Source organism: Enterococcus sp. XAF26B05_ASV22 (assembly GCF_056727285.1).
Genome location: NZ_CM161538.1, coordinates 980,413 through 1,441,785, shown reverse-complemented (window position 1 = coordinate 1,441,785; position 461,373 = coordinate 980,413). Strand labels below are relative to the sequence as shown.

The following is a 461,373-nucleotide window of genomic DNA, read 5'->3' as shown; positions in this document are numbered from 1 at the left end:
ATTCAGTCGATTGGATATGATATTCAATGCTTCTTTTCCGATTAAATATTCATGATTATAAAAACGCTTGATTTCCCAAAGTAGTGCGTTTCTAACGGGGAGTCCGCTATTATGTCGCTCAATTGCATAATCGATATGGTCAGTTAATGTAAGATAGATATTTTCATTCAACTTTTTGCCTAAGGAAACTTTAGCAAATCCTATAATTTCATTAGCAACCTGTAAATGTTCTAAACGAACATTGGAAAGTAGTTGAGTGAGCTTATTTGTATTTAAATCGGGATTACTTGTATATACTTTTTCAACAAGAACATCCTCAATAACATCACCGATATTTTTTTTAAAGCCAATACCTTTCCCCATCACTAGTACTTCATTATTGTCAGCATCAAGAGACTTTACAATATTATTGTTGATTACTTTTTTTACTTTCATAATATCTCCTCAATGAGATTAGACCAGCTAGCTAATTAATGTTAACAAAAAGAAATAAAGTATAGCCTGAACATTCAGTAACAATCTTGATTTCTCTTGTTATTAAAACATGAAAATAAAGCGTTGTCAACAAGGTGAAAAACATCTTTTAGCTAAAAAAAAGGTGACTTCTATTCAATACTATCATTACTTACAATAAATAGACATTAGCAAGACAGATTTAGTTATTCTACCTAGCTAATAATAGTTGTATATCAATACAAGTATTTACTTTTTAGTATTTCTAATAGTCCATTATCTAGTTCTAATTCTTCTTTTAAATAATCAGTTATCGTGCCATAGTGCTTTTCTACGGTGTTGTAAGCCCCATCCAGATAATCTTTTCTCGTTTGCTGCAAAGAACTTAGAAACGCTAACACGTCTTCATTTTCTGTATATTTTTTGTAGATAGCCATTCTTTTTGCATTTCTTGGCGCATTCATTTTATCTGTTAGTAAATAATCCTGATAGATTTGATCTTTGTCAACTCCTAAAGCACCTAAATATAAAGCCGCTGCCCAGCCTGTTCGATCTTTTCCACCTTGACAATGAAAGATCAGTGGAGTTACATCGTCTTCTAAAAGCTTTTTAAAAAATTGCTTATACGCTTTGATTGCATTTGTTCCTAAAACTAGCTGCTCCATTTGTTTGATCATTACATTTCGATTTTTGATCAGTTGTTCCTTACCTTCTTGAGTTTGAACCATTATTTCTAATTGAGCTATCTTCTCTTCATCTTTCCTTGAAACAGATTGCGTACTAGCTTGCTGTGCAATGTCTGCATGAGGATTGAAATTGAATACCTCACTTGTCCAAATCAATTTATTTGGATCTTTGGATATTTCTTCTGGTGAACGAAAATCAATAATTGTCTTCACACCCATTCCCACAATATAGGCTTGACCCGTCTCCTCTATTTGATGTAAAGCATCTGAACGATAAACATTTCCCCAGCGTGTTAAACGGTCTTCCTTTGTATAATAGCCTCCCATGTCACGACAATTATATAAATTATTTAAAGGCAAGCGCCGTTCTGCTCCGATAAATAACTCTGAATCTATTTCTAATTTAAAATAAAGGCGTGTTTTAGGATTAGGATCTTTAAAACTTTGCCATCCTTTTCTTGCAAATTCGATATAGCAAGTATTATTTATTACTGAACTGTCAGTTCCATAATAAATTTTAGCAGGAAGTTCTGCTACCTCTGGTATATAGATTGATAATTGATCGGCATCTCTTTTCACTTGAAGTGTTTGCATTTTTCACGCTCCTAAAGTTTCTCAAGGTTTGCTGTTTCTTCTGCAATCCCTTGACTATCTAATTTTTTCATAAATGGCAAATACAGTAATAATACCACAACAAATTGAATCAGTTGAACGACTAATCCTTGCCAACCTGCTGCCATAAAACCAGATAAGAATGTCGGTAAATTTTTAGGAACATTAACACTAATAACTGGTAGAAAACCAATAATCGTTGCCAAGTAAGCAATTCCTACGCAAACAGCTGCTGAAAGAGTCAAGGGAATAAAAATGACTGCATTCATAATCATAGGAATACCAAATTTCATTGGTTCAGTGATTCCAAATATACTAGGAACTAAGGAAATTTTCCCAATCGATTTAAACTTTTCACTTCTACTCATCCAAACTAAAATAACTGCTAATGCTAACGCTCTTGGGCCTTTAAATGCATCTAAGAAAAATGAGTTAATAATGTTTGTAGCTGCTTCTCCTGCTGCTACTGCTTCCATATTTGCATATGCTTGTGTTGTAAATAAAACTGCAATCACAGAACTTACTACCATACTTCCATGAATACCGAAGAACCACAATAATTCTGATAGAAACATAATAAATAACGCTGACCAAACAGATCCACCTAAAGCTTCTAGTGGTGTTTGTAGATTAGTATAAATAAAGTCATGAATATTCCCAAATTTAGTTTCAGCAAATGCGGTACTGATCACGATAGCAACGATAAAAATAATTGCAGCAGGAACAATTGCTTCAAAAGTCTTAGCGATTGCGGTTGGTACACTATCAGGCATTCTAAATGTAATACGTTTTTCTACCATCTTAGCAAAAATCCAAGTGACAACCAACGCTACGATCATTCCAACAAAGATTCCTTTTGATCCTAGATAAGTTAATTCAAAAGCCAATACTGGTTTTTCTTTTCCAATATCAAAAGCAGTTATTGGTGTTAAAACGAAGAACGTTGCTAAAGACAAAATAATTGAAGCAATCGTATCCCCTTTTTTCTCTCTTGCCATTGCACAAGAAATACCAATAATCACGTAGATTGTAATTAAATTACTCGAAATAGACGTTCCCAAAGAACAAGCTTTCAAAACAATCTCAGGTAACCCCGGAATCATGCCAATTATCGTTGTAAGACTTCCTACTATTGTAATTGGCAAGGTCATCATCATGCCGTTCGCTATACTTTTAACAAACGTATTATTTGAAAACTTATTGACAAAAACATTCAATCCGTTAATAAATGAACTTTTTTTTGTTTCAGACATTCGTCTTCCTCCTTTAACTACCCCTAATTAGGTGCAATAACCTCTTGAGCCTTTTTAAAAACTTTTTCTCCATTCATCATGCCATAATCCATCATTTCAATGACAAGTACTGGAATATCTGGATATTCTTTTTTTACATCCTCCAGTTGATAACCAACTTGAGGACCTAATAGAATAATATCTGATCCCAATACCTTTTCTTCTAATTCACTAAGTCCACAAGCAGAAATATCTGCATCAATTCCTTGTGAGTCCGCATAATCCTCCATTTTTTTAACTAACATTCCTGTTGACATTCCGCCTGCACATGCTAATGTAATTTTCATCCTAATCATCCTTTTTCATTTAATTTTTTGCATCTTCTTTAAATAATATACGCAATTGTTGCAGTTCTTCATGTAAATCAATAAATTCTTTTGTAAAATCTGTGGCTGTTATCGCCGCCATCATGTGATCTTGTGCATGAGTCAAAAACATATTAGCTGCTTCTTCTGGATGACTCGCAAATTTTTGTAAAATATCTGTATGATGCTGATGAGCAACTTTTAAATTTTGTTTACTCTCCTCAAATATTTTTTTCGCACTTGCTATCTCTCCACCTTTTGCCTCTTTAATTGCATTCATTGCCAATGACTTGGCATTACCTGCGTAAACAATAATCTGCATTACATCTGTCTCTGAAATCATTTGTCTTTCTCCCTTCAAACACTAAATAAGTTTTCATAGTTATATACGCAATAATCATGCCAAACAATTGAAATGCTGATCGACTAATAATCGTTCTATAAGTGTTTCGCAATCTATAAAAATAAAACACATTTCTATTCATCTACAAAACACATTGTCATAAATAAAAAACACAACTTTGACTATTTTATCTCGTAACATTATACTTAGTGAATAGAACACAAAACACACTATCCATCAAAGGTCGTGGAAAAATGAAAAGAATTGAAAAAATAGCAGAGTTACTAACTCGATACTCAGAAAAAGAACCCGTTACTGCAAGTGAAATGGCCGCACAGTTAAATATTTCGCGAGCAAATGTCAGCAGTGATCTGAACCAATTAGTCAAATTAGGACACGCAAAGAAAATTGGTACTAAACCAGTTTACTTTTTTTCAACTACACCAAAAATAAAAAATGAAGAAAATATCTTAGATGATTTCATCCATAAAAGTCCTAGCCTTTTTCATTGTGCTGAACAAGCCAAAGCAGCTATTTTATATCCGCCAAATGGAATGCATATCTTATTAACTGGGGAAACAGGAGTCGGCAAAAGTATGTTTGCTGAATTAATTTATAGTTATGCGTTAACAAAAAATAAATTGAAAGCGGATTCCAATTTTGTCACCTTTAATTGTGCGGACTACGCGAATAATCCGCAATTATTAGTAGGATCTATTTTTGGAGTGCTTAGAGGCGCTTACACAGGCGCAGATGAGAATCGTGTTGGTTTATTAGAAAAAGCAAATGGTGGTATCCTATTTCTAGATGAAATCCATCGTCTGCCTCCAGAAGGTCAAGAAATGCTATTTACGTTTATTGATCGAGGCATTTATCGTAGGCTCGGTGAAACAACTAGTGAACGCCACGCTCAAGTTTTACTTGTTTGTGCAACCACAGAAGATACATCTTCCTCTTTATTGCAAACGTTTATTCGGAGAATTCCGATGCGAATTGAAATTCCTAATTTGATTGACCGTGGTTTAGAAGAACGATTAAGTTTGATTTCAACTTTTTTCCAAACCGAGACTAAGAAATTAAAGACACCGATAGAAGTTTCGACTAATACAATTAGAGCATTATTAGGATACCATTGTCCTAATAATGTCGGTCAGTTAAAAGCAGATATTCAACTATTGTGTGCAAAAGCCTATTCCCATTTTATTGCTCACCAGGAAGAAACAATTAAAATCAGTAGTTATGAGCTCCCTCATTATATCCGTGAAGGACTCTATAACACTGAAGATCGAAAAAAAATTTGGCTCCTACTACCAAATATGAATACTCGCTTCTTTCTTTTCAATGAGGAAGAAACCACACTCTTTTTACCTAAAGAAACGAAAAGACATGATATTTATCAAATCATCGAACAAAAAATGAGCGACATGGAACGAATTGGTCTTACTATTTCTCAAACCACTGAAATCATTGATACGACAATTACCAATTATTATCGTTCATATAATAATAATACTGCCGTTGATTTAGATAATTTGGAACAGATTGTCGGTTCGGAAATCATTGCAACTGCTAATAAAGTATGTGAAAAAGCATCCCGACTGTTGAATATCTTTCTATCGGATAATGTCCGTTATGGGCTTGCCCTTCATTTATACAATACAATTCAACGTATAAAGAGAGGACAAACAATCACCAACCCGCGAATTTTTGAGATAAAACAAGAACATCCTCGTCACTTTGAGGCAGCTCAACATTGTCTTTCTATTATAGAAACTGATTTTAATGTTAGACTTCCAGAAGATGAAGCTGGTTTTCTTGCACTCTTTTTTACATCTAATGGCAACAAAACAAAAAAAAAGGCGAAAGTTGAAGTTATTGTTGTTGCCCACGGTGAATCAACTGCTACAAGTATGGCAAACGTTGTAAATAAACTTCTTGGTGAACAAATAGCCGTAGGATTTGATATGAACCTTGATGAAAAACCAATCGCTACCTTGACTAATATTCAAAACTATCTTTCTACGAAAAAAAACTTAAAAGATGTTCTATTACTAGTAGATATGGGCTCTTTGATCAATTTTAGTGATGAATTAGAAAAGAATTTAAATATTCAAATTCGCTGTATTGAGCTAGTCAGCACACTTCACGTTTTAGAAGCCAGTAGAAAAGCTGCTCTTGGCCATGGTTTAAATGAAGTATTTGAATCTACCAAGAATATTAGAGGCTTATCAACATATAAGAAAAATATGGAAGAACAAAAATCAATAAAATTATATATTCTTACTTTATGCACAACAGGTGAAGGCTCTGCCCAATTGATCAAGAAAATGCTCAGCAACCGTTTAAATTTAAGAGGTAATGTTTGTGAAATTGTATCGTTGCAAATAACTGATGAAAAATTATTAGAACAAACACTCACAAACCTAAGCTATTCTGGAAAAATCATATGCACTATTGGTACTTTTCAGTCATTTTACACTTCACCCCATTTCACAATTACAGATGCGTTAGATGAAACAAAGACAAATCAAATTCAAGCTCTTATTGATTACGAAATTGCTTTTGAAGGGATGCGAACGAATATTACTGATATGTTAGAGTATAACGACGATAAGCAACTAATAACCTCAATTCGAGAATGGGTGGAAACAATCGCGACAGAAATCAATCCAACTATTTCCTATGAAATAAAAGTTGGTTTAGCTTGCCATGTCGTTTGCATGATAGACCGTTTAAAACGAGGAAAAAGAGTCAGTAGCTTCCCAAAAACTACAGCGTTTCAAGATAAATTTGCAGCTGAAATAGCCAGTGTTAAAAAAAATAGTAAACTTTTGGAAACCTACTATGCTATCACAATACCTATAGATGAAGTCTTTTATATTACTGCTTTTTTTATGTGCGAATCTTTAATTTGATTTTTTTTCAAAATGCACTAGTAAAATAAAAATTTTCTTTTTCGTATGTGTCAAAATATGGATCAAAACAATCTATATTATGTATGATTGCTTTGATCCTTTAACTTATTGTTCTATACAGTTCTTTTATAAAAAGTTGAGACTTTGTACTTTCTGATATTGTTGAAAAATCACCGGTATCTTTTTCTTTGGATTTTCTTCACCAACATTAGTCGAGAAAGAGCCGGAATTCCCCTCTAGGCTTCATTAGTGATTTAATTCTTTGGATTTCTTCACCAACATTAGTTGACAAAGAGCCAAAAAAATCTGAGCCAGAATGAGATTCATTCTGACCCAGATTTGATTTTGCACAACTCATCAGTCACTATTGACAAAGAGCCAAAAGAAGAGCACCAACGTTAATGAAAACGTTGGTGCTACTAGTATACCGGCGGCCGGGGTCGAACCGGCACGCCCTCGCGGGCACTGGATTTTGAGTTTTTTACCTACAAAATCATCTAACCTCTTTTCTCATCATTTGAACTCGTCTAATACGGTCTCAAACACTGTCAAATCAACCTTTAGAAAGATTAAAATACTACAATTAGCTCTATTACTGAATTCTTGAAAAAAGTGCCTAAAGCACGTTTTCTGGAAAAAAAGAAGAAATTTGACGGACATTTAAACTATCAAAATAAAAAAAAGAACAATTCATTTTAGTCCTTGATATAAAATTAATTCTTTTAACCAAAATTAAAGTAGTTTAACTCTACTATAAATTTTGGTTATTTTTGGTCAATTAATTCTGCTATATAATAGGAAGTCTTTTTTCATTTTATTGAAAAAATAATCAAAAAGGAGAAATAAACTATCAACTTAAAAAGTAGAAGTCCCCCTTTTTTCATTAGGTGTATTTCAGTGTAGTTGATATATAAAATTGGAGGTTTTATAATGAAAGAAAAAAGAAAGTATTCAAAGAAACTAGTCAACATTATTGCATTACTTACAATGATGACCAGTTTTTTTATTTCACCATTTTTTGCATTAGCAGCTCATGTAACAAATGACACAGTCGGCAATTGGGTTTCTACCTGGCATTTAACTAGAACAAATGGCATACATTGGACTGATCAAAGTGTAAACATGAAAAAAGCTGACGGTGTCGTTTCTTTTTGTATTGAACATGGTGTGAGTTTGAATGTTGGTACAGGATTTGAACCAACTGAATATAATTCAGAAAAATTATCCCTAATCGCCTACTATGGTTATTATAAAAATCCTAATGCTGAAAATTACGGCATCACTCAAAATATAATTTGGGAAGAACTAGGAGACACTCTCCTAACAACAAACCTACCAAACTATAATGCAAGGAAAGGCCAAATTCTAGATCAAGTTAATCAACATCACACCAAACCCTCTTTCAGCGACACATCAATTGAACTAAATGCGGGTGATTCTATTACTTTAACTGATACAAATAATGTTCTTGAAAAGTATAGTCATTTACAGAGTAATAGTGCAAATTTACAAATTGATAAAAATGGCAAACAGTTAAAACTAACTGCAACTACTAGTTCAAAAGAATCAGGAAACCTACAATATAGTATTGCCGATTCAAAAGATGTTGGTACTAGCTTTGTTTATCATAAAGCTGGTGAACAACGAGTAGTTAGCTTTAAACTGCCAAATGCCGGTCTTTTTAAAGTTAATGTGAAAGTAAATTTAAACGGTAATGCCCGAATTCGAAAAATTGACAAAACAACTGGATTGCCACTGGCAAATGTAAAAATGCTACTTGAATATAATGATACAAAGAAAGAAGCTCTGACGGATGACCAAGGCTATATCGAATTAAACGACATCAAAGCTGGAACAGAACTAACTGTCACAGAACTACAAGCCTTGGACGGATATTTCAATTATCAAGATACAAAAAAAATTACGATTCAGCCAAATCAAACTGTCGATTTGATCTTTGAAAATATGCCCCAACAAGGAATTGCATCTCTCAAAAAAACAGGAAAAACGCCAATTTCTTTTGATGAAAAAGAAACTGAATTTGGATTACTCTATGAATTCAAATTTGAGTATGAGCCGTTACAAGACGTGTCTTATGATATTCAAGCAACAGAAGATATTAAGACTGCTGATGGTACACTGCGTGCTAAGAATGGAGATACTGTAGCTTCTTTGACAACTGATGAGGAAGGATTATTTATAACCGATCCACTTTTCCTTGGTAAATATCAAGCTGTAGAACAATCAGCATCGAACGGATTCGTCGTAGATTCTACCCCTATTCCGTTTGAGTTAAATTATGAAGGCCAATTTATTGAATTGGTCTCTACTTCCCTTCCAGAACAAAAAAATGAGTTTCAAACACTAACACTTAATCTGCTTAAAGATGAAGAAATAATCCAAAACTGGAAAGACAATCTTCCTATCATCGAAAAGGTTAAAGCAAATGGAAAAATCTTTGGTTTATTCACAAATGAAGAATTGTCATTTACTGATAAAATTTTAGAAAAAGATTCATTAATCAACTACGGTACTGTTGTCGATGGCACTTTAACCTTTGAAAATTTACAATATCCCGAAGGTGCTTATTATTTTAAAGAGCTAGATGCAGGCGACAATCATATCTTAGATACTGAACACTATGAGTTCGAATTTAAGCCTTCTGACAATGAAAGTGTAAAAGAAATCACTATTACAGATGAAAAAAATAAAATATCGGAAATCACTGACAACACCGATACACATAATCCTTTGCTAAATCAATTACACTTTAATCAATTTAGCTTTAAGAAAGTAAACGAAGAAGCAACCCTAATTAGCAAAAATGGGTATACTTTCGATTTTACAGGTAATGCCCAAGGTGCTGTTTTTAGTTTAGAAGATGAAAACAACGATGTCATCCAAACACTTGAAATTGACCAAGACTCTATTGCACATTTTGAAAATATTCCTGTTGGAACGTTCTATTTAAAAGAGCAAAAAACATCCGCCGAAAACTATGTTTTATCTAAAGAAGTCATTCGAATTGAATCTTCAAAAAATGGAATTTCTGCCTACGATGAACAGGATAAACTATTAGGCGAACAGACAATTGATTCTGTGACAGAAGATGACATTGAAGCTACTGAAAAAGATGATTCAGTCATTTCAGAATCTGAAGTTACCACCCCACTCCTTTTATTTGAAATCAAAAACCATCTAATCAAGGGAACAAGTGAATTAACAAAAAAAGATGTATCCACTGGGGAACTGCTTCCAAACACAGGTGTCCAAATTCTCGATAAAAATAAAAAGATTGTAACTGAAGGACGAACAGATGATAATGGTGTTTTCACTTTTGAAAATCTTCCGAAAGGTAGTTATTACTTCAAAGAATTTGATGCACTTCCTAATTATGAATTAGATGAAACTCCTATTGAATTTCAAATAACCAAAGATGGCGAAGTCGTCAAATGTGAAATGACAAATAGAAAGAAGCCTACTGAGAAGCTCCCAGATACAGGCGAGACACTTAATCGAACGCCTTTACTATTTGGTTGTCTCTTAACCATTTCAGTAGTATGTTACTTTATTTACAAAAAAAAGAATAAAAAACAGAACGAACATTAAGAAAGGACTTTAACATGCTAGAGCAGAATAAAACAAAAAATAACTTTAAAGTGCTATTTTGGTTGTTCTCTACACTAACAATCATTAGTGCTTTTTTTATGACATCACAGACTTTTGCATCAGCCTCTACAGTTAGATACACTAAAGCAACAGACCATAAATCAGTCTATTCTCTTCCAGCACAGACTGAAAATGGCATTTTTATCATCTACGCTGATGATCAACCTGCCTTTTGCATTCAACACAGTAAAATGCTTATTCAAGAAGAAGCTGGTTTCACTAAATCAGAACTGACAATTCCTGAAAAGGACAGACTCTCATTGATTGCTTACTATGGTTATCATCAAAACCCAAGTCCAGTCAATTATGGAATTACACAGTCACTTATTTGGGAAACGCTAGGTAGTCAATTAGTTTCTACAGAAATTCCAGATTTCCAAAATCAAAGACAAATAATCTTAGATAAAGTAAACAAGCACTCTATCAAACCAAGTTTCATCAATCAGACTATCGAGCTAAATATTGGGGATTCCATTGAATTAACTGATACAAATAACGCTTTAGAAAGATACGCACATTTAACTGAAAATAGTGCAAATTTAAAAATCGAAAAAAAAGGAAATAAATTGAAGCTAACTGCTACAAAAGATTCCAAAGAAAGTGGAAATCTACAATATAGTATTGCCAATCAAAAATATGTTGGTACAAGCTTTGTTTATGAGAAAGAGCCTAGACAAAGTACCTCTGTTCTCAAATTAAAAAATGCGGGACTATTCAATCTGCCAATTAAAGTAAATCCGAATGGAAATGCCCGTATCCGAAAAATTGACCAAACAACTGGATTACCTCTTCAAAATGTCAAAATTGAATTAGCTTATCATGGTAAAAAAATAGAAGCTCTTACCAATAAACAAGGATTTATCGAATTAAACGACATCAAAGCTGGTACAGAAATAACCGTTACAGAATTAGAAGCTCTTGATGGCTATTTTAACCATCAAATATCTAAAAAAATTGTTATTAAATCCAAACAAACGATTGATCTAGTATTAGAAAACATGCCTCAACAAGGGATTGCTACCTTAAAAAAAGTTGGAAAAGTCCCGATTGATTTTGAAGAAAAAGAAACTGAACATGGTTTGTTGCATGAATTTAACTTTGACTATAAATCACTTCAAAATGTCTCTTACGAGATCTAAGCTATCGAAGATATAGCAACTGCTGACGGCACACTACGTGCTAAAAAAGGCGATATTGTCACTTCTTTAACAACCAATGAAGAAGGTTCATTTACAACTAATCCACTTTTTTTGGGTAAATATCAAGCAGTGGAAAAGACAGCTCCAAATGGTTTTATTGTAGACACCACTCCAATTCCGTTTGAACTGAAATATGAGGGGCAGTTTATTGAGTTAGTTTCTACTTCTCTTCCGGAAGCAAAAAATGAATTTCAAATGCTTAAATTGACTCTGCATAAGGACGAAGAAAAAATCCAAAACTGGGAAAATAATATCCCTATTATTGAAAATATCAAGTCAAATGACAAAGTCTTTGGTTTATTCACGAATGAAGAAATGACATTTGCAGACAAAATTTTAGAAAAAGACTCTTTAGTTAATTTTGGCACTGCGGTTGAAGGAAACCTAACCTTTGAAAACTTACAATATCCAGAAGGTGCTTATTACTTTAAAGAACTAGATGCAGGCGACAATCATATCTTAGACACTGAGCATTATGAATTTGAGTTTTTGGCTTCTGATAATGAAGTAGTCAAAGACATCCAAATTTATAATAAAAAGACCGATGATAGTAAAGAGGATGATAATCAAGAAGAAACACCGCTTCTTAACAAACTATACTTTAATCAATTTAATTTTAAAAAAATAAATGAGGTACCTATTTTAAAAGAAAAAGATGGGTATCTTTTTGAATTTACAGCAAACGCTCAAGGTGCTGTCTTTACTTTAGAAGATGAAGAAAATAAAATCATCCAAACAGTTGAACTCGGTAAAGACTCAATTGCTCATTTTGAAAATATCCCTGTCGGAACATTCCATTTAAAAGAGAAAAAAGCATCAGCTGAAAACTATGTTTTACCCAAAGAAGTCATTCGGATCGAGTCTTCAAAAGACAGGATTGCTGCCTACGATGAACAGGATAAATTACTAGGCGAACAAACTATTGATTCTGTGATAGAAAAAGAAAATGAAGCTACCGAAAAAGATGAATCAGTTGTTACAGAACCAGAAGCTACTGCTCCATTCCTTTTATTTGAAGTGAAAAACTACCTAAAAAAAGGAACAAGTGAGTTAACTAAAAAAGATGTATCTAGTGGGGAATTACTTCCAAATACAGGTATCCAAATTTTAGATAAAGATAAAAAAATCGTGGCTGAAGGAACTACTAATGAAGATGGTGTTTTTACTTTTAAAAACTTACCTTATGGTACCTACTACTTCAAAGAATTTAGCGCCCCTGCAAATTATCTATTAGATGAGACACCTATTAAATTTGAAATAAAGGAGGACGGAAAAATAGTGAAATGTATGATGACAAATCAAAAGAAAGATAGTCCAACTGCTAAGCCATCTCCAAAACAATTACCCGAAACTGGCGATAAGCCCAGAATTATTTATACACTTATCGGACTTGGGCTAATTGGTTCCACATTTGTTTTATCCAAAATATATCGAACAAAAAAACAAAATAAAAAATGAACCTCGTAACAGACACTTTAAAAATAAAAGTGTCTGTTTTTATTTGAAAACTAGTTAGGAGTTGAGAACATGACATTCAATGAAGAGGAATTAAAAATCATCTTCCAGTTTGCCAGAACAGACAAAGTAGAAACTTTAAAAGCATTAACTACCCTACTCCCCGCGCTGAAACACGCTGAAACAAAAGATTTAGTACTGAACACAATTGAAAAACTAGAAAAAATGGAAGCAAAAGAATGTGCAAGTTTTATCAAAAAAAATCGAAAAACATTTCTTGAAAAAAGAGATGCTTCAATCAGTCAACGACTCAAAGCGGTAGAAAAAGACAAAGCAGAAAAACCGTACCAAAGAAGTAAAAATCAATATAAGACAAGATAATATTAGGGGTGTTTTCATGGCTGTTTTTAGAGTAGAACGTACAAAAGACTTCACTGTAATATCAAACCATCATCTACGAAATACTGAACTTTCATTAAAAGCAAAAGGATTACATTCTCTTATGTTAAGTCTTCCTGATAATTGGGATTATACAATGACTGGATTGGCTTGTATCTGTAAGGATGGATTGAGTAGTATTCGAGCAACCATACAAGAATTAGAAAAACATGGCTATTTATTTAGGAAACGAATCAGAAACAGTAAAGGGCAACTGACAGAAACAGAGTACACGATTTTAGAATGTCCAGTTCAGCAACACTCACACTCATCCCCTACATTTGAAAATCAAACATTGGATAATCCAACGTTGGCCAATCCTACACAGGATAAACCTATGGAGGATAAACACACACAATCAATTACTAATGAATTAAAGACTAATAAATCAACTACTGATTTATTAATTACGAATATCAATCAATCTATCCTTGAATCTAAGATGGATGGGATGGATGTTTATAGACAACTCATAAAAGAAAATATCGCTTATGACATTCTAAAAACTCAAATTGACACAACACGATTAGATGGCGTTGTTGATCTAATCTTAGAAACATTATGTTCATCTAAAAAAAGCATCCGAGTAAACGGCGAAAACATCCCCTCTGCGCTAGTTAAGAACCGCTTGCTTAAAATAAATAACATGCATATTGAGTATGTTTATGAATGTCTCGATAAAAGTGCAACACAAGTTAAAAATATCAAAAGTTATTTATTAACTGCGTTGTATAATGCGCCCTCAACAATTGATCATTACTACGATTCTAAAATAAATTATGACTTGAATAAATCTAATGAAGAATGGAGATAATAAACGATGCAAAAGACCGGAACACTAATTATTAACGACACAAAACGGTTAGATATTAGATTCGATTTAACTACCTATCATGGGAGTTTACAAGTCGGAGACTCTTTAGAACTATTGATTGAAAATCGCTGGATTGAAACAACGGTTGGTTTTGATGTCAATTGGTATTTATCTGGGATTAGAACGGACAACCTTATTGGCTTACGTGTCAAAATAACTCTTTAAAACTTCTATCTGACTGTCATAACTTATAGAAAGGAGAATGCTATGCAAGAAGAAACGACTCATAAAACAATTGCACTGTCTGTAAAAACAACAAAGATGACTGCCCATATCTTACAAATAGCAATCAAAAAATATTTAGATCAAGTACAGCGAAAAAAAATGAACCGATCAAGTCGTCCCAAAATTTATCGTGGCAAACAACCTATGAAAAAGTTAATGGCTCAAAATGCAGGGCTATCAAATATTGAAATTACGGAAAAAAATATTAAAAGCTTTGAAAGAGTTGCGCGAAAATACGGTGTGGACTTTTCTTTAAAAAAAGACTCAACACAGTCCCCCCCTAAATATCTTGTATTTTTTAAGAGTCGTGATGTTGATGTCATTAATCAAGCATTTAAAGATTATGCTAACAAACAGGTGAAATTTAAAGATAAACCTTCCATCAAAAAACAGCTTGCTGCACTTAAAGCTCAACTTAAAAATGTGGCAACTAACGATAAAGACAAAAACAAAAAAAGGGAAGTTTCACGATGACTTCTACAATCAAAAAATTAATTGTGACCTATCTTCCCTATCTTGTCTTGTTTTATTATGCCACCAAACTAGCAGAATTATTTAGATACGCTAATGCTAATGATGTGATTGATAAATGTATCATCACTTTGCTTAATTTACACTGGATGTTGAAAAATCCCGCACCTAGTTTTTATAGCACTGATTTATTTTTTGGTCTTGTTTGCACAATAGCTATTTGGCTATTCATTTACCAAAAAGGAAAAAATGCTAAAAAATTTAGAAAAGGTGTGGAATATGGTAGCGCTCGTTGGGGCACACCAAAAGATATTAAACCTTATGTAGATCGGAATTTTGACGATAATGTATTGCTTACTCAAACTGAGCAACTCATGATGTCAGGTCGCCCCAAACAACCAAAGTATGCACGAAATAAAAACATCTTAGTAGTTGGCGGTTCTGGTAGTGGTAAAACACGATTTTTTGTTAAACCTAACCTCATGCAACTACATTCTTCTTATGTAGTTACTGACCCAAAAGGAACTGTACTGCTAGAGTGTGGAAAGTTGTTAGAACAAGCTAAATATAATATTAAAGTGTTAAATACCATCAACTTTAAAAAATCAATGCACTATAACCCGTTTGCTTATATCCGTTCTGAGAAAGATATTTTAAAACTCGTCAGTACCATTATCGCCAACACAAAAGGCGAAGGCGAAAAATCTTCCGAAGACTTTTGGGTAAAGGCAGAAAAACTTTATTATACAGCTTTAATTGCCTATATCTGGTATGAGGCGCCAGAAGAAGAAATGAATTTCATCACATTATTAGAAATGATTGATGCTAGTGAAGCACGTGAAGATGATGAAGATTTCAAAAATCCAGTTGATCTCTTATTTGACCAACTGGAGGAACGTGATCCTAATCACTTTGCTTTAAGACAGTATAAGAAATATAAACTTGCAGCAGGTAAAACAGCGAAATCTATTTTGATTTCTTGTGGTGCTAGATTAGCGCCTTTTGATATCGCAGAATTAAGAGATTTAATGTCCTATGATGAATTAGAACTTGATACTCTCGGTGATCGTAAATCGGCTTTATTCGTTATCATTTCAGACACTGACGATACCTTTAACTTTGTTGTATCTATCATGTATACGCAACTATTCAACCTACTTTGTGATAAGGCTGATGATGTCTATGGTGGTCGTTTACCTGTCCACGTCCGTTGTTTACTGGATGAATTTGCAAATATTGGACAGATTCCTAAATTCGAGAAATTAATAGCCACCATCAGAAGTCGAGAAATTTCGGCTTCTATTATTTTGCAATCGCAAAGTCAATTAAAAGCTATTTACAAAGACCATGCCGATACCATCGTTGGAAATTGTGATACGACTCTTTTTCTTGGTGGTAAAGAAAAATCAACCCTTAAAGAAATGTCTGAATTACTTGGAAAAGAAACCATTGAACTTTACAACAATTCTATCACTAGGAGTAGAGAAAAAAGTTATGGTACCAATTATCAAAAACTAGGAAAAGAACTTATGACACAAGATGAGATCGCTGTAATGGATGGTGGAAAATGCATTCTACAACTTCGTGGCGCTCGTCCATTCTTCTCAGATAAATTTGATATTACCAAACACAAGCGTTACAAATATCTATCAGATTTTGACGAAAAGAATATCTATGATATTGAAAAAAACTTGAAGAAAAAAATAAAGATTCATCCGGACAGCCTTGTGGATCTGTATGAAGTCTAATATTAAAAACGAAAGAGGTTAAAATACATGCAGTTTTTTAATGAAGCAATAAATATTCTAAAAGTGCTCGTTATTGCCATTGGTGCGGGCTTATCAGTTTGGGGAATTATCAATCTGCTTGAAGGGTATGGAAATGATAACCCAGGGGCAAAATCTCAAGGAATCAAACAATTAATGGCTGGTGGTGGCATCGTATTAATTGGCGTTAAACTAATTCCTATGTTATCGGGGTTGTTTTAATATGTTTGGTCTTTTCGATAAGATTGAAGAAATATTAAAAGATTTTCTTATCAGCATGGTGGAAGCAAACCTATCAAATATGTTCAATGATGTGAATGAAAAAATTGGAACGATAGCCAGTGAAGTTTCAAAAACACCACAAGCATGGAATAAAGATATCTTTAGTATGATTCGAAGCCTCTCTGAAACAGTCGTCGTCCCCATTGCAGGTATGATTATCACTTTTGTACTTTGCCATGAATTAATTACCCTAATCACAGAAAAAAATAATATGCACGACATTGACACATTCATTTTTTTTAAATACTTCTTTAAAATGTTTGTTGCGGTCTATCTAGTAAGCCATTGCTTCGACATTACAATGGCTATTTTTGATGTTGCTCAACACCTCGTGAATAAGAGTTCAGATTTCTTGAGTACGAGCACAAATATAGATGTCATCGACACACTCAATCAATTGAAAGATAGTATGAAAGAAATGAGCCTTGCTGAATTAGCAGGTCTTTCTATAGAAACCTTACTCATTTCACAGTGTATGAATATCATATCAATTTTAATCACAGTTATCCTGTATGGGCGAATGGTAGAAATTTATCTTTATTGCTCTATCTCCCCTATCCCATTTTCTACTATAACAGCAAAAGAATGGAATATCGGAAATAACTATGTAAAAGGTCTACTCGCATTAGGTTTTCAAGGATTCTTTATCATGGTTTGTGTTGGCATATATGCCGTATTAGTTAAATCAATGACGCTAGCAGATAACATTCATGCTGCTATTTTTTCTGTCGTTGCTTACACTGTTCTACTCTGCTTCTCACTGTTCAAAACTGGTAGTCTTTCTAAGTCAGTATTTGGCGCTCACTAAATGAAAGGAGAACTAAATGGAACATACACTCAAATTGAAAATTAAGAATAATAACAATGAGAACTCGCAAACCTTTGAAATTGTTCATCCGTCAGAAAAAGAAATCTTAGATTTATTAACCGACTACAACAAAAATAATAGACAGTCACAAGGCAAAGTTCTTACTGATTATTTAAAAGAACAAGGTGTTAAAACGAAGCCACTTGCTAGAGACAATTTCCAATTAATGAATTTTGAATATGATGCTGGCAATAACATTTTGACGACATTTTATTCAGTAGAAGTTGCTTTATCAATCTCAAATCGCTACCTGTTCATACAGGATTGCGAAGACGGTTTTGATTATACTTTTTATGATGCAGATTTTAAATCAATAGATGGTGGTATATATGAAGCTGATGAAAATGTTCCTATGGAAACAGCCATTAAGTATCTTTTAGAAGACAATCGTCTACCTTGGCAACTAGCAACTCAAATAGATTCAAGTATGCTACTTGAACAGGTAGATAGAGCAGAAGGTATTTGTTTAGAACCAATAGAACAACCACCTACGAAACAATCGATTATTCATTCTTTAACACAAGAAATACAATCCATAACAATTTCTAAAAAAGAACTAATAAGTAAAACGCACGATCTTACTGATAGATAACACAACCTCAATAAACGATAAGGAGAGATAATTTATGCCCTTTGTACCTGTCCCAAAGGATTTGACAAAAGTCAAAACAAAAGTAGCTTTAAACTTAACTAAACGACAATTAATTTGTTTTTCAATTGCAGGAACAATCGGAGTTCCCACCTACCTGTTTACAAAAGATCATATTGGCACAGATATAGCGGCTGTCTTGATGGTATTCATCATGCTACCGCTATTTTTTGTAGCCTTGTATGAAAAAAATGGCTTAACCTTTGAGAAAATCGCTCGTCATTACATTCGCCAACGCTTTTTATTGCCGAAAAAAAGAAAATATCGAACCACTAACTTTTATAACGCCGTAGAAAAACAAAGCAAACTGAATAAGGAGGTTTTAGCGATTGTCCAAAGTAAAAAAGTTAAAAAGAAAAAATAAGAAAAAAGAAAAATTAGTGATTACTCCTACAAAAAAGCTCACTTTGAGTGAACGTAGACGTGTCGCAAATGCGATAAAAAAAGCACAACAACAATCAAAATATCCACGAAGTGTTCAAGACTCTATTCCCTATGAGCGACTTTTTAAGGATGGAATTTGTCGTGTTTCAAAAAATTATTACACAAAAACAATTAAATTTTATGATATTAATTATCAATTGGCACAAGTTGAAGATAAAAACGCCATTTTTGGTAGTTACTGCGATTTTTTAAATTACTTTGACAGCTCTATCCAGATTCAACTATCATTCGTTAATAAATACATCAACATGGAAGAATTTGAGCGTTCTATTTTGATTTCTAATCAAAACGATGGCTTTAATGATATTCGAAAAGAGTACTCAGAAATGCTGAAAAATCAGTTATCAAAAGGAAATAATGGGTTGGTAAAAACTAAATATATTACTGTCGGTATTGAAGCTAACCATTTAAAAAATGCCCGTTCTCGCTTAGAAAGAATTGAAAATGATGTTTTAAATAACTTTAAAACAATGGGTGTCCTTGCTCAACCGCTAAACGGTTACGAGCGATTACAACTCTTTCATGATGTTTTGCATCCAGAAAGCAAAGATAAATTCTTATTCAATTGGGATCTCGTTCATCAGACTGGACTTACATCAAAAGATTTTATTGCCCCAACTTCATTTGAATTTAGCGAAAGTGATTCGTTTAAAATTAGTAAAAGTTTTGGCTCTACCTCATTCTTACAAATTTTAGCGCCAGAGTTAACTGATCGAATGCTTGCAGAGTTTCTTGATATGGAGAATAGCCAAAACGTAAACATTCATATTCAGTCTATCGACCAAGCACAGGCAATAAAAACGATTAAGAGAAAAATTACCGACCTAGATAAAATGAAGATTGAAGAACAGAAAAAAGCGGTTCGCTCTGGTTATGATATGGATATCATCCCTTCTGACTTGAACACTTATGGCAACGAAGCAAAAAGCCTCTTAGAAGATTTACAATCAAGAAATGAACGAATGTTTTTAGTAACTGTTTTAGTGATGCAAACTGCTCCTACAAAACAGAAACTAGACAATATCTCATTCCAAGCACAGGGCATTGCACAAAAGTATAACTGCGCTTTAAAACCATTAGATTTCCAACAAGAAGATGCCTTAATGAGTTCTATTCCTATTGGTAAAAATCTCATTGAAATTCAACGTGGATTGACAACTTCAAGTACCGCTATTTTTGTCCCATTTACGACACAAGAATTGTTTATGGAAGGGGAAAGCTTATATTACGGTTTAAATGCCCTCTCTTCGAATATGATTATGGTTGATAGAAAAAAATTAAAAAACCCCAACGGACTAATAGTTGGGACACCCGGAAGTGGAAAATCATTCGCAGCTAAAAGAGAAATTACAAATAGTTTCTTAATTACTGAAGATGATATCATCATTTGTGATCCAGAATCAGAGTATTCTCCTTTAGTTAAGCAACTTGGGGGACAAGTCATTCAAATCTCTCCTACTAGTAATCAATACGTTAACCCTTTGGATATCAACTTAAATTACAGTGATGATGACAATCCCCTTTCCCTAAAATCAGACTTTATTCTCTCACTTTGCGAACTGATTGTCGGAGGAAAAAATGGCTTAGAGCCAGTAGAAAAAACGATTATCGACCGTTCTGTTCGCTTGGTCTATCAAGATTACCTTGCTAATCCTATACCAGAAAACATGCCGATTTTGGAAGATTTATACCATATCTTATTAGCTCAAAAAGAACATGAAGCAAAACGTATTGCAACTTCTTTAGAAATTTATGTGACTGGAAGCCTAAATGTCTTTAATCATCGAACCAATGTTGATATTAGCAATCGCCTTGTCTGTTTTGATATTAAAGAGTTAGGGAAACAGCTGAAAAAAATTGGAATGCTTGTCATTCAAGATCAAGTATGGAATCGAGTAACAATCAATCGTAACCAAAATAAATCAACTCGTTATTACATTGACGAGTTTCATTTACTTTTGAAAGAAGAACAGACTGCTGCCTATTCAGTTGAAATTTGGAAAAGGTTTAGAAAATGGGGCGGTATTCCTACTGGTCTAACTCAAAATATTAAAGACTTACTTGCCAGTCGTGAAATTGAGAATATCTTTGAAAATAGTGATTTTATTTATATGCTAAATCAAGCCTCTGGAGATAGACAGATTCTTGCAAAACAATTAAATATCTCCCCTCATCAACTGTCTTATATAACCAATAGTAACGAAGGAGAAGGACTTCTATTTTATGGCAATGTAATTATTCCATTTATTGATAAGTTCCCTAAAGATACACTCCTTTACTCTATTATGACAACCAAACCAGAAGAAGTCGCTTCGTAAAAGTTTATGAAAGGAAGTAATATGGAAAAAGAACCATTAGCTATTTTTAAAGATAGAAGATTTCAACATTTTATAGACGGAACAACTGAACAAATAGCTGCTTATATCGTCCGTGCTAACCCAGAACATAAATATGCAGTTGTGACTATCGATGACGAATTAATTTGTTCGACGATTGGAAATTTTTTAGATCATGTTCCCAATCAACAATGGCTAATAGAAGAGCTACAGCCAACGTTAATAGCCATGCAATTTAATCAAATTGAAATTCCCAAAGTACCGCTTTACTCTAAGGAACAAGCAACAACAAAAATTTCTCGCCTTAATAACTCTTTAGCAACCGCTCAAGATTACCCTTGGATGCAACAAAGCTTCCTTGAATGGGGAAAAGAACAAGTTTTCAATCAATTGAAAACTTTGAGAGGTAAAGAAATAGACGCATATTTTCTAGATGATGAGCTGTGGAATGTTTCCGAGGATGCTCTTTTCAAAACACATGAAGAAGCTAGTCAATTTGCCTTTTTTCATCCTCTAGCTGCAAAACGAGCACTGGAAGGCTCAGTTGAGCTTTCCCATGCAAAACTAAATCCATTTTTAGATATTAAAGGTTTTGGTAGATTCATGTATCGTCAAGCATTAGAAGAAATGTATGGTGGTTTGGAAAAATATACCCACCAGTTCGATGATCCTGTTAAATTTGATTTCCCAACAATAAAAAAAATCTTGTCTGATGCAAAGGTAACCGAAAAACAACTTTTCTTTAAATCATTTTATACAGACTCAACAAAAGCTATTCCTGCAGATATTGATATAGATGCAACACCTAGAGTCGAAAAGAAACAAAAAAAGAAGTCTATCAATCTTACAAAAAAAATACCAAAGACACCCCCCAAAAAAAAGGCGACTATAAAGAAAGACCTTGAAAGGTAATCATGGAGGTGACATATGGAACAACCTTTACAAGAAGATACTAAAATAAAAGATTTTTTACATGTAATTGATGATTCAAAAATTGAATTAAACGTAAAAGATTTGCTAGAAATTTTCACGTTTGTAGATTCTATGGAAAAAAAGCTTAATCTCGTATCCACTGAACTGCAAAACGTTAAGACTCAATTAAATGAATTAAATCTACAAATCGATTCAAGCAACACGATGATACACCGTTTAGAATCAAGGCTCACATTAGCTCATTCTCGTTTAAAACGCTTGAAATCAGTTATCAAAAGCAATGTGACAAAAGGAACGCTCGCTTTCAAACAATTTGGGATGAAAGGTTTATTGAAAACACTAGATTTTATACAAATAAAAAGAGCTTTTCAAAGTTTTCAAGCAACAGTCACACTGTCCATCACTTCTGCCACAAAATCGATTGATAAAATTGATCGTATTAGTCAAGAGTTTGACGAGCTAAAAAAACACGCTAAAAACATTGCTGGAACAATCCGAGAAAAAGAAGTGACCCCTTCCACTTCAACTCATTCATTTAGCTCATTGATGAAAAAACCTTTTCAAACAAATATCAACCTATTATCTAGCATTAAAGAGTTAACAAACAAGAGCATAAAAAAACTTGATAACTTTGAACAAAAAGTAGCTACCTTTCCTAAGAAACCATCCCTACTTGGACAATTAAAATCCACACAAAAGCAAGCAAAAAAAGACTCATTATCAACAGATAAAAAAATTGAATCAACTAGATAAGCTATAAAAAGAACATTCTATCTGAATGTTCTTTTTTGCTAATGATGGAGGTGAACCAGTGAAAAAAGACCAGTCAGTCAAAAAATCCGGAAAAGAGGTTAAAAACAAAACTAAATCAACTCATTCAAACTTCATCAATAAAAATCGATTGCAATTTTCCAAAGAAGAAAAAGAAGTGGAAAATGGTAAAGATACGAAGTTGATGTACAAAAAGAAAACAGTCTTACAGCAACAACAGAAAACGAAGCCCCCTACTTCTGATACAAGTATTCGTTCTAAAAATGTTCAAAACACTTCAAGAGCAAAACAAAAAAGAAAATTAAAACAACGAACAAAAGCACCCCATTCACTAAAAAGGGATGCACTAAAAATAGGGAATCGTGTTCTCTCCTCGTCTACGATTCAAAGAAAAGACGAAAAAGATGAAAACGTTGCGGTTGAGTCAATTCAACATATTCAAAAAAATTCTTTAACTGGTGCACACTTGATACAAAAAAACTTTCACAACAAGAAAGCAAAAAAATATCAAAAAACAAAGAAAAGGCAAGCAAAGTTGCAACAAACCAGTCGTTATGAACGTGTGTTAAAAGAAAGTCCTGTTTGGAAAACAGCTAACCCCCTAAACAAGCAAAGTCAAAAAAAAGCAATGCAAAAGAAATATGCGAGTGCTTATAGATCAGCAAAATCTACAACAGAAAAAACACTTAAAACAGCTCGATTAACAACCAAAATTGCCCGCAAGCTTCAAGAGTTAATCTCTGTAAAAAAGAAAGCTTTTATCGCTATAGCGATTGGCTTAATGGTATTTGTTTTATTCAGTTCATTGGTGTCTACCGTAAGCATGATGTTAACACAAAGCAGTGCTGTCCTAGCAAGTTCAACTTACTTATCAGATGATAAAGACATTCATGATGCTGAGTTGTATTACACGCAACTAGAAGCTGAGCTTCAAGAAAAATTACAAAATGTAGAACATGATTACGAAGGATTTGATGAATACAGGTATAACATTCCACCTATTCAACACAGCCCATTTACTCTAATCAGTTACCTTTCTGCTAAATATCCAATGTTTAAATTTGATGATGTCAAAGAAGAAATTGAACAATTATTTAATGCGCAATATAACATTAAACACGATAAAAAAACAGAGACTAAAACGGAAAAGAAAAAAGTTAAGGTTGGGCAAAGTCTCGGTCAAGTGACAACATCAGCTTATTGCAGTTGTCCTATCTGTACAGGCATATGGTCTGGTGGGCCAACCGCCAGTGGTGTGATGCCAAAAGCTAATCACACACTAGCGGTTGACGCCTTCACGCCCACTGTTCCCATGGGAACTAAAGTGATTATGAATGGTATTGAATATACAGTTGAAGATACTGGTGCTTTTTCTCAATTTGGGGTAGATTTTGACATTTACTTTGATGACCATCAAACAGCTCTACAGTGGGGGCACAGAAAACTTGAAGCTTATCTAGCTGACACTAATGGCAAAGGTAAAGAAATCGAAGTGACAACTGAAATCACTGTGGAGGTTTTAAACACCAGCGTACAATCACGTTCGATGGATGCCCTCGCACAAAAAAGACTAACGGATGATCAAAAAGAATTGTATAAGATTTATGAAGAAACTAAAGGAAATCGTCAATTTTTTGGAAGTCCTTTTGATTTTAACTGGACAACAAGCATATCAAGCATGTATGGCTATCGTATGAATCCAACAAGTGCAGGTATCGAATTGCATCGAGGTTTAGATATAGCAGCACCATTAAACACACCAATTAAAGCTATCCACACTGGCAAAGTCACAACTGGTTATGATCCAAATGGTTTTGGCAATTACGTTGTCATAGAAAACAGTGAAAAAAAATATAAAAGTATTTATGCTCATTGCGAAGCTTTAAATGTAAGCAACGGTCAAGAAGTAACAACTGGGGATACCATCGCGTTTGTTGGTAGCACAGGAAATAGCACTGGTGCTCACTTACATCTAGAATTTTTCTATCAAAATGAGTATATGAACCCCTACTTTTATTTGACAATTGATGATCGAAAAAATCCTACCAATAATTTAGGTAATCATGGCGAAGCTATGAATGACCCTGTTTTCAAAAATCTAATTAATTACGCTGAACAATACCTTGGTTTTCCTTACGTTTTTGGCGGTTCTAGTCCAGAAACAAGTTTTGATTGCTCAGGATTTATTTGTTGGGTTTATACGCATTCTGGCACTTACAACTTACCAAGAACCACCGCACAAGGGATTTACAATCAATGTGCGCCAGTAAGTCCCAATGAAGCGAAACCAGGAGACTTGATATTTTTTGAAGGCACTTATGATGCGGGGGAGCCAGTCACTCATATCGGCATCTATGTTGGCAACGGTCAAATGCTCCACTGTGGAGACCCTGTCCAATATGCCACGATTAATGACCCGTATTGGTCAAGTCATTTTTATGGCTTTGGCAGACTAAAATAAACAAATAGGAGGAAGAAATGGCTATGAAAGTCTCAACTATTGATAAAGAAATTGGAAAAACAAAAGAGAAAATCCAGAAATTACAATCAAAATTACGAAATCTTGAACGACAAAAAATTGAAGAAGAAAATTTAACTATCATCAAACTTGTCCGCTCATATCACTTAGATCAAGATGAGCTAGCACAATTTTTAAAAGGAAAATTAGACCTCGAACACCAAAATAAAGGAAAAGAAAGTGAGATAACACAATGAAAAAAAGAATCATAATTTGCTTATTAAATGGTCTACTAATGGGATTTGGACTAATGAACATGAACACGAGCAACGTTTTTGCACAAGACAATCTTTCCACTTATCAAGAAGACGTGACAGAAAACACCGCTCCTGCTGAAAACGACGCCACTGAAACGCCTGTGGCACCTGTACCAGTAGTTCCCGAAAATCCTGACGTTGTAAATGAGGGTGGTGGCAGTGTTGTAGAAAGTTCTGTTAACTCGCCTACTCCTACTTCCACTACCGAAAAAAAAGGAAAAGAGTTTTTTACAGTTAAAACGAAAGATGAAAAAATCTTTTATATTGTTGTGGACAATGAAAAAGCCGCAGACAATGTTTATCTGTTAACAGCTGTGACTGAACAAGATTTGCAAAACTTCACGAATGAAAATGAAGCAACACTCAAGACCGATAGCTCAACAAAGAATGACCTCCAGACACCTATTACGCCGAAAGAAAGCACACCATCAGCGTTGGACATCAGCAAACCTGATACACCCAAAAATAAAAAAGAAGAAAAACAAACAAGTGACTCAACTCTAATGCTAATCGTGGTAATTGTTGTAGGTTTATTCGGTGGTGCGGTTTACTATTTTAGAATTATCAAACCTAAAAAAGAATTACAGTATGCAGATGATTTGGATGATTTTGAGTTTGAGGAAGAACCTATGGAAGATAACTTTGAGTATGATGAATTTGAAATAGATGATTTGGAGGACGATGAATGAAACTAATTATCACAGAAAAACCTTCCGTTGCTCAAACCATTGCAAAAGTTTTAGGCATCACTCAAAGGAAAGACGGCTATTTAGAAAATGAGGACTATCTTATCAGTTGGTGTGTCGGACATCTTATTAGTCTGGCACCCCCTAAAAGTTATGATGACACATTTTCAAAATGGTCTTATGACCAGCTTCCCATCTTCCCTACTACTTGGCAATGGGAAACCATCCAACAGACAAAACATCAATTTAACATCCTTGCTAAATTGATGACAGACACACGTGTTGATAGTTTGATTTGTGCGACTGATGCCGGACGGGAAGGAGAGTTAATTTTCCGTCTCGTTTATCATCAAGCAAATTGTCAGAAACCATTTGAACGTTTATGGGTTTCTAGTATGGAAGATCAGTCTATTCTTGATGCTTTCAACCAATTAACTCCTAGTCAAGACTATGACGCCCTCTTTACTTCTGCACTATGCAGAAGTAAGGCTGATTGGTTAGTTGGGATGAATGCGACTAGACTATTTTCTGTCTTGTACGGACAAACACTTAATGTTGGTCGTGTCCAATCCCCTACTCTTTCAATGGTGGTTGAAAGAGTAGATAGCATTCAACAGTTTCAAAAAGAAAAATATTTTGCTGTCCATTTAAAAACTGATCAATTTACAGCAATTAGTCAAAAAATCACCAGTGAATTGGAAGCTCAAACCATCCAAAAAGCGTGTCACAATCAACAGATGATTGTGCGCAAAATCGAAGCAAAAGAAAAAAATATTAGCCCACCTAAGCTATATGATTTAACAAGTTTACAAAGAGAAGCTAATCGATTCTTTGATTATACTGCGCAACAAACATTAGATTATGCCCAAAGTTTGTACGAAAAAAAAGTAATTACCTACCCTCGAACAGATAGCAAGTTTGTTACTGATGATATGGTGCCTACGGTTCAAACGCTTGCTGATAAAATCATTGAACGGTTCTCATTTTCATCTGTTATAAGTCACCAACCAACAATCAGTTTAATTGTAAATAACAAAAAAGTATCAGATCACCATGGATTACTCCCTACTCTTGAATTATTCAACTATGATTTAGATACGATTCCTTCGACTGAGAAAAACATCTTGTTATTAATTATAAAAAGATTACTAACTGCAACTGGTCAAAAGCATACAGTTGAAGAAGTCACAGTCTTCTTAGAATGTTACGAGTATCCTTTTTCAGTCAAAGGAAAAACGATTAAATTTAGCGGTTGGAAAGAAATTGACGCCTACGCAACTACACAATTTTTCAATCAACAAAAAAAGAAAAAAGAACTAGCACCTCTTCCCCCCTTATCTGTCGACCAATCGTTTAAAACGCAAGCATCCATCGCCACTCTGTTTTCAAGTCCTCCTAAATATTTTACTGAGGACTCTCTTTTGTCTGCAATGGAAAACGCTGGAAACGATTATGACAGTGAAGATAGTGAAGACATCGAGAAAAAAGGACTTGGTACTCCTGCAAAACTCGTGCAGCTGTCATTGAAAAATTAGTCAAATCAGACTTAATTGAGCGAAAGAATAAACAGTTACTCCCTACTAACAAAGGGTCGATACTCATTAAGATTTTACCAGAAGTATTGAAGTCGCCTTTCTTAACAGCTGAGTGGGAAGACAAGTTAGCTAAGATTGAACAGGGTAACTTATCTGCCGATTCCTTTATGGCTGATATCGAAACTATGATTGAGCAGTTGGTTAAAGAAAATCAATCGCCCAAAGACGACTATCTTAGCCTCTTTCCTAGTATTAAAGAAACAAAAGAACCTATTGGAAAATGCCCAAGATGCAAAAAAAATGTCATCGAATCACATAAAGCATTTTATTGTGAAAGTAATACATGCACGTTTACTATGTGGAAAAATAGCACTTTCTTTGAAAAAAAGAAAAAAAAGTTCACTCGAACCATTGCAAAAAAATTGTTAGCTGATGGAAAAGTATATGTAAAAGGTCTCTACTCTGATAATAAAGATAAAAAATATGAGGCTTTCATCGTCTTGGCTGACACTGGAGGCAAGTTTGTCAATTATCAATTAGACTTTTCAAAACAAAAATAAGAATCAGCTTGAGCACAAAGGAACCGCTCCTTTGTGCTCTTAATCTATAAAAAGGAGTGAATACAAATGGCTGAGAAGGAGAAAAAAATATCAAAACTAGATGAAATTTCAGAACAACTAACATCTGGATTGGAAAAATTATACGAATCAGAACACTATAAAACTTACCTTAAAACAATGGGCACCTTTCACAAATACAGTGTGAATAACACTATTTTAATTGCTCTCCAAAATCCTAATGATACTTTAGTGGCCGGTTACAATGCATGGTCTAAAAACTTTAAAAGACAGGTAGTACGAGGATCGAAAGCCATTAAAATTATGGCGCCTGCTCCGTATACTATCAAAGAAGAAATGGATAAGATTGACCCTAAAACACAAAAACCAGTTCTTGATGCTTATGGCAAAGCAGTGACTGAAGAAGTTGAAATTACGATTCCAAAATTCAAAGTAGCCTATATTTTTGATGTCTCGCAAACTATTGGACGACCAATCCCTTCACTTGTTAATGAGTTAACTGGTAATGTTGAAAACTATGATGTGTTGCTAGAAGCCCTACAACAGGCTTCCCCTTTGCCCATTGAATTTGAGAAGATGACAACTGACATTGACGGTTATTGCCTCTTTGGCGAACGGATCGCTATTCGAGAAGGCATGAGTCAATCTCAAACAATTGTGGCGATCGTTCATGAAATGACTCATGCCAAATTGCACGATAAAACTGTCTCTATTCAAAATGAGGATAAACAAGAACGAACACGTCCAATTGAAGAAATCGAAGCAGAAAGCGTGGCATTTGCAGTCAGTCACTACTACAACATTGACAGCTCAGATAACAGTCTGGGCTATATTGCTGAATGGAGTAAAGATAGACAGATGAGTGAGTTGAAAGCCTCATTAGCAGTCATCAAAGAAACATCTGGCGACATCATCACAACGGTTGATAAAAATCTGATTGAGTTAGCGAATGAAAAAGGACTCATTCAAGAAAATGTAAGACCCGAATTAGATAGCTTATCCCCTATTGAACAAACAGCTTGGCAACTAAATGATTACATGGAAAGTAGTAATTTTGTGAGCTACTGGTCAAACGTAACAAATGAAAATGAGCATGTTCAATGGATTGTGGCAAGGCTTGAACAAGGAGAGATTGGCCCATTCATCAATATGATTCAAGAGAATGTAAACAAAGAATTTAGGGATCATTTAAATGATGACAATAGATGGGACTATGATAATCCAGATTTCCCAATAGAAACAGCCTTGGTGAAGTCTTTGGAACCGTACGGAGGCTTGCCTCCAAAAGAAACACCTTCCGTTGAAACTGTTTCAACACCTAATCAACGACAAGAAGTGTTCCCTGATAACTCTGTCAGTATTGAAGATAGAAATAGCTACGGTTATACCGATATCGACGTCTTACCACTTAAAGAAAATCGAGCCTTAGAACTCTTTGATAAAGGCGAATCAGTTTATTTACTCTATCCAGATAACACCGAAGCCATCGCCTTAGATCGACAAGAACTAGAAAATCATACAGGTATCTTCGGGATTGATAAAAAGGAATGGGCAAATACACAAGAATTTAAAGAGTTAGTAACTGTAGAAGAAAATAAAGCAACACCACCATTAGATGAAAGCAGTCCAACGGTTGCGGACTTTGAAGAAAAGGTAAAAGCTGGAGAAACAATCAGTCTCTACGACTTAGGTAAAGCCCTTAAAAATGAACAGAAGTCAAAAGAAGCCGTCAGTGTCAGTAAAAGCAAACCGTCGATTCTCCAACAAATTTCTGACGGTAAAAAAAAATTACCCGAACCAAAAGAAAATGAAAAAGCACATACGCAAACAAACCAAAGGGAGATGTAGCCATGATGGATTTTACAGTTGAAGAAATGAATTTGATGTGCATTTACAACACCGAATCTAAAGAACAGCTCATTCAAGATATTCAAAATAGCTTACCTTATATTTACGATCATGAATTAAAAGAAATTACTCATCGCATTTTAGATAAATTAGCCCCCCTTTCTTTTTCTGACTACAAAGAAATTTCATTTGATTTTGCAGATGACTACTACGAGGAGGAGTAGATAAACGTGGCAAACAAAACACAAGAACTGACAGAATTTATCAACCAAACAACTGAAAGAATGACTCAAGATAACACTAGTTGGACAACCTTTTTAAAGAGTGCCGCTTTCCTTTACAAGTATCCGTTCTACGACCAACTCTTAATCTATTCACAGAGACCAGATGCCACAGCTGTCGCATCTATGGAAACATGGAATAAATTAAACCGCTGGATAAATCGTGGTTCTAAAGGCATTGCTCTATTAGACAATTCTAACAGCAACAATCAACTAAAATATGTCTTTGATGTGGCTGACACCAATAACTTCAACATTAAAAATCAACCAAAAATCTGGTCATATAAACCAGAGCATGAAACAATCGTTTCTAGCATGTTAGCGACGGAGTATGAAGAGCACGAATCATCCATTGATTCGATGCTTTTTACTATTTCAACTGCATTAACCTCTGACTACTTTGAAGAAAATAAACAAGACATTTTACAGTCAATCCATGGCAGTCTATTTGATGTTTTAGATGAAAAGACCGTACAAAATCACTTCAATGAATTAGTCTCTGCTAGTGTAAACTACACTGTTTTATGCCGTTTAGGTATAGCAGACGATTCGTTTGAAAAGAACTTTAATTTGATTTCTTATTTCAATACGTTAGGGGCTATGTCTGCTGTTGGAACCGCGACAAGTGAACTATCAGAAGAACTGTTGCGACCAATTGAACGCTCAATTAAGACAGCCGAAAAATTCAACATAAACGAAAGGACTACTTTAAATGATCGAACTCACTTACAACACTCACAAGGACTATCTTCTGCCGAATCTGACACTACAACTAAACCAAATGATAGTACCGCTAGGGAAATACGCGCTTCTGCGGAAGAATTACCTCAAACAGCATCATCCGATTCTCTACAATACGCTGATTTTGAGCAACCAGTTGAACACTCATCTAATCGAGATCAACCAGTCAGCACAAACACAACTCGATCAAATGATTCAGAAGTCCCCTTATCTCAACTATCAACAAATGAATCAGATGATGAGACAGATAGAGGAGACTATTTTAAAGAATCTGATCTACAGTTAAACACTTCCGACGATCACTCTCTTCCAAGAATGTCACACACAGACATTGAAAGAATTCTATATTTTTCACCATTCTTTAAAGAACCATTCGAAAAAATGGTTCTTTTTTTTGAAGAAAACACTGATTTAGACACCCAAATAGCTTATATTAAACAGCACTTTGACAATACAAACTCTAGTACCTATATTGATGAAACTAGAAATGATTATGGCAGTTATTCAGCAAATCAAGATGGTGTCGAATTTTGGAATGGCAGTGTTTATACCCACACATCTCAAAAAGAATTTCTGTCATGGGCTGAGACAGTCGCACAATTCAAACATATCTTTGACAAAGCCAATCCCCTACAAGACATGATTCATGTTGATTTTGGCGGAAACCTTTATGGCATGGCACTAATTGATCGGATTATCAAAGATGGTAGCAATCAAAAGGATAGTAGACTAACGATTGCCACACATTATGCTAAAAAATTATCCAAGGAAGAAAATATTGAGTTCTTAAAAGAACATTACAAAGTGGGTGGCAAGGGCGTTTATTTAGGGAAGAAAAAAATTTCTATTTGGTTTTCTGAGGAAGGCATTCAGTTAGCCCAAGGGAAGACAGTTCTTAATGCAACCAATCATTCGTTAATTACGTGGAATCAATTAGAGCGAAGAATTGCTATTTTATTAGATAACCACACCTTCCTTTTTCCAAATGAAATGGAGCAAACACATCAGCAGGAATCTCCTTCTATTTCCTCAGTTAAAACGATTAGACGGTTCATTACGGAAGATGAAATTAATACTGATTTGGCACGTGGCAGTAGCGTTTCTGATGGAAAATATCGCATCTTTTCTCATTTCCTTCATAACCATTCAAAAAAAGAAACAATTGCATTTCTAAAAAATGAATATGGTATAGGTGGTAGATCGTTTGCGTTCAATGCTGATAATACTTCGGAAGATCACAATGCCAAAGGCATTACCTATGTTCGCAGAGACCCAGATGGTGCTGATATCAAAATTCATTTACCTTGGAAAGAGGTTGCGTCACGCCTTGAAAAACTGATTCATACAAACAACTACATGACCGAAAAGGAAATGGCTAATTTGGCAAACTATGAAAAGGACAAAATCATTAGTACCATTTACTATTTTTTTGATTATTACGAAGCCAAACCGTTTCCTTTTTACACAATACAAGAAAACAAGGAAATCAAAAAAGAAATTGAAAACATCCTAACAGACGCCCCAGCATTTGATAACCTGTTGAAAAGTATGGCAGAACTTCTTGATGAGCAAGACTACCGTTACGAGTGGTCTCTTCAAGCCTATCAAAATGTACTTGCTTACCAAAAAAATGAGTTTTCTCTCTTCCCTCAACGAAATCAAGTTAGAAACTTAGAAAATAAAACAGACACACTAGCAACTGGATCTGATACTGAGCAACTCTCATTATTTGAAGAAACACCTGAACTGATTGAACCCGAAAGTATCATAGAGGAGTTGACCCCACTTTCAATCTCACAACAAGATATTGCGTTTTGTTTGTTAAAAGGTACAGGTATCCCACAAGATTTCTCTTTAATCACTGAACAGTTTAAGCAAAATGGCCGTCGAAAAGAAACAGCTACATTTCTGAAAGAACTTCATGGTACGACCAAGCAAGCTATCATATTTCCAGACAATACGCCTGGAAACATTGTGGCATCAGAAGAGGGGCTCGAAGTCATTAAAGCACCGCTAAATTCTGAGCCTATTGTCACACAATTATCTTGGCCAAAAGTTCAACAGCACATTGCTATCATGATACAAGATAATACCTATCTTCCTGCACCTTCAAAAATAGCTATCAATGGTGATTTATCAGAAATTCTTGTATCAGACCTATTATTTTCTGACTCTCAAAAAAATCACTTGTATGCAATGTCCCAAGAATTAGCTCCTTCTGATGATATGACCACTTATTTACAAGACAATTACCAAAGAGTTTCTGACTCAATGACTTTGGGAACATGACCATGCCGACTTGAAAGATCAGCTCGCTAAAGTCTCACAGATTATTCAAGGACAATATACCTTTTCTCTTGATGATATTGCCGAGATTGAAGAAAACATGGCGTCTATTCCAGCAGACTCTAATGTCAAAAATTATTCTTATACCTTAGTTGATAATGACCTCTATTTTAGAGAAAACTCTCGTATGTATCACGCTTCTACTTTGTCAGAAACCGCTAAAAAAAGAGTAAAAGGATTAATCCAATTAAGAAACTGTGTCCAAGAACTCATTCAGAGTCAAATGTCTGAGCAACATGATGACATTATAAAGAAACACCAAGAAAATCTGACTAATTTATATGACAATTTCACAAAAGAACATGGATTAATTAACAGTCGAGGAAATAAAATGGCTTTTTCAGATGATTCTTCTTACTATCTCTTGTGCTCGTTAGAGATTATAGATGAGCATGGGAAATTCGAGCGTAAAGCCGACATGTTCTATAAGCGAACCATTAACTACCACCAACCTTTAACTGCTGTCGAGACATCTAATGAAGCATTAGCCTTATCTATGGGCGAGCGTGCTTGTGTTGATATGGCATATATGACAGAGTTAACAGGTTTCACTGAAGAAAAAATCATTTCCGACTTAAAGGGTGTGATCTTTCGAGACTTTGGAGAGCTACAAGCTGAATTTACTACTAGTGATACCTTTACTCTTGACGAGTTTCATTTTGTAACCGCAGATGACTACTTATCTGGTAACGTTCGAGAAAAACTTGAATTGGTAAAAAATCTTGTGACGCTCTACCCACAATACAAAGAGGACTTGAAACAAAATATCGAGTCTCTAGAATTGGCTCAACCTAAAGAATTAACTGCTTCAGAAATTGAAGTACGATTAGGCTCTACTTGGATCGATAAAGACTATATCAAAGATTTTATGATTGAATTATTCGAACCTTCCACTATCGCCACTCGCCACTTAGAGGTCAATTTCTTATCTTACACCGCTCAATGGCATATCAAAAATAAAAATATGGATACTGATAATGTACTGACAACCGTTACCTATGGAACGACAAGAGCGAATGCTTACAAAATACTTGAAGATACGTTAAATCTACGAGATATGCGCATTTATGATACCGTTATGGATGGCGACAAGAAAATACGCGTCCTTAACAAAAAAGAAACGACCTTAGCACAACAAAAACAAGAAGCACTCAAACTAAAGTTCAAAGATTGGATATTTGAGAAACCAGAAAGAAGGCAATACCTCGTACAGAAATACAATGTACTTTTTAATAGTACAAGAGCACGCGAATACGATGGAAGCCACCTTACCTTTCCAAATATGAACCCAGAAATCACTTTACGTGCCCATCAAACAAATGCTGTTGCACGAGATTTATATGGTAACAATAGTCTGTTAGCTCACGTCGTTGGTGCAGGTAAAACGTTTGCAATGGTCGCAGCTGCAATGGAAAGTAAGCGACTAGGCTTATCTAACAAAAGTCTTTTTGTCGTTCCTAATCACTTGATCGAGCAATGGGCAACTGACTTCCTAACACTCTATCCTTCTGCAAATGTGCTTGTCACAACAAAAAAAGATTTTGAAAAAGCTAATCGAAAAAAATTCTGTAGTAGGATTGCGACAGGTGATTATGATGCTGTTATTATTGGTCACAGCCAATTCGAAAAGATTCCTGTCTCAATTGAACGCCAAGAAAGAATGATACACAATCAAATCGATCAGATTACTGACGGTATTCAAGAATTAAAAAATAATCAAGGCGAACGCTTTACCATTAAACAACTAGAAAAAACAAGGAAATCATTGGAAGCACGCCTAGACAAACTACACAGTAACGCTAAAGATAATGTGGTAACATTTGAGGAATTGGGGATAGATAAATTATTTGTTGACGAAGCACACAACTATAAAAATTTATTTCTCTATACAAAAATGCGCAATGTAGCAGGTATTCCCCAAACAGATGCGCAAAAGTCTTCCGATTTGTATTTAAAATGCCAATATATGGATGAAATGACAAAAGGAAAAGGGATTGTTTTTGCCACTGGGACGCCTGTTTCGAATTCAATGAGCGAACTTTATACAATGATGCGCTACTTACAAAGCTCAATGCTACAAGAAAAAGGGTTACAGCATTTCGATGCTTGGGCTTCTACTTTTGGCGAGACAATTACAGCCATTGAGCTGGCTCCCGAAGGAACTGGTTACCGAGCTAGAACTCGTTTTTCTAAATTTTTTAATCTGCCAGAACTCATGAGCATGTTCAAAGAAGTAGCAGATATCCAAACAGCTGATATGCTAGACTTGCCAACCCCAATAGCTCACTACGAAACGATTGTCACTAAGCCAAGTGACATCCAAAAAGAAATGGTTGCAAGCCTGTCCGTTCGTGCATCTGACATCCAAAGAGGCGGTGTAGACCCTAGAGACGATAACATGTTGAAAATCACCAGTGATGGCAAAAAAATTGGGCTAGATCAACGACTCATTAATCCTCTTTTACCAGACGACCCAAACAGTAAAGTCAATACAGCCATTAACACAATTGCTCAAGTATGGACAGATACTAAAAAGGAACGACTAACCCAACTTGTCTTTTCTGATATGTCCACACCACATTATAATGACGAATTCAATATATATGACGATGTCAAAAACAAACTCATTGCTCGTGGCATACCAGCACATGAAATCGCCTTTATTCATGATGCGAAAACAGACATCAAGAAAAAGGAATTGTTCGCTAAAGTCCGTAAAGGAAAAATCAGAATCCTATTAGGCTCTACTGCCAAAATGGGGGCTGGTACAAATGTACAAGACCGTCTCCTAGTTTTACATGACCTTGATTGTCCATGGCGACCAAGCGATCTGGAGCAACGTGCAGGTCGGATCGTCCGCCAAGGGAATAAGAATAAAGAAGTCTTTATCTATCGATATGTAACAGAAGCAACTTTCGATGCTTATCTCTACCAAACCATTGAAAATAAACAAAAATTCATCAGTCAAATCATGACCTCTAAATCGCCTGTGAGAAGCTTTGAAGACATAGATGAAGCAACACTCAACTACGCTGAAATAAAAGCGCTATGCGCAGGAAATCCACTAATTAAAGAGAAAATGGACTTAGATGTTGAAGTCGCAAAACTCAGATTACTGAAGTCAGACCATCAAAATCAAAAACACCGATTAGAGGACAAATTAATGAAAGATTACCCACGTCAAATTGAGCAGACAAAAAAGATGATTGAAAATTACAAACTCGATATCAGTTACCTACAAACACAAAAAGATGTCCCCTTTTCTTTAGAGATACATGGGGTACAGTTTCCTGAAAAAATTAATGCCGGTGAAGCGTTGAAAAAAGCGGCGTCAAAAGTGACATCAGATCAGCCAGTCAGAGTGGGGACCTACCGAGGGTTTGATATTCACGTTGTCTTTGACTCATTTCGCTACCAGCATCATCTAAAATTCACAAAAAATAATACCTATACCATTGAATTAGGGACTGACCCTACTCGGAATATATCAAGAATTGAAAACACTTTTGCAAACGTCGAACGGTATCTAACAGAGAGCGAGACAAAATTAGAGAGCATCAACCAACAAGTCACACATGCAAAAAAAGAAGTCGCTCGTCCTTTCGCTCAAGAAGACCTATTTGAAGAAAAAAACACACGTCTGATTGAAATTGAATCCCTTCTAAATTTGGAAATAACAGAAGCAGACGAACAAGCATCACTTGAAGATGTAACGATGAGTGCAAAAACAAAACCAATGTCGATCATTAATCAATTAAATACCGACAAACGCCCCGCTACTCTAACAAAACAAACACCAACTACCGACTTAAGTATTTTATAAAGGAGAGGTTCATGAAAAAAGATCAATTAGTATTTAAGAAAGGTGACCTTGTTCATATTAACGATGAGTCCTATTTATTTCTCGTGGACTACGCTGAAATAGAAAATGGTAAAGCACTCTATGAGATGCAATCCCTTGATAATAGCCTTCTAATACAGAAACAAGATATTGTTGATAACAATTTTGTTCTGTACCAGCCAATAGCTAACTCTTCAAACAGTTATGAAAATTTTTCAATTCAAAAAAATTCAAACTATAATTATTACCTTTTAGACTCAGAAAATAAAGTTTTTGCGGAATCAGACTCAAAAGAACATATCGAGTTAATTCTCACTTATTTAAAATCAAACACAATCATCGCTACTTCTACGAGTACAGCAGCTTCCGTTCTTCGATTGATTCCCGGAATTTCCTCTAAACGTTCTACGCATTCTTCATATAGGAACGAGATAGTCGTTGATGGTTTCTTCGACTTCTCCAAGTTGTTTTTCTAAGCATTCAATTTGAGTCAGATGAAGAGCTAATATTTTACAATAATGAGGGGGCATGAATCCTTCTAGAGATTCCATCAATTGAAGAACTTTTCTGCGTAAGGTTGTATAAACACAGTCGAGAATGAGTGACACTGTGATTGTCTTGTTTTCAATTAAAGCATGGAGTAAGGCTCTACCGTATTTTCCATAGATATCTTTAATGACTGAAGTCAATTTGATACCAGCATTCTGTAACACCATGTGCCCATGATTTTTTTCTCGATTCAAGTCTTCAACCAAATGCTTGTGGTAGCGGGTTAAATCCCTCAACTCTTAAATGGGTTCTGGTGAAACAAAACTTGTAGGAGCAACGCCTAATCGAGTCAACCAATCAGATAAGTATGGAAAGACCACGAGTGGTCGTCTCAAAACTGCCAAAGAATTTTTCTGGGTGTTTTTTTCCTTCAACATAACGAATAATACAAGCAACAATTACTTTTTGATGGATGTCTAATCCAGCACAACAAGAAGAACGAAGTAGATCTTCCATTTTCAAAACTCCACCTTGAAAAAAAGTACAGAAGAGGCTATTCTACTTATAGAAACGATTTATTTTTATATGCAGGTTCTAAGACCTAATGATTGGTACAAATGTAAGCGTCAAATAGAATGACGGTATGACAAATAGACCTAATCAAGGTATTCTTATGGTAAGAATCATGATTAGGCCTATTTAATTAGGGCAGACTGAACCTGGGGATGCCATGGCAGTAACGCCTCAACTAATTCCGGTTGTTGATGGATAGGTAATTTGGGGAGACGCTCAAAGAGGTACTTCAAGTACTCATAGGCATCTAACCCATTGGCTTTCGCCGTTTCAACCAGACTGTAAACAATCACTGTCGCCTCAGCGCCTCTTTCGCTCGTCGAAAAATAGGCGTTCTTCCTGCCAACTAAGAGGGGGTGAATCGCCCTTTCGGCTCGATTATTACTCACTTCTAGACGACCATCCTCAAATACCTGCATCAAGCCTTCTTTCCTTTTAAGGCATAGGTGACAGCTGGTTTAAAGGCCCTCTTAATTAAGGGAGACAATGACGTCAAGCGATCCCATAACTCCTCATAGACTGGCCGAAGAAAGGTGTGTCTTTTTTCTAATCGTTTCTCAGGCTCATAACGTTGAAGCTCTCTTTCCATTTTAAAAGCTTCGTTACACAAGGATAAGCAGGACTTAGCGTAGGCGGAATGGGTCGCAATCTCGTGAAATTTCCGACGAACGTGAGCTAAACAAAAGGCTGGCGTGATGTCTGTTAAGGTTTCATAGACCGCATAGCCGTCACAATGAAGGTAACCTGAATAATCTATTAAGAATGTCTCAGGAACGCTTTTAGCTCGCGTCAGGCTTGACTGGTAGCTGGTTTACCATCCGAGCGCTGAAGGATTTGACCAAAGGTCTCATCTGCATGAGCGATCTCTTCTTTGAGGAACCACTTTTTCAATGCCTCGCAAATAGGAGCTAACCAATCGAGTGCCCCAGCCATATACCAATTCGTTAGTGTTTGGCAAGACGCTTTTAAGCCATATTTTTCCCACTCTTTTTCTTGACGATAGAAAGGCAGACTCATTTCATTTTTCTGATGACATAACCAGGCCAAGATACTTGGGCTAGCCAAACTATTGGCAATGACAGGGCGAGGGCAAGTCCCTCGTTTAATGTGGGCTCGCTCACCATGATGTTTACAATGAAGGCCATTTCTTGATAGACATGTTTGACCATGTGGGCAGGGACAAATTCCACTTCCGTTCGAACGTCTCGCTTACCAATAGCTGTTAAACCGTGTTGGCAACAGTCGCAAGTTCGCTCGCCCTCAGAGAGGTCGCAGATATGATACTCTGTCGGCAGGTCTTTGGTCAGTTCGGCTTTACGTCCTCTTGGTTTCTTTCGTTTATACGTAATAGTTTCTTCTACGGTTTGTTCTAAGGGAGTGGGCTCTCCCTCATTAAAAGACTCCGAGTCTTCTTCAAACAATGAAAGTTGATCACTTGGTGTTTGTTCAGAGGAGGAACCAAATGCCCGTTGTGTCAATATGCGAATCGCTTCATTTAATCGTTTAACATCCTCAATCAGCTCTTGATTTTGGTTAAGAGCCGTTTCTAATTGGGTGACTATTTGCTTGTTTACCTTGATTAAGTGTTTTTCTAGTTCGGTTATTGGTCTCACCTCTCTTCACGGATTATCTTGTTTTTATTATACCATTTTCATACACGACAAAACAGCCCAAACGTGATAAAATGACCGTTTTGAGCTGTTTTTTTATAGTAAAGTTCGAGCCTTTGTTGGCAAAATCCCTGGCTGTTGATCAACTGAAAATCCGTCAAATAGCCAACTGAGCTGCTTAGGAGAAAGCTCAGTGACCTCATCTCTAGAACGAGGCCATTTCAGTTTCCCACCATCATATCGCTTGTAGAGAAGCCAAAAGCCTTCCCCATCAAAATGCAAGGCCTTAAACCGATCCGTTCGACGGCCACAAAATAGAAACACGGCATTGTCATACAAATCGAGCTGGTAGTGAGAGTGAACAAGACTGGCCAAGCTATCAATTCCTTTACGTAAATCGGTAAAACCACAAACGAGATAGGTGTGATCTACTTTTGAAAAATCGACTACCATTTAAGTTAGCCCCCTTAGCACTGCTTGAATTAACTTTGGGTCTGCCCCTTGAAAGAATTGAACATCACGATTTTTTTCGAGTCGAACACGACAAACTAAAGAATTCTTTTGAGGATGAGTCTGAGCTGTTTGTGGGCTTGGTTGGCTAGGTTTGGTGCCTTGTGTTAAGTGTACTGGTACAATATCCATTTAAAACCGCCTTTCATATAGTTGATAGTTACAGTATATGATAGACGGCTGGTTCACAATAGCCGTATTTCTATTTGACGCTTACGAATGATCTAGTTTGTCCCTCAAGGTTACTTGGAGAAGAACCTCAATAAGTGATCGACATACAAGCCACTTCTGTCATCTCTAGTATGACAGGAAATAGCCTGTAGGTCGATCACTTTCGTTTTCATTCTGTTTGGTGAGAGCGCCTCATAGGCGTTGTCCCACACTCATTAAAAATTCTAATCTTGTTTTATTAGAAATTGGTTTGATAAAAAATTAGCAAGTTTTTCCCACTGGTTCTCCATATAAAAATGGTTTCCTTTAAATTTTTTTAAAGTGAATGATTTCTTAGTTAGGTAATTCCATTTCAAAATATCTTCTTCTGATATACCGAAATCCTCTGTTGCTAGAATAGCAGTAATAGGAATATCTAATCTAATAAATTTATTCATTGTGAATTTCTTCACTGCTAATAGATCATTCTGAACAGAAGGAATAATAATATCCATCATAGTATCATTTTCTAATATAGATGAATCAACTCCCCCAAGATTTCTCAAATAATCAATGACTTCCTCTTTGTTATCAATTTTGTAATCTAATTCGATCCTTTTTGGTGGGGTATGGCAGGAGACAATAATTCTACATACTGAAGGTAATAGATTTCGATTTCTAACTATCATATTATATGAAATTAGTGCTCCCATACTATGGCCAAAAATAATTATCTGCCTATTTTGATACGAATTTAAAATTTGTGAAATTATATCAGCATAATCATCAATTGAAGTAATCATACTATCAAATAATCTTTCTTGCCTTCCAGGATACTGAATTATGAAACATTCAGTATCACTGTCCAGATATTGAACTAATTCTCTATAATAGTTCGCATTTCCCCCTGCATGAGGTAGAATTACCAATATTTTCTTAGAAAAATTTTCTTTGCTGAAAGATTTTAACCATTTTTTTTCTTCAGCTGTAATCTCAATCAATCTTTATAACCTCTAAGGTGCTATCAGAATTCGTAAACATAGGCGAATCTAAAAGCATGGATTCTTTTTTTCTTGCTTCTTCTAAAACATCCGGAGACAATTTGATAGACAATAGCCCCGCTTTATCAGTTTCGCCTTTTAATATTTTGGTTCCTAACGGACTCCAAACTCCACTTTGACCACAAGTATCCCAAATACCTGTCTTGCCAACATGATTAGCTACAATTGAGTATATAGTATTGTCCAAGGATCTAGCAGGAAGCCATATATCAAGTTCCTGATTTCCCATACCTTTGCTGAACAATGAACTATTTAGGTAAATATGAGAACCATTTTGTGCTAAGAATCGTGAATGTTCAGCAAAACCAGCATCATAGCAAATTGCCATTCCTATTCTCCATTCATTAACTTCAATTATAGTTTGCTTATTATTTGTCGTAAAAAGTTTCTTTTCGCTTTTGAACAATTGGGACTTATCATAATAAGAAACCTCTACTCCGTTTCGATCTATTATTACTGAAGAAATGTATAGTTTGTTATCTCTTTTCATGGGTGTCCCAATTACTGCACATATTTTGTTCAATTTACATATTGCACGTAGATTAGCCAATCTTTGATCATTTGGTATAATAGTGTATTTATTTGTATCTTTTTCAATAATATCGGGAACATAACCAGTTAGATATTTTTCAGGGAATACTATTAAATCGACTTTATTTTTGCCTGCTTCATTAATTAATGATATAGCTTGTTTAACATTACCCTCTATATCTCCATCCTTTGAAGTTGTTTGTGCTATTGCAATATTAATATTTTTTTTGGGAAAACTAAGCATCATATCAAAACCCCTTCCATTTATTAAACACTCTTGAATATAGTGTCCAAGTATTTTCCAACTTCAATTGAATTACTTCTTAAGAAATAATGTCCACCTGATTCAATTTCGAATAAATTAATATTTTCAATCCACATTGCCCAATTTTTCCATAAATCTTTATATCCTTCGGTTATTGTGTCATCTTTAGCAATTATTATTGAAGTAGGTGATTGTAATTTTACTTCATTATTATCCCATAAATTTCTTAAAAAAGTATTTGATTGTATTGAATCATGCTTAAAAATTTCAACAAGATTTCCTTCATAGTTTGATCCCAAGTTTGACAACGAGTCTTCTCCGCTCCACTCAGAGTATAAATCTGCTATATCTGAGAATACTAAACTTGTTGCATTTGAAATTCTCAATTGACAATCATCTTTACTAATCATATTTTTTGCAGCTAAAAATAGTTGTTTAGGATAGATATCCAGTTTTTCTAGTTCTCTGACTACTTCAAAAGCTAATGCACTACCAACACAATGTCCCCAAATATATATGTCCTTGTTTTTCATTGTGTTGCAAATTTCGTCTACAATAAGTTTAGTGGTTTGTTCAAAATTTACTAACTGGCTATTAACGGAATTTGGGGCATGAGCAGGAAGTTCGGCAGCAAATATTGCAACATCTTCACTATTTTTCTCTATCTCTTTAGCAATAGGAATAAAATTGACAGAGTTTCCACCTGCATAGGGAATAAAAATAATATTTTTACTTGATTCAATATTTTTACTTAATGTAGTCAACACTTCAGTCGATTCACATCTATTTTGATTACTAGCTATTTCTTCTGCGAGCTCTAAGAGTGTTGATTTCTGCATGATCTGTTTTAAAGTTACTTCATCTTCCAATAAAAGAGCCATTTTCATAGCTGACAAAGAGTTGCCTCCAATTAAAAAGAAATCATCCTCAAGATTCAGATCGTCTTCAGCTATTTTTAATAAAGAAGACCATATTTTTTTTACTTTTTGTATTGAAATTCGAATAGTTTCATCGTCAACATAGTTGTTCTTGATTTTAATATCTTTTGCAATTTTTCTCATAGGATAGATAGAATACTCATTCAATCTGACCTTGTCTATTGATAATTCTTGTTGTTGATAAGTGTTCTCCACCATGTTTTTTAAAATACTAATGAAAATCTCGCCAAAAAAAGAAATATCAAGCTCACTGAATTTAGAAGTATGGTAATGCAGACTCAACTCGATTGCATCAGTATAAAAATGTCTTGAATATTCTACTCTCAAAGGAAATTCTGTAATCGCAGCTTGCCCGCACGTCTATGGTATCAAAACCTGGAAGATCACGAATTTCTTTTAATGAATAAAAATGTGTGAAATTAAAGACAGTTTCAAAAAGAATGTCACGATTTGATAAATCTTGTTTAATTTTTGCCATAGGATATCTTCTATAGGGTAAAACAGTTGCTTCTGTTTCATATACACTAAGTATAAATTCCTTCCAACTTGCATTTTCATCAATTTTAACCCGAAAAGGCATTGTATTTAAGAAAACACCCAGTGCTGTTTCTGAACCGACCATTTCAGGCCTACCACCGATTTCATACCCTAAAAATGTATCATTAGCTTTGGTCAACAAGGATAAGAATTTGACATGTGAAGCAAGAAGGATATCTTTTACAGGTACTGATAATTGGTTAGCCAAACTGATTATTTGGTCTGACAGTTTATCTGGTAAAACAATATCTCTGAAAATAACTTCATTTCCTTTTGTAGTATCTTCTTCAAGTCTTCTTGGAATGTCACCACTGGGTACCTCGTCTAAGAAATTCTTCCAAAAGTCTTGAAACTCTTTTGATTGGATAGCACTTTGTTCAAGGCTAATGAAATTTCTATTATGATTATTACTCTCCAAAGTTTTCTTCTCAGCAGTTTTTGAGAGTAGCGAAAAATAGGTAGTAAATAAGAAAGAGTGAACCTGGTTCATACTCCAACCATCCAACGCTGAATTATGTTGGCTGATACTGTACTTGTATTCAGAATCGGATAATATATGAATATGAAATTGAACTAGTCCTGGTTTTGCCCATTCAAAAGTTCTATGTTGTTCAGTAGTGAACCATTCTTCGTAAACTACATTTTTTTCTTGCTTACTTGATAAATCTCTTAAATCATAAATATTAAGAGGTAATTTTTCAATTTTTTCATGAACAAGTTGCATGTATTGAGAGTAATTTTTCAAGTCATAACTTGTTCGAAAAATTGGTTGACTAATAACTAATTGTTTAACGGCTTCGGTGAAAGTAGGGATATCAATATTTCCCTGAATTGTGTATGTTACAATATCGTGATAATTGTTTTCTCCCTCCATAATATTACTTTGATATACTAGCCCAGATTGTAGCATTGACATTGGGTAAGCATCTTCAATATACTCAGGCACTTTCATTCTATCTTCTTTTGAAATCAGTTCAAAAGAAGATATATTCTCTTTTAAATTTACTATATTCTCTTTTTTTAAATTTACATTTTTTGTTAATGATTCAACTGTTGGGTTCTTAAATAGATCTTGGAAAGTAAAATACAAATTCTTTTCTTGAGCAAGCGCAACAGCAGATACAAAGTTTATAGAATTACCACCCAATGCAAAAAAGTTTTCATTGATACCAATATTTGAAATTCCAAGGACTTCTTCCCAAATCTTGCATAATGTGACTTCTTCGTTAGTATTAGGATAAATTTTTTCTTCTGAAACTCTTTCATTTTTTATCTTTAGAAGAGTCTGTCTATCAATTTTCCCATTCGAAGTTAGCGGAAATGATTCTAGAAGAATAATTTTTTCGGGAATCATATATTTTGGCAAAGATTTCTCTAACTCTTTTTTTAAAAAGGTAAAATTTGCAGAACTACTATTACTAATCACAAATGCAAATAAATGTATCGTATTATCTGATTCTGCGTTTGATAATACAAGCGCATCATTAACACCTTGGATTTTTGTTAGTGCTGATTCAATTTCTCCAAGTTCAATTCTGAATCCCCTCACTTTAACTTGGCGATCATTTCGCCCAAAGTACTCTATGAGCCCATCAGCACGAACTCTAGCTAAATCTCCCGTTAGATAGATTTTTTTACTTTCCAATTCTGGAATATCTACAAAGCTTTTTTCAGTTTTCTCTTGGTCATTGATATAACCAAGACCAACCCCTACACCACCAATAGCTAATTCTCCAACCATTCCAACTGGATTTAATCTTCTTTTATTATCCAAAATAAAAATGTTTGTGTTATCTATCGGTTTACCGATAGGAACTGGATTATCTACCACGGAGGTTTTATGCCAGGTCACATCAACAGTAGCTTCTGTTGGACCATATAAGTTGACTAACTCTACTCCAGGTAATTCTTCATAAAATTTAGTCACATGATTAGGTGTTAAGGCCTCACCACTGCAAAAGACTCTCCGTAAAGAATGTATATTTTTTTTTGATTTTGAACTTTTTATATAATCTATGAATACACTAAGCATTGATGGAACAAAGTGCATTGTTGTTACACCAAACTTTTCAATTGACCGAATTATCTCAGAAGGATTACCTTGTTCATTTTTTTGTAGAACTGCAACTTTTGTTCCTGTTAAAGCCCACCAAAAGATTTCCCAAACCGAAACGTCAAATGTTGATGGTGTTTTATGAAGAATCACATCAGTGTTTTCTAATTTAAATTCATTTTGCATCCATTGGATTCGATTTATAACACTCTGGTGTTTGATTTGAACACCTTTCGGTGTTCCCGTAGACCCTGAGGTAAAAATGATGTATGCTAAATTATCTTGTGTTATGTTTGGTTTAGTGTAGTGAAAACTAGTTTTACGGATGTCTTCAAGCGAGTAAGTTGTGATTGCATCTTTATAACCATCAATAAATAAATCACTTGTTGTAATTACTGAATTACAATTTGCTTGGTGTAAAATAGTTTTATTTCTATCTACTGGAGCATTAATATCTAAAGGAAGATACGCACGTCCTGAAAGGATAATACCAAAAACGGCTACCAAAAAATTAGTGGATCGCTCGCAAAATACTCCTACAATTTCTGATTTTCTTGTTTCTTTTTCATTGAGAAAACTTGCAACTTTTTTAGCTTTAAACTCTAAATCCTTGTAGGTTAGGTTATCGTCATCACTAAAAACACAATCATTATACTCAAATTTTTTGAATGTGCTTTCTAATAGATCCACGAGAGTTTTATCATTTGAATAAGTTTTTTTAGTATTATTAAGTTCTTTGTATATATTTGTATCATGGTTAGTAAAAACATCAATTGCTTCAATACTTTTTTCGCAATTGGTAACATAGGTCTCTAATAAGAGGATTATTCTCTCGCTAATCATGTTTAAGGTTTCTATTGAATATGATTTACCATTACCTGCTATATTTAATATCCATTGGTTAAATTCAGTCTTAGTAAAAATAAAATACAAATAGTTATCATTCAATATTGTTTCATTGGTTGTCTTTTCCGAAATTATTCTGATCTGTAACGGTAGCTTTTCAAGTATGAGCTCAGTTGGATAATCAGCATATTTTTTACCCTCAGAAATAGAATTTTTTATACTGATTAGGGACGTAAGGTAATTATTAGAACTTCCAATTGAAGATCGTAATGGAAAGTTAAAGCAATCAACACTTCCACACTCAGAATATTGAATGGTAAAATCATCGTCAATATAATTGTTGCTAATATAGAGAAAATGAAGAACAGCTGTTGAAAAGATTTCGGATAAGTTAATGCTGTGGTTTTTCGAGAAATCATATAATTTTTTCAAAAGACCAAGATCTATACTTTGTTTTTTCTCTACTATTTTTTCATATGAAATATTTTTTGAATCTGGAAAAAACTTTGAAGGAATTGCACCTTCTAATTTTTGTTCCCAGTAATTTCTTTCAGTAGGCATTTTTAATGAAATCAATTTTTTTTGGCCTATTGTCAACTCTTGATTTTGCATTTATCCATATCTCCATTTTTTATTTTATCGTAATTCTTTTAGTATGTTGCTAAAAATTTCTACTAATGTTTGCATTGTTTCAAATTCAAATAAATCTGAAAGGTATTCCCATTCAACATTTAAAGAATCGCCTAAATCATAAATCTGCATATTTAAAGAAAACATGCCCTCAGTAGGTACAATTGGTTTACTTAAGATTTTTTGGCCCAAGAAAGATTTCTTTATTGATTCGTAGTCATGATAAGCTATTAGCGTTTCATCAATATTATTGTCATTTTTTGAACGTTTCAGATTATATATCTGTTCACTCTCTATACTCTGGTTGCCTTGTGCTTTTCTCAATTTATATATGAAGTCTTCTATCACAAGTGAATTTTTAGAAGGTTTATTGGACATAATCCAGAGCGTATTTGTAAGCATAGAAACCGTTGGTACATTTGATAATTGTGAGAATTCTCTCGTTGGCGTCGCAAAGGAAATACTTTCACTACCGGTTATTTCGTGAAGGAAATCTTTGTAGCAAATTACTAAACCTTCAAATACAGTAAAGTTATTTAGTTTGCACCATTCCTTTAATGATAAGTAAAGGTTTTGAGAGATAGTGAAATCAATTTTTTTATTATTCTTAATAGAACTTTCATTGGATGAAGAATCATAAGGTAAAGAACTCATACCTGAATAATTACTAAAAATCATTTTCCAAAATTCTTCAGAATTACTTTGATTTTCCTCAAAATATTTTCTTGAGCTGATTACAATATCACGGTAAGAGTACTTTAAAGGTGGTAAAGTATTGCTTAAGTAAACAGCTTCTATATCTTCTAAAATCACTTTTAAGGAAAAACCGTCCACAACAATATGATGGAAATCCATAAAGAGCCACCTATTGCTACCTTTAGTTAAGATAACTACTTTGTATAGCGGACCGTTTTCTAAGTCGAAAGGAGTTATAAGCTCTTCAAGATTTGGAATGGTGTTTGCAAACATTATGTTAGGACTGCAATACTGATCTATTTGTTGCTGTAATTTTCCACCTTCAATATTAAATTTTGTTTTTAACCCATCATGTCGATTGATAGTATTTTCAATAGCTTCCATTAACTTATTAATATCAATATTATTAGGTAATTCAAATAAAAGAGGAACATTATATCTCGTACTATTTGGATTTATAGAATAATCAACATATAACGGAGTTTGTTGATTCAAAAGCTCGAAATATCCGTTTTCATAGCTATCAGATTTAGTTACATATCTTTCACTTGTTTTTTTAGTAAGTACTAATTGAATAAAACTATCTATTGTAGGACTCAAGATCATATCGGTTGGTTCAATATTTATCTGAAAAGTTTTGTTTATTTCATCAGCTACATAAATACTAGTCAAAGAATCTAAACCGATATCAAAAAATGATATTGAAGTATCATCTATTTTCGTGTCCATATTTTTTTGAATTATTTGTTGGACAGTTCTCTCTGGTGAAAGAGTCTCGGCATCAATTTCTGATTTTACATTCTCATTTGTCAAGTCTAAGATTTTTTTATAATCAATTTTTCCGTTTCTATTCATGGGAATGGACGGGACTATTTTTATCACAGAAAGTACAATATGAGATGGAGCAAGTATCTTAAATTCATTCCTAATTTCATCTTCGGTTAATTGAAATCCTTCATTCAATTTTATGCATGCTACCAAGTTTTTTCTCCCCGTGGAATCGATAGAAATTGTTACTGCTACAGATTGTACCCCATTTATTTTGGATAATACATTTTCAACTGCACTCAGTTCTACTCTAAAGCCACGTATTTTAAATTGACGATCTTTTCGTCCTACAAAATGGATAACTCCATTGGTATCCATTTTGGCTAAATCTCCAGACCTATATAATTTTCCATCTGCAAATGGATTACTAATAAACTTACTGTCTTCAGAAATGGTTTCTTTAATGTATCCTGGCGATACTCCTGCTCCACCAATATATAATTCTCCAATTACACCGCTCTTTAATTCTTTTAAATTTTCGTCAAATATATACACAGAAACATTTTTTAAGGGTTTGCCAATTGGAATTGGTTTTTCTAACGGATCAAACTCAATCTTATATAGAGTTGTAAATGTAGTACATTCTGTCGGTCCATAACCATTGTAAATTGAAAGCGAAGGGTTCCTTTTAAGGGTTTTATTTGTATCTTCTGGACGGACTATATCTCCACCGATAATTAGGTGCATAATACAATCAAATAGAGAGATTTTTTTTTCAACTGCAATAGAAAATAAAGGGGATGTCAACCACATCGTATTTACCTTGTTCCGAATTATGAGTTCACTCAAATAATCAAAATTAGTAACACTAGACAAATCTGTTAAAACAACTGTTCCTCCATTTAGTAAAGCTCCCCATATTTCAAAGGTGGTAGCATCAAATGAAAAAGCACCGGTTTGAAGAAAAATATTGTTCTCTGTCAGCTTCAAATAAACGTCATTTTTGACTAGGTTGATGATATTGCTATGTGAAATCTGAACGCCTTTTGGTTCTCCAGTAGTGCCTGAAGTAAACATTATATACGCAATATTTGTGTCTCTTATTCCTATATTCGGCTGGTTTTTCTCAATAGCCATCACTTCGTTAAAACGAGGATAAATTAGACAAGGATAATCCATACTAGATATTGAAAGCACCTTTGAAATATTAGCTTCTATAACTAAATTATTTATATATTCTGAATTTTCTTTTTTTGAAATTGGAATGTAACAAGCACCGATTTTTATCAATGATATTATCGAAATGACGAACTCTAAACTATCTTCAATTAGGACACCAATCCGATCTCCGTGTTTCACTCCATGATTAAGTAAATAATTTGTTCGACTAGATGAGATTAAATCTAGTTCTTTATAAGTTAGCTTTTCTTTTTCATAAACGATCGCAACTTTATCAGGATATTTTTCTATAGAATTTTGAAACTCTTCATTGATAGCCATTACCTTTTCTTTTGATTTCATATTTTTTCCTCTCTAATTTGAATTGAATCGGATACAGATTTTGTCATTTATTAACTTAGTAATTTGATGTAAGTTTTCTAAATTACTACTTGCTCCAAAAACAATTCCAACCATATTCTCAGTACCAAGCCTATAGTCAATCTTACTACCTTCATTTTTTAATATTTGAACAAAATTAATATCAGAAAGGGTTTTTAAATTATCAATTCCGTCAATCTTTTTAAAATAACCGAAGCTATTTTCAGGAGCAAACAAATAAACTTGGAAGTATATTTGATGTATTTCTTTTTTAGTAAAAGTAACTTCTTTATTTATGGCTGCTTTAAGAGTAGCTTTTATTAGATCAAAACCATAAGCTCTTTTTATAAGCTCGGAAACATATCCACCCATTCTTCCATTCACTTCAATAATTTTTGGACCATTTTTGGTTATTTTAATTTCTGTATGGGTAGTACCAGAAGTAATTCCTAATGTTTTAATTGCTTCTGATTCGACTTTTAGTATTTCATTTTCTATCTTTTCCGAAAATGGTTGAGGAAGGAACATCCCACTTTCGGAAAAATGTTTAGTCAATGGTAGTTTTCCAGTGATTGATAATTGCTGGGATTTCCCATTAGCATGAACAGATTCAACAGAAACATAATCTCCAAAAACTGCATTATCGAACTTTGCATGTCCTACTAAAAACTCTTCCAGTATATATTCTATTGATGATGGGAATTCTTCAATAGATTGCTCTAATTCCTCCAGAGAGTTTATTTTACGGGTCCATTGACTTCCTGCGCCAGCCATCGGTTTTAATATAGCTGGTATTCCAACATAGTTTAGACAGTCGGATAATTTATCTGGTTTAAGAGCAACAGATCGTATAGCTGTAACAGGATTTTCATTTAGAGCTTTTCTTTGGTTTAGTTTATTTGCCAAGTTTGATACTGTATTAGGAGAGTTTCCTATTAGTCCAAGCTGATTTACTAAAACTGAAGTTTCATATAATTTATACTCACTAAAAGTAGTGATTCCTGAAACCTCTTCTTCTTCTAAAATTTTTATAATTAAGTCTTGTTCCAAATTAGTTATGTCGTAAGATTTTATATGATTTTTCAACGCTTCAATTTGCTTAAAATCTTTTTCACTAATATCATGACTGTAGAGGAAAACTAGGTTACAGAAATTTACGGAAGCTGCATGGATTGACAAAGGATTGGCTGACCCTGTACCATAAATAATTCCGATTTTAGGTGAATTTTCTTTATCCATAACTAATCTCGTTCACTTTCTAAAGATTCAATATAATTTTGCATACTTTTCGGTGATGAATAAACATACAAGTCTTTTAGTGAAAGTTTTGCATTAAGTGATTGTTTTAGTTCAGACAAAAGAGCGACTGCTAGCAAAGAGTTACCTCCACATTCAAAGAAATTATCTTCTTCTTCAATTTGTTGATTCAGTATTTTCTCCCAAATATTTACCAAATTGTTACCTTGATTTTTTTGAGCATTTATATTATCTGTAGACTTGGAAGAATGATTTTTTAATAGTTCTTTTTTATCAATTTTTCCATTTATGGTAAGAGGAATATTTTCCACTTGATAAGATTGGGAAATACTCATGTATGAAGGCAGCTTCCTCATCAGTTTATTATTGATTTGTTCATTCGAATAACTTGTATCGCTAACATAGTAAGCAATAATCTGATCGTATCCTTCTTCTCCATCTTTCGAATTACTAACTATGACAGCAGCATCAGTAATGCCAGATATGTTTTCAATCTGTTCTCTTATTTCATCAAGTTCAATTCTATAACCACGGATTTTCACTTGATTGTCTATCCTTCCCAGATGATCGATGCTACCGTCTGATCTCATTCTTCCTAAGTCACCGCTTTTGTACCAAGTTCTGTCTGTGAGTATATCGTAAACAAATTTTTCTTTAGTTAGTTCTGTTCTGTTCAAATATCCTTCAGATAAACCAAAGCCTGAAACCCAAATCTCTCCTTCAACTCCTAATGGGCATAAGTTCCCTTCAGTATTTCTAATTGAGATTCCCCAACCATTTAAGGGAAGCCCAACATTATTGCTCTTAACTTTAATTTCAGATTTTTTAATTTCTTTAAGTGTCACATGCACAGTAGTTTCAGTTATCCCGTACATATTTACTAACTGACATTTAGTGGCTGAATATCTTGAATACCATTTCTTTAGTTTAGTTTGATCAAGGGCTTCACCGCCGAAGATAATCAATCTTAAAGAGTTCAACTGAGACTCTCGATTTTCTGAATCAATATTTTGAAGAGCATAAAAAGAAGAAGGAGTCTGGTTCAAAACAGTAACTTTTTGTCGCTTAAGTAGTTCATAAAAATCATACAAAGAAGTTGCATTTTCTCTTGAAACAACGATTAATTTCCCACCACTAAGTAAGCATCCCCACATTTCCCAAACGGAAAAATCAAAAGAGGAGGAATGGAACATTGTCCAAACATCATGATTTCCAAAAGTAAATCTCTCTTTTGTAGCATTAAAAAGAGTTAAAATATTTTTACTACGTACTACAACACCTTTAGGCACTCCTGTAGTACCAGAGGTATAAATGATATAGCCTGATTTATCGGTTATCACCTGAAGTTTACTGTCCTGTTCTTTTTCATGATAATTTGATAGAAGTTTTTCATCATGCAATTCTTTAAAATTGTTGTCTAAACTTTGAGAAGGAGTGCTTGTTATCAAGTATTGAGCTTTAGAATCCTTAAGAATAAAGGAAATCCTCTCAGAAGGGTATTTTGGATCAATAGGAATATAAACTCCCCCAGCTCTAATTATTCCTATTAACATAATTATCAATTCATTCGTCTGATTCATGGTGACTACCACTTTATCTCCGACATTGACACCAGAGTTACTAAGGTTTAAAGCAACTCGGTTGCTCAGTAGATCCAGTTCTTGATAAGTGAGATCTCCATTATCATCTGAAAGGGCAATGTTATTTTTGTTTGAACTCATAACCTCTTGTAGTAGTTTAGCTAAATTTTCTTTATTGACCTGTTTCGGTTCTTTAATAAAAGGTAGTGTTAATGAGTTTATTTTGTCTGTAATTGACATATCGGTAACTTTTGTACATTTCTCTATATAAGAAAGTAAAATATCTCCGAATTGTATGAGTACTGATTCTTCTATGGCGTCATCACTTGACTGAAGAGAAATAGAACTAATTATACCATCAGTCTTATTTAAAATTATTGATAAAGGAACAACGGGGCTTAAAAAAGGGACATAATTGAGTTTGTTTTTCTCATTTTTATCAATTACCCATAACTGAATTCCACATTCCTTTTCATCTGCATTATTGATAAGGTCTTGTTCAATAAGTTCGCCATGTTCGTTAAAAAAAACATATTGTTCAATATAGTTATTTTCTGTCATATTAATCATATGAATCAGATTTTTTTCACTTGTATATTTTTTTAAGGTCTTAGCTAATAAGGATAGAAATGTTTTGTTGGTTAAATTAAAGTTGATTAATGGTTTACCTTGTAATTCTTTAATCAAGTATTTGTATGTTACTTTCTTGTTCTTTAAGGCAAGAGAAGGAATTCCCCAAGATAATTGCCCTTTTACAATTTCATTTATTTTAAATGAATCATCACGAACTAACATTTCGATCTCTTCAACTAAAAATTTGTAAACTTTACTCAATAAACGAAGATCAGCTTTAGCTCTATTTGATGATAGAATCAGAAAGTTATCGTTTTTTCCTTCAAGTAGAATTATTCTAACTTTATCTGAATAACCAATTGTTCTTTCTTTTTCCTTTTTTAGTAAAGAAGAAAAGTTATTATCATTACTTTCAACAATATGTTGAAAATAATAATCATTTAATGGTAAATCATTAGCTCTGTTCTGAATTGAATGTATAGAGACATCTGATAGATTTGATGCAGTTATAGTATTTGTATCTTTCGCTGTTTGTAGTTCAATTTTATTTGTGAATGAATTTCGCATTTTTTTCTCCTAATTATTTTATTGAATATCCCGCATCAACCGTTATACTGCTACCCGTTACCCTCAAGGACTCATCACTGCCCAACCAAACTGCTGCGTCTGCAACATCATTTGGAGAAACAACTGTTCCCATAGCTACTGATTGCAAATCAATTTCTTCTTGTTCACCTAGTTGTATACCTAAAGAGTCTGCAACTACTTTAGTCATACTGCCGTCAACATCCTCATCATCAAAAACCGGTCCCGGACATATTGCATTAACACGTACATTGTTAAGGGCATAATCAAGTGCTGCTGATTTTGTCAAGCCAATTACTCCATGTTTTGAAGCAACATATCCTACAAAGTGTTTGTAACCTAACAGCCCTGCTGTAGATGCGATATTGATAATGCTTCCGCAATTTTGATTTATCATGATAGGTGCTACCATTTTAATCATTCGCCACGGTCCCGAAAGGTTCACGTTTATCAATACTTTCCACTCTTTTTCAGTATGTTCATGAGTAGCTTTGCCGGCAGGAGCACCGATGCCGGCATTGTTTATAAGTACATCAATTCTCCCGAACCTATCCATAACTTCTTGAATCATTGCAGAAATCTCTTCGATTTTGGTTACATCAGCAAAAATTTTCAAAACTGATGCACCAAAGTTTCTACAGTCAGTTTCAGTTTTTTCCAACTGTAATGAGGATGATAGATCATAAGGGACATCCTCAATATTTTTTTCGACATCCGATATCACTATATCAGCGCCCTCTTTTGCAGCCGCTAGAGCACATGCTCTGCCTATACCTCTTCCTGCTCCTGTAATTAAAACTACTTTGTTTTTTAGTCTATTCAATTTCTTCCACAACTTTCGTATTTAATTTATTTTGAATCACATTGAGTACTGACTCTTGATTTTCCATAATATACATATGCTCTCCATCAACCTCAAATAGATCAAAGTCTTTAGTTGAATGATTCCCCCATTGTTTTACATCTTTTTGACTAACGAACATATCGCTTGTCGCATAAATTCCTGTAATAGGTATATCGATTGAAGATTCATTTGGGAAATATTCAATATCCATCTTGAAGTCTGCTTTAAAGGTTGGCAGTAAAAGCTCTTTAAGTTCTGGAATTGCGAAAGCTTCATTTTTTTGTCCTGTCAATTTTTCAACCTTAGAAATAAATTCGTCATCCTTTTCTAAGTCAATTTGATAATCACGTACGCTACTAGGAGAAAAAGCAGCTGAGACGAAAAGATGGTGAATTCGAATATCACCAAAATTTTTTAATCGGTTTATCACTTCAAAAGCTAATACTGAACCAAGAAAGCAGTGTCCAAAAAAAGCAATATCCTTTCCTTGAAATTCCGTTCTTATATAATCTGCAAAATAGTCAGCAGCAATACTTAAATCAGTGAATGGAGTCTCCCCAATTTCTCTTTCTCTACCAGGTAATTGAATTGGGAAAACACTTATGAAGTCTGGTAGTTTTTTTTCCCAGGAACTATATAAGCTGGCCCCACCTCCACCATAAGGGAAGCACAATAAATTTATTTGATTAATTTTTTTCACAATATGTTACCTACTTTCATCTTCTAAGTTTTTGACTTGAATTGCTTTTTTTAAGTAATTTTTTCCAAATAGAAAATTTCGTCCAAATAGAAAAGAAACTAAAGAATAAACAAATAAAACGACTCCTGAAGTAATTAACCCTTGCTCAACAGAAACATCAAAAGCCTTTGAAAGGAAGGGAACTAAACTAATAGTCAATAGCGAAACAATAAAGTTTTTGACTGAGTTGATGCGACCCATAAAGTCTGTAGTAGTTCTTTTTTGTAAATTTGTGTTAAAAATTGTAATAGAGAAGGAATTTGCTGAACCATATAAAATCATCAGAATAAAAGTTAGAAAAACATTCAATTTCGAAGTTAATAGTATAAGAATTAGAGATTGAGCAAATAGACCGATAACAGCAGAATTATTTGTACCAACTCTTTTAGAAAGGTAAGTTACAAAAGTTACTACAATCATTGCTCCTATAGCAAATCCACTATCAAATAATGATATAAACAGACTATTGTTATTGTAAAAAATTGCAACTAATGGAATTAGCATTAAATTAAAAATATTTACAGCCATATAGTCACCTGAACTGATTAATAAGTGGGCAAGCAGGCTTTTTTCTCTGCTAATTTCTTTAATAACATATTTCCAGTCCTCGAAAAAACTGAATTTTGATGTTGATACTTTTGTATTTTCTTCAATTTCTTTTTTATATTTAATTAAGTTGAAACAAAATGAAGAAAGGAGGAACATACTCCCAGAGATAATCAATGCGGTAGATGGGCTTAGAAAGTATATTATCGAGGCGACACTTGCACTACCAATTAATTGTCCAGCTTGAAAGAGTGTCGTTATTATACTGTTCGCTTGTAAGAGTTCATCTTCACCCTGTACAAGTTTTGGAATTAATGTGAACTGGGCATTCGAAAAGAAAGGGGCAACAAAATTGAAGAGAACAAGAATAAGATATAGGAAAAATAAACTGGCATTAGATGATCTGAAAAATAGAATGCCAACACCAACTATCAAAAGACCTTTTATTAAATCACAAAGAATAAGAATATTTCTTTGATTCTTTTTATCTACTATTGTTCCAGAGATAAACTGCACTAGAAACATCACTACATACTGTAGTATAAGAACTACACCAATTGATGTAGCACTATTGGTTCTATCATAGAGGAGTCTACTAACAGCAATTAGTTGCATACCACTGCCTATGTTTGATAAGAATATGGCTAAAGCCATAAATTTTATTTTCTTAGAGTTCTTAAAAAATTCAAATATACTTTCTTGATTTTTCATTTTTTCTCCTTAATTTAAATTTATACTATAAACTCAACTTGTTTTAAAATTGAGTCAGAGATTTTTAAGCTTGTTTCATAAGAATCTGAAACTACGACAAAATGTCCAATTCTGTCCCAAGAGGAACAAACATCAGAAATAGTATCCCCATGAGCTTTTTCGATAGACCAGTCGACTACTTCTGGTATTAGCAAACTATCCAACCCTACAATTTTTTTTAGTACGCCAGGTTTTGAATTGAAATATCGAACTACACTAACTTTTGTTGGTTCATTTGAGATATTCGCTTTTCCATTCGCAAGAACCATTAAGTATTCATTTAAAAAATCAAAATTATATGAGTAACTAATTAAATCGTAAATATAGTCCCCTGGGATCCTTCCAGCGCATTCAATTAAGGTTGCTTTACCTTCATGTAACTTCCATTCTGAGTGTAATAACCCTGAGTCTATTTTCATTTTTGATACTAACTTCTGTTTTTCTTTAAGCAAGGCCTGGTGATTTTCATTAGTTAGTTTAGCAGGTACAATATGACCTTCTTCTACAAAACTATCAGCATATACTATTTTTTCGGTAATATTAGAGAAAATTATTTTATTGTTCTTTACTAAGGTTTCAATACTAAATTCTTTGCCCTCTAGATAATCTTCCGCAATGTTTTTTCTCGAAACATTTCTTGATATAGAAATCTTTTCATTTTCTTTCGTTGACGTTGTCGCATCCCAACCAGTGTTAATTTCTTCATCCCTCTTGATGATACTAATCCCCATGCTAGCTTGCATTGTAGCGGGTTTAAAAATTATAGGAGAACCCGTAAAAAATTCTCTAAGTTCTTCTTTCTTCATAATTTCTGAATATCGAGGGTGCGGTATGTTCAGTTTTTCACAAAAATTTCTCAAAAAAATTTTATTTGTAAGAATTTCACTATTTAATGCACCTAGGCCTGGTAATTGAAGTTTCTCAGCAATTTTCCCTGAAGTTCTTACAGCATAATCTTTAGAGGGAAAAACAGCGTCAAATCCGATTTCTTTATCAAGATTCACAGCTATGTCGATACAATCCTCGGAGTCTATATAATCGCCAAAGAAAACATTTTGTATTAATGGGTTTTCTATTGTATGAAGTTTATTTTTTTCGAAAAGCTCTTTTTCTTCAATAATATATATACCTATATCTTTCCTTTCTTTGAAGTGATTCAAAAAAACCATGGAATAACCAATCATTAAAATTTTCTTTTTCATTGAGATTTCCTTTCTGTGCTTACATATATTGGTTTTAAATGACTCTCTGAATAATTTAAAAATAAATCATCTACGGAGACATACTTTAAATCGTCAATTTCTGAGGACTCGGCGCATATACCTAAATAGTAATCTACATCTATTTTCTTTAGTTTAATCAGGTTTGTAGAGCAATTGTTAGTTTTATTGGTTTCTGTGACTATAAATCTTCCTTCATTCTCCTTGACAAAAAAGCTATTTAATGGCATTGTCAAGCCAAATCCTTTGAACTTTAAATAGCTTTCTTTGAGAACCCAAATTTTATAGAATAATTCTTTTTTAAGTTCTTCCGTACGCATGCTTAATTGTTCGACTTCATATTCATGAAAAAAATTCTCAGCGTTTAGCGGGCTTGACAGTCCTATCTTTTCTATATCAATCCCAACATTCCCATCACTAGCAGCACATATGACAAAATTTTCTGAGTGCGAAACGTTAAAATATACATTGTCAAAATTAGTAACTAAAGGTTTCCCATAGCAGTTTTTAGAGATAACAAATTCATTGATGTTATTATCAAAGCTCTCATTTAAAGAGTGTGTAATTAGTAACTCGGCTAAAATAGACCTTAGTTTATCTTCTAAGAATCGAAATTTAGTTACAGCTTGGTTTCGATCCCTAGATAAAGATAGGTTTAGAAATTTTTCTTTTTGATTAATTGCTTCTTCAATTCGTGTATAGAATAATTTAAGCAAGGATAACCTCGATTCCTACTTGTCAAAGTTTTTCTTTTTAAGAATTTAAAACTATTTATCCACCAATAATCCAAATTAGTAATTCAAACATAATGTCTCTCCCTTCCAGTTATTGTTAATTAAAAGTATACATGATAAAATTTCTTATGAATCAAACTGTATATAAAAATCAACTTTTCAAGAAATGAGGCTGAAAAATATGGACGACAGAGTTATAGGATCACTGATAAAAAAAATCAGAAAAAGTAAAAGGTTAAGTCAAAGTGAAGTATGTCAAAATTTCATTAGCCGAGCGGCGTTGTCTAGAATAGAGAGCGGACAAACAACACCAAATTATAGAAGTTTTTCTCATATATTAAACATTCTTGATGTATCTTTTGATGAATTTGAGTATCTTTCTGAAACCACAGACTTAAAAAAACAAATTCTTATTGATTTCTGGAAAATAACAGATAACATGCAAGTGGATAAACTTAGGTTAGTGATAAATGATTGTAAAACTTACTTAAAGATAAATGATGACAAACTGATTAATGATATTTTTATTCTGGCTTCAACCTTAATTACGTTGCCCAATCTTTCGTTAGAAAAAGACGATACTTTTTTTGGAAAATCAGACATTAATAAAGTGTGGGAAAGAATTAATTCTATGGATTCTTGGACATTAAATGAGTTGAGAATCGCTGGCTGTTCGTTATTTTATTACCCAATTGATACAGCATTATGTATTGCCAAAAGAGTAGAAAAAGAGTTACAACGATATGAAGGCTTGGAAAATGTACAGCCTATTATAGTAGGTCTGTATATAAACTTAACTACACTTTATTTGAACACAGACAATTTTGATTCAGCTATTATTTCTAATAAGAAAAGTCTAAACCTATCGAAGAGGATAAACCGTTTTGACTATCATTTTCTATGCGAGGTACGGGAAGGAATACTAAGTGGAGATAAGGATAAAATTGATGATGGATTACATTTTCTTAAAAGAATTAAGAAACATAAAATAGTCAAATCTTTAGAAGAAGAAGCTCTGTTCTTTTGTAAATCAACTTAGTTTTTAACGAAAAAAGATAAAATATATAAATGAATTAATTTCATAATTATTAGCATTGATATAACAACGTTTCTAATACTCGAAAATATGTTACCTCCCCATTGATACTATCAGATTTCATCCAATCTTTCATGAAATCTGATACGAGAAATAGCGAGTTTGAGCGGTTCTTGGAATTATGAAATTGATTCAAATATATATGGTACATTGAAGATTTATTTTGCCTATAAATTATTTTGAGATTATTCAATTTTCATTATTTTTGTGATATGAGAGAGTTTTTTGAATGTAGAAATAGAAAAAATATTAAAAGAAAAAACTGCCAAAGATATCGCTTTACAAACAGGCATTAAAGTTTGGATGAAATGATTTACAATTCTTATCATCTTTAGTCTCATAAGAAGCAGGGAATATACTTCTCGTGAGACAATACATTTTCTTCAATTAATTCTGTCATCATTTCCATCCAAAATACACACCATGGAGCGGCCACTTAGAAAGCATTTCACCATGCTTTTGATAGAGAGGCTCTCTAGAATCTGTCCACCACATTTGTTTAACCTTTACAACACTTAAATCAATATTTTTATAATCTAGCATCTAAAAATGCTAGCTTTCACATTATTATGTTCATGCTATATTGCCTTTGTCTCTTTCGTCACCTCTTAAGGGTAAGGGATAGACTATCACTCGCTAACCCTTAAAAGGTGCCTCATATTCTTTAACACTCAGTTTATCTAACGCAATGTTATGTTTTTTTCGTTCTTGAATGTATTTGTTTATGGTCACTTCATTTAGCCCGACTGTACAAACATACTGAGCCTCCGTCCCAAAATGAAGATTGTCAAATTTATACTTTAGGTTTGCATTTTTATCAACAATCATTAAAACACTCTTCCTTTTTAAATCCCCCATAAAACACTCAAAAAAATTAGATAGTCTATCTTTCAAGAATAGATTTTAAATACATTTTATAAAAAAAGCAATGAAACTCCATATTGCTCCGAACAGTTTCCAAATTACTATAAACCCTCCAATAATCCCTCCGACAATAAAATTGAATGCCAACACACCTACAGTACCTGCAATATCAAAATTTTTTGGAACAAAAAATAAGCACATTCGTTTCATTCCAAATGGTAGCCCTACGAATATCCACGTATATAAGATTCTCACATTTTCTGGTTGATCTCTAAAAATATGAAATGCTAAAAACACTAAAAATCCAATCAATATAATCGATAAAAAAGTTTTATTAAACAAAACATTTAGACTTTTCTTTAACATACACTGAGTGCATTGATTATCTTTATTTTTTTTGAAATCTCTTTTCCACAATCACTACAATATAATTTACTCTCCATCTACTCACTCCAATCTCTATTTCATTTCAAAGTTCTTTTCTATAAAAAGTTATTCTTCTCTACTTCTTTTTCATTTTTAAATCTAAAAATTTTATCTATGTTTTTCTTTGCTCGAACTAATTCACTAATTCTCTTCTTAAGCGAAAAATATTCTTCAAGAATATTCTCCTTCTTCTTATTTAATTTATCCATCTTAGTTAAATCAGCCCCTACTTTCAATTGTCCGTTAATCTTCTTCAAAGATTCAAGTTGTTTTGACATTTCAGAAGTAAGTTTCAATTGTTTTTTCTCTATTTCATCGTAATAATAAATCTTTTCTTCGCTTAGATAATTAATTGTTCTAGCAGCATGTTTTAATAAATTAATTTTTTCTTTATAACTGTTGCCTTTAACTTCATGAATTTTAATACTAGTCTCGATTTTTTTTATCAAAGTAGAATCATTTTCAGCTTCAAGATTTTTTATTACAAATTGATTTTTTAAGTAGGGATTATTAATAATTTGCCTAATGCTCTCTTCTCTATATTGCTCCCCAAGCACTTTCATTCTAGTGAAACGTTCTTGTCCTTTTGCACGAAAGGCAATGTGTTCTCCAAATTTAATCTCATAATTCTTTTTTTTTATTTCACCTAAGAAATCCTCAAAAGAATCACTTTTAAGTACAGCTTCATCAATCACTTTTTTTAGTTTAGCTTTCCAACTATTGCCATTTTTATTCTCTAACCATTCTTTATAAGTTTTACCTTTACCATGATTAGGTGGTATAACAGATAATCCCTCCTCTTTACACAAGCGATCATTAATATTTCTAATTCTATAATATGATTTTTTATTAGAATTAAACTTACGATAGTTTATGAAATCAACTGCACAAAAAATAATATGATTGTGAATATGTTTCTTATCAATATGAGTTGCTAATACATATTCATACTTTCCACCCAAGACCTCTTCCGCTAATCTCCTACCAATTTCATGAGCTTTTTCTGGCTTTACTTCCCCTATTTTAAATGATTGAAAAAGATGATGTGCCTTATTGTTTCCTTTTTTCATTTTAACTTGATCTAGAGTGAGTTGAAATTCTAAAGCCGCAGTTTTGTGGGAACAATTAAAAGATGAAATAAGTACTTCACCATCAGTTTTCGCTGGGTTACAAATATAGTCGATGGCTTTCTTTAAAGTTACTTTGATAGGATGGATCTTTGTAGCTGCCATATTTTCTCCATCATCTTTTTTAACTCTTGTATATCTTGATAATAAACTCGATCAACACTATTCAGTCGCTTTGCAATTTGATTGATATTTACGCCAATCTTATTTATTTCAAGAGTATTTTTTTTTAATGAACTATAATCAGTTTTTATTATATAACCATCGATTGCCATTTTTCTTAAATAAGCTCCCATATTTTCTGTTTTGGACTGATTCATTTTTTCTCGTATAATTTTTTTTTCAGCTTCAGTTACCATAAATTTGACTGGTATATTTCTTGTTCTATTTACTATATTTTTTCTCCTTTCTTACTGTTCATGTCTTTTATTTAAGGGGTTTGGGGATTTCCCCAACAAACTTTTTTATCATTTTTTTGTTACTGCAAAAAAAATAAAAAACCGGAAGTGTGACCACACTTCCTATGCTTGCTACTCTTCTATTTTTTAAATTAATAAATTGTTGCAACAAAATTCCTACCTATCCGAGGAAAGAGTAACAGATTATTTCTCAATAGTCAAACTATTCTAACAATTAATTCTTGATTCCGGCTATTGTATTAATCTATACTAATCATGAATCCTCTAAAACTTCCTTAAGCAACTTAGAATACATCAGACTAACATAAAGGACTGAATGATATGCAAAAAAGGATATTACATACAAAACAATTAGAAAATGAGTACAAAATAATAGCCTATAAAATCAGTCTGCCTAACCAACTAAAAATATTTTTTAGTTGGTTTTTTTTAGTTTTAAAAAAAGATGTAAGCAGTGTTGCCATTTACATTAACTCTCGTCCATATATTAACGAAAGTGTAAAGTATTAATTTAGTTCACTTTCCTACCTATCCTATCCTGTGTTAGAAAGAGGTGAACATTTATGAAGTCAGATTTTCCTGATGAACATGAAAAAACAACCCAACATCAATTTGATAGTTTCTGTAAGAAAGTAGTAAATTTTGAAAAAAAGGACTACTTCAAAGAAATATCAAGAAAGTCTCGAAAAAGAAATTCCTTTTAGCGCACTTTCACCAGATGAACTGGAACAACTTTATTCATTTGATGAGTATTCAATTAATTCTTCGTTATTTGAAGTTATTGGTTATGACATTGCTATTAAAAATGATTTATTGGCAGAAGCAATTAAACAACTTCCATCAAAGGATAAAGACATCCTGCTAATGTATTATTTTTTAGAAATGAATGATAACGAAATTAGCAAAGAAACAAATGTTGCTAGAAGAACTATTGCTTATCATCGAAAAAAAGCTTTGGATGCTATTAAAGATTTTTTTCTTAAGAGGGGGTGAAATAATGACGAACATGACAGCTATTGTTAAACAACAAAATTTAGTTCCATACAAAACAATTGTAGCAGCTACAGCTGGAGATATTGAAGCAATCAATGCTGTAGTCAACCATTATGATAGATACACGTCTGCTTTGTCCACGCGTCCTGTCGAAAGTGAGTATGGCATCATTAGCTATCAAGTTGATTTAGAAATGAAACGAAAATTGGAAATAAAACTTATTATTAAAATTCTAGATTTTAAAATTGGATAGTAGCAAGAAAAGCGAGTCCCTTTCCTCGCTTTTCTTGCTATTAACTGACTCTTGCTCATTGAAAATTGAATACCTATTCAAATACATTTTTTGTATGTCGAGCTTAAAGTTATATGCGCCATAATTAAGTTAGTAGCGATAACCATATAGACTTAATTCAACTTGGAAAATTGAATAGCCAGGACACTTACAAATTGATAATGATACGCACGTGTTGAACGCCCTCAAAGCATTGCACGTTACACCCATAAGAATGGGTAAGGAGTAATTAACTCTTGCGGAGCTATATTCCAATAGCCGTTTGAATAGCAATACTTTTTGACAAGGAGTGAAGTTTAATTAACTCATATAAAAAGAATATTTTTCAAAAGTGGCCTGATGTTGTTGATGTTGGTCAATTATGTAAAATGTTAAAGATTGGAAAGCATACTGCTTATAATTTGTTAAGAAATAACGAAATATACCATATAAAAATTGGAAGAATTTATAAAATTCCTAAATCATCAATCATTAAGTATCTTCTTAAAAATAAATTATAGTATATTCATTCCAAAATTTCTGTGATAAACTTATTTTATCAAGAGATTTAGAATGAATTGTTGCTTTTATAGGAGGATTTCCATGGAGGTAACAGGCCACTTAGAAATAAAAAGAAGAATTTATCACGCAGTTACAACTTATTATGACCATCAAAATGTTAGACAACGAAAATCTAAAACAACAAAATTGCCAATAAAAGGAAATAAAAAACGAGCTCAAGTAATTCTTGATAATTCAATTCAAAAATTACAAGATGAACTTTCAAACACTATTGATAGTAGTTCAGTTAAAACAGATAAAACAGATTTTTATGAGTTTTTACAAAGATGGTTAATAATAATTAAAGCTTCTGTACAAGACACTACTTTTAGTGTCTACCAAAAACAAGTGAATGGACGAATTAAACGTTTCTTTTACGACACAAAGAAATACACTTTAGAAGGTTTAAAGCCCAACGATATCCAAGAATTCTATTTCACTATCCTTACTGATAATTGTACAACTAATACAGTTATACACTACCATGCAATTATTAGAAAATCTTTGCAGTATGCAGTAAAAAATGATTTAATCGATTCTAATCCAGCAGATAAAGTAGAAAAGCCACAAAAAAATACTTTTATTGGAAGCTTTTACTCAATTGAAGAAACCCAAAAATTATTTGAATGCATGGCTGGAACTAAATTAGAAATTCCCACTTTATTGGCATGTTTTTATGGATTAAGAAGAAGTGAAGTTTTAGGATTACGATGGAGTTCTATAGATTTTTCTAATAAAGTAATTACAATCAATCATGTAGTAACAAACGTCGAAATCGATGGTGTTAGAAAAATTCGAAAAAAAAATAGAACAAAAACTAAATCAAGTTTTCGTTCCCTCCCACTTGTTCCAGAAGTTGAAGAAAAATTATTACAAGTAAAATTAGAACAACAGCAAAGAAAAAAACTATTACAAACAGGCTATTCAAATGAATTTTTAGATTATATATGTGTAGATGAACTTGGAAAAATTCTTAAACCAGATTTTATAACAAAAAAATTCAAAAAATTGCTAATACAGTATGAAGACCTTAGAATTATCCGATTTCATGATCTAAGACATACTTGTGCAAGTTTATTATTAGCGAGTGATGTATCTTTAAAGGAAATTCAAGACTGGTTGGGTCATAGTGATTTTTCTACTACTGCAAATATCTACGCACATTTAGATAGTAAATCTAAAAAAACATCTGCATCAGCAATGTCCAAAACTTTAAATTTAAATAGCTCAATGTAGTAAAATAATATTTTAAAAATAAATATGACATTGATGGTTTGACCAACATCTGACGGACATTTGACGGACATCAGAAAAAATGAAAGAAAAAAAAGAGCACCAACGTAAGATAAACGTTGATGCTTGGCATATACCGGCGGCCGGGGTCGAACCGGCACGATCGTAAGATCACAGGATTTTGAGTCCAGCGCGTCTGCCAATTCCGCCACGCCGGCATTAAATAATTTGCAAGGCGGTAACCGGATTTGAACCGGTGATGAAGGTTTTGCAGACCTCTGCCTTACCACTTGGCTATACCGCCATATTACAATTTACAAATTCTCTAAAAGAGAAAACTGGGGTAGCTGGATTCGAACCAACGCATGACAGGATCAAAACCTGTTGCCTTACCGCTTGGCTATACCCCAATAATAAAATTTAAAGCTAAGGGCGACTGATGGGAATCGAACCCACGCGTGGCGGAACCACAATCCGCTGTGTTAACCACTTCACCACAATCGCCATAATATACATAATATAAAATTTAGAGCAAGGGCGACTGATGGGGATCGAACCCACGCATGGCGGAACCACAATCCGCTGTGTTAACCACTTCACCACAATCGCCATAATATATTAACAGGGATAGTAGGAATCGAACCCACAATGACGGTTTTGGAGACCGTAGTTATACCGTTTAACTATATCCCTACTATGTAATGGAGGAAAGTGGATTCGAACCACTGAACCCTAAGGAACGGATTTACAGTCCGTCGCGTTTAGCCACTTCGCTATTCCTCCAAATGGCGCAAGACAGAATCGAACTGCCGACACACGGAGCTTCAATCCGTTGCTCTACCAACTGAGCTACTGCGCCAAAACTATAATACTAACGGTCTGGACGGGACTCGAACCCGCGACCTCCTGCGTGACAGGCAGGCATTCTAACCAGCTGAACTACCAAACCGTAATTTAATGGAGGTTGACGGGATCGAACCGCCGACCCCCTGCTTGTAAGGCAGGTGCTCTCCCAGCTGAGCTAAACCTCCAATAAATATAAATGACCCGTACGGGAATCGAACCCGTGATACCGCCGTGAAAGGGCGGTGTCTTAACCGCTTGACCAACGGGCCAATAAAACTTAATACGGAGAGTAAGGGATTCGAACCCTTGAGACAGCGTTAACCGTCTACATGATTTCCAATCATGCTCCTTCGGCCACTCGGACAACTCTCCAAAGTTAAAAAGAAGCAAACATTACTCATAAGTCCTATATTAAGGAACTCCGGCAGTAGGACTCGAACCTACGACATCATGATTAACAGTCATGCGCTACTACCAACTGAGCTATGCCGGAATAATTAGCGTGGCGACGTCCTACTCTCACAAAGGGAAACCCTTCACTACAATCGGCGCTAAGAAGCTTAACTTCTGTGTTCGGCATGGGAACAGGTGTATCCTTCTCGCTATCGCCACCACACTGGGTGTTGTTGCTATTTAGTTGAGTGATTATTCACTCAAAACTGGATTGAAGTAGTAATCAAACATTCCGAAACTCTTTTTTATTTTGTTTTTTTGGTTAAGTCCTCGACCGATTAGTATTGGTCCGCTCCGTACATCACTGCACTTCCACTTCCAACCTATCTACCTGATCATCTCTCAGGGGTCTTACTTTCTTAAAGAAATGGGAAATCTCATCTTGAGGTGGGCTTCACACTTAGATGCTTTCAGCGTTTATCCCTTCCCTACATAGCTACCCAGCAATGCCCTTGGCAGAACAACTGGTACACCAGCGGTAAGTCCATCCCGGTCCTCTCGTACTAAGGACAGCTCCTCTCAAATTTCCAACGCCCGCGACGGATAGGGACCGAACTGTCTCACGACGTTCTGAACCCAGCTCGCGTGCCGCTTTAATGGGCGAACAGCCCAACCCTTGGGACCGACTACAGCCCCAGGATGCGACGAGCCGACATCGAGGTGCCAAACCTCCCCGTCGATGTGGACTCTTGGGGGAGATAAGCCTGTTATCCCCAGGGTAGCTTTTATCCGTTGAGCGATGGCCCTTCCATGCGGAACCACCGGATCACTAAGCCCGACTTTCGTCCCTGCTCGACTTGTAAGTCTCGCAGTCAAGCTCCCTTCTGCCTTTACACTCTGCGAATGATTTCCAACCATTCTGAGGGAACCTTTGGGCGCCTCCGTTACTCTTTAGGAGGCGACCGCCCCAGTCAAACTGCCCACCTGACACTGTCTCCCACCACGATAAGTGGTGCGGGTTAGAGGGTTCATAACACAAGGGTAGTATCCCACCAGCGCCTCCACCGAAACTAGCGTTCCGGGTTCATCGGCTCCTACCTATCCTGTACATGTGGTACAAACACTCAATATCAAGCTACAGTAAAGCTCCATGGGGTCTTTCCGTCCTGTCGCGGGTAACCTGCATCTTCACAGGTACTAAAATTTCACCGAGTCTCTCGTTGAGACAGTGCCCAAATCGTTACGCCTTTCGTGCGGGTCGGAACTTACCCGACAAGGAATTTCGCTACCTTAGGACCGTTATAGTTACGGCCGCCGTTTACTGGGGCTTCAATTCTGAGCTTCGCCGAAGCTAACCCATCCTCTTAACCTTCCAGCACCGGGCAGGCGTCAGCCCCTATACTTCATCTTTCGATTTTGCAGAGACCTGTGTTTTTGATAAACAGTCGCTTGGGCCTATTCACTGCGGCTGACCGAAGTCAGCACCCCTTCTCCCGAAGTTACGGGGTCATTTTGCCGAGTTCCTTAACGAGAGTTCGCTCGCTCACCTTAGGATACTCTCCTCGACTACCTGTGTCGGTTTACGGTACGGGCAGTTGTTTTCTTACTAGAAGCTTTTCTTGACAGTGTGACATCAGGAACTTCGGTACTATTATTTCCCTCCCCATCACAGCTTATCCGTATAGAGTAAAGCATTTGACTCTACTCAAGACTTACTGCTTGGACATGCACTTCCAGTCGCATGCATTCCTTAGCCTCCTGCGTCCCTCCATTGCTCAAACAAAAACAACTGGTACAGGAATATCAACCTGTTGTCCATCGCCTACGCCTATCGGCCTCGGCTTAGGTCCCGACTAACCCTGGGCGGACGAGCCTTCCCCAGGAAACCTTAGTCATACGGTGGACGGGATTCTCACCCGTCTTTCGCTACTCATACCGGCATTCTCACTTCTAAGCGCTCCAGCCGTCCTCACGATCGACCTTCAACGCCCTTAGAACGCTCTCCTACCATTACACCAGAGGTGTAATCCACAGCTTCGGTAATATGTTTAGCCCCGGTACATTTTCGGCGCAGGGTCACTCGACTAGTGAGCTATTACGCACTCTTTAAATGGTGGCTGCTTCTGAGCCAACATCCTAGTTGTCTGTGCAACCCCACATCCTTTTCCACTTAACATATATTTTGGGACCTTAGCTGGTGGTCTGGGCTGTTTCCCTTTCGACTACGGATCTTATCACTCGCAGTCTGACTCCCGGATATAAATGAATGGCATTCGGAGTTTATCTGAATTCGGTAACCCGAGATGGGCCCCTAGTCCAAACAGTGCTCTACCTCCATCATTCTTAATTCCGAGGCTAGCCCTAAAGCTATTTCGGAGAGAACCAGCTATCTCCAAGTTCGTTTGGAATTTCTCCGCTACCCACAGCTCATCCCCGCACTTTTCAACGTACGTGGGTTCGGTCCTCCAGTGCGTTTTACCACACCTTCAACCTGGCCATGGGTAGATCACATGGTTTCGGGTCTACGACTACATACTCATTCGCCCTATTCAGACTCGCTTTCGCTGCGGCTCCGGCTCTTCACCTTAACCTCGCATGCAATCGTAACTCGCCGGTTCATTCTACAAAAGGCACGCCATCACCCATTAACGGGCTTTGACTTGTTGTAGGCACACGGTTTCAGGATCTATTTCACTCCCCTTCCGGGGTGCTTTTCACCTTTCCCTCACGGTACTGGTTCACTATCGGTCATTAGGGAGTATTTAGCCTTGCGGGATGGTCCCCGCGGATTCCGACGGAATTTCTCGTGTTCCGCCGTACTCAGGATACTCCTAGGTGTTGCCAACATTTCGTCTACGGGGCTATTACCCACTTTGGCGAACCTTTCCAGGTTCTTCGACTATCTTGACAGACTACCACATCGGAGTCCTACAACCCCAACAAGCAAGCTTGTTGGTTTGGGCTCTTCCCGTTTCGCTCGCCGCTACTCAGGGAATCGAATTTTCTTTCTCTTCCTGCAGGTACTTAGATGTTTCAGTTCTCTGCGTCTACCTCTAACCAGCTATGTATTCACTGGAAAGTAACATCCTATAAAAGATGCTGGGTTTCCCCATTCGGAAATCTCTGGATCATAGCTCACTTACAGCTCCCCAAAGCATATCGGTGTTAGTCCCGTCCTTCATCGGCTCCTAATGCCAAGGCATCCACCGTGCGCCCTTATTCACTTAACCTGATGACCTTGCGGTCAATTGTTTGGTTCGTTTCTCTAGCGATAGAGGCGTCACCAATAAAATAAGCTTCGAACTATTTTACTTAAAAAACTCATTCAACGCGGTGTTCTCGGTTTGTTTTGATTACTTTTTTACTTCAATATCCAGTTTTCAATGAACAATATTAGTAACCTAGTGGTTACTAATGGAGCCTAGCGGGATCGAACCGCTGACCTCCTGCGTGCAAAGCAGGCGCTCTCCCATCTGAGCTAAGGCCCCATGGCGCTATTAACTTGAGAGTAAACCTCTCAAAACTGAACAAAGTGTCCACGAATGTGTAAGTTTCCGTAATATTCCTTAGAAAGGAGGTGATCCAGCCGCACCTTCCGATACGGCTACCTTGTTACGACTTCACCCCAATCATCTATCCCACCTTAGGCGGCTGGCTCCACAAGGGTTACCTCACCGACTTCGGGTGTTACAAACTTTCGTGGTGTGACGGGCGGTGTGTACAAGGCCCGGGAACGTATTCACCGCGGCGTGCTGATCCGCGATTACTAGCGATTCCGGCTTCATGTAGGCGAGTTGCAGCCTACAATCCGAACTGAGAGAAGCTTTAAGAGATTTGCATGACCTCGCGGCCTAGCGACTCGTTGTACTTCCCATTGTAGCACGTGTGTAGCCCAGGTCATAAGGGGCATGATGATTTGACGTCATCCCCACCTTCCTCCGGTTTGTCACCGGCAGTCTCGCTAGAGTGCCCAACTGAATGATGGCAACTAACAATAAGGGTTGCGCTCGTTGCGGGACTTAACCCAACATCTCACGACACGAGCTGACGACAACCATGCACCACCTGTCACTTTGTCCCCGAAGGGAAAGCTCTATCTCTAGAGTGGTCAAAGGATGTCAAGACCTGGTAAGGTTCTTCGCGTTGCTTCGAATTAAACCACATGCTCCACCGCTTGTGCGGGCCCCCGTCAATTCCTTTGAGTTTCAACCTTGCGGTCGTACTCCCCAGGCGGAGTGCTTAATGCGTTAGCTCCAGCACTGAAGGGCGGAAACCCTCCAACACTTAGCACTCATCGTTTACGGCGTGGACTACCAGGGTATCTAATCCTGTTTGCTCCCCACGCTTTCGAGCCTCAGCGTCAGTTACAGACCAGAGAGTCGCCTTCGCCACTGGTGTTCCTCCATATATCTACGCATTTCACCGCTACACATGGAATTCCACTCTCCTCTTCTGCACTCAAGTCTCCCAGTTTCCAATGACCCTCCCCGGTTGAGCCGGGGGCTTTCACATCAGACTTAAGAAACCGCCTGCGCTCGCTTTACGCCCAATAAATCCGGACAACGCTTGCCACCTACGTATTACCGCGGCTGCTGGCACGTAGTTAGCCGTGGCTTTCTGGTTAGATACCGTCAAGGTAAGAGCAGTTACTCTCCTACTTGTTCTTCTCTAACAACAGAGTTTTACGATCCGAAAACCTTCTTCACTCACGCGGCGTTGCTCGGTCAGACTTCCGTCCATTGCCGAAGATTCCCTACTGCTGCCTCCCGTAGGAGTCTGGGCCGTGTCTCAGTCCCAGTGTGGCCGATCACCCTCTCAGGTCGGCTATGCATCATGGCCTTGGTGAGCCGTTACCCCACCAACTAGCTAATGCACCGCGGGTCCATCCATCAGTGACACCCGAAAGCGTCTTTCAAATCAACACCATGCGGTGTCGATTATTATGCGGTATTAGCACCTGTTTCCAAGTGTTATCCCCCTCTGATGGGTAGGTTACCCACGTGTTACTCACCCGTCCGCCACTCCTCTTTTCAAATGAGTGCAAGCACTCGGTAGAAAAGAAGCGTTCGACTTGCATGTATTAGGCACGCCGCCAGCGTTCGTCCTGAGCCAGGATCAAACTCTCATAATAAAAGTTGAACACAATCCGAAGATTGTTAAGCTCATTTGTTTGCTAGCATATTGCTTTGCTTTGTTAAAAATTGTTGTTTGTTTTTACCGTTGTAAAAACAACCTACACATTTGGTTCGTCTTACTTTGTTCAGTTTTCAAAGGTCTACTGTGTCACCTCGCAGCAACTTTTATATCATACCAAATCTTCGATTTGATGTCAACACTTTTTTAAAAAAGTTTCAAAGTTTTTTTCTGCTTGATGTTATCGAATGTTTCGTGACAACTTCATTAGTTTACCAGATTGTTTGTTATTTGTCAACAACTTTTTTCCTGATTTTTCAAGTTTTTTTGTCGTTTTGAATTAACAACTTTGTTATTCTATCATGATTATATTCTTTTCGTCAAGCAGAAAAAAATTATTTTTTCGCTTTAACTCAAGCAATGAGTTATCATCAGAACATTAATAAATATAACAATACTTATTGTAAAATGCAACTAGAAAATGTCTATTTTACATTCTTTTTTTTCTTAGCGAACAAACAGCCTATAGTTCACTTGAGTATTCGCTTTTCCTGTAACATTTTTTATTATAAATGATCTATTATTCGTCAAAATAAAAATAAAAGAGTAAGAGTTTAGCCTCCTACTCTTTTATTTCGCTTTTATTTACGATTGGAATATAGATTCTAAATATCGTTCCTTGGTGAACAACACTTTCTGCATCTATTCTTCCTTTGTAATTTTCTACAAGTTGCTTAGCAATTGATAATCCTAATCCATTTCCACCTTTATTGCGGGCTCTTGCTTTATCCACTCGGTAAAAACGGTTGAAAATTTTCTCTAAATCTTCTTCTGGAATTCCTTCACCAAAATCTTGAATCGCAATTTCGAATTCATTTAATGTTTTTGAGATTGAAATGTGAACTTCTTTTCGAGATGTTGAATACTTTACAGCATTATCCAAAATGATGATTAGAAGCTGTTCAAAGTGATTCCGATAAATACCTAAGGTCACTTCGTGTAATAAGTCATCATCTAAAGTAATAACAAAATCTGGGTATAAAATTTTAAAATTGTTAAAGACCTGGTACACCACTTGTTTAGCATTTGATGTATGATTTGAATATTGAACGTCTACCTGCTCAGCACGCGATAGATCTAACATTTCTTGTACTAAACTCTTCATCCTTACAATCTCTTGTAGACTAGCTTCCAAAGATTCATCCAATATTTCTGGATCCTCTTTCCCCCAGCGATTCAACAGATTCAAATGACCTTCAATAATTGCAACAGGTGTACGTAACTCATGAGAAACATCTTCAACGAATTGTTCTTGTTGTTCAATGTATCGTCTCATGCGGTCTAACATCTCATTAAAAATCTCCGCAAGGTCTGCCAATTCATCATTAGAATGAATATCCGGCATATGAATATCCGACTGTGGATCTTTTCTAATCGTGTCCATTGTATCTCGTAAAACTTTCAAGGGTTTTAAGAAATAGGAAGACAAAATAAAACCAAGTATACTACTTAATATGAATGAAATGATCTCTAAAACGACTAACGTCAATAATAAACGGTTTCTAATATCATAAAAAGAAGACAACTCATAAAAAGCCTGAATGAACCCGATCTGTTCTCTATTCTCTTTTGAATAAACAGGTTGAATAATCAAAAAACCAGTTCTATCATCTAATGTTTTGATTTCAGGCTCTAGTTTCTGTTTTTTTTGCAACTGACTTTGAACTTTTTGAGTCTCAAATACTAATGTGCCATTTATATCGTAAACAGACAAAAACAATGCTGGTTGTCCTAATTCAGAAAGCATTGTGTCCATTTCCATCAATGACCCTTCTACAGAGACTTTTTTGCTATCCAACTCATTTTCATCTACGGTAGGTGTTTTTAGTTTCTCGTAAACATCCGATATAGTTAAATTCCCATCTGAATTGGCTAAACGATTGCCTACTTCAGAAATCGTCCTTTCTACATTTTCACGTTCCTTTTCAACGATAAGCTTAACAGAAGATTTATAAGTGATCACTGCAAATATAGTAAATACAACAAATATGAAGAAAGAACTTGCAGAAGCCCACTTGATTGTCAAAGAAGGCCCCTTCAGTTCTTTTTTTGTTGCTTTTTTTATTATTTTCACGAGCGCATCACATAACCTGTTCCACGAACAGTTTGAATGTAACTCTCCTCGCCTGGAACATCAATTTTATTACGTAGATAACGGATATAAACATCTACCACATTAGTTTCAACTTCTGTTTCATAACCCCAAACTTTATTTAATAAGACATCACGGGCTAATACGACATTGACATTCTCCATCAAAGTTAATAATAATTCATATTCACGTTTCGTTAATTCAATCATTTCCGAATTACGGCGAACAACGCGATTTTCTTTTTCGATTGTTAAATCACGATACGTAATCGTTGTTTGTTTTGCTACATTTTTGTCACCTTCGATATCGATTCGGCGAAGCAAGGCACGTAAACGTGCTAGCAACTCTTCTATAGCAAATGGTTTTACAATATAATCATCCGCCCCGTGATCTAAACCAGATACTCGATCAATAACAGAATCTCTTGCCGTCATCATGATAATTGGTGTATTTTTGACTTGGCGTACACGGCGACAAACTTCAAGCCCATTCAATTCAGGCAACATTAAATCTAAAAGGATAGCATCCCAATCATTATTTAAAGCCGCTTCTAAACCAGTACGTCCATTGTAGTGAACCTCCGTAGTGTAACCTTCATGTTTCAGCTCCAATTCTACAAAACGTGCCAAGTTCTTTTCATCTTCAATAATTAGAATATTACTCATTGGTTATTTGTCCTTTCTCTTTAAAAGCTATCTTAAAGCCTACCCATTATACCCACTTTTACTCCAAAAAGCTAGTAACAACCTATTTCCCTCTTGTAGCAGAGAGAAAACCATGAGAAGCCTTTGAATCCCATGGTTTTCCATCCTATTATTGTTCGTTATACCAACTATAGTGATAAGTACCTTCTTTATCAATACGTTGATACGTATGTGCACCGAAATAATCTCTTTGCGCTTGAATCAGATTTGCTGGTAAACGCTCAGAACGATAAGAATCATAATAAGCAATTGCAGAAGCAAATGTCGGTACTGGAACGCCTGCTTGAACAGCGATCGACACAACATCACGAACTGATTGTTGATATTTTTTCGTGATATCAATAAAATACTCATCTAATAGTAGGTTTTCGATTGTTGGGTTCTTATCATACGCATCTGTGATTTTTTGTAAAAATTGAGCACGAATGATACATCCTGCACGCCAGATCTTGGCAATCTCACCAAATGGTAAGTCCCAATCATAATCTTCTGAAGCTACGCGCAATTGAGCAAATCCTTGTGCGTAGCTCATGATTTTACTAAAGTAAAGAGCTTCACGAATTTTTTCAATTAATTCTTTCTTGTCCCCTTGGTAAGCAGGTGCTTCAGGCTTAGCTAGAACTTTGCTTGCTTTCACACGTTCATCCTTATAAGCAGAAATGAAGCGAGCAAAAACAGATTCAGTGATCAATGGTAGTGGAACACCTAAATCTAAAGCACTTTGGCTAGTCCACTTACCTGTTCCTTTATTACCAGCAGCATCCATGATCACATCCACGATTGGTTTTCCTGTTCCTTCGTCATCTTTACGAGTTAAGATATCTGCCGTGATTTCTACAAGATAGCTATCTAGTTCACCTTGGTTCCATTCTTTGAAAATCTCGGCCATCTCATCAACAGATACACCAAGAATATTTTTCATTAAATCATACGATTCAGCAATCAGTTGCATGTCTCCGTATTCGATTCCGTTATGCACCATTTTAACATAATGACCTGCACCATTTGGACCAATATATGTCACACATGGTTCACCGTCTTCTGCTTTAGCTGAAATTTTTTCTAGAATTGGCGCAACTAGTTCATACGCTTCTTTTTGACCACCGGGCATGATTGAAGGTCCTTTTAACGCGCCCTCTTCACCGCCAGATACACCAGTACCGATAAAGTTGATTCCTGAATTAGCTAGTTCTTCGTTTCGACGAATCGTATCTTTAAAGAATGTATTCCCGCCGTCAATCAAAATATCTCCTTTATTTAAATGAGGTAACAGTTCTTGAATTGTCGCATCTGTTGCAAAACCAGCTTGAACCATTAACATAATACGACGCGGTTTTTCAATAGAGTCTACAAACTCTTCAATTGTATAAGTCGCTTTGAAATTTTTATCAGGATGTTCTTCAACGACATCCGTTGTTTTTGAACCTGTACGATTAAATAGAGCTACTGAGTATCCTCTACTTTCGATATTCAAGGCTAAATTTTTTCCCATTACGGCCATTCCGACTACGCCAAATTGTTGTTTTGTCATCTTGTATCCTCCCACTATCTTTGAAAAAAATTCATTAGAATTTTCTTATAATCTACATCATTATAACGTAGAATGCTTGATATGAAAACAAAATAGTTCGATTAATTTGATTTATTCTTGTTAATTTTTTTAGAATCTAGACATTTAAAGAAAATTGTCGATCAAATCCGTTATTCTTAAGCAAAATAAATCCCCTAGGCTCCATGGTTAGCCTAGGGGATTTTAACATTTTCAAAAAAATGTTTTTTATGCTTCTTTAGAGATTACGTCTTTTCCATCGTAATGACCACATGCTGGACATACGTGATGGCTTTTTCTCATTTCACCACAGTTTGAACATGCGTTCAAGCCTTTAATCGTTAATTTGTAATGAGTACGGCGTTTGCCCTTTTTAGCTTTTGAAGTTCTTCTAGCTGGTACTGCCATTGGTGTTCCACCTCCTTGTAAAGATGTGTGCATAAAATGCACGATATATTCCAATCTTACTGCTTATCGTCCTCATCAGATGTTTCACTGAACAATTCGGATAATTTAGCAAGACGAGGATCCATAGTTTGTTGTGCTTCTTCTTGTCTTTTTAGTGCATACTCTTCTTCTGAGAGAACTTCCCAGTCATTGCCCTTCGGCATATCTTGGCTTGTTTGTTCTTCTTCTGATAACACTTGAATTGGAATAGACAAAAGAATGTTATCTTCGACTGATTCATCTAAATCAATTGTTGGTTTTTCCAACAAGATGATTTCTTCATCCGCCAAACGTTCATCTCTTTGCTGATATTGTTCCAGAGTCATAAATACCTCATCAACATCAATCGAAAGTGTAAGAGGAACAGGTGCTAAAGAACGTGAAGATGGAACTGTTACAATAACATCGATTTTATAGTGAAGCAAGTACTCTTCTTTTCCTACATTTAGTATCCCGGTTGCTTTGACGGGACTAACATCTAGAATAAGATTATCTCTTTTCATCAAAGACGCTTTTAAATCAAGTGTCTCCGAAAATTCACAGGGTTCGTCTTTGTATTTGTTTAGTTCTAGTAAAGACCATTTCATATTCATCACCTCATAACGCAACAAAAGCAATTATACAAGGCTTTGAAAGCTTTGTCAATGAAATTTTCTTGACAGTGTTTTCTTCTTTCAATTTTTTTCAGCTACTACTATTCTATTCTTCATTCTTAGTGGTAAAATAAGGCAAAGGAGGAGTTAGTATGAAAGCTTTTGAATTTAAAAACGTCTCATTTATTCGGGATAAACAGATGTTGTTACATAACGTGAATTGGTCTATTGAAACATCCGAAAATTGGGCTATCATTGGATTAAATGGCGCGGGAAAGACCTTGCTTTTGCAATTGATCTGTGGGTATTTATGGCCAACTAAGGGGCAACTGGTGGTTCTAGACCAAGTATTCGGCGAGGCCTCCATACCCGAGCTACAGCGAAGAATCGGCTGGGTCAGTACTGCCTTGCAGTATCGCATGAAAAATGGCGAGACAGCAGAGAAAATTGTTCTATCTGGTAAATTCGCTAGTATTGGTATTTACCAAGACTATACGAATAAAGAGCTAGAGCAAGCCAAAATGATTTTGAAAAATGCTGGCGGTGAATCACTTATCGGAAAAAAATACGCTGTTTTATCTCAAGGAGAACGGCAATTGGTTTTGATTTCTAGAGCTTTGATGGCAAACCCAGAATTATTGATTCTAGATGAACCTTGTAATGGCTTAGATTTATTTGCTAGAGAAAAACTTTTATCTCAAATACAGCATATATCTGAACAAGAAAATCGCCCTACATTGCTTTATGTTACCCATCATACTGAGGAAATTCTGCCATGTTTCAATCACCTGATGCTGTTGAAAGATGGCGAAATCTTTGCTAAAGGAACACAATCTGAACTATTCAATGAAGAAAATTTCGCTAATTTTTATGCTGAAACGATCCAAATTATTCCTTTAAAGGATAAACGTTTTGCTGTTTATCCTAAATAATAGAAATGGAGGCTAAAAAAGTTAGAGCTTCGCTCTAACTTTTTACTCCAATTTCACGACGACGTAACATCTTTTGTTTCAGTCAGTTTAAATGACTCTATTGCTGCTAAGAATTTTTCTCCGTACTTCTCTAACTTATTTTGTCCTACACCTTTGACTTGCAATAATTGAATTGAACTTTTAGGTAACTTTTCACACATTTCTTTCAAGGTGCTGTCGGAAAAAATTAGATATGGCGGCACACTTGCTTCTTGTGCTAAATCCATACGTAATTCTCTTAGTGTTTCGAAAAGCCCATCATTCACAACAACTTTGCGAACACGTTGATCTTCTTTTCTAAAGACTGTCTGTTTACCTAGTAAAACTTGAATCCCTATAGACGAAACAGATAACAGGGGATATTGTCCATCAGATGGATTTAAATATCTTTCGGCTGTTAAATAATCGATTAATTGATTCACTTCTTTTTGTGTTCGATCCTTCATTAAACCGTAAGTAGGCAAACGATCAAAATGCCACTGGTCGATTTTTTGATCTTTAGAACCCGTCAGAACTTTTCCTACTAATCCCTTACCAAACTTTTCGCCCATTCGTTTCACACAAGAAAGAACTTTTTGAACATCTACTGTGATATCGACTAATTCACGTTCATCTAAACAATTAGAGCAGCGACCACAATCAGAACCTTTCTCCCCAAAATAACGTAAAATGAACTTTTGCAAACACATTTGTGCATTTGCATATTGAGACATTTCTCTTAATTTCATGTATTCCTTTTGCTTATAATCGATCGTCATTTCTGATTGGTCGATAAAATATTGCTGAATTTGAAGATCTTGAGGTGCGTAAAGTAATATAGCATCACTCGGGAGCCCATCTCTACCAGCTCGTCCAGCTTCTTGATAATATGACTCGATGTTTCCGGGAATTTGCGCATGAATCACAAAGCGCACATTGCTTTTGTTGATGCCCATACCAAAAGCATTTGTAGCAACCATCACTTGAATTTTATCAAATAAAAACTCTTCTTGATTGTGGTTTCGGTCTCCTTCGTTCATGCCGCCATGGTACATACCTACTGCTACTTTTTTACTGTGTAGTAAGTGGTAAATCCGTTCAACTTCTTTTCGAGTGCTTGCATAGACAATACCTGATTGTCCTTGGTTCAACTTTAAGTACTCTAAAAGAAATACATCTCGATTTTGATCTTTAACAACTTGAAAAGATAGATTCTCACGCGCAAAACCAGTCTGTACCTGATTATCTTTCGGGATGTGTAGTTGATCAAGAATATCTTCTGCTACTTGAGGTGTAGCAGTTGCCGTAAGGGCAATTACTGATGGTTGTTGTTGAAACTCTTCAATAATCGCTGCTAAGCGTAAATAACTTGGACGAAAGTCATGTCCCCATTGAGAAATACAATGCGCTTCATCTACTGCCAATAAATCGATTGGCACATGTAATAATAATTGCTGAAAATCAAATGATTCCAGTCGTTCAGGAGCTACATATAAAAGCTTGACCTCACGATTAACTGCCATTTGAACCCGCTTATTCATCTCTTGTTGCGTAATTGTACTGTTAATGAATGTTGCAGGGATTCCCATCATATTCAACGCATCCACTTGATCTTTCATTAATGAAATCAACGGTGAAATAACCAACGTCAGATTTTCTAGTAAGAGTGCAGGCAATTGGTAACAAATAGACTTCCCCCCACCAGTTGGCATAATACCTAAAACATTCTCTTTATGTAAAACATGATTGATGATTTCTTCTTGTCCTTGACGAAACTCGTCATATCCAAATTTTTCTTTTAGTAAGCCTTTGATGTCAATCATGAAATTCTCTCCGTTCTTTGTGTCTGGTTGTTATTTTAGCACGCACTATTAGGCAATTCAAGGAAGGATTTCCTTAATTCGTGAAACAATTCGTGTTGTGTGAAACATAGTGCTAGTTTCCTTAAAATTAAAAACGGCTAGTTAACAAGGGTTCTGCAATAGCATACGCATTTTTTTACGTTATTCATTAAAAGTTATCCACAAAAAAGGACAAAACTGATTAAGTTCTGTCCTTTCTTTATATAATTAAAACTTATTTTTTCTTTTTACTTGCCTTTTCACGTTCATTTTTATTAAGAATTTGTTTTCTCAAACGAATGCTTTCTGGCGTTACTTCACAATATTCATCTTCATTCAAGAATTCTAAAGATTCTTCTAATGTAAGAATTTTTGCTTTTTTGATTACAGATGTTTGGTCTTTATTAGCAGAACGAACGTTAGTCATTTGTTTTGCTCTTGTAATATTTACAGTCAAGTCATTATCACGGTTATTTTCACCGATGATCATTCCTTCGTATACGTCAGTTGTAGGTTCTACAAAGACTGTTCCACGTTCTTCAATGCTCATAATACTGTAAGTCGTTGCTTTACCAGTATCAATTGAAACCAACGCACCTTGATGACGTCCACCAATTGTTCCTTGAATCATTGGTAGATATTGGTCAAATGTATGATGCATGATACCATACCCGCGAGTCATTGATAAGAACTCAGTTGTGTACCCAATCAAACCGCGAGCTGGCGCTAAGAAAATCAAACGAATTTGACCATTACCAGTGTGGATCATATCTTGCATCTCGCCTTTACGGAGGCTTAATGATTCGATAACACTACCCATGTATTCTTCAGGAGTATCAATTTGAACACGTTCAAACGGTTCGCATTTTACGCCTTCAATTTCACGTTCAATAACTTCAGGACGAGATACTTGTAATTCATATCCTTCACGACGCATATTTTCAATCAAAATTGATAAATGCAATTCACCACGACCAGATACCGTCCATGAATCCGGACCGATTGGCTCTACGCGCAATGATACGTCTGTTTGTAATTCTGCCATTAATCGCTCTTCAATTTTACGTGAAGTGACATATTTACCTTCACGACCAGCAAATGGAGAGTTATTAACTAAGAATGTCATTTGTAATGTTGGTTCGTCAATGTGTAGAATTGGCAATGCTTCTTGATTTGCAACATCAGCAACAGTTTCACCAACGAAAATATCTTCCATACCAGAAACAGCAATCAAATCGCCTGCTTTTGCTTCATTGATTTCAACACGTTGTAAGCCAAAGAAACCAAAGATTTTAGTAACACGGAAATTCTTCACGCTACCATCCAATTTCATTAAGGCAACTTGATCGCCGACTTTCATTGTTCCACGGAACACACGGCCGATACCGATACGTCCAACATAATCATTATAGTCTAATAATGATACTTGGAATTGTAATGGTTCATCTGAATTATCAATTGGAGCTGGCACATGTTCGATGATTTGATCAAAGATTGGAGCCATTGTTGGTTCTTGATCTTCTGGGTTGTCAGAATCACTTGAAGTTCCATTTAATGCGGATGCATAAATAACTGGGAAATCTAATTGCTCATCATCTGCCCCTAATTCGATAAATAATTCTAAGACTTCATCAACAACATGTTCAGGACGTGCTGAAGGTTTATCTATTTTATTTACAACAACGATTGGTGTAACTTTTTGTTCTAATGCTTTTTTCAATACGAAACGAGTTTGGGGCATTGTTCCTTCATAGGCATCAACAACTAAAACTACACCGTCAACCATTTTCATGATACGCTCTACTTCACCACCGAAGTCCGCGTGTCCAGGTGTATCTAAAATGTTGATCCGAGTGCCTTTGTAATCAACTGCTGTATTTTTAGCTAAAATCGTGATTCCACGTTCGCTTTCAATCGCATTCGAATCCATTGCACGTTCTTGTAATTGCGTGTGTCCATCTAAAGTATCTGATTGTTTTAAAAGTTCATCTACTAATGTTGTTTTACCGTGATCGACGTGGGCGATGATTGCCACGTTTCTAATATCTTCTCTGTATTTCAATGTAATTGCTCCTTATCCTTTTGCCTTACGTCACTTGTTCATTAAATCCGACTGTTTATTATACCAAATTTTTTTCATGAAATATAGTCTAAAGCTTTCAAAAGTTCTGAAAACTTCATATTTTATTGCCTTTTTTTGAAAAAATACCATATTTACTGAAAAAAAGCAATGTTTTCTGTGGAAATAGTATCTCTTTTCTTCGACATAATGAAAACCTATTATTTATTTATGAATAAATTTTTCCTGCATTTCGGTATAAGCTTTGGGTGTTGCTGCTATAAAATACTCTCGTTTATCAAATGCTAAGGGATTTCCTTCTATATTAGAGTAACTAAATCCAAATTCATTTATCAACACCAGTCCTGCGGCATAATCCCATGGACTCAAATTGGAGATATACCCGATATGATTGCCTTTAAGTATAGCAATCAACTCTACTCCTGCACAACCACTAACTCTGATTCCCATACTTGCATGCCCGATTTCTCCAGCAGAGTATATATTTTTACGATACATATATGCATTCATCCCAATTAACCCTTCTGACAAAGCTGCATCTTTTGGTTGTGTTAACCTTCTATCATTCTGGAAGACGCCGTGATCTTTTTCTCCCCAATATAACTCATCTTTCATCACATCATAAATAAAACCTAATTGTCCAACACCATCTTGATAAACGGCGATCATAATACAAAAATTTTCATGCTCCATCACGAAATTCATCGTACCGTCAATTGGATCAATGATCCAAACACGACCATTTAAAGAATCGAGGCTATTAAACCCTTTTTCTTCGGCTAATATTCGATCGTTTGGATAATGCTGATTTATTTTTTTGATAAGAAATAATTGCGTCTCTTCATCAATATTGGTTACTAAGTCAGTTCTGCCTGATTTTTGTGAAACGTCGAGTTCATTAGTTAAGTTAACTCGAATATAGTCTGCTGCCTCTTTTAACCATTCTTTGATTTCAATGATCATTTTTTCGTTTGTCATTTTAATCAGCTCCTAGTTTCAATCTGCCTGACTCTTGTTTTTTTGCTTGTTGAAGTGTTCGATATAACGAGTATCCGGATGCTTTTTGAAATTCGTTGCCTAACCGTTTTTCTTCTCCAATACTTCTAACTACTGTTTTAAATTCTTTGTACGTTTTCAAAAAAACTTTAGTGTCGATTCCGGTTTCGTTCGCTTGTTCTACCGCAGACCACAAGTTGGTCACAATTACCATTTCGTTTGTTGTCCAGTCTAAATCTAATGGGTATTGATAATCTTTCATGCTTTCACCTCATTTTCTAGTTTATCATAGGCTAAGAATATTTTTCTACAGTTCATTCGTTTCTTTTCTTATTTCGCCAATTTGTCCATATAGGCAAGAACAAAACACCTTTTTCTACCTCTACTCTTTGAGCTGAGTAAATCCCAGCATTCCCTGAACACATGTAGCTGATCAAACAAATCATAAAGAAATATAAGGCGGCTTCACTCCCAAAAAGTTCGATTCCCATGATAAAACAAGCAATCGGCGTATTCGTTGCACCTGAAAAAACACCAATAAAACCTAATCCAGCCAAAAATGGAATCGACAAGTGCAGAATTAAAGCTAAACTACTGCCTAGTGTTGCGCCAATTTCAAATAAAGGTGTCACTTCTCCACCTTGGTACCCTGCCCCTAATGACAACACTGTAAAAAATAGTTTCCCAATAAAATCAAACCAGTGATTCTCTCCATAAAAGGCGTCTTTCAATAATGGTAAACTTAACCCAAGATAACGCTGTGTCTTAAAAATAAAAACAGCAACCACTACAATAATTCCTCCGATGAAGTTTCGTAAAACAACATTTGCGAACCACTTCGTATAGATTGTTTTAACCCAGACTATCGAACGACTAAAAAGCCAACCGACTAAGCCAAAACAAATACCAGCAACTATTATTTTGGTAAATATCAATAATGACCATTCTGGAATCGGTCCCATAGCATAATGTGTATGCGTTATACCCAGCGACTCAGTTACAAAATTTGCAAAAATAGCAGCAAAAAAACTCGGAAAAAGTCCATCTGATCTTAGACGCCCAATCACTAAAACCTCTAGCCCAAAAAGTGTCCCGGCTAAAGGTGTCCCAAAAACAGAACTAAATCCAGCACTGATGCCACTGATAATGACAATTTCCCGTTCAATTTTATTTAGTTTAAAGAGACGCCCGATTGTATCTGCTACCGTCCCCCCCATCTGTACAGCAGTTCCTTCACGACCAACTGACCCACCAAATAAATGGGTTGTGATTGTACCAAATAGCGTCAATGGAATGAGGCGTAAGGGAATATTTTCCTGTTCCCCATTTGCTTGATCAATCACAAGATTATTTCCTCTTATTGAATTCCCTCCAAATTTCTTATAAAGAAACGCAAAAATTGCCCCACTGACTGGCAGTAAAAATAATAGCCAAGAATTATCTACTCTAATTTGCGTCACAATATCTAAACTTTTTAAGAAAAATGCTGATAACGTACCCATTACTAATCCAATCAAAGAAGCAATCATTAACCATTTAACCATATAAATGCTCACTTTTAGCGGCATGTTTAATTCCTTTTTCATTCGATCACTCCTTATAAAATACATTAACTTCCCATGCTGTCACTACTTAGAACCACGCTGATTAATTATAACAATTTTTATAAAAAGAAACGAGAAAAAAATTATGAGTTTATCCTATAAAGGTCAAAAAAGACTCATTTGAACGAAATCTGACTTTCCCCTATAAAGCACTTGCAATACCTCAATATTATGCTACTATAAAAAAGAAAATTTAATCGTTTTACTTTATTTACTCTATACATTATTCTTGTCTTCGAAAAAAACTGTAGAGAAAGTCGACAAACGGATTGTTCTCTCAAAATGAAAGGATGTTTTCATTGAAAGAATTAACACATGGCAATCCTGCAAAATTGATTTTTTTCTTTACGATTCCATTATTGATCGGAAATATTTTCCAACAGTTTTACAATATGGCGGATATGATCATCGTTGGGCAAACGTTAGGAAAAGATGCTCTAGCGGCAGTTGGTTCAACTGGTAGTATTACTTTTTTGATCATTGGTTTTGCGCAAGGTTTGACAGCTGGTCTTTCCATTTTAACGTCACAGCGTTTTGGCGCACAAGACTACCGAGGGGTAAAGAAGAGTTTTGCTACTGGAATCATCATTAGCGGGGTCGTAACGATTGTTTTAACTATTTTGAGCTTGGTTTTTGTTCGACCAATGCTTCATCTTATGCAAACACCACCCGAAATCATTGATGATGCCCAAACCTTTATCTCAATTATTTTTATCGGTATTTTTGCTGCAATGGCATTCAATCTATTATCAAATGTGATTCGAGCCCTAGGAGATAGTCGTACGCCCCTTTTATTTTTGATCATTGCTAGTGTTATCAATGTTGTACTAGATTTGATGCTGATTCTTACCTTTCATATGGGGGTCGCAGGAGCCGGAATTGCAACTGTTACAGCTCAAATTGTATCTAGTCTACTATGTATTTTCTATATTCGCTGGAAAATTCCTAATCTTCAATTACGAAAAAAAGATTTTTCGATAGATAAACATGAGTTTCGAGCTCATTTGAATATTGCTTTACCTATGGCTTTTCAGTCTTCGATCATTGCTATTGGCGCGATCATTTTACAAGCGGCTTTAAATAGTTTAGGAACTGATGTTGTCGCTGCACAAGCTGCTTCAGGGAAAATCGAACAATTTGCAACACAACCTATGATGTCCTTTGGAATCGCAATGGCGACCTTTACTGCCCAAAACTATGGAGCAAAAAAATACAAACGAATTTTACAAGGGGTTAATCAGTGTCTGGTGATGAGTATTGGTTTTAGCCTACTTGCGGGTGGAATCGTGATTCTCTTTGGTCAAAATTTAATGACTCTTTTCGTCAGTTCAAAAGAAACAGAGGTACTCAATCTTTCACAAATTTATTTTAATGTCAACGGTAGTATGTATTGGCTTTTAGCCATCTTATTTATTATTCGCTATACATTGCAAGGTCTTGGCCAAAGTGTGATTCCAACGCTAGCTGGTATTATGGAGTTGGTCATGCGTTCTTTTGCCGCCATTATTTTAACTGCTTCATTAGGTTTTGTCGGTGCAGCACTAGCATCTCCACTAGCTTGGGCAGGTTCTGTAATTGTGTTACTTGCTTCTTATTTTAAAGCAATCAAGCGATTAAAAAAATTAGAACATGAACAATTAATTGAAACTAAACTAAAGTCTTCATAAGTGATCTTAAAAAAAACGACCGATTCTCAAAAGAAAATCGATCGTTTTTTTTATGCTATACAGATTGTTTTCTAGGGAAATAGTGACGCCATTTCGCTTTAACTGAGTTAGTCATTGGTTCAGAGGCTTCTTTAACCGCGCAATATTTATCAACCATTGTAACAATATAGCTTTCTTTGTATTTTGGAGGAGCAATTGTTGCGCCCCACATATGTTTAATAATGATGTCGCGTTCTAAGTCTGAAAGTTCTGTTAGTTTCTCAGCATTTTTCACTGCAATTCTTGGATGCATATAAGCATGAGTTCCTTCGTCGAACTTCGTTGTACGCCAATCATAATAGAATAGGTCGTGCAACAATCCAGCACGAGCTGTTGCTCTAGCATCACCATTCCACTTTTTAGCTAATTTATAACTATAATAAGAAACACTGATTGAATGATCTAAACGAGTTGAGTGAACATGCTGCGTGTAATTTCCTAAACGCTGTACTTCTTCCGTTTCCAACAAATCTTCCACATAAGACATATATTCTTGATCTTCACGCCATTTTTCAGTCATTAATTCTGGTTCCACCTTTTTAGAGACTTAAAGTTTCTGTTTTTTTTACTTGCTGAAAGTATAGCACCTTGTTTTTCTAAATACTAGGTTTTTTCAATGGCGTAACGAAACTTTAATATTTACTTTATAAATATACTTCTTTATTTGCCATTTTGCTGTTTCGAAAATTCAGCTTTGATTTCTATAAACGATTGAAATACCCGTAAAAATTGAAACAGCTGAGCACGATTTTCGAACTCTTCTCTAGTTTTAGGTAATTCTTTTTTTCGATAAACTTCATATACTTGGTCGATTCGGTCTAAAATATCTTGTCCATCATTATTTTCTGCAAATGTTTCAGCTGTATATTGCAACAATTCTTGAATATTTCCAACTTGTTCAGGTTCAACTGTAATGTTTTCTAAAATCCGCAACATATCTTTCAAGCTATTACTTTGCAACCGTCGCATCGTAAAATACTCTATATAATAATGATTCGAAGAAATCAGCTGATTTTCTGAATGATTTTTCGCCCAATTTTCTCCTGTTCGAATAAACGCCTTTAAGTCATTGCATTTTTCGAATAAATCCCTTTCTTTAACATGCTGATTCAAGTAGGATGCCATATTATTTAATATTTTACGAAACATCGTTTCAATCACTTCTTGATCTTCTTTCAATCGTTTTTCTGTATCTGGCATGTATAAATTCATCACTAAAGCAAATCCAACACCTATCGTCATTAATAAAAACTCATTTCCGATGATCGACCAAGATAAATCTTGTTCGACAAGATATTGCGTCACTAAAACAGAACTTACTACGATACCATCTGAAAGCTTAAAGTAAACAGCTCCTGGAATAAATAAAAGCAAATAAACGCCAAATGCTAAAGCATTAAATCCTAAAATAGAAAAGCATAAATAGGCAATTACAGTAGCTAGTGCTAATGAAAGTAGGCGATAAATTCCCGTTAACAATGACGTTTTTTTCGTGTTTGTGACGCTCAATACAGAAATTATTCCAGCAGAAGCTGGATATAATAAGCCTAAACTTTCTGCAACGATCATTGACAACATCGCACTTACTGCTGTTTTGATTGTTCGTAATCCAATTTTCATTTGACCGCTCCTCAAAAATTGTTTAATCTTTTGTTTTATACTAGTAATTTTACCTCTATTTCGGTTATCATGAAATAGAAAACTGATTAAATGTTGATTATAGGAGAGAAAGCTCATGGAAGTCGGTCCTTTTCGTTTAGGTATGCGGACATTGAAAACAGCATTAGCTGTGATGATATGTATTATTTTATTTAAAGTATTAGATAGGGGTGCACCGATGATTGCGGCTCTAGCAGCTGTTTTTTCCCTTCGACAAGATTTAACAACTAGTCTGACTTTTGGTAAATCTAGAATTTTAGGAAATACTTTAGGTGGCGGGTTAGCGATTCTTTACTTTTTAGTGAAGGATCTTTTTTCAAATGATTTCATGGTAGAATTATTTTTTCTGCCACTCTTAGTGATAATCGTGATTGTTGTCTCTGACGGTATGAATAATAATTCTGGGATAATCTCGGCAATTGCTACATTGTTACTGATTTCTTTAAGCATACCTCAAGGGGAATCCTTTTATTTCGCTCTATCTCGAGTGATCGATACGTTTATTGGAACATTTATTGGTATCGGGCTGAATTTCTTTTTTAAACCCAAACCAATCGAAGAAAAGCATGAAATTGAGGAAGATTTAGCCGAATTGGCAAAGAAAGAAGAAGAATTGGAAGAACTCAAAAAGAAAGTACAAGATCGCGTTAATGCCGAAAAAGAACACGATGAGATTGAAAAATAGAAAAAGCGACTAAAATCATATCCGATTTTAGTCGCTTTTTATTATTCTTTATCACCTGATGCCTCTTCGCCATAGAAATTCACATTGCTGTTTGTTCCTTTTTTTGAAAAGTTTTCAATCAATTCTTTAACATCTAAACCTGTTGTTTCTTTTAATGTTTCTTGTGTTCCAGCTAATAAATTCGTTGCATAATTAGTGATACGGTTAGCACCCGCATTTTCACCACCGCCACCTGTATCGACGACAGAAATTTTATCAATGTTGCTAAGTGGTTGAGCAGCTTCTTTCATTAACTGCGGTAACATTTCCATTACCATACTTAAAACAGCAGCTTCTCCGTATTCCTTGAAGGCATCCGCAATTTTTTGTTTTGCTTCAGCTTCAGCAGCTCCACGAGCTAAAATAGATTCGGCTTCCGCTTGCCCTGCCAAGCGAGTTTGATTGGCTTCGGCTTCGGCTAATGATTCCACACGGAAACGTTCGGCTTCCGCTTCGGCTACTTCACGAGCTTTTTGCGCTAAAGCCTCTTGCTCTTTGGCATAACGATCAGCATCCGCTTTTTTCTTCACTTCTGAATCATATTGTTTCTCGCGACGAACAATTTCTTTTTCTTCCAACTCGATTTGTTTTTGACGCTCGATGACTTTAACTTCCATCTCTTGGGCAATAACTTCTTGTTGGGCTTTAGCTGTTTCCAAATTGTAGGCTTGGTCAGCTTTGGCTTTTGCAATATCTTGGGCTTCTTTATAAGTTGCTAGTTTTAATTCTTTTTCTTTTGACGCTTCTGCGATTTCAGTTTGTCGTTGTAACTCAGCTTGTTGAGATTCTTTTTCTGCTTCTGCTTTTTTGATACGTGTTTCCTTCCAAGCTTCAGCTTCAGCAATATCTGCATCTCGTTTAACTTGTGCGATTCTTGGTTTCCCTAGAGAATCCAGATAGCCATTTTTATCGCGAACTTCTTTAATGGTAAATGATACGATAATTAAGCCCATCTTTGCTAAATCCACACTGGCAACTTCCTGCACACTTTGACTGAATTTATCACGATTTTGATAAATTTCTTCTACCGTCATTGACCCTAAAATGGAACGCAAATGTCCTTCTAATACTTCACGTGCTTCATTTTCAAGTTCTTCACGTGTTTTTCCTAAAAATTGTTCTGCTGCAGTCGCAATTTCTTCAACTGACGATCCGATCTTAATGATCGATGTTCCGTCACACATTACTGGAACTCCTTGTTCAGTGTAAACTTCTGGAGTGGATACATCTAATTTACTTGATAATAAACTAATTCTGTTTGATCGTTGGAAGACTGGTAGTACAAAAGCCCCGCCGCCGCGCACGATTTTTATCTTATTTCCGCTTTCATCGGCATGAACATTCTTACTTCCTAAGTAACTCCCACTAATAATCAATGCCTCATCCGGTTTGGCTGTTTGATATTTTGAAATAAACACAATCAATAACATCAGTAAAATAAAAACAACCAGAACAATTGGTCCTAAAATCCCTAATTCCATTTTCTTCTACTCCTTCTTTTTTATAATTGTAAACTTCCTTCATAAGGAACCACGTAGCATACACGCTCTCTAATTTCAATGATCAGTACTTGCGCTCCTCGTTCGGTCGGTTGATCTTGCGGAGCGTAGAAAGCGGCTGGTCGGCTGATTGATCCAGTGACACTTTTCAATTGAATCTCTCCCATTCCACCAACTGGTATCGGAGTGATAACGGTTGCTATATTTCCTTCCATGTCTTTTTCTGAAATCGAAAGGGTCGATTCCGCATTTTTCATCGGCACCAATACATAAAAATTCAAGAAAAATACTAGAATTGATGCCACTGCTCCACTCACTAGAAATACCATCAGATGATCCCAACCAAGCAATCGCTCTCCTAAGTACCCAAATAATGAAGTAAATGCCAACCACGGAATTGCCAACATTGGATCGATTGGCCCGTCAAAATCAAAGATGTCTCCAAAAATCACTAATAAAACAGCAATTCCTGCACAAACAATCAAGGTATAAAGATAAATTGTTTCAATCGGAACTCCTCGTATCACATTCTCACTCCTTTCTTTTTTCTTTGGCGTTTTTTTCTCCTTATTCTTTTAACAACCTCTCCCATTTTCTCCCGACGTTCGCATGAAGATACTTATATTTTACCAATACTTTGTACAAAATGACAGCTAATCTTATAAAATCATACAAAAGACGTAGATGTTTCAATTAATGAAAAGAGACCGAGAAATAACTCTAAGAGTCACATCCCAGCCTTTTTTCATTTTTTTAACTACTTTATTCATTTGATTTCAATGCCTCAATCATATCGACTTTCTTCAGTTTTCTATGCATAAAGAACATGACCAGTAATGTAAAGAACAGAGTGATCAACGCTGAATACATATAGCTAAGCCAATGAATCGTTGGCGAGAACATCAGCATATCAACTTCGACTGTTGTCAATACATAACTGTGAACAAGCTTTCCAAAGAAACAGCCGATGAAAATCCCGATCATAGTTAAAATAATATTTTCCCGATACACATACATCGTAACTTCTTTATCGTAAAACCCTAAGACTTTGATTGTTGAAAGTTCCCTGATTCGTTCAGAAATATTGATATTCGTTAAATTGTATAAAACTATGAATGCCAATAAGCCAGAAACTGTAATCAAGACCCAAACGACAATATTTAAACTATGAATTGTATCGTCTAAAGCATCACTTGAAATTGATAAAAATGAAACATTTAAAACGTTTTGATTTTCCATCAATTCCTTCCCGATTTTGTTTTCTACTTTTTCACTAGGCGCTTTGTCAAAGAGTAAAAAGTCCGTATTGTAGCTAGGGGATTTTTTAAAGATTTTTTCATAATAGTCCGGAGACATGTACGCAAAGTGTCCTGTATAATTTTCAGCAATAGCATTGATTTTAAGCTTGTATTCCTGATTGTCACTATTTTTCAAAACAAGTGTGTCACCCGTTTTATAGTGGAATAGATTCGCTAATTTTTCGTTAATGATCACACCATCATTGGTTAGCTGGTACTTTTCACCTGATTGTCGATCATTGAATAAAATAAATTGGTCGATTTCTTTTGGCTTTTCAGGTACATAGATAGAAACATCTTGTTTAGCATTAGACTTTTTCGTAGTTTTTAAAGATTCAGTGTATAACGGCATCGTCTCTTTCAAACCATCGACTTTATCCAATACAGCTTGGTAGTTTTGCTCATTTTTTTCGGATTTATCTTCTTTAAACGTCACGATTGCCTGATAGTGCCAAATTTTATTAAATTGGACATCTACGATATCTGAAATAGAATCTTTTAAACCAAAACCTGTGATGATCAAAGCCATACAGCCTGCTATACCTAAAACGGTCATTAACATTCGTTGTTTATAACGGAACAAATTTCGCGCCGTAACTTTTTGTATAAAACTTAATCGATTCCATATCGGTTTAATCCGCTCCAGCCAGATTCTTTGTCCGGCTTTAGGTGCCTTAGGACGGAGTAAGATCGCAGGTGTACTGAATAAGTCAATTCGTAAAACCACCATCGCAGCGCCTGCCGTACAGATAACCGACACGACTATTCCGATCAGACTATAACTTAAATACCATGGCGTAACAAAATCTGGCACATTGTATAATTGTCCGTACGCATCAAAGATGATCGTTGGGAATAAATAATAGCCAACGAATAATCCTAAAACGGCACCACATAGACTTGCGAATGCTGCATAAACTAAAAATTTAAACGCAATTTCTCCATTTCTATACCCTAATGCTTTGAGGCTACCGATTTCCATCCGTTTTTCCTCAACCATTCGCGTCATTGTTGTTAAACTCACTAATGCTGCAATCAAGAAAAAGAAAATTGGGAAAACAGTTGATAAGGAAGAAATTCGATTGGCATTATCTTCATATTCAGAATAACCAGGATTGTCATCTCTTGTAAAATAATAATAATCAGCCGCTTTTAGGTCTGCTAATTCTTTTTGTTTTTTTTCTAATTCTGTTTTTGCGTCATTTAGTTTTGTTGACGTTTCTGCCTTTTTCTTTTGAAACTCTGCCAACCCTTCTTCGTAGGCTTTTTGCCCTTCATCTATTTTTGCTTGCGCCTCGTTTAATTTTGCTTGACCGTCAATTTTGGACTGTTCCAATTGCGCCCGCCCAGATGCTAGTTGTTCTTTCCCAGAAGTTAACTGCGCTTCGGCTTGATTGATTTGCGTTTCAGCCACTGCAAGTTGTTGTTGCCCTTCTGTATATTGTGCAATCGATTGATTGATCGTATTGATATTTTGATCAAGGGTTTGTAGACCTTGAGCAACCTGAGCTTGTTGCGACGCTAGATTGGCTAAAGCACCATTGATTGTTCCCATAAAAACAGCAATATTGGCTCTTTCAGGTTGAGAGATTAACTGATTAGTCGCGGCAGTGATCTCTCCTGGCGATCCTAAAGCTTGTACAGCTGCTTGTATTTGTGGTGCTGCATCTGCAATACTTTCTGCTAATGTATCATCTGGTACTCGATCTAAAAGAGCAACAGTGACGGCTAAACTTTGGTAACCATTGACTAACTGATTTAATGATTCGCTCGATCCTGCTAACTCATTCCGTTGTTGTTGTAATCCTGGTAAAGCATTTTGACCTTGCGCAACTTGAGTTTGGGCTTGCGTTAATTCATTTTGCTTTTGTTCAAGTACACTTTTTTGTGCAGCAAGTTCATTTTCACCCGTTATGATTGTTGCTTGATTTGCTACGAGTTCGTTCTCTGCCGCTGCGATTTGTTCCGTGTAGGTCGCTTGTGCTTGTGTTAGTTCTTGCTTGCCTGCTGCTAATTCCTGTTCGCTCGTGTTAAGGTTATTTTCAGCATCTTTCAGCGCGTTTTCCCCATCTGAAATCTCTTTTTGCGCTTTTTCAACTGACGCTTTTGATTCTTGACGAATTTCTTCTGCTCGTTGCTCTGGACGATTTTTTAGTGTTTGTTTGACTGACGTGAGTGCTTTTTGTCGTTTGTCTTTGTACTCTTTGGAATAGCTGTCTAAATCATTTAGACCTTTAAACGATAAAAGAATCTCTGTATAGGCGGAAAGAGCCATATCTTCTTTAGGCACTACAGCAAAAAAATCTAGTGATCCTTTGCCAATTGTCGTATTTCCTCGAGAGGTATTCTCGATATATTCCGGTGATTGCACAAAGCCAACGATTTTAAAGGTTTGTTTTTTTAGTGACTTGTCTTTGTCATCTTCCTTTGAAAGGGTCAGTGTTTCACCTAGTTTATAGTGTCCTCGCGATTGAGCTAAATCATCTAGAACGATTTCGCCACTCTTTTTAGGCATCCGACCTTCAATCACTCGATAATCAATCATTGGCTGCTTTTCATCTAAGTCATAACTAACAAATTTTACTGCTACATTTCGCTCACTGATGGCAATATCTTTTGTGTATCTAGGAGAAACAATTGCCACATCTTTGTCTTGCTTAGCTTGTTCAACATCTTTTTCCGTTAACCCCAGTGTAGAGACAATTCGAGCATCCGGTAGTTTTTGGTTTTGATAATAGTTTGATGCAGTTTGGGTCATGTCTGGTCCTGTTGCTTTTAGTCCGACAAAAACCATGACACCAAGAAAAATGATGCCCATAATTGATATAAAGCGGGTTTTTGATTGCTTGATTTCACGAAAACTTGTTTTAAGTAACGCAGTTTTTTTCAATACAGCCACCTACCATTCTATCTCAGATACAGGTTTTGGTTCATCGTTAATTGTCACACTTCGAACTTTAGCATCATTGATACGGATTACGCGGTCCGCCATTGGGGCAATTGCTGAATTATGTGTGATAATGATGACAGTAGTTCCTGTTTTACGAGCAGTATCTTGTAAAATCGTTAGGATTTGTTTTCCAGTTTCATAGTCCAATGCTCCTGTAGGTTCATCGCACAGTAATAATTTAGGCCGTTTAGCAATCGCTCTAGCAATCGTTACCCGTTGCTGTTCCCCACCAGATAATTGGGCTGGAAAGTTATCTAATCTAGCACCTAAACCAACTGATTGCAGCACTTCCTCAGGATTCAATGCATCAGAAACGATTTGAGATGCTAATTCAACATTTTCTTTGGTCGTCAAATTCGGTACTAAGTTGTAAAATTGAAAAACAAAGCCAACGTCATTTCTACGATAGGTGGTCAATTGTTTTTCATTGAATTTTGCAATGTCGGTCCCATCGATTACGATTTGCCCTTCGTCACACGAATCCATTCCACCTAAAATATTCAGCACAGTTGATTTACCTGCACCACTTGGTCCTAAAATAACGGCAACTTCGCCTTTTTCTACTGAAAAACTAATCCCATCATTTGCAGCAATCGTCGTATCACCCATATGATATCGTTTATATTCATTTATTACGTCAATATACGCCATTTAATTCAATCCCCTCTCAAAAGAATTTTATCATAAGTAGACAAACAAGTCCTCTGACAAGTCAAAAGCGTTTTGATTTTTTATATTTTTTTCGTATAATGTATGGATGAGATTAAATCAACGAAAGGATGAGTCTGAAAATTTTACTCAGTAAATAACTTTTCTTTCTCAATCTCTGATAGTAGTTAGGAGAAAAAACATGGCAAGAAAAAAACAAAAACCCCCATTTAGCCCAGCAGTGATGCTTGTGGCGGTTTTAATTATTTTGGTATTGGGCGTCTTTGGCGTTCAAGTTCCAGATACTATTCAAGAAATATTCGGCATTCACACTCAAGAGAAAACCGAACCAAGTACAACAAAACCTGTAAGTTCAACAAATCCTGGACCAAAAGAATTAGGGCCTGCAACCTTTTCAGCTACTGAATTAGCTGATAAAAAAAATGGCTGGATTGATTACCACTCTTTAGACTCACTCGGACGAGCAACTGGCGCTGACGCCTTATTGAAACCCACGATGGTCAATACAGGAACTTCTGCGAATAAAGACATTCGTCCCCCTGGTTTTGTGTCTGGTTTAGAACCAACGAATCATTCTAGGGGTCATTTGATTGGACGTCAACTTGGCGGTTCAGGTGATGATGCAAGAAACCTCACCACTCTTTATCAAACACCCGTCAATACGCCTTTTATGACTAAATATGAAAACCAGATTCGTCAAGCGTTAGATAAAGGTGAAACCATTCGTTATCGTGTTACACCTGTTTATGAAGGAACAAAATTATTATGCAAGGAAATTGAATTGGAAGCAAAAGGACTAAACAAAAATACAACGGTTGATTTTCGAGTGACGATATTAAACGAGCGCTAGGTACTATTGATTCGAATTGCGCAAATATCACCTATTATCATTCTTATATTAAAGCGAAACGAGCCTGTTTCACGTTTAAACTAGGAGGTACCCTAATGGATTTTCAACTAATCAAAGACCAACTTACTGTAAGTGACCCGCAACAATTTTTAAGCGTGGTGTTAAAAAATCAACAAGATGAAGAAAGTACGATTATTTTTAGTCAAACTATAGAAGAACAGTTTGAGCAAAACGTACAGTATCTTTCTTCTGATGAAACGGTTGATTTAGATGATATTACACGTTGGAAAGAACTTGGATTTCTAGTCGTGGCTCAAACGATTGATGGCGATTATATTGCTGGTACAACTGAACAAACTTTTGTCATTCCTGTTTCACTTTATACATCGGATATTGAAACATATGAGCTTGTCTTAGCAGATTTCTTTATTGCCTATACAAATGGAGTAATTCATTCTAACATCTTACCTTCAAATTAAATATGCAGTAAAAAATAGACAAATGTAAACCCTGAAACGTTTTACATTCGTCTATTTTTTATTTTTCCTCTAGACTTAAAACCAATTAGTCAAACGCTTTAAATCCAATATCTTTACGATAAAAAGTACCTGTTGTATCTGTATTATTCAACACGTTATATACAGCCTCTTGAGCCTCTACTAGTGATTTACCGCTGGCTTCAATAAGGTAAACACGTCCGCCATTTGAGACTAGTTGTCCTGCAACTTCCTTCACTCCCGCATAATAGACTTGTTCTGACTCTAAATAGGAAAAGTTTGGGAGCGGATTCCCTTTTTTATAGTCGTTTGGATAACCCTCGGCTGCAACAACTACACCCAAACTGTACCCCTCTTTTTTCCACTGAATATCTGGCTGTTTCCCTTTTAGTAAATCATCAATAATTTGAGCAAAATCACTTTCTAACCGTTGTAAGACGACTTGTGTTTCAGGATCACCGAAACGAGCATTAAACTCAATCACTTTTGGCCCTGTTTTTGTAGCAATCAATCCTGTATACAAAATACCGGTAAATGATCGGTTTTCTGCTGCCATTCCTCTTACAGTAGGTTTTACAATTGTTTCAACTGCTTCTTTAACTAAACGATCAGGTATTTGTGGTACTGGGCTATAGGCGCCCATACCTCCCGTATTTGGACCCAAGTCATTATCATACGAACGTTTGTGATCTTGTGCAATCACCATTGGATAAACTTCTTGACCTCGAACAAATGCGAGCAAAGAAAATTCTTCTCCCGAAAGAAACTCTTCGATTACAACTTTAGCACCACTTGATCCAAATTTATTTTCTTTGAGCATCTCTTTCAATGCATCAATTGCCTCATCAGTAGTCTCAGCTACAACTACCCCTTTTCCTGCAGCTAGCCCGTCCGCTTTGATAACAATTGGCGCCCCCTTTTCAATCACATAATCTCGTGCGTCATTAAAATCAAAAAAAGTTTGATGATTTGCTGTCGGTATTTTGTATTTCTTCATGATTTTCTTCGCAAAATCTTTAGATCCTTCAATGAATGCTGCCTCTTTAAGCGGCCCGAAAGCCAATAGACCAGCGGCTCAAAATCATCTACGATTCCATTTAACAATGGAATTTCAGGTCCGATGAATGTCCAATCGACTCCTTTTTCTTTAGCAAATTTGATTAATCCGGAATGATCGTTTTCTGCAAGATCTACTAATTGTATCCCATTTTTTTTCATTCCATCGTTTCCTTTAGCGCAATAAACAGTCTTTACAATAGGACTCTGCAGTAATTTTTGTGCAATCACATGCTCCCTACCACCGCTTCCAATGACTAAAATTGTTAATCCCATTAGTATGTCTCCTTTTAATGTCTGAAGTGTCTGATATCTGTAAATACCATGGCGATTCCATACTTATCTGCCATTTCGATTGACTCTTGATCTTTGATACTGCCACCTGGTTGAATGATCGCCTTAATTCCATTTTCCCCAGCGTATTCGACACTATCTCCCATCGGGAAAAAAGCATCGCTGGCTAGGACTGCCTCGCTGACCTTTCCACCTGCTTGTTCGATTGCAATTTGTACGGACCCTACTCGATTCATTTGACCTGCGCCAATGCCTAAAGTTTGGTGATTATTTGTCACCACAATAGCATTGCTCTTAACATGTTTGACCGTTTTCCATGCAAATTCTAGCGCTTTTAATTCTTCCTCTGTCGGTTGTCGTTTCGTAACGACTTGCCAGTTTTCCACTTTTTCTTCGACAATATCTTGATTTTGAACAAGCAGTCCACCTAAAACTGACACTTTCTCATCTTCTCGCGCTTGATCCTTTTTAGAGAAATCTAACGTCATCAGGCGAAGATTCTTTTTGCTACTTAAAATTTTGAATGCTTCTTCTGAAAAACTTGGTGCAATAATTATTTCAAGAAACAGTTGATGCATTTTTCCAGCTATTTCGCTATCCACTTCACGGTTTAACACAATGATTCCACCAAAAATAGAGACTGGATCTGCTTCATATGCATATTGATATGCCGCTTTGATTGTTGCCCCAATACCGATTCCACAAGGATTCATATGTTTGACTGCTACGACAGCTGGTTGATCAAACTCTCTAGAAATACGAATCGCCGCATCTGCATCTTTGATATTATTGTAAGACAGTTCTTTACCATGTAGTTGCTTCGCATTCGCAATTGAAAATGAAACGGGTAATGCAGTTTGATAAAACACAGCTTGCTGGTGACTATTTTCTCCGTAGCGTAATATTTGTTTTAAATCATAAGTCAAAGTTAATGTTTCAGGGTCTTTTTCACCAACACTATCAGTCAAATATTCTGCGATCAACGCATCATAAGCTGCAGTATGTCGAAACACTTTAGCTGCTAATTTTTGTCTTGTTGGCAGAGTTGTTTCTCCTATTTTTGAAACCTCAGTTAAAACTTGCGTATAGTCTTTTGGGTCGACCACAACCGTCACAAATTCATGGTTTTTTGCAGCACTTCTCAACATACTTGGTCCACCAATATCAATATTTTCGATTGCTTGCTCTTTCGTTACTCCTTCTTGTAAAATTGTTTCTTTAAATGGATATAAGTTTACACACACAATATCAATTGGCTGAATTCCATGTACTTCCATCGCTTCCATATGACTAGTCAAATCACGGCGACCTAATAACCCTCCATGAATTTTTGGATGTAATGTTTTAACTCGACCATCCATCATCTCTGGAAAATCGGTTACCTCCTCTATAGGAATTGTGGGAATCCCTTCTTGTTCAAGAGTTGCTTTTGTTCCTCCTGTAGATATAATCTCAATCCCTTGGGCTACTAATCCTCTCGCAAACGCGATTATTCCCGTTTTATCTGAAACACTGATCAATGCTCTTCTTTTTATCATCAAATGCGCTCTCCTTGCTGCGTTTTTATAAGTTCTGCTAAAACCGCAGGAAATAATTTATGCTCTACTTTGTGGATTTTTTCTTCTAGAGAAACAAGTGTGTCTGTCGCATCAATTGTTACTTTTTCCTGAGAAATTATTGGTCCAGTATCTATACCGTTATCCACATAATGAATCGTTACACCTGTCTCACGTACATTTCCATAAAAAGCATCCCTGATGCCATGGAGACCAGGAAAATCTGGTAATAATGAAGGGTGAATATTGATTATACGATTTGAAAATTCTTCTAACAATGTCGGCCCAATGATTCTCATATATCCAGCTAAAACCACCAAGTCAATTTGCTCCTCTTCCAAAAGATGGAGGATTTCTCCTTCATATAATGCTTTTGATTCAAAATCTTTTGGTGAAAATGACACAACTGGAATTGACATTGATCGTGCTCGCTGGACAACATAGGCATCTTTTCTATCACAAAACAACAAAGTAAGCTCTGCATTGATTGTTCCGATCGCAACAGCTTCGGCAATTGCCTGAAAGTTGCTTCCATTTCCTGAGGCAAACACGGCTAATTTCATTTCTACACCTCTTTAAAGGTAATACTTTGTTTCTCTTTAGTGATGACATTTCCAATAATATAACTTGGTTCATTACATTCGTTTAGAATCCCCTGAACATCGTCGATTTTTTCAGGTGAAACAGCTAAAACCATTCCAATCCCCATATTGAAAATCTCGTACATTTCCATTGGTGGAATTTGACCGTATTTTTCCAATGTTGAGAAAATCGGCAATGTCGGCCAGCTATCTAAATGGATTTCCGCTGATAAATTTTTGGGGAGCATCCTGGGGATATTTTCCACAAAACCGCCCCCAGTGATATGCGCAATCCCATTCACTAATTCCTGTTTAATTAACGGTAGTAGCATCTTTACATAAATTTTGGTGGGAATCAAAAGTTCCTCCCTTAATTGTTTTCCATCGAGTCCTGGAATCACTGTTTTTCCAGTCATTTGGTGCATCTCAAAAAAAATTTTACGAACAAGAGAGTACCCGTTTGAATGTATTCCACTAGATGCTAATCCCAAAAGAACGTCTCCTTCTCGAATATTTTCACCTGTGACTAATTGGCTTTTCTCTGCAATGCCCACTGTGAATCCTGCCAAATCATAGTCATTATCGTTATACATACCCGGCATTTCAGCTGTCTCACCACCAATTAATGCGGCTCCAGCCTGAAGACACCCTTCCGCTACACCTGCTATCACTTGCTCCAAGTGCTCTGGTCTGTTTTTCCCTGTAGCAATATAATCGAGGAAATAGAGGGGTTCTGCTCCCTGTGCAACGATATCATTGACGCACATCGCCACACAATCAATCCCAATCGTGTCATGTTTGTTTTCTTCAATCGCGATCATTAATTTTGTTCCAACGCCATCTGTTCCCGAAATCAAGATAGGTTCCTTCACTTCCACCGTACTTAAATCAAAACAACCACCGAAACCACCAAGTGCACCCATCACACCCATTCGTTCAGTACGTTTAACATGTTTCTTGATTCTTTCTACCACTTCATAACCTGCTTCAACATCAACGCCCGCTTTTGTATAAGCATTTCCCAATATGGTTTCCTCCTAACGATTTATGAACGATATTCTTTTTTAGCTTTTTAGTTTATTGTGGCAAAATTGATTTTATCCTTCAATGTTGCTTGATATTTTTCTTCATAATCATATAAAGGTGTCGGATAATCACCATTAAAATAAGCCATACACAACCCAGAATAAGGTGCCTCATAGTTAAGACCAATGGCATCGATCAACCCTTGCTCACTTAAAAAGCACAAGGAGTCTGCTTTGATCAACTGTTCGATTTCAGCTACTGAGTGATTTGCAGCAATTAATTCTTTTCTTGTTTGAATATCGATTCCATAAAAGCAAGGAAATCTTAGAGGAGGTGACGCAATACGTACATGGACTTCTTTTGCCCCCGCATCTTTAAGCAATTGTACGATGCGACGACTAGTCGTTCCGCGGACAATTGAGTCATCCACCATGATGACACGCTTCCCTTCGACTACGCCACGAACAGCAGAAAGTTTCATCCGAACTCCTTGTTCTCGCAATTCTTGTGTGGGTTGAATAAAGGTTCTAGCGATATATTGATTTTTTACCAAGCCCATTTCGTAGGGAATACCACTCGCTTCTGCATAACCACTCGCTGCTGAAAGAGAAGAGTTTGGTACTCCGACTACCATATCTGCTTCAATTGGTGCTTCTTTTGCTAACCGTTTGCCCATATTTTTGCGAGCTGTATGCACGTTGACACCAGCTATATTAGAATCTGGTCTAGCAAAATAAATATATTCCATTGAGCATATCGCATATTGAGTGTCTTGAGTGTAACGCTCGATTTTATAGCCAGTATCATCAATGATGATTACTTCACCCGGTCCTACATCACGAACAAATGCAGCACCAATAACTTCTAATGCGCACGTTTCGCTGGCAATCACATACGCCCCATTTTTCATTTGACCGATGGATAAGGGTCGAAAAGCATTAGGATCGAGCGCCGCAATCATTGCTGTCTCTGTCATTAAAAGATAAGCGAAACCACCTTTGATAGTCTGCAGGCTTTCTTTTAGCTGTTCAATAAAGGTCGATTGTTTGCTACGCCGAATCAAATGCATCAAAATTTCGGTATCCGAATTGGAATGAAATATCGCGCCGTCTTGCTCTAGCTCTTTTCGTAAGCTTTTTGCATTCGTTAAATTACCGTTATGTGCTAAGCCACAGGCACCATCATAAAATTTAAATAGAAACGGTTGAATATTATCTACACTACCATTTCCTGCAGTAGCATACCGCACATGACCAATCGCTGAATTTCCACTCAAAGAAGTTAAAGTCCGATTCTCTTTAAATACTTCTGAGAGTAAGCCTAATCCTCGGTATCCATTTAATTTGCCATCATTATTCGAAACAATCCCAGCACCTTCTTGTCCTCTATGTTGCAAGCTATGGAGTCCAAAATAAGTCACACGAGCCGCATCAGGATGTCCCCAAATACCAAAAATACCACATTCTTCATTTAAACTTTTCACTTCATAAGACATGGAATCGCTTCCTCCCACAGCCCTTTAGCTGTTTGTGTTATCACTTCGATTTTTTGATCATTCGTTTGAATACTGATTTTCCCGCTAACCGTTACTTTTCCAATCAACACAGCTTTTTCTTGCATCATTTCTTCAAACATTTGTTGGTTTTCTGGCCTGACTGACACTATAAATCGTGACTGAGATTCTGAAAAGAGGAATGAGACTGGCATAGCCAAATCTACTTCTATGCCTAATTCATTTTTAAAAGCCGACTCTGCTAATGCAATTGCTAGTCCACCTTCCGAACAATCATGAGCGCTTTCGAGCATTCCGGCTTTAATAGCTGTCAGCACTAGCTGTTGAATTTCTTTTTCAATAGCTAAATCAAAGTCCATTATTTTTCCTTCAATGAAGCCAAGCATCATCTTTTGTAATTCACTGCCATTAAAATCATCTTTTGTCTCGCCAAGAACGTAAATCAAATCATCCGCCATTTTAAAATCTTGGGTGGTAATATGCGATAAATCTTCTATCAAACCAACCATTCCAATCACTGGCGTTGGATAAATGGCCTGTCCGTTTGTTTCATTGTATAAAGAAACATTTCCAGAAATCACTGGTGTTTCCAAAACTTCACAGGCTTTAGCGATGCCGTCTGCTGAGGTCCAAAGTTCCCAAAATCCTTCTGGTTTATCTGGCGATCCGTAATTTAAACAATCGGTAATGGCAAGTGGTTGGCCGCCACTTGCCACAATATTTCTCGCAGCCTCCGCTACGGCGATCTGACCACCGATTTCTGGGTTAAGATAAAGATAACGAGCATTACAATCTGTTGTCATTGCTAATGCTTTTTTCGTTCCACGGACACGCAAAACAGCGGCGTCACTTCCCGGCAACACAACTGTATTCGTTTGTACCTGAGAATCATAGGTTGCATAAATCCTTTTTTTAGAGGCAATCGTTGGTTGTTGCAATAAATCCATCATCGTCTTTGTTCCGTCGATAATATGGGGGTGGAAATTCTTTAATGCTTCAAATTTTTTGATTCTCGCTGGTTCTTTTCGTTCTTTATTATAAACAGGTGCATCTTCTGCCAATGCATCGACCGGTAAATTCGCTACCTCGACACCTTTATGGTACAAACGATACAATCCATCCTCTGTTACTTTCCCAATCGTTACAGCGTCTAATTCATATTTTTGAAAAAGTTCAACAACTTCTGCTTCATGTCCTTTTTTAACACAGATCAACATTCGCTCTTGAGACTCTGATAACATCATTTCATATGGTGTCATTCCCGTTTCACGCTGAGGCACGTCATCTAAATCTAAAATCAAGCCAGTTCCTGCTTTGGATGCCATTTCGGCACTTGAAGAAACTAGTCCAGCGGCACCCATATCCTGAATTCCTATTAAACTATCAGCATGCTCTAGAATCAATTCCAAACAAGCTTCAAGCAATAATTTTTCCATAAACGGATCTCCAACTTGAACAGCTGAGCGTTGTTGGTCTTCTCCTTCAACAAACTCTTCTGAAGCAAAAGTTGCGCCATGTATGCCGTCGCGTCCTGTTTTCGCTCCAACATACATAATGGCATTCCCAATTCCTTTTGCCTGACCTTTTTGAATATCTTTATGATCGATCAACCCAACACACATCGCATTTACTAACGGATTTCCTTCATAACATGAGTCAAACGCTACTTCTCCACCAACCGTTGGAATACCAATACAGTTTCCATATCCACTGATACCAGCTACCACTTCCTCTAGAAGATATTTAGTCCGTTCATTGGACAATTCACCAAAGCGCAATGAATCCAAAAGTGCAATCGGACGAGCACCCATACTAAAAATATCTCTGATGATTCCACCCACTCCTGTTGCAGCTCCTTCATATGGCTCAACAGCCGATGGATGATTGTGACTTTCCGCCTTGAACACGACAGCTTGACCATCACCAATATCGACGATCCCAGCTCCTTCACCTGGTCCTTGCAAAACGCGTGATCCCTTTGTGGGAAATTTTCTTAATACGGGTTTTGAGTTTTTATATGAGCAGTGTTCACTCCACATCACAGAAAATAGTCCAGTTTCGGTGTAGTTTGGCATACGTCCTAGAATATCTTTTTCGATCATGTGATATTCTTCATCCGTTAGCCCCCATTGCGAATAGATCCGTTGACTTTTAATTTCCTGTGCTGTAGGTTCTTTCACTTCCATCATGTGTTCGCCCTAACCTTTCCATAGTTTTTAACGATTGATTTGAAGAAACGTAAACCGTCCTCCGATCCTAATAAACTTTCTACAGCCCGTTCTGGGTGTGGCATCATCCCTAGGACATTGCCGTTCTTATTGATAATTCCTGCGATATTAGCAAGACTTCCATTTGGATTTTCATCCGCATACGTAAAGACAATTTGCTGATTCTCTTTTAACTGTTCCAAGGTTGAGTCGTCACAATAATAGTTTCCCTCACCGTGCGCTATAGGTAACTTGATTACTTCATTTTTTTGATATTCTGAGGTAAACGCGGTTTGATTATTTACTACTTTTAAGGAAATTGACTTACATACAAAATGCAATGATTCATTTCGAAGTAAGACACCAGGCAAAAGCCCAGCTTCTGTTAATATTTGAAACCCATTACAAGTGCCAAAAACCGGTTTGCCTTCATCTGCCAGCCGAATCACTTCATGAATGATTTTAGAGAAACGAGCAATTGCACCACACCTTAAATAATCTCCATATGAAAAGCCTCCAGGAATTAAAACACCATCAAATCCCGCTAAACTTTCTTCATCATGACGGACATATTCGGCTTCTTCGCCTAAAATATCTTTGACTGCCCATAAGAGATCCATGTCACAGTTCGATCCAGGAAAAACAATCACTGCAAATTTCATCTCATACTTCCTCCTCAATCTCATAACGATAGGTTTCCATATTAACGTTAGCTAGTAATTTGTCACAAATTTCTTCAATGACTCTTTCGATAGGTTGCGTTGTTTTACTAACTCTGATTTCGAAAAATTTTCCTATTCGTATTTCATCGATTTCACTGAAACCAAGTCGATGAACTGCGCCTTTCACGGCTTCTCCTTGAGGATCTAAAACTGAATTTTTATACGTAACATATACTTTTACATCATACATTCTATATCACTCCTTTTTTAATTGAATGTTTGTTCTAATCGATGCAATACTTCCTGATATACGGGAACGATATCTCCTATATTTCTACGATAAACATCTTTGTCTAAATGATCGTTTGTTTTTTTATCCCATAGACGACAAGTATCTGGCGTGATTTCATCTGCTAATAGAATAGTGCCATCTTCTCTACGACCAAACTCTATTTTAAAATCAATCAAACGAATATTGATTTTTTCAAACAACTCAATAAGCAATTGGTTTATCTTGTGTGCCTCATTTTTTATAGTAGTCATTTCTTCTTCCGTTGCAATCTTTAAAATCTTAATATGATCACCATTAATGATCGGGTCATCGAGAGAATCATCTTTGTAATAAAACTCCAAAATTGGAAATTCAAGTTCTTGGCCTTCAGGGATCGCTAATCGCTTTGCAAAACTACCCGCTGAAACATTCCTCACGACAACTTCTAACGGAATAATTTCAACCTCTTCAACTAATTGTTCGTGTTTAGATATCAATCTAATAAAATGATTATGGATACCTTTTAACTCTAATTGCTCAAAAACTAGAGCTGTAATTTGATTATTTAATATAGACTTCCCAATTACAGTGTCTTTTCTAATGCCATTTAATGCAGTTGCTTGGTCTAAATATTCTACTCGTAACGTTTTTAAATCATTGGTTTTAAACAATTTCTTAGCTTTTCCTTTATATAATAACTTACTTTCTTCCACAGTCCTCCACACTCCCATTTACGTATCATTTATGATTACAAACTAATTTAAGTTCGTCTTTCTATTTGTTTACAGTTTAACAAGATGATTCTCCACAGTCAAACATTTATTAACATTCAACATATTATATCTTCATATTGTTCGTTTTTTCATTTAATCTTAGTTTTAGATATTAAGAAAATCTTGTAAGCATTTACAGCTATTAAGAAAAATGGTATGCTAATCGAAAGTAATTCTTTAAAAAATCTACTATCATGTTTTCGTGATTCGGGATAATTTTTTAGGAGGGAACACAAGGATGACTAGCGGTTATGACAGTTTAGCAAAAGAATTTTTGGCAGAATTAATCCCTGAAGAAAGAACAAAATTATACAATGATTTACTTGCCTTAGAGGAAGTCCACAAGTTAAATCAAGGGTGTACTTACTATACATTTAAGAATTTGAAACGAGCATTTCATCGGCATTCAGAAAGACGTAAACGAACCTTCCGTTATATGAATAGTCTGAATAACGAATTGACCATACATCAAATACATGAACAACACTTTTTTAAAAACAACTACTGTATACATGTCTATTTCAACGAACAAGAATGTACGTATCTTTTTATAGAGCAGTTGCTTTCTATTCTAAAAACACCCGATGTTGCACGGTTACGCAGCTTCAAAAAAGTGATGGTTTAGTACTAAAACACAAAAAGACAAAACTTCTCAACAGTTTTGTCTTTTTCGTATCTAAGTATTGATAACCAAATAAGATGGCTCTTTAGACCAAATGGGACTACAATCATTAAAAAAAAGTAGAGACTAAGACATAACTCTAGAAGTCATATCTCAGCCTCACGAAATTTGAATAAACGGTGGCGAACCAGAAGTAACCTCTTCAGAAATAAGCTGAAAACTACAAAAATTCGAAGAGCAACTTTCGTGGATTTCAGCTTATTTCTCGGAGTTCCAAATTCTACTTTTATCGGTTATTTTATACCAATCCTACACGTTTAAAAATAAGATCAACATTTTTCAAATGGTACTGATAATCAAAAGCATCATCTAATTCTTCTTTTGATAAAATTGAAGTAATGTTTTCATCCGCATCTAATAGTGGTCTAAATGCTGTTTGATTATCCCACGCATAGGCTGTTTTGGGCTGTACTAAATCATATGCTACTTCCCGAGACATACCATGATCGATCAATTTTAACAACACACGTTGGCTATAAATCAAACCATAAGTAGCGTCCATATTACGTTTCATATTTTCAGGAAAGACCGTTAAATTTTTTACAATAGTAGAAAAACGGTTCAACATATAGTCTAGTAAAATAGTAGTATCTGGTATAATGATTCGTTCTGCAGAAGAATGAGAAATGTCTCGTTCATGCCACAATGTAACATTTTCATACGCTGTGACCATATGACCACGAATAACCCGAGCAAGACCTGTCATATTCTCAGAACCAATTGGATTGCGTTTATGTGGCATTGCTGAAGACCCTTTTTGACCTTTCGCAAAATACTCTTCAACTTCTCTTGTTTCAGATTTTTGTAATCCACGAATTTCAGTTGCAAACTTCTCAATACTTGTTGCGATCAAGGCCATCGAAGATACATATTCCGCATGTAAATCCCGAGGTAATACTTGAGTTGAAATTTCTTGGGCTCTAATGCCCAAATGTTCACACACATATTCTTCAACAAAAGGAGAAATATTTGCAAATGTCCCTACTGCTCCACTGATTTTTCCAGCTTCTACACCTTTTGCAGCATGTTCAAAACGTTCAACATTCCGTTTCATTTCTGAATACCATAACGCTAACTTTAATCCAAATGTTGTCGGTTCAGCATGTACACCATGTGTCCGGCCCATCATAACTGTATGTTGATGTTCCTTCGCTTTTTCCCCAATGATTGCTGTAAATTTCTTTAAATCTGCTCGTAAAATATCATTTGCTTGTTTCAATAAATAGCCATATGCAGTATCAACGACGTCTGTACTGGTCAGGCCATAATGAACCCACTTACGTTCTTCACCTAATGTTTCAGACACCGCACGTGTAAAAGCAACTACATCGTGTCTCGTTTCCGCTTCGATTTCTAAAATGCGTGCTACATCAAATGATGCATTATCACGAATTTTTTGTACATCTTCTTTTGGGATATCTCCCAATTCAGCCCATGCTTCATCCGCTAAAATTTCTACTTCTAACCACGCATTGTAACGATTTTCATCTGTCCAAATTGCACCCATTTCAGGTCGTGTGTAACGATCGATCATTCGTTTGTTTGCTCCTTTTTAATCCCAAATATTGGTTTGATATATATCTTCTAAAGTTTCAAAAATATCTTCTGTTAAAATCGTGATGTGCCCCATTTTTCTATCTCTTTTTGCTTCTGCTTTGCCATAATAATGAAAATGCCAATCAGGTTTCTCAGAAATCACATCCATTGTTTCGTATATTTCATCTCCTAAAATATTGACCATTACAGCTTCTGATAAAAGCTCAACTTCTGGCAGTGGCCAGCTACAAATACCACGAATGTGCGCATCAAATTGACTCATCGAACAAGCTTCAATCGAATAATGGCCCGAGTTGTGTGGTCTAGGAGCCAGTTCATTTACATAAATGCCACCATCATTTGTTAAAAACATCTCAACAGCCAAAGTCCCCGCTAAATCAACAGCTTCTGCAATAACACGGGCAATTCGTTGCGCTTCTTCAACAACTTCTTCAGTCACTCTTGCCGGAGCAATCGTTTCATGTAAAATATTATTTCGATGGATATTTTCAACTACAGGAAAAACGGTGAACTCTCCTTGTCCATTTCCACTTACTAATACTGATATTTCTTTTTCATATGGAATCCAAGCTTCTAATACACAAGTTCCTTCTCTTAGAATATTCATTGAAGGTGCTAGATCGGACGTACTGTACAAAACAAATTGTCCTTTCCCATCATAGCCACCACGTGTTGTTTTTAAGACACATGGATAGCCGATTCCGTCAATGGCATCTTGGATATCTGTCGGACTTACGATTGTGGCAAATGGAGCGATAACAATATTGTTCGCTTCTAAAAAAGATTTTTCGAGTAAACGATCTTGTGTAATAGCTAAAAGATCTGTTCCTTGCGGGATATTCACCAAATCTTGAACGTGCATCAATGCTCCAACGTCAACATTTTCAAACTCGTAGGTCAAGACTTGTGAGCGCTTTGCCAGCTCTTCTAAAGCTTCTATGTCATCATAATCAGCTAATAAATGCCAATCAGCGACTTGAGCAGCAGGACAATCAACAGTTGGATCTAAAACACCCACACGGAAACCCATTTCCCGTGCGCTGAGCGCCATCATTCTTCCTAATTGCCCGCCACCGATAATACCGATCATTTGTCCCGGTAATAAAGGTTTATTCAAGTTCATCACTACTTTCCATCACAGTTTTTTCAAGAAATTTACGCTTGGCGTCTAATTTCCCTGCTAACTCTACATCATACATGGAAAGCATCTGAACTGCAAGCAGTCCGGCATTCTTCGCCCCGGATTCTCCAATTGCAGTAGTCGCTACGGGGACACCAGCAGGCATTTGGACGATTGATAACAATGAATCAAGCCCATTCAATGCTTTTGATTGAATTGGAACACCAACTACTGGTAACGTTGTTTTGGATGCAATCATCCCAGGTAAATGAGCCGCACCTCCAGCTCCAGCAATGATCACTTTGATGCCACGCTCACGCGCTTGCCCAGCAAATTCAAACATAAGATCTGGTGTACGATGCGCCGATATCACTTTTTTTTCATAAGAAATGTTAAATTCTTCCAAACAATCGCACGCATGCTTCATTGTTACCCAATCCGACGTACTTCCCATAACTACTGAAACCATGATAGACATACCATTCCTCTTTTCTTTCTCTATTCTTTTACATTTTATCAACGGAAATCTTACATGTCAAAATAAAATCGAATATTAAAGTTTTTTTTAATATTATTGTTCGTATTGGACGGATAAAAAAAGAAAAACCGGAGGAACATCCGGTTTTTTCACTATCATAATGGTTCAGTTCGATCCTCATTTTTAAGACCGTTAAACAATACATTTAAAATAATTGCTGTCAAACTACTCATGACAATACCATTCCCTGTAAACATCCTTACTGTTTCAGGCATTTGTTGGAATAAAGTGGGCAGCATATTAAATCCTAATCCAAACCCAATTGAGATTGCAATGATCAATAAGTTTTTATCATTATTGTAATCAACTTTTGATAACATACGCATGCCTTGCACAGCGACCATACCAAACATCACTAACATCCCACCACCTAACACAGGTTCAGGGATAATTTGAGCAACTGCTCCAACTTTTGGCAATAATCCTAGAGCAATCAGGAAAAATGCTGAGTAATAAATCGGTCGTCTTGTTTTGATTCCGGAAAGTTGGACCAACCCAACGTTTTGAGAAAAACCAGTATATGGGAATGTGTTAAAAATCCCACCTAAAATAACCGCTAAACCTTCCGCACGATACCCTTTTTTTAATTCTTTTTCGCCGATTTGCTTTCCTGTTATATCGCCTAAAGCAAAATAAACTCCTGTCGATTCAACCATACTGACAATCGAAATAATGATCATCAACACGATTGAAGAGATATCAAACGTTGGCTTACCGAAATAAAAAGGCTGTGGAAAATGGAACCATGTCGCTTCCCCAACTGGTGTCAAGTTCACTTGACCTAGAACTGCTGCAAGAACAGTCCCACCGATTAAACCAACTAAAACGGCAATCGATTTGAAGAATCCTCTACCCCAAACCTGGACAACAATGATCAAACCAATTGTTACAAAAGCCAGAAGTAAATTGGTCCCGTCACCAAAATTCGTAGCTGTAGCGAGACCTCCCCCCATTTTTTCCACTGCAACTGGAATCAACGTCAACCCAATGACCGTGATTACAGTTCCCGTTACTAAAGGTGGAAATAGCTTTTTGATTTTAGAAAAAATTCCCGAGACTAATACAACAAAAATACCAGAAGCAATGATTGAACCATAAATTGCACCTACACCTTTATCGCTACCAATCATAATCAATGGCGCTACCGCTTGAATTGCGCAGCCAAGCACTACAGGTAAGCCAATTCCAAAAAATCGATTCACTGTCAATTGCAACAACGTCGCAATGCCACACATAAAAATATCAATTGAAATTAAATAGGTCATCTGCTCTGAATTAAAATTCAAACCCGTCCCGATCAATAAAGGTACGGCTACAGCTCCTGCATACATCGCCAATAAATGCTGAAGACCCAAGACTGCCGCTTTACCATTTTCAGTTTCTGGTTGATTGTTAACTTCTTTTGTATTTACTTTACTCTCCAAGTTTATGCATCCCCCTCAAGAAATTCAACTTCACCATTTTTCAAAGAGTCAATACGAGCTAAAGAAATAACACGCATACCCATTTCTTCTAATAAAGCTCGTCCATCTTGGAAAGATTTTTCGATGACAATACCAATTCCATCTACAGTTGCCCCTGCTTGTTGACACAATTCGACTAATCCCTTTGCAGCTTGACCATTCGCTAAAAAATCATCAATAATCAATACTTTATCGTCACTTGACAAAAATTTTCTTGAAATAGATATTTGGCTTGTCACTTGTTTAGTAAACGAATATACAGAAGCTGTCAGTAGTTCTTCATCCATCGTTAAGCTTTTTGCTTTACGAGCAAAAATCATTGGTACCTCCAGTTTTTTCGCTGCAAAAAGAGCAGGTGCGATTCCTGAAGCCTCGATTGTAACAACCTTTGTAATGCCAGCATCTGCAAATACTTCAGCGAAACGATAGCCAATCGCCTCCATTAAATTAGGATCGACTTGGTGGGTAACGAAGCTGTCTACTTTTAACACACCTTCCCCTAAAACACGACCATCCTCTTTGATTCGTTGTACTAATTCTTCCATTTTTTCCGACTCCTCCATCACATTTTCTACGCAACTCTTCTTATACAAACAAAAAGACCCTTTTTGCATAAGCAAAAAAGGGTCTGAGACTCTTTTTCACTTATAGACCAACATTTACGGTGTTGGGTAGAGACGATCATCCTTATTATGATCATATATAAGCTTCTTGTTATTAGTATACAATAGTACAAAACTCTGTAAATTTCAATGAAAATAATTGTTTTTTCATTGAAATTTTACAGAGTCACTTATTGTTTCTATGGATCGTTTTTATCTCTTTTTCAGTTGTTCCTTATTTATTTTTTGATAAACGCAGGTTTTCCACCTGATGGTAATACTGTATTTTTAGGAACTAATTTTATCTCGATTGCTTCTAAACGTTTTGCTAAGCCTTGTGTTCCAGCAGATTGACCATTTTTAGTCCACGCTTGCCATCCATAATCTTGAGAGTGAACGCGATACTGAACATCATATTTGGTAGCAGCCGCACCGCTTAATTTAATTTGAATTGCTTCTAACCTTTTTTTCTTACCAGTCGTTCCGCTTAATGCATTGTTCGACTTAAACCCTTGCCAGCCGATATCTTGAATATGAGTCTTATATTGAATATTTCCACTCACTGAAGGATCAAGCTTAACCTGTATTCCTTCTAGGCGTTTTGATTTACCCACTGAACCACTGGTTTGACCAGATTGTACATAGTTTCCCCAACCAAAATCTTGGAGGTGAGTTCTGTAACTAACTAGATTCGCATTATTGTTGGTATTCTTTTTTATCACTCTAACAGCAAAACTAGGCTTAAAATACGTAGTTGAATTAATCTTCACCACTTCTTTTTCATTTGGCGCATGGATATATTGACCATTCCCAATAGCAATTGCTACATGATAGGTATTTCCTTTTGCTCCCCAAAAATAGAGATCTCCTGGTTCAGCCTGAGCAACACTGATTTGTTCTCCAGCTTTTTCTTGCGGTATCGTATAATCACCGATATTTTTTCCAGTAACTTGTAAAAATACGTAACGAGTCAATCCTGAACAATCAAATACATTCGGTCCTTTTCCACCCCAGGCATATGGTTTACCTAAATGTCTTTTAGCTTCAGAAACGACTTGATTTTTTTGAGTGGCTGAAAATACAACAGCACTTCTAGCTGCCGATTCTTCTTGAATATTTTCTAAAGAAAAATCAGGCATTTCTTGAATCTGTTGAATCTGTTCAGGTGTAAATCCTGATTCAATTGCCGCTTGGTAGCTTTCTTCACTTACTGTTTCAGTCGCTTCGGTAGTACTAGCCATTCCAAAAATCGTAAAAAGTGTAACGGCCGCGCCAACCACGTAACAATATTTTTTCATCAATTCCCAACTCCTAAACCATTTTCATCCATCATAACATAAAATAAATTCACCTTGATAAAAACATTCTATTTATAATAGAATGTTTTTATCAATTAATCCTCAGCAATTGCTGAAGGCAAATAAATAATCAACGGCTAAATAAACGAAAATATGCCCTTGATTATCGTTTGTTACAGTAAAAATTTGCTCTGTATAGGTTAAACATCATTCTCTTTTTCTAAATGTCTATATTTATTCATTTTTTGACTAAAAAGTTCACCGTTGCTAGGCGGTGTATATGTAATCGCATTGGCTCCAGCTTCAATCGTTTCTGTAATTGATTCATCTGTTGGCCCACCTGTTGCAATAATTGGTAATTCAGGGTATTTATCTCGGAAAAACTTAACCGTCTTAGCTGTATCTTTACCAGCACTGATATTGATCATCGTAACCCCTGCTGCTATTTTTGCATCGATTGGTGTATGGATAGAAGTTACCGTGCTAACGACTGGAATATCAACAGCTTCACAAACCATTTCAACTGTTTCAACTGGTGTTGGACCATTTAATACGACACCGATCGATCCTTGAGCTTCCGCGAACAAGCTCATGTAAGCCGAGCGTTGACCTTGAGTTAAGCCACCGCCAACTCCTGAAAATACAGGAATATCCGCTGCTTCAATAATACTTTTTGTAATGGCTGGATGAGGTGTAAAAGGATATACAGCAATTACTGCATTTGCATCTGTATTTCTAATTATTGCAATATCTGTCGTAAAAATAATTGACTTAATTTTTTTTCCAAAAATTCGGATTCCGCTCGCTTGCGCAATTACTTTCGGCACTTGAACGATATCTTGTTTTAAAGGTGTTACAATTTCAGGCACCCATTTTTCATTCATTTAATTTACTCCCCTTTACTCCATCTATTAGTGATCATATTGATTAAGATCGTAGCTTTCGATGACATGAATCACTTTATCTGCATATGTTGGATCTGTAGCATAACCAGCATCTTGTAAAGCTTGAGCCGCTTGTTTATAATTTTTTGCCAGAAGAACATGTTCGTATAAACGTGGATTCCATGTTACACCGTTAACAAATAGACGTGTGTGATCATCCATTGACTCTTCCCACGTATCATACACTCTAAAATCCCCTTGGATAACGATCCATTCTTCATTGATATATTCACGTGTTTCAAGGTTGACTTTTTTTTGTTCCCCATAGGCCTTGATTCCAAATAAATTATTATACTTTGAAGCAAGCGTACTCTGTCCCCAATTTGATTCTAATATCCCTTGCCCTATTATGATACTAGGTAACACACCATAAGATGCTTGTAATTCTTTTGCATAAGGACTGATTCTATCAATAAACTGCTCCTTTGTTACTTGCTCTTTTTGTTGAGCTGACTCTTCTTCTGTTTTCGAACTGTCTGACAATACATTGATTGAAAAGATAAACGCTACACCAACAATCAACAAACCCGCAAAAAGCATCGGTAAATTCGTTTTTCTCACTTTTTTCTTCTTATACCTTGGACTATTCATACATTCCCTACTTTGTTTTGTATTCGTTCCTGTACTAACTTTTTTTATTTAGGATAATAGCTGACTGATTATATCAGTTTTTCCCTAGACAATCAATCAACTGCAGTTGTAGTCATAGTTGTCGATGTATTCGTTTGTTTTTCAGACGTGGTTGGCGGTGCCGTGGTGCTTGTTGTTTGTGTTTCCTCACTGCTCGTTTTTGTTTTTTCTTTTGGTGTTGAATGACCAAAAAGGACAAAAATCACAGCACCTAATACGATGATGACGGATAAGATTCCTAAAATTTGTTTCACAAAAAAACTCCCTTACTTACTTATTCACCAACGTAAGTACCCATCAAATTTTCATTTACCCAATCTAGTAATTCTACTTTTGATTCTTTTAATTGACCTTGTAGAGTTGCCGGCAATCTGAACGTGACAATATCATCAAACCCCCACTCATCATAAGAAACCGTTACTTTTAGATCAATAAATGCCTGTTCTTTTTCGTCGCGGTTTGCTTTTGACGGTATCAATTCAGCAACACCTGCTCCTGATTGTAACCATTTTTTAGCGATTATTGTTTTTAGGCGTTTGTATTCTGAAACGGCTATGTTTCTTTTTTCTGGAAATAGAATGGTTTGACGTAATATTTTTTGTGTCAGCATCCATTCATAATCAGAAAATAAGTTTTTTATTTTTTGCATCTCTTCACTTGTTAAATTAATTCTACCTTTTTTCCAATTTGTCCAATTTTCTTCTGTAATTTGGAGATAGTCAATATAGAAGTGCTCTTCCGTTTCAAATTGTTCTATAATTGCATCGATAAGAATATCTATATACATTTGGTGCATGACTTTCGCCTCCTTCTCCCATTTTACTGAAATTAGTAAAAAAATGCATCTTTTTGAATCATTTATTTCTGTATTTTTAAGAAACACGCCACTTGTTTCTATAAATAATAAGACAATTCAACATATCTGTCCAAAATAATCCATTATTTTTCATTTCTCATGTATAATAAAAATAGAGCTTTTTAATTACTTAATGCGTCAGAAAAAGTGCAGAAGCTCTTTTAACTTTTGTTATTATTGAGTTATGTGGGCTATTTTCTTAAAGCCGTAAGAGTTTCTCACTCTTGATTTTTTCTTTTATAGAAATGATAACGCCCCACTGCTCTATTATTAAGGAGGATATATATGAAATACTACAATTGGGGAATCATCGGTCTTGGAGAAATTGCAACTAGTTTTACTAACAGCTTTCAACAAGAAAATAGTCAAATAACAGCCGTTGCTTCTAGAACATTAAGTAAAGCTGTAGCATTTGCAAACGAACACGATATCCCCAAAGCTTATGGTTCATTTGAAGCATTGTTAGCCGATCAAGCGATCGATATCGTCTATATCGCCGTTCCCAATCGTCAACATATCGAACATATTTTAAAAGCTCTGGCAGCAGGTAAACATGTACTTTGTGAAAAAGCGATTACGATGAATAGCGCAGAACTAACGCAAGCTATGACGCTAGCTGAAGAAAAAGGCCTGATATTAGCTGAAGCAATGACTATTTTCAACATGCCCTTATACCAAGAATTACGTAGTCAAATCGACTCCAATCGTTTTGGAAAATTAAAAATGATTCAAGCGCCTTTTGGTAGTTACAAAGAACCTGATCCGTCGAATCGATTCTTTAATCCTGATTTAGCTGGCGGCGCTTTATTGGATATTGGAACTTATGCGGTTTCTTTTGCTCGCTGGTTTTTTACTTCGCAACCCAAAGTTATTGCATCCGTTATGCAGCCATTCTCAACTGGTGTAGACGAACAATCAGCGACGATCTTACAAAACGATGTACAAGAAATGGCGACAGTTTCCTTAAGTTTCCAAGCAAAAATGCCCAAACAAGGAGTTGTCGCTTTTGAAGATGCTTATATTGTGATCAACGAGTATCCACGAGCAGATGAAGCAAAAATTTTCTTTAATGACGGAACTGTGGAAACAATTGTTTCTGGGGATAGTACTCAAGCCTTAAACTACGAAATCACTAATATGATTAAAATGATCGAAGGAGAAACATCCAATCGTTCTCTCTTTTTAACAAAAGACGTTATCGATCTTTTGGACCAAATGCAACAAAATTGGACTAATTAAATAATGCCAGAAAAGTAGGTTTTTTAGTTAAAAAAAAGCTGAGTCAAAAAGGAATTACTGTCCTTTTGCCTCAGCTTTTTTGCTCGTTACATTTCATTCGGCGCATGTAGACCAAGTAAGCGTAAATCTTCTTTAATAATCGTTGCCATCGCATACACTAACGCTAAACGCGCTTCTTTTTGCTCATCTTCAGCTAAAATTTTGACATGTGCATAGTATTTATTGAAGGCTTGAGCAACTTGGATCGCATGTTTTGCAATAACTGATGGTTCGTATTTTTCAGCAGCTTGCATGACAACTTCTGGGAATTTTTGCAATAGTTTCACAACTTCCCAGCTATCTTTATCATCTAGGGCATACTCTTTGGTCTCATCGATTGAGAAATCAGCTTTTCTTAAAATACTCATTGCACGTGCATGTGTATATTGTACATACGGGCCTGTTTCACCTTCAAAACGAACAACTTCTTCTAAAACAAAATCAAAGTTATTCAAACGATCATTTTTTAAATCGTGGAAAATAACAGAACCAATTCCAACTTGTCTCGCCACTTCTTCTCGATTCGGTAAATCAGGGTTTTTCTCCATAATTTGGTTATTCGCCAGTTCAACTGCTTCGTTCAACACTTCTTCAAGCAAAACGATTTTCCCTTTACGCGTTGATAGTTTTTTGCCACCTTGTGTAATCAAACCGAATGGTACGTGATGCATATCTTTGGACCAGTCAAATCCAAGCTCATTTAAAACAGCTTTTAATTGCTTGAAATGATTGCTTTGTTCATTTCCGACAACATAAATCGCTTTGGCAAAATCATAATTACGTTTACGGTAAACAGCCGCCGCTAAATCACGTGTGATATACAGCGTTGCACCGTCTGATTTTTTGATTAGCGCTGGATTTAGGTCATATGCAGATAAATCAACGATTTCAGCTCCTTCATTTTCTTGCAATAGATGTTTTTCTTCTAGCATTGTTACAATTTCGTCCATTTTATCGTTGTAGAAAGCTTCTCCGTTGTATGAATCAAAGGAAACTTCTAGCATTGCATAGATTTTGTCGAATTCTTTTAGTGATTCTGTACGGAACCATTTCCATAATTCAGTGGCTTCAGCATCGCCTTCTTCTAGTTTTTTAAACCAAGCGCGTGCTTCTTCTTCTAGTTCAGGTTGTGTTTCAGCTTCTTCATGAAATTGAACATACAGACGTAATAATTCAGTGATTGGCGCCGATTTGACTCCGTCTTCTGAACCCCATTTTTTATAAGCTACAATCAATTTACCGAATTGAGTACCCCAATCCCCTAAGTGATTGATACGAATAGGTGTATAACCACTCTTTTCAAGAATAAACGCAATTGAATTCCCAATAACTGTTGAACGCAAATGCCCCATTGAAATTGGTTTCGCGATGTTAGGTGAAGACATATCGATTGGTACATTGCCTTTGTTACCGATCGAGCTATCTCCGTAGTGTCCTTTTTCTTTTGCAATTTGACCGATGACTGTTTGACTTACCCTTTTTTTATTCATGAAAAAGTTCAGGTAAGGTCCAACCACTTCGATTTTTTCAAAGTCTGTTCCAGCAATTTTCTCAGCTAAATCAGCTGCAATTTGTTGCGGTGCTTTACGGTAGACTTTCGCCAATGAGAAAGCTGGAAACGCTACATCTCCGTGATCAACTGACTTAGGATTTTCCAATAATTGGGTAACGGTTTCTAATGATAAATCTTCTTTTACCACTTCATAAATGGCTTTTGCTACGATTTCTTTGTTATTCATAGTTATCCTCCTAATAGGTGATTTGTATTATTTATTCTAGCTGCATTATCATTGATTTTGAGAAATGGGTCCTACTTTTTTAAATCAAAGTGGATTGGTGATTCAATAGTTTACCAGAGTTAAACTTAGTGATTCACTTCTTAAAATATAAGCAAAGCAACCTGACTTTCTGACACATTATAAAATGATTCTTTTCTACTTGATTTGCAACAACGATATCAAAACGAAGTGGCGTGATAAACAAAAAAAATCCCTAGTGTTAAAAAACACCAGAGACGAGATTTTCCCGCGGTACCACTCTAATTGTTCGTCCTCTATAAAGACGAACCCACTTAATCTATTAACGGTAGATAGCCGTCTGCCTTGGCAGATTCTCAAAAGCGCGCTTCCTTCATTTGATTATTTTCGGCTTGCACCTTCCCGAAATCGCTTGAATAATAGCTAATGAAGTACTCTCTTTATCGATGAATCATTATTAAACTTGGTTCATTATAACAAATATTTTTCTCTATGCCTAGTCTTGTCTGTTGATTTTAATGTTTAGATGGTCGTAAAGGATAAACTAGGATCCGCGTTTAAGTGGTAATCAGCAAAATGAGCTTTTTCAGCTTCGACAAATGCAGCAGCACCAATCATCGCTGCATTGTCACCGCATAGTCTAAGTGGTGGCACGATAAATGTTACGCCTTGCAGTTCTTCCGTCACTTCTTTGCTTAATCGATCACGCAAACCTATATTTGCGGCAACACCACCTGCCATCACTAATTGTTTGACAGGATATTCTTTGCAAGCTCGAATCGTTTTATCGGCTAAAACATCGATAACACTCGCTTGAAAACTTGCGGCTAAATCTTTTACTATCAATTCTTCATTGCGTTGTTCAGCATTATGAACCGTATTGATAAATGAGCTTTTCAAACCACTAAAACTAAAATCATAATTGTCTTCTTTCATCATAGCTCGTGGAAAATGGTACGTATCTTCTCCATGGTGGGCCAGTTCATCGATCTCTTTACCGCTTGGATAGGTTAGACCTAAAACTCTGCCGACTTTATCATATGCTTCACCTGCAGCATCATCTCTTGTTTCACCGATGGTTTCAAAAGAACCTGTCTCTCTCATGTAAACTAATTCCGTATGACCACCGCTCACTAATAATGCCATTAACGGAAACTGCAAAGGTTCTACAAAATGAGCCGCATAAATATGCCCAGCCATATGATTGACTGGAATCAGCGGTAAATCATGTGCCCAAGCAAATGCCTTAGCAGCGGAGATACCGATCAATAAAGCCCCTACCAAACCAGGACCATACGTAACGCCTACTGCACCTAAGTCATCTGGTTTTACATCTGCTTCAGCTAGAGCATCTTTAATACATAACGTAATTTCTTCTACATGATGACGACTCGCAACTTCTGGTACAACACCTCCAAAACGTTGATGGCTCTTCACTTGAGAAGCCACAACGTTAGATAAAATTGTATCGCCATTTTCAATAACAGCAACACTGGTTTCGTCACAACTACTTTCAATAGCCAGTATCAATTTTCTTTCTTTATTTAAAAAAATCATTGTTTCACTTCCTTAACAGTTAAACACATCACAATCCCGTCTTCTTGTGGATTACTATAATATTTTTTTCGACGATTGATCGCGTTGAATCCTTTTCTTTCATATAAATTTTGTGCATATACATTCGATGTTCGAACTTCTAAAAACACTTGACAAGCATCTTGTTCGTTTACTCGTTGAATCAACTGATCGATCAATTGACTGCCATAACCTTTTTGCTGACATTCCTTACGAATCACAACATGCGTAATTTCAACTTCATCTAATACTAAATGATAGCTGACAAAACCAATCCACTTGCCTTCTTTAATTAAGACAAGATAGTGACTTGTTTCTTGTGCTAAATCAACGTCAAATTGTTTTTCTGTCCAGGGTGATCCATGGTCATATGAATGGTCACATATCCGCCAAAGTTTCTTAGCAGCCTGTCTTGTTGGCAACTCTTCTTTTGAATAATACATCGCTTCACTCTTCTTTTAAAGATAATATCATTTCTAATGCATCTTCTTTATTTTCAGTATAATAATGTGGCTTAATGGTATTGGATACAAATCCAAGTTGTCGATAGACCCGCTGTGCATTTTTATTGCTGATTCGGACTTCTAACGAGATCTTCTCACAATTGTTGATTCTTGCAAACTGCTGAACCTCTCTTATCAAGAAACTCCCAATTCCTTTTCCTTGATTTTGCATTGCAACGGCAACATTTGTAATATGAGCATCCTTATCAAAAATACGGCATCCAATAAACCCAATTGTTTTTCCTTCTTTTTGAATAAGTAAGTATAAATGAGGTTCTGCTGCTTGAAGTTCAACTAAAAAAGCCGTTTTTGTCCAAGGTAATTCTCCAGCATATACTTCCCTTTCAATTGAAAGTAAATCTTTGATATCATCGAGTGTGATCCCACGAACATAATACTCTTGTTCTGAGATTGTTACAGTCTTCTCATCATATGGGCGATTCTTAAAAAAAATGCCCAAAATACTATGAAAAAGATTAAATTTTTTCAACATAATTATCTACCTCAGATACATGATCTTTTAACCAGTTCTCTTCTGCTTCTACTCGTTTTAAATAATTAGGTAAAAAGTGATGGATATCCGCTTCAGGTTCACTTACTCTACCCAATTCTGCTAAGGCTGCACCGTTTGGAATTTGCCATTCTGAACTAGCACAAATTTCAGCAGTAGGGAGAGTGGCTTCAATCAGTGAGCGGAATTTTTCAACATCTTCTCCAACAAAGTAAACAGAATCAATGTCTTTTAGCTGACAAAGCCAATCTTCCATCGCTATATGCCGGTCCTCTATGACATTTGTCAAAACACCGTTAACATATTGATATGCTCCGGTATAAACATTATTTCTTCTCGCATCAAAAATCGGTATGATTGTTCCTTTTACCTTAACACAATTTGCGGCTAACGTTTTTAAACTAGACACACCTACTAATTCTTTATTTAATGTGTAAGCCAATGTTTTGGCCGTTGTTACACCTATTCTTAATCCTGTATATGAACCTGGACCTTGAGCCACAACAATCCGATCAATGTCCTTAGGTGTCATCCCAACATCTTTCACCAATTGTGTGATTGCTGGCATCAACGTTAAGCTATGGTTTCTTTTTACAGTGATTGTATATTGTCCTATTATTTTCTTGTCTTCACAAACAGCAATGGTCAATGTTTGATTTGACGTATCGATCGCTAAAATCCGCACAAAAAATCCCTTTCTTTCATCATGTAGTTGGTTCATTGTAGCATATTTTTGTACGTTCGTAAAAAAACGTGGCAATAACATAAAAAGGGGCGAAAACGCCTCAAGCGCTTCGCTCCTTTTTATGTTATTATTTGATATTTGCTTCTAAATAATCGATTAACGTTTTACTGATATTTGTTGCTGTATCATTTTTTCTTGAATCTTCCACCATGATCATCGCTGAAAATTTGTTGTTGCTTCGATCCATTGCTAAAAGAAAACTATTTTCTTTTCCAAGCGTGTCCTGTTTTTCCTTGATTTCAGCAGTTCCTGTTTTCGCCGCTAATGAAAATTCTGGATTGTACATATTGTGGACATACCCCGTTTCATCTTCAACACTACCAAGCAAATCTGTCACAATCGTATTCGCGGCATTCGAACTAATGACATTATCTTTTGTTTTAGTTTCTTTGTTTAGCTCGATTTTTGGATAAACAAGTTTGCCTTCATTTTGAAATACCGTATACATTGCGGCTTGCTGAATAGGCGTTACCAACAGTTGTCCCTGACCATATCCTGTATCGGCTAGTAAGATTTCTGAATTGAACTTGTCTTCATTCGAAATTTGCGCTGGATTCATTGGGATAGATAAATCTAATTTCTCTCCAAAAATAAATTTATCCAGTCCTTTTCTAAATTTATCTTCTCCCATTCGCAATGTTTGTTGAGCGAAATAAATATTGTCAGAATTAACCAACGCTGTTCTTAGGTTTACAGGACTAGCTTCTTTCACACGCGTCACAAAATAATCTCCCCAAGAGGCATCTTTTTGCCATTTCAACCCATCGATAGCGATTTCTTCTTCTGGCTTCAATGTGCCTGCATCTAACCCAATTCCCCCCGTGATTGTCTTAAAGGTCGAACCTGGTGCGTAGCCTGTCGCAAATCTAGCTGTAAATGGTAAATTCTCATTATTCGCATAGCCTTCATATTCTTTTTGAGAAATACCATTAGCCATCTTATTCGGATCAAACGATGGAGAACTCGCTGCCGCTAATAAATCCCCTTGTTGCGGATCCATGATGACCGCACTCCCCGGGCGATTATTAAAGATATCGTATGCTTGCGACTGAACATTCTTATCAAGCGTTAATTGAATTTTTTCGCCATCTCTTTTATCTACTTTTTGCAGGACACTTTTTGCATTCCCTTGTGCGTCAGTGATTGTGATATTTCCACCGTCTTGTCCGCGTAACTGTTTGTCAAAAGCCTGTTCTAAGCCGACTTTCCCTATCACACCAGTACTACTAAGTGTAGGATCTTTCTCGATATCTTCAGCAGTAATCGTGCCGACATATCCGACTAATTGAGCAGCAGATTCTTTTAAAGGATAGTAACGAACAACCGTATCCTGAGAAGCAGCTCCTTGAGGTAATGTTGTCACTGGATCAAAAGAAACCGTCAAAGGTACAAAAGCATCTGGTTTGACCCAATCTTGTTTGAGTTTTTGCTCAATTTCATCAACAGATACATTGAATTGATCACTGAATGCTTTGATATTATCTGTCTTTTCTTGGCCTTCTCCAAGCTTACCAGGTACGATTCCTACCTGATCAAAAGCTTGATTAACAGCTAATCCTTCTCCATTACGATCAACGATTTCTCCTCTATTCGCCGCATCGATACCAATTGAAATTTTATCCTGGCCTGACATTTCTGGAAAAATCAAATTGGGAGCCCAATTGATTTTATACTGTTGATCTACTTTTTTGATAGTCGTTTTATAAGATAAATCATTTAATTTCCCTAAAGGTGTTGTCATATCTAATTTGTAGGTAAATGTATATTCTCCTTCTTTTTCTTGCTTCACCTTTACTTCTTTACTTTTGATTCCTTCAGCTTGAATGCCAGAAAAAATGGTTTGATATTTTTCGATGACTTGCTTGTTCTCATAACCGCTATCCTTTACTGATGGTTCATCTAATAAATCTGAGAATTGATCAAACTCTTGTTTTGAAAGGTTGTTTAGAAAAGCCTTAGCAGATTTTTCTGCTTTATTTAATTCCTGCTTCTTCTGCCAAGTACCATAAACAACATAGCCTCCGACAGCCGCTGCCAGTACCACCACGCCACTTATTGCTAAAATAATTGTTTTGTTTGATTTTTTCTTACTTCTTCTTTCCAATTTCTCATCCCCCAAGTCCTTGTTTCGACGTTCTTTTCTTTATTATACCTTAACTTATAAAATCTAAGATAGAAAAAAGGAAGTTTTATAAAAAAAGAAAAATTTTTGATTATCGCGCTGCTTTTTTGTGATTGAATTGCCTTTATAATCAGGCTTTGGTGCTGTTTTTCTTACACCAACCTATGGTATACTATTTTTACTTACTACTTTCTTATCCAGCTTCTTGAGCTAGTATTCAAAAGAAGGTATAAATGAATCAAGCGAAATACGGCTTTAAATTTAGGAGGAATTTCAGATGGGAATTATTAAAGCAGCAACAAGTGCAATCGGTGGCGGTATAGCGGACCAATGGATCGAAGTTATTGAACCCGATAACATGAGTGATACAACCGTTATGACAAAAGGGGTTTTTGTTCGTAAAAATGATAAAAGAGGGTCAAATCGCAAAGGAACAGAAGATGTTTTGAGTGATGGTTCTGTTATTCATGTTTATCCGAATATGATGATGATTTTAGTCGATGGCGGAAAGATCATTGATTATACGGCTGAAGAAGGATATTATACTGTGAAAAATGATTCCGCACCTTCTGCTTTTAATGGCTCATTGAAAGATGCGATTTCTGAAACATTCGACCGTTTTAAATTTGGTGGCGTAACACCTCAAAAACAACAAGTTTTTTACATCAACCTACAAGAAATCAGAGGTATCAAATTTGGAACATCTTCACCGATTAATTATTTTGATAATTTTTACAATGCTGAACTGTTTCTACGTGCACATGGGAATTACTCAATCAAAATTACAGATCCTTTATTATTCTTTTCAAATGCAATTCCTAGAAATAAATCCCAAGTTGATATTAATGATATCAACGAACAATATTTAGCTGAATTTTTAACGGCACTACAGGCAGCAATCAACAAAATGTCAGCAGATGGCGAACGCATTTCTTATGTACCATCTAAAAGCTTAGAATTAAGTAAATATATGGGGCAAGTACTAGATGATGAATGGCGCTCACTACGAGGAATGGAAATCGTTTCTGTTGCGGTAGCAAGCATCTCTTATACAGATGATTCTACTAAATTGATCAATATGCGCAATCAAGGTGCCATGCTTAGTGATGCTGGAGTTCGTGAAGGCTATGTACAAGGCGCAATGGCTCGTGGCATGGAAGCTGCCGGGAGTAATGAAGGTGGAGCAATGAATGGTTTTATGGGCGTTGGAATGGGCATGAATACAAGTGGTAATTACTTTGCTCAAGCGTCTCAAACCAATCAACAACAAATACAAGAAAAACAAAATCAACAAAATGCGCAAGGATCTGATAGTACCTGGACCTGTCCGCAATGTGGAACTGAAAATAGCGGCAAGTTCTGTTCAAACTGTGGAACACCAAAACCAACAAATGAAAAACCAAAATTAGAAATGAAATGCAGCGAATGCAGTGAAATCGTTGATTTATCTACTGGTATTCCAAAATTCTGTCCACATTGTGGCAAACCATTTCAAGGAATTCCTTTATAAGCCGAAGAAATTGGGTGTGGGACAAAAGTAAAAATCACTTTTGTATCACACCCTAAATGCAAATAAACGGTTGGAGCAGAAGCAATCCTAGCTTCTTTTTCTTCTAATCAATACTCAACTATTTGTAAAAGCGCTTTTCACTTATATTAATTCGCTACTCAAAGAAAGGAACAATTATGACGGATACCTTTACACACAAATGCCCAAACTGTGGCGGTCCCTTATTATTTGATCCGAAAGATCAAATGTTTCATTGTGAATACTGTCTCAGTGTCTATACAGAAGCTGAAGTAACCTCTTATGAATCCTCACAACGAAAAGCACATCTAGAAGATGAGCAGAAGCAATATATTGAACCTGAGTTAACATTTACAGCCGAATCGCAGAAAGAGGACATGACTCCTGAAGATACGGCTACTTTTAAAGAAGCAACTGGTTCAGATGGTTTGACAAATGATACCTTAGAAGGAGCAATGGAATTATTCAATTGTCCAAGCTGTGGTGCGCAAATCGTTACTGAAGCAACAACTGCGGCTACATATTGCTATTATTGTCATAATCCGGTTGTTTTATCTGGAAGATTGAGTGGTAATTTTCTTCCTGAAAAAGTCTTGCCTTTTGCTATTGAAAAAGAAGAAGCGATTGAAAAGTTCTTAGCTTGGACAAAGAAAAAATGGTTTATTCCAAAAGACTTTTTTAATAAACAACAAATTGATCTGATGACAGGTGTCTATTTCCCCTATTGGGTCGTAGATGCTCAAATCGATGGTCAACTAAATGGGACGGGAACTGCGATTCGTATATGGCGTGTTGGTGATATTGAATACACTGAAACGAAACAATTTGATGTCGAACGACAAGGAAAGATTTCTTTTACGGAATTGATCAAAAATGCTCTTTCTAAAAATGTGCAGCAAAAAATGGTAGAAGCAGTTCAGCCCTTTTTAATAGACAAAGCTGTTTCCTTTAAAAGTCAATATTTGGCGGGATTTCAGGCTGAAAAAAGAGACATTGAATATGAAACGATCCAAAATGCTATTCAAAATGAACTAAAAGATTATTCTGAATCGTTACTAAGAGATACGGCTTCTGGCTATACTACTTTAACCAACTTACGAACAGATATTTCTTTAAACAGCGAAAAAAATCACTATATGTTGTTGCCGATTTGGGTCGTAACATATCGGAGTAACAGTCAGTCAAAAAAAGTATATTACTACGCTATGAATGGACAGACTGGGAAAGTAAGTGGGATTTTACCAGTTAGTTATAAGCGTTTAGGGTTATTTACATTTGGCATTTTTGCTGCAATTTTAGCTATTTTCTTGATTGGAGGCTGGTTTATATGAGAAAGATCCCTTTTACTCTGTTCGTTGTTCTTTTTCTACTATTTGGGTTTTCGTTAAAAGTCCAAGCGGCAGATGATTCCATCGATGACCAAGCTTCTCTTTTCAGCTCTGAACAAATTACTCAATTGAAAGAAGCGATTGGCCCAATTGAGGCAAAAACGAAAGCACGAATTTTTATTGTGAGCAATACGGATAATGATTCAGACTCTACTCGGTTCGCAGACTATTATATGCTTGACCGCATTGGTAAAAATCAAAATGGTATCACTTTTTATGTTGATATGAATCAAAGAAAGTTTAGAATTTCAACTTCTGGAAATATGATTGATTACATGACAGATAAGCGAATTAACCAAACACTAGATGATATTGAACCCAGCATGAGAAACGGAAATTATTTTCAAGCAGCACAAACTTTCCTAGAAAATATAGGTTACTACTTTGATCAAGGTGTTCCTGGTGGACATTATCGAGTCGACACTGAAACAGGAAAAATTACTCGTTTCAAAACGTTGACTACCACTGAAATCATCATTGCCTTTGTAGCAGCAATTGTTTTAAGTGGTATCTTCTTTGCTATTAGTGTATCCAAATACCAATTAAAATTTGGTACCTACAAATACCCTTTTAGAGAAAAATCAACGCTTAACTTGACGCGAAGAAACGATGTGCTAATCAATTCATTTATCACGACCCGTCGAATCCCTAGAAATAATTCCAATGGCGGTTCAGGCGGTGGAAGCAGTACTCACTCCACAGGTGGCGGAACATTTGGCGGTGGTGGTCGTAGCTTTTAATCCCCTAAAAAAATAAAACATCGTCTCGTATTATAGTGTGTTCCTCGAATTTTGTTCGTTTCTGCAATTAATTATATTACGAGCAAAAGTCACCTTGTTATTTAGTAAAATACAAGGTAGTATAGAAACAAATCCTTTTTTTAAATAAGTAAATTTAATTTGAATCTTATTAGGGATTTTTATCACCATTATTTTATAAAGCGAGGATATATCGATGAAAAAATTATTAAGTTTAGGTGTGTTAACGTTGTGTAGTATAACGTTGGTTGCTTGTGGAGGCAATAGTAAATCTACCGATACCAAAAAAAATGAAATGACTTCAACTTCCCCCAAAAAAACAGAAGATGTCTCTTTTAAAGACGATACATTAAAAATTGAAATGGCTACTCTTAAACTATTATCAACTGAAGTTTTACCTGCTGACGAAAATCTCCTAAGAGAAAAACCACAGTTAGCAATTACTTATGAAGTAACGAACAATAGTGAAGAGCTGATTTCAGCTGCTACAGTTTGGATTGCTTGTATGGGATTAACACAAGAAAGTAAAGATACGATCAATAAACTAACCGTTGGTATGACGCCTCAAGATGAAAAATTTGCAGAATACACGGAACATCAACTGGATGATATTAAACCTGGAGGTACAGTGAAAGCTATTATTTCTTATGACTTAGATGACACAGAAACGCCAGTTATTTTGAAAGCGACTCAAGGAATGGCTGGAAAAGAACTTGGGCAAAAAACCATTAACTTAAAATAATCCTCGCTTTTCAGATATTCATTTGAAAAATGGAATAGCAATCATGAAATTTATGATTGCTATTCCATTTTTTTCTCTAAATTTAACAGTTGCGTGTTAAACAGAAATAACTTCATTGACAGCTATGTACTTTTTTCTCGTTTGATTTATTTTAAGTAATCAACTTTTTATACACCCCTATATAATAATACTATTTACCTCTTAAAATAAACTAAAATTGATTAAAAACGAGACTATCAGAAATCAAATCACATTAGAAGAATCACTAAAGATTGTGTTTCTAGTTATCCCCTCATTCCAAACTCTTTTTCATTTCTTTAAAATCACTATAAAAAATACTCTTGAATAGTTTATTAATAAACTTGATAATAAGCTCGAAAAAAATACCTACTGTGAATATCGCTACCGTTAGCATCATCATGTAAAACAACCCCAGTTTAACTCCTCTATCTTGAAAAACTTGACTAATATTTAGAAAATCTTGTAGATTAATCCAATCTTCTGCATTATCAATTGGAACTGTAAATCCTTTCATTAGATCACTATCCATGATTTTTGTTGAAACTTCTTTTAATATGCCTAATCTGTTTGGTAATGGAATTCCTTTTATTTGTATCTTTCTGAAGAAATAAGACTCATGAAAAAGATACACAGTAAACGTCGCAGCAGATACACTGTTTATCAGTCTAATGCTTCCTATCTTTAAGCGACTAAACAACTCAAAAATACTTACACTACAAATCATAAATAATATACTTGGGGACCATAGGACATTTATAAAAGGTGATTTAACGAATAACGTACTAGGTTCCTTATAAAATTCGTTCAAATTTGTATTCAAATTTACTTTATACTGAATAATTTGAATCGCAACAAAGGAAACAATACATAACAACAAATTAATTGTCTTCACTTTTTGTAATGGGTTATACAAACGAATGAATCCACCAATAGAATAGACTAGAATTCCAATTACAAAGTTTTGTATTTTTAGATTTGTAAGAACATTGAAGATTTCCATAAAACTTAACAAGAATGTCATAATTAAAATGAAATTTAGATAACTTTTTTTATCTAACCTGTCAAGAAAATCATTGAGAACATACTTGGCAAAGATAATAATAAAAATATAATATCCGATGAACCACCAACCCTTGAGCGCCATATGTATATCCGAATTTGACGAAAGCGGTATTTGAAATTTGCCAAATAAATAAGAGACCCCCATTAAAATAATCGCTAACAAATAAGAACGATTTAATAACTTAACTCCTGGTTTCAATACGTTAATATTTTTCTTGCCAATCAAAAAATATCCAGTTATTAAAATGAATAAGGTATTTCCGATTTGCCCAAAAGTATACATGATTTGAATTGTTTCTAAATGATAAAAATTCGATTTTCCATCTAGATTAACTAATGCAAATCTATTGTAATCTGAATGGTGAATGACTAAATGGTACACAATGATGCCCAGCATAGCTAATATTCTTAAAAGTTCAAAATTCGATTCCCTTTTTTTTGTTATTTTTTCTTTCATAAGTCTCTCCTCCTGTAGTACAAAAAAACATAAATTAATATTACCACAAGAGAACTATTAAGTCTATTTAGCTTGAAAAACCATTCTTTTTATGTAAAAATAATTAATAAATAGAATATAATCACATTTTAATTGTTATTTTATTTTTTCTAACATTATAAATATTTCCCTTAATTTTTAGTTATATTATGTAGTTGACATACTTGATTCGTAAAACTCTATTGTATTCTTATTAGGTCAAACCTTATACGAAGATAAAACCAATCCTTTTCCTTTATCTTGATGCATTATCCAATTGTAAATAAACTTCGCATTAATTAGGATAAAATAACATTTTTCGAAAAATAAATAATATTAAAATAATGAAGAAGCACTTGAAGTGAATAAAAAAATTTGATGAAAAGATATTTTTTAGATCTTTCATTACTAAAAAAATGTTCAGTCTGTTTTAGATATGAAATTTTAGTTTATGCTAAAAATGAAGAAATATAATGTCATGAAGAAATTAGATTTTGAAGAGTTATCCGTTTATCTTTCTTATTCTATTCACGTTTGAGCAAATAAAAAAAACAGACCTAAAAGTCTGTTGTTACGCTTTATCAATCAGACACATGGCGGCACCTACTTAGTGCTGCTTCCTTCCGGATCTGACACGCTTCGTAAGCCCACCATTGTCCTAGCCTTTCGGCAAGATTTAGTATACCGCATTTTTTGATGCTTGGCTAGTCTTTCTCTCGATTTTTTAAAAGTTTCTTTTCTTCCCTTAGTTTTCTAAAAAAATTTGAGAGTAAATCGCCGCATTCTTGCTCCAAAACTCCAGCTTCAACATAGGCTACATGATTGAATCGTTGATCTTCCAGTAAGTTCATCAAGGTTCCTGCTGTTCCTCCTTTTGGGTCTTTTGCACCATAATAAACTTCATTGACTCTTGAAAGAATCATTGCACCACTACACATCGGACAAGGCTCTAACGTAACAAATAATTGAGCACGTTCTAAACGCCAATTGTCGATTGCTGCACACGCCTCTTTGATTGCATACATTTCTGCATGGGCTGTTGCATCTTGACTTGCTTCTCTAAGATTATGTCCACGTCCAATGATTTCTCCGTCTAAAACAACAATAGCCCCAATTGGTACTTCTTTTATGGCTTCTGCTTTTTTTGCTTCTTTGATAGCGTGCAGCATAAACGTTTCTTTTTCTTCTATCGTTAGACTGCTTGTCTTTTCATTCAAGCGATTTCCGCCTCTCGTTCTTTATACTTTTATCTTATTCATGGTACAATAAATCAGTGAGGTGTGTCTATGACTATTGAAGAATTAATTACATTATATCCTAACGGAAAAATCCAGCAAGCCAAGGGCACAAACAATGCTCTATCATTGCCGATTGATGGAAAATACTTTGTCCTTGATAAAGCACTGTTACGAGAAACAGAAATTCATTTATTAAAATCATTGTTTCCTGAAAATGAATATTTTGTTGATCAAAACAAACATCCTTGGTTTGGCTATCTATTCGATCGAACACCCCTTAACCTAGAAGGAACATTTCGTATCATACAATTTCAATTAAAAAAACCAAAAGCCTTTTTACAATCTGAATGGGAAACTAGCATTGAAGAAATCTTCCCAAATCTTGATGATTTCTTTTTTATCAGCGAGAATGATGGCGCTCTAATTGAAAAATATGAAAAAAACTATTATAAATTAGAAGAATTACAAAGTATATTTTTAACTTTGGACGCTGATTTCGATTCTTCTACGACAGCTTTTATTGGTAATTTTTTCCCAGCCAATGAACACTTACCTGCATTATTTAAAGAAGAACAACAGATATTTCAAACCGAAGCGGATCCTATTCGCGGGAAATCGACCTTTTCCTTACCTGATGTGGTATTACATTATTTTACGAAGGACGCGATGAATCAAAGCCAGATCGTTCAGACGTTTGCTAAACAACTAGTTTTGACAAGTGAGATACAACAAATTATCCTTGCTCTTTGGCGGAACCAAGGGAATATTAGTTCTACTTCCAAAGATTTATACATGCATCGTAATACACTGCATTATCGCTTAGAAAAGTTTTATGAGCAAACAGGCCTTTCTTTAAAACGGATGGATGACCTAGTATTTTGCTATTTATTGATTACAAAATAAAATAGTAGGCAACCACTGCGAAAGTGGTTTGCCTACTATTTTAAATCATTTCTTCCACAAAACTAACGAAACGGTCTTTCAAATTCTCCGTATTGTCTTTTAAAGACTCACCATAAGAAGAGATTTTTTTACGACCGTCTTTGACTTTACCTAAAACGTTCATCATAGAATCAAGCTCATCATCAGATAAATCATCTACAATTCCTAGCAATTTTTCGTTGCCACCAAATTTATCATTTACGAATTTTTTTGCTTTAAATCGATTCGATACGTGGTAAACTTTCTTGACGATTTTCTCAGATGCAATTACCGCTACTGATACACCTGCTACCGCAGCAATACCTAAACCAATACTAATTTTTGTTGATGTTTTCATTCTTTTCAGCTCCTTCTTACTATCTATCTTTATGATAACACACTCTCAAAATTTGAGGTAACAAAACAGAATATACCATTCTTAATCTCTACGATTGTTTCCGCCAAATAAAATGATCAGGCGCAGTAATTGTAAAAATGTGGCTAAAGCAGCGGCGACATAGGTCAATGCTGCTGCAAATAATACTTTCCTTGCCATCGGTACTTCTTCTTCTGTCAAAATATTGCCATCTGATAGAATTTTTAACGCTCTACGAGACGCATTAAACTCTACTGGTAAAGTCACTAATTGGAAAAGTAATGCCAAAGAAAACGCCAAAATCCCAATATTGATCAATGTTTGGTTCCAACTAAGTAGTACGCCGACTAAAATAATTGGAAATGAAAGCGCGGAGCCAAAATTGGCTACTGGAACGATTGCAGCACGAATTTTCAATGGACTATACCCGGTATGATCTTGCACGGCATGCCCACATTCATGCGTTGCGACTCCAATTGCTGCAACAGATGTTGACTGAGCCGTCGCTTCTGATAAACTTAATATCTTGTTGCCAGAATTATAATTGTCAGTCAAATCTCCTGCAATTTGTTGCACACCGACATCATTGATCTGTTCTTTTTGCAAAATGTATTGAGCGGCTTTTGTGCCGGTTACATTGTTTCGGCTTTGAATTTTGTCATATTTTCTAAACGTACTATTTACGTAAGCTGACGCAGCCATTGAAATCAACAATCCTGCAATCACTAAGATATAAGTTGGATCAAATAGTGCATAAAAAGGCATCATTTTTTCATTCCTCCTGTTCTTTACTTCATTGTATCATGAGTTTCTAAAGAAAGTATAACTATACCTTGACGAATTTATGAACTCTAAAAATGTTTCTCTAACAAAATTGTCACATTATTTTAAGATAATCCGATGGCATATTTCCTCAAAAACAAGCATACTAGACATAAGAGGTGACGACAATGAAAAAATTTTTATTTTTTATCTTACCATTCATCCTTTTAACAGCAGGTGTTTGGTTTGGCTATAATTATTATTTTGGTGGCAAGGATTATTATACTCGTGTTGGAGAACCAGTTGAGGTAAGTACTGGAAAGTTTTCAAACGGTGAGAAATATACAGAGTATGATTATGAGCACACCGCATTTGATGAAAAAGGCGAAAAAACAGTTCAAAAAACATACGAAGTTAGAGCAAAACCATTGCGAATCAATGCTTATTTAAAATTAAAAATCAATCCTAGAAAAGGTGTTCTCAGCTGGGAAGAAGTTCCTGAAAAAGATGTTCCTAAAAAAGCGTTGGAAAAATTAAACTAAGACTAAAAAGAGGGTGGAACGTGACTCGTAGAGTCATGTTCTACCCCTTTTTTAGTTACAGTTGATTACTAATTTTTTCAATATTTTTCAACACAATCGATACGGTACCATCTGGGTTGTTCACAAATTCGATTAGATCGCCATTTCGATAAACTTCTATCGGTACGATCAATTCGATCCCATTGCTCATTTTTAATTTTTGCTTCCCAAATTTTTTCTCTGAAATTTCTCTAGCTTCTCGAACTGGAGGTGTTTTATCAACAAATTTTGATTCATTGACTTCATCTTGATATGCCATTCGTGCTGAAATATTTTCTTTAAAAACTAACTCAGCCACTTGTTCATTGTCGATCGTTCCAGTTTCTTCAATACTTTCATACACGGCTTCTTTCACAGAAGCAATCAACTCAAATTCATCTTCATTAAATTTTTTACCAATTCGTTTCACCGCTTTTTTGATTTCTTTCATATTTTCTTCTATAGAAGGAGCTGGCTGTGATTCAATCACTTTTTCTGAAAAATACCACACTTTTTCCCCTGAAAACTCATAACGTTTTTCTAGGAGCTCGTATGCTAAAGTATCTAGGTTGACGGTCATTCCTTCATCAGGCTTTTGTGATTTCGAAGGTAAAATAGCTCGATTGATGATCAATTTGTTATAAACAGCCTCATCTTCATAATCCACATAATGAGTGTAGCTTTCTTTATAGTTTAATTTGATCATTGCTAAATGCACCACCGTATCTAATTCGTATAAGATGAAAAGAACATCTGCACTCGGCGCATCTTCACTACCAGAATAAACATCATACCAGTGTTGAGCCAACTGTTGACTTTTTTGAATAAAATCATTAGGAATTCCTCTCATTTTATCAACAAAAGAACTTTCCTCTGCTAAAATACCTGTTTTTGTTTGAGCCGTCGAAAGCTTTGTTATCTTACTTGTTAGATAAACACGAATATACTCTGTGGTTAAATCTAATTCCTTTGCTGAAAATACTGGTGTTCCTGTTTCACGATCAATAATGTGTAAAATTGCACTTTTTAAATAAATATCCATCTGTCATTCTCCCTTTTTTTAAGCCCTATTTAGTCTACCCGAAAGAACAAAAAAAACCAACTATTTTTAGTATGAAAAATAGAATAACTTGTCTCATCTAACTAAAAAATAAAACGAGCAAAAGATCGTTCCCACAAAAAAAGGCCAGGACATCACTCTACAGGTCCCAACCTCTTTTTACGCACTTCTTATTATTTTTCTTCAGCAAACAAGTTCCCCGTCGCTTCATCGACAGGATCAAGTTTGTTAAAAATACCTTTTGTTCTGAAAATATACGTTAAAATAAATGGAATGATGAATGCAATCAACATTGCGCCGAAAAATGGTACGTAGTATTGAGGAACGATAGATAAAATACCAGGTAATCCACCAACCCCAATACTGATTGCCTTCACATCAAACAATGTGGAAAATAGTCCCGCACAAGCAGAGCCGATCATACCAGCAATAAAAGGGTAAACATACTTCAAATTAATCCCAAACATTGCCGGTTCTGTAACACCTAAGTAACAAGAAATCATCGCTGGAATCGAAACTTGCTCTTCTTCTTTATTTCCTCTGTGCATAAAGACTACAGCTAATACAGCAGATCCTTGAGCAATATTTGATAATGCAATCATCGGCCATAAATTGGTTGATTGAAAATCAGCAATCAATTGTAAATCAATCGCATTCGTCATATGATGCAGTCCTGTAATAACTAGCGGAGCATACATAAAACCAAATACGGCGCCAAACAACCAGTTAAGAGATGAGGTCAACCCAGCATTCACGATATCTGAAATCCAGCTTCCAATTGCCCAACCAATAGGACCTAAGATCACGTGAGCGGCAATGACTGTTGGAACGAGTGCAAATAGTGGTACAAAAATCATGGAAACTGCTTGTGGTATAACTTTTCTGAAGAAGATTTCTAAATACGCCAATAAAAATCCTGCTAACATAGCTGGAATAACTTGAGCTTGGTACCCAATCATATTTACTTGAGCAAAACCAAAATCCCAAAAAGGGATATCTGCGGCGGCTGTACTTGCAACAGAATATGCATTTAGTAATTGTGGTGATACTAACGTAATCCCTAAAACAATCCCCAGAATTTGAGTTGTGCCCATTTTTTTAGTAATACTCCACGTAATACCTACTGGTAAGAATTGGAAAATCGCTTCACCAATCAGCCATAAAAATGAATTGACACCACTCCAAAATTGGGATACTTCAACTATTTTCTGACCCTCTAAAAAACCAAATGGTATCCCTTCCAATACATTGCGAAAACCTAGAATCAATCCACCAATAACTAAAGCTGGAATCAACGGTGTAAAAATTTCCGCTAAAACTGAGATTGCTCGTTGAACAGGATTAAGATTTTGTTTTGCCGCTGCCTTCCCTTGCTCTTTGGAAACGCCTTCAAGTCCTGAAATAGTAGAAAATTCATTATAAAATTGCGGTACCTCATTGCCTATAATGACCTGAAATTGCCCTGCATTTGTAAATGTTCCTTTGACAGACGGAATCTTCTCAATCGCTGCAGTATCTGCTTTATTCGGATCGTTTAGAACAAATCGCATCCGCGTTGCACAATGTGAAACAGCTGCGATATTTTCTTTTCCCCCTACATCTTCTAACAGTTTTTTTGCGTCTTCTTGAAACTTACCCATTTCCTTTGCTCCCCTCTTTAACTTGTATATACAATTAAGTTGTATTTGTATAATACTTTATTATTTGATTTTTTACAAGCGTTTTCTTTTTTTAAATGAAAACTTTTTTTGTATTATTTTTCGTCATAGGAACAAAGACTTACATCACAAAACAAAAGCGATGATTTTACTTTTTCAAATTACTGGAAATTATTCCATTAAATGGTACACTTGGATTTACCAAATAAAAATAAAAAAACTGTTTATAACATTAGTAATGACCGGAGGAAAGATGAAAAAAAATAAACTTGCTACTAAATTAAAAAAACGCTTATCAGCTGTTCAAGTTTTAGCTTTGGGTTTTATTGTCTTAATTTTTGTTGGCGGAATACTTTTGACTTTCCCAATGTTTTCGCGCAGTGGAAATGCCACGCCATTCATTGACGCTTTATTTACAGCCGTATCTGCGGTTTGTGTCACTGGTTTAACAACACTTAATACTGCTTTACATTGGAACGCGTATGGACAATTGATCATTATGGTTCTAATTGAAATTGGTGGCTTGGGCTTTATGACGATGCCTGTACTTCTCTATTTTGTCTTACGAAAAAAAATAACCTTAAGTACACGAATGTTATTAAGGGAAGCCCTGAATTTAGATGACATGTCTGGTGCATTTCGTTTGATGATATACGTTGTTAAATTTGCTGCTGTAATTCAACTAGTTGGTGCTGCACTCCTTTCAATTGAATTTGTACCCGAGTTTGGTTGGAAAAAAGGGCTTTTCTACGGTCTCTTCCATTCTATTTCTAGTTTTTGTAATGCTGGTTTTGATTTATTAGGGGACAGCTTAACCCCGTATCAAACAAAGCCATATGTTTTGCTCGTCATTGCTATTCTGATTATTTCTGGCGGTCTTGGTTTTATTGTATGGCAGGATTTGTTGCGCTTTAAAAAGAAACGAAAGTTTTCTTTACATACAAAAATTGCTTTGATTACAACGGGGGCTTTACTGCTCGGGGGCTTTATCCTATTTTTTATTACAGAACACAATGCAAGCAATTTAACAACTGGTACAACCTTTTTTGAGCGTCTAGCCAATACATTCTTTATGTCGGTTACGCCAAGAACAGCAGGCTATTATTCCATCGATTATATGCAAATGACAAACGCTGGATTGATCACAACTATTTTTCTGATGTATGTGGGTGGAACATCTGGATCAACTGCTGGTGGCCTAAAAACGACAACATTTGCTGTACTGGTCATTCAAATCGTTTCAATCTTCAAGGGGCGCACACGAGCTGAATTTAATGGGCGTACGATTCGAGACAGCACCGTCTTTCGTGCTTTAACCTTATTCTTTATCACATTGACATTATGCGTCATTTCAATCATGATTTTAACCATCACTGAAACGATTCCGGAGTCTTCTGGTATTGAGTATGTGGCATTTGAAGTCTTTTCTGCCTTTGGTACTGTCGGACTAACCATGGGTTTGACTCCTGATTTAACAGTTGCTGGAAAAATCATGATTATGTTACTGATGTATATTGGCCGAGTAGGAATTTATACGGTTGGTTTTTCACTTCTAACAAGAGGACAAAAACAACAAGCTAAGTTTAAATACCCTGATGAAAGCGTAATGATTGGATAATAAAAAAGACACACAAAGAATTTTTTCTTTATGTGTCTTTTTTGTTTCTTTTTTCAATTATTTTTATGTTAATCATCGCTTATTTAAAAATAAAAAATCCCACCCTCTAAAGAAGGTGGGAAAAGGAGTTTTACTCTAAAGAGTAAAATGAAAAAATAAAAAGGGTTGTTGTTGGTATGAATTTATAATACTATTTTTTCAAATTAATATCAACTAATAACTCTCGTATACGATAAAAAATTTCAAAAATCGATCAAAAGGGTTTCTTTTTTCATATATTAAAAAAATTTTCCGCTTCTCTTTCGTGATAAAACTGTCCTATATGGCTCTATTGATAAGTGATAGTAATAAAAAACATCCCATCTCCATTAGAAGATGGGAAAAAGGAGTTTTTACTCTAAAAGAGTAAAATGAAAAAATAAAAAGGGTTGTTGTTGGTATAAGTGTATAATACTCGGCAATAAATAATTTTGCAAACAATATACTTCTACATTAATGACCGATTTCCATCTTTTCAAATACAAAAAAACGATCCAACTATCGTTGAATCGTTCTAAAAGGTTTAAATTAGTTTTTTACGATGTTTGTTGCTTGTGGTCCACGTTGACCTTCTTCGATATCAAATGATACGCTTTGACCTTCGTCTAAAGATTTGAATCCGTCACCTTGGATTGCTGAAAAGTGAGCGAATAAATCTGTTCCGTTATCTTGAGTAATAAAGCCAAAACCCTTATCTGCGTTAAACCATTTCACTGTACCTGTATTCATAAATGTGTTCCTCCTAGTGCTTTTAGCACGATTAATTTTGCAATACCTTTGTGATAAAAAAAAGAGGAATTAAAACACCCTTACGAATGAAATGACCTATTAATTTAAATTACAATTATACTACATTTATTATTATACGACGAAATTAGGTAAAAGTATACATTTGATTTTATTTATGAGAAAAAACTCATTTAACTTATTGCCTTCTTCATCTTCATCCCTTTTACTTAGTAAAATCCCACCTCAAATGAGGTGGGATAAGGATAGTTATTTGTTAAGGTATTGATTTTTCAGACTTGTTCAGTTTACTACATAATGACCGCTCATGCAATCATATTTTATTATAAACATCAATTAACTCTGAATAGCCATTTGATAGTTTCTCCATCACGTCAATCAGTGCTTCTTCTTCTCCCCCAAAACTTGCTGCTAGTTCGTTTGATAGACTCTTGAACTCTGAGGCTTTTTCTATAAATCGATCAATATAGATACTAGAAGTGGCTGAAGAAAATCCTTCTTTTTCTATATCTTTTGAATCTGTGGGTATTTTTTTTAACTCATCCAAAGCTTTAGAAACGTCAATGTTCACTCCAACATAGTTCTTAGTTGTTAAATCAATCCTACCCTCTTCAGCTATGCTGTTACTAACAACATCTCTGGCTTCTTTCGCTGTATCAAGAAACTCTAACATTCCTAATGAAATTTTATTGCCTTCTTTTTTATAAGCTTCTCGCTCTTTCTTCTCTGTTTCACTCATGAACGTTCGCATATTATCGGAGAAATTCTTTATCGGGTCGTTCATTTCTTTAGTGATCGATACTAATTTACTATTTAGCTCTTTTCCTTTTTCATCATGATCATTCAAAAAATCTTTTTCCTGATAATAACTCTCAATTTCTTCTAAAATCAATACTTCTTTTTTTAGGACTGTCAATAAAGGTTTTACATCCTCATCAATCGTCATTTTGGGTTTAGTCGAGAGTCTTTTTTCCGCTTCTTCTATCGCTCGTTGAACTGAACCAATTACTCCGATATACCCGAGTGCAGTTTTATCATCTGTCGGCACAAACTGACCGTCTCCATCCATATGTTTCTGTGCATAAGAATGTTCAATTTTTGCTAATTCACCTGACAAAACATTGAACAAGTCAACATAGGCATTATACTTATCTTTTTCTTCTTCTTCTATCTTAGAAGAATAAGAATCGTCATTCGCAAAATTTTCTTTTGCCTTTTCAAGCTTATTACAACCAGTCATAACAAAGACCACATTCAATACCAACAAGACCACAAACACGTTACTCTTATTTTTCATTTTAGTCTAATCCCTTTATTTAGTTATGTCGTAATCGCTTTCGTTATCAACAGATTATCGCTTCGTATAATAGATGCGATCCAACGCAATAGTTGTTAATAAAAACGCTTTTTGATCATGTGCATCATCAATCTCGATATGATATTCATCTCCACCTAAAGTCAGTTTTCTTTTATCAATATCACAAATAATTTTATCCTGCATCGTAAACTGGTGGCTGCCTGTCATTCCATAGCCTAATTTTACTTCTCCAATAGGTGAGTCAATCGTAAATTTATAGCTGAAAATATTTAACGAACGCGCCATAGAAACAATTTTTTGATCATCCACTAAAATATGATATTTTTTGAAATTGTAACTTAAAAATGACCCAATGATACTTAAGAAATTGACATCGGTTTCACATTTCGCCAATGTTTGACCGTCTAAATCTGTAATTTCAAATTTTTCTCTTCCTAAAAAACTTCCTTTTACTTTATATAGTGGATTTCCTGAACCGTCTAAAATCTCATAGGTTGGTTTTAATGCAACTAATTTTTGTTTGATAATATATTTCATCATAAAACTCCTTTTTTTACTCTTTTTTTATACATCCTTTTTATTTCTTTGCAGTGACTGCTATTTCCAATGTGTTGAGTAAGTGATATTCATCGTCATATACTTCCAAATTTACTGGTATCTCTTCGTTAGGAAGTTTAAAGATTTCGTAATATAACATCTCTCCATTTGGCTCTAAAGTGTCTCTATTAAGTGCTTTTGGATTAAGTTTGTCCAATTCGCCTAAAATCGTGGACTTTAGGTATTCGCCATTTTGACGAAAGAAAAAATAGGTTCTAAGTGGTGGGATCGACGTAATGTCTTTTTTATTTTTAAAGTTATAGTAAATGACCAGCGTTGGTTCATCGAAAACATCTCGCAGAATATCTGTCTCCGTGATTTCAACTTTGTATTGATCGGTTTCAATCGTATCACTTTTAGTTACATCTTTATTATCATACGATATTATTTCTAGCTTTTTTGCCTTGATATCCAACATATCAACTCGTTCATTTTTATAACTCGTATAAAGATAGCCTATCGGCGTTCCCTTAATTCGAAGGATATCACCACTTTTGGGCCAATTTTCTTTTTTTATACTAGACAAATTTAAATAAATCGGCGTATTCCGATTTCTCATCAAAAAGATTGATCCATACCATTGTCCATCTAAAGTATCATCCTTGGATTCAACTTGCTTAGGGTCGCCTTCCATTTTAGCCACAAAACTGATATCTTGCTCAAATTGCGTGGAATGTTCGACTAGCTTAGGCAAATTTGCATTCCTGGACAATTCATTGTATAGTTCTTCTTTTTCTTTTACTGAAGTGCTAGACGAAGTTGAAGGCATCGTTTGATCTGAGTAATGCCTCTCAGCTTCTGATTTTGTCTTATTCATCATTGAGCAAGCTGTTGTACTTCCAATCCCAATTAAAAAAATTATCCATAACAACCCTTTTTGTTTCACGTTACCGCTCCTTTTCTTTTAGTATTTTGATATTGATAAATTAATCGTTGGAATTGAGTGATAAGATTTTTCTTTATACCTACATCTTGTAGTTATATTATCATGCACTTTTCTATTTTGTCAATAGTCGTGTTATAATTGGATTGTTAGAACGAACGGATACATTTATTTATGAAAAAAGGAGAACCCTATGGCACTGAAAATATCTGATTCAGAATTAGAAATACTACGAATAATTTGGGCACATGACGGGCGCATGATGTTTTCTGAAATTGTTGATGCATTGCATGCTAAAGAATTTGAATGGAAAAATAATACTATTTTGACATTTCTAGCCCGTTTAACTGAAAAAAAAGTGTTACAGATTAAAAAAAGAGGTAGAAGAAATGAATATATTGTCTTGTTGACAGAAAAGGACTATGTCGAAAATGAAACAAAAGAATTTGTTGGAAAAGTGTATGAGGGTGAAGTTAAAGGCTTGATCGCTACGTTGGTTGAAAATGACTTAATTTCAAATCAAGAAATAGAAGATTTAAAAGACTATTGGGAAAAAAATAAAGAATGATTGCTGAAAAACTATTGAACTTACTTATTTCCCTCAGTATTTCAGGTTCAATTCTATTTGGCGCTTGGCTTATAGTTCACGCATTTTTGCAAAAAAAAATGTCAAGACGTTCTCACTATTATTTATTATTGATTGTTCTTTTGCGCTTTATTCTTCCTTTTTCTGCCGACCAGAGTTTTGTGGGTAGGTTCTTTTCGTCATTCGAAACCACTCCTTTTTATGAAACGCTCTATGGGTCTGCCATTCAAAGAAAACCTTCTGTTTTCATTGGAGAAAATGTTATTTTTAAGGACAATATCATTTTGGGAAGTAAAGAACAACCTTTTGCACCGTATATCTTATATTTTTGGTTGGCTATTGTTTTTTGTCTGCTGATACATAAAATCACTAAATACCAAAGCTTTGCGAAGTACATCAAATCGGATTGGCAACCCGTGGATAATCCAGATATTCTAGATATCCTAAGTGAAATTTGTGAAGAGAAAAAAATTACTTCTCCTATCGATCTGTTTACGACACCATTAGTCTCTTCTCCTTTACTGTTGGGTGTTACAAAAAATTATATTGTGTTGCCTCATGAAAAGTTGAGCAAAGAACAGCTTTACAATATCTTATCTCATGAAATAACGCATTATTCAAGTAAAGACATCTATTACAAATGGTTCATGCAATTCATTATATGTATTCATTGGTTTAATCCAGTCGTTTATTTTATCGGAAAAGTTATGAATCAAGAATGTGAGTACGCTTGTGATGAAGGGACTACACGTCATTTTACAAAAGAAGAATTTTATCAATACGGCGCTACACTGATTGAAATGGCAAAACATCCTGGAAGGTACAATGAGAAAGTAGGTCCGGTCACACTTTATGAAAATACTAACGAAATCAAAAAACGTTTAGACTCAATGCTAACTGCTCAAAAAAGAAAAAAAAACCGTCAATCAATTACGTTTTTGACTTTTGCTGGACTGATTGGTTTTGCCTTTAGCTTAGGTACCTATACAACAAGATCGACACCTGTCGAGGATACATTAGAAGAACAAACTACAGAAACTAGTTCCACTGAAACAGATACAACGAATAGCAAACCTTTGGGTCGGCATTTTTCGTAATAACATTTTTTATCCCACGTAATCTATACAAAAAAAATCCGCTCTGAATGTTCAGTTAGCGGATTTTTTGTTCTTATTTTTTCGGTTCGTCCTCGTCCATTTTCAAAACTGCCATGAAGGCTTCTTGTGGTACTTCAACAGAACCAACTTGTTTCATTCGTTTTTTACCATCTTTTTGTTTCTCTAACAACTTACGTTTACGTGAAATATCCCCACCATAACACTTAGCCAAAACGTTTTTACGCAGTGCTTTGATGGTTGAACGGGCAGTGATTTTTTGACCAATGGCTGCCTGAACAGGTACTTCAAATTGTTGTCTAGGGATTAGCTTTTTCAATTTCTCAACAATGACTTTCCCACGTTCGAAAGCGAAATCTTTATGCACAATAAAACTTAGCGCATCAACTTTTTCTGAATTTAATAAGATATCCATCTTAGATAAATTACTCTTACGGTAGCCAATCATTTCATAGTCTAATGAAGCGTACCCTTTTGTTCCTGATTTCAAACGGTCGAAGAAATCATAAACGATTTCTGATAAAGGCATATCATAAATAACATTCACTCGGTATTCATCCAAGTAATCCATCGTCACAAATTCTCCACGTTTTCGTTGAGAGATTTCCATTACAGCACCAACATATTCATTTGGTACCATAATCGTTGCTTTGACATATGGTTCTTCTACAAAATCTACTGTACTTTGATCTGGAAATTCAGCTGGATTATCCACTACGATTTTTGTACCGTCTGTTTTAGTGACATGATAGATTACGGATGGCGCTGTTGTAATCAAATCAAGATTGAATTCTCGTTCTAATCGTTCTTGGATAACATCCATATGCAGCAAGCCTAAGAATCCACAGCGATATCCGAAGCCTAAAGCTTGAGAAGATTCTGCTTCAAATTGCAAAGCAGCATCATTTAATTGTAGTTTCTCCAAAGCTTCACGTAATTCTACATAACGTGAATTGTCGATTGGATACAATCCACAATAGACCATCGGATTCATTTTACGATACCCTGCTAATGGTTCTTTTGCAGGATTATCCGCTAAAGTTACAGTGTCCCCTACTTGCGTATCTTGAACCGTTTTGATTGCTGCTGTAATGTAACCAACATCGCCCACCATTAAAAAGTCACGACTGATTGGTTTCGGTGAAAAAATACCCACATCGGTCACTTCGAAGGTTTTATTATTATTCATCATCATGATTTTATCGCCAGGTTTTACTACCCCGTCCATAATGCGAACATTTAAAATAACACCACGATAACTATCATAAACTGAATCAAAGATCAGTGCTTTTAATGGTGCTTCGAGATCCCCTGTTGGCGCCGGAACAAGATCTACGATTTGTTCTAAAATATCTTCGATTCCAATACCTGCTTTGGCACTAGCCAAAACAGCTTCACTCGCATCGATTCCGATCACATCTTCGATTTCGGTACGAACTCTTTCTGGATCTGCCGCTGGTAAATCGATTTTATTGATAACTGGAATAATTTCCAAGTCATTATCCAAAGCCAAATAAACATTCGCCAATGTCTGTGCTTCGATTCCTTGCGCCGCATCCACAACTAAAATAGCCCCTTCACAGGCTGCTAAGCTTCTTGATACTTCATACGTAAAATCGACATGTCCAGGCGTATCGATCAAGTGGAAGATATAGTCTTCTCCGTCTTTTGCCGTATAGGTCAATTCAACTGCATTTAGTTTGATTGTAATACCACGTTCACGCTCTAAATCCATCGCATCTAGCAATTGATCTTGCATTTCGCGATCTGACACAGTTTCCGTCTTTTGTAAGATTCGATCAGCAAGCGTTGATTTCCCATGGTCAATGTGAGCAATAATGGAAAAGTTACGAATTTTTTCTTGTCTTTGCTTCATTTCATTTATATTCATTCATAGTCCTCATTTCTTTTATGAAAAGCTGAATGAGCTTGTGATTTTGTTCAATCAAATCGTACTGGCTCATCGCTCAGATCATTTTCAATCAGCACTTTTCATTATAACAAGATTTCCATCAGAATTAAAGAACTTTCCCGCGTTTCCCTATTATGCTTATAAATCGATTGATAGCTTATAAAAGACTTCGTGATTTGCTCTATCATCTTGAAGCCTTTATTTCACAAAAAAATCTTTCTTTATCTTTTTTTAGTGATTAATACTCTATTTATTCCCCTTTTTTTGATATACTGGGAATAGAAAAACAATTGGAGATGGAAAAATGGACCAAAAAGAGTTCAGAGAACATTTAGAATTAAAAGCGGTAGATGAGAAATATGTGGATCAGTTTAATGAATTGTTAAGCTATGTCTTTCAATTTACGGAAGCTGATTTAGAAGAAAGTGGCTATGAAAGTAAAAAAGAATTAATAAAATCAAAACAGCCAATTTTAGAGCAATCAAAAGTATTCGGCTGGTTTCATGAGGATCAATTGATTTCACAAATTGCCATTTACCCCTGTGAAGTAAACATTCATGGGAAACTTTTCAAAATGGGCGGTATAACGGGTGTCGGTACTTATCCTGAATATGCGAACCATGGCTTGATGCAGGATCTGATTCATCTTGCTCTTAAAAATATGCGGGAAGATCAACAATGGATTTCTTATCTTTATCCATACAGTATTCCTTACTATCGCAGAAAAGGCTGGGAAATCATGTCAGATAAATTATCTTTCAAGATTCGTGATACCCAATTGCCTAAACAAGTCAATGTTCCTGGAATGATCGAACGCGTGAGTGTTGATCATGAGGATGTCTTTACTGTGTATGCAAAATTTGCTCGTCAAAATCATGGCGCCTTAATCCGTAGTGAGTTTAACTGGGAAGAATACTGGCGATTTGAAAATGAAGACGAACGTACAGCTGCAATTTATTACGGGGCAAATCAAGAACCTTTAGGTGTGTTATTTTACTGGGTAGCTGAAGATGTGTTTCATATCAAGGAAATGTTTTACATCAACCAAGAAGCGCGAAATGCTTTGTGGAATTTCATTTCGGCTCATTTCTCAATGATTGATTGGGCTGAAGGCGATATTTATAAAAACGAGCCCCTAGCCTTTTTGTTAGACGACAGCCAAATCAAAGAAACAATTGAGCCTTATTATATGGCTAGAATCGTGGATGTAAAAGAAATGTTGCTAGCATATCCCTATTCCAGTACCGCAAAACCGTTTCATTTTGTCGTTAGCGATCCAGTTGCTGAATGGAATAATGGGGTGTTTAGTTTATTATGGGATGAAGAAGATCAAGTATCTGTAACAGATGAACCTCTGGGGCAGCCTGTACACATTGATATTCAAACGTTAACTTGTTTATTGATGAATTACCGTCGACCAACTTATCTCCATCGAATCGAACGGTTAACTACGGATAAAGAAACATTGCATTCATTAGAGCGAATTTTGCCTGATCAAGAAGCTTATTTTAGCGATTATTTTTGATCCTATTAAAAAAATGCTCAACAAAGGATGATTTTATGAAGGACTATCTTGTTATTCCAACTTTGCTAGCCAATACTACTAGCATGACATTATCATTTGCAGAAATAGAGGCAAAAATGATAGACAAGCACGGATTGCCTGAACTAGCTAAAACGTATAGCGCATGGTGGACAAAAAAAGAGCATTCGTTTTCAAGTGCATGGGCTGCTTATGGCTATCGTGTGGATAAGGTTGATTTAGTAAATCAACTTGTCTGTTTCTCAAAAAAATAAAAGGATACACTAACTTAGAGGTGAAAAAATGAATATATATTTTGCAGGACCAATGTTTGCCAAAGCAGACCTTCTTTATAATGAATATTTAGTAAAAAAAATTCGTGAATTAGATGACTCAATCGAGGTTTATTTACCACAAGAAAATGAAGGGATCAATGATAAGACAGCCTATGCTGACAGTAAGATGATAGCTCTAGCTGATACTGAAAAAGTACTTGAAAGTGATTTACTTGTTGCTATTTTAGACGGAATTACAATCGATGCTGGGGTGGCTTCTGAAATTGGTGTGGCCTACGCTAAAAATATTCCAATGATCGGTCTTTATACCGATACACGCCAACAAGGTGCCAATAATCAAAAGAAATTAGCAGCCTTAGGCGATATTGCTGAAAATCAATTCCATTATCTAAACCTATATACAATTGGTTTGGTAAAATTAAATGGAGCCGTCGTCAGTGATGAGCAATCATTTTTAGATTCAATCAAACAAACGTTAAACAAATAAACACATCGGAGGCTTTTCTATGAAGTTAGAATTTGAGGATAAACAAGAAAAAAATGCATTTTATTTGTTACTTGTGTTCGGTATTATCACATTGATCGTCAATATCGTGAAGACATTTGTCGTTCAACCAACAGAACAATATATGCTGTTGACATTTGAAATGATTGCAGGGATTGCTGTGATTTTTGTCCCTTTTATTTTCACAAAATTTACAGGCTTGGTTTTCCCTAAAATGGTCCGCCTGTATTATTGGTTTTTTATCTGGATCGCCGTTTTTCTTGGCACCGGTTTGCGCTTGATCATTATCGTGCCCTTTTGGGATAAAATTCTTCATGCCGTTAGTCCTATTTTGTTAGTGGCTGTGGGGTATGCGATCATTGGGTATTGTTTACGTGAGTCAGATTTTTCAAAAATCAGTCCTTGGCTATTCATTATCATGGGGTTTGCATTCGCTGGATTATGCGGCGTTTTCTGGGAGTTCTGGGAATTCCTATGTGATTCGCTGGGAAATATGAACTTACAACGTTACATGACAGAAGCTGGACAGCCATATATCGGTCGCGAAGCCTTGATGGATACCATGGGTGACTTACTTACCAATACGATTGGTGCTTTGATTTTAACGGTTTATAGTTTTACTCAACGACATAAACCAGACTATTTTAAAGCTTATGCATTTAGAAAAGTAACTAAATAAAAATAAGCTCAGAACTAAACGACTTTTTCGTTTTATTTCTGAGCTTTTCTTGCTATTATTCTACTTCTAACTCAACTGAAATATTCCCTCTTGTTGCTTTTGAATAAGGACATACTTCATGGGCAGCCTTCACTAACGCTTCAGCCGTTTCACGATCGACATCATCGATTTTCACTGACAGAACCACGCCAACTTGGAATCCAGATTCTTCATCACTGAATAAAGAAACGGTAGCTTTTACTGTGCTTTTTGATGTGATTTTTTGATTAGCCATTACAAGTTCTAATGCACTGTTGAAACAAGAGCTATACGCTGCTGCAAATAATTGTTCTGGATTCGTTTTATTTTCTTGATGAGGTCCAGGCGAAGTTACTTGATAACTGAATGATTTATCTGGTGAAAAGACTTCCCCTTCTCTTCCGCCAGTATTGATGATTGTTGTTGAATAGATTTTTTTCATGATTCATTCCTCCAATTCTTATTATCATAGCTCTATCGTACAATTAAATTGTACACAACATTTATACAGATGTACATTAGTTTGCTTCAACTGTAGTGATTTTTTTAATAAAAAGACTGCAAAAAGTGTAAGCTTAATCGCTCATTACTTCTTGAAGTCTTGATAATCTATCTGTTATTGGTCAATACTGCCAATTTGCTTGCTTAAAGAGTTGACTTGTTCGATCAAAGCAAAATACTCTTTTTCATTAAAATCCAGCTGAGTCAGGCATCCCTCTACTTGATCATAAATTGCAGTCTCTAACTGAATTGCTTTTTCAGAAAGTGAAATGATCACAATGCGTTCATCTTCAGGTAATCTATTTCGATTAATGTACCCATTTTTTTCCATTCTTTTCAACATCGGTGTCAATGTTCCTGTATCCAGCGCAAGTTTTTCTCCAATGTCTGAAATCCGCTGATCTGAGTATTCCCATAAAACTAGTAACACCAAGTATTGAGGATAGGTTAACTGAAATGGTTTTAATGCTTTCGCATACATCCTATTAAATTGCTTTGAAGCCGTTTGTAATGAAAAACACAATTGCTCTTCTAGTCGTCTGTTTTTTTTAGCCACTGGACCCCTCTTTTAATTGCTTAATATAATAGTTAGATTCTACACAATATCGTTTTTGAAATCAATATTTTATACTTACGCGAAAAAATGAGACAGCCGCTTAAACAGGCTATCTCATTTTTGATTTTATTCTTCTATCGGTTCATTTTTGAAAACTAATTGTTCACCTAACAAGCTGATTGTTACTTTGGTTTTAGGTAAGACTTTGCCCGACACAATCTCTTTTGCCAATGGCGTTTCGACTTCTTTTGTAATAAAACGTTTCAATGGACGTGCACCATAAGCTGGGTCATAGCCACTTTCTGCGATCCATGTTTTAGCTTCATCAGAAATGACTAATTCGATCTCTTGATGTTCTAAACGTCTTGCCAATTGAGCAGTCATTTTTCCGATAATGCCTTTGACATTTTCTAAGCTTAGCGGTGTAAACAGGATTGTGTCATCAATTCTATTTAGGAATTCTGGTTTAAAATTGCCGCGTAAAATGGTCATTACTTGTTCTTCCACTTCTTCTGGAATCGTTCCTTCTGAGGTCACACCTTCAAGTAAAAGTTGAGAACCGATATTACTCGTCATGATCAAGACCGTATTTTTGAAATCAACTACTCGTCCTTTCGAGTCAGTCAAACGACCGTCATCTAAGACTTGTAGTAAAATATTGAACACATCTGGATGTGCTTTTTCGATTTCATCTAATAAGACGATCGTATATGGATTGCGGCGAACAGCTTCCGTTAATTGACCACCTTCTTCATAGCCGATATAGCCTGGAGGTGCTCCAACTAAACGAGACACACTATGTTTCTCCATATACTCACTCATATCGATTCGGACCATGTGATCTTCTGAATCGAATAGGTCTTCTGCTAATGCTTTAGCAAGTTCAGTCTTCCCAACACCTGTTGGCCCTAAGAATAAGAATGAACCTAACGGACGATTTGGGTCTTGCAAACCAGCGCGTGAACGTATTACTGCATCACTTACAGCATCTACGGCTTCATCTTGACCAATGACACGTTTATGAAGTGTTTCATTCAATTTCATTAGTTTTTCACGTTCACCTTCAACTAGTTTTGTTACAGGAATCCCTGTTAAACGACCCACAACTTGTGCAATTTCATTTTCAGTCACGGCTTCTTGTACCATCCGGACATTGTCTTTAGCATTTTTTTCTTCAAGTTGTTTTAGCTCTTCTTCTAATTTAGGAATCGTACCATGACGTAAAACAGCTGCTCGTTCTAAGTCATAATTGTTTTCAGCATCTTCTAATTCATGTTTTGCCTTGTCGATTTCACCACGTTTATTGCTGACAGCATTCACTTCTTCTTTTTCTGTTTCCCATTGCATCTTCATGGCATTCGCTTCTTCACGAAGATCTGCCAGTTCTTCTTGCAATGCATTTAGACGTTTTTTACTAGCATCATCGGATTCTTTTTTCAAGGCAGCTTCTTCGATCTCTAATTGCATCAATCGACGTGTTACTTGGTCAAGCTCGGTCGGCATTGAATTCATTTCAACTCGAATCGTTGCGCTCGCTTCATCGACCAAATCGATAGCTTTATCTGGCAAGAAACGATCCGTGATGTAGCGGTCAGATAACGTTGCTGCAGCAACTAAAGCATTATCATGGATGTTCACGCTATGATGAATTTCAAATCGTTCTTTTAAGCCACGTAAAATACTGATTGTATCTTCAACAGTTGGTTCTTTAACTAAGACTTTTTGGAAACGACGTTCTAAGGCTTTGTCTTTTTCCATATATTGGCGATATTCATCTAGTGTTGTTGCTCCAATCAAATGCAATTCACCGCGGGCCAACATAGGTTTTAACAGATTGCCAGCGTCCATACTACCTTCTGTTTTACCGGCACCAACAATATTGTGAATTTCATCAATGAAAAGAATGATACGTCCTTCACTTTTTTTCACTTCTTTTAAAACTGCTTTCAAGCGTTCTTCAAATTCACCGCGGAATTTAGCGCCAGCGATCAATGCACCCATATCTAATGAAAAGATAGTTTTGTCCTTTAAATTTTCAGGTACATCTTTGCGAACGATTCGTTGGGCTAACCCTTCGATAATTGCTGTTTTCCCAACGCCTGGTTCACCAATCAGCACAGGATTATTTTTTGTCTTCCGCGAAAGAATACGAATCACATCTCGAATCTCTTCATCACGGCCGATTATGGGATCTTGATTGCCGCTTTTCACTTGTTGTACTAAATCTACCCCATATTTTTCTAAAGCTTTGTATTGTTCTTCTTGATTTTGAGAAGTCACACGATCTCCCCCTCTCATGTCTTCTATATTTTTACGTAATTCTTTTTCTGTGATTCCCTGACTTGTTAAATAGCTTGTTAAACGGTAGTTTTTCAATTTCATCAACGCTAAAATCACGATTTCAGTTGCTAAAAATTCATCTTGGAATGACTCTCTAAGTTTATCTGCTTCACCTAATAAATTAAACAAATTTTGGCTCATACTTTGACCATATTGAATGTTGCTACCCTGAATAATTGGGTATTCATCGATTGCTTTATCGATTTCTCGTTCAAAAGCGTCTACATCAACGCCTGCATCTGTATAAAAATTACGCCCAAAATGATTAGGTTGCAAAAAAATCTTCCATAGGTGCGCAATATCTATTTCCTGATGATGACGAGTAACGGCTACTTGTTGCGCCTCTGCAATTGCCTCTTGTAATGTCGTTGTCATTTTTTCGATGTTCATAGAATTACCTCCTAAATTTAAAAGCGGAACAAATCGATTTAGCCTGTAGAAAATCAGGAAATTAACATTGAAACGTTCTTTATTTCATTGGTAATTTGTCTATTTTCATAAGGATTGATTTGTGCAGCTAGATAATTGTTAAAGCGGAGCGGGCTCGTACAGCTCTGACAGAAAAATAGGAAAATCTGACTGAGGTGCTTTTTGCCTCATTTAGATTTTATCTTTTTTCCGAAGAGCTAACCCGCGTAGCTAGATAATGTAAAGCGGAGCGGGCTCGTACAGCTCTGACAGAAAAATAGGAAAATCTGACTGAGGTGCTTTTTGCCTCATTTAGATTTTATCTTTTTTCCGAAGAACTAGCCCGCGTAGCTAAATAATTGTTAAAGCTGAATAAGCTCTTTAATTTCTACTATATAAATAGTACTTTTAACTTATAAAAAAGCATAAGGTCTGATTAATTTTGACCTTATATCGTTATTATACTCATTTAGTCAGTAAAGGTCAAACAAAAAAACACTCTTTTTTATTTTCCTTCTCTTTATGATAACGCAACGTTTTATTTTAGCAAAAGATATGCGGCTAATCAGAAAAAAGATTGATATCCAAAATCAATTGGACTCAATCTTTTACTCAATTTTATAATAATTCTCCAAATCGTTTGACATAGAATTTTTTTACGATCATGACTAGGAATAAATAGGACACTATTGTTAAACCTAACCAAGCAAAGTAATTTAACGGCAGTTCAGCTAATCCTAAACTTTGTCCAAAACTTGTAAACGGTAAAATCGTTCCAACCGCAATTCCTAAAGACGTAATAGTCGTTAAAATAAACGACGCTCTGCTTTGGATAAACGGAATTTTAGGTGTTCGCAATGTATGAATCACCAACGTTTGTGACCAAAGAGATTCTATAAACCAACCAGCGTGAAAAATCGCAATAAAAGTCGCTTGTTGTGCTGGATCTAAATCATGGTAGTTTCCTCCGACTAGTTGAGGACAAATGACAAAATACATTAACAAATAAGTCGTAATGTCAAAAACTGAACTTGTAGGGCCCAACCATTTCATAAACGAACCAATCTTTGAAGCGTTCCATTTTTTAGGTTGCTCTAGGTACTCATCGTCTACATGATCCCAAGGAATTGACATACATGAAATATCATAAATCAAATTTAAAAAGAGTAGTTGTAACGGTAACATAGGTAGAAACGGTAAAAAGATACTTGCTACTACAACTGAAAACATGTTACCAAAATTAGAACTCGCCGTCATTTTGACATACTTCATGATATTACCAAAAGTCGTTCTTCCTGCTAATAGCCCTCGTTCCAAAACCATCAAGTCTTTTTCAAGTAAAATAACATCTGCCGATTCTTTTGCAATATCAACCGCTGTATCGACAGAAATACCAACATCGGCTTCTTTCATTGCTGGGGCATCATTGATCCCATCTCCCATAAAACCAACGGTATGGCCAGCTTCTCTTAATACTTGAACGATCCGCGTTTTTTGTTGAGGTGTCAATTTCACAAAAATATTATACTTTTCAGCAATCGTTTTTAGTTCAAAATCATTCATTTTAGTAATTTCATTCCCTGTAATCAGTTCTTCATTTGCTAATCCAACTTGTTTACAAACTGATTTCGTCACCAGAGCATTATCACCAGTCAATACTTTGACCCCAACCCCATGTTTTTTCAACGCTTCCAATGCAGCTTTTGTTGTTTCTTTTGGCGGATCAAGGAATGCAAGATACCCAATTAAAACCATTTCATTTTCATCTGAGACAGAAAACTCATCAATGGTCGCTGGGTTTGTTTTTTGAGAAACAGCTAACACACGTAGCCCGTCTTCATTCAATTCTTCAACGGTTTTCAAAATTTCTTTTTTAAGTGATTCTGTTAAAGGCGTTACGGTTCCTTGATAGTCTACAAAACTTGAAATTTCTAACATTTCTTCGACGGCACCTTTTGTAATCATTTGCGTTTTGCCAGATGTATCTTCGATCACAACACTCATACGACGTCGTTTAAAATCAAAAGGAATTTCATCTACTTTTTTGTATTTAGAAGAATCGATCGATAATTCTTCTTTTGCGGCGTCAATAATTGCGACATCCATTAAATTTTTCAAGCCTGTTTGATAATAACTATTAAAGAATGCATGGCGCAACACTCGGCTATCTTCCTTGCCATCACAATCTAAATGATACTCTAAAATAATCTTATCTTGAGTCAATGTACCTGTCTTATCTGTACATAGAACGTCAATTGCACCAAAATTTTGAATCGCGTTTAGATTTTTGATAATTGTGCCTTTTTTAGCCATACTTGAAGCGCCTTTAACAAGATTCGTCGTCACGATCATCGGCAGCATTTCAGGTGTTAGCCCCACCGCTACAGACAACCCGAAAAGAAACGCTTCAAACCAATCACCTTTTGTTAATCCGTTAATTAAAAATACTGCTGGCGCCATGACTAACATAAATCGAATCAACAACCATGAAGTTTTGCTGATGCCGACTTCAAAATTTGTTTGAGGGTTTTTATCTGAAACATCTTGTGCTACTTTTCCAAAAAGAGTGTTATCTCCTACTGAAACAACAATTCCTTCTGCACTACCGCTAATAACATTACTGCCCATAAAAACAATATTTTCATATTCTGTTTCCACGCTGTTTCCTTTTAACTTGTAATCTGCTCTTTTTTCAACTGGATAACTTTCGCCCGTCATTGCAGATTGAGACACAAATAAGTCTTTTGTTTTGGTTAAACGGATATCAGCTGGAATCATATCACCTGCAGATAATTTTATGATATCGCCACAGACGATTTCTTCTATTGGAAGTTCTACTTCTTTTTTTCTACGGACAACGGTTGCCGTAATCTTTACCATGTTATTCAATTTTTCTGCTGCTTGATTTGATTTAACCGATTGAATCAATGTCATTGTACCGCTGATCAACACCATCGCCATGATGATAAGTACACCTATAAGATCACGATCTGCTGGTGGTGCAATAACATAATCTGTTATAAAGGAAATAATAGCAAGTGCGATCAAAACAATTGTAAATGGCGTAAAATAAGCTTTAATTATTTCAACGAATAGCGGTGTTTTTTTGCCGTGAGTAATTGTATTTTCACCAAATTCCTCTCTTGATAAAACCGCTTGTTGGTTTGATAGTCCTATTTTGGAAGAGTTGAAAAAGGTAATGATATTTTCGGCTGAGTTCCGTGCAAAATATTCATATGACTGATTATTTTTTTTAGTTAATGCTGTTCTTTTATCCATGTATTTCTCCTTCTTTCTAAAACTCTGATTAATGAAATGTAGGTTAGTCTAATACAAACGATCATCCTTTACAATCTCATTGTGTTCTCTCTATTTTAGGAATCGGACTGATAGATAAAAGAAAATCTGTTAGCGGAGAAAATTGCTTTTTTGCCCTAGAAACAAATAGACAATAATAATTATAATTTCTTCAACAGATTTCTTTATCCATGAGCCCTTAATCATCTGACTACTGTCATCCATTTGTTTCCATCTCCTTTAGCGTGATATGTTTGATAATTCCGAAATTCCGAGTGTTCTTTTTTGTGCAAAGATTTTTCTTAAATTTTTTTAAGATCACATCCCCATCTGAGTATGCGCTACTTATACGTTGGTAACCAAAATGATCATAAAAGCCCCAAGCTTGTTTACGACCAGTTAAAAATACAGATTGAAAGTTCATCAGCTCTGCTATTTTTTCTGCAAATTCAAGTAATTGTTTTCCTATCCCAAATCCCTGGTACAACTCATCAATCGCAACTTGCTTGATCTGAGCCATCGTGCGGCTTCTTTTTGAAAGAAGTAACGTCCCTACAACTTCCCCGTCAATCATCGCAGCCATATGGAGGTCGTATTTTTCATGAATAGGCAATTCTTTGATCCATTCCTTTCCAGCACTTGTTTTAAGTAGCTTATTTCTTAAAAAAATACCTCTCCAATATTCTTCACTATTCCAATTAATTACGTTGACCTTCACTGTTTTACCATTTTGATTCCTCCATTCTTTTAATTGCTCATTTGATTGATTTCTATGATTTCTGATAGTTGAGACAATTCTGAAATAATCGTATTGACTGCTAATACGCCATTTCTTGTCGCTTCGATTTCTAGGAATAGTCTTACTTTTTGTCCTGCTAAATCGGTACAAGAGAATTTAGTAAAGGTTAAACAATATTTATCGAGTAACTGAATAATTTCAGTTCTAAGCATGACTTCACTTGTATTACTAGCAATAACTGAAAGATAGTGAATCGACTCTACTTGTTCGTCTTCTTTTTGGACAGCCAAGTTGTCCATTTTAAACGATAGATTCCTCAGCAAAATATTAACGAGCATCAAAGCAACTGCGCAACTTATTCCTTCGATCACAAACCCCGCTCCGATCAAACTTCCAACAGCAGCTGAACACCATAAGGTCGCGGCAGTATTGATACCTGTTACGCTAAAGCCTTCTCGCAAAATTACGCCTCCAGCAAGGAATCCGATACCACTGACTACTTGAGCGGCTATTCTTGTAGGACTGCTATCATCCTGAATCAAAGTGGATAAAGAAACGAATTGACATGCACCAAATGTTACCAAGGTCATTGTTCTCATTCCAGCTAGTTTTTTTCGCCATTGCCGTTCTGCCCCAATAATCATTCCTGCAAAAATGCTGGCCATAATGTTGATTAAAAATTCATAAGCTTGCTCCTTTCTTAGATTTGTTGTTAGTGTTTGGTATGCTCGAAATGACATGATGTGATTCAGTATTTCGGTTACTTCTCTCTCTTCGTTCGCCAAGTACTGTTCATCATCTACTCTGTCTTTCCTTTTTATACTTTGGCTTTTAGGTCAAGAGATGGGGGATCGATATGCCGTGATTCAGTATTTCGGTTACTTCTCTCTCTTCGTTCGCCAAGCACTGTTCATCATCTACTCTGTCTTTCCTTTTTATACTTTGGTTTTTAGGACCAGAGATGGGGGATTGATATGCCGTGATTCAGTATTTCGGTTACTTCTCTCTCTTCGTTCGCCAAGTACTGTTCATCATCTACTCTGTCTTTCCTTTTTATACTTTGGTTTTTAGGACCAGAGATGGGGGATTGATATGCCGTGATTCAGTATTTCGGTTACTTCTCTCTCTTCGTTCGCCAAGTACTGTTCATCATCTACTCTGTCCTTTGGCCAATCGTAGTGATTCACAGCAAAAAACCTTCCGCCAAAACTCAGCGGAAGGTCATAAATAAGCGCACAAAAAAAAGCCTGTATGATCTAGTCGTTGAGTTTTGGCACTATACAACGTAAAAAGCAGAGCTTTTAGCTACCTTATGAAAAGCCTTGTAATCGACAATCCCTGTTCTACCCATTGGCATCTCTCGATGTTTTTGGGCAGTAGCCTGTGTTTGTATAGGAGCCTCACCTAACAAATCTATTTAGTTATCTTACAGGTGAAACTATACCATCGTTATAAAACAAATGTCAATGCTTTTTTTGAAAAAATAATTATTTACTCTATAAAAAACAAAAATGACGAGCCTGGGACATAACTAAAAACGTTATGTTTCAGGCTCTTAGTAACCGAATAAACGGTGGGCGCAGAAGCAACTCCTTCGGAAATAAGCCGAAATTCTCGGTGTTAAACACTTCTGTCCCAACCTCAAACATTATCGACTTCAAAATGATTAAATTTTTTCAACTTTTATTACTGAATTCCCAACAACTTGTGGTGGAATCGACATAGTCATTGCTGGTAAACCGACTAATGTAAATTGGATTTTATCACCAGTCTTAAAACTACTTTCTGTGAGTCCATCTGCTAATTGTTCCGTTGTGACATTCAAAATAACACCATCATTTTTCATCATACCAATCATTTTTTCTGGATCTTCAACTGCTTCGACTTCTTTTAGAACCAAACGAGTCGATTGATCCACTGTATCATTTTTTTTAGCATCTTCAACTAAAATAGCTGTAAAAATGGATTGAGATTTTTCTTGATCTTTCATAGTTGAGATTTCATCGATCATTTGGTCTTTCTCACTACTCATTGACGTTTTTTCACTTCCTTTTGACGAGTCGGTTTTATTTTGTGTGCATGCGGCTAAAGAAATCAATGCAATAACCGTTACAAATGTTATAGTAATTTTTTTCATAGACACGCCTCCATTGTTGATACTTTATTATAAACGCTAGACTCTTGCATAGTCCATTACAACCATTTAGTATTAAGAAAAATTAAAAAAGCAACTGAAGTATCACACACTTCAGTCACCTATACTCAACCTATACAGCAGTCGTAAAAGTCAGCTCTATCCATTTCTTCGATCATTACCAGACATTGTAATTTCTTGAGCCAAGTAACGGATTCGTTCCATGATACGACGAGCTTTTAATGGTTCTTGTTCTCCACGCTGGGTCACGGATAAATGTTTCTCTAGCTCTTTTAAATCAAGGTTCGATGAAAAGAACGTTACCAATTGTTCTTGCATACGATATTGTAAAATAACGCTTAATACATCATCTCGAATCCAAGAAGTCATTGATTCTGCCCCTAGATCATCAATCATCAAAACAGGTGATTTCTTGACAGCATCCAACTTAGGTCCAACCATATCTTTACCAATTGCCTGTTTCATTTCAACTGTAAAGGTCGGAAAATGGACAATGGTTGTTACAAAACCACGCTCAGCTAAACTATTCGCAATTGCACCTAATAAGAACGATTTCCCTACACCGAAGGTACCTTGAAGATACAAGCCTTTATGGAATTCTTTTGGATTTGTTGTATACTCGTTTAAAAATTTCATAGTTTCGGCCATTGCTTGAGCACGACCTTGAGATGCCGTATCAAATCTATTCAAACTAGCTTCTCGGACATCTTTAGGCATATCCATTGCTCGGACGCGTTTGCGAATTTCATCTTCTTTTTGCTTCGCGATCAACGCTTCTGTAGGTACATAAGTCACATCGATGTAATGGAAATTCAAGGTTAGTTGAGGCTCATATCCAGGAGCAATCATCGTTGGGTCATTTAATTGATATTTACGTTTTTCTTGAACAAACTCATAAAGTTTCGAATAGCTTTTTCGAATATCATCGTCCGTCAATCGTTCACGATTTTCTTTGATGAACTGCTGTACATCAGTATCTTTAAGGACAACTTCAACCAATTCATTATATCGTTCACTCATATCTCTGTTTTGAATGATTTTTGACATTTCTTTCCCTACATCTTCCATTAATTGCCGCCTCCTTTACTCAAGAAATCTTGAATTTCTTTGTCTAGTCGTGCTTGTTCTTCTTTAGATAGTTTCTGCTCTTCAACCGGATTATCTACCCAATCTGGTAATGTTTCTTGACGAATCGGTCGATTATTTTGTCCATATCTCTGCCTAGTTTGTTTTTGTTCTTTGCCTTTTTTAGCTAACTCGCGTACATGATCGATGGCTTTCTCTGGTGAAAAAATACCACTTTGAGCCCATTCATTAGCAATTCGATTCACATAGTCAGCTTTCAACGTAGGTTGCTTTTGAATATTATAAACATAATTGATTAATACATTGATTACACTGTTCGGTAGTCCTGATTTACTTACTAAATATTTAACCAGTGAACGTTCTTGCGGGGTTGTATACCCACCACGTTCATTTTTTAGTGCTTCTAAATAATTTAACGGAAAATTCTTCTCACTATCCATGATCATCTGAATGTCTTGTGTTGAGAATCCGTTCATTTTCAATGAGTTATACCGATATGTCTGCTGATCTTCTGCAGACAACTCAACCGAATCATTTCGTTGAAATTCACTTGGTTTTTGCTTTTTATCAGGATCAAAGGTTCTATAGACTACTCGCTCAAAGTCCTTTACAACGATCTTACTTGTATAATAATCAAATGATTTAGAACAAAAATCGATCATGTCTAATTCTGTAATGCCAAATAAGTTATGAAAAACAAATACTTCTTCTTTGAATCCTATACTATTATCTGGCAACTTGATTCCAAGTTTTTCTATCCCTTGTACAAAATATGCCCAATCAAAGCTTTCATTGACTGCACTTGGCTTTTGTGCTGGTCTTGGATCGTTAAAAGATCGTTCCATTTGGCTTAATAGCTTACTTTGAGAAATGATTTGTTCTTCTTTGAATTGATACACCTCTTTAAAGCTTGCTGAAACTTCTGCAAAACCAGTCAAATTAATAAATTTTGGTTTAAAGCGGTCAAATAATTTGTCCAATTTTCTTTGTCCTACGATGTTTAGAAGGGTTAACGATAATACTTCATCTTTAAAAAAACGTTCAGCTGTTTCAGGATGATTCAACCTGTATAAAAAATGTGCGCCAAGTTCAGAATCGTCTTTGACAAACGTTCCTAGTAACCCGATTCCTTCTAATTTCTTTCTAGCTGTTTGAATTTGTTTGATACTCATGTCCATCATCGTAATCAAATCAGCATGAAAAAGTGACTCACTGACACCAGACTCTTCTACTTCGGATAGGAGTGTCAAGTATAAACTAAAAGCTTCGGCACCAATAATTGGTTGATATAAAAGTGTCAATACTGCTTGTTCTTGATTGGATAACGGATACGATAGTGCTACTTGAAAAATACTTTTAGGATGGACTTCTTTCCAATTCTCTTTCAAGGAAAGACCTCCTTAATCATTGGTTGTGTCTGGATTTGAAGATTTTGCTTTGTCTACGATTCCTTGTAATTCTTTTAAGAACACACTCATATCTTTGAATTGACGGTAGACACTGGCAAAGCGAATATAGGCGATTTCATCCAAGTTCACTAAATCTTCCATTACATATTCGCCAACTAGAGTAGTTGAAATCTCATTTTCGCCTAAGCTACGTACTCTATTTTCGACATTGTCAACGATTTGCTCCATTTGTTCCATAGCAACTGGGCGTTTCTCAGCTGATCGGATCAAACCACGTAAAATCTTCTCTCTGTTAAATTCTTCTCGGTCACCATTTTTCTTGATGACTAACAATGGCGCTGCTTCAATTCGTTCAAATGTTGTAAAACGGTAATTGCAATTTTCACATTCTCTTCGACGACGGATTGCACGTCCATCGTCTGCTTGTCGACTATCAATTACGCGAGAATTATTATGATGACATCTTGGACAACGCATAGTGTTCACCTCATTTTATCTACTAATATCTATGTTTAACGTTTCGTTTTAATATACTTCCTATATTATAACATGAAATGCTTGAGAAACCAGCCATTAACGTTTACTTCTTAACCATTTTTTTCTTATTGTTGCGTTCTAATTTTAGAACGATTTTCTGCTTTTAAAAAAAAATAGGTGTAGGACAAAAGTAAAAATCACTTTTGTATCACACCCTAAATACGAATAAACGGCGGGAGTAGAAGCAACCCCTTCGGAAATAAGCTGAAATTCACAAAAATTTGAAAAACAATTTTCGTGAATTCCTTCTTATTTCTCGGGATTAAACGCTCCTGTCCCAGCCTCATTGTCATCTTATAGTTCTATTTTGTCTCGCGTTCCCCATCCTGTATTCCTATGGGTGATGTACCCCCAAATTCGAACAGGCGATAATACGAAGATTGCCCATAACACAGTAAAAGGAAACGCAAAGAACACAATCCATTTGTCCCTTTTTGCTAAATCGTTCCTTGGAATTGAAAGATATGCCAAGGAATAAACTGCACTAAAAGCTAAAGGAGCAATTAAAATTAATGGAAAATCGCTCATTACGAAAAATACCCAATAAATCAATTGATATTTAATAACATTCATCGCTGCAAACATCGCCCAGCCAAATGACTGTCTAAAAAAGACAAAACTACTAACAGGAAACAAAGCTAAACGCCAAAAACCTCGAATAAAACTTCCTCTGCTCCAACGGAGATGTTGTCTAACATGATGGCTCAGTTTATTTGGTAAATCAGTGTATGAAACGGCTGTCATTTGAGCAACAGTTCGCCCCAACAGCATCGCTGATAAAGTCAAGAAACTATCATCTGAAAATTCTACTCTAACACGACCAAATGTTTCATTTTTATATCCTAATTTTTTCGCTAAATTTAAAACCTCTGCTCTATAAAATGCAATTGGCCCACTATTAACGGCTACGCTGCCGAACATAGAATTCATTGAGCGTTCTATCAGAACCATGTGTCCAATCACCAATAAATCTGTGATCACAGTCAAAAGATTATCCGTAACATTTCTAGTCACGATCACACCCGCAACAGAGTATACACGTTCATCTTCAAACGGAATGATTCCTTGTTCTATCGCATGTTCATCAAAAACAGTATCACTATCGATCGTTAAAATAATCTCATTATGAAAATCGGAAATTTCTAAATGGTTATACGCATTTAACTGAGCTGCTCGCTTTCCACTATTTTTTTGTTTAATAAACTGAAAAGAAACACCTTTTTCAGCAAAAATTTTCCGATATTCTTCTGCAACCTCTGAATAATCAACAAGTGAACTGCCATCATCAACAGCTACTAATTCAGTTGGCAGGAGACTTTGATTTAGGATAGATTCAAACGAGTTTTTAATGTTTTCGATTGGTTCATTATACATAGGCATTAATATATATATTTTTCGATGACTAACTTTTTCATATGCATATGGCGTATATAGAGTACTTAAAATAAGCGTAGCTAATGCAATCCCTCCACTCATTGTAAAAAAAGGCGCAACCCCACTCAACGAATGACGATAACCACTCGGCAATCTAAATTGAAACCATACAACTCCTAAAGAAAGAATCGAAGTAAGCGTAAATAGTAACAAAAGACCATTTTTATTATATAGTGTATGCTTGATCTTCTGGCTTCGAGTATTTGCCCAAAAGCCTATTTTATAGCGTCTAACTTGTGGTTTGATTCCTAATTCACGTAATAATTTTCTCTGTTGAGGTTTAAACCTAAAATGAATAATGAGTTCTAGTATAAAAACAATCAACATGACCAATAACGGAAGCTTTCCTGATAGAATAAAACTTTCAATTGACGGGTGAAAAAAATGAAGCAGCTCATATACTGCAATATATGATATGGAGACAATAGGAATTAAATACAAAAAAATTATGCCTAAGAATTCTAATAAAAAGAAAAATCCTTTTCTCATCAAAACATCCTTTCAAAAAACAATTGTACAATGGTTCTAATATGTTTCGTCTAATAACGATAACTCCTTATTAACTTTATCTCTTTGAATTCAAGGTCTAACCCTTTAGGCAAATCTAATTCTACATTGCCCAACTCAATGCTTCGTTTTTCACCACTTATCAACACTTTTCTATTGAGATCACGCTTGAGTACACTTACCATCAATATTGTCTGCTTTCGCTCTTTTTTTAAGGTATCATCATAGCGAAAAACCTGCTCTTCACGGACTTTTGTTAATTTATTTAATGTCAGTTGCTTTTGAGATTGAGGAAATTTAATATCTTTTTTAATATTGATCTCAGTCAATTCTTTATTTGAAATAGCCGCTATTAACTCTTCCCATGTATAAATGTCAGCGTATTTCTTTTCCTTAACGACCACAAAATCTTCTTGCTCATTTGACGTATCATTTAAAAACAGATCATCTGATTTATTTTTACCATAAATTAGGAAAATTATCGCAAGTAGAAGTAACAATGGTAATAGCACTATTTTTAATAGTTGCGTTGAGCGATTCTTTTCAACGTGTTGTTTTTCTTTACGTCTGATTTTTCTTGAACTATCATTCATTATTTTTCTTACCTCCTACTTGAACAATCCATGATCAATGGAGTCATTAAACTGTTGTTAAATCATAAAATAATTGGCTCTTATCTATAATAATATTTTTCTTGTCTTCATAGATATCGTGATCGACAGCATAAATTACTAGATCATATTGTGTCAGTTGTTGATAATCCGGTTCTAATGTGACAATTGTTTCATCGGTCGACACACTATACGGATGCATCACATCATCATAAGCAACAACGGTTATATTTTTCTCTTTTAATTTTTTTATCAAGGAAATAACCGAAGACATTCGAATATCTGCAACATTTTTCTTGTATGTTACACCAATAACAGCAACAATCATCTCTGTAAATTCTTTTTTGCTCTTAGACGCAAGATGGTTAATTTTCTCTAAATAATAATCAAGCATTGAATCATTGATTTTTCCAGCTGTATCAATTAGTGGTGTTTCAACTCCCCGATCTGCCATCAGCCAAGTCAGATAATAAGGGTCTACAGGAATACAATGCCCACCGATACCTAAATTAGGCGTAAATTTCATAAATCCAAAAGGTTTAGTTGCTCCTGCTTCCAACACTTCTCCTACTTTAATATCTAAGTTATCCGAAATTTTTTGAAGTTCATCTGCTAAAGCGATATTCACTAATCGAAATGTATTTTCATATAGTTTAGCGAGTTCAGCTGTTTTCAAGTTGGGAACGGATGACACATGGCTTCCAAAAAACTCTTTCACTTCAGCTAAGCACTTATCTGTATGGCCCGCAACGATTCTTGGGATCTTTGCACTAAGGGATTGGGTATTTCCTGGATCAATTCTTTCTGGGGAATAGGCGATGAAAAGATCGACTCCGATCTGGTAATCGAGGTTTGAAAACTCTGCAACGAGGTAGTCTTCTGTCGTTCCAGGATACGTTGTACTTTCTAAAATAATCAATGACCCTTTTTTTACTTTATTTTTAATCAAATCAACTACCGATTTGATATAACTTAAATCTGGAATTTTATTTTTATCAATTGGTGTTGGCACGTCAATAATGTAAACATCTTTTGCGACGATCTGTTGCGCATCATACGTAAAAATCGTTCCTTTTTCTTGTAGCATTTGAACCGTTTCGTTTGATACTGTATCAAGAGGACTTATTCCCTTATTCAGCATGTCCACTTTTCGTTTATCAACATCAAATCCAATTACTTTATGTCTTTTTTTTACATGATTGATGACACTTGGTAATCCAACATACCCTAACCCAATAACTACTACTTCTTTTTTCATTTCACTTTCCACAATCCTTTTCTGCAATCTTTTCACTCACAAAAGATAACACACACTCAGCACAATTGTCTATGCTACTACCAACAAAAATGTTATTTTATTATATGTATAAAAATGTCGGTTTTACAGTTCAACAATAGGGTTAAAAGAAAATAACGCGTAATAAACATTGTTTATTACGCGTTATTTTAATCTTGTTTTTCATTATTTTTAAAATAACATAAAAAAACAAAAAATAAATTACATTATTTTATCCAAAAATATTTTTCGTCACCCATTTTTGTACGTTATTTTTTGTCTCTAGAATACTGTTTTGATTATCGAATATGATATTTGCTTTTTGTTTTTTTTCCTCTATAGGTAATTGACTATCGATTCGTAGTTGCGCTTGCTCTTCGGATAAATTATCACGTTTCATCAAACGAACTAGCTGAATTTCTTCTGGAACATACACCACAGCTACTTTATCGACAAACACATCATAACCGCCTTCATACAATAACGGGATATCCACAATAACTAATGGTGCTTGATCTTTTTTGTCATTAATCTCAGTTAAAATTGCTTCTTTCAAAAATGGTGAGAGTACTTCATTAAGCTTTTTTCTTTTTTTTTCATCAGAAAAAATAATCTCACCTAATTTTTTTCGATTTAATGCCCCTTCTCTATTCAAGATTTCTGAACCAAAAACAGCCACTACTTTTTTTAGTGCTGGCTTCCCAACTTCAACGATTTCCCGCGCAATGATATCGGCATCGACAATCGGAAAATTCAGACTCCTAAATACAGATACAACCGTACTTTTCCCCGTTGCAATACCACCTGTCAGTCCTAACACCATGCCCATTGGTTAATTCCTCACTTTCAATGTTTGACACTTTGGACAAAAATGTGTACCCCGTTGCGCCACTTTGATTTTTTTTATAGGTGTTGTACATCTTGGACAAGGTTTCTCTGTTTGACCGTAAACGTTTAGTGAAATTTGAAATGTTCCAGCTTTTCCTAAGGCATTTAAATAAGTCCGAATCGTTGTTCCACCTGCTTCAACTGCACGGCCTAGAACATCAATAATTGCATAATATAATTGTTCGACTTCTTTTGGCTTTAGTGTGTTTGCGGGTTGTTCGGGATGAATTTTTGCTTCCCATAACGCTTCATCCACATAGATATTGCCTAATCCTGTTACCAAACGCTGATCCAACAGTAACGGTTTAATTGCTTTATGATGCTTTTTTAACCCTGTTCGAAATTCTGACAAGCTAAATTCAGATGGAATCGGTTCAGGTCCCAATGCTAAAATCCCTTTGTAATTTTGCCCTTGATCCTTTGGTAATAGGACCATACGACCAAATTTCCGAACATCCAGATAGCGTAATTCACTCCCATCGGTAAAAGTGAAAATCACATGCGTATGCTTGGTCCGCTCTTCTTCTGGTTTATGTGTTTCATATTTCCCTTCCATTCGTAGATGAGAAATCAGATCGTAGTTTGTTAACTTAAAAATCAAGAATTTACCGCGACGTTCCATTTTTTCTATTTTTTGACCCATCAACTGGTTCGCAAAAACTTCTGATTCTGGTGACTCGATGATTCTTGGCCATAAAATCGTCACTTCATCGATCGTCTTTCCAACAACTAATTTTTCTAACCCTTTTCTGACTGTTTCAACTTCAGGTAATTCAGGCAATTTCCTTCTCTCCTTAGAAGAAAAAGACCGAAACGAACACATCAAAGTTTTTTAAACTTTTTCGTTTGCCCAGTCTTTTCTTTGATTATTTTAGTTCATTATTTTGCTTCATACCAAGTTTTGCCCCAACTGCTGTCTGTCAGCAATGGTACATGTAAAGCAACAGCATTTTCCATTACATCTTTAACTAATGCGTTTAGTTTTTCTAATTCAGATTCTGGCACTTCAAAAACAAGTTCATCATGTACTTGTAGTAACATTGTTGCTTGCATGTTTTCTTCCTTTAGCTGTGCTTGCATGTTGATCATCGCTATTTTCAAAATATCTGCAGCACTTCCTTGGATTGGTGTATTGATTGCAGTTCGTTCCGCAAAAGAGCGCAGATTAAAATTACGTGAATTGATATCTGGCAAATAACGGCGGCGGTTGTAAAGTGTTTCTACAAATCCTTTATCTTTTGCATCACGAACGATATCTTCCATGTATTTTTTAACCCCAGGATATTTCTCAAAATAAGTATCAATATATTCTTGCGCTTGTTTTCTAGTAATGCCCAAGTTTTGTGACAAACCATAATCACTGATACCATAAACGATCCCAAAATTTACAGCTTTTGCTTGACGACGCATATTCGGTGTCACATCTTCAGGTTTTTCAATACCAAATACACGCATGGCTGTGCTTGAGTGGATATCTTGGCCTTCAATAAATGCTTCTTTCAAATGTTGATCATCTGAAATATGAGCTAAAACACGTAACTCAATTTGAGAGTAATCTGAAGAAAAAATCATCCAGTCTTTTTCTCTTGGCACAAAGGCTTGACGGATTTTCCGTCCTTCTTCTAAACGAATCGGAATATTTTGTAAGTTAGGATCCACTGAGCTTAGACGACCCGTTTGAGTCAATGTTTGCACATATCGTGTATGAATTTTATCGTCTGGCTGAATCACTTTTAGCAATCCTTCAACATAGGTCGATTGAATTTTGGCAATTTGACGGTAAACTAAAATGTCTTCTACGATCGGAGCTTGTTCTTTCAATTGCTCTAATACGTCCACAGCAGTTGAATAGCCCGTCTTTGTTTTTTTAATAACAGGTAATCCCATTTTTTCAAATAAAATCACGCCTAATTGTTTTGGCGAATTCAAATTGAACTCTTCGCCAGCTTCCGCATATATTTTTTGTTCGATTTCACGTAATCGATCTGAAAATTCAATTCGCATTTCTTTTAATCGATTCGCATCCACACGAATACCTGTAATTTCCATATCGCCTAAAATTTTCGAAAGTGGTAATTCCATTTTATAGAATAGATCTGCTTGATTCTTTTCTACTAATTCTGCATCTAGTTTTTCAGATAGAAAATGAATGGCATTGACTTTTCGTGCAAGATGGCTGAAAAAAGCTTCATCATCTTCTGGCAAGCCTTTTTTGGCTCCTTTTCCATAAACGGATTCATCAGAATGGATATCTGTATACCCATAGTGCTGCGCTACACCCTCAATATCTGCGTTGTTATCATTTGTATCTAATAAATAAGCAGCTAATAAGACATCAAACGTAATGCCTTGAGGTTTCCCAACATATCGGTTAAGAGACACATAGGTGCGTTTTGCATCGTACACTATTTTTTTATGTTTTTCTGATAACAACCAGTCAACAAATGGTTTGCTTTCAAACAGTTCTAAACTGTTTGTTGTGTAAACTTTTTTCTTGGTTCCCCACGCAACACCTACGATCGGTGAAGTATGGTAATTATCTTCCAACATTTCAACGTATAAGGCCATATCATCGGTAAACATTTCTTCTGTGAATGTATCTACCACATCAAAGTGAACATCTTCTAGCTCAACTACTTCTTCTTCAACATTCAATTTGCTTAGCATTTGTTTGAATTCCATTTCTTTATAAAAAGGAATCAATTTTTCTAAGTCTTTTCCTTCATATTTAAGTTCATCAATCTCGATTTCAACTGGAGAGTCTACATTGATCGTTGCTAGGCGTTTAGACAGAAAGGCTTGTTCTTTATCGTTGATTAAATTTTCTTTCATCTTGCTTTGCTTCAAGCTGTCGATATTTTCGTACACACCTTCGACTGAACCAAATTCTTTCAATAATTTGATTGCGGTCTTCTCACCAATTTTTGTTACCCCAGGGATATTATCTGAAGTATCTCCGGCTAGACCTTTCATATCAATGATTTGATTTGGCGTTAAACCATCGTATTTTTCAGCTACGTGTTCAGGTGTATAGGATTCTAGATCACTAACACCTTTGATCGTAATATCCACTTTGACAGAGTCTGTCGCTAATTGTGTTAAATCTCGATCTCCAGACAACACAACAACATCAAATTCGTCTTTTGGAACTTTAGTAGCAAGCGTTCCAATGATATCATCTGCTTCATAATTATCTAACTCATAATATTTAACACCTAAACCAGTCAGTAATTCACGAATGTAAGGCATTTGTTCTTTAAATTCTCCTGGTGTTTTCGAACGGCCTGCTTTGTATTCGGGGTAAAATTCGGTTCTAAAGGTTGTTTTTCCTGCATCGAAAGCGACTAATACATGTGTTGGATTTTCTTTGGTCATAACGTTTTCAAACATATTGTTAAACGCATAGACAGCATTTGTGTGCAACCCATTTTTATTTTTAAAACGTTCTAAGGAATTGTGTAAAGCAAAAAACGCTCGAAAGGCTACACTGTTTCCATCAACTAATAGTAATTTCTTTTTTGTCATCTTTTTTCTCCTCATCTTCAGCAAACTGGTTTCCTTCTTATTCTAACAAAAATCCGTCAACTTTGCAGTAGGAAGGAACTAAAGTTCGCAAAGCTTCATTGAAAACAAATAAGACCCGCTCTGCACACTCAGAGCGGATCAATAGGAGTTCACACAAATGAAATTGATTGCCTTTAACAATTGTCTTTCTTTTATGTTTTTATAGTACAAGGAAATTGTGAATATTATGTGAACGAATAATTGTCAAAATGTAATTTTTTTCAGGATGATAATTGATTTTCAGTTTATATTAGCTAAACATCTAAACCTTCCTAAGACCATTTTGAAGCTTAGATACATTATTGTACACTTCTACTTTTCTATCCAAATAACAAATGCTGATTTTTAGTGTATTGACTTATAGAAGGTATTCATTTATTTGGGGATCATCATTAAGAAGCATTGTATCTATTTTATTATGATGCTGGAACACAATACTAAGAGTTCACCTCTTAACCTCAACAAATCTGAAGAAACAGTAAGAGCAGATGAAGCGGCTCACAATTGTTTTGTCCTGATAAGATGCAAAGAGTTAATGTACTCGTTTAGAAGAGTTGAAAAAAATTGATTTTGTTTCAATCTTCATTTGTTTTTCTTTAAGGAAGTGCGAACTTTTACTATTTAGTAGAATTTATTTTGCTTAAAATTCAACCAAACTACACCTGAAAATACGATTATAAACAGACCTAGCCAAAGAATGATTTGAGATACTCTTTCTCCTGTACTTGGAAAAGCAGATTTTGGTCCAGGCACAATACTGCTCGTAACCGGTTTGAAACGAACTGTTTGTTGTTCATTTTTCAAATCGAAATGTTTGCCAATAATCTCATTTTTTGTTTCTAGTGTTTCTGTAAATACGATGCCATCATTGGAAAATTGCTTTCCGTCAACTTTAAATTCGAATTGCATAGTCATCTCAGTTTTTTCAGCAATAAAGTTTTTTTGATCACCTATACCATTAATGATCGAACCATCTGACAGGCGATGCGCGGTTACTTTCACTGTATATTGATTTCCTATAACTAGACCAGTGATTTTAGCTGATTCTATGATAATTACTTCAGAAGCTGCTTCGAAGATTTTTTCACCATACAAACCTTGAGCAATTGTAGTAATAGTAGGATCATTAAAATGAACGGTTTGGTCTTTATTATTTAGATCGTCATGGGTGGCAATAATTTCAGTATCATGACTTAGCGTTTCAGTAAAGACAATGCCATCACCGCGTAATTCTCTACCTTCTAGCATAAAGTCGAATTCAACTGTTTTTTCTTTTTTATCTGCAGTAAATGTATATTCTTCATGAACTTTTTCATAAGGCTTGCCTGTCGATAAACGATAGCCTTGAACCGTTACTTTGTATTCGTCACCAATAATTAAATCAGTTAATACAGCTGTTTCTTTCACCGGTACTTTTGCATGAGGATCAAACAGTTGCAGCTCATTTTTGCCTTGTGCTTTAGTCACGATTTTCGGGTCAGTGAATTGAACCGTTTGTTCTTCATTTGATAAGTCTAAATGGATTGCCATCTCTTCGCTTTCGTAGAAAAGTCTTTCTGTAAAGACGATGCCGTTTCCTTGAAGTTCTTTTCCATCCAATTCAAATTCAAAAGTCATTTCCATATTTGGATTAGTCGCGATAAATGTTTTTGTTAAAGAGGCATTCTCATAGGCTGTTTCATCGCTCAATTTATATCCTTGAACGGTTGTTGTATATTTGTGACCTGCAACTAAATCAGTAAAAGTTACAGTTTCGTTTACCGTTACTTTTTTCAGTGGATTAAATAATTGGCGACCATCCTCTCCTTGTGCTTTGGTTTCAATTTTTGGATCATTGACTTTGATTGTTTGGCCAGAGTCATTGATTTCTTCATGTTTTGCGACTTCTTTTTTGCTGACAGTATCATAGATATACTCATAAAATACAAGTGATCTGCCGCGGTATTTATGTCCATCAACCTTTACCTTGACTACATGAGAGCCTTCATATGCAAGCGGAATAAATGAACCTGTGAACGTTTCTAATACTTCAGCCGTTGCTTGATCGATAATTCTTGTTGCATAAAGATAGGTTCTACCAGTAAAAAGCCATTTGTACTGTATCGTATCTTCCAACTCGAGTTCTTTTGTTGGATCAACGAATTTTTCACCGTTTTTGCCTGTTGCTGTGGTATTGATAATTGGATGTTTCGGCTCGTTATCTATATCTACAATCAATAGCTGACCATTATTTTCTGGCGTTACTTTGAAAGCATAATCATTTTCATTTGGTAAAAATCCATGTAGCGGTTCTAGTTCTTTAAAGATATATCCATCTTTATTATAGATTAAGCTTTCAATATTAATTTCGCCGTTTTCATCAGTTTTAAACTCATCAATTTGAACTTTAGTTACACCCGTAACTTTGTATAATGCAAACGGAACTCCTTTTAACGGTCTATTGGCATCTTTTTCTCGTTTGATCAGTTTGATTGGCTGACGTGCCCAACGGTTAATGAATTGTTTGGTGATCAATTGATTAACCTCTACTATTGCTTTTTGCGGTGTACTATCGATAACTCTACCATCTGGTGCTTTAATTTCAGTTATCGTTACTTCTGTTCCCATTAAGATATCATCAAGTCGAGCAATTCCATCTTGATCAGTCACGCGCTCTTCAACAATTCCCGAATGCTCAAACCTGAATGTAGCATCTGTTAATGGAAGTCCTTCTTCGTCTATCTTGCGAGCAGCTATAGAACCAGTTTTGATAATATTTACGCGTATTTTGGCTTGAGTTGATTCTAACTCACCTGCTGTTACCATCGTTTGTTTTCCTTCCATAACCCAGAAGTACTGAGCACCAGAATTGGGAGCATCTCTTTGAAAGTTAATCTCTCCATTGTTCGAAACTGCTGAAGGAGTGATTCTTAATGTATTCCCTTGGTTACTGATACTTGTATTTGTTCCGTTATTTACTTCACGATAGTGCGTAAATACTCCTCTACTATCATTGATTTCTAGCGTTTCACCAGCAATGATTGTAAATTCTTGTCCATCAAATGATGGTTTTGTTCGATGATTGTTTGCATTTGCATCAATTTGAGCTTTATATGCTGCATAATTAGTTAAATCACTTTGAACGGTATATCCTAAAGATTCCCAAACATAAAATTGGGTAGCAATATAAAATTCGTTAGAATCCGCTCCATTAGAGCCAAAATTAACAATGCTATTAACTAGTTTTTTTTGAGATTCAGAAATAAAACCAACAGATGGATGTGGAACATAGCCCTCTCCTTCATTAAATGGAACACCGGGCTGTACACAATAAGCTATTTTTCCATCAATTCTAAATTTTTCTATTTTTGAAACTTTGATAAGCCACGTATCACCTAAACTAACAGAATAATTCATTGGCATTAATTCCATTGAGCCGACTGCATACGTTTGATAAAACGGAATATCGATTACGTTACCTTTATCATTTGTTACATATATTTTTGCTGTTGGATTTGAATTTACGTAATCACCGTACATATACTGTGCTAATGAAATTATTTCCTCATCGCTCAACCCCTGTACATCATATGGGTCTATTCTCGAAGCCAACTCTTTCGCTGAACGCTGATCTGTTGATTCTTTTGTCATTTTATTTTCATTCTCAATTTCTATATTGTCTGTTTCTAATTCTACAGAAGAATCCGTCGATTGATCAAACGACGCTGAACTATCTTCCGAACTATCTTCCGAACTATTTTCTAACGGTTCATTCTCTCTTGATTCTACTGTTTCTACATTTGGTCGCTGTTCAATTTTTTCACTTACAGAAGTCTCATTTTCTGCATATGCAACAACTGGTTGTAACATAGGCAAAAAATTTGATGTTAAGGTAAATAAAAGAGCCAAGTAGGTCATTATTTTTTTTAGTTTTAGTTTCATCGTTTTCCCCTCACTGAATCATTTTCTGTTATTTTGATTACTCTCTCAAACAGGTGGTGAACGGATAGTCATCGCTATTCCTCCTTTTTGGGTACAAAAAAAGACGACATTAATAGTCGTCTTGCTCAAGCTTTATTCCATAATTGTTCGTTTGTCATCAAAATAATTCTTTAACTTTTGCAGCACAAATACACTTTTTTCATAAAACTCGTGTCCAAACGTGAAGTTTATAGCAATCGTAACTTCAAACTCTATGAGAGTGGAATACTTAAAAAAGTCTCTCAATGATACAGCAATACCTTTTTTCGGTTCTAATCTTTCGCCCTAAGCTGTACTGATAACGAAAGCGGTGGACCCACCGGATATTTTAATGTTATTATTATTGTTTGAATCGATATGTTTTTCCATGTATTTTCAATTTTTGACTATAAGCTAACCGCTGACAAATTTCTTTATAGGCCTCTCCCCTGCCCGTGAACTTCAATGCCGCGCCTCGATGTGGTCTTTTGCCAATCATTGTCTTCTTATGGTCAAATACCAACTGAATTTCTTGATAAATATCCTCTAAATCAACTGAATCAAATCCTTTATACTGTTTCCCTAGTTGTCCTTCTTCAAAATACATGATACGTCGTTCTATACTTTTTTCCTTTTTCTTGATATACCAATCTTCTGAACGATTAAACAACTTGACATATTTTGCGTAGGTTAGAATATCTTCCTTTGCTATTTTTACTGTATCTTTTCTTCCCATAATGCAACCTCCACTTTCTATTTATTAAAATGACAGTAAAGGTTAAAAAGAAGAAGCTAACCCAAAAAGGCTAGGGCACGCCACTATTTTTAGTGTAACGCGCCCTAGCCTAAATAAACACACAAACAAAAAACAAGTATGAACAAAACGGAATTTAATTCTTACTATACACAGAAAAAAATAAAATTTACTTCTATTTTACTCTGTCAATAATGTAAAAACTTTGCTATACTCTAGATTGTGGCTTGCTTCAGTAAGCTACAGGGGTGCATTCCACGTAAAACAGTCCAAAGCTGTCTTATGGTGGACTAGTATTATGCTGACCTGGGCCTGAGAAACCCGGAGAGTGATACTAGTGCATCTCTATTTTTTTATATTAGCTTCTTCTTCTTAAACTTCAATACCACTTAAAATTACCATGATTTTAAAAATAAAACAACCATTTTTTAATTTTTTTGTCTATCAATTTGGCAATTTAAATTAAATTACTAATACAAATTAAGCTATTTAGCCACTTTCTTTATTATTTTTCTATTTGTGTTTTCTTACCTTTTAATTATAGTTTCACAAGACCAGGATTACCACTAGCTGACGAGAAAAGAGCTTTTTTTAGATAAATTAACTAATAAAATTGAAAAATTCTATAAATTAGAGCAATTAATGAACAACTAACATTAATTTTTTTTAATGGGTCATTTACAATCTTTTCTTGTAATCTATAATAAAGGAGAATAATAAGATGCAGTCATTAACGGATGGAGAAACTTTAAAGAAATTACGAAAGCTAAGAAGATTAAATCAAAAAGAATGTTGTCAAGGTATCATTTCAAGACATACATACTCTAGAATCGAGCGCAATCAAACCAGCATACAGTTCCATGTTCTCTTAGAACTACTTGAGCGGCTAAATATTAGTTTTGAAGATTTTTTATTTTTCAAAAAAGAGATGAACCCTCCAATATTTTCTCGAAAGAAGTTATTTGATTTAACTATCGAGACCTTCCAAGAAAGCGAAGGAGTAGAACTTTATTCTTATTTGGAGCAGAATAAACAAAAGAATATGCAAAACTTTCATCACTACTTACTATATAAACAAAAAATGGAACAATTAGATTTTGAAAATAGCGAGAAAATTAACCTTCACGATTTAAATATTTTAAACTCATACATCACAAAATTAAGTTTTTTTTCTATTTTAGATTTAACTTTATTTTCAGATATGTGTAGCTATTTAACATACGATATAATGAAAACCGCTAGCCTAAAAATCGTTAAACAGATCAAGAATATAATGAATCGGCCAGATACCAAACTTATTTATCAACAGAAACTCCATCTAACGCTTTATACTGTTACCTCTGTTGCATTGGAAAATGAAGATTATAATTTTGTCAAACATCTATTGGGAATAACGAGAGACTTTTTAGATTGCTTTCCTAATCATCATTATTTAGTATTTTTGCACTGTAATACACATACTCTAAATTATAAATTAACTACAAATAACTATTATCTCTCAAAATTATTTATACTAAAAGATTACATGAAAGAAGTCGAAGATTATCAAACTGTTGATAAAATTGAAAAACAAATAAAATTACTAATTCAGCATACCGCTTCAATTCCTTAAAGTGTTATAATTTCATAATTTATTTTACTATGTAAAAAGACGTCCATTCTATGCACTCAGAATGGACGTCTGATATTATTTAGTAGACACAAATAAACTTTTTTCCCTACTAATTCATCTTACCAATAATGTGTAGACTAAGGTAGAATATTCCCAGCCGCACGATAAATTTCATACCATTCTTCTCTACTTAATTCAATAGTAGATGCTTTTGCAATCTCTTTGATTCGTTCTTTATTCATACTCCCTGCGATCACTTGCATTTTCGCTGGATGTCTTAAAATCCATGCAGTAGCCAAACCAGTTGACGTACAATTGTGACGTTCCGCAATTTGATCTAACACTGTATTTAATTCTGAAAATTTGTCATTTCCAATAAATGCACCTTCAAAGAAACCATATTGATAAGGAGACCAGGCCTGGATAGTCATGTCATTTAAACGAGAGTAATCTAAAATGCTTCCATCTCGCTCAATACTTGCATCATCCATCATATTTACATGAATTCCTTGGTCAACCATACCAGTATGTTTGATCCCAAATTGCAGCTGATTTGCTAAGAGTGGCTGTTTCACTGTTTTTTTCAACAATTCGATTTGCATGGGCTTTTGATTACTAACACCAAAATGGTTTACTTTTCCTTGTGATTCAAGCTGGTCAAAAGCTGCCGCTACCTCTTCAGGTTCAACAAGTGTATCTGGGCGATGAAGTAATAAAGCATCTACATAATCAACACCTAGACGTTTTAAACTTCCTTCAACAGATGAAACAATATGCTCTTTTGAAAAATCAAACATTCCTTTGCGAATACCACATTTCGTCTGGATGATGATATCTTCTCTTTTGATCGATGTTTCTTTCAATGCTTTACCAAAAATGGTTTCACATTCGCCGCCGCCATAAATGTCTGCATGATCAAAAAAGTCAATGCCATGCTCATAGGCTGTTTCAATAATTTCTGTGGGGTTTTCACTTCCGATCATTCTCATGCAACCAAGAATAACGGATGCTACTTGTAAATCGCTTGTCCCAAATTGAATTTTTTTCACTGAAAGACCTCCTAAAATTGTATTCACGTTTATAGTTTAACATAAAATGATGAAAGGGCTTCATTTTACAACTTTTTTAATAATTTTTTCAATTTGGAAAATTACTTTTTCTGAAAAATATGGTTCCACGAGCAAAACCATCTGGGCGTTTTTCGTATTTAAGGATTGATAGATGACGTTAGTCAAAATAATATCAGCATATGAAATAGCATTCGATGTTCTGGCGTAAGCTACAACTAGATTAAACTTGCCTCTAAAAAAGGTACTGATCCGTTGACCAAGTTCTATTTCTTTTTCAAGTGGTAAGTCTGTTAGCAAACAAATATAAATTCTTTTCTCACTATAAACTGGTGAAATAAGTGAACTTAAAATCATGAAGTAACGATAAGTTAACGCATCTTTCGGTATTCGTTGATAAATTGAATTTTCTTGAATCAACTCACATAATCCTACCTCCAGCTTTTCCATAAAGCCTGGATAATTCTCTTGCAAAGTTCTTCCTGATTGATTTTTTTCAAATTTAAAACCTGAAACCAACTCATAATATAAATGGAATCCTAAAAAGGCTACAACACTTGCTATCGAATGACAGAATTTTGTATCCCAAAAAACTTTTTTTAATTTGTTCGTTGCAACCAACGTATTTGAAAAACAACTTGTTTTCTTCAAATAATGCTCTTCAATGATATACGCTTGCATGCTGGCCCCAAAATAGGGTAAAAAATGGGCTTGAATAATTAAATAGAGATAAGATAGCTCTTCAAAATCCCAGTTTAGAGCAACTTCGTCTACTTTCATAACGGTTACAAACTTAGAGAAAATCAAACTATTCTCTATATACTGTTTCCACTCCTCTTTTATCCAAATTTTTTTTCCTTTCTGATAACGCCACCCAGCAATCTGGATGATTCGAAATAGTGTTTCTTTCTGTATATCATTGATTTGCATCTGAAAAAATTGAATAAACTGATTTGTTAATCGTTTGTTTCTTTCTTTTTTCAATAATAAGAATTTGCTTTCTGTTCCTTGGTATGTAAACCAGTAAAACTGCAAGATAAAAGCACGAATTTGTTCCTCCTCTCCAACAAGTTCATAGGTGCCACGTTTTAAATAAATATCAAATTTTTTGATCCATTCGTTAATTTTTTTTACTCGTCTTCTCATACTCGATTCACTGATCAACAAATTTTCAGCCAGCTGTTTTGCTTGAATATCTTCTTCTTCAATAATCGCTTTTAAAAAAGTAACTTCTGGTAAATCGCTGAAATACTGTACTAAAAAATATTCAACATATATATCGTTGTCTCTTTTTAAATAAATTTGATTCTTTGATCCATTGCAAATCGCTAAATGTTCTTCTAACTGATACTGTTTAAAAAGCGTATTTATTTTTTTCATAGATCTGATAATCGTCTTCGTATTAATCCCTAATTCAGCTGAAAGTTTTTCTAATGAACGATTATTATTCGTTGATTTTAGTAAATTAAACAGCTTAAGCAGCTTGCTTGATTCAAAATCAAGTATCTCTTTATATTCCATTTCAACCCTCCACATTAAAAATAAACACTCATTATATCAATTGAACAAAAAAAAATAATGAATAGGCATATAAAGTATACGCACTATTCATTACTTTTCATTTTTTATTTTTTATTTCTTTAGTTTTGAATACGTAATGTCACGGCATTTGCTGCAACAATCACAGTACTTAGAGACATTAAAATCGCTCCGACAGCCGGATTCAGTATGATTCCCCAGGGTGCTAGAACTCCTGCTGCAAGTGGGATTGCAATGATGTTATAGCCTGCTCCCCACCAAAGATTTTGAATCATTTTACGTCGTGTTTGTTTCGCTAAATCTAGAAAACGAAGAATATCTTTTGGATCACTATCGGTCAAAACTACGTCTGCTGAATCTATTGCGACATCTGTACCGGCGCCGATAGCAACACCGATTGTTGCTCTGACTAAACTTGGTGCATCATTGATGCCATCGCCAACCATCATGACTTTTTTATCTTCGTTCACGTACGTTTGAATGATCTTTTCTTTCTCTTCAGGCAATAATTCACTATGAAATTCCTCGACTCCTAAGTAATGAGCAACTGATTCAGCAGCTATTTTATTATCACCTGTCAACATCACGGGACTAATGCCTTGTGCTTTTATATCAGAGATGAATTGTTTAGCATCTGGTTTTACGACATCACCTAGTGCAATCATGGCAACTAATTGATCTTCGATGATTAAGTAGCTTAATGTATTTCCCTGTTCTTGATAGCTTTGTTTCAATGAGCGGTCAAAAGAAAGATGCAAGCGTTCGACCTCTTTTTCATTGACGATTTTAATTCCTTTTCCATTTACACTGCCAATGAGCCCAATCCCAGAAATACTTTGAAGATTTTCTGCATGATACGGAGAAATATCTTTTTCTTTTAGATAATTCATGATACCAATTGCTAAAGGATGATTCGCATTATTTTCTAGAGCCCCTATCATTTTTAATGCTTCTTTTTGAGTAAGCTCATTTGTAGTCATTTCAATTCCCGTAACAGTGAATTTTCCTTCGGTCAAAGTACCTGTTTTGTCTAACATAATATATTGCATATCGTTTGCTTGTTCTAATGCATTTCGATTTTTTAATAACAAGCCATGCTTGGCAGCAATCGAAGTAGACCGTGCTATAACTAGAGGAATCGCTAATCCTAAAGCATGCGGGCAGGCAATAATAAAAACAGTGACCATTCGTTCGAATGCAATACTGACATCTTTATCAACAATAAACCAGGTAACAAATGCTAATATCCCCGCTCCAAGAGCTATATAAAATAGCCATTTAGCAACTCGATCGGAGATAGATTCTAATTTTGATTTCTCAGTCTGGGCCTTTTTGACCATATCCATAACTTTAGAAAGATATCCTGTCTCACCCGTTCCTGTGACGCTTATTTCTATCGTTCCACTACCGTTAACAGAACCACCTATTACTTTGTCTTTTTCAGTCTTTTCAACCGTTTTGGATTCACCTGTTACCATTGATTCATCAACTGTAGTACTCCCTTTAATGATTATGCCGTCCGCAGGTATTTTATCCCCTGACCGAACAACCAAGTGATCATTTGCTCTAACATCCTGTAAGGGTACGACTTCTTCACTGCCGTCTTTATTTAGTCGTTTCACTTGATCTGGCAATAGCTCCGCCATTTTCTGTACTGCATCGCTAGCATTGGAAATAGCATTCATCTCGATCCAATGTCCTAAAAGCATAATAACAATCAAAGTAGCTAGTTCCCAGAAAAAATCCATCACGTGATTCTGCGGCATCAATTTATTCATTACAAATGCATAAACACTATAAAAATAAGACACTGAAATCCCCATTGCAATCAGCGTCATCATTGCTGGACTCTTTTGCTTCAGCTCCATTTTAGCGCCACTTAAAAATGGCTCTCCACCATAAAAGAATAAAATAGAAGCCAGAACTAAGACCAACCATTCTGAACCTGGAAATGTAAATTGAAAAGGTAAATCAACACCCATCATTGGGGATAGAAAAATAATTGGAATGGCAAGAATCAGCGAGAGCCAAAATTTTTGTTTGAAATTTCCCATATGCATGGAATGATCCATACCAGACATCTGCTCATGAGCCGTCATTGAGTTATGGTCCATTTTATGCATTTTTTGTGTGGGGTTCTCTGTATGTTTTTTTTCACTGCTATTCATTAAATATCCTTCTTTCTCTATTTAAGATTTGCTTTTACAGGAATCTGGTTTTTGAACAATTCTTTATGAAAAAAAAGTAATCTCTTTATTTAAAGCATAGCACAACAACTCTTTTGGGAAAAATAAAGTTACTTAATACATGGAAATATTGTTTCTTTGCGTATATTGTCTATAAGCGATCTTATTCAATGCCACGTATAACTTTTTAGCAACCAAAGTGCGTAAGCTTTTTTCTCTTTTAGCTTATTTCGCTTTCTATTATATGAATCCTTGAGGTATCGATAGCTACTTTTCTTTGATTTTTCCTTTATTTCACTGTACATTCGTTTGATTGCTTTTCGGTTCGCTTTGTACTTTTTTCGATTTCCGCCAGTAAATCCATAAAATATATCGATCCCTTCAGAAGCTTTGTTAAGGGGGGAATGTAAGAATAGTTCATTTTGAACCTTCTTTAATTTTCTTAGCAATGCTTCAGTTACTTCTCTTTCAAATCCTTGTTTTATAATCATTTTACAAAGTCGATTATATTCGATTTTAACAACATGATTGTAGACCTGACTGGCATAATCTACCCCTTTATATAAGATATTTGCACTAAAAGACATATTAACCAACAACCTATACTGATGTACGCAACTATCTTCTATTTTCTGATTGTTCTCTTGATGGGGAATCTCTTTATTCAGTCTTTCTAAAAATTGATATAAAAGATCATTTTTTTGTTCCTCAACACTAGGTATTTTTTTCATTTTTTCTTATCCTCCTCAAAATAATGAATAATTTTCGGCAATTTTCCATTTGACTCTCTAAAAGAAATAAGTACATTGTATCTAGTCTATTTTTCTATCGCTGAAAGTAGAAACACTCACTTAAAAGTAACCCTATAGTCAACTAAAAACAACGTACAATTCAAAATACCAAGAACCAAACAAAATGTATGTATTTCGGTACAAATAATATAACATGATACAACAGACATTACAAGAACAAAATGAAAAAAAAACGGTACACCTATTCTGAAATTAATGATATAGTAGAAGAAAAAGTGGTTAAACACTAAATGAGTTTAATTAGCTTTTAATTTAAGGAGGTATTATTTTGGAAATAAATTTAAAAGAAGCTGGCGACAGAATTAAATCCATTAGGAAACACCATAACTATTCAATGGCTCTTTTTTCTAATCTGATTGGAAATTCTAGTGCAAGTACAGTGAACAATTGGGAAAAAGGAAATAACCTGCCCAAAGCAGATAGGCTAGAAAAAATAGCTATACTTGGAAATACAACCGCTGATTGGATCCGCTATGGAGCATTTACAGAGTATGTACAGAAGTTACTGAAAGAAGCAAATTTAAGGAGAAACCTTGATGAGACGCAATTTAGAGAGTTAGTCCAAGTACTGAAAAAGCAAAAGATCACTTATTCTCAAGATTTGAAAATTCTAACTACGGCAAATGAGTTATTTCCAGATTTATTTGAAACCAGTTATCAATCACAAGTTTCTGAACAAAATACGCTACTGATAGCTGAAGATTCTACGACCTATAGAATTGAACGAAATGATCGTTATAGATCCGACTTTTTACCTATGATCGAAGAATTATTACATGATTCTAGCCAAAGAGAAATCAACGCCACCGTTATATTTCTGATATTTGATCTGTTAAAGCATACTGAAAAAAGTGAAAATTTCTTAACCGTCTCTCAAATTTTTACTATGCTTTCTGACATACTTACTAATAACATAGCCTATAGAGATACTCCGTCACCAAAAGTACGATATGATGATAATTCCCTATCAGAGCAAACGCTGAAGAAAAAATACGAACAAACAAAAAAAGAGTTAATCCTTTTACTAGACGCATTTTATTCAGAATATAATGAGTCTTAATCTTTCTTGACGATTAGGATAGCATTGGATTATTTGTTACAACTATTTTTCCTTATTAATAGTAAGTATCTTTTATTACAATTAGATGATTCCTTTATTTCTAGAGTTTAAAATTCACCAATTTCTATTAATCTTCTCCTCAAGACAGTATTATTGTTCAGCGATTATGGTATACTTAATTTTGTCTTATTGAAGAACAATGACGATGACTTTTTTTAGAAAAGCCATTGATTTAAACTGATTAATATAAAGCGAGGAACGCCACTTGAAGAAAAAATTACTGGTTACACTTTCATTTATGTTATTGGTAAGTACTGCACCAATGACCGTATTAGCAGATGATATCGATCAAAAAATCGAAAATCAAACAAAGAAAATTGAAGATATCATAAAAAATGAAAAAGATGCCAAAGAATACTTGTCTTCTCTAGAAAATGAGATCACAATAATTGAAACAGAGTATCAAAAAGTGCTCTCTGAAAAACAAAAACATGAAAAAGAAATGAACAAACTAAATAAAGATATTGCTAATTTAGAAACTAAAATCAAAAAAAGAAATCAACAGTTGCAAGCTCAAGCTAGAACGACTCAAACGAATCATGAACAAGAATCGATGTTGACAGTATTATTAAGTGCTGAATCGATCTCAGATGCTATTTCAAAAGCGTTAGCTGTCAATACATTAGTCACTGCAAATAATGATATTTTAACTGCTCAAAAACAGGACAAAAAAGAACTTGATACATTAAAGATTTCACTAACAGAAACCTTAAAAACTCTTGAGAAAAAGACCGCAGAACTTGAAGAAAAAGAAGCAGCCTTGGCAGAAGCCAAACTTGAACAGAATGTTAAAATCAACGAAATTGCCGCAAGTCTAGCCAGCGAAAAAGCTGAAAAAGATAAGTTTGTCAAACAAAAAGAAGAGGCTATCAAAAGAAAAGAAGCTCAATTAAAAGCAATTACTGAAGAAAAGAAAAAAGAAGCAGAAGCGAAAGCAATTGCTGAAAAACAAGCGAAAGAACAAGCAAAAGTAAAACAAGCAGCTCCTACTCAAACGGCTGAACAAGAAAAAGTTGTCAGTCTTCCTGAAACGGATACTAGTAATAACGACGTTCCTGAAAATAGTCAACAAGCTCCTACTCCACCAGTATCTTCTGGCGGTTGGTCTGCTCCAGTAGCAAATTTAACGGTCACTAGTGGATTTGGAGGTCGTGAAGATCCTACTGGAATTTCTGGAAGCTTTCACGACGGGATTGATTTTGGTGGTGCAAGCGGTACGCCGATCATGGCTGCTCGATCAGGTGAAGTCGTCAGTGCTAATTATGGTGGGATGGCAGGAAACCATGTTGTAATCAAACACGATAACGGCTATTATTCATACTATTTACACATGAGTAGTTTAACTGTATCAGCTGGACAAAGTGTTAGTGCTGGACAAAATCTAGGCGGAATGGGAACAACCGGAAATTCTACTGGAGTTCATCTACATTTTAGTATTTCGACAGGATTATGGAGCGGATTTGTTAATCCCGCACCCTTCCTTGGTTTATAATAGACAGTCAAAGAAGCAGAGGCAGAAGCTTATTTCGGAAGGGATTGCATCTGTTACTACCTTTTATTCGTATTCAGGGTGTGAAACAAAAGTGATTTTTTCTTTTGTCCCACACCCTTTTTATTATCAGCTCATTCATTTTCTCTTCTTATCAATTCGTTTAACCTCTACTCACGAACGTGGTATAATAAAAATAGATAAAGAAAGGTGCTGATTAAAATGATCAATAACTACTCAAACATCTTAGTTGCCGTTGATGGATCTAAAAATGCCGAGTCAGCTCTCCAACATGGTGTTGCTATCGCAAAAGAAAAAGATGCTACCTTATATTTATTATCTGTTGTTGACGAAAATGCAATCAGTCATAGTTCTTACGCCTATTCAAAAGTCCTTGCAGAAGAAAAAGAAGCGATCGAAAAAGAACTGTTAAAAAATATCTATTATGCAACTGAACAAGGTTTAGATAATGTGATACCGATTGTTGAAATCGGCAATCCAAAAGAAATGATTTCATCTGTTGTTCCCACCAATCAAGCGATTGATTTGATTATTATCGGGGCTACGGGTAAAGGCATGATTCAGTCCCATCAACTTGGTACTACAACGAGTTATGTTGTGCAATATGCCCCTTGTAATGTGTTGGTCGTTAAATAAGTACTTGGTTTTAGTTTAGATATAAAAAAGCGTACAGACAGCTGGTTGAAAGTAGTCTGTACGCTTTTTATACTGCTCTATTCCTTTTTACATTATTTAATTTCAACGTAACTCAACGTATTTTGATTGAGAAAGGAACAAAGGTCAAAACTACCATAATAAATACTATAGAAATCTTTTCATTATTTTTTCTTATTTGCTTATTCTTAAGTAATCTAAAAGCAACTCGCAAAACATCATATTCGCCCATGAAAACCATTCACGAGTGTACTGACTTGAATCATTTACATTAATTCCTTCATGCATATGATTCGTATTGGCATCTGTTTTGACTAATGTATCCAACAGTTTGGCTTTCTCAAGTTGATTATCTGTCGTTAATCCCTGGATACATAAGGCAATTGGCCAAACATAGTCTTTTGGTGTGTGCTCACTTCCCACACCTTTCAACTCGATTCCTTCATAATAATAGGGATTTTCATCAGACAAAATTAACGCACGGGTGTTTTGATAGATCATGTCATCGAAAGCACAATAGCCTAAATAAGGAGCTGCTAATAAACTAGGTACATTCGCATCATCCATCAAAAGATAGTTGCCTAATCCATCGACTTCATAGGCATATACCTTTTGTCCATTATGTTCAACGATTCCCCATTGAGAGATGCCTTGATCGATGTCTTTTTTCAGCCGATTTGCCTTTTCAGCAAGTAGATTGTCATTGTAAATCTCATTAGAAATTGCTTCCATGTAGCCTAAAATGACAACCGCAAACATATTAGCTGGAATTAAATAATTATATGTACAACTGTCATCACTGGGACGAAATCCAGACCAAGTCATGCCTGTATAGTTACAAGGTTCACCTAACCCGTTATTTGAAAGCGTATCTTCCGGTCTTTCACCAAAACGCTCAAAGCGATACATCGAATTTTCATGTTGTTGTTCGGTTCTAAAAACACCAATGATTGTTTCAAGAGCATGCTTAAAGTCATTCGTGAAATGACCAGTTTCGCCTGTTTTTTTCCATAGTAAATAAGCTAATTCGACTGGATAACATAAAGAATCCACTTCATATTTTCGTTCCCAAATCCAGCCATTCATTTCTGTGATATCTTGATGATAGCAATGACCATTTTCAGTTTCATTAAACGCATTGGCATAAGGATCGATCAATATGCACTTGACTTGGCGATCGACTAAACTACGAATAAGTTGTTTGATTCCTTCATCTTCATTTGCCACAGCTAAGTAGGGTTTGATTTGAGCAGATGAATCTCGAAGCCACATCGCTGTAATATCACCAGTAATCACAAATATATCGTCAACTGTTCTCCTGACTGTTGTTTCTAATGTATTATCAAAACAATTTGAAAATACTTCACTCCATCTAGGGTTAGCTGATCGCTCAGCAACTTCTTTTTTTATCTTTTCGATTACTGATTTTGAATAGTTTGCACTCATGCTGATTCCCCTTTTTACTTTCCTTTTAAGATTACTTCTGACTTGATCCAAGATTTTATTGTGTCTTCATGATACATTGCCAAAATTTCTGTATACAGAATGTCAATCACTGTTAATACGGGAATTTGAGGTGATATACTCCCCATATCTTTTTTTCCCATAGAACTAGTTAAGCAAAAAGCATCGGAAAATGCTTGATAGGAACTTTTTTCGTTTGCAGTAATGACAATCACTTTAGCTTTTTTTTCAAATACAATTTTTACTGCTTCTTGAACCGTTTGATTGTCACCCGAAATTGAGGATACTACTACAAGATCTCCTTGTTGTACGCCATGAGCCATCATCGCAATCGAGTGCTCGTCTTTGATTACATTGATAATTTTGCCGAGTCTTGAAAATTTAAATTGAAAATCTTCTCCGCAAAAAGCATTGTAACCAGTTCCCCAAAAATGAATGATTCGTCCCCCATCAATCATTAATGCTGCTTTTTTAACTTCTTCTTTGTCCAGTTTCTCGATAATATCATTCAATAACAACGAATAATTTAGATTTACATAACTGATGCTTGAATCGCTTTGTTTTTTTGCTCCTTTATTGGAATATTTATATAAATAAATCAGTTCTTTGTAGTTTGCTAAACCGATTTTTTTACAAAAACGAGTAATCGACGAATTAGACACGCTAAGCTTCTTTGCTAACGCTTGAATTCCTAATTCTTTATTTCCATTAAGAAAATACTCTGCAATCACTCGTTCCACGTCCGTAAACTTCTTTTGGTTTGCCTGTATGATCAGTTCAATGTAACTTTCCATGCTTGATTACTCCTTTCTTTATCATAAATAAAATAAGAGAAGGCTAGGACAGAAGCGTTTAATCCCGAGAACCACGTAGGTACTGTGCAACATCAACTCATACTTCGCTGTGTTTTACAGCAATAAGAAGGAATTCACGAAAATTGTTTTTCAAATTTTTGTGAATTTCAGCTTATTTCCGAAGCCTTCAAATCTTAGTGCTTTAGCACTTAGAATTTGATGTGATCGAAGCGAAGCGTAGTGATTGCTTCTGCTCCCACCGTTTATTCGTATCTGGGGTGTGAAACAAAAGTGATTTTAATTTTGTCCCATGCCCTTCTCTCTGGTTAGCAAGAAATACCTACTAATTTTGGACGTTGAGTAATTGACTTTCATCAAATTTCATGTTCATACGGACAAATGGTGCATAAATAAAGATGTCTAACACCACCAAAACCGCTGTTAAAATTACAGGACTAAAATGGAAGGCGCCTAAAATCCAAGTACTGATAAAGATTGGTTCATTTCCTGAATTTAGTACGACCAGTGGCACGACCCAGCCAATTTTAGTGACAATATAGGCTACAATTGCATTGAAAACGGGTACAAATACAAATGGGATAAACATCAATGGATTAAGCACGATTGGGAATCCAAATATAATGGGTTCGTTGATACCGAATAGTCCAGGAATAAAAGAAAGCTTGGCTACCTCACGACCACTGTATGTTTTCGGGGTAAAAATCAAAATAGCTAAAATCAAGCCGAATGTCGCACCAGAGCCACCAATCATTGCATAGACATTGGTCATCGTATTAGGTGCTACAGAGATATCCGTGAAACTTTTCGTTTCGGCAAATTTTGCAACATTTTCTAAAAAAATAGGTAACCACAATGCTGAAACAACGCCCCAAACAATGTTAAACCCATGTAATCCTAAAAACCACAAGATTTGTTCTAATAAAATAACAACTATAATTGCTGGTAAACCCGTTCCAACAGAAGTTAACGGTTGTACAAATAATTGACTGACTAAATCCATAAAAGAATTAAAATCAAAGGCTTCAATGACAACCTTTATTATAGAACAAGCTATTAATACAATCGAAATAGGAATCAACGCAAAGAAAGAATCAAACACATTGGGTGGAACATTTCCTGGTAGTTTAATGGCAATTTTACGTTTTGCTAAAATCGAATAAAGAAAGACTGCCAATAAACCGACAATCAATGCTGTAAACATTCCTTCATAACTGAAGAAATTATTAGCATACCCTTGGACGATATCAGCAGAACTATCCGCAAAATTCACATTATTGGGTACCATTACAAAATAAGCAGCAAACGCTAATAATGTGGCTAATAGTGGATTGATATTGGCCTCAGGATGTTTTTTCATCAATTCTTTTGCATAATTATATGCTGTCGAAAAAACAATCAATAACGCAACGATTCCAAGTGTTCCTAGGTAGACATTTCCAAAAATCGCAGAGGCGGTTTGCCCGATTGCTGTTTCCCCAAAAAATGCATCGATCTGCATCTTGATCAAATTAGAAAATGAGCCAACAACTGTAAATGGAATACTACTGATAAAAGCATTTTTGATTGCTTGTAATACACTGTTATTATCTACTTTATTGGCAATTTTTAATAATGGTTCTTGAATTTTCTCGATATTCATTTTCATCTTCACTCGACCTTTCTTGTGTTATCTTTCAATTGAAATGGTTTTGATTTCTCCTGGTTGAAATGTCCCTAAAGAAACTTCTTTTAACTGCCCTAATAATTCAAGTGTGTCACCATTCAAATCAACAAAACGACAATTTGTCTCAGTTGCTAAAGTTATTTTTTCATTAGAAATTGTTTTTATCAAAGATGGATTGTACAAACGGATATTGATCCATTGGCCATTACAGCTTAATTCTAGTGCACTAAATACCAAGCTTACGTTACTTAAATCAGTAAATTCCTTTAGATCATTCAATTGGTCTACTTTATTACTTTGGAAATATTGAATTGGGTTAGTAAAACGATTCAATGTTTGAATTTGATAATATGGACTTGTAACAGAGTATCTTTGGTATTCTTTTTGAATCATTACTGGGTCGAATTCATCCGCTATGATCAACGATAACGCCATTTCCAGCTTTCCTAACAATTGACTATCTGGAGTAGGAATAGAGCGGTATTGATTACCTGAAGCATCTCCAGGCCTTCTTAATAACTCTGGTCTACCTAAAAATCCTACGCCTCTGAAGAGGGTAATATACAAACTGCTATCTATTACTTGATATTCTTTGATTCCTTTGCTCATGATCGTCCAACTCGAAACGTCATCATGCAGATTTGAATAGTGAATCATCGGATAAATTTCAGTTGGTTCTTCTTTCCATCCAAGCTTTTGCCAATCCTGTATGTGAGGATCTTGGTTCTTTCGTTCCGCAATTCCAAATAACGTATCTGCATAGCTAACTTGACTTTCAACTGGTGTTTTTACAACTAAGCGCATACGATGGTCCATCACTTGATTGTTTAGTTTGATGTTCATATCGATCCGCTTAGAATTTTTGCTTAATGAGACTGTAAAGGTATAGTCTACTTGGGCATTTAATTCACCAGTTTTTCTGGCTTGGAGATCTTTTGGTAATAACCAATAGCCTTTCAAGGTCATCGTAGAAAGAAATGCACCCGATTCCACAATAACATTGGTCGTATCAAAGTTTAATTGATGGATTTTATCGTGATAGGCTGGTGAATAATCATACGTATCGCCTTCGTCTCCTGACTCTTCCACATAAAGACAATCCTCATATGTTTTATCTTGATTTTTTGCTAAAATAGAAAACTTTCCTTGGGAAAAGAGAATTTCGTAGTAATCGTTTTCTATAAGTTTTTCTTCAGTGTTAAAAGATATAGCGCTATCATTTGAGTTCACTTCTTCTTTCACCGTGATGATCGTGTAACCAAGTGGTCTTGTTTTTTTAATAAAACTTACTTTGTGAATATAATAGTATTTTGCTTCATCATACTCACGTTCTGAGCGTCTGACTTCCCCTGCATATACTTTTTCTGTAGACAAAATTTGGCTGTCTATTTCATTGTTTGCCTGATCAAAAAGTTTGATATCCGCGTATTTTGTACTTACTTCTAGCACATATGGATCTGTTCGTGTATAAGGTAGTGTGTTAAATAAAATCAGATCATTTTCTTTGATTTCTTTTATTGATTCAGAAATTTTTCTCACTAGATAGTCTATTGTCGAATATGATAATTGATCAGCTTCTTTGTATCTCGCTAAAATCATTTCATTTGTTTTGTCTGTATTACATCCACCAATACTATCATGAGCATGATTTTTTAATAATAACTTCCAAATGTAATTTAGTAGTTCTCGTTTAAACGGAATTCCTAAATCATCTGCCATCAACATCAATGGTTCTAATTGAAAAATCAAACGATTTTCGATTGTATCATTTAACTTCTTCAAGTCATATCTTGACGAATAAATTGAGCGATGGATCTTTGAGACACTGCCACTTATAAATTCACCTTGAACAGTTGGTAATTCAGTTGTTTTTTCTCTTAATAAGTTAAAAATATGAGGATAATTGCTTTCTTCTATTTGATATTCAGCACCAAATTCTTTGTTCACTTTTTGAATAACTGCTTTTAAATCTCGATCAACTGCACGCTGATCACCACCAACTGGTAATGTTACGATGTCTGTTGCGCTATCTTCAGAGACAATATCTAGAATCGCTTTTTTCTGATAAAGCTCTCCTTCGACTAGTGCCACTCCTGCATAATACCCATTACGAATATTGATCGTTAATACTTTTGAGCCATCTTCTGCTGTCCAGTAAAACTCCCGACTATTCGTTACTTCATTCGGCATACCTCGCCAAAATACCGCATCTGAGATACCAAAACCATTGTAAATTTTCGGCATATCCTTGCCTTGACCAAATGAATCAGGTAGATACCCTAATGCAGTGTGACCACCTAAACGTTTCGACATATCGATCCCAATTTGTAAATTCTTGACCACTGATTCACCAGCCACTACAAATTCATCCATTTGTGTATACCACGGACCGATAAATAATTGATTTGCTTCTACCAACGCTTTGATTTTTGCTTCTTTTTCTGGATAAACTTTTAAGTAATCATCAATAATACTTAATTGCCCATCCAAATAATAGTAATCTAATTCGTTATTTTCCAAGGCATAAATCACTTCATCCATATGATAGGAAAATTGTACAAACGCTTCGTTATCAGAAAAGTACCACTCACGATCCCAATGGGTGTGTGCGACGACATGGATCTTTTTCATTTCATCTTCTCCTTCCATCTTTGTTCTTGTTTAATATACTCTGGATTTTATGAAAAGAAAACGATTTCGGTAATACTTTCAACTATTTTCTTATTTCTGTTCATTTTATGAAAATAGTATCAATTTGTATCAAAAAAAAAGACTTTTATCTGGAAAATCGGATAAAAATCTTTTTCGTTCAGTTAGGTTAATACTTCATATTCAGCGATTGTACTTGAAATAATACCAGGACGTTTTTTTTCACCTGTTGCCTCATCTTTTGGTTCTTTTCTCTGATGCATTTTTTTGAATGCTTGACTGTTTACCCAATTTTTTTGATGTTCTTTTGACGTCCAACGACTTAAAACAACTAATTCGGTCACTTGTGGATCGTCTGGTAACGTCCGATGCATTAATTGAAAATTCAAGAATCCATCCACCGCTTCCATACTTTCTTTTGTATGTCCTGCAGTGAATTGCTGAATAATTTTATGAGAGTCGTCTGTTTCTGTTTGAATCGTATTCGTCACAATATACATGTCGTTTCCTCCATTATTCTTTTTTCGTTGGTTCAATAAAATAATCTTCAATGATTGTTCCATGATCGAAATGAAGCACTCTCTGACAGGTTTGACTGAGAAACTCTTTGTCGTGGGTAATCACTAAAACTAAAATATTTTCTTGGTGCAACCAGCGGATTGTATCGCTGACTTCTTCCATATGCATCAAATCCAAGCCGCTTGTCGGTTCATCAAAAATGATGATTTTTTTTCCTGACAATAGAGCACTTGCAATCGCAACGCGCTGTTTTTCACCACCCGATAGTGTTTGCGGATGACGAAATAAAAGTGGCTCTAAGTTCAGCATAGCGACAATTTTATCAAAGTCGTTGGTATTTTTAGCATTCAAGCTGATCTCTTTTTCAACAGTTTCAAAAAACAATTGTAAATTGACATCTTGCATCACAACAAAACTTTCTTTGATCAACTCTTTCGGGCGCATAACCCGTTGATTTAACTTAATAACACCAACTTTAGGCTTGATCAACCCAGATAAAAGTTTTGAGAACGTTGATTTTCCCGCCCCGTTATGCCCTATAATGCCCGTGATACAGGAGCTAGTCAAGGTTAGTGAGGGAATTTTCAACACAGATGGTTGTTTACGGTAATGAAAATCTAGGTCAAGGCACGTTAAACTTAATTTATCTTCTCTTTTAAACGGCTCGATCCCTTTTGTAAAAGACGTCTGATCCAAAGAGCGTAATCCCATTTCCTGAATATCTGTTGAAGATTTTGCCCTCATTTCTTGACTTGTATACCATTCAACAATACGCCCTTTATCCATCACCAAATATCGATCTACCAAATCCGTCAAGTAATATAAACGATGTTCAGATACAATAATGGTCATACCTTGATTTTTTAATACCTGAAGATAGTCTTTTAAATGCTCGATTGTTTCCTCATCCAGATTACTTGAAGGTTCATCTAATAAAAATAAATGGTGTTTCAACATAGTAGCTGAAGCGAAAGCAATCAATTGTTTTTGGCCACCAGATAAATGAAACATACTTCGTTCTAAAAATGCTTCTAACGAGAATAAACGGGTTATTTCATCGATTCGATTAATCATTTCATCTCTTGGAACACCATAATTTTCCATTGCAAATGCCAACTCAGAATAAACATCGCTGGTAAAAAACTGCGTCTTAGGATTTTGAAAAACAACGCCAATATCGCGAACATAGGCATTAAATTCTTTCGTCAACAACTCTTGATCTAAAATAAAACCTGTTCCAGTTAATTCCCCAGTATACAATTCCGGAATCAATCCATTTAAGATTCTCAGTAATGTAGATTTGCCGCAACCGCTCTTCCCACATAACACGATAAATTCACCAGGTTTAACCTGTAAATCTACTTGTTGAATGATCGTTTCCTGATCCTCATAAGCAAATGTCACATCATGTAAATCAATCATCCAATCATCCTCCCAAATATTCCACTAACAATCAGAATACCAATCAATAAATAATCTTGAACCTTTAAATGAATCTCATAGACGCTAGTGTGTGATTTAGGATTCCCTAAACCACGAACTAAAGCTGCCGAAGATAAATCTAAGGATGTATTTTCGGCCGACATTAAAATCGGGACAATGATGTACTCCATTGTTTGAAATGGATGAAGAAACAAGTCGATAGTAGAAACAGCGATCCCACGATATTTCATTGCATTACGAATACTTTTAAAATCTTGAAAAAGCGTAGGGAAGAATCGAAACAGCACAGTGAGCGGAATAATTAGCCCAAATGGCACGTGGCACTTCTTTAACGCTGCGATCCATTCACTTATTTTTGTCCGATTCATAGCAAATGCCGACGCCATGATCGTTGGCAACATCCGGCGATTTCCTACGAATAGAAAATCAAAGAATGCAGCGATGCCATTATCGATATAAGGAAACAATAAATAATCGCCTAAAACAAGTAACCAAAAAAGACTATAAAAAATCAGCCCTTTTTTTAGACTACCGTTTAGAATAAACAATACAAATAAGAGCGTTACAAACAAAATTTCAGCCTTAAATGGTAAAGGAAACATCAACAAAAAACTGGCAAATAAAATCGTACAAAGTTTACTTCTGGGATCAAACGTTACGTATGTTTTTTCCATAATTTTTTCCTTTTGCTTTATCAAAGTGTTTCTCATAAATCTTTTGTCCAATGATTATACCTAAAATACTGCAGATAATGACTGTTGCAACACAAACATAAAAACTGGTCGTTGTGATCGGCGCAAAGACTTTGTCGATATATACGGCATCTTTCCCACGAGCTACCAAAGAATCAATATAAGCGTTTTTCATAAACCATAATGGTAATACAGGTCCCATTAGACCAAAACTAAACACAGTATAACTAATCATTGTTCTGAGTTTTTCGGATAATTTGGTACGATACTGGATCCAATCAGCTGCTACCGCACAGAGGATATTTGGCAAAAATGACAACGGAAAATGACCAGAGACTAAAAAGAATAGACCCATCACACTTCCCATGATCGTAATCGCCCCAAAACGCGGAATACGGTTTATTACCAACAAATAGACGATTCCTGCAAAAAGTGCTGTAGCACTAGGAATAAGAATTGAATTAAAGGCTGGAATCGTGAAACGTAAAATAACCATTGCAATCGTTACGACTAAAAAATAAATAGCGGTATAAATACCAATAGAAATAAAATCCTGAATTTTTAACTTTTTCATTCTTTTTATTACCCTTCTTGTTTTATTGTAAATAGAAATAATAGCTGCCCGTACACATCACTAGTAATTTTCAACTGATAACGACCTGTTTTTTCAAATTGTGCACTTGGCATCATTAATTGATTTTCCATTAACTGATACTCTAATGAATAAGCATTTTCTGAAGTTTTTTTCGTTTTAAACCATTCAAATGTAGCTTCTTGTTTGGCTAACTCTTCAATTACGCCTGTATCAATCGACAGACAAATCATCTCACCTTGCGTATAGTCTGATTTAGATAATTTTGGTGGAAATGCCATAGGTTGTTTTAGATGCGTCTCAAATCGAACATCTTCAAATCCATCCGCCAAGAGTTCAATTGTGATGGGGTCATTCGCTTTCCATTCATCAAAAAGTTGATACCTCGGTTGTTCTGTATTCGCTAAAAGACCGAACTCTAAATGATTCTCTGGCTTGTGATATAAGTAATCAGGCCAAAGAAGTGGTATCGTTTTGCCATTTTTAGTGACTGTAAAACTATACACGAATTTTCCGTACGCTTCATGAAACTGATCATAGGTCGTAATTTCATACTCAGGTAAAAATTGAACCATTGCGGCATAATTATAATGTGCAAAATAATACATCTCATTCACATATTCTAATTTCTCTTGAATAGCTTGAACAGTTGTTTCCTGAACGTTTTCAAGTAATTCTCTAGAACCGTATGTACCATCTAAAAATAGACGCTTTCTTTTATAACTACTAACGGATTCTGACGCATCTTCATTAATAGGTATTAATGACTGAACTGTTGCCAATTTTTCTCTGAACGTTGTGTATGCTTCGGGCTTACTCAAAGCTAAAATATAGTCTTTCACATGAATGTATACTGGCACTTGTTTAATACTATAGCTGTCGTGCTCGTTCAATGCAATTTTTTTTTGATTTGTATGAGGAAATCTTCCGATAATTTGCTGAAATTTTTCAGATAATAGATAATCACTTTCTTGAAAATCAGGGCTATCTGCATGATAGAAATCAAAAAATGTCATCGTTGTTTCACCAATAAAATAACGTGGCAATGGCTTGTCCTCAATATAAAGTTGTTCATCAAGCATTACGTTACACTGCTCTGTTTGTACATTATCATAATAAATTGAAAATCCTTTTACTTGTACTTCTTTCATTGAAACACTCCCTCCCCTAGTTGTTTAGTATATCACAACAAAATGATAATGAGAATCATTATCATTAAATTAACTATTTTCTCTTTCATTGTATTTAATAACCAAAATAGAAGAGTTTGAGCCAAAAGGATCTCTCTTAGCTCAAACTCTTCCACTTCTACTCAACAATCATTCTAATGTGTTGTTCCCGTGTTTTCTTCAATATCGACATCCGTTGTCACTGCTGCTTCGATGGCATAATGTAGTGAATCCGCAATTGTTTGGATTGGCATTGAAGGTGTTCCGACTGGACGATTGATTACTTGAGTTGGTTCAAACGGCACGTGGATAAAACCACCCTTCACACCTGTAAATTCTTTCTCGATCATATATAACAAGCGATACATGATATCATTACAGACAAATGTGCCTGCTGTATAAGAAATGTAAGCTGGCAAGCCATGTTCCTGCACGTTTTTCATCATTGCTTTGATTGGTAACGTGGTAAAATAAGCAGTTGCTCCATCTTCTTCCAATTTTGAACCGATTGGTTGGTTGCCTTTGTTATCAGGAATTCTTGCTTCTGCCAAATTGATTGCTACCCGTTCAAATGAAACAGCGCTTCGCCCACCAGCTTGTCCCACACATATCACAATATCTGGTTTATGTTCATTGATTGCAGCTTCTAATACTTCACCGCTTTCTTTAAAAACTGTCGGTATCTCTAATTTGATTACTTTAGCTCCTGCCACTTCATTGGGAATCATTTTCACTGCCTCATATGCAGGATTAACAGAATCTCCACCAAATGGATCAAAACCTGTGACTAATACTTTCATTGTAACTCTCCTCCTAATTTAGACTCATACTCTATTTGATAACACCTATAATTGTACCACTCAGCGTTCACTCATGAATTGTAGCATGTTTCTCCATAAAACTACGTCAACTTTATTTAAACAAAATCATATAAACGACTTGGAATACAAACATAAAAATTGCTATAAACCATTGATTTTTAATCACACCGTATTTATCTTTCATCTCTAGCATTGCGACTGGAACTACATTAAAGTTCGCAGCCATCGGTGTCAATAACGTACCGCAATACCCACATGTCAATGCCAACATACCGATCAAAGCTGGATTTGCACCATAAGCGAAAACGAAAGGTGCGCCGATTCCTACCGTCATCACAGTAATCGCGGCAAAAGCATTTCCCATAATAATCGTAAATAGCATCATGCCAAACGCGTAGATAATAATTCCGACTGCAACATTTCCTTCAGGCACAATAGTTCCAACTGCAGAAGAAATCACTGTCCCAACACCGGCACTTGTGAATACCGCTCCTAGCGATGCCAAGAGCATCGGCAGCATACTCAAAGGACCCACAGTGCCAAGCATGTCAGCTGCATCATCTAAAAATGTAGTTGGTTTATTGTTTTTAGAATAAAGCATCAAGATTATAATTGCTACTAAAACACCTACCCCAACACCGACCAAGGCACCAAGATTTGTAAATAAAGCAAAGATGATAGCAAAAACGCCAATACTTAATGCCGGAACAAAAATTTTCATCCCTAACTTATCTGACATTTTTTGCATATATTCTTTAGAGGGTAACTTACTATTTCCTTTACTGACTTTTTTTAAGATGGCAGGTATCGTCATAGAAAAAATCAAAATGCCACTGATTATCGCCGGAATAAAGCGACCACCTCCGATTACGATTCCTAATGCACACCAAAAATAACCTGTTCCGTAACGATGAGGGTTACTTTTATCGAACAAATTCTTGATTCCCGTATAAAGTAATATCAAGCCCATCACGATATATAAAATTTCTAATAATTTCTCCCCAAGTAGTATTTCAGAATTCATAAAATAGCTCATGACTAGTCTCCTTTTTTCGCAATATTACCGTAATATTTTTTCATTAAGCGACGGTCTTTCGAATAGAAATAAATGCTGGCCGTAATTAATGCCACCAATGCAACTGGAATTTCCACAGCCGCTAATTGCACTAGTGTTACTTCATACCCTAACTCTTTTAATGTCGATTGAACTAACAAACCGCCCGAACCTCCAATAAATAATACTTGTCCAAAGAACCAACATATATTCTCCATCGCCGAAGCCATTCCTTTAAGCTCTTCTTCGTATTCTTTGTTTAATTCTACATTTTGAGATTCCACAGCTCCGATTGACATTGGTAAAATAATTGGACGAACAAATCCAGCAACACCACCGAAGCTGACATTGAACGCGGCAAAAATCATCCGGAAAACACCGTAAATATCAATGATCAAACCAGCTGAAACTTTTTTAAAACGACGAATCAATGATGCCGCTGATTCCTTTAATCCATTTCTTTCTAATGTTCCTGTAGCCAGCATAATAATAATAAAAATTGCCATTCCTCGATTGCTTACAAAACTCGTGCCTAAAATCTCTAACATTCCTTCTACCCCAATTCCTCCGACAAGTGCCGTCACAACTAAGGCAATCATTACGATCAAAATCGAATCCAATTTCATCGCAAACCCGACGATAACGATTAGAACGCCTAATAAACTAAGAATATTCTCCATTTCTCACACTTCTTTCCTTTTTAGTTAAATTATAATTTAAAAATCAATAACCTCTTTATTATACACAAATTTTGTTTTAATTTTCATCTTTTTCATAAAAATGAGTTAAAAAATCATCTACTTTAAATGGTACACAGAAAATTACAACTGAAATTTAAACGTTCTCAGCCATAGCTTTCTTGAATTTATGTTAGTAAACAATTCGTACCTACTTATCATTATTCCAGCAGCGTTATTACTAGATCCACTTTACTTTTTTCTTATCAGTATTTTTAGGTCTTCAGCGATTGATTATGATGAAGGTAATGTGTCCCTGAAAGTTCGGCTACCTCTCCTTTTTTCACAGAATACACTTTATTATACAGTCTGTCAGTGAAGAAAAACGATGAAAAAACCTGCCAAACGACTCCAGTCTATGAATCGTGTGACAGGCTAACTTTAAGTATTTTTTGATAAGGTCATCATTTGCGTTGCTATTTTTTCTAAGAATGCTCGATCATGTTCTACAATCAGCATTGTTGGTTTTACTGATAAAATCAGCATTTCTAATTGTTCTTGGTTGAATACATCCAAATAATTCAACGGCTCATCCCAAATATACAACTCAGCTGGCTGGGCTAACGATTTTGCTAATTCGACTTTCTTTCGTTGCCCCATACTCATTTGTTCAATACGATTTTGAAAGACTTCTCTTTCCATCCCTAATTTGTGCAAGTTATTGAGAAATTCTTGATGATCAAGACCATGTTCTTCTGAAAATGTGAGTAAAGTTCCATGGTTATCTTCATAATTTTGACGAACATAACTAATAGTTAGCTTCTCTGGTCGTAAGATTTCTCCGTCGCTTTTACCCTCAAAATAGCCAAGTAAATACCGAATGATCGAGGATTTCCCTGAACCATTTTGTCCTGCTAGAGCCAGCCGTTGCCCTTGATTTAATTCAAAAGACAATGGACTAAATAACGTTTCATTCTGGTAACCTAAGACTAGATTTTCAACCGTTAGTAGTCGTTTATGATGCACTGGCTGATAGTTCATGGTCAATGGATCAATATACTCGACATCTTTTAAAAGACTGGCTTTTTCAGATAATTGGGTGTTCATCCGATGTTCGATCGTCTTAGCACGTTTCATTGTACGTGCGGCTCTCGCCCCAATAAAACCAGTATCGTAGATTGCACCACTACCCTTTTCAGAGGCTTTTCCATATTTATCTTGCTCTTTAGACCGAGACCATTCTGCTTTTTCAGCTGCTGTTCTTTTCAAACGACTAACTTCTTTTTTTAGTTTTTCATTTTGAGCAAATTCAAATTCATCTTTGATTTTTTTCTGTTCTTCATATACGGAGAAATTTCCTTGATACAATTCTAATTGGCTTTTTTCAATTGATAAGACATGATCGACCACTTCGTCTACAAACGAACGGTCATGACTAACTACGATAAAGCCTTGACGTTTCTTTTTCAAATACTCAGCGACTTGTTTACGTCCTGTACTATCTAAATGATTGGTTGGTTCATCAATCAAAGGAAAATGCTCGCCCTCAATAAACAACAGCGCTAAAAGTACTTTAGTCTGTTCCCCACCAGAAAGTGTCTCAAAATCACGCCATAGAATTTCTGGATCAACCTGCAACAGGTTTAACTCTCGCTCAATTTCCCATTGGTCAAAATCACTGATTTCTTGCAAGACATAATAGGTCAGTTGTTGCTTGTTTTTAATCGGCTGGGGGAAATAGAGAAAATTCAGTTGATGAGTAATTTCACCGCTGTAAGCTAACTGATTCTGCAAAATTTTAAGTAAGGTCGTTTTTCCACGACCATTTCTGCCAATCAAGCCTAATTTCCATTGCGTATCAACATTTAAATTTGCTTGATCAAATAGTAAAGTCCCTTGGGTATCATACCCAAAAGTTACATTTTTAATTTCAATTTTTGACATAGTTTCTTTCACCTCATTAAGAAAAGCGGAAGGACTCTCTTTTATTCCTTCTGTTCTTTTCAGAATCGGCAATAGGTCTACGCGTACACAAAAAGACCCATTCGTTGAAAAAATCAATGCCAATCCTGAAAATCTGCACACTGCTCCCTTGAAACTTCTCAAGTTACAGTCTGAATGCAGCTTCAACAAATTGACTTAATTTTTCAACGCACGGATCCCTCACTTCGTTTTTTATTGCACTCACTATATCATGCTCATTCAAATTTTGTCAACAACCATGAATCTTCACTAGAGGCCTTCAGCACCCCTCTTACAACTACTTCTTATAGCTAGAATAAAATAATCAAGCAATCGAAACTAGGCATTTTTTGAACAACCATTTTCAGATTTAGACATTCTTTGTGATTATTTTTGACAAAATACTTTCAACCTTGTTCGTGCTCCTTTTTTCTTTTTCCTTTTCGTTTATACTGTAATCAAACAAAAAAATAATGGTGCGACTTTACTGGTTGCACACAAATGCAGGCTGTGTTTACAGCAAAGGAGATCATACAATGAAAATAGAACATATTGGTTTATGGGTCAGAGATTTAGAACGTATGCGTCATTTTTATGAAACATATTTCGATGCAACAGCTTCTGAACTATACCACAATACAAAAACAAGTTTCCATTCTTATTTTTTAACTTTTTCTGATGGCGCTAGACTTGAAATCATGCAACGAAATGACATTGTTGACCATAATATTGGCAATGAAATGCTTGGTTTTGCTCATTTAGCGATTTCTTTAGGAAGTAAAGAACAGGTTGATGCTCTCACAACTATATTGGTTATGGAGGGATATCCATTATTAAGCCCAACTCGTACAACTGGAGATGGGTATTATGAATCTGTTGTAGCGGATCCAGAAGGCAATCGTTTAGAATTGACAGTTTAACATTGAGAATCGAAGGAGGAAATACTATGGACATAAAAGCGATTGTTTTGGATATTGACGGCACACTTTTAAATGATGAAAAACAATTGACAGCGCAAACAAAAGAAGCGTTGATAGCGGCTCAAAAGAATGGAATCAAAGTAATTCTAGCCTCAGGTAGACCTACTTCTGGGATGCTAAAATATGCGGATGAACTTCAAATGGATCAGCACAATGGATTAGTGATTTCCTATAATGGTGCACATGTTCTTGATGTCAGTACACAAAAAGAATTATTCAGTCAACCTCTTACAATTGAACAGAGTAAAACTATTTTAAACCATCTCAAACAGTTTGACGTTAAACCTATGATTGCAAAAGACAATTATATGTATGTCAATAATGTATTTGATGGTCTGCTGGATTTAACGTTCCATGAGGGTCCATTCAACATTATCGAATACGAATCACGTGGTGGAAACTTCCAATTATGCGAAAAAGATGATTTAGCTACTTTTGTTGATTTCCCTTTGCATAAAATTCTCGTTGCAGCTCAACCAGACTATTTGCAAGAAAATTGGCAGAAACTTTATGCCCCTTTTGAACAATCCGTCAGCGGCGTATTCTCAGCACCAATGTACTTTGAATTTACAGATAAAGGAATTGATAAAGCCAATGCCTTAGAACAGACATTAAAACCACTAGGTATTGACCGAGAACATATTATTTCTTTCGGTGATGGCCACAATGATCTATCCTTGATTCATTATGCTGGCGTGGGCATTGCAATGGGAAATGCTGTTGAAGAGTTAAAAAGTGCTGCCGATAAAATTACTTCATCTAATAATGAAGATGGTATTGCCGAAGCACTATCCGAGTTATTGTAGAAAATAGAGTGCGGATCCAAAATCCCACTCTATTTTTTATTTCTCACATAATCCGTTATAATTCATTTATACAAAACGAACTGGAAGGTGTTTGCTGAGATGAATTTAATGCTGAAATTAAAAAGCCTAGACAAACTGACAACAAGTGAAGAAGTACTCATTACCTATATTTTGGATTTTCCAGAAAAAGTCATTCATTTTTCTCCAAAAGAACTGGCTGAGCATTCGTATGTGTCGATTTCAACAATTTACCGTTTGATTAATAAATTAGACCTTGAAGGATTGAATGATCTTAAATTTGCCTTGGTCAATTATTTAAATGAGCATACAACCGAACAAATTATCGACATTGATTACCCTATCTCTGCAGAAGACAATCATTATGCTATCACTCAAAAGTTAAAATCGGTTTATAATCAAACCGTTCAGTCAACTATTGATACAAACAATCTCGATACTATAGCTTTCAATGGAAATTTACTTAAACAGGCAGAATTTATTGATGTGTACGCCACATCTGCTAATATCTATTTTGCACAAAACTTCCAATTTCAACTGCAGGAAATCGGTAAACAAGTAAACGTTCCAATTGATGATTTTATGCAAAACCTATCTGCAGCAAACAGTACGCCAAAGCATTTGGCAATCGTTGTTTCTTATGGTGGCCGCAGCTCTAGTGTTAAAAAAATCCTAGAAATTTTAAAGAAAAATAAGAGTAAAATTCTGTTGGTCACTTCAAAGGATAGTCCTTTACTCAACGAAACAGTGGATGGTGTTTTTCTTTTCTCTTCACTGGAAAACCATTACAACAAAATTTCTTCCTTTTCAACACGGATGTCTTTAATGTATATTTTTGATAGTTTGTATCTTAGTTTCTTCAACCAAGACTATGATAGAAATTTGGCTTATAAACTGGATAATTATCAAAAGATGAATCCTAAATTGATATAATTTTTTCACTCATCAAAAAAACAGTTCAGCTTCGATTAACGCTGAACTGTCTTTTTGATGTATTAGTGATTTAACAAGCCTAAATCACTTTTCATCTTCAATACACGATAAACAGATTGATTTAACGCTTCTTCTGAATAACTCCCTTGTTCAATAGCTTGGATGACATAGGGAATCTGAACTTGAAATGAAGAAGATAAAATCAGATCATTCCCAGATTTCAACGCAGCGAGTCCTGCTTCTTCTTGCGTTATAAAATCAGCTAATCCTGCCATATCCATATCATCAGTCATAATGACGCCTTGAAAGCCTAATTCATTTCGTAATAAATCATGAACAGGTTGAGAAATTGAAGCCGGCATTGTATCATCAATACTCGTCACGATATTATGAGAAACCATGATACTATCTGTTCCTGCTGCGATTCCAGCTTTAAATGGTAAAAAATCATTCCCGCGTAACGTCTCAAGACTTCTCGTATCATACACAATCTCTACGTGTGAATCGCGATTATCCCCATAACCTGGAAAATGTTTCAATGTTGACGCAATCTGTTGTTTCTTTAATGCCTCCACACTTGCCTTAACATATTCACTTGTTTTTTCAGCATCTACACCGATTGTTCGATCATAAATAAATGCTTCGGGATCTGTTGCAACATCCGCATCTGGAAATAGCCCAACTTGAATACCATAGGATCGTAGAACGGCTGATTTTTGTTGAATATCCGAACGAATCCCTGTTAACCCAGCCTCTTGGTATATTTCCATTGGTGATTTAAATGGTTCTGTTACTAAACCATTGCCCCCACTTAAGCGTGAAACCGTTCCGCCTTCTTCGTCAGATGCTATGAAAAGAGGAATCTTACTGACTTCTTGGTAAGAGGAAATTTTTTCTTTTAACGAATTCGGTGTCTCATTTTCCATATCTCGTCCAAACAAAAGGTAGCCGCCTAAATGGTACTCTTGAAGGCTTTCCTGTTGGGCTTCAATCGGTACACGAGCTAAAAAAAGTTGCCCCACTTTTTCTTCCAGGCTCATTGATTTCATTAAATCATTTATTTTCTTTTCCTGCTCCTTTAAAGAAGGGTCCTGATTAGGTTGTGAGGTTTGGCTCTCTTCTACTACTTCTGTACTTGTATGTTTCGTTTCTTCTATTGGTTTTGTTTGTACAGTATTATTACTTTTATTCACTAACCACATAATGCTAAAACTAATCCCAAAAATCAGCAGTAAAATACCAACTGCACTCGTTATCATCGCTTTATTATTGATTGTCGTTCCTCCTTGCTCATTTCGCTGATCTTTATCAGTGTGCTTATATTATAAGTAGGTTTTATCAAAACAGTCAATTTTTTTCACCTGCATGCGCCTTAAATTTTGACAAAAAAACGTTACCATGAGATGCTCTTCTCGTAATCAATACAAAAGAAAGAAGGTTGGATTTTTATGGCAACAATGGTGTTTGTAAATTTTCCAGTCACAGATGTAAAGCATTCTACAGCATTTTATGAAAAATTAGGTTTCAAGAAAAATGAAGAATTTTCTACTGACGAGACAAGTTCAATGGTTTGGGATGATCATTTTTGGATTATGCTGTTAAATCACGATTTTTATAGTAAATTCATCAAAGATAAAACTATTGCAGATACGAAAACGACGAGTGGTGCTTTGATTGCATTTAGTATGGACAGTGCCGATGCTGTGAAGAAATTTGCTGAAACAGCTAAAGCAAATGGTGGCGATTATTATAAAGTGGATATGGGGATTCCTGAAGATATGATGTTTGGACTTGAAGTGCAAGACCCAGATGGAAATTCTTTGGAACCTAATTGGATGAAGATGTAAATTTTCATTTATTGTTTAAGAAGTTGAGATTTAACTCGTAGCGTTATGTCTTGATTTCTTCTTTGCAAAAAAAATGTTGGGCCAGGAATGTTTAATCCCGAGAAATAAGAAGGAATTTACGATAATTGATCTTCAAATTTTTGTGACCAAGTAGATCCTGTGCAACATCAGCTTATTTCCGAAGGGATTGCTCCTGATCCCACCATTTATACGGATTCCATGTGAGTGGGATATGACTCAAAGAGTTGTGTCCCACTTACCAAAATAGTTACCTTTTATACAATCCAATCCTGTTATTCAGCACTATTATTCTATTGTCCCATTCGTGTACTATTTGTAGGAGTAAACAAATGAGGATTGATTTTGAGAAGTAAAAGTAAAATAATAGACGTCGCAATTGCTGTAGCCACACCACTTAACCCATTCATCACGAGAGAAAACAACCAAGGATTCATTCCCCACAGGGCAAAACTTCCCCAGAATAGAACGCCTGCAATAAAATGCCAGAAATAACGCATCAGTGTGCCAAAAAAAGACGCATATAAAATGATTCGACCACTCTTTGTGTAGTCTTTCTCTCCGATTGCTTGTTGTAGTTTCCCGCTATAAACTCCAGCAAATCCAGCAAATCCAAAAGCTAAAATATACTCAATAATCACTTGTGCAGGCATTAAATAATACACTTGCGCCAATGGAAAATGCAACAATCCCCAGATAAACGCAGAAAAGAATCCAGCCTTTGTTCCTCTTCTTAACGCATAAAGAGTCAAAGGAATCATTCCCAGTGAGATAGAAAAACTACTCCCAATATTTGTTGGAATAAGGGATAAAACCATTGCAATTGCAGCTACAATCGTTCCCTCAATCCAAACGCGTAATTCTGATGTTCTTTGCATAAAAAAATCCTCCCTTTAGAACGACCAATTCACAAAGGAGGAGTAAAAGTATTTATTTACTCCATCACAATTCCTACGCTCGTACTAACGAACAGGTTCAAGGGTTTAGAGTGGTTACTCATTCTCAGCCATGGCTCCCCTTTGTGATGGGTTCTATTTAATTTTTAGTGGTTATCATATGATTGACAACATCAGAATCGTACCATGCTCCTCTTTAAAAGTAAAGGAATTAGGCATTTCAATCTTATCAGACCACTTGAACCCAACAACGTGTTTGCGGCTTTCTTCTGGTGGGTACATCCTATTGACAGTTCCCCCTCTTTATAGAAAATATAGGCCATCTCGATATCGTCTACTTCAAAACTGGATACCTCTAATGGATTATACGGAAACTTCATATCACGTTCACATAAACTTTTTTTCGATCCATGCCAATTTTTTTATCTTTTCTGTAGCTGAGATCGTTTCAAATTCGCTTTTAGAGACCTATTTAAACTCTACTTTACAAACCATTTTATGCTCCTCTTTTCTGTTTGATATAGATTATTATTACGGGAGAAGTTTTTAACAACAACGAATATAAATGAAACGATTTTTTCATAAAGCACTCGGAATCCGGAAGAATAAAAACGCCTTCATTCGACTTTGGTAGAAACGAATGTTTCATTAATTAACGATGCAAATCTCTCTATTTCGCTCATCAATGAGGTCAGGATCGGATCTTCTTTGGATTTTTCACATTTATTTAGCAATAAATACCTAGAAAATGGCGATGTAGTTTGCTATAGTGGAGATGTTTGAAAAATATAAATTAGAGGTGGACAATGAAAAAATTAGTTAGAGTTAGTATGGTTTATATGATAGTTGGATTGTTAGCGGGTATTTTTTATCGTGAATTTACAAAATGGAATGACTTTACTGGCGAAACACAACTTAGTGTTCTACACACACATATTTTGATTTTAGGTATGTTCTTTTTCCTGATTGTTTTACTTTTGGAAAAAAACTTCCAATTGAGTAACGAGAAAAACTACAAAAAATTCTATATGATTTATAATATGGGGCTCGGTATCACTTTATTGATGATGATCGTTCGCGGTAGTTTACAAGTATTGGATTATCCAGAATCTGCAGCAATAGCTGGAATAGCTGGATTAGGACATATTATAATCACCGTCGGATTAGCTTATTTCTTCCAAGTTTTATTTCAAGCAGTCAAAGAGTAAGCTGATACGATATACAACTCTTTAAAAAATTTATGTTTTCACTGTATGGTCATTCGTTTAACCGTATAGAACATATTAAAAAGTACGCCCTTAAAGATAGAACAAAAAAATCTACCTTTAGGGGCGTACTCTATTTTTTTTGCTTTGGAAACAATAAGGTCTTAAAAGATCCATCCAATGTTGTAACTAACAATTGACTAATGGACACTTGATGCTACACACATATTATTCTAAATTTAATTGTTTCTTCAATGCCAATGTAACTTTTTCTTTTTCTGTTTCAGGAATAATTTGATAAGAAATACCTTCCTCACCCGTATAACCATCACCAGTAAAGTCTTCGCCTTGCATTTGATAGCTTTCAATGTTCTCTAGTGCCTTTTGATAATTTTTCATCAACAGCATCATTTGATCTAATGTCATATCTGTCTGGCCATTTTCACCAATAACATCTAACAACTCTTGATAACGAAATACACTTTTCATCGACAGTAATTCTTTAGTCAACTGAATCGTCACTTCTCGCTGTCTTTTTTGTCTACCGTAATCCCCTAGCGGATCTTCATAACGCATCCTTGCGTACTGTAAGGTTTCCCAACCACCTAGATGCTGTTCCCCTTTAGGATAATGGATTCCTTCGGCGTCAAAGGCAAAATCATTATTAACAGTGACGCCTCCGACAGCATCACTTAATGCAGCTAATCCATCCATATTGATCACAAAATAATGATTGATTGGGATGTCTAAATAATGCTCGATCGTATCAATCATCATTTCCTCACCGCCAAAAGAATGCGCATGATTGATTTTATCGTATGCCCCTTCTTTTCCAATAATTTCTACGTAGGCATCTCTAGGTATGCTTGTAATCGTTGTTTTCTTTAATTGATCATTAACTGTCACGACCATGATCGTATTTGCTCGAAAATCTGTTTGACGCTTTGAGTCATTTGCAATGCCTAGAAGTAAAAAACTTACGGGTTCACTATTGTTCAGTTCTACTGGCTTGGTGTTTCGATTCAGTGGTTGATATATTTTATCCGCTGTTTTTTGCACATTCTTGAACACAGTCGCGCCATATGCAGATGCACCTGCAACAGCCAATAACACAAGTGTTAAAGCGCCTAATATCGTTTTTTGCACAAAACGTTTTTTATCATCTGACGTTGAAAATGTCCTGTTAAGGAACATTCTTTGAAGGCAAACGTACGAAAGATTTACCCATGAAAAACTTAAAAGAAATCCACCAATAACATCACTCGGATAATGAACTCTCAAATAAATTCGACTTATTCCAATCGAAACAACATAGAGGATCAACATCGTTTTTAAAAGCTTGTCTTTTCTTTTCTGTGTCACTAACAAAATTGAGCATACCAAGCACATAGCTAAAAGTGAATGACCACTTGGAAAACTGTATGACGAACGCTCAGCTAACTGCGACACATCAGGTCTTGCCCTTGCAACAATATGCTTTAAGATAAACCCCAAAGCACTAACAACCAAAACGTTACTACTCAGCCAAAATGCCAATAATGGTTGTTTTTGCCGCCAAAGTAAAAATGAACTAATTAAGCTTACACTAAAAATTGGTACAATGGTTGCCGTCTTAGCAAACAGATTCACACTGCTCGTAATCATCTCGTTTGGTTTCCAATTGAATTGATAAATCGCTGAATCAATCTGATGAAACCACGAGACATTCTGAACAACTAAAAAGGTCAGCACCACAAATAATATGGTACTTAAAATTGCGGGGGTAAACTTTTTTTCTTTATACGTATTCATATTTAAAATCCCTTCATTTCGTAAATTAAATAACATCACTTACACATTGTCAGTATTCTTAAAAAAACACAAGTAGGCCCAATAACATTGCACGATCAGTCAATACATTCATTATTCGCCAAAAGAAAAAAGCCAAACATTTTTTTCCTAAGACGTTTGACTTTCAATCAATCTCATCGTCTGAGTTTTAGCACTATACAACGTAAAGAAACATTCTTAGCTATTTTATGAAAAGCCTTAATTCGACCATTCCTGTTTTACACATTGGCGTCTTTCGACGTTTCTGCGCAATAGCCTATGTTTGTATAGGAGCCTCACCTAACAAGGTTATTTATCTATTTATTTTTTTAAGAATACCGTTGACAAAGTTTTTTTTCAAGTTATTTTAAGGGACTTTATTTTTTCTTAATCAATATTAAGGAAGTTTTTTTAGAAAAAAGAAAAGACTGAGACATCACTCTATGAGTCATATCTCAGTCTCAAAGAATCTGAATAAACGGTAGGAGCAGAAACAACTCCCTCTTCTTTCAACTATTGTTTATTGATCTAGCTCTTCAAATTGAGAATTATAAAGCGATGCATAGTAGCCACCAGCAGCTAGCAACTCTTCATGTGTTCCTTGTTCTTTGATATCTCCGTCTTGCATATAAAGGATTTTATCTGCATCTTTAATTGTTGACAAACGGTGAGCGATAACGAACGATGTGCGGCCAGCCATCAAGTTATTCATGGCGCCTTGGATCAAGCCTTCTGTCCTTGTATCAACAGAAGATGTTGCTTCGTCAAGAATCAAAATCGGTTTGTCCGCTAAAATAGCGCGAGCAATGGTTAATAATTGTTTTTGACCTTGAGAAATATTAGAAGAGTCTTCATTTAATTCCATATTGTAACCACCTGGTAAGGTTTGGATAAAATGATGAACATGGGCAGCTTTTGCCGCTTCATAAACTTCTTCATCTGTTGCATCTAACCGACCATAACGTAGATTTTCCATGATAGTTCCTTTAAATAGCCATGTATCTTGTAAAACCATTCCGATATTTTTGCGTAAATCTGCACGGTTAAAGTCTTTGATATTGTATCCATCGATTTTAATCGCACCAGATGTTACATCGTAAAATCGCATCAATAGTTTGACCATTGTTGTTTTACCTGCACCAGTCGGCCCAACGATTGCCACTGTTTGACCAGGATCAACGTGTGAACTGAAATCATTGATGATGATTTTGTCTGGAGTGTAGCCAAAACGAACATGTTCAAAGTCGACCATTCCTTTGGCTTTGTCAAGTTTAACTGGGTTTGGTACTGTTTGTGCTTCTTCATCTTCTTCTAAGAATTCAAAGACACGTTCAGCTGATGCTGCCATTGATTGAAGTAAGTTTGAAACTTGCGCCAATTGAGCAATAGGTTGTGTCAAATTACGCACGTATTGGATAAAGGCTTGGATATCTCCAACTGTGATTGTACCGTTATAGGCTAAAATCCCACCAAAAATCGCTACAGCAACATAGCCTAGGTTTCCTACAAAATTCATAATAGGTTGCATTAAACCAGAAAGAAATTGTGACTTCCAAGCTGATTTGAATAAAACGTCATTTTGCGTTTTGAATTCTTCAAGAGAGTTTTCTTCATCATTGAATAGACGTACAATGTTGTATCCACCGATTGTTTCTTCGACTTTACCATTGATAACCCCAAGATATTCTTGTTGTGTTTTAAAGTATTTTTGCGAATTTTTCACAACAATTAAAATCAAGATCATTGAAATCGGTACGATCAAAATAGCAATACCGGTCATTTGAACAGAAATCGATAGCATCATGACAATAACCCCAATGATGGTAAAGACTGATGTGATCAACTGAGTGATGGATTGGTTTAATGACTGTCCTAAAGTATCTACGTCATTGGTGATCCTAGATAATACTTCACCCGTTGTACGACTTTCAAAATAATTCATTGGCATGCGATTGATTTTTTCTGAAATTTCTTTACGCATCCGATACGTTATCTTTTGCGAAATTGTTGACATGATCCAGCCTTGAACAATCCCGAAAACAGATGCCACTAAGTAAAGTCCTAACATAAAGAGTAGGATTCCACCAATTTTATTGAAATCAATACCACCGGTTCCTTGATATTTTTTAATCAAGCCATTAAATAATTCTGTGATTGCTTGTGATAAGATTTTTGGACCCCAAATGTTAAATACAGTTGAAGCAATTGCAAAGATCATTACAAAGAAAACGGGTATTTTATAAGCACCAATATAGGAGATTAATTTTTTTAGTGTTCCTTTAAAATCTTTGGCTTTTTCCACTGGAGCGCCCTGTCCAGGTCCGCGTCCGCCACGAGGGCGATTTTGTGTTTGTTCTGCCATTATTATTCGCTCCTCCCTACTCTGCTTCTTCTATGCCTAATTCAGCATTGCTCAATTGTGATTGGGCAATTTCTTGATAGACAGTGGATGATTTCATTAGTTCATCGTGTGTTCCATGACCTACAACACGACCTTCGTTCAATACGATAATATTATCTGCATGAAGAATCGTAGAAATTTTTTGTGCAACAATGATTTGAGTTGCCCCTTTTATATTTTCAGATAGCGCTTTTCGTAACGCTACATCCGTTTTATTATCTAGTGCTGAGAATGAATCATCGAAAATCAAGATTTTAGGATTTTTCGCTAAGGCACGTGCAATGGATAGACGTTGTTTTTGTCCACCAGAAACATTATTTCCGCCTTGAGAAATTTCTCGGCTATAGCCTTTTTCATTTGAATCGATAAATTCTTCTGCTTGAGCTATTTCAGCAGCTTTTCTCATTTGTTCATCTGAGATATTTGCATCGCCAAACTTGATATTTGATGCAATATCACCTGAGAACAAGATTCCTTTTTGCGGCACAAATCCAATAATTTCATGTAATTTGTGTAAGCTCAATTCACGAATGTCTATTCCATCAATCGTGATTCGACCACCTGTTACATCAAACAAACGCGGAATCAGATTCACAATTGTTGATTTACCTGAACCAGTTGAACCGATAATTGCCGTTGTTTGCCCTGGTTTGGCTGTAAAGTTAATGTGGTGCAACACATCTTCATCGGCATCTCCGTAACGGAATTCTACACCTTCGAATTTCACTTCGCCTTTAAAGTCATGATCATCTTTAGGATGTTCTGGATCTTTGATTGTTGGTTCTGTTTCAAGTACTTCTTCCACACGACCAGCAGCTACGTTGGCACGAGGTAGAATAATTGAAACCATTGACAACATCATAAAGGCCATAACGATTTGCATCGTATACGTGATGAACGCCATCATATCCCCAACTTGAAGTTGACCGTTATTCATGTTATGTCCGCCGACCCATACGATCAGCACAGAAATACCATTCATCAAAAGCATCATTACAGGCATCATGATCGACATTGCGCGGTTTACAAATAATTGTGTCTTCATTAAATTCGTATTCGCAACATCAAAACGTTTTTCTTCAAATTTCTCACGAGAAAAAGCTCGGATAACAGGCAGTCCTGTAATGATTTCACGTGATACTAAGTTCACTCTGTCGACTAAATTTTGTAACGCTTTAAACTTAGGCATGGTTGTTAATAATAGGCTTAAGACTAACACTAGAACAGCCGCAACAGCGACACCTACGATCCATCCCATACCTGTTCCTGTTTGGTAGACATTATAGATACCGCCTATCCCTAAGATCGGTGCGTATAAAACAATTCGCATGATCATCACGATTCCCATTTGCATTTGTTGGATATCATTCGTATTCCGTGTAATCAATGAAGCTGGAGAGAATTTCTCCATTTCAGTGTTCGAAAATTGCAATGTTCGTTCATATTGACCAACACGCAAATTTCGCCCAACAGATGCGGCCACGAGTGAGGCAATCAACCCAACAATAATCGCAGCAACCGCTGAAACCAAGGTTAGAAGAACCATTTTCGTTCCTGTTTTGACCATGTAATCTGTTTGGATCTGTTTCGTATTCATATCTAATGCTTTATATTCACTAAGGGTCAATTGGATCCCCACAGTTTTCATTGAGTCTTCGCCTAGGTCACCTAAGCTCTTCTTCGTTTCGTTACGAGCTGACTCGACTTTGGCTGGCATAGCATCCGTTGTCGTTTTGATTGAATCAGCTAAGGCTTTTGCTTCAGCACCTTTTGCTTGTGCTTTGGCTGCTAATTCTTGTGCTTCAGCACCTTTTTCAGTTGCAGTCGCAACATCTGTTGCAGCAGTTGCCTCGGCACCCGCTGATTTAGCTTGTTCGCCTAAAGCGGTCGCTTCTTCACCAAGTTGTTTTGCTTTAGTAACATCTTCTCCAACTTTTTTATAGTCTTCAATGATTGCTTTTGCCTCACTTGCATTTGATGAGTCTTTTGATTGAGATGACGCTAACATCATCATTGGTAAATTAAAGATGTCTGCTAATTTAGCTTCAGTCATGCCATCTTGAAGGTTTAATTTATAGACTTCAACCTCTTTGCCATCGATTTTTTCAGTTGTTAGCTTATAGTTATCTTCTATTATTTTTTTCTCGTCATCCGTCATGAACATTTCAATTCCTTGAAGGGATGTTTTCCTGATTTTTTCAGGTGTGGAATATTCAAGCCCTCCTTGTTGAATACCGACATCGACGATACCCGATGTTAATTTTGGTAAGCTTAAATCACTATTTGCCTGTACAACTAAAAGCACAAGAACTGCGATGACCGCATACCAGTATTTGCCGAGATGTTTGAAAATCTTCACTATTGGTCACCTTCCTCTTTCTGGGAAATTTGTTGGGAGTAGTCTACGAATTTCGCCGTTAGCTCGATGAACTGATTCGTATCTTGTTCTCCCATTAGTTTAAAAATCTGAACGATCTTATCACGCATCTCTTTCTTTTGTAACTTAGCTGCTTTTTTACCGCACTCCGTTAATGTAACATTGATACGACGGCGATCATCAGGATCCATCTTACGTTCGATTTGACCTTTTTTTTCTAAACTGCCAAGAACGACCGCGATACGAGCGCTTGATAGGTTCAGTGATTCAGCTAGATGTTTTGGACTAGTTGGTTCACCGTAACGTGCCAAAAATTTGATCACGATACTTTCACCTTGGTTACTTTTTTCTAGTCTGCTAAATGCACTATGTCGATTTTGAACCATTAAACGCATAAGCTCTTGTTCGGCTTCTTCTGCGAATGACATATGACTCCTCCTTTTTTTCAAAATAATTACTTCCTCCATTAATAGCTAACAGTGTTAGTAACTAATGCTGTTTGATATTAACGTAAATAGGTTTTAATGTCAATAGTATTGGTTTAAAAATATAAATGAATACGGTTTTATTTCAAAATATTAAGAAATTGTTCTCAATTTCATATGATTTATTTGGGTGAAATGATAAAAAAGGTGGGATATGACTCTACGAGTCACACCCCACCTCTAAGGAATCCAGATAAACGGAGAGAATAGACGCAACGACTACGCTTTGCTTCCGTCCCCATCTTTTTCCTACGATTAGTCAAGAAGAAAAAGCAATCATCGTTGATATTTCCCTTCTTTACTAGACTAAATACTAGTCTTATTCCGCATTCAACGCAGCCATCGTAATATAGTTATAAGGTTGATTAAAATGTGGTAAAAAGAATAAATCTAGTAACTTTAATTCATCAATAGTCATTTGCTTTTGTATAGCAAGTGAGAATAGATGGATCGCCATTGAAATATCTGCTCTTGATGACATTTGCGCACCGATAATTCGTCGTGATCCTTTTTCATACACAATACGAATCGAAACTGAGTCGTTTGAGGTCATAAATGCTGGTTTTTGCAAATCTGTATAGTCAGTGAATAAAACGTCTAGTTGATGTTTTTTTGCTGCTTCTAAGGATAGACCTGTGGAAACCATATTTAAACCAAAAATAGAAATACCATTTGACCCTTGAACACCAATTGATGCAAGACTTGTGCCACCAACATTGTGACCTGCGACGATTCCAGAACGTACGGCGTTCGTTGCCAACGCAATATAGGTCGTTTTTCTTAACGCATTGGAGTATAGAGTAGCACAATCTCCTACTGCATAAACTGAAGGATCACTAGTTTGCTGATTTTCATCAACAAGATAGGCACCATTTTCAAATAATTCCAACTGTTCCTTGCCTAACTCATTATTAGGTAAAAAACCAATAGCATTGATAACGAGATCAACCGGATACTCCCCTTTATTCGTTACGATGGCTTCTACTTGTTTTGAGCCTTTATAGGCAGTAGCGATTTCACCAAAATGTAGTTCAATACCGTTCCCAGATAAATTACGATCCATTTCATCTGTAAACTCTGGGTCATAATAGTTCGACAACGAGCGTGGTGCACCATCAAAAAGCAATACCTGCTTCCCACGGCGCTTGATGGCTTCAGCGATTTCAACCCCAATATAGCCAGCGCCGATAACGGCGACTTTTCTGACCGAAGTCAATCCCACTAAGTCATCGACTGCTTGTCCATCTTGAAACTTTTTTAAAAAATGAATATTTTGTAAGGTATTGCCTGGTATTTTTGGGGCTATCGGAACAGAACCTGTCGCTAATATCAACTTATCATATTCCTTGCAAAAGGTTGTTCCATCACTGGCTTTACAAAAGACCTTTTTAGCGTAAAAATCAATTTTTTCAACTGCTGTTTCTAAATAAATGGTCGCACCTTTCGCTTCAAATTCTTCCTTAGTCGCATAAAAAAGCTGATCCGATGAGTCAATTTGTCTACCTACCCAAAGTGCCGTTCCACACCCTAAATAACTAAGATTCGAATTTTTATCGATCATTGTCACATCTTGATCTGGATAATGATCTAGTAAAGCGTTAGCTGCCGCGATCCCGGCATGGTTTGAACCAATAATAATCGTTTTTCTCATTTGTTACCTCCATTTTTTTGAATAAAAAGGCGAAACACATAAGCTTTAGCAGTGCTTCGCCTTTTCAGATTTTAGTTATTATGCTTGTGTAATCGGTAAAATGGTTTCAACTTCTGAATGCGGACGTGGAATCACGTGAACAGATAATAATTCACCTACACGTTGCGCTGCTGCTGCGCCTGCATCTGTAGCTGCTTTTACAGCGCCAACATCTCCGCGTACCATAACAGTCACGATGCCACCTCCAACTAATTCTTTTCCTACAAGCGATACGTTAGCCGCCTTAACCATTGCGTCTGCTGCCTCAATTGAACCGATTAACCCTTTTGTTTCGACCATTCCTAGTGCATCTGATTTCATTATAATTTCCTCCTAAGATTCTATCTATTATTTTTTTTGATCACAATTTCAGTATTGGGCGTTAACCCCAGTGCATTTGCTTCTTCTGTATCAATGTGGCATTCTAAGCCGGAATTTTCGACCGCTCGAATGATAACATTCGCTAAACTGCCACCTCGTTCACCTGGTAATTCAATCGTTACAGACTCACCGTCATACACACCGAATTGAATTGCCTCATTTGGCAGCATGTGAATATGACGTTTTGCGACAATCACACCTTCAATAATTTCGGCAGATCCTTTAGGACCAATTAACGTGATGCTCCCCGCTCCAGTTAAATCGCCAGATAAACGTAAAGGAGCTTTTACTCCTAATTTAAAGGAATCACTTTGTAAAATTTCTACTTGAGTTTGTTTCCTCACAGGACCTAGAATGCGTACTTTTTCTATTGCACCTTTTGGTCCGCAGATCATCACTGTTTCTTTACACGCAAATTGTCCCGGTTGAGACAGATCCTTCAATTTTGTTAACTGATAATCGTAACCAAATAATTTTTCCACATCTTTTTGAGATAAGTGGATATGGCGATTGGAGATACCTACTGGAATCCGTCGAGGTTCCGACGTTGCTGCTGTTTGAGTTTGGTTTGTTTCAGCCAATTTCTCTAGCAATGTTCCCAGTAACTCTTCATAATTATCCAACTTCATCATTCCTTTTCCAGTTAATTCATACTCGCTAAGACTTGGCGAACAACATTTGCTAATTTTTCTACATCCGTATCATTGATTGTCTTGTTCTCTGTCGGCAATGATGTTGTTGCAGTGGCTTCTGTTTTTCCGTAAGTAAAGGTTGGATCATCTTGCACTAATGTAGTAATCACTTTTAATCCGTATGCAACTTTTTTGATGTTTAATAGATGTTTTGGGCCAACGTTTTCTGAAACTGAACTACCACCAAAAGTCCCACAACCTAAGGTAAAAGAAATCGGTAATCCTGTACTGATACCAGTTCCACCTTGGCTACCTCCTGTGTTTACTAAAATTCGTGAGGCAGGTTTAGCGGCAAATTTTAGTACGATAGCCCGATCATTGGTATGGAGACTCATTGTATGACCAATCCCATTTTGCAACAATTGAATACTTAAGTCACACGCTTCTTCCCAGTTATTGACAACATAAAACGCTAAAACCGTTGTAAGTTTTTCAAATGATAAAGGATAGCCTTGACCAACTCCACCTTGCGCGCCAATCAGGACTTTCGTTTCTGCTGGGACGTTAATTCCTGCAGCTTCAGCGATAACGGTCGCTGCTCTTCCCACAAATTTTGCATTCATTGCATATCCATTTTTGAAAAGTAATTTGCAGACTTTATCCGTTTCTTCTTCTGACATAAAGTAGCCGCCTTGTGCTTTTAACTCTCGAATAACAGCTTCTTTGCTGACTTCTTCACAGATAATCGATTGTTCTGACGCGCAAATTGTGCCATTGTCAAATGTTTTAGACGCTATGATTTTGGCTACTGCACTTTTTACATCTGCTGTTCGTTCGATATAGGCTGGTGAATTACCAGCACCTACACCTAGGGCTGGTTTTCCTGAACTATAAGCGGCTTTGACCATTCCAGGACCACCTGTTGCGATGATCAAGCTAACTTCTTTAGCATGTAGTAATTCGTTAGTACCAGCCATTGTTGGAATAGACAAGCAACTAATGATTCCATCTGGCGCTCCTGCTGCTACCGCAGCACGATTTAATAAGTCGGCCGCTTTTTTAGTACATCCAACCGCTGTCGGATGTGGTGAAAAAACAATCGCATTTCGTGATTTCAAAGCAATCATTGCTTTAAAAATAACTGTTGAGGTGGGATTCGTTGAAGGAATGATTCCTAAAACTAAGCCAACCGGTTCAGCCACATCAAAGGTACCTTTTTCAGGATTTTCTGATATGATCCCGATGGTTTTCTCGTTTTTGATTTCATCATAGAGTAACTGGGATGCCGCATGATTTTTGTAAGTTTTGTCTATCACCTTACCAAAGCCTGTTTCTTCGACCGCTCGTTCAGCTAAACCAAGGGCATATTTACTCGCGGCTGTCTTCATATTTTGTAAAATTTGGTCAATTTGTTCTTCTGAAAAAGTAGCGATTTTATCTGCGGCTTCTTTCCCTTTACGTGTCAAATCGCGGGCTTCTTGAACAGAACGTAAATCTTTATCGAACATTTCCATTTGTATTCCTCTATTCGTTAATTATTAAACTATCCATTAGCGCTTTGATCAGTTTTTCTTTGTTTGCACGATGGATATTTTTTTGTGGGATGCTAAAATTAGGCTGCTCTTTTGCTAATTTTCTAAGTTCAGTTACTTTCATTTGCTGCAATTCATTCAGTACTTTTTCTTTTGGCTCTTGTTCTATCACTTCTGATGTTTCTGTTAATTCTATTATTTCTGTAAGCTCTTCTTCAGGTTCAGGTGTTTTTATCTCTTCTATTTTAGTGACTTCTTCCACGAAAGAGAATGCATCGATGTCTGGACGTGGAATGACATGAGAAGCAGCTAAAAGTCCTTCTCCTAAATACTGAACACTTGCAATTGCCGCTTGTATAGCTGTTTCGACTGCTGCGACATCGCCTGTGATCAGCACCGTATTTAGACCACCACCAACCTGTTTTTTACCTAAACAATGAACTTCGGAAGATTTCAACATGGCATCTGTGGCTTCGATCAAAGCCAATAATCCTCTAGTTTCAATCATGCCGATTGCTTGATTCATTTTTTACACCCCACTTTTTAATTTTCCAGATAAAATCGTTACTTTTTCTGTCGTAGACCACTGAATAGCCGAGTGTTGTGGAACATAAATAACGTCCCCTTTGTTTGCAGTGAAAACGGCCCCTTCGATCGTCACGTGAAGGTCACCTTCTACCACATAGTTTACTGACTCAAACGTATCTTCTTCGTTGAAATGACTCGCCTCTATTTCTAAAAGTCCAAGGTTAAAATGACCTGCCCCTGCTGTTACAATTTCTCTATACCTGACATTTTCAACGTCATCATTTAGAGGTGAAAGTTTGATTGTAGAGCCCCGAATAATTTTTAATCCACTCGAGTGTTCTTGATAGTCAAATGGACGATCCTGGAACTCACTCATGCCAGCTTCAATCAGCAGTTTTTTTAATAAGGACACGAACTGATCTTTCGTAATATCTTGAGTATCAGACATTGAATGATCATTTTCTGGTTTAGTTTCTTTAAACGTCATGTGGTATTCTTCTGCTAAATCTTTGGCAGAAGGGGTGATAATCGTTTGTTTATCAGTCAAAACAAGTTGAGTTCCTTCACTATGAAGTATTTCTATATCTTTTGCACAAATCAGTTTCTTCATTTTGTCACACTTTCTTTAGACAGATTCACAACTTTCATCGATGATCCCAATTACTGCAGCATCTACAGGAATAGCATCATCTTCTAGCATACGTCTGGCTGCTGATCCTGTCGCGATGATCACTCGATCGCCTATACCTGCACCTATCACATCACAGACAATCATGCGTTCACCCTCTCTAGAACCTCCAGAAACTTCTGCAAGCATCAGCTTGAGACCATTTAACTTTTCTGATTTTCGGGTCGCCCAAATCGTATCCATCAGTTTTGCGGTTACCATAGGCGATCATTTTCTTTTTCTTGATTTCTTCCATGGCTGCGATAACGGAAGCGGTATCCCCAAAAATAGCCAATAAAATCATATTTTGTGGGCAACTGCCTCGAATGTCCTCTACTGTGACTCCAACGGCTTTTTCAGCAATATCTGCGGCACAAACCATCTCAATTAATTTACCTTGAACTAATCCTACAGCATCTGGAATACCTAAATTATCTTTTGATCCTCGTCGACGATTTAAAATGGCCAATGTCCCTTCGCCAGGTGTCTTGATAATACGACAATCCATTTTGATTCCTCCTCGTATAAAAGCGTAGCGGGCTCGTCCAGTCTCGATAGAAAAATAGGAAAAAGAGATTGAGACGCTTTTTGTCTCACTCTATTTTTATCTTTTTTCCGAGAGACTAGCCCGCGAAGCTAGATATGGTAACAACGTTCCGCTTTGCTTCACCTTGTACTTTTCAACATCAGTTTACTTCGTTCTCTGTGTTTCAAACAAATCGCTTAAACCTTTAGAAGATTAGGAAACTGCCATTGAAACGTTCTTTGTTTCACTGACGATTTGTCTATTTTATAAGGATTGATTTGTATAGCTAGCTATGTTAAAACTTGATTGGTACAGCTTACGGCAATTCCTAAGGGTGTCACAAACATTGGATTCGAAGGTTTGTACGTTGGAATTCCTGTCACTTTTTCAATGATTGTTTCAATATTTTTGAGACAAGCAGTGCCACCGACTAAATAGATTCCTTCAACATGGTATCCTTGTGTTTGCTGGATGATAATAGAAGAAATTTTCTCAATGACTGGTTTTAAACTAGGTAACAGCTCATCGTGGTTCTTTTCATTTCGCTTGTATGTTTCAGCCGCTTCGAATGGAAACTTATAAGCCCCAGCAATCACTAAAGATAAATGTGTACCGCCTGTCGCCTCATCCGCTACTTTGACCACTTGTCCATTTTCTACAATTGAAATTCCGGTTGTTCCACCACCGATGTCTACAACTGCGCCATCTGTTATGTTCAATAATTGATTTGCAGCTGTTGGTTCATCCAACAAGTTTGTCAATTCAAACCCTGCGCTTTGTATCACATTTTTGATTGTTCCACCATCTAATTCATCTGTACTAGGGGGCAATGAGGCTGCGGCATAAACTAATTCTGTCTCTAATTTTCGTTCTACTTCTTCTTTAAGCTCTCTAACCAGTTCAACTGCCCCAATGTAATCCACGACCATACCATCACGCACAACATCCGCATATCGATAAGCACCTGCTACCGGTTTATAGTTTTCATCTAAAACAGCTAACACCACACAGGCTGTCCCTAAATCAATGCCAGTATAATAGGTTTTCGAATCATGTCTTTTGGGCTTTTTTATGACTTTTTCAAACTCCGTAACAAATTGATTACACGCTTTCATTGATTGTCTTTTCATCTGTTTCTCCTACTAATTGTTTCTTTAGTTCAATGATTGTTTGACTCGCTTTTATAAGTAACTGACTATATTGGGGATAGTCAACTTGAATCAGATGGATAATACCATAAACTTTCTTTAATTTGATCAATAACAATCCTTGCTCACTAAAAATATGGACCGCTTCCAATCGAAATTCTTCTATTTCTTTTAAAATAGGTTCGCTATCAGAACTGTCTTTCCCTAAAGAAAGCATCAGTATTTTTTCTAAATCGATGATTTTTTGACTGACACTCAATTGCTGTTTCATTGCTATTAAAGCCGCTTCTAAGAGTTCAGAGGATAGTACTTCTTTATAGCCATTTAATGACGTTAATGATTGTTTGGCTGCCTCCGTATTCTCTTTCCATTCAGCTTCTGAGACAATTCGAATTTTTTTATCCAAAAGAAATTGCTTTGCTCCAGGTGTTAATCGTACTTGATTCTTTAAACAAAATTGCGTAAATGCCTCTTTTTGATATGTTGTTCTGAGTTCATGTTCCGTCACAAAGTGCATTAGTAACCACCTCTTAACAACCTCTTATATAATTGTTCTAACTCTTGGACACTTGGTTTTCTTGGATTGGTGATCGTACATTTATCGTCCATTGCTTTTGCTGCCATTTCTGGGATTGCCGCTAAAAATTCCTCTGAATCAATGCCATGATCCATAATCAATGGTGATATTTCTAATTGTTTCAATTGTCGATTCACACCGTTGATCATGGCATGAACGGTAGCTTTAGCAGTTCCAGCTTGAAATCCTAAGCTTTTCGCAATTCTTTGATAAGTGACTAAACTAGGAATTTCCTTTTCTAATTCTAAACCAGCGTTGTATCGAATGACGTGAGGCAGTAACAGAGCATTTGCTCGACCATGTGGGATATGAAACTGACCGCCTAGCGCATGTGCTAAACTGTGACAAATTCCCAGTGATGCTTCATTAAACGCAATACCAGCCAAACAAGATGCATTGTGGACTTGTTCTCGAAGAGCTAGGTTTTCTCCATCATTGACGACAGGAACTAAGTCCTTCCAAATCATTTGTAAGGCTTTTTCACTAGCCGCATCTGTAAAATCAGTCGCATCTGTTGACGCTAATGCTTCCATACAGTGAGTAAATACATCAAAGCCTGTGTCTGTCGTAACATCCTTAGGCACACTAACCATCAATACTGGATCTAGGATTGCTAGATCGGGCACCATTTGCTCATCAACTAGCGCGTATTTACTATGATTTTGTGGATCAGAAATGACTGCAAAAGACGTTACTTCACTACCGGTACCACTTGTAGTCGGGATACAAATAAGTTGTACTGAGGCATCCTTTTCAGCAGTTCGATACATATGACGAATCACTTTCGCCGCATCCATCGCTGAACCACCACCTAACGCAATGATCCCGTCAGGACTTAGATTAATAGCTGCTAATAAGCCTTTGGTCACAACGTCAATTGTTGGATCAGGTATAATTTCTGAAAAAATGGTACAGCCAATATTCTTATCTTTTAACAACTGTTCTATTTTGGGGGCTAAACCATTTTCTAACATGAATGGGTCACAAATAATCAAAACACTTTTGAGGGATAGTGTTTGAATCGTTGACAATGCATCAATCCCTGTAATGATTTTTGTACCCATTTTAAACTGTTTTAACATTTTCAGTCCTCCTTTCCGCTAATTTCTTCGACAAACGTCTCTATTTCTTCTTGATTTAAATGGAGGAAAAACTGCTGATTCGTACACCCGATTTCTTCCAATATTTTTTCAGCAGTTCCTCGTTCCTCCAATTTGTTTTCGTTCGTTTCATAGAGTGCAACACCTATGACAGGCACTCTTAGCACACAAGCAAAGTTAGGTGGATACGTCTTTTTTATACTTGGAATTGGAACTAAAAAGAGCGCTTTGCTTGCTTTTTGCTGTAGCGAAATAATATGTTTGTGCATCCACGGGCTTTCCAGATAAGCACTTGGAACAATAATCGTTTCATCCGTAAAAGAGATATTTGCGACTTTGCGAATCGGCTGATTAGGTTGTTCAATGGCTTCAGCAATCAGAATATTATGTTTTTGATTAGGTCCAATAATGAGAATTCGTTTTTTCATGTTTTACTCACTGAAACAATGTCATAATTCAATTTTTCTTTCAAAATTGTGACAACGGCTTTTAAAGCGACTTCCACACTTTGAACATCTCCACTAAGCAAAACAGATCCCGTAAATCGATCCAAAAATCCAACCTCAACGCCAGCGCTTTTCCCAGCAACATCAGCGGCAATAATTGCTGCTTCCACTGGTGAAATCGTTAAAATGCCAATCGCCCCTTGCGCGTCAATCCCTAATGATTCATAGATTTCTGGAATTGGTGATGCAATAACATGTGCTAGTGTTACTTGTTTTCCAGGAACTGACTCTTCAATCACTCGTTTAGGCGCATTCTCTTCCATACTACGACATCCTTTCTAATGACGGACAACTCGAACAGGAAATGCATACTCTTTGATCCAGCCTTCAATACGATCTAAGTCAGTCTCTGAAAGAGAAGGATCACCCTCTACTGGATAGTCCATCCCCAATTGTCCATATTTATTCACACCCAATTTATGATAGGGTAATAAATCAATCCCTAAAAAATTGGGATACTCTTTGTATGGAAGTAAAAAATCAATGATTTGTTTAATTTCCTCATAGCTATCGTTGATCATTTTTAGCATTGGCATCCGAATCTGAACTTGGTAGCCAGCTTTTAACACTTCTTGCAGGTTTTCTAAAATTTTTTCATTGCTGATCCCTGTTAACTCATTGTGTCGAACAGGGTCCATATGTTTCAAATCAAATAAAAACAAATTGATATATTCAGCTATTTGCATTAAGCGATCCATTCGGGAATGACCGCATGTCTCAACAGCGGTATTGATACCATCAGCGCGGCATGCCTTTAGTAAGGCCAAAGCCGCTTCTGGTTGTGCTGTACATTCGCCACCACTGAGTGTTACACCGCCGCCTGATTGTTCATAAAATGCATCGTCTTCATGAATGACTTCCATCAATTCAGAAATGGTTTTGATTTCACCCGTAATATTTAGAGCAGCCATTGGACAAACATCCACGCACGCGCGACAGCCATTACAGGCAATATCGCGACGTACTTGATGATGATCATTCTCATCCATGTAATGAATCCCCATCGGACAAACTTCTACACACGCACGACAATCACTACAAACGCTCTCTTTATACATTACTTGAAATTTGCGTTCAAGCCCTTCTGGATTGGCACACCATTGGCAACGCAATGGACAGCCTTTGAAGAACACAATCGTACGAATACCTGGTCCATCATATAAACTATATTTTTGTACATTAAAAATCATCGCTTGTCGTTCAATTGTCGTTGTGTTTTGGGTCATCATTTTTCATCTCCTACTCTTAAAACTTCGTTAACATTGTTCGGCTGATGATTTCATCTTGAACATCCTGACATAATTCAACGAAGAAGGCACTATAGCCTGCTACTCTAACGATTAAATCACGGTATTGTTCAGGGTGTCTTTGCGCTTCTAACAATGTTTCATTGTCTAAATAGTTAAACTGCATTTCGCCATTTCCTAAAATACTCGCAGTTTTTAATAAAGTAATTAAACTTTCTTCGCCTTCTGGTGTATCCAGTAATCCATTCATGATCTTGAAGTTATGCACCATTCCCATATTCATCGTATCGTTTGCCATTTTGGAAATAGATTTCACGATAGCAGTTGGGCCTTTAAAATCAGCTCCTTGCGATGGGCTAATACCATCTGATAACGGAATCCAAGCTTTTCGTCCATTTGCCGAAGCACCTGTCATTTGACCAAGTGGCGTATTATTTGAAATCGATAATGTCCCGTGACATAGCTCTGAATATAGCGTTTTATATTGACGGTGTTCTGCTTCGGTAAAGTGGATCAACTCTGCCGCAATTAAATCGGCATAATCATCGTCGTTCCCATATTTTGGTGCATTTAAACAATCCGTACGAATTTGCTCATAGCCAACAAAGTCAGCTTTTAATGCGCGATTTAATTCTTCTAATGTGTATTTTTTTTCATCGAAAACGAGTTTTTTGATTGCTGCCATTGAGTCTGCATACGTAGCTAAACCTGACCAAACAACTCCTGGTCCAAAGTTATACATTGCTCCGCCACTTGAAACGTCTTTACCACTTTCCATACAGCCCTCATACATCAATGACATTAATGGTTTCGGTGCTAAATCACGATGGACTCGTTGTGTAATGACCGTTGCAACTGATGACCATTTCGTAATATATTTGATTTGTTCTTTAACGGCTTCTTCAAATTGCTCATATGTTTTAAATTGAGCAATATCACCCAGGTCTGGACAAACTTCTTTGCCATACCATAGAGGAACGCCGCGGTTCAAGACTAGTTCGATACAAATCGGCCATTGCGTGTAAGCAGTTGAAGTCCATTGGTACAAACGACCTGCTTTTTGAGGTTCAACACATCCCATTAAGCAATAATCACGTGCATCTTCGATTGATACCCCTTTTGCCAACATCATTTTGATATGAGTATCGTCAAAGTGACAAGCTGGGAAACCAATCCCGGCACGTACCACCTCTACAATTTTTTTCAAGTACTCTCTTGGTGAGCGGTTATGGATCCGACAAGCTAATGATGGCTGATAAACTTTTACATGACGAACTGCATCCATTAATAGATACGTTAATTCATTGGTTGCGTCATGCCCTTCACGTGTCACACCACCAACACACATATTTACGAACGGTTGGTAACCAGCAAAGAATTTAGAACCTCCTTCACTTGTGATCCACATCATTTCAGACATTTTAATCAGCATGCAACCTGCTAATTCGAACGCTTCAAATTCATTCATTTTTCCTTTTTCTAAATCATTTTTGAAAAATGGATACATGTATTGATCGACACGTCCAATTGACATACCCGTTTGGTTTTCTTCTACTACTAGTAAAGATTCAATTGTCCAGACCGCTTGAATCGCTTCCCAGAATGTTTCAGATTTATGTGCTGGTACTTTTGCATTGATTTCAGAAATTTTTTGCAATTCTGCTTTTCGTTTTGGATTCGTTTCTTTTTGAGCCAATTGAGCAGCGTATTCAGACATCCGACGTGCGTAAATCATGACCCCTTCTGTCGTATCGATCAATGATTTATAGAAATAGATTTTTTGAATATCATCGGGATTTTCGTAGTTTAGTTTTTCTAAATGTTCTTTGGCTTCTTTTTGAATATCCAGCATGCCTTTTTTCATTAAAATGACATCATATCCTGGATTGGAGTCCCCACCGCCATTTAGCTGGTGATAAGAACAGTCGGAAACAAAAGACTCTCCTGATAATTCCCAAACACCTGCTTCACGGAATTGGTCCTCACAATATTCATCAATTGATTTCCCTTTCCAAAACGGAAACAGTTCTTCACGCATAATTTTTTTGTCTTCATCTGAAATAAAGAACGGATCTTGCGGACGACTTGAAATTGTTTCAATTTCTTCTTCCATCCAACGCCAAGCAATATCAGGTGAAAAGGCGCCGGCACGTGGTGCGCCGTTTGGTGCGCCTACGATCAACTCATTATCTTGGATAACAAGTGGTGCTGTTTCACAGCAACGTTTAAATGATTTTGCTCTTAAAACATTTTTGGGCATCCCTGGATTTTCTCTTGCGAGTTCAGTGATCACTCTCGCACGATGTGTTGTGATTGTAGGAATTTGTGTTAGGTAATTTTTCTTTAAAGCATCTAAACGAGTTGTGATTCCATTTGGAATGGTAGAATCATTATCTGCTGCAAACCCGCCGCTGGTTGAGCTAGTACTTGTTGTATCATCTGCGACCGTTGCAAACATCTTCATTAAGGCAGTACGTTCTTCTGAACTTAACTCTTTTGTCGCTTCGGCTAATTTTGCCGAAAATTCTTTAATATCCATTTTAATTCCCTCACTTTACAACAATTTATTTTTCCATTATTTTTTTTAAGATTTTTTCTAACGCTTCTGTCTCTAAGTTTACGTCTGGTTCATTTGTTCTATCTTCAATAATTCCATCAAGTGGGTAGCTGATTTCTCGAATATATGTTAAATCTTTAGCCGTAATATTTTTTGCACTGATCCCTTTACCCGTTGTAAAACCACCCAGAATAACTGATACAGGTAAAGTTGATTCCAATCCCATACTTGCCCTAGTCGCCGCCGCATTCACTATCATACGACCAACAGGTTTCTTTAAGGCAAATTCTTTCAGCACTGACTTATTATGAGAATGGATCGCTAACGTATGCCCATTATTTTTTTCCTTCAATAACCGAATCGATTTTTCGCAAGCATGCATCCAATCCGGTTCTAAATAAAAGGCTAAAACTGGACACTTCATTTCATTAGCAAAAGGGTCTTCGTCGTGCATATACTGTTGCTCCGAAACCAATAGTTTTGTTGTGGGTGCTACATTTATTTTTGCTTCTTTGGCTAGCCAAAGGGCATCTTTGCCAATACACAAAGGATTTATTTGATTATTTTTTGGCTGTAACAATGCTAGCAAATGCGCTTCTTCTTCTTTTAATAAAAAATGTGCACCATACTGCTGTAACAATTCTTTCACTTCAGATGCGATGACACCTTCGGCAATTAAATACTGTTCTGCTGCAGGTAATAATCCACAATCATAGGAACGACTCTCTATGATTGCTTTGACAGCTTGTGTTAGGTTTGCTGAACGTTCGATAAAAACAGGTGTAGCACCCGATCCGCCATAAATGACCGGCTGTTGGTAATTGGCTGCGTTGATATAGTTTTGATTACCAATAGCTAAAATCATTGAACTATGCGGACTCGTTAATAATTCCTTTACTCCATTTTCTGTAATAGAAGTGAAGCATGCCAAACATCCTTTTGGTAACCCATTTTGTTCACAAATCTCTTTGACTTTTTGAAAAACGAGCTGTGTTGTTTTTTGAGACTTCGCATGTGGCATAAGTATCATTGCATTCCCTGATTTTATTCCGATCGTTAAACTGTAAAGCGTATTTAAGGTCGCGCTTTCGGCTGGTAATAGAACTGGGATCACCCCTAATGGAACCCCGACTTGTAGAATATTCCCCGCTGAATCTTCTACACTATTTCCAACACAAACCTGCTGATCCAACTCTTTAGATAACGCTCTCATAAATTCAACGATCAATCGTTCTTTATCGTTGTAATTCCCCATACCGGTTTCTTCTATTTCGCTTGCCAAAAATCGACTAATGTCAGGTTCAATCTCTTTAAGAAGTTGATTGACGATTTTATCAAGATTTTTTTGCTCATATTCTTTTATTAGCTGTTGTGCATCACGAGCTGTTTCAGCTAAAATTCGTGCTTCTTGGATGGATAGCAAATCTTCATCTACGTAATGCATCTATCCTGCATCTCCCTCCTCAATCGGTAAAAGATTACTTAATTGATAACGATCGATCATTTTATTTAAATCCCCATGAGGGCTTGCAATCACAACTGAGCTGTAGACTTTCGCCCCTAATTTCTCGACAGCTGTAATCCCCGCTTCAACAGCGGACTGACATGCCGAAACATCTCCTTGCACAATGACAGAAATGTATCCTGAGGCAACATTTTCATACCCAACCAACTCAACATTTGCAGCCTTGCACATTGCGTCACAAGCTTCTAGCACAAACACTAAGCCAAATGTTTCAATTGCACCAATTGCTTCATACGTCTTCACTTCTCTTCCTCCTTATACTAGCTATCTATATCATGAACTGAAACAATATCACCGACATATGAAATTGGTCGAGGCATCACATTGTATGCTGTTAAATTGCCAATCTCCTCCGCCGCTTTAGCTCCTGCTGCAACAGAGGCTTCAACAGCCGCTATATCTCCTTTGATCATGATTGTAACTAAAGTAGAGCCAATATTTTCATAAGAAATCAGTTCGACATTGGCAGCTTTTAACATCTCATCAGCAGCTTTTAATGCTGGAACAAGTCCAATCGTTTCAACTAATCCTAACGCCTCTTCGCCACGATATCTCAATGCATTCCCTCCTTATACAGAACGATATTTTTTATCGACATATTTATCAACGGTTGTCATACCATCGTTTGTAATTTTGTAATAAATAACCAATTTGTCATTGTCATCTAAATCATAGCTCGTTAATTCGACTAACCCATTAGCTTCCAAAGCCATCATATGTTCTAAATACAATTTCTCATTAAACTGTTTTTCATGCCCATATTGTGCTTTTAGTTTCTCCATGATTTGAGTAACATCGCTCTCTTTTTGATCATACATTTGATTTAAAACAGCCGTTCTACTAGGCAAAAGCATCCTACTCTTCCCCCTTTTTAAATAAGTCCAATGGATTCATCGTTACTAAGATCGCACCGATCACAATAATAACTGAACCTATCACCATTGTTGGTGTTAATGTCTGTCCTAAGAAAATAACACTAAACAGCACACCCCAAAAGGCATACGTAACATTCAAAGACATGCCAATCGCTGTACCAACCATCGCATTGGCTTTGTACCATGTTAAAAACGAAACCGCAGCACTTAATCCAGACAAAACTAACCACAAGACAGGTGTTACGGCTGCTAGAGTGCCAAATAGTAAATTAAATGCACCAACAGCTGGAACAACAATGATCAAAACAACGAGCCCTGAGATCAATTGACGTAAATTGACAGCAACATCCGTATCGATCATCGCTCCTCCAAAACTTGAAAAGACACCTTCTAACCCCCAAGCAATCGCTGCAATAAGTGCACAGATAATTCCTAATGTAAAATTGGGTGCTCCTTCTGGTTTCACTAAATTAATAGTGATAGCCCCAGCTACGACGACGACCATTCCTAATACGATTCGTGCCGTTGGTTTTTGCTTAAGAAAAATCCAAGAAAATAAAGCGCCAAACAAACTACATGTCGCTGAAATAGGAATCGCATACGCTCCAGCCATTGCTAATCCAACAAGATAGGCACCATTAGCAATTGGTCCTCCCAAAAGAAAACCAATCACTAACAATTTACCCGGCTTAGTCTGAAGTGTTCTCGTTAGTTCTTTCAATCTGCCGTGTTTTGCGTTATAAAATAAAAGAAATATTCCTGCAAAAAAATCATTTAAACCAGAACAGACAAACGGTGCCGCTAAAAATCCTGCTGCACTAATAAGTGGGTCATAACCACTTGCTACAACAACAAGTGTTGAATAGATGCCATACGTAATCCCTGAAATAATCCCATTACTGATTCCTTTCACTCGAAATCCCTTTTTAGCGTCCTTCATCTTAACATCTGCACTTACACAAGAAATATTTTTTCCACTTTCCATGTCTATTTCCCCTTAATCATTATTTTCAATTATCTATTTGGTAGAATACCTTCTACTTCACTATGTGGACGCGGGATTACATGAACTGATAATAATTCACCAACACGTTCTGCAGCTGCCGCCCCGGCATCCGTTGCGGCTTTAACAGCACCTACATCGCCTCTAACCATTACAGTTACAATGCCGCCACCCACAAATTCTTTTCCGATCAGTGAAACATTTGCTGCTTTTACCATCGCATCTGCCGCTTCGATTGATCCGATCATTCCTTTTGTTTCCACCATTCCTAATGCATCATGTTTCATGTTGTTCTTCCTCTCATTTTTGATTTAAAAAACGCTTTCTTTTTGACAAATTCATACTATTGGATACCCCTAAGGGCGTAGTCAATCTATTTTTTATTTTTTTTTTGGTATGTAACACAGTTTACTCTGTACTAGTACAGAAGGGATTCTTAATTGGATTTTCTAATTGAGAATCATTGAGAAAAACAGCGCTAAATCGGCTCTTTAATAAGAGCTGATAATTATTATTATTCTAATTCGCACTTTTTGTAAGCATTTTTTATAGTACACTACATGATCATTTTTTCACATGAAGAAACACTTGCTGTTCTCCAATCATGCCATTACGTACTCTCTTTCGAATAGACTGAAAAAATAAATAACGATTCCATGTATTGAAAAACCACTATTGAAAGCTTTAATGAATCTTTTAATAACACCTAAAAAGGTTCCCCTTTAGGGGAACCTTTTGTATTTCCTTACAAAAAAAAGGAGTCACAATCCAAATGGATCGCTTACTCCTCCTCTAGCCTAACATCTAATTTTTTCGGCTGGTATCAATAGTTCAACAACAAACTTATCGACATTCATAGTCGACCAATAATCAATGACATACCGTTGAAACACTTCGTTTTTACAGCGGTAATGATTTGCTTTTGCCCACGCTTTCATTTTTTTATATTGTTGACCGATATTGGCCAAATCACCGATATGATAGCTAGATAAAAACATCTGTCCACCAATCATTCTCTTTGGCATATTCATATTTTGCGCATGAATTGGCTTTTGCATGATCATTATTTTTGAACAGTGAAAGTCCTCTTCTCCACAATCTTCAAACCGTAAAATAACTGGTCCTGTGATTGCACATTTTTGTTCTTCTAAATAGTTTACCCAAGGAATATTGATGACGGCATCCATATAATTTTGACTAAATTCTTGCTCTAAAAATACATAGTTTTCTTGCTCGAAGTATTTAACATTGACACTTCGCATGCTATTTTCGCTCGCAATCGTTCCTTCTCTAATCAAACCCAACCAATCTGATACAGCAGTAAAACTATCAAAAATTCGTTGCTCTTCAAGTTTTAGTTCTTCTAGCTTCGTCAAAAACATCGTTTCGTGATAAAAATAATCCCCTGACTGTTGAACCCCTTTCATTTCCTGTAATTTAAACCCCATTTGTTTATAATACTTGATTACAGGTATGCTGTTCATTGTTTCTTCCGTATAGTACCGATAACCATTATCCAGACTGACATGATCCGGTTTCAACAAGCCTAGTTGCTCATAAAAACGTAACGTTTTGCGGGAAACATTACATAATTTAGCAACTTCACCAATAGAGTACATTTGATTAGTCTTTTTGGATAGTTTAGTAGTATTCATTAGACATCTCCATTACTCGCAACCACTTATATTATTGAGAATATCTGCACAATTGTCAAGTGAATTTCGAGGTTATTGGTATTTTCTTTTTTTGTAAACTCATCATCACTATCGTTAATTGTACTGATACAATTTGTGAAACTAGCCTATTTAGTTAATGTAAAAAAGATATAGCTATTGACGATCCCATATCTATCCCTCTCCTTCACTCTTTTTAGATACGTAATGTGCTACTAATAAAAAAATCAATCGATTGATAGGGACGCCTAAGTAGATAATTTCCTTTTCCGCCAATCCGTGTTAAGAACGACATAGCAGTTTCTTTATAGGTCATCACTTTTTCTCCTTCATAATTAGCCAAATTCTAAGCAAAAGATAGACAGAAACTAAATAAACACTCATCAGAATTAAACTCCATCTGTTGAAAAATGCTTTATTTAGGTCCTGCCTGCATTAATAGTCACATGCCTATTATTAATTATTCTAAAGATATTATTTTTTGGGGAAACGTAACCATATAAAGTAATTTACACTCTAATTATATACTTATAAACACATTGATTCAGATTATTCAAATGTACAACACATAATTCAAATCTTAATTCAACGAGGTCTTGCCAAGTAAGCTGCTAAAACCTCGTTAAATTGATCACTAAAAAATAATTTAGTTATTTTAAATAGTTATTCAATATTTTCTTATAAATATATGTTATTATTTTCACTTCGTAACATCCCAGTCATAAACCCAGGTTTGCCATCCATTTGCAGCTTCCGAATAAACTAACAATGTATTCCCATTTCTCGTTTTGACTAAAAATGATCGAGTTGTTTTATTCTCAATAACGATTGCATCACCATTTACCCAATGCGTAGCAGATGCTTTAAGTTTTACATAATCGCCTCGTTTGAATTGATTATTTGGAGCTTTCTCTGCTTCTGAAACTTTGATCCAGCCATGAATTGTTGCATCTTCTTGTGATTGGATGCGAATTGTATTGTCCCTATTTCTTTGTAAAACATTATATACGCTATTGTATTCATTCAACTTGATCGTCACGTTTGAACTGACTCCTTTGTAATTTTTCCATTTCGTTGCAAATTGTCTAAACGTGACTTTTTCATTTGCTTGAATATTATTTGGATTACCATACGAGCCCGTTTTACTTACTTTAAATTTACTTACTAAAATACAGTCCCAATCATATATCCAAACTTCCCATCCACCTGCAGAATCAGCGTATAAAAGCAATTGGTTCCCTTTACGTGCTTTTACATGGAATGTACGTGTCGTTTTGTTATCAATATTGATCGCATTTCCATTGACCCAATGACTTGCTTGTGGGCGAAGTTTTACAACATCATTTCGTTCAATACTGTTGTTTGAAGAAAGTTGAATATCTCGTTCATAAACATTTCCCCCCCATGAATTATCCATCATGCGAATATAAATTGTACCATCATCATTTAAGCGATTTACTCGGAAATTTCGAACCATACTGAAAAAACCAATTTTTGTACCACCTACCCAATTCATTGCGATGTTAGTAAAGGTCACAATTTCCCCTACCTTAAATTTTTTAGAAGGTGTTGGTTTTGGTGGGCGTGTGGCAGTTGCTGATCTGTATACTGTAATCGGTGGTTGACCATTCGCAATCCAAATATTATTATGCGGATTTGTTGTAATACCGTTATATCCAAAGTTACAGTGAAGAATATTTGCTGAACTATCAACAAAAATCCCAGTATGTCCGTATTCCCCACCAGATGCTCCCCGAGTTCCCCAAATAAAAATATCTCCTCTTTGCACTTCAAAAACACCATTTGTCTTTGGAATTTGTTTCCAATTATTTCGTTCTAAATCACCAAACAAAGTATCTGTATTTCCCATACTAAAAAACCACCAGCTCTTAGCGAAAAGTAAACTGCTGAACTACAATCATAACTATTCGGTCCTAGACGACTGGTCATACTGTAAGAAACCTTTCCTTCTCTATCTTTCATCCATTTAATCATTGTTTCAATATTTCCCATTATTAATTCCTCCTGTTTCAAATTAGTTAACGGCGCCATTAACTCGATTACATTTTAACGAACTTAAAGAGTTAAAAACCATCCATTTACTCCTTAACATCTGTCTAAATACTTTCTTATTACTTTTTTGAATTTTTAAATCTTAAAAAGTAAATGAATATAAAAAAGAGCTAATCAATCATGAAAATTTCACAACAATTGATCCAGCTCAAACAGCAATATTCAACTTTATTGAGGCATATAAAAAGACAAAACTCTACTACATTTCAGTTATAAAAAAATGATCTACAAACTTAATGCCAGTAAAAACTGGAAGTACAACAAATCCACCAAATGTTTGAAATAAAACTAGTTCTAAAAAACTAATTAGCTCTGAACCGAGATTCAAAACATATAACGCTGTAAGAGTGTCTAAAAATCGCACGTCTCGATGGACTCACATGTTAAATTTTGAAGGAAATATATTTAAACTGTTCAGTGTCTTCTTTCGATTTAAAAATGTCTGGACGACGTCAGCGAATAGATAATAGATACCTGATTGACTTAATAACTTAACTACCCAACCTTAATTATCGTCCACTCCACCTTGGTCGGGAAAACTACTATCAATCCCAATAAAGCTTTTCACTTCATTTGGATACTCATTGATATAAGCAAGTGAATAAACACCAGAAATAGAATGTCCTACTAAGTGATACGAGCTGATATTCAACTGCTTCAACGCCTGATGAAGCTCACTCGTTACATTCTCAATTGAACGTACTTTATCCGTGTCATCACTTAACCCATAGCCGAATGGTTCCACCATGACGACCTGATATTCTTTTGATAACTCATTCACTAGCGGTTGAAAAGCAAGTACAGGAGAACTTGTTAGATAACCTGGTAACAACACTATTTTTTCGTCACCTTTCCCAGTCAATTGAACACGTAGAGATTTGTTCTCTACTTTCACTTCTTGATTATAAGGGATGGTTTTTTTAGTTGAACTTTATTATTAACGTAAATTCCGACAAAAACAAGAAGCACATCCATTATAAATTTCCCACTGATAATCCCTAAGATCTTAACTATTTTTTTATAGTCATTTCTCAAATCTATCTGTTTTTCAAAAAAATACTTGTTTCTTTTACGATTGTTTCCATTTGTGTGTGGTGTAAATAATGGGCACCTAACAATTGAATCAATTCTCCTTTTTCTAAACCTCTCACCTGATCTTGATGCATCTCAAGCCAATTTTTTTGATTCCTATCATTATCTGCAACAAATAATAAAACAGGCATATTTTTTGGATACGTTAAGCCAAGAGAATCAGTGAAGCTATTCCTTAATTCTTGAAGTTCATCTTTCATCGCAGGACTACTCATGTTCTTCATCGTCAATAACTTAATCTGTTCAAAGTCAGGGTTATCTTGACTCACGCCTAAACCCGTTTCTGGGCTAACTTTGATCAACGCTCGAAAAACACCCGCTGTTTTTAAGAAGTCAAAGACTGACATATCAACACCCGGCCAAGGCTGTTTTGGTGTGCTAGAATCAATTCCCACAAAGCCTTCCATTTCATTTGGGTAAACTTGGGCATAATTCACCGCATAAAGACCTGCAATCGAGTGTCCCATCAATGTGTATTTAGAAATGTTCAGTTCTTTCGCTACTTGATGGATTTCTTCTACAATATTTTCAACGCTGCGACGTCGATTCGTTTGACTACTTAATCCATAGCCAAATGGTTCGATCGTAACTACACGATACTCTTTCTTCAACTCATCGATCATCGGTTTAAAATCTAAATAAGGACTAGCTGTTCCTTGCCCTGGTAAAAGTAAAATAGTTTTCTTTCCTTCACCTTCATCGACAATATTCATCTCACCATCAAAGACTTTTAATTTCTCACCATATGACTCAATTCGTTTTGCTTCACTTTTTAAACTTAACTGGTGAATCGTAAAGGTAATCAACAAGGACACAATTAGGATAGTGATTATCGCTAAGATTATTTTGCCTAATCCTTGTAATAGTCTGATGCCTAGTGATTTAGTTTTCAGTTTTTTGATCATTTAATTCTGCCGCCTTTATCATAATTTGTTGGTCAAGTTTCTCTAAAAACGCATCGCTAATAATTGGCATTCCAGTATTCTCAAGCATCGTTTTGGTAGCCATTAATTTTTCAAAAAAGGTCTCTACTGTATTTGGAAATAACGCTTGAATAAACCACGTACTTAAAATCAAGATCGCTAATTCAGCCATTTGCTTCGGTTGCTCAACTGTGACTGATCCATCGCTATTTCCTTCAATTAAACAGGTTTCTACTAATGGCGCCATGATTTCATTCGTCGTCCGAATATACATTGAAAAGAATTTAGGATTATCTAACAAGGTAAAACTAAGGATACGAGACTGACTGGCCTCACTATTGAACATTCCTTCAAATAAAAGAGCCTGAATTTTCTCTAATCCATTTAATTTATCTTTTTCCATGATTACTGTTAAGGCAGCTTCATTGGGGATAAATCTTCTGACAACGGCATCTATGATTTCATCTTTAGATGCATAGTGGTGATAAACGGCTCCTTTGGTTAAACCATCTAACCCTTTGACGATATCGGAAATAGATGTTTTTTCGTAGCCTTTTTCGATAAATAGTTTTGTTGAAACATCTAGAATTAATGATTTAGCTTCTTCTGCTGTATATTTTTTAGCCATTTTGATCTCTCCTTCTAAAAAAACATTCAATCGGTATGTTTTTATCATACGCTATTTTTGAGGAATGTCAAATCGTATTGATTTCATGCTCTATTTTAGTTTCTAACATTAGTATTTCGAGCACTTATCGTCTGATTGCATTTAACTAACTACCTCTAATCATTTCGTCTATCTCATGTTCAATTTTCCGTTCTTCTACTAATAAATCATCCCATCTTGAATGGTTGCATTCGCTTCATCAAATTCCGCTGCCACGCTCTTTATATTCTGCGCTATCGTCTGCACCATATACAGCAACTCTTTCATAGCGTTTTTTGCCGCCGTATTTTTGGAAACAGTTGAATGCTCATTTGTTAAGACGGATTGCTGGCAATTCAGGTCGTCCATTGCAGAAAAAATCCCTCTTGCAAGTTCTCAGGCAACTGTATTATTACTACTCATACGATTCTCAAACAAAACTGTCACAAAGACTGTTCTAGTTTTATTTAAAACTTTTCCAGAAATTTCGCAATAGATGACTATTTTTTATAACCATTTAGTTTGTATAGTAATTTTTAACAGACTAGATAGTACTTATTCTGTTGTTTTGTTCATCGTGTATTAAAATGAAAATAAAAAAGCTGAGTGGGTTCTGTTTTAGAACATTACTCAACTTTATTATAATTTACAATTTCTTTAAGTTACTATTGACTTGTTCAGCCCTTTTATCATCTAAAATCTCTTACTTTAAAACGTTACGCATCAAATTCGTTAAAGTTCCCACATAGTGATATTTGGGTTTAATACTAGAAAATAACTAAAAAAGTTACATATTCTTTTTATAAATGATTCATCAAGAAAACAGTCGCTAATTTAATAATCCAAGCTAATGCACCAAAAAACAGGGTAAATACTAATACTATTAGTATTCTTTCTCCAAAATATTTTTTTTGATCTCGTTGCTCTCTCAATTCATCTAAGTTAGACTTCTCTTCAGAAAAAGCAATAATCTCTTTGTATGTCTTAATATTATTTTTCTTTTTCAATTTTTCTATCTTAACAGCGTAATACATTGTTATGGCCGAAAGAAGTAAAAAGGGAATAAATCCCATTACCTTCCAAATGATAAGACTTGGCACACCTATAACAAGTGTCAAACCTAAAAAAATGATCATTCCCTTTGTGCTTTTATCCATTGCATCATCATTTACTATATTTTTCATTTTGTCTACATCTCCTTTAACTAGTTCATCTAGCGAGATACCAAAAAGAATACTTAAAGCAATTAAATTATGAATGTCGGGATAATTTTTATCGTTTTCCCATTTCGAAATAGTTTGACGCGTAACATATATTTTTTCTGCTAATTCTTCTTGACTTAATCCATTGAGTTCACGATTTTTTTTTAATTGCTTGCTAAAGTTCATTCTGCACCTCCTAGTAAATTTAGAATATCTCAAAATCAGCTAATTGTCTGCTTGTTATGAGTTACATTACCCTTTAAACTAGTGTATATATTTGTTTACATCATAGTAAAGATGCATTTCAACCTTAATAGTCTGCGTAAATTATGTTAAATCAAAAACTACTTGAGTATACTCTATTTTATTTAGACCTATTAATTATAATCTGGAGTTCTATTTGATGTTGTTCCTGGTAAGCAATCTTCTTTTAACTAGATAAAGAGCAGTTAACAATAGTAGAAAACCAAACCAACAGTAATTATTTGGTATTTCAGAAGTATCAGGTAGATGTTTATTGCTACTTTTATTAACTAACTTTTTTTCGGTTAATTTCAGATCTTTTTCAGATAATAATTTACTGTCGTTATCATCTTTCTCATGCAAATCAGATTCTTCAATCGTATCAACTATTTCCAATTTGCTGGTGAGAACTGTTTTGTTTCCCGAATAATCAGATAATTCTAAAGAAACATCTTGAATTCCAATATGATTCATATCAATTTCATTAAAAAAAGAGAAAGTAACTAAATCTGAATCATAATTATCAAAAATGCTAACTATAAAAGATTCTGGATTAATTTGCTCCCCTTTTTGTATCCTTAAGTTGCTTTTTAGCTCTCCAACTGGAGGAATAGTATCTTCAATAATGATTTCTCCTGATATTAATGTGCTATTCCCACTAATATCTTCCAACCGAATATATATATCCTGATTTCCTAATTTGCTAAAATTTGGTATTTTATCATAGGTTACCATAACTTCTTCTCCTGAATTGTCCTTAACATTTGTAACAAATCCTCTTGCTTGTGTGTAAGTATTAACTTCAATCCTCGCTTCTTTAAACTCTCCAACTGGACTAACTGTATCTGATATCAACGAATAAGAATCAATTATTTGAGGCAGCCCATAACCAAACAGACTGTCTTTTCCCTTTTCACCTAAATCCAGAACTTTTAGTGATATGTCATTTAGCGTTCTCAAAATGGTTGGATATTCCCCATTCATATTTTTATAATAGGAATAATAGCATGCAATAACTGCAGTAACGTTAGGAACTGATAAACTTGTACCAGCCGAAAACATATATCCTTGAGGAATTCCTATAGCACTTAACATATTATCTAAATTAGTTGGATAAGAAGAATAGATTAGCTTACTCAAGTCTAAATATCCATCCATATAAGTATACTCACCTCCTGGAGCTGTAAATTGATTGTTATTACTACTATTACTATATGAGGCAAATTTTTTCTCGAACGTAATTGAACTTATAGACAGAACACCTGGAATATCTGCTGGTAAATGACGAATAGTTGTTTCTTCATATGCCTGGTCCAAGTTTATTCCAGCATTTCCAGAAGATGAAACAATAATGACTTCATGACTTGATGCATATTCAACAGCGCGTTCAAATGCTTCAATAATCAGATTATCCCCAGAAATATTTTCATATTTATATGTTCCTAAACTGATATTCAAAATATTTTGTCCATCATTTACCGCCTGTATCATTGCCTCTAATACCCAAAAGGATTCACCATCCGTATCTGTTAGTACTTTGTAAGGAGTAATGACTGCTTTGGGACTAATTTGAGTAATGATTCCTGCAACCATTGTTCCATGCCCATTAAAATCTGTAATAGATGAATCACAATCAACAAACGATTTTCCATTAGCAATGTCTAGAGCTGAAGAAAATATTGGATGATGGATATCTATGCCACTATCTATCAAACCAATCTTAACATCTTTTCCATCTGAAATATCTAAAGAAGAACCATTTGAAGTCATTACATCTTTATACCACGCTAGTTGATCAAGTATTTCAAAGTTATCAGAAGATTTTTTATTAACCGCTTGTTCAATATTTTGTATGTTTTCTAGCCCAGATTCTATACTCGTAAGTCTATTGTCTTCTATAAAAATATCAGGCATTTGTCCAAAGCTTTCTATATCTTGGCTTGTCTCAATTTTTTCTTTCACTTTTTTTGATATTTTTCTAGCTTTAAGCAATTTGATCTCTGGAATTTCACTAAATTCTATCCTATTATCTATTGAATGCAATTCTTTTTTTACTGCTTCAATATCAGATTCTTCTTTTACAAGTATATTAAGAGCATCTTCTTCCGCATTTACTTGAACTATAGAAATTGAGAGTATAAGAAAAACCACAAGCAAGCTCAATAAAATCATTATTGCCTTTTTTAGTTTCATATATTCAACACCTATCTTCAAATTTTATATCAATTAGTGATTAAAACGATTCACATTTTTTACACGTCACTTCTTTTTTTTGAAAATGTCTATATTAAGTGCACTCAGGAATAGTAAGATTATTCCTAATCCTAATAGCATTTCATTATTTACCATTATCAACCCTGCAATTACACCTACCAATAAATAGAGACATATTCTTAACCCTAAATTTTTCTTCATAAGTTTCTTGATTTTCATTGCATGCTCCTTCTTAATTTCGTTTTCTATTTTTCCGCTGAAAAAACTGTATTAAATATCTTTATAATGTCTGTTTTTGTACACAATATTTTATTTTTTCAATAAAAACTACGGACCAATTAAAAATAAAGAAGGTAAATCTAAGTCAAACTTGACTATTTACCTTCCTTTTGCTCATTTCGATACCTAACTTCAAATTTCTAACAATAACAATTAATTAAAACTAGCAATGACCTTTTAAAGTTTTGACTAATGCTATACTAGAAGCTAAAGTTGCAAAAAATGAAGCTACTGATTCTGGATTTACATCTCCTGATCCTTGTACTTCTACCATCTCAGAAATTGATAAATCCTCGAACTTTTCTCCTACTACTTTTTCTAATTCATATTCTGCCATATCAACCCCTCCTTTCCATAGTTACTTTATTTAAAACTTATCAAAATGAATCAATTTCAAATTTCAACAAGTTTTCAATAACGAATTTCGTTTAAAAAGTAATCAATATTACTTATATAACTCTTTATAATAGTAGCTTGTATTCAATAGTTCTTGATGTGTTCCTAGCGCAACGATTTTCCCATCATTCATAACAATGATCTGATCAAAATTTTGTATACTTGATAACCTATGTGCAACGACAACAAGTGTAGAATCCATACCAAACAAGTAATTCATAATAGCTCTCTCAGATATATTATCTAAAGAACTTGTTGGTTCATCTAGAAAAATTACTTCTGGTTTAAAAATGATTGTTCTTGCTATAGAAAGTTTCTGTCTTTGCCCTCCAGATAGATTTTGACCTAATTCAGAAATATTAGTTTCAAGACCTAAAGGACATCCTAAAATTAAGCTTTCTAACCCAACATTTTTAACAACTTCCATGATATATTCGTCAGAATAATCTCTTCCCATTGTGATGTTTTCTCTGAATGTTCCATTAAATAAAACATTTTCCTGCAATACAACACCAATATGATCACGAAATGTATGAATATCTAAGTCCTTAATATCTCGTTTACCATAACAGATTTCTCCTGATGTACTTTGGTGCAGACCAGCGGCTACTTTTAATAGAGTAGACTTTCCTGAGCCGCTTTCCCCTACAATAGCTATTTTTTGTTTTGGAGCTATATGAAGGGAAATATTTTCTATTGCTGGTTTAGAAAAGGAACTATACTTATACATAATGTTCCGAATGTAAATATCCGTTAGATAGTTATCCAATTTTTCAGTACCCGATAATGAAGTTTCATTTGACGTTTGCAATATATCTAATAAACGATCTAAATAGACTTTTACCATTTGAAACTGGGTATAAGATTGCAATATAGACAGTATAGGAGATAAAAATGCTATACCGATAGAGCTAAAAGCGACAATACTCCCAATTGTTGTTTGATTATTAAGAACTAAAATATATCCAATTGCATAGACTATCACTGAATAAAAAGTTTGAATTGTTTGTGGAATATTTGCTGATATTGAATTAGCTTTCGCCTTTTCCTTTTCAAAGCTGATTTGTTTTTCATAATTATTCTGCCATTTCATATACATGTTTTTTTGTGAGTTAGTGGATTTTATTGTAAAAATATTATTTACCATCTCATTTATTAAATCTTGTGAATTGCTAAGGACACCGATTTCATTTTGACTAATTTTTCTATTTATGCTTGCATTAATAAATGAAAATGTAGCGATCACAACTGTTATTCCGATTGTAACCATGGTCAATATTTTACTAAAATTCCACATAATCAATACGTAAAAAACTAAAAAACACATATCTACTACTAGAGTGATTAATTGGTCAATTAATATCTGGCGTATAAATGAACTAGAATTTATTCGGTAAATTAGTTCCCCCCTATTCCTGTTTACAAAATATGAATACGGTAAATCAAGCAATTGTTTGATCGTGTTACTTAATAAATTTTTCTCGGTAACTGTTTGTAAAGAAGTAACTGTCCTTGTTCTAATCATGTTTGTTAAGAAATAGATTAATATAATTAGTAAAACAGAAAATATCATTTTTTGAATACTTTGATTACTATTGCCATCAATAATTTTCTGTATAATAAAAGGGATATATAAATTTATACATTGCACAATGAAGAATATAAATAAAGTAAAAAATAGCAAGCTTTTATTGTTATAAACAATTGATTTTAGTTTGGAATTAATTTTAGGGAATTCATATTTCCTTTTTCTATTTATCAATATATACATAGCAATATTTGAGAAATCATGTTTAAACTCAGTATGACTAATTTTTTTCTTTCCATTTGCAGGATCAGTTATATATACTTTTTTTGAGGTCACTTTCTCTACAATTATAAAGTGTTTATTTTTCCAATATGCAATGAACGGAACTGGCAATTCTTGTAGAGACTCGGAATTAACTTTTACTGCTTTTGATTCAATGCCTTCATTTTTTAAAACGGTTTGAATTTGTGCAAGATTATAACCACCTGTTGGAACACCATAATACTCTCTCATTTTACTTAACTCAGTTTTTCTAATAAAAAAATCAATCAACATGGTTGCACAAGCTAGTCCACATTCAGAATGTTCACTTTGTTTCTGGAAGCGAATCCGCATGACTTTCAGCTACTTTCTATGTAATGTTGTTAAGTAATCTTCAAAAGTATCAAAATTTATCATACCTGTTTTCTGCCAATACGCTAATTCTCCTAAGTCCACTCCCATTTCCTTCTGTACTTCTAATTGCTCTAGTATATTTAATTTTGATCCGTTAAAGACTCCTTCAAGAAACTTATTAGACATTGGTGGTAATTGAGCAAATTTTTTTATCCGTTCAACAATAGTGTCAGTTACTTCTTTAAGCCAAATTTCATTATTAAAGTGATTAAGTACCTCTACTGCATTTGCGTTAGCAATAACATTTCCTCCCATAAATGTCATAATTTCACTTAAAGGTTCAGTTACTGTTTTTAAACCATTAGAACCACATGTGCTAATAACAACTACGGGTTTTCCTCCCAAACGTAGTGTATGAGCCCACCAAGCAGATCTTTCTATGAACAATTTCAAATCTGACGTCATTGAATGTACATAGACAGGTGATCCTACGATAAAAACATCTGACTCTAGTATTTTATTTTGTAATTTTTCTAAATCATCGCCCGAATCATGTTCAACATCAATAAAACAATTATGATCACCATCACAAAATTTTATATTATAATCTTGCGGATAAGCATATTCAACTGCAAAGGTAGCTTTATCAAGGTTACCTGTAATTTTGCGAATAAAACTAGCTGTATTTCCTTCTTTTCTTCTAGATCCATTTAAAACAAATATTTTTTTCATATTACCCCTCCGTTCTATATTTTTTATCTACTTTGCATATCAAAATGATATGCAAAATAGATAAAAACCTACATTCATTGTAGTAATTATCAACAAAAATCTAACATCTAGCAATCGAAACAACAGCACCAACTGATGCACCAGCACATGGTACTGATGAAGTTTTCAATGTGACCATCACACTATAAAGACAAGCTGGTGAAGTCGTAAATTCCCCATTAACATCTCCTGAACCTTGCACCATTGTCATTTCAGCAATTGACAGATCTTCAAATGTCTCCCCTACTACTTTTTGCATATCCATATTTGACACAATAATACCCTCCTAAATAATTTGTAATGTGTGCAAAAGAATTTTACTAGTATTGATTAACCTCCTTTTCATAGTATCTATCTAAAAAATAACAAAAAGCGCACACCACTTTCAATTATACTTCTAATAGCAAAACATTATTAACAGGTTGGTACACACTTAGATAAAGCCAAGCTATACCACCTATACCATCAAATAGCCCTTTTGCAGAGACATCTCCTATAGAAGGGATTTTATAACCTTCTAGCGTAGCGTACATCAAAACATTAGATAGCCATTGATCAGCGAGCTTATTCCAATGATCATCCTTCGTGTACTCATAAATCATCTTCATCGTAGTAATGACACTACCATTTCCATGACATAGGCCATCTTCATCTACCAAAATAGTCGAAATTTTCAAATAATTTTCAATCATTAAATTTAATTGATCTTTATCAATGCTTTTAGGAGATATTTTCAAAATAGCTAATCTTGCCTGTATCATTCCTGATAGACCCCAACACCATTTATAACTATTTTCTTGAACTTGATACATATCGAATTCTCTAGATAACTGTTCCTTTACATAATCTTCTTCAAAATCTCCATTTTGAAATGAAGCTAAGCTCAACATAACTCCGCTTATTCCATGGGCAATGCCAACTTTTTCCATGGTTCCCTCATCATCATTTTTTATTTTCTCTAAAAAGATTGATGAGAATTTTTCCAGTGTACTTTTTATCAACGAATTATTGTCAAATGAAATACTGGCGGTAGCTAATAAACGAATAATTCCTGCTAACCCTGAAATGTAATCTATATCTTTAAAATTTACTATTTGTTCCGCTGTCATTTCTGAAAGTTTTTTTATTGTATAGTCCAAAAATTGGCTGTCATGAATCGTACCTAAGTATTTATATTCTAAAATCATAGGATAGATAGGAGAAAGCCAGCCTGTAAAAGCCCCAGAAAAAGGTAAAAGCCTACTTTGTCTTATAGCAGTTTCTATTATTGTTTTATAGTAATCAAAGTATTCTGTTTCTTTAGACGTCACATATAGTTCTAAGAAAAGCAATGCTAGTCCACTTAGCCCACTGTATAGACTCTCATCTGATGGAACAATTTTCCAATGTTTCTCTTCAGAACAATCAATACTCAATAGTGAACATTGACCATCTCTTGTTATCATTTCTTTCTTAAGCTGCTTAACAATGTTTTTGACCTGTACTAATAAATCAAAATTTTGAGTTTCAAAAATAATGCTCTTTTTTTCTGCTGGTTTATTAAGGACTTGATCCCATAAATTTAGTGAGCTAAGCAAAATAGATCTTTGCCTAAGAATATTTTCTTCAGAAAGGTTAAGAACTCTATCGATAGATTGGTGTAGTCCTGATATCTCAAAATAGTTTTCAAATACGTTTCCACAACTATCATATAAATTTCTAGAATCAGAATAAGAGTAAAAAATTGGGATATCATTATACAACAAATCACTCACTTCACTAGTAACAACACTTTTATTTTTGTATGGATATGCCCAAAGATTCATCATTAATCTTTCTCTATACTTCATTTCTCTATTATACGAAGGATGGCTACTGTACCTGATCATTGACATATATCTTTCTGTTCCTTTTAATAGAACTCTTGTTTTTTTCTGTTTAAATACATCTAAGATTTCACTAAATTCCATTCTATTATTTTGGGAAAATTCTATAAATTTATCAAACCCTTCTATAATTTTTAAAATATATTTTTGATAATCTATAGATTCCAAATCGTTGTTTTTTGGAATATTATTTCCCCCACCAAAATAGCTTGGCATTTTTTGATAGTGAAAATTGTCAGTATTGACTTCTACAGGTCCAAGTATCTTTTGATTTAACTCAACTTTCTTTCCACTTAAAGCACTCAAATCAATGCTATCATCTTTCCCAATTTGTAGTTTAGTGGGTAATAAAAATGAGCTTGTTACAGATTCCAATTCTAACTTTCTAAGTAAGTCAACATAAAGTGACTCATCTTCCATTTGATTTGAAACGTGAAATATAGTTTCTATATCAACTATAACTGGATTTTCACCATGTGCAATAATATTTTCAATATGCAAATCATTCAGACTAAATAGATAACAGATAGCTATTAAATATCCATAACGCTCATAGTAATTTTCAATTTCGCTTATAGTTTTACATTCAGTTGCTTCAATGTATTCATTATAAGTATAACTGTCCTTGTAAATTCCCGTTGGTATCTTTATTTCTAACAAGTCAGAATTACTAGTATACCAATCAATAAATTTCTCAAAAGACTTACTTATGTTTAAATCTTTAGGCTTGTATACAAGTTTTTTTTCATCAAAATTAAGAATTGAAACCGATTTTCCCCGCTCGTGAGAATCTCCAGTGGATAATGATAATTTAGCTAGATTTAACTCCCTTACATCTAAAAATTCTTGAATTTCTAAATAATCTTTATCAATATTTTGAATCATATTCGTAAAGTTTTCAATCAAATATATCGTTCTTATTGTAGCAATTCTTGCTAAAACAGAAAACTCGTTGTAAAAACTATAGAAAGAATCTTTAGAATCAAAATTACTACGCAAAAACTCCATAAATTTTTGTTCTTTTTCTATTTTTCCACTTATTTCGCTTTGTTTATATTCTTCTAACTTTAAAGCAATTATTTTGCCACTAATATCGAACATTTCTACTAAGTGAGCTTCCGTAAAATCATCTAGAATCTGTTCATTAATTGTGATATTTTCAACATTTTCTACTACAATTTCTAGCTTTTTTTGAAGAAACTTGTTAAAAGGATGGGTTGGAACAAAAACTCCAAGTTCATAATTTATGTTACTATAATCATAGTTGTTCATTATTTCACAAAAAATTCTTAGCCAATATTCTTCATCCGCCTCACTTTGTTCATAATTCAATGGTTGAAGAGCATACGCAAATTGCTCATGTGAAAGATTCGACTTTTCTAGCATAACTTCAAAATATTTATCCGTTAATAATGTTCTAGCATTTCTCCATTCTTCGAAGTAACTATAATCAATAACTTTTCGCTCACTAAAAGTAACTACTTTTTCTGAAATTGTTTTAGTTTTCATTATGTCTAAAACTTTATTCATACCTAACTCCCTTTCAATTATAAAAATTTTATTCATATTGACAGAAATGCAGTTATCAGCTTCAAAATTACTCGATATTTTACAACTACATTAAAACTAAACTTACAACGTAAACCCTAAAATGATAAAAGTTAGAAGTGAACAGACACTCTAATCTACTTAATCCTTTTTATTTCACACTCTATATAAACTATTATCGTCAAGAAAATCCATTTGTTTGATTAAAACGACTATTCATAAAGCTGTAATTAAACAAAATATGATTGTTCATTTATTAACAACTAATTCTACTTAGAAAACTACAATAGGCATTTTAATGTTTCCATCCTTCTAGAAACATTAAATTTTCTCTATGTATATTAAACAATACCTATAATATCATTAAAGAAAACTAAATGCAATATTTTTTTAAATCAAATAGAAATACATAATTTACTATTTAACAATTTTACACTATTACTCTTTGAATTTTCTGATAAAAAGGAAGGCTTAATAGGACATATTAGTATTTTAGAAAGCCCTATTTCTACTAAACAAAAATAGATGATTCACAAAATATCAGATTAAAAAAATCATTAACAAATCTTTCGACAAATTACACTATAAACCAACTTATAAATCAATTATTTAAATCTAAATAGTTTTTTTACATCTAAAAAGCGTTATTTTAAATTATGTAGTATGATTCTTTTTAGCTCTAACACTTCTTTTAATTCATTTTTTGATAATCCATTCTTTTTATCCGTTCGCCTTGATTCTCGCTGTCGATTTATTTATACTTAGTGTATATAATGGAAATAAAAAAGCTGAGTAAGTCCTGATTCAGAACATCACTCAACTTTATGACAATTTAATCCTTGGCACCTTTTTGTTTGGCTGGAACCGAACGAAAATGGTCTTGAAAACAGCAACGACTGTCCGAACAAGTATGCCAATAGTAAATGAATCTCTAGCTTTTTTGTTGTGTCTCTTTTTGAGCTACAACTAGAAAAGAATGCTAGGTTTCTTTAAAGTACTATTGACTTATTCAGGTATTGGACATTGCGCCAATGCCTTTTTTGTTTCTATTCTAGGTCTGATTTTTATTGATGGTGGTGATAATGAAACGTAGCGATGTACAAGTTTAAAAATAGAAAAATAAAAAACGGCACCTTACAACCTGACTGGAATCATGTTGCAAGGCCCCGAATAAACAGCAACGACTGCTTATCCGAGTTGCCGATAGCGCGTACCGAAGTACTCGCATGTTTTATTGTACTTAATTTTGATTGATTTTACTAGTCTCTTTGCTGGATTCTTTCATTTTTTTGGCGATTTCATGTGTTCTTTGGCGAACTATTGCACACGATGAGGCACAGATAGGTCTGATCGTTTTTTATTTTCCTGTTGGTTATTCAAAAAAATAGGAATGGATGTGTAGTGATGAGTAAAGAACAGAATTTGAAGGCGGTACCTTATCAGGATATTTTGGATGTGCGGAGTGAGTTGATCAAGCTTCAGTCTTGGCAGAAGTCGTTGGTTTATTTGGATGAGTTTTTTGATGGGAAGGTTACTAGGAATAAGAAGGATATGCGGATGCGGTATTATTCTTGTCAGCAGTTGTATCAGGTTTTTTCTGGGGATTTTGAGGAGGTACTTAAAGAGACAGAAGAAGTGTTAGGTAGGATGATGCAGAGAAAGAAAACTTAAAAATATGAAAAATTCATTTAATTAATAATCTTTTGACAAATATAATTCTATATTAGTCCATGTTTATATTAATATTGTTTATTTTACTAAGATCAGTGTTTTCGTCTAGAATTGTAATCATCCAGAGGATTTTACAGGATAATTAACAGTATACGGTACAAGATGAGGACAAAAGCGAAAGAAAGCTCAGGTTAGTTGTTAAATTCATACATGTATGAATTTAACAACTAACCTGAGTGTCTCTAAAACAAAAGTTTATATTTCAGAATAAACAGTTTGAGATTGGTGTTAAGTTTGGGATTATTTTTTTGCAATTCATTTACAATATTACAAACAGTCTCAAACGTTTTATTTACAAAAAATGATACTAAAAATCAGTATAATTAGTCTTTCTTCGTGCAACTCTATTTATAAATTCAATAATTTCTGTTATTTTTCCAATAAATTGATAATCTTTTTCTTCTAGATTTATCTCACAATCTATAATTTTCTTTAGCGATCCATATACATAGTCTAATTTATATAATTCCTTATGCAACCCAATCATTTCTATATACTGATTAGATATATCTTTCTCTTCTTCTGTCAATTCATTATTTGAGACAATTGCACCAAATTTATTTCTATAAAATAGATTTTTAAATTTGATATCTATAGGATCTATGAAGTAATCTATTTCTTTATTGCTTTTAGAGCAATTACATACTGGACAAGCTAAAGCCATATATTGATAACTATCAATTAGTTCAGAATGATTATCTTTATTTTTAGTATGTTCAATATGAAAAAAGGAATCTGCATATGAAGTATATTCCCAACCGCAATATGCACACTTTGAATGAAAATCTTCTATCAAATACTTTTTGATTTGGTTTCTATCTGATTTCCTAGTATATTTTAAAGACGTTACTTCATCTCCACTTCTTCTTGTAGGTGGAATTTCATACCCTCTGTAATCACCTTTATATATTTTTCTTATCATTTATCATCATATCTTTCAGAATATTTTCCAATAATTTCAAATGCATTTTCCATAAGAATTTTGAATTTTTCTTCCTCATCTTCTGAGTAATTTGAATCATAAAAAAGAGAAAATTGCTTATCTATTTCTTCCTCATTCTTTAGTACGGAATATGATATAGATTGATCATTTTTTAAGCCCAAATTGATACGTTCTAGAATTTCAATTTCTTCAAAATTACGCATAATTTGCTTAAGTAGATAGTTTATCATATCACCAGTCTGCCCAGAGATATCTTTTTCAAAAATCCTTTCAGCATTCTTATCGATTGTAACTTCATCACTATATGAAGTATAGATTGCTAAAGGAAAATGAGCATTATATGACTTAATTCTTTTCCACATTATTTCAGCACTGTCAAAAATTTCACTGTTGCTCAATCGGAAATCCATTATTAAAGCATGGTAATTATTCTCCAATAGACTATTCCAAAAGTCTTCTTGTGTTTCCTCATCTTTAATAAAAATGAAAGATGGCTTAATATCAAATTCCTTATATTCATCTAAGGAGATCATCTTTCTAAGCTCTCGTTTTATTTCACTATAGGAGCTATACATTGCATCCATATCATCATCAATATAACCAATAACAATCTTTTTTATATCATTATTCATCAAAAGCACCACCTAATAAAGTAAATTCTATTTCGAAACCTTTTTCTCCCTTTTCAGAGAGTAGTTTCTTCTCTCCTTTTAAACTTCTAACTATTGAATAGAAGATCCACATACCCATGCCGGTTCCTCCATACCTCTCACTGTATGTTTTATAGGGTTCAAAAATATTATTTTTATCTTCAATTTCTTCGCTCAATCCAATACCATTGTCTGAGTAAACAAATTTCACGTGGTTTGATGAAATTAACGATACATCAATATTTATATTTCTGTTTACAATCTTCCCTTCTTCAAAGCTTTTATGGGAATTTGAAATTAAATTCAAGAAAATACAATCCAATTGATGATCACTCGCATGTACAAAGATTTTTTTTAAGGGATCTGCTAGTTTGGTATAGTCTTGTTCACCATTTACTGTGTAATTGTATGTATTATAATTATCACGTATTGAATTTTCCCACCACTTTAAAGTAAAATTAAGGTATTCAATTAAATTTATTTTAGTCTTACGAGCTTTTTTAGGATTCTTAGTTGCGTTTTCAATAAAACCTAAAATACTTGAATTTTTACGTTCAATAGAATCAGCATAACAATAAATATTTTCATCTTCTTCAAGTTCATCATATCTAACACCGAACCTTTGCTCATACAAATCTCCTATTTCTTTTAAATTAATGGGTACATTTCTAAAAAATATTTTGTCATTTTTTATCTGGTGGGCAAAGGTAGACATTATAATACCTTGGGTAGCAAGAGTTCTTAACATATCTAATTCACTTATTAAAGAATCATTTTCATCTTGTGAAACATCAGTTAAAGAATATAACTCTAGAATAGTTTTTGGAGTTACAATTTTTTGAAATTCTTTATCTTCAAATAATTTTTGAGAATCTCCAAAATTCTTCTTTAACAATCTATCTATAGTTCTCTTTTTAGACTTACCTTGACGACTGTGATAAGTCTTGTCAGATATGTCATCTAAATACTCGTTATACAAAATATGAAGGTTTGATCTAATTTGAGAAAATTCTTTAATTATCTGAATTAAAATTTTGACTAAATAAGAGAACTCAGAACTTTTTTTTAGGCCCTCTCTATTTGATTGATCTTCAAATCCATTATTTTTTTCTTTGGTAATATTAATGAATCCACTTAATTGATTGGCCTGCATTAAATATGTTGGCCTTGAAACGGCTGCTGGATCTTTTGCACGAATATTCTCTATACCTAACCAATCAAATCCTATTGTGTCTGTCTCACCATAAGGTCTAATTCTGAATCCATCTCTATAAAGTGATATTCCAGGTTCATAATCAAATTCGTAATATTTACTTGCTGGTGGATTAATAAACGGATATTGTCTACCACCTGATTTTTTTGTAAAATAAATAGTTCCATCAAAGTCTCCTATTGGATTTTTAGGAGGTGTTTCTAATAAGAATTCACTAATTTTTTTCTCATCATAAAAAGAAAACTTATTAATCCTTTTCCCATCTTTTGTTATATATTTTCTCAACTCATTATAGTATTTGTTTATAAAATCTGGAGGTAAATTGAGAACATTTATCTCAGGAAACTCGCCTTCCAAAACTAATAAATCATCATCATATGAGTAGCTGAATGTAATATATGCGTCACTATCAAGTTCATCTATCTCATATTCAATAGATTCAACTTCACCAAAGTAGTTTAAAAAAATTTGAAAATCTTCAAAATCCTGATTTTTCATTGGATTTTTCAGCTTACCAAGACTTTGCTTTAAAAGTATATAATTATCCTTTTCTTTATTATTTTTACTTCTTTCCCAATCGTCGCTCAAATCCTTAGAAATTATGATAGTTCCTTTTCGGCTAGGATTATGTAAGTTTCTATGTTTATACTCTTCTTCAAATTGTCCAAGGCTTATTTCAGTAATCGGTATTTTAATACTCCCGATATCTTTACCAGAGCTAAACACTGTCCAATCAATATCAAATTTGTGTGCTTGATATGAATCACTTGTAATTATGGTTGATTTTTTTCCAAGCCTTCCTAATGAAAGCCTACCAATTCCCATTGAACCGTTCATTATTCTTTTATCACCATCAGTCTCTATATAAGGCATATTAGTTTTGTCATCAGTTCCAACAGTAAAAAAAACCTCAAGGATTTTCTCATAGCTCATTCCAGAACCGTAATCAATGATTTCAACGTTTTCATTGTTTATTGTTACATCAACTCTTTTTGAAAAAGCGTCATAGCTATTTTTTACTAATTCAAGAACTGCACTTCTATAGTCTAAAACATTATCTCTACCTAATAAATTAACAGTTCTTGTTGTTGCTTTAAAATTAGCAATCTTTTCTTTTTTCATTATATTTCCTCCCCTACAATTAAATTTCTTGGAATTTTAATCTTCTTTAAATCATTGGAACTAATGCTCTTATATCCAGCTGCATAGTTTTTAGATGTAATAGTCAGATAATCCCTGACTACATCCGTATTAAGATAATCCAAGATTAGATTCAGATTTGTTCTCAAATATTCATTTTTTAGTTTAATAGACAGTCCAGATAGCAAAAAACCTTCCCCAACGATTTTAAAAGGATTATCCTCCAATGAAGCTACCTTAGGAATCACTACCTTTTGATCGTAATAACAGGTAAAGCCTTGGGTTCTGCCAAAATATAAATCATATTTATCTTGATATTCTTCATCAAGCCTTTCGAATAAATACTCAAAAGTTTTTTTGTAATGTTCCTTTATTTCAGTATCTTGAAGATAAGCTGTTTTTGCTTCGTTCGCAGAAATATATGGAAAAATCACATACTTTATTTCTTCAGTGTTTGAAACTCTTATAACTTTCCTAAGTACATTTTTTTCAACTGAGAAAGTCTTTTTCTCTTTCACAAATGACAGGAAGTTATCTGTTTCTTCAATTATCTCTTTTTCGTTTATTATAAAGACTTTATCCTGCAATGTAGCAAGCCCATTTCTTATCTCAGCAAACTCTCCTAAATCAACAAACTCTTCCTGAACTTCAGTTAAAAAATCATGGCTGTATATCATATAATTATATTTCTCCACTAGATCTCTATATGTTACCTTGACCAAGTTTCTCCCCTTATTATTTTTTACTCGTAAAACTTTATTATCTGTAGAAAAAACACTGATTGCCGTGTAAGTAGTTGCTCCTTCAAACTTCATCTCATCTTTATAATCAATAATTGTTTTAACTAGTGAATTATCGATAAGATATCTCATCATTACTTCACCACTTCTAGCTTTGATATAGCTATTAGGAGTGATATAAACAATCTTTCCATTTCTATTCCATAAATCAAACCCTATTTCAAAAAAATAATAATATAGATCAAAATTAAATTTTGAGCAAAACTCACTTTTCTCTCTTAGAGCAGTGATTGTTCTATCATCCATATTATGTCTTGAAACATATGGAGGATTACTGATTACATAGTCATATGTTCCAAAATTTTCAATAAGTTCTTTTCTATTAAGAGCATCAAATTTTTGAATATTCCATTTGATTTTTCTTTCTATATATTCTTCGGATAAATCATTTAATTTGTTTATGCAAACAACTATAGCCTCGTCTCTAATATCAAATCCAGCTATATTATTTTCTAAAAACTCAACCTGTTCGTCTTTATTTTTATCTTTGTTCTCAATAAAATATTTTTTAACAATAAGAGAGAGTATATGTCCCTCACCAACAGCTGGTTCAATAAGAGTGAACTCACTCTTATAATTTATCTTTAAAAGACTAACCATTTTGTTTGCCAATTTTTTATCAGTATAAAAAATACCATTTTCTTTAATAAATTTGTGTTCATCATTCACGAGCATATTCTCCTTTTATAATAACTTAGAACCTATTAAAATATTTAAACTAGCTCGCGCAGTTTCATATGTTATATTAATACACTACCTTTTAAACAGGAAATTCAATTAGTAGAATAAATTGTGTTAAACTCTTTCTACATAATAACTGAAGTATTAATATCTTTGTTATTCGAAACTGTTCTATTGACATATTTCTTTCATTTTATCATATAGAACTTTCTTTTTCTAGGTAAATAATGCTGCTCTAATTATTATATATCTTATTATTTTGTTTTTTTAGAGGTATTTTTCAACTTATTTACTATGTAAAATTTTATTTCTCAACTATCTGTGTATTAAATAAAACAATTAACTATTCTAACTCCTTTTTCAAATATAAACAGAAAAAAAATTTTCATAATGAAATTCTATTTTTATATTAAAAAACTGTAATCCCTCTCCATTTGTTTTATTCATTCTAAAAAAATTACTGACCTATTCCTCTTGACTTGCTTTATCTAAATAACTTAGGTCTTATCCTTATTTATAACCATTTCCATTACCTCGTTTTTTCTAAACATTACTCTATAAAATAATAGCGTAAAACCAAGCTCAATTTATCTAAATATAAATGTATAATATACACTAAAATGGGTTCATCATTCTCTTCAATATCAAAATCTACATAAAAAACGAAAAACAGTTATAAACGATGTTTTTATCAACGTTTATAACTGTCATTAATTTTTATCCGACAGATCCTTCCATATTGGAAACGACTTATCAACCATTGTCATTCGTTATCAAAACAACAAATTAAGGACACTTATAGTAGTTCAATAGTCAGTAAGTGTCATTGATTATCAAATTAAGATGGTCAAAATCTGGTCAATTTTTATATGTTATTGGGAGCAATAATCAGAGAATTTTTAAACTAATTCTCTGATTTTTTTCTCCTTTACAGTGGGTAATTCTTCAAATTTTGTAGTTGTAAAAAATTCATGTATTTCTTTAGGAGTTAAGTGATATTCCTCCAATATTTTCTCAGCTTCTAGTCTCCAGAGCAAGTCACCTTCAGCCGAATATTTTCTCCTTATTGATGATATAGCAGGTAGTTTTCTTTCAGCAAACCTAATTATACTTTCTCTATCTTGGTAGAAAGTATCTTTTATTATCTTACTTATGCCTTCATGAATTGTATTAGAATTGGATATAAAAACATTAACAATTTCTGCTTGTTGTGATAACATAAGTTCTTTCAAATTAGTTTTTATCCAGTTAGGATGAATGGCTGACTGTCTTGCAGATATTTAAGTATCTACATCATCATAAATTTTACTCTCAGTTATCATGCAATAATTATCATTTAAAACCCACCAAGCATCTGGTTCAGCTTCTCCTGATGGGTTACCTGTTTTATATCCAAGCAATCTACCTAACTGTTCCATTCCACGTTCAAAGTTAGTACCATTACTGTTCAATTTCAAAATAAAAATTCTATAAATGTATTACTAAATAAAAAAATTTTTTTAACATCAACCGTTAATCAATTTTAACTAATCATTGCTATTATCGGCTGAACCGCTGGGGCTATCGTAACTATAGCTGATAGCAATTCTATAGAACTAATCCCTTTTTCTTTTACCACTTTTCCAAATCCCTTCTTCATTATTTTTTTATCTACCGAACTTAATTCACTAATTTGAGCTTTCATATTTTCTATTAAGTCGTCTTGACTTATGTTTTCATCCAATGAAATAACCAACTCAATAAAGTATTCCACTCTAACTTGTAGTAATTTAGAATTGAGTTGCTTTTCTATAAATAGTCCTCTTTGTTCAATATGATTTTCAATTTCAATTTGTAAATTAGGGTCTGGTATATTCATTATTATTTTTTTAGTTTGCTCATCATATTGAGCAAAACTTATTAAATTTAAAAATTGTTCTTTCCAATCATAATTCTGTTCAGGATACACAAGTTCTTTTTTTATTTTGAGATTTCTTACTCTGCTTTGCGTTATACCCAACTCTTTACTTAAAAGATAATCTGAATCTGCATTGAAATCACCACTTTTTTTTCTTTTAAGTTTATTTTGATAGAAAAATTTGAACATTAGTAAATCCATCTCTGATTTTGATGTTAAACTAAAATTTTTTCGATAGTACTTTTCGCATATTTCGTCAAAATATTTTATTTTTTCTTCTTCTGAAAATTCATTATTCATAATTATTCAGCACTCCTCTTTTTATTAGTATCTCTACTCTTCTTAACAGTTGCATGTATGCTAATAAAGTAGACAGTTTTTTTGATATACTATTAATTAATTAGACATTATTTGAGAAAGAGATTTTGATTATGGTAGACAAACGTAACTCTCCACGAAAATTTAATGAAGAGTTCAAAAATCAATCGTGAAACTTTATGAAGGTGGCAAATCACAAAACGCTTTAGCTAATTAATATGGAATCGCCCTGCCCTCCGTAGCTCGCTGGATGAATCAATATTCTGAAGTTAAAATTGATGATGATACGATCCTCACGGCTCGACAGACCAAGCAGTTACAGAAAAGAAACCTTCAGCTAGAAGAGGAAAATTTAATATTAAAAAAAGCGATTACCATATTCACGCCAAGCTCAACGAACGACTAAATGCGATTCGTATTTTACGTCATGAACACTCTGTTGTTACGCTTTGTAGCGTTCTTAAAGTTAATCGTTCGACTTACTACAAACGTTTTTCTGGAAAAATTACTACTAGAGCAGCAGAAAATCAACAGTTGAGAAAGACTATCTTAGAAATCTATACAACCTCTAAAAAGCGAGTAGGTCCTGCAAAAGTACGACGCATGCTTCTACGTGACTATGACATTTCTATTAGCATTGGCCGAGTTTATCGCCTAATGAGCACTATGAACTTACCTAAAATGTCTACAGTAAAACCTGCATTTAAACCGACCGAAGGTCAGGTTTCTTTAAAACGCCCAAATCATTTGAAGCAAGCGTTTAACCCTCCTGCACCAAATGAAATGGAGGATAATACTTTGATTCTCACTAAGTATCCGCTCTGTTTGTGTCTACTCTATTGACATTTATCCACTATCCGTATTGAGCCTTGTGTTCTTCAAAATGATTATTAATTTCTATAGAAATATTTTCTGTAGGTATGTTTAATTCCCAATTAATATTATAATCTTCTCTAGAATGACCTATATCACAAAAAATACGCAATTTATATTCATCATCAAAGAGCATTTCTAAATCATACTGCGGCGTTAAGTTGAAATTAATTAACTTTCTACCTTCAAGAATAGGTGATTTTTCACCTATAAAACCATTTGGACTGCTATCACTATCTGTTGGTGAGATGGTGTCTGAAGAAGTAACAATTACTTGCGCTCCCTGTTCAATACGCCAAGAACACCAAATAAATATATAAGACTTGTCTTCAAATTCTAACACTAAAGTTGATCCTGCTGCTCCTCCAGCACTACTTTTAACTACAGGTTGAGCAATCAAATTCTTTATTTTACTTTCCATTTAATATAGCCTCCGCAATTTCTTCAATCTCGTGATAATCAAATCCCTGTCCTGTTATTTCATCATGCAATTGTCTTTGTTGTTTTTTGTTTAATTTATACTTTTTCACGATGTCTCTTACTTGTTTATTTTGAGCTTGATTATTTCCTGGAGTGTTTCCTTTACGAGGACCCATTCTTTCAACTTTTCGAGAATAGTCATCAAAGTTTTTAGCAAAATTATAGTCGATTGAACTTGCTGGAACACCCATTTTACTGAGAGCATCTGAAACAATTGCCACACCCGCTCCTGTAGTTGCTGTGCCTGCTACAACTCCAGCTGGCGTGACTCCTGTTAAAGCAAGAGTTCCCCCAGAAAAATAAGTTCCCCCTAAACTTAGTCCAGTTATCCCAAGTCCTCCAAGTGCTGTAGTTACTCCTGTTGCTAATTGTAACAGAGATTGATTTAGAAGTTCTCTTTGTTGAGCATTCAATTCTTTGTTCGCTTGTGCGGTTAGTTCTGCATCATTTACGCCATTTTTTAATATAATGACTCCGTTACCTGCACCCATATTCACAGGTAATACTCTCAATATATTCCCGTCATCATCAAACAATAATAACTGATTCAACTCATTGATAGCTGCTGCCCATTGATCAGCAGGGACATTCTTCAATGCCTCTTTCATAATTTCTTGATAGTATTTACGAGCTGCTTTTGGTAACTGGAGTTCGTCCATCCCGTTTTCTAGAGCAACCTGTTTTCTTGTTGCAGTTACACTCGTTGATTTTACTGATGTTAACCACGAAGAATCAAAACCTTCTGGAAAAGCATAGGCTCCTGTTTTAGGAGTCACTGTCATTAGTCCTAATACTTCTATTGCCTGCATACCAATTTTTAATTGATTCAAAGAATCACGAAATAAACCGTTTGTTTCTGACTGAAAATTGGCTAATGCTTCTAATTTTTCTTGCTCTTCTCTTATTTTATCTTCTAAATTTGAACGTGCCTGTTCTAATCGTTGGTTATCATGGACTAAAGCTTCTAAAGCTCCTTTAGCCAATTTCCCAAGCAATCCTAATTTATTTGAGCATTGAATTTGAAAATTAATCACTGAAATTTGGCGTTGAAACGATTGAATTAATTCATTTTGCACCTGTTCATCAATAACAGCCCATTTATTCACTAGTCCGTCGGCTGCTTGATAGCTGCTGAGTTCTTCTTTTATTGCATCAACAGCACTATCTACACGTTCAACAGTTGGAAGAATCAAGTCTTGGAATAAGCCTTTCCCTGCTGTATACGCAGCCCCAGATAACTGTTCACCATCCACTGACTGAATCAAATGTTGGCTACCTGATTTCAGTTGTCCTGTAACGCTTTTTGCAGTAGCTATATTCGTTGTTAAACCTTGAATCAAAGCAGTGGAATCTGAACTTATATACTTTACCATTCTAACGCCCCTCGCTCTTTATACAAACGTTCGTTAGTCTCTTCTAATTGTTTGTTAGATATTCTATAAGCAGATTCTACAGTTTCTTTCTGAGAACGAAAAACAGATTGAACCGTTTTGTAAATAACTTGGATATCTTCTTGGTTATAATAAGACGCCTTATCACCAAAGTGGGCAAGTTCTTGATATAGTGAAGCAATTCGATCAGTCTGTTGTTTCATTTGCCAGTTACTTTCTTCTAACTGTTCCTGCCACTTCCGTTGTTCTCTCTTCAAATCCTCTGAAATTTGTTCATTTTCTTGAATTTGCTTAGTTAATACAATTTTATCAGCTTCTATTTTTTGCTTATCCTTTGTCAATATACGACACCACCCATTTGATGAGCTGCTTGACGATCTTGATACTCCATCATTTCTGCAATTTGAGGGAATTTTTCTGCTTGAGACCAAACGCACTCTGCAAGACTACTCACTTCACCGACAATTTGATTTGCAATTGTCAACCCGTCTGTCATGCTAGATACAGTACTTCCAGAAAAACTGATTGCCTTTTTGGATAAATCTACATTTTTTCCAGTTAATTTAGTTACAGCATTTTGAGCTGCTGCTTTACTCGATGCTATTTTCCCAGTCATAAAAAAACTCCTTTTATATATATTATCCGCAAAAAAAGTATTCATATCATTACATAAAGTCTATTTATATAATAAAAGTTTACCAAATTTAATAACTAATAGCAACAAGGGCTAACTATTGATAAAATTGAGAATCCAATTTGTCACTTTTCCTTCTTTATTAAAAAAATCATTCTCTTGAAACTGAGTGGTAAACATCATTTAACATAGTTACAACCAAATTGAATAAACCAAATAAACCTAACAACAACAGATTTAAATAGACTTGAATCAACATTTCAGCTACCTTATCAGAAACATTCACATTAATGAATGGCACGATTAACGACAATGTTCCAGTAATTAAAAAAACTAAAGAAGTGAATACAAACGGTGCTAAAAAATCTAGTAATGGCTTACCTTTGTTTTTTCCTTCTTTATCAACATAATCCGCAAATGCTTTTAATTCATCTATTTTAAAAACATTTTTTTCCGCAGTAAAAAGAGCTAATGTGAATGTGAGCCCTGTTGTTGAAGCACTAAAATATTTATCTATAGAAAAACTAGATAGCTCAATATAATTAAATACAAATGTTCCAAAAAATAAAAACAAAATAATTAGCAACCAAATTAGCATTAAATAACTAGGTAATAGACTATTACGGGCTATCCAAATCAATTTAATAGGATTATTATAAAAATTTTTTTTCATTCTATAAACCTCTCTTAATTATCAGTCTCTTTGCTTTTTAAAATTCGAATTTTAGTAATAAATCCTTTTCCTTTTGCTTTTGCTTTTTTTAAATATCCCTTTCTGGCTTCTTCCTCTAACATTTCTCTTATAGGTTCCGCATTTAAAAATTTCCCATCTGTTCCTATTAATTTTGCATGTATTTCTTTAGCTTCAGATTCTTGTAGTATGTTGTGCCTTTCTAAAGGTGGATTTCCATTCGGATAAACTATAATATAGCTAATTTCACTGTAATCACCGTCTAATTGAATACTTTCATATATTGGATTTATATTGATTTTACCTATACGGGACGTGATATCCTTTGATGTATTAATTAACTCTTCCAAAGCATCTATATAATTATTGGCTAATTCAATATCTTCTGTTCCAACAAGTATGTGTTCTGTTTGAGAGTTATAATAAGAAATGAGACTCAATGGTTTAAGAGAATTTTCACCTTTTTCTGTAGATAAAAATTCTTTGATCTTAAAAAACTTTCTTATATGAGTTATCCCAGTCCCAACTTGATTATCACTTTCAATAGAATATAATCCATCTACTTCTTCATCAGAAATAGTTTCAAAAGCCTTTTTAATCCCTGTATAACTATGTTCAAGGTTTCTTCTTAAATCCATACACTTTTCATTTAACTTTAAAAATTTTTTTGAGTATAAAACATCTTCATTTTTTCTGTAATTTTGTAGTACCTTGTTGTATTCATCAAGTAACTTAAAAGTCATGTTTTCTAATTTTTCAAACGATTGGGTAAACTCTTTTGTTGATTGACTTTCAATTATTATTTCAAAAAAACTCCCTGACTGCTTTAACTCAGCAATATTTTCTAGAACAGTAGGAATTTCTTGAAGAACTAAATAGTCCAAGTCATCATTTTTTAAATACATACTCAAAATATCTGGTTGTAGATTCAATTTATATACACAATATCCCATATAGTAGCTCTCCAATCAAAAAAAATATACTTTATTCCATTATATCAATTTTTCTAACAGCATGTCTACTTTTCAACAATATTTAAACTATACATGAAATATTTGTAGGTCTGTTTCATATACAATAACTTCCACAAATTTGTAGCACTTTTTAACGTTTTTTGAGTAAAAAATACATTTTATATCTCCATACCTGAAACGCATAAAAAGACTGTTATATCAGCATTTATCAAAGCTTGTTTCAGATCGTTTCATGTATCAAAATTTATTTTCCTTTTGCAAAAATCAAAAAAAGAGTACCCCATGTTAGCCTAGTAGCTCACATTTCAGGTACCCTTATTACGGTCAGAAAACAACGGGGTGGGGTCATCTTACTTCTTAATATTTACCAAAACTAAATACTATAGACAACAGCCCCATTCTGAGTTGTTATAATGACTTCTCCATCTCCACCTTTACTCCAAATACTCACAGGCTTACCGCCAGTTTTTAAACTTATATCTTTAGCAGCATCTAGAAATTTATTATAATAATCAGTATTACCTTGTCCATATATATATATTTGTATATTTTGAATAGTAGCAGACATTGCAGGAATTAAATTTATCGTTGTCCCATCATCCTCTATTGAACACCCCATCCATTGAGCTTTCCCTTGAATATAGTCATTTGTATTCAAATCTTTATATGCAATCGTACCTAAATTAAATTCATTTTGATTATTTGCATCTGTTGTATGATTCTTATTACCCGAGACAATTTCTAAAAAGCCATCTTTAAGTTCTTTGTTCTCTGTTTCTTTAAGATATAAATAATTATTTTCATTTCCTTGGTTCTGTTTTGTCATTAATACTTTAGGTGTACCTGACACAAAAGAAAAGAAATAAACGTACTTTTCAAGGTAGGGTTGAGTATCTGCATCTGAATAAACAGCAACTAAGGAGTAGCCAGTTGCTCCCTCTCCACTCTCAGACCATTGTATTTTAATCGGAACATCATCTACAACTGCTTGCCATCCATTCTTATTATCTAAAACTTTATCAGGTAGCTTTAACCCATATAAATCCACATTGTTATTAGGGCTATATTGTTTGTAAGTTTGATTCATTGTTTTACCCCAGCTATCCATAAATGTATTAAGTTCTTGATCCTTTTCTTGGTTCCACGGAACATCCGACTTAATTTTTTGTTGTGAGTTTGCTGTTTTAGATTCGTTTGTTTCATTTACAACTTCCTCAACACTTGAAGCTTCCCTATGCCTATTTGTTGAAGAGTCTATATTATGACTCTCCTTTTCTTGATTACATCCTGTTAATAGAACACTAATCATTAATAGAGAGAGTAAAGTTATTTTTTTCATTATCTCATCCTCCATAAATCTCATTACCTCAATAGTATCATCTTAATCACTATTTCGTCTTCTTTTTCCTATAGAGGTATGCAAACAACCCAATCACTAATGTTAGAAGGAGCCATGAGCCAGATGATCCTTCCTCTTTACTCAATGGACTATCATTTTTTTCTATAGGATACAAATTGGCATCCGATAATCTGCCATTCATATTTGACAGCATATAGACATATGGATTTTCTTTATCATCATCATTCAAAAACAACATAACAGATGAGTTCATTGATGTATCCATTCCTTTAATGTGTTTAGATAATTCTTTATTTGAGATGACTAGAGTATTTCTAACACCTGTTCTTTCCTTTTTATATCTATATTTAATAGCTCCACTATCTTCAAGTATGATTACATAATCTTTAGTGATATGAATATCATATGTCACAAGATCACGATTATCTATTCCTGACCAGTAACCGTAGCTAGCTTTATATTTATTATTACAGCCAACCATCGCTATTACTATTATTAAAAGACAAGTTGCTAATGTAACTCTCTTTTTATTTTTCATAAATGTTCCTCTTTCTGATTAGATTTACATATTGGTACAGCTAGTAACTAACTGATGCAATTCCAAGAAGAAAGCCCAAGATTGCACCTGCTACACCTGAGATCATTATAATAGTACCGTGTTTTTCATCGTAACTACGATACAAATAGCCCATAATAACTGACACAGCTCCAAATAGAACAGGAATAAAAAGGAGCGATACAATTGTAGTTATCCATCCAAACATCATGTAAAGCTTCCCTGATTCCTGTCCACTGCTAATTCGTTTTTTAACTTCATTAATTATTTTATTAACACCGTCTGTCGTCTGAGACACTTTAAATGATTTTTCTTTACTTTGAGAATCCCCACAATCTGAACAGAAATTTACAGCTTCTTCTAACTTAGTTCCACATTTATTACAATACATTATTTTTCCCCTCCATACTTACGTTAAAAAAATCATAGAAAAGTTCATCCATTTCAACCTCTAATATCTCTGCTAATTGTTTCATTTGATAAGGTTTTGGGATAGTCCTACCTGTTTCCCAACTACTTATTGATTGTTGAGTTACTGACATCATGCTAGATATCTCAAGTTGAGAATAACCTTTCTTATCCCTAAATTTGCTTAGTATTTTTTTCTGCTTCATCTTTTTCCTCCTTAGCAACATTATATACATCACTTTGTTGTTATTCAACTATTTTAATGATGTTTAACCCGTTTTTGAATGTTTAAATACAACGTTTTGTTGTAACCTATTATTAAGCGGAGGGATAAAATGGAATCTGAAACAAAACAATACGCAAAAGCCATAAAAGAATATAGAAAGAAACTAGGTTGGACTCAAAAGCAACTAGCTAATAAAATTCATACCTCTCAACAAGCAATTGCTCGATGGGAAAAAGGAATAACAGAACCACGAACAGATAATCTACAACTACTCTCAAAAGCCCTAGGAGCTCCTCTGAGCCATTTTATAGATAAAGATACATCTTCATATGATAAGGAATACAACGCCTTATACACTTCCTTAAGCATTGAAGATAAGAAAAAAACATTAGACTACATGAAATTACTAAAAAGACAAGAAGCTGAAAGAAAAAACTTTAAATAAAAAACACCTGTCTTAATTAGACGGGTGTTCTTTATTGTCAATTTTAAAAGTATATATAATTTTATCACTCTTATTTTCAAACTCTTTTAACTCTCTATCCGAGTATAATTTTTTTGTAACATCCTCTAGTTCAAGTTGATCAGATGAATCATAGGTTACCCAACTAGTTTCTTTTCTATCTGTTGAGTCAATCAACATTTTGTAAATATTTGGAGCGCATTTGCCATCAGGCATAAATTTTTTAAAACGGATGATTTCTAAAAACCCCATTTTTTCTAGTTTTCTAATATTATCCATGCTACGTCCAGCGTGAGAATCATTCCCCATTTCCGCCAATGTTTTATGAGTACAGTAAAAAATACCGTCTTCACGAGCATATTTTTTTGAGTGATGTAGCAAACTAAACATCAGACGTCTAAGATTCCTCTTTTTAATAGTAGAAATGATATCTATTTCCTCTTTATAAAAAGTTACTTCTTTAGCTTTAGAACTAATTGAATAATCATATTTATACGTATTTTCTACGATCCTTCTAGTCTCACTTTCTAAGCTCTGAATTGTCCAACTACTATCTAAATAATGACGTGTACTTGGTTTTTCGAGTGTATTATTAAGAACTTGGCTGATTAAACAAACCGTCTCATCTATACTATTGCCTTCACTCTTAAAAACCATAGATGCATAGTAAGTAAAGTCATTTCTAGTATGTGGAAATAGTAAATGTCCAACTTTCAAAATGTTTTTAACATTCTTACGAACTTCAATCCCATCAAGCTTACTTTCATAGCCACCACTTTTATCTTCCTTATTAAGTAATTCTATCTTTTTCTTTTTAGCTGGTTTCAAGCAATCAACTAGTACATTTTCTTTAAATTCATTTAATGATTGAGGTTCTATAGATAAAAAGTTCTTCATCGACAAAGGTTTCAATGTTTGATTATCTACATAGGGACAACGTTTACCTGTCACTTTATGAATGCCCAATGGTAATTTTACTCCCATCCCTGTAGTAGGTCTCCTCTCAATTCGTTTTGGCACCTCATCTAACTTACTAAGAACTTCTTCATAGAAGGAAACTAATTGACATTCCCAAATAGGCTCATCAAAGTACAAATCAACATGATATCCTTTTAATCCAGAATACCAAACATGAATATCTTCTATAGGAATCCCATAGTAGGTATTTAACTTATCGACAAGTGCCAGAGTCGTTCTTTTTCTATCATATTCATCCATAATATCGACATCAAAAGTTAAAAATTTTGTAAGTCCTCCCTCACCGAGTAATAGACCTATAGTTTGAACTCCCTTAATGTGCTTTTCGACTTTAGAATCTGTTAATTTAGCAGTCTGAGTAGTTATGAAACGACTATTTTCTCCACTCCCTACTTGACATAAATACTTTCCCCTAAAAGTAATAAACAACTTATTTATTTGCTCTATTATCTCATTTACTTTTTCTTTCTTATTCATTTGTTATCCTCCTATAATATTAATTAACTTTTATTAACTCTCTTTACAAGTAAAAAAAATAGATACTTGTGTGACATAGTCAACACGTGTAATTAAGCATAAACTTATCTATTTCAGATTTAGCTATACGCTTAACACCGTCAATTTTTATTATAGGTAATCCATGATTATTGATAAAATTAGCTAAAGTATTTTTTGATACAGATGCATATTCACACGCTACTTTTAATTTCATGTACTCAGGATATTGCTTACCAGTATTCGTTGTCGTTAACATGGTAGCTTTCAGTTCTGTCATTTTTCCATCTATAATTGTACAAACAGCATCAGTCAAGATACTATCCAATGAATTAGATTGTTTAGTCATGGTATCCTACCTCCTTTCTATAATTTAATCATAGTTATCATCTCCCTTTTCATTTACTAGATATAGTATACTATTAAGTACATGTTTTGTCAACATAAAAAACATCCCTTTTAGTCGCCTTTTTATAAACTTGACAAACATCCCTTTTACGTATATAATATACTTATAATCAATTTATAGAGATTGGAGGTACCTTATGGGCAATACACATCCCTTAACTTTAGAAAAGAGAAAACTCGCTGCAGGAGAACGAATTAAAAAGATTAGAACTGAGAATAGATATACTCAGCCTATGTTTGGGAAATTAGTTAGTCCAGATACACCAGCGGATAAAAGGGTTGTCTATAGCTGGGAACAAGGAAAATTTTTACCTTCTGAGGAAAGACTATCTAAAATTGCTGACCTTGCAAATATATCAATAGACGAAATAAAGTACGGTACTCTAGACGAATACATAGAAGGTATTTTTCTCTATGAAGATTCTTTATTATTTGATAATACTTATACTCCTTTATCTATTAAGACCTATTTATCAAATATTAATGAAGATATTACCCTTCAAGAATTTGTAAACATGGTACCCATTCCTGAAAATGCTAATCGCTTTTATAGCTCCTTCAAACGACTGGATGGAGATAGTCAACGTTCTTGTGTATCAAAAATAATAAAGATTTCTGTGGACAATAACATTTCTTATTTTGATATTGATAAAATTCTATTATATTTGCAAGAAAGTATATCTGATATGTTAGAAGGAAAAATTGAAGTATTGATTGCTCCCATTTTAAATACAGTTGATACCATTGAAGAGTTCATAACTGACGAATTGAATGATAATCAAAGATTCCAAGAAAAAAGTTACTCGCTAGATGCTGTTACTGAATTACAAGTAGCTACAGAAGAATACAAACAAAAATTAATCATGATTAATCAAAACTATAATGGAGGTGTTTGAGATGGAGCGATATTAAGCGTAACATCTTAGATTAAGAATATTAACAATATTACTTCTAATATTGCTCCCGATAGACAATATCTATTGACCAATATTTAGGAGGAAGTAACAAATGCCAAAAATAACAAAATACAAAAAGAAAAATGGTCAAGTAGCTTGGATGTTTAAAGGACACATTGCAACTGATCCTAGAACTGGGAAAAAAGAAAGTACGACTCGCAGAGGATTTCGAACTAAGCAAGAGGCAAAAAAATCACTTGATGAACTAGCATACGAGATAAAATATGGAGTTAAAAAGAAAGCTTCTGATATGACTTTCGAGGACTTGTATGAAGAATGGATAACCCATCAACGATCAAGTGTTAAACCTTCGACAGTAGCAATATCTGTTAGGTTTGCTAAAAATCAAATACTACCTGAGTTTGGTAAGTTGAAGTTAACTGATATCTCTGTCCCATATTGCCAGAAAGTCTTAAGCAAATGGCACGCAAAGTATAAGATGTGGGATTCTATTCGAAAACAGACTGGACAGATTTTAGCCTATGGCGTTTCTATGGAGTACATTGATAGCAACCCTATGAGAAAAACAATCCGTCCTAAACATAAAGAGTATGAGGAAAAACGAAAGTTCTATACTAAAGATGAACTGAATACCCTATTAGATGCATTCAAGAACTTTGGAAACACTAAGCAGTATGCTTTTTTCAGATTACTAGCATATACTGGGATGAGAAAAAGCGAAGTTCTTGCATTACAGTGGAAAGATATTGATATGTTTAATAAGGAACTACATGTTAACAAAACTGTAGCGATGGATGAACATAAGAATATCATAATCCAAACACCTAAGACTAAAGCTTCAAGAAGAATAATCTCTCTTGATACTGAGACTCTAGCAATCTTAAATGATTGGAAGATGCAACAGAGAACGGACTATCTTAAACTAGGCTATAATACAAGTTCAGAAGAGCAACATGTTTTTACAACTCTTAAGAACACTCTGTACATTCCAAATACTGTGAATGATTGGTTAAGGTATATTTTGAAAAAGTATACCTTAACTCGCATCACGCCTCATGGGTTCAGACATACACATGCTAGTTTGCTATTAGAAGCTGGAGAATCTATCAAGGTGGTTCAACAACGATTAGGGCATGAAAATAGTAAAGTGACATTAGACATCTATGCACATATTACGAACAATGCACCTAAGAAAACTGGTCAAGAATTTGCTGATATGATGAATAGTAAGTAAAAAAGCTGGTCAAAAGCTGGTCGTTTCTAATTTCAAGGTAAAAGAAAAAAGCTAGAATCCTTATATATCAAGGGTTCTAGCTTCTATAACAGGTTTATCCAACACTGCCTTCCATCTCATAAGAAATCAGTCTATTAAGTTCAACCGCATACTCCATCGGCAATTCCTTCGTAAACGGCTCCACAAATCCCATAACGATCATCTCAGTCGCTTCAACTTCAGTCAACCCACGACTCATCAAGTAATAAAGCTGCTCTTCCGAAATCTTCGAAACCTTCGCTTCATGCTCTAACGCCACTTGACTGTTATGAATCTCATTAAACGGAATCGTATCCGATTTCGATTTATCATCCATAATGATCGTATCACACTCAATATGTGAAATCGAGCCAGCACTATCTTTCCCAAACGTTACTTGACCACGGTAATTCACTTCACCGCCGTCTTTCGCAATTGATTTAGAAACGATCGAACTTGATGTGTTTGGCGCATTATGAATCATTTTCGCCCCTGTATCTTGGATTTGGTTTTCCCCAGCAAATGCAATCGAAAGCATTGTACCACGAGCACCTTTTCCATCAAGATAAACACTTGGGTATTTCATCGTTGTTTTGGCACCTAAGTTTCCGTCGATCCACTCAACTGTGGCACCTTCGTAAGCTTTGGCACGTTTTGTTACCAAGTTATAAACATTATCAGACCAGTTTTGGATGGTTGTATAACGTGTATAGGCATCTTTATGAGTAAAGATCTCAACGATCGCTGCGTGTAAGCTATTGCTTGTATACGTAGGCGCTGTACAGCCTTCTACGTAGTGAACACTTGCGCCTTCATCCACAATAATCAGCGTACGTTCAAATTGTCCTGTGTTTTCCGCATTGATTCGGAAATAAGTTTGTAGTGGAACATCCACACGAACCCCTTTTGGTACATAGATAAACGTTCCACCAGACCAAACCGCTGAGTTTAGTGCGGCTAATTTGTTATCTGTTGGTGGCACTAATTTTGCGAAGTATTTTTTGAATATGTCTGGGTATTCTTTCAACGCTGAATCGGTATCTGTAAAGATGATCCCTAATTTTTGGAATTCTTCTTTCATGTTGTGGTAAACCACTTCTGATTCATATTGCGCTGAAGCTCCAGCTAGATACGCACGTTCTGCTTCTGGAATTCCGATTTTTTCAAAGGTTTCTTTGATTTTATCTGGTACATCATCCCAGTCACGAGCGGGTTTGTCGCTGGCTCTTTGGAAATATTTGATTTTTTCAAAATCGATATCAGATAAATCTGGTCCCCATTCTTGCATGGCCATTTTGTTGAATTGTTCCAATGATTTCAAACGGAACTCCAACATCCATTCTGGCTCTTCTTTTTTACGTGAAATTTCTCTAACAACATCCTCTGTTAGTCCATTTCCCGTACTGAAAATTGGTTTCACATCATCATGAAAACCAAATTGATATTCTTCTAACTCAGGTACAGTACTCAAATTATCTCACGCTCACTTTCTTAGGTTGAGAATCAAGCGTTTAGGTTCGAGCTGTTGGACTAAAATAAGCACAATCCGCTTTTTGGATTTTGATTATTTTAGGAAACAGCCGAGAACCTGCTTGACTTCTCACTGATTAATTTAGGTTGAGAATCAAACGTTTAGTTTCTAGTTATTTGATTTCTCACTAATTTTCTATTCTTCGCAGTGTAATTGTCCTGCGGTTCCTTGTCCGTCATTTTCAACTGCTTGTTCTAATGCTTTCCAAGCTAATGTTGCACATTTGATCCGTGCTGGAAATTTCGCTACACCGCTAAGCATCGCTGCATCACCTAGTTTTTCTTCTTCCGTCACATCATTTCCTTGTACCAACTGAGAAAAATCTTCAGCTAACTGTTCTGCTTCAGCTAATGTCTTCCCAATCACCGCATCTGTCATCATGCTAGCACTTGCCGTACTAATCGAACAACCACTTCCGCTAAAGGCAATATCTTTAATAACATTGTCTTGGATAGCCACTTGCAATTCGATCACATCGCCACAAGTTGGGTTATTCATTTCGATTTTCTTGCTTGATTCTGCCAATGTTCCATGATGATGAGGATGACTTGAATGATCCAAAATCACTTGACGGTATAAATTATCTAATCTAGATAGAGCCATGTTGGAAAAACTCCTTTGTCGCTAAAATTGCTTCAATCAATCGATCGGCATCTTCCTTGGTATTATAAAGATAGAAGCTTGCACGAGCTGTCGCTGGAACGTCTAAATATTTCAGTAATGGCTGCGCACAATGATGTCCTGCACGAACTGCCACTCCTTCCATATCCAACGCTGTCGCCGTGTCATGTGGGTGTAAGCCATCTAAATTAAAGGCCAAAACCCCTGTATGATGAGCTGGATCTTGTGGTCCGTAAACCGTCAGACCTTCGATCTCCAATAGTTTTGGCAACACGTAAGCTACTAATTCTGCTTCATGTTGATGAATTTCTTCTAAACCAATCTCTGTTAGAAAATCGATTGCCGCACCTAGCGCAATTGCTCCAGCAATATTTGGGGTTCCAGCCTCAAATTTCCAAGGCAGTTCTTTCCACGTACTGTCATACAAATTCACGAAATCGATCATTTCCCCACCAAATTCTACGGGTTCCATTTGATCTAGTAATTCACGTTTTCCATATAATACACCAATTCCAGTTGGACCACACATTTTATGCCCACTGAATGCGTAAAAATCAGCATCGATTGCTTGAACATCCACTGGCATATGAGGAACAGCTTGAGCACCGTCGACAACTATGACAGCACCGTGACTATGAGCTAGCTCTGCCAACTCTGCCACTGGATTGATCACACCTAAAACATTCGATACATGTGCGATCGAAACAATCTTGGTTTTATCCGTGATTTGTTGTTTTGCACTTTCCATATCTAAAAAGCCATCTGCTGTAATCTCGATATATTTTAAGGTTGCGCCTTTGCGTTCCGCTAGTTGTTGCCAAGGAATAATATTAGAGTGATGCTCCATATAGGAAATCACAATTTCATCCCCTGCTTCAACCGCTAAATCACCATAGCTTTTTGCGACCCAATTTAAACTCGTCGTTGTGCCTCGGGTAAAGAGCGTTTCCGCTGTTTCTTTGGCATTGATAAAGGCTCTAACTTTTTCACGAGCCGCTTCATAATCTTTCGTGGCACGTTCTGCCAACGTATGCACACCACGGTGAACATTAGCATTATCGTGTTCGTAATAATAAGTCAGTTTATCTAAAACTGCTTTAGGTTTTTGAGTTGTTGCTGCATTATCCAGATAAACAAGCGGCTCGTCATTGACTTCTTGAAACAAGATGGGAAACTGCTGCCGAATCTTATCTGCGTTTATCATGCATTCAACTTCCCTTCAATTACGTCTACAAATTCTTTTTGCACTTCTTTTACAGGAATCGCTGTGATTACGGAACCTAAGAAGCCACGGATAACCAAACGTTCTGCATCATCTTTACGTAAACCACGACTCATTAGATAGTACATTTCTTCTGGATCAACACGACCTACACTGGCTGCATGTCCTGCGGTTACTTCATTTTCATCGATCAATAGAATTGGGTTCGCATCACCACGGGCTTTATCAGAAAGCATCAAGACACGACTTTCTTGTTGGGCATCTGCCCCTTTAGCGCCTTTTAGAATATGACCAATTCCGTTGAATGTTAGAGTCCCACGTTCACGGATAACTCCGTGTTGTAAAATATGGCCCACAGAGTGAGAGGCTTTGTTGGTTACACGAGTGTCAATTCCTTGTGTTTGCTTGCCAGCACTGATTGCTACAACTTTGACTTCTGAATGAGAACCTTCACCCACTAAATCTGAATCAAAATCAGCAACCACGTCACCATCGTTCATCACGCCAAGCGCCCAATCAATAGATGCATCACGCATAATGTGTCCACGACGGTTCATGTACGTTGAAACATTTACGCCTAATTGATCTACGGCAGAATATTTCACTTTTGCACCAGTTTTTGCAATCACTTCAACCACGATATTAGCTGATATTTTTATTTTTTGATCGCCAATTGTTTGGAATCGTTCTAAATAGCTGAACTCACTATGCTCGTCCGCTACGATCAATACATGCTTGAAGAATGATTCTTCACTGGCTGAATCTTGGATAAAGATTGCTTCAATCGGTTCTTCGATGACAACATTTTTCGGTACATATAAGAACACTCCACTATTCATAAAAGCTGTATGGAACGCTGTTAATTTATCTTCATCCATTTCAACTGCTTTATTCATATAATATTCTTTGACTAAATCGCCATGTTCTTGCAAGGCTGTGAACATATCAGTAAAAATCACCCCTTGATCGGCTAATTTCGCTGAAAGTTGTTCAAACGCTGTGATTGATCCTTGTTGTACGATCACTGGATTGTCTTTCATTGCATCAAAGCTTGGGATATTCATCGTTTCAGGTGCATACTCTTCAGTATTCACATTAAACAAAGGCCAACGGTGAAATTTCACACGCTCGATCTTTGGTAATTCTAAGTTTCCAGCTTTTTCTAAAGCCGCTACACGTAAGTCCGTCATCCAAGTAGGTTCTTCGTTACGGGCTGAAAAAGCGTTGATGTCGTCAAGATAATTCGCTGTTGTTATTTCTTTCATTTATCTTGTCCTCCTTATGCTTCTTCTTTGTATTCGATACCTAATTCTTGGCTGATTCCAGCATAGCCTTCTGCTTCTAAACGTTTCGCAAGTTCAGCACCACCAGTTTTCACGACACGGCCTTCCATCATGATATGCACCACATCAGGTGTGATGTAGTTCAATAGACGTTGGTAGTGAGTGATGATCAAAGCGCCAAAGTTCTCGCCACGCATTTCGTTTACGCCTTTTGAGACAACTTTCAACGCATCGATATCTAAACCAGAATCGATTTCATCTAAGATTGCAAATGTTGGTTCTAACATCAATAATTGTAAGATTTCATTCCGTTTCTTTTCTCCACCAGAGAAGCCTTCGTTTAAGTAACGTTCAGCCATTTCTTCTGGCATATTTAAAAGGTCCATTTTTTTGTCTAATTTTTTGATGAATTCCATGACTGAAATTTTATCGTCTTCATCACGTTTAGCATTGATTGCGGCACGCATAAATTCAGCATTTGTGATTCCTGGAATTTCACTTGGGTATTGCATTGCAAGGAATAATCCTAGACGGGCACGTTCGTCCACTTCAAGATCTAATACATTTTCGCCATCAAACAAGATTTCGCCTTCTGTGACTTCATAATTAGGATTTCCCATGATCGCAGCAGATAAGGTTGATTTACCTGTTCCGTTTGGCCCCATGATTGCGTGGATTTCACCTGTTTTCATGGTCAGGTTAACCCCTTTTAAAATCTTTTTATCTTCGATTGATACGTGCAAATTTTTAATTTCTAAAACGGACATGTACAATTCCCTCCAACTTAAAATTATTGTTTTATCGTTCTCATTCATTTTATCCTAATTGAGAATGATAAGCAATCTCTTTACTAGAATAATTCTTATTTAGTCTAGCTTTTCTTTGTGAAAAAATAGACTTAATTAGAATCTTTCTAAAATGGCTATCTATACTTTCATTAAAAATTACTTTTTTCCTTTTTACATGAAAACAGCCACAAAATTGAACAAAATATCTATTTCATTTCGATATTATTTCAACTCGAACAAAAAATCTGAAACAAGCAGTTTAAGCACTTGTTTCAGATTTCATTATTATTTATTTACTGGTTTTACTGATCCATCCCATTTTTTAAGAATCCAATCTTGAACTTCTTTACTGTGCAATGCATCTACTAATTTTTTGATTTTATCACTATCTTTGTCTTCTGAACGAACAGCCACAATATTTACATAGGGTGAGTTATCTTTTTCAAGTAACACTGAATCTTTCAAAGGGTTTAAACCTGCACTATATGCAAAGTTTGCATTGATTGCGACAAGATCTGCTTCGTCATTATTATATGTTGTTGTTAGAACTTCTGGATTGATATTATGGATAAACTTCAAGTTTTTAGGATTTTTATCGATATCTTCAAACGTTGCTGTTTCTAAATCAACCCCATCTTTGACCGTTACTAAATCAGCATCTTGTAAAATTGTAATGATACGACCCCAGTCAGATTCTGAATTTGAGGTAATGACTGTTGCCCCCTCTTTTAAGTCTTTGATATCTTTGATTCGTTTTGAATAAAGGCCCATTGGCTCGATATGAATACCGCCAGCATTTGCGAAATCATAGTTGTTTTCTTTAACTTGTAAATTAAAGTAAGGGATATGTTGGAAGTAATTTGCATCGATATCGCCTTCAGCTAGGTTTTTATTTGGCAAAATATAATCATCGAATTGAACGATTTCTAAATCAATGCCTTCTTTCTTAAGAATGGGTTTTACTTGTTCTAAAATTTCTGCATGGGGGGAAGCAGATGCGCCAACTTTTAGAACAGAAGATTCTTTTTCAGATCCAGCTGATTGACTATCATCTGTTTTGTCTTTTGATCCACCACAAGCGACTAAGCCAAACGCCACAACTGCTAATGTTGCTAAACCGAATAATTTCTTTTTCATATTTACTTCCTCCAATTGTTTTCTATTTTGATTGTTTATCGTTTGTCAGAACGTTTCACTAATTGATCACCGACAAATTGAATGATAAACACAATAACTAAGATTAAAACAGTAGCTATCAACGTAACGGTATTATTGTTACGGCTGAACCCTTCTTGATAAGCTAAGCCACCAAGTCCACCACCGCCAATGATTCCCGCCATTGCAGTAAAACCAATCATCGTAATTGTTGTAAGTGTCACACCAGATAGTAGTGCTGGGGTACTTTCGGGAATGAGTACTTTAAAGATTTTTTGGATTCTAGAAGCACCCATTGCATCTGCCGCTTCCAACACCCCACTGTCAACTTCACGAAACGCAATTTCAACTAAGCGAGCATAAAATGGTGCTGCTGATACGATTAATGAAGGAATTGCTGCTGTTGCGCCGATTCCTGTCCCAACTAGTTTTCTTGAGAAATCCATCAATAAGATAATCAAAACAATATACGGAATCGATCGAAAAATATTACTAACAACTGACAAAATGCTGTAACATACCTTTGCATATGGTGATTTATTACGACTTAAGCTATACAGTAATAGCCCTAACAAAAACCCAATAATAATAACAAAAATCATCGCAACAATCGTCATGAATAATGTATCAATTGCGGCTTGTTTCATTGATTCTGGATTCACCCGACTAAAATTTAAATACTTCTCTACAAATGTTTCATTCGCCACGGTGAATCACCTCCAAACCTACTTCTTTTTCTTTGAAGAACGTTACTGCTTTTTCTACTTCAATCGATGACCCAGTGATCATGACTGTAAGTGTGCCAAATGCACCTTCTTTAGCCTGTTGCACTTGTCCTTGAACCACATTGATATCTACAGCAAACTTTCGAATTGCTTGTGAAATGACAGGCTCATTTGCATTGTTTCCACTGAATTGAAGTGTCGCTACAAGTCCCGCTGGATTTTCCTGAATCAGCTCTTGTAATAACTCTTCTGTGTCTTCTTTAGGTTCTAATTCTTGTTGGACAAAGCGTTTTGTAACAGCTTGTTTAGGATCTCTAAAGACTTCTAAAACGTCACCTTCTTCTACAATTTGTCCTAATTCCATCACGGCAACTTTATTGCAAATCTTGCGAATCACATGCATCTCGTGGGTAATCAAAACAATCGTTAAATTCAGTGTTTTGTTGATTTCTAACAGTAGATCCAATACTTCATCCGTCGTTTGCGGATCTAGTGCACTCGTTGCTTCGTCACAAAGCAAGATTTCAGGATTATTCGCTAACGCTCTAGCAATCCCTACACGCTGCTTTTGCCCACCAGATAATTGGCTTGGGTAAGCATCCCCACGACCTTCTAATCCAACTAAACTTAAAAGTTCCTGGGCCCGTTCTTTTCTCACGTTCTTTGGAACATTGGCAAGTTCTAAAGGGAGCATGATGTTTTCTAGAATCGTTCTTGACCATAATAAATTAAAATGTTGAAAGATCATCCCAATTTTTTTTCGAAATTGACGTAGTTCACGGTTCGCCATTTGTGCAACATTTTGCCCTTGGACAACGACTTCACCTTGCGTTGGCAATTCTAAACCGTTTAATAAACGAACCAATGTACTTTTACCGGCACCAGAATAGCCGACGATGCCATAAATATCTCCTCGATCGACTGTCAATGAAACATCACTCACAGCTGTTACTTGTCCACTTTTACCAGAAAATTCTTTTTTTACGTGTTGTAATTCAATTAGAGGCATTTTTTCCCCTCCGCTTTCTTTGGTTTTGCTTCTTTTTTATTATACTACATGCTTTGCGCTGTGTTGTGAAATAATAGACAGATTAATTATCTTATTTTTCATCGGGCACGCTTACTTCTTGTACCACTCGTCTACCTTTTTTGACGTAGTAACTTGATGGTGATTCACTAGTAAGGAAACTTCTCTCACTTCGTTCGCCAAGTATTGTTCATCATCTACTCTGGTACGCTTACTTCTTATGCCACTCGTCTACCTTTTTTGACGTGGTAACTTGATGGTGATTCACTAGTAAGGAAACTTCTCTCACTTCGTTCGCCAAGTATTGTTCATCATCTACTCTGGTACGCTTACTTCTTGTGACACTCGTCTACCTTTTTAGACGTAGTAACTTGATGGTGATTCACTAGTAAGGAAACTTCTCTCACTTCGTTCGCCAAGTATTGTTCATCATCTACTCTGGTACGCTTACTTCTTGTGACACTCGTCTACCTTTTTAGACGTAGTAACTTGATGGTGATTCACTAGTAAGGAAACTTCTCTCACTTCGTTCGCCAAGTATTGTTCATCATCTACTCTGGCAAAGCCAGTCGTAGTGATTCACAATAAAAAGCCTCCGTCCCTGTCATTAATCTGACATAAGGACGAAAGCTTGTCTTTCGTGTTACCACCTTGATTTACTATTATTTCACAATAATAGCCTTATACAGTACTTGAACTCGTATACTGTCGTGCTATAACGGGCACTCCCGTAATAAGTTCACATCTGCTCACTTATTCCGCTCAAAGACCATCTTCCATCTCAACTATGTTGCCTATTTTCAGCAATCAAGGCTCTCTTCAAACACGTTTGACATGTACTCTTCTTTTCAAAGCTTTTACTTTTATTGATGAAATTATAGCAATATACAAATAGCTTGTCAATTATTATACTTGGGTTAATTCTGATTCATCAATGTCCGTGAGAATAGCAATCCAGGCATTTTTTTGTTCTGCATCATCTAACACACTAGGGTCTTGCGCAGCTGCTTCATTAATCGCTGCGATCGTTCCGCTAATGGGACTACTAAATTCACTGACAGCTTTTTCAGCTTCCAATTCAATCAGCGAATCCCCTTTTTCCAACGTTTGACCAACTTTAGGCATTGTTGCAAAAGTGATGTTTCCTAGGTCTTCTTGTGCTTCATTCGTTAAACCAATCTTATAGCCAGCATCTGTTTTTAAAACCCATAAACTATCGATTATTTTCAATTCTTCAGCCATTAGTCAATAGCTCCTTCATAGTCAGATTCTTTAAACCCGTTTGCTAAAAATTGACCTCCTTTAACAAAAATAGGACGTTTGATCAACATACCATCGGTTGCCAGTAATTCACTTGCTTCTTTGATTGAAAAGTCATTGACTTTATCTTTCAGTCCTTGTTCTCTATAACGAATGCCGCTTGTATTAAAGAAACGGCGGACTGGTAAATCACTTTGTTCCATCCAACTTGCTATTTGTTTAGCTGTAGGTGGATGTTCGATCATATCAATCGTTTCGTATTTTACCTGCTGTTGATCTAACCAAGCTTTTGCTTTCTTACAAGTCGAACATTTTGGATACCAGAAAAATGTGTACATTTCAACGCCTTCTTTCATTTAATAGTCTTCAATCGTTGCTTCTTTTTGATATTTCATTGACATAATCAATCCTACACCTAACATATTTCCTAAAATCGAGGAACCACCTTGGCTAATAAATGGTAACGGAATCCCTGTTAATGGTAGAAGTCCGATATTCGCTCCTATATTTTCAAATACGTGGAATAGAATCATCATGATGATTCCAGTTGCAATGTAGGCATAAAATTCATTATTTGTGTCAAAACACACACGAATCATGCGGTAAATCAAGATAAAGTAGAGCAAAATAATAAAGCATCCGCCAATGAAACCAAAGTTCTCACCTACAACAGTAAAAATCATATCTGACTCTCTAACCGGTACATAAACATCACTGACATTAAATCCTTTGCCAAGTAAACCGCCAGAACCAATTGCAGTGATTGCTAAAGCTGGCTGGAATGAACGGTCTGGATCATGATGGAAAGGATTCATCCATAAATCGATTCGATCAAACTGATACGGTTTAAATCCAACAGAATAAAGAAATTCCCGTCCAGTTGTTGTCGTTACTAAGTAAATCGTTCCTGCTCCAACTAGTAACGCGGCCAAAAAAGTCGGCAAGATAATTTTCCAAGAAATTCCCGACATCAGAAATACTCCGCCAAAAATGGCTAGGAAGACTAGCATCGTCCCAAAATCATCTTGGAGTAAAATCAAGATAATCACCGGCATCGTAACCAACAACATTTTGCCAATCAGCCAAAAATCAGATTTTACTGTCCGATTGACATTCTTCACATTGTGCATCGTCACTACATAAGCCAGCATCAAAATGAATGCTACCTTCATTAATTCCGAAGGTTGAAAAGTCGTTCCGCCAATACTGATCCAGTTTTTAGAGCCTGTTTGCGCCTCTAGATACGGATCATAAAATTTTAGAAGCAAACCCATCATGATCAACCCAATCACATAAAACACCGGGGTCAATCGCCAGAGGAGCTTAGAACTGAAATGCATGACGATCACAATACTAACACCACCAACCAAATACCATAATCCTTGCTTCATGAGCATATTGCCGATTTCTGGTCGATTTGGATCATTGCTCAATGCTACATAAAGTGACAGTATTCCGATGATTGAAAGAAGGAATACCGGTAAAATCACACCATAATCGATTCTATTATCTAAATTACGCATTAGTTTATTTTTATTCATTCGTCATCCCTTTTCCTTAAATCATACGTCTTTTATTATAACTTTCTATAGGAAGAAAAGAAAGTATAGTCTTGACGATTTTTGAAAAACTTTAAAGTACAAATTGAGTCGTTATAATTGTATTTTTTTATTTTGACAAATGTGACGTTCAATAAACGTATAAATATCAATTTAGTTATACATTGCATTGTTCCTCAGCAAAACTATATAATAACATTTAAAGGAGATGAATAACGTTGAAAAAGATTTACGTGTTGGGAATTAGTCTGCTTCTATTATCACTTGGTGGCTGTGGGAAGCCTACTGATAAAGAAAACAAATCTCAAGCTTCAGATGAACCTTGGATCACGCTCGAAAAGGATACGATTGAATCAGATGAAAATGGCCAATTTCAACTTACTGGAAAAGCCAAATACAGCAGTTTTTCTGCTAGTATCATCCAAAATAAGAATGGCCTCAGTTTACAAGAACCACGAGGTGTGCTCAAAATTGAGAAAGACGGTTCATTTATTTGGAAAAATATTTTTATAAATGGACAGGCACCTACAACAGATGTTTCTTTTTCATCTTATAAAGAAAAAGAAAAGATTCAATACCAAGTTAACGTTGATTATAGTAAATTCGTAGCTAAACAGGAAGAAAATAGGTTGATAGAAGAAGAAATCAACGCTACAATGCCTGCACTATTAGAAGAAATTATTGCTTCTTCTGAAAGTATGATTATCAATATTGACAAAAAATATCATAGTTATCGGAGCTTGCTAGTAACAGTACCTTTAGATGTAAAGTATGAACGTAATGGTATGAAGAAGAAATATATGGATACAATCGGCTTTCTAATTCAAGATAAAACGGCCAGTACATTATATTCAGATAAAAAGCAGATTCCTTATATTACATTCCGATATGACAAAACAAATGAAGTTTTAGGCGCTACTGATTTAATTAATCGAAGAAAATTCATTCTTTATGATGAAAGCAACTAGTGAGAATATACGTAAATGAAATAGTATTTCTATTGAATTTAAATGAAAAAAATAGGGGTGTGGGATTAAATGCTTCTGTCCCAGACTCCTATTCAAATTCACCCTTTATATAGTCTACTAAGTTATTACGAGAATCAAATTATTCTACAAAATCTAAGACTTCTTCATAAGCTTCGATTTGCGCATACAAACGTTGGATCTGCAGTTCATTTTCAATGTAATTGATAGAGTTCCCAAGATTTTCTTGACGTTTGTCTTCTAAGCGTTCGACTTTTTTCTTTGCTTCATTGACTAATTTAGTGATTTTATCAACATTTTCTGACATGATGCATTCCTCCTATATACTTACTTCTTATTCGAGTGTAGGCTTATTTTTGCAAATATACAAAGATTATCTACGAATTTATTAAACTTCTTTATAAAAAGGCTCAACATCTTTACTTAACAAGATGTTGAGCCTTTCTTTTATGCCAGCTGTAGGAATCGAACCTACGACCTACGCGTTACGAGTGCGTTGCTCTACCGACTGAGCTAAGCTGGCAATACAATGCAAATTATAGAACTAAACTTATTTTTTGTAAAGACAAAAACCTGTCTTTTTTTAAATAAATTTAGTTTTCTGAAATTTTTCTTTAAATGTGGTATAATAAAAGAAGTTAAGAAAGGAAGTTTTTTTGAATGTCTAATTTCGGTAACTTTAATCGTCCTGTTGAGCCTTCTTCTGAAGGGGATTTATTCACTGTTGATACTCAGGTCACTTTCTTGATGCATGGTCAACCACAGACTGGGATTATCACGAAACAATTAAATAATTCTGCTGTAGTGGAAATTGATGAGAAATCTGATAACACTGATTTAATGGTCAAAAGTAATGGTGTGATTGTCATCAATTACAAAAAATTACAAAAAGTATAGACTCTTCCATCCATTATTAGTGGATGGATTTTTTAATTAAAAAAATAGCTGAGTAGAGAGAGTTCATCTCTCTACTCAGCTATTTTGTCGTTTACTTATTTGGTTCCAAACAAACGGTCACCAGCATCGCCAAGACCTGGAACGATGTAGCCATCTTTATCTAGATACTCATCTAATGCTGCAGTATAAATATCAATATCAGGATGTGCTTCTTGTAATGCTTTCACACCTTCTGGCGCTGCAACGAGACATACAAATTTAATATTGCTGCCGCCGCGTGCTTTCAATGCATCGATTGCCATGATTGCTGATCCGCCTGTAGCAAGCATTGGATCCACTACAAATAATTGACGTGCGTCAATATCTTCTGGCATCTTCACAAAGTATTCAACTGGTTCTAATGTATCATGATCACGGTATAACCCGATATGTCCAACCTTCGCTGCTGGAATCAATTCCAAAATACCATCTACCATTCCAATACCTGCACGTAAAATCGGCACGATTGCAACCTTTTTACCAGATAATGTTTTTTGTGTTGTTTCACAGATCGGTGTCTCGATCACAACGTCTTCTAACGGCATATCTCTTGAAACTTCGTATGCCATTAGCATTGCAATTTCATTCACGACTTCACGAAAAACCTTTGTTCCACAATCTTTATCTCTAATGATTGTTAATTTGTGTTGGATCAGTGGATGATCAATAACTTGGAATTTTCCCATGCTCATTCTCCTTCAATAATTTATTCCTTCCTATTGTAAAACAAAATCGAGCGATTGACTAGTCAATCACTCGAATCTTTTACTTATAAAGTGGATATTTTTTTGTAAGCTCACTAACTGCAGCCCGAACTTCAGAAAGAGTCGTTTCATTCTCATGATTTTTTAACACTTTAACGATCAATTTTGCGACTTCAACACAATCATCCTCTTTGAAGCCTCGAGTTGTGATCGCAGGAGTACCAATCCGAATACCACTCGTTTTAAATGGACTAAGCTGTTCAAATGGAATTGAATTTTTGTTCGCTGTAATATTCACACTGTCTAGAATCGCTTCTGCTTCTTTTCCATTTAAACCAAAACCACTAACATCGATCAATAACAAATGATTATCAGTTGATCCGCTTACTAAACGCGCTTCAGGTGTTTGATTGATAACTTTCGTCATCGCTTTCGCATTTTCGATCACTTGTTCACTGTATTCTTTAAAGGTAATATCTAATGCTTCTTTAAAAGCAACTGCTTTACCAGCAATCACGTGTTCTAATGGTCCGCCCTGAATACCAGGGAAGATATTGCTATTGATTTTTTTCGCTAACTCTTCATTATTAGTTAAAATAAGCCCACCACGAGGCCCACGTAATGTTTTATGTGTTGTTGATGTTGTGATATCTGCAAAAGGAACTGGATTTGGATGTAAACCAGCTGCTACAAGTCCTGCAATATGCGCCATATCTACCATTAATTTTGCACCAATTTCATCCGCAATTTCACGGAATTTTTCGAAGTCGATGGTACGAGAATACGCGCTGGCACCCGCTACAATCAATTTTGGTTGATGCTCACGTGCCAAAATACGCACGACATTATAATCGATTACTTCTGTTGTTGGATCAACGCCGTAACTTACAAAGTTATACGTTTTGCCACTAAAGTTTACTGGTGATCCATGAGTTAAATGTCCTCCCGCAGACAAATCCATCCCTAAAACAGTATCCCCTGGTTCGATCAATGAAAGATAAGCGGCTGTATTCGCTTGTGACCCAGAATGTGGTTGTACATTTGCGAATTTAGCTCCAAATAATTCTTTCGCACGATCAATTGCTAAGTCTTCAACGATGTCAATGAATTCACAGCCACCATAATAGCGTTTGCTAGGATATCCCTCCGCATATTTGTTTGTAAGAATACTTCCTTGCGCAGCCATCACACCTTTCGAAACAACGTTCTCCGATGCAATCAGCTCCAAGTTGTTTTCTTGACGTTCGTTCTCTTTTTCAATAGCATCCCATAAATCCGGATCAACTGTTTTATAATCCATTAAACAAGCCTCCATTTCATTTGTTTGTACCGATTGTATCATACTTAAAAGCTCTCTACTCGAAAATAGAATCAATTTTCAATATTTTTTGATTTGCTGCTTTTTTTAGACGATTCATATAAGCGATCCCTAACTCTGATTCTGGGAAAGCTTGGGCAAAAATAACATCGATATTCTGTTCATCTAAACTTCTGAGACCAGCAAATAACAGTTTAGTCCCTTGTTCCACTGTATCTTCCCCAAAAGAAAAAATAGCTGTTACCTCAGTTGAAAATGCTGATGTGATACGATCACTTGTAAATAGCCCGATTCGTTGATTTTTACTTTTGGCCCAATTGATCGCTTTGTCAAATACATCTTTATCGCCGTCTATGATCCAGACTGGAACATCAGGAGAATAATGCTTATACTTCATTCCTGGCGCCTTAGGAGCTTCCTTTTCAGTGATTAAATGCTGATCCAACGTCACTTTTCCTACTACCTGTTCCAACTGCTCTTTCGTAATAGCACCTGGCCTTAATACGACGGGAACTCCATTTTTTGTAGTCAAATCTAGAACGGTTGATTCTACTCCAATTTGTGTTGGTCCATCATCTAAAATACCAGCGATCTTACCATGTAAATCATGGTAGACATGCTTCGCGGTTGTTGGGCTAGGTTTGCCAGAAGTATTTGCACTTGGCCCAACCAAAGGAACATTTGCTTCTTTTATCAATTCAATTGTTTTCAAATTATTAGGCATCCGAAAAGCAACCGTATTTAAACCACCCGTAACTGTAGTAGAAAACGTAGTAGGTTTCACATCGAAAATCAAGGTCAAAGGACCAGGCCAAAAAGCATCGACAAGTGCCTTTGTATGTTTAGGAAAATCCGTCACATAGTGTGTGACCATTTCAAAACCACTGACATGTACAATCAATGGATTGTCGCTAGGTCGTCCTTTTACAGTGTATACTTGCTTTACTGCCTGTTCATCCAAAGCGTTTGCGCCAAGTCCATATACTGTTTCAGTTGGGAAGGCTATCAGTTCTCCTTGACGGATCAACTCTGCTGCTTCACCAATTTCGTCTGTTGTAAATTGTTTTGTTTCCACTTTTTATCCCTCCTCTTTTTTAGTTGAAACAATCACCATTCGATCATTTCCTGATAAGTCTTGGACAACTTCTACTTGTTTTTGAGGGAATGCTTGCTGGAAAAGTTCTTTAACGGCCTCTCCTTGCTGAAAACCGATTTCCAAATAAATTTTTCCTTCTGGATTCAGTTTATCTTTTGCTTCGTCAGCTAATCGCTGATAAATAGCTAATCCATCATTTTCCGCAAATAATGCTGTTTTTGGTTCGTATGTCCGAACACTTTCATCCATTAATGCCCATTCAGCATTACTAATATAGGGAGGATTTGAAATCAAGATATCAATCCTTTTGTTTTTTATCGGTTTTAGCGCATCGCCGTGAATAAACTCAATTTCAGCCTCTAGTTGTTGTGCATTTTTCTTTGCGACTTTCAATGCTTCTTCGGAAATATCGATGGCTGTCACTTGCCAGTTTGGACGAGCTAATTTTAAACTGATTGCAATCGCCCCCGTCCCAGTCCCTACATCAACAACAGTTAGAGATTGGTTGGGATTTTCTTTTAAACAACGGTCTACTAATTCTTCGGTTTCAGGTCTAGGAATCAAGGTATGCTCGTTGACTAGAAAACGTTGTTCATAAAAATCACCGTAACCCAATAGATACTGTGGCGGATAATTATTAGCTAGTTGCTTCAAGTCCTCATTGATTTGTTGTTCATCTGCACATGTTATTTCATCTTTTAAATGGAGTAGCCAATCCGTCTTCGTCCACCCCTTTCTTTCTAGAAAAACAAAGAGGATACTGTATCCTTCTTTCCCATGTTTTTCTAAAAAAGAAGAAGCCCGTTCAAGGACTTCAAAATAACGGTTACCCATTTTGCATCTCTTCTAATTTTGATGTTTGATCGTATAACACTAAAGCATCGACGATTTCATCTAATTTTCCAGCTAAAATTTGATCTAGTTTTTGAATCGTTAACCCAATACGGTGATCGGTCACACGGTTTTGCGGAAAATTATAAGTACGAATTCGTTCAGAACGATCTCCAGTACCAACAGCGGATTTACGATTCGCATCGTATTCGCTTTGTGCTTCTTGCTGCATTTGGTCATAGACTCTCGCACGTAAAATTTTCATCGCTTTCTCACGGTTTTTGATTTGTGAACGTTCATCTTGCATCGCTACAGCAATTCCTGTTGGAATATGGGTCAAACGAACGGCAGAAGCTGTCTTATTGACGTGCTGACCACCGGCTCCACTTGCATGGTAGATATCGGTACGGATATCTTTATCCGCAAGATCCAATTCTACTTCTTCTGCTTCTGGTAATACAACGACTGTTGCAGTAGATGTATGAATACGGCCTTGAGATTCTGTTGAAGGAACACGTTGCACACGGTGTGCGCCGCTTTCGTATTTTAATTTAGAGAAGACATTGTCTCCTGAAATCATCATGATTACTTCTTTATATCCGCCAATCCCAGTGATGCTAGCTTCCAAGACATCTGTCTTCCAGCCTTGAGATTCCGCATATTTTTGGTACATCCCGAATAGATCTCCTGCAAATAAAGCTGCTTCATCTCCACCTGCTGCACCACGGATCTCCATAATGATATTCTTATCGTCATTTGGATCTGTCGGCAATAGTAAAATTTTGATTCGTTCTTCAAGAACGTCTTTTTCTTTTTTTAATTCTGATAGTTCTTCTTTCGCCATTTCTGCCATTTCAGCATCTAATTTTTCGCCTAACAGTTCTTCTGTGTCGCTGATTCCTTCTACTACTTGTTTATAGCGGCGATAAACGTCTACTGTTTCGCGAGTATTCGCTTCCTCTTTAGATAATTGCATAAAGCGTTTCGTATCACTAATCACTTCTGGGTCGCTTAATAATTCGCCTAGCTCTTCATAGCGATCTTCGATTGATTGTAACTGATCGTACATAGTTGGTTGCTCCTTTTTCGTTAAGTCACTGTTTTTTATTTTTCCTCTTTTTTACGGAGTTACTTATTTGCTACTTGTTCACCGTCAATTGGCGGATGAAAATAGTGATTTCGACACACTGGATAATAGGCTTCGTTGCCTCCAATTTGAACTTGGGTTCCTTCGTAAACGGGTCGACCATCAATGTAATGTAAATTCATTGTGGCTTTTTTGTGGCAGAACCAGCAGATTGTTTTGAGTTCTTCTAATTTGTCAGCATATAGCATCAAATACTTTGATCCTTCAAATAGTTCATTACGGAAATCATTCTTCAAACCAAAAGCCATAACAGGAATATTAAGTTCATCTACCACTCTAGCAAATTCAATCACATGTTGTTTTCCTAGAAATTGAGATTCGTCTACTAATATACAGTAAGGTTTATACTCTAGCTTTTGGATTAATTCATAAACATTTGTTTCTTTAAAAATGGGAATGGCTTCTCTTCTAAGGCCAATACGGCTTGAAACGACACCTACGCCATCTCTAGTATCAAGTCCACTTGTCATGATCACAACAGGCTTGTCTTGTTCTTCATAGTTGTGTGCTACTTTTAAGATCTCAATGGTTTTCCCACTGTTCATTGCGCCATATTTAAAAAATAATTGTGCCATTCCTTCGTCGTCACCTCTCGTTTAGTTCCTCTCGTATTTTACTATAAAACCGAAGTTTTTTACAGTGGTAAATTTAAGGCTTATGTATCAAGGGTTTTCACTTACCTAAAAATTTCTATACCTGCAGTCATACCTGCTCCTTTTTTTGAAGAATAAAAAAAGATAATTATCCCACTTGTATCAGTGGAACAATTATCTCATCTGCTTTGTTAGCTATTTCTATTATATAATCTGGACTCGTATGTGTATAACTATCTGTCATTGTTTTATCTTTTGTTGTATGTCCTACATATCTACTCAATTTATTTTTAGTCGTTTCATATTCTGTTAATAATGTGATAAACGTGTGTCGAAATGCATGTGCAGTAAATTTTTCTCTGCCCATCGATTCACACAAAACTTCCAATTTGTAATTTATCGTACTATTAATATATCTTCTTTCTTGTGCAATATTGTAAAAAACAATACCTGAATACTCACTATTTTCACGGTTAAATTTTTCTTCTGTTCTTTTCTGCGAAACTTTCCATTCTTTTAGTAATTCTAACAAATATTTAGAAGTAATTGGAATAACTCTATTAGACTTTACTGTTTTTGGACTAGATACATCTACTCTTCTTTTTAATTCTACTTGTGTTTTATTAATTGTTAGTGTTTGTTTGTTAAAATCGATATCTGACCAGTTTAATGCTAACGCTTCTCCTATGCGAATACCTGTCATTACTAATAAGGTAAATAGTGTTTTATATTGTATTACTTGACCATTTCTACCACCTTTTTTTATTTTACTTTGCTCCTCAAATTTTTCAAAAAATTCGTTTAATTCTTTTGCTGTCAAATACTTTTCCTCATCTTTTTTCTTCATTTTAAAAAACCTTAGAAAGCCTCTCTGGGGTTAATGGGAAACATAAAAAAAGAGGTAGGAAGTTTCTACACTTCCTACTTTAAGTTATTATTATTCAAATAAATAACTAGCACAATTTACTTCTTCTGGTTCGTAATCTTCTAATGGAATATCTAAAGGTACTTTTTTTAATTCTTCTCTGTCAACCAAAATCAGTTTTTGTTCAGTTAAAACTTCTATTAGTTCTGTATATTTTTTTTCTAACTTTTTATTTTTAAAGTCTGTTAAATCGACTATATCAAAAGTTATACCTTCTTTAGGATTTTGGTATTGTGCTTTTCTGATAGTGAAAAACGGACTTATTGCTGATATCTTTAATCCAATATATTCTATATAACCACGTTCCATTATTTCTTTAGTTGATTTATCTGAAAAAAATGAATTTTTTAATTTAATGTCTTCCATAAACATATACGAAAAACATCTAGTATACTCAAAACCGCCTGACGGTTTAAACACTATTCCCTCCATATTTTTTAATAAGTGTTCATCCCATTCATCGCTGTACACATATTTTCTTAGGACATATCCATAGTCCCCTTCTTTCAAACTTCTATTTACAAAATTAATCGCTTGTTCATTTGCGTTCATTAAGTCTCCTCCTTACTTCTTTAGGTATTTTAGGATATCCATGGATGTTCCCTTTTCCGTCGATATGAACTACAATTTCAGTCGTTACTCCGTCACTACCAACTACTTCTCCTGAATCATATTCTTTCACAGTGCCCTCACGTCCATCAGCCCATCTTCCTTTTTGCCAAGCCTCTTGTGTGTCTGCTACACCATTTCCACCATCAATCCAAGTTGATTTATCTTCTTTTGATTGTTTATTGTTCCTGTGACCTTCTTGGTGTTTTCCTTGTTTACCAGCATCAACTGGAGGAGCCCCTTCGACTTCACCTGTAACTAATCCTTGTTGTGGTAATAAGTCTTTTGGATTAACCGCTCTTACTCGTTTACTTGCTTCAACACTTCTAGCAGAATTTATTGCTTCTACCGCAGATTTACCGACTTTTACTGTTCCGATACCTTTTCGTATTATATCAATACCTTTACCTATTTTACCAATGTTTCCTAATATTCCTCCAAAAGCGGGTGATAATGGCATTTCATTTCTCATTACTTTTACTTCTTCAACTTTCATAATGTGAGTACAAAAAAGAGAGTACAATCAATATAATTGTCTCTCTAAGCCTACAGCCTATGATTTTATATGTTATCAAATTGTATAAAAAGGTATTATTTTAATACCTTTTTTCAAAAGCAGGTGGAAAAGTAGAGATTATGTCTATAAGGTCATTTTCTGTGATAATAACATAATGTTCTACATCACCACAAAAACCACCACTTTCTTTTTCTATCCACTCAACATATTTTGATTGCTCTACCTTATAGATAGGATTACCAACAAAATTCTCTCTATATTTTTGGATGCCTGCTACTTCATTATATGTTCTAATTCGTCTTCCCTCATCTGTAATTCGTAAAGAATCAACAAAACCGAAAATAACATCAATATTATTTTCTTTTCCTACAAGCTTTATTATTGTTCCTTCTAAGTTTTGGACTATTTCAGATACTTCATAAGTATCAATCGGTATATTACTGTCATCGTATTCATACCATCGTTCTAACATATTTGTTTCTTCCTTTCTATTTTCCGTACCTAACTTTTATTAATGGTTTTCCTGGAGCCTTTATTTCTAAGGTTGAGCCTCCAGTACCACTACCAGGTCTTACCGAAATTCTAGTACCATCTTCTAAAACACCATGAAGTCCATCTCCATACTGAGTCTTAATTTCTTTCACATTTTTAGGATTTAATGAATTGAAATCATCAACAGCATCATCCATGTTACCATCTTTTTCAAAATTTTTTGCTTTCCCAATAGGTCTAGTGGTATCTTTAGCACCTTCAAGAATATCATCCACAATTTTGTCACTACTTTTAGAATTGCTTATTTGTGGTGCATTGTTTACTATATCCAAAATAGATTGTCCTATTTTAATAACTCCTGCACCTTGTCTAATTATACCAATTCCTTTACCTATTTTATCAACATTGCCCAATATTCCTCCAAACCCAGGAGCTAACGGCATTTCATTTCTCATTATTTTTACATTTTCGACTTTGTATTGGTCTTTACCTAGATAATCTTTACATTTTTCTAATTGATTATAGAGATTAGAATGCGCTTTTGGCGATACAATTTTGCCATTTTTCATCAGGTACCACGTTTTTTTAGTTCCTAAGGTACTACAAATAATGGTATAGCCGTTTAAACTTGCAATTGTTTGTTTCATTTCTCGGTTCTTCATTTCTTGTTTCATTTTCTCTCGTTGTTGCCATCGTGCATTAATAGGACTTGCCCATGTCATTTTAAACCGTTCATAAACTTATTACTAGCATCAAAATACGCTGAGGAAGGACCATCCCCTTTAAAGGCTATATTCCCCCATTGCCCAACATCTTTAGAACCTTCTCCAAAAAATCCATTATCAAAGTTAGTACCTGCAAAGCCAACCACAACTTTTCCTGTGTTGTTATCTAGAAATGCTACACCACTTGAACTGGTTTTAGGGTCATAGAATGCATCTACTAGTTGGAGATTAGAAGGGAACTTTTTATTTTCTTGCAATGCTTCTAGTTGCTTAATTATATCTCTATCTGATACACCATTTACCAATGCATTTTCAATTTCATAAGAGATTGTGGCTACAGCACTAGTTGGTTCACTATCTACTTTAATTCCTTTATCTTTAAGTTCATATTTACTCAACTGTTAAGTCCTCCTCGGATAGAGGTTGAAAATCAATGAAATCAGAAAAATAAACACTTAATTTTTTATCAAACCTAATCTCCACTTGCTTATACCCTACCGAACTCCCATCTAGACTACCTGTACCTTTTAACAATAAAGTTGGCGGTACCTCTGTAGAAATATCATTTCTTTTTCTTAGTTCCTTTACATTTGAATCATCATTTGTTAATTGATATTCTAATTCATACATAGGAACCTCTGGATTGTACATTTTTTTTAAATTCTTATATGAATCTAGTTTGTCAAATTTTCCATATTGAACAAAGAATTGGAATTTTTCTATTTTTCTCTGAAGTTCTTTGTCGGAAATTTCTTCTTTTGATTGAAAGCCATTATCAGTATAAACTACCGGGTACTTTGTAGTTTCACTGCTTTTTCCAAAAGAATTGGGAGTAATAGAAACATAATAATAACCATTCATTTTCCGTGTATTCCTGTTAATTCTTAGTCGCATACCTTCTGTAAATAAATCTCCTTCTTCTGTTTTACTCATTGAAAAGTCAGAATTTAACACCCAAACCCCCTTATCATCTTTATCAAATTCTTCATCTTTATAGCCTTCCATATCGTAGAAACTTTCCAGATTTGGTGTTGGATACATTGCTAATACTTTATCAAAACTTTGTTCAATTTCTGCTTTATTTTTTGTTTCACATCCAGTTAATCCACTCATTATCATTAGTCCTCCTATAAATAAATATAATTTTTTCAAAATATTTTCTCCTCCTAAACAGGATGAAATTTATTTACACCTTAATCAATATTTATTTTACCAAAAGTAGGATGAAATAGATAGTTATATATTACATTTTCGTTATTTAATTTTAAATAATGTTACTGATTTATGGATAAAAAAAAGAGATAGTATGCTTTTAGCTTACTATCCCTCTACTTAGTATTATTATATTAAACTAAATTATTAATTGCCTGTTGCAATGCTAGTGTAGCATTATCAATATCTAATTGGTTAGCATTAAAATCATCATGTGTATTTGGCATCATCTAATTTAACTATTAGCGTTAACTATTAATGTACACTGTAATTTAATTCTCCCAATGTTATTACTTTATTAGCTAAGAAAATTTTTCTATTCTGTTTCCAATCACATTCGTTCTTTTCGCAACACTCGTAGAAATATCGACGCTATTTAATGTGCTTGTAAGTTTACTGATGAACGCGATACATTCCCAGTAATAGACTTACTATTTTAACTTCCATTCTTTAATTCCTTTCTAGTTTTGTAAATATGACTTATTTCACTACTTATTATCCAATTAAAATCATTTAACTGTTTTTACGTTTTTTATTGTCATTATCACGAATTATTATAACTTGTTTAGAATCGCTGTGTACTACTGCACTAGGTTCTCTTTTTACTCTTGTAAAAAAAAGATGAGCCTGGGACATAACTAAAAAGGGTATGTTTCAGGCTCTTAGTAACCGAATAAACGGTGGGCGCAGAAGCAACTCCTTCGGAAATAAGCCGAAATTGCTGTAAAACACAACAAGGAACAAGTTGATGTTGTACAGTACCTACTTGGTCGCAAAAATTTGAAGAGCAATTTTCGTAAATTCCTTCTTATTTCTCGGAGTTAAACACTTCTGTCCCAACCTCACCTTTGATTATTCTAAACCAATAGATAAATGGAAACGTTCGATCTATTGGTTTTCTAAGTTTATTTTATTTTTGAATAGCAGCAAAATTTGCAGCTTCTGTTCCAGATTGACGTCCAAAGATGATGATGTCCGCCACAGCGTTTCCACCGATACGGTTTGCTCCATGTAACCCACCAGTTACTTCACCAGCGGCATACAAGCCTTTGATTGGAGCACCATCTTCTTTTAAGACTTCTGTCTTCGTATTGATTTTCACACCACCCATTGTATGGTGGATTCCTGGTGCGATTTTGATTGCGTAAAATGGTCCAGTTGATAAATCATGATCCATTCCTGTTGTACGATTGTATTGAGTATCCGATTTCGTTTGAACCTCTTTGTTCCATTGTTCTACGGTTTCTTTTAGTTTTGCTTCAGGCATATCGATTTTTTTGGCTAATTCTTCGATTGTTTTTCCTTCGACTACAAAACCCTGTTCATTATAAAAATCGATTGCTTTCGCTCGATCACGAACACCTTGGTCAAAGACTAAGTAAGCTGATTTTTCTGGTAACGCAGTAATAGCAGCAGAAACTTTATCACGGGTATCCATTTCATTAACAAAACGTGTTCCTTCTTGCGATGCTAGAATAGCTCCTTCACCGCGAACTACTTCACCAATCAAAAATGATTTGTCTTGTTGCACGGTTGGATGGATTTGAATTTCTTTCATATCCACTGTGGCACCACCAAGTTTTTCGATCATCTTGATCCCATCACCAGTTGTACCTTCTTGATTTGTCGTTACGTAATCTTTTAATTTGGGATCGTATTTTTCAAGCATTTCTTTATTTGCACCAAATCCACCTGTTGTGACGATTACCGCATTTGATTTGATTTCTTTTATTTCTTTGTCATTTAATTTCACTTTGACACCGTTCACTTGACCATCTTTTTCAGTGATTTCAGTGACATTTGCATTGACGAATAACGGAACTTTTTCTTCTTTGACATTCCGAACAAGTCCATCCACTAAGTAACCACCAATTGCAGAACCATCTGCTGGACGATGTGTACGCTTTTCGCTCATTCCACCAGTGATTGTCAGGTTGCTAAGTTCGATGCCTTTTGTATCTAACCAATCAATTGCATCGGCTGAATGGTCTACAAAAAAGCGTAATAATTCTTTGTCGTTCGTCCCTTTTCCGCCTTTTAGTGTTTCTTCAAAAAATTTATCATTACTATCAGTGATCCCTTCGACTTTTTGGTATTTTGTTTCTGATGCATTCATACCTGAAGACGACTTGATTGTATTTCCACCCGCAACGGGCATTTTTTCTAGAATGGCTGGATTCATTCCCGCTTCTTTGGCTTGTAATGCCGCAGTCATACCCGCTCCCCCAGCACCAATGATCACGATATCATATTGATCCTTCAACTCGCTTAAATCCGTATAACCATTGGCCGATGCTCCAGAAGTAACTTCTGTGCTTTCTTTAGATTCTTTCCTTTTCTTCGCTGTTTTTTCTTGATCACTAGTACAGCCCACAGCAATTCCAGCAAACAAACTCAACGATAGTAAACTTATGATGACTTTTTTCATTTTTTCCCCACCTCGGTAAATTTTATCCAATCAACCCTGATTATTTCATTATAGAAAAAGCCGCTAAAATGTGATTTAATTCACATTAATTTTCAAGAAAAAAGTAGCTGATGCAACTTATTTCACCCCTTTTAAAAAAATAAAAACCAAAACAATGTTACTTCTATCACAATTAAAATAGCATGTTCTTGTTCATTTGTGCTAGATTCCTATTTTTTTTAATCAATTTCTTATTTCTTCTAAGCATTTATTCTTTCTTTGCCCATCATTTATTTTCTGCTATACTTGTTTTAACGATGTTCAGGAGGTCCATTATGAATCGATTTCGGCTTTTATGGCTGGCACAGCGCAAAGGAAGGCGTTTTATTTCTAATAATTTATCATCTATCCAAATCATTGTTTCATATTATATTATTATGACCGTCGTTTCTTACTTATTATTTTGTTTACCATTTTTTAGAGAACCAGGCTCTCAAGTTGGTTTCATTGATATGCTTTTTATGGCGATTAGTACAGTGAGTGTTACGGGGTTGTCTACCTTTGATATTGACTCTGTTTTTAATGACCGTGGTGTATTGCTATTGGAAGTGTTATTTCAAGTTGGTGGACTAGGGATCATGATGATTTCCACAGCATTTATTATCCTTTCAAAACGCAGGATTTCTTTAAAACAGCGGCAATTGATCATGACTGATATGAATCAGCCTAAGTTAAGTGGCATTGTTCGGTTAATTCGCATCACGTTTACAATCATTTTATGGTTCCAACTAATTTTTGGTACATTTTTCTCTATTTATTTTTATTTTTCTGGCTATTATACAACCTGGTCAAAAGCTATTTTCTTCGGTTTTTACCAATCGATTTCAGCTGTGACCAACTCTGGCTTTGATGTGACTGGTGATTCGATTATGCCTTTTGCTAACGATTATTTATTCTTGATTGTGATCATGTTTTTGATTTTTGTTGGCGGGATTGGTTTTCCAGTACTGATGGAAGTTCGTGAGTGGTTATTTTTTAAAAAGAAAAAACGTGGTTTACCTTTCCGCTTTTCATTATTTAGCAAGATTGCATTATTGGCGTTTGTGATTTTGTTTGTGGGTGGAACGATTTTGATTTATTTATTAGAGAAAGACCATTTATTTGTAGGGATGGGAGAAATTCAGCGTTGGATTACTTCTATGTTTTATTCTATGACCACACGAAATGCAGGTTTGCAGATCAATGATTTAGGTGATTTTCAGATTACGACATTAATTGTTTTTTCTTTACTGATGTTTATCGGTTGTAGTCCCAGTTCTGTTGGTGGCGGGATTCGAACGACGACCGTTGCTATTATCGGCTTGTACTTGTACGCCTTTTTGAAAAGTGAAGATAAAATCAATGTGTTTGGACGCCGAATCGATGACGATGATGTTAAGAAATCAATCGTTGTCTTTATGCTTTCAATGATCATGTGTTTCTTTGCCGTTTTATTTTTAACTGCTACTGAGGATCATCCATTGATTGCAATTATTGTTGAAGTTTCTTCAGCTTTTGGTACGACTGGGTTGTCTTTGGGCATTACTTCAGATTTAACAACGGTCGGTAAGGTGATGATTGCACTTTTGATGTTTATCGGGCGTATCGGCATGCTGTATACATTGATGTTATTTGTACCAAAAGAAACACGAGATATTGGTTATGAGTATCCCTCTGAAAAAATTATTATTGGTTAAAAAACCTTGCTCGACATCACTTCTGATGGGTTGAGCAAGGTTTTTTTCGCTTAAATCAACACATTAACAATCAAATAGAGTAAGAATAAGCCTGAAATCAACCACATTGGTAAAGAGAGTTCCGATTTTTTCCCCCCAACCCATTTCGTCAGAGGATATGCTACAAATCCAAATGCCATTCCATCAGAAATATTCATTGTAAAAGGAATCAGTACGATCATAAGTATCGCAGGAAAGTAGTCACTAAAATCGCTAAAATGTACAGTCTTGATTTGTTGGATCATCAAGAATCCTGTTATGATAATTGCTGGTGCTAATGCCGAATCGGGAATATATGAAAGTAAAGGCAGTGCTAGTAAAGCAAGAAGAAAACAAATACCACTCGTAATCGAGGTGATCCCAGTTTCTCCCCCCTCCTCAATACCTGTTGCACTCTCAGCGGCGGCTACTGTGGGGCTTGTTCCCAAAATACTGGATAATAATGTGATAACCCCTGTGACACGATAGGCACGTAAATATTTCTTTTCATCCGCATCTGGCATCAACCCTTTCAGTAAGCCCATTGACTCAAAGATTAAAATCATGGATAAGGCAAAGACGCCCAATAAAAAGCTTTTAGAAAAAAATGCACTGAAATCTAATTGTAAAAATATGCGAGAATAGTTCCCTATCCTACTCAATGAAAAATGTTCTGCAGGTTGTACCATTCCGAAGAAATTTGCACTGATTGTCACTACAACTATCCCAATAAAAAAACTTCCTTGCACGCCTTTTATAAAAAGAATCACAGTCAAGATCAATGAAAATAAAGTCAATAAGGTTAAACCGTTATCTAAAGGGGCTAGTTGTAAAAAGGTATGTTCTCCTCTTACTATCAAATGGCCTTTTTCCAGTCCAATCAATACAAGAAAAAATCCAATTCCTACAGTGATTCCCGTTTTCAATGATTTAGGCACAACTTCTGCAAACAATTTACTTAACTTGGTAAACGCAACTAGTAAATAGACAATACCTGCACAAAAACTAGCGGCTAATGCCTGCTGCCAAGTCAAACCTAAGGAAAGAACCAATGTATACGTAAAAAATGAATTGACCCCCATCCCCGTAGTTAAAACAATTGGAGCATCTGCCACAAGTCCAATCAAAATAGAGCCGAGAATCGAAATAAATATCGTACCGAAAATCGTTAATTCTTTTGGCATTCCAGCCTCCGCTAAAATCACTGTATTCACCATAATAATATAAGAAATAGCGAAAAATGATGTTGTTCCTGCTAAGACTTCTCGTTTTATATCTTCTTTTTTAAGTTTTTTCCAATGAAACATGAAAATCATCCTCCTAATAAAAAACGGCCTAGGTTCTGCTAATTCTAAATAAAAAACTTTTATGTAATAAAATTATTTTTTACTTAAATTAAGACAATGTAAGAATACCACATTGTAAGCGCTCTTCAAAATTTTTGAAAACTTTTTCATTTATATATACAGTAATCAGCATAATTTGAAGAACGATTTAATCTCACATCCTTTTTTGTAAGATTCATGGTTTCTCCTCATCTCAGTCGTACATCTAACGGTATAAAATTAATAATAGTAAGAAAGAGTAAAAGGAATTAATTTTTTTTTTCAACTGTGGTATTATAGATTGAGTTTATTATTGAATGGCATAACGATAGTTGATATAAATTGGAGGGCACTTTATGGGAATCAGAAGTCATGTAGCAATCGCCGCTGGTAAAACTTCTCAATGGGTATTACAAACTTTCTTCAAAGGTGGGAGTAGCTACCCTGGAAAATTAGCATTAAAAATCGATCCAAAAATTTTGGATACCTTAGCTAAAGATTATGAAATTGTGGTTGTCACGGGTACAAATGGAAAAACATTGACGACTGCTTTAACAGTAAATATTTTAAGACAAGAATTTGATCACGTACTGACCAATCCGACTGGTGCCAATATGGAGCAAGGAATCGTTTCAACCTTCTTATCTGCTAAAAATAAAGGGGCTAAAAAGAAATTTGCAGTACTAGAAATCGATGAAGCAAGTTTAAGCCGCGTCACAAAGTATATTGAACCAAAATTATTTTTATTTACCAATATTTTTCGAGACCAAATGGATCGCTACGGTGAAATTTACACCACCTACAAATTAATCGTTGATGGTGCTGCTGCAGCTCCTAATGCACCGATTCTTTGTAATGGCGATTCACCGATTTTCAATTCAGTTGAAACGATCAATCCGCGAAAATATTATGGCTTTAATCACAAAGCAGATGAAGAACAGATGGCTCATTACAATACGGACGGCTTACTTTGTCCTAAGTGTCACCATATTTTACATTATAAAATGATTACTTACGCTAATCTCGGGAAATATTATTGTCCTAATTGTAGTTTTCATCGCCCTAAGCTAGACGTACAATTAACGCAAATGGTGGCGATGGATAATACTTCTGCTGATTTCGTAATCGATGGAGCAGAGTACAGCATCGCAGTTGGCGGTATGTATAATGTATATAATGCTTTAGCAGCGACCTCTGTTGCTGAACACTACGGTGTTTCTCCTAAAAAAATCAGAGCTGGACTAAGCTATGATGAAAAAGTTTTTGGCCGTCAAGAAACAATCAACATAGAAGGTAAATTATGTACATTAATTTTAGTTAAAAATCCTGTGGGCTTAAATCAAGTTATTGATATGATGGCTCTTGCACCTTACTCTTTCTCACTTGTCTCTTTACTAAATGCAAATTATGCGGATGGAATCGATGTTAGCTGGATCTGGGATGGTGATCATGAGGCGTTTGCCCAAATGAATATTCCTGAAGTCATCGCAGGTGGTGACCGTCATCAAGATATGACTTTACGCCTAAAAGTTGCAGGTATTTCTGAAGAGAAATTAAAAGAAGTTCCAAACTTAGACGACGTGATCACAGCAATCAAAGAATTGCCGACAGAACATGTATATATTTTAGCTACGTATACAGCAGTATTGCAATTGCGTAAATCATTGGCTGCACAAGGCTATATTACCAGCTAAAAAGACTATTTAATAGCTTATATTCTTTCACTATTAAATAGTCAATCAAATACAAGGTTACGTAAGACAAAACCTTGTTATCTATATATGAGGAGGAACAAACAGTGCCTAAAGAATTAGTTGTGTGTCATTTATATGGAAATCTGTTAAACACTTACGGCGACAATGGTAATTTACTGATGTTAAAATATTTGGCTGAAAAAATGAATGTAACCTTTCGCTCTGAAATTGTTAGTATTCACGAGCCATTTGAAGCGACTAAATATGATTTAGTCTTTGTAGGTGGCGGACAAGATTTTGAACAGTTGATCATTTCAGATGATATCCAGACAAAAAAAGAATCCTTGACTGAATATATTGAAAATGACGGAGTTATGCTCGCAATTTGTGGTGGGTATCAATTATTGGGCCATTATTACATGGGGGCTAAAGGTGAAAAAATTCACGGCATTGGTGCGCTGGATCACTATACGTTAAGCCAAGATAATAACCGTTACATCGGTGATATCGTGATTCATAATGAAGAATTTAATGAAACCTATTATGGGTTTGAAAATCATAATGGTCGAACTTTTTTAGGTAAAGGTGAACGCCCGCTAGGCAATGTTGTTAAAGGTAAAGGCAACAATAGTGAAGATGGTTCTGAAGGCGTTATTTACAAAAATGTTTTTGGCTCTTATTTCCACGGTCCCATTCTTGCGCGCAATGAAAATTTAGGGATTCGGTTGATTAAAACTGCTTTAGAGAAAAAATACAATGAACCTTTCAATTTACCACAAGAAATGCAGACTACAGAATAAATAAAGAGTGTGGTACAAAAGTAAAAAATCACTTTTGTATCACACCCTAATGCGAAAAAACAGTGGGAGCAGGAGTAACCCTTTCGGTAACAAGCTGAAAGGGTTACTTCTTATTTCTCGGGATTAAACGCTTCTAATCCAGTCTCTTTTTATTTTAACTTTTACGCGTCAATTCCCGGTTCAGACGCAATAATCGTAAGATTGCCTTCAATGCGCCATTTGGCAATATCGGTCGGTAAAATGAAGCTTGTCCCTTTAGCCAATTCATAACGGTCAGTCTTCATTGATTCTGTGTCTTCAATAATTAAGTGACCGATGCCGTCAATAACGGTTGCTAATGTATAGGGCGCATTTTTCTTTAAATTCAATATCCCTTGGACTTGCCATTCATACACATTGAAAAATGGTGTTTTCAAATACGTAATAATGCTTGATTGTCCTTGGTTTTGTTGTTGAATCGATAATTGTGCATTTTTTGCCGGAACTGTCGTCACATCAACAGATTGTTGAATATGCAGTTCTCTTGTACGACCTTGATCATCCTTTCGATCATAGTCGTACACACGATAAGTGGTATCACTGCTTTGTTGTGTTTCTAAAATCATGATTCCTTTACCAATAGCATGAATCGTGCCACTTGGTACATAGAAAAAGTCGCCTTTTTTTACTGGGACTTTCTTGAGCAAGTCATCCCAGCGTTCTTCTTTGATCATCGCTTCAAGTTTTTCTCGGCTCTGGGCATTATGTCCGTAAATGATGGTTGATCCTGGTTCAGCGTCAATAATATACCAACACTCCGTTTTCCCAAGTTCGCCTTCATGAGCCATTCCATAAGTATCATCTGGATGTACTTGTACAGACAAATCATCTTCAGCATCTAAAATTTTCGTCAATAAAGGAAAAACAGCTCCCTTAGCATTGCCGAATAATTCACGATGATTCGTCCAAAGTTCATCTAGTTTTTGACCAGAAAATTCCCCATTTTCTACCTTACTTACCCCATGAGGATGAGCACTTATTGCCCAATCTTCTCCAATTTTATTGCTTGGTAGGTCAAAACCGAATACAGTCTGTAGCCGATCCCCACCCCAAATTTTTTCTTGAAAAACTGGCTTTAAAAATAAAGGTTCCTGCATAGTTTAGAGACTCCCTTCCATTAACACTCGTCAATTATACCACTAAAAAGAAAGCGATTCATCATTGAGTGTTCTTTTTTCTTTTAAATAAATTTCAATAAGCTCATCTCTTTTTTGGATATACTCTTTCTGATTATCTGCTGGATGAACACGATTAGAAAGGAAGATAAATCCCTCTTTTTCCAGAAGATCAATCATCAAAAAAGTGCCAGTATAACCTGTATGAAACAACAATGGTCGTCCTGTTAAATCATCTTTGAGATCCCATCCTAATGAGCGATGTCCTTTTCCACTAGGTGTTTGATCCTTTAATAGTGAGCAAACTGTATCTTTTTCCACTATTCTGGTTGTCTGATACAGCCCTTCATTCATGTACATTGACGTGAATTTTTTTAGATCATTCAAATTAGTGAAAAGTCCAGCATTTCCAGCATGTTCAGCTAAAACAAACGCTTTTGGATCATGCGTTTGTCCCTGAATCAATCCTCTGATAGGATGATTTTCAGTTGGCACGACTTTAGAAAAATCCTTAGGTAAAAAACTACTTTCGGTCATTTCCATTGGTTGCAGCACTCGTTCTTTAAAAATTTCTATAACATCTTTCCCTAATAATTCTTCCAACATAAAACCAAGTAAAATTGTTCCCGTATCTGTATACATTACCTTGTTCCCTATCTCTATACCTGGCCGAACCTGATTGTAAGCGGCTATTAATTCATCTTTTGACAAGGCATCTCGATTTTCAATAAAACTTTGAATATCAGATGTATGCGTCAAGAGGTGGCGAATCGTTATATTTCCATCTTCAAAGGCTGAGTAATACGTGTTAAATGGTGCATCAATGTCAATCTGTCCTGCCTCCATCAACTGTAACACGACCGTTGTCGTACAAACGACCTTCGTTAAAGAGGCAACATCAAAAAGTAATGACGGCTTCAATGGTTCGATTTTAGGGATTATTTGAGCGTTCCCTATAGTGTAATCTTCAGATTCTCCTCTTGTTATAAACGAAAAACTGGCACCAGGAAAAACCTTCTCATCTACCAACTCTTCTATTTTTTGTTTTGTTTTTTTATACATGATTTATTTTCCTCATTGTTTGTGTTCAATTTTTATTCGTTAATTTCTAACAAACCACCATTCGATCTGACTAGGATCGTAAATCGTTAAAATCGTTAATTTTTTATCGACAAAAAATTCTTGTTTCTGTTCTTCTAAATGTTGTTTTAGATGCTCCATTTCTGTTTCATCATTTAAGGTTACAACAAAAAAATCTACTCCCAGCGATTTTTCTAAGATAGCTTTTTGACTATTTTGTTCGACTGAATCGTCTAAAAAAATCCAAAAGTTTCGATTATTCATTGTTAACTTATCGTCTGTGTTATTTTCAGGTACCATTCCTAAAATGTCTTGATAAAACGAATGGTGTGCTATTTTATCACTTACATGAATTTTAAGTCGATCAATTCTTACACCTGCCGAAAGGCTCGAATACAAAACGTTACTTTGATCAATCAACGATTGTATATCCAGTGTTTCAACTGTTTCTTTCATTTGACCTGTTGCGCCTTGATAACTAATTTCAAGTTCATTTCCTTCTGGATCTTCTAAAAATACACTTTGGCGATTTCCATCTTGTACTGATTTCTTGATTGGATAATTATGCGCTGTAATTCTTCGTAAAAGACTACCAAACTCTCCCTCTGTTGGAATCAACAAAGAAAAGCAGACAGATTTTTCAAAAAATTCTATTTGTCCTTCTTCAGAAGCCGTTTCCTCTAATATCAGTAATCGACTATCTCTTTTTTGTGAACCAAATATTGATAAATTATTTTCCTCTAGCTTTAAAATAAATCCCAATACATTTTTATAAAAGTCAACCATTCTCTCTACATCGTTGATACGAATTGCAACCGTTTTCACATATACATCTTCAGCTAATTGAAACTTTCCCATTCGTCTTCCCCCTCCGAATGTCTCCATCTATTTATTCTAAACATGTCTACTGATTTCAGCAAGTAAATGCTCTTTTCAAAAAAATGTCACTAGGAAAGCATTTTGATAAATAGGGGGCTTGCTCCTATACCAATCTAGGGATTCGATCATCTTTTTAACCATTTAGTTACTCTATACCAATTAAAAAAAACAGAGTTTAAATAACAGCTATACGTTCATACTTTAAAAATAATGAAAGTTCTTTGTGAATAAAAAATAATTGAGCGCTAACTCTTGGAGTCAGTTCTCAATCATCTAGAAACTCAGAACGCCTAGCCTGCCTGTGTTAATTTACAGCTCATCTTAACTTGATTTTTAGGGTCTCATTTACCACTTGCTTTACATCGTTCACCACGTTTTCGAATGGCTTATTCGCATTGATTATGTAGCTGTTTGTGTATTCGATCACTTTACTTTTATTCTTTATTTCTTGATCATATAGAGCGCCGCGTTGTAATATGATTTTTGTATCCTCATCTCTCGTTTGTAACCTAGCTAAAACATTTTCTTTAGATACTTCTAAAAAAATTGGAATCACCATGTTGCCGAATTGGTTTTCGATTGCTTGAAATCCTTTAATTGTTAAAACGTCGTAAGCATAATGATCTGATGTTTTTTCAATCAACTCGGCTCTTCCAACGCCATATTGATACCCATGATATGTATCATGTTCTGCTAACGCGCCTGTAGTAAGTAGCTTCTCAAATCGGTCCTCTGATTCAAAGTAATAATCTATCTCATCTGTTTCCTCTTTTCTGATGGGTCTTGTTGTGTGAGAAATCACCTTGTACGATGCTGGAAAAACAGCTTCAGCTACCTTGGTTTTTCCTGAACCACTAGGACCTATCACAACAAAAAATGGATGCTTTAATTCGGTTCTTTTCACTGATCACTCCTCCTAATATATTGACTATACAATAACTAAAGTTTCCCTTCAATGAAAAAGAAAAGCCAAATGTTCTTCTAGTTGGTATCTTTGACTATTAAGAAAACCAGAGCATAAATCAGATGTTGTCTGACTTATTCCTCTGGTTTTATTCATTATTTCAACTCTTGTCCATTCGTTTCGATTACTTGTTTGTACCAATTAAATGATTTTTTCTCATAGCGATTCATGGTTCCTTCGCCATTATCATCTAGATCCACATAGATAAAACCATAGCGTTTGCTCATTTCACCTGTTGAAGCACTCACTAAATCAATACAGCCCCACGGTGTGTACCCTATTAAATCAACGCCATCTTTAATTGCATCTGACATAGCTTCAATGTGACGACGTAAATAATCAATTCGATAATCATCTTCTACATAAAAGTTTTCATCTACTTTATCGATTGCACCTAAGCCGTTTTCAACGATAAATAACGGTTTTTGGTAACGATCATATAATTTATTCAATGCAATTCTTAAGCCTTCAGGGTCGATCTGCCAGCCCCATTCACTTGCTTCTAAGAATGGATTGCGTACGCCACCTAATAAGTTTCCAACTACAGTATCATCCTCTTCAGCTGTTTCATTAACTGCTGAGGACATGTAGTAACTAAAGCCAATATAATCTACTGAATATGTTTTCATTAACTCTAAATCATCTGCACCGATTTCTAATTCTGAAACACCATATTTATCAAACATACGTTGTTGGTAAGCAGGATATTCACCGCGAACTTGAGCATCTGTACAATAGAAATTGAATTCTTGATTTTGAGCCAATGTCGCCATTTGATTCACTGGATTTGCATCGATACTATAAGTTGTTGCGTAAATGATCATACAACCAATTTGCATATCAGGATTGATGCCATGACCAATTTTCACAGCTTTAGCACTAGCCACAAATTGATTATGCCATGCTTGGAAAACATTTTGATAATCGCCTGCACCTGTTGCTTTGACCATTCCTTGACTTAGTGCTGGAAAATGAAACGCTGAATTGATTTCATTAAATGTCATCCAGTAGGTTACTTTTTTGCCATAGCGTGTTAAGACAACTGTTGCGTAATTTTCAAAGAAATCAATCATTTTACGATTTTTCCAACCACCATACTCTTTAGCTAAATGCAAAGGCATTTCATAGTGAGAAATCGTAATTACTGGTTCAATACCATGTTTCAAGCACTCATCGATTACTTGATCATAAAATTTCAGGCCTGCTTCATTGGGTGTAGTCTCATCTCCTTTAGGAAAGATTCTAGACCAAGCAATTGAAAAACGGTAACATTTAAAGCCCATTTTTGCAAATAATGCAATATCTTCTTTAAAGCGATGATAATGATCGATCCCGCGATGATTCGGATAAATGAATTTATCCGAATCGATTTCCCAATTAAATGTATCACTACCTAAAATTTGGAAACGTTGCTTGCCACCAGGCATTGCATCCGCAACTGATAAACCTTTACCATCTGAGCGATACGCACCCTCTAATTGATTCGCTGCCGTTGCACCACCCCATAAAAATCCATCTGGAAATACTGTTGTTTTAGTTGACATATCAATTCCTCCTTATTCTAAAAGCATTGAGGGCTCTTTTCCCAAAACACTAGCCCTCTCAGCAAGTTAACCTAATAGTAAGTTGAGTCGCTTAGTATCGCCGAAAAATAAGAAAATAAGATGGTGACGCCTTTAGTCACAGGCTGATTTTATCTTTTTTCCGAGATACTGACTCATGAAGCTAGATAACCGTAAAAGCGTAATGAGTCGCTTAGTATCGTCGAAAAATAGGAAAATAAGATGGTGACGATTTTAGTCACAGGCTGATTTTATCTTTTTTCCGAGATACTGACTCATGAAGCTAGATAACCGTAAAAGCGTAATGAGTCGCTTAGTATCGTCGAAAAATAGGAAAATAAGATGGTGACGATTTTAGTCACAAGCTGATTTTATCTTTTTTCCGAGATACTGACTCATGAAGCTAGATAACCGTAAAAGCGATTAAGTGAATTCAATTAACGTACAATCGCCAAGAAATCTTCACCATGTAAAACATCTGTTTGATCCATATCTAATACATCCAAATAATCACCACTATTTGTAACAACGATTGGTGTTACCACAGGATGTCCAGCTGCTTTGATTTTTTCAATATCAAATTTCACTAGCAAATCACCTTGTTTTACTTTGTCACCTTGTTTCACTACTAATTCGAATCCATCCCCGTCCATTTCAACGGTATCCATCCCGATATGCATCAAAACTTCTACACCATCTTCCGTTGTGATTCCAACTGCGTGTCCTGTTGGAAATAAGGTTGTGATTTCACCGTTAGCGGGAGCGTAAAGTTCGCCTACTGTTGGTTCGATGGCGATTCCTTTACCTAGAGCTCCTGATGAGAATACTTGGTCTTCGACTTTCTCTAAAGGAACAATCGTACCTGTAATTGGACTTGTTAAAACAATTCTATCATTATTAATTTGCGCTTTTGAGTTCGTTTCTTTTGGAGTTTCACTACCTGCTTCTGGTTTATCGTCAAATTTTAAAATAAATGTTAAAACAAAACCAATTACAAAAGCGATCACTGTTCCAATAACTGCTGCAACTAGACCAGAAGTATCTTTAGTATCTTGGGGAATAAATCCTGGTAAACTCAATAAGCTGATCAACCCAAAGACATAGTTTTGAACATGACTGAAACCGATAAAAGCGCCACCAACTGCACCACCGATACATGCAGCAATAAATGGTTTTTTAAGTGGTAATGTCACACCATAAACGGTTGGTTCTGTAATCCCAAAGATCGACGTAATTGTTGAAGACAACGCTAATCCTTTTAATTTTACATTTTTTGTCATAAAGAATACAGCTAATGCCGCTCCTCCTTGTGATAATACAGCTGGTAAAAGCATTGGTGCCATTGTATCTATACCTGTAGCTGAAAGATTTAATAGCATGATTGGAACAAAGCCCCAATGCATACCAAACATAACGAACACTTGCCATAAACCACCCATAACTGCACCCGCAATAATTGGGCTAAATCCATAAATTCCATCATACCCTTTACCAAGCAAATCACCTAAAATGGTTCCGATCGGGCCAATTGCAATAAACGTAACAGGTGCCATCACAAGAAAAACAGCTAAAGGAACACAAATGATTTGTAAGAAAGATGGAATAACTTTCTTGAAGAAACGTTCAACATAACTTTGAACATATACTGCTAAAATAATTGGAATAACAGATGATGTATACGCACTTGCGCCGATAATCACTGGAATTCCAGCAAAACTTAGGGTTTGTCCAGCTAAAGCAGTAATACTAGGATGAACAAGTGCCATTGCAAGACAGACCGCTAAGAATTGGTTTGTTTTGAATTTCTTCGCAGCAGTAAACGCTAAAATAATCGGTAAGAAGGTAAAAATTCCGTCTGCAATCGCAAAGAGGACTACATAGATACCCGATTCGGCTGTTAGCCAGTTCAATGTTACTGCTAACGTCAAGAATCCTTTTAAAACCCCAGCTCCTGCCATTGCACCTAAGAAAGGTGTGAATATAGAAGAAATAATATCAATCAACTGGTTGAAAACATTTCCTTTAGGTCCTTCATTTTTTTCAGTATCATCCTCACCTAAACCACTATGTGCCATCAACTCTTTATACACATCACTTACATGACTGCCGATAACGACTTGATATTGTCCGCCACTTCTAACAACTTGAATCACATCAGGATCTTGATTCAATTTTTCTGTTTCTGCTTTATCCTCATCTTTTAAGTTAAAACGTAGACGAGTTGCACAATGGACAACACTATTCACATTTTCTTCTCCACCAACTAGCGTTAAGACGCGCTCGGCGATTTCTTGATTTTTACTCATTTTATATGCCTCTTTTCTTTGATTTTTTATATAAAAAAACCTAAACTGAAAAAACAATAATCTACTATACTTACAAAGACGTAACTATAGATGAATCTCTTGTTTTTTCAATCTAGGTTTTGCCTGCTAAACAGTAACAATCCGCTTCGATTGAATGCTAATTTTTTATAAATCGATGTTACACTTTTTTTTCACCAGCAACGCGTTGGATATGGATCGTCAAATAAATTTGTTCTGCTTTGTCAACTGGCTTTTGATATTTTTGGACTAAATAATCACTGATTCTTTGTACTGATTGAAAGGCTTTAGGGTATTTGCTTTGAATCAACTCATAAAGAAAGTCATCTTCTTCATCGTGTGCTTCGTTTTGCAAGTACCGTTGAGCAAAATATTGTAAGTGGGTCACGATTCGTTGATAGTTCAATGAATCTTCATCAAATGGTTTCCCAAAATAACGACTAATGATCGTTAGAATATCTCTTACCATTTCAGTCGCAGACATTGTCACTTCCATATTTCCATTTGCCTGTTCACTGTTCACGATGTGAAAAGCAATAAAACCTGCTTCGCTTTCAGAGAAATCAATGTTCAGTTTTTCTTTAATCAGCGCTACGCCTTTTTTTGCAATAGCATATTCTTTAGGATAAAACTTTTTTGTTTCAAACATCAATGGATTCGGCATCTCTATTCCTTCTTTTGCCCTCATGATCGCGTAATGTACGTGATCAGTCAATGTCAAATAAATATTCGAAGAAAGTTCGATACCCAGTTCTTCTTCTGCCATATCCACGATTTTTTTAACAAGCTCTACTTCTTCTAACGGAATATCCGCAAATAATTGTTGGAACTGACCTGAAGTAATAGAATCTTTCAGAACAAATTCCTTTTCAATAAAAGTCGGATCGATCACATCGCCAATTTTTTTTTGAAAGGCTAGTCCTCGGCCCATGCAGACTATTTCTTCACCTGATTCATTTTTTGTCATAACGACATTGTTATTTAAAATTTTTTCAATATGCATGATGAACCTCACTTTTACAATTACAAACGAAAAAAACCTAGAATCCACCCCAACAAAATAATATGGAAGATTCAGGTTTTGCCTGCCGAACAGTAACAATCCTTATTACATGATTAGCATACCATCTTTCTACTTTATTTGCAACCCTTTTCAAAAACGAAATTTAAATGTATTTTTCATGAAACTTATCAAGAGTTGTCGAACTGTTTTCTAAATCACTTTTAAAAGCATTACAATCTATCCCGTAGTTTTAAAAAAAATTTAAAGGATTCGTTGATGTCTAAATCCCTTTCTACTCCTGATTCTCAATCGCTTTACACTAAAGTCAAAGCAGCTTAATAAAGTAAAAACATACCCTATCATTCGTTACAGTGGGTGGCATGAAAAAACTTTCTAGGGCTTATTAGTAGCATAAAAACAGGTATTCTACTACTGAATACTAGTTTTTTTTTAGAAATTAAATAAAAACATTGATTTTCTTACTTTTTATTAGTAAAATAGTTTTTGTTTATAAATAATAATGATACTTAGGTATTTAAAGGAGACTTTACATGTCAAAATTACTTGTTGTTAAAGCGCACCCACTTACTAAAGAAGAATCTCGTTCTGTCCGCGCGTTAGAAACCTTTTTAGAAAGTTATCAAGCTCAAAATCCAGCTGATGAAATCGATGTACTTGATGTCTATGCTGATTTCGTTCCTGAAATAGATGAAGAGTTACTTTCCGGATGGGGTGCATTACGCACTGGTACTGAATTTACAGCTTTAAATGAAAGCCAACAAACAAAAGTTGCTCGCTTCAATGAATTAACGGATCAATTTTTAGGGGCTGACAAAGTAGTTATCGCAAACGCTCTATGGAATTTAAATGTTCCAACTCGCTTAAAAGCATGGGTTGATACAATCAATGTGGCTGGAAAAACATTTAAATATACTGAAGAAGGACCTAAACCTTTAACTACTGGTAAAAAAGCTTTACACATTCAATCGAATGGTGGCTTTTATGAAGGACAAGATTTTGCTTCCCAATATGTAAAAGGAATTTTAAACTTCATCGGTGTGGCTGAAGTCGATCAATTGTTTATCGAAGGAATCGATCACCATCCAGAAAAAGCTGAAGAATTATTAAGTGCAGCAATGGACCAAGCAACAACTTTAGGTAAATCATTCTAATAACAAAAAAAGGTTGTGGCAAAAGGAAAAATCACTTTTGTTTCACACCTTAAAAATGAAAAAAAGAGGGTGGAATAGAAGCAATGCTTTCGGAAATAAGCTTCTATCCCGCCCTCTTTTTTCAATCTAATTTATTAAGTTCTTCTTCTTCGTGATATAAACTTGATACATCTTTATACCATTCGAATATATGCGTAATTATGACCTTAGCTGCGGCATAAACAGGTATTCCCAGAATGACTCCTACGACACCGAATAATTTCCCAGACGTCAACAGCACGACTAGAATCGTCACTGGATGGATATCTAACTGGCTACCTAATACTAACGGTGAGATTAGACGGCCTTCGATTGTCTGTTCAATAATAAAAACAACTAAAACTTTAGCCAATAATACTGGTCCGCCCACAATTCCTAAAAATACAGCTGGTACCATCGCTAGAAATGAACCTAGATATGGAATCAAATTCAAAAATCCAGCTGTTATTCCTAGCGTAATCGCATAATCGAGTCCGATAAATGAAAAACCTAGAATAAACATTACAGCAACTGCAAATGCTACTGTTAATTGACCGCGTATATAAGAAGAAACTTGTGAGTTCACTTCACCTAATACTTTTAATGTGGGTTTTCGCATTTTATTCGGTAAAAACTTCATCAAATAAGGCGCTAATTGCTTCCCATCTTTTAAAAGGTAAAACAAAATAAATGGCATCGTGATAATCGCTACTACGATAGTCGCAACAGCTCCGACAAAGCTTCCTAATCCTTGGACCGTAAACGTAGAAATATTACGAATAATATCCCCTAAAGAACTGACCAGCTTATCGCCCATATCTTCTAACTGACTACGAAACTGCGCAAAGAAAGGTTCACTTAAAATTTCTTGCATTTTTTGATCGATCGTATCAATATATTGAGGAAAATGATTACCAAAACTAACAGTCTGTTCTTGAATTTTAGGAACAATCACTACAAGTCCCCAAATAATCAACGCTACGACGATGATAAACAGTCCGATAATACTCCAAATACGGGGTACTCGTTTTAGTTCAAGATAGTCGACGACAGGATTCATTAAATAATATAAAATGCCCGCCATGATCAATGGCAAGCCAACAACGCCAATAAACTGCCAAACTGGTTCAAATAAGTATGATACTTTTGTAAATACTAATAAAATTAGCAAAATCAATAGCACGATCAATAAGGTGGTTACAACTTGATTATTTAAAAACCAACGCCAAAACCAAGATAATCGTTTCTCTTTATTTTTCTCTTGTTCCATTCACTTACACTCCACGAGATATATATTCTATTGTTGAATCAACCTTGAGTGTTGGAAAGACTTTAGGCGTGAGGTATACCCCATTAACAATTGCATCCTCTTTTGGTACATCCGCAAAAACCAAGCTCACATGAGCAATGCTTTTTAAGTTATTATTTGCAAAAGATCCAACATAATCAATCGTGTACTCTTGGTCATCGATCTTTAGTAAATCCCCTTTTTTTACTTCTAAAGATTGATCTTCTTGAAATTTTTGAATCACAGAATATTCTTTTAAAGCCTCTGTGGCGCTCTCACCAAAAAGTATGATCATCGGTTCTTTTTCATCTAATGCTTGACTACCAATTTCAGTAATTACAGCTTTCATATATTTATCGCTCCTTCTTTCATTAATCAATCTTTATTATAACATATAACTTTTTTTCTTATTCTATAATTCGGACTTTGAGCATCATAAAAAAAGACAAACAAGAATTCAAACATTCTGTCCATCTTTTGATCGTTGTAGAGAACTATAGTTAAAATGTGTTTAGATATTTAAGATAAAATCGTTACAGCTACTTGTCTTCTCCACCAGTTGATACATTGAGATACATCTGAAAAATGTAGATCGATGATATTCCCTTTGATTGCACCACCAGTATCACTTGCAATAGCCTCTCCATCCCCCTCGACATATAATTTTGTACTCAGTGGAATCACACTGGGTTCAACAGCAATTGCCCTTGGATCTACACGTAAATCTTGAGCTGTAGCAGTTAAATTGCCTCACCCTATAATCCTTCATTACTTGAATAAGCTGCGGCTTCCATCATCATGATTTGTCCCTCTGGTTTAACAGTTTCAGCTTCTGCTTTTTCCTTGTTTAAAGGCTTTGTTTTCTGTTATTGAATAAATCAATGAACTCGATAAATTTTGTGCTGACTCTTCTGACACAACTGTGTAACTATCTAAGCTCTTGATTTCATTATTTTTATTCTCTGCAGCATAGACAGGAATGAGTGAGCCGTTAACAAAACAGGAACTGATAAATAAAATTGGTAACCATCGTTTCTTCATTCATTAGATCCTCCCTAAAATTCATACGAGAGCTATGGTACCATGTCGTTGATCTTTGATGGCTACTATTCAATTAAGGATACGTTACAATCTGTTGGAAAGCGCTCCAAAACATGTTATAAGAGCAATAGTTAAATTTTGTATCAATCAGGCCTGATATGACGGACTTTCTATTTTCTTTTTAGAAATGATATGAAATTTTTATTTAGCCTTATTTGTTATATTTTCAATAATTACGTATGTAAACGTTCTTAAAAGACTTTATATTACAAAAATGTTGAAAGGAATTTATAGAACATCCATTATTTTAAACTGAGCAAAAAAAGCAACCCAAACAAATGTACGGTTTGTATTGCTTTTTAATATGGTCTACTTAAAAAAATCTAGAATATGAGTCCAAATTTCTTCTTTGAACACATCTTTTGGATTTCCTCCACCGACTACTCCGTAACCGATCATGGTGCCGGCTACAAATAAAATAATCACTAAAGAAATCACTACTAAAACTTTCAACAAAGTCACTATAATATAGCGTGTCGAACTCATATCTATTTCCCCTTTTAGCTAACTGTTGACAGTGTCTTTTCTGTCTCTTTTTCGTCGTTTACTCGTTCCACTTTTGCTCCTAATTTTTGAAGCTTTTCGTGGAATTTATAGTATCCGCGATCTAAATATTCTAGATGTGATACACGTGTAATACCTTGGGCACGTAATCCTACTAAGATCAACGCAGCAGCAGCACGTAAGTCAGTTGCTTCTACAGCAGCACCTTGTAATGCTTGACTACCATTAATAATAGCGATATTGCCGTCCATTTTCACATCAGCATTCATTCGCTGCATTTCTTCTAAGTGTTGGAAACGATTTTCAAAAACAGTCTCTGTTACAACACTTGAACCATCTGCAACCATTTGAATCGCAGTCATTTGTGCTTGCATATCTGTTGGAAAACCAGGATGCGGTAGTGTTTTAATATCAGTTGGTTTGATCACTTTAGGACCAATAACGCGTAAACCGCCTCTTTCTTCACGGATAACAGCGCCCATTTCGGTTAATTTAGAAATAAGTGGACGATTATGTTCAGGAATTGCTTCTTCGATCAAAACATCTCCTTCGGTCATCGCAGCTGCAACCATGAATGTACCGGCTTCAATACGATCTTGAACAATTGAATGTTCAACGGCATGAAGTTTATTCACCCCTTCGATACGCATCATTTCAGTACCCGCACCGACGATTTTGGCTCCCATTTTATTTAGGATGTTCGCTAAATCTACGATTTCGGGTTCTCTCGCGACATTCTCAATCACGGTCGTACCTTTGGCTTTAACAGCCGTCATCATGATATTTTGAGTCGCCCCAACACTTGGGAAATCTAAATAAATCGTATTTCCGATCAATTCATCAGCAATCGCTTCAATGTAGCCATTTTTCTGAATGATCTTCGCACCTAACGCTTGGAAGCCTTTTAAGTGTAAATCGATTGGTCGTTTACCAATCGCACATCCACCAGGCATAGCAACTTTAGCATGGCCGTTGCGAGCCAATAAAGGACCCATGACAACAATCGATGCTCTCATTTGACTAACATACTCATAATTTGCTTCGATGCCTAAAGGTTGCGTTGCATCTATAGTGACTTGGTTATTTTCTTCATTAAATTCGATATCTACATTTAAGTGTTTGATTACTTGGTTCATTGTAAAGACATCAGAAAGAATCGGCACATTCGTTAATGTTGTTGTTCCTTCTTCTGCTAAAAGGGTAGCTGCTAAAATTGGTAATACTGCATTTTTAGCCCCTTCGATTTTCACAGTTCCTTTTAATTGGTTACCACCATGAACAATGATCTGTTCCATTTTGTTCCCCCCAAAAAAGTTAGAATTGGATGCTTCGACCCAAAATCTTTTCTATTATACCACTATTTAACAACAAATTGTATCTTTTCTTTTTATTTGTCAATCCTCATGGAAAAAATACACTAAATAAGTTACGGCATAACGCTAGAAACTCTAAGAAAAATGAGCTTACAGTGAAGCCGATAACTATTGAAAATAATACGATCAGTAAGCGTACTTGAGAGGTTTGATGTGTCTTAAAAAACTGCTCTATTCTGATAGATTGCATCGCCCAAAAGCTAACATAAATAAACATCATATGGCAGATGATTCGAATCACTGCATCAACACCAAAAAATTGCATAACTTTCTCCTTAATTAAAAAAAGTAGTGGGCTCATCTAACTTCGACTGAAAAAACAAAAACAGAGTTGTGACGTTTTGGTCACAGGGATAGTTGCTATTTTTCTGAACGATTTCTTAAGCCTCATTAAGTAATATAAAGATAGTTTATCATAGATTGTCTCAAACAAAAAATAAAGATTCTTAACTTTTATATAAATAACATATGTATACTGTTTTTTTACTATAAGAGATGGCTGAGACAGCTCATTTTCGTTGTCTCAGCCAACCATAAATTTACGTATGTTTTGACACATTGATCCGATTGATTGCTCGGTGAAGTGCAACTGTTGCACGGCGTAATTCATCTGTGTTAGCATTTTCCTTCGCTTTTTCAATCATACGTTCAGCTCGTTGTTTAGCACGTTCTGCACGGCTTACATCGATATCTCTTTCACGTTCTGCACTATCGGCAATGATCGAAACGACATTATCACGAACTTCCATAATGCCGCCATTAACAGCAATCCAATCGACATGTGTATCAGAATCAGTTCTTTTTACGCGAACTTCATCAATCGCTAAAGGAACGATGATCGGTGCATGTTTAGGTAAGATACCAATTTCGCCATCTGTTGTTTTTGCAACAACAATCGCTGCATGATGATCATAAACCAATCCATCAGGAGTCACCACATTGACAGTTAAATAATCCATTTCTGTGTCTCCTCCTTATTAGTAGTTCAACGTTTTAGCTTTTTCTATAACATCTTCAATTCTACCAACGCTACGGAAAGCTTCTTCCGGTAAATCATCATATTTTCCATCAAGAATTTCTCTAAATCCTTTGACTGTATCAGCAACCGGAACGTACGATCCTGGTTGTCCTGTAAATTGTTCAGCCACGTTAAAGTTTTGTGATAAGAAGAACTGAATGCGACGGGCACGACCAACCAAGATTTTTTCTTGATCAGACAATTCGTCCATCCCTAAAATGGCAATGATATCTTGTAATTCACGATAACGTTGCAATACGTGCTGGACTTCTGTCGCTACAGCATAATGCTCGTCTCCCACAACTTCTGGTGCTAAAGCACTTGAAGAGGAGGCCAACGGATCCACCGCTGGGTAAATACCCATTTCAGTCAATCGACGTTCCAAGTTAGTTGTTGCATCTAAATGAGCGAATGCTGTTGCAGGAGCAGGGTCAGTATAGTCATCGGCTGGCACATAGATTGCTTGAATCGATGTGATGGAGCCTTTTTTAGTAGACGTGATCCGCTCTTGTAATTGCCCCATCTCAGTTGCAAGTGTTGGTTGGTACCCAACCGCTGAAGGCATACGACCTAATAAGGCAGAAACCTCAGAACCAGCTTGCGTGAAACGGAAAATATTATCAATGAACAATAACACATCTTGACCTTCAACATCACGGAAATATTCTGCAATTGTCAAACCAGTCAAAGCTACACGCATACGTGCACCAGGAGGTTCATTCATTTGTCCAAAAACCATGGCTGTTTTTTCAATAACACCAGAGTCTTTCATTTCAAAATAAAGGTCATTCCCCTCACGCGTTCTTTCACCAACACCGGTAAACACAGAGATACCACCATGTTCTTGGGCAATATTATGAATCAATTCTTGAATCAAAACGGTTTTACCAACACCGGCACCACCGAAAAGCCCAACTTTACCACCTTTTAAATAAGGTGCTAGTAAGTCGATCACTTTGATTCCTGTTTCTAAAATTTCATTACTTGTGCTTAATTCGTCGAAAGCTGGGGCTTTCTTATGGATACCGCTACGGACTGCATCTTCTGGAAATGGAGCTTCTAAGTCGATTGTATCACCTAAAACGTTGAATACACGACCCAATGTTTCTTTCCCAACTGGGACAGAGATCGGTTTTCCAGTATCGATAACTTCCATTCCTCGTTGAAGACCATCTGTGGACTCCATTGCGATTGAACGGATAATACCGTCACCTAATTCTAAAGCTACTTCTAAAACGACTTTTTGTTTTTCTTCGCCATTTTTGTAAACGACTAATGCATTGTTTATATCTGGTAAGGATTGATCTAGTGAAAATTCCACGTCAACAACGGGACCGATTACTTCAACAATCTTTCCTGAACTCATGTGTCTTTCCTCCATTTCGTTTGAAGAGGTATAAAAGTGTCGGGCTTTCGACATTTTATGCCCTAACGAGGTCGTGATAAAAACCTGTCTCCTTCTATTACTTCGTAAGAACTTCTTGCCCTATAGGCTCAAGTTTTGATTATTACTCTAACGCAGCTGCGCCAGCTACAATTTCGGTGATTTCTTGTGTAATTGCGCCTTGACGAGCTCGATTATAGGAAATCGTCAAGTCACTAATAATATTTTGTGCATTATCAGTGGCGGTTTTCATCGCGGTCATCCCAGCAGCATGTTCTGCTGTTTTCGCATCAATTATTGCGCCATAGATCAAGCTTTCTGCATATTGAGGCAATAAATTATCTAAAATCGCTTCTTCTGAAGGTTCTAAAATATATTCCTGCTCATAGGTTGTTGCTTCGTCTGGATCTAAATCAGAAATCGGTAGCATTTTCTCTACACGAAATTGACTTGTTAGTGAATTGATATGGTGATTATAACAAACATACAACTCATCAAACACTTCATTTTCATACATACTTGTTGCTGTTGAAACAATTTTTCTAACTTCATCAAAACTTGGTTGATCACTTAAACCACGAAGTTCATATGCAACATTTATTCCACGTGCTTTAAAAAAATCTGCGCCAGTTCCGCCGATTGCAACCAAAACATACTCATCTTGCGATTCATGATCATCTGCCATCATTTTCATCGTTTGTTTCAAAATTGAACTATTATATCCGCCGACCAATCCTTTATCAGAGGTGATGACGATATAACCGGTTCTTTTAACTGGACGTGATGTCAGCATCATATGAAAGTTGCCATTTTCTGATGCTTCCCCAGAATTATATGAATCCAATTCTTCCAGATCACTTAATTGAGCAGCAACAAGATGCGTAACGATAGAACGGATTTTTGAGGCGTATTCTTGAAAGCTTCTAGAAGCCGCTTCTGATTTTGTCAATTTAGCACCAGAGACCATCTGCATGGCATTAGTAATTTGACTTGTTTTTTTAGTTGAAGCAATGCGTTGTTTGATTTCATTTAATGAAGCACCCAATTCTTGTCACCTCTCTTACGCATTTTGAATTGATTCAAGTGTATCTTTAGCTGTTGATCCTGTTAAATTAGCAGCATCAAAAATTTCTTTAAATTCGTTGATTGCAGCATCTAGGTCTTCTGATTTTGGCAAGTCTTTCGTTGTGCGGATCGTTTCAAATAATTCAGGATGTTTTCCGTCTAAGAAGTCGAATAATTCTGATTCAAAATCCAGAATTTTAGCAACACTGATACTATCTAAAAATCCATGAGTTAACGCATATAAAATCACAACTTGTTTTTCTACAGCGAGTGGTGCGTGTAATTTTTGTTTTAAAATTTCAACTGTACGACGGCCTCGGTTTAATTTGGCTTGTGTTGCCGCATCTAAATCCGAACCAAATTGAGTAAATGCTTCTAATTCACGGTAGCTTGCTAAATCTAAACGAAGCGTACCTGCTACTTTTTTCATTGCTTTGATTTGAGCTGAACCACCAACACGTGATACTGAAAGACCGGCATCAACAGCTGGACGAGTCCCTGCATAAAACAAATCACTTTCTAAGAAAATTTGTCCATCAGTGATTGAAATAACGTTTGTTGGAATATAAGCTGAAATATCTCCGGCTTGGGTTTCAACAAATGGTAGGGCCGTCATTGAACCGCCACCTAATTCGTCACTTAATTTTGCCGCACGTTCTAGCAAACGAGAATGTAGATAGAACACGTCACCTGGGTAGGCTTCACGACCTGGAGGACGGCGTAATAGTAATGATAGTTCACGATAAGCTACCGCTTGTTTTGATAAATCATCAAAGATAATCAAAACATGTTTGCCGTTATACATGAATTCTTCACCCATCGCAGCTCCTGCATAAGGGGCAATGTATAGTAATGGCGCTGGTTGAGAGGCTCCTGCATTTACGATGATTGTATAATCAAGTGCACCATACGCTCTTAAAGTTTCAACTTGGTTACGTACAGTTGATTCTTTTTGACCAATCGCAACATAGATGCAAATGACATCTTGCCCTTTTTGGTTGATGATTGTATCAATGGCAATAGATGTTTTACCTGTTTTACGGTCACCGATGACTAATTCACGTTGTCCACGGCCAATTGGTACTAATGCATCAATTGCTTTAAGACCTGTCTGCATTGGTTGATCGACCGATTTTCTTTGCATAACGCCTGGTGCAGCTGCTTCTACTGGACGAGTTTTCGTTGTCTTGATTTCGCCTAATCCATCGATTGGCTGACCTAACGGATTAACAACACGTCCAATCATTGCTTCACCAACTGGAACCTCCATGATTTTACCCGTACGTTTTACTTTATCGCCTTCTCGAATAGTCTCAAAATCACCTAAAATGATAATACCGACATCATTGGTTTCTAGATTTTGCGCCATTCCATATGACCCGTTAGAAAATTCAAGTAATTCTCCACTCATCGCATTTTCTAAGCCATGGGCACGAGCGATTCCATCCCCAACATATGTGACAGTCCCAATTTCTTCGACTGCTAATTCTTGTTGATAATTTTTGATTTGTTCCTTAATCAAGGCACTGATTTCTTCTGCTTTGATAGCCATTCAATTCACCTCTTTATTGTGCTGAACGTTATTTTAATAACAATTCTTGGATTCGTTGTAATTGTTTGTGGATACTACCGTCGATGACTTTATAATTGGCTTCTATGATGACTCCGCCAACGATTTCAGGATCGATTAGATTGATTAAATTAGCTTGTTCGTACCCTAAAAGTTTTGCTGCTTTTTCTTCCATCAGTTGATGTTGTTCTTTGGTTAATGGAACTGCCGTCAAAGCTGTGCCTAAAAGCAAGCTCTTATGTTCATCATAACGTCTTTCATACTCATCGATCATCAATAATAAATCATTCATACGACTATAGTTATAAACAACGTATAAGAAGTTTTCTATTGTTCCTTCAAACCCGCTAACTAATTGTTTCATGATTTCATCTTTTTCGTATGGTTCAAGACGTACATCGCTTAAAATATCGCCTAATTCTGGAACTTCGTGAAAAATTTCTCTAAGTTTTAATAAGTCTTGATAAATGCTGTTGGCTTCTTGTTTTTCAATTGCCAATTCAAACAAAGCTTTACCGTAGCGTTTACCCACTGTGTACTTATCTAGCTTCATTTGACTTACCTAAACCTTCAATATAAGAATTGATCAATGAATCATGTGCATCTGGTGTCAATTCTTTGTTTAAAATTTTCTCTGCAATTTGTAAAGACAAACTCGCTACTTCATCTTTAACAGATGCCAATGCTTCTTCATGCTCTTGAGAAATGTCGAGACGCGCTTTTTCTCGTAAACGTGAAACTTCATCATTGGTTTCTGCTAAGATTTTTTGACGGTTTTGGTCTCCATTCTCTTTCGCATGTTTGATAATTTCTGCTGCTTCTGATTTAGAAGAAAGTAGTTTTTGTTGACGTTCTTCTTGTAGTTTAGCAGCTGCGATTCGAGATTGTTCTGCAGAATCTAAATCGTTGGCAATTTTATCTTCACGTTTTTTTAACATATCAGTGATTGCTTCCCAAGCGAATTTCTTGATTAAAAGCATCAAAATTAGAAAAGCGCCACTTACGACAATCATTGTGCCAATTGTTGTACTTGGTCCTGCTTCACCGATTACTAAATGATCTAGCATGAAGTTTCAACTTCCTTTCTCTGCAATTCTCTGTGGTGGTTGGCTACTATTTTTTGTATAGCATAGTTTAGTCCACCTTATTTTAGTGAAAATTGGTATTTCTTTTAAAATAGGTTACTGTTCATCATCAGCTCTGCCTTTTGGTTAGAACTTTGAAGTAAGCCTGATGTTTTTGGCAATCTTCTTTGTTTTTGGAAAAGCTTGGTGTTTCTTTTTTATAGGTTACTTCTCTCACTTCGTTCGCCAAGTACTGCTCATCATCAGCTCTGCCGAAGGCAGTCGCTGTGATTCGCAGCAAAGAAAGCAGTAACGCGTGGCGTTTTAAAAACTCAGCGTCCTGCCTTCTAAAGGGATTATTTAAGCACTAATAGCAATGCAATAACTACACCTAGAATAGGAACCGCTTCGATTAGGGCTACCCCGATAAACATTGTTGTTCTAAGTTGTCCAGCCATTTCTGGTTGGCGTGTCATTGATTCGATTGTTTTTGAGATAACTTTTCCGTTACCATACGCTGCTCCGACTGCTGCTCCGAAAACTGCGATTGCTGCTGCAATATAATTTAATCCGTCCATTTTTGTTTTCCTCCTAAGAAATAGTTGTTTTTTTATTTAGTGTTTATTCTTCGACTTCAACTTTGTGAGCCATGTAAACCATTGATAGTGTTACGAATATAAATGCTTGAATCGCACCGATAAAAAGTGAAAAGGCTAACCAGATCATTTCTAATGGTATTGCGAGCGGAATCGTCCAGAGTCCTACACTAGATACAAGTCCTGCAATCAATCCAAGTAATACTTCACCGGCAAAAATATTTCCGTATAAACGTAGCGCCAAAGTAAGCAAGTTCGTAAATTCTTCCATTAGCTTAATTGGCATTAAAAAAGATACTGGGCTTAAAAAACTATTTCTGAAATATCCTTTTAGTCCAAAACGGCTAACACTGAAGAAATGTGTTAATGCAATCATGATCAATGCTAATGTCAACGTAACCATCGGATCGGCTGTTGGACTCTTCCAATACGTATAATCACCGATAGCGACTTTTGTCACTAAACCAATGATATTCGCAACCAAAACGAACATGAACATCGTGAATGCTAGTAGGTGAAAATTTGTTACTTCTTTACTTGGCATATTGTCGGTAATGATTCCTCGAACAAAATCAATAGCATACTCAATTACATTTTGTTTGCCTTTTGGTTTCATTTGAATATTCCTTGTGCAGAAATATACTATCCCAAAGACAATGACACATGTTAACAGAACCATTAAACAAATCGTTCCGTCAAACCAAATTGGCCCAATCTTGAAGAGTAGTGTCTTCTCTTCCAAATTATTTCACCTCTTTTCCAACAAACTTGCGAGAAGCTTACAAGGCTTCTATTTCTTAACCACACGTATCATACCACCAACGATGAATAATTTCAAAAGAATTTCATGAAAATTGGACACTTCTTTTAATATGACAAAATAGTAAAAGAATAAGGTCCAGTTAGTACTTGGCGGTACAATAGTCAGTTACTGAAAAAACGATGAAAACTCATCATTTCCATTACACTCTACCAAATTTTACACCTAAGATAAAGCAAAGAAAATAAATATGCGAAAAAGAATAAAATCAAGTTTAAAATGATGTCATTTTATTCAAAAAATAAATCAATATAGATACATTAACGTAAATTATTTTTTAGTGTTCTGCTTATTTCACGATTGATTTCTTTTCGTTTCAAATCTTCTCGTTTATCGTATTGTTTTTTCCCTTTGGCTAGACCGATCAACACTTTAGCATACCCATTGCGGATATAAACTTTTAATGGAACGATCGTGATTCCGGTATTTTTTGTTTCAGCAATTAGTTTAGCTATTTGCTTTTTGTGCAGTAATAATTTTCTGGTCCGTAAAGGATCATGGTTGAAAATGTTTCCCTGCTCATAAGGACTGATGTGAACATTGAGCAGATATGCTTCGCCATTTCTAATTCTGGCAAAACCATCTTTTAAATTGATTCGCCCGTTTCGAATTGATTTTATTTCTGTTCCTTGTAGCACAATTCCAGCTTCCATTGTATCAACAACAGTATAGTCATGCCTTGCTTTACGATTTTGGGCAATCAGCTTGCCTTCCCCTTTTGGCATACCCATTCCTCCGTTTTCTATTTTTTCTTCTGTTTTTTCGTCTTTTTCTTTTTCGCTACTTCTTTATAAAATGGTTTTTTGCCTTTTTTCTTGTTTTTCTTTTGCGCAAAAGGTTTCTTATCTGTCTCTTTGCGATCAAACGTGCGTTTTCGGCGACCATCTTGGCGTTTCTTTTGTTTTGGTGCTTCAATTTTTTCGACTTCTTCTGCTTCTAAAAATTCAAAATCGATTTCTCTGGTTTCAGGATCGGCTTTGTCTACTTTGACTTTAACTTTTTGACCGATTTTTAAGGTCATTCCTGTTCGTTCCCCGACAAGAGCCATGTGGTTTTCAATGAAATGGAAATAGTCCTGCTTTAAATTATTGACGTGGATTAAGCCTTCGATTGTATTCGCTAATTCTACAAACAAACCAAAACGCGTCACTGAACTAATAATACCGTCATATTCTTCACCAATTTTATCAGCCATAAATTCAGCTTTTTTCATTGAGTCAACTTCACGTTCTGTTTCAACTGCTCGGCGTTCCATTCTTGAACTGTGGTCGGCAATATCTGGTAAGTCTTGCGCCCATTTTTCTTTTCGTTTTTCAGAGACTTTCCCCTCATAACTACGGATCAAGCGATGAACGATCAAATCCGGGTAACGACGGATTGGTGACGTAAAGTGCGTATAGTATTCTGCTGCTAAACCATAGTGACCATAGTTATCTTCTGAGTATCGTGCTTGTTGCATGCTCCGAAGTAACATTGTATTGATGACTGCTTCTTCTGGTTTGTCAGCGACTTGTTCTAAGACTCTTTGTAAGTCTTTTGGTGTAATATCCGTCTTGGTTCCTTTAACTAAAATACCTAATACCGCTGCAAAATCGAAGAATCGCTGCATTTTTTCTTCTTTTGGTTGTTCGTGGATCCGATAAATAAATGGTAATTTCAATTCATTGAAGTGCTTAGCAACTGTTTCATTCGCTGCTAACATAAAAGATTCAATCAAACGTTCTCCAACGCCACGTGTACGCAGTAAAATGTCATGGGGATGACCTTGTGGGTCCACTAAGACTTTAGCTTCACGATCCTCAAATGAAATTGCTCCACGTTTTTCTCGCATTTGCTCAAGAATTTGATGTAGTTCGCCCATTTCGTTAAACATCGTTACTAACTTTTTATAACGTTTCATTGTTTCTGGCTTTTGTTCTTCTAACATTTCATTGACAGCCGTATAGGTCATTCGTTCAGTCGTTTGAATCACACTTTGGAAGATATCATGATTGACAACATGTCCTTCAGGCGTTATCTCCATCTCACAGCTCATTGTAAGTCTTGGCACATTAGGATTCAGTGAGCAAATACCATTAGACAGACGTTGTGGAATCATCGGTACTACTCGATCAGTTAAATAAACACTCGTTCCTCGTTCATATGCTTCTTGATCCAATTCGCTGCCTTCAGTGACATAATAAGAAACATCTGCAATATGCACGCCTAAGAAATAATTGCCGTTTTCTAATTTACGGACTGTCACTGCATCATCTAAATCTTTAGCGTCTTCCCCATCAATCGTGACGATCATTTGATCACGTAAATCTCTGCGACCTTCCATATCCGCTTCTGAAATAGTGTCTGGTACTTGGTCTGCTTCAGCGATTACTTCATCAGGAAAACTTGTTGGAATACCATGAGCTACGACAATCGACAAAATATCCATGCCTGGATCATTTTTGTGACCGACTACTTTTTTAACGATCCCTTCTAAACTCTTCGGGTATTCTTTTTCAGGATAGTGGGTCACTTCTACAATCACGATACTACCATCAACAGGTTTGATTCCTTGTGCTGCAATATTAAACGTTAAACCTGTCATTTTTTTATCTTTGGGCACAGCATATCCATATAGATCTGATTCGCTTACTTCTTTTTCATCATAAGCGACAAATTCGCCAACGACTTGTGTGATTGCACGTGTTTTGATTTCTACTATTTTTCCTTCAGCCCCTCGATCTGAAAAAGCATCTGCTGGCTGGACGATGTCGATGACAACAATATCGCCATCCATTGCAAAGTTAACAGCTTCTTTTGGAATATAGACATCTGCTTCTTCAGGGTCGATGGTCACAAACCCAAACCCTCGTTCATTCGCACGAAACGTCCCTTCGATATCTCCATTTTTTTGCGGTAAACGAATTTTTCCTTTTTTATTGAATTCTACTAATTTTTCGCGTTCCATTGTTGCAACAGTTTGAACCAACAGCTTAAAATCTGAGCTCTTTTGCAGTTGCAAGCCTTCTGCAATTTCTTCCATGGAAAAGCTTTTTTTTGTATGGTTTTCCATAAAAGATAGGATTCTTTCCTTGATAGTTTGTTTTGTCATTCTTTCTCCTCATTCCAAGACAATGTACTTAAAAATGCCATCACGTCTTGTTCTAATTGTTTATGATCTGGTCCAATTGTCAGCACATGTCCGCTATTTGGATACCAGTTTAATGTAAATCGTGTTTGGGTCAACGCTTGAGCTGTCTGATAGACCCCATGTGGGTCAATCATTTCATCACTTCCAGCTTGAGCCATAAAAACAGGAACTTTAACTTGTCCCAGATTATTTGCTGTTCGTTCTGAAAAAGATTGAATGTCTTTTAATTGAGCGAATGATGCATCTTTGATTTTAACCATTCGTTCTGTTCGTTCTTCCGCTAAGACACCAGCTGTTTTTAGCACCTTGTCAGCGTAAAGGACAAAATTTTCTGGCACCTTATTTTTGACTGGGAAAATGGGTGAGCAGAAAAAGCCTCCACCGATAATGCCTTCTACTTGGCTTGTCAATGCACTCATCGTAAAAATACCACCCATTGAAAGACCAAAGACAGCAATTTGCTGGTACCCTTTATCTTTTAAAAACTGCACGGCATCTCGTGTATCTTGCCACCAATCATTCGTATTTTTTTCCAAAATATCCTCTGGTGCCATGGTTGCGTGCCCAGAAAAATTAGGAGAATATACGGTATAATTTTCTTTCTCTAAAAAACGGCTCAACATCCGAACATCGTTACTACTTCCTGAATAAGCGTGCAACAGTAACACTGCACGGGAACCATTTTGCGTAAATAATGGTTTAGGTAGACTTATTGTTTTCACTATCTGATTCACCTCATTCTCATTTTAGCACATTATTCGTTGAAAACCTTGTGAAAAGAACGTTCTTGCAAGAACTTTTCAGAGCTCGCATCCATTTTTTAATCAAAGAAAAAAGAGCCTAGGACATAACTAAAAAGGTTATGTTTCAGGCTCTTAGTAACCGAATAAACGGTGGGCGCAGAAGCAACTCCTTCGGAAATAAGCCGAAATTCACAAAAATTTGAAGAGCAATTTTCGTAAATTCCTTCTTATTTCTCGGAGTTCAACACTTCTGTCCCAACCTCTTCAAAGGTCTTACTTTGATGATAATAATACTAAAATAAATAATAGTAACATCCAAACAGCACCAATAATTGCTGTTGCGCGTTGCATAACAGCTTCAAATCCACGTGCTTTTTGTTTACCGAAAAGTTTATCTGCGCCACCTGTAAAAGCACTTGCTGCACTGTTTTGTTTACTTGGTTGCATCATAACGGCAATAACCATCACTACTGATAGAATGATTACAAGTGTTAAAATAAAATTATACATAGTCTAATTCTCCCTTATTCACAAAATACATCTATTATACTTTAGCATATTTTTAATTCAAATACCAGTTCAATTTGAATTCCTTTGATTTTTTCATCTAAATTGTATGAAAAAACGATCTGTACTTCTTCTTTCAGTACAGATCACATTTTCTATGTTCTTAGAACATCATGGTACTCAGTTTTCTCATCAAACTCTTTTTTGGCAAATGGACATAGCGGAATGATTTTCTTTCCTTCACGACGCGCTTTCTCTACTCCTTTGAAGACTAACTTCTCGGCTAACTTTTGACCTCTATAAGCTGGGTCTACAAACGTGTGATCAATGATCATCATTTTATCTCCGGCATTTGACCATGTCATTTCACCGATTTCTTTGTTATCGTCATTTAACAATACAAAACGTTCTTGTTCTTCTCTGATTTCCATCTTTATTTTCCATCCTTTCGAATGTATTTTAAGGCGCCACTTGGACAGGTATTGATTACACGAATATTTTCTTCAATACCAGCATTGTCAGCAATGATCCACGGTCTGCGCCCTACTTCAAAAACATCTGGATTACCCAAAACACAGTTCCCAATATGAGCGCAAATATCTTTACTATAATAAATATCCAGCTCTTCTCCTAAATATTTACGATAGCCTTGGGCTAAAAGCATTTCTTCTGTTACTGGTTTATCCTTTATTTTGCTACCATCCATGATAGTTCCTCCTTTTTTTCTGAAAGAAACCAATTCGTTCTTTCGTAAAAATGTTGTCTTAAATGACCCTTTTTTTCTTCTTGATTCTTCTATTTTCTTTCCTTTTCTCAACTTCATATATCGCTCTTGTCATAAATAAGGAGATATAGTTAAAGATAGAACGGCTACCTAGAATCAGTGGTAGATAGAAAAGAACATTTCTTGTAAAGAGTGATGTCAACATAAAGAAATCACCAAAGAATAAGAAACACGCAAGAAATGCGACCAATAAAAGCCCAATCATGATTTGTTTTTTCAAATCCAATGGCCGAGCAGCTCTAAGTAACACTTGAAAACCGATACATCCTGTCAACAGCACACACATTGTAGATACATCTTGATGTGATAAATTAAACCACATTCCAGCAAGTTGCAATACTAAAATATTAAAAACTACTGTCAGTGCTCCTGGAACCGAAATTCGCAATATATTGGTTAAAAAATGGCCTTTGATTCGCTGATAATTCGGCTCTAATGCTAAAATAAACGATGGGATTCCAACGGTTAAGGTGTTGATTGGTGTTAATTGTAACGGCGCAAATGGATATGGCAAGAATAAAAAGATAAATGTTACTGCAAGAATCGCAGAATAGATTGTTTTTACCATATACATTGAAGCAACTCGTTCAATGTTATTGATCACTCTACGACCTTCATTCAACACTTGAATCATTGAACTAAAATCAGAATTCAATAATACCACATCAGACACTGCACGAGCAGCATCACTTCCACTAGCCATTGCTACACTGACATCTGCTTCTCTTAATGAAAGAATATCATTAACACCATCACCGGTCATACATGTTGTATGCCCATTTTGTTTCAAAGCTTGAATCAATTCTCTTTTTTGGTAAGGTGTCACTCGCCCAAAAACGGTCGTATTTTCGACTAATTCATTAAAGTTTGCCGAATCAGGAATCGTGCTCATATCAACAAACTTTTCTGCTCCAGTGATTCCTGCTTGTTTCGCTATTTGTGATACAGTAACCGGATTATCACCTGAAATGACTTTTAGCGTTACATCTTGTTTTACAAAATAAGAGAATGTATCCACAGCATTTTCACGAATCGTATCCGCAATGATAAAAATGGCCACCGTCTCTTTTTCTTCCGGTAATGTTGGACTTGTGAGTTCTTCTGAAGAATGAGCCAAAATTAGGACACGATCTCCTTGCTCATTATAGGGCGCTAGTTTTTCTCGTAACGCTTCAGGGACGTCCGAGTAAATAAATTCTGGTGCTCCCATAACAAATGATCCTTTTTCTTCAAATGTCACACCGCTCCATTTTCGATCTGAAGAAAATGGAATGACTTCTTTGACGTTCCACACAGATTTTTCAAGTGGAAACCTTGTTCTGAGTACTTTAGCTGTAGCATTTTGATCTGATAACCCTGCCATCATTTCGCTCATAGCACGCTCGATTTCACTTGCTGGAAATCCAGCTTGAGGAATCAGTTCTTTAAATGTTAAGGTGCCATCTGTAATAGTTCCTGTTTTATCCAAACAAATCGTGTCCACGCGCGCCAGTGTTTCAATACAAGACAAGCGTTGTATCAATGTTTGTTTTCTAGCTAAATTGGCTGCGCCGACAGCAAATGCCACACTTGTCAACAGCATCAACCCTTCTGGGATCATACTGATCAACGCCCCAGAAACACCTAAAACGGATTTTGGAAAAGATTGAGTGGATTGATATTGTGACCAGAATAATAGCAACCCAATCGGAATAATAACAAAGGTTAATCCTTTGATCAAAAGATTGAGTGAATTCATCAATTCAGACGTCGAACGTTTCTCTGTTTTTGCTTCTTTGGATAACTTAGAAACAAAATTATCTTCGCCGACAGCGTTGATTTTTACAAAACCTAACCCTGAGGTAATGAAACTTCCACTCATGATTTTATCACCGTTTTGCTTCGTGATTTTATCTGATTCCCCAGTCAATAAAGATTCATCAACCTCCATACCATTTGCATGAAGTACGATACCGTCAGAAGGAACTTGATTTCCTAAAGTTAAGACTAGCACATCCCCCAAAACAATTTCGTCTTGAAAAATTTTAACCAGCTTGTTTTCTCTTAAAGCCATTACTTCCGTTTTATTTACGATAGACAATTTATCGATTGTTTTCTTTGCATGGATCTCTTGAATAACACCAATTGCTGTGTTGATAATAATGATCCAAAAAAATAGCGCATTTTTAGGATAACCGACTGCAAAAACTGCCACTGCTAAAAACAAGTTAATAAAATTGAATAATGTCAACGAGTTATCTAAAATAATTTGTTTTGTAGTTCTAGATAGATCTTCCACTTCTTTATTGGTCTTACCTTCAGTATAAAGTTGTTGTACTTCTTGATTGGACAGCCCTTTAATATCGGCTGGTATCCGAATATCACTATCATCGATTTTTGGTGCGTTTTCCTCAGACGAAGAAAACGCTACTTTATCTATCTCTCTTTTTTTCCTAAACAATTTTTTCATCTTTTCAATCACCTTCTTATTCCTTTAGTTAGTACAATTGTAGAATAGTTTATCCACTATTTCAGATAACTAGTTTAATTTTACACTTTTTTTAACCATTTGAACAAAATGATGGCATGTTAATTTGATTTTAGATGTAAAAAAAGGAAAGACTCCATTTTAGTCTTTCCTTTCAATCCATATTAGAGTGAGACGTAATTAAAGGCAATAAACCGTCTAAACCTAAAATTTCAATCCACTCACTCCATATTAGAGTGAGACCCACTTTTCCAACAAATTTCCCTTTGACCCACTCTATTTCAATCCACTCACTCCATATTAGAGTGAGACTGTGAAAAAATAGGATTATCTTCCATATTTTTTCCATATTCTTGATTTTCTCAAATAAATCTACATAACTATTAAAAACAGAAATAGCCTTTTTCACCCATAAAGTTTGGTGCGGGTCCCTTAGTGATTTTATGTGCACTTGAGGTTCGCACTAAAATATTAGTCATTCTTTTCCTAATGTTTACTTCCAAAAATCGTCAAAAATTGAAATTGGCATATGACGTTTATGTTGTGTTTTTTTATACCAACTTTCAATCTTTTCTTTTGCTTTTTCTGATACTGCTTTTCCTTCGAGGTAGTTGTCGATATCATCATAAGTGACACCAAGCGCTACTTCATCAGCTACTAAAGGTTTATCATCTTCTAAATCAGCAGTTGGGATTTTCGTATAGAGTTCAGCCGGTGCGCTTAATTCTTTCAGCAATGCCTTGCCTTGACGTTTGTTCAAACGGAATAACGGTAAAATATCTGCTCCGCCATCCCCATATTTAGTATAGAAACCAGTAACATTTTCTGCCGCGTGATCTGTTCCAATGACGGCACCTGCTTTTTCTCCTGCAATTGCATATTGAACGATCATTCGTTGACGTGCTTTCATATTTCCTTTATTAAAATCATTTATTGAAACTCCAGATTCTTTAAGGGAAAGCACACTTGCGTCGATTGCCGGTTTGATATTTACCCGTAACGACACATCCGGCTCAATAAAGTCTAATGCTTTTTTAGCATCCGCTTCATCAGCCTGCTCTCCATAAGGCAAACGAACAGCGATAAATTGATATGATTCATCCTTAGTTTCATTACGCATCTCTCTCATTGTTAACTGAGCAAGTCTGCCAGCTAGCGTAGAATCTTGACCACCGCTGATTCCTAAAACAAAGGTTTTTAAAAACGGATACTTATATAAATAACTTTTCATAAAATCAATACTTTTTCGGATTTCTTCTTGCGGATCTATTTGCGGCTTTACGCCTAATTCTTCAATAATTACATTCTGTAACGGCTCCATAGAAAATCCCTCCTAATTTAAACACGAAACAAACGAGTTAATCCTACAACAAAAACGGAAATTGCCACTAAAACGTTCTTTGATTCATTGCCAATTTCTCTAATTTCATAAAAATTGAGTTGTATAGTTAAATACTGTTTATTTCCCTTCAGTCAATGCTTTTACATCCACACGAACTTTTTCAAGTAAACGCATTTTATGATTCCAACACTCTGTTGATAGATCTACTGGGTATTTTTGTGGGTTAAGATCACGCTTATACTCTTCCCAAAGTGAATCAAGATTTTCTTTCGCATACCGTTTGATTTCTTTTAAGGTTGGCATGTCATAGACACGTTTTCCTTCAACAAAAATATCTTGCAATACCGCTCTCGCTTCAAAATCTCTGACGGTTTTATTGATAAAAGTGTGTACTGGGTGGAACATGTAAATTTCCTCTTGCTCACGAGGATCTTCATCCCATAATGTCACATAATCACCTTCAGATTTCTTGTCTGATTTACGTGTAATGCGCCATACTTGTTTTTTCCCAGGTGTTGTAACTTTTTCAGCATTACTGGAAAGTTTGATGGTGTCTTTCATTTGACCATCTTTATCTTCGATTGACACTAATTTAAAGACAGCACCTAGGGCTGGTTGATCATACGCCGTGATCAATTTTGTCCCAACACCCCAAACGTCAATTTTTGCTTTTTGCATTTTTAAACTCAAAATCGTATTTTCGTCTAAGTCATTTGAAGCATAGATTTTAGCCTCTGTGTATCCCGCTTCATCTAATTGTTCACGCACTCGTTTTGAAATATACGCCATGTCCCCACTATCGAGACGGACACCTAGGAAATTGATTTTATCCCCCATCTCCCTCGCTACACGGATTGCACTTGGAACTCCTGATTTTAAAGTATCATAAGTATCGACTAAAAAGACACAATCTTGATGAGTTTGTGCATAAGCTTTAAATGCATCATAATCATTGCCATAAGATTGTACTAAGGAATGAGCATGCGTACCGCTAACTGGAATACCGAAAATTTTACCAGCGCGAACATTACTTGTCGCATCCGCTCCGCCAATGTATGCGGCACGAGTTCCCCAAACTGCCGCATCTAATTCTTGGGCGCGACGAGTCCCAAATTCCATCAAAGGATCCTCACCGATCACAGATTTGATGCGTGCTGCTTTAGTAGCAATCAAGGTTTGGAAATTGACCATATTCAAAAGAGCTGTTTCAATCAATTGACATTGCGCTAATGGACCTTCTACTTGAATCAGTGGTTCATTATTAAAAACCAAATCACCTTCTAATGCAGAACGAACAGTACATTTAAATTCAAACTCTTTTAAGTATGTCAAAAAGTCCTCTGGATACTCTTCTACGTCTCTTAGATATGCGATATCTGTATCTGTAAAAGTTAAGTTTTCTAGATAATCCACCAAGCGTTCCAAGCCAGCGAAAATAGCATACCCATGATTAAAAGGCATCTCCCGAAAATAACATTCAAAAACTGAATGTAGATCTGCTCTGCCTAATTTCCAATACGTTTGCATCATGTTGATTTGATATAAATCTGTATGTAACGTTAAACTATCATCCTTATAAACTTTCTTCATCTCATTATGCCACCCTTTATTTTTTCTAAATTTTAATTCTTATTATATCAAAAAACTACCTTTTTAACTAAAACCTGATTTTTAAGATAGTTTTTTCTTGAAGATAAAAAACTTACTGAAAAAGTAATTCAATACCACAACTGCGACTTGTGTTACCATCTTTGCCCAAAAATCTGAAAGATGCAGCCATTCGATCATTAAAACCATTAATGCCATGTCTACGACAAATGACAAAATACGATACCAATAAAACAATAGCATTTCTCGAATAAAAGAACCAATATCCTCATGATTACTCGCAAAAACAAAATATTTATTGGTGAAAAATGCGAACAACACAGATAAAAACCAGCCGATTGCATTGCTTATTTTATAGTCGATCCCTAAGATATCTTTACAGATGAAAAAAATCACTATATTCACTATCGTTGTTGCTACACCAAAAACCAAATATGATATTACTTCTTTATATTTATGAAATAATTCTTTCAACGTCCACGCTTCCTTTCGTTTTTCTCCTTATTTTATCAAAGATAAGATAGAAATCCTACTGATTTTCTAGTTTATCATCGTTGATTATTCAATCACTTTCACATAATCAGAGAAAAAAGTTCATTCACCAAACTGATTGACGCTATTCTTTCGTTCATTTAACACATTCTGACTAAACAAAAAACCTTGAAAAAGCCGTCGTCCAACTTTTAGCAAGGTCTCAAATTTTCTTATGACGGATCAACATTTTTTTGAATGACAATGATATCTTTTCTTGGTGCACTGAAAGAATATCCTTTTTGTTGCATGTCATTTTTAACGCCAATATGAACGGTTACTTCTTCTCTTGTTGTATTTAACAACTTTTTAATCACATAATCAATTTCTTTTTTGGTAATCTTCTTTTTAGTGTTAATCATGATGATGTCGATTTTATCAAAGGCATCAGCGTAGACAATTTGAGTCCGGTCTAATGCATATAATTTAAAAAATTTAATCGCTTTTGTACCAAAAACGAACTTAGTGATATTTGGATAAAAATACTCTAAGTCTAGATTTCTATTGATTGGTGTTTCAATTAATTTCATTTGCTCCGCTCCTTCCTAAGTTTAATAGTTTGTCTTGATAACTTTACATAAAAATTTTACTCTTTCCTTGACCCTTTGTAAATCAAAAAAGTGAGTTTTCATTAAAAAATAAAAACTATGTTATGCTATAAAAAAGACTTGACCTTAACGTTAAGTAAAAGTTTATACTCATTTCAAACGGGAGTGAAACAGATGGACTATACGATCAAAAAAATTGCTGAACTATCCGGAATCAGTACCCGAACATTGCGTTATTATGACGAAATCGACCTGTTAAAACCTGCGTATCTCAATTCTTCTGGTTATCGTATTTACGGAACGAAAGAAATCGACAAGCGAGCAAATCCTTTTTTATCGTTCATTAGATTTAAAACTAGAAGTAATCCAAAAACTACTGAACAATCCAAATTACGATCCCGAGCATGCACTACAGGAACATTATCACCAGTTATTGGAAAAGCTTCAACAGCTCGATTATCAGATTCTAACTGTAGAAAAAACAATCCGTTATAAAAAAGGAGAAACGACTATGACAGATAAAGAAAAATTTGTAGGATTCAAACAAGAAAAACGACTAGAAAATGAACAAAGATATGGCAAAGAAATACGTGAAAAATACAGCGAATATACTGTTGAAGCCTCTAATAAAAAATGGTTAAACTTAACAGAAGCAGATTTTGCAGGTATGGAACTTGCTGAGAAGGAGATGTTTGTAGCCTTGAAGATCGTGCTAGACACCAAAGACTATCGATCACAAGAAGCAGAAAAAGCCTTCTTGAAACATAGAGAATGGCTTCAATATACTTCACCAGTTTATTCAATAGAAATGCATAGAGGCCTAGGAGAACTATACATTAGTGATGAACGTTTTGTTGCTTACTACGATGACCGAGCAGGAAATTCTGCTGCTCAAACACTAAACCAACTAATTCAACATTTTACACAATAGAGAAATGACTAAACCTATGAATCGTTTTAAGGAGCCTGGGACATAACTAAAAACGTTATGTTTCAGGCTCTTAGTAACCGAATAAACGGTGGGTGCAGAAGCAACTCCTTCGGAAATAAGCCGAAATTGCTGTAAAACACAACAAGGAACAAGTTGATGTTGCACAGTACTTACTTGGTCACAAAAATTTGAAGAGCAATTTTCGTGAATTCCTTCTTATTTCTCGGAGTTAAACACTTCTGTTCCAACCTCCTTAAATCTAATGAACGTATTATAAAACATTAGTTTCTTTCTAGATCATTCCCACTAATCCTAAAACATTCCTACAAAAGCCAAACCGAATAAAATCAATAAAAAAATCGTGATTGCTGCCGATTTAAGTCTTCGCTTTCTCTGTTTAGCAATAAAATTAGCATTTTTTAAACGCGCTTGCTTATAACTGTCAGAGTGTTTGATTTGCGTAATATCATAATAGAAAAAATACAGTGGTTGTTCCAGAATATTTTCATCTAATTCATCGGTAAAACCAACTAACAACGTATACTGTCTGATTTTTGATGGGAAATTTCTGCTGTTCTTCTTTTTTAGCTTTACATATAATTCTTGATCGCCTAGAAAATAGTAAGATTGATCATCTTCTTGAATTTCGATCGACTCCATTTGTTTAAATTCTTCGGGTAATTGCTTTTCAATCCGTTGAAAATACGCATCAAACACTTCTGCACGTAAGTAACGAAGTAAATAGACGACTGCGCCTAACTCCAGCAAAAATAAAAATACTAAAAACCATCTAATAAAAAATTCAGATGCCCCGATCCCAATAGCTGTTACCAACATAATGGCTAGTAAAAATAATAAATATTTTTGGTAATGCTTCATATACAACTGTCTGATTCCAGATTGATAATACTGTAAATCATGCGCCACATTCTCTTTTATTTCTTTCATTGTTACTCCCCCAAGTTTTAAATCGATTTCCTACCTAAAGCATCATACTATTTTATAAACCGTTCCTTGCTTTAAGATTCTCACAGAAAGTACTTCCTGACAATCTGCATTTTTATCTGTTGATGATCTCAACGAATCTTGCTACTTGATGATTTCTTCAAAAATGAATGTACCCACGCCACCCTCTAAACAATCACCGATGACCCGCTGACATTGCTCTTTGACAATTTCCTTCGCATTCCCAACTGCAACAGGAATATCGACAACAGCCAACATCGCTAAATCGTTTTCGCCATCACCAATACCATAGCTACGCGCATCTGGGAAATTCTTCATAAATTCTTTGATTGCATTTCCTTTGCTGCTCTTTGGATCGACGATTTCTAAGCATTGTGTAAAGGAAGAAAAAACTTCCGCTGACTCACTACTCAATACCTCACGCAATCGTTCATGTTCCTCATCGCTTGCTTCCATCAATTCTATTTTCATCACTTTTAAGTCTGGATGTTCAGTCAAATAGGTAAAGGGATCTTCCACATGTTGACATTGTTCTTTGAAGAAGGCTTCTTTAAAATCCATGATTTGTTTGCCTGCTTCCCCCATCACTTCAAGTTTTTTCCTCAAGGCTAAAATATTCGCTTCATAATTTTCAACTGGTTTTAAAATGATTCCTTCATTTGTGTGAATATGATAAAAAATATTCCGTGCTTCTAAAATGGCGATGACTCTCTCGCATTCACTCATGGATACACAATGATTATATTGAACGGGTTCACCAACTAATTTATGTCCCCCACCATTACTAAAAATAACATCGCACTCACTGTCTAATTCATCCATCAATTCTGTCAATTGTGCATAACCACGGCCACTGATAAACACAAAATGATCCCCTTGTTTTTGTAATGCGTAAATCGCATCATAATTGACTTTCGGCACTTCGCCAGCCAAATCCTGAAATGTTCCATCTATATCACAAAACACAATGTTCATTCATTAAGCTCCTTTTCTTTATTGGCTAATCACCCCATTAGGAACAAGATAAAATAAGAGTAAGCCTTTTTATTTCAACTATCTGAGTATAGCATAATTTCTTTGAAAATTTTTAACTTTCTTCATTTTTACAGTTGACCGTTTAAACGAAGAAAGTTAAAAAATCTGTATAAATAGCCGCTAACTACATCGGTTATTTATACAGATTCGCTTAATTGCTGTTTTGACTTTTTGTTCTATTCATACAGACTTAGTCCGTGTAATCAACGATCGTCGCATAAAGCTCTTTTAACTCCTGCTTACTGTCAAACCCTCCCAATAATGATTGTGACACCTTCTTTTTTTCTACAGCCTCTTTATCATTGCTGAATACTACAGCCTTTGCTGACGTCGGTCATTTCGCGACTTCTTTGTAATCTTCTTTAAAATGTTGAATTGATTTATTTCAGGCAAGTCAATGATTTCTGCACTTTTTGCTAATAATTCATCATAATTGTCTTTAGGATAGGCTATTTTCTCACCGTAAGTTGTCATTGAAAGACTTTGCGAAGTCAATCGGACTTCTTTTTTTCTCTTTATTAAATGAATATTTTAAATCTACTAGCGCAAAAACGCTTAGCTCGTTTCCTTCATTCAAGGGATAATAGGCCCGCACTTTTAGTTCGACACTTGAAGCGTACATTGTATATTCAGAAACTCCTGTTTGCACGCCTTCAGTCATAACATCATTTTGCAGCATCCCTTTGACTTGTGAGATAAACTTTGGAATTTTTACTTTAAACTTGTTTTCTAATAAATCAAAGGCTTCGTTTTCAGTAATTTTAGGATAATCAAACGTTCCAAATGGTTTATCTCGTTTTTCATGCCAGGTAAGCCTGATGTTCGACTGGGCCTGTCTGCTTTTTGGAAGAACAGCCACTAATCATTAGCGCACCTAAGATTATCACCACACATAAAAGATAGGCGTTTCGTTTCATTATTTGTCCTCTACTTTCTCTGCTTCATTGAACACGACGATTGGAACAGCTTTTGCCTCTTTGAAGACATCCTTTGCTGGAATCAATTAAACATCACGATCATCTTTTAATTCATATAAACTAACACCTTCAAGTCCGTTTCCAACAGAAATTTCTTTACTTTTTTGTTTGATTAATTTTGGAATATCCAAAATTGAATTGTTTTCCATACTTGCTTTGTTCATTGCGCTTTTTAAGACAGTCACAATCGAATGAATCGTTGCAGGGGATAAATTCAAACCTGTTAAATAGTTTACAAACTCTTCAACATCTCGACTTTTCACAAGAGTCAATTGCTTTTTCCCTAGAAAAGGAATAATGTATTTATCCATCCGTAAACGGTAACTTGAATATGTTGATCGCTTGATTTTTTTTTCGCATCAATACATTCAACCAATGATTTAGCCAGTCTTGAACCGTTCCTTTACACAAGTTGACATTATTATGTGTAAATGAATAGCGAACTTTTAACTCCGCTAGTTTTTCCTTCACATGCGCATAACGTTTTCCATAAATATACCCATAAATTATTTTGCCCTCTTCATTTCTCGCTTTCATATAGCGACCTTCCCAACGACCATCCTTTCTTTTATATATATTTTCACCTTTTCTGCTCAACTTATGACACCCTTTCCGAAAAATTTTGACGGCTAAAAAACATAAATCTTTTTTCTAAATCTATATCGGTCAATAATTATTGGATAACATACAATCAAAATAGGAGAATTTATCGTTAGATCCAGCAAATTTTTATTTATTACTAAAAATAAACCTCCAGTATTCTCATTTTTTATCAAAATTATTAAAAACGTGATAAAAAAACGAACTTTTCTTTATAGACTGTGTTCTCATTTTAGTATAGAATAAATTAGTAGTTCAAATTAGAAAGCGATTACATCTTTGTTAGATTCATTATTTTCTTATAACTGCTACATACAAGAAAAAATTTTGATTTATAGTCAACTTCATTATAACAATAAATCTTTCATTTCACACTATTTTATGTTAAAATTATATCTTTTATACGATATACCTTAATATAAATAACATATTTACTCTTTCCCATCGTGGGTAAAGCCCATTCTTAAAGGATCCCCCCTTAAATGTTATATTCCCTTTCCTATTAATCTTTGAAAAAGAAATTTAATCAATCGCAACCGTCTTTTAGTATTTTTCGAACCTGCAAGAAAAATTTTATGGTAAAATGATATATCTACATAACCTATTGATAAGGAGCACGATTATTGGAAACAAAACCCTTTTTCTCAGGTAGTCAATTAAAATGGATCGCTATCATTGCTATGTTGCTGGATCATACAGCAAAAATTATTTCTTTTCACCCTTTTTTTACACATTCTGTTCCTTTTGGGAATGAAACGAGTTCTCTGATTCAACTAAGCCAAGAAATCTTTCCAATTTTTATTCTGATTGGAAGGCTTGCTTTTCCTTTATTCTGTTTTTTATTAGTAGAGGGATTTATCCATACTTCCAATACTAAAAAGTATCTGATCCGTTTGTGTCTATTTGCTTTAGTTTCTGAGATACCGTATGATTTGGCTTTTTCTCATCAAGTCATTGATCTAGAAAGTCAAAATGTCTTTTTCACATTGTTGATTGGTTTATTGGTAATCATTGGGTTGGAGAAATTACAAGATTACTCCATAAAAAATGTGCTATTCTCTATTGCTATTGTTGGGACTGGAATTTATTTAGCCGAATGGCTGCGAAGTGATTATGGTGGTTGGATTGGTATTTTGTTGATTGTCGTTTTATATCTATTAAGAGATTTTCTGCTATTAAAATGTCTTTTAGGGGCATTGGTCCTTTTACAAAATAGTTGGTTTGGGCTATTTGCCTTTATCCTGATCTATTTTTACAATGGACAACGCGGAAAACAGTGGAAATATTTTTTTTATTGGTTTTATCCAGTTCATTTGTTGGTATTAATAGGGATTCAACAGTTTTGATCATTCCTCATTTCAGCTAAGTATAAAATCAAAAAGCAGTTTAACATTGTTACATGTTAAACTGCTTTTTGATTTAGCTATTGCTTGATTACATCATACCGCCCATTCCCATAGAAGGGTCCATTGGTGGCATACCACTTGCTCCTGCCGGTTCTGGTTTATCTGCGACAACTGCTTCTGTTGTTAATAACAAGGCAGCTACTGATGCAGCGTTTTGTAATGCTGAACGCGTTACTTTCGTTGGATCAACGATTCCAGCTTCGACCATGTTTACCCATTCGCCATTAGCAGCATTAAACCCAGTACCTAACTCGATATTTTTTAATTTATCAACGATTACTGAGCCTTCATATCCAGCATTTTCAGCAATTTGACGGATTGGTTCTTCTAAAGCACGAACAACGATTTTCACACCAGTTGCTACATCGCCTTCTGCCTCTAAAGCAGCTACTTTTCCGATAACATTTACAAGCGCTGTACCACCACCAGAAACCATACCTTCTTCAACGGCAGCACGAGTAGCATTCAATGCATCTTCAATACGTAATTTTAATTCTTTTAATTCTGTTTCAGTTGCAGCACCAACTTTAACTACCGCAACACCACCAGCTAATTTAGCCAAGCGTTCTTGTAATTTTTCACGGTCAAAATCAGATGTTGTTTCTGCAATTTGATTTTTGATCAATTGAACTCGAGCATCGATACCAGCTTTTTCACCAGCGCCTTCAACAATCGTTGTATTGTCTTTGTCTACAACAACTTTGCTTGCATTTCCAAGGTTTTCGATTGTTGTATCTTTTAATTCAAGACCTAGATCGTCAGTGATTACTGTGGCTCCTGTTAACATAGCAATATCTTCAAGCATTGCTTTACGACGATCACCAAATCCTGGTGCTTTTACAGCAACAACATTGAATGTTCCACGAATTTTATTTAAAACAAGTGTTGGTAAAGCTTCTCCATCAACATCATCAGCAATAATTAATAATGGACGGCTTTGTTGTAAAATTTGTTCTAACAAAGGCAAGATATCTTGAATATTAGAGATTTTTTTATCTGTAATCAAGATATATGGATTTTCTAAGACAGCTTCCATTTTATCATTGTCTGTTACCATGTATTGAGATAAGTAACCACGGTCAAATTGCATTCCTTCAACTACGTCTAGTTCAGTTTCGATTCCTTTTGATTCTTCGATTGTGATGACACCATCGTTACCGACTTTTTCCATTGCATCCGCAATTAATTGTCCTACACGGTCAGAACCAGAAGAAACAGCAGCAACTTGTGCAATTGCTTCTTTTGAATCTACAACTGTTGAAATGTTGTGTAACTCTTCGACTGCCGTTTTTGTAGCCAATTCGATACCACGACGAATTCCTAGAGGATTCGCACCAGCAGTTACATTTTTCAATCCTTCACGAACGATAGCTTGGGTCAATACTGTTGCAGTAGTTGTTCCATCTCCAGCGATATCATTTGTTTTAGAAGCAACTTCAGAAACTAATTTCGCCCCCATATTTTCAAAATGATCTTCTAGTTCGATTTCTTTTGCAATCGTAACACCATCATTTGTAATAAGTGGTGATCCAAATGATTTTTCTAAAACAACGTTACGGCCTTTAGGACCTAATGTTACTTTTACTGTGTCTGCTAAAATATCTACTCCACGAAGCATTGCTGCACGTGCATCTTCTGCAAATTTGATTTCTTTTGCCATAATTCCTTCACCTCAAAAATTTTATTTTTTCTATTTAAAATGGTTTTTTTATTAAAAATGGATTACTCAACAATCGCAATGATGTCTTTACCAGAAACGATCAAATAATCATTTCCCTCATATTTAACTTCTGTTCCTGAATATTTTTCAAACATTACTGTGTCGCCTTCTTTAACATCGGCAGGAACTTTTGTACCGTTTTCTAATACACGGCCTTCACCTACTGCGATAACTTTTCCTGTCTGAGGCTTTTCTTTAGCAGCTGATGCTAAGACGATTCCCCCTACTGTTTTTTCTTCTTCTTTCGCGACTTCAATAACGACGCGATCGCTTAATGGTTTTAACACAATAAATCCCTCCATAAAAAAATATTTATCTTTTTAGCACTCTTAGTTATCGAGTGCTAACTCACACTATTTATAATACTCATTTCCTTTTCATTTTGCAAGTCTTTTGACTAATTTTATTCAATAATCGGTCAAAGAACGAAAGTTTCTGTTCTTAAATTGATATATTTCTTTTCTACCGTTCATTTCATGGTAAAATAAGAACAGAAAGAGAGGCGATTGAAATGAAACAAAGAATTACAGGAGCTTTAACAATAACAGCACTTTACCTCATCATTGCGAATGTTGGTAATTTCTTTTTTGGAGTAAGCAGGCGTTTCGACTGGACAACGACATTATGGGAAGCAGCCTTTTTCTTCGTATTTATCTTTCTGCTATTAGGCTATCGCAATAATCATAAAAAATAATAGTCATACGAAACAAATGTCAACTATGGTATACTTTTTACATTCTGCAATTAATGAAAGGAGTTTTCAGTTTATATGCCTAAAAATATGTCTATAAAAAAAGTAAGTTTATCCATGGTCCTTCTATACGGACTTGTATTTTTTTCTCCCTATATTTTTAGCCCTTTTTCATCTGATATCGTAATCAGTGGTACAACCTTCACTTATATCTTAGGTGCTGGCTTGATGATTTGGCTCTACATTATAAATAAAAATACTGCCGTTACAACAGTAGAAAAGGAAGCCAAATTGACTTCACCCGTTTTCATCTACTTACTAGGTGTCAGTGGTATTTTCTTAGCAATGATTATTCAAGCCGTCGTTTTTGGTATCGAAACAGCGATTACAGGTGCAGAACCTAGTTCACAAAATACACAAAATATTATTGCCGTTATTCTAGCGAATCCTTTGTTTATCCTAGCAACTACGATTGGTGGTCCTATCATGGAAGAATTTGTTTTTCGTCGTTCTTTGATTGGTTTGACTGAAACGTACACTGGTTTTTGGATTGCGGCAATCATTAGTTCTTCTTTATTCTCTGTTATTCATCAAGATGGTCATTTCTTTGTCTATTTTTTCATGGGCTTCTTCTTTGCTCTATTATATAAAATGACTGGGAAAATTTGGACCTCGATCATCGCTCATTGTGGCATGAATACGTTAGTTGTGATTGCTCAACTCGTTATGCATTACGCAAATATTGAATTACCTAAATAAAAAAATTCCCCTATGATTGCCTTTTTTAAGGAGTGCAACCATAGGGGTTTTATATTATTCTTTTTCGTCTTCGATTTCAGTATCAGCTAATTCATTATCATGATGCAAGAAGTAAATCAACGTTTGTAATTCGTTGGTCAAATCAACATTTTGAATCAACACATCTGTTGGTGCTACTAAACGAGCTGCTGTAAAGTTCAGAATCCCTTTAACCCCAGCATCTGCTAATTGACTAACCACTTCTTGTGCTTTTCTTGCTGGAAGGGTCAAAATTGCGACCTCAATTTGCTGTATACGAATCTGTTCCATCATATCCGTCATTGGATAAACCGGAATACCATCTACGATTCTGCCAACGATGTCGTCGTTAACATCAAATGCGCAGCTGACACGAATACTGTTACTTTGATGAAATTTATACTTCAATAAGGCACTTCCTAAGTTACCTACACCAATCAAAGCTACATTGGTTAGCTCATCATCATTCAATGTTTTTGCAAAGAAATTCATCAAGTTTTCCACATCGTAACCATAACCACGCTTGCCTAATTCGCCAAAATAAGAAAAATCTCGTCGAATCGTTGCGCTGTCTACTTGTACTGCTTCACTTAGTTCAGTAGATGAAACTTTATTTTTGCCTGCATCATGCAGAATTCTCAAATAACGATAATATAGGGGAAGGCGTCTTGCCGTTGCTTTTGGAATAATTTGGTCTTTCACAATCGTACCTCCAATACTCTAAATATACACAAATATCCATCTCTCATAATAGCAGTTGTTCCAGATAAAAAGCAATCTTACAGCTCAAAAAAAGCAATATTTTTCAAACTTTCTTAAAATTGTTCTGATTATTTTTCTCTCTAGTCGTTGGATGGATGCTTTTTCCGGTCAATTTATGCTACACTTAGGGCATTGAAATAGAAATGAGGTTACCACATGATTTTACTCCAAGCAAATCAAATCGCCCGTTATTTCGGCGCAGACACTTTGTTTGATAACATACAAATGGAAATCAGTACAAATAGCCGAATAGCTTTAGTTGGCCGTAACGGTGCTGGTAAATCTACTCTGCTAAAAATAATCGCAGGAATCGACATACCCGATGCTGGTACGATTGCTAAAAATAAAACAGCCAGTCTGGGTTATTTAGCCCAAGATACTGGACTTGATTCAGATAAGACCGTTTGGGATGAAATGCTAGAAGCATTTGTAGAAGTCATCACAATGGAAAAACGAATGCGTGAACTTGAATTGATTATCAGTGAACTGCTGCCTGATGATTCAAAATATGAATCGATTATGAAAGAATATGATCGCTTGCAACATGACTTTTCAGAAAAAAATGGTTATGGCTATGAAAATGAGATTCGGTCAGTTTTGCATGGTTTTGGATTTAAAGAAGAATTTTATTCAAAAAATATCAGTACATTATCGGGGGGGCAAAAAACACGTTTAGCTTTAGCGCGGATGTTACTGCAAAAACCAGATATTCTGATTCTGGATGAACCGACTAACCACTTAGACATTGATACCCTTTCATGGTTAGAGAATTATTTGCCTAGCTACTCTGGAGCCCTCTTGATAGTTTCACATGACCGATATTTTCTAGATAAAGTAGTGTCTGAAGTTTATGAAATCAGTCGCCACAAAATGCGTTATTACAAAGGCAATTACTCAAAATATTTAGCATTAAAAGCAGAGCAACTGACTAGTGAATGGAAAGCCTACGAGAAACAACAAACCGAAATCAACAAATTGGAAGATTTCGTAGCCCGAAATTTAGTCAGAGCATCCACAACTAAAAGAGCACAAAGTCGTAGAAAAACCCTAGAGAAAATGGAGCGTTTAGACCGACCTCAAGGCGATGAAAAATCAGCTAATTTTCTTTTTGCCATCGAGAAAGTTTCTGGAAATGTTGTCCTCCAAGTAGAAGACGCTGCGATAGGTTATGACAGCCATATCCTATCAGAACCTGTTTCACTCGATATACGTCGTCAAGAAGCCATTGCTTTAGTTGGACCTAACGGAATCGGCAAATCGACTTTATTAAAATCGATCATTGGAACGATTCCTTTCATTAAGGGAAATGCAACATTAGGAACGAATGTTCAAATTGGTTATTATGACCAAGAGCAAGCGAACTTGCATGGGACAAAAACAGTTTTAGCTGAACTTTGGGATGAGCATCCTACTACACCCGAAAAAGATATCCGTAATATTCTAGGCAGTTTTTTATTCAGTGGAAATGATGTCGAAAAAACCATCCCTCTTCTAAGTGGTGGAGAAAAAGCGCGCGTTGCCCTAGCAAAATTATCAATGGATAAAGAAAACTTCTTGATTCTTGATGAACCGACAAACCATTTAGATATCGATAATAAAGAAGTTTTGGAAAATGCTTTGATTGATTACGAAGGAACCCTTCTTTTTGTTTCACATGACCGTTATTTCATAAATCGTATTGCAACGAAAGTCATTGAACTATCTGAGTCTGGTAGCAAACTTTATTTGGGCGATTATGATTACTATTTAGAGAAGAAAAAAGAAGAAGAAGAATTGGCTACACTATTAGCTGAGCAATCCTCTGTAAAACAAGCTGAAATCGCAAAACCTAAAAATGATTTTTATCAAAATAAAGAACAACAAAAAATCTTACGTCATTTAAATCGTAAAATAACACAAATCGAAGAAAACTTAGCAGCATTGGACACAACGATAGCACAATTAGAACAATCGATGAGTGATCCCGCACTTGTGGATGATCATATGCAGCTAATGTCATTAAATGAAGAATTAGAATCACAGCGGTCACAACAAGAACAATTGCTGACAGACTGGGAAAATCTTAGCTTAGAACTTGAAGAAGCGGAAGAAAATAATTGACGAAAGGCAGGTTTCATATGACTTTAAAACGTATGAATGTAACGAAACCTAAGTATCAGCAAATTGCTGTAGATGTCGCAGCTAAGATTGCTGATCAAACATTTACAGTTGGAGACAAAATTCATGCACGCTCTACTCTGGCAAATAAATACAGTGTTTCTCCTGAGACAGCCCGAAAGGCAATCAGTGTCTTAGTTGATTTGGAAATTGTCCAAGCGAAACACGGTAGTGGGTTTTATGTTCACTCAATGGAAAAAGCCAAGCTCTTCGTCGACCAATACCAAGATGTCCAATCGATTCATGATTTAAAAGATGATCTGATTGCGAGTGTCAAAAAACAAAAAGAAGAGTTAAGTCAATTCTCGGAAATACTGGATAAACTTGTTGACCAGACGAAGCGTTTTGATTCACTCAATCCATTAAATCCAGTAACATTTACACTGACCGACGAAGCATCTCATCTTGAAATGACAATCAGTGAATTAAACCTGTGGCAAAGTACTTCTGCTACTTTGATCGCAATCAAACATGGGGATGAATTACTTGTTTCTCCTGGTCCGTATGCAAAACTTACCTCTGGCGATACAATTTATTTCGTTGGTCATGAATCAACATTACAGCGTGTTCAGAATTTTTTCTATCCTAATTCATAATACAAAAAGAACAGTTGAACTTTTTAAAGTTTGACTGTTCTTTTTAGTTTCTCATCTAAATGCCCCTAATTTGACAAAGTGACTACACGATGTTAATCTAGAATGGTCACTTTTTTACAGAAAAGAAAATGATTTTCTTTACATGTAAATAAAGTTTTAACGTTAGCTAGTTTCATCAGTTAGTCTTTCAGGATGGATAAAAAATGTCGAAATCTTTTTCCAAATCTTCTTGAAGAGACTGAACGATATTACTACGCTTTTAGAGTTATCTAGCTTCGGAGCTGGACGAACCTACTCAGCTTTTAAAAATAAGGAGGAATTTTGTTTTGCCCAAAGTAAAAGTATCGCATTTAACAAAAATATTCGGTAAAAAATCAAAACAAGCACTGGAAATGATCAAAGAAAACAAAGATAAGACCGAAATCTTGAAAAAGACCGGTGCTACAGTCGGAGTTTACGATGTCAATTTTGAAGTAGAAGAAGGAGAGATTTTCGTTATCATGGGTCTTTCTGGTAGTGGTAAATCTACCTTGATCCGTTTATTGAATCGTTTGATCGAACCAACTTCAGGAGATATTTTTATTGATAACCAAGAAATTGCAAAATTGGATAAAGAAGGACTTAGAGAGGTTCGTCGAAATAAGATGAGCATGGTTTTCCAAAATTTTGGTCTCTTCCCTCACCGTACAATTTTGGAAAATACGGAATACGGTTTAGAAGTACGTGGCGTTCCAAAAGAAGAGCGAACGGCTAAAGCAGAAAAAGCGTTGGAAAATTCAAGTTTATTAGCTTTTAAAGACCAGTTTCCTAATCAATTATCTGGTGGGATGCAACAGCGTGTCGGATTAGCTAGAGCCTTAGCTAACGATCCAGAAATTTTGCTAATGGATGAAGCCTTTTCCGCTCTTGATCCATTGATTCGTCGAGAAATGCAAGATGAGTTAGTCGATTTACAAGACAACGTGAAAAAGACGATCATCTTTATCACACATGATTTAAATGAAGCGTTACGTATCGGTGACCGAATTGCTTTAATGAAAGATGGTCAAATCATGCAAATTGGTACTGGTGAAGAAATTTTAACAAATCCAGCTAATGACTACGTTCGTACGTTTGTCGAAGATGTAGATCGTTCGAAAGTTTTAACCGCTCAAAATATTATGGTGCCAGCATTAACAACAAACATTGAAATCGATGGTCCAACCGTTGCTTTGACTCGTATGCGTCAAGAAGAAGTCAGTATGCTTTTAGCCGTTGATAAAAAACGTCAATTAAAAGGTGTAGTTAGAGCTGAGCGTGCACTAGAAGCTCGTAAAGCAGGTAAACCTTTAACTGATTATGTGGATGCAGATATCACTACAATCGATAAAGATATGCTCGTGAATGATATCTTCCCAATCATCTATGATTCACCTACACCAGTTGCCGTAACAGACAACAATAAATTGCTTGGCGTCGTCATTCGAGGCAGTGTTCTTGAAGCATTAGCAGAAACAGAGGTGAATATCAATGAATAACTATCAATTACCAGTCGCAAATTGGGTCGAAACGATCACAGAATGGATGACAAATACTTTTTCTGGTGTGTTCAGTTTCTTCCAATCAACAGGTCAAAGTTTAATGGATGGCATTACATCACTACTCGTTATGATTCCACCATTACTATTTATTCTTATCATAACAGCAATTGCTTACTTTATATCTAATAGAAAAATTGGGTTGAGTTTGTTTACATTAATTGGGTTACTTTTCATTTATAACCAAAATTTATGGACAGATTTAATGAGTACCGTAACGTTAGTTTTACTATCTAGTGTCGTTTCTATTGTAATCGGAGTGCCACTTGGTATTTTAATGGCAAAAAGCAATAAAGCACAAAGTATTATTACCCCTATTTTAGATTTCATGCAAACAATGCCAGGATTTGTTTATTTAATTCCTGCAGTTGCATTTTTCGGAATCGGTATGGTACCTGGGGTGTTTGCCTCAGTAATCTTTGCTTTACCGCCTACCGTTCGTTTTACCAATCTTGGTATTCGCCAAGTACCGAAAGAATTAGTTGAAGCTTCTGATTCATTTGGTAGCACAGGATGGCAAAAACTATTCAAACTTGAATTACCATTGGCTAAAAGTACAATCATGGCTGGAGTCAACCAAACAACAATGTTGGCACTTTCAATGGTGGTTATCGCCTCAATGATCGGAGCTCCTGGTCTAGGTCGTGGTGTTCTATCTGCCCTACAACGTGCTCAAGTCGGAAATGGGTTTGTTAACGGTGTTGCTTTAGTAATTCTAGCAATTATCATCGATCGCTTTACGCAAAATTTAAATAAGAAAAAATCAACGACAGTAAAATCAAAACTATCTAAAAATCAAAAAATTGGCGGAATCGTGATTGCGGTTGTTGCTATCATTGCTTTGATTGGTGGTTCAACTCTTTTCACATCTGCTAAAAACGATGAAAAAACTATTTCTCTTTCTTATGTAGAATGGGACACAGAAGTTGCCTCTACTCACGTTGTCGGTGAAGTCCTAAAAGATATCGGCTACAATGTGTCGTTAACACCTTTGGACAATGCTATTATGTGGGAATCAATCTCAAAAGGTGAAACAGATGCAATGGTTGCTGCATGGCTTCCTGGAACTCACGGAGAGCAATACAAACAATACAAAGACAAAGTAGAGGACTTAGGTGAAAACCTAAAAGGTGCTAAACTTGGTATCGTCGTTCCACAATACATGGATGTCGACTCGATCGAAGAGTTAAGCGATCAAGCTGGTAAAAAAATCACCGGTATCGAACCTGGTGCAGGTGTCGTTGCAGCCGCTGAAAAAACGCAAAAAGCGTATAAAAACTTATCTGATTGGTCTGTTGAAACCTCTTCTTCTGGTGCAATGACCGTTGCGCTTGGACAAGCTATCAAAAATAAAGAAGATATTGTTATTACTGGTTGGTCTCCTCACTGGATGTTTGCTAAATATGATCTTAAATATTTAGAAGATCCAAAAGGAACCATGGGAACAGAAGAAGCAATCCATACAATGGCTAGAAAAGGGTTAGAAAAAGAAAATCCTGAAGCCTATAATGTATTGAAAAACTTCCATTGGACAAAAGAAGATATGGAATCAGTTATGTTAGAAATCAATAACGGAACTGATCCAACTCAAGCTGCTAGAAATTGGATCGACAGTCATTCAAAAGAAGTTGCTGAGTGGAAAAAATAAAAAAAGAACTGATCACAATAAAAGTGGTCAGTTCTTTTTTTATGTATAAGGTACGATTCGAAGATTTCCTTAAATTATTCTGCTACACAAACCTTAGAAATATCCGTATAGTTTGTTTCGCTAATTCATCTGTCAGCTACTCTATTTTTATTGATATCTTCCAATGCATCTTCTATCACTAAGCCATCCGTAAATAATGAGGCACCTTTACGGACAATCGTCAAATCACCATTTTGCTCTACTTATACGCGTTTGACCGCTGAAATTATGTTGATATTATGTAATCTAAACATAGTGCCAAGATCGTATGCTGATAAATTTGCCAGTTTAACATTTTCTGGAATCTTCTGCCAGTTATCCATTAAAATAATCGGTTGTCCATCCACAATTTTTTTATTCTCAGGATGCCTTCATTTTGCGATCCTTAACACAGTGACCAATGTCCCCAAAAAAGTAATACGATTAAAAATCGCAAAACAATGATTTGATAATTATAGATAACTCCAACAATGATTCTCCCCAAGACATAGTTCTGAATTTGATCCGAAACACTCTTCGGCTCTAGATTCCCCTTACTCGAAATATTCATTTGTACCTTCTGTATCAGCTCTTTAATAAAAACTTTAAAATAGATTTTTGGACAAAAAATAATTGAACATATGTTTTTTGCCTTACTAATTTTGACATTACTAATATTTTTTATTGGGATATTTTCCAAATCTTCGCCACTACTAAACAATCCTCCTTCGGGTATTATTATTTTTAAAAATTTTTCATTTACATCGACTTCTCCCATTTTTTTGGGAAATTGATTTACCCTAAATTCCATTTTTTACCCTTCAAAATAATTTTAATAACCTTATTTACCATCTAACTGTAAAAAATTGATGTGAAACATCCTTTAACTCTATATTTCAACTGATTTATGTAAGTACAAAAAATCGCAAAAAAAAAAGAACCAGTGAAAATTGGAAACTCAATGGCCACAGACTCTTTATGTTTTGTTATTATTTATATATATCAGCTCTATTTAACAGTTGGAAAATAGATGAGTGGTTCACATTTGTTACTTAACAATATTAATTTACCATGATATCAAATTTACTCAAGTCTTTTCTATCGTCTTCGTTGTATATTCGCTTTTTTTAGGTATTTATACGCTGTTGATGTTTTCATGTTACACATTTTTGCAATATCACAAACTGATAAATTATTTATTTGGTATAGTCTTATTAGTTTATTTTTTTGAGATTTAGTAATAGAAGGTCTTCCTAATATTTTCCCTTGCCTTATCTAAACCGATTTTTACCCTTTCTATTGTATTTGAAACTTCGTATTCATTAAAACTACTCAAAATTTGAAAAAACATCCCCCCCCAATTGAACTTGTATCTATATGGTCGATTAAACTAATATAGTTTATTCCTAATTCCATTAAATCTTCAATGGTGTTTACTAAAGTCCTAAGTTTTCTTGATAACCTATCATTTTTAAAAACAATAAGGTAGACTATATTGTTTTCATCACCTGCTAATCCCTTTATGTGTTTTAACATTTTTTGAAATTCCACCCGTTTGTCATTTCTACCACTACCATGTTCAGAGTAGATGTGATTACAATTCTGTTGCCTCATCATTTCTATTTTATTTTCTAGTGACATTTCTTGTCTATCATCAGTACTAACCCTGCAATATCCTAGCCTAACTATTTTCTTTTCTTGACTTTTTTTCTTGCCCATATTGAAACCTCCTAATGATTGATATACTTATTATTGAATGTTTCAACCACTAGTTAGTTTCAATAAACTTCTTATTTGAAAAAAATAATACTGACCTAGTTTATGCTATTTGATATATTGATTATTTTTTTCTTACCAAAAATGATGGCAAAAACCAATTTACTTGTTTTAATTCAGTTCTTGAACTCTTCTTAGCTAATAAACAAATACCAATAATCACACTGCTAAAGAATAGAATCACTATAAAAATTAAATTTATTTGTGCATATAATGTATTTATCCCCTGTACTTCCAGTATTTGCATAAGGCTTTTCATAGTTAACAACTGAGGTATCTTTATTAATGCTAACAACAATAAATAGACTACTGTCAACAAGTACCCTAACTTTGTTTTAAAAGTTAGAAGTACTATTAATATAATCTCAACTATAACTAATATGGAAACAAAAGGATGAAATATAATTTCTCCTGTTAAATAAATATATTGAACATGAAAAAAATCTAACAATGTAATTACACCAAGGTAACATGCAGATATTTGCCATACTCTGTTAGTTATAACGTATTTACTCAATAGTTTTCTACTTTTTTGAAACATAATTTAACCCTAGATTCCTAAAATAACTTTCTTTAATCTAAAATTTCATTACAAACTTTTTACTTCTAAAGCAGAGTTCTCTTGCATAGCTTCATACATAGCTTCATTTAACACGTCAAATAAATTTTCCCCATCACTTGTGACAAAATAGTCTGATAAGTTTTTAATATCTTTACTAATATTATTCCCCCAAGGTGGTCTTTTTTCCAAATTTTCAATATCCCAAATAATTTTATCTGGAGAAATCTTTGAAAACTCCTCCTGAATAGTTCTTAATTCTTTTTGTGCTTCATGAATATCTTTAACAGATATCTCACCTTCATACAAATTATTCATAACAATTGGGAATTTACTTCCCCACTTCATATTTTCTAAATTACCACATATAGTTGAAAAAAATGAATGAAGAAAGTCCCCAGTTCCTATCGAAAACCATAAAAAATCTACTTTGATTCCAATTGTCATTAACACAACCTCTTGTTTTTAAGAATATATAGTTGATTCAGAATCTAATGATTTAATAATCAAATTTTTATTCATATCTTTTGATTTTCTTAATGCTGTTATAAGGATTTCAATTAAGTCTCGTCCATCGCTAATTATATAATAATTGCTAAGAGTAGTGACTTCTTCATTTGGATTAATCGCCCATTCAGGAGTTTCAACACTTAAATCCCGTGCATCCCAAATAATCGGATGTCCATTTTTTGTTAATTTACTAAACTTGTTTTTTATATCAATTAATTCCTCAATTGCTTTATCTACGTATTCTGGAGATAAATCGCCTGTATACATTTGATTCATTATGACAGGATATACACTTCCCCATTTTTTGTTTTCTAAATAATAGGCTACTGTTGAAAAAAATGAATCAAAATAATCAGACCTACCAATTTGATACCAACTATATCCTACATCAATTCCAATGCTCACTTACTCAAATCCCTTCTATTCCATAAATTTAATATCTACAGTGGTATTACATTTCTCTGTAATTCTTCTTACAATGTCATCAAGCATTTCATTTGTATAGTTTTGTCCAAGGACATCAATAGCAATAGTCCAATGAATATTATTATGGTAAGAATTATTTGTTTTCACCTCTATAAATACTCTATAATCTTTTATTCTATTTTAATATGCTATACGAAAAAATAATTTTTTATCAATTATTAAGAAAATTTCTCAACGTAAATTGTATAGATATACTGATTTTTGACTTTTGAAATTTTTGTTATTATTTTATATTGTGAATGATTAAGAACATCTTCCGAAACTAATGTACTTGAAGCTATTTCATTATTTTTCAAAAAATTACTTTTAAGTTCTTTTTTTGAAGGATTTTCCATAATTAAATTTGATAAGCTACTAGATTTATTGGTGCTGCATATATAATTAACTATTTTATCCTCTGATAATTCAGAAAAATTGAATCTTCTCTGATAGTATATATCTTTACTTTTGATATGCTTATCTATCGAAGCATCCCATTTTATCAATGGCACCTGACCTAGATAAGGAACTTTAATGTAATTAAATTTCAAATAAAAAAATCCAACTACTACTAAAATAACTGTTAGTAAAAATATCCATTTCTTCTTTTTCATAGATAACCTACTTCTTTTGGCATTCCACTCGTTCATAATTTCTTCCAGCGCCATTCTCACTATAAATGTAATTACAATTTTGATGCTCTGCAATATCCTACCCTATCTATTTTCTTTTATAAATACTTTTTCTTTACCACCCCCTATTGATTGATGTATTTGTGTCGTAAGTTTTAATAAATAAGTATCTTTATTTCAAAATAATAATTATTGGATTTTTTTTATAAAAATAGTATATACATATTGTCGTTTCTCTTTGGATAATTGTGTTGTTATTACATATCTAGAATGATGCAATGCATCACCAAACACTTGCGTACTAGAAGATATACTTTCATATTCTCTGAATATTCTTTTTAATTCTTTTCTTGAAGGACGCTCTGTAACTAAACCTGCAGTATTACTTGATTTATTTGCTTTATAAAAATAATTAATTATCTTATCTTCCGATAAGCTAGATAATTCTAACTTACGTTGATAGTATATATCTTTACTTTTGATATGCTTATCTATCGAAGCATCCCACTTTATCAATGGAACCTGACCTAGATAAGGAACTTTAATGTAATTAAATTTCAAATAAAAAAATCCAACTACTACTAAAATAACTGTTAGTAAAAATATCCATTTCTTTTTTTTCATAGATAACCTACTTCAGTGAATTATTTGAATTGATTACATTTAACAAAAATTCTGCAAATACTTTTTGTTCTTCTACACTCATATCTTTATATGCACCACCGTTAATAAAATCAGTATATTGCTGTTGTAATATTGCTACTCCTTCATTATATGACCCATTTCCTATATTAGTTACAAATTCTTCTGCTCTATTCGTTTTTCCATTTGTTAATTGATTAAAATATTGATTCATAGCTTCTAAAGAATTAGTAGACTCTGAAATTCTATTAAATATGTTGACACTATCTAAATCTGCACGATAATTATCATTTCCTAAACTTGGCTTAGCTCCAGGTACTCCAGCTATATCTCCAATATAGCCAGAATTATTGTTTAATCCACCTACTCCATTAAATAAACCAATTGATTCACCTAAAGAATCTTCTAAAATAGCGTTATTCATATACGAAGCTATGATAGCAGCCATGTGTGAAAAATCAACTTTATTGTTAAATTGGTTGAATAAATCTATATATTTTTGTTGTTCATTTACACTAAGTTTATTCCAATCAACGTTTTGATTTGCTACAAAACTATTATAATACTCTTTTGGATTTTTATAAATTCCTGAACATAAATTGTATTGATTCCAAATCATATTTTCTAAAGCATTTAATTCTTCCTTTGTTAATCCTAACTTGCCTAAAGAAGTCCTCCAGTCAGAGTTTAGTCCCCCAGTATAACTCCACATTCCCCAATCTTTAAGGTTTCCTGTATATACCGGTGATGCAAGCAACTGCCAAAATAATTTATTTGCTTTATCCGTTCCATACTCTTTTTTTAATTTTTGATAAATATCCATTAATAATTGGCTTTCTTCATTACTAAATCCAAATTGAGTCTCTAAATTTCTTAGTAATTTTTGCTCACTAGTAATATTTTTTTCTTGATAACTTTTCCATCGCTCATTAATAGTATTTTTCCACGATAAATCTTTTGGAATTGAAAACGTTCCTGTTGCCTCATTCCATGCAGTTTTTGTTTGAGCTAATCCAGTATTCATAGCACTTTGCAAGCTAGAGATTTCAGAAAACATTGAAGGTGAACTTGCATTAAATGCTAATAATTTACGTAATTGCTCTTCTAATTTTTGTTTGGAAGCACTATACATCCCAATTAACATCGAGTTAGCTATTAATTGAAATGTTTTTGTAATATCAGGAGTTTTTGATGAATTAATATCTTTACGGATATCTTCTGCTTGATTCAATAATCTATCTGCTCTTCTAATCTTTTCTTCCAATTCTGATTGTTTTAAATTCCCACTATCTACTTGAGAAATATATTCTTCTGGTAATTTCTTCACTGCACTTTCTACTGCTTCGGAAAGTAAGATACCTCCTTGTGCTAGTGGATATAGAACAGACTGGAAATATGCTTTTGCAGAATCATACGCTTTACCTGTTAAAAATGGACTTGCTACCACAAAATCTGTAATGGCTTTTTGTAATTCATTGTATCCTTCCACTTGTGATTTACACATGGTGGATACACTTGATGCTTGACTTTGAGAAGTAGAAACATACATATCAACACTCATTATTCGCTATCCTCCTCTGACAATACTTTTCTTTTTTCATACTCAACATCTTCTAACTTATTTAAAACTTTCTTTTTTTGTATACGTAATTCTTCCTCATCATTTTCCAAATAATCCATTACTTGTCTTGATTTTTGAGAAAATTCATCAAAGATTGATTTAAAAAAATTCCCTTGTTCATTCTTATCAAACTGATAGCAGACATCATCAAAAAAATGTCTTGCTTCGTAAAAATGTTGGTCATAGCTTTCTTTGACTCTCTTTACTTGATTTACTTCACTAGTTAGCTTTTCTTCTTTTAAATTTAATTGCTTTTCTTCTTTTTGAATATCTTCTAATTTTCTCATTTGACTAAACCACCTAAAGGTTTGAAAATGGTACTTGCCACGTTTTGGTCTAAAGCTTCAAAATCTTTAGCTACACTTTGTAGATTATTAGATGCTGCAAATACTGCCTGTGCTACCTTAGTAGCTGTTTCTTGAGCTGCAGTAATGGCTTCTTGTGCATTATCATTACCTACCACTGTTGTTTGAGTATCGTTATTTATGTTAGATTGTTGTATTAGTCTATCTGTTGCATTTTTTAGTGCAGTAGCCTTTTGGCTTGCTCCAGCTAAATCACTTTGTATTGCCATCAGTTACTCCTCCTTAAAAAACTAATTGTAATAAAATTTTATCACACATATCATTTTGATAATAGTTAAAATTTACTTTTAAACATATATTTAGTTCTAAAAACATAGTGTTCAAATCTATAATATTCCAGATTTTCTATTTTTTCTTACTTTTACTCAATAAAATACAAAAAAGTGATTGCAAAAATTCCTTCACAATCACTAATCTCGTATTAAATTTTTGGAAAATATCTATTGGTAAAACTAACCATTTTTCTTTTTGAAATTTTGAATTCTTCTTTTACTTTGTTAAAATCCCCATCATATTCTTTAGAATGGATAAATTTATAAGCTTTATAATACTTTTTCAAAAGAATTTGATTAAAGTATTTCTTTTTGAGTTTAAAAAAATACGTCTTGGTAATTCCTTCTTCTAACAAATACTGTTTAATGCTATATTTCTTATTTTCTGCCAATCTATCATAATAATTTTCAATTAAATAAAACTCACCAAAGTAATCCTTTTTCTTACTAACTTTTTTTGTACCATAAAGTCTTCTTCTCGATTTTTCACTCTTTGCTTTACTTTGTTTAGATAAAAATATTTTTAGTTGATAGACCCCAGCACTATCCTTTGTTTCAACTGCATAGATATTCAACTTTTCTTCAATCGACTCAATTTCTTGATATCCTTTGATTGATTTTTTGGCATTGGGCATTTCTTCCCATTTTTGATATTCTTCATATGCATCCATAAATGCATAATACTGTATTATATTCCAACCAACACTAGGGTAATAATATTCATTTCCCCCTTGAATTATACATTCAAATTCCACATCAGATAATTTTTTTATTGGTTCATTATCTTCATAGTTTTCTGCAATTAAATCAAAACTATCATCCTTTAAAAGTTCTTCAAGTGGTAATCTAACTAATAAAAAATAATATAAAAATAAGTAATAGTGTCTATAGTAAAACTTTGGCAAGAATTTTCTGCTAATCTTTGAGTTGCTTCTTTTCCTATACGTCTACTGGTTAGAATTATCAAATCATGATATATCCTAATGTATCTTTTCTTTAAAGATATATGTGGGTTCAAGTTAGTAATCATACCGATTAATTCATCTTCTGGAGCAGTTATAAAAAGATGTCTAATTTCTGAAAAAGACTTATCTATTTTTTCGGCATTATCAACGAACTTTTTACCATTTGATAGTTCTTCTTTCATGATTGCTTCCCTCTATATTCTATATGTTATCATGTAGAATCATCATTAATTATCCCTTTGACAATATAGTTTGATTTGCATTCATTCTTTTTTTATCATTAAATTAATTCTTTATCTACTACAATTATAGCTCAAGTTTTGTATGGTGTCTCAAAAGTTTTATCAGTTTTGAAACTTTTCATGTAGCATAGGTATTTTTATTTAACCTTATTTTCTTTTTTGGTATTTTCTACTTTAGTATTCTTTTCATTACTCTTAGCTATTTTCTCTTTTTCTACCTTATCAGATAAACTACTTAAACCTAATGATGCTTTATACAATTCTTTTATTACTTGTTCGTATTTCTTCACAATTTTTTTATCATCTTCAGAATAATCTTTTGGTTTGCCAAAACCAATTTTTTCCACATCATTGATAAATTCCATAGTACGTTTATTAATAAAGTCCAAACTATTTGCTGATGCAATATAGACCAATTGATTTTTACTATTTTTAACCACTTTAATGTTTTCTACTTTTCCATTTTTAATTCGAGTAGTTAAACCAACAACAATCCCATTTCTTCTTTTTCCATCCGTATCAATCAATTCTTTACCTAATTCTTTATCCTTCAATAATTCTATCCATAATTCTTCTGTTTTTAATCCGCTTTCATTTTCTGTTAATAATACTTGCATTTTATTTAATACTTTGGCTGTTGTAGACATTAATATCATTCCTTTCGGCTATTATTGTATTTTTTACATCTACAGCATACCTTCAGACATTAAATAACTCAAGTATTTTGTTATCTTATTTTAAATTAGCATCTACAAAACAGTATTTCAATCGAAACTTGACTTATTTTTCTAAATATAATAACATAGTCCATTTTTTTAAATCGGAATTTTTTTGTGCAAATTTCTTACACGAATTTCAGCATTTTTGATACAAAAATAGAATTTAAAATAGTCAGCACTTTTTTGTTATTTATCAGTATTAAAAAGCTTTAAAAGTAATTTCCACACCATAAAATCTCTGCAAAAATCATGCAAATAGAAATGCAAATTTTGAACAAAGTTCATACAAAAGTTGCTTTAATAAAATAAGAATGTTATCGTTATTAAATTTTTAAAAAGTTATATTATCAACGCTTTTCATAAAAATAACCACCGCTGGGTAGGCGGTGGCAAGGAGTTCTTTTTACTTGAGGAGTAAAAATGAAAAAGTGTTTTGTTTGGGTTTGTTATTGGGTATGAGTTAATAATAACCGCAAGGTTTGAAGAAATTATGCCTAAAACATTTAGGTTTTATTTAGAATGCTTAAGAAATAGTAAATTAGTTCCTAATTAAAAAAGCCAATAATAGCATCAAATGATTTACATTCGATAGTATTATTGGCTTATCTTTTTTACTTAGGCGTTACGTAAGCTAACGTATTCGCTGTATCTTTATCGATTACTCTAAATGAAACGATTCCTAAACCAGCGACATTCATTTCGGAGATTAAAATAGAACCATCTTCATAAACATGTTCGACAAATGCTACATGTCCATACGTTCCATCAGCACCCGCTACTGTCGGTTGGAAACTAACGGCTGTTCCTGCTTTAGGTTTACTAGAAACCTCATAGCCATTCGCTTTACCTGTTGTACCCCAGTCCATTCCGTTGCCCATCGTTGTTTCGACAGAACCATCTAATTGAACGATGCGATTGTAAACATATTGTGTACAGTTTCCTAGTGCATATGCTTCTGAACCAGAATACGTTTCACCAGCATAATCTTTGAAGTCACTATCTGGATGACTATCTGAGACAATGATGCCACTTGTTGATGTAGATGGCTTTTCTTTGTCATATTCAGTCAAATCATATTCTTCAATAAACGCATTCAATTTTTGGTCATAACTTGTATCTGTTGCGTAAACACCTGTTAAAGATTTTGTTGCTTCGCGGTAGCTCACAGCATTTGACTTCCAAGTACCTGAATAAATTGTTTTATTTGATTCTATACCTTTTTTCATTAATTTAGCATAATCTTCAAATGATTCTTTGTATCCAGGATATTTTTTGAAGGCAGCCTCAATCGTATACCAATTGCCTGATCCATCATCTTCTTGAGTAGAGAAGACAACTTTTTCACCTTTGTATTCCCCTTTGATCCCAAACAGATTATGATATGGCTGTTGACTTAGATCACTATTGCCAGAACCAGTTTCTAAAATAGCTTGAGCAATCATCACTGAAGCATATAAATCATTTTTTTGACCTACAGCACGGGCTTTTTCACCGATCCGACGAATAAATGTTTCAGTCGGTTCATTTTTTACAACCTTGATATTTTCATCTAATTGGGCTTCCGTAGGTGCATGATCAACGATTTGCTGTACAGGTTGCTCTTCCGGTGCTGTTTCGACAGGTGCAGTTGGTTGCGGAGCTACAGGTACTTCCTCCTCACTGCTTGCAGGAGGCTGAGCTTCTTCTGAGGACTCTGTACTAGTAGTACTTGATTCAGTTGTGCCAGTCTCTGTCTCAGAAGTAGATGATTCTGTCGTTGTTGTCTCTTCAGTTGAAGAACTACTTTCGTTCGTCTCCATTGTTCCTTCTTCGATGGTACTAGACTCTGACTGGGTTAATTCATCAGCATGACCGATCACTGGTATTAAATTAACACTGAGCAGTACACATACCATCTGTAGTGATAATAATTTTCTTTTCATTCAAATTAGTTCCTCTCACATGTATTAAAGATTCTTTTTTTGATTATTGGAATCTATCACTCTTTTTTTGGCTGATCCCTATTTTTGTTAGGTAGTTAGGTGACTCTGTGGTAATTCTTAAAGCGCTAATTATTGCTTTTAGCAATGTCAGTTTTAAAGCTTCATGTGTGAGAATAACTAGAATCCCTTACTGCTATTAGGGTTATTAGGATGTTCTTCCATCTCTCCACCTACCTTTGTAACGCTAAAAATCTAGATTAACCTTCTATAAGTTGACTTTATTTTACCATAAGTATGAGGGGAAATCTCCTACTTAACTCAAAAGATTAGAAAGTTTCGAAAAAAATTCATGATTCAAGTAAAGAAAGTTCAATATTCAGTAATTATTAATTTTTTTTATTTTCGGTACATCTTAAACTCAAGGAACAAGTCATTATAAATGCCCAAATATTTCCCACCTAAGTCTTCATAAACTTCCAAATGCTTAATCACTTCATCACTGGGATAAAACTGTTCATCGCTTGAAATTTCTTTAGGTAATAACGTTTTCGCTGCTTTATTAGGTGTAGAATAACCAATATACTCTGCATTTTGAGCAGCATTCTCAGGTCGTAGCATAAAATTGATAAATTCGTAGGACCCTTTAATATTTTTTGCTGTTTTAGGAATCACGATATTATCAAACCACAAGTTAGAGCCTTCTGATGGAATCACATAATGTAAATGCTCATTGCCCTCCAGCATTTCAGCGGCTTCACCCGAAAAGGTTACAGCAGCTGCACTTTCCTCGTTGATCATATACATTTTGATTTCATCTGCAACAATTGCTTTCACATTCGTTGTTAGTTTGTTTAATTTATCCGTTGCTTTACGCAACTCTTGATTATTTTTGCTGTTCAAAGAATACCCTAAACTATTTAAGGATAATCCTAATACTTCACGAGCACCATCAATCAACATCACATTATCTTTCAATTCTGGTTTCCACAAGTCGTCCCAATGCTTAATTTGATCTTCACCGATAAATTTGTCATTGTAGATAATGCCTAATGTTCCCCAAAAATAAGGAATCGAGTATTTATTTTGTGGATCGAAATCCAAATTTAAAAAACGTTCATCAATATTTTCTAAGCCTTTCAGCTTCTTATGATCGATCGGTAATAGCATTTTTTCTTTCATCATTTTTTGGATCATATATTCAGAGGGAATCGTGATATCATAGGCCGTACCACCTTGCTGGATTTTCGTAAACATGGCTTCATTCGAGTCAAACGTTTCATAATTGACCTTATATCCTGATTCTTGTTCAAATTTACGTAATAAATCTGGATCGATATAATCGCCCCAATTATAAATCGTCAACTTATCAGCTCCAGCCATACCACTGGCCTTTTCTAATTGACGAACTCCAAAAAATAAAATCAGAATGATGGCTAAAATACCGATAAACAAAGATTGTAGTTTTCTCATTTAAGGTTCGCCACCTCACTTTGTTCTCGCCGTATTTTTTTGACACGTTTAGACGTATTATCTTGACTGATAAAATAATAACCAATCACTAAGATCATAGAGAAAATGAAAACTAGTGCACTTAAGGCATTTATTTCTAAACTGATCCCTTGTCTTGCTCTAGAGTAGATTTCAACGGACAGTGTTGAAAAACCGTTTCCTGTAACAAAAAAGGTCACGGCAAAATCATCTAGCGAGTAGGTAAATGCCATAAAATAACCAGCGATAATGCCTGGTGATAAAAACGGCAAAATAATATTTTTGATTACTTGTAGGTTATTGGCACCAAGATCACGAGCAGCATCTACCATCGAATCATTCATCTCTTGTAATTTCGGTAATACCATCAATACAACAATCGGAATACTAAATGCAATATGAGACAATAGCACACTTGTAAAGCCTAAACTAATAAATCCAACAGCTGTGAAAAAGATCAAGAAACTGGCACCAATAATAACATCTGGTGACACCAATAAAATATTATTGAAACTCATTAGTGTTGTTCTTGTTTTTCTTCGTCTTGTATAATAGATTCCCATCGCACCAAATGTTCCAATGATCGTTGCTAACAACGCAGATAAAAAGGCTAACAAGAACGTATTCAACACAATAATCAACAAACGAGTGTCTTCAAAGACCGCTGTATAATTTGCAAGTGTGAAACCTGTAAAGGTATTCATTGTGTCTGTATCATTAAATGAATAGAAAATCAGGTAGAAGATTGGCGCATACAGTAAAGCAAAAACGATGATCAAATACAAGTATGACCATTTAAATTTTTTCTTTGTCATTTCACCCGCCCCTTTTTCTTCTTCTCACCGGTCAGTAACATCACAATAAACATTGCCACGATCAAAATCACACCAATCGTTGAACCCATCCCCCAATTTTGTGTCACCATAAAATGCTCTTCTATGGCAGTTCCAAGTGTGATCACACGATTTCCACCAATCAAACGGGTCAACATGAATAAAGAAAGTGAGGGTATAAAAACTGCTTGAACCCCACTTTTCACTCCATTTAATGAAAGAGGAAAGATTACTCGTTGGAATGTCTCAATACTATTGGCACCCAGATCACGACTAGCACTGATCAACGAAGGATTTAACTCTTCTAACGCATTAAAAATCGGTAAAATCATAAATGGTATCTCAATATAGGTTGCAACAAATAGAAAACTAAAATCTGTAAATAAAATTTGGTGAGAACCGATACCAAGAAAACTTAAAAACTGATTCACATTACCGTGAATACTAAAAATTCCAATAAATGCGTAAGCTTTCAGTAAAAGATTGACCCACGTCGGTAAAATCACCAACATCAACCACAATTGTTTATGCTTTAATTTCGTTAAAAAGTACGCTGTTGGATAACTGATCAAAAATGTAAACAATGTTATCAAAAAGGCATACCAAACTGAATTAAGTGTCATAGTCAAATAAGTTCCTGAAGTAAAATACGTTTGATAATTTTCTAACGTAAACTGCCCATTCATATCAAAGAATGACTGATAAATAATCATCAAAACGGGCGCAATCACAAACAATAACAGCCACATCATATAAGGAATCGAATAAATCCGACGCATTGTTTTCATTATTATTCCTCCTATTCTTCGTAGCTTTCTAAACGAGCATCAAAATCTTCCTCCGACTCATTAAAACGCATCACGTGAATGTCCTCTGGTTCGAAAAAGAGACCCACTTTCGCGCCTTCAGTGGCTTTTCTAGTTGAATGAACCATCCATTCATTATGGTCTTCATCGTAACAGATGATTTCATAGTGAACCCCACGGAACAATTGTGTATCCACAGTAACGACTAATTTCCCTTTATCCGCAGTGGTGATCGTTAAATCTTCTGGACGTAGCATTATTTCAACAGGCTCAGCTTGACGCATACCACCATCCACACATTCAAAACGTTTGCCGACAAACTCAACTAAATTATCTTCGATCATTGTGCCGTTAACAATGTTACTTTCTCCTACAAAATCAGCCACAAAATGATTGATTGGTTCATCATAAATATCCACAGGGGTGCCACTTTGTACGATATGGCCTTTGTTCATAACAAAAATTTCATCACTCATTGCCAAGGCTTCTTCTTGATCATGCGTAACAAAAATGAAAGTAATCCCTAAACGTTGCTGTAGTTCACGCAATTCATATTGCATATCGGTCCGTAATTTTAAATCCAACGCAGAAAGTGGTTCGTCTAATAACAACACTTTTGGTTCATTGACGATTGCACGAGCAATTGCCACCCGCTGACGTTGACCACCAGACATTTCACTGATTTCACGTACTTCATAACCAGGCAATTGCACCATGCGTAGTGCATCTTTGACTTTCTTTTCAATTTCTTTTTTCGGTATTTTTTTGATTTTTAACCCGAACGCGACATTATCAAACACATTCATGTGAGGAAATAAGGCATAATCTTGAAATACGGTATTAACCTGACGTTTATTCGCTGGAATATCATTGATTCTTTGCCCATCAAAATAAATATCCCCTTCGGTGGCATCGGCAAAACCTGCTAAAATACGCAAAATCGTTGTTTTCCCACAGCCTGAAGGACCTAATAGCGTATAAAATTTCCCTTGTTCAATTTCAAAACTGACATTTTTTAACACTTTTTCATCATCATACTGTTTAACGACATTTTCAAATGTAATAATATTTTTTTTCACCCGCTGATGCCTCCTCTATTAAAATTGAACTATTTTTTTAACACAGTCACAACGTTCCGCTTCGCTATAACTTGTACTTTTTAACATCTGCTCATTTCACTTCGCCTTACGTATACTTATAAATAAGATTCTGTCGCTACAATCAATACTCGACTTTTTCCTTTTGAATGATTGATCAATTGATGAGGTTCTGCTGCTTGATAATACATTGCTTCCCCTTTTTTGGCTGAGTAGGTTGTTTCACCTAGTATCAATGATACAGAACCATCGATTACATAAATGAACGTTTCAGATAAAGAAGGCTCAAATGTTTTATACTGACCACCCTTGTCAAAAGTTAAAACAATGGGTTCCATTTCTTTTTCATTGGATTCAGGAATCAGCCATTTTAATTCATAACCATTTTCTTCATCATAGTAAAGCGTACTATCTTGATCTTTATAAACAATTTTCTGCTCTAAAGTTCGTTCACTAAAAAATTGTTCGGGGCTAATACCCAGAACTTCTAAAATATTAAAAAAAGTTTCCATGGATGGCGAGCTTAAATCACGCTCCAGTTGAGAAATATATCCTTTCGTCAGATCTGTTCGTTCGCCTAACTCTTCTTGCGTTAAATTTTTCTGTACACGTAAATTCCGCAACTTCTCACCAATTTCCATCAGACCACCTCATTTCTTTTAAAAAAACATATAAAAGTTTGCTAATACTAAACTAGAAGTTTAATTTTACTTTTTCTAGTATACGAATTTTTCAAAAAATAGCAACAAATTTCTACAATAATTTTGTATTTTTTTAATTCAATCTCATACTAGTATACTAGCATCGATCGAGTTATTTTGACAAAATAAAAAAAGGGGTGGGACATGACTCTATTCGTCACACCCCAGCCCTAAGCAATCTGGATAAATAGAGGAAGCAGGAGCAACTTCCTCTTATTTCTCAGAGTTAACCACTTCTACCCCAACCTCTTCCTTGTCTTCTATCGTTTAGCTACCCCTTTTTCTATCAAGTTTTAACGGAATCAAGTAATTTACCAACAAGGCAATCCCCATTCCAATAAAACTATCTACTACTCTAGCAAATGCATAACCATAAGAGCGATCAGCAGGAATCATAAAAACGATCGTCAACAAAGTTGCACATGCCCCAACGGTTCCTTCTTGGTAACCTAAAGTAGCTAACGAAGCGATCATCAGAGTGATGATTACAGGAATAAAAATCAACTGCACAAGCTCTGTTCTACCTAACAAATTAAATACACCAATCACAACAACCGACATCAGTGCGCCCATTACATTGCCAATAATACGATGCTTACCATATTTCAGCGTATTCTCCATATCTTCTCTTAACGTAAAAACAGTGGTAATTGCCGCAACGACATATGTTTCTCGTTTTAACAAGATACTCACTAAAATACAAAAAAAGACACTCAACCCTGTTTTAAATGTTCGCATACCAATTTTTAATTTCACCAAACTATATTCCTTTCAAACGTTATAAAACTATACTATAAGATATTTTCAGCTTATGACAACTAAGCTTGACTCCCTTATTTTAACTTATTTTGCGGTTATTAAGAAGGGGTCTTCAAGAAGAATTTGCTAAAGATAAAAAGAGAATATGTTATGATAGTAACAATCATACTAAATTGTTTAAAAGACATGCTATCTCTAAACTAAAGTTAGCCTAATTTTTTAAATACAAGGAGGATATTTATGGACCAATTTTCTGGATTTCGTGTTAATGAAATAGATGGTCAAGTTACGACAACGATAGAAAAATTAGCACTCAATGACTTATCTAAAGGGGATGTGCTCATCAAAACAGCCTACTCCTCAGTCAACTATAAAGATTCATTAGCGATCAAAGAAAATGGCGGTGTTATTCGTGATTACCCGATGATTCCTGGAATCGATTTGAGCGGAACTGTTTTATCTTCCAAAGATGATCGCTTTGAAGCAGGTCAACCTGTTTTAGTCACTGGTTACGGTCTAGGTGTAACCCATACAGGAGGATTTGCCGAAGTCGCTCGTGTTCCCGGTGATTGGATTGTTCCTTTGCCTAATGAATTAAGCTTAAAAGAAGCTATGATTTTTGGTACGGCTGGCTTTACCGCTGCTTTGTCTGTACAAGCACTTGAAAATCATGGATTAGCGCAAAATAAAGAGGCAGAGATTTTAATTACAGGAGCCTCAGGTGGTGTAGCAAGTTTAGCAATCGCGATGCTAAAAAAAAGAGGCTATCACAATATCACTGCGTTAAGTCGGAAAAAATCAGCAATCGATACGTTAAAAAAAATCGGTGCAACTAGAGTGCTTTTAATGAATGAATTTATGCCTGACAAAATAAAACCGTTAGCAAAACAAACGATCGACTTTGCAATCGATACAGTTGGTGGTGAAATTTTGGCAGCAATATTACCTCAACTTCGATATGGTGGCTGCATCGCAATGTGCGGCAATGCAGCTGGGATCAAATTAACTACAACTGTTTTACCGTTTATCTTAAGAGGGGCGAATCTACTTGGAATTGATTCAGTTAATATGCCCATGAAACAACGTCTAGCTATTTGGCAACGTTTAGCTACCGATTTAAATGTTTGTCATCATGAACTGGTCAATGAGATCGCTCTACAAGCCCTACCTCAAACCTTAGAACAATTACAAGCTGGCACTCACGTTGGCCGTACGATTGTTAAAATAAGCTAAAGGAGCAACCCATAAATGAATATTTTAATCACAGCAGGTGGAACTTCTGAAAAAATTGATACTGTCCGTTCCATCACGAATCACTCAACAGGACGTTTAGGAAAAGAAATCGGTGAACTGTTCTTAGCACAAGGTCATCGTGTTACTTACATTACTACACCTCAAGCTGTCCAACCTACGAAAGAATCAAACTTAACTATTATTGAAATCGACTCTACAAAAGAACTAGAAACGACTTTACTTGAACAGTTTGACCACCAGAAATTTGATGGGATCATTCACAGTATGGCGGTTAGTGACTTTACGACTGAAACAACCCTTTCGGAAGATCTTTTCATTGAAAAACTTGCAGCTAAATTAATGGCAGATGGGCACTTACCTGATGCAACAGATTTAAGAGAAACACTGTATCGCAGTTTAGATGAAATCGGTAAAACGATTCAACAAGAAAAAAAAATTCCTTCTGGAACTGATCGCCTCTTGCTTTTTTTGAAGAAAAACCCTAAAATAATTGCAATGCTGCGAAAGCAACAACCACAGGCGGTTCTTGTTGGTTTCAAATTATTAGTTGGTGTTTCTACCGAAGAATTGATTCGCGTGGGACAATCGATCTTAATTAAAAACAACTGCGATTTGGTTTTAGCCAATGACCTTGAAGAGATTCAGGGCAGCCAACATAAAGGAATTTTGATCGACGCCTTGGAGCAAACAGAAACTGCTCAGACAAAAAAAGAAATTGCCCAATTAATTGTGAAAAAGGTTGAAGAAAAATGGAGGAACCAATGATGAAAACAATCTTATTAGGTATTTCCGGTAGCATTTCTGCCTATAAAGCAGCTGACATCACTAGCCAATTAACTAAATTAGGTTACAATGTCAATGTAATCATGACCACCAATAGCACAAAATTTATCACGCCATTGACATTGCAGTCTTTGTCAAAAAATCCAGTTCATACAGACGTTATGAAAGAAATCGCACCTGAAAAAATCAATCATATCGAATTGGCAAAAAAAGCTGATCTTTTTTTAGTTGCTCCAGCGTCAGCTAATAGTTTAGCTAAACTAGCTAACGGTATTGCAGATGATATGCTTTCTACTGTCGCTTTAGCTTTAAAAGAGGACGTACCTAAATTTATTGCACCAGCAATGAATACTTATATGTATCAAAATCCGATCACACAGCGAAACATAGCAACTCTAAAAAAAGTTGGGTATCAGGAAATCGATCCCCGAGAAGCATTATTAGCTTGTGGTGATTTTGGTCGCGGCGCTCTTGCAACAGTTGAAGAGATCGTTGCTACAATCAATGACGTATTAACGAAATAATTTTGAGGAGTCATTTATGAAAAACACAAAAACATTCACATTAACCGCTATGTTTTTAGCGATCTTGATTTTATTGTCTGCGGTTCCTTTTTTAGGCTTTATTCCAATTGGACCGATCAATGCAACCACGATGCACATTCCAGTAATCATCGCTTCAATTGTTTTAGGCCCAAGAATCGGTGCTTTTTTAGGAGGCGTTTTTGGTATCATCAGTATAATCCGAAGTACCATCATTTTGTCGCCTCTGTCTTTTGTTTTTTCACCGTTTATCCCTGTTATTGGAACGGACCAAGGTAGTTTTAAAGCGATCATCGTTGCCATGGTGCCAAGAATTTTGATTGGAATTGTTCCTTATTTTGTCTTTATGGGATTAAAGAAGCTCACGAAAAACAAACCAACTTCTCAAACGTTTAGTTTGTTTATAGCAGGTTTTCTAGGCTCCGCAACAAACACGATTCTCGTAATGAATTTGATTTATTTTCTCTTTAAAGATTCCTATGCACAAAGTATCGGTGCTAGCGGTACAGCAATTTATACAGCTATATTAACAGTTATTTTTACTAGCGGTGTTGTGGAAGCAATCGTTGCGGCTGTTGCAACAGTTGGAGTGACCTCTGTGTTATTACGATTAGTAAAAAATAATGCGACACAAAAACTATAAAAAGATTGGAGCCGTTTTAACTGCTCCAATCTTTTTTATTTCTTCTGTTTTTTTAATTTATACGCATACTCACTTGCTTTGAACAGCAAGCCATTAACAGGTAAATCAAATTCGCCGATAAATTCATTAACTGTTGGATTGAAATTAGACTTAAATTTAATCAAACCATCACTCAAACTGCCTTCTAACCCACCCATATTACAAGATGTACAGCCTCTTTCAAAACATTCATTGATTGCATCAAACCATGTAAGATATGCAGGCATATAGCGTTTATAACGATCGTCCATTCCAGCATAAAGAATTTCACTCGTTGAGCCAAACGTGATTGCTAACGCTCCAGCAACAATAGCCACATCACCTGAATGTGCGATATTTTCTTCGAGTTCAGTCATTTCACGTGTTAAAGAAAAATCAAGTTCTTCTAAGTTATGACGTTTTTTTACTTGATTTTCTTTCAAATTCGCCAGATCTTCTTTGTTTTTTTCAAAACGGATTTTGGTTTCTTCATAACGTTCTTTCAAGTTTACTTGCGCTAACATTATAAAAGAATTTTCAGGATAAATTTTCAATAGCTTTTTAAAATAATCACTATTTCTAAGCGAGATATTTTGACGCTCTGTCGTTAATTCAATAACTTTAGCAAAATCATCCACTAACTCAGTGTGCCCCATCTTAACAGTGACCCCTTTTTTCTGAGCTTGTTTCATCATTTTCTTTGTGCTTTTTGACAATTGTTCTTCACTGAAATCTTCTTTATAGATATTGGCTTGAAAACGTGGTTGGATCGTCGCATCCATTGCCATCGTCAATCCTTGATGTTTCGCACCACTTGCGATCATATTCTCGATGATCGATTGGGCCCTTGGATCGATGGTTTGCTCTTCGCCTAAATGAAAATCTTTATAGTGAACAGTTGGGTCCATTTTTACAAACAATGCACGTTTTTTCTTACCGAATTTCTTTAGTTCTTTAAAAAAGAATGCAACAAGTTCTGCATTTGTGTAATCCATGATTGGACCACGTGGTGTATAGAGCATTGAAAATTTCATTGGTAATGATCGAATCAAAACCAAACTAGAGGCCACTAAAGTCCCATTTTCGTACACCCCAACGATTTCAGATCCCCAGTTATCTTTCACTTTAGCCCATGCAGACGATTGTAATAAATTGCATAAGGGATGATGTTCCACAAATTTATCGTGTTCTTTGGCATCAATGCCAATTTTAAATTCAAACATTATAGAAAACTCCTCTACATTTTTGCTTCTGTATTACCATATCATAATTTATTCTACAGGAACAGTAAAGTTTTTCATGAAATTGGTTAAAAAACTTTAAGAGACAGAATCAAAACGATAGTTGTCTTGAATCAGTCTCTTAAAAATAAATACTTATAACACTTCTTTATTGATTAAAGTCGTTTTTCAAAGTGAACGGATTTATTGATCCAGTACATAATCGGTGCAGCTACCGCCATAGTCGCAAATTCACTTAGTGCTAGTGTTGCGTAGTTCCCCCAAAAGGCTGCTCCGCCAGCTGGTGCCAGCATAAATGCAATAATGCACATGGTTGCAGTGAAAAACAAGGTATTCAGTGCTAAACGTGCGATAACATTAGGAACTCTTTTTTGTAATAAGGCAGTTAGCCCTAGCGAAATAAAGGATTGTAGGCCGCCATACAGGGCATCCATAGCACCAAAGCCAAAGAAAAAATTATAGACAACGACTCCACCTAAAACGCCCCACATCAATTTCCGATTGAAAACAACTAAGTGATTCAAACTTTCAGAAATTCTAAATTGGATTGGTCCTGACGAAACGGGTGCTACTAAAATCGTTAAGCCAAGATATAACGCCATTACAATACCATTCATGGTAATTGATTTTACCTTACTGTTTGTTGAAACAGTATGTTGCATAGTCTCCCCTTCTTTCTCCGAGTTTTTTTACAAGGGATGGTTGATGAACCTTGTCGAGGAAGATTTTCCCTCAAAAAATGATACGTAGGCATTATATCTCATAATTGATCGTTTCACAATGATAAGTCCGCTTTTTTTTAATCTTTCAACAAGCTATTTCTTATTTTGATTTTGTTTTTTCAAGCATCCACCATTCTTAATTTTTCACATGTCTGTTATAATAAGACTTTGTACAAGGAGGAAAGAAATGAAGAAACATTATTATCTCGTCATCAATGAAAATGCTGGTGGCGGTACTGGAGGCAAAGTTGCCGAAAAGATTATCAAACAAATGCATACTGCCCACATTGAATATACAACTTTCTATACAGATCACGCTGGACACGAAAGAGAAATCGTTCAAACTTTAGCACAGAATACACTGATTCCTTGGAGCAATGATTTGGAAATTAGTACTTTTCCACTTCTAGTAGTTCTAGGTGGAGATGGTACTTTGCATAGCGTCACCAATGCTTTATTGTCCTTTGATTCCAAAATTCCTATCGGCTATATTCCATGTGGTTCAGGAAATGATTTTGCCCGTGGTGCGGGGATTGCTAAACAAGCTGAAAAAGCTTTTTTCCAATTACTAAAGGCTGAGACACCGCAAGAAATCCAACTTATTACCTATGCTGAATCGATACAAGATGAAGATGGACTTGCTGTTAATAATATCGGTATTGGCTTGGACGCAGCAATTGTCAATGCAGCCAATACATCTGCGTCAAAAAGTGCTTTAAACAAATTCAATATGGGGTCTTTATCTTATATTTTTTCTATTTTAAAGGTATTATTCACTCAAAAAGGCTTCCCGATTCTTGTTGAGGTCAACGGTAAAAATGTTGAATTTGATCGCGCTTTTCTATGTACAGTAACAAAACACCCTTATTTTGGCGGTGGCGTGCCAATTGCGCCAATGGCTGATCCACGCAAACCTGTTCTGGATTTTGTCTTGGTCGAACGTATCAACATGTTTAAAATTTTCTGGCTGATTTTATTATTACTTCGAAAAAAACAGATGCATTCAAAATACTTTCATCACTTTCAATCCAGCAAATTTCGAATCGTTTCAACGTTTCCTGAATATGTTCATGCCGATGGTGAAATTTTAGGGGAGAGAAGTACTGATATTTCTTTTGGAACTGAAACGAGATTATTTTGGTTCTAGGTACATTAAACTGAGGCTGGGACATCCTGATGTGACCCCCAAAAGTTGTACGTGAAAAATACAATTTTTGGAGGTTATTTTTTATGAGTTATTATGAGGTAGAATTCAAATTAAAGCTAGTGAAAGAGTACCTAGAAGGCCCTCTGGGAGGACGAGCCTTGGCTAAAAAATACGGACTCCCATCAAATGCCTTAATTTACAATTGGAAACACTCCTATCAATTATTTGGGAAAGAAGGGCTCAAAAGACACCGTTCACTGACAAAATATACTAGTGAATTTAAGCGAGATGTATTACACTTTATAGAAACGACAGGTGCTTCTTTCGGTGAAGCAGCAAGACAATTCAAGCTGCCTAATGGGTCGATGATTTCTCGTTGGCAAAAGAAATACATCGCTGGTGGTCAAACGGCTCTGTCTAATCAAAAAGGGAGACCCAAAAAAAGGATGAATAAACCAACAAAAAAACAGCAAGAAACAAGCAAACTATCTCGTGAAAAGGAATTAGAGCGTGAGAATGAATGTTTGCGAATCGAGGTCGAGTATTTAAAAAAGCTACGGACTTTCCAACAAACTATTATGGCGAAGCGAAAAGACGAGTTCAAACCAGAATAGCCATAGAACTTATTGGAAAGTATCGTCAAGATCACGTATTACAAGCGATTAAGCTACCGCGTTCTACCTTCAATTACTGGAAAAAACAGATAATGAGCGAAGAAAAAATGACTCACCTAGAGAAATTGATTCAAACAATTTTTGAAGAGAATGATCGCAATTATGGCTATCGTCGAATCAAACTGGCTTTAGTGAATATGGGCTATCAAATCAATCATAAGAAAATCCGACGAATTATGAAGAAATATAACTTAGTATGTATAAGCTTTACTCGTCGTTCAAGAAGGTATCGATCTTACAAAGGTTTAGTGGGAACCTTGGCAAAGAACAAGGTGAATCGTCGCTTTTTTAGCACGATGCCAAAACAAAAAATCTTTACAGATATTTCAGAATTCCACTATACTGAACGAAATTCCGAAGGAATTAAACTAAAAAGAAAAGCCTATCTCAGTCCTTTTCTTGATGGTTTTAATGGAGAAATCATTGCCTATCAATTTCAGCAAAAACCAACGTTGGATTGTGTATTGATTCCTTTAAAAACAGCCATTAAAGAAAGTAAAAAGACCAACTTTCGAACAACAATCCATTCCGATCAAGGGTGGCATTACCAAAATCAACAGTATGTTAGACAATTGAAGCAAGCAAAGTTATACCAGAGTATGTCACGAAAAGGAAATTGTTTGGACAATGCATTGATGGAAAATTTCTTTGGTCTAATGAAACAAGAAATGTATTATGGTCGTAGTTTTTCTAGCTTTGAGGAATTAAACCGAGCAGTTACAAATTATATTGATTATTACAATCATCATCGGATAAAAGCAAAATTGACTGGTATGAGTCCGGTTCAATACCGAATTCATACCAGTCGAATGACAAGTTAATCTACGTACAACTTTTAGGGCGCACATCATCCCAGCCTCTATTACGTATTATTCTCATTTTTAATTTAACGATTCAAATGCTTGATTCAAATCTTCAATCAAATCCTCACTGGCTTCAATTCCTGTCGAGATCCTCAATAAATCAGGTGTTAATCCGTACGACTCTCTTAGCTCTTTTGGAATATCAGCATGCGTTTGCGTTGTTGGATACGTAATTAAGCTTTCAACTCCACCCAAACTTTCTGCAAAAGTAAAAATCGACAAGTTTCGTAAAAAGTCTTTGATCTTTTCGTGATCCTTTAGTTTAAAACTCAGCATTCCACCACGACCTGGATACATCACTTCCTTGACATATGAGCTGGTTTTTAAATACGCCACTACAGACTGCGCATTTTTTTCATGTCTTTCCATCCGTAACGCTAGAGTTTTCATTCCTCTGATCAATAACCAACAATCAAATGGAGACAAAACTGCACCAGTAGTGTTTAGACTAAATGCCAATCGCTCTCCGACTTCTTGTGACCGAGCTATTACAGCACCTGCTAGTAAATCGTTATGACCACCTAAGTACTTTGTAGCACTATGCAAAACGATATCTGCACCTAAATCTAATGGGCGCTGGATCAATGGCGTATAAAATGTATTATCAACAATTAGTTGCGCTTGATGTCGCTTTGTGAAAACAGCCACTTCTTCAATAGACACTTCACTCATCAAAGGATTGGTCGGGGTTTCAATAAAAACTGCTGCCGTTTGGTCCGAAATTTCTCGTTCAAAACCAGCTTCGTCATCAACATAAATAAATTGATAGATTCCTTGCGTTTCTAACTCTTTAAAATAACGGTAACTACCGCCATATAAATCTCTAGATGCGATAATTTGACTCCCAACAGGAAATTGGCTAAGGACTAATTGGACGGCACTCATTCCTGAGCTAGTTGCTAAACCAATCGCACCATTTTCTAACACCGCCAATGCAGATTCTACAACTTCTCTTGTTGGATTTTTAGTTCTCGTGTAATCATAGCCCGTCGACTCACCTAGTGTCGGATGTTCATACGTTGTTGAAAAATAAATCGGCGTATTGATCGATCCGGTCACTGGGTTTTGATGATTCCCAATTTGTGCCAAAAATGTATCAGTTTGGACTTTGCCCGATTGTGATTCTTTTTCCATTAATTCCCCTCATTTCTACCAAAATAATCTACCTTCATTTCTAGTAAACCATGTTGCTGTGTTGTTTTTCATTATATACATCGTCATCCTCTTAAAGCAAGAAAAAACTGAGATAGCCGTTTTGGCTCATCCCAGTTTGTCCACTATCAAATAAAATCATAGGGTGTAGTTTGATTCATTCCAATCATCGGATCGATCGTTTGAGCGCTGACTAAACTTGGTGTCAACAGTCTATCTAACTCTGCTTCAACTTGTTCGGCACTTTCTTCAACAGGTTCGCTAAACAACGAAATTTCTTCTGATTCGAGTTTCACTGAAATAGGCTCTGCTACTACTTCAGTCACAGCTATTTTATTTTCCTTCGCTGCTTCATACAAAATGGGTTCTTTTTCTACAGTATCCGAGAAGGGAGCTTCTTTATTCAATCCTTCTTCATACTCTTCCAACTGCATCCTTGTCGTCAAGGACATCTCGTCCGCACTAGTGATTCGTTCTTTCAACATCGTTAAACGGCTAGCAGTTTCATGTGCAACGCACGTATTGAACGCTTGAACTTCGCCTAACAAAATCAAAATTTCTTTGCTTCTAGTGACAGCTGTGTAGAGTAAATTACGCTCAGACATACGATGGTATTGATGAACCATAGGCAAAATGACCATCTTGAACTCGCTACCTTGCGCTTTATGGATCGAGCAACAATACGAAAGCGTAATTTTGTTCCATTCATTTCGTTTGTAACTCACTTCATTATTATCAAATTGGATCACTAATTCATCGACTTTGTCTTCTGAATCTTTAGCTAAAATAATACCCACGATTTCGCCCATGTCACCATTAAAAACATTCAGTTCTGGTGTATTGACTAAATGAAGCACTTTATCCCCAATACGATAGACTGATTCATTCCACTTCACTTCTTTTTTCGTTCCATCATTAGGATTGAAAATTTCTTGCATCATTCTATTCAATGCATCGATACCAGCTGCGCCTCGATACATGGGAGCTAGCAACTGGATGTCTTGTGGCGAGAACCCTTTTGCTTTGGCTTTAGTCACAATTTGACGGACATAAGACTCGATACGAGAAACATCACTAGGAAAAAATGAACGATCTTTTTGATTCACAGTAAAATCTTGCGGCAGTCTACCTTGTTTGATTTCATGCGCTAAAGGAATAATACTTGAGCCATCGCCTTGGCGGTATATTTCAGTCAATTCCATTTGTGGTATTTCATTGATTTGCAATAAATCATGCAATACTTGACCTGGTCCAACGGAAGGAAGTTGATCTTTATCTCCAACAAAAATAACTTGCATATTAGTTGGAATCGCCTTAAATAAGGTATTCGCCAACCATGTATCAACCATAGACATTTCATCAACGATCAATAAGCCACCTTCTAGTTCTTTTGCTGTCATACTAGGATTTTTTTCCCTACCAGTTAATCCTAATAAACGATGTATCGTACTTGCTGGGAGCCCAGTTGTTTCATTCATTCGTTTAGCTGCACGACCTGTTGGTGCTGCTAATAAGATTGGAAACATTTCCTGCGTGTAGTCCTTACTATCCAAAGAAAGTCCATTCAACTCTGCAAACAGCGAAACAATCCCATTGATAACGGTTGTTTTCCCTGTTCCTGGACCACCAGTCAAGATGAAAAGTGGGGCTTTGATTGCTTCCTCAATAGCCGCTTGTTGAGAGTCGCCATAAAGAATTTCTAATCGTTTTTCGATCCCACGAATATTTTTTTCAATCTCTTTCTTATCGTACTTGATTTCTTTTTTTCGTGAAAGTAGACGTTGAATCGATGTTCCGATTCCCCACTCAGAAAAATATAAACTATTTTCAAAAAGTTTAGTGCCTTCTTGCTGGATTTTTCCTTCTTCGACTAAATGAATAATTTGTTCCGCCACTTGATCAATGGAAATCTCAACTGGACGGCTTGCCTCCAAAGTATTGATCGTTTCTCTAAGCAGCATTTCTGCTTCTACGTACGTATTTCCGGAACGAACAGAATGTTGAAAAATTTCATGAGTGATTGCAGCTCGCACACGTTTATCTGAATCTGCTCCGATCCCTAATTGTTCCGCTATAGTATCTGCTCGCTTAAAGCCAATCCCTTCAATATCCTCTACTAACTGGTACGGATTTTCATGAATAATATCCAAAGTCTCTTCTTTATAGGTTTGATAAATCGTAAATGAAAGCTGACTACCAAATCCATAACGATTTAAGCCCACAATTACTTGCTCCATACCATGATTTAAGCGAATGGTTTCAATGATTGTCTGGCGTTTTTTTTCATTTAATTGAGGCACTTCTTCGAGAACATCTGGGGTTTCGATAATGCGATCAATAGCATCATCACCTAAAATTTCGACGATTTTTTCAGCAGTTCGTTTTCCAATTCCAGGAAATTTTTCGCTTGATAGATAGTTTACAACACCACTAGCAGAAGTTGGTCGCTCTTGCTGATAACTATCGACTTGGAACTGCTTGCCATAACGAGGGTGATCAACGAAATGTCCAAAAAAGCGATAGATTTCTTCTTCCTGAATTTGGCCGAAACTACCTGTCGTAACGATTTCCTTTTCTAAATAGTCTGTATTTGTGTCAGTGATTTTCACTAATAAAACTTTATAAAAATTACTGGGATTTTGAAAAAAGATCGCTTGAACCTGCCCAACTACGTATTCTTTTTCCCCTTCTCCAAACAACGTATCCATGGATTTCACCTCGCTTTATCCCAAAAAATATATTACTGTAAAAAAGAATCATCATTCCATAATGTTAAAGTATATGCTTCTTCATCTTCTGCTACTTCTAAGATTGATAAACTATTATTTTTAAGGCCGCCCATACTACGCAGTTCGCCTAACTCTTTCCCTGAAAGTGATTGGATTGCCGCAGTTAAAGAAGCACCATGGCCTACAAAAAGATACGGTCCATCCTCATTATCAACTGCTGCTTTTACAACAGAAGAAATGCGTGTTATTGCGTGTTCAACTGGCTCACCTTGAAATACTTCAGGATTATATCGGTCCAGCTGATAGCGCATATGATCTAGTTCTTGTCCATATGTTTTTCTCATTTCCTTGATAGACTGACCTTCTAACTTACCAAGGCCTAATTCTTTTAACTCATCTGTATAAATTATTTCTACTGGTCGCTCTAGCTCTTGATTGATCCCTTCCGCTGTTTTTCTTGCACGCGGTGAAGTACTTGAAAAGATTTTTTTAAAGGGCACTTCTTTAAGAGTTTGACCTAACCGTTTTATTTCCTCATAGCTCGTTGGAAGCAACGGTGAATCTCCCGTCATCCCTTGAAACCTAAGTTCCTGATTCCATTCCGTTTTTCCATGGCGAGTAAAATATAATTTCATGCGTCCGCTCCCTTGATTCCAATTTATTGATTTTTACTTTTTAAATGTCCATTTATTTATCTTATCTAGTGTATCATTTTCACTGGCAAAATTCCATTTAACTACGGGGTTTATAAAAAACAGTTTCCTCCGTGTGTGTTTCTAAAAAAACTACGTTATAATAAAAGAGCTTCAAGCTTGTATCGTGATATTGAAGGAGGAAACTGATTTGTTTTTTGAGCACATTCATCATATTGCCATCAATTGTTCTAATTACCAAAAAACGAAAGAATTCTATGTAGAAAAAATAGGTTTTGAAATCATTAGGGAAAATCATCGAGAAGAGAAAAATGATGTTAAACTAGATTTAAAATTAGGAAATCATGAATTAGAAATTTTCATTTCACCTAATGCACCAAAAAGACCCTCTTATCCTGAAGCTTTGGGTTTACGCCATTTAGCGTTTAAAGTAGAAAATATAGAGGAAGTCATTGCCTTCTTGAACACTAAAGAAATTGAATGCGAACCAATTCGGATAGATACATTTACAGGAGAAAAAATGACCTTTTTCTTTGATCCAGACGGTTTACCTTTAGAGTTACATGAATAATGTACTGATTTCTCTTTATTGTTGAAAAAAACTGTTCTCTTCAATCGTAAGGAGAACAGTTTTTATTATTATGTTTAATCTAATTTATCCTTTTCATAATGATGCTGTAATTCCAATGCTGGAAAATTTTGTTGACGCAACGCTTCATAAACCACTAATGCTACCGTATTTGACAAATTCAACGAACGAACATGTTCATCATTCATCGGAATTCGTAAACATTTTTCTTCATTTTCTCGCATAAACTCTTCTGGTAATCCAGTCGTTTCTTTCCCAAACATAAAATAATGATCTTTGCCATTAGCATAATCCATTTCACTATACGTTTGATTTGCAAATTTTGTGATTAAATGTAGCGGTTGCTCACCTAAATAGGTTAAAAATGCCGTCAAATCTGCATGATACATGATATTAACGTCATTCCAATAATCCAATCCTGCTCTTTTTAAGTGTTTATCATCGGTCGAGAAACCTAACGGCTCAATGAGATGTAAGGGTGAATTTGTTGCTGCACAAGTCCGGGCGATATTACCGGTATTTGCTGGGATTTGAGGTTCAAATAATACAATATGATTGGTCATGATTTCACTTTCCTTTCATTTGAATGATTCATCATTTATTTTTTTGTTCACAAAAATCGGCATAAAAAAAACGTATCGCCTCGGTGTCAATCACTGCGAGTCGCTACGTTAGTGAAGCTCTTTTCACTAACTTTTATCAGAACAGGAACCTGATAAAAACCAATGAAAAAACAACTTGTATGTAATATAACACCATTACCAGAGCTTTGCAATACCTTTTAGCAAATTTACCGATTGTAAGCGCTATTTCACTTTTCCTTTTAACATGCGAACGTCAATTGTGATGTCAGATAATGGATTATTTTGAATCGCTTCTTTTACTTCTTCAGCTACGCCCCATTCCAGTGGAGACATCTCTAATAAATCTAGGCGATTTTCTTCCGGTATGGAGAAGCTATATGTTACGCGTTCGTCGGACAAAATATCCATTTCCTTATAAAATTTTGCCAAAACTTTTTCATTGGAATAGGTTTGCTTCGTTTCATTACCTGGATAAAAGGCTGTCCTCAACTCTTTTAGATAATCTGTTTCAGGCACAACTTTGACAAGTGTTCCCTCTTGTTTTAAAACACGCTGAAATTCACTATAATGAGATGGCGAAAAAATATTTAAAACAGTATCCATCGATTGGTCTGCAAATGGCAAGTTTGTCAAATCAGCGATGCACCAAAAAGCTTCGATTGGTTGGTTGCTAGCTAAATAAATCCCATCCTTAGAAATATCAAACCCAAATTTTGGCCCCACTAAGCCTAAACTAGAAAGCTCAGACAAAAAGCTTCCCTCACCGCATCCAACATCTAACGTATTTCCAGTCAAATCCATATCACCAATAATTTTTTCCAATAAAGGCTGATACATCCCACTTTGAATCATCTTGCTTCTATGGATCAACATTTTTTTATTATAGTCTGTTTGAATACTATGAGAAAGAAAATAAATCGTTCCCTTTTTAGATAAATCAAATTGATGGTTTTCTGCACAAATCAAACTATATCCTTCTAGCTGAATTGACTTTTTACATACTGGGCAAAGAAATTGTTCTTGATGTGTTTCTAAAAAATTACGAGCAAAATCAATTTTTTTCAACATAAGGTTACTTCCTATTCACTATAAATTCTGACACTAATTGATTAATCGTCGCTATTTATCTTACAACGGGAAGAAGACTTTGGCAACCGCCATAATTGTGGTACAATGCCTGTGAAGAAAAAACAAGGAGTGAATCGAATGATCAAAGAATTTTGTGCTGAAAATTTCACAAATATCCCGACTGCCATCCGCAACGGGGCAGGACGAATCGAATTATGTGATAATCTAGCTGTAGGTGGTACTACACCTAGTACAGGTGTTATTGAAGAAGTTGTTGCTTATGCTGGAGAAAAATCGATTCCCGTTATGACAATCATCAGACCACGAGGTGGAGATTTTGTATACAATGATATTGAACTTAAAATTATGCATACTGATCTAATCGAAGCAAAAAAAATTGGAACTGATGGTGTCGTTATAGGTTGTTTAACAAATGACGGCTGGCTAGACGAAGAAGCATTAGAATTATTGATCGAAACTGCAGAAGGGCTGCAAATCACCTTCCACATGGCTTTTGATGTATTAAATAAAGAAAACCAACTTAAAGCAATCGATTGGTTAGCAGAACATGATGTACATCGTATTTTAACACATGGCGGGCCTGCTGGAACAGCAATCGAGGCTAATTTTGATCATCTAAAAGAACTGATCAACTATGCTAATGATCGAATTACTATATTACCTGGCGGTGGTATTACTGATAAAAATGTTGAATCTGTAGTAATGGCCTTGCAAGTTGATGAAGTCCACGGGACAAAAATCGTAGGAGAATAAAACGAATAAAGGAAAACATTAAACTTCGTTGTATAAAGTTTAATGCTTTCCTTATTATGATCATTTCAAATAAAATACTGCATAAAAAGACTGGCAATATTAAAATAAATCAAGACACTGGTCAAATCACTTAGTGTTGTAATAAAGGGTCCACTAGCAACGGCCGGATCAAATCCTAATTTGTCCATGAGCATCGGAATCAAACTACCAGCTAAATTTGCAACGGTAATAGCACATAACATTGCCATTCCGATCACAAACCCTAATGGAAAATTATGTTGCCAAATCCCAACAACGATAAAAATCGCCACACCCGTGACAGCCCCTGTTACTAAACCAGTCAACACTTCACTAACAATTAACCGGCCAAAATTATTATCTTTTTCGTCTGACACCGCTAATCTTCTGACTGCTACCGCTAATGATTGTGTCCCTGCGTTTCCAGCAGTTCCGGTAATCAATGAAATGAACACAGCTAAAATACTTGCTTCACTAACTAACTCTTCATAATGGCTGATTAAAGTAGCTGTAGACATTCCTAAAAATAATAATGTGATCAACCAAGGCAACCGTTTTGATGCTGCTTTGATGGGATTTTCACTAACCTCTTCCACATTGACCCCAGCTAAACCAGAATAATCACTTGCCGCTTCATCATCAATAACGTCAATAATATCATCAACTGTTACGATCCCTAAAAGATGGTCCTCATAGTCTGTAACTGGCAACGCTAAGAAGTCATAATCTCGAATCGTTTGCGCAACATCCTCTTGATCATCTCCAACATGAACAGAAATTACCCGTTCGCTTAACACGTCTGAAATCATTGTATCATCATCATTTACAATCAAATCACGCAAAGATATAACGCCGACTAAATGGTTTTCCTGATCTACCACATAGACATAATAAATCGTTTCTGCCATATCAGCTTGATTTTTCAACACATACATTGCAGAACGAACCGTTTGATTCGCAACAATAGAAACAAATTCTGTCGTCATGATCGATCCGGCTGTATCATCTTCATAATGAAGTAATTCTTTGATCTCACCAGCATCTTCGGTACTCATTAAACTTAGATATTTCGCCTTCTGGCTTTTCTCTAACATATTCAGTAAATCAACTGCGTTATCCGTATACATCTCTGATAACATTTCAGCCGCATAACTCGGACGCATTTCCGCCAGATAATCCTTCATGTTTTCGTTATCTTCTTCAATAACATCAAACATGTCAGCTAATTCTTTTGGTGACAAATAATTATACATTTGCTTTCTATCTGCTTCATCGATCGATTGGTAAAATTGTCCTTGTTCGTAAATATGGAGCGCCAAAAACAACTCACGAAACTCCGCCATCTGCTGGTCTTTTAATTTCTCTAACAGCAATGAAAAATGGTCTTCCATTTCTTGTCCTTCGTTCACCTAAACCGCTCCTTTCAATCTAAAGTTGATCTACAATTTTCTTCATATCTTCTTCTAGAGGAGAAGTTAATTCTAATCGTTGCTTTGTAAAGGGATGGATAAAACTCAACTGACAGCAGTGTAACGCCTGTCGCTCGATTCCGCTATCCATTTTACCTCCATACATCGAATCGCCTAATAATGGACAACCAATAGCTTCAAAATGGACTCTGATTTGATGGGTTCTACCTGTATGAAGTTGAATATTTACTAATGCTTGATCCTTTTTACGTTTCATCAACCAATATTCAGTCTCAGCTTGTTGTCCCGTTTCAACAATAGTTCTTTTCAAAATAGAAGATAAATCACGGCCAATTGGTAACTTTATTGTTTCATGTTTCTTTAGTCGCGATACATCACCACTAACTAAGGCTTGATAAATCTTGATCACTTCTTTTTTTCGTAGCTCCTGATCTAACATCGCGTGAGCAAAACCGTGTTTAGCAAACAACATCAAGCCCGTAGTGTCTCTATCTAATCGAGTCACTACATGAATCACCTGATCTTGATACTTCTGTGCTTTAAAATAGGCCTTAACCCGATTCGCCATCGTACCATTAGGATGATATTGAGCAGGAATCGATGCAATCCCTGCTGGTTTATTGACCACTAAATAATGGGCATCTTCAAAAACAATATCGATCGGTACATCGTCAACCAGTAACGTCTCATGTTCTTTCTCGTCCGGGATCGTAATTTTCACCTGATCTCCCAAGGATAACTTAAATAATACATTTTCAACAGACTGATTGACTTCAATTTTTCCACCTTGAAACTTGATCTTGGCTAAAAGTCCTTTAGAAATTCCTTGCTCCTTTAAGAACATTTTTACTTGCTGCGGTTCTTTGTTTTCTACTGTCCAATTAAATTCCATTGATTTACTAATCCTCACTAATAAAGGCATCTTTAACACGATGCCAAAAATGCATATGTCGATACGATGCAAAATGAATACGCTCATCCGCAATACGATAGTAAATCGACTTGATATCATCTTGATAGATATCTAATTGATCAACTGTAATCAGATAATCATTACTTTCTTGCAACTTGATTTCTACCCATTCGGTGTGCGCAATCACGATTGGTGACCCCAATGTTCTAAAAACACGATTGTTCAATGATGCAATCTCTGCAAGTTGAAATGCATTGATACTCGGATGAAGTACTGCTCCACCAATACTTTTATTGTAGGCAGTCGATCCTGTCGGAGTAGAGACGGATAAACCATCTCCACGGAAACGTTCAAATAATTCATCTTTGATGAAGACATCCGCAACCATAGTACGATTAGCACGTTTGATTGTTGATTCATTCAATGCTAGAAAATGTTTATCTGGTTTATTGCCATGAAAACTGATTTTCACATCCAACAAAGGATAACTGATGCTCTGTTCTTGATGAATCAATAGACTTTGAACTAATTCTTCCAGTTCATAATCCCGCCAATCCGTATAAAAACCAAGATGTCCTGTGTGGACACCTAAAAAGCTAACGTCATCCAGTCGATGGCTGAAACGGTGGAACGCCGATAACAATGTACCATCTCCACCTACAGAAATCACAAGATCTGGTTGATGGTCATCCATTTCGATTTTATTTTTTTTTAAAAGCAGGAGTAAACGGCGTGTAACTTCATTAGATTTGTGTTCATGGTTATGAACGATTGCAACTTTCATCCTACTCCTCCTAGTCTTTATCTTTCTTCTCATTATTATCATTAAATTTTTGATAATAATTATCTTTCGACTTGCCCCGTCCGTGTGAAAACAGATGTTGCGCTTCTTGAATTTCTTCACGAATTGTTGACATTTCTTCGTCTAATTGGTAAGCTGCTTGGCTGCACGTTGCAACCGCTCTTTCATTTCTTCTGGAAAAGCGCCTTGATACTTATAATTCAATGAATGTTCGATCGTAGCCCAAAAATTCATGGCTAACGTACGAATTTGAATTTCAGCCAAAATCTTTTTTTCACCCGTTATCAATTGGACCGGATATTCAATTACTAAATGATACGAACGATAGCCGCTCTCTTTTTTATTTGTAATATAATCACGTTCTTGAATAATTTTCAAGTCCTTACGATTGCGAATGATATCCACTACTTGCCGAATATCCTCAACAAATTGGCACATAATCCTAAGTCCTGCAATATCTTGCATTTCTTCTTCTAGACGATCAGCAGCAATATTACGCAAGGCAGCCTTTGTTAAAATACTATCAACAGGTTTCACTCGACCTGTTACAAACTCAATAGGTGTATGTTTATTTTGTTCTCGAAACTGCTTACGAATACCACGCAGCTTAACTTTCATTTCTCCAACAGCCTGTTCATACGGTGCCAGAAAAAGCTCCCACTCTTTCTCCATCCTAATCCCTCTATTTCTTTGAATTTGATTCACAGCTTATTTTACCATAGAGCTATCAAAAATAGGGTAATTTGAGAAATTGTCTATAATTTTTCGACAATAGCGAATTTTTTAACTTCTAGTTCACTTTTCTTGACGTAAATGGGTAAAGTATGCAAAAATTGAATTAAATTAAAGAAAGTGGGTCAAATAAACGTGAGTGAGAATTTAGAAATAGAATTTAAAACACTAGTATCTATCGACGATTTCCCACGAGTTGTTGACTACTTTCAACTAAAAGAAGAGAATTTCTTTACCCAAACCAATTATTATTTTGATTCAGCTGATTTTCAATTAAAAAAGAAACATATCGGTTTAAGAGTTCGTATACTATCCAATGATGCAGAAATTACTTTGAAAATACCTCAAAAAGTTGGTCTCCTCGAAATCAACGATACGCTTTCTCTTGAAGAAGCTCAGCAGATCGTTGAATCGGCCTCACTTCCAGATGATGGGTATGTCTACAACAAGTTGACTGCTTTAGGAATCGACAAAGATAATTTACGTTTAATCGGAAGCCTAACAACTAAACGAGCAGAAATAAAACTTCCCCAAGGTTTACTCGCGCTAGATGAAAGTTGGTACAATAAGCAACATGATTTTGAATTGGAGTTAGAAGTAGATGACGCTACTAACGGAAAGAAAGATTTTCTTACCCTATTGGATACTTTGAATATCAAAGAATCCCCATCACCAAACAAAATTCAGCGTATGATGCGAAGCTCAAAAGTAAAAGATTAAGAAGTTATTATAGCTAAAACAAATCATTTCATTTTTCCCATATTTTCTGATAAATTAGGGACACTTAGTTGAGAAATGATGTCTAGTCGCAAAAGAGTCAAATTGGAGGAATTATGAATGATTGAAATCTATCTGTTCGTTAATCCTTTGGGGGGCATTTGTCTCAACGTAGAAAAGGATATTTTAAAACTGGTTGAAACTGAAAATAAAAAAATCCAATTTCGTTTCATTCCACTCGTTAATATGAGAACCATTAACCATCTTATACAGTTGTTCGATATTCCAACACATGACATTGAACAACGTAATCAATTGTTTGAAGATATTTATTCAGCAGCATTGGATTATAAAGCAGCACAATTACAAGGAAAGAAAAAAGGACGTCATTTACTACTAGGCTTACAACAAGCCGTAGCAGTTGACAAGCTTCCCTACTCTACAGAGTTAGCTGAAAAACTATTAGTAGAGGCTGGTGGCGATCTGGATATGTTTAAAATGGATCGTCAATCTGATTTTGTAAAAGAATCTTTTCAAACAGATCAACAAATTGCTCGTGAAATGGGCATTACAAAACACCCTTCAGCAGTAGTTTACAATTATACTTGTGATCGGGACTTTGGTGTACTTGTAGAAGAGTGTGAGTCTATGGATGAAATCAAAAGACTTTGTGAAACATCTGAAGATAACTTACAGTATTTTCATGAAAAATTTGAATTAAATCATTACAATGAACCTCGAGTTCCACATGGACATTTACATTTGCTTTAATAAAATAAACTGCTCCCCTCAACATATGAGAGAAGCAGTTTATTTTATTTTTCTAAAGAAGCTACAAGTTCTTCTAGTTCACCTAATCTTGTTTCGAAAACATGCATAGCATCTTTAATGTATTGTGGTTTTGTCATATCTACGCCAGCTTTTTTCATCACTTCTATTGGATAATCACTGCTACCTGATTTCAAATAAGTCAAATAATTCTCTAATGCAAGCGGCTCTTTCTCCAAAATTTTATTTGCTAAAGCTGATGCAGCTGAAAATCCTGTTGCATACTGATAAACATAGTAGTTGTAATAGAAATGAGGAATACGAGACCACTCTAAAGCAATTTCAGGATCTTTCTTCACTTCCGGACCATAATATTTATGATTTAATTCTCCATAATACTCTCCCAAATACTCACTTGTTAATGGTATTCCCTTTGCATCCTCTGTATGAATAAAGTGTTCAAATTCAGCAAATTGAGTTTGACGGAAAATTGTTCCTTTAAAGCCATCCAAATAATGATTCAACACATAGGCACGAATTCGAGGATCTGTTTCCGTCTCCAATAAATACTCTGTTAGAAGATTTTCATTCGTTGTCGAAGCTATTTCCGCTAAGAAAATAGAATAGTCTCCATAAACATACGGCTGATTGTTACGCGTAAAATAACTATGGACACTGTGTCCCATTTCATGAACCAATGTGTACAATTGATCTAAACTATCATGCCAGTTCATCAAAATATATGGTGCTGTATCATAGGCGCCAGATGAATAAGCACCGCTACGTTTCCCTTGATTTTCGATAACATCGATCCAACGGTCACTAAATGCTGTTTTTACTACATTTAAATATTCTTCTCCCATCGGATTTAGAGCAGTGATTGCTTTTTCTTTTGCTTCTTCATAAGAATACTTGATTGATGCTTCACCTAATATAGGGGTATACATATCGTACATATGAAGTTCGTCTATGTTCAATAAACGTTTTCGTAAAGATACATAACGATGCAATAACGGTAGATTTTGATTGACTACATCTATCAATGTATCATAAACGCTTTCTGGGATATGATTGTTACTCAATGCAGCTTCTCTGGCAGAAGAAAAATTACGAACTTTCGCTTTATAATTATGCGCCTTAACATGTGAGCTTAATGTTTGAGCGAATGTATTTTTGAACTGATCATAAACGCTATAAAGTCCTTTAAATGCTTCTTCCCGAACACTTCTATGGACGTTTTCCATTAACTGACCATATACACCATGAGTCAATTGGATTTTTTCACCGTTTTCATTTTCGATTACTGGAAACTTTAAATCTGCATTATTCAAAATAGAGAACGTATTACTGGATGCTTCAAAAATTTCACCAGCACCCGCTAATAAAGCTTCTTGGTCAGCAGATAAAATATGTGGTCGATCACTCAAAATATTCTCAATAAAGTGACGATACATCTCTAATTTAGAATTTTCAGCAAAATATCCCCAAATCTTGTCATCACTCAACGATAACACTTCTGGTTCAAACCAGGCTACAGCTTCACTTGCTTGCGCTAATAAAGAACTTGCTCTAGCGTATAATGCTTGATAGGTTGTATTGGTAGTGTCTTGATCATTTTTTAAATGCGCATACACATAAATGACTTCGATTTTACGATAAATACTTAATAACATCTCAATACTGGCTAAAAATACCTCGCTACCATTCTCTAACGTTCCCTTAAATTGTTCAACTTCGTTTAATTCCTCTGACAACGCTTGAAAAGCTTCATCGAAAGCTTGATCATCTTTAAAAATCTTCGTCAAATCCCAAGTCTTTTCTATTGGTAAACTCGCACGTTCTGGTAACTGTTTTGCTTCACTCATTACATCGGCTCCTTTTCAAATTATTCCTACCTAGATTTATCTTATCACATTTTTTAAGGGAGTAGCAGTGATTAAACAGTTATTTTCAATTTTTTTTAGCCAGTCTCCCACATCAGATATCGTTTGATCTGACGACCCTATCTGAACCTTCCAACCCTTTTCGACGTTGACTAAATGATTACAGGCAATTAAATAAGTCAGTATTTGATTTAAACAGTACGTTTGAACTGTCTTAAAAGAAATATTTGGCAACTCATAAAACAACTCAGCTGACTGCACCAACTCCACCTTTAATAAACAGATTAACGCTGAGTGATCAAAAACATTCTGATCAAAAAACTGTACGAAATTCCAGATTCGAACTTTCAATAACATATCTGAATCTCTACAACAGAAAATATGAAGACCTGGATAATAAAACCAATTTGGCAATTGAAGTAAATGAAGCCGATTGTTATATAATTCAGCTTGTAACATTCTTATCTTCTCATCTCTTGTATATAATTTTCTATTCAATTCAGAATAATACTCTGCTATCAGCGATCCAATTTTAAATTTTCGTTGAGTATAAATTTTTGATTTCTGAGGAAAATCCAAAATTTCTAGCAAAAAATCGCTATAAAAAGACCAGATTTTTTTTGAAGAATAAATCCTCTTTTTAAAATCTTCTTCAATATGAGAATGTATCGCCAATTCTTCTGTTTCCCAATCTGCTGTCCATAAATAAAATCCTAATCCCTCAGAATAATAACATAAGTTTTTAACTACTTCGTTTAATTTATAGCGGTTAGAAAATAACTTTTTACCGCATATCCAAATTGGAATATAGCCATGTTGCTGATAACTCTTGGTCCGTTCAACTAATCGTTGCGTACTTAATGGACTGCATTGAATCTCTAATGCAATATTTCCTATCAAAAGATCAGGCCGCTGATTCAGTGCTGGTAGATATTTTTCTAGTTCGTATCCAATTCTATTTTTCTCACACCACTTCACAAAGACTTCTTTTAATGCCAAATGTTCTCTTGTCTCACCTTCTGAATAAATGCTACAACTACTCTGATTGTAATGAGAAAAGTGCGGTAACTTTATTTTCCCATTCTTGATTCGAACCGGCTGACAACAAACAGGACAAAAATACTTTCTACCTTTTAATTGCTCGATCTCCTCTCTTGATAAATTTAACAGTGTTACAACTTCTTTATTTTTTGAATATGCATTCAACATACCTCTCACCTCACAAGTAAGATACGCAGAAATTATGTTGATTCATTAAAAAAAAACTGAAACAAAGCATTATCACTTTGTCACAGTTTTTTACTGTTTATTCAAAATAGTATCTTGTTAATTCTAACGCATTGCGTTCCATAATACACGTTCCATATTCATTTAATGTCTCAGGTGTCACCACAGATAAATCAGCAAATTCTAGTAACTGAGCTAATTCATTTTCTACATCTGCTTTGCCTAATTCATCCAATAAGAAAATGACTTGGAGATAATATGTTCCTTTGAATGTATATAAATTCGCTATCACAGACTGTAAGAATACTTCATTTGCCAATTGAACCATTGTGTCAAAATCAGTCAACTCAAACACTAAATTTTTCACTGTATTATCAGCGAATTCTTGTGTCTCATTAGCAAAATCTTCTTCGATTTGTTTGCGAATTATATTACTAACTTCTTCTGAATTAAGATCATTGAATCCTTCAAAATTAGAAACTTCATCAATCGATGCATTCTTACTAATAAATAGTTCCAATCCATCACTTTTTGGCAGAACCTGAAAGGTAACAGCTTCGCTGCCCTGAAATTCATCTTCCACATCAACCTCTTCTAAAATACTGTAGAAAAAGTTTTCTACATCTTTGTGATTGCCGAGTAAATCTAAAAAGGTGATTCCTCTATCAGCTAAATCTTCATTACCGATCAACACACGTATGGTATTCTCATTGATATGTTCCATTTCCATGTCGCTACACCTCACTTTTGCTAATCAGGAAACTTATTCTTACGTACATTGTAGCGGAATCACGCCAAATGTAAAGGGAAAAGTAATAATATTTTTAAATAAACAACTGTCTTAGTATATTCCTAAAAATTTGATCTGAATGCTTATATACACATTTATATAATTTCAAAAAATTTAAATAAACCATTTTCTATGTAAAATCGAATAAAAAAAGAAAACCCTTGTCACAAAGTCAAAGGTTTTCTTTTACATTTTATAAACCTGCCATCAATTGCGCTTGACGTAATTCCAACTGCCTTACTCCTCTTGGCAAGAAACGTCGAATTTCATCCTCATTAAAACCAACTTGTAATCTTTTTTCATCAATCATTATTGGTCGACGCAACAATCCAGGATTCTCTTTTACTAACTCTAGCAAGTCTTGCAACGGAAGTTCATCCAAATCCATATTAAGTTTTTGGAAAACCTTAGAACGAGTAGAGATAATCTCTTCAGTACCGTCTTCTGTCATTCGCAAAATTGCCTTCAATTCTGAAATATTCAATGGTTCTGAAAAAATATTTCTTTCTCTGAATGGAATCTCGTGTTCTTGCAACCATGCACGAGCCTTACGGCAAGACGTACAACTTGGGGAAGTATAAAGTGTCAACATGTGCATCACTCCTTTTTGTGATTTTTTATCACTTTTTTTGAAACAGGAAGCATAACTGTTTTCCTATTTAAATTAAGTATACCCAATTTCTAATAAAAATACTAGCTCTTTTTGCAAGAAAAAATATTTTTTTCGTTATTTTACGTGTTTTTTTTAAATATTGAAATAAAATTCGTTTTTTTTCTATATAAGAATGGAACGTTTTCATATTCCATTAAACTAATACAGTTTTCTAAAACTGATACATCTGTGCTAGTTTAAAAATTCTGACATTTTATTTTTTTTCGGTAATCCTGTTTTTTTTTATTTTTAGCTGTATAATGATATCAATGACTTTTTATTAATAGATTAAGGTGGTAACTATATGGAAACAATTTTTTCGGGCATTCAGCCTAGCGGAATACCAACTATTGGAAATTATATTGGTGCAATGAAACAATTTATTGAATTACAAAATAGCTATAACTGTTATTTTTGTATCGTTGATGAACATGCCATCACTGTTCCTCAAGATCCATTGAAGCTTCGTCAACAGACACGTGGTTTAGCTGCGCTGTATTTAGCTGTAGGATTGGACCCAGAAAAAGCAACAATCTTCATTCAATCAGAAGTATCGGCTCATGCTGAAGCTGCATGGATCATTCAATGCAATACAACGATTGGCGAATTAGAGCGAATGACTCAATTTAAAGATAAATCACAAAAAAATGGTCGTACTGGAGTAAGTGCTGGTCTTTTAACTTATCCGCCTTTAATGGTAGGAGATATTGTTTTGTATAATGCAAACCTCGTTCCTGTCGGAGATGACCAAAAACAACATTTAGAATTGACACGAGACTTTGTTGAACGCTTCAACAAACGGTATGGACAAGCAAATCAAGAGATTTTAGTCCTCCCAGAAGTTAAAATCGCTGAACAAGGCGGACGTGTGATGAGTTTACAAAATCCAACAAGCAAAATGAGTAAATCAGATTCAAATGCGAAAGGCTTTATTTCAATGCTGGACGAACCCGCTGTCATTCGCAAGAAAATTAAGTCTGCCGTAACCGATTCAACTGGAGTTATTGAATACGATCCGGAAAACAAACCTGGTATTTCTAATTTACTAAATATTTTCTCTGCTTCAACTGGTCGTTCAGTTGAAGAATTAGCTGAAGCCTATTCAGGTAAAGGATACGGTGAATTTAAAGCCGACTTAGCTGAAGCTGTTGTTGACCTACTAAGTCCGATCCAAGAGCGTTACCATGCATTACTTGCTTCTGATGAATTAGATGACATCCTAGACAAAGGTGCTGAACAAGCTCGTCTAGTTGCTAATAAAACCTTACAGCGAATGAAAAATGCTATCGGTTTAGGAAGAAAACCTCGTAAACGAAAATAAAAAAAAGAGACTAAGACATAGCTCTACGAGTCATATCTCAGTCTCAAGTAATCCGACTAAATAGTTGGAGTAGAAGCGTCCCCTTCTTATTTCTCAGGGTTAACCTTCTGCCCCAACTTTTTTAATCCCTAAATTGTGCATCATGCAAGCGACGATAATGGCCACCTTTTACTAGTAATTCTTCATGTGTTCCTTCTTCTAAAATCCCTTTATCACTGACAACAATGATCCGTGTCGCGTGTTTGATCGTTGCTAAGCGATGAGCAATAATTAACGTCGTTCTACCTTCTGCTAAAGAATTCAATGATTCTTGAATGACTTGTTCTGTTTCCGTATCTAAAGCAGATGTTGCTTCATCAAGAATTAATATCGGCGGATTTTTAAGAAACATTCGAGCAATTGCCACTCGTTGTTTTTGCCCACCAGAAAGTTTAACCCCACGTTCACCGATCATCGTATCTAATCCTTCTGACATTTGATCCACAACTTTTCCCAAATGAGATAATTGAACAGCCTTTTGGATTTCTTCTTCTGTTGCATCTAGCTTGCCATAAGCAATATTTTCACGAATCGTTCCAGGAAACAAGAAAACGTCTTGTTGGACAATACCTATTTGACTTCTCAATGAAGCGAGTGTCATGTCTTGAATATTGATTCCGTCAATGGTAATTTGCCCTTCTGTCACCTCATAAAAGCGCGGCAACAAGTTGCATAGTGTTGTCTTTCCAGAACCGCTTTGACCCACAAAAGCGACAGTTTCACCAGGTACGATCCGCAAATTGATATGATTCAACACTTTCGTAGAATCCGCATAAGAAAATGAAACATCTTCATAAATGATATCACCGTGCAAATGATTTACCTTGAGTGCATCCGGCTTATCTTGAATTGCAGGTTCTTTATCGATTTCTTCAGTAAAACGTCTAAATCCAGCGATTCCTTTTGGGTAACTTTCAATCATATTATTCACTTTTTCAATCGGACGAACAAAGACATTGGATAAAAGAATAAACCCAACAAACTGCCCATCGGTAATTTCGCCTTTAATCGTATAATACGCCCCAAAAATTAGTGTAAACAAGTTGATCAAACGGATCAAAAAGTAATTGTATGCTGAACTGATCCCCATTACTTTATAAAATGTAATCTTAGATTGGCGATACGCTTGATTCAATCCTTCAAAACGTTGACGTTCAAATGGTTCATTCGCAAAAGACTGTGTCACACGAATCCCACTGACCGAAGCTTCCACGCCAGCATTAAAGTCTCCAAGATTATCGTAAATTTTTGTGTTGACCTTTGTCATTTTCTTATTAAAGAAAACCAAAGCGATGGTAATAAAAGGTAACACAATAAACGTTGCCAAAGCCAGCTGTACGTGGATACGAAGCATCAAGTAAAACGAACCAACTACGGTCATTACCGTAATAAATATATCTTCTGGTCCGTGATGAGCGACTTCTGAAATTTCAAATAAATCTGTTGTTAAACGACTCATCAACTTCCCTGTTTTTTGATTATCGTAATATTCAAACGGCTGCGTCTGCAAATGCCCATACAGCTCACGGCGCATATCTGTTTCAATATTTACCCCTAATTTGTGACCAAAAAATACCACGATATACTGTAGAAAAGTATTCAGTATATAAAATAAAAGCAAACCGATGCTAGCCAAGGCAATCAATCGGAAATTCCCCTTTGGCATAATTTTATCGATAACTTGATTCACCACAACTGGAAATGATAATTCCAATAACCCTGCAAAAACTGCACAACTAAAATCTAAAATGAATAAGTGCTTATACGGTCGATAATAACTAAAAAATCGTTTTAACATAAACGCCCCTTTCTCCTGACACCATAACTATTATACGCAAAGAAAGTAGTGGATGCAAAGATTGAACATTCTTACTATTCAACAAAAAACAATGAATTAGACGAAACTAATTACTGTATGAAAATTTCAATTTTGATTGGCGAAATCAGCAACCCTCCTAAATATTAGATGCAGAAGTTGTAAACCTACGATTATAGCGATTTATATAGCTAGTCTGTCTTTTCATAACTTTTTAGCGCAACTTTTGCTATTAAGGAAGCGAAAAAAGAAATACACAATTAAATTAAAAATTTTAAAAAGACATTCGATCTGGTTTTTTATACATTTTGAAACCTTCAACATAGTGTTATGTCAATCACTTGAAAATATAAAAAGGATTTGTTAAATTATACGTATACATGTACATCACGATAAACACCGATGAGTTGCTTATGTCTTGGGGAAGATAGGCCTGATCGGTGTTTCTGTTTTTTATTATACTAAATGTATACATTTTTTTCCACTTCAAAATTCTACTAACAACATTACTTTTTTGAAGAACCGATTCTAAAGATATGTTTTTTTATTCATATTTCAATTAAGAAAAATTTGTTTTTTTATGGTTATTTTTTACTCTGATTAATTTATAAAATCTTCATTGCTAGCCCCTTACTTTTTCCTAGCTATCCTTCTAACTGTTTATCCCTTTCTGCATTCTAATCTAAATTAAAAATTTCTTTCTGTTCTTTTGTATGGAAGTTCGCTACAATGGAAAAGGATTTTGAAAATCTTTCTGAAAATTATTAAGGGGTGCAATTTTTTTAATGAGAACAATTGTTTTTGATGTTGATGACACAATTTATGACCAGCAACAACCATTTAGAAACGCAATTAAATCGAGCTTTCCTTGCGTGAAAGAAGAAGACATGCATGAGCTATATATCCGCTTTCGTCTTCATAGCGATGAAACTTTTCCAAAGGTCATGGCAAATGAATGGACTCTGGAATATATGCGCTTTTTCCGTATTAATGAATCTTTAAAAGATCTAAAATATCAAGCTGTCTCACAAGAAGATGGTCTTACATTCCAAAAAACGTACGAAGAAGAACTGGATAACATCGTTATGCATCCAGAAGTAAAAAAAGTTTTTGATTTTTTGAAAGAGAAAAATATTCCGATGGGAATCATAACGAATGGTCCAACAGATCATCAATTCAAAAAAGTAAAACAACTTCAATTAGAAAATTGGGTTCCAACTGACAACATTATCATTTCTCAAAGTACTGGCTTTCAAAAACCAGAAAGAGAAATTTTTGATCTTGCCGCAAAAGAATTTGGTATGGATTGCGAACGCACATTATATGTTGGAGATAGTTTTGAAAATGATATCTGTGGCGCTAAAAATGGCGGCTGGAAATCTTTATGGTTCAATCATCGTTTACGCGAAATGCCTGCTAATGAAGAAGCCTATCACGTTAAAGAAGTTACTTCATTTGACGATTTGTTTCCGACGATCCAATCTTTATTTTCATAAAAAAATACAGCGTAAGCTTAGATTTTTCTCTAAGCCTACGCTGTATTTTTCTATTCACCGATACTCAAGATCATCCGAATATCTTCTTCTGTCATCTTCGCTAATTGCTCTTCGTTTCCTTGGATCACTTTTTGGAATAACTCACGTTTTTCTTGTTGTAAAGAATTCATTTTTTCTTCAACGGTGCCTTCTGCTATCATTCGCCATACTTCAACAACATTTTTTTGGCCGATTCGATGCGCTCGTCCAGCTGCTTGTTCTTCCACTGCTGGATTCCACCATAAATCATAGAGAATCACAGTATCCGCTCCAGTTAGGTTTAATCCTGTTCCACCTGCTTTTAATGAAATTAAAAAGACATCTTTTTCTCCTGCATTAAATGCATCTGCCATCTCCATGCGTTCTTTAGGTTTCGTACTTCCTCTTAAATAGAAGGTTGATAAATCTAAGTCGTGCAATTCTTTTTCGATGATCGACAGCATACTTGTAAATTGAGAAAAAAGCAACACCCGTCGGTTATTTTCTTTCGCAGCGACTAACAGATCTTTAACTTGCTCTAATTTTCCAGAGCCGCCTGTATAATCATCTATGAATAAGCTAGGATCACAACAAATTTGGCGCAAACGAGTCAAACCAGCTAAAATACTCAAGCGATTCTTCTTAAAAGCATCTTGGTCCATCTGGCTAACATTTTCCTGCATTTGTTTTAAATACGCTAAATAGACAGTTTTTTGTTCTTCTGTAAGGACACTGTACAGATTACTTTCGATCTTATCTGGTAAGTCTGCTAATACCGTTTTCTTATCTCGTCTCAAAATAAACGGCTGGATTATTCTAGCAATTTCTTCTGGTTTCATCGATCTAAATAACGTTTTAGATGGGAACAATCCTGGTATGATCATTTGAAAAATTGACCACAGCTCATCTAAATTATTTTCAATCGGTGTCCCACTTAAAGCAAATCGTTGTGGGACCGTCAAACTTTTTAAAGCTTGAGCTGTTTTTGTACCACTATTTTTCACCATTTGGGCTTCATCTAAAATCAAATACCCTAAATTTAATCCTTGATACATGTCAATATCTTGTCTAAGGCTAGCATACGAAGTAATTAAAACATCCAGATCAGCTTGATTAGCCAACCTTTCACGTTCAGATTTATTTCCAGCAACTACTTCTGCTTGTAAGTCTGGAGCAAATTTTTTTAGCTCAGCAGCCCAGTTATAAATCAAACTAGCCGGTGCCACGATCAAGGCAGCTCCTGTTTGTTTTTGTTCCTCTTTTTCTGATAATAAATATGTGATTGTTTGAAGTGTTTTTCCCAGTCCCATTTCATCCGCTAAAATTCCACCAAATTGATAATAGCTAAGCATTTTTAACCATTTATATCCGTCAATTTGATAACTTCTAAGCGTAGCATTGATTTTTTCAGGTAACACAGCATCAAATTTTTCTGGATGCGTTAAGTTTGATACCATTTCTTTAAAGGAATCTGAAAAATGTGCTTGCGTATTATTTTCAAGCATACTTTCGATCATTAAGCCTTGATTTCTCGGAACTTGTATTGTCCCTTGAACGTTTTTCATATTTTTCCGTAACAGGGTCAGAACTTCACTTGTCTGCTGAAATTCTTCCGAATCTAAGGATAGAACTTCTCCTGTTTCCAACGTATAAAAACGATCGTTTCGTAACAGACTCGCTAACACTTCATCAATTTCTTGTTCGGCTATTCCGGTAATGTCAAAACGCACGTCTAACCAAGAATCTGAATCAGAAACTTCAATCAGTGGTTGATGATGGGCAGCATCTAAATAGAGTTCCCGCAACTTCTTGCCCATGCGAACTTCACCTAAATGACGGAAAGTTGGAACTTCTGCTTTAAAGAAATAGTACAAGCGTTCACCTGCTGGTAACGTTTTTTCATAACCATCCGTCGTTTTTTGGTAACCAAAAGCCATTAACTGTTCTATAATTTCTTGTTCTTTTTTACCGTCACGAACAACTTCTTGATTTTCTCCTGAAGCAACTGAATACGCTTTTTCCGTTGAGAAAACAACCTTGCCATAAGTAAAATCGACTCTGACTTTGATCATTCCCTTGATTTTCCGAAAAATAAAGATTGGTTCTAACGGATGGTAGACAACTTCTTCTGTCACTTCTTTCGTGACATTGACTGTTCCTATTTTTTTCAGTAATGGGATCACCCCGCCGAATAAATCTGATAACTCAGGCTTTTCATAGATGATCTCAGGTTTTTCGACTCGTTTTAATAATTGTAATAACGTCGTATAGATTGCTTCTTGTTCTTGTGTAAAAATGTAGACTTGGTCTTTGCTGAACCCCCATTGATAATGAGATAAAAAGGTTGTGATTTGATCATCGATCAACAATTTATACTGATTATCTGGTTGCTTACTGATATCGAAAAAGATCGGTAGTGCTCCTTTTACGAATGAAAGATGCCGATATTTTTTTCCCTCATCATTTAATTGAAAGTGCGGGATCAGAGACATTTTTTCAAGTAGTTTTTGGCCTTGATCGATTGGTAGTACAAGGTATCGTTTATCGATTTTCCCTTTGACTTGGATTCCATTCGCGCCAAGTAATTGACTGGTTTGGTAAATTGCCGAAAGTTGCTGCAGTAGCTCTTGATTTTCAACAGAAAAGGCATCTTTCACTAAATCAAAACGATGCTGCTTATTGATTAAAAAGCTCCCTTCTTTTTGAAAGGTCTGGAAAAATTCTCCAATATTTTTGATAATATAAGTTTTAGGTTTGACTCCTTGATTGCCAAGGCGTAATGAAACACCTAAAACGGCTAATTCTGGATAATAACTGTTGGTTTCAATAACATCCACGATGTATTCAACTGTCAGTGGTGTAATCTTACTTTTTTCTTCCGCTTGATTCAACTTAGCGAATCCTTTGGTAAACATCTCTGAAATAGACAAAGATCGTTTTTCAAAGGTAATAGGTTGATCTGCTTTGATGATTCGTGAAGTTCCTTTTTGGCGTAGATATAACTCTACTGCAACGGTGTGCTTGCAATAACCATGATCTTTCCAATAAGGACACTCACAAATATCATTTTCTTTAGCAGTTCCATCTAGTTGCACACGGTACAATTCATTACCTAGAACTTCTGCATGCCAGATTTTTTTCTCTGGATCTTGTATGACAGATAAGACTCTGCCTTCTTTCATATACTCTCTACCACGTTCAACGATTCGTTCTGGAATACTCCACTTCATACTTTCACCTCCTGGGCTGTTTAAGCCGTTTGATAGGTCACTTGACTTTGACCATTTCCGTTTGTTTTGATTTGTAATTGCTGTGGAATTCTTGCTTTTAGTTCACTTACATGGCTGATAATACCGATCATTCTTCCTTCATTTTCGATTGTTTCTAACGCCTCCATTGCCATTTCCAAGGATTCTTCATCTAAAGAGCCAAATCCTTCATCAATAAACAAAGCTTCTATTAAAACACCACCAGCCTGTTCTTGAATCACTTCCGCTAACGATAAAGCTAAGGCTAGTGCCGCAATAAAGCTTTCACCACCAGATAATGTATGTGCACTGCGGGTACTGCCGGCATTGTCATCATACACATTGATTTCAAGACCCGTTTGATTTTTATAACTCCCTGAATCTTGATTCAATTCAAATTGATAACGATTATTCGTCAATAAACCTAAACGTTGATTCGCTACTTTTAACACTTCTTCTAAATAGGTTTGTAGCACATATCTCTCCAAGCTGGTTTTTCTTGGGTTATCACCATTGACAGTCGTTGCCAACTGATGCAAGGCAGTTACCTCTTCCCACTGTTGTTCAACGGAAGAAATCAGCTCTTTGACTTGTTTTTGAACGGTTTCATTTGCTTGGATTTTTTCTTGCTGTTGATAATAGTTTGCTTCTTTCATTTGAAGGGAAGCTGTGACTGTTTCGATTTCCTCAAGTAAGCTCGTTATTTCTGGCTCTTCTTTATTTTCAAGCTTTTGTTCTAGTTCGGCTAATTGAAAAATTAATTGATCTTTTTTCTTATCAAAATCTGTCAATTCTTCTTTAATAGCTTCTAATTTCGGTACTTCTCTCAATAAAATACGAACTATATTTTCGTCTAGTTCAAAACTTGATTCTTTTAAGACCTCTAAAAATTGTTTTTCTAATGCTTGTTTCTCACTTAAATTTGCAGTCTGTTCTTTTGCTAGGTGCGTTTCACTATTTTTCAATAACAATAGATGTTCTTTGTGTTTCCTTAATTGTGTGTCGATTTCTTCTTTTTGAGTTTCCCATTGACTAATTTGTTGTTCCAATTGTTTTTGGTTATTCTTTATTTCTACTAACGTAAGTTCCTCATTAATCAATTGTTCTGTAATTGTTTTTAGTTTGGTCTGATTTGCGGCTTGTTCTTGCTGCTTTTCACTCACGATTATTTCTTGTTCAGACACTTTAGCTTGTTGCTCTTTGAGTATTTTTTCTAATTCAATGATTCTATTTTTTGCCGCTTCAATTCGTTCCAACTCATCTTCAAGTTTAACTGATAACGTTTGAAAATCACTTGTTGTTTGCTCTATCCCTTCGGCGGTCAATGGTTCTTTGAGAGCGATGATTTGTTTTGCTTGTAATTGTTCAAACAGTGAATGAATTTTTTTGTTTTGTCGTTCTAATTCTTTTTTCAACTCTTCTTCAGTATTCTTCGTTTGACTTACTTCGGCTTGTAATTTTGCAACTTTTGCCTCTTGTTTTTGAGCAATTTCCTCGATGTCATTCAGCTGATTTTCTATAGCCTGAATTTCCTCTAATGAAAATTCTTGATGTTCGTTTTGATTTGGATGCTCTACTGAACCGCAGACTGGACATGGTTCACCCTCTACTAGAAATAAACTTAAACGACTAATCTGCATTTTTGCCCATTCGCTTTTTTGTTTTGCGACATCCTGATAGATTTTCTCTTTCTCAATGATTGATATCTTGAGCTCTTCATTCTTAGTACTTAACTGTTCATTGATTGTGATTTCTTTGGCTTTAAGTTGCTGCTGTATATCAAAATTTTCTAAAAAAGTCTGCCATTGTTCTTGATGGCGCTCTAATTCTAGCTGTTCTTTTTCAATTTGATTCTGTCTTTCTATGACACTTCGCTCTAGTTGATACTCTTGTTCTGTTTTGAGTTGTGTTCCTCGTATTTCAGTGAGCTTTGACGTTACGACTTCTAGTTCTAAAGAATCTTTTTTAAGTATACTTGATACTTTTTCCTGCTCTTCATATAAAGGAATTTGGAATTGTAATGTTGTGACTCTTTCTTTCGCCCTATTTATGTCCGCGATTTGATCTGAATTTTCCTGTTGCGCACTTTCCCATTCCTGGATTCGTTGTTGTTGCATTTCTTGATCTGTTCGATTTTCTTTCAGCTCTTTTTCGTAAGTTAAAATTAATTTGGTTTTTTCATCGATTTTCTCAATCAAGCCTTGATGATTTTTTACCCATTGAAGTTGCTGTTCTTCCGTTCTTAATTTTTCGATCATTTCAGTAGCTTGATCAAGTTCTTCTTTTTGTTTTTTTAGCTGGCTTTGTTTTGCAAACGTATTGGCAAGTTCCTCTAAAACGAATTTTTCTTGCTCTTTGCTTGATTTTTGTTTTTGTAGAATCGTTAACTCTGATTTTCCATTCTCTTGTTCTTTGATCATCATTTCTTGTTGTAGCTTCAACTCTGCTAATTGTTCTTCTACAGACAGGTCTTCTGGTAATGGTTCTTGCCAATAAAGTTGATCTAATTTTGCTTGAATCAGTTGTTGCGTCGCTTCAATTCCTTTATTGACAGCTTTCAGTTGTGTCTTTAACTGTTCATTTAAGTTCTGATACAATTGGGTACCAAATAAATTTCGTAACACTTTTTCCTTATCGTTACTATTTGCAATCAAAAATGTTCGAAATTCTCCCTGAGGTAAGAGAACGATTTGAGCAAATTGGGTTGCATCCAAATGCAACAATTCTTGAATAAAGCTATCAACTTCTCGGCGTTTCGTATATTCCCTTAGCTCTTTTCCAGAAGAATCTTTGACGATCAGGGATATCTTAGCACTTTGCGTTCGTGTTCCATCTCCACGTTTTTTATACAATTCTTGTTCGGGTTTTCTCGTGATCTCATATAAATGGTCCCCATGTGAAAAAGCCAAATGAACTTCTGTTGGTTCCGATGGATCAGCAAATGTTGACCGCATTTCTTTGCCTTGACGTAATTTCCCAGAACTTTCACCGAATAAAGCATAACTCATCCCATCAAAAATCGTCGTTTTTCCTGAGCCAGTCTTCCCACTAATTAAAAATAATGAAGAATCCTCAAATTTATTAAAATCAATCGTTTCAGCAATATAAGGTCCAAAGTTTTTTAAGGTTAGTGTTAATGGTTTCAACTTATTTCCCTCTTTCTGCTTGATGAAGCGCTTCTAAATTGTCTTTGATCCACATTTGTTGTTGTTGAGTCATTTCTTCTCCAGTTACTTCTGAAAAAAACTGATTCACTAATTCAGTAGGTGCTAATGTTTTGATTTCTTTTTTTGTTTCGTTCTTTTTCTGTCGTTCTTCTCTTCCAAATAACCGTTCGACACCGATGACTCTAGGATAGATTTGACGTAGTTGATTCATCATATTGGGAATGACAGCACGATCTGTCAATTGAATGTGTAAATAATTTTCGCGATCGATCGACTCATAAAAATCTTGTGCCATCAGCTCTTTAAAACTACCTTCGATTTGTAAAATATCCCTTAACGGTGTGATTTCTTTGAATTTAACTGTTGATTTATCAACCTCAGTATCTACGATCCAAACACCTTTCTTCTGATTCATTTCTGATAATGAAAATTTTAATGGTGACCCACTATAACGAGCATTTTCAGCTTGCAACGCATTTTTCCCATGTAGATGCCCTAACGCAACATAGTCGAAAGGCTCTAATAATGATAACGGTACTGTATCCAAACCACCGACCATCAATTTTGTTTCTGAGTCAGATTTTTCGCTACCTGCCACAAAAAAATGACTAACTAAAACATGTGCCCTATCTGGTTTAAATCGTTTTTTCATAGCGCTGATCACTTCTTTCATCGCCTGTTCGATCGTCCGAATTTCTTCATTATCAAAATACAATCGAGCTGAAATAGGTTCAAAATAAGGCAATAAGAAAAATTGAGTATTCCCCATCTCCACAGGCTCAAATGCCTGATCTAAACGAGTATTTAAATGGAAATCCGACTGAACAAACCATGGCCCTCCCGTTTCTAAACGAGTACTACTGTCATGATTTCCAGAGATTGCCAACACTGGGAATTTTTCTTGTAAATTCATTTCTACAATCATGCGATTGAAAACGTCAATTGCCTCAACAGATGGAACTGACCGGTCATATAAATCACCTGCAATGACAATTACCTCTACTTCTTCATTCTTTGCAATTGTCAGAATCTGTTGGAATGCATCTGCTTGCTCCTCTAATAAATCATAACCATGTAATTTCTTGCCAATATGCCAATCGGCTGTATGTAAAAAACGCATGTTTCCACCACCTAAAAAAGTCCTTCTTACCATTATACCAAATTTACGGAAAAATATATTGTTCAAACGTATAGAATTTATTGAAAGTGAAAAAAGCCTGAAATACAACTCTTAAAGTCATACTCAAGCTCAAAATTTTTAAAATGCAACACTATCTGCTATTTCTTCACTTCATAGTTAAAATTAGGGTCGATTTCTTGATCTAAACTGTCAAAACTTGTTTGTAATCTACGCTCAACCTCAGCAATTCCTTCTTTATCCATTTTTGCAATGTCACTAACATCGATTGGTTCTCCAAAGCGAACGGTCACTCGACGGCGTTTAAATAAGTCTTTCAACGATAACGGTCCTTGATAAACAGCTGGAACGATCTTCACTTTAGCCATTTTTGCAATCAGTGCTACGCCACCTTTTAACTCAGATGAATGACGTGTTCCACTAGGAAACATCACCAAGCTTAAATCTGTGCTTTTCAATGTTTTTACAGGTGTCTTGATAGCACTTGGTCCTGGTTTTTCTCGATCAACAGGAAAAGCATTGGCGTGTTTCAAAATGAAACGTAGGAAAGGATTTTTGAATAATTCTTTTTTCGCCATAAAACTAAACTTTTTGGGTGATCCCCCGACAGCTAAATATAAAGGCTCCCACCACGTTCTATGAGGGGCAACTAAAATATAATTTTCATTTTGAGGAATGCGGTCTTTCTTTTCATAGTGTGCATTGCCGTTTATAATGAATAAAACAACCCAAACAACGCCACGCATAAATGTAAAAAACATGTCTTTCTTCCTTTCTTTTCACTAGCTATAAGTATGCCGAAAACGAACGCATTTGACAAGTCTTTTTCACAGGTTTCTTCTCTCTCTTAATCGTAGTATAATATAAGGATACCTTACGTTCCATCAAAGAGCTTAGGAAGGCTGATTCCCGGGAGGAGAAACAATCCCTTCGGAAATAATGTTAAACTGAATAAAAATAAAGGAAGGGATTATATATGTTATTACCAGGAGAGAGAATCGATCAGTTATTTGCAGATGATATTCAAATCATTCAAAGTAAAGAAGTGTTTTCTTTTTCAATAGATGCTGTCTTACTAGCAAATTTTCCTTCTTTTCCAAAAAACGGTAAGATTGTTGACCTTTGTGCTGGAAATGGTGCTGTTGGTTTATTTGCCAGCCGTAAAACAAAAGCTCAAATCATACAAATCGAATTACAACACCGTTTAGCAGATATGGGAAAAAGAAGCATTCAACTAAATCAATTAGCAGAACAAATGACTATGTTCGAATTAGATTTAAAAAACGCGACATCTGTAGTTAAACCCGACTCAGTGGATTTGATTTTATGTAATCCGCCCTATTTTAAAGAACTACCAATCAGTCAAAAAAATCCGAATCCTCACCTAGCAATTGCCCGCCATGAGATCCATACAACATTAACAGAAGTGATCGATGTATCGGCAAAGCTTTTAAAAACAACTGGACGTCTAGCAATGGTGCATCGCCCCGATCGTTTTTTAGATATATTACATGCCATGGAATCAGCAAATATTGCTCCTAAACGAGTTCGCTTTGTTTATCCTAAAGTTGGAAAAGAAGCAAACACATTATTGATTGAAGGCATCAAACAAGGGAAAAAAGATGGCTTTCGAGTTTTACCACCCTTATTCACGTATGACGAACAAAATAATTACCTACCAGAAATGAAGGCGATGTTGTATGGAGACTGATCACTATTTTTATGTACTTCACTGTAAAGATGATACTTTTTATGGTGGGTATACAACAGACCCTGCTCGACGTTTAAAAGAACATAATAGTGGAACTGGTGCAAAATACACCCGACTCCCTTCTAGATTACCTGCTAAAATGATTCATGTTGAAAAATTCAGTAGCCGTAGTGACGCTACAAAAGCAGAATATTCGTTTAAAAAACTGACAAGAAGACACAAAATTGCTTATTTAAAAGAGAAAGATGCCGCTGGATGTGATAAACGATCCGGTCCATTCTTTTAACTCATGCTACAAAAAATAACATACTTTTACTAATATAACTTGATTGTCTACTTAACACAAAAATAGTGACGCTTTTAAGCTATTTTATACAAAAAGGAGTGTGGTGTGACTCTAATAGTCACACCACACTCCTAAGAAAGCCTGACAAACACTGGGAGCAATAGAAATTCCTTCACATTTATTCAATTATTTCTGCTCCTAGCGTTTGTTGGAAATGGTTCAATGCCCACTCATGTCCAACTGGATCAAAACTCGCAACCGCATGTTTCTGAATGACGATTTTATATCCTAAATTGTAGGCATCCACAGCAGTATGCAACACGCAAATATCCGTACAAACTCCGATTAAATGAACCTCTGTAATGTTTCTTTCACGAAGACGAATATCTAAATCTGTCCCACTAAAAGCTGAATAATGGCGCTTATCGATCCAATAAACATTAGGTTGTTCACATGTCTTCTCATAAAAATCCGCAAGTTCTCCGTAAAGCTTTCGCCCAGTTGTACCAGCAATATTATGAGGTGGAAACAGTGTATTCTCCGGATGATATTGATCCTGTTGTTCATGGCGGTCAATTGCATAGACTACAAAGTCATTATTCTTCGTGAATATCTTCGTTACCTCAACTACAGCTTGCTCGATTGCTTGACCTGCACTCCCTGTAGTTAAAGCACCTTCTGTTGCAACAAAATCATTTGTATAATCAATCGAGATCAACGCTTTCATACTTGGTCCTCCACTTAAAAGCACCTTAAATTAAACAAGCTGCTCCACAAAATTAATTACCATTTGTGCCGATTTTTCTCCTGCTTCTTCGATAAACTCATCAAAGGTTTGAGATGCTTCATTATCAGCTGTATCACTAATTGCTCTGACAACTAGAAATGGAATATTGAATTGCGCTGCTGCTTGAGCAATTGCCGCACCTTCCATTTCACAAGCCAATGCTTCTGGAAATTCGGCAATGATTTCTTTCACTTTTTTCTGATCATTGACAAAAGAATCTCCTGTTACGATCAACCCATTATGAATAGACATACCCGTTTTCTCAGCAGCTTTTTTCATTTCGATTTTTAAATAGTCGCTTGATTCATAATACAACGGCATGCCTGGTAATTGTCCAGGTTGATACCCAAATCCAGTAACATCTACATCAAAATAAGCTAATTTATCAGCAATCACTAAGTCTCCTACTGATAAGCCTTGCCCAATCCCACCGGCTGATCCAGTGTTGATTACCATATTCACACCATATTGATGAATCAACAAAGCAGTTGTAACGGCAGACAAGACTTTACCAATTCCTGAACGGACCACAATCACTTCATGACGCCCTAAAGAACCTGAAACAAAAACTGCCCCAGCTCGTTCCCAAGATCGAGTATCAGACAAAGCTTCTTTTAATCTTTTTACTTCTTGATCCATTGCACCGATAATTCCAATTTTCATTGTGACTTCCTCTTTTCTATAAATTCAATACTATAAATATTACAATGGCCAACAAAATTGCTACAACAACAATCGCTTTCGTTAACGTATTGCTGCGTTCACGGATTTTTGTTTGCTCATTTGAACGTGATTTTGTAATTTCTTTTTGCTTCTTGTGTTCTTTTCGATAAAAACTAGAAATTTCTTTTTCTTTTTTACGGTACTCTTTATCAGCTTCTTTTTGTTCTTGCTCAAATAATTTTTGTGCTTCTTTGTCAGCTTCTTCTTTTCGTCTCCGTAATTCTGTCCGAGTGACCAGCGGACCTTTACTCATCGTTTATCCTCCTTAAGCAGCGTTTTTAATTGCTGCAGTTCCCAGTATTGCACGGCGAAAATCGTTTTTGCATCACAGATGAGTCCGCTAGCTATTTCTGCTTTTGCTTCTTCTAATGTTAATGTATATAATTCTAAAATTTCGTCATCATCTTGAGGACGAGGATTAGGAACTTTTTCTAAATCTTCGGCATAATAAATATGAAGGAGCTCGTTAGCGAATCCAGGAGAAACATACATAGACGTTACAAAAGTAAACATATTCGCTCGAAAGCCTGTTTCCTCTTCTAATTCTCTTTCAGCAGTCTCTTTTGGATGATCATGTTCACCAGGATCGATTTTCCCAGCTGGAATTTCTAAAAGAACTTTTTCCATTGGTTTTCTAAATTGCTTCACCATAATCATCTTATTGTCTGCTGTAATAGGAATGACTGCAACTGCTCCTGGATGAAAAACTAATTCACGTCTACTTGTCTCTCCATTTGGCAAGCGTACTTCATCCAAAACAACATCAATCATATGTCCCTTGAATATCTCTTTTCTGGAAATCGTCTTTTCTTCAAAGTCTTCAAAATTCATCATGCAAGTTCACCAATCTTTCTATGGATATAATACCTTAATTTTGAAATTTTATCACTTATCGTTCTTTTTGTGAATCCTTTCTTCGCTACAAACAGCTATTTTTACGATGTTGCCTGTATTTATTAACAATTAATTAAACATTTTAAGCCTCTTTTTGTCTCCTCTAATTATACCAGTAAATTACAATGGGTACAGTCTCATCCGATAATAACCTAAAAAAGGTGAAGCTAAACTAGATAACAACTAGTCCTACTTCACCTCTCATCATTTTAATCCCATTAATTAGTGTTGCTTTATTCAACTATTTTATAATTCAGCTAGTGAGTTCATAATGTTGATCAAATCAGCTTTATTACTCTCTTTTTGATCTGCTAATGTCCAGCTGATGCATTGTAAAAAATGATCCTTACTTTCCATCAAATCATACGTATAATAAACGTCCACACCCTCTTTACTCGCAGTAAACGTCCGGCGCTCTCCTTTTAAACCATTGTACTTGATAGATTCTTTCTTTTCATCTGTTCTTTCCCCCAGGTCAGACAAATCAACAGAGCTCTTGAATGCATCAAAGCTTTCAAAGTCTTTTTTAGCTTCACTTAAAACCATATAGTATTCTTCATTTGAGGCATTCTTTAAACTAACATCCGCATTGTCACTTAATTCTTTCGCTTCAACTGACTGCCAACCATCTGTAAGCTCTACTTTGAAATGCCCATTTTTTGTCTTAATTACTTCTACCTTACCCTTAGCTGGCTCTTTGGTTTCTTCGGTAGCTGCTTTATTTTCATCCATTGAATCATTTGTCGAAGAGGTATCTCTAGGTTCATAAAATACTTCATCATCTCCGTATGAACTTGATTCTTCTACGCTAGAACTACTTTCCTCTATATAAACGTCATCATCGTCAAAATCTTCTACAACTTTACGCCCAGAACAACCTGAGATTATTAATCCAACTAACAATATGGTAATGATTTTATATTTTTTCACAAGATTTCTCCTTTTTCCTAATCATTATCTTCTATTATACCTCACGACACTCTATTTTTCTTAAAATTCTTTTTGACTTTTTTGTGAACTGATTTATTCAGCCTACATCTAAAGTAGGAAAAAAAGGGATTTTCCCTAGGTATTCCTTACATTTTCTCTAAATAATTAAAATCAACCTTTGGACTGATATTCTTTCTGGTCTAGAATGTGCTAAAATAGCTTATATAGCGAAGGATAGTACCTTTCGAGGAAAAAAATGATTGGAGGGAATTTAAATGAGAAAAGGAAAATTTATCCAAATAATTGCTTATTTGATTTTAGCAGGTTTCATTCTGCGTTTTATTACAGGTATTCACGTACCAGTGGTGGCGGTCGTTTTTTTACTTCTTATCGTCTTACTTTTTACTGGATCAAAGAAAAAGTCTGGAAAAAAAGAAGAACAATTGCCTACTCTTACCAAGTCTAAAGAAGAACACTATGAAACACTCGGCATGACGAACCAAGAAATCGTCTTCTTCCGAGATACGATGAACACTACGAAAAAACAAATCATTCAGTTGCAAGAAAATATGAATGCTTCTACTAAATTAAGAGCAATCGACTTACGTAATGATACCTTACGAGTATCAAAAGCCTTGTTTAAAGAATTAGTCAAAGATCCAAAGAAATTACACTTAGCGAATCACTTTCTTTATACGCACTTACCTAATTTAGTCGATTTAACTGGAAAGTATTTAGAAATTGATAATCATGAAATCAAAACGAAACAAACATACGAAAAATTGGAAGAAAGTGCCCAAATCATTGATCAAGTTTCAAAGCTGATTAAAAAAGATTATGAGCAATTTGTAGCAGAAGATTTAGAAGACTTAGATGTAGAGATTTCTCTTGCTAAAAACAGCTTAAACAGAGATAATGAACGTACTGATAATCAGAAATAGTTACCTTGAATCTAGTAAATAATAGGAACTTTAGTAAAAATAGAACAAACTAGAATGTTGTATCATTTTGCTCTTAATCCTAAATAGGTACGCTATACTTTTAATATTAGTTAATCCATTCATCTTTTAAATTTAGGAGGAATCATGATGGAAAATAACCCAAAAGACATCACACCAGTTAATGATACACTGGATGATCTATTAAATAACCCATTTTCAACACCTGTTGATTCGTTAACAACTACACAGCAAAGTGAAATTTCTGCTTTGAACGATCAACAAGTTGCCACTCGTTTAGTCGATAAATTGCCTGCAGACAGACAAGCACAAGCGAGAGAACTGGCTTCAAAAATAGATGTTCAAGACTCTCAAGCTGTCATCACTTACGGCTCTGCAGCACAAACCAAATTAAGTGAATTTTCGCAATCAATGTTAAATCATGTTCAAGCACAAGATATTGGTCCAGTCGGTGATTCTTTAACTGACTTGATGTTTCGTCTAAGTGAAGCCAATCCTGATCAGCTTAGAGCTGGTGAAGGGAATTTCTTTTCAAAAATGCTTGGTAAAGTAAAAAAATCCGTTTTTGAAATCACTGCGAAATACCAAAAAATCGGTGCTCAAATCGATAAAATTTCGATTAAATTAGAGCACGAAAAAAATGGTCTCTTGAAAGATAATTTAATGCTTGATCAATTGTACAATAAAAATAAAGATTATTTTGACGCATTGAACATTTACATCGCAGCTGGTGAGTTGAAGATGGAAGAGTTACAAACTACGATCATTCCGGAAGCGATGAAAAAAGCAGAAGAATCCGGTGATCAAATGGATGTTCAAATCGCTAACGATTATACACAATTTTTGGATCGTTTAGATAAGCGAACCCACGATTTACGTTTGGCTCGTCAAATCACTATTCAACAAGCACCTCAAATACGTTTGATTCAAAATACGAATCAGGCTTTAGCAGAAAAAATTCAAGCTTCTATCAACACTGCCATCCCGCTTTGGAAAAACCAAGTGGTGATCGCGTTGACACTGTTACGTCAAAAAGAAGCAGTCACAGCACAACGTCAAGTTTCTGAGACTACAAATGATCTCTTGAAGAAAAATTCTGAGATGCTTAAAATTTCTGCAATCGAGACAGCGAAAGAAAATGAACGCGGAATCGTTGATATCGATACATTACAAAAAACGCAAAATGATTTAGTTGAAACGATCCAAGAGACTTTACGGATTCAGCAAGAAGGAAAAGAAAAACGTCGTGCTGCTGAAATCGAGTTGGGGCATATGGAAGAAGATTTAAAGAGCAAGTTATTGGAATTAACACAATAACATCAAAAAGAGGGGTGTGATACAAAAGTAAAAATCACTTTTGTATCAGACCCTAAATGCGCATAAACGGTGGGAGCAGAAGCAATCTCTTCAGAAATAAACGCTTCTGTCCCAGCTTCCTCTTTTTACACTAATTCATGATAAGACGTTTTTATTTTCTCAAAGAGTTTTGTATAAGGTTTTAAGCCCGTATATTGTTCAATCGCTTGATCCAATCCTTGTTCTTTAATAGCGTCTTGCAGTGCACAAGCTTCTGCATCTGTCGGTTCCTCAAATTTCATTGCAGCCGCAATTGCAATTGCTAAGGCTTTTGGTGTTTCGTTAAACGCTTCAACAAATTGTCTAGCTGGCTGAATGAATCGATCATTCTCCCCTATTTTTCTAATTGGAGATCGGCCGACACGCGTCACAAAATCAGAAACATATGGATTTTTAAAACGCTCAATAATTCTATCAATATAAGCTTGATGTTCTTGATGGGAAAAGTGAAATTTTTTTTCTAGTAAGGCACCTGTTTCTTCTAATGCACTACGAACAATAAAAAGAACCTTTTCGTTATGAATCGCATCTTCGATCGATTCTATATTTCTCATATGGCCAAAATAAGCGGTCACTGCATGTCCTGTATTCACTGTAAATAGCTTACGCTCAATATAAGGTGTTAAGTCTGGAACATAACGTAATCCAATGATTATCGGTGCGTTTTTTTCGTCTAAGGGTTCCTCTACCACCCATTCATAAAACGGTTCTACTGTCACAGTCAGGGGATTATCATGATCCTGATTTGGCACGATACGATCAACGGCTGAATTAGGAAAGGCAACAAACCCACTAACATAGCTCCTTGCAGCAGTGGATAACAAAAGAACAATCATCGATTTTAGCATTTCAGACCCGCCAATCATATTCTCACAAGCAATCACTGTTAAGTATCGATTAGAGGCAGCTCTTAATTCAATCCCTTTTGCAAGGACTTCTGCTAAATGTGGTAAAATGGTCGGACCTACTGCTGTTGTGACAATTTCAGCTTCGCTAATATAGGAAGCTAATTTTTCAGTTTCAGTAGCGCTATTGATAGCTTTGATCCCTTTAACTGTTGAGCGATCTTGTTCTGCATTTGCTAAAATCACTTCATAGTGACCTTGATCATTAATTTCAGCTACAATTTTTTCATTCACATCAGCAAAAATCACTTCATATCCCGCTTGGACCAATAACCAACCGATAAAGCCTCGACCTATATTCCCAGCACCAAAATGAACAGCTAATTTTGTCATACTGTCACCTCCTTTTTAAATAATTCAATGATTTTCGCTTCTGATTCTGCAACAATCAATTGTTGGACATTATCCGTTTCGGAACAAACTAAAGCAATTTGGGATAACAGTTCCAAATGTTCATATCCAACACTTGCAATGCCAATAATCAATTTCACTTCATTGCCATCAAAATCTACACCTTCTGGCACTTGTAAGATAACAATTCCTGAATGATTGATTAGTTGTTTTGAGTCATCTGTTCCATGTGGGATTGCCACCATATTTCCAATGTACGTTGTGGTCAATTGGTCTCGTTCAATCATTTTCTCAATATAGTACAGCTCAACATATCCTTGATCTACTAACTGTTTTCCTGCCGCTTCAATTGCTTTTTTTTTATCGGAAAAATGTTTCTTCAACACAATGTCTTCTTTTTTTAACGCAATCATATTATTTTCCCTTCGATTCTAAATATGTTAACAATTTTTGTGCAATATATGTGGTGACCTCTTCCTTTACTCCATCCTCCACCTGTTGGATCATATCTTGATCGTCGACAAAAAGTGTACTGATATAACTGATAACTTCTAACCCTTCTTGTGAAAATTTCTCTGGAACCACTAATAGAACAATTCGATCAATCGGCATTTTTGTGTGATTCATCGTTTCAATAGAAAGTGACTGTTCCAATGAAAATAGCTGAAAAACCGGTTCTTTGATCGACTCATTACGCGCATGAAACAACCCTATTTTTGTCCCTGGTAGACCGAAAACTTTCCAATTGCCATCATATAAAAAAGTACTAACTAACGCTTCAACATCAATCTCTGGTGCTTTCTCTAAAAGTTGTGTACAAATGACCCGAACCTCATCTTCCATCGTCCCTAAGTTTTCATTCAATTTGGAGTAGTTGAAATTTTTTAATAGCGCTAGAACGATTGACGTGAAAATCTGTTGTTGTTCTAAAAAGTGAGTTGCTTCAAACAAAGTCAACTGTGCTTCTTGTTCTTCATGTGCCATTTTTTTATGATAGCCACTGTGTAAACTTTTCAAAAAAACACTGATCTGAGAAAGTTCTCTTTCTGTTAAAATAGGTGAAACTAAAAAATAATCAAAATCTACTTGACCTAAATCAATCGTTGAAATAATAATATTGTAATGCCCCTCTGCTTTTTTTCTTCCTAATTCAAACAAAGAGACTGTTTCTAATTTCTTTAATTGCGGTATTCGTTGCCTCAATCGAGTTACCAACATTCTTGAGGTTCCGATGCCACTCGCACATACAACTAGTCCAGAAAAACGATTGGTACTTTCCACTTGCAATAGCACTGCGCCAAAGTGCAAAACTAAATAGCCAATTTCTTCATCTGGCGTTGGTCTTTCTTGATACACTTGATCAAATGCTCTTCTAACAACTTTGAACAGATCTTCATAATCTTGTTTGATCGAATGAATCAGCGGATTGTAAATTCTCATTCCTTGTTGTAAGCGTCTCAATGTCGGTCTTAAGTGCGCAATCAATCCCTTAGTCAAATGCTTTTTAGGTAGTTTTTGGCCTAACGCATATTCAACTTGTTCAATTAGTTTTTTTACTAAAATCATAACTTCTATTTCTTCATTTTCCATGAATCGAAATGTACTTTTGGCTGTTTTTACCCCTCTAAGATGTGTTGTTACATAACTTGCCTCACCATTAGGAACAACTTCTGGTTCCAGCTCTAAAATTTCAGCAAGCATTTGCTGCGCTGCAGTAAATTCTGGATAATGAATCAATTCGATGTTATTTTCATACGTTTGAATAAATTTTCCTGCAATCATTCGTTCTACTGAAATTGAAATATGCACAATCAAATTAGCATACGCTTCATCACTAATTGTCTCTGGATTAACACTGCGCCATCTCTTAACGCTTCGTTCTACTTTTTTTAATAATGATTCACTAACGAAATCTAACAAACGGTCTTCTACCCAATCGCTAGTGGCCAAATCCCTAGACGTTTCTTGAAAGAATTTTAGCAAACGGTAATCTGGAAACTGCTGGCCAAAGAGCTCACTCATCAATGCTCTTTTTTGTGCTTCGTCTGCTTGTAAAGAGACACCAAATCCTCTTCTTCTTTCGATTTTAACGGTTTTTGGTAGCCGCTCTTCAATTTTCGTTAAATCATTGCTGATTGTAGAAATCGTGACATTTAGATCATTCGCCAAACCAACTAGTTTTAGCCCTTCTTCTTTCAATAAGCTTTTGAGAATCTTTTGTTGACGCTCTTCTGGGCTGTACTCGTTATATGAAAGATCCATTAGTTGCCAACGAAACCGCTGTTTATCCGAATCATGTCCTTTTAAAGTCAAAATTCTATGTTCTTTCACCAAGCAAATCTGATAGGAAGATAATATCTCCTCAACTTCTTTTAAATCACGCCGAATAGTGCGAGCACTAACACTTAGATCTTCGGCTAATTCGTTGATATAAACTGGGCGGTTATTGTTTAGCAGCTCTCTAAGATTAATCGAGCTCGTGCTGAAAGATACATAGAATTCTCCTCTCTAAAAATCATTAGTTACACAGGTATTTTCATTGCTAATAGTTTTTCAACTAATTCATCGTACTTCTCACTACTCAAAAAATTATCGACCGATACATGATAAGCTTTAGGCAATTTTTCTTTTGCTCGATTGGTTAAATCCTTATGCGTCACAACAATATCAGCATCATCCGGAAGCTGTGCTATCGCCGAATTCGCGACTTCTATCGGTAAACCAGCTTTTTTAACTTTGTTTCGTAAAACCGAGGCCCCCATCGCACTCGATCCCATTCCGGCATCACAAGCAAAAATAATTTTTTTAGTATTCGCTAACGTTTCCACCGGATTACTCCATTTTTCAGTTGCCAAAATACCTGTTCCTACTTCTGGCGTCATTGCTTTGCGTCCTTTTAGTGCGCTAGCTTGCTCTGAAGCCGATTCAATCGTTGTATTCGTTTCTTTTGACGTTTTTAAAACAACAGCAGAAATGATAAAGGAAACGGCCGTTGCTACAATAATTCCAGCAAATACGCCCACATACCCATCACGAGGTGTCATTGCTAAAATAGCAAAAATACTCCCTGGTGAAGCAGGTGCCACTAATCCAGCATTAAACAAAGAAAATGTCATTACTCCAGCCATTCCTCCACCAATCGCGGAAAGAATCAGTACAGGTTTCATTAAAATATATGGAAAATAAATTTCGTGAATACCACCTAAAAAATGAATAATAATCGCACCTGAAGCGGTCTGTTTAGCACTGCCACGACCAAAAATAGTATATGCTAATAAAATCCCCAATCCTGGTCCAGGATTGGATTCTAATAAGAATAAAACAGAACGGCCTGTCTCCGCAGCCTGCTCAATCGCAATCGGACTTATTACACCATGATTGATAGCATTATTTAGGAACAATACTTTAGCAGGCTCAACAAAGATACTTGCTAAAGAAAGCAAGCCATTTTCAACTAGGAAACCAACCCCAGTCGCCAACACATTATTCAATGTTTCAACAGCTGGTCCTACAATTAAAAAAGCAATAATTGCTAAAATCGAAGCAAAGATTCCAGATGAAAAATTGTTGACCAACATTTCAAAACCCGGTTTGATTTTGCCATCAACTAGCGCATCGAATTTTTTTATGCCATAAGCTCCAGCAGGTCCTACGATCATTGCGCCAAGAAACATAGGGATCTCAGCACCAGTGATCACCCCCATCGTAACCATTGCACCTACAACTCCACCACGAATATCATAAACTAATCGACCACCAGTAAACCCAATCAATATTGGCAATAAATACGTAATTGTCGGTCCCGTTATTTCATTTAATTGTTGATTTGGAAACCAGCCGGTTGGAATAAATAAAGCCGTCAAGATTCCCCATGCGATAAATGCCCCGATATTCGGCATGATCATTCCACTTAGAAAACTTCCAAATTGCTGAACTTTCACTTTTAAATTTCCTTGTGTTTGTTCCATTGTTTTCCTCCTTCTTCTAAACAAGAAAAATATTGAAAAGTTGATCTGCGCAGATCACTTTCAGACAAACCTTGCTTGTCTTCTACATTGTAAACGCTCGCTTAAAAGGATACAAGAAGATGAAAAATCAGTTTTGTCCAAATCCTTTGGACAAAAAATGAAGAAGAAATTACCTTATTCACTCTACTAAGAGTAAACTATCTTTTTTAGAAAAAAACAGAGGTGGGACATGACTCTACGAGTCACGCCCCACCCCTATGGAATCCGGCTAAACGTTGGGAGTAGAAGCAACTACTTTCCTTTGCTTCGGTTACATCAAGTCCTAAGTGCTAAAGCACTAAAAGTTGAAGGCTTCGTATATAAACACTTCTGTCCCAACCTTGTCTACCTATTTAATTAAAATATATCTGACGATGGTCTAAGCAATTTCTGTTAAACAAATGACCGCATTGAAAACATTCCGTTTGTTTTTTATATTCACTTGCTGTCATTTCAGTTTGACATACCCCGCAAACAACAACTTTTTCATTTGGTTGTTTTGAAATCGGCCAAGCTAAAAAAAGATGATCCTCTTGTTCATCATGACAATGAAAACAAGCATAATACTTTTTACAAAAATAGCATTTATTCCCCACTATATCGACTGGTGAGTGATAGTGAAGACATCGTCCTTCGTTATCGATCGTTGCACCAAATATTTTGATCATGCTAATCCTTCCTTTGTCCGAGAGAGTTTGAAATTCTTTTTGCGATAATTGCCGCTAAAAATGCTTTTATTACATCTCCTGGAATAAAAGCAAGACTTGCTATCAAACTTTTTGACAACGTCACGTCAGACAAAATACTTACGCCGACAGCTCCACAAAAATCAATAAATAATGCCCCAAAAAGAAGAGTAATAGCAAAAGCATACCAACTATTTTGATTATTCGAATTAAATTTTTCGCTCATCCAACCAATGAAATAAGTAGCAAATGGATAGGCAAAGAGATAACCTGCTGTCACTCCAAAAAAGACCATCATTCCCCCGCGTCCTCCCGCTAAAACAGGAAAACCAATAGCCACAAGTAATAGGAAAAGGACAGTCGCGATCGTGCCATTTTTTTTCCCAAGAAGTAAACCACTCAGCATAAAACCAGCATTTTGAATAACAATTGGTACTGGTAAAAGACTAATCGGAATCGGTGGGAAAAAGCCTAAAACGATAATAATACTGATCATAATAGCGATTTTAGTGATATCTTTTGTTTTCATTCAATTTCTCCAATCTATAATCTATATTAAAAATACACGTTCGATTTTCTTTTGTCAACCTGTAAAAAAAATAAGTTAACTAAAAAAACACTAAGTCTTTAGTTGTTTTTCCTGTTGATAATGATACAATAAAGTAAAAAGTACTTTTATCTGATATAGGGAGGATGAACAATTTGGCAGACTTTAGTTCAAAGGAAGCAGAAAAACAATATTACGAACAAGAAGCAAGCGAAACTGACTTTTTAAACTGGTATCATCAACAAGAACTTCCTGAGTATGAAAAACCTTCTCTAACTGTAGATATTGTTTTAATGTGCTATAACAAAGAAGAAGATCAATTAAAAATTTTGCTGATCAAAAGAAAAGGACATCCTTACCGAAATTCTTGGGCTCTACCTGGCGGTTTTGTTAATAGAAATGAATCAACAGGTGAAAGTGTCTTGCGAGAAACTAAGGAAGAAACAGGTGTAGTCATTTCTAAAGAGAATATTGAACAGTTGCATAGTTTCAGCAGACCAGATCGTGATCCTAGAGGTTGGGTCGTAACGATTAGTTACTTAGCTTTTATTGGGGAAGAACCCTTGATAGCTGGCGATGATGCAAAAGAAGTTCGGTGGTTTACGATGGAACGCAAAGACAGCATCCTTTCTCTTACAAACGGGGATGTCGAAATTGTGTTAGATGTAAATACAGGTGCCTCCACTGGTAAAGATACATTAGCTTTTGACCATAGTGAAATCATTTTGAAAGCTTTCAATCGAGTAGCAAATAAAATGGAGCATGACCCTCAAGTACTTCAAGTATTGGGAAAGGATTTTACAATCACAGAAGCACGCAAAGTATTTGCTAAGTTCTCCGGAATTGATTATAAATCGATTGACCATTCAAATTTTAAGAAAGCTATGCTCCATCATTTTGAAGAAATTGGAGAACGTCCCGTTGGTATTGGCCGTCCTTCAAAAATTTATCAACTAAAAGCTGACAATGCCTAAAGAGAAAGGGTGATCCTATGGTTGTTTATTTTCGAAAAGCAATCCCTGATGACTTAAACAACATTATGAAAATCATTCAAAGTGCTCGTCGCCTTCTGCGTGAAAAGAATATCCCCCAGTGGCAAAATGGTGAAGGACCTAACGAAAAGCTATTAAAGCATGATATTACTTTACAACGATGTTATGTATTGATTGTTGACGATGATATTGCTGGTTTAGGAATCATTTCAACAGAAATTGAACCACCCTATAACCATATAATGAACGGCCAATGGAACAATACACATGAAAAATACGGGACAATCCACCGAGTCGCTCTTTCCCCACTTTATCAGGGGAAAGGTCTCGCCCTACTGTTAATGAACTATCTGATCACTACTGCTAGACTTAATACTATTCTGGATATTCGTATTGATACGCATCCAAAAAATAAAGCGATGCAACAGCTGATCAGAAAAGCTGGTTTTACCTACCAAGGGGATATTCTTTTGCCTGTTGTTGATGGTGAGCGATTTGCTTATCAATTGGTATTGTCTTAATAAACGCCTAAATGCTGACAATCATATCGTTTTGTTTTTTGGTTTTTATTTATTGCTTACGTTTCTAACCTTTAAACGGTAAATTATACTGTTAGATCACTATAAAAGAGGCAGAGATATAACTCATAGAGTTATATCTCTGCCTCTTTAAAAACTATTTTACAATTTGTTTTGCAATAAAACTTGAATACTTCACTTGACCGTCCACATTCGGATGAACACGATCCTCATAAAACCATTCCTCATGATCATTACTATAGCCATACCAGTCGATCACAACTAAATTTTTGTATTTCTTTTTCATTGTTTCAAGCATCGTATTGACGTCATTTTGCCATCTCCTTGTCGGAACGCGGACATTGATCCAATAAACTTTACGTTTAGAACCAATTGCTGTCATAAATTCGTCAAACTGCGCTTCAGTAAAGGAACCGTTCGTTCCAAGACCAACTAGCACATTATTTTTCAATAATTTTTCATCATCTAATTTTTCAATGACTGGCGCACTAGTATACAATTGTCTGCCAACTTCGCCATCAACAATCATCTTAGGAAAAATTTCTTGAAGACCTGAAGCAGCATCTAAAATAACTGAATCGCCAAATGCCGTGATTTCCATCCCTTTCGCCTTCTTCATCTCTTCGGCCGTTAAATCAAAGTTCGTTTCTATTGGGGAAGTTGATTGTTCAGTCGAGTCTTTAGTTTCCCCATCGTTTTTGGCTTTCTCCTCTGCTTTTCGTTGCTCTGCTTTCTTTTTATTTGCTTCAATATTTTTTTGTAACTGTTGTTGTTCAGCGGTTACTTCATTTGAAGGTGCAATAGCCAACGCGAAAAGAGCAAAACAGGATATAACAACACTGGTCAAGGCAGTGAATTTAGGAATTGTGGCCCATGGCTTGCGGAAAAAATCTTTAATAGCAAACCAAGTATATTTATAATAAAATTTACCTAAAGGCTTTTCAATAAAACGATAAGAAAGCTCACTGATCCCTAAAATTAATGCTATTTCAATGAGGGAGTGTAGAAATACATGATCGCTTAGATTTTGAATTTTTGCTTCATAAAAAATCATAACTGGGAATTGATACAAATAAATACCATAACTTCTTTTTCCAAACCAAGTAAATACTGGGTTCGTCAGCCAACGATTGAGGTCTGCACCTGGATGGGCCGTAACAGCAACCAGAAGTGTTGCAAAAATGCTGACAATAAACATACCGCCATAATACACAAAAGCAAAATGGTCTGCTAAGAATAAAAATGCGAGCAATAAAGCAACCAATGACGCAATACCAACACCGTTTAGTAAAGTCTTAGCTTTTATCGGAATTTCTTCTTTCAAACGGAAACTTGGCCAAACAAAAGCCAAAGCACTTCCCATCAAAATCGAAAATAGTCGTGTATCCGTCCCATAATATACTCTCGTAGGATCTGCCCCTGGAGTATAGAGAATAGCCATCAAAATACCAGAACCGACAGCCAGCCCCATGATCAATCCAAAAATTTTACCGCTGTGTTTAACATACCTTTTAAGGACAATAAATAACAATGGCCAAATCAAATAATTTTGTGCTTCAACGGCAAGAGACCATATATGTGTAAAAGGCGACTGCGTTGTAAATCGATCAAAATAAGAAAATCCTCTAAAAATCTGCCACCAATTATTATAATAAAGCACACTGCTGGCGACCACGCTGCGTAAGTTGTTTAACAAGTCTCTTTGAAAGAGAACGATATAGGCTGATGCTCCAATCAGCATAGTAATCAGGCCGGGGTATAGCCGTTTCATACGGCGTATATAGAAACCTTTCACATCGATTGTTTCGGTTTGAAGCCACTCTTGCCTTAGTAAATCAGTAATTAAATATCCAGAAACTGCAAAAAAAATAGGGACGCCTAAATAGCCCCCATGCATTATATTGGGGAACAAGTGATACAGAATCACACCGACGACCGCGATTGTTCGAATCCCATCGAACCCAGTAATATAACGGCGGTTTTCTAACCTTTTATTATTATTCATTTATATTTTCCAACTTTACTAATATTCTTTTTTATAATTCGAGTAATTTTTTAACAAAGGAAACATGATTTTAAAAATGACAGATGATAGAAAAAATAAGTCGTGTTTGACCAAAAAAGGTAGTCTGTTGAAGTGTAAAAAAATTTCTATCTGGCTCATGCTCTTTGACGGTCGTAGTTTTTCTAACCGATTTAATGTAGTAAGTTAAATATACGTTCTTTCCTGACAAATGGCAAGAGCTCTTACTCCATTTTTTGACTTTTTAAGCAAATTTTAGAAATTTTTTTTCAAAAAAAAGAGTGGACAATATGAAAGAATTTAATCTTACATACTATCCAATCTCATTGAACATAATTACTTGTTATTTATCGTGTATTTTTCATTGCCTCGGCACTCTTTTACGTCAATATATTGTTGTTTAAATTATTGTTGAATGCGATAAAAAATGGATCCTTTCGTTTGTGTCATTATTATACAAGTAGAGCATATAATGATGGATTATCACTAAGATCGATATACTTCGGATCGAACTCTGCCATTTTTGCTAATAAGTTTGGCAATTCTTCTTTATCTTTCAGCAAAATCCCCAAAACAACTGGTCCTGTTCCACGATTGACTTTTTTCGTGTATTCGAAACGAGTGATATCATCATTTGGACCTAATATATCTGTTACAAATTCTCTTAATGCACCCGGTCGCTGCGGAAAATTGATGACAAAATAATGTTTCAATCCTTCAAAAATCAATGAACGTTCTTCAATTTCTTCCATACGGTTAATATCATTGTTACCACCACTAATAATACAAACTACATTTTTCCCTTTTATATCATCCTTAACGAGTTCTAAAGCTGAAACACTTAATGCGCCAGCTGGCTCTACAACGATTGCTTGTTTTGTATACAACTCTAAAATCGTTGAGCACACTTGTCCTTCATCGACAGCCAACAGCTCATCTACATATTCAAGTGCATGTTCATATGTTAAATTACCAACTTGTTTGACCGCAGCACCATCCACAAATTTTTCGACACTATCCAGCATTACCGGCTTTCCTTCATTAAAAGCAGCCCGCATCGATTGAGCGCCAAGTGGCTCTACTCCTACAACTACTGTAGTCGGGCTCACACTTTTAGTATAGGTTGAAATACCGCTAACTAAGCCTCCTCCACCTATTGCTGCTAACAAGTAGTCCACTTGAAATTCAGATTCTTTTGCTTCTTGAAAGACTTCAACCGCTACCGTTCCTTGACCAGCCATAATATTTAAATCATTAAAAGGATCAATAAATGCTTGATTATTAGCCTGGGCATATTCTTTAGCGGCTTTAGCAGAGGCATCAAAGGTATCACCGATTAATTTGACGGTTACTTCCTCTCCACCGAAAAATTTTACTTGAGAGATTTTTTGTTGTGGTGTAGTTGTCGGCATAAAAATTATTGCTGAAACCTTCATTTCATGGCAAGTAAACGCTACTCCTTGCGCGTGATTTCCAGCGCTAGCACACACAACGCCATTTTTTAGCATGTCATGAGGCGTTTGTTTGATTGCATAATAGGCTCCTCTTAATTTAAACGAACGGACTTTTTGTAAATCTTCTCTTTTTAAGTAAACATTACATTGATATTTTTGTGATAGGTACATATCGTACTGTAATGGGGTTCTCGTTACGACCTCTTTTAACGTGTCATAGGCTTCTTCGATATTTTCTTTAGTTAATTTCACCAATTTTTCCTCACCCTTTATTATGTAAAAGATTGAGAAAATTATTTTTCTCAACCTCTATTTACTATTTTAGTCTTCTTTTGAGACAAATGGCATCATTTTACGTAGTTCTGCTCCAACTTTTTCAATCGGGTGTCCAGCATTATCTTTACGCATTTGATTAAACTCTTTAAAGCCATTTTTATTATCATCAATGAATCCTTTAGCAAATTTGCCATTTTGGATATCTGTAAGGACTTCTTTCATATTGGCTTTTGCTTCAGCAGTCACAACACGAGGCCCTGAAACATAATCACCATATTCAGCAGTATTTGAGATTGAATTACGCATTTTCTCAAATCCTCCCTCATAAATAAGGTCAACAATCAATTTTAATTCATGGCATACTTCAAAGTACGCTAATTCTGGCTGGTAGCCCGCTTCTGTTAATGTTTCAAAACCTGCTTCAATCAAACTTGTTAAACCACCGCACAATACTGCTTGTTCACCAAATAAATCCGTTTCAGTTTCTTCTTTAAAGGTTGTTTCTAATACTCCCACACGAGTGGCACCGATTCCTTTTGCATAAGATAAAGCCACGTCACTTGCTTTGCCTGTTGCATCTTGATAAACCGCAAATAATGCTGGAACAGCAAAGCCTTCTGTAAAGGTACGACGAACAAGATGTCCTGGTCCTTTTGGAGCAACTAAGAAAACATCCACATCTTTTGGTGGGTTGATTACATCAAAATGAATATTGAAACCATGACCGAATGCTAAAGCATTACCAGCTTCTAAGTTTGGTGCAATTTCATTGTCATAAAGATCTCCTTGGATTTCATCTGGAGCTAAAATCATGACTACATCTGCTTTTTTAGATGCTTCTTCAACTGTTAACACATCAAATCCATCATTACGAGCAGCTTCCGCTGATTTTCCTTCACGGATTCCGATGATGACTTGATTCCCATTGTCTCTTAAGTTTTGCGCATGGGCGTGACCTTGTGAACCGTAGCCAATGATGGCGATCGTTTTCCCTTCTAATTGATTGTTTTCTACTGAGTTATCATAATATACTTTTGCCATTGTTGAACCCTCCAAATTTTTTATGCTTATAAGCGTATGCTTTAAGACCTTTTTTTAGTTGTTGCCTCGAGTAAATCCTGTAACACCTGTTCGTGCAAGTTGTTTGATTCCATAAGGTGTAACTACATCAACGAATGCACTGATTTTTTCGCTCGTTCCTGTGACTTGAATCACCACTGAGCGAGTACCTACATCAATCACGTTTGCTCTAAATGGATCAATCACAGAGAATAATTCAGCTCGAACAGCAGCTGGTGCATTAAGTTTTACCAACGCTAATTCTCTTTCTAAATGTGGTTCATCTGTTATATCAGAAACCTTGATCACATCGATTTGTTTGTTCAATTGTTTAGTGACCTGTTCACTTTCATTTAAGTCGGCTACTTGAATCACAATCGTAATTCGTGAAACATTGTCTAATTCTGTCGGTCCAACTGAAATACTATCGATATTAACTTGCCTACGCGTCAGTACACCACTAAAACGATTTAAGACACCTGAATTATTATTGACTGTCGCTGTAATGATTCGTCTCATTTCAGTCCACCCCCAGCATTTGATAGTTTGCTTTACCCGCTGGAACCATTGGTAATACATGTTCCGTTGGTGACACCATGACTTCAATCAACAAAGGCCCTGTTTCTTTAAAGGCTTCTGTTAATTCAGCTTCTAGAGTTTCGGGATCCTCTATTCGGAGTCCTTTGATATGATAGGCTTCTGCCATCTTCACAAAATCCGGTTGAGAGGTGAAAACTGATTCTGAACGACGTTCGTTGAAGAAACTTTCCTGCCATTGACGCACCATTCCTAATGATTGATTATTCAAAATCACAATTTTAATTGGAATATTGTATATAGTTAAAATTGCTAATTCTTGATTCGTCATTTGGAACCCACCATCACCAACAAAAAGTACAACTTCTTTATCTGGACAACCTAATTTTGCGCCAATTGCAGCTGGCACACCGTACCCCATCGTTCCTAGACCACCACTTGTTATAAGCTGTTTCTCATTTTTGAATGGATAAAACTGAGCTGCCCACATTTGGTGCTGACCTACATCGGTTGCCACAATCGCTTCACCATTTGTCAGTTCCCCAATAAATTCAATGACTTTTTGAGGTTTGATTTCTGCCTTTTGTTCTTTATCGTATTTAAAGGGATGCAATTTTTTTCTTGAAAGATTTAGTTTTCTCCATTCCGTACAATCGGCACTTTCAACTTCAATCTTTAACATCTCTTTTAATGTTTCTTTGGCATCTGCTACAATCGGTATTTGCGTTTCAATAATTTTGCCAATTTCTGCTGGATCAATATCAACATGTGCAATTACTGCATTCGAAGCAAATTCTTTTGGCGCACTAGCCAAACGGTCGTCAAAACGGGAACCTAGATTGATCAACAGATCGCAGTCGGTCAAAGCCATATTAGCCGCAAAAGACCCATGCATGCCACCCATCCCTAAAAATAATTCATTTTCTGTCGGGACTGCCCCTAAACCTAAAAGGGTACATAGCGCTGGAACTTGGTATTTATTGATAAATTCTACTAATTCTTTCCCAGCATCAGCATGTAAAATGCCTGCACCAACCAATATTAAGGGTTTTTTAGCAACTGCTAAAGCTTCCATCAGTTTTTTTGCTTGAAGTTTATTTGGTTTTACTGTCGGCTGATAGCTAGGTAAATTTAAATTGACCTCAATCTCAGCATCAGCTTCCATGATTGTCATATCTTTAGGCAAATCGATTACAACTGGTCCTTTTCTACCTGTTGTCGCAATGTGAAAAGCTTCTTCGATGATTCTCGGTAATTCTTTGGTCTCACGAACTTGGTAATTATTTTTTGTAATAGGCATTGTCAGTCCGATGACATCAGCTTCTTGAAAGGCATCTTTGCCAATGCCATCTGTAACTACCTGACCTGTGAAAACAACCATCGGAATCGAATCACTCATCGCATCCGCAATACCGGTAATTGCATTTGTTGCACCAGGACCACTAGTTACGATTACGACCCCAGGTTTTCCAGTAGCTTTAGCATATCCTTCTGCAGCATGGACCGCTCCTTGTTCATGTCTTGTCAAAATATGAGGAATATCTCTGTCATATAATGCATCATATAAAGGGAGGACCGCCCCACCAGGATATCCAAATATCATTTCTACTTCTTGTTTTTGCAATGCATCAATTAAGATTCTTGAACCATTTTTCATTTTTCTTTGTTCTTCCGCCATGAGCTTCCCTCCTCTAGTCTAGCAAATCTTCTGGAATCTGCATGATTCCTCCTGTATGCGCTGATGTTACCAACGCCGTGTAACGAGCTAAGTATCCTGTTTTTACTTTCGCTTTAAATTTCGGCAATTGGTCATTTCTTTTCGCCAATTCTTCATCAGAAACATGTAATTCTAGTGTTCGATTAATCAAATCAATTTCAATTTCATCGCCATCTTTGACTAACGCAATGGGACCGCCTGCTGCCGCTTCTGGAGAAATATGTCCTACTGCTATTCCGCGAGTTGCCCCTGAAAAACGACCATCTGTAATCAAAGCCACATCTTTCCCTAACCCTCGTCCAACGATACTTGATGTTGGAGCCAACATTTCTGGCATACCAGGGCCGCCTTTTGGTCCTTCATAACGAATAACCACCACATGCCCTTTTTTCACTGTATGATCATCGATTGCTGCAACAGCTTCATCATGAGAACTAAAGCAAATAGCTTTTCCTACGAATTTTTTGATTGAAGGATCTACTCCACCAACCTTGATTACACTTCCTTTGGGTGCGATATTTCCATACAAAATTGACAAACCTCCAACTGGGCTATATGGATTTTCTTTTGGATGGATAACTTCTTCATTTTTGATTACAGCATCCTGAACGTTTTCACGAATTGTTTTTCCTGTAACGGTGATACGATCTGGATGGATAGCGTTTCCTAAGTCTACTAACTCTTTCATGATTGCTGGAACACCTCCAGCTTCATGAACGTCATGCATTGAATACGCTGACGATGGTGCAATTTTAGACAAGTAAGGTACACGTTCAGCAATCGCATTGACTTCTTCTAAGTTGTAGTCGATTTCTGCTTCATTCGCAATCGCCAAGGTATGCAATACAGTGTTTGTTGAGCCACCCATCGCCATATCCAATGCAAAAGCATCATCAATGGCTTCTTTTGTAATGATATCTCTTGGCTTCACCTGATTTTTGACTAAATCCATCAAATGAAATGCTGATTGCCTAACAAGCTCTCTTCGTTCATCTGAAACGGCTAAAATAGTTCCGTTACCAGGTAATGCCATTCCTAAAACTTCCATCAAGCAATTCATAGAATTCGCTGTAAACATTCCTGCACATGAACCACAAGTTGGACAGGCATTTTGTTCCATAAAATTAAATTCTTCTTCCGTCATTTTCCCTTCTTTAAATGTTCCTACCGCTTCAAACATATTAGAAAGAGTAGTCGTGTGACCTCTTGGATCGATACCTGCTTTCATTGGGCCACCAGAACAGAAAATTGCTGGAACGTTTGTTCTAACACTAGCCATCAGCATACCAGGAGTAATTTTGTCGCAGTTTGGAATATAGAAGACACCATCAAACCAGTGAGCGTTGATTACGGTCTCAGCAGCATCAGCAATAATCTCTCTACTTGGTAATGAGTAGCGCATACCGATATGTCCCATAGCAATACCATCATCAACACCGATCGTATTAAACTCAAAAGGAATTCCTCCAGCTTCCCGGATTGCTTCTTTGGCAACATCCGCCAATTCTCTTAAATGCACATGCCCAGGCACAATATCAATATATGAGTTACAAATTGCGATAAACGGCTTGTCCATATCTTTGGCATTTTTTACTTGTCCAGTTGCATAAAGTAAGCTTCTGGCAGGTGCTGCTTCAATTCCTTTTTTGATTTGATCACTACGCATTTTCATCCACTCCAATTCAGTTATCTCCAGAAGAGTTCAATTATGATTCTTCGGATTCGTTTTTTATTTTTCCTCGTGCCTCTTTATATAACTTTCTACAAAAAAAGCATCCCATCAATTGAATGGGATGCTTTAGTAAGACCCCCATTTACCAAAGACAAACAGGACTCTAACATCTGCGAAATTTCTCAGTGTTCTAAGTCCTACACGATAAAATAATGACTAATACGTGGCTGTTGTTTGTCTTTTTCATAATAATGGTCTCCTCTTTTAAAAAATCTACAAAGATTAAAATAGCATGTGATAAATAAAAGCTTTTATTAACTATAAACCTAATAAATGAGAATGTCAATAAAATTTGATAAAAAGATTCAGAAAATTCCAACAATGTCGGTACTAACTTTCTTACTTATTGTCGAAAAACGTTGTAAAACCTCTTTTTTGGACGTAATAAGTGACATGAATACTCTTTTTTTCCTTTCGAAACACTCATTACTGCGCACCTATTTTTAATCTTCAAAACAAAAAAGCTGATACCCGACTCATTTGGGTATCAGCTACTTATGTAATCTTATCCTCTTTGGAAATAATACAATGGTTTGTGTGTTAAACGTTTCATTTGTCTTTTTTTATCTTCAATAATTGAAAGTAATTCTTCTGAAAAATTTTCTATTATCACACGGCCACCTTTATATGTACTGCCGCCCATTGAAATCACTTCATCCGGTGTTAAGATTACTTTTCTATGGGAAATTTTTTTGAAAAATTCTTCAATCAAATATGTAGGCAAATAGAAATTGTTTTGTGCCGAAAATGATTCTAAATAGATAAAATCATCGATACTGATATAACAATCATCCATTGACATGAAATTCACAGATTTGTCTACATAAATATCTCTTTTTTGTAAAATCTCATTGATTTTCTTGTTCAAAAGATTCAGGGTTTCTATTTCTTTGACAAAATTTTCTAATTCACGATAACGTACCGCTTTGCGTTCTTCATAGGTTACACGTAGTGCAACACCAATCGATACGATAACTGCACCAATCAAGACACCCGTTATACCTGCAATAAAAACAACCATTTGGATTCCCTCACTCTTCTAATTCTTACTTTTTTAGTATAACATACTCTTCCATAAGCGCAAAAAAATATGTTAAAAGACTATATCTCTTTTTCAATTCCTAAAACAAATCTGTCCTTACTATATTATTATTTTTCCAAAAGACTAGAATATGCTTTATTAGTCTAGATAACTCATTCTTTTGATGCTATAATATAACAGTAATAATATTATGATAAAAGTGGGGAAGTCGTTATGGGGAAGAAAGTTATTAAATTAGATTTTGAAGATGTTGTTATTGCTAACGAAGATGGAAGCACAACCAGAGCATTATACGAATGGTTTAATTTCAAGCCAGAAATTGGTGATCTCGTAGATGTGTTTCCAGATGGAGACGAATTGATCATCCACAAAGCTGTAGCAGCAACAGATAATCTACAAGATAAAATCAATATCAATATCGTTAATGAAAATAACAATACACAGTCAGTGGGTGGCTATGTACAATATGGTAAAGTTGTTAACAAATGGGTTTATTTCTTATTAGCCTTTTTATTGGGAGGAATAGGTGCTCATAAGTTCTATTCTGGTTTTTCTGGAAAAGGAATTATGTATTTATTATTCTCTTGGACAATGATTCCTGGAATTATTGCATTTTTCACTTCAATCGCGACATTACTTAAAACTGCAGACCAAAATGGAAATATTGTAGTAACTTCTTAATAGATATGTAAGCTCCATCAATCTCATATGAAAATGTAAGACTCTTTGAGATTATTTAAGGAGGTTGAGACAGAAGTGTTTTACTCCGAGAAATAAGAAGGAATTTACGAAAATTGCTCTTCAAATTTTTGTGAATTTCGGCTTATTTCCGAAGGAGTTGCTTCTGCGCCCACCGTTTATTCGGTTACTAAGAGCCTGAAACATAACCTTTTTAGTTATGTACCAGGCTCTTTTATTCTAATCTACTCGATAAAAGTGATTTTTCACACTATTTTTGAAATAAGTCAAAGCTTCTTCTTTCTTAAAATTCAAAGCGTTAAAGTTGACCTTTATTGACCAATAAAGTATACTTTTTTTAAGCATTACGATAAGCTTTGTGATAAAATGGTTTGAAGAGTTTTTATATAGGAGGAATATACTATGAATTTAATACCAACAGTCATTGAACAATCATCTCGTGGAGAAAGAGCATATGATATTTATTCACGATTATTAAAAGATAGAATCATCATGTTAAGTGGTCCAATCGATGATAATGTAGCAAACTCAGTTATTGCTCAATTACTATTTTTAGACGCACAAGACTCCGAAAAAGACATCTATATTTATATCAACTCACCTGGAGGAAGTGTTTCTGCTGGATTAGCAATCTTCGATACGATGAATTTTGTTAAAGCTGATGTACAAACAATTGTTCTTGGTATGGCAGCTTCTATGGGAAGTTTCTTATTAACTGCTGGTACAAAAGGCAAACGTTTTGCATTGCCAAATGCTGAAATCATGATTCATCAACCATTAGGTGGTGCACAAGGTCAAGCAACTGAAATCGAAATTGCTGCTAAACATATTCTTGACACGCGTGATCGTTTGAATAAAATCTTAGCAGAACGTACAGGTCAACCACTTGAAGTCATTGAACGCGATACAGATCGTGATAATTTTATGACTGCGCAACAAGCAAAAGAATATGGTTTGATTGATGAAGTAATGGAAAATAGCAGTTCTTTAGGCAAATAATAAAAATGCCCAAAATTTCTTTTGAAAATTTTGGGCATTTTTATTTAAACTAATTGCAAAAAGCGCTACACTAAAGATAGCAGAAATGAAAGGATGTTACTAAAATGGATATTTCAATTATCGATGCAACAAAAGTTACAACAAAAAATGGTTTGGCAGTTGGAAAAGACTCGGCTCCAGTAAAGATGGTCGAATTTATGAATGTTCGCTGCCCGTATTGTAAAAAATGGTTTGAGGAATCTTTTGATTTATTGAATGAATATGTTAAAGAAGGAAAAGTTCAACGAATCATCAAACTATTAGATAAAGAAAAAGAAAGTCTGCAACGTGGTAACGTAATGCATCACCATATTAATTATGATTTGCCTGAAAAAGCTTTGACTGATTTGAAACAAATGTATGATACACAAGATACATGGGGAAACCTTTCTTTAGAAGATGTGGCTATTTTTGCTGAAGATAATTTACAATTACCTAAAAAAGAAGGGACTTCAATCGTCCAAGCTGTGATTGAAGAAGCGGCAGCTGCAACTATCAAATTTGTGCCAACAATAGTTATTGGTGAACATATTTTTGATGAATCAATTACGAAAGAAGAATTGATACGTTATATAGAAGGCAAATAAAAAAACGAGACCAAGTTAGCTAGGCTTGGTCTCAATTTTTTTAGAACTACTATCAATACCCGTTTTTTTTTCCATTGCAGAGTCTTTAATTTCTTTTTCAGCATCTTCGCCAAAACTTAGAATCTTGTCAATATCTTCTTTTCCGAGAAAATTCCCTAGACCTTCCCCGAGTTGTTTGATTTGCCTCATGATAAAATCTTTATCTTCTACGCCCATCATTATCACCCAACTTTCTGCTATTGTCTTATAGCAATCCATAAGAAGTTACGCACTTTTTTCCCTTAGTTTGTCTGCAAATTCATTGATTTTACGAATTCTATGATTGATTCCTGATTTTGAAATCGCACCTGATGGGATCATCTCACCTAATTCTTTTAAACTCACTTCTGGATACTCCAAACGTAATTCAGCAATTTCTTGTAATTTTCCTGGTAAGGCAGTTAATCCAACCACACTTTCGATATACTGAATATTTTCGATTTGCTTTGATGCTGCATCGATTGTTTTATTGAGATTCGCCGTTTCACAGTTGACCAATCGATTCACCGAATTACGCATGTCACGAACGATCCGGACATCTTCAAATTTCAGCATAGAATTTGTCGCACCGATCAGTGTCAGAAAATCAGCGATTTGTTCAGCTCCTTTTAGATAGGAAATATACCCATTTCGACGTTCCAATGTCCGTGCATTTAAATCATAATAATTTAACATTTTGCAAATATCATCATTGTGTTCCTCGTAAATCGAGAATATTTCCAAATGATAACGGCTTGTCTCGGGATTATTGACTGAGCCTGAAGCCATAAATGCACCTCTTAAATAGGATTTCATTTTTTGTGAGTTCCCCATAATATCTTCTGATACATGAGTATTGAACATCATTCCATCTAAAATATCTAAATCAGCAAGCACACTTTTCGTATCTTGTTTTAGTCTTACGATGTACACATTATTCTTTTTTAATTTCATTTTTTTCCGAACTAACAATTCTGAACGAACATCATAATGATCTTTTAAAAGAGAATAGATTCGTCTGGCGATTGCTGCATTTTCAGTTTGAACATTCAATACAAATTGCTGATTCACAATGCTTAATGAACCGTTCATCCGGATCAATGCTGCTAATTCTGCTCGCGCATGTTCACGATGTACCTCTAAAGTTGTTAGCTCTTTTTTAACATCTGCTGCAAAAGACAATCTCCACGCCTCCTCTCTTGTTCTTACTCTTTAATATCTTGCGCCGAATACAATACGAAATAGTTCATCCACTACTTTGTCTCCATCATGAAAAACACCACCGTCACGCAATTTTAAAAAGTCCGTAGAAATCACACGACACCCTTCATCTCTCAATTTTTTGAAATCATGTTCCACTTGAACTAAATATTCATCATAAACCTCTGGATCCATATATCCATCAGGTACATTTTCAGTATTAACTAAAACAGTATCCACAAATTTACTTTTAAGATGTTCATGCAATACACAAACATGATCAGCATCAGTAAAATGTTCCGTTTCACCTTTTTGAGTCATGATATTACAAATATAAACCACTTCAGCCTCCGCATTGATGATTGCTTCCCCAATCTCTTTGATTACTAAATTCGGTAGGATACTGGTAAACATACTTCCTGGTCCTAAAACAATCATATCCGCCTCTTCAATTGCTTTGACTACTTTTCTCGCAGCTTTTGGCTGTTCATCATCATGTGTATTTGTGACAAAAACATGGTCGATTGTTTTTCGGTCAACTGCAATATTGGATTCACCGACTGCAATAGAACCATCTTTAAAAACAGCATGTAACGTCAGCGGTCTTTCTGATGAAGGATAAATATGTCCATCCACATGCATCATTTTTGAAAGCAGCTGAATTGCTTCATATGTACTGCCGCGCATCTCTGAAACAGCCGCAATAATCAAATTTCCAATTGCGTGGTTGGCAAAATATTTATCCGATTTATTAAAACGATACTGAAAAATATCTTCATATAATTGAGGCATGTCGGATAAAGCTACTAGTACATTACGTAAATCCCCAGGCGGCGTCATATTCATTGACTCCCGAATTTCACCGCTACTGCCTCCGTCATCGGCAACGGTCACAACAGCTGTAATATCCGCACTTTGATTCCGTAAACTTTTTAGGATAACTGGTAACCCAGTTCCTCCCCCAACCACAACGATTTTAGGTTTTCTAATCCGGTACGTTTTCATTTTCATGAGCGATTCACCGTCTCTTTACGCTTTCCTTTATCACGATGGGTAATGTTAACATGATAGTCCTTTTCAAGTTCTTTGCCAACACGTTCTGTTAATGCCACCGAACGATGCTGTCCGCCTGTACAACCAATCGCAATTGTAACGCTTGATTTCCCCTCTTTTTCATACCCTGGCATTACATTTTTCAACAAATCAATAAATCGAGTATAGAAACTCTCAGTCTCTGGAAAACTCATAACATACTCATATACAGATGAATCTTGACCTGTCAAGGGTCTTAATTCTGGTATATAGTGTGGATTTGGTAAAAAACGAACATCCATCACAATATCCGCATCAATAGGCAAGCCATATTTAAACCCAAATGAAACAAGTTCTACGCGAAACTCATGTGTATCTCTAGATTTAAACTCCTCATTGATTCTTTCTCGTAATTGTCTTGGAGATAATTCAGTTGTATCGATCACAACTTGGGCATCTCCTCTAATTTCTTCAAGGATCGCTCGTTCTTTTCTAATTCCTTCTGTAATCAGACCATCCATCGCTAGTGGATGCGCACGACGAGTTTCTTTATATCGAGAAACAAGTTCTTCATCTGTTGCATCTAAGAACATGATTGTTGTATCAATCAGATTCGTATTTTCAAGTTCAACCAACATATCTTGAATTTCTCTAAAAAAATTACGAGAACGTAAATCGATCACTAATGCGATTTTTGTTACTTTTCCAGATTCTTTGATTAATTCCCAAAACTTAGGAATCAAGCTTGGCGGCATATTATCAATACAAAAATACCCCATATCTTCAAAGCTTTGAATGGCTACAGTCTTTCCAGCTCCGCTCATTCCAGTGATTATAACTAATTGTAAATTATCAACCATTTCTTAGCGCCCCTTTTGAAACATTTTATTAATTATAGCATCCCGGGCGTATCAAAGAAAGCTTTTCAACCAATTTTCATACCCATTCAACTCTTCTTATGAATTTAGAATTGTGAATAAGAATATTTTTTTACTCTCAAATTTTCTCTATCCTAGCTAAATGTTTTCTTTCTTTGCATCGAATCAATTGAAATACAAACTATTTTTCAAATATATTTTATTACTATCTTTAAAATAGTTCTTCAAAAAAATAAAAAAAGCAGAATAAACTTTTATCGTTCATTCTAGCTTCTTGTTATTGTCTACCATTTTTATTCATTATGTATATCTTTATCTGGACAGGACTGATCAACTTCCGTTTACTATCCCAAATTTATGCCTTAGTAAAATTAAGCATCTTCAATCACATTAAAATAATCTAAATTCAAAATAGGATCATCACAATTGATGACGGGACGATCTGTAGGATGGCACTTAACAACTCTGACCTGCACATCTTCTTCTTTTTTAGAAATAGCTTCTCCTACAAAAAACCAAGAAAAATTCGATCCATGACAAACATAATGAGCGCCGATTTTTATTTCTTTCTTTTCCAAGAAAAAATCATCCTTTCATACTCTTTTGATAAATATAGAATATCATGTTTTCAAAAAAAATATCATTCAACTTACGTAAAGATACTTTCTTTTTTTGACTATTTTTAAATTTAAGTGATTAAAAAACACTAATTTTCATTTTATTTATTATTTTCCTCTAATTATAATTTATTAAATAGTTTACTTTTATTTTTTCAAATGAAACTATAGAGTCTTAAAGCAAAAAAAGTACAGCCTTTCAACAACGAAGGCTGTACTTTTCTTTTTTGAACGGATTATTTATAGAAGGACAGATATATACCAATTAGGTTGAACAATATACCTATCTAAGTGCGATTTTACTTTAAAAATCTATAGAAATCAATAGCAATAGGTATTTTTTGTTCAACCTTCATGTTTTCTTTAAAAATATTAATACTATTTTCAAATAATGGAGTATACCAATTTATAAAACTCGCTTTAAATACTTACCTGTATAGCTTGCTTTGACTTTAGCAATATCTTCAGGTGTTCCTGTTGCAATAATTGTTCCGCCACCGTCTCCACCTTCTGGCCCCAAGTCAATAACATGATCTGCTGACTTGATTACATCTAAATTATGTTCAATAACAAGCACAGTATTACCGGATTCAACAAGTCTTTCTAACACGACAAGTAAACGAGCAATATCGTCCGTGTGCAACCCAGTTGTAGGCTCATCTAGAATATAGAAATTTTTACCATTCGAATTTTTATGCAGTTCACTCGCTAATTTCATGCGCTGTGCTTCCCCACCAGATAATGTAGTAGCAGGCTGTCCTAAAGTGACATAGCCTAATCCCACATCAACAATGGTTTTTAATTTACGATGAATTTTAGGAATGTGTTTAAAGAACTCCACTGCATCTTCTACAGTTAAATCTAAAATATCAGAAATATTCTTTCCTTTATAGTGAACTTCCAGTGTTTCAGAATTGTAGCGTTTGCCATGACAAACTTCACAAGGAACATAGACATCTGGTAAAAAATGCATCTCGATCTTAATGATCCCATCCCCACGACACGCTTCACAGCGGCCACCTTTAACATTGAAGCTGAAGCGTCCTTTTTTGTAGCCACGGACTTTTGCTTCATTGGTTTTCGCAAACAGATCACGAATATCATCAAAAACGCTTGTGTAAGTTGCAGGATTACTTCTCGGTGTGCGGCCAATCGGACTTTGATCAATATCAATAATTTTTTCTATATTTTTATAACCAGTAATATTTTTGTGTTTACCTGGTTTATTTGAATTTCGATTAAGCTTTTGTGCTAAAGCCTTTTTCAATATTTGATTTACTAATGTACTTTTTCCTGATCCAGAAACTCCAGTTACTGCAACAAACTCTCCTAATGGAAATTCAACAGTAACATTTTTCAGATTGTTCTCTGCCGCACCTGTTACTTTGATTTTCTTACCATTGCCTTTACGACGCTCTTTAGGGACTGGGATCACTTTTTTGCCTGATAGGTATTGTCCGGTTAAAGAATTAGGATTTTTAGCTACTTCATCAGGTGTTCCTGAAGCAACGATTTCCCCACCTAAATGTCCAGCGCCTGGCCCCACATCGATCAAATAGTCAGATGCTCGCATCGTATCCTCATCGTGCTCAACAACGATCAATGTATTGCCTAAATCACGCATTTTCTTGAGTGATTCGATCAAACGGTCATTGTCTCGTTGATGCAGTCCAATAGACGGTTCATCTAAAATGTACAATACACCAGATAAGTTTGAACCAATCTGTGTCGCTAAGCGAATACGTTGTGCTTCTCCACCTGACAGCGTTCCAGCTGCTCTACTAAGAGTTAAATAATCCAAACCAACATTTTTTAAAAAGTTCAAACGATCTTCCACTTCTTTTAAGATGGGTTTCGCAATCATTTGTTCTTGCTCAGATAACGTCACTGTTTCAAAAAATTCAATTGCATTTTTAATCGCTAATTCGGTAACTTGACCGATATTTGTATTATCGATTTTGACTGATAAAGCTTGAGGATTCAAACGATATCCTTTACACGTTTGACAAGTTAATTCGGTCATGTATAAACGCATTTGATCACGAGTAAAATCACTATTAGTTTCATGATAACGACGTTTGATATTAGTTAAAACACCTTCAAAAGGAACTTCTACATCACGAACTCCGCCAAAATCATTTTCATAATGGAAATGGAAGACTTCCCCATTGGATCCGTTTAAAATAATATCTTGATGTTCTTCTGGTAGTTCTTCAAATGGTGTATCCATGTCAATGTTGAAACTGTCAGCTGCTTGCTCCAACATTTGCGGATAATATTGTGAGCTTATTGGATTCCAAGGTGCGATTGCGCCCTCACGCAGTGTCTTTGTTGAGTCCGGAATAACAAGATCACGATCGACTTCTAATTTTATTCCTAATCCATCACAATCAGGACACGCTCCAAAAGGTGCATTGAAAGAGAATAATCTTGGTTCTAATTCCCCCACTGTAAAGCCGCAATATGGACAAGCGTAATGTTCACTAAAAAGCATTTCTTCCCCATCGATCACATCAACTAATGCATAGCCATCCGCTAAACGTAAGGCCGCTTCAAATGAATCAAACAAACGAGAACGGATCCCCTCTTTTACCACGATTCGGTCAATAACAATCGCAATATCATGTTTTTTATTTTTTTCAAGTTCAGGCGCTTCCGTTACATCATAGGTTTCTCCATCAACACGCATTCGAACATATCCTTCGCGTTGAATCATTTCAAAGACTTTTTTATGCTGACCTTTTTTCTTAACAATGACAGGCGCTAAGACCTGAAGTTTAGTCTTTTCTGGTAATTCCAACACTTTATCTACCATTTGTTCAACAGATTGACTCGTGATTTCAGTACCATCATTAGGACAAATCGGATGCCCAACACGAGCAAATAACAGTCTCAAATAGTCATTAATTTCTGTAACTGTCCCTACTGTTGAACGTGGATTTTTACTCGTTGTTTTTTGGTCGATAGAAATCGCTGGACTCAATCCATCGATACTATCAACATCTGGTTTATCCATTTGACCTAAAAATTGTCTAGCATAAGCTGAAAGACTTTCAACATAACGGCGCTGGCCTTCAGCATATAGTGTATCAAAGGCGAGTGAACTTTTCCCAGAACCAGATAATCCAGTAACGACAACCATCTTGTCACGAGGAATCGTAACATCTATATCTTTTAAATTATGTGCACGCGCGCCATGAATAACGATTTTATCATTTGCCATTATTTATCTCCTTTGCTGTGAAACACAGCCACTTTTTTATTCTGCTGCTTTCAACTCCAAAATCGTATCTCTTAAAGTCGCTGCTGTTTCAAAGTCTAATGCTTTCGCTGCATCCCGCATTTCTTTTTCTAATTTCATCAATAAATCTGCTTTTTCTTGGCGACTTAGTTCATGGTAAGATTTATCGATTTTTATTGTTTCACCTTTTTCATTGGTTTTAGAAATTGAAATCAACTCACGAATTTCTTTAATGATGGTTTTTGGTGTAATGCCATGTTCTTCATTGTATTTTTCTTGGATTGAACGACGTCGAGCCGTTTCGTCCATAGCTTTTTGCATAGAATCAGTGATTTTATCTGCGTACATGATCACTCGTCCGTCCGAATTCCGAGCCGCACGTCCGATGGTTTGGATCAATGAACGTTCACTTCTCAAGAATCCTTCTTTATCTGCGTCTAAAATTGCAATCAAGGATACTTCTGGAACATCCAATCCTTCACGAAGCAAGTTGATCCCAATCAACACATCAAATTCACCTAAACGTAGATCTCGAATGATTTCCGTTCGTTCTAATGTTTTGATATCACTATGAAGATATTTCACTTTGATTCCTAGTTCTTTAAGGTAATCCGTTAAATCTTCAGACATTTTCTTCGTTAACGTGGTGATAAATACACGTTGATCCTTCTCTACACGATCATGGATCTCACCCACTAAATCATCAATTTGTCCCATAATTGGACGAACTTCAATCAATGGATCTAGCAATCCTGTTGGCCGAATAATCTGTGGAATCACAGTATCTGTTTGCTCATGCTCGTAAGGTCCGGGTGTTGCAGAAACATAGACGACTTGATGCACATGTTCTTCAAATTCTTCAAGGCGTAAGGGGCGATTATCTAAAGCACTTGGCAATCGGAAACCATAATCTACCAGCATTTGTTTTCTAGCACGGTCGCCATTATACATACCACGAATTTGTGGCATCGAGACATGAGACTCGTCGATCACAAGTAAAAAATCATCTGGGAAGAAATCAATCAGCGTATAAGGCGGTTCCCCTTCTGAACGACCATCCATATGGCGTGAATAATTTTCAATACCAGATGTGTAACCCATTTCTCTCATCATTTCGATATCATAATTCGTTCTTTGTTCCAGTCTTTGCGCTTCTAATAATTTGTTTTCATTACGCAAAACCGTTAATCGTGCTTCTAATTCTTCTTGTATTTGTGAAATTGCATGTTCCATATGATCTTCATTGGTCACAAAGTGAGTTGCTGGGAAAATTGCGACATGTTCTGTCTCACCTATCACTTCGCCGGTTAACGCATCAACTTCTCTGATGCGCTCAATTTCATCGCCAAAAAACTCGACTCTTAGTGCATGATCGTCTCGGGATGCTGGAAAAATCTCTACTACATCTCCTCGTACACGAAAACGTCCACGCTGAAAATCAATGTCGTTTCGTTCGAATTGAATGTTGACCAAATCAGTCAATAACTTACTACGCTCCATCTCCATGCCTACGCGAATAGAAACGACTTGTTCACTGTACTCCTTAGGATCTCCCAACCCAAAAATACAAGAAACCGAGGCGATTACAATAACATCGTTCCTTTCTAATAAAGAACTAGTTGCTGAATGTCGTAATTTATCGATCTCGTCATTGATACTCGCATCTTTTTCTATATATGTATCGCTAGAAGGAACATAAGCCTCTGGTTGATAATAATCATAATAACTAACAAAATACTCGACTGCGTTATTAGGGAAGAATTCTTTAAACTCTCCATAAAGCTGTCCAGCTAATGTTTTATTATGGGCAATAACTAACGTTGGCTTATTTACTTCTTTTATTACGTTTGAAATCGTGAAGGTCTTCCCAGTTCCAGTAGCACCCAACAATATTTGTGCTTTTTCTCCACCTTCGATTCCTTCAACTAATCGTTTGATTGCTTCTGGTTGATCCCCATCCGGCTTATATTTTGATACTAAGTCAAATGTATTGGAGGTCTCTCTTTCTATCATCCAACATCCTCCTCTTACTTTATTTAATTGTTGCGTCACTTTGATTAAAAATACACAGCGCTATCTACCAAGTACTCTCAGGCATACAGCAGGATAACTCTACAGTCATTCTGTTTTCAACTTGTAGATCTATTCTTCATATAGGAATTTTCAGCGTAAAATTTAAATAGAAACTCCTGTCATTATTTTAACATACCGAACATATTTTCGCTAGTTTTAGAACAGGTTGCGTATACGTAATTTTTGATAATTTACATTTTATTTAATTTTTGTTTGTATTTATAAATTTAACGGAATACTGTTTGGGCTAATCTTATTTTGTATTTTTCTACCCTGATATGTAATATCTTGTTACATGGAATGTTAGAAAATGAGTTTTTTTTGATTTTCTCATTGTGAATGACTTGTGCTTTTGCCTTTTCTTACTATATAATTATCCAATATGCAAATATAGGAGGTATTTTATGAAAAGGAAACACTTTTTACTGTCATTTATTGTAATGATGGCAAGTCTACTAACATTTACTCTTGGACAGAATGCTCAAGCTGAGGAAAAAACATATAATATAGGAACAGATTTAACGTTTGCTCCATTTGAATTCCAAGATTCAAATGGTGAGTATGTTGGAATCGACGTTGATTTGCTTCACGCAATCGCTGATGATCAAGATTTCAAAGTAAACTTAAAGCCACTTGGGTTTGACAGTGCTATTCAAGCAGTTCAATCAAAACAAGTAGACGGTATGATCGCCGGAATGGGCATTACGGATGAGCGAAAAAAATCTTTTGACTTTTCAGATCCTTATTTCGATAGTGGCTTACAAATGGCGGTCAAAAAAGGCAATGATAAAATCAAAGGTTACGAAGATTTAAAAGGCAAAACTGTCGCAGCGAAAGTTGGAACTGAAAGTGCTACTTTCTTAGAGAAAAATCAAGAAAAATATGGCTATACCATCAAAAACTTTGATGATGCAACAGGTCTTTATCAAGCGCTAGAAAATGGCGAAGCTGATGCGATCTTCGATGATTATCCTGTATTGGGATATGCCATAACAAATGGACAAAAACTTCAATTAGTTGGTAAAAAAGAAACGGGAAGTTCTTATGGGTTTGCTGTGAAAAAAGGTCAAAACAAAGAATTGATCGAAAAATTCAATGCTGGATTGAAAGAATTAAAAAGTTCAGGTAAATATGATGAGATTGTCGGTAAGTATATTTCCACTGGAACTGAAACAACTGATACTGATTCTAAAATGAAAAAGATTCAACCTAAAAAAGATTCCTATGTAATTGCTAGTGATTCTACGTTTGCCCCATTTGAATTTCAAAACTCTGATGGCAAATATGAAGGAATCGATGTTGATCTTGTTCAACGTATTGCTGAACTTCAAGATTTTGATATTGAATTTAAATTTATCGGATTTAGTTCTGCCGTTCAAGCAGTTGAGTCTGGTCAAGCTGATGCAATGATCGCAGGAATGACGATTACAGATGAGCGTGAAAAATCTTTTGACTTCTCTACACCTTACTTTAACAGCGGGATTCAAATTGCGGTCAAAAAGGGCAATGACAAGATTCACTCTTACGAAGATTTAAAAGGAGAAAAAGTTGGTGCTAAAATCGGAACTGAAAGTGCTGATTTTCTAGAAGCCAACAAAGATAAATACGGCTATACAGTCAAATACTTAGATACAACTGATGCTTTATATAGCGCTCTTGAAATCGGCGAAATCGATGCAATGATGGATGATTACCCCGTTATCGGGTATGGCGTTGCACAAAAACAACCGTTAGCAACACCTATTCCTCGTGAAGAAGGAGGAAAATATGGTTTTGCAGTTAAGAAAGGAAAAAATCCAGAGTTGATCCAAATGTTCAATGAAGGATTAGCTGAATTAAAACAAACTGGCGAATATGATGAGATTATCGGAAAATATGTAAAAGATGGCTCTACTGAAAACAAAGTAGATGAATCAACATTTGTTGGTATGATCCAGAATAACTGGAAACGTCTTTTAAGTGGTTTATGGATGACTATTCAATTAACTCTGATTTCATTTATTTTAGCGTTGATTGTCGGCGTTCTATTCGGATTATTTAGTGCTTCTCCGTCTAAAACGTTACGTGTTATTTCTACTATTTATGTTGATATCATCCGAGGTATTCCGTTAATGGTACTGGCTTTCTTTATCTATTTTGGTTTACCTGGAATTTTAGGCTTTAATATTCCCGTTTTCCTTGCTGGAATCATTACTTTAACCCTAAATGCAAGTGCTTATATTTCTGAAATCGTACGTGGCGGTATTAATGCTGTACCCGTCGGCCAAATGGAAGCTTCTCGTAGTTTAGGTCTTTCATACAACCGAACGATGCAAAAAATCATTTTGCCACAAGCAATCAAAATCATGATCCCCTCTTTCGTCAATCAGTTTGTTATTTCTTTAAAAGATACAACTATTCTATCTGCAATCGGCTTGATTGAATTATTGCAAACTGGTAAAATCATTGTTGCTCGAAACTTACAAAGTACGATGGTTTACTTCGTAATTGCAATGATGTATTTAATCTTGATCACAGCCTTGACGAAATTGGCTAAAGTTTGGGAAAAGAAGGTGAAATAATATGGCAGAAAAAATTTTAGTAGAACACTTAGTAAAAAAATATGGCGATAATACTGTTCTTAATGATATCAATGTATCGATCCAAGAAGGTGATGTTGTATGTGTTATTGGTCCTTCTGGTTCTGGTAAAAGTACGTTCCTTCGTTGTTTAAATCAGCTTGAAGAAGCGACTAGCGGCGATATTATTATCGATGGCGCTAATTTAACAGATAAGAATACCAATATCAACAAAGTGCGCCAGCATATTGGAATGGTTTTCCAACATTTTAATTTGTTCCCTCACTTGTCGATCCTGGAAAATATTACTTTAGCCCCAACTGATTTAGGTCGTCTTTCTAAGAAAGAAGCTGAAGAAAAAGCAATTAAGCTTTTAGACACAGTCGGTTTAGCTGATAAAAAAGACAGCTACCCAGAATCTTTATCTGGTGGACAAAAACAACGTGTGGCAATCGCTCGCGCCTTAGCAATGAATCCAGACATCATGCTGTTCGACGAACCAACTTCTGCACTCGATCCTGAGATGGTTGGTGATGTATTGAATGTGATGAAAAAATTAGCAAAACAAGGTATGACGATGGTTATCGTTACACATGAAATGGGCTTTGCGAAAGAAGTAGCAAATCGTGTAATGTTTATCGATGGTGGTAATTTCTTAGAAGATGGTTCACCACAACAAATCTTTGAAAATCCACAAAATGAACGAACAAAAGATTTCTTGGATAAAGTACTTAATATTTGATCCAAAAAGGAATAGATTGCTTCTACTGCAGAGCAATCTATCTTTTTTATTTATTTAGCATTACACTTGATAATTTCGTTTTTTTAAAGTAAATTTGAACAGACTATATAAGGAGTGTTGTTAAATGAAGAGACTTTATACATTTTTTACTGAAGATTTATTATTTTCACTTTCTTTTCTAATTGCTATTATCAGCTGTGCATTCGGCAAATTTTCCTTCAACTCAATTGATTTTAAAGTCATTTTTTGTTTGTTGGGTTTGATGCTTTTTGTGAAGAACCTTGAGAAATTAGGTATCCTAACCTATTTTGCTGAGAAGATGATCGATTTTTCTTCCACCACTCGTAGTCTTATTCGAAATATTGTCATCTTGTCATTCCTTAGTTCTATGGTTTTGACCAATGATGTTGCGATCCTTACGTTGATGCCGATTTACTTAACGATCATCAAGAAATTCCCCAAAATGGAGAATAAGATTTTAGGAGCTGTCTTACTGATTGTTGCTGCAAATTTAGGCAGTAGTTTTTTCCCTTTTGGTAATCCACAAAATCTGTTTTTATTTTCTTATTATTCTCTTTCCACCTTATCTTTTTTCAAATGGTCTAGTGTATTACTCTTTTCTTCAGTACTATTTTTACTAATTTCCTTTTTATTCATAAAAAAGAGTCCGATTCCCACACAGCATAATTTAGTTCCAAGGATCAACAGGCCTAAAGCACTATTCTTAAGTATGATTGGGGGGTTCATTCTTTTAGGTGTCTTTGCTATTTCCCCTTATTATTTCGTCATTCCGATTGCCGTTATCCTTCTCACTATTTATGATAGAAAAACGGTTTCAGAAATTGATTATAAATTATTGTGGACATTTATTTTTTTCTTTATTGCTGTTGGCAATTTTTCTCAAGTCGAGGTACTTTCCTCTTTCATAAAGGATCAATTTACGACAAGTTCGCGGTCTTTTTTCAGCAGTATTCTTGTCAGCCAAGTTATCAGTAATGTTCCTGCCGCTATTTTAATTGCTCCTTTTACAGAGCAATCTCAGGCACTTTTTTGGGGTGTCAATGTCGGAGGCTTGGGAACTATTATTGCTTCTTTAGCTAATTTGATTGGATTTAAATTATATAAAGAATATTATCCGGATCAATCAACGTCATTTCTTTTGCAATTCACTGCTGTAAACGTTGTGTTTTTACTTGGTTTTATCCTATTTTTTGCCTTTATACTATAAAAAACACGAGACAAAACGATAAATCGCGTTGTTTCGTGTTTTTGTTTGCATTGATTAATTTGCAATGGCTTCAAGTCTAGCTTTCACATCTTGTTCTGAAAGTTCATTTCTTAGCACATAACGATTCGCTGGGTGATGACGACATTCATCTGAACAGCTGCCAAGGTACTTCGCTTCGTTTTCTTCCGATGCCAAAATTTGTTTATTACAGAAAGGATTTGCACAATTGATGTAACGTTCGCAAGGTGTTCCATCAAACCAATCTTTCCCAATAATTTTTTTATCAACATGATTGATTTCAACACTGATTCGTTCATCAAAGACATACATTTTCCCGTCCCATAGCTCGCCTCTTGTCTCTGGATCTTTTCCGTAAACCGCGATACCACCATGAAGTTGGGCTACATCTTGAAATCCTTCCTTGATCAACCAGCCAGAAAATTTCTCACAACGGATACCACCAGTACAGTAAGTAACCACTTTTTTATCCATAAATTGTTCTTTATTGTCTCTAATCCATTGTGGTAATTCCCTAAAGTTACGAATATCAGGACGAACAGCGCCTCTAAAGTGCCCTAAGTCATATTCATAATCATTTCTAGCATCAATAACAACTGTATCTTCATCAAGCAATGCTTCTTTAAATTCAGCTGGTTCTAAATATTTCCCAGTTAGCTCTAACGGATTCACATCCTCTTCCAAGTTCAAAGAAACCAGTTCTTTTCTAGGACGGACAAACATTTTATGAAAGGCGTTTTCTGGTACTTCATCAATTTTAAAGTAAGTATCTTTAAAACGTTCATCTGCTAACATCGCTTCCATATAAGCATCTGTATCAGAAATCGTACCTGAAAGTGTACCGTTGATTCCTTCTGTTGCGACTAAAATTCTACCTTTTAAGTCTAAAGACTTACAAAAAGCAAGGTGCTCCTTTGCAAATTCTTCTGGGTTTTCAATCGTCGTATATTTATAATAAAGTAATACGCGGTAATCCATTTTATCTTGCTCCTTTTTCCTCGAAACTGCCTAGCTATCTCCAAAATAACCGTACAGTTCTTATTTTCTAATCATACGTATTAAGTATATAAAAAAAGAATCAGTAAAAGCGAACTATTTGCTTGTGTAAAAATGCACAGGTGGTGCTGCAAAAAATACATAAAAAAAGCCTACGTTTTTCTTTTGAAAAGCGTAAGCTTTCGGTCTAAATTGACTTATTCTTGTCCAGACACTGCAAAATAATTCTCATCATTATCCGCAAAATTAAAGACTAGTCCAGTTGGCAGCTGAACTAATTCACCAACACGCACACCAGCATCTTTCATTTTTTTATATAAATTGATGACATCATCAGCAAAAAACATCAATGATGGCGTATTTCCAGCAACTTCTGGTGAATGTTGTTGAATAAATGCTAAGTCATATAAAACAATCATTGTTTCGGCCGTTTCGCTTGGGGCAATCTCAACGACAAGAGTGCCGTCAACAGCCTCTCTTTCCTTTTCCACAAAGCCGATTTTTTGCCAAAATTGACTTGATTCCTCTACATTTGTTACATATAACATTATTTTTATTTGGTTCGTAAACATGTCTTTAACTCCTTATCTTTTTTATATTAACACAATCGCCTTATCATTATATACTTTTTATCATAGCTTATGGTAGGGATTTATGAAAATAAATGCGCTTGAATAAAACCATATTAAGAAAGAAAGTAAGGGTGTGACACAAAAGTAAACATCACTTTTGTATCACACCCTAAATGCGAATAAACGATGGCAATAGAAGCAAGCCCTTCTTATTTCTCGGGAATAAGCGTTTCTGTCTCAGCCTCTTACTTTTATTCATTAATTTTCTTGGGGAAGAGAAGAGATCCTATTTTATGCATTTTCTTCAATAACTAATTTACTATCGTTTAACACATCACGATCTAACTCGTTGATTCGTGAACTAGTTACGACACCAGCCACCATACTATCACTTACATTAATGGCTGTTCTAGCCATATCGATCAATGGTTCCACAGAAATTACTAAGCCCACGATTGCAACTGGTAAGTTCATTGAACCTAAAACAATCAATGAAGCAAACGTTGCCCCACCACCGACACCAGCAACACCAAATGAGCTGATTGTGACGATCGCAACTAACATTAAAATAAATTCTAAACTGAAGACATCGATGCCCACAGTCGGTGCAACGATTGTCGCCAACATTGCAGGATAAACCCCAGCACAGCCATTTTGACCGATTGATAAGCCAAAGCTTGCTGCGAAGTTTGCTGTTGCATCATCAACACCTAATGCTTTTGTTTGTGTTTCAATATTTAAAGGCAATGCGCCAGCACTTGATCTTGACGTAAAAGCAAAACTCAATACAGGAAAAGATTTTCTCAAATATGTCACTGGGTTTACTTTAACAGAAACTAAGATCAATAAGTGGACGAGCATCACAAAAATCAACGCAGTATATGACGCTAAAACAAATTTACCTAAGTTAAGGATCGCATCAAAATCACTTGTCGCAACAACGTTGGTCATCAATGCTAAAACTCCATAAGGTGTCAAACGTAAAACCAATGTCACGATGCGCATTGTGATTTTATATAGGCTATCGATCAAATTAGCGAAAAATTCTGCTTCTTTCGGTGCTTTTCTTTTAATACCTAAGTATGCAATGCCGACAAATGCTGCAAAGATTACTACACCAATCGTACTTGTTGCACGAGTTCCTGCAAAGTCTGCAAAAACATTTCTAGGAATAAAGGATAAAATTTGTTGGGGAATCGATAGGTTTTCAACGGTTTCCTGTCTTGTTGCAAGTTCTGCAATTCGTGCCGTTTCTGCCGTTCCTTGCGTAAATTTTGCACCTTGTAGCCCAAATAATAATGTTGTACCAATTCCTATCAAGGCAGCAACAGCTGTTGTGCCTAGCAATGTAGCTAGTACATTGAAACTGATTTTACCTAGTTGTTTGGATTCTTTCATCTTAGTAAATGCTCCGACAATAGAAACAAATACCAAGGGGATTACGAGCATTTGTAAAAATGCTACATATCCATTACCTACAATACCGATCCATTCCATTGCTTGCGTTGTGACTTTGTCTTGAGTACCGAATGCGAATTGAATAATTGCACCTAATACAATACCAACACCTAATGCGGCAAAAACACGAGTAGAAAATTTATAGTGTTTAGTTTGCATACGATAAAAGACGTATAACACAGCAAGAAATGCAAGGACCACTAAAACAGTGATGAGTGTTGTCATTTTTTTCCCTCCTAAATTTGATAGCCGAAAGAGCTCGTCAAGCCTTGACAAGAAAATCAAAAAACACATGAGACATTCTTTCTCTCGCTTGTTTTTATCTTTTCCCCGAAACCTTCTTTCTTAGAGCTTGTGCGCTTAGAACTTGATACGATCGAAGCAAGGAGTAGTGCTAACTCTTGAAGCTAAATATTACAAATGACAAGTACATCAAAGGAAGTAAAGGTTCCCGGGGATCATTCTTCAACAATCCGCCCTGAAAATAAATACCTTCATTTTCAGTGATAAACCTATTGTAACTGATTTAAAAAGGGAATGGATACTATTTTGTTTCTATAATGATAGAAAAAAGAGTTTGTGATAGTCAAAAACTATCGCAAACTCTTAAATGTATAATTTAATTATTTAAATGGATTATCTTATCCTGATTATTCTTCAACCGCAGACTGGAAGTTTAATTGGATACCTGGTTTGTCTAAGGCGATTTCAGTAATTTCATACGCCATACGCTGTACGATACTGAATAGCGGACTAACTAACTCATCCACTTCTTCTTGGGAAATATCCTCTTGGCTTTTGATTTTATGATTGATGATATGATTGATTTGGCTAACTGAACCTGACAAAACATACTCTTCAAATACTAGACGAAATTCTAAACGAGCGGCGATGATTGAATTTTCCTTTGGGTAGTTTTCATCTGTTGATTCGATTGGCGAGAACCCAACTCTAAGATCGGTCTCTACTTCTCCCATATCTTCAGTACGCATATCGTAATGAAAAGCCTCTACGACTTCTTGTTGACGTTTTATTTCCATGAATTAAAATCTCCTTTTTTTAGCTCAATAACTATTTTCTCTATCCAATTACAATAGAATAAAGCATAGTCTATCTATATTTTTATTATACCACACATCTTTTTGTCACAAATGCTCGGATACTTTTTTTAATCTAATTTTTAAATGAATGGATCGGTGCAGGAATTCGACCACCGCGTAGGATAAAGTCGGTTGAGGCATAATCATTAACTTTCATGACTGGCGCTCTGCCTAATAATCCGCCGAATTCAACCATATCACCTACTTTTGTTCCTTCAGCCGGTATAAGTCTAACAGCTGTTGTTTTGTGATTAATGACACCGATTGCCGCTTCATCTGCGATCATTGCAGCTATTGTTTCAGCTGATGTTTCACCAGGTATCGCAACCATATCTAAACCAACGGAGCAGATGGCTGTCATCGCTTCTAATTTTTCCAGATTTAGTGCACCATTATTGACCGCATCGATCATTCCAGCATCTTCTGAAACTGGGATAAAGGCGCCAGATAATCCACCAACGTGGTTACAAGCCATTACGCCGCCTTTTTTCACTGCATCATTCAACAAAGCCAAAGCTGCTGTTGTCCCATGAGTCCCAACGCTTTCCAAGCCCATTTCCTCTAAAATATAGGCTACACTATCACCGACAGCAGGAGTTGGAGCTAACGATAAATCGACGATACCAAACGGAACATTTAACCGATCTGACGCTATTTTCCCAACCAATTGTCCCATTCTCGTAATTTTAAATGCTGTTTGTTTTACGACTTCTGCCACAATATCAAAGGGTTCTCCTTTGACTTTTTCAAGTGCTCGCTTGACCACACCAGGTCCGCTGACACCTACATTGATCACACAATCTGCTTCTCCGACTCCATGAAAAGCACCTGCCATAAATGGATTATCTTCCACCGCATTAGCAAATACGACCAATTTAGCACAACCCATATCAGATTTTGATGCTGTTTCTTTGATTATATAGCCCATATGGCGAACTGCATCCATATTGATTCCAGCTTTAGTTGATCCAATATTTACTGAAGAACAAACAAATTGTGTTTCTGCTAACGCTTGAGGAATCGAATTAATCAAGATCTCATCACCATGTTGGTAGCCTTTTTCGACTAGTGCACTGAAGCCACCGATGAAATTGACTCCAACTGCTTGAGCTGCTTTATCCAAAGCTTTCGCATATTTTACATAGTTCTTGTCTGAACTTGCGGCTGCAATGATTCCAATTGGTGTGACAGAAATCCGCTTATTGATAATCGGAATACCATACTCCGATTCGATCTCTTCTCCAACTTTAACTAAATTTTTAGCCAACCGAGTGATTTTATCGTAGATTTTTTGACAAGCTTTATCACTGTCACTATCAATGCAATCTAACAACGAAATCCCCATTGTGATGGTTCGAATATCTAAATTTTCTTCTTCGATCATGCGAATTGTTTCTAGAATCTGATTGGTTTCCAAAAAATTTCCTCCTAAATTTAAAAGCTGAAAGAGCTAAACTTCTCTGAACGAAAAATTTAGCCTTTACGTTTTTTTGCCATAAGCCTATTTTATATCTTTATAAGGTACTAAGTATTTATAACAAATAATACAGCTTTTATCCTTATAGTTTATGCATCACATTGAATATTTCTTCGTTTTGAATGCTGATTGTCACACCTAGTTTTTCACCTAAAGTATTCAGTTCAGACCGAATCGCTTCGAAATCATTCTTTTCTTTCGAAATCTCCAATACCATCATCATTGTAAAATAGCTATCCATGATGGTTTGTGAAACGTCAATAATATTCATATTCAACTCTGCTAACGTTTGACTGACCCCTGCGATGATTCCTACTTTGTCTTTCCCAATTACAGTTAATACTGCGCGCATATCGTTTCCTCCTAAATTTAAAAGCTGAAAGAGTTCTAATAGACTTGACAAGAAAATAAAAAAAAAGTAAATCTGTTCAGTGTCTCATTTTTTCTTTTTCCTGAGAAGTTCACCCATCCACATAAGTTTTTCCTATTATATCATAATTTGTTCAGTTATTAATAAAAAATCAGAACAAAAAACATAGGAAATTTAGTGATTGTTCGGTAATTATTGGTACAAAAAACCTTCTGAGATCGTACTTGATCATCTCAGAAGATTTGCACTTAAACTATTTTGTTGAATTGTTCTTTACAGGTCGAACAAGTGACTTTGATCTTCCCTTTCCCTTTCGGTGCTCGCAATTGTTGTTTACATGTTGGACACTTAAAATAAGTATAAATCTTACGTTCTTTGAGCTTAATTTTTGTTGTCTCGAATTTCTTTTTTAATTGCTGTATTCTTAAAACGTATCCCGTATTTTCATTTGAGCGTGGATATATTCTTTTAGAGAAAAACCGGTAGTTAATCCATAGTAAAAGAGCCACTGCTATCCAAAACGCAATTGAGGTCGGTAAAAATAGATTAAGCAATAATAGGACCAAACTCGCCTTCATTAAGGTATTGTTCAATTGATCCATTCGAGCATATCTTCCTACTAATAGTTTTTGAATCTTTGCATTCCAACGAAGTAATCGTTCTAGCCAAATTTGTCCCATATGATCCCTCTTTTCTTTCCTATTATCTCAATCAATAGTGACTGTTTCAAGAGGTATCCTGAAAAAAATCGGTTCATTATTCGACTTCTTTTTTTGAATAAGTGAGATAGCTTACTGACTATAGGAAAAGCAATTTAAACGTATTTTCCGCAAAATTGTGCAAGATAAGCACAATCTGAATAAATTATTCATCGTCTTTAAAATTCAAAATCAGCTTGTTCGTTTCACCAATAAAATCATATTGATAAGAACCAGTCAAAGCTTGTAATCCTCCAGTACTTTTAATGATCATTCCAGGAGAGTCGAGTGATCCTTTGTCAAAAATTCCTTTTTCAGCCGCTGTAAAGGTTCCTGTTTTTCCTTTATATTGGCCTTCGAAATGGAGGAATCCTGTGATCCTAGCGGTTGCAAGATGTTCATCTTCTTTATTGCTTTCTAAATAGTAAAGTAAATATTCCACCCATGCTTTGCCGAGTAAATCACCTTCAAGCTCGTATTCCGCACGAACACGATTTATTGGAAAGGCTGTTTTTTGTTCGTCTATTGGTTCTTCGTTCCACTTTGTTACGCTGAATAGCACAGTCATACTTCTCCCTCCTTATAAATTACAGGATAGCAAACATACGTTCTTTTTACAAGCGAACAGCGCAATAAAATTTAGCTTTAATCAACTGACTTGATTTCTTAATTCAATAAAAATTTTTTGATTTTTTTACTAAATACTTTGACATTTTCTGATTTAGATGCTGCCGTTGTAACCTCTAGATTACCAGTTTTTTTGACCAGGTACCTGAATCTGCAGTTAGATAAATACTTACTTTCTCCTCTTCTTTATGGTTGTTTATATACTCTAAAACAGCTTTCGGAGGATCACTCGATTGAACTGTCGATAAAACAACCACTTTGTCCCAGTCTTCAATCTTATTTTCAGCTATTTCCTCAATTGGTTCTACTTGTATATAAATGTTTTCATCTACTAGATTATTTTTAAGTTCATTGATCACTTCATTTTTAAAAGCACGGTTTTGCGTGTAAATAACCGCTTTATAGGAATTAGATTTTTCCTTTAGCTCTTCATTGATTTCATAACTTGAAATAACACCTTGAATTCTAGCTAATCGATAATAACCTAAAAAGCCAGCTGCTCCTAAAGCGATCAATAAAATTCCTAGTAATCCATATTTCAATAGTTTGTTTTTCCATATTTTTTTCATTTCTCTTTCCTACTTTCATTATTTTTAGGGTAAGATGGTTTCTTTTTTATTTTTCTCAATCTAACTCTTATTCTTAGATTGATTTTTTTCTAGCCACAGATATACCACTATAATGACTATTGACAGTACAGCATTTAAAATAAAGGTACTTGGATAAATAGTTCCAATGTTACTATTTACACGTTGCGGAAAGCAGTAACGTGCTATGTCATTTAATACGACGATCATGATCCATCCAATTGCAACGACAACTGTTTTTGAAACATTCGGCAACCATAATTTAGCAATTACCCCTCGAAACAAAATCAGGTAACTAATCATCCCAACCAGATAAATAGCTAACTCGAGCGATAGTAAAAAGATTTCTTTTAAACCGATAGAAATCATTGTAAAGTTAAACACTAAATTGATTGCACCAATCACGATAACTTGCATATACGAAAGCAAATATTTTGCGACGATTTGCTCAAAGGTCGATTGATTGGCTGTACTTGCTAGCGTTCTGTGACTGGATTGAATGTTTAGTTGATTGATTCGCCAAGTCAAAATAACTGCTATCAACACAGATAGTAGAATCGGCAATCGTTCCCAGCGAAATTCGGGTATCGTTAATTGAAATACATATTTAGCCAAATAACTGATTAAAATCAATATTAAACTATTCAAAAAGAACTTCTTGTTTTTTTCATGATAAAAATTAACTAAACGTATCATTGGCTTCCTCCTCATATATTTCTTTCAGAGACAACTGTTTTTTCTCCCGTAACGCTTCTGAATTGATCACTTCACAGTATCTATTTGGATTCATAAATAGCACATCTTTAAATAACGTATCCATGTTTTCAATAAAATTAGTCGAAACTACCATTAATTTGTCTTCACCACTGGTTTTCCGTATCATTTTTTTGACTTGTATACGAGAGGAATAATCTAAATAGGAAAAAGGTTCGTCTGTTTAGCCTATTCACACGCAATCTTGACTTTTACTCGGTTGCATACTGTACTATTCCAGTCACACACTTGCTGATAAATCTTATTTTAAAGGAAACAAAAAAAATAATTTATATCACTGATATAAATCGCCTACTCTTGATTATTCTAGATTTGAGCTCAAAAACTCTACCTGGCTATGCTATACTTTTTATACTTGGAATTTTTAACCCCATTTTATCTGAAAGGAGGACGGAACAATCGAATTATATAAAAATAATTTAGCTTTGATTGCTTATTTAAAAACAACGTCTCATAATATCTGGACTGAGAAAACATATGAAAAAGATAGCCTAGTCATTGACGAATATGAAAAAACTGAAACGATCTATTATGTTCTAGATGGCGTTCTCAGTGTCGAAATTCTTAACGATGGTAAATGCTACATTTCTTCGTTTGTTTTTCAAAATGATTTTTTTGGCTTAGATAGCTTTTCTACCTTTAAAAAAAAGGACCATAGTATTCGTGTTATGAGTGAGCAAGCTACGATTTTCTGTTTATCTAAAGAAAAGCTTTTAAATGTATTAAATGAACAACCAGAGTATTATGCGTTACTTTTAACTAACTTTGCTGATATTTTTCAACGCCATTACGGCTACTTTCATTTTCTCTATTTGCCAACTACAGAGCGAATAAAAAACGCGTTGAGGTATTTAAGTGACCACATTGGTCTTATCACTGAAGCTGAACATTTAGAATTACCAAAATTTATCACGCAAGAAGTATTATCAAAGTTCTGTCGTACATCGCAATCCAGAGTTTCTGTTTCTTTAAGTGAGCTGGAAAAAACGGGTTGGCTATTAAAAAAGAAAGTGCCTATCACTCTAAACTAAAAAAGGCGAAAATCAGTGTGATTCTGATTTCCGGCTTTTTCTTTCATCTTGTTTTGACGATCATTTCCAATGCTTTTGCCATATCTTCACTAGTTAGATCGATACGTTCATCTTCCAAACAGTGTTTGAGATTTTCAGTTACAACCAAGCCAATCACTTTATCAATACTGGAGCGAACAGCCATCAGCTGTGTTACAACTTCTCGGCAGTCTTTTCCTTCATCCATCATTTTTAAAATTCCACGAATTTGCCCTTCCGAACGTTTTAAGCGATTCGCTAGTTTAGGGTCACAAGCCATCAACAATTTCTCCTCTCCATACAGACATACCACCCATCACATTCGTAACATCATATCCTAATGAAGCGAAATATTCACTCGCCATTTGTGAACGACCTCCTGCATGACAGATAATATAATATGATTGATTTTTATCCAGTGATTCGGCTGTTTCCTGTAGCCTACTTAAAGGCAGACTTTTTGCTCCTTTGATATGTCCAGAAACATATTCATCGTCTTCACGTACATCTATGATTGCTAATTCATTTCTTTTTTCTAGTTGTTCAAATTCATCGATCATCATTGTTTTATACATTATTGAATAACCTCCTGAGGATAAATTATACTATGATTTCATACGCTTCAGACACTCTTCTTAATCGTGTTGCAGGAGACATTCCACCAACTATACCACCAATAATTACGATCCTTATTATAATTTCCCTCCTCGAGTTTCTCCACGCCAAGAATTCATTCCGCCTCTAACATTGAGTGCACCGATTCCGTTATTTTTTAATCGCTTTACTGCTTGCCGACTTCTCATACCCGACTGGCAAATCACATGGACTGGGCCATGAGCTCTTTTTGTATAAGAGCTCAGTTTACTTAGGGGTATATTTTTTGCGCCAGGTATGTGTCCTAATGTAAATTCTGCCTTTTCTCGGACATCAATCAATTCAGTTCCTTTTGTTAATTTTTGTTGAAATTCTCTTGTGTTAATTGAATTCTTATTAAAAAATGAAACATACGCTCCTCTTTAAATACCCATAAGGGTATATTTAATGATTATCATAAATGAATCTTTGAGAGTTGTAAAGACCTTTTTTTATTATTTTTTATAATTAAAGAACGATTCTATGCCTTATTTCTTAATCAATCTGAATTATTTCTTAAGAAAGCCAAACAAATATTAACTTATTTGGCATATTTTTGTAACATTGAACCTCTATACTGTATACAGTTACTTAAAGAAACAAGAAAAGAGGTTATTACATGAATCAAGGAATTCGAAAAAAACAAACTATTTTACCCTTAACATTGATTCTACTTCTTTCATTTGCTAGTCTTTTCCTTATTTTTAATAAAGAAGAACAACCAATACAAGATGAAGCGACTGCTTATCAGCAGATTTTTATTGATGAAATAGCATCTGAAGCGAAAATTTTACAAAAGAAAACACATTTATTTGCCAGTATCACTATCGCCCAAGCAATTTTAGAATCTGATTGGGGCCGCAGTGCATTAGCAGTTGAAGCCAATAATCTGTTTGGAATCAAAGGCTCTTTTAACGATCAATCTAGTATTATGCCTACAGATGAGTTTATTGATGGAGAAAGAATCACAATCGATGATTCCTTTAAAAAATATACAACAGTCCAAGAATCCATGGTCGATCATATGGAATTTTTAAAAGGTGGTACCTATGACGGTATTAAAACAAGTAACAATTATCGAGAAGCAGCCGTTGCTTTGCAAAATGGTGGATACGCAACCGACCCAGATTATGCTGAAAAATTGATTCAATTAATCGATGAATTTAAACTCTATAAATATGATAAGTAAGCAATACAGGTTAAAAGCGATTTTATTTAAACCTGGATATGTTTTACATTGGTCAGCTGTTCCACTTGTACTTTCGTCCTAAATCAAACGAATAGATTGTTAAAAGGAGTCTTTATGTATGCAAATTTTAGTTGCGGATGATAGTCCGGAAATGGTACAAATCGTCAGTGCCTATTTAAAAAAAGACGGATTCACAGTTCATAGGGCATTGGATGGTGAAGCCGCTTTAAAGATTTTTTATCAAGAAAAATTAGATTTGGCTATTATTGATTGGATGATGCCTAAACTTGACGGACTCGAGGTCATTAAAACCATCAAAACAGAAAGTACACTAAAAGTTTTGATGCTAACCGCTAAATCAACTGGCGAAGATGAATTTCTTTCATTATCCAATGGCGCCGATGACTACATCACTAAACCGTTTCATCCTAAAGTACTATTATTACGCGTAAAAAAATTGCTTGGTCTGACACATTCTTTTTATATAAAAGAGTTACTGATCGATCCAGCTAATTTAACCGTCTGGAAAAATGAGCACATATTAGATTTAACCAAAAAAGAGTTTGATTTGTTAATGATGCTCGCTAAAAATCGTGGACGTATTTTGACAAGGGAACAACTTCTAGTTGGTGTTTGGGGAATGGATTACGATGGCGTCGCTCGTACCGTTGATACTCATATTAGAAGACTACGAGAAAAAATCGGCGATGAGATCATCACCACTAAAAGAGGAGTGGGCTATCTCATTGAAAAAGAAAACTAGAAAAATCAGTACCACACTTACTCTGACATTTTCATTGATCATCATTGGTAGTTTTATTGTGATGTTTGTTTTAAATAGTTTGATCGTTCCTCATTACTATTTTTCAAAAATGGAACATAAAATTGCTTCTGTTATGACTGATATCCAGCAAAACGTTAAATCAGAACAACAACTAGCTGAATTAGAAGAAAATAATCAAGTCACGATCATCACACAGCCCTTAGAAGGTACGTCACTTGATGACTTTAACGAAGCCTTGAATTTGGCGTTAAATCGAAAGAAAGTCGCATTAAACCGTTTTTGGATCACACAAGAAACGTTAGACCAATTGCAAAAAACGTCTCATTCTGTGCAGCGAAATTTTGACCAAGGCAAACAAAAATCTAGTTTCTTAGTTGAAATGCGAGTGATTAACGATACTTTTTACTTGGTTGGTGTCTCTACAGTAAATTTTTCTGAAACAGCCAGCTTGATTAATTCGTTTAATTTTGTTTCTTTGAGCATCACATTGTTGTTGATCATTGTATTGATTTACCTCTCTATTCGAAAGATAACTGATCCTTTGGTAAATTTAAAAAAAGTAGCAGAAGAAATCACGACTCTGACATTTGTGACGACCGATGATATTCCCGCAAATGAGATTGGCGAGCTTGCCCTTAGTATCAATAAAATGAGCTATGCTTTGGCAACGTATCAAAAGAACTTACTGGCTAAAAATGAGCAGTTAAAACAATTTACAGCAGATTTGACCCACGAATTAAAAACACCGATTGCCCTGATCAAAGCTTATGGTTCAGGCATTGAAGATGATTTAGATGACGGAACTTACTTAACTGTTATTTTACAGCAAACGCAACGATTGAATGATATCGTAGATCAGATGTTAGACTATGCAAAGTTAGAACAACAACAGCCTATCCATAAGGTGCCGCTACAATTATCAGACATTTGGCACCAAACTGTAACCGAGCTTCGACCGACAATGGAAAATGAAGATCTGTTGTTGCTGGAAGCAGACACAGACCTTCCACTTTCTTTGATTGACGCAGACCCCATTTTGCTCAAAAGAGTTTTTGATAATGTATTGACCAACAGTATTAAGTACACCACCGACAAAGAAATTCAAGTCAGTTGGCGCGAAACAGAAAACTCTATCGAATTTACAATCAGTAATCAAACCTCCTTACCTTCTGATTTCGATGTATCTAAGCTATGGGAAGCTTTTTATGTCCATGAAAAATCACGAAATAAAAACCTTTCTGGAACAGGACTTGGTTTGTCGATTGTTCAGTCAATCATGAATGAGCATGGCTTTACAGTCGAAGCAAGATTGGTTCATAAGACACTGATCTTTGTTTTACATTTTTATAAAGTTGGAGAACAGGCGTAACATTTTGCGCTTGTTTTTTTATGTTTGAAATTGGCATTTTTCTGTAACATTGTGTTGTTAAACTTACTGTATGTTATTACGTTTCGTAAGGGTATTTCTTTAAAAAATTTGGAATAAAAATTATTTTTCTTCTTTTTTTTGAGACTATTTGAACCACTTTCAAAACACAGCAAATAACTAAAAATGATATCAAAAAGTACCAAATGCAGTGAAGCAAACCATTTTACTCTATTGGAGGAGGAAACTATGAAAAAAATTACTATCTATCTAAGCCTAGCGGCAATCACTCTATCTCTATCAGCTTGTCATTTTAACAAGACTAATGCGACTAGCAAATCAGAGGAATTGTTCACCCACGCTGAAATCGAACAAAACAAAACCTATGCCAAAACTGATTTCTCTTTTGAGGTCGATCCAAAAACATTTACTGTCTCAATTACCGAGAACGG

The 461,373-nt window shown here is 35.4% G+C and carries 421 protein-coding genes, 15 tRNA genes, 3 rRNA genes, 1 other RNA gene, 15 pseudogenes, 4 riboswitches and 2 other annotated features (2 of these 461 cut by a window edge); of the genes and pseudogenes, 111 read left to right on the top strand and 344 right to left on the bottom strand.

The features are described 5' to 3' along the window. From licT (AC1PU0_RS07115) to AC1PU0_RS07095, 5 genes are all read right to left on the bottom strand, one after another. On the bottom strand, nucleotides 1-435 hold the 5' portion of the coding sequence (licT, locus tag AC1PU0_RS07115; RefSeq protein ID WP_206838679.1) for a BglG family transcription antiterminator LicT. 402 nt of this gene lie to the left of the window's left edge; only the first 435 of its 837 coding nucleotides appear in the window; the start codon lies at nucleotides 433-435; its stop codon lies beyond the left edge, outside the window. Nucleotides 436-689: 254 nt separating this feature from the next. After that, nucleotides 690-1,733: a tyrosine-protein phosphatase gene (locus AC1PU0_RS07110; RefSeq protein ID WP_206850419.1), complete on the bottom strand. Its 1,044-nt coding sequence runs from the start codon at nucleotides 1,731-1,733 to the stop codon at nucleotides 690-692. A gap of 11 nt (nucleotides 1,734-1,744) precedes the next feature. Next, entirely contained in the window at nucleotides 1,745-3,004 is a 1,260-nt protein-coding gene (locus tag AC1PU0_RS07105) for a PTS sugar transporter subunit IIC (RefSeq protein ID WP_206850418.1), read from the bottom strand. Between the two features lie 23 nt (nucleotides 3,005-3,027). After that, the gene (locus tag AC1PU0_RS07100) at nucleotides 3,028-3,330 is read right to left on the bottom strand and encodes a PTS sugar transporter subunit IIB (RefSeq protein ID WP_206850417.1); all 303 of its coding nucleotides are present in this window, start codon (nucleotides 3,328-3,330) and stop codon (nucleotides 3,028-3,030) included. Between the two features lie 19 nt (nucleotides 3,331-3,349). After that, complete coding sequence (locus AC1PU0_RS07095; protein ID WP_069654717.1) at nucleotides 3,350-3,691, bottom strand: PTS lactose/cellobiose transporter subunit IIA; 342 nt, start codon at nucleotides 3,689-3,691, stop codon at nucleotides 3,350-3,352. A 254-nt stretch (nucleotides 3,692-3,945) separates the two neighbouring features. Between AC1PU0_RS07095 and AC1PU0_RS07090 the strand changes: the two genes are divergently transcribed. The 27 genes and pseudogenes from AC1PU0_RS07090 to AC1PU0_RS06960 all read left to right on the top strand — a co-directional run bounded on the left by AC1PU0_RS07090 (nucleotide 3,946) and on the right by AC1PU0_RS06960 (nucleotide 38,093). Then, nucleotides 3,946-6,606 (top strand): sigma-54-dependent transcriptional regulator, encoded by a 2,661-nt coding sequence (locus AC1PU0_RS07090; protein WP_206850416.1) that lies wholly within the window; start codon nucleotides 3,946-3,948, stop codon nucleotides 6,604-6,606. A gap of 930 nt (nucleotides 6,607-7,536) precedes the next feature. After that, the gene (locus AC1PU0_RS07085) at nucleotides 7,537-10,215 is read left to right on the top strand and encodes a SpaA isopeptide-forming pilin-related protein (RefSeq protein WP_206850412.1); all 2,679 of its coding nucleotides are present in this window, start codon (nucleotides 7,537-7,539) and stop codon (nucleotides 10,213-10,215) included. A 98-nt stretch (nucleotides 10,216-10,313) separates the two neighbouring features. Continuing rightward, nucleotides 10,314-11,414, top strand: coding sequence for a thioester domain-containing protein (locus AC1PU0_RS07080; RefSeq protein ID WP_206850410.1), 1,101 nt, complete (start codon nucleotides 10,314-10,316; stop codon nucleotides 11,412-11,414). A 3-nt stretch (nucleotides 11,415-11,417) separates the two neighbouring features. Continuing rightward, nucleotides 11,418-12,932, top strand: coding sequence for a SpaA isopeptide-forming pilin-related protein (locus tag AC1PU0_RS07075; protein WP_340689594.1), 1,515 nt, complete (start codon nucleotides 11,418-11,420; stop codon nucleotides 12,930-12,932). Nucleotides 12,933-13,001: 69 nt separating this feature from the next. Then, complete coding sequence (locus AC1PU0_RS07070; protein ID WP_206850406.1) at nucleotides 13,002-13,310, top strand: transposon-transfer assisting family protein; 309 nt, start codon at nucleotides 13,002-13,004, stop codon at nucleotides 13,308-13,310. A 16-nt stretch (nucleotides 13,311-13,326) separates the two neighbouring features. Continuing rightward, nucleotides 13,327-14,181: a DUF6017 domain-containing protein gene (locus tag AC1PU0_RS07065; protein WP_479998792.1), complete on the top strand. Its 855-nt coding sequence runs from the start codon at nucleotides 13,327-13,329 to the stop codon at nucleotides 14,179-14,181. 6 nt (nucleotides 14,182-14,187) lie between these two features. Further along, complete coding sequence (locus AC1PU0_RS07060) at nucleotides 14,188-14,406, top strand: DUF5348 domain-containing protein (protein WP_206850401.1); 219 nt, start codon at nucleotides 14,188-14,190, stop codon at nucleotides 14,404-14,406. A 42-nt stretch (nucleotides 14,407-14,448) separates the two neighbouring features. Continuing rightward, nucleotides 14,449-14,940 (top strand): PcfB family protein, encoded by a 492-nt coding sequence (locus AC1PU0_RS07055; protein ID WP_206850400.1) that lies wholly within the window; start codon nucleotides 14,449-14,451, stop codon nucleotides 14,938-14,940. 230 nt (nucleotides 14,941-15,170) lie between these two features. Further along, nucleotides 15,171-16,685: pseudogene (locus AC1PU0_RS07050) on the top strand (VirD4-like conjugal transfer protein, CD1115 family); the annotation flags it as partial. Between the two features lie 27 nt (nucleotides 16,686-16,712). After that, nucleotides 16,713-16,925 (top strand): Maff2 family mobile element protein, encoded by a 213-nt coding sequence (locus AC1PU0_RS07045; RefSeq protein ID WP_206850398.1) that lies wholly within the window; start codon nucleotides 16,713-16,715, stop codon nucleotides 16,923-16,925. 1 nt (nucleotide 16,926) lies between these two features. Then, nucleotides 16,927-17,793, top strand: a complete 867-nt coding sequence (locus AC1PU0_RS07040) for a VirB6/TrbL-like conjugal transfer protein, CD1112 family (RefSeq protein WP_206850396.1) — start codon at nucleotides 16,927-16,929, stop codon at nucleotides 17,791-17,793. A gap of 16 nt (nucleotides 17,794-17,809) precedes the next feature. Further along, nucleotides 17,810-18,445: an LPD16 domain-containing protein gene (locus AC1PU0_RS07035; protein WP_206850394.1), complete on the top strand. Its 636-nt coding sequence runs from the start codon at nucleotides 17,810-17,812 to the stop codon at nucleotides 18,443-18,445. A gap of 34 nt (nucleotides 18,446-18,479) precedes the next feature. Beyond that, complete coding sequence (locus AC1PU0_RS07030; RefSeq protein WP_206850392.1) at nucleotides 18,480-18,866, top strand: PrgI family protein; 387 nt, start codon at nucleotides 18,480-18,482, stop codon at nucleotides 18,864-18,866. Then, on the top strand, nucleotides 18,832-21,264 hold the full coding sequence (locus AC1PU0_RS07025) for a VirB4-like conjugal transfer ATPase, CD1110 family (RefSeq protein ID WP_206850389.1): 2,433 nt from the start codon (nucleotides 18,832-18,834) through the stop codon (nucleotides 21,262-21,264). Before AC1PU0_RS07030 ends, AC1PU0_RS07025 begins: the two co-directional genes overlap by 35 nt. A gap of 21 nt (nucleotides 21,265-21,285) precedes the next feature. After that, complete coding sequence (locus tag AC1PU0_RS07020) at nucleotides 21,286-22,194, top strand: hypothetical protein (RefSeq protein WP_206850387.1); 909 nt, start codon at nucleotides 21,286-21,288, stop codon at nucleotides 22,192-22,194. 15 nt (nucleotides 22,195-22,209) lie between these two features. Then, nucleotides 22,210-22,968: a DUF6674 family protein gene (locus AC1PU0_RS07015; RefSeq protein ID WP_206850386.1), complete on the top strand. Its 759-nt coding sequence runs from the start codon at nucleotides 22,210-22,212 to the stop codon at nucleotides 22,966-22,968. Nucleotides 22,969-23,026: 58 nt separating this feature from the next. After that, nucleotides 23,027-25,447, top strand: a complete 2,421-nt coding sequence (locus AC1PU0_RS07010) for a CD1108 family mobile element protein (RefSeq protein ID WP_206850385.1) — start codon at nucleotides 23,027-23,029, stop codon at nucleotides 25,445-25,447. Nucleotides 25,448-25,464: 17 nt separating this feature from the next. Then, nucleotides 25,465-25,701 (top strand): DUF4315 family protein, encoded by a 237-nt coding sequence (locus tag AC1PU0_RS07005; RefSeq protein ID WP_206850384.1) that lies wholly within the window; start codon nucleotides 25,465-25,467, stop codon nucleotides 25,699-25,701. Continuing rightward, nucleotides 25,698-26,450: a CD1107 family mobile element protein gene (locus tag AC1PU0_RS07000; RefSeq protein ID WP_206850383.1), complete on the top strand. Its 753-nt coding sequence runs from the start codon at nucleotides 25,698-25,700 to the stop codon at nucleotides 26,448-26,450. Before AC1PU0_RS07005 ends, AC1PU0_RS07000 begins: the two co-directional genes overlap by 4 nt. Next, the gene (locus AC1PU0_RS06995; RefSeq protein WP_277989351.1) at nucleotides 26,447-27,982 is read left to right on the top strand and encodes a DNA topoisomerase; all 1,536 of its coding nucleotides are present in this window, start codon (nucleotides 26,447-26,449) and stop codon (nucleotides 27,980-27,982) included. The genes AC1PU0_RS07000 and AC1PU0_RS06995 overlap by 4 nt, the downstream gene beginning before the upstream one ends. Then, a pseudogene (locus AC1PU0_RS06990) lies at nucleotides 27,970-28,092 on the top strand (hypothetical protein); the annotation flags it as partial. The gene AC1PU0_RS06995 and the pseudogene AC1PU0_RS06990, both read left to right, overlap by 13 nt. Nucleotides 28,093-28,149: 57 nt before the next feature. Continuing rightward, nucleotides 28,150-28,542 (top strand): hypothetical protein, encoded by a 393-nt coding sequence (locus AC1PU0_RS06985; RefSeq protein WP_242596644.1) that lies wholly within the window; start codon nucleotides 28,150-28,152, stop codon nucleotides 28,540-28,542. A 66-nt stretch (nucleotides 28,543-28,608) separates the two neighbouring features. Continuing rightward, nucleotides 28,609-30,408 carry an ArdC-like ssDNA-binding domain-containing protein gene (locus AC1PU0_RS06980; protein WP_206850382.1) on the top strand — a complete coding sequence of 600 codons (1,800 nt, stop codon included), beginning with the start codon at nucleotides 28,609-28,611 and terminating at the stop codon, nucleotides 30,406-30,408. A 2-nt stretch (nucleotides 30,409-30,410) separates the two neighbouring features. Then, the gene (locus tag AC1PU0_RS06975; protein ID WP_206850381.1) at nucleotides 30,411-30,632 is read left to right on the top strand and encodes a transposon-transfer assisting family protein; all 222 of its coding nucleotides are present in this window, start codon (nucleotides 30,411-30,413) and stop codon (nucleotides 30,630-30,632) included. Between the two features lie 6 nt (nucleotides 30,633-30,638). After that, nucleotides 30,639-33,719, top strand: a complete 3,081-nt coding sequence (locus AC1PU0_RS06970) for a hypothetical protein (RefSeq protein WP_242596637.1) — start codon at nucleotides 30,639-30,641, stop codon at nucleotides 33,717-33,719. Nucleotides 33,720-34,272: 553 nt separating this feature from the next. Next, a pseudogene (locus AC1PU0_RS06965) lies at nucleotides 34,273-37,023 on the top strand (SNF2-related protein); the annotation flags it as partial. 587 nt (nucleotides 37,024-37,610) lie between these two features. After that, entirely contained in the window at nucleotides 37,611-38,093 is a 483-nt protein-coding gene (locus AC1PU0_RS06960) for a hypothetical protein (RefSeq protein WP_479998791.1), read from the top strand. A gap of 370 nt (nucleotides 38,094-38,463) precedes the next feature. Here AC1PU0_RS06960 and AC1PU0_RS06955 read toward each other — a convergent pair whose 3' ends face one another. The 18 genes and pseudogenes from AC1PU0_RS06955 to AC1PU0_RS06870 all read right to left on the bottom strand — a co-directional run bounded on the left by AC1PU0_RS06955 (nucleotide 38,464) and on the right by AC1PU0_RS06870 (nucleotide 59,623). Then, entirely contained in the window at nucleotides 38,464-38,622 is a 159-nt protein-coding gene (locus AC1PU0_RS06955) for a hypothetical protein (RefSeq protein ID WP_242596634.1), read from the bottom strand. Nucleotides 38,623-38,801: 179 nt separating this feature from the next. Next, nucleotides 38,802-38,972, bottom strand: a complete 171-nt coding sequence (locus tag AC1PU0_RS06950) for a transposase domain-containing protein (RefSeq protein ID WP_340689592.1) — start codon at nucleotides 38,970-38,972, stop codon at nucleotides 38,802-38,804. A gap of 66 nt (nucleotides 38,973-39,038) precedes the next feature. Further along, nucleotides 39,039-39,436, bottom strand: a pseudogene (locus tag AC1PU0_RS06945) (IS66 family transposase); the annotation flags it as partial. Nucleotides 39,437-39,468: 32 nt separating this feature from the next. After that, on the bottom strand, nucleotides 39,469-39,696 hold the full coding sequence (locus AC1PU0_RS06940) for an IS66 family transposase (RefSeq protein WP_277989350.1): 228 nt from the start codon (nucleotides 39,694-39,696) through the stop codon (nucleotides 39,469-39,471). Next, the gene (locus AC1PU0_RS06935; RefSeq protein WP_206850375.1) at nucleotides 39,693-40,292 is read right to left on the bottom strand and encodes an IS66 family transposase; all 600 of its coding nucleotides are present in this window, start codon (nucleotides 40,290-40,292) and stop codon (nucleotides 39,693-39,695) included. Before AC1PU0_RS06935 ends, AC1PU0_RS06940 begins: the two co-directional genes overlap by 4 nt. A 93-nt stretch (nucleotides 40,293-40,385) precedes the next feature. Next, nucleotides 40,386-40,742 carry an IS66 family insertion sequence element accessory protein TnpB gene (gene tnpB, locus AC1PU0_RS06930; protein ID WP_206850374.1) on the bottom strand — a complete coding sequence of 119 codons (357 nt, stop codon included), beginning with the start codon at nucleotides 40,740-40,742 and terminating at the stop codon, nucleotides 40,386-40,388. A 452-nt stretch (nucleotides 40,743-41,194) separates the two neighbouring features. Continuing rightward, nucleotides 41,195-41,950, bottom strand: coding sequence for a thioesterase II family protein (locus tag AC1PU0_RS06925; protein ID WP_479998790.1), 756 nt, complete (start codon nucleotides 41,948-41,950; stop codon nucleotides 41,195-41,197). Further along, the gene (locus AC1PU0_RS06920) at nucleotides 41,943-42,788 is read right to left on the bottom strand and encodes a carbon-nitrogen hydrolase family protein (RefSeq protein ID WP_206850371.1); all 846 of its coding nucleotides are present in this window, start codon (nucleotides 42,786-42,788) and stop codon (nucleotides 41,943-41,945) included. The genes AC1PU0_RS06925 and AC1PU0_RS06920 overlap by 8 nt, the downstream gene beginning before the upstream one ends. A gap of 20 nt (nucleotides 42,789-42,808) precedes the next feature. After that, nucleotides 42,809-44,026, bottom strand: coding sequence for a phosphopantetheine-binding protein (locus tag AC1PU0_RS06915; protein WP_479998789.1), 1,218 nt, complete (start codon nucleotides 44,024-44,026; stop codon nucleotides 42,809-42,811). A gap of 10 nt (nucleotides 44,027-44,036) precedes the next feature. Next, the gene (locus AC1PU0_RS06910) at nucleotides 44,037-47,792 is read right to left on the bottom strand and encodes an amino acid adenylation domain-containing protein (protein WP_479998788.1); all 3,756 of its coding nucleotides are present in this window, start codon (nucleotides 47,790-47,792) and stop codon (nucleotides 44,037-44,039) included. 24 nt (nucleotides 47,793-47,816) lie between these two features. Then, nucleotides 47,817-50,795, bottom strand: a complete 2,979-nt coding sequence (locus tag AC1PU0_RS06905; protein WP_206850368.1) for a non-ribosomal peptide synthetase — start codon at nucleotides 50,793-50,795, stop codon at nucleotides 47,817-47,819. A 12-nt stretch (nucleotides 50,796-50,807) separates the two neighbouring features. Continuing rightward, a complete protein-coding gene (locus tag AC1PU0_RS06900) occupies nucleotides 50,808-52,052 on the bottom strand; it encodes an ATP-grasp domain-containing protein (protein WP_206850367.1) in 1,245 nt (414 codons plus the stop codon). Between the two features lie 2 nt (nucleotides 52,053-52,054). After that, nucleotides 52,055-54,790: a non-ribosomal peptide synthetase gene (locus AC1PU0_RS06895; RefSeq protein ID WP_206850366.1), complete on the bottom strand. Its 2,736-nt coding sequence runs from the start codon at nucleotides 54,788-54,790 to the stop codon at nucleotides 52,055-52,057. A gap of 13 nt (nucleotides 54,791-54,803) precedes the next feature. Continuing rightward, entirely contained in the window at nucleotides 54,804-55,631 is an 828-nt protein-coding gene (locus AC1PU0_RS06890) for an SDR family NAD(P)-dependent oxidoreductase (RefSeq protein WP_206850365.1), read from the bottom strand. Continuing rightward, nucleotides 55,624-56,352: a thioesterase gene (locus AC1PU0_RS06885; protein WP_206850364.1), complete on the bottom strand. Its 729-nt coding sequence runs from the start codon at nucleotides 56,350-56,352 to the stop codon at nucleotides 55,624-55,626. The genes AC1PU0_RS06890 and AC1PU0_RS06885 overlap by 8 nt, the downstream gene beginning before the upstream one ends. 6 nt (nucleotides 56,353-56,358) lie before the next feature. Then, entirely contained in the window at nucleotides 56,359-57,648 is a 1,290-nt protein-coding gene (locus tag AC1PU0_RS06880; RefSeq protein ID WP_206850363.1) for an MFS transporter, read from the bottom strand. 20 nt (nucleotides 57,649-57,668) lie between these two features. Then, entirely contained in the window at nucleotides 57,669-58,889 is a 1,221-nt protein-coding gene (locus tag AC1PU0_RS06875; protein ID WP_206850362.1) for an ATP-grasp domain-containing protein, read from the bottom strand. Then, nucleotides 58,886-59,623, bottom strand: coding sequence for a 4'-phosphopantetheinyl transferase family protein (locus tag AC1PU0_RS06870; RefSeq protein WP_206850360.1), 738 nt, complete (start codon nucleotides 59,621-59,623; stop codon nucleotides 58,886-58,888). The genes AC1PU0_RS06875 and AC1PU0_RS06870 overlap by 4 nt, the downstream gene beginning before the upstream one ends. Before the next feature lie 199 nt (nucleotides 59,624-59,822). On the opposite strand from AC1PU0_RS06870, the gene AC1PU0_RS06865 reads away from it, so the two are divergent. Then, nucleotides 59,823-60,680, top strand: coding sequence for a helix-turn-helix domain-containing protein (locus AC1PU0_RS06865; protein WP_206850358.1), 858 nt, complete (start codon nucleotides 59,823-59,825; stop codon nucleotides 60,678-60,680). Between the two features lie 693 nt (nucleotides 60,681-61,373). Here AC1PU0_RS06865 and AC1PU0_RS06860 read toward each other — a convergent pair. The 4 genes and pseudogenes from AC1PU0_RS06860 to AC1PU0_RS06845 form a co-directional block, all read right to left on the bottom strand. Then, nucleotides 61,374-61,598, bottom strand: a pseudogene (locus AC1PU0_RS06860) (transposase); the annotation flags it as partial. A gap of 42 nt (nucleotides 61,599-61,640) precedes the next feature. Further along, complete coding sequence (locus AC1PU0_RS06855) at nucleotides 61,641-61,967, bottom strand: DUF6050 family protein (protein WP_206850356.1); 327 nt, start codon at nucleotides 61,965-61,967, stop codon at nucleotides 61,641-61,643. A gap of 116 nt (nucleotides 61,968-62,083) precedes the next feature. Then, complete coding sequence (locus AC1PU0_RS06850; protein WP_206850354.1) at nucleotides 62,084-63,259, bottom strand: relaxase/mobilization nuclease domain-containing protein; 1,176 nt, start codon at nucleotides 63,257-63,259, stop codon at nucleotides 62,084-62,086. Further along, the gene (locus AC1PU0_RS06845; RefSeq protein WP_479724034.1) at nucleotides 63,226-63,528 is read right to left on the bottom strand and encodes a MobC family plasmid mobilization relaxosome protein; all 303 of its coding nucleotides are present in this window, start codon (nucleotides 63,526-63,528) and stop codon (nucleotides 63,226-63,228) included. Before AC1PU0_RS06845 ends, AC1PU0_RS06850 begins: the two co-directional genes overlap by 34 nt. Nucleotides 63,529-64,215: 687 nt before the next feature. Here AC1PU0_RS06845 and AC1PU0_RS06840 point away from each other — a divergent pair. The 4 genes from AC1PU0_RS06840 to AC1PU0_RS06825 all read left to right on the top strand — a co-directional run bounded on the left by AC1PU0_RS06840 (nucleotide 64,216) and on the right by AC1PU0_RS06825 (nucleotide 66,634). Beyond that, complete coding sequence (locus AC1PU0_RS06840; protein WP_479998787.1) at nucleotides 64,216-64,566, top strand: RNA polymerase sigma factor; 351 nt, start codon at nucleotides 64,216-64,218, stop codon at nucleotides 64,564-64,566. 4 nt (nucleotides 64,567-64,570) lie between these two features. Beyond that, nucleotides 64,571-64,819: a helix-turn-helix domain-containing protein gene (locus AC1PU0_RS06835; protein ID WP_206850349.1), complete on the top strand. Its 249-nt coding sequence runs from the start codon at nucleotides 64,571-64,573 to the stop codon at nucleotides 64,817-64,819. A 338-nt stretch (nucleotides 64,820-65,157) separates the two neighbouring features. Continuing rightward, nucleotides 65,158-65,358, top strand: a complete 201-nt coding sequence (locus AC1PU0_RS06830) for a helix-turn-helix domain-containing protein (protein WP_206850421.1) — start codon at nucleotides 65,158-65,160, stop codon at nucleotides 65,356-65,358. Nucleotides 65,359-65,440: 82 nt separating this feature from the next. Beyond that, on the top strand, nucleotides 65,441-66,634 hold the full coding sequence (locus tag AC1PU0_RS06825; protein WP_479998786.1) for a tyrosine-type recombinase/integrase: 1,194 nt from the start codon (nucleotides 65,441-65,443) through the stop codon (nucleotides 66,632-66,634). Between the two features lie 131 nt (nucleotides 66,635-66,765). Here the strand turns inward: AC1PU0_RS06825 and AC1PU0_RS06820 are convergent. From AC1PU0_RS06820 to AC1PU0_RS06715, 22 genes are all read right to left on the bottom strand, one after another. Further along, nucleotides 66,766-66,849 (bottom strand) — tRNA-Leu (locus AC1PU0_RS06820). Nucleotides 66,850-66,864: 15 nt separating this feature from the next. Further along, nucleotides 66,865-66,935: transfer RNA gene (locus AC1PU0_RS06815), tRNA-Cys, on the bottom strand. A gap of 34 nt (nucleotides 66,936-66,969) precedes the next feature. Next, nucleotides 66,970-67,041 (bottom strand) — tRNA-Gln (locus AC1PU0_RS06810). 21 nt (nucleotides 67,042-67,062) lie between these two features. Beyond that, nucleotides 67,063-67,135, bottom strand: a tRNA-His gene (locus tag AC1PU0_RS06805). 32 nt (nucleotides 67,136-67,167) lie between these two features. Further along, nucleotides 67,168-67,240, bottom strand: a tRNA-His gene (locus AC1PU0_RS06800). A gap of 13 nt (nucleotides 67,241-67,253) precedes the next feature. After that, nucleotides 67,254-67,324: transfer RNA gene (locus tag AC1PU0_RS06795), tRNA-Trp, on the bottom strand. A gap of 9 nt (nucleotides 67,325-67,333) precedes the next feature. Beyond that, nucleotides 67,334-67,414, bottom strand: a tRNA-Tyr gene (locus AC1PU0_RS06790). A 3-nt stretch (nucleotides 67,415-67,417) separates the two neighbouring features. Then, nucleotides 67,418-67,490 (bottom strand) — tRNA-Phe (locus tag AC1PU0_RS06785). A gap of 16 nt (nucleotides 67,491-67,506) precedes the next feature. After that, nucleotides 67,507-67,580, bottom strand: a tRNA-Asp gene (locus tag AC1PU0_RS06780). Nucleotides 67,581-67,589: 9 nt separating this feature from the next. Then, nucleotides 67,590-67,662: transfer RNA gene (locus AC1PU0_RS06775), tRNA-Val, on the bottom strand. 12 nt (nucleotides 67,663-67,674) lie between these two features. Then, a tRNA-Glu gene (locus AC1PU0_RS06770) sits at nucleotides 67,675-67,746 on the bottom strand. A 14-nt stretch (nucleotides 67,747-67,760) separates the two neighbouring features. Beyond that, a tRNA-Ser gene (locus AC1PU0_RS06765) sits at nucleotides 67,761-67,849 on the bottom strand. Nucleotides 67,850-67,896: 47 nt separating this feature from the next. Next, nucleotides 67,897-67,970 (bottom strand) — tRNA-Asn (locus tag AC1PU0_RS06760). Between the two features lie 7 nt (nucleotides 67,971-67,977). Next, nucleotides 67,978-68,093, bottom strand: a 5S ribosomal RNA gene (rrf, locus tag AC1PU0_RS06755). Between the two features lie 95 nt (nucleotides 68,094-68,188). Continuing rightward, a 23S ribosomal RNA gene (locus tag AC1PU0_RS06750) occupies nucleotides 68,189-71,100 on the bottom strand. Between the two features lie 185 nt (nucleotides 71,101-71,285). Beyond that, nucleotides 71,286-71,358 (bottom strand) — tRNA-Ala (locus AC1PU0_RS06745). Nucleotides 71,359-71,440: 82 nt separating this feature from the next. Continuing rightward, nucleotides 71,441-73,001, bottom strand: a 16S ribosomal RNA gene (locus AC1PU0_RS06740). The 16S, 23S and 5S rRNA genes sit together here with 14 tRNA genes alongside, the layout of an rRNA operon. Before the next feature lie 624 nt (nucleotides 73,002-73,625). Continuing rightward, nucleotides 73,626-75,128 carry an ATP-binding protein gene (locus tag AC1PU0_RS06735; RefSeq protein WP_206848860.1) on the bottom strand — a complete coding sequence of 501 codons (1,503 nt, stop codon included), beginning with the start codon at nucleotides 75,126-75,128 and terminating at the stop codon, nucleotides 73,626-73,628. 5 nt (nucleotides 75,129-75,133) lie between these two features. Next, nucleotides 75,134-75,820, bottom strand: coding sequence for a response regulator transcription factor (locus AC1PU0_RS06730; protein WP_010765234.1), 687 nt, complete (start codon nucleotides 75,818-75,820; stop codon nucleotides 75,134-75,136). Between the two features lie 148 nt (nucleotides 75,821-75,968). Further along, nucleotides 75,969-77,390 carry an NADP-dependent phosphogluconate dehydrogenase gene (gndA, locus tag AC1PU0_RS06725; protein ID WP_206848848.1) on the bottom strand — a complete coding sequence of 474 codons (1,422 nt, stop codon included), beginning with the start codon at nucleotides 77,388-77,390 and terminating at the stop codon, nucleotides 75,969-75,971. A gap of 246 nt (nucleotides 77,391-77,636) precedes the next feature. Beyond that, a complete protein-coding gene (rpmF, locus tag AC1PU0_RS06720) occupies nucleotides 77,637-77,816 on the bottom strand; it encodes a 50S ribosomal protein L32 (RefSeq protein ID WP_010763436.1) in 180 nt (59 codons plus the stop codon). A 56-nt stretch (nucleotides 77,817-77,872) separates the two neighbouring features. Further along, on the bottom strand, nucleotides 77,873-78,442 hold the full coding sequence (locus AC1PU0_RS06715; RefSeq protein WP_206848847.1) for a YceD family protein: 570 nt from the start codon (nucleotides 78,440-78,442) through the stop codon (nucleotides 77,873-77,875). Between the two features lie 158 nt (nucleotides 78,443-78,600). On the opposite strand from AC1PU0_RS06715, the gene AC1PU0_RS06710 reads away from it, so the two are divergent. Then, the gene (locus AC1PU0_RS06710; RefSeq protein ID WP_206848846.1) at nucleotides 78,601-79,380 is read left to right on the top strand and encodes an ABC transporter ATP-binding protein; all 780 of its coding nucleotides are present in this window, start codon (nucleotides 78,601-78,603) and stop codon (nucleotides 79,378-79,380) included. A gap of 53 nt (nucleotides 79,381-79,433) precedes the next feature. On the opposite strand, the gene recQ is transcribed toward AC1PU0_RS06710, so the two are convergent. From recQ to AC1PU0_RS06685, 5 genes are all read right to left on the bottom strand, one after another. Next, the gene (recQ, locus tag AC1PU0_RS06705; protein WP_206848845.1) at nucleotides 79,434-81,221 is read right to left on the bottom strand and encodes a DNA helicase RecQ; all 1,788 of its coding nucleotides are present in this window, start codon (nucleotides 81,219-81,221) and stop codon (nucleotides 79,434-79,436) included. A gap of 253 nt (nucleotides 81,222-81,474) precedes the next feature. Continuing rightward, a complete protein-coding gene (gene typA / locus AC1PU0_RS06700) occupies nucleotides 81,475-83,301 on the bottom strand; it encodes a translational GTPase TypA (RefSeq protein ID WP_069654474.1) in 1,827 nt (608 codons plus the stop codon). Between the two features lie 222 nt (nucleotides 83,302-83,523). Further along, nucleotides 83,524-84,297 carry an inositol monophosphatase family protein gene (locus tag AC1PU0_RS06695; protein WP_206848843.1) on the bottom strand — a complete coding sequence of 258 codons (774 nt, stop codon included), beginning with the start codon at nucleotides 84,295-84,297 and terminating at the stop codon, nucleotides 83,524-83,526. 1 nt (nucleotide 84,298) lies between these two features. Then, entirely contained in the window at nucleotides 84,299-84,577 is a 279-nt protein-coding gene (locus AC1PU0_RS06690) for a UPF0223 family protein (RefSeq protein ID WP_069654476.1), read from the bottom strand. A 52-nt stretch (nucleotides 84,578-84,629) separates the two neighbouring features. After that, the gene (locus AC1PU0_RS06685) at nucleotides 84,630-85,901 is read right to left on the bottom strand and encodes a voltage-gated chloride channel family protein (RefSeq protein WP_069654477.1); all 1,272 of its coding nucleotides are present in this window, start codon (nucleotides 85,899-85,901) and stop codon (nucleotides 84,630-84,632) included. A gap of 317 nt (nucleotides 85,902-86,218) precedes the next feature. On the opposite strand from AC1PU0_RS06685, the gene AC1PU0_RS06680 reads away from it, so the two are divergent. Next, nucleotides 86,219-87,586 carry an MATE family efflux transporter gene (locus tag AC1PU0_RS06680; RefSeq protein WP_206834276.1) on the top strand — a complete coding sequence of 456 codons (1,368 nt, stop codon included), beginning with the start codon at nucleotides 86,219-86,221 and terminating at the stop codon, nucleotides 87,584-87,586. A 55-nt stretch (nucleotides 87,587-87,641) separates the two neighbouring features. Here the strand turns inward: AC1PU0_RS06680 and AC1PU0_RS06675 are convergent, their stop codons facing one another. Then, nucleotides 87,642-88,145, bottom strand: coding sequence for an HD domain-containing protein (locus tag AC1PU0_RS06675; RefSeq protein ID WP_069654479.1), 504 nt, complete (start codon nucleotides 88,143-88,145; stop codon nucleotides 87,642-87,644). 140 nt (nucleotides 88,146-88,285) lie between these two features. After that, nucleotides 88,286-89,245: an aromatic acid exporter family protein gene (locus AC1PU0_RS06670; RefSeq protein WP_069654480.1), complete on the bottom strand. Its 960-nt coding sequence runs from the start codon at nucleotides 89,243-89,245 to the stop codon at nucleotides 88,286-88,288. Nucleotides 89,246-89,360: 115 nt separating this feature from the next. Here AC1PU0_RS06670 and AC1PU0_RS06665 point away from each other — a divergent pair, with 115 nt between their 5' ends. Then, nucleotides 89,361-89,969, top strand: coding sequence for an FUSC family protein (locus tag AC1PU0_RS06665; RefSeq protein WP_206834278.1), 609 nt, complete (start codon nucleotides 89,361-89,363; stop codon nucleotides 89,967-89,969). A gap of 41 nt (nucleotides 89,970-90,010) precedes the next feature. On the opposite strand, the gene AC1PU0_RS06660 is transcribed toward AC1PU0_RS06665, so the two are convergent. The 4 genes from AC1PU0_RS06660 to AC1PU0_RS06645 all read right to left on the bottom strand — a co-directional run bounded on the left by AC1PU0_RS06660 (nucleotide 90,011) and on the right by AC1PU0_RS06645 (nucleotide 96,406). After that, nucleotides 90,011-91,489 carry a flotillin family protein gene (locus AC1PU0_RS06660; protein ID WP_069654482.1) on the bottom strand — a complete coding sequence of 493 codons (1,479 nt, stop codon included), beginning with the start codon at nucleotides 91,487-91,489 and terminating at the stop codon, nucleotides 90,011-90,013. 20 nt (nucleotides 91,490-91,509) lie between these two features. Further along, on the bottom strand, nucleotides 91,510-92,034 hold the full coding sequence (locus AC1PU0_RS06655; protein WP_069654483.1) for an NfeD family membrane protein: 525 nt from the start codon (nucleotides 92,032-92,034) through the stop codon (nucleotides 91,510-91,512). A gap of 235 nt (nucleotides 92,035-92,269) precedes the next feature. Then, nucleotides 92,270-95,704 (bottom strand): ABC transporter permease, encoded by a 3,435-nt coding sequence (locus AC1PU0_RS06650; protein ID WP_479998785.1) that lies wholly within the window; start codon nucleotides 95,702-95,704, stop codon nucleotides 92,270-92,272. Further along, nucleotides 95,705-96,406, bottom strand: coding sequence for an ABC transporter ATP-binding protein (locus AC1PU0_RS06645; protein WP_069654485.1), 702 nt, complete (start codon nucleotides 96,404-96,406; stop codon nucleotides 95,705-95,707). Between the two features lie 199 nt (nucleotides 96,407-96,605). On the opposite strand from AC1PU0_RS06645, the gene AC1PU0_RS06640 reads away from it, so the two are divergent. Both AC1PU0_RS06640 and AC1PU0_RS06635 read left to right on the top strand, forming a co-directional pair. Continuing rightward, nucleotides 96,606-97,274, top strand: a complete 669-nt coding sequence (locus tag AC1PU0_RS06640; protein WP_206848839.1) for a DNA/RNA non-specific endonuclease — start codon at nucleotides 96,606-96,608, stop codon at nucleotides 97,272-97,274. Nucleotides 97,275-97,369: 95 nt separating this feature from the next. Beyond that, nucleotides 97,370-97,753 carry a hypothetical protein gene (locus tag AC1PU0_RS06635; RefSeq protein WP_206848838.1) on the top strand — a complete coding sequence of 128 codons (384 nt, stop codon included), beginning with the start codon at nucleotides 97,370-97,372 and terminating at the stop codon, nucleotides 97,751-97,753. Nucleotides 97,754-97,838: 85 nt separating this feature from the next. Here AC1PU0_RS06635 and purD read toward each other — a convergent pair. The 9 genes and pseudogenes from purD to purC all read right to left on the bottom strand — a co-directional run bounded on the left by purD (nucleotide 97,839) and on the right by purC (nucleotide 107,650). Beyond that, nucleotides 97,839-99,103, bottom strand: a pseudogene (gene purD / locus AC1PU0_RS06630) (phosphoribosylamine--glycine ligase). Between the two features lie 14 nt (nucleotides 99,104-99,117). Continuing rightward, nucleotides 99,118-100,659, bottom strand: coding sequence for a bifunctional phosphoribosylaminoimidazolecarboxamide formyltransferase/IMP cyclohydrolase (gene purH / locus AC1PU0_RS06625; protein ID WP_206848836.1), 1,542 nt, complete (start codon nucleotides 100,657-100,659; stop codon nucleotides 99,118-99,120). Continuing rightward, nucleotides 100,659-101,240 carry a phosphoribosylglycinamide formyltransferase gene (gene purN, locus AC1PU0_RS06620; protein WP_206848835.1) on the bottom strand — a complete coding sequence of 194 codons (582 nt, stop codon included), beginning with the start codon at nucleotides 101,238-101,240 and terminating at the stop codon, nucleotides 100,659-100,661. Before purN ends, purH begins: the two co-directional genes overlap by 1 nt. A 2-nt stretch (nucleotides 101,241-101,242) precedes the next feature. Beyond that, the gene (purM, locus tag AC1PU0_RS06615) at nucleotides 101,243-102,283 is read right to left on the bottom strand and encodes a phosphoribosylformylglycinamidine cyclo-ligase (RefSeq protein WP_111247438.1); all 1,041 of its coding nucleotides are present in this window, start codon (nucleotides 102,281-102,283) and stop codon (nucleotides 101,243-101,245) included. Nucleotides 102,284-102,330: 47 nt separating this feature from the next. After that, on the bottom strand, nucleotides 102,331-103,779 hold the full coding sequence (purF, locus tag AC1PU0_RS06610) for an amidophosphoribosyltransferase (protein ID WP_206848834.1): 1,449 nt from the start codon (nucleotides 103,777-103,779) through the stop codon (nucleotides 102,331-102,333). Next, nucleotides 103,764-105,986: a phosphoribosylformylglycinamidine synthase subunit PurL gene (gene purL / locus AC1PU0_RS06605; protein ID WP_206848831.1), complete on the bottom strand. Its 2,223-nt coding sequence runs from the start codon at nucleotides 105,984-105,986 to the stop codon at nucleotides 103,764-103,766. The genes purF and purL overlap by 16 nt, the downstream gene beginning before the upstream one ends. Continuing rightward, nucleotides 105,983-106,666: a phosphoribosylformylglycinamidine synthase subunit PurQ gene (purQ, locus tag AC1PU0_RS06600; RefSeq protein WP_206848830.1), complete on the bottom strand. Its 684-nt coding sequence runs from the start codon at nucleotides 106,664-106,666 to the stop codon at nucleotides 105,983-105,985. The genes purL and purQ overlap by 4 nt, the downstream gene beginning before the upstream one ends. A gap of 1 nt (nucleotide 106,667) precedes the next feature. Continuing rightward, nucleotides 106,668-106,916: a phosphoribosylformylglycinamidine synthase subunit PurS gene (purS, locus tag AC1PU0_RS06595; protein ID WP_069654495.1), complete on the bottom strand. Its 249-nt coding sequence runs from the start codon at nucleotides 106,914-106,916 to the stop codon at nucleotides 106,668-106,670. A gap of 17 nt (nucleotides 106,917-106,933) precedes the next feature. Then, nucleotides 106,934-107,650, bottom strand: coding sequence for a phosphoribosylaminoimidazolesuccinocarboxamide synthase (purC, locus tag AC1PU0_RS06590; protein WP_206848828.1), 717 nt, complete (start codon nucleotides 107,648-107,650; stop codon nucleotides 106,934-106,936). Nucleotides 107,651-107,948: 298 nt separating this feature from the next. Between purC and AC1PU0_RS06585 the strand changes: the two genes are divergently transcribed. Continuing rightward, on the top strand, nucleotides 107,949-108,335 hold the full coding sequence (locus tag AC1PU0_RS06585; RefSeq protein ID WP_206848827.1) for a hypothetical protein: 387 nt from the start codon (nucleotides 107,949-107,951) through the stop codon (nucleotides 108,333-108,335). A 295-nt stretch (nucleotides 108,336-108,630) separates the two neighbouring features. On the opposite strand, the gene purB is transcribed toward AC1PU0_RS06585, so the two are convergent. The 11 genes and pseudogenes from purB to AC1PU0_RS06530 form a co-directional block, all read right to left on the bottom strand. Continuing rightward, the gene (gene purB, locus AC1PU0_RS06580; RefSeq protein WP_069654498.1) at nucleotides 108,631-109,926 is read right to left on the bottom strand and encodes an adenylosuccinate lyase; all 1,296 of its coding nucleotides are present in this window, start codon (nucleotides 109,924-109,926) and stop codon (nucleotides 108,631-108,633) included. A gap of 18 nt (nucleotides 109,927-109,944) precedes the next feature. Continuing rightward, on the bottom strand, nucleotides 109,945-111,075 hold the full coding sequence (purK, locus tag AC1PU0_RS06575; RefSeq protein WP_069654499.1) for a 5-(carboxyamino)imidazole ribonucleotide synthase: 1,131 nt from the start codon (nucleotides 111,073-111,075) through the stop codon (nucleotides 109,945-109,947). After that, nucleotides 111,059-111,547, bottom strand: coding sequence for a 5-(carboxyamino)imidazole ribonucleotide mutase (gene purE / locus AC1PU0_RS06570; protein WP_206848826.1), 489 nt, complete (start codon nucleotides 111,545-111,547; stop codon nucleotides 111,059-111,061). Before purE ends, purK begins: the two co-directional genes overlap by 17 nt. A 155-nt stretch (nucleotides 111,548-111,702) precedes the next feature. Continuing rightward, on the bottom strand, nucleotides 111,703-113,031 hold the full coding sequence (locus tag AC1PU0_RS06565) for a nucleobase:cation symporter-2 family protein (RefSeq protein WP_206834299.1): 1,329 nt from the start codon (nucleotides 113,029-113,031) through the stop codon (nucleotides 111,703-111,705). A 2-nt stretch (nucleotides 113,032-113,033) separates the two neighbouring features. Next, nucleotides 113,034-113,615, bottom strand: a complete 582-nt coding sequence (locus AC1PU0_RS06560; protein ID WP_069654689.1) for a xanthine phosphoribosyltransferase — start codon at nucleotides 113,613-113,615, stop codon at nucleotides 113,034-113,036. 83 nt (nucleotides 113,616-113,698) lie between these two features. Next, nucleotides 113,699-113,796, bottom strand: a riboswitch (purine riboswitch). Between the two features lie 115 nt (nucleotides 113,797-113,911). Further along, nucleotides 113,912-114,394, bottom strand: a complete 483-nt coding sequence (locus AC1PU0_RS06555; protein WP_340689571.1) for a hypothetical protein — start codon at nucleotides 114,392-114,394, stop codon at nucleotides 113,912-113,914. After that, a pseudogene (locus AC1PU0_RS06550) lies at nucleotides 114,392-114,724 on the bottom strand (C40 family peptidase); the annotation flags it as partial. The gene AC1PU0_RS06555 and the pseudogene AC1PU0_RS06550, both read right to left, overlap by 3 nt. Before the next feature lie 446 nt (nucleotides 114,725-115,170). Further along, the gene (locus AC1PU0_RS06545; protein ID WP_206848825.1) at nucleotides 115,171-115,854 is read right to left on the bottom strand and encodes a beta/alpha barrel domain-containing protein; all 684 of its coding nucleotides are present in this window, start codon (nucleotides 115,852-115,854) and stop codon (nucleotides 115,171-115,173) included. 27 nt (nucleotides 115,855-115,881) lie between these two features. Then, complete coding sequence (locus tag AC1PU0_RS06540) at nucleotides 115,882-116,505, bottom strand: glycoside hydrolase family 73 protein (RefSeq protein ID WP_069654503.1); 624 nt, start codon at nucleotides 116,503-116,505, stop codon at nucleotides 115,882-115,884. Nucleotides 116,506-116,597: 92 nt separating this feature from the next. Continuing rightward, a complete protein-coding gene (locus AC1PU0_RS06535; RefSeq protein WP_111247428.1) occupies nucleotides 116,598-116,798 on the bottom strand; it encodes a hypothetical protein in 201 nt (66 codons plus the stop codon). A gap of 20 nt (nucleotides 116,799-116,818) precedes the next feature. Further along, on the bottom strand, nucleotides 116,819-117,340 hold the full coding sequence (locus AC1PU0_RS06530) for a hypothetical protein (protein WP_206848824.1): 522 nt from the start codon (nucleotides 117,338-117,340) through the stop codon (nucleotides 116,819-116,821). Between the two features lie 345 nt (nucleotides 117,341-117,685). On the opposite strand from AC1PU0_RS06530, the gene AC1PU0_RS06525 reads away from it, so the two are divergent. Further along, nucleotides 117,686-118,639 (top strand): Gfo/Idh/MocA family protein, encoded by a 954-nt coding sequence (locus tag AC1PU0_RS06525; protein WP_111247426.1) that lies wholly within the window; start codon nucleotides 117,686-117,688, stop codon nucleotides 118,637-118,639. A gap of 86 nt (nucleotides 118,640-118,725) precedes the next feature. On the opposite strand, the gene argS is transcribed toward AC1PU0_RS06525, so the two are convergent. The 6 genes from argS to pbp4 all read right to left on the bottom strand — a co-directional run bounded on the left by argS (nucleotide 118,726) and on the right by pbp4 (nucleotide 125,873). Continuing rightward, nucleotides 118,726-120,417, bottom strand: coding sequence for an arginine--tRNA ligase (argS, locus tag AC1PU0_RS06520; RefSeq protein WP_206848823.1), 1,692 nt, complete (start codon nucleotides 120,415-120,417; stop codon nucleotides 118,726-118,728). Nucleotides 120,418-120,685: 268 nt separating this feature from the next. After that, nucleotides 120,686-120,891: a binding site (T-box leader), on the bottom strand. A 66-nt stretch (nucleotides 120,892-120,957) separates the two neighbouring features. Continuing rightward, nucleotides 120,958-121,992: a tRNA (adenosine(37)-N6)-threonylcarbamoyltransferase complex transferase subunit TsaD gene (gene tsaD / locus AC1PU0_RS06515; RefSeq protein ID WP_206848822.1), complete on the bottom strand. Its 1,035-nt coding sequence runs from the start codon at nucleotides 121,990-121,992 to the stop codon at nucleotides 120,958-120,960. Next, nucleotides 121,989-122,453 (bottom strand): ribosomal protein S18-alanine N-acetyltransferase, encoded by a 465-nt coding sequence (gene rimI / locus AC1PU0_RS06510; protein WP_069654509.1) that lies wholly within the window; start codon nucleotides 122,451-122,453, stop codon nucleotides 121,989-121,991. Before rimI (AC1PU0_RS06510) ends, tsaD begins: the two co-directional genes overlap by 4 nt. Before the next feature lie 4 nt (nucleotides 122,454-122,457). Beyond that, nucleotides 122,458-123,006: a ribosomal protein S18-alanine N-acetyltransferase gene (gene rimI / locus AC1PU0_RS06505; RefSeq protein ID WP_206848821.1), complete on the bottom strand. Its 549-nt coding sequence runs from the start codon at nucleotides 123,004-123,006 to the stop codon at nucleotides 122,458-122,460. After that, complete coding sequence (tsaB, locus tag AC1PU0_RS06500; RefSeq protein ID WP_206848858.1) at nucleotides 122,990-123,709, bottom strand: tRNA (adenosine(37)-N6)-threonylcarbamoyltransferase complex dimerization subunit type 1 TsaB; 720 nt, start codon at nucleotides 123,707-123,709, stop codon at nucleotides 122,990-122,992. The genes rimI (AC1PU0_RS06505) and tsaB overlap by 17 nt, the downstream gene beginning before the upstream one ends. Before the next feature lie 127 nt (nucleotides 123,710-123,836). Continuing rightward, the gene (gene pbp4, locus AC1PU0_RS06495) at nucleotides 123,837-125,873 is read right to left on the bottom strand and encodes a penicillin-binding protein PBP4(5) (RefSeq protein WP_206848820.1); all 2,037 of its coding nucleotides are present in this window, start codon (nucleotides 125,871-125,873) and stop codon (nucleotides 123,837-123,839) included. Between the two features lie 295 nt (nucleotides 125,874-126,168). On the opposite strand from pbp4, the gene AC1PU0_RS06490 reads away from it, so the two are divergent. The 4 genes from AC1PU0_RS06490 (at nucleotide 126,169) to AC1PU0_RS06475 (ending at nucleotide 130,307) form a co-directional block, all read left to right on the top strand. After that, on the top strand, nucleotides 126,169-127,401 hold the full coding sequence (locus AC1PU0_RS06490) for an SPFH domain-containing protein (protein WP_206848819.1): 1,233 nt from the start codon (nucleotides 126,169-126,171) through the stop codon (nucleotides 127,399-127,401). A gap of 176 nt (nucleotides 127,402-127,577) precedes the next feature. Further along, nucleotides 127,578-128,750: a TFIIB-type zinc ribbon-containing protein gene (locus AC1PU0_RS06485; RefSeq protein WP_206848817.1), complete on the top strand. Its 1,173-nt coding sequence runs from the start codon at nucleotides 127,578-127,580 to the stop codon at nucleotides 128,748-128,750. Then, nucleotides 128,747-129,547 carry a TPM domain-containing protein gene (locus tag AC1PU0_RS06480; protein ID WP_206848815.1) on the top strand — a complete coding sequence of 267 codons (801 nt, stop codon included), beginning with the start codon at nucleotides 128,747-128,749 and terminating at the stop codon, nucleotides 129,545-129,547. Before AC1PU0_RS06485 ends, AC1PU0_RS06480 begins: the two co-directional genes overlap by 4 nt. A gap of 214 nt (nucleotides 129,548-129,761) precedes the next feature. Further along, on the top strand, nucleotides 129,762-130,307 hold the full coding sequence (locus tag AC1PU0_RS06475) for a DUF5067 domain-containing protein (protein WP_206834348.1): 546 nt from the start codon (nucleotides 129,762-129,764) through the stop codon (nucleotides 130,305-130,307). Between the two features lie 292 nt (nucleotides 130,308-130,599). Here AC1PU0_RS06475 and AC1PU0_RS06470 read toward each other — a convergent pair whose 3' ends face one another. The 3 genes from AC1PU0_RS06470 to tadA form a co-directional block, all read right to left on the bottom strand. Then, the gene (locus AC1PU0_RS06470; RefSeq protein ID WP_206848813.1) at nucleotides 130,600-131,847 is read right to left on the bottom strand and encodes an acyltransferase family protein; all 1,248 of its coding nucleotides are present in this window, start codon (nucleotides 131,845-131,847) and stop codon (nucleotides 130,600-130,602) included. 596 nt (nucleotides 131,848-132,443) lie between these two features. After that, an RNA gene (gene ffs, locus AC1PU0_RS06465) (signal recognition particle sRNA small type) lies at nucleotides 132,444-132,530 on the bottom strand. Nucleotides 132,531-132,569: 39 nt separating this feature from the next. Beyond that, complete coding sequence (gene tadA / locus AC1PU0_RS06460; RefSeq protein WP_206848811.1) at nucleotides 132,570-133,082, bottom strand: tRNA adenosine(34) deaminase TadA; 513 nt, start codon at nucleotides 133,080-133,082, stop codon at nucleotides 132,570-132,572. A gap of 69 nt (nucleotides 133,083-133,151) precedes the next feature. Here tadA and AC1PU0_RS06455 point away from each other — a divergent pair, with 69 nt between their 5' ends. Then, nucleotides 133,152-134,006 carry a helix-turn-helix domain-containing protein gene (locus tag AC1PU0_RS06455; RefSeq protein WP_069654517.1) on the top strand — a complete coding sequence of 285 codons (855 nt, stop codon included), beginning with the start codon at nucleotides 133,152-133,154 and terminating at the stop codon, nucleotides 134,004-134,006. Nucleotides 134,007-134,046: 40 nt separating this feature from the next. Here AC1PU0_RS06455 and AC1PU0_RS06450 read toward each other — a convergent pair whose 3' ends face one another. Both AC1PU0_RS06450 and AC1PU0_RS06445 read right to left on the bottom strand, forming a co-directional pair. Further along, complete coding sequence (locus tag AC1PU0_RS06450; RefSeq protein ID WP_206848809.1) at nucleotides 134,047-134,382, bottom strand: hypothetical protein; 336 nt, start codon at nucleotides 134,380-134,382, stop codon at nucleotides 134,047-134,049. A gap of 81 nt (nucleotides 134,383-134,463) precedes the next feature. Next, on the bottom strand, nucleotides 134,464-135,168 hold the full coding sequence (locus AC1PU0_RS06445) for a zinc metallopeptidase (RefSeq protein ID WP_479998784.1): 705 nt from the start codon (nucleotides 135,166-135,168) through the stop codon (nucleotides 134,464-134,466). A 182-nt stretch (nucleotides 135,169-135,350) separates the two neighbouring features. Between AC1PU0_RS06445 and AC1PU0_RS06440 the strand changes: the two genes are divergently transcribed. Continuing rightward, the gene (locus tag AC1PU0_RS06440; RefSeq protein ID WP_206848805.1) at nucleotides 135,351-135,704 is read left to right on the top strand and encodes a YxeA family protein; all 354 of its coding nucleotides are present in this window, start codon (nucleotides 135,351-135,353) and stop codon (nucleotides 135,702-135,704) included. Between the two features lie 55 nt (nucleotides 135,705-135,759). Here AC1PU0_RS06440 and AC1PU0_RS06435 read toward each other — a convergent pair whose 3' ends face one another. Next, on the bottom strand, nucleotides 135,760-136,764 hold the full coding sequence (locus AC1PU0_RS06435; RefSeq protein WP_206834360.1) for a nucleoid-associated protein: 1,005 nt from the start codon (nucleotides 136,762-136,764) through the stop codon (nucleotides 135,760-135,762). Between the two features lie 191 nt (nucleotides 136,765-136,955). Continuing rightward, nucleotides 136,956-138,422, bottom strand: a complete 1,467-nt coding sequence (gene treP, locus AC1PU0_RS06430; RefSeq protein ID WP_206848803.1) for a PTS system trehalose-specific EIIBC component — start codon at nucleotides 138,420-138,422, stop codon at nucleotides 136,956-136,958. 271 nt (nucleotides 138,423-138,693) lie between these two features. Between treP and AC1PU0_RS06425 the strand changes: the two genes are divergently transcribed. Further along, the gene (locus AC1PU0_RS06425; protein WP_206848801.1) at nucleotides 138,694-140,058 is read left to right on the top strand and encodes a TrkH family potassium uptake protein; all 1,365 of its coding nucleotides are present in this window, start codon (nucleotides 138,694-138,696) and stop codon (nucleotides 140,056-140,058) included. 567 nt (nucleotides 140,059-140,625) lie between these two features. On the opposite strand, the gene AC1PU0_RS06420 is transcribed toward AC1PU0_RS06425, so the two are convergent. The 4 genes from AC1PU0_RS06420 to AC1PU0_RS06405 all read right to left on the bottom strand — a co-directional run bounded on the left by AC1PU0_RS06420 (nucleotide 140,626) and on the right by AC1PU0_RS06405 (nucleotide 143,645). Further along, nucleotides 140,626-140,826 carry a cold-shock protein gene (locus AC1PU0_RS06420; protein ID WP_010772775.1) on the bottom strand — a complete coding sequence of 67 codons (201 nt, stop codon included), beginning with the start codon at nucleotides 140,824-140,826 and terminating at the stop codon, nucleotides 140,626-140,628. A 331-nt stretch (nucleotides 140,827-141,157) separates the two neighbouring features. After that, nucleotides 141,158-142,141, bottom strand: coding sequence for a DUF3829 domain-containing protein (locus tag AC1PU0_RS06415; protein WP_206848799.1), 984 nt, complete (start codon nucleotides 142,139-142,141; stop codon nucleotides 141,158-141,160). A 54-nt stretch (nucleotides 142,142-142,195) separates the two neighbouring features. After that, nucleotides 142,196-142,699, bottom strand: a complete 504-nt coding sequence (locus AC1PU0_RS06410) for an LURP-one-related/scramblase family protein (RefSeq protein WP_069654524.1) — start codon at nucleotides 142,697-142,699, stop codon at nucleotides 142,196-142,198. A 40-nt stretch (nucleotides 142,700-142,739) separates the two neighbouring features. After that, entirely contained in the window at nucleotides 142,740-143,645 is a 906-nt protein-coding gene (locus AC1PU0_RS06405; RefSeq protein WP_111247411.1) for a DUF5067 domain-containing protein, read from the bottom strand. Nucleotides 143,646-143,835: 190 nt separating this feature from the next. Here AC1PU0_RS06405 and AC1PU0_RS06400 point away from each other — a divergent pair, with 190 nt between their 5' ends. Both AC1PU0_RS06400 and AC1PU0_RS06395 read left to right on the top strand, forming a co-directional pair. Then, nucleotides 143,836-144,210 carry a BlaI/MecI/CopY family transcriptional regulator gene (locus AC1PU0_RS06400; protein ID WP_242596515.1) on the top strand — a complete coding sequence of 125 codons (375 nt, stop codon included), beginning with the start codon at nucleotides 143,836-143,838 and terminating at the stop codon, nucleotides 144,208-144,210. Then, a complete protein-coding gene (locus AC1PU0_RS06395; RefSeq protein ID WP_206848797.1) occupies nucleotides 144,207-145,325 on the top strand; it encodes a M56 family metallopeptidase in 1,119 nt (372 codons plus the stop codon). Before AC1PU0_RS06400 ends, AC1PU0_RS06395 begins: the two co-directional genes overlap by 4 nt. Nucleotides 145,326-145,398: 73 nt before the next feature. Here the strand turns inward: AC1PU0_RS06395 and lepA are convergent, their stop codons facing one another. Then, nucleotides 145,399-147,234 carry a translation elongation factor 4 gene (gene lepA / locus AC1PU0_RS06390; protein WP_069654528.1) on the bottom strand — a complete coding sequence of 612 codons (1,836 nt, stop codon included), beginning with the start codon at nucleotides 147,232-147,234 and terminating at the stop codon, nucleotides 145,399-145,401. A 325-nt stretch (nucleotides 147,235-147,559) separates the two neighbouring features. Here lepA and AC1PU0_RS06385 point away from each other — a divergent pair, with 325 nt between their 5' ends. The 4 genes from AC1PU0_RS06385 to AC1PU0_RS06370 are packed head-to-tail and all read left to right on the top strand — an operon-like array spanning nucleotide 147,560 to nucleotide 150,257. Further along, nucleotides 147,560-148,780: a GNAT family N-acetyltransferase gene (locus AC1PU0_RS06385; RefSeq protein WP_069654529.1), complete on the top strand. Its 1,221-nt coding sequence runs from the start codon at nucleotides 147,560-147,562 to the stop codon at nucleotides 148,778-148,780. A 35-nt stretch (nucleotides 148,781-148,815) separates the two neighbouring features. After that, the gene (locus tag AC1PU0_RS06380; RefSeq protein WP_206848796.1) at nucleotides 148,816-149,052 is read left to right on the top strand and encodes a DUF7662 domain-containing protein; all 237 of its coding nucleotides are present in this window, start codon (nucleotides 148,816-148,818) and stop codon (nucleotides 149,050-149,052) included. A gap of 28 nt (nucleotides 149,053-149,080) precedes the next feature. After that, nucleotides 149,081-149,560, top strand: coding sequence for a nucleoside 2-deoxyribosyltransferase (locus AC1PU0_RS06375; RefSeq protein ID WP_111247408.1), 480 nt, complete (start codon nucleotides 149,081-149,083; stop codon nucleotides 149,558-149,560). A 19-nt stretch (nucleotides 149,561-149,579) separates the two neighbouring features. Continuing rightward, nucleotides 149,580-150,257, top strand: a complete 678-nt coding sequence (locus AC1PU0_RS06370; protein WP_069654532.1) for a DUF2238 domain-containing protein — start codon at nucleotides 149,580-149,582, stop codon at nucleotides 150,255-150,257. A 55-nt stretch (nucleotides 150,258-150,312) separates the two neighbouring features. On the opposite strand, the gene AC1PU0_RS06365 is transcribed toward AC1PU0_RS06370, so the two are convergent. The 18 genes from AC1PU0_RS06365 to AC1PU0_RS06280 all read right to left on the bottom strand — a co-directional run bounded on the left by AC1PU0_RS06365 (nucleotide 150,313) and on the right by AC1PU0_RS06280 (nucleotide 176,258). Beyond that, nucleotides 150,313-150,717: an organic hydroperoxide resistance protein gene (locus tag AC1PU0_RS06365; protein ID WP_069654533.1), complete on the bottom strand. Its 405-nt coding sequence runs from the start codon at nucleotides 150,715-150,717 to the stop codon at nucleotides 150,313-150,315. Nucleotides 150,718-150,891: 174 nt separating this feature from the next. Continuing rightward, nucleotides 150,892-151,332 carry a MarR family winged helix-turn-helix transcriptional regulator gene (locus AC1PU0_RS06360; protein WP_111247407.1) on the bottom strand — a complete coding sequence of 147 codons (441 nt, stop codon included), beginning with the start codon at nucleotides 151,330-151,332 and terminating at the stop codon, nucleotides 150,892-150,894. Between the two features lie 126 nt (nucleotides 151,333-151,458). After that, nucleotides 151,459-154,062, bottom strand: coding sequence for an ATP-dependent chaperone ClpB (clpB, locus tag AC1PU0_RS06355; RefSeq protein WP_206834378.1), 2,604 nt, complete (start codon nucleotides 154,060-154,062; stop codon nucleotides 151,459-151,461). A 636-nt stretch (nucleotides 154,063-154,698) separates the two neighbouring features. Next, a complete protein-coding gene (gene mgtA / locus AC1PU0_RS06350) occupies nucleotides 154,699-157,359 on the bottom strand; it encodes a magnesium-translocating P-type ATPase (RefSeq protein WP_206848793.1) in 2,661 nt (886 codons plus the stop codon). Between the two features lie 235 nt (nucleotides 157,360-157,594). After that, on the bottom strand, nucleotides 157,595-158,095 hold the full coding sequence (locus AC1PU0_RS06345; RefSeq protein WP_111247405.1) for a GNAT family N-acetyltransferase: 501 nt from the start codon (nucleotides 158,093-158,095) through the stop codon (nucleotides 157,595-157,597). Nucleotides 158,096-158,124: 29 nt separating this feature from the next. After that, entirely contained in the window at nucleotides 158,125-158,901 is a 777-nt protein-coding gene (locus AC1PU0_RS06340; RefSeq protein ID WP_240485867.1) for an MgtC/SapB family protein, read from the bottom strand. Nucleotides 158,902-159,364: 463 nt separating this feature from the next. Next, nucleotides 159,365-159,535, bottom strand: a riboswitch (M-box (ykoK) riboswitch). Nucleotides 159,536-159,782: 247 nt separating this feature from the next. Further along, the gene (locus AC1PU0_RS06335; protein WP_206848792.1) at nucleotides 159,783-160,253 is read right to left on the bottom strand and encodes a hypothetical protein; all 471 of its coding nucleotides are present in this window, start codon (nucleotides 160,251-160,253) and stop codon (nucleotides 159,783-159,785) included. A gap of 156 nt (nucleotides 160,254-160,409) precedes the next feature. Then, on the bottom strand, nucleotides 160,410-161,339 hold the full coding sequence (gene dnaI, locus AC1PU0_RS06330; RefSeq protein ID WP_111247323.1) for a primosomal protein DnaI: 930 nt from the start codon (nucleotides 161,337-161,339) through the stop codon (nucleotides 160,410-160,412). After that, nucleotides 161,339-162,745, bottom strand: a complete 1,407-nt coding sequence (locus tag AC1PU0_RS06325) for a replication initiation and membrane attachment family protein (protein ID WP_206848790.1) — start codon at nucleotides 162,743-162,745, stop codon at nucleotides 161,339-161,341. Before AC1PU0_RS06325 ends, dnaI begins: the two co-directional genes overlap by 1 nt. A gap of 12 nt (nucleotides 162,746-162,757) precedes the next feature. After that, nucleotides 162,758-163,243, bottom strand: a complete 486-nt coding sequence (nrdR, locus tag AC1PU0_RS06320) for a transcriptional regulator NrdR (RefSeq protein WP_069654539.1) — start codon at nucleotides 163,241-163,243, stop codon at nucleotides 162,758-162,760. Between the two features lie 354 nt (nucleotides 163,244-163,597). Beyond that, on the bottom strand, nucleotides 163,598-165,226 hold the full coding sequence (locus AC1PU0_RS06315) for a glycosyltransferase (protein WP_111247321.1): 1,629 nt from the start codon (nucleotides 165,224-165,226) through the stop codon (nucleotides 163,598-163,600). Nucleotides 165,227-165,276: 50 nt separating this feature from the next. After that, a complete protein-coding gene (locus AC1PU0_RS06310; protein WP_069654541.1) occupies nucleotides 165,277-165,837 on the bottom strand; it encodes a pectate lyase-like adhesive domain-containing protein in 561 nt (186 codons plus the stop codon). 46 nt (nucleotides 165,838-165,883) lie between these two features. Beyond that, on the bottom strand, nucleotides 165,884-167,113 hold the full coding sequence (locus AC1PU0_RS06305; RefSeq protein ID WP_479998783.1) for a nucleotide sugar dehydrogenase: 1,230 nt from the start codon (nucleotides 167,111-167,113) through the stop codon (nucleotides 165,884-165,886). A 250-nt stretch (nucleotides 167,114-167,363) separates the two neighbouring features. Further along, entirely contained in the window at nucleotides 167,364-167,960 is a 597-nt protein-coding gene (coaE, locus tag AC1PU0_RS06300; protein WP_111247320.1) for a dephospho-CoA kinase, read from the bottom strand. Between the two features lie 3 nt (nucleotides 167,961-167,963). Beyond that, nucleotides 167,964-168,800, bottom strand: coding sequence for a DNA-formamidopyrimidine glycosylase (mutM, locus tag AC1PU0_RS06295; protein ID WP_479998782.1), 837 nt, complete (start codon nucleotides 168,798-168,800; stop codon nucleotides 167,964-167,966). A 98-nt stretch (nucleotides 168,801-168,898) separates the two neighbouring features. Next, nucleotides 168,899-171,544, bottom strand: coding sequence for a DNA polymerase I (gene polA, locus AC1PU0_RS06290; protein WP_479998781.1), 2,646 nt, complete (start codon nucleotides 171,542-171,544; stop codon nucleotides 168,899-168,901). Nucleotides 171,545-172,204: 660 nt separating this feature from the next. Next, nucleotides 172,205-175,504: a VaFE repeat-containing surface-anchored protein gene (locus tag AC1PU0_RS06285; RefSeq protein ID WP_479998780.1), complete on the bottom strand. Its 3,300-nt coding sequence runs from the start codon at nucleotides 175,502-175,504 to the stop codon at nucleotides 172,205-172,207. Between the two features lie 379 nt (nucleotides 175,505-175,883). Beyond that, nucleotides 175,884-176,258, bottom strand: a complete 375-nt coding sequence (locus AC1PU0_RS06280) for a hypothetical protein (protein ID WP_479998779.1) — start codon at nucleotides 176,256-176,258, stop codon at nucleotides 175,884-175,886. A gap of 739 nt (nucleotides 176,259-176,997) precedes the next feature. Between AC1PU0_RS06280 and AC1PU0_RS06275 the strand changes: the two genes are divergently transcribed. Then, nucleotides 176,998-177,888: a helix-turn-helix domain-containing protein gene (locus tag AC1PU0_RS06275; RefSeq protein ID WP_069654547.1), complete on the top strand. Its 891-nt coding sequence runs from the start codon at nucleotides 176,998-177,000 to the stop codon at nucleotides 177,886-177,888. Between the two features lie 137 nt (nucleotides 177,889-178,025). On the opposite strand, the gene AC1PU0_RS06270 is transcribed toward AC1PU0_RS06275, so the two are convergent. From AC1PU0_RS06270 to AC1PU0_RS06255, 4 genes are all read right to left on the bottom strand, one after another. Then, on the bottom strand, nucleotides 178,026-178,937 hold the full coding sequence (locus AC1PU0_RS06270; protein WP_206848781.1) for an aldo/keto reductase: 912 nt from the start codon (nucleotides 178,935-178,937) through the stop codon (nucleotides 178,026-178,028). A 60-nt stretch (nucleotides 178,938-178,997) separates the two neighbouring features. Continuing rightward, entirely contained in the window at nucleotides 178,998-180,476 is a 1,479-nt protein-coding gene (locus tag AC1PU0_RS06265; RefSeq protein WP_206848780.1) for an AcpB/EbpR/MafR family transcriptional regulator, read from the bottom strand. Between the two features lie 119 nt (nucleotides 180,477-180,595). Next, nucleotides 180,596-182,662 (bottom strand): heavy metal translocating P-type ATPase, encoded by a 2,067-nt coding sequence (locus AC1PU0_RS06260; RefSeq protein ID WP_206848779.1) that lies wholly within the window; start codon nucleotides 182,660-182,662, stop codon nucleotides 180,596-180,598. Nucleotides 182,663-182,847: 185 nt separating this feature from the next. Beyond that, nucleotides 182,848-183,411 carry a hypothetical protein gene (locus AC1PU0_RS06255; RefSeq protein ID WP_206848778.1) on the bottom strand — a complete coding sequence of 188 codons (564 nt, stop codon included), beginning with the start codon at nucleotides 183,409-183,411 and terminating at the stop codon, nucleotides 182,848-182,850. Between the two features lie 349 nt (nucleotides 183,412-183,760). On the opposite strand from AC1PU0_RS06255, the gene AC1PU0_RS06250 reads away from it, so the two are divergent. The 3 genes from AC1PU0_RS06250 (at nucleotide 183,761) to AC1PU0_RS06240 (ending at nucleotide 186,758) form a co-directional block, all read left to right on the top strand. Then, nucleotides 183,761-184,552 carry a helix-turn-helix domain-containing protein gene (locus tag AC1PU0_RS06250; RefSeq protein ID WP_479998778.1) on the top strand — a complete coding sequence of 264 codons (792 nt, stop codon included), beginning with the start codon at nucleotides 183,761-183,763 and terminating at the stop codon, nucleotides 184,550-184,552. Nucleotides 184,553-184,817: 265 nt separating this feature from the next. Then, nucleotides 184,818-186,104 carry a murein hydrolase activator EnvC family protein gene (locus tag AC1PU0_RS06245; RefSeq protein WP_206848774.1) on the top strand — a complete coding sequence of 429 codons (1,287 nt, stop codon included), beginning with the start codon at nucleotides 184,818-184,820 and terminating at the stop codon, nucleotides 186,102-186,104. Nucleotides 186,105-186,323: 219 nt separating this feature from the next. Continuing rightward, complete coding sequence (locus tag AC1PU0_RS06240; RefSeq protein WP_206834513.1) at nucleotides 186,324-186,758, top strand: universal stress protein; 435 nt, start codon at nucleotides 186,324-186,326, stop codon at nucleotides 186,756-186,758. 192 nt (nucleotides 186,759-186,950) lie between these two features. Here the strand turns inward: AC1PU0_RS06240 and AC1PU0_RS06235 are convergent, their stop codons facing one another. From AC1PU0_RS06235 to AC1PU0_RS06175, 13 genes are all read right to left on the bottom strand, one after another. Further along, entirely contained in the window at nucleotides 186,951-188,222 is a 1,272-nt protein-coding gene (locus AC1PU0_RS06235; RefSeq protein ID WP_479998777.1) for a glycoside hydrolase family 125 protein, read from the bottom strand. 14 nt (nucleotides 188,223-188,236) lie between these two features. Continuing rightward, nucleotides 188,237-189,034 carry a MurR/RpiR family transcriptional regulator gene (locus tag AC1PU0_RS06230; RefSeq protein WP_206834515.1) on the bottom strand — a complete coding sequence of 266 codons (798 nt, stop codon included), beginning with the start codon at nucleotides 189,032-189,034 and terminating at the stop codon, nucleotides 188,237-188,239. Between the two features lie 343 nt (nucleotides 189,035-189,377). Further along, nucleotides 189,378-190,700: a PTS sugar transporter subunit IIC gene (locus tag AC1PU0_RS06225; RefSeq protein ID WP_206848772.1), complete on the bottom strand. Its 1,323-nt coding sequence runs from the start codon at nucleotides 190,698-190,700 to the stop codon at nucleotides 189,378-189,380. 21 nt (nucleotides 190,701-190,721) lie between these two features. After that, the gene (locus tag AC1PU0_RS06220; protein WP_206848771.1) at nucleotides 190,722-193,349 is read right to left on the bottom strand and encodes a glycoside hydrolase family 38 N-terminal domain-containing protein; all 2,628 of its coding nucleotides are present in this window, start codon (nucleotides 193,347-193,349) and stop codon (nucleotides 190,722-190,724) included. A 182-nt stretch (nucleotides 193,350-193,531) separates the two neighbouring features. Then, nucleotides 193,532-193,867: an antibiotic biosynthesis monooxygenase gene (locus tag AC1PU0_RS06215; protein WP_069654559.1), complete on the bottom strand. Its 336-nt coding sequence runs from the start codon at nucleotides 193,865-193,867 to the stop codon at nucleotides 193,532-193,534. A gap of 13 nt (nucleotides 193,868-193,880) precedes the next feature. Continuing rightward, a complete protein-coding gene (locus AC1PU0_RS06210; RefSeq protein ID WP_479998776.1) occupies nucleotides 193,881-195,308 on the bottom strand; it encodes an ABC transporter ATP-binding protein in 1,428 nt (475 codons plus the stop codon). Then, nucleotides 195,305-196,003, bottom strand: coding sequence for an energy-coupling factor transporter transmembrane component T (locus AC1PU0_RS06205; protein WP_206848769.1), 699 nt, complete (start codon nucleotides 196,001-196,003; stop codon nucleotides 195,305-195,307). The genes AC1PU0_RS06210 and AC1PU0_RS06205 overlap by 4 nt, the downstream gene beginning before the upstream one ends. After that, nucleotides 195,978-196,595: an MptD family putative ECF transporter S component gene (locus AC1PU0_RS06200; RefSeq protein WP_111247305.1), complete on the bottom strand. Its 618-nt coding sequence runs from the start codon at nucleotides 196,593-196,595 to the stop codon at nucleotides 195,978-195,980. The genes AC1PU0_RS06205 and AC1PU0_RS06200 overlap by 26 nt, the downstream gene beginning before the upstream one ends. A gap of 8 nt (nucleotides 196,596-196,603) precedes the next feature. Then, a complete protein-coding gene (locus tag AC1PU0_RS06195; RefSeq protein WP_206848768.1) occupies nucleotides 196,604-197,764 on the bottom strand; it encodes a hypothetical protein in 1,161 nt (386 codons plus the stop codon). Nucleotides 197,765-197,937: 173 nt separating this feature from the next. Next, nucleotides 197,938-198,582 (bottom strand): pyroglutamyl-peptidase I, encoded by a 645-nt coding sequence (gene pcp, locus AC1PU0_RS06190; RefSeq protein WP_069654564.1) that lies wholly within the window; start codon nucleotides 198,580-198,582, stop codon nucleotides 197,938-197,940. Nucleotides 198,583-198,694: 112 nt separating this feature from the next. Further along, nucleotides 198,695-199,639 carry a DUF979 domain-containing protein gene (locus AC1PU0_RS06185; RefSeq protein ID WP_111247303.1) on the bottom strand — a complete coding sequence of 315 codons (945 nt, stop codon included), beginning with the start codon at nucleotides 199,637-199,639 and terminating at the stop codon, nucleotides 198,695-198,697. Nucleotides 199,640-199,641: 2 nt separating this feature from the next. After that, complete coding sequence (locus AC1PU0_RS06180) at nucleotides 199,642-200,337, bottom strand: DUF969 domain-containing protein (RefSeq protein ID WP_069654566.1); 696 nt, start codon at nucleotides 200,335-200,337, stop codon at nucleotides 199,642-199,644. A gap of 438 nt (nucleotides 200,338-200,775) precedes the next feature. Then, nucleotides 200,776-202,278 (bottom strand): Lsa family ABC-F type ribosomal protection protein, encoded by a 1,503-nt coding sequence (locus AC1PU0_RS06175; RefSeq protein ID WP_206834535.1) that lies wholly within the window; start codon nucleotides 202,276-202,278, stop codon nucleotides 200,776-200,778. 554 nt (nucleotides 202,279-202,832) lie between these two features. Here AC1PU0_RS06175 and AC1PU0_RS06170 point away from each other — a divergent pair. The 3 genes from AC1PU0_RS06170 to AC1PU0_RS06160 all read left to right on the top strand — a co-directional run bounded on the left by AC1PU0_RS06170 (nucleotide 202,833) and on the right by AC1PU0_RS06160 (nucleotide 205,033). Further along, on the top strand, nucleotides 202,833-203,216 hold the full coding sequence (locus AC1PU0_RS06170) for a VOC family protein (RefSeq protein ID WP_111247301.1): 384 nt from the start codon (nucleotides 202,833-202,835) through the stop codon (nucleotides 203,214-203,216). Nucleotides 203,217-203,242: 26 nt separating this feature from the next. Continuing rightward, a complete protein-coding gene (locus tag AC1PU0_RS06165; protein ID WP_206848766.1) occupies nucleotides 203,243-204,082 on the top strand; it encodes a Cof-type HAD-IIB family hydrolase in 840 nt (279 codons plus the stop codon). A 108-nt stretch (nucleotides 204,083-204,190) separates the two neighbouring features. Further along, nucleotides 204,191-205,033, top strand: a complete 843-nt coding sequence (locus tag AC1PU0_RS06160) for a MurR/RpiR family transcriptional regulator (RefSeq protein ID WP_240485868.1) — start codon at nucleotides 204,191-204,193, stop codon at nucleotides 205,031-205,033. A 62-nt stretch (nucleotides 205,034-205,095) separates the two neighbouring features. Here the strand turns inward: AC1PU0_RS06160 and AC1PU0_RS06155 are convergent, their stop codons facing one another. After that, on the bottom strand, nucleotides 205,096-206,292 hold the full coding sequence (locus AC1PU0_RS06155; protein ID WP_069654571.1) for a glycoside hydrolase family 3 protein: 1,197 nt from the start codon (nucleotides 206,290-206,292) through the stop codon (nucleotides 205,096-205,098). A 189-nt stretch (nucleotides 206,293-206,481) separates the two neighbouring features. On the opposite strand from AC1PU0_RS06155, the gene AC1PU0_RS06150 reads away from it, so the two are divergent. Next, complete coding sequence (locus tag AC1PU0_RS06150; protein ID WP_111247298.1) at nucleotides 206,482-206,880, top strand: VOC family protein; 399 nt, start codon at nucleotides 206,482-206,484, stop codon at nucleotides 206,878-206,880. Nucleotides 206,881-207,191: 311 nt separating this feature from the next. Here AC1PU0_RS06150 and thiT read toward each other — a convergent pair whose 3' ends face one another. Beyond that, nucleotides 207,192-207,776, bottom strand: a complete 585-nt coding sequence (gene thiT / locus AC1PU0_RS06145) for an energy-coupled thiamine transporter ThiT (RefSeq protein ID WP_069654573.1) — start codon at nucleotides 207,774-207,776, stop codon at nucleotides 207,192-207,194. Nucleotides 207,777-207,829: 53 nt separating this feature from the next. Continuing rightward, a riboswitch (TPP riboswitch) is annotated at nucleotides 207,830-207,927 on the bottom strand. A gap of 23 nt (nucleotides 207,928-207,950) precedes the next feature. Continuing rightward, the gene (locus AC1PU0_RS06140) at nucleotides 207,951-208,076 is read right to left on the bottom strand and encodes a hypothetical protein (RefSeq protein ID WP_258379278.1); all 126 of its coding nucleotides are present in this window, start codon (nucleotides 208,074-208,076) and stop codon (nucleotides 207,951-207,953) included. 524 nt (nucleotides 208,077-208,600) lie between these two features. Here AC1PU0_RS06140 and AC1PU0_RS06135 point away from each other — a divergent pair. Then, nucleotides 208,601-209,002 carry a DUF2871 domain-containing protein gene (locus AC1PU0_RS06135; RefSeq protein ID WP_069654575.1) on the top strand — a complete coding sequence of 134 codons (402 nt, stop codon included), beginning with the start codon at nucleotides 208,601-208,603 and terminating at the stop codon, nucleotides 209,000-209,002. A 225-nt stretch (nucleotides 209,003-209,227) separates the two neighbouring features. Here the strand turns inward: AC1PU0_RS06135 and AC1PU0_RS06130 are convergent, their stop codons facing one another. From AC1PU0_RS06130 to AC1PU0_RS06000, 27 genes and pseudogenes are all read right to left on the bottom strand, one after another. After that, complete coding sequence (locus AC1PU0_RS06130) at nucleotides 209,228-210,790, bottom strand: phosphatase PAP2/LCP family protein (RefSeq protein ID WP_206848853.1); 1,563 nt, start codon at nucleotides 210,788-210,790, stop codon at nucleotides 209,228-209,230. Between the two features lie 165 nt (nucleotides 210,791-210,955). Then, a riboswitch (M-box (ykoK) riboswitch) is annotated at nucleotides 210,956-211,123 on the bottom strand. 205 nt (nucleotides 211,124-211,328) lie between these two features. Next, nucleotides 211,329-213,170 (bottom strand): ABC transporter ATP-binding protein, encoded by a 1,842-nt coding sequence (locus AC1PU0_RS06125; protein ID WP_206848764.1) that lies wholly within the window; start codon nucleotides 213,168-213,170, stop codon nucleotides 211,329-211,331. A 16-nt stretch (nucleotides 213,171-213,186) separates the two neighbouring features. Then, complete coding sequence (locus AC1PU0_RS06120) at nucleotides 213,187-215,568, bottom strand: ABC transporter ATP-binding protein (RefSeq protein WP_479998775.1); 2,382 nt, start codon at nucleotides 215,566-215,568, stop codon at nucleotides 213,187-213,189. After that, entirely contained in the window at nucleotides 215,568-216,014 is a 447-nt protein-coding gene (locus AC1PU0_RS06115) for a MarR family winged helix-turn-helix transcriptional regulator (RefSeq protein ID WP_069654579.1), read from the bottom strand. The genes AC1PU0_RS06120 and AC1PU0_RS06115 overlap by 1 nt, the downstream gene beginning before the upstream one ends. Nucleotides 216,015-216,390: 376 nt before the next feature. Continuing rightward, nucleotides 216,391-217,722, bottom strand: coding sequence for a H2O-forming NADH oxidase (gene nox, locus AC1PU0_RS06110; protein WP_111247295.1), 1,332 nt, complete (start codon nucleotides 217,720-217,722; stop codon nucleotides 216,391-216,393). Nucleotides 217,723-217,800: 78 nt separating this feature from the next. Beyond that, a complete protein-coding gene (gene eutM, locus AC1PU0_RS06105; protein WP_069654581.1) occupies nucleotides 217,801-218,082 on the bottom strand; it encodes an ethanolamine utilization microcompartment protein EutM in 282 nt (93 codons plus the stop codon). A 20-nt stretch (nucleotides 218,083-218,102) separates the two neighbouring features. Further along, complete coding sequence (locus AC1PU0_RS06100) at nucleotides 218,103-218,774, bottom strand: phosphate propanoyltransferase (RefSeq protein WP_111247294.1); 672 nt, start codon at nucleotides 218,772-218,774, stop codon at nucleotides 218,103-218,105. An 11-nt stretch (nucleotides 218,775-218,785) separates the two neighbouring features. Further along, on the bottom strand, nucleotides 218,786-220,288 hold the full coding sequence (locus AC1PU0_RS06095) for an acetaldehyde dehydrogenase (acetylating) (protein ID WP_206848761.1): 1,503 nt from the start codon (nucleotides 220,286-220,288) through the stop codon (nucleotides 218,786-218,788). 10 nt (nucleotides 220,289-220,298) lie between these two features. Continuing rightward, nucleotides 220,299-220,832 carry a BMC domain-containing protein gene (locus AC1PU0_RS06090; protein WP_111247292.1) on the bottom strand — a complete coding sequence of 178 codons (534 nt, stop codon included), beginning with the start codon at nucleotides 220,830-220,832 and terminating at the stop codon, nucleotides 220,299-220,301. A 3-nt stretch (nucleotides 220,833-220,835) separates the two neighbouring features. Further along, the gene (locus tag AC1PU0_RS06085; protein ID WP_206848760.1) at nucleotides 220,836-221,444 is read right to left on the bottom strand and encodes a cupin domain-containing protein; all 609 of its coding nucleotides are present in this window, start codon (nucleotides 221,442-221,444) and stop codon (nucleotides 220,836-220,838) included. Between the two features lie 15 nt (nucleotides 221,445-221,459). Continuing rightward, entirely contained in the window at nucleotides 221,460-221,723 is a 264-nt protein-coding gene (locus AC1PU0_RS06080) for a EutN/CcmL family microcompartment protein (protein WP_069654584.1), read from the bottom strand. Further along, complete coding sequence (locus AC1PU0_RS06075; RefSeq protein WP_479998774.1) at nucleotides 221,623-222,009, bottom strand: BMC domain protein; 387 nt, start codon at nucleotides 222,007-222,009, stop codon at nucleotides 221,623-221,625. The genes AC1PU0_RS06080 and AC1PU0_RS06075 overlap by 101 nt, the downstream gene beginning before the upstream one ends. A 308-nt stretch (nucleotides 222,010-222,317) precedes the next feature. After that, nucleotides 222,318-223,157: an ethanolamine utilization protein EutJ gene (gene eutJ / locus AC1PU0_RS06070; RefSeq protein ID WP_206848759.1), complete on the bottom strand. Its 840-nt coding sequence runs from the start codon at nucleotides 223,155-223,157 to the stop codon at nucleotides 222,318-222,320. Continuing rightward, the gene (locus tag AC1PU0_RS06065; protein WP_206848758.1) at nucleotides 223,129-223,692 is read right to left on the bottom strand and encodes a hypothetical protein; all 564 of its coding nucleotides are present in this window, start codon (nucleotides 223,690-223,692) and stop codon (nucleotides 223,129-223,131) included. The genes eutJ and AC1PU0_RS06065 overlap by 29 nt, the downstream gene beginning before the upstream one ends. After that, the gene (locus AC1PU0_RS06060) at nucleotides 223,692-224,834 is read right to left on the bottom strand and encodes a 1-propanol dehydrogenase PduQ (protein WP_206848757.1); all 1,143 of its coding nucleotides are present in this window, start codon (nucleotides 224,832-224,834) and stop codon (nucleotides 223,692-223,694) included. The genes AC1PU0_RS06065 and AC1PU0_RS06060 overlap by 1 nt, the downstream gene beginning before the upstream one ends. A gap of 2 nt (nucleotides 224,835-224,836) precedes the next feature. Next, on the bottom strand, nucleotides 224,837-225,280 hold the full coding sequence (locus AC1PU0_RS06055) for a EutP/PduV family microcompartment system protein (RefSeq protein WP_206848756.1): 444 nt from the start codon (nucleotides 225,278-225,280) through the stop codon (nucleotides 224,837-224,839). Beyond that, nucleotides 225,277-225,621, bottom strand: coding sequence for a BMC domain-containing protein (locus tag AC1PU0_RS06050; RefSeq protein ID WP_069654589.1), 345 nt, complete (start codon nucleotides 225,619-225,621; stop codon nucleotides 225,277-225,279). The genes AC1PU0_RS06055 and AC1PU0_RS06050 overlap by 4 nt, the downstream gene beginning before the upstream one ends. A 15-nt stretch (nucleotides 225,622-225,636) precedes the next feature. Next, nucleotides 225,637-226,587, bottom strand: coding sequence for a choline TMA-lyase-activating enzyme (cutD, locus tag AC1PU0_RS06045; RefSeq protein ID WP_206848755.1), 951 nt, complete (start codon nucleotides 226,585-226,587; stop codon nucleotides 225,637-225,639). Between the two features lie 16 nt (nucleotides 226,588-226,603). Further along, nucleotides 226,604-229,144, bottom strand: coding sequence for a choline trimethylamine-lyase (gene cutC, locus AC1PU0_RS06040; RefSeq protein ID WP_206848753.1), 2,541 nt, complete (start codon nucleotides 229,142-229,144; stop codon nucleotides 226,604-226,606). A 25-nt stretch (nucleotides 229,145-229,169) separates the two neighbouring features. After that, the gene (locus AC1PU0_RS06035) at nucleotides 229,170-230,606 is read right to left on the bottom strand and encodes an aldehyde dehydrogenase family protein (RefSeq protein WP_206848752.1); all 1,437 of its coding nucleotides are present in this window, start codon (nucleotides 230,604-230,606) and stop codon (nucleotides 229,170-229,172) included. After that, nucleotides 230,607-230,930 carry a BMC domain-containing protein gene (locus tag AC1PU0_RS06030; RefSeq protein WP_069654593.1) on the bottom strand — a complete coding sequence of 108 codons (324 nt, stop codon included), beginning with the start codon at nucleotides 230,928-230,930 and terminating at the stop codon, nucleotides 230,607-230,609. It abuts the gene before it with no gap. Between the two features lie 17 nt (nucleotides 230,931-230,947). Further along, nucleotides 230,948-231,244: a BMC domain-containing protein gene (locus AC1PU0_RS06025; RefSeq protein WP_069654594.1), complete on the bottom strand. Its 297-nt coding sequence runs from the start codon at nucleotides 231,242-231,244 to the stop codon at nucleotides 230,948-230,950. Nucleotides 231,245-231,256: 12 nt separating this feature from the next. Further along, a complete protein-coding gene (locus AC1PU0_RS06020; RefSeq protein ID WP_206848749.1) occupies nucleotides 231,257-231,541 on the bottom strand; it encodes a hypothetical protein in 285 nt (94 codons plus the stop codon). Between the two features lies 1 nt (nucleotide 231,542). After that, nucleotides 231,543-232,547, bottom strand: a complete 1,005-nt coding sequence (locus tag AC1PU0_RS06015; protein WP_206848748.1) for a DMT family transporter — start codon at nucleotides 232,545-232,547, stop codon at nucleotides 231,543-231,545. A 29-nt stretch (nucleotides 232,548-232,576) separates the two neighbouring features. Beyond that, on the bottom strand, nucleotides 232,577-232,852 hold the full coding sequence (locus AC1PU0_RS06010) for a BMC domain-containing protein (protein ID WP_069654597.1): 276 nt from the start codon (nucleotides 232,850-232,852) through the stop codon (nucleotides 232,577-232,579). A 510-nt stretch (nucleotides 232,853-233,362) separates the two neighbouring features. After that, nucleotides 233,363-234,220: a MerR family transcriptional regulator gene (locus tag AC1PU0_RS06005; RefSeq protein ID WP_206848745.1), complete on the bottom strand. Its 858-nt coding sequence runs from the start codon at nucleotides 234,218-234,220 to the stop codon at nucleotides 233,363-233,365. 718 nt (nucleotides 234,221-234,938) lie between these two features. After that, nucleotides 234,939-236,188 (bottom strand): annotated as a pseudogene (locus AC1PU0_RS06000) (peptidoglycan amidohydrolase family protein). Between the two features lie 233 nt (nucleotides 236,189-236,421). On the opposite strand from AC1PU0_RS06000, the pseudogene AC1PU0_RS05995 reads away from it, so the two are divergent. Beyond that, nucleotides 236,422-236,535, top strand: a pseudogene (locus tag AC1PU0_RS05995) (hypothetical protein); the annotation flags it as partial. A gap of 281 nt (nucleotides 236,536-236,816) precedes the next feature. Here AC1PU0_RS05995 and AC1PU0_RS05990 read toward each other — a convergent pair. The 11 genes from AC1PU0_RS05990 to lanM all read right to left on the bottom strand — a co-directional run bounded on the left by AC1PU0_RS05990 (nucleotide 236,817) and on the right by lanM (nucleotide 249,615). Beyond that, nucleotides 236,817-237,206: an alpha/beta fold hydrolase gene (locus AC1PU0_RS05990; protein WP_206848744.1), complete on the bottom strand. Its 390-nt coding sequence runs from the start codon at nucleotides 237,204-237,206 to the stop codon at nucleotides 236,817-236,819. A gap of 142 nt (nucleotides 237,207-237,348) precedes the next feature. Next, entirely contained in the window at nucleotides 237,349-238,308 is a 960-nt protein-coding gene (locus tag AC1PU0_RS05985; protein ID WP_206848741.1) for an alpha/beta fold hydrolase, read from the bottom strand. Continuing rightward, nucleotides 238,286-238,954 (bottom strand): TetR/AcrR family transcriptional regulator, encoded by a 669-nt coding sequence (locus AC1PU0_RS05980; RefSeq protein ID WP_206848738.1) that lies wholly within the window; start codon nucleotides 238,952-238,954, stop codon nucleotides 238,286-238,288. Before AC1PU0_RS05980 ends, AC1PU0_RS05985 begins: the two co-directional genes overlap by 23 nt. Before the next feature lie 198 nt (nucleotides 238,955-239,152). Continuing rightward, entirely contained in the window at nucleotides 239,153-239,353 is a 201-nt protein-coding gene (locus AC1PU0_RS05975; RefSeq protein WP_309148094.1) for a hypothetical protein, read from the bottom strand. 419 nt (nucleotides 239,354-239,772) lie between these two features. Continuing rightward, nucleotides 239,773-240,360 carry a helix-turn-helix domain-containing protein gene (locus tag AC1PU0_RS05970; RefSeq protein ID WP_111247035.1) on the bottom strand — a complete coding sequence of 196 codons (588 nt, stop codon included), beginning with the start codon at nucleotides 240,358-240,360 and terminating at the stop codon, nucleotides 239,773-239,775. A 210-nt stretch (nucleotides 240,361-240,570) separates the two neighbouring features. Beyond that, nucleotides 240,571-242,610 (bottom strand): S8 family peptidase, encoded by a 2,040-nt coding sequence (locus tag AC1PU0_RS05965; RefSeq protein WP_111247034.1) that lies wholly within the window; start codon nucleotides 242,608-242,610, stop codon nucleotides 240,571-240,573. 463 nt (nucleotides 242,611-243,073) lie between these two features. Beyond that, nucleotides 243,074-243,247: a lichenicidin A2 family type 2 lantibiotic gene (locus AC1PU0_RS05960; protein ID WP_111247033.1), complete on the bottom strand. Its 174-nt coding sequence runs from the start codon at nucleotides 243,245-243,247 to the stop codon at nucleotides 243,074-243,076. Nucleotides 243,248-243,355: 108 nt separating this feature from the next. After that, entirely contained in the window at nucleotides 243,356-245,449 is a 2,094-nt protein-coding gene (locus tag AC1PU0_RS05955) for a peptidase domain-containing ABC transporter (protein WP_206848736.1), read from the bottom strand. A 9-nt stretch (nucleotides 245,450-245,458) separates the two neighbouring features. After that, the gene (locus AC1PU0_RS05950; protein ID WP_181429430.1) at nucleotides 245,459-246,181 is read right to left on the bottom strand and encodes a flavodoxin family protein; all 723 of its coding nucleotides are present in this window, start codon (nucleotides 246,179-246,181) and stop codon (nucleotides 245,459-245,461) included. 100 nt (nucleotides 246,182-246,281) lie between these two features. Next, nucleotides 246,282-246,485, bottom strand: coding sequence for a lichenicidin A2 family type 2 lantibiotic (locus tag AC1PU0_RS05945; RefSeq protein ID WP_206848851.1), 204 nt, complete (start codon nucleotides 246,483-246,485; stop codon nucleotides 246,282-246,284). Nucleotides 246,486-246,609: 124 nt separating this feature from the next. Then, nucleotides 246,610-249,615: a type 2 lanthipeptide synthetase LanM gene (lanM, locus tag AC1PU0_RS05940; RefSeq protein WP_206848733.1), complete on the bottom strand. Its 3,006-nt coding sequence runs from the start codon at nucleotides 249,613-249,615 to the stop codon at nucleotides 246,610-246,612. A 1,422-nt stretch (nucleotides 249,616-251,037) separates the two neighbouring features. Between lanM and AC1PU0_RS05935 the strand changes: the two genes are divergently transcribed. Next, entirely contained in the window at nucleotides 251,038-251,304 is a 267-nt protein-coding gene (locus AC1PU0_RS05935; RefSeq protein WP_206848729.1) for a hypothetical protein, read from the top strand. Nucleotides 251,305-251,671: 367 nt separating this feature from the next. Here the strand turns inward: AC1PU0_RS05935 and AC1PU0_RS05930 are convergent, their stop codons facing one another. The 7 genes from AC1PU0_RS05930 to AC1PU0_RS05900 all read right to left on the bottom strand — a co-directional run bounded on the left by AC1PU0_RS05930 (nucleotide 251,672) and on the right by AC1PU0_RS05900 (nucleotide 258,988). Continuing rightward, nucleotides 251,672-252,286, bottom strand: coding sequence for an HNH endonuclease (locus AC1PU0_RS05930; RefSeq protein ID WP_206848726.1), 615 nt, complete (start codon nucleotides 252,284-252,286; stop codon nucleotides 251,672-251,674). Continuing rightward, nucleotides 252,283-252,939, bottom strand: a complete 657-nt coding sequence (locus AC1PU0_RS05925; RefSeq protein WP_206848723.1) for a hypothetical protein — start codon at nucleotides 252,937-252,939, stop codon at nucleotides 252,283-252,285. Before AC1PU0_RS05925 ends, AC1PU0_RS05930 begins: the two co-directional genes overlap by 4 nt. Beyond that, a complete protein-coding gene (locus AC1PU0_RS05920) occupies nucleotides 252,932-255,292 on the bottom strand; it encodes a sensor histidine kinase (RefSeq protein WP_242596512.1) in 2,361 nt (786 codons plus the stop codon). The genes AC1PU0_RS05925 and AC1PU0_RS05920 overlap by 8 nt, the downstream gene beginning before the upstream one ends. Continuing rightward, complete coding sequence (locus tag AC1PU0_RS05915) at nucleotides 255,292-256,779, bottom strand: Eco57I restriction-modification methylase domain-containing protein (RefSeq protein WP_206848720.1); 1,488 nt, start codon at nucleotides 256,777-256,779, stop codon at nucleotides 255,292-255,294. The genes AC1PU0_RS05920 and AC1PU0_RS05915 overlap by 1 nt, the downstream gene beginning before the upstream one ends. Before the next feature lie 911 nt (nucleotides 256,780-257,690). Beyond that, nucleotides 257,691-258,023 (bottom strand): hypothetical protein, encoded by a 333-nt coding sequence (locus AC1PU0_RS05910; protein ID WP_206848717.1) that lies wholly within the window; start codon nucleotides 258,021-258,023, stop codon nucleotides 257,691-257,693. 48 nt (nucleotides 258,024-258,071) lie between these two features. Beyond that, nucleotides 258,072-258,248, bottom strand: coding sequence for a hypothetical protein (locus AC1PU0_RS05905; RefSeq protein ID WP_479998773.1), 177 nt, complete (start codon nucleotides 258,246-258,248; stop codon nucleotides 258,072-258,074). 65 nt (nucleotides 258,249-258,313) lie between these two features. After that, on the bottom strand, nucleotides 258,314-258,988 hold the full coding sequence (locus AC1PU0_RS05900) for a hypothetical protein (protein WP_206848712.1): 675 nt from the start codon (nucleotides 258,986-258,988) through the stop codon (nucleotides 258,314-258,316). 552 nt (nucleotides 258,989-259,540) lie between these two features. On the opposite strand from AC1PU0_RS05900, the gene AC1PU0_RS05895 reads away from it, so the two are divergent. After that, nucleotides 259,541-259,849 carry an IS3 family transposase gene (locus AC1PU0_RS05895; protein ID WP_206848708.1) on the top strand — a complete coding sequence of 103 codons (309 nt, stop codon included), beginning with the start codon at nucleotides 259,541-259,543 and terminating at the stop codon, nucleotides 259,847-259,849. A 10-nt stretch (nucleotides 259,850-259,859) separates the two neighbouring features. On the opposite strand, the gene AC1PU0_RS05890 is transcribed toward AC1PU0_RS05895, so the two are convergent. The 10 genes from AC1PU0_RS05890 to AC1PU0_RS05845 form a co-directional block, all read right to left on the bottom strand. Then, a complete protein-coding gene (locus AC1PU0_RS05890; protein ID WP_206848704.1) occupies nucleotides 259,860-260,300 on the bottom strand; it encodes a hypothetical protein in 441 nt (146 codons plus the stop codon). Next, nucleotides 260,290-261,732 carry a hypothetical protein gene (locus tag AC1PU0_RS05885; protein ID WP_206848700.1) on the bottom strand — a complete coding sequence of 481 codons (1,443 nt, stop codon included), beginning with the start codon at nucleotides 261,730-261,732 and terminating at the stop codon, nucleotides 260,290-260,292. The genes AC1PU0_RS05890 and AC1PU0_RS05885 overlap by 11 nt, the downstream gene beginning before the upstream one ends. Next, nucleotides 261,726-262,091, bottom strand: coding sequence for a hypothetical protein (locus AC1PU0_RS05880; RefSeq protein ID WP_206848697.1), 366 nt, complete (start codon nucleotides 262,089-262,091; stop codon nucleotides 261,726-261,728). The genes AC1PU0_RS05885 and AC1PU0_RS05880 overlap by 7 nt, the downstream gene beginning before the upstream one ends. After that, nucleotides 262,088-262,366, bottom strand: a complete 279-nt coding sequence (locus tag AC1PU0_RS05875) for a hypothetical protein (RefSeq protein WP_206848694.1) — start codon at nucleotides 262,364-262,366, stop codon at nucleotides 262,088-262,090. The genes AC1PU0_RS05880 and AC1PU0_RS05875 overlap by 4 nt, the downstream gene beginning before the upstream one ends. Nucleotides 262,367-262,535: 169 nt before the next feature. Next, on the bottom strand, nucleotides 262,536-263,057 hold the full coding sequence (locus tag AC1PU0_RS05870; RefSeq protein ID WP_206848691.1) for a hypothetical protein: 522 nt from the start codon (nucleotides 263,055-263,057) through the stop codon (nucleotides 262,536-262,538). 14 nt (nucleotides 263,058-263,071) lie between these two features. Next, entirely contained in the window at nucleotides 263,072-264,028 is a 957-nt protein-coding gene (locus tag AC1PU0_RS05865; RefSeq protein WP_206848689.1) for a hypothetical protein, read from the bottom strand. A 394-nt stretch (nucleotides 264,029-264,422) separates the two neighbouring features. Continuing rightward, the gene (locus AC1PU0_RS05860; protein ID WP_206848687.1) at nucleotides 264,423-265,388 is read right to left on the bottom strand and encodes a DUF4767 domain-containing protein; all 966 of its coding nucleotides are present in this window, start codon (nucleotides 265,386-265,388) and stop codon (nucleotides 264,423-264,425) included. A gap of 49 nt (nucleotides 265,389-265,437) precedes the next feature. Beyond that, nucleotides 265,438-265,947 carry a hypothetical protein gene (locus AC1PU0_RS05855; RefSeq protein ID WP_206848684.1) on the bottom strand — a complete coding sequence of 170 codons (510 nt, stop codon included), beginning with the start codon at nucleotides 265,945-265,947 and terminating at the stop codon, nucleotides 265,438-265,440. A 40-nt stretch (nucleotides 265,948-265,987) separates the two neighbouring features. Further along, the gene (locus AC1PU0_RS05850; protein ID WP_206848682.1) at nucleotides 265,988-266,356 is read right to left on the bottom strand and encodes a zinc ribbon domain-containing protein; all 369 of its coding nucleotides are present in this window, start codon (nucleotides 266,354-266,356) and stop codon (nucleotides 265,988-265,990) included. Further along, nucleotides 266,346-266,579 carry a helix-turn-helix transcriptional regulator gene (locus tag AC1PU0_RS05845; RefSeq protein WP_206848679.1) on the bottom strand — a complete coding sequence of 78 codons (234 nt, stop codon included), beginning with the start codon at nucleotides 266,577-266,579 and terminating at the stop codon, nucleotides 266,346-266,348. The genes AC1PU0_RS05850 and AC1PU0_RS05845 overlap by 11 nt, the downstream gene beginning before the upstream one ends. Before the next feature lie 129 nt (nucleotides 266,580-266,708). Between AC1PU0_RS05845 and AC1PU0_RS05840 the strand changes: the two genes are divergently transcribed. Then, a complete protein-coding gene (locus tag AC1PU0_RS05840) occupies nucleotides 266,709-267,044 on the top strand; it encodes a helix-turn-helix domain-containing protein (protein WP_206848676.1) in 336 nt (111 codons plus the stop codon). A gap of 12 nt (nucleotides 267,045-267,056) precedes the next feature. On the opposite strand, the gene AC1PU0_RS05835 is transcribed toward AC1PU0_RS05840, so the two are convergent. Both AC1PU0_RS05835 and AC1PU0_RS05830 read right to left on the bottom strand, forming a co-directional pair. Next, nucleotides 267,057-268,517 carry a TOTE conflict system archaeo-eukaryotic primase domain-containing protein gene (locus tag AC1PU0_RS05835; protein WP_206848674.1) on the bottom strand — a complete coding sequence of 487 codons (1,461 nt, stop codon included), beginning with the start codon at nucleotides 268,515-268,517 and terminating at the stop codon, nucleotides 267,057-267,059. Nucleotides 268,518-268,596: 79 nt separating this feature from the next. Beyond that, nucleotides 268,597-268,884 (bottom strand): helix-turn-helix domain-containing protein, encoded by a 288-nt coding sequence (locus tag AC1PU0_RS05830; protein WP_206848672.1) that lies wholly within the window; start codon nucleotides 268,882-268,884, stop codon nucleotides 268,597-268,599. A gap of 196 nt (nucleotides 268,885-269,080) precedes the next feature. Here AC1PU0_RS05830 and AC1PU0_RS05825 point away from each other — a divergent pair, with 196 nt between their 5' ends. Both AC1PU0_RS05825 and AC1PU0_RS05820 read left to right on the top strand, forming a co-directional pair. Beyond that, a complete protein-coding gene (locus tag AC1PU0_RS05825; protein WP_206848670.1) occupies nucleotides 269,081-269,839 on the top strand; it encodes a helix-turn-helix transcriptional regulator in 759 nt (252 codons plus the stop codon). A 112-nt stretch (nucleotides 269,840-269,951) separates the two neighbouring features. Then, entirely contained in the window at nucleotides 269,952-271,094 is a 1,143-nt protein-coding gene (locus tag AC1PU0_RS05820; RefSeq protein WP_206848669.1) for a site-specific integrase, read from the top strand. A 94-nt stretch (nucleotides 271,095-271,188) separates the two neighbouring features. On the opposite strand, the gene sufB is transcribed toward AC1PU0_RS05820, so the two are convergent. The 11 genes from sufB to AC1PU0_RS05765 form a co-directional block, all read right to left on the bottom strand. Continuing rightward, nucleotides 271,189-272,583: a Fe-S cluster assembly protein SufB gene (sufB, locus tag AC1PU0_RS05815; protein WP_111248321.1), complete on the bottom strand. Its 1,395-nt coding sequence runs from the start codon at nucleotides 272,581-272,583 to the stop codon at nucleotides 271,189-271,191. A 195-nt stretch (nucleotides 272,584-272,778) separates the two neighbouring features. After that, nucleotides 272,779-273,246, bottom strand: a complete 468-nt coding sequence (gene sufU, locus AC1PU0_RS05810; RefSeq protein WP_206848668.1) for a Fe-S cluster assembly sulfur transfer protein SufU — start codon at nucleotides 273,244-273,246, stop codon at nucleotides 272,779-272,781. After that, a complete protein-coding gene (locus AC1PU0_RS05805; RefSeq protein ID WP_206848667.1) occupies nucleotides 273,233-274,468 on the bottom strand; it encodes a cysteine desulfurase in 1,236 nt (411 codons plus the stop codon). The genes sufU and AC1PU0_RS05805 overlap by 14 nt, the downstream gene beginning before the upstream one ends. Continuing rightward, nucleotides 274,465-275,751: a Fe-S cluster assembly protein SufD gene (gene sufD / locus AC1PU0_RS05800; protein WP_206848666.1), complete on the bottom strand. Its 1,287-nt coding sequence runs from the start codon at nucleotides 275,749-275,751 to the stop codon at nucleotides 274,465-274,467. Before sufD ends, AC1PU0_RS05805 begins: the two co-directional genes overlap by 4 nt. A gap of 14 nt (nucleotides 275,752-275,765) precedes the next feature. Then, nucleotides 275,766-276,536 carry a Fe-S cluster assembly ATPase SufC gene (sufC, locus tag AC1PU0_RS05795; protein WP_069654614.1) on the bottom strand — a complete coding sequence of 257 codons (771 nt, stop codon included), beginning with the start codon at nucleotides 276,534-276,536 and terminating at the stop codon, nucleotides 275,766-275,768. Nucleotides 276,537-276,842: 306 nt separating this feature from the next. After that, nucleotides 276,843-277,694, bottom strand: coding sequence for a MetQ/NlpA family ABC transporter substrate-binding protein (locus AC1PU0_RS05790; RefSeq protein WP_069654615.1), 852 nt, complete (start codon nucleotides 277,692-277,694; stop codon nucleotides 276,843-276,845). Between the two features lie 35 nt (nucleotides 277,695-277,729). Next, nucleotides 277,730-278,359 carry a methionine ABC transporter permease gene (locus tag AC1PU0_RS05785; protein WP_181429516.1) on the bottom strand — a complete coding sequence of 210 codons (630 nt, stop codon included), beginning with the start codon at nucleotides 278,357-278,359 and terminating at the stop codon, nucleotides 277,730-277,732. A 49-nt stretch (nucleotides 278,360-278,408) separates the two neighbouring features. After that, nucleotides 278,409-279,446: a methionine ABC transporter ATP-binding protein gene (locus tag AC1PU0_RS05780; RefSeq protein ID WP_206848665.1), complete on the bottom strand. Its 1,038-nt coding sequence runs from the start codon at nucleotides 279,444-279,446 to the stop codon at nucleotides 278,409-278,411. Between the two features lie 634 nt (nucleotides 279,447-280,080). Continuing rightward, nucleotides 280,081-280,325, bottom strand: a binding site (T-box leader). Nucleotides 280,326-280,370: 45 nt separating this feature from the next. Continuing rightward, complete coding sequence (locus AC1PU0_RS05775; RefSeq protein WP_069654617.1) at nucleotides 280,371-280,706, bottom strand: glycine cleavage system H family protein; 336 nt, start codon at nucleotides 280,704-280,706, stop codon at nucleotides 280,371-280,373. Next, the gene (locus AC1PU0_RS05770; RefSeq protein ID WP_206848849.1) at nucleotides 280,706-281,062 is read right to left on the bottom strand and encodes an arsenate reductase family protein; all 357 of its coding nucleotides are present in this window, start codon (nucleotides 281,060-281,062) and stop codon (nucleotides 280,706-280,708) included. Before AC1PU0_RS05770 ends, AC1PU0_RS05775 begins: the two co-directional genes overlap by 1 nt. Before the next feature lie 18 nt (nucleotides 281,063-281,080). Then, nucleotides 281,081-282,265: an FtsW/RodA/SpoVE family cell cycle protein gene (locus tag AC1PU0_RS05765; RefSeq protein ID WP_069654618.1), complete on the bottom strand. Its 1,185-nt coding sequence runs from the start codon at nucleotides 282,263-282,265 to the stop codon at nucleotides 281,081-281,083. Nucleotides 282,266-282,501: 236 nt separating this feature from the next. Here AC1PU0_RS05765 and AC1PU0_RS05760 point away from each other — a divergent pair, with 236 nt between their 5' ends. Further along, nucleotides 282,502-283,251 (top strand): hypothetical protein, encoded by a 750-nt coding sequence (locus AC1PU0_RS05760; protein ID WP_206848664.1) that lies wholly within the window; start codon nucleotides 282,502-282,504, stop codon nucleotides 283,249-283,251. Nucleotides 283,252-283,390: 139 nt separating this feature from the next. On the opposite strand, the gene AC1PU0_RS05755 is transcribed toward AC1PU0_RS05760, so the two are convergent. After that, nucleotides 283,391-283,576 (bottom strand): hypothetical protein, encoded by a 186-nt coding sequence (locus tag AC1PU0_RS05755; protein ID WP_069654620.1) that lies wholly within the window; start codon nucleotides 283,574-283,576, stop codon nucleotides 283,391-283,393. 143 nt (nucleotides 283,577-283,719) lie between these two features. Continuing rightward, nucleotides 283,720-283,792 (bottom strand) — tRNA-Thr (locus AC1PU0_RS05750). Nucleotides 283,793-283,929: 137 nt separating this feature from the next. On the opposite strand from AC1PU0_RS05750, the gene AC1PU0_RS05745 reads away from it, so the two are divergent. Further along, on the top strand, nucleotides 283,930-284,166 hold the full coding sequence (locus AC1PU0_RS05745; RefSeq protein WP_069654621.1) for a hypothetical protein: 237 nt from the start codon (nucleotides 283,930-283,932) through the stop codon (nucleotides 284,164-284,166). Nucleotides 284,167-284,261: 95 nt separating this feature from the next. On the opposite strand, the gene upp is transcribed toward AC1PU0_RS05745, so the two are convergent. From upp to AC1PU0_RS05670, 15 genes and pseudogenes are all read right to left on the bottom strand, one after another. After that, nucleotides 284,262-284,891, bottom strand: a complete 630-nt coding sequence (gene upp, locus AC1PU0_RS05740; protein WP_069645130.1) for a uracil phosphoribosyltransferase — start codon at nucleotides 284,889-284,891, stop codon at nucleotides 284,262-284,264. A gap of 79 nt (nucleotides 284,892-284,970) precedes the next feature. Beyond that, nucleotides 284,971-286,209 (bottom strand): serine hydroxymethyltransferase, encoded by a 1,239-nt coding sequence (gene glyA, locus AC1PU0_RS05735; RefSeq protein WP_206848663.1) that lies wholly within the window; start codon nucleotides 286,207-286,209, stop codon nucleotides 284,971-284,973. Between the two features lie 55 nt (nucleotides 286,210-286,264). Next, nucleotides 286,265-287,302 carry an L-threonylcarbamoyladenylate synthase gene (locus tag AC1PU0_RS05730; protein WP_206848661.1) on the bottom strand — a complete coding sequence of 346 codons (1,038 nt, stop codon included), beginning with the start codon at nucleotides 287,300-287,302 and terminating at the stop codon, nucleotides 286,265-286,267. Nucleotides 287,303-287,305: 3 nt separating this feature from the next. Further along, complete coding sequence (gene prmC / locus AC1PU0_RS05725) at nucleotides 287,306-288,157, bottom strand: peptide chain release factor N(5)-glutamine methyltransferase (protein WP_206837542.1); 852 nt, start codon at nucleotides 288,155-288,157, stop codon at nucleotides 287,306-287,308. Beyond that, nucleotides 288,150-289,223 carry a peptide chain release factor 1 gene (prfA, locus tag AC1PU0_RS05720; protein WP_069654625.1) on the bottom strand — a complete coding sequence of 358 codons (1,074 nt, stop codon included), beginning with the start codon at nucleotides 289,221-289,223 and terminating at the stop codon, nucleotides 288,150-288,152. Before prfA ends, prmC begins: the two co-directional genes overlap by 8 nt. 59 nt (nucleotides 289,224-289,282) lie before the next feature. Further along, entirely contained in the window at nucleotides 289,283-289,876 is a 594-nt protein-coding gene (locus AC1PU0_RS05715; protein ID WP_069654626.1) for a thymidine kinase, read from the bottom strand. A 166-nt stretch (nucleotides 289,877-290,042) separates the two neighbouring features. Next, nucleotides 290,043-290,741 carry a tyrosine-type recombinase/integrase gene (locus tag AC1PU0_RS05710; RefSeq protein WP_206848660.1) on the bottom strand — a complete coding sequence of 233 codons (699 nt, stop codon included), beginning with the start codon at nucleotides 290,739-290,741 and terminating at the stop codon, nucleotides 290,043-290,045. Nucleotides 290,742-290,831: 90 nt separating this feature from the next. Continuing rightward, entirely contained in the window at nucleotides 290,832-291,371 is a 540-nt protein-coding gene (locus tag AC1PU0_RS05705) for a hypothetical protein (protein WP_206848659.1), read from the bottom strand. Next, a complete protein-coding gene (locus tag AC1PU0_RS05700; RefSeq protein ID WP_206848658.1) occupies nucleotides 291,358-291,900 on the bottom strand; it encodes a hypothetical protein in 543 nt (180 codons plus the stop codon). Before AC1PU0_RS05700 ends, AC1PU0_RS05705 begins: the two co-directional genes overlap by 14 nt. 124 nt (nucleotides 291,901-292,024) lie before the next feature. Next, nucleotides 292,025-292,417, bottom strand: a complete 393-nt coding sequence (locus tag AC1PU0_RS05695; RefSeq protein WP_206848657.1) for a hypothetical protein — start codon at nucleotides 292,415-292,417, stop codon at nucleotides 292,025-292,027. Nucleotides 292,418-292,433: 16 nt separating this feature from the next. Beyond that, nucleotides 292,434-293,084, bottom strand: coding sequence for a hypothetical protein (locus AC1PU0_RS05690; RefSeq protein ID WP_479998772.1), 651 nt, complete (start codon nucleotides 293,082-293,084; stop codon nucleotides 292,434-292,436). Between the two features lie 71 nt (nucleotides 293,085-293,155). Further along, complete coding sequence (locus AC1PU0_RS05685; protein ID WP_206848655.1) at nucleotides 293,156-293,560, bottom strand: hypothetical protein; 405 nt, start codon at nucleotides 293,558-293,560, stop codon at nucleotides 293,156-293,158. Next, the gene (locus AC1PU0_RS05680) at nucleotides 293,553-294,314 is read right to left on the bottom strand and encodes a tandem-type lipoprotein (protein WP_206848654.1); all 762 of its coding nucleotides are present in this window, start codon (nucleotides 294,312-294,314) and stop codon (nucleotides 293,553-293,555) included. The genes AC1PU0_RS05685 and AC1PU0_RS05680 overlap by 8 nt, the downstream gene beginning before the upstream one ends. 714 nt (nucleotides 294,315-295,028) lie before the next feature. Beyond that, nucleotides 295,029-295,220 (bottom strand): annotated as a pseudogene (locus AC1PU0_RS05675) (hypothetical protein). Nucleotides 295,221-295,284: 64 nt separating this feature from the next. Further along, complete coding sequence (locus tag AC1PU0_RS05670) at nucleotides 295,285-296,802, bottom strand: flavocytochrome c (protein WP_206849026.1); 1,518 nt, start codon at nucleotides 296,800-296,802, stop codon at nucleotides 295,285-295,287. A gap of 314 nt (nucleotides 296,803-297,116) precedes the next feature. On the opposite strand from AC1PU0_RS05670, the gene AC1PU0_RS05665 reads away from it, so the two are divergent. Then, nucleotides 297,117-298,517 carry a TrkH family potassium uptake protein gene (locus AC1PU0_RS05665; RefSeq protein ID WP_069654633.1) on the top strand — a complete coding sequence of 467 codons (1,401 nt, stop codon included), beginning with the start codon at nucleotides 297,117-297,119 and terminating at the stop codon, nucleotides 298,515-298,517. A gap of 50 nt (nucleotides 298,518-298,567) precedes the next feature. On the opposite strand, the gene AC1PU0_RS05660 is transcribed toward AC1PU0_RS05665, so the two are convergent. Then, the gene (locus AC1PU0_RS05660; protein ID WP_206849027.1) at nucleotides 298,568-299,842 is read right to left on the bottom strand and encodes an NCS2 family permease; all 1,275 of its coding nucleotides are present in this window, start codon (nucleotides 299,840-299,842) and stop codon (nucleotides 298,568-298,570) included. 374 nt (nucleotides 299,843-300,216) lie between these two features. Here AC1PU0_RS05660 and AC1PU0_RS05655 point away from each other — a divergent pair, with 374 nt between their 5' ends. Together AC1PU0_RS05655 and AC1PU0_RS05650 are read left to right on the top strand one after the other, a co-directional pair. After that, entirely contained in the window at nucleotides 300,217-301,554 is a 1,338-nt protein-coding gene (locus AC1PU0_RS05655; RefSeq protein WP_206849029.1) for a Mur ligase family protein, read from the top strand. 104 nt (nucleotides 301,555-301,658) lie between these two features. After that, the gene (locus tag AC1PU0_RS05650) at nucleotides 301,659-302,354 is read left to right on the top strand and encodes an adenosylcobyric acid synthase (protein WP_206849031.1); all 696 of its coding nucleotides are present in this window, start codon (nucleotides 301,659-301,661) and stop codon (nucleotides 302,352-302,354) included. Nucleotides 302,355-302,515: 161 nt separating this feature from the next. On the opposite strand, the gene manA is transcribed toward AC1PU0_RS05650, so the two are convergent. The 7 genes from manA to licT (AC1PU0_RS05615) form a co-directional block, all read right to left on the bottom strand. Beyond that, on the bottom strand, nucleotides 302,516-303,490 hold the full coding sequence (gene manA, locus AC1PU0_RS05645; protein ID WP_206849033.1) for a mannose-6-phosphate isomerase, class I: 975 nt from the start codon (nucleotides 303,488-303,490) through the stop codon (nucleotides 302,516-302,518). Nucleotides 303,491-303,532: 42 nt separating this feature from the next. Continuing rightward, nucleotides 303,533-304,570 carry a serine hydrolase domain-containing protein gene (locus tag AC1PU0_RS05640; RefSeq protein ID WP_206849035.1) on the bottom strand — a complete coding sequence of 346 codons (1,038 nt, stop codon included), beginning with the start codon at nucleotides 304,568-304,570 and terminating at the stop codon, nucleotides 303,533-303,535. A gap of 39 nt (nucleotides 304,571-304,609) precedes the next feature. Next, nucleotides 304,610-305,446, bottom strand: coding sequence for a VOC family protein (locus AC1PU0_RS05635; RefSeq protein WP_206849037.1), 837 nt, complete (start codon nucleotides 305,444-305,446; stop codon nucleotides 304,610-304,612). Nucleotides 305,447-305,783: 337 nt separating this feature from the next. Next, nucleotides 305,784-306,371 (bottom strand): guanylate kinase, encoded by a 588-nt coding sequence (locus AC1PU0_RS05630; RefSeq protein WP_206849039.1) that lies wholly within the window; start codon nucleotides 306,369-306,371, stop codon nucleotides 305,784-305,786. Nucleotides 306,372-306,526: 155 nt separating this feature from the next. Continuing rightward, nucleotides 306,527-307,975, bottom strand: a complete 1,449-nt coding sequence (locus AC1PU0_RS05625) for a glycoside hydrolase family 1 protein (RefSeq protein WP_206849041.1) — start codon at nucleotides 307,973-307,975, stop codon at nucleotides 306,527-306,529. 455 nt (nucleotides 307,976-308,430) lie between these two features. Beyond that, nucleotides 308,431-310,299, bottom strand: a complete 1,869-nt coding sequence (locus AC1PU0_RS05620) for a beta-glucoside-specific PTS transporter subunit IIABC (RefSeq protein WP_206849044.1) — start codon at nucleotides 310,297-310,299, stop codon at nucleotides 308,431-308,433. A 178-nt stretch (nucleotides 310,300-310,477) separates the two neighbouring features. Next, on the bottom strand, nucleotides 310,478-311,320 hold the full coding sequence (gene licT / locus AC1PU0_RS05615; RefSeq protein WP_069654643.1) for a BglG family transcription antiterminator LicT: 843 nt from the start codon (nucleotides 311,318-311,320) through the stop codon (nucleotides 310,478-310,480). 551 nt (nucleotides 311,321-311,871) lie between these two features. Between licT (AC1PU0_RS05615) and AC1PU0_RS05610 the strand changes: the two genes are divergently transcribed. Then, nucleotides 311,872-312,492 carry an FMN-dependent NADH-azoreductase gene (locus AC1PU0_RS05610; RefSeq protein ID WP_069654644.1) on the top strand — a complete coding sequence of 207 codons (621 nt, stop codon included), beginning with the start codon at nucleotides 311,872-311,874 and terminating at the stop codon, nucleotides 312,490-312,492. A gap of 121 nt (nucleotides 312,493-312,613) precedes the next feature. Here the strand turns inward: AC1PU0_RS05610 and AC1PU0_RS05605 are convergent, their stop codons facing one another. From AC1PU0_RS05605 to AC1PU0_RS05480, 26 genes are all read right to left on the bottom strand, one after another. Then, entirely contained in the window at nucleotides 312,614-313,780 is a 1,167-nt protein-coding gene (locus tag AC1PU0_RS05605; RefSeq protein ID WP_206849045.1) for an AI-2E family transporter, read from the bottom strand. A gap of 4 nt (nucleotides 313,781-313,784) precedes the next feature. Continuing rightward, the gene (locus AC1PU0_RS05600; protein WP_206849046.1) at nucleotides 313,785-314,147 is read right to left on the bottom strand and encodes a PTS glucitol/sorbitol transporter subunit IIA; all 363 of its coding nucleotides are present in this window, start codon (nucleotides 314,145-314,147) and stop codon (nucleotides 313,785-313,787) included. 170 nt (nucleotides 314,148-314,317) lie between these two features. Next, nucleotides 314,318-314,482: a 3D domain-containing protein gene (locus AC1PU0_RS05595; RefSeq protein ID WP_340689572.1), complete on the bottom strand. Its 165-nt coding sequence runs from the start codon at nucleotides 314,480-314,482 to the stop codon at nucleotides 314,318-314,320. Nucleotides 314,483-314,623: 141 nt separating this feature from the next. Further along, on the bottom strand, nucleotides 314,624-314,839 hold the full coding sequence (locus AC1PU0_RS05590; RefSeq protein ID WP_240485869.1) for a hypothetical protein: 216 nt from the start codon (nucleotides 314,837-314,839) through the stop codon (nucleotides 314,624-314,626). Nucleotides 314,840-315,208: 369 nt separating this feature from the next. After that, the gene (locus AC1PU0_RS05585) at nucleotides 315,209-315,385 is read right to left on the bottom strand and encodes a DNA-directed RNA polymerase subunit beta (protein WP_069654647.1); all 177 of its coding nucleotides are present in this window, start codon (nucleotides 315,383-315,385) and stop codon (nucleotides 315,209-315,211) included. Nucleotides 315,386-315,399: 14 nt separating this feature from the next. Further along, nucleotides 315,400-316,698 carry a UDP-N-acetylglucosamine 1-carboxyvinyltransferase gene (gene murA / locus AC1PU0_RS05580; protein WP_206849047.1) on the bottom strand — a complete coding sequence of 433 codons (1,299 nt, stop codon included), beginning with the start codon at nucleotides 316,696-316,698 and terminating at the stop codon, nucleotides 315,400-315,402. Nucleotides 316,699-316,804: 106 nt separating this feature from the next. Continuing rightward, nucleotides 316,805-317,041: a DUF1146 family protein gene (locus AC1PU0_RS05575; RefSeq protein WP_069654649.1), complete on the bottom strand. Its 237-nt coding sequence runs from the start codon at nucleotides 317,039-317,041 to the stop codon at nucleotides 316,805-316,807. 274 nt (nucleotides 317,042-317,315) lie between these two features. Further along, the gene (locus AC1PU0_RS05570) at nucleotides 317,316-317,735 is read right to left on the bottom strand and encodes a F0F1 ATP synthase subunit epsilon (protein WP_069654650.1); all 420 of its coding nucleotides are present in this window, start codon (nucleotides 317,733-317,735) and stop codon (nucleotides 317,316-317,318) included. 18 nt (nucleotides 317,736-317,753) lie between these two features. Beyond that, nucleotides 317,754-319,160 carry a F0F1 ATP synthase subunit beta gene (atpD, locus tag AC1PU0_RS05565; RefSeq protein ID WP_069654651.1) on the bottom strand — a complete coding sequence of 469 codons (1,407 nt, stop codon included), beginning with the start codon at nucleotides 319,158-319,160 and terminating at the stop codon, nucleotides 317,754-317,756. Between the two features lie 142 nt (nucleotides 319,161-319,302). Continuing rightward, on the bottom strand, nucleotides 319,303-320,223 hold the full coding sequence (locus AC1PU0_RS05560) for a F0F1 ATP synthase subunit gamma (protein ID WP_069654652.1): 921 nt from the start codon (nucleotides 320,221-320,223) through the stop codon (nucleotides 319,303-319,305). A gap of 15 nt (nucleotides 320,224-320,238) precedes the next feature. Further along, nucleotides 320,239-321,795 (bottom strand): F0F1 ATP synthase subunit alpha, encoded by a 1,557-nt coding sequence (atpA, locus tag AC1PU0_RS05555; protein WP_111247974.1) that lies wholly within the window; start codon nucleotides 321,793-321,795, stop codon nucleotides 320,239-320,241. Between the two features lie 28 nt (nucleotides 321,796-321,823). After that, complete coding sequence (atpH, locus tag AC1PU0_RS05550) at nucleotides 321,824-322,366, bottom strand: ATP synthase F1 subunit delta (protein WP_479998770.1); 543 nt, start codon at nucleotides 322,364-322,366, stop codon at nucleotides 321,824-321,826. Further along, a complete protein-coding gene (atpF, locus tag AC1PU0_RS05545) occupies nucleotides 322,353-322,880 on the bottom strand; it encodes a F0F1 ATP synthase subunit B (protein WP_069654655.1) in 528 nt (175 codons plus the stop codon). Before atpF ends, atpH begins: the two co-directional genes overlap by 14 nt. A 353-nt stretch (nucleotides 322,881-323,233) precedes the next feature. Further along, nucleotides 323,234-323,455, bottom strand: a complete 222-nt coding sequence (gene atpE / locus AC1PU0_RS05540; RefSeq protein ID WP_069654656.1) for a F0F1 ATP synthase subunit C — start codon at nucleotides 323,453-323,455, stop codon at nucleotides 323,234-323,236. A 43-nt stretch (nucleotides 323,456-323,498) separates the two neighbouring features. Further along, entirely contained in the window at nucleotides 323,499-324,215 is a 717-nt protein-coding gene (gene atpB, locus AC1PU0_RS05535; protein ID WP_111247976.1) for a F0F1 ATP synthase subunit A, read from the bottom strand. 338 nt (nucleotides 324,216-324,553) lie between these two features. After that, a complete protein-coding gene (gene smpB, locus AC1PU0_RS05530; protein WP_010765521.1) occupies nucleotides 324,554-325,018 on the bottom strand; it encodes an SsrA-binding protein SmpB in 465 nt (154 codons plus the stop codon). A gap of 17 nt (nucleotides 325,019-325,035) precedes the next feature. Beyond that, complete coding sequence (gene rnr, locus AC1PU0_RS05525; RefSeq protein WP_206849048.1) at nucleotides 325,036-327,384, bottom strand: ribonuclease R; 2,349 nt, start codon at nucleotides 327,382-327,384, stop codon at nucleotides 325,036-325,038. Continuing rightward, complete coding sequence (locus tag AC1PU0_RS05520) at nucleotides 327,381-328,148, bottom strand: alpha/beta hydrolase (RefSeq protein WP_422851646.1); 768 nt, start codon at nucleotides 328,146-328,148, stop codon at nucleotides 327,381-327,383. The genes rnr and AC1PU0_RS05520 overlap by 4 nt, the downstream gene beginning before the upstream one ends. Before the next feature lie 291 nt (nucleotides 328,149-328,439). After that, nucleotides 328,440-328,676 carry a preprotein translocase subunit SecG gene (gene secG, locus AC1PU0_RS05515; protein WP_010765524.1) on the bottom strand — a complete coding sequence of 79 codons (237 nt, stop codon included), beginning with the start codon at nucleotides 328,674-328,676 and terminating at the stop codon, nucleotides 328,440-328,442. Between the two features lie 152 nt (nucleotides 328,677-328,828). After that, nucleotides 328,829-329,104, bottom strand: a complete 276-nt coding sequence (locus AC1PU0_RS05510) for a GNAT family N-acetyltransferase (RefSeq protein WP_206849050.1) — start codon at nucleotides 329,102-329,104, stop codon at nucleotides 328,829-328,831. Nucleotides 329,105-329,106: 2 nt separating this feature from the next. Further along, complete coding sequence (locus AC1PU0_RS05505; RefSeq protein WP_069654660.1) at nucleotides 329,107-329,379, bottom strand: (4Fe-4S)-binding protein; 273 nt, start codon at nucleotides 329,377-329,379, stop codon at nucleotides 329,107-329,109. Nucleotides 329,380-329,437: 58 nt separating this feature from the next. Beyond that, entirely contained in the window at nucleotides 329,438-331,906 is a 2,469-nt protein-coding gene (locus AC1PU0_RS05500; protein WP_206849051.1) for an HAD-IC family P-type ATPase, read from the bottom strand. 511 nt (nucleotides 331,907-332,417) lie between these two features. Continuing rightward, on the bottom strand, nucleotides 332,418-333,245 hold the full coding sequence (nadE, locus tag AC1PU0_RS05495; RefSeq protein WP_206849055.1) for an ammonia-dependent NAD(+) synthetase: 828 nt from the start codon (nucleotides 333,243-333,245) through the stop codon (nucleotides 332,418-332,420). A 138-nt stretch (nucleotides 333,246-333,383) separates the two neighbouring features. Next, the gene (locus AC1PU0_RS05490) at nucleotides 333,384-334,856 is read right to left on the bottom strand and encodes a nicotinate phosphoribosyltransferase (protein ID WP_206849056.1); all 1,473 of its coding nucleotides are present in this window, start codon (nucleotides 334,854-334,856) and stop codon (nucleotides 333,384-333,386) included. An 81-nt stretch (nucleotides 334,857-334,937) separates the two neighbouring features. Then, on the bottom strand, nucleotides 334,938-335,348 hold the full coding sequence (locus AC1PU0_RS05485) for a GtrA family protein (RefSeq protein WP_206849057.1): 411 nt from the start codon (nucleotides 335,346-335,348) through the stop codon (nucleotides 334,938-334,940). A gap of 230 nt (nucleotides 335,349-335,578) precedes the next feature. Next, on the bottom strand, nucleotides 335,579-335,935 hold the full coding sequence (locus tag AC1PU0_RS05480; protein ID WP_069654664.1) for a DUF1827 family protein: 357 nt from the start codon (nucleotides 335,933-335,935) through the stop codon (nucleotides 335,579-335,581). A 192-nt stretch (nucleotides 335,936-336,127) separates the two neighbouring features. Between AC1PU0_RS05480 and AC1PU0_RS05475 the strand changes: the two are divergent. Continuing rightward, a pseudogene (locus AC1PU0_RS05475) lies at nucleotides 336,128-336,884 on the top strand (MerR family transcriptional regulator). 62 nt (nucleotides 336,885-336,946) lie between these two features. Here the strand turns inward: AC1PU0_RS05475 and AC1PU0_RS05470 are convergent. The 6 genes and pseudogenes from AC1PU0_RS05470 to AC1PU0_RS05445 form a co-directional block, all read right to left on the bottom strand. After that, nucleotides 336,947-337,159 (bottom strand): annotated as a pseudogene (locus AC1PU0_RS05470) (hypothetical protein). A 37-nt stretch (nucleotides 337,160-337,196) separates the two neighbouring features. Next, entirely contained in the window at nucleotides 337,197-337,832 is a 636-nt protein-coding gene (locus AC1PU0_RS05465) for a hypothetical protein (RefSeq protein WP_206849059.1), read from the bottom strand. Between the two features lie 141 nt (nucleotides 337,833-337,973). Further along, the gene (locus AC1PU0_RS05460; protein ID WP_069654666.1) at nucleotides 337,974-338,825 is read right to left on the bottom strand and encodes an HAD-IIB family hydrolase; all 852 of its coding nucleotides are present in this window, start codon (nucleotides 338,823-338,825) and stop codon (nucleotides 337,974-337,976) included. A 517-nt stretch (nucleotides 338,826-339,342) separates the two neighbouring features. Next, on the bottom strand, nucleotides 339,343-339,744 hold the full coding sequence (locus tag AC1PU0_RS05455; protein WP_479998769.1) for a hypothetical protein: 402 nt from the start codon (nucleotides 339,742-339,744) through the stop codon (nucleotides 339,343-339,345). A 144-nt stretch (nucleotides 339,745-339,888) separates the two neighbouring features. After that, nucleotides 339,889-340,134 (bottom strand): hypothetical protein, encoded by a 246-nt coding sequence (locus tag AC1PU0_RS05450; protein WP_479998816.1) that lies wholly within the window; start codon nucleotides 340,132-340,134, stop codon nucleotides 339,889-339,891. Further along, nucleotides 340,132-340,459: pseudogene (locus AC1PU0_RS05445) on the bottom strand (tyrosine-type recombinase/integrase); the annotation flags it as partial. The pseudogene AC1PU0_RS05445 and the gene AC1PU0_RS05450, both read right to left, overlap by 3 nt. A 626-nt stretch (nucleotides 340,460-341,085) precedes the next feature. Between AC1PU0_RS05445 and AC1PU0_RS05440 the strand changes: the two are divergent. Beyond that, on the top strand, nucleotides 341,086-341,808 hold the full coding sequence (locus AC1PU0_RS05440; RefSeq protein WP_206849063.1) for a TraX family protein: 723 nt from the start codon (nucleotides 341,086-341,088) through the stop codon (nucleotides 341,806-341,808). 88 nt (nucleotides 341,809-341,896) lie between these two features. Here the strand turns inward: AC1PU0_RS05440 and groL are convergent, their stop codons facing one another. Both groL and groES read right to left on the bottom strand, forming a co-directional pair. Beyond that, complete coding sequence (groL, locus tag AC1PU0_RS05435) at nucleotides 341,897-343,528, bottom strand: chaperonin GroEL (RefSeq protein ID WP_069654670.1); 1,632 nt, start codon at nucleotides 343,526-343,528, stop codon at nucleotides 341,897-341,899. 62 nt (nucleotides 343,529-343,590) lie between these two features. After that, nucleotides 343,591-343,875, bottom strand: a complete 285-nt coding sequence (gene groES / locus AC1PU0_RS05430; RefSeq protein WP_069654671.1) for a co-chaperone GroES — start codon at nucleotides 343,873-343,875, stop codon at nucleotides 343,591-343,593. A 224-nt stretch (nucleotides 343,876-344,099) separates the two neighbouring features. On the opposite strand from groES, the gene AC1PU0_RS05425 reads away from it, so the two are divergent. Both AC1PU0_RS05425 and AC1PU0_RS05420 read left to right on the top strand, forming a co-directional pair. After that, the gene (locus tag AC1PU0_RS05425) at nucleotides 344,100-344,282 is read left to right on the top strand and encodes a hypothetical protein (RefSeq protein ID WP_069654672.1); all 183 of its coding nucleotides are present in this window, start codon (nucleotides 344,100-344,102) and stop codon (nucleotides 344,280-344,282) included. 87 nt (nucleotides 344,283-344,369) lie between these two features. Then, nucleotides 344,370-345,038, top strand: a complete 669-nt coding sequence (locus AC1PU0_RS05420; RefSeq protein ID WP_069654701.1) for a CPBP family intramembrane glutamic endopeptidase — start codon at nucleotides 344,370-344,372, stop codon at nucleotides 345,036-345,038. 54 nt (nucleotides 345,039-345,092) lie between these two features. Here the strand turns inward: AC1PU0_RS05420 and AC1PU0_RS05415 are convergent, their stop codons facing one another. Then, nucleotides 345,093-345,758: a redox-sensing transcriptional repressor Rex gene (locus tag AC1PU0_RS05415; protein ID WP_069654673.1), complete on the bottom strand. Its 666-nt coding sequence runs from the start codon at nucleotides 345,756-345,758 to the stop codon at nucleotides 345,093-345,095. A 216-nt stretch (nucleotides 345,759-345,974) separates the two neighbouring features. On the opposite strand from AC1PU0_RS05415, the gene abc-f reads away from it, so the two are divergent. The 4 genes from abc-f (at nucleotide 345,975) to AC1PU0_RS05395 (ending at nucleotide 351,796) form a co-directional block, all read left to right on the top strand. Further along, nucleotides 345,975-347,918: a ribosomal protection-like ABC-F family protein gene (gene abc-f / locus AC1PU0_RS05410; RefSeq protein WP_206849066.1), complete on the top strand. Its 1,944-nt coding sequence runs from the start codon at nucleotides 345,975-345,977 to the stop codon at nucleotides 347,916-347,918. Between the two features lie 17 nt (nucleotides 347,919-347,935). Beyond that, entirely contained in the window at nucleotides 347,936-348,571 is a 636-nt protein-coding gene (locus tag AC1PU0_RS05405; protein ID WP_111248015.1) for a GntR family transcriptional regulator, read from the top strand. Nucleotides 348,572-348,897: 326 nt separating this feature from the next. Continuing rightward, a complete protein-coding gene (locus tag AC1PU0_RS05400) occupies nucleotides 348,898-350,088 on the top strand; it encodes a quaternary amine ABC transporter ATP-binding protein (RefSeq protein WP_069654675.1) in 1,191 nt (396 codons plus the stop codon). After that, nucleotides 350,081-351,796 carry an ABC transporter permease/substrate binding protein gene (locus AC1PU0_RS05395; protein WP_206849068.1) on the top strand — a complete coding sequence of 572 codons (1,716 nt, stop codon included), beginning with the start codon at nucleotides 350,081-350,083 and terminating at the stop codon, nucleotides 351,794-351,796. Before AC1PU0_RS05400 ends, AC1PU0_RS05395 begins: the two co-directional genes overlap by 8 nt. Nucleotides 351,797-352,038: 242 nt before the next feature. On the opposite strand, the gene AC1PU0_RS05390 is transcribed toward AC1PU0_RS05395, so the two are convergent. The 20 genes from AC1PU0_RS05390 to AC1PU0_RS05295 all read right to left on the bottom strand — a co-directional run bounded on the left by AC1PU0_RS05390 (nucleotide 352,039) and on the right by AC1PU0_RS05295 (nucleotide 368,185). Next, a complete protein-coding gene (locus AC1PU0_RS05390; protein WP_422851645.1) occupies nucleotides 352,039-352,158 on the bottom strand; it encodes a hypothetical protein in 120 nt (39 codons plus the stop codon). Nucleotides 352,159-352,220: 62 nt separating this feature from the next. Then, nucleotides 352,221-352,625 carry a hypothetical protein gene (locus AC1PU0_RS05385; RefSeq protein WP_206849071.1) on the bottom strand — a complete coding sequence of 135 codons (405 nt, stop codon included), beginning with the start codon at nucleotides 352,623-352,625 and terminating at the stop codon, nucleotides 352,221-352,223. Between the two features lie 521 nt (nucleotides 352,626-353,146). Beyond that, nucleotides 353,147-353,533, bottom strand: coding sequence for a recombinase family protein (locus tag AC1PU0_RS05380; RefSeq protein WP_206849073.1), 387 nt, complete (start codon nucleotides 353,531-353,533; stop codon nucleotides 353,147-353,149). Between the two features lie 646 nt (nucleotides 353,534-354,179). Further along, complete coding sequence (locus AC1PU0_RS05375) at nucleotides 354,180-354,596, bottom strand: immunity 70 family protein (RefSeq protein ID WP_206849076.1); 417 nt, start codon at nucleotides 354,594-354,596, stop codon at nucleotides 354,180-354,182. Nucleotides 354,597-354,614: 18 nt separating this feature from the next. Then, nucleotides 354,615-355,064, bottom strand: a complete 450-nt coding sequence (locus AC1PU0_RS05370; protein WP_206849078.1) for an Imm70 family immunity protein — start codon at nucleotides 355,062-355,064, stop codon at nucleotides 354,615-354,617. A gap of 239 nt (nucleotides 355,065-355,303) precedes the next feature. Next, a complete protein-coding gene (locus AC1PU0_RS05365; protein WP_479998768.1) occupies nucleotides 355,304-355,774 on the bottom strand; it encodes a hypothetical protein in 471 nt (156 codons plus the stop codon). A gap of 171 nt (nucleotides 355,775-355,945) precedes the next feature. Then, nucleotides 355,946-356,380, bottom strand: coding sequence for a hypothetical protein (locus AC1PU0_RS05360; RefSeq protein WP_479998767.1), 435 nt, complete (start codon nucleotides 356,378-356,380; stop codon nucleotides 355,946-355,948). A 7-nt stretch (nucleotides 356,381-356,387) separates the two neighbouring features. Then, complete coding sequence (locus AC1PU0_RS05355) at nucleotides 356,388-357,959, bottom strand: T7SS effector LXG polymorphic toxin (protein ID WP_479998766.1); 1,572 nt, start codon at nucleotides 357,957-357,959, stop codon at nucleotides 356,388-356,390. After that, the gene (locus AC1PU0_RS05350) at nucleotides 357,959-358,306 is read right to left on the bottom strand and encodes a DUF3958 family protein (protein ID WP_206849085.1); all 348 of its coding nucleotides are present in this window, start codon (nucleotides 358,304-358,306) and stop codon (nucleotides 357,959-357,961) included. The genes AC1PU0_RS05355 and AC1PU0_RS05350 overlap by 1 nt, the downstream gene beginning before the upstream one ends. After that, nucleotides 358,303-358,593, bottom strand: coding sequence for a TIGR04197 family type VII secretion effector (locus AC1PU0_RS05345; RefSeq protein WP_206849086.1), 291 nt, complete (start codon nucleotides 358,591-358,593; stop codon nucleotides 358,303-358,305). The genes AC1PU0_RS05350 and AC1PU0_RS05345 overlap by 4 nt, the downstream gene beginning before the upstream one ends. Before the next feature lie 212 nt (nucleotides 358,594-358,805). After that, nucleotides 358,806-359,561: a hypothetical protein gene (locus tag AC1PU0_RS05340; RefSeq protein WP_206849088.1), complete on the bottom strand. Its 756-nt coding sequence runs from the start codon at nucleotides 359,559-359,561 to the stop codon at nucleotides 358,806-358,808. Continuing rightward, entirely contained in the window at nucleotides 359,507-359,803 is a 297-nt protein-coding gene (locus tag AC1PU0_RS05335) for a hypothetical protein (RefSeq protein WP_206849089.1), read from the bottom strand. Before AC1PU0_RS05335 ends, AC1PU0_RS05340 begins: the two co-directional genes overlap by 55 nt. Before the next feature lie 197 nt (nucleotides 359,804-360,000). Next, entirely contained in the window at nucleotides 360,001-360,510 is a 510-nt protein-coding gene (locus tag AC1PU0_RS05330; protein WP_206849091.1) for a hypothetical protein, read from the bottom strand. Nucleotides 360,511-361,193: 683 nt separating this feature from the next. Further along, nucleotides 361,194-362,504: a glucosaminidase domain-containing protein gene (locus AC1PU0_RS05325; RefSeq protein ID WP_206849092.1), complete on the bottom strand. Its 1,311-nt coding sequence runs from the start codon at nucleotides 362,502-362,504 to the stop codon at nucleotides 361,194-361,196. Nucleotides 362,505-362,900: 396 nt separating this feature from the next. Then, on the bottom strand, nucleotides 362,901-363,974 hold the full coding sequence (locus AC1PU0_RS05320; RefSeq protein ID WP_206849093.1) for an ABC transporter substrate-binding protein: 1,074 nt from the start codon (nucleotides 363,972-363,974) through the stop codon (nucleotides 362,901-362,903). Then, the gene (locus AC1PU0_RS05315) at nucleotides 363,971-364,807 is read right to left on the bottom strand and encodes an ABC transporter permease (protein WP_206837013.1); all 837 of its coding nucleotides are present in this window, start codon (nucleotides 364,805-364,807) and stop codon (nucleotides 363,971-363,973) included. The genes AC1PU0_RS05320 and AC1PU0_RS05315 overlap by 4 nt, the downstream gene beginning before the upstream one ends. Further along, the gene (locus tag AC1PU0_RS05310; RefSeq protein WP_069654307.1) at nucleotides 364,804-365,613 is read right to left on the bottom strand and encodes an ABC transporter permease; all 810 of its coding nucleotides are present in this window, start codon (nucleotides 365,611-365,613) and stop codon (nucleotides 364,804-364,806) included. Before AC1PU0_RS05310 ends, AC1PU0_RS05315 begins: the two co-directional genes overlap by 4 nt. 11 nt (nucleotides 365,614-365,624) lie before the next feature. Beyond that, entirely contained in the window at nucleotides 365,625-366,710 is a 1,086-nt protein-coding gene (locus tag AC1PU0_RS05305) for an ABC transporter ATP-binding protein (protein WP_069654306.1), read from the bottom strand. Between the two features lie 116 nt (nucleotides 366,711-366,826). Beyond that, nucleotides 366,827-367,369 (bottom strand): helix-turn-helix domain-containing protein, encoded by a 543-nt coding sequence (locus AC1PU0_RS05300; protein WP_069654305.1) that lies wholly within the window; start codon nucleotides 367,367-367,369, stop codon nucleotides 366,827-366,829. Nucleotides 367,370-367,696: 327 nt separating this feature from the next. Then, complete coding sequence (locus tag AC1PU0_RS05295) at nucleotides 367,697-368,185, bottom strand: aromatic acid exporter family protein (RefSeq protein ID WP_206849094.1); 489 nt, start codon at nucleotides 368,183-368,185, stop codon at nucleotides 367,697-367,699. 243 nt (nucleotides 368,186-368,428) lie between these two features. On the opposite strand from AC1PU0_RS05295, the gene AC1PU0_RS05290 reads away from it, so the two are divergent. Genes AC1PU0_RS05290 through AC1PU0_RS05275 form a run of 4 tightly spaced genes read left to right on the top strand, consistent with a single transcriptional unit; the run spans nucleotide 368,429 to nucleotide 371,410 of the window. Then, entirely contained in the window at nucleotides 368,429-369,421 is a 993-nt protein-coding gene (locus AC1PU0_RS05290) for an oxidoreductase (protein WP_206849095.1), read from the top strand. 15 nt (nucleotides 369,422-369,436) lie between these two features. Next, the gene (gene coaB, locus AC1PU0_RS05285) at nucleotides 369,437-370,207 is read left to right on the top strand and encodes a phosphopantothenate--cysteine ligase (protein WP_206849096.1); all 771 of its coding nucleotides are present in this window, start codon (nucleotides 369,437-369,439) and stop codon (nucleotides 370,205-370,207) included. Beyond that, nucleotides 370,207-370,749, top strand: coding sequence for a phosphopantothenoylcysteine decarboxylase (gene coaC / locus AC1PU0_RS05280; protein ID WP_206849097.1), 543 nt, complete (start codon nucleotides 370,207-370,209; stop codon nucleotides 370,747-370,749). The genes coaB and coaC overlap by 1 nt, the downstream gene beginning before the upstream one ends. A 16-nt stretch (nucleotides 370,750-370,765) precedes the next feature. Further along, the gene (locus AC1PU0_RS05275; protein WP_206849098.1) at nucleotides 370,766-371,410 is read left to right on the top strand and encodes an ECF transporter S component; all 645 of its coding nucleotides are present in this window, start codon (nucleotides 370,766-370,768) and stop codon (nucleotides 371,408-371,410) included. A 35-nt stretch (nucleotides 371,411-371,445) separates the two neighbouring features. On the opposite strand, the gene AC1PU0_RS05270 is transcribed toward AC1PU0_RS05275, so the two are convergent. Both AC1PU0_RS05270 and AC1PU0_RS05265 read right to left on the bottom strand, forming a co-directional pair. Continuing rightward, nucleotides 371,446-372,651 (bottom strand): aminoacyltransferase, encoded by a 1,206-nt coding sequence (locus tag AC1PU0_RS05270; RefSeq protein WP_111248008.1) that lies wholly within the window; start codon nucleotides 372,649-372,651, stop codon nucleotides 371,446-371,448. Nucleotides 372,652-372,824: 173 nt separating this feature from the next. After that, nucleotides 372,825-373,331, bottom strand: a complete 507-nt coding sequence (locus AC1PU0_RS05265) for a QueT transporter family protein (protein WP_206849100.1) — start codon at nucleotides 373,329-373,331, stop codon at nucleotides 372,825-372,827. Nucleotides 373,332-373,578: 247 nt separating this feature from the next. On the opposite strand from AC1PU0_RS05265, the gene AC1PU0_RS05260 reads away from it, so the two are divergent. The 3 genes from AC1PU0_RS05260 to AC1PU0_RS05250 all read left to right on the top strand — a co-directional run bounded on the left by AC1PU0_RS05260 (nucleotide 373,579) and on the right by AC1PU0_RS05250 (nucleotide 376,033). Beyond that, nucleotides 373,579-374,538 (top strand): diacylglycerol/lipid kinase family protein, encoded by a 960-nt coding sequence (locus AC1PU0_RS05260; RefSeq protein WP_206849102.1) that lies wholly within the window; start codon nucleotides 373,579-373,581, stop codon nucleotides 374,536-374,538. A gap of 83 nt (nucleotides 374,539-374,621) precedes the next feature. Beyond that, nucleotides 374,622-375,152, top strand: coding sequence for a transposase (locus tag AC1PU0_RS05255; RefSeq protein ID WP_479998306.1), 531 nt, complete (start codon nucleotides 374,622-374,624; stop codon nucleotides 375,150-375,152). After that, nucleotides 375,059-376,033: an IS3 family transposase gene (locus AC1PU0_RS05250; RefSeq protein WP_206850731.1), complete on the top strand. Its 975-nt coding sequence runs from the start codon at nucleotides 375,059-375,061 to the stop codon at nucleotides 376,031-376,033. Before AC1PU0_RS05255 ends, AC1PU0_RS05250 begins: the two co-directional genes overlap by 94 nt. 60 nt (nucleotides 376,034-376,093) lie before the next feature. Here AC1PU0_RS05250 and AC1PU0_RS05245 read toward each other — a convergent pair whose 3' ends face one another. From AC1PU0_RS05245 to AC1PU0_RS05235, 3 genes are all read right to left on the bottom strand, one after another. After that, the gene (locus AC1PU0_RS05245) at nucleotides 376,094-377,209 is read right to left on the bottom strand and encodes a PLP-dependent transferase (RefSeq protein WP_206848365.1); all 1,116 of its coding nucleotides are present in this window, start codon (nucleotides 377,207-377,209) and stop codon (nucleotides 376,094-376,096) included. A 146-nt stretch (nucleotides 377,210-377,355) separates the two neighbouring features. Continuing rightward, the gene (recD2, locus tag AC1PU0_RS05240) at nucleotides 377,356-379,935 is read right to left on the bottom strand and encodes an SF1B family DNA helicase RecD2 (protein ID WP_479998765.1); all 2,580 of its coding nucleotides are present in this window, start codon (nucleotides 379,933-379,935) and stop codon (nucleotides 377,356-377,358) included. Between the two features lie 32 nt (nucleotides 379,936-379,967). Beyond that, nucleotides 379,968-380,591: a histidine phosphatase family protein gene (locus tag AC1PU0_RS05235; RefSeq protein WP_206848363.1), complete on the bottom strand. Its 624-nt coding sequence runs from the start codon at nucleotides 380,589-380,591 to the stop codon at nucleotides 379,968-379,970. Nucleotides 380,592-380,799: 208 nt separating this feature from the next. Between AC1PU0_RS05235 and gloA2 the strand changes: the two genes are divergently transcribed. Further along, nucleotides 380,800-381,180: an SMU1112c/YaeR family gloxylase I-like metalloprotein gene (gene gloA2 / locus AC1PU0_RS05230; protein WP_069654293.1), complete on the top strand. Its 381-nt coding sequence runs from the start codon at nucleotides 380,800-380,802 to the stop codon at nucleotides 381,178-381,180. Between the two features lie 74 nt (nucleotides 381,181-381,254). Here gloA2 and trmL read toward each other — a convergent pair whose 3' ends face one another. Both trmL and AC1PU0_RS05220 read right to left on the bottom strand, forming a co-directional pair. Further along, a complete protein-coding gene (gene trmL / locus AC1PU0_RS05225; RefSeq protein ID WP_206848362.1) occupies nucleotides 381,255-381,761 on the bottom strand; it encodes a tRNA (uridine(34)/cytosine(34)/5-carboxymethylaminomethyluridine(34)-2'-O)-methyltransferase TrmL in 507 nt (168 codons plus the stop codon). A 243-nt stretch (nucleotides 381,762-382,004) separates the two neighbouring features. Next, nucleotides 382,005-382,850, bottom strand: coding sequence for a methyltransferase domain-containing protein (locus AC1PU0_RS05220; protein ID WP_206848361.1), 846 nt, complete (start codon nucleotides 382,848-382,850; stop codon nucleotides 382,005-382,007). 138 nt (nucleotides 382,851-382,988) lie between these two features. On the opposite strand from AC1PU0_RS05220, the gene AC1PU0_RS05215 reads away from it, so the two are divergent. Continuing rightward, nucleotides 382,989-383,624: a copper homeostasis protein CutC gene (locus AC1PU0_RS05215; protein WP_206837041.1), complete on the top strand. Its 636-nt coding sequence runs from the start codon at nucleotides 382,989-382,991 to the stop codon at nucleotides 383,622-383,624. 65 nt (nucleotides 383,625-383,689) lie between these two features. Here AC1PU0_RS05215 and mgtE read toward each other — a convergent pair whose 3' ends face one another. The 4 genes and pseudogenes from mgtE to yjbM form a co-directional block, all read right to left on the bottom strand. Next, nucleotides 383,690-385,051 carry a magnesium transporter gene (gene mgtE, locus AC1PU0_RS05210; RefSeq protein ID WP_069654289.1) on the bottom strand — a complete coding sequence of 454 codons (1,362 nt, stop codon included), beginning with the start codon at nucleotides 385,049-385,051 and terminating at the stop codon, nucleotides 383,690-383,692. Nucleotides 385,052-385,070: 19 nt separating this feature from the next. After that, nucleotides 385,071-385,964 carry an RluA family pseudouridine synthase gene (locus AC1PU0_RS05205; RefSeq protein ID WP_111248756.1) on the bottom strand — a complete coding sequence of 298 codons (894 nt, stop codon included), beginning with the start codon at nucleotides 385,962-385,964 and terminating at the stop codon, nucleotides 385,071-385,073. A gap of 7 nt (nucleotides 385,965-385,971) precedes the next feature. Then, nucleotides 385,972-386,769 carry an NAD kinase gene (locus AC1PU0_RS05200; RefSeq protein WP_242596483.1) on the bottom strand — a complete coding sequence of 266 codons (798 nt, stop codon included), beginning with the start codon at nucleotides 386,767-386,769 and terminating at the stop codon, nucleotides 385,972-385,974. Nucleotides 386,770-386,779: 10 nt separating this feature from the next. Then, nucleotides 386,780-387,459 (bottom strand): annotated as a pseudogene (yjbM, locus tag AC1PU0_RS05195) (GTP diphosphokinase). A gap of 195 nt (nucleotides 387,460-387,654) precedes the next feature. Here yjbM and AC1PU0_RS05190 point away from each other — a divergent pair. Together AC1PU0_RS05190 and AC1PU0_RS05185 are read left to right on the top strand one after the other, a co-directional pair. Continuing rightward, on the top strand, nucleotides 387,655-388,239 hold the full coding sequence (locus tag AC1PU0_RS05190; protein ID WP_069654285.1) for a CYTH domain-containing protein: 585 nt from the start codon (nucleotides 387,655-387,657) through the stop codon (nucleotides 388,237-388,239). Between the two features lie 117 nt (nucleotides 388,240-388,356). Then, complete coding sequence (locus tag AC1PU0_RS05185) at nucleotides 388,357-389,007, top strand: ClpXP adapter SpxH family protein (protein ID WP_111248758.1); 651 nt, start codon at nucleotides 388,357-388,359, stop codon at nucleotides 389,005-389,007. A 44-nt stretch (nucleotides 389,008-389,051) separates the two neighbouring features. On the opposite strand, the gene pepF is transcribed toward AC1PU0_RS05185, so the two are convergent. From pepF to spxA, 4 genes are all read right to left on the bottom strand, one after another. Then, complete coding sequence (pepF, locus tag AC1PU0_RS05180) at nucleotides 389,052-390,869, bottom strand: oligoendopeptidase F (RefSeq protein ID WP_069654283.1); 1,818 nt, start codon at nucleotides 390,867-390,869, stop codon at nucleotides 389,052-389,054. A 36-nt stretch (nucleotides 390,870-390,905) separates the two neighbouring features. Next, on the bottom strand, nucleotides 390,906-392,096 hold the full coding sequence (locus AC1PU0_RS05175; protein ID WP_206848360.1) for a competence protein CoiA: 1,191 nt from the start codon (nucleotides 392,094-392,096) through the stop codon (nucleotides 390,906-390,908). 97 nt (nucleotides 392,097-392,193) lie between these two features. Continuing rightward, nucleotides 392,194-392,844 (bottom strand): adaptor protein MecA, encoded by a 651-nt coding sequence (locus tag AC1PU0_RS05170; RefSeq protein WP_111248761.1) that lies wholly within the window; start codon nucleotides 392,842-392,844, stop codon nucleotides 392,194-392,196. 253 nt (nucleotides 392,845-393,097) lie between these two features. Further along, nucleotides 393,098-393,496, bottom strand: a complete 399-nt coding sequence (gene spxA / locus AC1PU0_RS05165; RefSeq protein WP_069654280.1) for a transcriptional regulator SpxA — start codon at nucleotides 393,494-393,496, stop codon at nucleotides 393,098-393,100. A gap of 364 nt (nucleotides 393,497-393,860) precedes the next feature. On the opposite strand from spxA, the gene trpS reads away from it, so the two are divergent. Then, on the top strand, nucleotides 393,861-394,877 hold the full coding sequence (trpS, locus tag AC1PU0_RS05160) for a tryptophan--tRNA ligase (protein WP_069654279.1): 1,017 nt from the start codon (nucleotides 393,861-393,863) through the stop codon (nucleotides 394,875-394,877). Between the two features lie 121 nt (nucleotides 394,878-394,998). Here the strand turns inward: trpS and AC1PU0_RS05155 are convergent, their stop codons facing one another. After that, nucleotides 394,999-396,714 carry an ABC transporter ATP-binding protein gene (locus AC1PU0_RS05155; RefSeq protein WP_206848359.1) on the bottom strand — a complete coding sequence of 572 codons (1,716 nt, stop codon included), beginning with the start codon at nucleotides 396,712-396,714 and terminating at the stop codon, nucleotides 394,999-395,001. Nucleotides 396,715-397,517: 803 nt separating this feature from the next. On the opposite strand from AC1PU0_RS05155, the gene AC1PU0_RS05150 reads away from it, so the two are divergent. Then, on the top strand, nucleotides 397,518-398,228 hold the full coding sequence (locus AC1PU0_RS05150; RefSeq protein WP_206848358.1) for an HAD family hydrolase: 711 nt from the start codon (nucleotides 397,518-397,520) through the stop codon (nucleotides 398,226-398,228). Between the two features lie 50 nt (nucleotides 398,229-398,278). Here AC1PU0_RS05150 and AC1PU0_RS05145 read toward each other — a convergent pair whose 3' ends face one another. The 4 genes from AC1PU0_RS05145 to AC1PU0_RS05130 form a co-directional block, all read right to left on the bottom strand. Next, a complete protein-coding gene (locus AC1PU0_RS05145; protein WP_206848356.1) occupies nucleotides 398,279-401,476 on the bottom strand; it encodes a DEAD/DEAH box helicase in 3,198 nt (1,065 codons plus the stop codon). Nucleotides 401,477-401,496: 20 nt separating this feature from the next. Then, nucleotides 401,497-404,640 carry an AAA family ATPase gene (locus AC1PU0_RS05140; protein ID WP_206848354.1) on the bottom strand — a complete coding sequence of 1,048 codons (3,144 nt, stop codon included), beginning with the start codon at nucleotides 404,638-404,640 and terminating at the stop codon, nucleotides 401,497-401,499. Nucleotide 404,641: 1 nt separating this feature from the next. After that, nucleotides 404,642-405,781: an exonuclease SbcCD subunit D gene (locus tag AC1PU0_RS05135; protein WP_206848353.1), complete on the bottom strand. Its 1,140-nt coding sequence runs from the start codon at nucleotides 405,779-405,781 to the stop codon at nucleotides 404,642-404,644. Nucleotides 405,782-405,939: 158 nt separating this feature from the next. Beyond that, nucleotides 405,940-406,560, bottom strand: a complete 621-nt coding sequence (locus AC1PU0_RS05130) for a lysophospholipid acyltransferase family protein (RefSeq protein WP_206848352.1) — start codon at nucleotides 406,558-406,560, stop codon at nucleotides 405,940-405,942. 215 nt (nucleotides 406,561-406,775) lie between these two features. On the opposite strand from AC1PU0_RS05130, the gene AC1PU0_RS05125 reads away from it, so the two are divergent. Then, nucleotides 406,776-407,510: a tRNA1(Val) (adenine(37)-N6)-methyltransferase gene (locus tag AC1PU0_RS05125; protein ID WP_206848351.1), complete on the top strand. Its 735-nt coding sequence runs from the start codon at nucleotides 406,776-406,778 to the stop codon at nucleotides 407,508-407,510. Then, nucleotides 407,500-407,796 (top strand): GIY-YIG nuclease family protein, encoded by a 297-nt coding sequence (locus tag AC1PU0_RS05120; RefSeq protein WP_206848350.1) that lies wholly within the window; start codon nucleotides 407,500-407,502, stop codon nucleotides 407,794-407,796. The genes AC1PU0_RS05125 and AC1PU0_RS05120 overlap by 11 nt, the downstream gene beginning before the upstream one ends. A gap of 178 nt (nucleotides 407,797-407,974) precedes the next feature. Here the strand turns inward: AC1PU0_RS05120 and AC1PU0_RS05115 are convergent, their stop codons facing one another. From AC1PU0_RS05115 to AC1PU0_RS05095, 5 genes are all read right to left on the bottom strand, one after another. Next, nucleotides 407,975-408,523, bottom strand: coding sequence for a cysteine hydrolase family protein (locus tag AC1PU0_RS05115; protein ID WP_069654270.1), 549 nt, complete (start codon nucleotides 408,521-408,523; stop codon nucleotides 407,975-407,977). A 30-nt stretch (nucleotides 408,524-408,553) separates the two neighbouring features. Next, a complete protein-coding gene (locus tag AC1PU0_RS05110; protein WP_206837074.1) occupies nucleotides 408,554-409,246 on the bottom strand; it encodes a 5'-methylthioadenosine/adenosylhomocysteine nucleosidase in 693 nt (230 codons plus the stop codon). Nucleotides 409,247-409,262: 16 nt separating this feature from the next. Continuing rightward, nucleotides 409,263-409,559 carry a cell wall synthase accessory phosphoprotein MacP gene (macP, locus tag AC1PU0_RS05105; RefSeq protein ID WP_069654268.1) on the bottom strand — a complete coding sequence of 99 codons (297 nt, stop codon included), beginning with the start codon at nucleotides 409,557-409,559 and terminating at the stop codon, nucleotides 409,263-409,265. Further along, nucleotides 409,556-410,140 carry an NUDIX domain-containing protein gene (locus tag AC1PU0_RS05100; protein WP_111248770.1) on the bottom strand — a complete coding sequence of 195 codons (585 nt, stop codon included), beginning with the start codon at nucleotides 410,138-410,140 and terminating at the stop codon, nucleotides 409,556-409,558. Before AC1PU0_RS05100 ends, macP begins: the two co-directional genes overlap by 4 nt. Before the next feature lie 306 nt (nucleotides 410,141-410,446). Then, nucleotides 410,447-411,130, bottom strand: a complete 684-nt coding sequence (locus tag AC1PU0_RS05095; RefSeq protein ID WP_069654266.1) for a hypothetical protein — start codon at nucleotides 411,128-411,130, stop codon at nucleotides 410,447-410,449. A gap of 275 nt (nucleotides 411,131-411,405) precedes the next feature. Between AC1PU0_RS05095 and AC1PU0_RS05090 the strand changes: the two genes are divergently transcribed. Together AC1PU0_RS05090 and AC1PU0_RS05085 are read left to right on the top strand one after the other, a co-directional pair. Continuing rightward, a complete protein-coding gene (locus tag AC1PU0_RS05090) occupies nucleotides 411,406-412,071 on the top strand; it encodes a 5-bromo-4-chloroindolyl phosphate hydrolysis family protein (protein ID WP_206837079.1) in 666 nt (221 codons plus the stop codon). Between the two features lie 144 nt (nucleotides 412,072-412,215). Beyond that, a complete protein-coding gene (locus AC1PU0_RS05085) occupies nucleotides 412,216-413,406 on the top strand; it encodes a toxic anion resistance protein (protein WP_181429559.1) in 1,191 nt (396 codons plus the stop codon). Between the two features lie 125 nt (nucleotides 413,407-413,531). Here AC1PU0_RS05085 and AC1PU0_RS05080 read toward each other — a convergent pair whose 3' ends face one another. The 7 genes and pseudogenes from AC1PU0_RS05080 to AC1PU0_RS05050 all read right to left on the bottom strand — a co-directional run bounded on the left by AC1PU0_RS05080 (nucleotide 413,532) and on the right by AC1PU0_RS05050 (nucleotide 419,923). Then, complete coding sequence (locus AC1PU0_RS05080) at nucleotides 413,532-414,683, bottom strand: mannitol-1-phosphate 5-dehydrogenase (protein ID WP_206848349.1); 1,152 nt, start codon at nucleotides 414,681-414,683, stop codon at nucleotides 413,532-413,534. Then, on the bottom strand, nucleotides 414,680-415,114 hold the full coding sequence (locus AC1PU0_RS05075) for a PTS mannitol transporter subunit IIA (RefSeq protein ID WP_206848348.1): 435 nt from the start codon (nucleotides 415,112-415,114) through the stop codon (nucleotides 414,680-414,682). The genes AC1PU0_RS05080 and AC1PU0_RS05075 overlap by 4 nt, the downstream gene beginning before the upstream one ends. Before the next feature lies 1 nt (nucleotide 415,115). Beyond that, a complete protein-coding gene (locus tag AC1PU0_RS05070) occupies nucleotides 415,116-417,032 on the bottom strand; it encodes a BglG family transcription antiterminator (protein WP_479998764.1) in 1,917 nt (638 codons plus the stop codon). Between the two features lie 3 nt (nucleotides 417,033-417,035). Then, nucleotides 417,036-417,131 (bottom strand): annotated as a pseudogene (locus AC1PU0_RS05065) (HTH domain-containing protein); the annotation flags it as partial. A gap of 92 nt (nucleotides 417,132-417,223) precedes the next feature. Further along, nucleotides 417,224-418,669, bottom strand: coding sequence for a PTS mannitol transporter subunit IIBC (locus tag AC1PU0_RS05060; RefSeq protein ID WP_206848346.1), 1,446 nt, complete (start codon nucleotides 418,667-418,669; stop codon nucleotides 417,224-417,226). A 392-nt stretch (nucleotides 418,670-419,061) separates the two neighbouring features. Further along, nucleotides 419,062-419,376: a CHY zinc finger protein gene (locus AC1PU0_RS05055; protein ID WP_206848345.1), complete on the bottom strand. Its 315-nt coding sequence runs from the start codon at nucleotides 419,374-419,376 to the stop codon at nucleotides 419,062-419,064. Between the two features lies 1 nt (nucleotide 419,377). After that, on the bottom strand, nucleotides 419,378-419,923 hold the full coding sequence (locus tag AC1PU0_RS05050) for a biotin transporter BioY (RefSeq protein ID WP_206848344.1): 546 nt from the start codon (nucleotides 419,921-419,923) through the stop codon (nucleotides 419,378-419,380). Nucleotides 419,924-420,096: 173 nt separating this feature from the next. Between AC1PU0_RS05050 and AC1PU0_RS05045 the strand changes: the two genes are divergently transcribed. Both AC1PU0_RS05045 and AC1PU0_RS05040 read left to right on the top strand, forming a co-directional pair. Continuing rightward, on the top strand, nucleotides 420,097-420,915 hold the full coding sequence (locus AC1PU0_RS05045) for an NUDIX domain-containing protein (protein WP_206835277.1): 819 nt from the start codon (nucleotides 420,097-420,099) through the stop codon (nucleotides 420,913-420,915). Nucleotides 420,916-420,932: 17 nt separating this feature from the next. Continuing rightward, nucleotides 420,933-421,454 (top strand): GNAT family N-acetyltransferase, encoded by a 522-nt coding sequence (locus tag AC1PU0_RS05040; protein WP_206848343.1) that lies wholly within the window; start codon nucleotides 420,933-420,935, stop codon nucleotides 421,452-421,454. Nucleotides 421,455-421,608: 154 nt separating this feature from the next. On the opposite strand, the gene AC1PU0_RS05035 is transcribed toward AC1PU0_RS05040, so the two are convergent. The 7 genes from AC1PU0_RS05035 to AC1PU0_RS05005 all read right to left on the bottom strand — a co-directional run bounded on the left by AC1PU0_RS05035 (nucleotide 421,609) and on the right by AC1PU0_RS05005 (nucleotide 431,291). Beyond that, nucleotides 421,609-423,477, bottom strand: coding sequence for an acyltransferase family protein (locus AC1PU0_RS05035; protein ID WP_206848342.1), 1,869 nt, complete (start codon nucleotides 423,475-423,477; stop codon nucleotides 421,609-421,611). 470 nt (nucleotides 423,478-423,947) lie between these two features. Next, nucleotides 423,948-425,204 carry a threonine ammonia-lyase IlvA gene (gene ilvA / locus AC1PU0_RS05030; RefSeq protein WP_479998763.1) on the bottom strand — a complete coding sequence of 419 codons (1,257 nt, stop codon included), beginning with the start codon at nucleotides 425,202-425,204 and terminating at the stop codon, nucleotides 423,948-423,950. Nucleotides 425,205-425,270: 66 nt separating this feature from the next. Continuing rightward, nucleotides 425,271-426,266, bottom strand: a complete 996-nt coding sequence (ilvC, locus tag AC1PU0_RS05025; protein ID WP_069655441.1) for a ketol-acid reductoisomerase — start codon at nucleotides 426,264-426,266, stop codon at nucleotides 425,271-425,273. A gap of 54 nt (nucleotides 426,267-426,320) precedes the next feature. Continuing rightward, on the bottom strand, nucleotides 426,321-426,803 hold the full coding sequence (gene ilvN / locus AC1PU0_RS05020; RefSeq protein ID WP_069655442.1) for an acetolactate synthase small subunit: 483 nt from the start codon (nucleotides 426,801-426,803) through the stop codon (nucleotides 426,321-426,323). Between the two features lies 1 nt (nucleotide 426,804). Then, nucleotides 426,805-428,499 carry a biosynthetic-type acetolactate synthase large subunit gene (gene ilvB / locus AC1PU0_RS05015; RefSeq protein WP_206848341.1) on the bottom strand — a complete coding sequence of 565 codons (1,695 nt, stop codon included), beginning with the start codon at nucleotides 428,497-428,499 and terminating at the stop codon, nucleotides 426,805-426,807. 13 nt (nucleotides 428,500-428,512) lie between these two features. After that, nucleotides 428,513-430,204: a dihydroxy-acid dehydratase gene (gene ilvD, locus AC1PU0_RS05010; protein ID WP_069655444.1), complete on the bottom strand. Its 1,692-nt coding sequence runs from the start codon at nucleotides 430,202-430,204 to the stop codon at nucleotides 428,513-428,515. A gap of 571 nt (nucleotides 430,205-430,775) precedes the next feature. Then, nucleotides 430,776-431,291: a hypothetical protein gene (locus tag AC1PU0_RS05005; RefSeq protein WP_069655445.1), complete on the bottom strand. Its 516-nt coding sequence runs from the start codon at nucleotides 431,289-431,291 to the stop codon at nucleotides 430,776-430,778. 234 nt (nucleotides 431,292-431,525) lie between these two features. Here AC1PU0_RS05005 and AC1PU0_RS05000 point away from each other — a divergent pair, with 234 nt between their 5' ends. From AC1PU0_RS05000 to AC1PU0_RS04990, 3 genes are all read left to right on the top strand, one after another. Next, nucleotides 431,526-431,993, top strand: a complete 468-nt coding sequence (locus AC1PU0_RS05000) for a TM2 domain-containing protein (RefSeq protein ID WP_111248782.1) — start codon at nucleotides 431,526-431,528, stop codon at nucleotides 431,991-431,993. Nucleotides 431,994-432,413: 420 nt separating this feature from the next. Then, the gene (gene clpP, locus AC1PU0_RS04995; protein ID WP_069655447.1) at nucleotides 432,414-433,010 is read left to right on the top strand and encodes an ATP-dependent Clp endopeptidase proteolytic subunit ClpP; all 597 of its coding nucleotides are present in this window, start codon (nucleotides 432,414-432,416) and stop codon (nucleotides 433,008-433,010) included. Between the two features lie 104 nt (nucleotides 433,011-433,114). After that, entirely contained in the window at nucleotides 433,115-433,636 is a 522-nt protein-coding gene (locus tag AC1PU0_RS04990) for a DsbA family protein (protein WP_206848340.1), read from the top strand. Between the two features lie 15 nt (nucleotides 433,637-433,651). On the opposite strand, the gene AC1PU0_RS04985 is transcribed toward AC1PU0_RS04990, so the two are convergent. The 7 genes from AC1PU0_RS04985 to uvrB form a co-directional block, all read right to left on the bottom strand. Next, nucleotides 433,652-433,852: a hypothetical protein gene (locus tag AC1PU0_RS04985; RefSeq protein WP_206848373.1), complete on the bottom strand. Its 201-nt coding sequence runs from the start codon at nucleotides 433,850-433,852 to the stop codon at nucleotides 433,652-433,654. A 48-nt stretch (nucleotides 433,853-433,900) separates the two neighbouring features. Continuing rightward, entirely contained in the window at nucleotides 433,901-434,836 is a 936-nt protein-coding gene (gene whiA / locus AC1PU0_RS04980) for a DNA-binding protein WhiA (protein WP_069655449.1), read from the bottom strand. Nucleotides 434,837-434,866: 30 nt separating this feature from the next. After that, nucleotides 434,867-435,865 (bottom strand): gluconeogenesis factor YvcK family protein, encoded by a 999-nt coding sequence (locus tag AC1PU0_RS04975; protein WP_069655450.1) that lies wholly within the window; start codon nucleotides 435,863-435,865, stop codon nucleotides 434,867-434,869. Further along, complete coding sequence (gene rapZ / locus AC1PU0_RS04970; RefSeq protein ID WP_069655451.1) at nucleotides 435,862-436,746, bottom strand: RNase adapter RapZ; 885 nt, start codon at nucleotides 436,744-436,746, stop codon at nucleotides 435,862-435,864. The genes AC1PU0_RS04975 and rapZ overlap by 4 nt, the downstream gene beginning before the upstream one ends. A gap of 389 nt (nucleotides 436,747-437,135) precedes the next feature. Beyond that, on the bottom strand, nucleotides 437,136-437,342 hold the full coding sequence (locus AC1PU0_RS04965) for a hypothetical protein (RefSeq protein ID WP_069655452.1): 207 nt from the start codon (nucleotides 437,340-437,342) through the stop codon (nucleotides 437,136-437,138). Between the two features lie 445 nt (nucleotides 437,343-437,787). Beyond that, nucleotides 437,788-440,604, bottom strand: coding sequence for an excinuclease ABC subunit UvrA (gene uvrA / locus AC1PU0_RS04960; protein WP_206848339.1), 2,817 nt, complete (start codon nucleotides 440,602-440,604; stop codon nucleotides 437,788-437,790). A gap of 36 nt (nucleotides 440,605-440,640) precedes the next feature. Then, a complete protein-coding gene (gene uvrB, locus AC1PU0_RS04955) occupies nucleotides 440,641-442,635 on the bottom strand; it encodes an excinuclease ABC subunit UvrB (protein WP_069655454.1) in 1,995 nt (664 codons plus the stop codon). A gap of 464 nt (nucleotides 442,636-443,099) precedes the next feature. Between uvrB and AC1PU0_RS04950 the strand changes: the two genes are divergently transcribed. From AC1PU0_RS04950 to AC1PU0_RS04940, 3 genes are all read left to right on the top strand, one after another. After that, nucleotides 443,100-445,256: an amino acid ABC transporter substrate-binding protein/permease gene (locus AC1PU0_RS04950; RefSeq protein ID WP_206848338.1), complete on the top strand. Its 2,157-nt coding sequence runs from the start codon at nucleotides 443,100-443,102 to the stop codon at nucleotides 445,254-445,256. A 1-nt stretch (nucleotide 445,257) separates the two neighbouring features. After that, nucleotides 445,258-445,995 (top strand): amino acid ABC transporter ATP-binding protein, encoded by a 738-nt coding sequence (locus AC1PU0_RS04945; protein WP_069655456.1) that lies wholly within the window; start codon nucleotides 445,258-445,260, stop codon nucleotides 445,993-445,995. Between the two features lie 124 nt (nucleotides 445,996-446,119). Further along, nucleotides 446,120-447,223, top strand: a complete 1,104-nt coding sequence (locus tag AC1PU0_RS04940; protein ID WP_206848336.1) for an SLC13 family permease — start codon at nucleotides 446,120-446,122, stop codon at nucleotides 447,221-447,223. Between the two features lie 54 nt (nucleotides 447,224-447,277). Here the strand turns inward: AC1PU0_RS04940 and trhO are convergent, their stop codons facing one another. The 11 genes from trhO to AC1PU0_RS04885 form a co-directional block, all read right to left on the bottom strand. Continuing rightward, entirely contained in the window at nucleotides 447,278-448,219 is a 942-nt protein-coding gene (gene trhO / locus AC1PU0_RS04935; protein WP_069655458.1) for an oxygen-dependent tRNA uridine(34) hydroxylase TrhO, read from the bottom strand. 215 nt (nucleotides 448,220-448,434) lie between these two features. Then, nucleotides 448,435-448,809: a VOC family protein gene (locus tag AC1PU0_RS04930; protein WP_069655459.1), complete on the bottom strand. Its 375-nt coding sequence runs from the start codon at nucleotides 448,807-448,809 to the stop codon at nucleotides 448,435-448,437. A gap of 291 nt (nucleotides 448,810-449,100) precedes the next feature. Then, nucleotides 449,101-450,492: an L-cystine transporter gene (locus AC1PU0_RS04925; RefSeq protein WP_206848334.1), complete on the bottom strand. Its 1,392-nt coding sequence runs from the start codon at nucleotides 450,490-450,492 to the stop codon at nucleotides 449,101-449,103. A 425-nt stretch (nucleotides 450,493-450,917) separates the two neighbouring features. Continuing rightward, on the bottom strand, nucleotides 450,918-451,307 hold the full coding sequence (locus AC1PU0_RS04920) for a DUF1149 family protein (RefSeq protein WP_069655461.1): 390 nt from the start codon (nucleotides 451,305-451,307) through the stop codon (nucleotides 450,918-450,920). A 133-nt stretch (nucleotides 451,308-451,440) separates the two neighbouring features. Further along, on the bottom strand, nucleotides 451,441-452,784 hold the full coding sequence (locus AC1PU0_RS04915; protein ID WP_206848332.1) for a PFL family protein: 1,344 nt from the start codon (nucleotides 452,782-452,784) through the stop codon (nucleotides 451,441-451,443). A 142-nt stretch (nucleotides 452,785-452,926) separates the two neighbouring features. After that, the gene (locus AC1PU0_RS04910; RefSeq protein ID WP_069655463.1) at nucleotides 452,927-453,196 is read right to left on the bottom strand and encodes an ACT domain-containing protein; all 270 of its coding nucleotides are present in this window, start codon (nucleotides 453,194-453,196) and stop codon (nucleotides 452,927-452,929) included. Nucleotides 453,197-453,462: 266 nt separating this feature from the next. Next, on the bottom strand, nucleotides 453,463-453,894 hold the full coding sequence (locus tag AC1PU0_RS04905; RefSeq protein ID WP_206848329.1) for a hypothetical protein: 432 nt from the start codon (nucleotides 453,892-453,894) through the stop codon (nucleotides 453,463-453,465). Between the two features lie 184 nt (nucleotides 453,895-454,078). Continuing rightward, nucleotides 454,079-454,480: a DUF3224 domain-containing protein gene (locus tag AC1PU0_RS04900; RefSeq protein ID WP_069655465.1), complete on the bottom strand. Its 402-nt coding sequence runs from the start codon at nucleotides 454,478-454,480 to the stop codon at nucleotides 454,079-454,081. Nucleotides 454,481-454,655: 175 nt separating this feature from the next. After that, a complete protein-coding gene (locus AC1PU0_RS04895; RefSeq protein WP_242596183.1) occupies nucleotides 454,656-455,108 on the bottom strand; it encodes a hypothetical protein in 453 nt (150 codons plus the stop codon). 60 nt (nucleotides 455,109-455,168) lie between these two features. After that, complete coding sequence (locus tag AC1PU0_RS04890; protein ID WP_206835490.1) at nucleotides 455,169-455,822, bottom strand: hypothetical protein; 654 nt, start codon at nucleotides 455,820-455,822, stop codon at nucleotides 455,169-455,171. After that, complete coding sequence (locus AC1PU0_RS04885) at nucleotides 455,806-456,009, bottom strand: hypothetical protein (protein ID WP_242596184.1); 204 nt, start codon at nucleotides 456,007-456,009, stop codon at nucleotides 455,806-455,808. Before AC1PU0_RS04885 ends, AC1PU0_RS04890 begins: the two co-directional genes overlap by 17 nt. 316 nt (nucleotides 456,010-456,325) lie before the next feature. On the opposite strand from AC1PU0_RS04885, the gene AC1PU0_RS04880 reads away from it, so the two are divergent. Further along, a complete protein-coding gene (locus AC1PU0_RS04880; protein WP_206848328.1) occupies nucleotides 456,326-456,931 on the top strand; it encodes a Crp/Fnr family transcriptional regulator in 606 nt (201 codons plus the stop codon). A 43-nt stretch (nucleotides 456,932-456,974) separates the two neighbouring features. Here the strand turns inward: AC1PU0_RS04880 and AC1PU0_RS04875 are convergent, their stop codons facing one another. The 3 genes from AC1PU0_RS04875 to AC1PU0_RS04865 all read right to left on the bottom strand — a co-directional run bounded on the left by AC1PU0_RS04875 (nucleotide 456,975) and on the right by AC1PU0_RS04865 (nucleotide 457,929). Further along, nucleotides 456,975-457,229: a metal-sensitive transcriptional regulator gene (locus tag AC1PU0_RS04875; RefSeq protein ID WP_069655470.1), complete on the bottom strand. Its 255-nt coding sequence runs from the start codon at nucleotides 457,227-457,229 to the stop codon at nucleotides 456,975-456,977. Then, nucleotides 457,219-457,524: a rhodanese-like domain-containing protein gene (locus AC1PU0_RS04870; RefSeq protein ID WP_069655471.1), complete on the bottom strand. Its 306-nt coding sequence runs from the start codon at nucleotides 457,522-457,524 to the stop codon at nucleotides 457,219-457,221. Before AC1PU0_RS04870 ends, AC1PU0_RS04875 begins: the two co-directional genes overlap by 11 nt. Before the next feature lie 117 nt (nucleotides 457,525-457,641). Beyond that, nucleotides 457,642-457,929 (bottom strand): rhodanese-like domain-containing protein, encoded by a 288-nt coding sequence (locus AC1PU0_RS04865; RefSeq protein WP_111248794.1) that lies wholly within the window; start codon nucleotides 457,927-457,929, stop codon nucleotides 457,642-457,644. A 272-nt stretch (nucleotides 457,930-458,201) separates the two neighbouring features. Between AC1PU0_RS04865 and AC1PU0_RS04860 the strand changes: the two genes are divergently transcribed. The 4 genes from AC1PU0_RS04860 to AC1PU0_RS04845 all read left to right on the top strand — a co-directional run. Continuing rightward, nucleotides 458,202-458,771 (top strand): glycoside hydrolase family 73 protein, encoded by a 570-nt coding sequence (locus tag AC1PU0_RS04860; RefSeq protein WP_069655473.1) that lies wholly within the window; start codon nucleotides 458,202-458,204, stop codon nucleotides 458,769-458,771. Nucleotides 458,772-458,889: 118 nt separating this feature from the next. Continuing rightward, nucleotides 458,890-459,534, top strand: coding sequence for a response regulator transcription factor (locus AC1PU0_RS04855; protein WP_206848326.1), 645 nt, complete (start codon nucleotides 458,890-458,892; stop codon nucleotides 459,532-459,534). Next, nucleotides 459,518-460,924, top strand: a complete 1,407-nt coding sequence (locus AC1PU0_RS04850) for a sensor histidine kinase (protein WP_206848324.1) — start codon at nucleotides 459,518-459,520, stop codon at nucleotides 460,922-460,924. Before AC1PU0_RS04855 ends, AC1PU0_RS04850 begins: the two co-directional genes overlap by 17 nt. Nucleotides 460,925-461,170: 246 nt before the next feature. Next, a protein-coding gene (locus AC1PU0_RS04845; RefSeq protein WP_206848323.1) for a glycoside hydrolase crosses the window boundary here: on the top strand, nucleotides 461,171-461,373 show its 5' portion. It continues 2,134 nt past the right edge of the window; only the first 203 of its 2,337 coding nucleotides appear in the window; it begins with the start codon at nucleotides 461,171-461,173; the stop codon falls past the right edge of the window.

Bases quoted from the DNA above. Each gene is read 5' to 3' on its own strand.
- AC1PU0_RS07110 (WP_206850419.1), bottom strand. From the start codon at position 1,733: ATGCAAACACTTCAAGTGAAAAGAGATGCCGATCAATTATCAATCTAT.
- AC1PU0_RS07105 (WP_206850418.1), bottom strand. From the start codon at position 3,004: ATGTCTGAAACAAAAAAAAGTTCATTTATTAACGGATTGAATGTTTTT.
- AC1PU0_RS07100 (WP_206850417.1), bottom strand. From the start codon at position 3,330: ATGAAAATTACATTAGCATGTGCAGGCGGAATGTCAACAGGAATGTTA.
- AC1PU0_RS07095 (WP_069654717.1), bottom strand. From the start codon at position 3,691: ATGATTTCAGAGACAGATGTAATGCAGATTATTGTTTACGCAGGTAAT.
- AC1PU0_RS07090 (WP_206850416.1), top strand. From the start codon at position 3,946: ATGAAAAGAATTGAAAAAATAGCAGAGTTACTAACTCGATACTCAGAA.
- AC1PU0_RS07085 (WP_206850412.1), top strand. From the start codon at position 7,537: ATGAAAGAAAAAAGAAAGTATTCAAAGAAACTAGTCAACATTATTGCA.
- AC1PU0_RS07080 (WP_206850410.1), top strand. From the start codon at position 10,314: ATGACATCACAGACTTTTGCATCAGCCTCTACAGTTAGATACACTAAA.
- AC1PU0_RS07070 (WP_206850406.1), top strand. From the start codon at position 13,002: ATGACATTCAATGAAGAGGAATTAAAAATCATCTTCCAGTTTGCCAGA.
- AC1PU0_RS07065 (WP_479998792.1), top strand. From the start codon at position 13,327: ATGGCTGTTTTTAGAGTAGAACGTACAAAAGACTTCACTGTAATATCA.
- AC1PU0_RS07060 (WP_206850401.1), top strand. From the start codon at position 14,188: ATGCAAAAGACCGGAACACTAATTATTAACGACACAAAACGGTTAGAT.
- AC1PU0_RS07055 (WP_206850400.1), top strand. From the start codon at position 14,449: ATGCAAGAAGAAACGACTCATAAAACAATTGCACTGTCTGTAAAAACA.
- AC1PU0_RS07045 (WP_206850398.1), top strand. From the start codon at position 16,713: ATGCAGTTTTTTAATGAAGCAATAAATATTCTAAAAGTGCTCGTTATT.
- AC1PU0_RS07040 (WP_206850396.1), top strand. From the start codon at position 16,927: ATGTTTGGTCTTTTCGATAAGATTGAAGAAATATTAAAAGATTTTCTT.
- AC1PU0_RS07035 (WP_206850394.1), top strand. From the start codon at position 17,810: ATGGAACATACACTCAAATTGAAAATTAAGAATAATAACAATGAGAAC.
- AC1PU0_RS07030 (WP_206850392.1), top strand. From the start codon at position 18,480: ATGCCCTTTGTACCTGTCCCAAAGGATTTGACAAAAGTCAAAACAAAA.
- AC1PU0_RS07020 (WP_206850387.1), top strand. From the start codon at position 21,286: ATGGAAAAAGAACCATTAGCTATTTTTAAAGATAGAAGATTTCAACAT.
- AC1PU0_RS07015 (WP_206850386.1), top strand. From the start codon at position 22,210: ATGGAACAACCTTTACAAGAAGATACTAAAATAAAAGATTTTTTACAT.
- AC1PU0_RS07005 (WP_206850384.1), top strand. From the start codon at position 25,465: ATGGCTATGAAAGTCTCAACTATTGATAAAGAAATTGGAAAAACAAAA.
- AC1PU0_RS07000 (WP_206850383.1), top strand. From the start codon at position 25,698: ATGAAAAAAAGAATCATAATTTGCTTATTAAATGGTCTACTAATGGGA.
- AC1PU0_RS06995 (WP_277989351.1), top strand. From the start codon at position 26,447: ATGAAACTAATTATCACAGAAAAACCTTCCGTTGCTCAAACCATTGCA.
- AC1PU0_RS06985 (WP_242596644.1), top strand. From the start codon at position 28,150: ATGGCTGATATCGAAACTATGATTGAGCAGTTGGTTAAAGAAAATCAA.
- AC1PU0_RS06980 (WP_206850382.1), top strand. From the start codon at position 28,609: ATGGCTGAGAAGGAGAAAAAAATATCAAAACTAGATGAAATTTCAGAA.
- AC1PU0_RS06975 (WP_206850381.1), top strand. From the start codon at position 30,411: ATGATGGATTTTACAGTTGAAGAAATGAATTTGATGTGCATTTACAAC.
- AC1PU0_RS06960 (WP_479998791.1), top strand. From the start codon at position 37,611: ATGAAAAAAGATCAATTAGTATTTAAGAAAGGTGACCTTGTTCATATT.
- AC1PU0_RS06955 (WP_242596634.1), bottom strand. From the start codon at position 38,622: ATGGAAGATCTACTTCGTTCTTCTTGTTGTGCTGGATTAGACATCCAT.
- AC1PU0_RS06940 (WP_277989350.1), bottom strand. From the start codon at position 39,696: ATGAGTCTGCCTTTCTATCGTCAAGAAAAAGAGTGGGAAAAATATGGC.
- tnpB (WP_206850374.1), bottom strand. From the start codon at position 40,742: ATGGTAGTCGATTTTTCAAAAGTAGATCACACCTATCTCGTTTGTGGT.
- AC1PU0_RS06920 (WP_206850371.1), bottom strand. From the start codon at position 42,788: ATGATGCTTAGTTTTCCCAAAAAAAATATTAATATTGCAATAGCACAA.
- AC1PU0_RS06910 (WP_479998788.1), bottom strand. From the start codon at position 47,792: ATGCAAAATCAAGAGTTGACAATAGGCCAAAAAAAATTGATTTCATTA.
- AC1PU0_RS06905 (WP_206850368.1), bottom strand. From the start codon at position 50,795: ATGAAATCAAAAGAAAAGGTAATGGCTATCAATGAAGAGTTTCAAAAT.
- AC1PU0_RS06900 (WP_206850367.1), bottom strand. From the start codon at position 52,052: ATGGATAAAGAAAATTCACCTAAAATCGGAATTATTTATGGTACAGGG.
- AC1PU0_RS06895 (WP_206850366.1), bottom strand. From the start codon at position 54,790: ATGCGAAATTCATTCACAAATAAAATTGAACTACAAACAGCGAAAGAT.
- AC1PU0_RS06880 (WP_206850363.1), bottom strand. From the start codon at position 57,648: ATGAAAAATCAAGAAAGTATATTTGAATTTTTTAAGAACTCTAAGAAA.
- AC1PU0_RS06875 (WP_206850362.1), bottom strand. From the start codon at position 58,889: ATGAAAAAGAAAATTTTAATGATTGGTTATTCCATGGTTTTTTTGAAT.
- AC1PU0_RS06865 (WP_206850358.1), top strand. From the start codon at position 59,823: ATGGACGACAGAGTTATAGGATCACTGATAAAAAAAATCAGAAAAAGT.
- AC1PU0_RS06855 (WP_206850356.1), bottom strand. From the start codon at position 61,967: ATGTTAAAGAAAAGTCTAAATGTTTTGTTTAATAAAACTTTTTTATCG.
- AC1PU0_RS06850 (WP_206850354.1), bottom strand. From the start codon at position 63,259: ATGGCAGCTACAAAGATCCATCCTATCAAAGTAACTTTAAAGAAAGCC.
- AC1PU0_RS06835 (WP_206850349.1), top strand. From the start codon at position 64,571: ATGACGAACATGACAGCTATTGTTAAACAACAAAATTTAGTTCCATAC.
- AC1PU0_RS06825 (WP_479998786.1), top strand. From the start codon at position 65,441: ATGGAGGTAACAGGCCACTTAGAAATAAAAAGAAGAATTTATCACGCA.
- AC1PU0_RS06730 (WP_010765234.1), bottom strand. From the start codon at position 75,820: ATGAGTAATATTCTAATTATTGAAGATGAAAAGAACTTGGCACGTTTT.
- gndA (WP_206848848.1), bottom strand. From the start codon at position 77,390: ATGACAAAACAACAATTTGGCGTAGTCGGAATGGCCGTAATGGGAAAA.
- rpmF (WP_010763436.1), bottom strand. From the start codon at position 77,816: ATGGCAGTACCAGCTAGAAGAACTTCAAAAGCTAAAAAGGGCAAACGC.
- AC1PU0_RS06715 (WP_206848847.1), bottom strand. From the start codon at position 78,442: ATGAAATGGTCTTTACTAGAACTAAACAAATACAAAGACGAACCCTGT.
- AC1PU0_RS06710 (WP_206848846.1), top strand. From the start codon at position 78,601: ATGAAAGCTTTTGAATTTAAAAACGTCTCATTTATTCGGGATAAACAG.
- recQ (WP_206848845.1), bottom strand. From the start codon at position 81,221: ATGATTGACATCAAAGGCTTACTAAAAGAAAAATTTGGATATGACGAG.
- AC1PU0_RS06695 (WP_206848843.1), bottom strand. From the start codon at position 84,297: ATGACAAACGAAAAAATGATCATTGAAATCAAAGAATGGTTAAAAGAG.
- AC1PU0_RS06690 (WP_069654476.1), bottom strand. From the start codon at position 84,577: ATGAAAGATTATCAATACCCATTAGATTTAGACTGGACAACAAACGAA.
- AC1PU0_RS06685 (WP_069654477.1), bottom strand. From the start codon at position 85,901: ATGAAAAAGGAATTAAACATGCCGCTAAAAGTGAGCATTTATATGGTT.
- AC1PU0_RS06675 (WP_069654479.1), bottom strand. From the start codon at position 88,145: ATGACTGAAAAATGGCGTGAAGATCAAGAATATATGTCTTATGTGGAA.
- AC1PU0_RS06670 (WP_069654480.1), bottom strand. From the start codon at position 89,245: ATGAAAATTGGATTACGAACAATCAAAACAGCAGTAAGTGCGATGTTG.
- AC1PU0_RS06665 (WP_206834278.1), top strand. From the start codon at position 89,361: ATGGAAGTCGGTCCTTTTCGTTTAGGTATGCGGACATTGAAAACAGCA.
- AC1PU0_RS06660 (WP_069654482.1), bottom strand. From the start codon at position 91,489: ATGGAATTAGGGATTTTAGGACCAATTGTTCTGGTTGTTTTTATTTTA.
- AC1PU0_RS06645 (WP_069654485.1), bottom strand. From the start codon at position 96,406: ATGGCGTATATTGACGTAATAAATGAATATAAACGATATCATATGGGT.
- AC1PU0_RS06640 (WP_206848839.1), top strand. From the start codon at position 96,606: ATGGCAAGAAAAAAACAAAAACCCCCATTTAGCCCAGCAGTGATGCTT.
- AC1PU0_RS06635 (WP_206848838.1), top strand. From the start codon at position 97,370: ATGGATTTTCAACTAATCAAAGACCAACTTACTGTAAGTGACCCGCAA.
- purH (WP_206848836.1), bottom strand. From the start codon at position 100,659: ATGATAAAAAGAAGAGCATTGATCAGTGTTTCAGATAAAACGGGAATA.
- purN (WP_206848835.1), bottom strand. From the start codon at position 101,240: ATGAAATTAGCCGTGTTTGCCTCAGGAAATGGAAGCAACTTTCAGGCA.
- purF (WP_206848834.1), bottom strand. From the start codon at position 103,779: ATGTCTTATGAAGTGAAAAGTTTAAATGAAGAATGTGGTATTTTTGGT.
- purL (WP_206848831.1), bottom strand. From the start codon at position 105,986: ATGATGGAAGTGAAAGAACCTACAGCACAGGAAATTAAAAGTCAACGG.
- purQ (WP_206848830.1), bottom strand. From the start codon at position 106,666: ATGAAATTTGCAGTGATTGTTTTTCCTGGATCGAACTGTGACATGGAT.
- purS (WP_069654495.1), bottom strand. From the start codon at position 106,916: ATGTATGATGTAAAAGTATATGTTACGTATAAAAATTCAGTTTTAGAT.
- AC1PU0_RS06585 (WP_206848827.1), top strand. From the start codon at position 107,949: ATGACTAGCGGTTATGACAGTTTAGCAAAAGAATTTTTGGCAGAATTA.
- purB (WP_069654498.1), bottom strand. From the start codon at position 109,926: ATGATCGATCGTTACACACGACCTGAAATGGGTGCAATTTGGACAGAT.
- purE (WP_206848826.1), bottom strand. From the start codon at position 111,547: ATGTCTATCATGGTTTCAGTAGTTATGGGAAGTACGTCGGATTGGGTA.
- AC1PU0_RS06560 (WP_069654689.1), bottom strand. From the start codon at position 113,615: ATGGAAGAATTAGTACAACGAATCAAAGAGGATGGTCGTGTTTTAGGG.
- AC1PU0_RS06545 (WP_206848825.1), bottom strand. From the start codon at position 115,854: ATGAATGAAAAATGGGTGCCTGAAATTGTAACACCTTTAAAACAAGAT.
- AC1PU0_RS06540 (WP_069654503.1), bottom strand. From the start codon at position 116,505: ATGAATAGTCCAAGGTATAAGAAGAAAAAAGTGAGAAAAACGAATTTA.
- AC1PU0_RS06530 (WP_206848824.1), bottom strand. From the start codon at position 117,340: ATGCACCAAATGTATATAGATATTCTTATCGATGCAATTATAGAACAA.
- AC1PU0_RS06525 (WP_111247426.1), top strand. From the start codon at position 117,686: ATGAAATACTACAATTGGGGAATCATCGGTCTTGGAGAAATTGCAACT.
- argS (WP_206848823.1), bottom strand. From the start codon at position 120,417: ATGAATAACAAAGAAATCGTAGCAAAAGCCATTTATGAAGTGGTAAAA.
- tsaD (WP_206848822.1), bottom strand. From the start codon at position 121,992: ATGATTTTTTTAAATAAAGAAAGAAAATTGATACTGGCTATTGAAAGT.
- rimI (WP_069654509.1), bottom strand. From the start codon at position 122,453: ATGTATTATTCAAAAGAAGAGTTGCCAACAAGACAGGCTGCTAAGAAA.
- rimI (WP_206848821.1), bottom strand. From the start codon at position 123,006: ATGTTGAAAAAATTTAATCTTTTTCATAGTATTTTGGGCATTTTTTTT.
- AC1PU0_RS06490 (WP_206848819.1), top strand. From the start codon at position 126,169: ATGGGAATTATTAAAGCAGCAACAAGTGCAATCGGTGGCGGTATAGCG.
- AC1PU0_RS06485 (WP_206848817.1), top strand. From the start codon at position 127,578: ATGACGGATACCTTTACACACAAATGCCCAAACTGTGGCGGTCCCTTA.
- AC1PU0_RS06480 (WP_206848815.1), top strand. From the start codon at position 128,747: ATGAGAAAGATCCCTTTTACTCTGTTCGTTGTTCTTTTTCTACTATTT.
- AC1PU0_RS06475 (WP_206834348.1), top strand. From the start codon at position 129,762: ATGAAAAAATTATTAAGTTTAGGTGTGTTAACGTTGTGTAGTATAACG.
- AC1PU0_RS06470 (WP_206848813.1), bottom strand. From the start codon at position 131,847: ATGAAAGAAAAAATAACAAAAAAAAGGGAATCGAATTTTGAACTTTTA.
- AC1PU0_RS06455 (WP_069654517.1), top strand. From the start codon at position 133,152: ATGACTATTGAAGAATTAATTACATTATATCCTAACGGAAAAATCCAG.
- AC1PU0_RS06450 (WP_206848809.1), bottom strand. From the start codon at position 134,382: ATGAAAACATCAACAAAAATTAGTATTGGTTTAGGTATTGCTGCGGTA.
- AC1PU0_RS06445 (WP_479998784.1), bottom strand. From the start codon at position 135,168: ATGATGCCTTTTTATGCACTATTTGATCCAACTTATATCTTAGTGATT.
- AC1PU0_RS06440 (WP_206848805.1), top strand. From the start codon at position 135,351: ATGAAAAAATTTTTATTTTTTATCTTACCATTCATCCTTTTAACAGCA.
- AC1PU0_RS06435 (WP_206834360.1), bottom strand. From the start codon at position 136,764: ATGGATATTTATTTAAAAAGTGCAATTTTACACATTATTGATCGTGAA.
- treP (WP_206848803.1), bottom strand. From the start codon at position 138,422: ATGGGTAAGTTTCAAGAAGACGCAAAAAAACTGTTAGAAGATGTAGGG.
- AC1PU0_RS06425 (WP_206848801.1), top strand. From the start codon at position 138,694: ATGAAAAAAAATAAACTTGCTACTAAATTAAAAAAACGCTTATCAGCT.
- AC1PU0_RS06420 (WP_010772775.1), bottom strand. From the start codon at position 140,826: ATGAATACAGGTACAGTGAAATGGTTTAACGCAGATAAGGGTTTTGGC.
- AC1PU0_RS06415 (WP_206848799.1), bottom strand. From the start codon at position 142,141: ATGAAAAATAAGAGTAACGTGTTTGTGGTCTTGTTGGTATTGAATGTG.
- AC1PU0_RS06410 (WP_069654524.1), bottom strand. From the start codon at position 142,699: ATGAAATATATTATCAAACAAAAATTAGTTGCATTAAAACCAACCTAT.
- AC1PU0_RS06400 (WP_242596515.1), top strand. From the start codon at position 143,836: ATGGCACTGAAAATATCTGATTCAGAATTAGAAATACTACGAATAATT.
- AC1PU0_RS06395 (WP_206848797.1), top strand. From the start codon at position 144,207: ATGATTGCTGAAAAACTATTGAACTTACTTATTTCCCTCAGTATTTCA.
- lepA (WP_069654528.1), bottom strand. From the start codon at position 147,234: ATGAATATAAATGAAATGAAGCAAAGACAAGAAAAAATTCGTAACTTT.
- AC1PU0_RS06385 (WP_069654529.1), top strand. From the start codon at position 147,560: ATGGACCAAAAAGAGTTCAGAGAACATTTAGAATTAAAAGCGGTAGAT.
- AC1PU0_RS06380 (WP_206848796.1), top strand. From the start codon at position 148,816: ATGAAGGACTATCTTGTTATTCCAACTTTGCTAGCCAATACTACTAGC.
- AC1PU0_RS06375 (WP_111247408.1), top strand. From the start codon at position 149,081: ATGAATATATATTTTGCAGGACCAATGTTTGCCAAAGCAGACCTTCTT.
- AC1PU0_RS06370 (WP_069654532.1), top strand. From the start codon at position 149,580: ATGAAGTTAGAATTTGAGGATAAACAAGAAAAAAATGCATTTTATTTG.
- AC1PU0_RS06365 (WP_069654533.1), bottom strand. From the start codon at position 150,717: ATGAAAAAAATCTATTCAACAACAATCATCAATACTGGCGGAAGAGAA.
- clpB (WP_206834378.1), bottom strand. From the start codon at position 154,062: ATGAACATCGAAAAAATGACAACGACATTACAAGAGGCAATTGCAGAG.
- mgtA (WP_206848793.1), bottom strand. From the start codon at position 157,359: ATGGATAAAAGAACAGCATTAACTAAAAAAAATAATCAGTCATATGAA.
- AC1PU0_RS06335 (WP_206848792.1), bottom strand. From the start codon at position 160,253: ATGAAAAAAATTACTATAACATTTGTAACGGTTATTGCATTGATTTCT.
- dnaI (WP_111247323.1), bottom strand. From the start codon at position 161,339: ATGGAAGATGTAGGGAAAGAAATGTCAAAAATCATTCAAAACAGAGAT.
- nrdR (WP_069654539.1), bottom strand. From the start codon at position 163,243: ATGCGTTGTCCAAGATGTCATCATAATAATTCTCGCGTAATTGATAGT.
- AC1PU0_RS06315 (WP_111247321.1), bottom strand. From the start codon at position 165,226: ATGAGAAAAGGATTTTTCTTTTTATTAGAATTCTTAGGCATAATTTTT.
- AC1PU0_RS06310 (WP_069654541.1), bottom strand. From the start codon at position 165,837: ATGAATGATAGTTCAAGAAAAATCAGACGTAAAGAAAAACAACACGTT.
- AC1PU0_RS06305 (WP_479998783.1), bottom strand. From the start codon at position 167,113: ATGAAAAAAGAAGTAGTAGTTATTGGGTTAGGGTATGTTGGATTACCA.
- coaE (WP_111247320.1), bottom strand. From the start codon at position 167,960: ATGGGCATGGTGTTAGGACTGACAGGTGGTATTGCAACGGGGAAAAGT.
- polA (WP_479998781.1), bottom strand. From the start codon at position 171,544: ATGACAAAAAAGAAATTACTATTAGTTGATGGAAACAGTGTAGCCTTT.
- AC1PU0_RS06285 (WP_479998780.1), bottom strand. From the start codon at position 175,504: ATGAAACTAAAACTAAAAAAAATAATGACCTACTTGGCTCTTTTATTT.
- AC1PU0_RS06280 (WP_479998779.1), bottom strand. From the start codon at position 176,258: ATGGGAAGAAAAGATACAGTAAAAATAGCAAAGGAAGATATTCTAACC.
- AC1PU0_RS06275 (WP_069654547.1), top strand. From the start codon at position 176,998: ATGCAGTCATTAACGGATGGAGAAACTTTAAAGAAATTACGAAAGCTA.
- AC1PU0_RS06265 (WP_206848780.1), bottom strand. From the start codon at position 180,476: ATGGAATATAAAGAGATACTTGATTTTGAATCAAGCAAGCTGCTTAAG.
- AC1PU0_RS06260 (WP_206848779.1), bottom strand. From the start codon at position 182,662: ATGAATAGCAGTGAAAAAAAACATACAGAGAACCCCACACAAAAAATG.
- AC1PU0_RS06255 (WP_206848778.1), bottom strand. From the start codon at position 183,411: ATGAAAAAAATACCTAGTGTTGAGGAACAAAAAAATGATCTTTTATAT.
- AC1PU0_RS06240 (WP_206834513.1), top strand. From the start codon at position 186,324: ATGATCAATAACTACTCAAACATCTTAGTTGCCGTTGATGGATCTAAA.
- AC1PU0_RS06235 (WP_479998777.1), bottom strand. From the start codon at position 188,222: ATGAGTGCAAACTATTCAAAATCAGTAATCGAAAAGATAAAAAAAGAA.
- AC1PU0_RS06230 (WP_206834515.1), bottom strand. From the start codon at position 189,034: ATGGAAAGTTACATTGAACTGATCATACAGGCAAACCAAAAGAAGTTT.
- AC1PU0_RS06225 (WP_206848772.1), bottom strand. From the start codon at position 190,700: ATGAAAATGAATATCGAGAAAATTCAAGAACCATTATTAAAAATTGCC.
- AC1PU0_RS06220 (WP_206848771.1), bottom strand. From the start codon at position 193,349: ATGAAAAAGATCCATGTCGTCGCACACACCCATTGGGATCGTGAGTGG.
- AC1PU0_RS06215 (WP_069654559.1), bottom strand. From the start codon at position 193,867: ATGTATATTGTGACGAATACGATTCAAACAGAAACAGACGACTCTCAT.
- AC1PU0_RS06210 (WP_479998776.1), bottom strand. From the start codon at position 195,308: ATGATTGATTTACATGATGTGACATTTGCTTATGAGGATCAGGAAACG.
- AC1PU0_RS06205 (WP_206848769.1), bottom strand. From the start codon at position 196,003: ATGGAAAAAACATACGTAACGTTTGATCCCAGAAGTAAACTTTGTACG.
- AC1PU0_RS06200 (WP_111247305.1), bottom strand. From the start codon at position 196,595: ATGAAAAAGTTAAAAATTCAGGATTTTATTTCTATTGGTATTTATACC.
- AC1PU0_RS06195 (WP_206848768.1), bottom strand. From the start codon at position 197,764: ATGAAAGAAGTACAAGTAAAAGGATTTTCAATTTATTATGATAATGTA.
- pcp (WP_069654564.1), bottom strand. From the start codon at position 198,582: ATGAAAGTATTAGTCACAGGTTTTGATCCATTTGGTGGAGATTCTGTT.
- AC1PU0_RS06185 (WP_111247303.1), bottom strand. From the start codon at position 199,639: ATGAGCTATTTTATGAATTCTGAAATACTACTTGGGGAGAAATTATTA.
- AC1PU0_RS06180 (WP_069654566.1), bottom strand. From the start codon at position 200,337: ATGGAGAATATTCTTAGTTTATTAGGCGTTCTAATCGTTATCGTCGGG.
- AC1PU0_RS06175 (WP_206834535.1), bottom strand. From the start codon at position 202,278: ATGTCAAAAATTGAAATTAAAAATGTAACTTTTGGGTATGATACCCAA.
- AC1PU0_RS06170 (WP_111247301.1), top strand. From the start codon at position 202,833: ATGAAAATAGAACATATTGGTTTATGGGTCAGAGATTTAGAACGTATG.
- AC1PU0_RS06165 (WP_206848766.1), top strand. From the start codon at position 203,243: ATGGACATAAAAGCGATTGTTTTGGATATTGACGGCACACTTTTAAAT.
- AC1PU0_RS06160 (WP_240485868.1), top strand. From the start codon at position 204,191: ATGCTGAAATTAAAAAGCCTAGACAAACTGACAACAAGTGAAGAAGTA.
- AC1PU0_RS06155 (WP_069654571.1), bottom strand. From the start codon at position 206,292: ATGATAACGAGTGCAGTTGGTATTTTACTGCTGATTTTTGGGATTAGT.
- AC1PU0_RS06150 (WP_111247298.1), top strand. From the start codon at position 206,482: ATGGCAACAATGGTGTTTGTAAATTTTCCAGTCACAGATGTAAAGCAT.
- thiT (WP_069654573.1), bottom strand. From the start codon at position 207,776: ATGCAAAGAACATCAGAATTACGCGTTTGGATTGAGGGAACGATTGTA.
- AC1PU0_RS06140 (WP_258379278.1), bottom strand. From the start codon at position 208,076: ATGTACCCACCAGAAGAAAGCCGCAAACACGTTGTTGGGTTCAAGTGG.
- AC1PU0_RS06135 (WP_069654575.1), top strand. From the start codon at position 208,601: ATGAAAAAATTAGTTAGAGTTAGTATGGTTTATATGATAGTTGGATTG.
- AC1PU0_RS06130 (WP_206848853.1), bottom strand. From the start codon at position 210,790: ATGAATACGTATAAAGAAAAAAAGTTTACCCCCGCAATTTTAAGTACC.
- AC1PU0_RS06125 (WP_206848764.1), bottom strand. From the start codon at position 213,170: ATGGCAGAACAAACACAAAATCGCCCTCGTGGCGGACGCGGACCTGGA.
- AC1PU0_RS06115 (WP_069654579.1), bottom strand. From the start codon at position 216,014: ATGTCATTCGCAGAAGAAGCCGAACAAGAGCTTATGCGTTTAATGGTT.
- nox (WP_111247295.1), bottom strand. From the start codon at position 217,722: ATGAGAAAAACGATTATTATTGGTTCAAACCATGCCGGGATCGCGGCA.
- eutM (WP_069654581.1), bottom strand. From the start codon at position 218,082: ATGAAATCAGATGCACTAGGAATGGTCGAAACAAAAGGGTTAATCGGT.
- AC1PU0_RS06100 (WP_111247294.1), bottom strand. From the start codon at position 218,774: ATGATGAAGTTGGATAATTATGAAGAGTTACTGGGAACATTGCTAGAG.
- AC1PU0_RS06095 (WP_206848761.1), bottom strand. From the start codon at position 220,288: ATGGAAATGTTCGATAAAGATTTACGTTCTGTTCAAGAAGCCCGCGAT.
- AC1PU0_RS06090 (WP_111247292.1), bottom strand. From the start codon at position 220,832: ATGAATCAAGCAATCGGCATGATTGAAACTAGAGGATTATTGGCTTTG.
- AC1PU0_RS06085 (WP_206848760.1), bottom strand. From the start codon at position 221,444: ATGAAGAAACTGATTTGTGCAAAAGATATAGAAATACTTCATAGTGAA.
- AC1PU0_RS06080 (WP_069654584.1), bottom strand. From the start codon at position 221,723: ATGGTAACCGCAAAACTGATGGATACGATTTGGGCGACCCGAAAATCA.
- AC1PU0_RS06075 (WP_479998774.1), bottom strand. From the start codon at position 222,009: ATGGATTGTCGTATTATCAAGACACCTGGCGAAGGGACATTGGCCATT.
- eutJ (WP_206848759.1), bottom strand. From the start codon at position 223,157: ATGAAAAGACAATCAATGAAAGCGTGTAATCAATTTGTTACGGAGTTT.
- AC1PU0_RS06065 (WP_206848758.1), bottom strand. From the start codon at position 223,692: ATGCACTTTGTGACGGAACATGAACTCAGAACAACATATCAAAAAGAG.
- AC1PU0_RS06060 (WP_206848757.1), bottom strand. From the start codon at position 224,834: ATGTTAAAACAGTTTAAAATGGGTACAAAAATCATTACAGGGATTGAT.
- AC1PU0_RS06055 (WP_206848756.1), bottom strand. From the start codon at position 225,280: ATGAAAAAACGAATTCTCATTATTGGACCTAATCAAAAACATAATATT.
- AC1PU0_RS06050 (WP_069654589.1), bottom strand. From the start codon at position 225,621: ATGGAAGAGAATGCGCCTAAACGAGTGATTGAAGAGTCAGTTCCTGGA.
- cutD (WP_206848755.1), bottom strand. From the start codon at position 226,587: ATGATGACCCAAAACACAACGACAATTGAACGACAAGCGATGATTTTT.
- cutC (WP_206848753.1), bottom strand. From the start codon at position 229,144: ATGGATATTAAAGAATTTTCGGCAAAATTAGCCGAAGCGACAAAAGAG.
- AC1PU0_RS06035 (WP_206848752.1), bottom strand. From the start codon at position 230,606: ATGCATTACGTAGATGAAGATTTGCTATCCATCCAAGAAGCACGAATT.
- AC1PU0_RS06020 (WP_206848749.1), bottom strand. From the start codon at position 231,541: ATGCTTTTGCCTAGTAGAACGGCTGTTTTAAATCAAATGTATGATCAA.
- AC1PU0_RS06015 (WP_206848748.1), bottom strand. From the start codon at position 232,547: ATGGAAAGTGGAAAAAATATTTCTTGTGTAAGTGCAGATGTTAAGATG.
- AC1PU0_RS06010 (WP_069654597.1), bottom strand. From the start codon at position 232,852: ATGAAACATGATGCATTAGGAATGGTGGAAACAAAAGGAATGATCGGA.
- AC1PU0_RS06005 (WP_206848745.1), bottom strand. From the start codon at position 234,220: ATGAATACTACTAAACTATCCAAAAAGACTAATCAAATGTACTCTATT.
- AC1PU0_RS05985 (WP_206848741.1), bottom strand. From the start codon at position 238,308: ATGATCAAAAAACTGAAAACTAAATCACTAGGCATCAGACTATTACAA.
- AC1PU0_RS05980 (WP_206848738.1), bottom strand. From the start codon at position 238,954: ATGGCTAAAAAATATACAGCAGAAGAAGCTAAATCATTAATTCTAGAT.
- AC1PU0_RS05970 (WP_111247035.1), bottom strand. From the start codon at position 240,360: ATGAACTTTAGCAAGCAATTAAAAAAAAATCGTGAACTCAATGGATTA.
- AC1PU0_RS05965 (WP_111247034.1), bottom strand. From the start codon at position 242,610: ATGAAACTAAAAAAGGCAATAATGATTTTATTGAGCTTGCTTGTGGTT.
- AC1PU0_RS05960 (WP_111247033.1), bottom strand. From the start codon at position 243,247: ATGGCAGAATATGAATTAGAAAAAGTAGTAGGAGAAAAGTTCGAGGAT.
- AC1PU0_RS05955 (WP_206848736.1), bottom strand. From the start codon at position 245,449: ATGCGGATTCGCTTCCAGAAACAAAGTGAACATTCTGAATGTGGACTA.
- AC1PU0_RS05950 (WP_181429430.1), bottom strand. From the start codon at position 246,181: ATGAAAAAAATATTTGTTTTAAATGGATCTAGAAGAAAAGAAGGAAAT.
- AC1PU0_RS05945 (WP_206848851.1), bottom strand. From the start codon at position 246,485: ATGGATATGCAAAAAGTAGTAGGGGAGACATTTGAAGATCTGTCAATT.
- lanM (WP_206848733.1), bottom strand. From the start codon at position 249,615: ATGAATAAAGTTTTAGACATAATGAAAACTAAAACAATTTCAGAAAAA.
- AC1PU0_RS05935 (WP_206848729.1), top strand. From the start codon at position 251,038: ATGAGTAAAGAACAGAATTTGAAGGCGGTACCTTATCAGGATATTTTG.
- AC1PU0_RS05930 (WP_206848726.1), bottom strand. From the start codon at position 252,286: ATGATAAGAAAAATATATAAAGGTGATTACAGAGGGTATGAAATTCCA.
- AC1PU0_RS05925 (WP_206848723.1), bottom strand. From the start codon at position 252,939: ATGAATAATGATATAAAAAAGATTGTTATTGGTTATATTGATGATGAT.
- AC1PU0_RS05920 (WP_242596512.1), bottom strand. From the start codon at position 255,292: ATGAAAAAAGAAAAGATTGCTAATTTTAAAGCAACAACAAGAACTGTT.
- AC1PU0_RS05900 (WP_206848712.1), bottom strand. From the start codon at position 258,988: ATGAATAATGAATTTTCAGAAGAAGAAAAAATAAAATATTTTGACGAA.
- AC1PU0_RS05890 (WP_206848704.1), bottom strand. From the start codon at position 260,300: ATGGAAAGTAAAATAAAGAATTTGATTGCTCAACCTGTAGTTAAAAGT.
- AC1PU0_RS05885 (WP_206848700.1), bottom strand. From the start codon at position 261,732: ATGGTAAAGTATATAAGTTCAGATTCCACTGCTTTGATTCAAGGTTTA.
- AC1PU0_RS05875 (WP_206848694.1), bottom strand. From the start codon at position 262,366: ATGACTGGGAAAATAGCATCGAGTAAAGCAGCAGCTCAAAATGCTGTA.
- AC1PU0_RS05870 (WP_206848691.1), bottom strand. From the start codon at position 263,057: ATGAAAAAAAATTTTTATAATAATCCTATTAAATTGATTTGGATAGCC.
- AC1PU0_RS05865 (WP_206848689.1), bottom strand. From the start codon at position 264,028: ATGGGATATTGTGTATATAAATTGAATCTACAACCAGATATTTTGAGT.
- AC1PU0_RS05860 (WP_206848687.1), bottom strand. From the start codon at position 265,388: ATGAAAAAAATAACTTTACTCTCTCTATTAATGATTAGTGTTCTATTA.
- AC1PU0_RS05855 (WP_206848684.1), bottom strand. From the start codon at position 265,947: ATGAAAAATAAAAAGAGAGTTACATTAGCAACTTGTCTTTTAATAATA.
- AC1PU0_RS05850 (WP_206848682.1), bottom strand. From the start codon at position 266,356: ATGTATTGTAATAAATGTGGAACTAAGTTAGAAGAAGCTGTAAATTTC.
- AC1PU0_RS05845 (WP_206848679.1), bottom strand. From the start codon at position 266,579: ATGAAGCAGAAAAAAATACTAAGCAAATTTAGGGATAAGAAAGGTTAT.
- AC1PU0_RS05840 (WP_206848676.1), top strand. From the start codon at position 266,709: ATGGAATCTGAAACAAAACAATACGCAAAAGCCATAAAAGAATATAGA.
- AC1PU0_RS05835 (WP_206848674.1), bottom strand. From the start codon at position 268,517: ATGAATAAGAAAGAAAAAGTAAATGAGATAATAGAGCAAATAAATAAG.
- AC1PU0_RS05830 (WP_206848672.1), bottom strand. From the start codon at position 268,884: ATGACTAAACAATCTAATTCATTGGATAGTATCTTGACTGATGCTGTT.
- AC1PU0_RS05825 (WP_206848670.1), top strand. From the start codon at position 269,081: ATGGGCAATACACATCCCTTAACTTTAGAAAAGAGAAAACTCGCTGCA.
- AC1PU0_RS05820 (WP_206848669.1), top strand. From the start codon at position 269,952: ATGCCAAAAATAACAAAATACAAAAAGAAAAATGGTCAAGTAGCTTGG.
- sufU (WP_206848668.1), bottom strand. From the start codon at position 273,246: ATGGCTCTATCTAGATTAGATAATTTATACCGTCAAGTGATTTTGGAT.
- AC1PU0_RS05805 (WP_206848667.1), bottom strand. From the start codon at position 274,468: ATGATAAACGCAGATAAGATTCGGCAGCAGTTTCCCATCTTGTTTCAA.
- sufD (WP_206848666.1), bottom strand. From the start codon at position 275,751: ATGAAAGAAATAACAACAGCGAATTATCTTGACGACATCAACGCTTTT.
- sufC (WP_069654614.1), bottom strand. From the start codon at position 276,536: ATGTCCGTTTTAGAAATTAAAAATTTGCACGTATCAATCGAAGATAAA.
- AC1PU0_RS05790 (WP_069654615.1), bottom strand. From the start codon at position 277,694: ATGAAAAAGAAATTATTCGGTTTAGCAACATTAGCAGTTGTGGCGTTT.
- AC1PU0_RS05785 (WP_181429516.1), bottom strand. From the start codon at position 278,359: ATGAAACAAGCCGCAATTGATACATTATTCATGACGATTGTTGCGATG.
- AC1PU0_RS05780 (WP_206848665.1), bottom strand. From the start codon at position 279,446: ATGCCTCTAATTGAATTACAACACGTAAAAAAAGAATTTTCTGGTAAA.
- AC1PU0_RS05775 (WP_069654617.1), bottom strand. From the start codon at position 280,706: ATGGCTGAAGAATTGAAAATAATCGATAGTTTATGGGTTTTAAAAACA.
- AC1PU0_RS05770 (WP_206848849.1), bottom strand. From the start codon at position 281,062: ATGTACACATTTTTCTGGTATCCAAAATGTTCGACTTGTAAGAAAGCA.
- AC1PU0_RS05765 (WP_069654618.1), bottom strand. From the start codon at position 282,265: ATGAATAAAAATAAACTAATGCGTAATTTAGATAATAGAATCGATTAT.
- AC1PU0_RS05755 (WP_069654620.1), bottom strand. From the start codon at position 283,576: ATGTCAGAAAATGTTGATAAAATCACTAAATTAGTCAATGAAGCAAAG.
- AC1PU0_RS05745 (WP_069654621.1), top strand. From the start codon at position 283,930: ATGTCTAATTTCGGTAACTTTAATCGTCCTGTTGAGCCTTCTTCTGAA.
- upp (WP_069645130.1), bottom strand. From the start codon at position 284,891: ATGGGAAAATTCCAAGTTATTGATCATCCACTGATCCAACACAAATTA.
- glyA (WP_206848663.1), bottom strand. From the start codon at position 286,209: ATGGATTATAAAACAGTTGATCCGGATTTATGGGATGCTATTGAAAAA.
- prmC (WP_206837542.1), bottom strand. From the start codon at position 288,157: ATGGGTAACCGTTATTTTGAAGTCCTTGAACGGGCTTCTTCTTTTTTA.
- prfA (WP_069654625.1), bottom strand. From the start codon at position 289,223: ATGTACGATCAGTTACAATCAATCGAAGATCGCTATGAAGAGCTAGGC.
- AC1PU0_RS05715 (WP_069654626.1), bottom strand. From the start codon at position 289,876: ATGGCACAATTATTTTTTAAATATGGCGCAATGAACAGTGGGAAAACC.
- AC1PU0_RS05710 (WP_206848660.1), bottom strand. From the start codon at position 290,741: ATGAAGAAAAAAGATGAGGAAAAGTATTTGACAGCAAAAGAATTAAAC.
- AC1PU0_RS05705 (WP_206848659.1), bottom strand. From the start codon at position 291,371: ATGAACGCAAATGAACAAGCGATTAATTTTGTAAATAGAAGTTTGAAA.
- AC1PU0_RS05700 (WP_206848658.1), bottom strand. From the start codon at position 291,900: ATGAGAAATGAAATGCCATTATCACCCGCTTTTGGAGGAATATTAGGA.
- AC1PU0_RS05695 (WP_206848657.1), bottom strand. From the start codon at position 292,417: ATGTTAGAACGATGGTATGAATACGATGACAGTAATATACCGATTGAT.
- AC1PU0_RS05690 (WP_479998772.1), bottom strand. From the start codon at position 293,084: ATGAAACAAACAATTGCAAGTTTAAACGGCTATACCATTATTTGTAGT.
- AC1PU0_RS05670 (WP_206849026.1), bottom strand. From the start codon at position 296,802: ATGAAAAAAGTCATCATAAGTTTACTATCGTTGAGTTTGTTTGCTGGA.
- AC1PU0_RS05665 (WP_069654633.1), top strand. From the start codon at position 297,117: ATGAATCGATTTCGGCTTTTATGGCTGGCACAGCGCAAAGGAAGGCGT.
- AC1PU0_RS05660 (WP_206849027.1), bottom strand. From the start codon at position 299,842: ATGTTTCATTGGAAAAAACTTAAAAAAGAAGATATAAAACGAGAAGTC.
- AC1PU0_RS05655 (WP_206849029.1), top strand. From the start codon at position 300,217: ATGGGAATCAGAAGTCATGTAGCAATCGCCGCTGGTAAAACTTCTCAA.
- manA (WP_206849033.1), bottom strand. From the start codon at position 303,490: ATGCAGGAACCTTTATTTTTAAAGCCAGTTTTTCAAGAAAAAATTTGG.
- AC1PU0_RS05640 (WP_206849035.1), bottom strand. From the start codon at position 304,570: ATGTATAAAAAAACAAAACAAAAAATAGAAGAGTTGGTAGATGAGAAG.
- AC1PU0_RS05635 (WP_206849037.1), bottom strand. From the start codon at position 305,446: ATGGGAAAGTTTCAATTAGCTGAAGATGTATATGTGAAAACGGTTGCA.
- AC1PU0_RS05625 (WP_206849041.1), bottom strand. From the start codon at position 307,975: ATGTCAACTAAAACAACAGTATTTCCAGATGGATTTTTATGGGGTGGT.
- AC1PU0_RS05620 (WP_206849044.1), bottom strand. From the start codon at position 310,299: ATGAGTAAAAATCAAGAAATCGCCGAGCGCGTCTTAACGCTAGTTGGT.
- licT (WP_069654643.1), bottom strand. From the start codon at position 311,320: ATGCATATTGAAAAAATTTTAAATAACAATGTCGTTATGACAAAAAAT.
- AC1PU0_RS05610 (WP_069654644.1), top strand. From the start codon at position 311,872: ATGTCAAAATTACTTGTTGTTAAAGCGCACCCACTTACTAAAGAAGAA.
- AC1PU0_RS05605 (WP_206849045.1), bottom strand. From the start codon at position 313,780: ATGGAACAAGAGAAAAATAAAGAGAAACGATTATCTTGGTTTTGGCGT.
- AC1PU0_RS05600 (WP_206849046.1), bottom strand. From the start codon at position 314,147: ATGAAAGCTGTAATTACTGAAATTGGTAGTCAAGCATTAGATGAAAAA.
- AC1PU0_RS05590 (WP_240485869.1), bottom strand. From the start codon at position 314,839: ATGAAGAAACGATGGTTACCAATTTTATTTATCAGTTCCTGTTTTGTT.
- AC1PU0_RS05585 (WP_069654647.1), bottom strand. From the start codon at position 315,385: ATGAGTTCGACACGCTATATTATAGTGACTTTGTTGAAAGTTTTAGTA.
- murA (WP_206849047.1), bottom strand. From the start codon at position 316,698: ATGGAACAGATCATTGTTCATGGTGGTAACCAATTAAAAGGAACTGTG.
- AC1PU0_RS05575 (WP_069654649.1), bottom strand. From the start codon at position 317,041: ATGCAATTTTTTGGTGTTGATGCAGTGATTCGAATCATCTGCCATATG.
- AC1PU0_RS05570 (WP_069654650.1), bottom strand. From the start codon at position 317,735: ATGGATTATTTAACTGTCAATGTGGTGACTCCTGATGGATTGGTTTAT.
- atpD (WP_069654651.1), bottom strand. From the start codon at position 319,160: ATGAGTTCAGGAAAGATTGTTGAAGTAATCGGTCCCGTTGTTGACGTG.
- atpA (WP_111247974.1), bottom strand. From the start codon at position 321,795: ATGGCTATCAAAGCAGAAGAAATCAGTGCCTTGATTAAGGAACAAATC.
- atpH (WP_479998770.1), bottom strand. From the start codon at position 322,366: ATGAAGCTAGATAAGTACACAGTGGGTAAACGCTACGGTAAAGCTTTG.
- atpF (WP_069654655.1), bottom strand. From the start codon at position 322,880: ATGCTAGATCATTTAGTAATCGGTGAAGCAGGACCAAGTACAACAATT.
- atpE (WP_069654656.1), bottom strand. From the start codon at position 323,455: ATGGACGGATTAAATTATATTGCAGCAGCAATCGCAGTTTTCGGAGCA.
- smpB (WP_010765521.1), bottom strand. From the start codon at position 325,018: ATGCCAAAAGGGGAAGGCAAGCTGATTGCCCAAAATCGTAAAGCAAGG.
- rnr (WP_206849048.1), bottom strand. From the start codon at position 327,384: ATGACAAAACAAACTATCAAGGAAAGAATCCTATCTTTTATGGAAAAC.
- secG (WP_010765524.1), bottom strand. From the start codon at position 328,676: ATGTATAATTTTATTTTAACACTTGTAATCATTCTATCAGTAGTGATG.
- AC1PU0_RS05510 (WP_206849050.1), bottom strand. From the start codon at position 329,104: ATGGAAATCAGAGAAGAACAAGAACGTTTTGTATTGTTAAATGACGAT.
- AC1PU0_RS05505 (WP_069654660.1), bottom strand. From the start codon at position 329,379: ATGGATGGTAGCAAAATAAAGGATAAACCAGTAACAGAAGAAATGCTT.
- AC1PU0_RS05500 (WP_206849051.1), bottom strand. From the start codon at position 331,906: ATGAAAAAATTGTTTAGGAAAAAAAGAGAGATAGATAAAGTAGCGTTT.
- nadE (WP_206849055.1), bottom strand. From the start codon at position 333,245: ATGGAGCCGTTACAGAATGTAATTATTGAAGAATTAGGCGTAAAGCCG.
- AC1PU0_RS05490 (WP_206849056.1), bottom strand. From the start codon at position 334,856: ATGAAGAAAGTTTATAAGGATGATAGTTTAACGTTACATACAGATTTA.
- AC1PU0_RS05480 (WP_069654664.1), bottom strand. From the start codon at position 335,935: ATGAAATTAATTGAAACACCAATCAATAGAAATCTAGACTTAGAGTAT.
- AC1PU0_RS05465 (WP_206849059.1), bottom strand. From the start codon at position 337,832: ATGAAAGAAATAAAAGAGAATGTGGCGCATGATTTACAGTATTATCAA.
- AC1PU0_RS05460 (WP_069654666.1), bottom strand. From the start codon at position 338,825: ATGAACATTGTGTTTTGTGATATAGATGGAACATTTCAGGATTTGGCT.
- groL (WP_069654670.1), bottom strand. From the start codon at position 343,528: ATGGCAAAAGAAATCAAATTTGCAGAAGATGCACGTGCAGCAATGCTT.
- AC1PU0_RS05425 (WP_069654672.1), top strand. From the start codon at position 344,100: ATGAAACAAAGAATTACAGGAGCTTTAACAATAACAGCACTTTACCTC.
- AC1PU0_RS05420 (WP_069654701.1), top strand. From the start codon at position 344,370: ATGTCTATAAAAAAAGTAAGTTTATCCATGGTCCTTCTATACGGACTT.
- abc-f (WP_206849066.1), top strand. From the start codon at position 345,975: ATGATTTTACTCCAAGCAAATCAAATCGCCCGTTATTTCGGCGCAGAC.
- AC1PU0_RS05405 (WP_111248015.1), top strand. From the start codon at position 347,936: ATGACTTTAAAACGTATGAATGTAACGAAACCTAAGTATCAGCAAATT.
- AC1PU0_RS05395 (WP_206849068.1), top strand. From the start codon at position 350,081: ATGAATAACTATCAATTACCAGTCGCAAATTGGGTCGAAACGATCACA.
- AC1PU0_RS05390 (WP_422851645.1), bottom strand. From the start codon at position 352,158: ATGGATAACTGGCAGAAGATTCCAGAAAATGTTAAACTGGCAAATTTA.
- AC1PU0_RS05385 (WP_206849071.1), bottom strand. From the start codon at position 352,625: ATGGAATTTAGGGTAAATCAATTTCCCAAAAAAATGGGAGAAGTCGAT.
- AC1PU0_RS05380 (WP_206849073.1), bottom strand. From the start codon at position 353,533: ATGGGCAAGAAAAAAAGTCAAGAAAAGAAAATAGTTAGGCTAGGATAT.
- AC1PU0_RS05375 (WP_206849076.1), bottom strand. From the start codon at position 354,596: ATGACAATTGGAATCAAAGTAGATTTTTTATGGTTTTCGATAGGAACT.
- AC1PU0_RS05365 (WP_479998768.1), bottom strand. From the start codon at position 355,774: ATGAACGAGTGGAATGCCAAAAGAAGTAGGTTATCTATGAAAAAGAAG.
- AC1PU0_RS05360 (WP_479998767.1), bottom strand. From the start codon at position 356,380: ATGAAAAAAAAGAAATGGATATTTTTACTAACAGTTATTTTAGTAGTA.
- AC1PU0_RS05355 (WP_479998766.1), bottom strand. From the start codon at position 357,959: ATGAGTGTTGATATGTATGTTTCTACTTCTCAAAGTCAAGCATCAAGT.
- AC1PU0_RS05350 (WP_206849085.1), bottom strand. From the start codon at position 358,306: ATGAGAAAATTAGAAGATATTCAAAAAGAAGAAAAGCAATTAAATTTA.
- AC1PU0_RS05345 (WP_206849086.1), bottom strand. From the start codon at position 358,593: ATGGCAATACAAAGTGATTTAGCTGGAGCAAGCCAAAAGGCTACTGCA.
- AC1PU0_RS05335 (WP_206849089.1), bottom strand. From the start codon at position 359,803: ATGAAAGAAGAACTATCAAATGGTAAAAAGTTCGTTGATAATGCCGAA.
- AC1PU0_RS05330 (WP_206849091.1), bottom strand. From the start codon at position 360,510: ATGTCTACAACAGCCAAAGTATTAAATAAAATGCAAGTATTATTAACA.
- AC1PU0_RS05325 (WP_206849092.1), bottom strand. From the start codon at position 362,504: ATGAAAAGAAAATTATTATCACTACAGATGGTATGTGTACTGCTCAGT.
- AC1PU0_RS05320 (WP_206849093.1), bottom strand. From the start codon at position 363,974: ATGAGAAAACTACAATCTTTGTTTATCGGTATTTTAGCCATCATTCTG.
- AC1PU0_RS05315 (WP_206837013.1), bottom strand. From the start codon at position 364,807: ATGACAAAGAAAAAATTTAAATGGTCATACTTGTATTTGATCATCGTT.
- AC1PU0_RS05310 (WP_069654307.1), bottom strand. From the start codon at position 365,613: ATGAAAACAATGCGTCGGATTTATTCGATTCCTTATATGATGTGGCTG.
- AC1PU0_RS05300 (WP_069654305.1), bottom strand. From the start codon at position 367,369: ATGGAAATTGGTGAGAAGTTGCGGAATTTACGTGTACAGAAAAATTTA.
- AC1PU0_RS05290 (WP_206849095.1), top strand. From the start codon at position 368,429: ATGGACCAATTTTCTGGATTTCGTGTTAATGAAATAGATGGTCAAGTT.
- coaB (WP_206849096.1), top strand. From the start codon at position 369,437: ATGAATATTTTAATCACAGCAGGTGGAACTTCTGAAAAAATTGATACT.
- coaC (WP_206849097.1), top strand. From the start codon at position 370,207: ATGAAAACAATCTTATTAGGTATTTCCGGTAGCATTTCTGCCTATAAA.
- AC1PU0_RS05275 (WP_206849098.1), top strand. From the start codon at position 370,766: ATGAAAAACACAAAAACATTCACATTAACCGCTATGTTTTTAGCGATC.
- AC1PU0_RS05270 (WP_111248008.1), bottom strand. From the start codon at position 372,651: ATGTTTGAATTTAAAATTGGCATTGATGCCAAAGAACACGATAAATTT.
- AC1PU0_RS05265 (WP_206849100.1), bottom strand. From the start codon at position 373,331: ATGCAACATACTGTTTCAACAAACAGTAAGGTAAAATCAATTACCATG.
- AC1PU0_RS05260 (WP_206849102.1), top strand. From the start codon at position 373,579: ATGAAGAAACATTATTATCTCGTCATCAATGAAAATGCTGGTGGCGGT.
- AC1PU0_RS05255 (WP_479998306.1), top strand. From the start codon at position 374,622: ATGAGTTATTATGAGGTAGAATTCAAATTAAAGCTAGTGAAAGAGTAC.
- AC1PU0_RS05250 (WP_206850731.1), top strand. From the start codon at position 375,059: ATGTTTGCGAATCGAGGTCGAGTATTTAAAAAAGCTACGGACTTTCCA.
- AC1PU0_RS05245 (WP_206848365.1), bottom strand. From the start codon at position 377,209: ATGGAAAAAGAATCACAATCGGGCAAAGTCCAAACTGATACATTTTTG.
- recD2 (WP_479998765.1), bottom strand. From the start codon at position 379,935: ATGGATACGTTGTTTGGAGAAGGGGAAAAAGAATACGTAGTTGGGCAG.
- AC1PU0_RS05235 (WP_206848363.1), bottom strand. From the start codon at position 380,591: ATGAAATTATATTTTACTCGCCATGGAAAAACGGAATGGAATCAGGAA.
- trmL (WP_206848362.1), bottom strand. From the start codon at position 381,761: ATGACCAATCATATTGTATTATTTGAACCTCAAATCCCAGCAAATACC.
- AC1PU0_RS05220 (WP_206848361.1), bottom strand. From the start codon at position 382,850: ATGTTGAAAAAAATTGATTTTGCTCGTAATTTTTTAGAAACACATCAA.
- AC1PU0_RS05215 (WP_206837041.1), top strand. From the start codon at position 382,989: ATGATCAAAGAATTTTGTGCTGAAAATTTCACAAATATCCCGACTGCC.
- AC1PU0_RS05205 (WP_111248756.1), bottom strand. From the start codon at position 385,964: ATGGAATTTAATTGGACAGTAGAAAACAAAGAACCGCAGCAAGTAAAA.
- AC1PU0_RS05200 (WP_242596483.1), bottom strand. From the start codon at position 386,769: ATGAAAGTTGCAATCGTTCATAACCATGAACACAAATCTAATGAAGTT.
- AC1PU0_RS05185 (WP_111248758.1), top strand. From the start codon at position 388,357: ATGATTGAAATCTATCTGTTCGTTAATCCTTTGGGGGGCATTTGTCTC.
- pepF (WP_069654283.1), bottom strand. From the start codon at position 390,869: ATGAGTGAAGCAAAACAGTTACCAGAACGTGCGAGTTTACCAATAGAA.
- AC1PU0_RS05175 (WP_206848360.1), bottom strand. From the start codon at position 392,096: ATGTTGAATGCATATTCAAAAAATAAAGAAGTTGTAACACTGTTAAAT.
- AC1PU0_RS05170 (WP_111248761.1), bottom strand. From the start codon at position 392,844: ATGGAAATGGAACATATCAATGAGAATACCATACGTGTGTTGATCGGT.
- spxA (WP_069654280.1), bottom strand. From the start codon at position 393,496: ATGTTGACACTTTATACTTCCCCAAGTTGTACGTCTTGCCGTAAGGCT.
- trpS (WP_069654279.1), top strand. From the start codon at position 393,861: ATGGAAACAATTTTTTCGGGCATTCAGCCTAGCGGAATACCAACTATT.
- AC1PU0_RS05155 (WP_206848359.1), bottom strand. From the start codon at position 396,714: ATGTTAAAACGATTTTTTAGTTATTATCGACCGTATAAGCACTTATTC.
- AC1PU0_RS05150 (WP_206848358.1), top strand. From the start codon at position 397,518: ATGAGAACAATTGTTTTTGATGTTGATGACACAATTTATGACCAGCAA.
- AC1PU0_RS05145 (WP_206848356.1), bottom strand. From the start codon at position 401,476: ATGAAGTGGAGTATTCCAGAACGAATCGTTGAACGTGGTAGAGAGTAT.
- AC1PU0_RS05135 (WP_206848353.1), bottom strand. From the start codon at position 405,781: ATGCGTTTTTTACATACAGCCGATTGGCATATTGGCAAGAAATTACAT.
- AC1PU0_RS05130 (WP_206848352.1), bottom strand. From the start codon at position 406,560: ATGTTTTTTACATTTATGCGTGGCGTTGTTTGGGTTGTTTTATTCATT.
- AC1PU0_RS05125 (WP_206848351.1), top strand. From the start codon at position 406,776: ATGTTATTACCAGGAGAGAGAATCGATCAGTTATTTGCAGATGATATT.
- AC1PU0_RS05120 (WP_206848350.1), top strand. From the start codon at position 407,500: ATGGAGACTGATCACTATTTTTATGTACTTCACTGTAAAGATGATACT.
- AC1PU0_RS05115 (WP_069654270.1), bottom strand. From the start codon at position 408,523: ATGAAAGCGTTGATCTCGATTGATTATACAAATGATTTTGTTGCAACA.
- AC1PU0_RS05110 (WP_206837074.1), bottom strand. From the start codon at position 409,246: ATGAAAATTGGAATTATCGGTGCAATGGATCAAGAAGTAAAAAGATTA.
- macP (WP_069654268.1), bottom strand. From the start codon at position 409,559: ATGAGTAAAGGTCCGCTGGTCACTCGGACAGAATTACGGAGACGAAAA.
- AC1PU0_RS05100 (WP_111248770.1), bottom strand. From the start codon at position 410,140: ATGATGAATTTTGAAGACTTTGAAGAAAAGACGATTTCCAGAAAAGAG.
- AC1PU0_RS05090 (WP_206837079.1), top strand. From the start codon at position 411,406: ATGAGAAAAGGAAAATTTATCCAAATAATTGCTTATTTGATTTTAGCA.
- AC1PU0_RS05085 (WP_181429559.1), top strand. From the start codon at position 412,216: ATGATGGAAAATAACCCAAAAGACATCACACCAGTTAATGATACACTG.
- AC1PU0_RS05080 (WP_206848349.1), bottom strand. From the start codon at position 414,683: ATGACAAAATTAGCTGTTCATTTTGGTGCTGGGAATATAGGTCGAGGC.
- AC1PU0_RS05075 (WP_206848348.1), bottom strand. From the start codon at position 415,114: ATGATTGCGTTAAAAAAAGAAGACATTGTGTTGAAGAAACATTTTTCC.
- AC1PU0_RS05060 (WP_206848346.1), bottom strand. From the start codon at position 418,669: ATGGAACAAACACAAGGAAATTTAAAAGTGAAAGTTCAGCAATTTGGA.
- AC1PU0_RS05055 (WP_206848345.1), bottom strand. From the start codon at position 419,376: ATGATCAAAATATTTGGTGCAACGATCGATAACGAAGGACGATGTCTT.
- AC1PU0_RS05050 (WP_206848344.1), bottom strand. From the start codon at position 419,923: ATGAAAACAAAAGATATCACTAAAATCGCTATTATGATCAGTATTATT.
- AC1PU0_RS05040 (WP_206848343.1), top strand. From the start codon at position 420,933: ATGGTTGTTTATTTTCGAAAAGCAATCCCTGATGACTTAAACAACATT.
- AC1PU0_RS05035 (WP_206848342.1), bottom strand. From the start codon at position 423,477: ATGAATAATAATAAAAGGTTAGAAAACCGCCGTTATATTACTGGGTTC.
- ilvC (WP_069655441.1), bottom strand. From the start codon at position 426,266: ATGGCAAAAGTATATTATGATAACTCAGTAGAAAACAATCAATTAGAA.
- ilvN (WP_069655442.1), bottom strand. From the start codon at position 426,803: ATGAGACGAATCATTACAGCGACAGTCAATAATAATTCAGGTGTCTTA.
- ilvB (WP_206848341.1), bottom strand. From the start codon at position 428,499: ATGGCGGAAGAACAAAGAAAAATGAAAAATGGTTCAAGAATCTTAATT.
- ilvD (WP_069655444.1), bottom strand. From the start codon at position 430,204: ATGCGTAGTGATCAAATCAAAAAAGGAATTGAAGCAGCACCTGCCAGA.
- AC1PU0_RS05005 (WP_069655445.1), bottom strand. From the start codon at position 431,291: ATGGTTGTTTTTATTGCAGGTATAACGGGTGTCTTGATTGGTGCAGTT.
- AC1PU0_RS05000 (WP_111248782.1), top strand. From the start codon at position 431,526: ATGGGGAAGAAAGTTATTAAATTAGATTTTGAAGATGTTGTTATTGCT.
- clpP (WP_069655447.1), top strand. From the start codon at position 432,414: ATGAATTTAATACCAACAGTCATTGAACAATCATCTCGTGGAGAAAGA.
- AC1PU0_RS04990 (WP_206848340.1), top strand. From the start codon at position 433,115: ATGGATATTTCAATTATCGATGCAACAAAAGTTACAACAAAAAATGGT.
- AC1PU0_RS04985 (WP_206848373.1), bottom strand. From the start codon at position 433,852: ATGGGCGTAGAAGATAAAGATTTTATCATGAGGCAAATCAAACAACTC.
- AC1PU0_RS04975 (WP_069655450.1), bottom strand. From the start codon at position 435,865: ATGAAAATGAAAACGTACCGGATTAGAAAACCTAAAATCGTTGTGGTT.
- rapZ (WP_069655451.1), bottom strand. From the start codon at position 436,746: ATGGTTGATAATTTACAATTAGTTATAATCACTGGAATGAGCGGAGCT.
- uvrA (WP_206848339.1), bottom strand. From the start codon at position 440,604: ATGGCAAATGATAAAATCGTTATTCATGGCGCGCGTGCACATAATTTA.
- uvrB (WP_069655454.1), bottom strand. From the start codon at position 442,635: ATGATAGAAAGAGAGACCTCCAATACATTTGACTTAGTATCAAAATAT.
- AC1PU0_RS04950 (WP_206848338.1), top strand. From the start codon at position 443,100: ATGAAAAGGAAACACTTTTTACTGTCATTTATTGTAATGATGGCAAGT.
- AC1PU0_RS04945 (WP_069655456.1), top strand. From the start codon at position 445,258: ATGGCAGAAAAAATTTTAGTAGAACACTTAGTAAAAAAATATGGCGAT.
- AC1PU0_RS04940 (WP_206848336.1), top strand. From the start codon at position 446,120: ATGAAGAGACTTTATACATTTTTTACTGAAGATTTATTATTTTCACTT.
- trhO (WP_069655458.1), bottom strand. From the start codon at position 448,219: ATGGATTACCGCGTATTACTTTATTATAAATATACGACGATTGAAAAC.
- AC1PU0_RS04930 (WP_069655459.1), bottom strand. From the start codon at position 448,809: ATGTTTACGAACCAAATAAAAATAATGTTATATGTAACAAATGTAGAG.
- AC1PU0_RS04925 (WP_206848334.1), bottom strand. From the start codon at position 450,492: ATGACAACACTCATCACTGTTTTAGTGGTCCTTGCATTTCTTGCTGTG.
- AC1PU0_RS04920 (WP_069655461.1), bottom strand. From the start codon at position 451,307: ATGGAAATAAAACGTCAACAAGAAGTCGTAGAGGCTTTTCATTACGAT.
- AC1PU0_RS04910 (WP_069655463.1), bottom strand. From the start codon at position 453,196: ATGCGCGCAGTATTAACTGTAATTGGGAAAGACAAAGTAGGAATCATC.
- AC1PU0_RS04905 (WP_206848329.1), bottom strand. From the start codon at position 453,894: ATGGGACAAATTTGGCTAGAACGATTACTTCGTTGGAATGCAAAGATT.
- AC1PU0_RS04900 (WP_069655465.1), bottom strand. From the start codon at position 454,480: ATGACTGTGCTATTCAGCGTAACAAAGTGGAACGAAGAACCAATAGAC.
- AC1PU0_RS04895 (WP_242596183.1), bottom strand. From the start codon at position 455,108: ATGAAAAAAATATGGAAAAACAAACTATTGAAATATGGATTACTAGGA.
- AC1PU0_RS04890 (WP_206835490.1), bottom strand. From the start codon at position 455,822: ATGATACGTTTAGTTAATTTTTATCATGAAAAAAACAAGAAGTTCTTT.
- AC1PU0_RS04885 (WP_242596184.1), bottom strand. From the start codon at position 456,009: ATGATACGGAAAACCAGTGGTGAAGACAAATTAATGGTAGTTTCGACT.
- AC1PU0_RS04875 (WP_069655470.1), bottom strand. From the start codon at position 457,229: ATGGCTTGTGACCCTAAACTAGCGAATCGCTTAAAACGTTCGGAAGGG.
- AC1PU0_RS04870 (WP_069655471.1), bottom strand. From the start codon at position 457,524: ATGTATAAAACAATGATGATCGATGAATTTGAACAACTAGAAAAAAGA.
- AC1PU0_RS04860 (WP_069655473.1), top strand. From the start codon at position 458,202: ATGAATCAAGGAATTCGAAAAAAACAAACTATTTTACCCTTAACATTG.
- AC1PU0_RS04855 (WP_206848326.1), top strand. From the start codon at position 458,890: ATGCAAATTTTAGTTGCGGATGATAGTCCGGAAATGGTACAAATCGTC.